The 461,373-nt window shown below is 67.4% G+C and carries 421 protein-coding genes, 6 tRNA genes and 12 pseudogenes (2 of these 439 running past the window's edge); 178 read left to right on the top strand and 261 right to left on the bottom strand.

All coding sequences use genetic code 11. The features are described 5' to 3' along the window. Together ROP_RS35720 and ROP_RS41710 are read right to left on the bottom strand one after the other, a co-directional pair. A protein-coding gene (locus ROP_RS35720; RefSeq protein WP_012690772.1) for an IS256 family transposase crosses the window boundary here: on the bottom strand, nt 1 shows a 1-nt sliver of it. The gene continues 1,247 nt to the left of window position 1, outside the view; just 1 of its 1,248 coding nucleotides falls inside the window; the start codon is cut by the window's left edge — 1 of its three bases falls inside, at nt 1; the stop codon falls past the left edge of the window. Nucleotides 2–142: 141 nt separating this feature from the next. Further along, a pseudogene (locus ROP_RS41710) lies at nt 143–262 on the bottom strand (thioredoxin family protein); the annotation flags it as partial. Between the two features lie 966 nt (nt 263–1,228). On the opposite strand from ROP_RS41710, the gene ROP_RS35715 reads away from it, so the two are divergent. The 5 genes from ROP_RS35715 to ROP_RS41705 all read left to right on the top strand — a co-directional run bounded on the left by ROP_RS35715 (nt 1,229) and on the right by ROP_RS41705 (nt 4,206). Beyond that, nucleotides 1,229–1,789: an OsmC family protein gene (locus ROP_RS35715; RefSeq protein WP_015890851.1), complete on the top strand. Its 561-nt coding sequence runs from the start codon at nt 1,229–1,231 to the stop codon at nt 1,787–1,789. A gap of 170 nt (nt 1,790–1,959) precedes the next feature. Beyond that, nucleotides 1,960–2,790: an IclR family transcriptional regulator gene (locus ROP_RS35710; RefSeq protein WP_231869021.1), complete on the top strand. Its 831-nt coding sequence runs from the start codon at nt 1,960–1,962 to the stop codon at nt 2,788–2,790. Between the two features lie 33 nt (nt 2,791–2,823). After that, nucleotides 2,824–3,171, top strand: a complete 348-nt coding sequence (locus ROP_RS35705; protein WP_015890849.1) for a carboxymuconolactone decarboxylase family protein — start codon at nt 2,824–2,826, stop codon at nt 3,169–3,171. A gap of 180 nt (nt 3,172–3,351) precedes the next feature. Beyond that, nucleotides 3,352–3,723, top strand: coding sequence for a thioredoxin (trxA, locus tag ROP_RS35700; RefSeq protein ID WP_015890848.1), 372 nt, complete (start codon nt 3,352–3,354; stop codon nt 3,721–3,723). Nucleotides 3,724–3,972: 249 nt separating this feature from the next. After that, on the top strand, nt 3,973–4,206 hold the full coding sequence (locus ROP_RS41705) for an L-serine ammonia-lyase, iron-sulfur-dependent, subunit alpha (RefSeq protein WP_080512550.1): 234 nt from the start codon (nt 3,973–3,975) through the stop codon (nt 4,204–4,206). An 836-nt stretch (nt 4,207–5,042) separates the two neighbouring features. Here ROP_RS41705 and ROP_RS35695 read toward each other — a convergent pair. The 19 genes and pseudogenes from ROP_RS35695 to ROP_RS35610 form a co-directional block, all read right to left on the bottom strand. Next, nucleotides 5,043–5,384: pseudogene (locus tag ROP_RS35695) on the bottom strand (LLM class flavin-dependent oxidoreductase); the annotation flags it as partial. Next, nucleotides 5,369–6,298 carry an LLM class flavin-dependent oxidoreductase gene (locus ROP_RS35690; RefSeq protein WP_015890845.1) on the bottom strand — a complete coding sequence of 310 codons (930 nt, stop codon included), beginning with the start codon at nt 6,296–6,298 and terminating at the stop codon, nt 5,369–5,371. The pseudogene ROP_RS35695 and the gene ROP_RS35690, both read right to left, overlap by 16 nt. Further along, nucleotides 6,295–6,942 (bottom strand): PaaI family thioesterase, encoded by a 648-nt coding sequence (locus ROP_RS35685; protein WP_005573243.1) that lies wholly within the window; start codon nt 6,940–6,942, stop codon nt 6,295–6,297. The genes ROP_RS35690 and ROP_RS35685 overlap by 4 nt, the downstream gene beginning before the upstream one ends. 99 nt (nt 6,943–7,041) lie before the next feature. Continuing rightward, nucleotides 7,042–7,959: an LLM class F420-dependent oxidoreductase gene (locus ROP_RS35680; RefSeq protein WP_015890844.1), complete on the bottom strand. Its 918-nt coding sequence runs from the start codon at nt 7,957–7,959 to the stop codon at nt 7,042–7,044. A 16-nt stretch (nt 7,960–7,975) separates the two neighbouring features. Then, on the bottom strand, nt 7,976–9,151 hold the full coding sequence (locus ROP_RS35675; protein ID WP_015890843.1) for an acyl-CoA dehydrogenase family protein: 1,176 nt from the start codon (nt 9,149–9,151) through the stop codon (nt 7,976–7,978). Between the two features lie 9 nt (nt 9,152–9,160). Beyond that, a complete protein-coding gene (locus tag ROP_RS35670) occupies nt 9,161–9,745 on the bottom strand; it encodes a flavin reductase family protein (RefSeq protein WP_043826968.1) in 585 nt (194 codons plus the stop codon). A 65-nt stretch (nt 9,746–9,810) separates the two neighbouring features. Further along, the gene (locus ROP_RS35665; protein ID WP_015890841.1) at nt 9,811–10,884 is read right to left on the bottom strand and encodes a 2-oxoacid:ferredoxin oxidoreductase subunit beta; all 1,074 of its coding nucleotides are present in this window, start codon (nt 10,882–10,884) and stop codon (nt 9,811–9,813) included. 36 nt (nt 10,885–10,920) lie between these two features. Further along, nucleotides 10,921–12,849 carry a 2-oxoacid:acceptor oxidoreductase subunit alpha gene (locus ROP_RS35660; RefSeq protein ID WP_015890840.1) on the bottom strand — a complete coding sequence of 643 codons (1,929 nt, stop codon included), beginning with the start codon at nt 12,847–12,849 and terminating at the stop codon, nt 10,921–10,923. Nucleotides 12,850–12,853: 4 nt separating this feature from the next. Beyond that, a complete protein-coding gene (locus ROP_RS35655; RefSeq protein WP_015890839.1) occupies nt 12,854–13,798 on the bottom strand; it encodes an alpha/beta fold hydrolase in 945 nt (314 codons plus the stop codon). A 135-nt stretch (nt 13,799–13,933) separates the two neighbouring features. After that, nucleotides 13,934–15,139: a thiolase family protein gene (locus ROP_RS35650; RefSeq protein ID WP_015890838.1), complete on the bottom strand. Its 1,206-nt coding sequence runs from the start codon at nt 15,137–15,139 to the stop codon at nt 13,934–13,936. A 32-nt stretch (nt 15,140–15,171) separates the two neighbouring features. Further along, a complete protein-coding gene (locus ROP_RS35645; protein ID WP_015890837.1) occupies nt 15,172–16,638 on the bottom strand; it encodes an aldehyde dehydrogenase in 1,467 nt (488 codons plus the stop codon). A gap of 55 nt (nt 16,639–16,693) precedes the next feature. Next, entirely contained in the window at nt 16,694–17,479 is a 786-nt protein-coding gene (locus tag ROP_RS44450) for an enoyl-CoA hydratase/isomerase family protein (protein ID WP_231869087.1), read from the bottom strand. A 96-nt stretch (nt 17,480–17,575) separates the two neighbouring features. Further along, nucleotides 17,576–19,093 (bottom strand): annotated as a pseudogene (locus ROP_RS44445) (AMP-binding protein); the annotation flags it as partial. A gap of 10 nt (nt 19,094–19,103) precedes the next feature. Further along, a complete protein-coding gene (locus tag ROP_RS35635; RefSeq protein ID WP_015890835.1) occupies nt 19,104–20,645 on the bottom strand; it encodes a class I adenylate-forming enzyme family protein in 1,542 nt (513 codons plus the stop codon). A 108-nt stretch (nt 20,646–20,753) separates the two neighbouring features. Continuing rightward, complete coding sequence (locus ROP_RS35630; protein WP_005573256.1) at nt 20,754–21,275, bottom strand: aromatic-ring-hydroxylating dioxygenase subunit beta; 522 nt, start codon at nt 21,273–21,275, stop codon at nt 20,754–20,756. A 2-nt stretch (nt 21,276–21,277) separates the two neighbouring features. Continuing rightward, nucleotides 21,278–22,573 carry an aromatic ring-hydroxylating oxygenase subunit alpha gene (locus ROP_RS35625; protein ID WP_015890834.1) on the bottom strand — a complete coding sequence of 432 codons (1,296 nt, stop codon included), beginning with the start codon at nt 22,571–22,573 and terminating at the stop codon, nt 21,278–21,280. Beyond that, entirely contained in the window at nt 22,570–23,082 is a 513-nt protein-coding gene (locus ROP_RS35620; protein ID WP_015890833.1) for a Zn-ribbon domain-containing OB-fold protein, read from the bottom strand. The genes ROP_RS35625 and ROP_RS35620 overlap by 4 nt, the downstream gene beginning before the upstream one ends. After that, nucleotides 23,079–24,227: a thiolase family protein gene (locus ROP_RS35615; RefSeq protein ID WP_015890832.1), complete on the bottom strand. Its 1,149-nt coding sequence runs from the start codon at nt 24,225–24,227 to the stop codon at nt 23,079–23,081. Before ROP_RS35615 ends, ROP_RS35620 begins: the two co-directional genes overlap by 4 nt. After that, nucleotides 24,224–24,523 (bottom strand): hypothetical protein, encoded by a 300-nt coding sequence (locus ROP_RS35610; protein WP_005573262.1) that lies wholly within the window; start codon nt 24,521–24,523, stop codon nt 24,224–24,226. The genes ROP_RS35615 and ROP_RS35610 overlap by 4 nt, the downstream gene beginning before the upstream one ends. Nucleotides 24,524–24,828: 305 nt before the next feature. Here ROP_RS35610 and ROP_RS35605 point away from each other — a divergent pair, with 305 nt between their 5' ends. From ROP_RS35605 to ROP_RS35565, 9 genes are all read left to right on the top strand, one after another. Continuing rightward, nucleotides 24,829–25,725, top strand: a complete 897-nt coding sequence (locus ROP_RS35605) for an alpha/beta fold hydrolase (RefSeq protein WP_043826053.1) — start codon at nt 24,829–24,831, stop codon at nt 25,723–25,725. Nucleotides 25,726–25,734: 9 nt separating this feature from the next. After that, complete coding sequence (gene hpaH / locus ROP_RS35600; RefSeq protein ID WP_015890830.1) at nt 25,735–26,565, top strand: 2-oxo-hept-4-ene-1,7-dioate hydratase; 831 nt, start codon at nt 25,735–25,737, stop codon at nt 26,563–26,565. Beyond that, nucleotides 26,565–27,341 carry an aldolase/citrate lyase family protein gene (locus tag ROP_RS35595; protein WP_015890829.1) on the top strand — a complete coding sequence of 259 codons (777 nt, stop codon included), beginning with the start codon at nt 26,565–26,567 and terminating at the stop codon, nt 27,339–27,341. The genes hpaH and ROP_RS35595 overlap by 1 nt, the downstream gene beginning before the upstream one ends. A gap of 84 nt (nt 27,342–27,425) precedes the next feature. Then, entirely contained in the window at nt 27,426–28,598 is a 1,173-nt protein-coding gene (locus tag ROP_RS35590) for an acyl-CoA dehydrogenase family protein (RefSeq protein WP_005573266.1), read from the top strand. A 15-nt stretch (nt 28,599–28,613) separates the two neighbouring features. Next, a complete protein-coding gene (locus ROP_RS35585; RefSeq protein WP_015890828.1) occupies nt 28,614–29,642 on the top strand; it encodes an acyl-CoA dehydrogenase family protein in 1,029 nt (342 codons plus the stop codon). Beyond that, on the top strand, nt 29,639–30,790 hold the full coding sequence (locus ROP_RS35580; RefSeq protein WP_015890827.1) for an acetyl-CoA acetyltransferase: 1,152 nt from the start codon (nt 29,639–29,641) through the stop codon (nt 30,788–30,790). Before ROP_RS35585 ends, ROP_RS35580 begins: the two co-directional genes overlap by 4 nt. Nucleotides 30,791–30,792: 2 nt before the next feature. Then, complete coding sequence (locus ROP_RS35575; RefSeq protein WP_050785254.1) at nt 30,793–32,382, top strand: class I adenylate-forming enzyme family protein; 1,590 nt, start codon at nt 30,793–30,795, stop codon at nt 32,380–32,382. Beyond that, nucleotides 32,379–33,110 (top strand): tyrosine-protein phosphatase, encoded by a 732-nt coding sequence (locus ROP_RS35570; protein ID WP_015890825.1) that lies wholly within the window; start codon nt 32,379–32,381, stop codon nt 33,108–33,110. The genes ROP_RS35575 and ROP_RS35570 overlap by 4 nt, the downstream gene beginning before the upstream one ends. A 60-nt stretch (nt 33,111–33,170) precedes the next feature. After that, nucleotides 33,171–33,365 (top strand): ferredoxin, encoded by a 195-nt coding sequence (locus tag ROP_RS35565; protein ID WP_015890824.1) that lies wholly within the window; start codon nt 33,171–33,173, stop codon nt 33,363–33,365. A gap of 12 nt (nt 33,366–33,377) precedes the next feature. On the opposite strand, the gene ROP_RS35560 is transcribed toward ROP_RS35565, so the two are convergent. From ROP_RS35560 to ROP_RS35550, 3 genes are all read right to left on the bottom strand, one after another. Further along, nucleotides 33,378–33,962: a nuclear transport factor 2 family protein gene (locus ROP_RS35560; RefSeq protein WP_015890823.1), complete on the bottom strand. Its 585-nt coding sequence runs from the start codon at nt 33,960–33,962 to the stop codon at nt 33,378–33,380. Between the two features lie 10 nt (nt 33,963–33,972). After that, a complete protein-coding gene (locus ROP_RS35555; RefSeq protein ID WP_231869086.1) occupies nt 33,973–34,830 on the bottom strand; it encodes a DUF2889 domain-containing protein in 858 nt (285 codons plus the stop codon). 163 nt (nt 34,831–34,993) lie between these two features. After that, nucleotides 34,994–36,049, bottom strand: a complete 1,056-nt coding sequence (locus ROP_RS35550; protein ID WP_015890821.1) for a TIGR03617 family F420-dependent LLM class oxidoreductase — start codon at nt 36,047–36,049, stop codon at nt 34,994–34,996. Between the two features lie 141 nt (nt 36,050–36,190). On the opposite strand from ROP_RS35550, the gene ROP_RS35545 reads away from it, so the two are divergent. Genes ROP_RS35545 through ROP_RS35535 form a run of 3 tightly spaced genes read left to right on the top strand, consistent with a single transcriptional unit; the run spans nt 36,191 to nt 39,932 of the window. Continuing rightward, a complete protein-coding gene (locus ROP_RS35545) occupies nt 36,191–36,952 on the top strand; it encodes a FadR/GntR family transcriptional regulator (RefSeq protein ID WP_015890820.1) in 762 nt (253 codons plus the stop codon). Continuing rightward, entirely contained in the window at nt 36,939–37,772 is an 834-nt protein-coding gene (locus tag ROP_RS35540; RefSeq protein ID WP_015890819.1) for an enoyl-CoA hydratase, read from the top strand. Before ROP_RS35545 ends, ROP_RS35540 begins: the two co-directional genes overlap by 14 nt. A gap of 27 nt (nt 37,773–37,799) precedes the next feature. Beyond that, nucleotides 37,800–39,932, top strand: coding sequence for an acyl-CoA dehydrogenase (locus tag ROP_RS35535; protein WP_015890818.1), 2,133 nt, complete (start codon nt 37,800–37,802; stop codon nt 39,930–39,932). 60 nt (nt 39,933–39,992) lie between these two features. On the opposite strand, the gene ROP_RS35530 is transcribed toward ROP_RS35535, so the two are convergent. From ROP_RS35530 to ROP_RS35515, 4 genes are read right to left on the bottom strand one after another with little or no spacing between them, the layout of a single operon-like run. After that, on the bottom strand, nt 39,993–40,916 hold the full coding sequence (locus ROP_RS35530) for an SDR family NAD(P)-dependent oxidoreductase (RefSeq protein ID WP_015890817.1): 924 nt from the start codon (nt 40,914–40,916) through the stop codon (nt 39,993–39,995). A gap of 39 nt (nt 40,917–40,955) precedes the next feature. Continuing rightward, nucleotides 40,956–41,396: a Zn-ribbon domain-containing OB-fold protein gene (locus tag ROP_RS35525; protein ID WP_015890816.1), complete on the bottom strand. Its 441-nt coding sequence runs from the start codon at nt 41,394–41,396 to the stop codon at nt 40,956–40,958. Between the two features lie 5 nt (nt 41,397–41,401). Next, on the bottom strand, nt 41,402–42,226 hold the full coding sequence (locus ROP_RS35520) for an enoyl-CoA hydratase/isomerase family protein (RefSeq protein WP_015890815.1): 825 nt from the start codon (nt 42,224–42,226) through the stop codon (nt 41,402–41,404). Between the two features lie 22 nt (nt 42,227–42,248). Continuing rightward, the gene (locus tag ROP_RS35515; RefSeq protein ID WP_043826045.1) at nt 42,249–43,502 is read right to left on the bottom strand and encodes a cytochrome P450; all 1,254 of its coding nucleotides are present in this window, start codon (nt 43,500–43,502) and stop codon (nt 42,249–42,251) included. 250 nt (nt 43,503–43,752) lie between these two features. Here ROP_RS35515 and ROP_RS35510 point away from each other — a divergent pair, with 250 nt between their 5' ends. After that, complete coding sequence (locus ROP_RS35510; RefSeq protein ID WP_015890813.1) at nt 43,753–44,391, top strand: cysteine hydrolase; 639 nt, start codon at nt 43,753–43,755, stop codon at nt 44,389–44,391. A gap of 23 nt (nt 44,392–44,414) precedes the next feature. Here ROP_RS35510 and ROP_RS35505 read toward each other — a convergent pair whose 3' ends face one another. The 5 genes from ROP_RS35505 to ROP_RS35485 form a co-directional block, all read right to left on the bottom strand. Continuing rightward, on the bottom strand, nt 44,415–45,209 hold the full coding sequence (locus ROP_RS35505) for an SDR family NAD(P)-dependent oxidoreductase (protein ID WP_016881635.1): 795 nt from the start codon (nt 45,207–45,209) through the stop codon (nt 44,415–44,417). A 102-nt stretch (nt 45,210–45,311) separates the two neighbouring features. Then, nucleotides 45,312–45,530, bottom strand: a complete 219-nt coding sequence (locus ROP_RS35500) for a hypothetical protein (RefSeq protein WP_015890811.1) — start codon at nt 45,528–45,530, stop codon at nt 45,312–45,314. A gap of 12 nt (nt 45,531–45,542) precedes the next feature. After that, the gene (locus ROP_RS35495) at nt 45,543–46,769 is read right to left on the bottom strand and encodes an amidohydrolase family protein (RefSeq protein WP_063721433.1); all 1,227 of its coding nucleotides are present in this window, start codon (nt 46,767–46,769) and stop codon (nt 45,543–45,545) included. Nucleotides 46,770–46,987: 218 nt separating this feature from the next. Continuing rightward, a complete protein-coding gene (locus tag ROP_RS35490) occupies nt 46,988–47,806 on the bottom strand; it encodes an SDR family NAD(P)-dependent oxidoreductase (RefSeq protein WP_015890809.1) in 819 nt (272 codons plus the stop codon). A gap of 173 nt (nt 47,807–47,979) precedes the next feature. Next, nucleotides 47,980–48,645, bottom strand: a complete 666-nt coding sequence (locus ROP_RS35485; protein WP_015890808.1) for a TetR/AcrR family transcriptional regulator — start codon at nt 48,643–48,645, stop codon at nt 47,980–47,982. Between the two features lie 45 nt (nt 48,646–48,690). Here ROP_RS35485 and ROP_RS35480 point away from each other — a divergent pair, with 45 nt between their 5' ends. Then, the gene (locus tag ROP_RS35480; RefSeq protein WP_015890807.1) at nt 48,691–49,485 is read left to right on the top strand and encodes an SDR family NAD(P)-dependent oxidoreductase; all 795 of its coding nucleotides are present in this window, start codon (nt 48,691–48,693) and stop codon (nt 49,483–49,485) included. 61 nt (nt 49,486–49,546) lie between these two features. Here ROP_RS35480 and ROP_RS35475 read toward each other — a convergent pair whose 3' ends face one another. From ROP_RS35475 to ROP_RS35460, 4 genes are all read right to left on the bottom strand, one after another. Next, nucleotides 49,547–50,284, bottom strand: coding sequence for an alpha/beta fold hydrolase (locus ROP_RS35475; RefSeq protein ID WP_015890806.1), 738 nt, complete (start codon nt 50,282–50,284; stop codon nt 49,547–49,549). Continuing rightward, on the bottom strand, nt 50,281–51,846 hold the full coding sequence (locus ROP_RS35470; protein ID WP_015890805.1) for an AMP-binding protein: 1,566 nt from the start codon (nt 51,844–51,846) through the stop codon (nt 50,281–50,283). Before ROP_RS35470 ends, ROP_RS35475 begins: the two co-directional genes overlap by 4 nt. A 14-nt stretch (nt 51,847–51,860) precedes the next feature. After that, a complete protein-coding gene (locus ROP_RS35465; RefSeq protein ID WP_043826042.1) occupies nt 51,861–53,363 on the bottom strand; it encodes an aldehyde dehydrogenase family protein in 1,503 nt (500 codons plus the stop codon). A gap of 73 nt (nt 53,364–53,436) precedes the next feature. Then, complete coding sequence (locus ROP_RS35460; RefSeq protein WP_015890803.1) at nt 53,437–54,273, bottom strand: mycofactocin-coupled SDR family oxidoreductase; 837 nt, start codon at nt 54,271–54,273, stop codon at nt 53,437–53,439. Nucleotides 54,274–54,628: 355 nt separating this feature from the next. Between ROP_RS35460 and ROP_RS35455 the strand changes: the two are divergent. Next, nucleotides 54,629–55,425: pseudogene (locus ROP_RS35455) on the top strand (SDR family NAD(P)-dependent oxidoreductase). A gap of 247 nt (nt 55,426–55,672) precedes the next feature. On the opposite strand, the gene ROP_RS35450 reads toward ROP_RS35455, so the two are convergent. From ROP_RS35450 to ROP_RS35440, 3 genes are all read right to left on the bottom strand, one after another. Beyond that, nucleotides 55,673–56,989: an ABC transporter substrate-binding protein gene (locus ROP_RS35450; protein ID WP_015890801.1), complete on the bottom strand. Its 1,317-nt coding sequence runs from the start codon at nt 56,987–56,989 to the stop codon at nt 55,673–55,675. Nucleotides 56,990–57,202: 213 nt separating this feature from the next. Further along, entirely contained in the window at nt 57,203–58,480 is a 1,278-nt protein-coding gene (locus ROP_RS35445; RefSeq protein WP_015890800.1) for an acyl-CoA dehydrogenase family protein, read from the bottom strand. Nucleotides 58,481–58,516: 36 nt separating this feature from the next. Next, the gene (locus ROP_RS35440; protein ID WP_015890799.1) at nt 58,517–59,593 is read right to left on the bottom strand and encodes a phosphotransferase family protein; all 1,077 of its coding nucleotides are present in this window, start codon (nt 59,591–59,593) and stop codon (nt 58,517–58,519) included. A 126-nt stretch (nt 59,594–59,719) separates the two neighbouring features. Between ROP_RS35440 and ROP_RS35435 the strand changes: the two genes are divergently transcribed. Together ROP_RS35435 and ROP_RS35430 are read left to right on the top strand one after the other, a co-directional pair. Next, nucleotides 59,720–60,718 carry an NADPH:quinone oxidoreductase family protein gene (locus ROP_RS35435; RefSeq protein ID WP_043826963.1) on the top strand — a complete coding sequence of 333 codons (999 nt, stop codon included), beginning with the start codon at nt 59,720–59,722 and terminating at the stop codon, nt 60,716–60,718. Then, a complete protein-coding gene (locus ROP_RS35430) occupies nt 60,718–61,629 on the top strand; it encodes a LysR family transcriptional regulator (protein ID WP_015890797.1) in 912 nt (303 codons plus the stop codon). The genes ROP_RS35435 and ROP_RS35430 overlap by 1 nt, the downstream gene beginning before the upstream one ends. Nucleotides 61,630–61,672: 43 nt before the next feature. On the opposite strand, the gene ROP_RS35425 is transcribed toward ROP_RS35430, so the two are convergent. From ROP_RS35425 to ROP_RS35385, 9 genes are all read right to left on the bottom strand, one after another. Then, complete coding sequence (locus tag ROP_RS35425; protein WP_043826038.1) at nt 61,673–62,902, bottom strand: amidohydrolase family protein; 1,230 nt, start codon at nt 62,900–62,902, stop codon at nt 61,673–61,675. Between the two features lie 216 nt (nt 62,903–63,118). Next, nucleotides 63,119–64,693: an ABC transporter substrate-binding protein gene (locus ROP_RS35420; protein ID WP_015890795.1), complete on the bottom strand. Its 1,575-nt coding sequence runs from the start codon at nt 64,691–64,693 to the stop codon at nt 63,119–63,121. Nucleotides 64,694–64,814: 121 nt separating this feature from the next. Continuing rightward, on the bottom strand, nt 64,815–66,395 hold the full coding sequence (locus tag ROP_RS35415) for an ABC transporter substrate-binding protein (RefSeq protein ID WP_015890794.1): 1,581 nt from the start codon (nt 66,393–66,395) through the stop codon (nt 64,815–64,817). Between the two features lie 380 nt (nt 66,396–66,775). After that, nucleotides 66,776–67,726 carry an ABC transporter permease gene (locus tag ROP_RS35410; RefSeq protein WP_005570022.1) on the bottom strand — a complete coding sequence of 317 codons (951 nt, stop codon included), beginning with the start codon at nt 67,724–67,726 and terminating at the stop codon, nt 66,776–66,778. A 106-nt stretch (nt 67,727–67,832) separates the two neighbouring features. Next, the gene (locus ROP_RS35405) at nt 67,833–68,663 is read right to left on the bottom strand and encodes an ATP-binding cassette domain-containing protein (RefSeq protein ID WP_015890793.1); all 831 of its coding nucleotides are present in this window, start codon (nt 68,661–68,663) and stop codon (nt 67,833–67,835) included. Continuing rightward, nucleotides 68,660–69,709, bottom strand: coding sequence for an ABC transporter ATP-binding protein (locus ROP_RS35400; RefSeq protein ID WP_050785166.1), 1,050 nt, complete (start codon nt 69,707–69,709; stop codon nt 68,660–68,662). Before ROP_RS35400 ends, ROP_RS35405 begins: the two co-directional genes overlap by 4 nt. Then, nucleotides 69,702–70,589 (bottom strand): ABC transporter permease, encoded by an 888-nt coding sequence (locus ROP_RS35395; RefSeq protein WP_015890791.1) that lies wholly within the window; start codon nt 70,587–70,589, stop codon nt 69,702–69,704. The genes ROP_RS35400 and ROP_RS35395 overlap by 8 nt, the downstream gene beginning before the upstream one ends. A 4-nt stretch (nt 70,590–70,593) precedes the next feature. Further along, nucleotides 70,594–71,778, bottom strand: coding sequence for a thiolase family protein (locus ROP_RS35390; protein WP_015890790.1), 1,185 nt, complete (start codon nt 71,776–71,778; stop codon nt 70,594–70,596). Further along, on the bottom strand, nt 71,775–72,188 hold the full coding sequence (locus ROP_RS35385) for a Zn-ribbon domain-containing OB-fold protein (RefSeq protein ID WP_015890789.1): 414 nt from the start codon (nt 72,186–72,188) through the stop codon (nt 71,775–71,777). Before ROP_RS35385 ends, ROP_RS35390 begins: the two co-directional genes overlap by 4 nt. A gap of 835 nt (nt 72,189–73,023) precedes the next feature. Here ROP_RS35385 and ROP_RS35380 point away from each other — a divergent pair. Further along, entirely contained in the window at nt 73,024–74,226 is a 1,203-nt protein-coding gene (locus ROP_RS35380; protein WP_015890788.1) for a CaiB/BaiF CoA transferase family protein, read from the top strand. A 133-nt stretch (nt 74,227–74,359) separates the two neighbouring features. Beyond that, entirely contained in the window at nt 74,360–75,955 is a 1,596-nt protein-coding gene (locus ROP_RS35375; protein ID WP_015890787.1) for an MFS transporter, read from the top strand. 142 nt (nt 75,956–76,097) lie between these two features. On the opposite strand, the gene ROP_RS35370 is transcribed toward ROP_RS35375, so the two are convergent. After that, nucleotides 76,098–76,751 (bottom strand): TetR/AcrR family transcriptional regulator, encoded by a 654-nt coding sequence (locus ROP_RS35370; protein WP_015890786.1) that lies wholly within the window; start codon nt 76,749–76,751, stop codon nt 76,098–76,100. On the opposite strand from ROP_RS35370, the gene ROP_RS44905 reads away from it, so the two are divergent. From ROP_RS44905 to ROP_RS44420, 3 genes are all read left to right on the top strand, one after another. Beyond that, nucleotides 76,677–77,552 (top strand): amidase, encoded by an 876-nt coding sequence (locus ROP_RS44905; protein ID WP_269454472.1) that lies wholly within the window; start codon nt 76,677–76,679, stop codon nt 77,550–77,552. The genes ROP_RS35370 and ROP_RS44905 overlap by 75 nt on opposite strands. A 98-nt stretch (nt 77,553–77,650) precedes the next feature. Beyond that, complete coding sequence (locus tag ROP_RS44425; RefSeq protein WP_015890784.1) at nt 77,651–78,304, top strand: MFS transporter; 654 nt, start codon at nt 77,651–77,653, stop codon at nt 78,302–78,304. After that, a complete protein-coding gene (locus ROP_RS44420; RefSeq protein ID WP_015890783.1) occupies nt 78,301–78,960 on the top strand; it encodes an MFS transporter in 660 nt (219 codons plus the stop codon). The genes ROP_RS44425 and ROP_RS44420 overlap by 4 nt, the downstream gene beginning before the upstream one ends. Before the next feature lie 194 nt (nt 78,961–79,154). Here the strand turns inward: ROP_RS44420 and ROP_RS35355 are convergent, their stop codons facing one another. The 3 genes from ROP_RS35355 to ROP_RS35345 form a co-directional block, all read right to left on the bottom strand. After that, nucleotides 79,155–80,279 carry an NDMA-dependent alcohol dehydrogenase gene (locus ROP_RS35355; RefSeq protein ID WP_015890782.1) on the bottom strand — a complete coding sequence of 375 codons (1,125 nt, stop codon included), beginning with the start codon at nt 80,277–80,279 and terminating at the stop codon, nt 79,155–79,157. 59 nt (nt 80,280–80,338) lie between these two features. Continuing rightward, nucleotides 80,339–81,775 (bottom strand): aldehyde dehydrogenase, encoded by a 1,437-nt coding sequence (locus ROP_RS35350; RefSeq protein WP_015890781.1) that lies wholly within the window; start codon nt 81,773–81,775, stop codon nt 80,339–80,341. Nucleotides 81,776–81,903: 128 nt separating this feature from the next. After that, a complete protein-coding gene (locus ROP_RS35345) occupies nt 81,904–82,887 on the bottom strand; it encodes a TIGR03857 family LLM class F420-dependent oxidoreductase (RefSeq protein ID WP_015890780.1) in 984 nt (327 codons plus the stop codon). A gap of 231 nt (nt 82,888–83,118) precedes the next feature. Here ROP_RS35345 and ROP_RS35340 point away from each other — a divergent pair, with 231 nt between their 5' ends. The 5 genes from ROP_RS35340 to ROP_RS35320 all read left to right on the top strand — a co-directional run bounded on the left by ROP_RS35340 (nt 83,119) and on the right by ROP_RS35320 (nt 87,479). After that, nucleotides 83,119–84,234 carry a phosphotransferase family protein gene (locus ROP_RS35340; protein ID WP_015890779.1) on the top strand — a complete coding sequence of 372 codons (1,116 nt, stop codon included), beginning with the start codon at nt 83,119–83,121 and terminating at the stop codon, nt 84,232–84,234. Continuing rightward, the gene (locus ROP_RS35335) at nt 84,231–84,680 is read left to right on the top strand and encodes an FAS1-like dehydratase domain-containing protein (RefSeq protein WP_015890778.1); all 450 of its coding nucleotides are present in this window, start codon (nt 84,231–84,233) and stop codon (nt 84,678–84,680) included. The genes ROP_RS35340 and ROP_RS35335 overlap by 4 nt, the downstream gene beginning before the upstream one ends. Then, nucleotides 84,677–85,099 carry a MaoC/PaaZ C-terminal domain-containing protein gene (locus ROP_RS35330; RefSeq protein WP_009472400.1) on the top strand — a complete coding sequence of 141 codons (423 nt, stop codon included), beginning with the start codon at nt 84,677–84,679 and terminating at the stop codon, nt 85,097–85,099. The genes ROP_RS35335 and ROP_RS35330 overlap by 4 nt, the downstream gene beginning before the upstream one ends. 66 nt (nt 85,100–85,165) lie before the next feature. Further along, nucleotides 85,166–86,494, top strand: coding sequence for a TetR/AcrR family transcriptional regulator (locus ROP_RS35325; RefSeq protein WP_015890777.1), 1,329 nt, complete (start codon nt 85,166–85,168; stop codon nt 86,492–86,494). A gap of 214 nt (nt 86,495–86,708) precedes the next feature. Further along, on the top strand, nt 86,709–87,479 hold the full coding sequence (locus tag ROP_RS35320; RefSeq protein WP_005573077.1) for an SDR family NAD(P)-dependent oxidoreductase: 771 nt from the start codon (nt 86,709–86,711) through the stop codon (nt 87,477–87,479). Between the two features lie 120 nt (nt 87,480–87,599). Here the strand turns inward: ROP_RS35320 and ROP_RS35315 are convergent, their stop codons facing one another. Genes ROP_RS35315 through ROP_RS35305 form a run of 3 tightly spaced genes read right to left on the bottom strand, consistent with a single transcriptional unit; the run spans nt 87,600 to nt 91,844 of the window. After that, entirely contained in the window at nt 87,600–88,463 is an 864-nt protein-coding gene (locus ROP_RS35315; RefSeq protein WP_015890776.1) for a patatin-like phospholipase family protein, read from the bottom strand. A gap of 16 nt (nt 88,464–88,479) precedes the next feature. Further along, on the bottom strand, nt 88,480–89,664 hold the full coding sequence (locus ROP_RS35310; protein WP_015890775.1) for a CaiB/BaiF CoA transferase family protein: 1,185 nt from the start codon (nt 89,662–89,664) through the stop codon (nt 88,480–88,482). Nucleotides 89,665–89,690: 26 nt separating this feature from the next. Continuing rightward, nucleotides 89,691–91,844 (bottom strand): acyl-CoA dehydrogenase, encoded by a 2,154-nt coding sequence (locus tag ROP_RS35305; RefSeq protein ID WP_015890774.1) that lies wholly within the window; start codon nt 91,842–91,844, stop codon nt 89,691–89,693. Nucleotides 91,845–92,148: 304 nt separating this feature from the next. Between ROP_RS35305 and fdxA the strand changes: the two genes are divergently transcribed. The 8 genes from fdxA (at nt 92,149) to ROP_RS35265 (ending at nt 99,870) form a co-directional block, all read left to right on the top strand. Continuing rightward, complete coding sequence (gene fdxA / locus ROP_RS35300) at nt 92,149–92,472, top strand: ferredoxin (protein WP_005573081.1); 324 nt, start codon at nt 92,149–92,151, stop codon at nt 92,470–92,472. A gap of 36 nt (nt 92,473–92,508) precedes the next feature. Beyond that, nucleotides 92,509–94,041 (top strand): class I adenylate-forming enzyme family protein, encoded by a 1,533-nt coding sequence (locus tag ROP_RS35295; RefSeq protein WP_015890773.1) that lies wholly within the window; start codon nt 92,509–92,511, stop codon nt 94,039–94,041. A gap of 59 nt (nt 94,042–94,100) precedes the next feature. Further along, a complete protein-coding gene (locus ROP_RS35290) occupies nt 94,101–94,406 on the top strand; it encodes a hypothetical protein (RefSeq protein ID WP_015890772.1) in 306 nt (101 codons plus the stop codon). Between the two features lie 46 nt (nt 94,407–94,452). Next, on the top strand, nt 94,453–95,550 hold the full coding sequence (locus tag ROP_RS35285; RefSeq protein WP_015890771.1) for a CaiB/BaiF CoA transferase family protein: 1,098 nt from the start codon (nt 94,453–94,455) through the stop codon (nt 95,548–95,550). Between the two features lie 24 nt (nt 95,551–95,574). Then, on the top strand, nt 95,575–96,642 hold the full coding sequence (locus ROP_RS35280) for a CaiB/BaiF CoA transferase family protein (protein WP_043826031.1): 1,068 nt from the start codon (nt 95,575–95,577) through the stop codon (nt 96,640–96,642). A 43-nt stretch (nt 96,643–96,685) separates the two neighbouring features. Next, nucleotides 96,686–97,501, top strand: a complete 816-nt coding sequence (locus ROP_RS35275; protein WP_015890769.1) for a crotonase/enoyl-CoA hydratase family protein — start codon at nt 96,686–96,688, stop codon at nt 97,499–97,501. Nucleotides 97,502–97,506: 5 nt separating this feature from the next. Beyond that, nucleotides 97,507–98,199, top strand: coding sequence for an SDR family NAD(P)-dependent oxidoreductase (locus ROP_RS35270; RefSeq protein WP_043777198.1), 693 nt, complete (start codon nt 97,507–97,509; stop codon nt 98,197–98,199). A gap of 264 nt (nt 98,200–98,463) precedes the next feature. Then, on the top strand, nt 98,464–99,870 hold the full coding sequence (locus ROP_RS35265) for an MFS transporter (RefSeq protein WP_043826029.1): 1,407 nt from the start codon (nt 98,464–98,466) through the stop codon (nt 99,868–99,870). Between the two features lie 269 nt (nt 99,871–100,139). Here ROP_RS35265 and ROP_RS35260 read toward each other — a convergent pair whose 3' ends face one another. The 7 genes from ROP_RS35260 to ROP_RS35230 all read right to left on the bottom strand — a co-directional run bounded on the left by ROP_RS35260 (nt 100,140) and on the right by ROP_RS35230 (nt 110,001). After that, nucleotides 100,140–101,756, bottom strand: a complete 1,617-nt coding sequence (locus ROP_RS35260) for a bifunctional 3-(3-hydroxy-phenyl)propionate/3-hydroxycinnamic acid hydroxylase (RefSeq protein ID WP_015890767.1) — start codon at nt 101,754–101,756, stop codon at nt 100,140–100,142. 82 nt (nt 101,757–101,838) lie between these two features. After that, nucleotides 101,839–103,401: an AMP-binding protein gene (locus ROP_RS35255; RefSeq protein ID WP_015890766.1), complete on the bottom strand. Its 1,563-nt coding sequence runs from the start codon at nt 103,399–103,401 to the stop codon at nt 101,839–101,841. Continuing rightward, the gene (locus ROP_RS35250; protein WP_015890765.1) at nt 103,398–105,056 is read right to left on the bottom strand and encodes an FAD-binding protein; all 1,659 of its coding nucleotides are present in this window, start codon (nt 105,054–105,056) and stop codon (nt 103,398–103,400) included. The genes ROP_RS35255 and ROP_RS35250 overlap by 4 nt, the downstream gene beginning before the upstream one ends. A gap of 49 nt (nt 105,057–105,105) precedes the next feature. Then, entirely contained in the window at nt 105,106–105,948 is an 843-nt protein-coding gene (locus tag ROP_RS35245; RefSeq protein ID WP_043826959.1) for a 3-carboxyethylcatechol 2,3-dioxygenase, read from the bottom strand. A gap of 153 nt (nt 105,949–106,101) precedes the next feature. Then, entirely contained in the window at nt 106,102–106,863 is a 762-nt protein-coding gene (locus ROP_RS35240; protein ID WP_015890763.1) for an SDR family NAD(P)-dependent oxidoreductase, read from the bottom strand. Between the two features lie 484 nt (nt 106,864–107,347). After that, entirely contained in the window at nt 107,348–108,751 is a 1,404-nt protein-coding gene (locus ROP_RS35235; RefSeq protein WP_015890762.1) for an amidohydrolase family protein, read from the bottom strand. Further along, the gene (locus ROP_RS35230; protein ID WP_043826025.1) at nt 108,748–110,001 is read right to left on the bottom strand and encodes a CoA transferase; all 1,254 of its coding nucleotides are present in this window, start codon (nt 109,999–110,001) and stop codon (nt 108,748–108,750) included. Before ROP_RS35230 ends, ROP_RS35235 begins: the two co-directional genes overlap by 4 nt. Nucleotides 110,002–110,031: 30 nt before the next feature. Here ROP_RS35230 and ROP_RS35225 point away from each other — a divergent pair, with 30 nt between their 5' ends. Further along, nucleotides 110,032–111,111 carry an enoyl-CoA hydratase/isomerase family protein gene (locus ROP_RS35225; protein ID WP_043826023.1) on the top strand — a complete coding sequence of 360 codons (1,080 nt, stop codon included), beginning with the start codon at nt 110,032–110,034 and terminating at the stop codon, nt 111,109–111,111. 89 nt (nt 111,112–111,200) lie between these two features. Here the strand turns inward: ROP_RS35225 and ROP_RS44415 are convergent. Then, nucleotides 111,201–111,392, bottom strand: a pseudogene (locus ROP_RS44415) (hypothetical protein); the annotation flags it as partial. 96 nt (nt 111,393–111,488) lie between these two features. Between ROP_RS44415 and ROP_RS35220 the strand changes: the two are divergent. Together ROP_RS35220 and ROP_RS35215 are read left to right on the top strand one after the other, a co-directional pair. Next, entirely contained in the window at nt 111,489–112,538 is a 1,050-nt protein-coding gene (locus ROP_RS35220; RefSeq protein WP_015890759.1) for an LLM class flavin-dependent oxidoreductase, read from the top strand. Further along, entirely contained in the window at nt 112,535–113,176 is a 642-nt protein-coding gene (locus tag ROP_RS35215) for an NAD(P)-dependent oxidoreductase (protein WP_015890758.1), read from the top strand. Before ROP_RS35220 ends, ROP_RS35215 begins: the two co-directional genes overlap by 4 nt. Here the strand turns inward: ROP_RS35215 and ROP_RS41690 are convergent. The 3 genes and pseudogenes from ROP_RS41690 to ROP_RS35205 form a co-directional block, all read right to left on the bottom strand. Continuing rightward, a complete protein-coding gene (locus ROP_RS41690) occupies nt 113,087–113,713 on the bottom strand; it encodes a CoA transferase (RefSeq protein WP_269454484.1) in 627 nt (208 codons plus the stop codon). The genes ROP_RS35215 and ROP_RS41690 overlap by 90 nt on opposite strands. Nucleotides 113,714–113,760: 47 nt before the next feature. Continuing rightward, nucleotides 113,761–114,081, bottom strand: a pseudogene (locus tag ROP_RS42860) (sugar phosphate isomerase/epimerase family protein); the annotation flags it as partial. An 80-nt stretch (nt 114,082–114,161) separates the two neighbouring features. Further along, on the bottom strand, nt 114,162–115,589 hold the full coding sequence (locus tag ROP_RS35205; RefSeq protein WP_015890754.1) for a sugar porter family MFS transporter: 1,428 nt from the start codon (nt 115,587–115,589) through the stop codon (nt 114,162–114,164). A 230-nt stretch (nt 115,590–115,819) separates the two neighbouring features. Here ROP_RS35205 and ROP_RS35200 point away from each other — a divergent pair, with 230 nt between their 5' ends. The 8 genes and pseudogenes from ROP_RS35200 to ROP_RS41685 all read left to right on the top strand — a co-directional run. Further along, nucleotides 115,820–116,842: a LacI family DNA-binding transcriptional regulator gene (locus ROP_RS35200; RefSeq protein WP_015890753.1), complete on the top strand. Its 1,023-nt coding sequence runs from the start codon at nt 115,820–115,822 to the stop codon at nt 116,840–116,842. Nucleotides 116,843–116,987: 145 nt separating this feature from the next. After that, nucleotides 116,988–118,088 (top strand): fatty acid desaturase family protein, encoded by a 1,101-nt coding sequence (locus tag ROP_RS35195; protein ID WP_015890752.1) that lies wholly within the window; start codon nt 116,988–116,990, stop codon nt 118,086–118,088. Nucleotides 118,089–118,138: 50 nt separating this feature from the next. Then, on the top strand, nt 118,139–118,456 hold the full coding sequence (locus ROP_RS35190) for a MocE family 2Fe-2S type ferredoxin (RefSeq protein ID WP_015890751.1): 318 nt from the start codon (nt 118,139–118,141) through the stop codon (nt 118,454–118,456). 1 nt (nt 118,457) lies between these two features. Next, nucleotides 118,458–119,684 (top strand): NAD(P)/FAD-dependent oxidoreductase, encoded by a 1,227-nt coding sequence (locus tag ROP_RS35185; protein WP_015890750.1) that lies wholly within the window; start codon nt 118,458–118,460, stop codon nt 119,682–119,684. A 44-nt stretch (nt 119,685–119,728) separates the two neighbouring features. Next, nucleotides 119,729–120,733 carry a hypothetical protein gene (locus ROP_RS35180; protein ID WP_148222540.1) on the top strand — a complete coding sequence of 335 codons (1,005 nt, stop codon included), beginning with the start codon at nt 119,729–119,731 and terminating at the stop codon, nt 120,731–120,733. Nucleotides 120,734–120,777: 44 nt separating this feature from the next. Beyond that, entirely contained in the window at nt 120,778–121,995 is a 1,218-nt protein-coding gene (gene fdhA, locus ROP_RS35175; protein WP_015890748.1) for a formaldehyde dehydrogenase, glutathione-independent, read from the top strand. After that, a complete protein-coding gene (locus ROP_RS35170) occupies nt 121,992–122,294 on the top strand; it encodes a hypothetical protein (RefSeq protein WP_015890747.1) in 303 nt (100 codons plus the stop codon). Before fdhA ends, ROP_RS35170 begins: the two co-directional genes overlap by 4 nt. Nucleotides 122,295–122,542: 248 nt before the next feature. Further along, nucleotides 122,543–123,972 (top strand): annotated as a pseudogene (locus ROP_RS41685) (IS1380 family transposase); the annotation flags it as partial. Between the two features lie 226 nt (nt 123,973–124,198). Here ROP_RS41685 and ROP_RS35160 read toward each other — a convergent pair. Beyond that, nucleotides 124,199–124,999 (bottom strand): SDR family NAD(P)-dependent oxidoreductase, encoded by an 801-nt coding sequence (locus tag ROP_RS35160; protein ID WP_015890743.1) that lies wholly within the window; start codon nt 124,997–124,999, stop codon nt 124,199–124,201. Nucleotides 125,000–125,776: 777 nt separating this feature from the next. Beyond that, on the bottom strand, nt 125,777–126,775 hold the full coding sequence (locus ROP_RS35155; protein WP_015890742.1) for a sugar phosphate isomerase/epimerase family protein: 999 nt from the start codon (nt 126,773–126,775) through the stop codon (nt 125,777–125,779). 163 nt (nt 126,776–126,938) lie between these two features. On the opposite strand from ROP_RS35155, the gene ROP_RS35150 reads away from it, so the two are divergent. Next, nucleotides 126,939–128,012, top strand: coding sequence for a LacI family DNA-binding transcriptional regulator (locus ROP_RS35150; RefSeq protein ID WP_015890741.1), 1,074 nt, complete (start codon nt 126,939–126,941; stop codon nt 128,010–128,012). Here the strand turns inward: ROP_RS35150 and ROP_RS35145 are convergent. Next, the gene (locus tag ROP_RS35145) at nt 127,970–129,016 is read right to left on the bottom strand and encodes a LacI family DNA-binding transcriptional regulator (protein ID WP_015890740.1); all 1,047 of its coding nucleotides are present in this window, start codon (nt 129,014–129,016) and stop codon (nt 127,970–127,972) included. The genes ROP_RS35150 and ROP_RS35145 overlap by 43 nt on opposite strands. 281 nt (nt 129,017–129,297) lie before the next feature. On the opposite strand from ROP_RS35145, the pseudogene ROP_RS44410 reads away from it, so the two are divergent. Next, a pseudogene (locus tag ROP_RS44410) lies at nt 129,298–129,474 on the top strand (MFS transporter); the annotation flags it as partial. Nucleotides 129,475–129,568: 94 nt separating this feature from the next. Next, nucleotides 129,569–129,835 carry an alpha/beta fold hydrolase gene (locus ROP_RS43265; protein WP_015890738.1) on the top strand — a complete coding sequence of 89 codons (267 nt, stop codon included), beginning with the start codon at nt 129,569–129,571 and terminating at the stop codon, nt 129,833–129,835. Nucleotides 129,836–130,067: 232 nt separating this feature from the next. On the opposite strand, the pseudogene ROP_RS35135 reads toward ROP_RS43265, so the two are convergent. From ROP_RS35135 to ROP_RS40585, 4 genes and pseudogenes are all read right to left on the bottom strand, one after another. Next, nucleotides 130,068–130,877: pseudogene (locus ROP_RS35135) on the bottom strand (helicase); the annotation flags it as partial. Nucleotides 130,878–131,360: 483 nt separating this feature from the next. Further along, entirely contained in the window at nt 131,361–132,158 is a 798-nt protein-coding gene (locus ROP_RS35130; protein ID WP_015890736.1) for a hypothetical protein, read from the bottom strand. Then, nucleotides 132,158–134,026, bottom strand: a complete 1,869-nt coding sequence (locus ROP_RS35125; protein ID WP_015890735.1) for a hypothetical protein — start codon at nt 134,024–134,026, stop codon at nt 132,158–132,160. Before ROP_RS35125 ends, ROP_RS35130 begins: the two co-directional genes overlap by 1 nt. Further along, nucleotides 134,023–134,397, bottom strand: coding sequence for a hypothetical protein (locus ROP_RS40585; protein WP_050785164.1), 375 nt, complete (start codon nt 134,395–134,397; stop codon nt 134,023–134,025). Before ROP_RS40585 ends, ROP_RS35125 begins: the two co-directional genes overlap by 4 nt. 399 nt (nt 134,398–134,796) lie before the next feature. Here ROP_RS40585 and ROP_RS35115 point away from each other — a divergent pair, with 399 nt between their 5' ends. Next, entirely contained in the window at nt 134,797–135,744 is a 948-nt protein-coding gene (locus tag ROP_RS35115) for a phospholipase D family protein (protein WP_015890733.1), read from the top strand. 635 nt (nt 135,745–136,379) lie between these two features. After that, nucleotides 136,380–137,368 (top strand): annotated as a pseudogene (locus ROP_RS35110) (Acg family FMN-binding oxidoreductase). 8 nt (nt 137,369–137,376) lie between these two features. Here the strand turns inward: ROP_RS35110 and ROP_RS35105 are convergent. Beyond that, nucleotides 137,377–137,658 (bottom strand): DUF1876 domain-containing protein, encoded by a 282-nt coding sequence (locus tag ROP_RS35105; protein WP_015890730.1) that lies wholly within the window; start codon nt 137,656–137,658, stop codon nt 137,377–137,379. Between the two features lie 468 nt (nt 137,659–138,126). On the opposite strand from ROP_RS35105, the gene ROP_RS35100 reads away from it, so the two are divergent. Continuing rightward, entirely contained in the window at nt 138,127–138,468 is a 342-nt protein-coding gene (locus ROP_RS35100; RefSeq protein WP_015890729.1) for a YciI family protein, read from the top strand. Between the two features lie 15 nt (nt 138,469–138,483). On the opposite strand, the gene ROP_RS35095 is transcribed toward ROP_RS35100, so the two are convergent. After that, nucleotides 138,484–139,029, bottom strand: a complete 546-nt coding sequence (locus ROP_RS35095; RefSeq protein WP_015890728.1) for an Lrp/AsnC family transcriptional regulator — start codon at nt 139,027–139,029, stop codon at nt 138,484–138,486. A 246-nt stretch (nt 139,030–139,275) separates the two neighbouring features. Here ROP_RS35095 and ROP_RS35090 point away from each other — a divergent pair, with 246 nt between their 5' ends. From ROP_RS35090 to ROP_RS35080, 3 genes are read left to right on the top strand one after another with little or no spacing between them, the layout of a single operon-like run. Next, nucleotides 139,276–140,205 (top strand): metal ABC transporter substrate-binding protein, encoded by a 930-nt coding sequence (locus ROP_RS35090; RefSeq protein ID WP_015890727.1) that lies wholly within the window; start codon nt 139,276–139,278, stop codon nt 140,203–140,205. After that, nucleotides 140,202–140,939 (top strand): metal ABC transporter ATP-binding protein, encoded by a 738-nt coding sequence (locus ROP_RS35085; protein ID WP_015890726.1) that lies wholly within the window; start codon nt 140,202–140,204, stop codon nt 140,937–140,939. Before ROP_RS35090 ends, ROP_RS35085 begins: the two co-directional genes overlap by 4 nt. 6 nt (nt 140,940–140,945) lie before the next feature. Continuing rightward, nucleotides 140,946–141,833 (top strand): metal ABC transporter permease, encoded by an 888-nt coding sequence (locus ROP_RS35080; protein ID WP_015890725.1) that lies wholly within the window; start codon nt 140,946–140,948, stop codon nt 141,831–141,833. Between the two features lie 3 nt (nt 141,834–141,836). Here the strand turns inward: ROP_RS35080 and ROP_RS35075 are convergent, their stop codons facing one another. After that, nucleotides 141,837–142,727 carry a universal stress protein gene (locus ROP_RS35075; protein ID WP_015890724.1) on the bottom strand — a complete coding sequence of 297 codons (891 nt, stop codon included), beginning with the start codon at nt 142,725–142,727 and terminating at the stop codon, nt 141,837–141,839. Then, complete coding sequence (locus ROP_RS35070; RefSeq protein WP_015890723.1) at nt 142,724–144,547, bottom strand: amino acid permease; 1,824 nt, start codon at nt 144,545–144,547, stop codon at nt 142,724–142,726. The genes ROP_RS35075 and ROP_RS35070 overlap by 4 nt, the downstream gene beginning before the upstream one ends. A 178-nt stretch (nt 144,548–144,725) precedes the next feature. On the opposite strand from ROP_RS35070, the gene ROP_RS35065 reads away from it, so the two are divergent. Then, nucleotides 144,726–145,202 (top strand): hypothetical protein, encoded by a 477-nt coding sequence (locus ROP_RS35065; protein WP_043826012.1) that lies wholly within the window; start codon nt 144,726–144,728, stop codon nt 145,200–145,202. A 5-nt stretch (nt 145,203–145,207) separates the two neighbouring features. Here ROP_RS35065 and ROP_RS35060 read toward each other — a convergent pair whose 3' ends face one another. The 3 genes from ROP_RS35060 to ROP_RS35050 all read right to left on the bottom strand — a co-directional run bounded on the left by ROP_RS35060 (nt 145,208) and on the right by ROP_RS35050 (nt 147,462). Further along, on the bottom strand, nt 145,208–146,419 hold the full coding sequence (locus tag ROP_RS35060; RefSeq protein ID WP_015890721.1) for an RNA polymerase sigma factor: 1,212 nt from the start codon (nt 146,417–146,419) through the stop codon (nt 145,208–145,210). A 1-nt stretch (nt 146,420) separates the two neighbouring features. Continuing rightward, nucleotides 146,421–146,783 (bottom strand): YciI family protein, encoded by a 363-nt coding sequence (locus ROP_RS35055; RefSeq protein ID WP_015890720.1) that lies wholly within the window; start codon nt 146,781–146,783, stop codon nt 146,421–146,423. A gap of 124 nt (nt 146,784–146,907) precedes the next feature. After that, complete coding sequence (locus tag ROP_RS35050; protein WP_015890719.1) at nt 146,908–147,462, bottom strand: helix-turn-helix domain-containing protein; 555 nt, start codon at nt 147,460–147,462, stop codon at nt 146,908–146,910. Nucleotides 147,463–147,545: 83 nt separating this feature from the next. On the opposite strand from ROP_RS35050, the gene ROP_RS35045 reads away from it, so the two are divergent. From ROP_RS35045 to ROP_RS35030, 4 genes are all read left to right on the top strand, one after another. Further along, nucleotides 147,546–148,220 (top strand): AzlC family ABC transporter permease, encoded by a 675-nt coding sequence (locus tag ROP_RS35045; protein WP_015890718.1) that lies wholly within the window; start codon nt 147,546–147,548, stop codon nt 148,218–148,220. Then, on the top strand, nt 148,217–148,540 hold the full coding sequence (locus tag ROP_RS35040) for an AzlD domain-containing protein (RefSeq protein WP_043826010.1): 324 nt from the start codon (nt 148,217–148,219) through the stop codon (nt 148,538–148,540). Before ROP_RS35045 ends, ROP_RS35040 begins: the two co-directional genes overlap by 4 nt. Nucleotides 148,541–148,557: 17 nt before the next feature. Next, nucleotides 148,558–149,382: an MBL fold metallo-hydrolase gene (locus ROP_RS35035; RefSeq protein ID WP_015890716.1), complete on the top strand. Its 825-nt coding sequence runs from the start codon at nt 148,558–148,560 to the stop codon at nt 149,380–149,382. A gap of 142 nt (nt 149,383–149,524) precedes the next feature. Then, nucleotides 149,525–149,698: a hypothetical protein gene (locus ROP_RS35030; protein ID WP_043826008.1), complete on the top strand. Its 174-nt coding sequence runs from the start codon at nt 149,525–149,527 to the stop codon at nt 149,696–149,698. A 116-nt stretch (nt 149,699–149,814) separates the two neighbouring features. On the opposite strand, the pseudogene ROP_RS40780 reads toward ROP_RS35030, so the two are convergent. After that, a pseudogene (locus ROP_RS40780) lies at nt 149,815–151,619 on the bottom strand (zinc ribbon domain-containing protein). A gap of 536 nt (nt 151,620–152,155) precedes the next feature. On the opposite strand from ROP_RS40780, the gene ROP_RS35010 reads away from it, so the two are divergent. Beyond that, nucleotides 152,156–153,550, top strand: coding sequence for an NAD(P)/FAD-dependent oxidoreductase (locus ROP_RS35010; RefSeq protein WP_015890713.1), 1,395 nt, complete (start codon nt 152,156–152,158; stop codon nt 153,548–153,550). A 72-nt stretch (nt 153,551–153,622) separates the two neighbouring features. Here the strand turns inward: ROP_RS35010 and ROP_RS35005 are convergent, their stop codons facing one another. After that, on the bottom strand, nt 153,623–154,084 hold the full coding sequence (locus ROP_RS35005; protein ID WP_043826003.1) for a PaaI family thioesterase: 462 nt from the start codon (nt 154,082–154,084) through the stop codon (nt 153,623–153,625). 129 nt (nt 154,085–154,213) lie between these two features. On the opposite strand from ROP_RS35005, the gene ROP_RS35000 reads away from it, so the two are divergent. After that, the gene (locus ROP_RS35000) at nt 154,214–154,777 is read left to right on the top strand and encodes a dihydrofolate reductase family protein (protein WP_015890711.1); all 564 of its coding nucleotides are present in this window, start codon (nt 154,214–154,216) and stop codon (nt 154,775–154,777) included. A 57-nt stretch (nt 154,778–154,834) separates the two neighbouring features. Here ROP_RS35000 and ROP_RS34995 read toward each other — a convergent pair whose 3' ends face one another. Beyond that, on the bottom strand, nt 154,835–155,326 hold the full coding sequence (locus ROP_RS34995; protein ID WP_015890710.1) for an SRPBCC family protein: 492 nt from the start codon (nt 155,324–155,326) through the stop codon (nt 154,835–154,837). Between the two features lie 232 nt (nt 155,327–155,558). Here ROP_RS34995 and ROP_RS34990 point away from each other — a divergent pair, with 232 nt between their 5' ends. After that, entirely contained in the window at nt 155,559–156,263 is a 705-nt protein-coding gene (locus ROP_RS34990) for a DUF899 domain-containing protein (protein ID WP_043826951.1), read from the top strand. A 161-nt stretch (nt 156,264–156,424) separates the two neighbouring features. Here ROP_RS34990 and ROP_RS34985 read toward each other — a convergent pair whose 3' ends face one another. After that, nucleotides 156,425–157,198 (bottom strand): hypothetical protein, encoded by a 774-nt coding sequence (locus ROP_RS34985; RefSeq protein WP_043826001.1) that lies wholly within the window; start codon nt 157,196–157,198, stop codon nt 156,425–156,427. Nucleotides 157,199–157,382: 184 nt separating this feature from the next. On the opposite strand from ROP_RS34985, the gene ROP_RS34980 reads away from it, so the two are divergent. The 3 genes from ROP_RS34980 to ROP_RS34970 are packed head-to-tail and all read left to right on the top strand — an operon-like array spanning nt 157,383 to nt 160,785. Further along, on the top strand, nt 157,383–158,852 hold the full coding sequence (locus ROP_RS34980) for a FecCD family ABC transporter permease (RefSeq protein WP_015890707.1): 1,470 nt from the start codon (nt 157,383–157,385) through the stop codon (nt 158,850–158,852). Next, a complete protein-coding gene (locus tag ROP_RS34975) occupies nt 158,849–159,955 on the top strand; it encodes a FecCD family ABC transporter permease (protein ID WP_043825999.1) in 1,107 nt (368 codons plus the stop codon). Before ROP_RS34980 ends, ROP_RS34975 begins: the two co-directional genes overlap by 4 nt. Beyond that, the gene (locus tag ROP_RS34970) at nt 159,952–160,785 is read left to right on the top strand and encodes an ABC transporter ATP-binding protein (RefSeq protein ID WP_015890705.1); all 834 of its coding nucleotides are present in this window, start codon (nt 159,952–159,954) and stop codon (nt 160,783–160,785) included. Before ROP_RS34975 ends, ROP_RS34970 begins: the two co-directional genes overlap by 4 nt. A gap of 6 nt (nt 160,786–160,791) precedes the next feature. Here ROP_RS34970 and ROP_RS34965 read toward each other — a convergent pair whose 3' ends face one another. After that, nucleotides 160,792–163,380, bottom strand: coding sequence for a bifunctional lysylphosphatidylglycerol flippase/synthetase MprF (locus tag ROP_RS34965; RefSeq protein WP_043825997.1), 2,589 nt, complete (start codon nt 163,378–163,380; stop codon nt 160,792–160,794). Nucleotides 163,381–163,556: 176 nt separating this feature from the next. Here ROP_RS34965 and ROP_RS34960 point away from each other — a divergent pair, with 176 nt between their 5' ends. The 7 genes from ROP_RS34960 (at nt 163,557) to ROP_RS34930 (ending at nt 172,515) form a co-directional block, all read left to right on the top strand. Beyond that, complete coding sequence (locus tag ROP_RS34960; protein ID WP_015890703.1) at nt 163,557–163,970, top strand: BlaI/MecI/CopY family transcriptional regulator; 414 nt, start codon at nt 163,557–163,559, stop codon at nt 163,968–163,970. Between the two features lie 26 nt (nt 163,971–163,996). Continuing rightward, nucleotides 163,997–164,950: a M56 family metallopeptidase gene (locus ROP_RS34955; protein ID WP_015890702.1), complete on the top strand. Its 954-nt coding sequence runs from the start codon at nt 163,997–163,999 to the stop codon at nt 164,948–164,950. A 225-nt stretch (nt 164,951–165,175) separates the two neighbouring features. Further along, nucleotides 165,176–167,113, top strand: coding sequence for a DEAD/DEAH box helicase (locus ROP_RS34950; RefSeq protein ID WP_015890701.1), 1,938 nt, complete (start codon nt 165,176–165,178; stop codon nt 167,111–167,113). A gap of 133 nt (nt 167,114–167,246) precedes the next feature. Beyond that, nucleotides 167,247–168,698, top strand: coding sequence for an NADP-dependent phosphogluconate dehydrogenase (gndA, locus tag ROP_RS34945; protein ID WP_015890700.1), 1,452 nt, complete (start codon nt 167,247–167,249; stop codon nt 168,696–168,698). 95 nt (nt 168,699–168,793) lie between these two features. Further along, complete coding sequence (locus ROP_RS34940; protein ID WP_015890699.1) at nt 168,794–170,191, top strand: DEAD/DEAH box helicase; 1,398 nt, start codon at nt 168,794–168,796, stop codon at nt 170,189–170,191. Nucleotides 170,192–170,196: 5 nt separating this feature from the next. Next, on the top strand, nt 170,197–171,075 hold the full coding sequence (locus ROP_RS34935) for a DMT family transporter (RefSeq protein WP_015890698.1): 879 nt from the start codon (nt 170,197–170,199) through the stop codon (nt 171,073–171,075). A gap of 3 nt (nt 171,076–171,078) precedes the next feature. Beyond that, nucleotides 171,079–172,515, top strand: coding sequence for a GuaB1 family IMP dehydrogenase-related protein (locus ROP_RS34930; RefSeq protein ID WP_015890697.1), 1,437 nt, complete (start codon nt 171,079–171,081; stop codon nt 172,513–172,515). A gap of 71 nt (nt 172,516–172,586) precedes the next feature. Here the strand turns inward: ROP_RS34930 and ROP_RS34925 are convergent, their stop codons facing one another. Then, complete coding sequence (locus ROP_RS34925; protein ID WP_231869019.1) at nt 172,587–172,829, bottom strand: hypothetical protein; 243 nt, start codon at nt 172,827–172,829, stop codon at nt 172,587–172,589. On the opposite strand from ROP_RS34925, the gene ROP_RS34920 reads away from it, so the two are divergent. From ROP_RS34920 to ROP_RS34905, 4 genes are read left to right on the top strand one after another with little or no spacing between them, the layout of a single operon-like run. Next, nucleotides 172,822–174,192 carry a hemolysin family protein gene (locus tag ROP_RS34920; protein WP_015890696.1) on the top strand — a complete coding sequence of 457 codons (1,371 nt, stop codon included), beginning with the start codon at nt 172,822–172,824 and terminating at the stop codon, nt 174,190–174,192. The genes ROP_RS34925 and ROP_RS34920 overlap by 8 nt on opposite strands. Then, nucleotides 174,185–175,273, top strand: coding sequence for a hemolysin family protein (locus ROP_RS34915; RefSeq protein WP_015890695.1), 1,089 nt, complete (start codon nt 174,185–174,187; stop codon nt 175,271–175,273). Before ROP_RS34920 ends, ROP_RS34915 begins: the two co-directional genes overlap by 8 nt. 4 nt (nt 175,274–175,277) lie before the next feature. Further along, nucleotides 175,278–176,138 (top strand): hypothetical protein, encoded by an 861-nt coding sequence (locus ROP_RS34910; protein ID WP_015890694.1) that lies wholly within the window; start codon nt 175,278–175,280, stop codon nt 176,136–176,138. After that, nucleotides 176,135–177,439, top strand: a complete 1,305-nt coding sequence (locus tag ROP_RS34905) for a CoA transferase (RefSeq protein ID WP_015890693.1) — start codon at nt 176,135–176,137, stop codon at nt 177,437–177,439. The genes ROP_RS34910 and ROP_RS34905 overlap by 4 nt, the downstream gene beginning before the upstream one ends. On the opposite strand, the gene ROP_RS34900 is transcribed toward ROP_RS34905, so the two are convergent. Continuing rightward, a complete protein-coding gene (locus ROP_RS34900; RefSeq protein ID WP_015890692.1) occupies nt 177,423–178,052 on the bottom strand; it encodes a maleylpyruvate isomerase family mycothiol-dependent enzyme in 630 nt (209 codons plus the stop codon). The genes ROP_RS34905 and ROP_RS34900 overlap by 17 nt on opposite strands. Before the next feature lie 90 nt (nt 178,053–178,142). On the opposite strand from ROP_RS34900, the gene ROP_RS34895 reads away from it, so the two are divergent. Next, entirely contained in the window at nt 178,143–178,457 is a 315-nt protein-coding gene (locus tag ROP_RS34895; RefSeq protein WP_148222539.1) for an OsmC family protein, read from the top strand. Beyond that, complete coding sequence (locus tag ROP_RS34890) at nt 178,454–179,485, top strand: nucleoside hydrolase (protein WP_015890690.1); 1,032 nt, start codon at nt 178,454–178,456, stop codon at nt 179,483–179,485. Before ROP_RS34895 ends, ROP_RS34890 begins: the two co-directional genes overlap by 4 nt. On the opposite strand, the gene meaB is transcribed toward ROP_RS34890, so the two are convergent. From meaB to mutA, 3 genes are read right to left on the bottom strand one after another with little or no spacing between them, the layout of a single operon-like run. Next, complete coding sequence (gene meaB / locus ROP_RS34885) at nt 179,474–180,478, bottom strand: methylmalonyl Co-A mutase-associated GTPase MeaB (RefSeq protein ID WP_015890689.1); 1,005 nt, start codon at nt 180,476–180,478, stop codon at nt 179,474–179,476. The genes ROP_RS34890 and meaB overlap by 12 nt on opposite strands. 1 nt (nt 180,479) lies before the next feature. Then, nucleotides 180,480–182,744 carry a methylmalonyl-CoA mutase gene (gene scpA / locus ROP_RS34880; RefSeq protein WP_015890688.1) on the bottom strand — a complete coding sequence of 755 codons (2,265 nt, stop codon included), beginning with the start codon at nt 182,742–182,744 and terminating at the stop codon, nt 180,480–180,482. After that, nucleotides 182,741–184,657 (bottom strand): methylmalonyl-CoA mutase small subunit, encoded by a 1,917-nt coding sequence (gene mutA / locus ROP_RS34875; protein ID WP_015890687.1) that lies wholly within the window; start codon nt 184,655–184,657, stop codon nt 182,741–182,743. The genes scpA and mutA overlap by 4 nt, the downstream gene beginning before the upstream one ends. Nucleotides 184,658–184,774: 117 nt before the next feature. Between mutA and ROP_RS34870 the strand changes: the two genes are divergently transcribed. The 9 genes and pseudogenes from ROP_RS34870 (at nt 184,775) to ROP_RS34835 (ending at nt 194,694) form a co-directional block, all read left to right on the top strand. After that, nucleotides 184,775–185,593 (top strand): PaaI family thioesterase, encoded by an 819-nt coding sequence (locus tag ROP_RS34870; protein WP_015890686.1) that lies wholly within the window; start codon nt 184,775–184,777, stop codon nt 185,591–185,593. Between the two features lie 49 nt (nt 185,594–185,642). Continuing rightward, nucleotides 185,643–186,353 (top strand): TVP38/TMEM64 family protein, encoded by a 711-nt coding sequence (locus tag ROP_RS34865; RefSeq protein ID WP_015890685.1) that lies wholly within the window; start codon nt 185,643–185,645, stop codon nt 186,351–186,353. Between the two features lie 59 nt (nt 186,354–186,412). Next, nucleotides 186,413–186,994 (top strand): hypothetical protein, encoded by a 582-nt coding sequence (locus tag ROP_RS34860; protein ID WP_015890684.1) that lies wholly within the window; start codon nt 186,413–186,415, stop codon nt 186,992–186,994. After that, complete coding sequence (locus tag ROP_RS34855) at nt 186,991–187,518, top strand: hypothetical protein (RefSeq protein ID WP_015890683.1); 528 nt, start codon at nt 186,991–186,993, stop codon at nt 187,516–187,518. The genes ROP_RS34860 and ROP_RS34855 overlap by 4 nt, the downstream gene beginning before the upstream one ends. Before the next feature lie 117 nt (nt 187,519–187,635). Beyond that, nucleotides 187,636–188,166 (top strand): annotated as a pseudogene (locus tag ROP_RS44405) (AMP-binding protein); the annotation flags it as partial. Between the two features lie 46 nt (nt 188,167–188,212). After that, the gene (locus ROP_RS44400; protein ID WP_015890682.1) at nt 188,213–189,301 is read left to right on the top strand and encodes an AMP-binding protein; all 1,089 of its coding nucleotides are present in this window, start codon (nt 188,213–188,215) and stop codon (nt 189,299–189,301) included. 110 nt (nt 189,302–189,411) lie between these two features. Then, nucleotides 189,412–189,699 carry an acyl carrier protein gene (locus ROP_RS34845; protein ID WP_015890680.1) on the top strand — a complete coding sequence of 96 codons (288 nt, stop codon included), beginning with the start codon at nt 189,412–189,414 and terminating at the stop codon, nt 189,697–189,699. Further along, complete coding sequence (locus ROP_RS34840; protein ID WP_015890679.1) at nt 189,696–193,988, top strand: type I polyketide synthase; 4,293 nt, start codon at nt 189,696–189,698, stop codon at nt 193,986–193,988. Before ROP_RS34845 ends, ROP_RS34840 begins: the two co-directional genes overlap by 4 nt. A gap of 4 nt (nt 193,989–193,992) precedes the next feature. Continuing rightward, a complete protein-coding gene (locus tag ROP_RS34835) occupies nt 193,993–194,694 on the top strand; it encodes a thioesterase II family protein (protein ID WP_015890678.1) in 702 nt (233 codons plus the stop codon). Between the two features lie 9 nt (nt 194,695–194,703). Here the strand turns inward: ROP_RS34835 and ROP_RS34830 are convergent, their stop codons facing one another. Genes ROP_RS34830 through ROP_RS34820 form a run of 3 tightly spaced genes read right to left on the bottom strand, consistent with a single transcriptional unit; the run spans nt 194,704 to nt 197,186 of the window. Next, nucleotides 194,704–195,906: an SPFH domain-containing protein gene (locus tag ROP_RS34830; protein WP_015890677.1), complete on the bottom strand. Its 1,203-nt coding sequence runs from the start codon at nt 195,904–195,906 to the stop codon at nt 194,704–194,706. Beyond that, nucleotides 195,907–196,338 (bottom strand): NfeD family protein, encoded by a 432-nt coding sequence (locus tag ROP_RS34825; RefSeq protein WP_005241863.1) that lies wholly within the window; start codon nt 196,336–196,338, stop codon nt 195,907–195,909. An 8-nt stretch (nt 196,339–196,346) separates the two neighbouring features. After that, entirely contained in the window at nt 196,347–197,186 is an 840-nt protein-coding gene (locus ROP_RS34820) for a DUF3097 domain-containing protein (protein WP_015890676.1), read from the bottom strand. Between the two features lie 67 nt (nt 197,187–197,253). Between ROP_RS34820 and ROP_RS34815 the strand changes: the two genes are divergently transcribed. Then, entirely contained in the window at nt 197,254–198,063 is an 810-nt protein-coding gene (locus tag ROP_RS34815) for a hypothetical protein (RefSeq protein WP_015890675.1), read from the top strand. Here the strand turns inward: ROP_RS34815 and ROP_RS34810 are convergent. The 8 genes from ROP_RS34810 to ROP_RS34775 all read right to left on the bottom strand — a co-directional run bounded on the left by ROP_RS34810 (nt 198,029) and on the right by ROP_RS34775 (nt 206,622). Beyond that, nucleotides 198,029–199,138, bottom strand: coding sequence for a ferrochelatase (locus ROP_RS34810; protein ID WP_043825989.1), 1,110 nt, complete (start codon nt 199,136–199,138; stop codon nt 198,029–198,031). The two genes, ROP_RS34815 and ROP_RS34810, sit on opposite strands and share 35 nt — an antisense overlap. 41 nt (nt 199,139–199,179) lie before the next feature. Beyond that, a complete protein-coding gene (gene inhA / locus ROP_RS34805) occupies nt 199,180–199,977 on the bottom strand; it encodes an NADH-dependent enoyl-ACP reductase InhA (protein ID WP_005241845.1) in 798 nt (265 codons plus the stop codon). A gap of 46 nt (nt 199,978–200,023) precedes the next feature. Next, nucleotides 200,024–200,773, bottom strand: a complete 750-nt coding sequence (gene fabG1 / locus ROP_RS34800) for a 3-oxoacyl-ACP reductase FabG1 (RefSeq protein WP_015890673.1) — start codon at nt 200,771–200,773, stop codon at nt 200,024–200,026. Between the two features lie 63 nt (nt 200,774–200,836). Further along, nucleotides 200,837–201,817 carry a VWA domain-containing protein gene (locus ROP_RS34795; RefSeq protein WP_043826947.1) on the bottom strand — a complete coding sequence of 327 codons (981 nt, stop codon included), beginning with the start codon at nt 201,815–201,817 and terminating at the stop codon, nt 200,837–200,839. Continuing rightward, entirely contained in the window at nt 201,814–202,788 is a 975-nt protein-coding gene (locus tag ROP_RS34790; protein WP_015890671.1) for a DUF58 domain-containing protein, read from the bottom strand. Before ROP_RS34790 ends, ROP_RS34795 begins: the two co-directional genes overlap by 4 nt. Continuing rightward, a complete protein-coding gene (locus tag ROP_RS34785; protein ID WP_015890670.1) occupies nt 202,785–203,948 on the bottom strand; it encodes an AAA family ATPase in 1,164 nt (387 codons plus the stop codon). The genes ROP_RS34790 and ROP_RS34785 overlap by 4 nt, the downstream gene beginning before the upstream one ends. A gap of 204 nt (nt 203,949–204,152) precedes the next feature. After that, the gene (locus tag ROP_RS34780) at nt 204,153–205,634 is read right to left on the bottom strand and encodes an NlpC/P60 family protein (RefSeq protein ID WP_015890669.1); all 1,482 of its coding nucleotides are present in this window, start codon (nt 205,632–205,634) and stop codon (nt 204,153–204,155) included. Between the two features lie 379 nt (nt 205,635–206,013). Then, on the bottom strand, nt 206,014–206,622 hold the full coding sequence (locus ROP_RS34775; RefSeq protein ID WP_015890668.1) for a DUF6676 family protein: 609 nt from the start codon (nt 206,620–206,622) through the stop codon (nt 206,014–206,016). Between the two features lie 304 nt (nt 206,623–206,926). Between ROP_RS34775 and acnA the strand changes: the two genes are divergently transcribed. Both acnA and ROP_RS34765 read left to right on the top strand, forming a co-directional pair. After that, nucleotides 206,927–209,728 carry an aconitate hydratase AcnA gene (acnA, locus tag ROP_RS34770; protein WP_015890667.1) on the top strand — a complete coding sequence of 934 codons (2,802 nt, stop codon included), beginning with the start codon at nt 206,927–206,929 and terminating at the stop codon, nt 209,726–209,728. A gap of 175 nt (nt 209,729–209,903) precedes the next feature. After that, the gene (locus tag ROP_RS34765; RefSeq protein ID WP_015890666.1) at nt 209,904–210,470 is read left to right on the top strand and encodes a TetR/AcrR family transcriptional regulator; all 567 of its coding nucleotides are present in this window, start codon (nt 209,904–209,906) and stop codon (nt 210,468–210,470) included. Nucleotides 210,471–210,493: 23 nt separating this feature from the next. On the opposite strand, the gene ROP_RS44395 is transcribed toward ROP_RS34765, so the two are convergent. Further along, a complete protein-coding gene (locus ROP_RS44395) occupies nt 210,494–210,709 on the bottom strand; it encodes a helix-turn-helix domain-containing protein (RefSeq protein WP_043825986.1) in 216 nt (71 codons plus the stop codon). 73 nt (nt 210,710–210,782) lie between these two features. After that, complete coding sequence (locus ROP_RS34755; protein WP_015890664.1) at nt 210,783–212,414, bottom strand: ABC-F family ATP-binding cassette domain-containing protein; 1,632 nt, start codon at nt 212,412–212,414, stop codon at nt 210,783–210,785. A gap of 163 nt (nt 212,415–212,577) precedes the next feature. Between ROP_RS34755 and ROP_RS34750 the strand changes: the two genes are divergently transcribed. After that, entirely contained in the window at nt 212,578–213,726 is a 1,149-nt protein-coding gene (locus tag ROP_RS34750) for a lycopene cyclase family protein (protein ID WP_015890663.1), read from the top strand. A gap of 31 nt (nt 213,727–213,757) precedes the next feature. Then, nucleotides 213,758–214,651: a Ku protein gene (locus tag ROP_RS34745; protein ID WP_015890662.1), complete on the top strand. Its 894-nt coding sequence runs from the start codon at nt 213,758–213,760 to the stop codon at nt 214,649–214,651. Between the two features lie 64 nt (nt 214,652–214,715). Here the strand turns inward: ROP_RS34745 and ROP_RS34740 are convergent, their stop codons facing one another. From ROP_RS34740 to ROP_RS34710, 7 genes are all read right to left on the bottom strand, one after another. Beyond that, nucleotides 214,716–215,132, bottom strand: coding sequence for a metal-sulfur cluster assembly factor (locus ROP_RS34740; RefSeq protein ID WP_015890661.1), 417 nt, complete (start codon nt 215,130–215,132; stop codon nt 214,716–214,718). After that, nucleotides 215,129–215,629 carry a Fe-S cluster assembly sulfur transfer protein SufU gene (gene sufU / locus ROP_RS34735; protein ID WP_015890660.1) on the bottom strand — a complete coding sequence of 167 codons (501 nt, stop codon included), beginning with the start codon at nt 215,627–215,629 and terminating at the stop codon, nt 215,129–215,131. The genes ROP_RS34740 and sufU overlap by 4 nt, the downstream gene beginning before the upstream one ends. Continuing rightward, complete coding sequence (locus ROP_RS34730) at nt 215,626–216,885, bottom strand: cysteine desulfurase (RefSeq protein WP_015890659.1); 1,260 nt, start codon at nt 216,883–216,885, stop codon at nt 215,626–215,628. The genes sufU and ROP_RS34730 overlap by 4 nt, the downstream gene beginning before the upstream one ends. A gap of 6 nt (nt 216,886–216,891) precedes the next feature. Next, nucleotides 216,892–217,701: a Fe-S cluster assembly ATPase SufC gene (sufC, locus tag ROP_RS34725; RefSeq protein WP_015890658.1), complete on the bottom strand. Its 810-nt coding sequence runs from the start codon at nt 217,699–217,701 to the stop codon at nt 216,892–216,894. Between the two features lie 45 nt (nt 217,702–217,746). Further along, the gene (gene sufD / locus ROP_RS34720) at nt 217,747–218,976 is read right to left on the bottom strand and encodes a Fe-S cluster assembly protein SufD (RefSeq protein ID WP_015890657.1); all 1,230 of its coding nucleotides are present in this window, start codon (nt 218,974–218,976) and stop codon (nt 217,747–217,749) included. After that, entirely contained in the window at nt 218,976–220,436 is a 1,461-nt protein-coding gene (sufB, locus tag ROP_RS34715) for a Fe-S cluster assembly protein SufB (protein WP_015890656.1), read from the bottom strand. The genes sufD and sufB overlap by 1 nt, the downstream gene beginning before the upstream one ends. Nucleotides 220,437–220,541: 105 nt before the next feature. Continuing rightward, entirely contained in the window at nt 220,542–221,291 is a 750-nt protein-coding gene (locus tag ROP_RS34710) for a helix-turn-helix transcriptional regulator (protein ID WP_015890655.1), read from the bottom strand. Nucleotides 221,292–221,422: 131 nt separating this feature from the next. Between ROP_RS34710 and mptB the strand changes: the two genes are divergently transcribed. Genes mptB through ROP_RS34690 form a run of 4 tightly spaced genes read left to right on the top strand, consistent with a single transcriptional unit; the run spans nt 221,423 to nt 226,388 of the window. Continuing rightward, nucleotides 221,423–223,207 carry a polyprenol phosphomannose-dependent alpha 1,6 mannosyltransferase MptB gene (gene mptB, locus ROP_RS34705; protein ID WP_015890654.1) on the top strand — a complete coding sequence of 595 codons (1,785 nt, stop codon included), beginning with the start codon at nt 221,423–221,425 and terminating at the stop codon, nt 223,205–223,207. A gap of 6 nt (nt 223,208–223,213) precedes the next feature. Continuing rightward, entirely contained in the window at nt 223,214–224,158 is a 945-nt protein-coding gene (locus ROP_RS34700) for an ABC transporter ATP-binding protein (RefSeq protein ID WP_015890653.1), read from the top strand. Further along, a complete protein-coding gene (locus ROP_RS34695) occupies nt 224,155–224,955 on the top strand; it encodes an ABC transporter permease (RefSeq protein ID WP_043825985.1) in 801 nt (266 codons plus the stop codon). Before ROP_RS34700 ends, ROP_RS34695 begins: the two co-directional genes overlap by 4 nt. Continuing rightward, nucleotides 224,952–226,388 carry a hypothetical protein gene (locus tag ROP_RS34690; protein ID WP_015890651.1) on the top strand — a complete coding sequence of 479 codons (1,437 nt, stop codon included), beginning with the start codon at nt 224,952–224,954 and terminating at the stop codon, nt 226,386–226,388. Before ROP_RS34695 ends, ROP_RS34690 begins: the two co-directional genes overlap by 4 nt. A gap of 281 nt (nt 226,389–226,669) precedes the next feature. Here ROP_RS34690 and ROP_RS42855 read toward each other — a convergent pair whose 3' ends face one another. The 20 genes from ROP_RS42855 to ROP_RS34650 all read right to left on the bottom strand — a co-directional run bounded on the left by ROP_RS42855 (nt 226,670) and on the right by ROP_RS34650 (nt 245,395). Then, nucleotides 226,670–228,904: a hypothetical protein gene (locus tag ROP_RS42855; protein WP_148222538.1), complete on the bottom strand. Its 2,235-nt coding sequence runs from the start codon at nt 228,902–228,904 to the stop codon at nt 226,670–226,672. Then, nucleotides 228,901–230,706 carry a phage tail protein gene (locus ROP_RS42850; protein WP_015890649.1) on the bottom strand — a complete coding sequence of 602 codons (1,806 nt, stop codon included), beginning with the start codon at nt 230,704–230,706 and terminating at the stop codon, nt 228,901–228,903. The genes ROP_RS42855 and ROP_RS42850 overlap by 4 nt, the downstream gene beginning before the upstream one ends. A gap of 324 nt (nt 230,707–231,030) precedes the next feature. Next, complete coding sequence (locus ROP_RS42845; RefSeq protein ID WP_148222537.1) at nt 231,031–231,273, bottom strand: hypothetical protein; 243 nt, start codon at nt 231,271–231,273, stop codon at nt 231,031–231,033. A gap of 434 nt (nt 231,274–231,707) precedes the next feature. Further along, nucleotides 231,708–232,115, bottom strand: coding sequence for a hypothetical protein (locus ROP_RS42840; RefSeq protein WP_148222536.1), 408 nt, complete (start codon nt 232,113–232,115; stop codon nt 231,708–231,710). Between the two features lie 3 nt (nt 232,116–232,118). Next, on the bottom strand, nt 232,119–232,526 hold the full coding sequence (locus tag ROP_RS42835; RefSeq protein WP_148222535.1) for a hypothetical protein: 408 nt from the start codon (nt 232,524–232,526) through the stop codon (nt 232,119–232,121). A gap of 289 nt (nt 232,527–232,815) precedes the next feature. Next, a complete protein-coding gene (locus ROP_RS41675) occupies nt 232,816–234,339 on the bottom strand; it encodes an HK97 family phage prohead protease (RefSeq protein WP_080512549.1) in 1,524 nt (507 codons plus the stop codon). Next, on the bottom strand, nt 234,323–235,510 hold the full coding sequence (locus ROP_RS41670; protein ID WP_015890647.1) for a phage portal protein: 1,188 nt from the start codon (nt 235,508–235,510) through the stop codon (nt 234,323–234,325). Before ROP_RS41670 ends, ROP_RS41675 begins: the two co-directional genes overlap by 17 nt. Nucleotides 235,511–235,531: 21 nt before the next feature. Further along, on the bottom strand, nt 235,532–237,067 hold the full coding sequence (locus tag ROP_RS41665; RefSeq protein ID WP_015890646.1) for a terminase large subunit domain-containing protein: 1,536 nt from the start codon (nt 237,065–237,067) through the stop codon (nt 235,532–235,534). After that, nucleotides 237,060–237,317, bottom strand: a complete 258-nt coding sequence (locus tag ROP_RS42830; protein ID WP_148222534.1) for a hypothetical protein — start codon at nt 237,315–237,317, stop codon at nt 237,060–237,062. The genes ROP_RS41665 and ROP_RS42830 overlap by 8 nt, the downstream gene beginning before the upstream one ends. A gap of 609 nt (nt 237,318–237,926) precedes the next feature. Then, the gene (locus tag ROP_RS41660) at nt 237,927–238,220 is read right to left on the bottom strand and encodes an HNH endonuclease (RefSeq protein WP_231869018.1); all 294 of its coding nucleotides are present in this window, start codon (nt 238,218–238,220) and stop codon (nt 237,927–237,929) included. Between the two features lie 707 nt (nt 238,221–238,927). Then, nucleotides 238,928–239,311, bottom strand: coding sequence for a hypothetical protein (locus ROP_RS42825; protein WP_148222533.1), 384 nt, complete (start codon nt 239,309–239,311; stop codon nt 238,928–238,930). Between the two features lie 35 nt (nt 239,312–239,346). Continuing rightward, nucleotides 239,347–240,624, bottom strand: a complete 1,278-nt coding sequence (locus ROP_RS42820; protein ID WP_231869017.1) for a hypothetical protein — start codon at nt 240,622–240,624, stop codon at nt 239,347–239,349. Beyond that, on the bottom strand, nt 240,567–240,872 hold the full coding sequence (locus tag ROP_RS44390; protein ID WP_231869016.1) for a hypothetical protein: 306 nt from the start codon (nt 240,870–240,872) through the stop codon (nt 240,567–240,569). Before ROP_RS44390 ends, ROP_RS42820 begins: the two co-directional genes overlap by 58 nt. Nucleotides 240,873–240,976: 104 nt before the next feature. Next, nucleotides 240,977–241,321, bottom strand: coding sequence for a hypothetical protein (locus ROP_RS42815; protein ID WP_148222532.1), 345 nt, complete (start codon nt 241,319–241,321; stop codon nt 240,977–240,979). Between the two features lie 316 nt (nt 241,322–241,637). Then, a complete protein-coding gene (locus tag ROP_RS34660; protein WP_043825976.1) occupies nt 241,638–241,862 on the bottom strand; it encodes a hypothetical protein in 225 nt (74 codons plus the stop codon). A 123-nt stretch (nt 241,863–241,985) separates the two neighbouring features. Beyond that, entirely contained in the window at nt 241,986–242,579 is a 594-nt protein-coding gene (locus tag ROP_RS34655; protein WP_043825974.1) for a hypothetical protein, read from the bottom strand. Between the two features lie 178 nt (nt 242,580–242,757). Continuing rightward, nucleotides 242,758–242,898, bottom strand: a complete 141-nt coding sequence (locus ROP_RS43260) for a hypothetical protein (RefSeq protein ID WP_158306521.1) — start codon at nt 242,896–242,898, stop codon at nt 242,758–242,760. A 12-nt stretch (nt 242,899–242,910) separates the two neighbouring features. Next, entirely contained in the window at nt 242,911–243,894 is a 984-nt protein-coding gene (locus ROP_RS42810) for a hypothetical protein (protein WP_148222531.1), read from the bottom strand. Between the two features lie 304 nt (nt 243,895–244,198). After that, nucleotides 244,199–244,411 carry a hypothetical protein gene (locus tag ROP_RS42805; RefSeq protein ID WP_148222530.1) on the bottom strand — a complete coding sequence of 71 codons (213 nt, stop codon included), beginning with the start codon at nt 244,409–244,411 and terminating at the stop codon, nt 244,199–244,201. A gap of 237 nt (nt 244,412–244,648) precedes the next feature. Continuing rightward, complete coding sequence (locus tag ROP_RS34650; protein WP_043825972.1) at nt 244,649–245,395, bottom strand: site-specific integrase; 747 nt, start codon at nt 245,393–245,395, stop codon at nt 244,649–244,651. Nucleotides 245,396–245,465: 70 nt separating this feature from the next. On the opposite strand from ROP_RS34650, the gene ROP_RS34645 reads away from it, so the two are divergent. Next, nucleotides 245,466–246,428, top strand: coding sequence for a COX15/CtaA family protein (locus ROP_RS34645; protein ID WP_015890642.1), 963 nt, complete (start codon nt 245,466–245,468; stop codon nt 246,426–246,428). Here ROP_RS34645 and ROP_RS34640 read toward each other — a convergent pair. After that, complete coding sequence (locus ROP_RS34640) at nt 246,425–246,790, bottom strand: hypothetical protein (protein WP_043825970.1); 366 nt, start codon at nt 246,788–246,790, stop codon at nt 246,425–246,427. The two genes, ROP_RS34645 and ROP_RS34640, sit on opposite strands and share 4 nt — an antisense overlap. Before the next feature lie 126 nt (nt 246,791–246,916). On the opposite strand from ROP_RS34640, the gene ROP_RS34635 reads away from it, so the two are divergent. Next, nucleotides 246,917–247,882, top strand: a complete 966-nt coding sequence (locus ROP_RS34635) for a quinone oxidoreductase family protein (protein ID WP_015890641.1) — start codon at nt 246,917–246,919, stop codon at nt 247,880–247,882. 13 nt (nt 247,883–247,895) lie between these two features. Here the strand turns inward: ROP_RS34635 and ROP_RS34630 are convergent, their stop codons facing one another. Continuing rightward, on the bottom strand, nt 247,896–248,879 hold the full coding sequence (locus ROP_RS34630; protein WP_015890640.1) for a heme o synthase: 984 nt from the start codon (nt 248,877–248,879) through the stop codon (nt 247,896–247,898). A 214-nt stretch (nt 248,880–249,093) separates the two neighbouring features. On the opposite strand from ROP_RS34630, the gene tkt reads away from it, so the two are divergent. Genes tkt through pgl form a run of 5 tightly spaced genes read left to right on the top strand, consistent with a single transcriptional unit; the run spans nt 249,094 to nt 255,529 of the window. Then, entirely contained in the window at nt 249,094–251,202 is a 2,109-nt protein-coding gene (tkt, locus tag ROP_RS34625; RefSeq protein ID WP_015890639.1) for a transketolase, read from the top strand. Nucleotides 251,203–251,208: 6 nt separating this feature from the next. Further along, nucleotides 251,209–252,333: a transaldolase gene (tal, locus tag ROP_RS42800; RefSeq protein WP_015890638.1), complete on the top strand. Its 1,125-nt coding sequence runs from the start codon at nt 251,209–251,211 to the stop codon at nt 252,331–252,333. A 3-nt stretch (nt 252,334–252,336) separates the two neighbouring features. After that, nucleotides 252,337–253,881 carry a glucose-6-phosphate dehydrogenase gene (zwf, locus tag ROP_RS42795; protein WP_015890637.1) on the top strand — a complete coding sequence of 515 codons (1,545 nt, stop codon included), beginning with the start codon at nt 252,337–252,339 and terminating at the stop codon, nt 253,879–253,881. After that, entirely contained in the window at nt 253,882–254,793 is a 912-nt protein-coding gene (opcA, locus tag ROP_RS34610; RefSeq protein ID WP_015890636.1) for a glucose-6-phosphate dehydrogenase assembly protein OpcA, read from the top strand. It begins immediately after the preceding gene. Further along, a complete protein-coding gene (pgl, locus tag ROP_RS34605) occupies nt 254,786–255,529 on the top strand; it encodes a 6-phosphogluconolactonase (RefSeq protein WP_015890635.1) in 744 nt (247 codons plus the stop codon). Before opcA ends, pgl begins: the two co-directional genes overlap by 8 nt. Before the next feature lie 319 nt (nt 255,530–255,848). On the opposite strand, the gene ppc is transcribed toward pgl, so the two are convergent. From ppc to rpe, 15 genes are all read right to left on the bottom strand, one after another. After that, entirely contained in the window at nt 255,849–258,605 is a 2,757-nt protein-coding gene (gene ppc, locus ROP_RS34600) for a phosphoenolpyruvate carboxylase (RefSeq protein WP_015890634.1), read from the bottom strand. Nucleotides 258,606–258,651: 46 nt separating this feature from the next. Next, nucleotides 258,652–258,885, bottom strand: coding sequence for a preprotein translocase subunit SecG (gene secG / locus ROP_RS34595; RefSeq protein WP_015890633.1), 234 nt, complete (start codon nt 258,883–258,885; stop codon nt 258,652–258,654). Between the two features lie 125 nt (nt 258,886–259,010). Next, entirely contained in the window at nt 259,011–259,796 is a 786-nt protein-coding gene (gene tpiA / locus ROP_RS34590; RefSeq protein ID WP_015890632.1) for a triose-phosphate isomerase, read from the bottom strand. Between the two features lie 3 nt (nt 259,797–259,799). Then, nucleotides 259,800–261,011 (bottom strand): phosphoglycerate kinase, encoded by a 1,212-nt coding sequence (locus ROP_RS34585; RefSeq protein WP_015890631.1) that lies wholly within the window; start codon nt 261,009–261,011, stop codon nt 259,800–259,802. 19 nt (nt 261,012–261,030) lie between these two features. Continuing rightward, nucleotides 261,031–262,050: a type I glyceraldehyde-3-phosphate dehydrogenase gene (gene gap, locus ROP_RS34580; protein WP_015890630.1), complete on the bottom strand. Its 1,020-nt coding sequence runs from the start codon at nt 262,048–262,050 to the stop codon at nt 261,031–261,033. 265 nt (nt 262,051–262,315) lie between these two features. Beyond that, nucleotides 262,316–263,299 (bottom strand): DNA-binding protein WhiA, encoded by a 984-nt coding sequence (gene whiA, locus ROP_RS34575; RefSeq protein WP_005262275.1) that lies wholly within the window; start codon nt 263,297–263,299, stop codon nt 262,316–262,318. Continuing rightward, nucleotides 263,290–264,315: a gluconeogenesis factor YvcK family protein gene (locus tag ROP_RS34570; protein ID WP_015890629.1), complete on the bottom strand. Its 1,026-nt coding sequence runs from the start codon at nt 264,313–264,315 to the stop codon at nt 263,290–263,292. Before ROP_RS34570 ends, whiA begins: the two co-directional genes overlap by 10 nt. Then, the gene (gene rapZ, locus ROP_RS34565; RefSeq protein WP_050785250.1) at nt 264,312–265,178 is read right to left on the bottom strand and encodes an RNase adapter RapZ; all 867 of its coding nucleotides are present in this window, start codon (nt 265,176–265,178) and stop codon (nt 264,312–264,314) included. The genes ROP_RS34570 and rapZ overlap by 4 nt, the downstream gene beginning before the upstream one ends. A 44-nt stretch (nt 265,179–265,222) precedes the next feature. After that, nucleotides 265,223–267,454 (bottom strand): excinuclease ABC subunit UvrC, encoded by a 2,232-nt coding sequence (gene uvrC / locus ROP_RS34560; protein ID WP_015890627.1) that lies wholly within the window; start codon nt 267,452–267,454, stop codon nt 265,223–265,225. 68 nt (nt 267,455–267,522) lie between these two features. Further along, nucleotides 267,523–267,975, bottom strand: a complete 453-nt coding sequence (locus ROP_RS34555; protein WP_015890626.1) for a PH domain-containing protein — start codon at nt 267,973–267,975, stop codon at nt 267,523–267,525. Nucleotides 267,976–267,988: 13 nt separating this feature from the next. Then, nucleotides 267,989–268,480 (bottom strand): 6,7-dimethyl-8-ribityllumazine synthase, encoded by a 492-nt coding sequence (ribH, locus tag ROP_RS34550; RefSeq protein WP_015890625.1) that lies wholly within the window; start codon nt 268,478–268,480, stop codon nt 267,989–267,991. After that, nucleotides 268,477–269,730, bottom strand: coding sequence for a bifunctional 3,4-dihydroxy-2-butanone-4-phosphate synthase/GTP cyclohydrolase II (locus ROP_RS34545; RefSeq protein WP_015890624.1), 1,254 nt, complete (start codon nt 269,728–269,730; stop codon nt 268,477–268,479). The genes ribH and ROP_RS34545 overlap by 4 nt, the downstream gene beginning before the upstream one ends. An 80-nt stretch (nt 269,731–269,810) precedes the next feature. After that, complete coding sequence (locus ROP_RS34540) at nt 269,811–270,419, bottom strand: riboflavin synthase (protein WP_015890623.1); 609 nt, start codon at nt 270,417–270,419, stop codon at nt 269,811–269,813. Between the two features lie 11 nt (nt 270,420–270,430). Continuing rightward, on the bottom strand, nt 270,431–271,483 hold the full coding sequence (gene ribD, locus ROP_RS34535) for a bifunctional diaminohydroxyphosphoribosylaminopyrimidine deaminase/5-amino-6-(5-phosphoribosylamino)uracil reductase RibD (RefSeq protein ID WP_043826942.1): 1,053 nt from the start codon (nt 271,481–271,483) through the stop codon (nt 270,431–270,433). Between the two features lie 28 nt (nt 271,484–271,511). Further along, on the bottom strand, nt 271,512–272,195 hold the full coding sequence (rpe, locus tag ROP_RS34530; protein ID WP_015890621.1) for a ribulose-phosphate 3-epimerase: 684 nt from the start codon (nt 272,193–272,195) through the stop codon (nt 271,512–271,514). A gap of 58 nt (nt 272,196–272,253) precedes the next feature. Between rpe and ROP_RS34525 the strand changes: the two genes are divergently transcribed. Then, entirely contained in the window at nt 272,254–272,592 is a 339-nt protein-coding gene (locus ROP_RS34525) for an MmcQ/YjbR family DNA-binding protein (protein ID WP_015890620.1), read from the top strand. Between the two features lie 60 nt (nt 272,593–272,652). Here ROP_RS34525 and ROP_RS34520 read toward each other — a convergent pair whose 3' ends face one another. The 3 genes from ROP_RS34520 to fmt all read right to left on the bottom strand — a co-directional run bounded on the left by ROP_RS34520 (nt 272,653) and on the right by fmt (nt 275,987). Next, complete coding sequence (locus tag ROP_RS34520; RefSeq protein ID WP_015890619.1) at nt 272,653–273,510, bottom strand: mycofactocin-coupled SDR family oxidoreductase; 858 nt, start codon at nt 273,508–273,510, stop codon at nt 272,653–272,655. 129 nt (nt 273,511–273,639) lie between these two features. Next, nucleotides 273,640–275,067 carry an RsmB/NOP family class I SAM-dependent RNA methyltransferase gene (locus ROP_RS34515; RefSeq protein ID WP_015890618.1) on the bottom strand — a complete coding sequence of 476 codons (1,428 nt, stop codon included), beginning with the start codon at nt 275,065–275,067 and terminating at the stop codon, nt 273,640–273,642. Further along, nucleotides 275,064–275,987: a methionyl-tRNA formyltransferase gene (gene fmt / locus ROP_RS34510; RefSeq protein ID WP_015890617.1), complete on the bottom strand. Its 924-nt coding sequence runs from the start codon at nt 275,985–275,987 to the stop codon at nt 275,064–275,066. The genes ROP_RS34515 and fmt overlap by 4 nt, the downstream gene beginning before the upstream one ends. A 249-nt stretch (nt 275,988–276,236) precedes the next feature. Between fmt and ROP_RS34505 the strand changes: the two genes are divergently transcribed. After that, a complete protein-coding gene (locus ROP_RS34505; RefSeq protein WP_015890616.1) occupies nt 276,237–276,443 on the top strand; it encodes a hypothetical protein in 207 nt (68 codons plus the stop codon). A 63-nt stretch (nt 276,444–276,506) separates the two neighbouring features. On the opposite strand, the gene ROP_RS34500 is transcribed toward ROP_RS34505, so the two are convergent. From ROP_RS34500 to ROP_RS34415, 18 genes are all read right to left on the bottom strand, one after another. Next, nucleotides 276,507–277,484: an esterase/lipase family protein gene (locus ROP_RS34500; RefSeq protein WP_015890615.1), complete on the bottom strand. Its 978-nt coding sequence runs from the start codon at nt 277,482–277,484 to the stop codon at nt 276,507–276,509. 99 nt (nt 277,485–277,583) lie between these two features. Next, complete coding sequence (locus ROP_RS34495) at nt 277,584–278,240, bottom strand: PadR family transcriptional regulator (protein WP_015890614.1); 657 nt, start codon at nt 278,238–278,240, stop codon at nt 277,584–277,586. An 87-nt stretch (nt 278,241–278,327) separates the two neighbouring features. Further along, nucleotides 278,328–280,346 (bottom strand): primosomal protein N', encoded by a 2,019-nt coding sequence (locus ROP_RS34490; RefSeq protein ID WP_193384879.1) that lies wholly within the window; start codon nt 280,344–280,346, stop codon nt 278,328–278,330. 46 nt (nt 280,347–280,392) lie between these two features. Beyond that, nucleotides 280,393–281,607 (bottom strand): methionine adenosyltransferase, encoded by a 1,215-nt coding sequence (gene metK, locus ROP_RS34485; protein WP_005241739.1) that lies wholly within the window; start codon nt 281,605–281,607, stop codon nt 280,393–280,395. 133 nt (nt 281,608–281,740) lie between these two features. Continuing rightward, nucleotides 281,741–283,042, bottom strand: coding sequence for a bifunctional phosphopantothenoylcysteine decarboxylase/phosphopantothenate--cysteine ligase CoaBC (coaBC, locus tag ROP_RS34480; protein ID WP_015890612.1), 1,302 nt, complete (start codon nt 283,040–283,042; stop codon nt 281,741–281,743). A gap of 14 nt (nt 283,043–283,056) precedes the next feature. Beyond that, the gene (gene rpoZ / locus ROP_RS34475; protein ID WP_005241734.1) at nt 283,057–283,362 is read right to left on the bottom strand and encodes a DNA-directed RNA polymerase subunit omega; all 306 of its coding nucleotides are present in this window, start codon (nt 283,360–283,362) and stop codon (nt 283,057–283,059) included. A gap of 41 nt (nt 283,363–283,403) precedes the next feature. Next, nucleotides 283,404–284,027, bottom strand: a complete 624-nt coding sequence (gene gmk, locus ROP_RS34470; protein ID WP_015890611.1) for a guanylate kinase — start codon at nt 284,025–284,027, stop codon at nt 283,404–283,406. 8 nt (nt 284,028–284,035) lie between these two features. After that, the gene (gene mihF, locus ROP_RS34465) at nt 284,036–284,356 is read right to left on the bottom strand and encodes an integration host factor, actinobacterial type (protein ID WP_005262298.1); all 321 of its coding nucleotides are present in this window, start codon (nt 284,354–284,356) and stop codon (nt 284,036–284,038) included. Between the two features lie 126 nt (nt 284,357–284,482). After that, nucleotides 284,483–285,292: an orotidine-5'-phosphate decarboxylase gene (gene pyrF, locus ROP_RS34460; protein WP_015890610.1), complete on the bottom strand. Its 810-nt coding sequence runs from the start codon at nt 285,290–285,292 to the stop codon at nt 284,483–284,485. A 29-nt stretch (nt 285,293–285,321) separates the two neighbouring features. Beyond that, nucleotides 285,322–288,690 (bottom strand): carbamoyl-phosphate synthase large subunit, encoded by a 3,369-nt coding sequence (gene carB / locus ROP_RS34455; RefSeq protein ID WP_015890609.1) that lies wholly within the window; start codon nt 288,688–288,690, stop codon nt 285,322–285,324. After that, a complete protein-coding gene (gene carA, locus ROP_RS34450) occupies nt 288,690–289,850 on the bottom strand; it encodes a glutamine-hydrolyzing carbamoyl-phosphate synthase small subunit (protein WP_015890608.1) in 1,161 nt (386 codons plus the stop codon). Before carA ends, carB begins: the two co-directional genes overlap by 1 nt. Further along, nucleotides 289,847–290,413, bottom strand: coding sequence for a hypothetical protein (locus ROP_RS34445; RefSeq protein WP_015890607.1), 567 nt, complete (start codon nt 290,411–290,413; stop codon nt 289,847–289,849). The genes carA and ROP_RS34445 overlap by 4 nt, the downstream gene beginning before the upstream one ends. Continuing rightward, a complete protein-coding gene (locus ROP_RS34440; protein ID WP_043826941.1) occupies nt 290,410–291,753 on the bottom strand; it encodes a dihydroorotase in 1,344 nt (447 codons plus the stop codon). The genes ROP_RS34445 and ROP_RS34440 overlap by 4 nt, the downstream gene beginning before the upstream one ends. Before the next feature lie 14 nt (nt 291,754–291,767). After that, entirely contained in the window at nt 291,768–292,712 is a 945-nt protein-coding gene (locus ROP_RS34435; protein ID WP_015890605.1) for an aspartate carbamoyltransferase catalytic subunit, read from the bottom strand. Next, the gene (gene pyrR, locus ROP_RS34430) at nt 292,713–293,342 is read right to left on the bottom strand and encodes a bifunctional pyr operon transcriptional regulator/uracil phosphoribosyltransferase PyrR (RefSeq protein WP_015890604.1); all 630 of its coding nucleotides are present in this window, start codon (nt 293,340–293,342) and stop codon (nt 292,713–292,715) included. A 164-nt stretch (nt 293,343–293,506) separates the two neighbouring features. Continuing rightward, entirely contained in the window at nt 293,507–294,016 is a 510-nt protein-coding gene (nusB, locus tag ROP_RS34425) for a transcription antitermination factor NusB (protein ID WP_015890603.1), read from the bottom strand. Then, nucleotides 294,017–294,580, bottom strand: a complete 564-nt coding sequence (gene efp, locus ROP_RS34420; protein ID WP_005241702.1) for an elongation factor P — start codon at nt 294,578–294,580, stop codon at nt 294,017–294,019. Nucleotides 294,581–294,614: 34 nt separating this feature from the next. Continuing rightward, nucleotides 294,615–295,718 (bottom strand): aminopeptidase P family protein, encoded by a 1,104-nt coding sequence (locus ROP_RS34415; protein WP_015890602.1) that lies wholly within the window; start codon nt 295,716–295,718, stop codon nt 294,615–294,617. Nucleotides 295,719–295,853: 135 nt separating this feature from the next. Here ROP_RS34415 and ROP_RS34410 point away from each other — a divergent pair, with 135 nt between their 5' ends. Next, nucleotides 295,854–296,597: a B-4DMT family transporter gene (locus tag ROP_RS34410; protein ID WP_015890601.1), complete on the top strand. Its 744-nt coding sequence runs from the start codon at nt 295,854–295,856 to the stop codon at nt 296,595–296,597. 104 nt (nt 296,598–296,701) lie between these two features. Here the strand turns inward: ROP_RS34410 and aroB are convergent, their stop codons facing one another. The 14 genes from aroB to aspS all read right to left on the bottom strand — a co-directional run bounded on the left by aroB (nt 296,702) and on the right by aspS (nt 315,267). Continuing rightward, a complete protein-coding gene (aroB, locus tag ROP_RS34405) occupies nt 296,702–297,814 on the bottom strand; it encodes a 3-dehydroquinate synthase (RefSeq protein WP_015890600.1) in 1,113 nt (370 codons plus the stop codon). Between the two features lie 65 nt (nt 297,815–297,879). Next, nucleotides 297,880–298,386 (bottom strand): shikimate kinase, encoded by a 507-nt coding sequence (locus ROP_RS34400; protein WP_043825958.1) that lies wholly within the window; start codon nt 298,384–298,386, stop codon nt 297,880–297,882. Nucleotides 298,387–298,424: 38 nt separating this feature from the next. Next, nucleotides 298,425–299,612 (bottom strand): chorismate synthase, encoded by a 1,188-nt coding sequence (gene aroC, locus ROP_RS34395; RefSeq protein WP_015890598.1) that lies wholly within the window; start codon nt 299,610–299,612, stop codon nt 298,425–298,427. 75 nt (nt 299,613–299,687) lie between these two features. Continuing rightward, entirely contained in the window at nt 299,688–300,290 is a 603-nt protein-coding gene (locus ROP_RS34390; RefSeq protein WP_015890597.1) for a prepilin peptidase, read from the bottom strand. 91 nt (nt 300,291–300,381) lie between these two features. Beyond that, nucleotides 300,382–301,209 carry a shikimate dehydrogenase gene (locus ROP_RS34385; protein ID WP_015890596.1) on the bottom strand — a complete coding sequence of 276 codons (828 nt, stop codon included), beginning with the start codon at nt 301,207–301,209 and terminating at the stop codon, nt 300,382–300,384. Next, nucleotides 301,199–302,875 carry an endolytic transglycosylase MltG gene (locus tag ROP_RS34380; RefSeq protein WP_015890595.1) on the bottom strand — a complete coding sequence of 559 codons (1,677 nt, stop codon included), beginning with the start codon at nt 302,873–302,875 and terminating at the stop codon, nt 301,199–301,201. Before ROP_RS34380 ends, ROP_RS34385 begins: the two co-directional genes overlap by 11 nt. Then, nucleotides 302,872–303,408 carry a Holliday junction resolvase RuvX gene (gene ruvX, locus ROP_RS34375; protein WP_015890594.1) on the bottom strand — a complete coding sequence of 179 codons (537 nt, stop codon included), beginning with the start codon at nt 303,406–303,408 and terminating at the stop codon, nt 302,872–302,874. The genes ROP_RS34380 and ruvX overlap by 4 nt, the downstream gene beginning before the upstream one ends. A gap of 2 nt (nt 303,409–303,410) precedes the next feature. Then, nucleotides 303,411–306,083, bottom strand: a complete 2,673-nt coding sequence (alaS, locus tag ROP_RS34370) for an alanine--tRNA ligase (RefSeq protein WP_015890593.1) — start codon at nt 306,081–306,083, stop codon at nt 303,411–303,413. Nucleotides 306,084–306,161: 78 nt separating this feature from the next. Further along, entirely contained in the window at nt 306,162–307,595 is a 1,434-nt protein-coding gene (locus ROP_RS34365; protein WP_015890592.1) for a replication-associated recombination protein A, read from the bottom strand. 55 nt (nt 307,596–307,650) lie between these two features. After that, a complete protein-coding gene (locus ROP_RS34360) occupies nt 307,651–308,826 on the bottom strand; it encodes a phosphotransferase family protein (protein ID WP_015890591.1) in 1,176 nt (391 codons plus the stop codon). A gap of 65 nt (nt 308,827–308,891) precedes the next feature. Further along, nucleotides 308,892–309,842 (bottom strand): transglutaminase family protein, encoded by a 951-nt coding sequence (locus tag ROP_RS34355; RefSeq protein ID WP_015890590.1) that lies wholly within the window; start codon nt 309,840–309,842, stop codon nt 308,892–308,894. Then, entirely contained in the window at nt 309,839–312,418 is a 2,580-nt protein-coding gene (locus ROP_RS34350; protein ID WP_015890589.1) for a circularly permuted type 2 ATP-grasp protein, read from the bottom strand. Before ROP_RS34350 ends, ROP_RS34355 begins: the two co-directional genes overlap by 4 nt. Next, nucleotides 312,418–313,389, bottom strand: a complete 972-nt coding sequence (locus tag ROP_RS34345; RefSeq protein WP_015890588.1) for a DUF389 domain-containing protein — start codon at nt 313,387–313,389, stop codon at nt 312,418–312,420. The genes ROP_RS34350 and ROP_RS34345 overlap by 1 nt, the downstream gene beginning before the upstream one ends. Before the next feature lie 69 nt (nt 313,390–313,458). Next, entirely contained in the window at nt 313,459–315,267 is a 1,809-nt protein-coding gene (aspS, locus tag ROP_RS34340) for an aspartate--tRNA ligase (RefSeq protein WP_015890587.1), read from the bottom strand. Between the two features lie 144 nt (nt 315,268–315,411). On the opposite strand from aspS, the gene ROP_RS34335 reads away from it, so the two are divergent. The 3 genes from ROP_RS34335 to ROP_RS34325 all read left to right on the top strand — a co-directional run bounded on the left by ROP_RS34335 (nt 315,412) and on the right by ROP_RS34325 (nt 317,746). Continuing rightward, a complete protein-coding gene (locus ROP_RS34335) occupies nt 315,412–316,335 on the top strand; it encodes a KPN_02809 family neutral zinc metallopeptidase (protein WP_015890586.1) in 924 nt (307 codons plus the stop codon). A 65-nt stretch (nt 316,336–316,400) separates the two neighbouring features. Beyond that, the gene (locus tag ROP_RS34330) at nt 316,401–317,027 is read left to right on the top strand and encodes an ArsR/SmtB family transcription factor (RefSeq protein ID WP_015890585.1); all 627 of its coding nucleotides are present in this window, start codon (nt 316,401–316,403) and stop codon (nt 317,025–317,027) included. Between the two features lie 2 nt (nt 317,028–317,029). After that, on the top strand, nt 317,030–317,746 hold the full coding sequence (locus ROP_RS34325; RefSeq protein ID WP_015890584.1) for an SRPBCC family protein: 717 nt from the start codon (nt 317,030–317,032) through the stop codon (nt 317,744–317,746). Between the two features lie 13 nt (nt 317,747–317,759). Here ROP_RS34325 and ROP_RS34320 read toward each other — a convergent pair whose 3' ends face one another. Continuing rightward, the gene (locus tag ROP_RS34320; protein WP_015890583.1) at nt 317,760–318,215 is read right to left on the bottom strand and encodes a hypothetical protein; all 456 of its coding nucleotides are present in this window, start codon (nt 318,213–318,215) and stop codon (nt 317,760–317,762) included. A gap of 135 nt (nt 318,216–318,350) precedes the next feature. Here ROP_RS34320 and ROP_RS34315 point away from each other — a divergent pair, with 135 nt between their 5' ends. Beyond that, a complete protein-coding gene (locus ROP_RS34315; protein WP_015890582.1) occupies nt 318,351–318,773 on the top strand; it encodes a PPOX class F420-dependent oxidoreductase in 423 nt (140 codons plus the stop codon). Here the strand turns inward: ROP_RS34315 and ROP_RS34310 are convergent. Then, entirely contained in the window at nt 318,760–319,794 is a 1,035-nt protein-coding gene (locus ROP_RS34310; RefSeq protein WP_015890581.1) for an Rv2578c family radical SAM protein, read from the bottom strand. The genes ROP_RS34315 and ROP_RS34310 overlap by 14 nt on opposite strands. A 108-nt stretch (nt 319,795–319,902) precedes the next feature. Between ROP_RS34310 and ROP_RS34305 the strand changes: the two genes are divergently transcribed. The 3 genes from ROP_RS34305 to ROP_RS34295 all read left to right on the top strand — a co-directional run bounded on the left by ROP_RS34305 (nt 319,903) and on the right by ROP_RS34295 (nt 321,976). Then, entirely contained in the window at nt 319,903–320,301 is a 399-nt protein-coding gene (locus ROP_RS34305) for a RidA family protein (RefSeq protein ID WP_015890580.1), read from the top strand. Nucleotides 320,302–320,422: 121 nt separating this feature from the next. Continuing rightward, the gene (locus tag ROP_RS34300) at nt 320,423–321,406 is read left to right on the top strand and encodes a potassium channel family protein (protein WP_015890579.1); all 984 of its coding nucleotides are present in this window, start codon (nt 320,423–320,425) and stop codon (nt 321,404–321,406) included. A gap of 249 nt (nt 321,407–321,655) precedes the next feature. Beyond that, a complete protein-coding gene (locus ROP_RS34295) occupies nt 321,656–321,976 on the top strand; it encodes a hypothetical protein (RefSeq protein ID WP_015890578.1) in 321 nt (106 codons plus the stop codon). A gap of 212 nt (nt 321,977–322,188) precedes the next feature. Here ROP_RS34295 and ROP_RS34290 read toward each other — a convergent pair whose 3' ends face one another. Further along, entirely contained in the window at nt 322,189–322,536 is a 348-nt protein-coding gene (locus ROP_RS34290) for a hypothetical protein (RefSeq protein ID WP_043825950.1), read from the bottom strand. A gap of 240 nt (nt 322,537–322,776) precedes the next feature. Here ROP_RS34290 and ROP_RS34285 point away from each other — a divergent pair, with 240 nt between their 5' ends. Continuing rightward, nucleotides 322,777–324,840, top strand: a complete 2,064-nt coding sequence (locus ROP_RS34285; protein WP_015890576.1) for a transglycosylase domain-containing protein — start codon at nt 322,777–322,779, stop codon at nt 324,838–324,840. A 164-nt stretch (nt 324,841–325,004) separates the two neighbouring features. On the opposite strand, the gene ROP_RS34280 is transcribed toward ROP_RS34285, so the two are convergent. Beyond that, nucleotides 325,005–326,297, bottom strand: a complete 1,293-nt coding sequence (locus ROP_RS34280; RefSeq protein ID WP_015890575.1) for an SAM-dependent methyltransferase — start codon at nt 326,295–326,297, stop codon at nt 325,005–325,007. A 367-nt stretch (nt 326,298–326,664) separates the two neighbouring features. Between ROP_RS34280 and ROP_RS34275 the strand changes: the two genes are divergently transcribed. Both ROP_RS34275 and ROP_RS34270 read left to right on the top strand, forming a co-directional pair. After that, a complete protein-coding gene (locus ROP_RS34275; protein ID WP_148222635.1) occupies nt 326,665–327,006 on the top strand; it encodes a WhiB family transcriptional regulator in 342 nt (113 codons plus the stop codon). Continuing rightward, the gene (locus tag ROP_RS34270; protein ID WP_043825946.1) at nt 326,967–328,781 is read left to right on the top strand and encodes an ABC transporter ATP-binding protein/permease; all 1,815 of its coding nucleotides are present in this window, start codon (nt 326,967–326,969) and stop codon (nt 328,779–328,781) included. Before ROP_RS34275 ends, ROP_RS34270 begins: the two co-directional genes overlap by 40 nt. 14 nt (nt 328,782–328,795) lie before the next feature. Here the strand turns inward: ROP_RS34270 and ROP_RS34265 are convergent, their stop codons facing one another. Beyond that, complete coding sequence (locus ROP_RS34265) at nt 328,796–330,388, bottom strand: HD domain-containing phosphohydrolase (RefSeq protein ID WP_015890572.1); 1,593 nt, start codon at nt 330,386–330,388, stop codon at nt 328,796–328,798. 116 nt (nt 330,389–330,504) lie between these two features. On the opposite strand from ROP_RS34265, the gene ROP_RS34260 reads away from it, so the two are divergent. From ROP_RS34260 to ROP_RS34250, 3 genes are read left to right on the top strand one after another with little or no spacing between them, the layout of a single operon-like run. Further along, the gene (locus ROP_RS34260) at nt 330,505–331,590 is read left to right on the top strand and encodes an NAD(P)H-dependent amine dehydrogenase family protein (protein ID WP_015890571.1); all 1,086 of its coding nucleotides are present in this window, start codon (nt 330,505–330,507) and stop codon (nt 331,588–331,590) included. A 56-nt stretch (nt 331,591–331,646) separates the two neighbouring features. After that, nucleotides 331,647–332,018, top strand: coding sequence for an ArsR/SmtB family transcription factor (locus ROP_RS34255; RefSeq protein WP_015890570.1), 372 nt, complete (start codon nt 331,647–331,649; stop codon nt 332,016–332,018). After that, complete coding sequence (locus tag ROP_RS34250; RefSeq protein WP_015890569.1) at nt 332,015–332,491, top strand: SRPBCC family protein; 477 nt, start codon at nt 332,015–332,017, stop codon at nt 332,489–332,491. Before ROP_RS34255 ends, ROP_RS34250 begins: the two co-directional genes overlap by 4 nt. A gap of 6 nt (nt 332,492–332,497) precedes the next feature. Here ROP_RS34250 and ROP_RS34245 read toward each other — a convergent pair whose 3' ends face one another. Genes ROP_RS34245 through ROP_RS34230 form a run of 4 tightly spaced genes read right to left on the bottom strand, consistent with a single transcriptional unit; the run spans nt 332,498 to nt 337,545 of the window. After that, on the bottom strand, nt 332,498–334,483 hold the full coding sequence (locus tag ROP_RS34245) for a 5-oxoprolinase/urea amidolyase family protein (RefSeq protein ID WP_015890568.1): 1,986 nt from the start codon (nt 334,481–334,483) through the stop codon (nt 332,498–332,500). Next, a complete protein-coding gene (locus tag ROP_RS34240) occupies nt 334,480–335,136 on the bottom strand; it encodes an urea amidolyase associated protein UAAP2 (protein ID WP_015890567.1) in 657 nt (218 codons plus the stop codon). Before ROP_RS34240 ends, ROP_RS34245 begins: the two co-directional genes overlap by 4 nt. Next, nucleotides 335,133–335,978, bottom strand: a complete 846-nt coding sequence (locus ROP_RS34235; RefSeq protein ID WP_015890566.1) for an urea amidolyase associated protein UAAP1 — start codon at nt 335,976–335,978, stop codon at nt 335,133–335,135. Before ROP_RS34235 ends, ROP_RS34240 begins: the two co-directional genes overlap by 4 nt. Nucleotide 335,979: 1 nt before the next feature. Beyond that, nucleotides 335,980–337,545 carry an amino acid permease gene (locus tag ROP_RS34230; RefSeq protein ID WP_015890565.1) on the bottom strand — a complete coding sequence of 522 codons (1,566 nt, stop codon included), beginning with the start codon at nt 337,543–337,545 and terminating at the stop codon, nt 335,980–335,982. A gap of 194 nt (nt 337,546–337,739) precedes the next feature. Here ROP_RS34230 and ROP_RS34225 point away from each other — a divergent pair, with 194 nt between their 5' ends. From ROP_RS34225 to ROP_RS34215, 3 genes are read left to right on the top strand one after another with little or no spacing between them, the layout of a single operon-like run. Then, entirely contained in the window at nt 337,740–338,447 is a 708-nt protein-coding gene (locus tag ROP_RS34225) for a TetR/AcrR family transcriptional regulator (RefSeq protein ID WP_015890564.1), read from the top strand. Nucleotides 338,448–338,507: 60 nt separating this feature from the next. Then, nucleotides 338,508–338,837, top strand: coding sequence for a type VII secretion target (locus tag ROP_RS34220; protein ID WP_043825942.1), 330 nt, complete (start codon nt 338,508–338,510; stop codon nt 338,835–338,837). Continuing rightward, the gene (locus ROP_RS34215; protein WP_015890562.1) at nt 338,834–340,210 is read left to right on the top strand and encodes a hypothetical protein; all 1,377 of its coding nucleotides are present in this window, start codon (nt 338,834–338,836) and stop codon (nt 340,208–340,210) included. The genes ROP_RS34220 and ROP_RS34215 overlap by 4 nt, the downstream gene beginning before the upstream one ends. Nucleotides 340,211–340,214: 4 nt before the next feature. On the opposite strand, the gene ROP_RS34210 is transcribed toward ROP_RS34215, so the two are convergent. Genes ROP_RS34210 through ROP_RS34200 form a run of 3 tightly spaced genes read right to left on the bottom strand, consistent with a single transcriptional unit; the run spans nt 340,215 to nt 342,804 of the window. Further along, nucleotides 340,215–340,874 (bottom strand): hypothetical protein, encoded by a 660-nt coding sequence (locus tag ROP_RS34210; protein ID WP_050785161.1) that lies wholly within the window; start codon nt 340,872–340,874, stop codon nt 340,215–340,217. Then, on the bottom strand, nt 340,837–342,108 hold the full coding sequence (gene hisS, locus ROP_RS34205) for a histidine--tRNA ligase (protein WP_015890560.1): 1,272 nt from the start codon (nt 342,106–342,108) through the stop codon (nt 340,837–340,839). Before hisS ends, ROP_RS34210 begins: the two co-directional genes overlap by 38 nt. Nucleotides 342,109–342,123: 15 nt before the next feature. Continuing rightward, on the bottom strand, nt 342,124–342,804 hold the full coding sequence (locus ROP_RS34200; protein WP_015890559.1) for an MBL fold metallo-hydrolase: 681 nt from the start codon (nt 342,802–342,804) through the stop codon (nt 342,124–342,126). Between the two features lie 178 nt (nt 342,805–342,982). Here ROP_RS34200 and ROP_RS34195 point away from each other — a divergent pair, with 178 nt between their 5' ends. Beyond that, nucleotides 342,983–343,861, top strand: a complete 879-nt coding sequence (locus tag ROP_RS34195; RefSeq protein WP_015890558.1) for a peptidylprolyl isomerase — start codon at nt 342,983–342,985, stop codon at nt 343,859–343,861. 21 nt (nt 343,862–343,882) lie between these two features. Continuing rightward, nucleotides 343,883–344,674, top strand: a complete 792-nt coding sequence (locus tag ROP_RS34190) for a peptidylprolyl isomerase (RefSeq protein ID WP_015890557.1) — start codon at nt 343,883–343,885, stop codon at nt 344,672–344,674. An 81-nt stretch (nt 344,675–344,755) separates the two neighbouring features. On the opposite strand, the gene ROP_RS34185 is transcribed toward ROP_RS34190, so the two are convergent. The 10 genes from ROP_RS34185 to ROP_RS34140 form a co-directional block, all read right to left on the bottom strand. Further along, a complete protein-coding gene (locus ROP_RS34185) occupies nt 344,756–347,131 on the bottom strand; it encodes a RelA/SpoT family protein (protein WP_015890556.1) in 2,376 nt (791 codons plus the stop codon). A 103-nt stretch (nt 347,132–347,234) separates the two neighbouring features. Continuing rightward, nucleotides 347,235–347,768 carry an adenine phosphoribosyltransferase gene (locus ROP_RS34180; RefSeq protein ID WP_015890555.1) on the bottom strand — a complete coding sequence of 178 codons (534 nt, stop codon included), beginning with the start codon at nt 347,766–347,768 and terminating at the stop codon, nt 347,235–347,237. Then, a complete protein-coding gene (locus ROP_RS34175) occupies nt 347,765–349,501 on the bottom strand; it encodes an ABC transporter substrate-binding protein (RefSeq protein WP_015890554.1) in 1,737 nt (578 codons plus the stop codon). The genes ROP_RS34180 and ROP_RS34175 overlap by 4 nt, the downstream gene beginning before the upstream one ends. Nucleotide 349,502: 1 nt before the next feature. Continuing rightward, nucleotides 349,503–350,729, bottom strand: coding sequence for a protein translocase subunit SecF (gene secF / locus ROP_RS34170; RefSeq protein WP_015890553.1), 1,227 nt, complete (start codon nt 350,727–350,729; stop codon nt 349,503–349,505). After that, entirely contained in the window at nt 350,726–352,396 is a 1,671-nt protein-coding gene (gene secD / locus ROP_RS34165; protein ID WP_015890552.1) for a protein translocase subunit SecD, read from the bottom strand. Before secD ends, secF begins: the two co-directional genes overlap by 4 nt. A 144-nt stretch (nt 352,397–352,540) precedes the next feature. Further along, entirely contained in the window at nt 352,541–352,918 is a 378-nt protein-coding gene (gene yajC / locus ROP_RS34160) for a preprotein translocase subunit YajC (protein WP_015890551.1), read from the bottom strand. 136 nt (nt 352,919–353,054) lie between these two features. Further along, the gene (ruvB, locus tag ROP_RS34155; protein ID WP_015890550.1) at nt 353,055–354,152 is read right to left on the bottom strand and encodes a Holliday junction branch migration DNA helicase RuvB; all 1,098 of its coding nucleotides are present in this window, start codon (nt 354,150–354,152) and stop codon (nt 353,055–353,057) included. Then, the gene (ruvA, locus tag ROP_RS34150; protein ID WP_015890549.1) at nt 354,149–354,751 is read right to left on the bottom strand and encodes a Holliday junction branch migration protein RuvA; all 603 of its coding nucleotides are present in this window, start codon (nt 354,749–354,751) and stop codon (nt 354,149–354,151) included. Before ruvA ends, ruvB begins: the two co-directional genes overlap by 4 nt. Next, on the bottom strand, nt 354,748–355,317 hold the full coding sequence (gene ruvC / locus ROP_RS34145) for a crossover junction endodeoxyribonuclease RuvC (RefSeq protein WP_015890548.1): 570 nt from the start codon (nt 355,315–355,317) through the stop codon (nt 354,748–354,750). Before ruvC ends, ruvA begins: the two co-directional genes overlap by 4 nt. 137 nt (nt 355,318–355,454) lie before the next feature. After that, entirely contained in the window at nt 355,455–356,207 is a 753-nt protein-coding gene (locus tag ROP_RS34140) for a YebC/PmpR family DNA-binding transcriptional regulator (RefSeq protein WP_015890547.1), read from the bottom strand. Between the two features lie 144 nt (nt 356,208–356,351). On the opposite strand from ROP_RS34140, the gene ROP_RS34135 reads away from it, so the two are divergent. Both ROP_RS34135 and ROP_RS34130 read left to right on the top strand, forming a co-directional pair. After that, complete coding sequence (locus tag ROP_RS34135) at nt 356,352–356,708, top strand: GntR family transcriptional regulator (protein WP_015890546.1); 357 nt, start codon at nt 356,352–356,354, stop codon at nt 356,706–356,708. Then, the gene (locus tag ROP_RS34130) at nt 356,705–357,622 is read left to right on the top strand and encodes a hypothetical protein (protein ID WP_015890545.1); all 918 of its coding nucleotides are present in this window, start codon (nt 356,705–356,707) and stop codon (nt 357,620–357,622) included. Before ROP_RS34135 ends, ROP_RS34130 begins: the two co-directional genes overlap by 4 nt. On the opposite strand, the gene pdxT is transcribed toward ROP_RS34130, so the two are convergent. Together pdxT and ROP_RS34120 are read right to left on the bottom strand one after the other, a co-directional pair. Further along, entirely contained in the window at nt 357,619–358,227 is a 609-nt protein-coding gene (gene pdxT, locus ROP_RS34125) for a pyridoxal 5'-phosphate synthase glutaminase subunit PdxT (protein WP_015890544.1), read from the bottom strand. The genes ROP_RS34130 and pdxT overlap by 4 nt on opposite strands. Continuing rightward, entirely contained in the window at nt 358,224–359,078 is an 855-nt protein-coding gene (locus ROP_RS34120; RefSeq protein ID WP_015890543.1) for an acyl-CoA thioesterase, read from the bottom strand. Before ROP_RS34120 ends, pdxT begins: the two co-directional genes overlap by 4 nt. A gap of 56 nt (nt 359,079–359,134) precedes the next feature. Here ROP_RS34120 and ROP_RS34115 point away from each other — a divergent pair, with 56 nt between their 5' ends. After that, on the top strand, nt 359,135–359,758 hold the full coding sequence (locus ROP_RS34115) for a hypothetical protein (protein WP_043825936.1): 624 nt from the start codon (nt 359,135–359,137) through the stop codon (nt 359,756–359,758). Between the two features lie 5 nt (nt 359,759–359,763). Here the strand turns inward: ROP_RS34115 and ROP_RS34110 are convergent, their stop codons facing one another. From ROP_RS34110 to ROP_RS34060, 11 genes are all read right to left on the bottom strand, one after another. Next, nucleotides 359,764–360,585, bottom strand: a complete 822-nt coding sequence (locus ROP_RS34110) for an acyl-CoA thioesterase (RefSeq protein WP_015890541.1) — start codon at nt 360,583–360,585, stop codon at nt 359,764–359,766. Between the two features lie 152 nt (nt 360,586–360,737). Then, complete coding sequence (gene pdxS / locus ROP_RS34105; protein WP_015890540.1) at nt 360,738–361,640, bottom strand: pyridoxal 5'-phosphate synthase lyase subunit PdxS; 903 nt, start codon at nt 361,638–361,640, stop codon at nt 360,738–360,740. Between the two features lie 147 nt (nt 361,641–361,787). After that, nucleotides 361,788–362,810 carry an NUDIX hydrolase gene (locus ROP_RS34100; RefSeq protein ID WP_015890539.1) on the bottom strand — a complete coding sequence of 341 codons (1,023 nt, stop codon included), beginning with the start codon at nt 362,808–362,810 and terminating at the stop codon, nt 361,788–361,790. Then, nucleotides 362,807–363,934 carry a glycosyltransferase family 4 protein gene (locus ROP_RS34095; RefSeq protein ID WP_015890538.1) on the bottom strand — a complete coding sequence of 376 codons (1,128 nt, stop codon included), beginning with the start codon at nt 363,932–363,934 and terminating at the stop codon, nt 362,807–362,809. The genes ROP_RS34100 and ROP_RS34095 overlap by 4 nt, the downstream gene beginning before the upstream one ends. Then, nucleotides 363,931–364,836 carry a phosphatidylinositol mannoside acyltransferase gene (locus tag ROP_RS34090; protein WP_015890537.1) on the bottom strand — a complete coding sequence of 302 codons (906 nt, stop codon included), beginning with the start codon at nt 364,834–364,836 and terminating at the stop codon, nt 363,931–363,933. Before ROP_RS34090 ends, ROP_RS34095 begins: the two co-directional genes overlap by 4 nt. Continuing rightward, on the bottom strand, nt 364,833–365,498 hold the full coding sequence (pgsA, locus tag ROP_RS34085) for a phosphatidylinositol phosphate synthase (RefSeq protein WP_015890536.1): 666 nt from the start codon (nt 365,496–365,498) through the stop codon (nt 364,833–364,835). The genes ROP_RS34090 and pgsA overlap by 4 nt, the downstream gene beginning before the upstream one ends. A gap of 79 nt (nt 365,499–365,577) precedes the next feature. Next, entirely contained in the window at nt 365,578–366,153 is a 576-nt protein-coding gene (locus ROP_RS34080; protein WP_015890535.1) for an HIT family protein, read from the bottom strand. Nucleotides 366,154–366,158: 5 nt separating this feature from the next. Then, a complete protein-coding gene (gene thrS, locus ROP_RS34075; RefSeq protein ID WP_015890534.1) occupies nt 366,159–368,216 on the bottom strand; it encodes a threonine--tRNA ligase in 2,058 nt (685 codons plus the stop codon). A 95-nt stretch (nt 368,217–368,311) separates the two neighbouring features. Further along, entirely contained in the window at nt 368,312–368,737 is a 426-nt protein-coding gene (locus tag ROP_RS34070; protein ID WP_015890533.1) for a TIGR02611 family protein, read from the bottom strand. Between the two features lie 77 nt (nt 368,738–368,814). Beyond that, nucleotides 368,815–370,017: an RtcB family protein gene (locus ROP_RS34065; RefSeq protein ID WP_015890532.1), complete on the bottom strand. Its 1,203-nt coding sequence runs from the start codon at nt 370,015–370,017 to the stop codon at nt 368,815–368,817. A 155-nt stretch (nt 370,018–370,172) separates the two neighbouring features. Next, nucleotides 370,173–370,244, bottom strand: a tRNA-Val gene (locus ROP_RS34060). A 252-nt stretch (nt 370,245–370,496) separates the two neighbouring features. Between ROP_RS34060 and ROP_RS34055 the strand changes: the two genes are divergently transcribed. The 5 genes from ROP_RS34055 (at nt 370,497) to ROP_RS34035 (ending at nt 370,974) form a co-directional block, all read left to right on the top strand. Continuing rightward, nucleotides 370,497–370,569, top strand: a tRNA-Gly gene (locus ROP_RS34055). Between the two features lie 24 nt (nt 370,570–370,593). Further along, nucleotides 370,594–370,664 (top strand) — tRNA-Cys (locus ROP_RS34050). A gap of 1 nt (nt 370,665) precedes the next feature. After that, nucleotides 370,666–370,737, top strand: a tRNA-Val gene (locus ROP_RS34045). A gap of 73 nt (nt 370,738–370,810) precedes the next feature. Continuing rightward, nucleotides 370,811–370,883, top strand: a tRNA-Gly gene (locus ROP_RS34040). Between the two features lie 16 nt (nt 370,884–370,899). Beyond that, nucleotides 370,900–370,974, top strand: a tRNA-Val gene (locus ROP_RS34035). 70 nt (nt 370,975–371,044) lie between these two features. Here ROP_RS34035 and ROP_RS34030 read toward each other — a convergent pair. Beyond that, nucleotides 371,045–371,533, bottom strand: coding sequence for a hypothetical protein (locus tag ROP_RS34030; RefSeq protein ID WP_015890531.1), 489 nt, complete (start codon nt 371,531–371,533; stop codon nt 371,045–371,047). A gap of 638 nt (nt 371,534–372,171) precedes the next feature. Between ROP_RS34030 and ROP_RS43255 the strand changes: the two genes are divergently transcribed. Beyond that, the gene (locus ROP_RS43255; RefSeq protein ID WP_158306520.1) at nt 372,172–372,309 is read left to right on the top strand and encodes a hypothetical protein; all 138 of its coding nucleotides are present in this window, start codon (nt 372,172–372,174) and stop codon (nt 372,307–372,309) included. Beyond that, nucleotides 372,306–372,836 (top strand): GNAT family N-acetyltransferase, encoded by a 531-nt coding sequence (locus ROP_RS34025; RefSeq protein WP_015890529.1) that lies wholly within the window; start codon nt 372,306–372,308, stop codon nt 372,834–372,836. Before ROP_RS43255 ends, ROP_RS34025 begins: the two co-directional genes overlap by 4 nt. Nucleotides 372,837–372,845: 9 nt before the next feature. Here the strand turns inward: ROP_RS34025 and zapE are convergent, their stop codons facing one another. Further along, nucleotides 372,846–373,862 carry a cell division protein ZapE gene (zapE, locus tag ROP_RS34020; protein WP_015890528.1) on the bottom strand — a complete coding sequence of 339 codons (1,017 nt, stop codon included), beginning with the start codon at nt 373,860–373,862 and terminating at the stop codon, nt 372,846–372,848. Nucleotides 373,863–373,896: 34 nt separating this feature from the next. On the opposite strand from zapE, the gene ROP_RS34015 reads away from it, so the two are divergent. From ROP_RS34015 to msrB, 4 genes are read left to right on the top strand one after another with little or no spacing between them, the layout of a single operon-like run. Next, nucleotides 373,897–374,685, top strand: coding sequence for a pyrimidine reductase family protein (locus ROP_RS34015; protein ID WP_015890527.1), 789 nt, complete (start codon nt 373,897–373,899; stop codon nt 374,683–374,685). Between the two features lie 14 nt (nt 374,686–374,699). Further along, nucleotides 374,700–376,265, top strand: coding sequence for an alpha/beta hydrolase (locus ROP_RS34010; protein ID WP_015890526.1), 1,566 nt, complete (start codon nt 374,700–374,702; stop codon nt 376,263–376,265). Nucleotides 376,266–376,299: 34 nt separating this feature from the next. Then, nucleotides 376,300–377,634 carry a glycosyltransferase family 87 protein gene (locus ROP_RS34005; RefSeq protein ID WP_015890525.1) on the top strand — a complete coding sequence of 445 codons (1,335 nt, stop codon included), beginning with the start codon at nt 376,300–376,302 and terminating at the stop codon, nt 377,632–377,634. Nucleotides 377,635–377,692: 58 nt separating this feature from the next. Continuing rightward, nucleotides 377,693–378,130 (top strand): peptide-methionine (R)-S-oxide reductase MsrB, encoded by a 438-nt coding sequence (msrB, locus tag ROP_RS34000; protein WP_015890524.1) that lies wholly within the window; start codon nt 377,693–377,695, stop codon nt 378,128–378,130. Here msrB and ROP_RS33995 read toward each other — a convergent pair. From ROP_RS33995 to hemE, 4 genes are read right to left on the bottom strand one after another with little or no spacing between them, the layout of a single operon-like run. Then, nucleotides 378,090–380,441, bottom strand: a complete 2,352-nt coding sequence (locus ROP_RS33995) for a molybdopterin-dependent oxidoreductase (RefSeq protein ID WP_015890523.1) — start codon at nt 380,439–380,441, stop codon at nt 378,090–378,092. The genes msrB and ROP_RS33995 overlap by 41 nt on opposite strands. A gap of 15 nt (nt 380,442–380,456) precedes the next feature. Further along, nucleotides 380,457–381,152, bottom strand: a complete 696-nt coding sequence (gene hemQ / locus ROP_RS33990) for a hydrogen peroxide-dependent heme synthase (RefSeq protein ID WP_015890522.1) — start codon at nt 381,150–381,152, stop codon at nt 380,457–380,459. Between the two features lie 4 nt (nt 381,153–381,156). Continuing rightward, nucleotides 381,157–382,518, bottom strand: coding sequence for a protoporphyrinogen oxidase (locus tag ROP_RS33985; RefSeq protein ID WP_015890521.1), 1,362 nt, complete (start codon nt 382,516–382,518; stop codon nt 381,157–381,159). Continuing rightward, complete coding sequence (gene hemE, locus ROP_RS33980; protein WP_015890520.1) at nt 382,515–383,582, bottom strand: uroporphyrinogen decarboxylase; 1,068 nt, start codon at nt 383,580–383,582, stop codon at nt 382,515–382,517. Before hemE ends, ROP_RS33985 begins: the two co-directional genes overlap by 4 nt. A gap of 161 nt (nt 383,583–383,743) precedes the next feature. Here hemE and ROP_RS33975 point away from each other — a divergent pair, with 161 nt between their 5' ends. After that, a complete protein-coding gene (locus ROP_RS33975; RefSeq protein ID WP_043825928.1) occupies nt 383,744–384,337 on the top strand; it encodes a DUF3000 domain-containing protein in 594 nt (197 codons plus the stop codon). On the opposite strand, the gene ROP_RS33970 is transcribed toward ROP_RS33975, so the two are convergent. Continuing rightward, nucleotides 384,338–385,588, bottom strand: coding sequence for an alpha/beta hydrolase (locus tag ROP_RS33970; protein WP_015890518.1), 1,251 nt, complete (start codon nt 385,586–385,588; stop codon nt 384,338–384,340). 166 nt (nt 385,589–385,754) lie between these two features. Between ROP_RS33970 and ROP_RS33965 the strand changes: the two genes are divergently transcribed. From ROP_RS33965 to ROP_RS33950, 4 genes are all read left to right on the top strand, one after another. Then, nucleotides 385,755–387,149 carry a WS/DGAT/MGAT family O-acyltransferase gene (locus ROP_RS33965; protein ID WP_015890517.1) on the top strand — a complete coding sequence of 465 codons (1,395 nt, stop codon included), beginning with the start codon at nt 385,755–385,757 and terminating at the stop codon, nt 387,147–387,149. Between the two features lie 49 nt (nt 387,150–387,198). Continuing rightward, the gene (locus ROP_RS33960; RefSeq protein WP_015890516.1) at nt 387,199–388,485 is read left to right on the top strand and encodes a ribonuclease D; all 1,287 of its coding nucleotides are present in this window, start codon (nt 387,199–387,201) and stop codon (nt 388,483–388,485) included. 149 nt (nt 388,486–388,634) lie between these two features. Beyond that, on the top strand, nt 388,635–389,843 hold the full coding sequence (locus ROP_RS33955) for a thiolase family protein (protein ID WP_015890515.1): 1,209 nt from the start codon (nt 388,635–388,637) through the stop codon (nt 389,841–389,843). Continuing rightward, nucleotides 389,844–391,952, top strand: a complete 2,109-nt coding sequence (locus tag ROP_RS33950; protein WP_015890514.1) for a 3-hydroxyacyl-CoA dehydrogenase NAD-binding domain-containing protein — start codon at nt 389,844–389,846, stop codon at nt 391,950–391,952. Nucleotides 391,953–392,003: 51 nt separating this feature from the next. Here ROP_RS33950 and ROP_RS33945 read toward each other — a convergent pair whose 3' ends face one another. The 6 genes from ROP_RS33945 to ROP_RS33920 are packed head-to-tail and all read right to left on the bottom strand — an operon-like array spanning nt 392,004 to nt 398,783. After that, a complete protein-coding gene (locus ROP_RS33945) occupies nt 392,004–394,703 on the bottom strand; it encodes a fumarate reductase/succinate dehydrogenase flavoprotein subunit (protein ID WP_015890513.1) in 2,700 nt (899 codons plus the stop codon). Then, nucleotides 394,703–395,482, bottom strand: a complete 780-nt coding sequence (locus tag ROP_RS33940; protein WP_015890512.1) for an ABC transporter ATP-binding protein — start codon at nt 395,480–395,482, stop codon at nt 394,703–394,705. The genes ROP_RS33945 and ROP_RS33940 overlap by 1 nt, the downstream gene beginning before the upstream one ends. Continuing rightward, a complete protein-coding gene (locus ROP_RS33935; RefSeq protein WP_015890511.1) occupies nt 395,479–396,336 on the bottom strand; it encodes an ABC transporter permease in 858 nt (285 codons plus the stop codon). Before ROP_RS33935 ends, ROP_RS33940 begins: the two co-directional genes overlap by 4 nt. Further along, complete coding sequence (locus tag ROP_RS33930; RefSeq protein ID WP_015890510.1) at nt 396,333–397,763, bottom strand: ABC transporter substrate-binding protein; 1,431 nt, start codon at nt 397,761–397,763, stop codon at nt 396,333–396,335. Before ROP_RS33930 ends, ROP_RS33935 begins: the two co-directional genes overlap by 4 nt. A 16-nt stretch (nt 397,764–397,779) precedes the next feature. Next, the gene (locus tag ROP_RS33925; RefSeq protein WP_005240903.1) at nt 397,780–398,007 is read right to left on the bottom strand and encodes a 4Fe-4S dicluster domain-containing protein; all 228 of its coding nucleotides are present in this window, start codon (nt 398,005–398,007) and stop codon (nt 397,780–397,782) included. Next, on the bottom strand, nt 398,004–398,783 hold the full coding sequence (locus tag ROP_RS33920; RefSeq protein ID WP_015890509.1) for a GntR family transcriptional regulator: 780 nt from the start codon (nt 398,781–398,783) through the stop codon (nt 398,004–398,006). The genes ROP_RS33925 and ROP_RS33920 overlap by 4 nt, the downstream gene beginning before the upstream one ends. 293 nt (nt 398,784–399,076) lie before the next feature. Here ROP_RS33920 and ROP_RS33915 point away from each other — a divergent pair, with 293 nt between their 5' ends. Further along, nucleotides 399,077–400,093, top strand: coding sequence for an iron-siderophore ABC transporter substrate-binding protein (locus ROP_RS33915; protein ID WP_015890508.1), 1,017 nt, complete (start codon nt 399,077–399,079; stop codon nt 400,091–400,093). A 96-nt stretch (nt 400,094–400,189) separates the two neighbouring features. Further along, nucleotides 400,190–401,587: a sugar porter family MFS transporter gene (locus tag ROP_RS33910; RefSeq protein WP_015890507.1), complete on the top strand. Its 1,398-nt coding sequence runs from the start codon at nt 400,190–400,192 to the stop codon at nt 401,585–401,587. 69 nt (nt 401,588–401,656) lie between these two features. Here ROP_RS33910 and dxs read toward each other — a convergent pair whose 3' ends face one another. Continuing rightward, nucleotides 401,657–403,606, bottom strand: a complete 1,950-nt coding sequence (gene dxs / locus ROP_RS33905) for a 1-deoxy-D-xylulose-5-phosphate synthase (RefSeq protein ID WP_043826938.1) — start codon at nt 403,604–403,606, stop codon at nt 401,657–401,659. A 251-nt stretch (nt 403,607–403,857) separates the two neighbouring features. On the opposite strand from dxs, the gene glsA reads away from it, so the two are divergent. The 4 genes from glsA to ROP_RS33885 all read left to right on the top strand — a co-directional run bounded on the left by glsA (nt 403,858) and on the right by ROP_RS33885 (nt 408,225). After that, nucleotides 403,858–405,678: a glutaminase A gene (gene glsA / locus ROP_RS33900; RefSeq protein ID WP_015890505.1), complete on the top strand. Its 1,821-nt coding sequence runs from the start codon at nt 403,858–403,860 to the stop codon at nt 405,676–405,678. 92 nt (nt 405,679–405,770) lie between these two features. Then, nucleotides 405,771–406,730, top strand: a complete 960-nt coding sequence (locus ROP_RS33895; protein ID WP_015890504.1) for a daunorubicin resistance protein DrrA family ABC transporter ATP-binding protein — start codon at nt 405,771–405,773, stop codon at nt 406,728–406,730. Continuing rightward, nucleotides 406,727–407,566, top strand: a complete 840-nt coding sequence (locus ROP_RS33890) for an ABC transporter permease (protein WP_015890503.1) — start codon at nt 406,727–406,729, stop codon at nt 407,564–407,566. Before ROP_RS33895 ends, ROP_RS33890 begins: the two co-directional genes overlap by 4 nt. Next, nucleotides 407,563–408,225 carry an SIMPL domain-containing protein gene (locus tag ROP_RS33885; protein ID WP_015890502.1) on the top strand — a complete coding sequence of 221 codons (663 nt, stop codon included), beginning with the start codon at nt 407,563–407,565 and terminating at the stop codon, nt 408,223–408,225. Before ROP_RS33890 ends, ROP_RS33885 begins: the two co-directional genes overlap by 4 nt. On the opposite strand, the gene ROP_RS33880 is transcribed toward ROP_RS33885, so the two are convergent. From ROP_RS33880 to ROP_RS33870, 3 genes are all read right to left on the bottom strand, one after another. Beyond that, on the bottom strand, nt 408,222–408,680 hold the full coding sequence (locus ROP_RS33880; protein WP_015890501.1) for a MarR family winged helix-turn-helix transcriptional regulator: 459 nt from the start codon (nt 408,678–408,680) through the stop codon (nt 408,222–408,224). The two genes, ROP_RS33885 and ROP_RS33880, sit on opposite strands and share 4 nt — an antisense overlap. A gap of 73 nt (nt 408,681–408,753) precedes the next feature. Continuing rightward, nucleotides 408,754–410,013 carry a class I SAM-dependent RNA methyltransferase gene (locus tag ROP_RS33875; protein WP_015890500.1) on the bottom strand — a complete coding sequence of 420 codons (1,260 nt, stop codon included), beginning with the start codon at nt 410,011–410,013 and terminating at the stop codon, nt 408,754–408,756. 13 nt (nt 410,014–410,026) lie between these two features. Continuing rightward, nucleotides 410,027–412,021: an APC family permease gene (locus ROP_RS33870; RefSeq protein ID WP_015890499.1), complete on the bottom strand. Its 1,995-nt coding sequence runs from the start codon at nt 412,019–412,021 to the stop codon at nt 410,027–410,029. Nucleotides 412,022–412,183: 162 nt separating this feature from the next. Between ROP_RS33870 and ROP_RS33865 the strand changes: the two genes are divergently transcribed. Both ROP_RS33865 and ROP_RS33860 read left to right on the top strand, forming a co-directional pair. Then, complete coding sequence (locus ROP_RS33865) at nt 412,184–412,849, top strand: potassium channel family protein (protein WP_015890498.1); 666 nt, start codon at nt 412,184–412,186, stop codon at nt 412,847–412,849. Between the two features lie 64 nt (nt 412,850–412,913). Beyond that, the gene (locus ROP_RS33860) at nt 412,914–413,573 is read left to right on the top strand and encodes a potassium channel family protein (RefSeq protein WP_015890497.1); all 660 of its coding nucleotides are present in this window, start codon (nt 412,914–412,916) and stop codon (nt 413,571–413,573) included. A gap of 77 nt (nt 413,574–413,650) precedes the next feature. Here the strand turns inward: ROP_RS33860 and ROP_RS33855 are convergent, their stop codons facing one another. Both ROP_RS33855 and ROP_RS33850 read right to left on the bottom strand, forming a co-directional pair. Further along, nucleotides 413,651–414,331, bottom strand: coding sequence for a DUF3159 domain-containing protein (locus tag ROP_RS33855; RefSeq protein WP_015890496.1), 681 nt, complete (start codon nt 414,329–414,331; stop codon nt 413,651–413,653). Between the two features lie 28 nt (nt 414,332–414,359). Next, nucleotides 414,360–414,737: an OB-fold nucleic acid binding domain-containing protein gene (locus tag ROP_RS33850; protein ID WP_043825920.1), complete on the bottom strand. Its 378-nt coding sequence runs from the start codon at nt 414,735–414,737 to the stop codon at nt 414,360–414,362. Between the two features lie 136 nt (nt 414,738–414,873). On the opposite strand from ROP_RS33850, the gene ROP_RS33845 reads away from it, so the two are divergent. Next, nucleotides 414,874–415,587: an alpha/beta fold hydrolase gene (locus ROP_RS33845; RefSeq protein ID WP_015890494.1), complete on the top strand. Its 714-nt coding sequence runs from the start codon at nt 414,874–414,876 to the stop codon at nt 415,585–415,587. Nucleotides 415,588–415,611: 24 nt separating this feature from the next. On the opposite strand, the gene ROP_RS33840 is transcribed toward ROP_RS33845, so the two are convergent. Together ROP_RS33840 and dut are read right to left on the bottom strand one after the other, a co-directional pair. Next, a complete protein-coding gene (locus ROP_RS33840) occupies nt 415,612–416,451 on the bottom strand; it encodes a DUF3710 domain-containing protein (protein ID WP_015890493.1) in 840 nt (279 codons plus the stop codon). A 2-nt stretch (nt 416,452–416,453) separates the two neighbouring features. Continuing rightward, on the bottom strand, nt 416,454–416,975 hold the full coding sequence (gene dut, locus ROP_RS33835) for a dUTP diphosphatase (RefSeq protein WP_193384878.1): 522 nt from the start codon (nt 416,973–416,975) through the stop codon (nt 416,454–416,456). Nucleotides 416,976–417,061: 86 nt separating this feature from the next. Here dut and ROP_RS33830 point away from each other — a divergent pair, with 86 nt between their 5' ends. Continuing rightward, the gene (locus tag ROP_RS33830; protein WP_043825915.1) at nt 417,062–417,532 is read left to right on the top strand and encodes a DUF3093 domain-containing protein; all 471 of its coding nucleotides are present in this window, start codon (nt 417,062–417,064) and stop codon (nt 417,530–417,532) included. A gap of 46 nt (nt 417,533–417,578) precedes the next feature. On the opposite strand, the gene ROP_RS33825 is transcribed toward ROP_RS33830, so the two are convergent. Then, nucleotides 417,579–417,881 carry a DUF4193 domain-containing protein gene (locus tag ROP_RS33825; protein WP_005240850.1) on the bottom strand — a complete coding sequence of 101 codons (303 nt, stop codon included), beginning with the start codon at nt 417,879–417,881 and terminating at the stop codon, nt 417,579–417,581. A 481-nt stretch (nt 417,882–418,362) separates the two neighbouring features. Between ROP_RS33825 and cei the strand changes: the two genes are divergently transcribed. Then, complete coding sequence (gene cei, locus ROP_RS33820; protein WP_015890490.1) at nt 418,363–419,052, top strand: envelope integrity protein Cei; 690 nt, start codon at nt 418,363–418,365, stop codon at nt 419,050–419,052. Between the two features lie 7 nt (nt 419,053–419,059). Here cei and ROP_RS33815 read toward each other — a convergent pair whose 3' ends face one another. After that, on the bottom strand, nt 419,060–419,962 hold the full coding sequence (locus tag ROP_RS33815) for an inositol monophosphatase family protein (protein WP_015890489.1): 903 nt from the start codon (nt 419,960–419,962) through the stop codon (nt 419,060–419,062). Between the two features lie 180 nt (nt 419,963–420,142). Here ROP_RS33815 and ppgK point away from each other — a divergent pair, with 180 nt between their 5' ends. Both ppgK and ROP_RS33805 read left to right on the top strand, forming a co-directional pair. Next, entirely contained in the window at nt 420,143–420,895 is a 753-nt protein-coding gene (gene ppgK / locus ROP_RS33810; protein WP_015890488.1) for a polyphosphate--glucose phosphotransferase, read from the top strand. A gap of 121 nt (nt 420,896–421,016) precedes the next feature. Further along, complete coding sequence (locus ROP_RS33805) at nt 421,017–422,390, top strand: RNA polymerase sigma factor (RefSeq protein ID WP_015890487.1); 1,374 nt, start codon at nt 421,017–421,019, stop codon at nt 422,388–422,390. A gap of 82 nt (nt 422,391–422,472) precedes the next feature. Here the strand turns inward: ROP_RS33805 and ROP_RS33800 are convergent, their stop codons facing one another. From ROP_RS33800 to ROP_RS33790, 3 genes are read right to left on the bottom strand one after another with little or no spacing between them, the layout of a single operon-like run. Beyond that, complete coding sequence (locus tag ROP_RS33800; RefSeq protein WP_015890486.1) at nt 422,473–423,645, bottom strand: cation:proton antiporter; 1,173 nt, start codon at nt 423,643–423,645, stop codon at nt 422,473–422,475. Nucleotides 423,646–423,652: 7 nt separating this feature from the next. Further along, nucleotides 423,653–424,135 carry a cation:proton antiporter regulatory subunit gene (locus tag ROP_RS33795; protein ID WP_015890485.1) on the bottom strand — a complete coding sequence of 161 codons (483 nt, stop codon included), beginning with the start codon at nt 424,133–424,135 and terminating at the stop codon, nt 423,653–423,655. A 47-nt stretch (nt 424,136–424,182) separates the two neighbouring features. Further along, the gene (locus ROP_RS33790) at nt 424,183–424,536 is read right to left on the bottom strand and encodes a DUF952 domain-containing protein (protein WP_015890484.1); all 354 of its coding nucleotides are present in this window, start codon (nt 424,534–424,536) and stop codon (nt 424,183–424,185) included. 262 nt (nt 424,537–424,798) lie between these two features. Here ROP_RS33790 and ROP_RS33785 point away from each other — a divergent pair, with 262 nt between their 5' ends. Continuing rightward, nucleotides 424,799–424,993, top strand: coding sequence for a DUF7455 domain-containing protein (locus ROP_RS33785; protein WP_005240831.1), 195 nt, complete (start codon nt 424,799–424,801; stop codon nt 424,991–424,993). Nucleotides 424,994–425,103: 110 nt separating this feature from the next. Here ROP_RS33785 and ROP_RS33780 read toward each other — a convergent pair whose 3' ends face one another. Then, nucleotides 425,104–426,858: a DEAD/DEAH box helicase gene (locus ROP_RS33780; protein WP_050785160.1), complete on the bottom strand. Its 1,755-nt coding sequence runs from the start codon at nt 426,856–426,858 to the stop codon at nt 425,104–425,106. A gap of 254 nt (nt 426,859–427,112) precedes the next feature. On the opposite strand from ROP_RS33780, the gene ROP_RS33775 reads away from it, so the two are divergent. Beyond that, nucleotides 427,113–428,285 (top strand): YihY/virulence factor BrkB family protein, encoded by a 1,173-nt coding sequence (locus tag ROP_RS33775; protein WP_015890482.1) that lies wholly within the window; start codon nt 427,113–427,115, stop codon nt 428,283–428,285. Here ROP_RS33775 and ROP_RS33770 read toward each other — a convergent pair. Next, nucleotides 428,258–428,494, bottom strand: coding sequence for a DUF3039 domain-containing protein (locus ROP_RS33770; protein WP_015890481.1), 237 nt, complete (start codon nt 428,492–428,494; stop codon nt 428,258–428,260). The two genes, ROP_RS33775 and ROP_RS33770, sit on opposite strands and share 28 nt — an antisense overlap. A gap of 77 nt (nt 428,495–428,571) precedes the next feature. Between ROP_RS33770 and ROP_RS33765 the strand changes: the two genes are divergently transcribed. The 3 genes from ROP_RS33765 (at nt 428,572) to ROP_RS33755 (ending at nt 431,582) form a co-directional block, all read left to right on the top strand. Then, complete coding sequence (locus ROP_RS33765) at nt 428,572–428,931, top strand: DUF3099 domain-containing protein (RefSeq protein WP_005261100.1); 360 nt, start codon at nt 428,572–428,574, stop codon at nt 428,929–428,931. A 30-nt stretch (nt 428,932–428,961) separates the two neighbouring features. Beyond that, complete coding sequence (locus ROP_RS33760) at nt 428,962–430,443, top strand: DUF7059 domain-containing protein (protein WP_015890480.1); 1,482 nt, start codon at nt 428,962–428,964, stop codon at nt 430,441–430,443. 167 nt (nt 430,444–430,610) lie between these two features. After that, nucleotides 430,611–431,582 carry a sigma-70 family RNA polymerase sigma factor gene (locus ROP_RS33755; protein WP_005240812.1) on the top strand — a complete coding sequence of 324 codons (972 nt, stop codon included), beginning with the start codon at nt 430,611–430,613 and terminating at the stop codon, nt 431,580–431,582. Between the two features lie 102 nt (nt 431,583–431,684). On the opposite strand, the gene ROP_RS33750 is transcribed toward ROP_RS33755, so the two are convergent. Continuing rightward, a complete protein-coding gene (locus ROP_RS33750; protein ID WP_015890479.1) occupies nt 431,685–434,360 on the bottom strand; it encodes a GNAT family N-acetyltransferase in 2,676 nt (891 codons plus the stop codon). Continuing rightward, complete coding sequence (locus tag ROP_RS33745) at nt 434,353–435,624, bottom strand: acetoin utilization protein AcuC (RefSeq protein ID WP_015890478.1); 1,272 nt, start codon at nt 435,622–435,624, stop codon at nt 434,353–434,355. The genes ROP_RS33750 and ROP_RS33745 overlap by 8 nt, the downstream gene beginning before the upstream one ends. A 133-nt stretch (nt 435,625–435,757) precedes the next feature. Between ROP_RS33745 and ROP_RS33740 the strand changes: the two genes are divergently transcribed. Together ROP_RS33740 and galE are read left to right on the top strand one after the other, a co-directional pair. Next, complete coding sequence (locus ROP_RS33740; RefSeq protein ID WP_015890477.1) at nt 435,758–436,450, top strand: metal-dependent transcriptional regulator; 693 nt, start codon at nt 435,758–435,760, stop codon at nt 436,448–436,450. 3 nt (nt 436,451–436,453) lie between these two features. After that, nucleotides 436,454–437,446, top strand: a complete 993-nt coding sequence (galE, locus tag ROP_RS33735) for a UDP-glucose 4-epimerase GalE (RefSeq protein ID WP_015890476.1) — start codon at nt 436,454–436,456, stop codon at nt 437,444–437,446. Nucleotides 437,447–437,453: 7 nt separating this feature from the next. Here galE and ROP_RS33730 read toward each other — a convergent pair whose 3' ends face one another. The 3 genes from ROP_RS33730 to ROP_RS33720 form a co-directional block, all read right to left on the bottom strand. Further along, nucleotides 437,454–438,602 (bottom strand): DUF4192 domain-containing protein, encoded by a 1,149-nt coding sequence (locus ROP_RS33730; RefSeq protein WP_015890475.1) that lies wholly within the window; start codon nt 438,600–438,602, stop codon nt 437,454–437,456. A 160-nt stretch (nt 438,603–438,762) separates the two neighbouring features. Then, nucleotides 438,763–439,428 carry a DUF5642 family protein gene (locus tag ROP_RS33725; RefSeq protein WP_043825906.1) on the bottom strand — a complete coding sequence of 222 codons (666 nt, stop codon included), beginning with the start codon at nt 439,426–439,428 and terminating at the stop codon, nt 438,763–438,765. Nucleotides 439,429–439,546: 118 nt separating this feature from the next. Further along, nucleotides 439,547–440,173 (bottom strand): MBL fold metallo-hydrolase, encoded by a 627-nt coding sequence (locus ROP_RS33720; RefSeq protein ID WP_015890473.1) that lies wholly within the window; start codon nt 440,171–440,173, stop codon nt 439,547–439,549. Nucleotides 440,174–440,444: 271 nt separating this feature from the next. Between ROP_RS33720 and ROP_RS33715 the strand changes: the two genes are divergently transcribed. The 3 genes from ROP_RS33715 to ROP_RS33705 all read left to right on the top strand — a co-directional run bounded on the left by ROP_RS33715 (nt 440,445) and on the right by ROP_RS33705 (nt 445,141). After that, complete coding sequence (locus ROP_RS33715) at nt 440,445–441,413, top strand: proteasome assembly chaperone family protein (RefSeq protein WP_015890472.1); 969 nt, start codon at nt 440,445–440,447, stop codon at nt 441,411–441,413. A 145-nt stretch (nt 441,414–441,558) separates the two neighbouring features. Then, nucleotides 441,559–442,596 carry an alpha/beta fold hydrolase gene (locus tag ROP_RS33710; protein ID WP_015890471.1) on the top strand — a complete coding sequence of 346 codons (1,038 nt, stop codon included), beginning with the start codon at nt 441,559–441,561 and terminating at the stop codon, nt 442,594–442,596. Nucleotides 442,597–442,636: 40 nt separating this feature from the next. Further along, nucleotides 442,637–445,141 (top strand): DEAD/DEAH box helicase, encoded by a 2,505-nt coding sequence (locus ROP_RS33705; protein WP_015890470.1) that lies wholly within the window; start codon nt 442,637–442,639, stop codon nt 445,139–445,141. 3 nt (nt 445,142–445,144) lie between these two features. Here ROP_RS33705 and ROP_RS33700 read toward each other — a convergent pair whose 3' ends face one another. Then, a complete protein-coding gene (locus ROP_RS33700; RefSeq protein WP_015890469.1) occupies nt 445,145–445,549 on the bottom strand; it encodes a DUF5997 family protein in 405 nt (134 codons plus the stop codon). 58 nt (nt 445,550–445,607) lie between these two features. Between ROP_RS33700 and ROP_RS33695 the strand changes: the two genes are divergently transcribed. Beyond that, complete coding sequence (locus tag ROP_RS33695; RefSeq protein WP_015890468.1) at nt 445,608–446,360, top strand: LysR family substrate-binding domain-containing protein; 753 nt, start codon at nt 445,608–445,610, stop codon at nt 446,358–446,360. Between the two features lie 10 nt (nt 446,361–446,370). Here ROP_RS33695 and ROP_RS33690 read toward each other — a convergent pair whose 3' ends face one another. Then, a complete protein-coding gene (locus ROP_RS33690; RefSeq protein ID WP_015890467.1) occupies nt 446,371–447,294 on the bottom strand; it encodes a hydrogen peroxide-inducible genes activator in 924 nt (307 codons plus the stop codon). 87 nt (nt 447,295–447,381) lie between these two features. On the opposite strand from ROP_RS33690, the gene ROP_RS33685 reads away from it, so the two are divergent. Beyond that, on the top strand, nt 447,382–448,062 hold the full coding sequence (locus tag ROP_RS33685; protein ID WP_015890466.1) for a PhzF family phenazine biosynthesis protein: 681 nt from the start codon (nt 447,382–447,384) through the stop codon (nt 448,060–448,062). Here the strand turns inward: ROP_RS33685 and ROP_RS33680 are convergent. Further along, entirely contained in the window at nt 448,048–448,764 is a 717-nt protein-coding gene (locus ROP_RS33680) for a hypothetical protein (protein WP_043825902.1), read from the bottom strand. The genes ROP_RS33685 and ROP_RS33680 overlap by 15 nt on opposite strands. 18 nt (nt 448,765–448,782) lie before the next feature. Here ROP_RS33680 and ROP_RS33675 point away from each other — a divergent pair, with 18 nt between their 5' ends. Further along, nucleotides 448,783–449,085, top strand: a complete 303-nt coding sequence (locus ROP_RS33675) for a hypothetical protein (RefSeq protein WP_043825899.1) — start codon at nt 448,783–448,785, stop codon at nt 449,083–449,085. Here ROP_RS33675 and ROP_RS33670 read toward each other — a convergent pair. Next, nucleotides 449,049–450,275 (bottom strand): aspartate aminotransferase family protein, encoded by a 1,227-nt coding sequence (locus tag ROP_RS33670; protein WP_043825894.1) that lies wholly within the window; start codon nt 450,273–450,275, stop codon nt 449,049–449,051. The two genes, ROP_RS33675 and ROP_RS33670, sit on opposite strands and share 37 nt — an antisense overlap. Nucleotides 450,276–450,344: 69 nt before the next feature. After that, the gene (locus tag ROP_RS33665) at nt 450,345–451,709 is read right to left on the bottom strand and encodes an MFS transporter (protein WP_015890463.1); all 1,365 of its coding nucleotides are present in this window, start codon (nt 451,707–451,709) and stop codon (nt 450,345–450,347) included. A 156-nt stretch (nt 451,710–451,865) separates the two neighbouring features. Between ROP_RS33665 and ROP_RS33660 the strand changes: the two genes are divergently transcribed. Next, a complete protein-coding gene (locus ROP_RS33660; protein WP_015890462.1) occupies nt 451,866–452,249 on the top strand; it encodes a VOC family protein in 384 nt (127 codons plus the stop codon). Here the strand turns inward: ROP_RS33660 and ROP_RS33655 are convergent. Together ROP_RS33655 and ROP_RS33650 are read right to left on the bottom strand one after the other, a co-directional pair. After that, on the bottom strand, nt 452,211–453,290 hold the full coding sequence (locus ROP_RS33655) for an alpha/beta fold hydrolase (protein ID WP_043826936.1): 1,080 nt from the start codon (nt 453,288–453,290) through the stop codon (nt 452,211–452,213). The genes ROP_RS33660 and ROP_RS33655 overlap by 39 nt on opposite strands. Nucleotides 453,291–453,387: 97 nt before the next feature. Further along, nucleotides 453,388–454,032, bottom strand: a complete 645-nt coding sequence (locus ROP_RS33650) for a Pr6Pr family membrane protein (protein ID WP_015890460.1) — start codon at nt 454,030–454,032, stop codon at nt 453,388–453,390. 70 nt (nt 454,033–454,102) lie between these two features. Here ROP_RS33650 and hrpA point away from each other — a divergent pair, with 70 nt between their 5' ends. Next, nucleotides 454,103–457,990, top strand: a complete 3,888-nt coding sequence (gene hrpA, locus ROP_RS33645; RefSeq protein WP_015890459.1) for an ATP-dependent RNA helicase HrpA — start codon at nt 454,103–454,105, stop codon at nt 457,988–457,990. 65 nt (nt 457,991–458,055) lie between these two features. Here hrpA and nrdR read toward each other — a convergent pair whose 3' ends face one another. Together nrdR and ROP_RS33635 are read right to left on the bottom strand one after the other, a co-directional pair. Continuing rightward, nucleotides 458,056–458,520, bottom strand: coding sequence for a transcriptional regulator NrdR (nrdR, locus tag ROP_RS33640; RefSeq protein ID WP_015890458.1), 465 nt, complete (start codon nt 458,518–458,520; stop codon nt 458,056–458,058). A gap of 180 nt (nt 458,521–458,700) precedes the next feature. Then, complete coding sequence (locus ROP_RS33635) at nt 458,701–459,198, bottom strand: LysM peptidoglycan-binding domain-containing protein (RefSeq protein ID WP_015890457.1); 498 nt, start codon at nt 459,196–459,198, stop codon at nt 458,701–458,703. Nucleotides 459,199–459,486: 288 nt separating this feature from the next. Between ROP_RS33635 and lexA the strand changes: the two genes are divergently transcribed. After that, on the top strand, nt 459,487–460,218 hold the full coding sequence (gene lexA / locus ROP_RS33630; protein WP_015890456.1) for a transcriptional repressor LexA: 732 nt from the start codon (nt 459,487–459,489) through the stop codon (nt 460,216–460,218). Nucleotides 460,219–460,335: 117 nt separating this feature from the next. Here lexA and ROP_RS33625 read toward each other — a convergent pair whose 3' ends face one another. After that, on the bottom strand, nt 460,336–461,373 hold the 3' portion of the coding sequence (locus tag ROP_RS33625) for an acyl-CoA dehydrogenase family protein (protein ID WP_043825891.1). Its footprint extends 105 nt past the window's final position; only the last 1,038 of its 1,143 coding nucleotides appear in the window; the start codon falls outside the window, past its right edge; its stop codon occupies nt 460,336–460,338.

Genomic DNA, 461,373 nt, shown 5'->3' with positions numbered 1-461,373 from the left:
TCGCGTGGATACTTTCTGTGAGTCACTTTGGTCGGTAACTCGTTGATCACTACGCGATGGCCCACCTTCGGCGAGGGAGCGACACGCCGCGGACCTGGCCGGACGCCCTCAGCCGATTCCCACCACTCCCTGGGACTTACCCGAACGTCGGCGCGAACGCTCGACACGGTCCGCACCACGAGGCCCAGAAATCAATCAGGACGATATCATTCGACGCAATGGTGTCGTCGAAGTTGGATTGGGTCAATGCCACGGTCGGCACGTGATGTCCTCTCTATCGGGCTCATCCACCATTACCTCGGAGGGCGGCACTTCTCGCTTCAAGGCACTTACCGTTAGTGGTCTATGGTCCGAGCGAGTGGTCTTGTGGTCAGAGCGAATCACTCGCGCGATCTGTTCTCTATATATGGTGGAAGATATTGCGGTAAAAGATCAATGATGTATTTTGCAGACCCCTGCGCATATTTGCAGAGCTAGGGCGAGTCAATCGCCCTAGCATCGCCAGTGTCGAAGGTTGACACTGTCCGACTACCCCGACAGTGCAGCACGGGTCGGCACCAGGCGACTTCGAGCGGTGGAAGTTCCCGAATCCGTTGCAGCGCGGGTCAGCGCAGATCCGGTGATGGGTGCGAGATTCTTGGGGCAGCAGCATTCACGACGACTTCGGGGTTTGCCGAGGGCGATGTCGTCGTCTCCGAACACTGGGCGCAGAGCGACCTCGCCAACACCGATTGACCGGCGACTCAAACAAGACGTGATTGACCACGTGATTGTCGTCGGCCTTGGCGAGCACCTGCGCCGAGTCGACCGCATGCTTCGCGGTGGAGCTGGGGTACCACGTGACCCCTCGTGACCGAAGCAACGGCCGACGCTTCCACCGAGCGGGTGCACGCCACGCACACGGTGTGGAGTACACCCCCAGGGAGTCGTCGACGACCCTGCGGAGACAATCTGAGTAGGCGCCGCGCCGACTGCTCGTGGGTAGGCGCACGTCCATGCAAACCCACCGTCACCAATCAGCCCGTTGTACTGCATGCCGGAATTGCATTCCATTTCTGGATGGTGACGGACCCTCCACAGCAGTTTAATCGGCATCAGTTTTCCACCCTGTTCCGCGGCGCGGAACCGAAAGTTGACACCGGATGCTCGGGAACGTTCACTGGCAGCACACCCCGGTGCGCGGCCGATTCCGCACAGTGGGTAATCCCCTACAACAGTGAGGAATACGATGGAAACGAAGCAAACGGTCAATGGCGTTGATCTGCAGGCGCTAAACGAGACGATCGAGGCGGTCCGCGGTGACCGCGCGCTCGGCAAGGTGTCCTTCGCCGTAAACGGAGAGTGGCAGGGCGGTTTTCGGGTGAACTCCCAGACCGGCGGCCTCACCCAGGCAGGTCAGGTCGACAACTCTCGGCTGGGCAAGTTCACCATGTCCAGCGACGAGCCGGCTCCGCTGCTCGGCACCGACACCGCTGTGTCCCCGGCTGAGTACGTGCTGCAGGCACTCGCCGGGTGCTACACGGTGACGCTCGCGGCCAACGCCGCGTCGCGGGGTATCGAGCTCGAGAGCTACAAGCTCGAGCTGGAGGCCGACTTCGACCTGGCCTCGTTCCTCGGTGTTGCCCCCGAAGAGGCTCCCGGCGCACGGGAGATCCGCGTGAAGGTCGACCTCTCCGCGCCGGGCGCCACTCGGGAAGAGCTGCAGGACCTTGTCGACACCGTGCAGAAGCGCTCGCCCATCCGGGACACGCTGGTCCGCCCGGTCGATGTGGTGACGACGCTGGCATGAAGCGACCGGGTGGTCCCGCTCTACGCTGAGAGCGGCACCACCGCGTCCCTGCCTCCGCCTGCGAGTAGTACTCCCCCGGCCCTGCCGGACCCTTCCATGCGGCGGACAGTGAGGTTTCGTGGCTGTTCGTGGTGGATCGAGTAGGAGAAATACTGGGAACGGAGAGCAACATGGCGGAGGAATCATCCGGAGGGATCCGCAGTGTGGAACGAGCTGCGACGCTGATTCAGGCGATCGCCGACGCTGGGAAGTCAGGCAGCCGGTTGACCGACCTTGCTCTGGTGACCGGATTGTCGAAGACCACGGTTCACCGACTGCTCGGAACCTTGACGAAGCTGGGATGGGTCGAACTAGACGAATCCCGGTCCGCGTACGTTCTGGGTTTGCCGCTGGTCGGTATCGGGATGGCGGCGTCGGATCGGCATGGTTTCACCAGCCTGGCTGCGCCCCATCTAAACCGGCTCGCGGAGCTGACCAGTGACACGGTGTATCTGACGGTGAAGGCTGGCTCGCAGGCGGTCTGCGTTGACCGTGTAGTCGGAACGTATCCGATCAGGGCGATCACCACCCAGATCGGCGATCGCCGGATGCTCGGCTCATGCGCCGGCAGCTTGGCGCTACTTGCCTGGGCCGAGGACGACGAGGTCGACCGCCTGCTCACCTCGATTCCCGGCACCCAACTGTCCGGTAGCGTGCTGCCGGATCCGGCAGCACTGCCGGCGCTGATCCAGCGAGCACGGACAGCCGGATTCGCGCAGGCTCCCACCACGCTGGTGCCCGGGGCCGAGGGGATCGGAGTTCCGATCGTCGGTGCCTCGGGGACGGCGATCGCCGCGTTCAGCGTCGAAGCGGTCTCCGCGCGGTTGTCTGAACCCCGCAGGACCCACGTGGTCGAGTGGATGAAGCGTGAGGCCGTGGCCTTCGCACAACGGCTGCAGCAGCTCGACGGTGCCTCGAACGAGGGCACCGTCCGCAAGCTTTTGCAGCCCGGCACCGCGTGATCGATTTCGACCTTCTACCAAGGAGATTTTCGAATGCCTACACCGAACAACCATCGTCACTCCCCGCTCGGTACAAACCTGGCACCGGAGATGGGAGCCGCACTGGCCGCCTACAACGCAGCCGTCTTCACCGGACCCGGTGAAATCCCCAGGAAATACAGAGAACTCATCGGTATCGCTGTTGCGTTGACGACGCAGTGTGAAGCCTGCATTCGATTCCACACCGAGGATGCGGTCGCGCTCGGCGCATCCGAGCAGGAGCTCGCCGAGGTCACCTACCTCGCGGCCGCGATGCGCGCCGGTGGCGCCGTCGTGCACGGCATGAAGGCGTTGTCCGTCGCCGCACGCGCCGCGAAGCCGCTGGCCTCGACCGGGGCCTAGCGATAGCCGCGGCCAGCTCTGCCAGGTCGTGTTCGGAAGAAAGAGGCCCGGACACGGCTTGAAAGATCTGGCCTCCCCAAAGCGAGTGCGAAATCCCCACCGCCAGCGGCACGGTGGCCGCGAATACCTGGTCCGCGGTCGCATTTCGCACTGCCACTCATCGAATTAGAAGGGACCCTCTTGGCCACCCAGAGTCTTACTCAGCACACCTTCGACGAGGTCGTGGCGGGCCATGACCTCGTTCTCGTCGACTTCTGGGCGTCGTGGTGCGGTCCGTGCCGTGCGTTCGCCCCCACCTTCGAAGCCTCCTCGGACAAGCACACGGATGTGGTGTTCGCCAAGGTCGACACCGAGGCCGAGCAGGGTCTTGCCGCGGCGGCGAACATCCGCTCGATCCCGACCGTGATGGCGTTCCGGGAAGGACTCCTGGTCTTTAGTCAGGCTGGCGTACTCCCGCCCGAGGCGCTCGACGAACTGGTGACCAAGGTCAAGGGCCTCGACATGGACGAGATTCGCCGGAAGGTCGCCGAACAGACAACCGCACAGAAGTAACCCCCTGAACAGTAAACCTGCGCCCCTGAACGCCTCCCCCGGTCCGCCGGCGGGAGGCGTTCGTGGCCTCGGACGACCCCGCCCTCGGATTGTCGATCGCCGAACTCGTTCTCGCGCCGTTCGAACCCCCGAGGATGAGATACGGGCGAGACTGCTGCACATCTGGCAAGTCATGCAGGAATCCGCCGAGTCGGGGAGGCGCCGAACAGGGCACCTGCCGGGCTGCGGGTGCCGAGGCGAGCCCGTGCAATGTTCGACCGACTCAACGCGCAGCCGGCAACAAGCAAGGCTTCTGGCGCGGTGGAATGGACGGTCTTCTACGTATTCTCGGTCAACGAGGAGCCCGGCCGAGTGGTGACGGCACCGACCAACGGTGCCGCCGGAAGCATTCCAGCAGTCCTGAACTACTACACGACTTTCTGCGCCAATTCGGCCCGGACGGCGTCGTCGAGTTGGCCGCGCGCCCAGGCCCGCACTCCGTAGTTCAAGCAGGAATATCCGACCAGCTCGGCGATAGAGCGGATCATCGCCTGGGCGGCAACCCAGAACGGGCGCCGTCTCAAGCTCCGCTATCTCGGCGTCCGCAAGAACGATGCCTGGCTCCGCACCCGCTGTGTCTCACTGAACCTGCGCACCCTCGTCAACAGCAGCCTCCCTCGTCAGAACGGGGTGTGGGCCCTGGCCTGACCGGCCAGGGTCCCACCGTTCAGCCCTTTGCCAATGTCGATGCTCGCCAACCACACTGGAATCGGTGGGAAGAACGACCATGTTGTCGACCGCATAGGTCTGACTCTGTCGTGCAGACGGCCTTGTCGGCGTACTTCCCGCCCCACTGCAGGCCCTGTTCGTGGCCTCCTAGGCCGATCGCTTCTCTGCATGGGGTCCACGCCCTGGCCGCGAGTCGCGGACCTACATTGCTTTCCGCAGGCCACTGGGCTGCTCCACAGCGATACGCTGATGCTGGCGGTCAAAGAGGTGGTGGCTGCATGACCAAGGTGTGATCCCGCTGCAGAACGTCCCCGTAGCGGCCGGCGCCCTGGCAGATCATGCTCATTGAAGCCGATCGACAGGTTCTGATGGGTGGTCAACGCCTTACTCTCGACATTGCGGCCGCCCCAGGCTACAAAAGCTTCCTCAAACACCGTACCCACTATGTCGGAGCGATTGGCGGGACGTCCGACGAATCTTCTACCGCAGCTTGACATCATAGCTATATCCTGTGCCAAACCGTTCCTGCTATCCGCGTCTGTCCGCCTCGGCCTCCGCAACCGATATCGCACGCCGGCGAAGTGCTGCAGGTTTGGTCACCTCCGGGAAGCGAGCGCCTCCCCGGTGCCCACCCCGAGCATGATCCGCCCCGGATACAGACACCCCATCGTCGCGAACGCCTGCGCCACCACCGCCGGGTTGTACCGGAACGTCGGCGTCATCACCGACGTCCCCAACTGCAACCGCTCCGTCCGCTCCCCGACCGCCGTCATCCACGCCAACGAGAACGGCGCATGACCACCCTCGTGCCGCCACGGCTGGAAATGATCCGACACCGTCGCCGAATCCATACCGTGCGCCTCCGCCAGAACACCCAGCTCCACCAACTCCCGCGGACCGAACTGCTCCGCCGACGCCTTGTAACCCAACTTCATCATCACGCCTCTACCCATGCTTTGAGCGGTTCCAGAACCTCACCCGCGAAACGTCTGAGGGTGTCTGCGGCGGCGAAGTCGTGGAACCGGAGTACGAATAGTTCCACTCCGCGTTCGTGTTCCCGCTGAAACTGCTCGACCAGCTGCGCGGTAGTGCCGACGAGGGCGGCTCCCCACGCAGGTATCGGCATCCGCCGCGCAGTCAGTGCTGCCACGTGTTCGACGTCCGATTCGTCCGCTGCCATTCCGACGGCGTACTGGGCGGAGATACGAGCTCGACCTTTCAGCTCGGACAGTTCATCGAGTCTGTTCCGCGCTCCCCCGACGCAGTTCCACCAATCGGCGTACCGGGCGACCAGCGGCATGGTCAGCGTCGGGCCACCACCACCGATGTGAATGGGAATCCGGCCGTGCACGGGCCGTGGAAGTCCGAACGCGCTGTGCAGCTGGAACTGCCGACCCTCGTAGTCGAAGGGCTCACCGGTGAACATCAGTTCCAGGATCTCGAGAGTCTCCCCCAACGCTTCCGAGCGCTCACGTTTGGATCCGAGTGGAAATCCGAACGCGGTCAATTCAGCCTCGACTGAGCCCCAGCCCAGTCCCAGATCGAGCCGCCCCCCACTGATCTGGTCCAAGGTGGCCGCCATTTTCGCGAGCAGCGCGGGATGCCGGAACGGATTGCATCCGACGAGGTGGCCGAGTCGTATCCGCGACGTCACAGCCGCGACTGCCGTCAGCAGAGTCCAGCTTTCGAACATGTCGCACGGAGGAGCCCCCGGCGCGTAGAGGTGGTCCATCAGCCAGAAGGAATCGAACCCGCACTCTTCCACCACCGTCGCGGTCGCGAGTACGGAGGTCACATCCATCTTGAACTGGGGAACGTAGACGCCGAACTGCAGGTCACCCATCCGGTGGCGTACGTCGGCCGTCACGGCTGCCCGGGTAGCAGTCGCAGGAACAACGCTTCGGCGTCGGCCAGCAGTTCGTCGCCGTCGAGGAGGCGCCCCGTGATCCACGTCTTGCGACCGTCGATCCGATCGATGGATGCTTCGACTCGCAACTTCCTGTGGATGGGAGTGATCTTCCGATAGTTCACCTTCAGGAACGCCGTCCGCGATCCCGGCTGTCCCTTGATACTCACGAAGATCCCGAGCAGATCGTCGAACAGTAGCGGGATGGTGCCGCCGTGGACGGCACCGTTTCCGCCCAATTGGGCGTCGGTGAACTCGACGACAGCGACCATGTCCCGGTCGCGAAGTTCCTGGACCGTGTACGGGATCAGCACCGGATGTCCCCGGCCGGTCAGATCGGGCCGGCGCGGGTAGCGTTCGAGTTCGGGCACCCGGAACTCGGTCAGCCGCTCCGTCGCATCGCGGAACTCCCGGTTCAACTGCGCCATGAGTTCGACCGAAGGCGCTGCTGCACACAGTGCGGATTGCAGTTCACGGAACGTCTCGACGAGCTCACCGAACTCGCGGCTCCCCGGCATTTCCTCCGCCACGTCTCGCGCCCACTCGCCCGGTTGATAGGGGGACGTCGTCACGTATTGTTCGCTCGGCACAGTCGATTTGGGCACTGTGACTCCTTCGTCTCGCTCCTGATCGTGGGAAGCGGACACCCGCGCGCTCCACCGGAACGCGCATGTCCGCTCGATTTTCGTGCCGGAACAGCCGGTCTATCGGCTGATCAGCCGTTCGCTCATCATCGCGATGTCGCGCTCGAAGTCGTCGAAGCTACGGCTGGATGGCTCGATCGTGATCCAGGTGACGCCGGCGTCCGCGTAGGCACTCAGCCGCGGTGCGAGGGCGTCGCAGAATGCGGTCGAATCGCCGGACTGCTGCAGTTCCTTCTCGAAGGGCACGAACGAGACGTCGATGGACGATTTACCGGCTTCGGCCCGCTTCTTGTTTTGCGCGGAGATCATCTCGCGGAGGCTGCCGATGTCTTCGAGCGGCGGAGTTCTCGTGATCTCCGCCATTTGCGCGGACTGCGCCATCGGCATCCATCCGTCCGCCGATTCGACGACGCGACGTCGGGCTGCCTTGCTGTTGCCCCCGATCCAGATCGGTGGTCCCCCCGGCTGCGCCGGCAGCGGGAGCGAGAGGTGGTCGCTGCATCCGAACTCCGGACCGTCGTGATCTTCGCCAACCCAGGTGGAGCGCATCGCGGCGATCGCCTCGTCGAGCAACTTCCCGCGCCGGGCGAAATCTGCTCCGAGCGCGTTGAACTCGGTCTCGAGATAGCCCGCGGCCATGCCGAGGGTGAGCCGTCCACCCGACAGTAGGTCGAGGCTCGCTGCCGATTTGGCCCCGAGGTAGGGGCTGCGATACGCGGCCACCATCACGTAGGTGATGAGTCGGATCCGTGTCGTTGCCTCCGCGGCCATACTCAATGCAACGAACGGGTCGAAGGCGTGGTGACCCCCGTTGGCCAGCCACTTCTTGTCCGGGTACGGGTGCTCACTCATCGCGAAGCCGTCGAACCCCACATCCTCGACGAGCTTGGCCACCTGCCCGAGACTGCCGTCACCGATCCACTGCGGGTAGTGCTTCACCGCACGCATCGGGAACATCAGATTGAATTTCAGATCCATGTCCCTGGGTTCCCCTTCACTTCAGCAGTTCACGAGCTATGACCACCCGTTGGACCTCGGTGGCGCCCTCGCCCAGCCGCTTCACGCGAAGGTCGCGAAACCACCGCTCGAGTGGCAGTTCGTCGGAGAGCCCGAGAGCGCCGTGGATCTGGATGCACCGGTCGATCACCTTGTACGCCACCTCGGTGCCGTACATCTTGGACACGGAGGCGTCGGTGCGCACGTCTTTGCCGAGATCAGCATTCCACGCCGCCTGGTACATCAGGAGTCGGGCGGCCCGCAGCTCGACTTCGCAGTCGACGAGCATCCACTGGACACCCTGCTTGTCGGCGAGTGTGCCGCCGAACACCTGCCGGTCCTTTGCCCACCGGCACGCCATGTCGAGGGCCGTCTGCGCGATGCCGATGGGTCCGGCGGCGTAGATGATCCGGCCGTGCACCAGAAAGTCGGAGGCGAGGGCGAACCCTCTGCCCTCCTCACCGATCAGGTTCTCGACGGGGACGCGCACGTCGTCGAAATGCAGCTCGTACGGCGCGAACGACGCCATCACCCCGATACGGTGAAACGACATCCCCGGACTGTCCTTCTCCACGATGAAACAGGAGATGCCGCTCCGGCCTTCCCCGGTCCGGGCGTAGACGACGCCCCAGTCCGCCTTCTCGGCGTGACTGGTCCACATCTTGCTCCCGTTCAGCACGTAGTGGTCGCCGTTGCGGACGGCCTTGAGCTTGATCGCCCGTGCGGGATCCGATCCCCCGGACGCCTCACTGATCGACGTATAGGACTTGGTTGCCGTGCCGTCGATGATCGGTTGTGCGTACCTGCGGAATTGCTCTTCCGTCGCCGTGTACATCACGTTCGGCGGATTGCCACCGAACGCACCCAACGCCGGGAAGAACGCACCCATACGGCATTTCGCGGCCTCCTCGGCCACGACGACTTGCCCCAGGACGCTGAGGCCGGCACCACCGAACTCCTCCGGCGTCTGCATAGCCCACAACCCGAGCGACCGCGCCTTCTCCTGCAACGGAATCAGTCGTTCGCGGGGCAGCCCCGCCGCGTCGTGCGGCAGGGTCGCTTCGAGGGGATGCACCTCCGACTCCATGAATCTGCGCACGGTGTCCCGCAGCATGCGGAACTCTTCGGGCAGTTCCCAGGCGCCGGTGACGGAGGACTGTTCGACAGTGGTCATCGGCCGTTCCTAGACTTTCTGGCCGAAACGTCGCACCCGGGCGTTGGCGAGCTGCGGCTCGTGGTTCGCGTCGTACTGGGCGATCCACTCCTCGGGAAGCTTGCCCCAGGCCTCGTTGATCTTCAAGCGCTGGCCGGGGTTCAAGATTTCCGCTGCGACGACGTCACCGACGAAGATCGAGCTCTCCTGGACGTCGAGAGTGCCGGCGATGCGGGCCTCGACGTAGCTGTGTGCGTCGAGCAGGATCGGGGCCCCGGTGACTCCGGTCTTGGTGCGCAGCTTCGAGAGCTTGTCCCCGTCCCGGCCCGAACTGCCGCCAAGCGTCATCAGAATCTCGAGGGACTTCGCCAGCTGATCGTCCTCGGCGCTGAGCATGTGCATGACGAAGATGCCGGAGTTCGACACCATGTCGTGCGTCTTGTTGAACTTGGTCAGGCTGATGGTGGCGCGGGGAGCCTCGGGGATGATGCTCGCAGAGCCCGCCGACAGCGACATCAGGCCGTTGCCGAAGCCACCGTCGACGGTGGTGACAGCAACCGGAAAGGGGCGCAATCCGGCAAGTACTTTGTTGGCGGCGTCGGTGTCGACACTCATGGTGTGTTCCTTCATCTCGGGTGTGTTGGTCGGTGATCGCCGAACCAGCGATGGAGCCCCTGGGCTCAGTCGATGGTCCACGTGTTGTGGCCGTTGAGGGTGGCCTGCAGATCTGCACCCCCGGTGGATTTCGCCGCCGTCACCTGGTTCCGGACTGCGTCGTCGTAGGTGGGGCGTGTCACCGAACGGATGATGCCGGTGACGGTGTAATTCAGACTCTGATCCGACAGACGCGAGAGCGCGTAGGCATACTCGGGGTCGTCGGTGTGGGCGTCGTGGATCACGATGTCGTGTGGTGCGACATCACCGGCGTTCGCCACCTGCAATCCGAAGCCTTTTCGTACGACGCACAGTTCTCCGTCGTCGCCGAACGTGATCGGCTCACCGTGCCGCAGCGGGATCAGTCGTTTTGCCGCTTCTTCCTTGCGGAGGGCGTCGAACGATCCGTCGTTGAAGATGGGGCAGTCCTGCAGGATCTCGACGAACGCCGTCCCGCGGTGGCGGGCGGCGGCCATCAGCACCTCGGTGAGGCCGGCACGGTCTGAATCGAGGGCCCGGGCGACGAAGGTGGCTTCGGCGCCGACGGTGAGGGACATGGTGTTGAACGGCGCGTCGACCGATCCCATCGGTGTGGACTTGGTGACCTTGCCGACTTCCGAGGTCGGTGAGTACTGCCCCTTGGTGAGGCCGTAGATCCTGTTGTTGAACATGAGGACTCGCATGTTCACGTTGCGGCGAAGGGCGTGGATCAGATGGTTTCCGCCGATCGACATCGCGTCGCCGTCACCGGTGACCACCCAGATCGACAGGTCGGGACGGGTGACCGACAGGCCGGTCGCGAGGGTCGGTGCCCGGCCGTGGATGGAGTGCACCCCGTAGGTCTCCAAGTAGTACGGGAAGCGGGAGGAGCAGCCGATGCCCGAGATGAACGCGATATTCTCCCGCTTGAGTCCCAATTGCGGAAGCATGCTCTTGACGGTTGCCAGGATCACGTAATCGCCACAACCGGGGCACCAGCGCACCTCCTGGGTGGACGCGAAGTCCTTCGCCTTCATCGGCACCTCCGACTTCGGGACGGTGTCGAGGGCGCTGAGCCCCAGTTCGAATCCACGAAGATCGGACGGGATGACACTGGTCATGGGAGAGCTCCAATCGAAGAACTGTGGGTCGCAGAGCTAGCGCGTGACCACGGCCGCGCGGGCGGCCGGGGTCTTGGCCGATTCGGACGCGGCGAGGGTGCCGCCGAATTCCTGGAGGAACGCTTCGTGCAGTTCGTCCGCCCGGAACGCCATCCCCGACACCTTGGTGACGGGCTGGATGTCGGCGTCGAACCGGGCGCGCAGCAACATCGACAATTGGCCGAGGTTCATCTCGGGGACCAGGACACGCCGGTACCCGGTCAACACCTCGGCGAGGTTCGCCGGCATCGGATTCAGGTGCCGCAGGTGCGCACGAGCGATCTTGTTGCCCCCATGGCGCATTCGCCGAACAGCTTCACCGATAGGGCCGTAGGACGAGCCCCAGCCGATGACCAGCACGTCGGCGTCGGCGTCGGGATCGTCCACGATCAGATCGGGAACCTCGATGCCGGCGATCTTCGCCGCCCGAATCCGGGTCATCAGTTCGTGGTTGACGTCGGTGTACGAGATGTCGCCGCTGCCGTTTTCCTTCTCGAGTCCGCCGATCCGGTGCTCGAGACCGGCGCTACCGGGAACGGCCCAGTCGCGGGCGAGCGTCTGCGGGTCACGGGCGTAGGGCAGGTAGCCGCCGTCGGCGCCACCACCGTGCCCGGTGACGGCGAACGCCGGATCGATCGGAGGTAGCGCACCGACGTCCGGGATACTCCACGGTTCCGAGCCGTTCGCGATGGCACCGTCGGACAGTACGAGAACGGGAGTGCGGTAGGTGACGGCGATCTGCGCGGCCTCGAGGGCGGCATCGAAGCAGTCGGCGGGCGACTGCGGCGCAATCACCGCCACCGGGGATTCCCCGTTGCGGCCGTACAGGGCCTGCAGGAGGTCGGACTGTTCAGTTTTCGTCGGCAGCCCGGTCGAGGGTCCACCTCGTTGCACGTCGACGATGACCAACGGCAGTTCCGTCATGACGGCCAGCCCGATCGCTTCGGACTTGAGGGCGAGTCCGGGACCCGACGTGCTCGTCACGCCCAGGGCACCGCCGTAGGACGCACCGAGCGCCGCGCCGATGCCGGAGATCTCGTCCTCGGCCTGGAATGTGACGACGCCGAAGTGCTTGTGCTTGCTGAGCTCGTGCAGAATGTCCGAGGCCGGCGTGATCGGATACGTACCAAGGAAGACGTCCATGCCGGACGTCCGGCCTGCTGCCAGCAACCCGTAGGCCAGGGCGGTGTTGCCCGTGACCTGCCGGTAGGTTCCGGTGGGCAGCGTCGCCGGCGCCACCTCGAAGCTCGTGGCGAACGATTCGGTGGTCTCGCCGTAGTTCCACCCGGCCCGCAGGGCCAGGACGTTGGCCTTCGCGATGTCCGGTTTCTTGGCGAACTTGCTGGCCAGAAACTCTTCGATGGCGGCGAGGGGCCGTCCGTACATCCAGGACAGAACTCCGAGTGCGAACATGTTCTTCGACCGCTCGGCGTCCTTCTTGCCCAGCCCGACCGATTCCACCGCACCCAATGTGAGGGTGGCCATGGCGATCTCGTGGATCTGGTAGTCCTCGAACTCGGCGGTCTCGAGGGGGTCGCCGTCGTACCCGACCTTCGACAGGTTCCGCTTGGTGAACTCGTCGCTGTTGACGATCAGTGTGCCACCGCGAGGCAGATCACCGATGTTCGCCTTCAGCGCGGCCGGGTTCATCGCGACGAGGACGTCCGGGCGGTCACCCGCCGTGAGGATGTCGTACTCGGCGATCTGGATCTGAAAGCTCGAGACACCGGGAAGTGTTCCCTGGGGTGCCCTGATCTCGGCCGGAAAGTTCGGCTGCGTGGCGAGATCGTTCCCGAAAGCGGCTGCCTCTGCCGTGAACTGGTCGCCCGCCAGTTGCATGCCGTCGCCGGAGTCGCCGGCGATCCGGATGACGACCTGTTCGAGTTTGGTGACCGGTCCGGTCGCCGATTGCGTCGTGGATTCCATCTGACTACCAATTTCCCTTCGCCGATTCCGAGGCCAGAGCCCGTATCGACTGGTCGAGGTACCCGAGCAAGCTCGCGGTGAAGATGTCGTTGTCGTCGCCGGCCACCATGTGGCCGGCGTCCCTGACGTCGACGACGTGGGCGTGCGGGATCAGTTCGCGCATCTCCGCGACGCCCTCGTCGGATACGACGTCGGACTCCTTGCCGCGCACCAGCAGGACGGGACAGGTGATGTTGCGTGCCGCCCGGCGCGAACGTTCGTAGATGACTGCGCTGACCGGCGTATCGGGGTGGGAGCCCGCATCGTCGTTGAACATGACGCGGGGATCCCAGTGCCAGTGCCAGCGACCGTCGCGCAGCCGGAGGTTCTTCTTCAGGCCTTCGAGGTTGCCGGAGGGCCGGCGGCGCGGGTTGTACGCGGAGACCGCCGCGGAGGCTTCCTGGAGGGAGCCGAAGCCGTCGGGTGCGCTCGTCATGAACTGCCGGACCCGCTGTCCGCCCGCCACCTCGACACGTACCGCGATGTCGACGAGCACCAGAGCCTGTGCGAGCTCGGAATCCTCACCGATCGCGATCAACGACACCTTGCCGCCGAGAGAGGCGCCCACCAGAGCCACCGGAAGGTCACCGTGTTCATTTCTGACATGTTGGATAATTAGACGGACGTCTTCGGTCATGATCGACATGCCGTAGTTTCCGGATTCGTCCCACTCGCTGTCGCCGTGGCCGCGGAGGTCGACGGCGTACGCGATCCAGCCGGCCGCCGCCAGGCGTTCACCGGTTCGACGCCACGAGTGCCTCGTCTGGCCGCCGCCGTGCAACAGTAGGACTACGCCAGCGTATTTGCCGCTTGCACCGGACCTTTTCCACCGGTCTGCCGAGAGTCGAAGCCCCGCCCCCTCGATACTCAGCGTTTCCGGAACATCCGAAGGCTCTACGTCGAGCTCCATCCGAACCGCCTTTCTCGTGGGCTGCACCGCGTGGGGCCACACCGGGAGTTTGTCTCGGCGGCCCGGGCGAGGACTCTGGGTACCCACTCGCCCGGGCTGCCGTTCCCTTACTTTATCTGACAGTTGTGTTCATTTCTAGTCTTTCGGGACCGGAACTTCGATCACGACTGCGCCGGCCTGACCGCCACCCGCACACATCGCCGCGACGCCGTAACCGCCACCCCGCCGACGCAGCTCGTTCATCAGCGTGACGACCATCCGCGCGCCCGAGGCGGCCACCGGGTGACCCAGGCTGCATCCGCTTCCGGCGGTGTTCACTATCGATTCGTCGATCCCGAGTTTCTTGCACGCCGCAACGGGAACCGACGCGAAGGCCTCGTTGATCTCCCACAGGGCCACATCGGCGATCGAGATTCCGGCCCGGTCCAGCACCTTGGGGATCACGTCCAGCACCGCAAGTCCGGTGCGCGCCGGGTCGACTGCCGTCGCCGCCCAGGACTTCACGGTGGCGAGGGGTGTGAGTCCGGCCTCGGCCACGAGGTCGCTGCCCACGATCGCCACCGCAGCGGCAGCATCATTTATGCCGCTGGCGTTACCCGCGGTGATGGAGAAGTCCTCGATCTCGGGATGAAGGACCTTCAGGCTCGCCAGCTTCTCCGCGGTCGAACCGCGGCGCGGATGTTCATCGGTGGAGAATTCCACCACCGAACCATCCGGCTGGAGCGCCTGCACTGGGACGATCTCGTCCGCGAAGGCACCGGAATCGATTGCGGCGAGCGCCCGTTCGTGGGACCTGAGTGCCCAGGCATCCATTTCCTCGCGGGTGATACCGACCTCGCGTGCCGTGTTCCATCCCACCGTGATCGACATGTCCATGTTGGGTGCCTCGGCGGAGTCCGGGTGTGTCGGCGGCATCCACTTGTCGGTGAACTCGTCGACGGTCCCGGGAGTGCGGAACTTCTGCAGCGGGCCGGTGGAGGTCGACTGGGTGCCGCCGGCGATCACCGCGCGTTCCGCTCCCGCGATCACGGAAGCGGCGGCGTGGCCGATCGCGGTGAGGCTGCCTGCGCAGTGCCTGTTCACGGCCTGTCCGGGCACCTGGAGCATCCCGGCGACCACCGCCGCGTGCCGGGCGATGTCGCCGCCGCCGTAGTTGGACTCGGCGAGGATGACGTCGTCGATCTGCGACACCTCGAGCCCGGAGCGCTTCTGCACTTCTTCGAGTACGACGCGGGCGAGTTCCATGGCGGTGGTGTCGCGCAGAGTGCCCTTGAACGCCGTAGCGATGGGTGTACGGGCACCGGCGACGATGACGGCTTCGATCTTTCCTGATTCTGACACTGTCCAGTCCTTCGATAGTGGGATGCGCGGGGTCAGCCGAGCGTGAAGGGGTCACGGGTGTCGCCGGTCAGCTCGACCCACACCGCCTTGGTTTCGGTGAAGTCCTTGACGGCGTCGATACCGTTCTCGCGGCCGATGCCGCTGGCCCCCATGCCGCCGAAGGGCACGCTCGGGGCGACGGCACGATACGCGTTGATCCAGATCGTGCCGGCACGCAGCTTGCCTGCCACCCGATGCGCCCGGTGAACGTCCTTGGTCCACACCGAACCCGCGAGACCGAACTCCGTGCCGTTCGCAGCCGCGACTGCGTCGTCCTCGTCGGTGAACGTGGAGACGACCAGGACGGGTCCGAACACTTCCTCGGCCACGGCGCGCATGTCCGGTGTGACATCGGTCAGGACGGTGGGCTTGACGAAGTAGCCGCCGAGTTCCTCCACTGCTTCTGCACCGTAGGCGATGGTCGCTCCCTGCTCGCGCGCCGACTCGAAGTGCGACAGCACCTTCCGGAACTGCGGCTCGTTGGAGACCGGCCCCATCTCGGTGGCGGGATCCCGCGGGTCCCCGAGGACGATGGTCGATGCCCGGGCCACGATCTTCGACACCAGTTCCTCGGCGACACTCTCGTGTACGAGCAGACGCGACCCGGCGAGGCAGGTCTGTCCCGTCGCAGCGAAGATCCCCGAAATCACGCCATTGGCAGCGGCATCCAGGTCGGCGTCGGGGAACACCACCTGAGCCGACTTGCCGCCGAGCTCGAGCGTGAACCGGGTCATGTTCTCCAGAGCGGCCTGACCGACTTTGATGCCCGTACCGGTGGAACCGGTGAAGGCCACCTTGTCGACGCCGGGATGCGATGCGAGAGCGGCGCCGGTCTCGGGACCCCATCCGGTGACCACGTTGATGACCCCGGGTGGGAAACCCGCTTCCTCGAAAAGCCGCGCGAAGGCGAGCGTCGACGCGGGTGTGTGGTCACTCGGCTTGACGACGAACGTGCATCCCGCTGCCAGTCCCGCGGCGAGCTTCCAGGTGAGCAGCAGCAGGGGCGAGTTCCACGGCGTGATCGCACCGACGACGCCGACCGGTTCGTGCTTCGTGTACACGAGGTAGTTGGGCTTGTCCGTCGGAATGACACCGCCCTCGAGCTTGTCTGCCATGCCCGCGTAATAGTAGTAGTACTCGGGCAGGCCCTTCATCTGTCCGGCCATCTCCCGCAACAGCTTTCCACCGTCGCGAACCTCGAGCTCGGCGAGGTTGTCAGCCTCCCGGGCGATGACGTCGCCGAGCTTCCAGATGAGCTTGCCGCGGGCCGTCGCGGTCATCCGGCCCCACGGACCGTTCAGTGCCTCCCCCGCGGCACGAACCGCACGGTCGACGTCCGACACTCCACCGTCGGGCACCGTGGCCCAGGGCCTTCCGGTGAACGGGTCGAGGCTGTCGTACGTTCTGCCCGACTCGGCTTCCACCTCGGCGCCGCCGATCAGCAGCGGAAACCGGATCACTTGTTCTGTAACGACGCTGCTGCTCACAGCACACTCCTTGTTCGGTGGGGCAGGTTCAGCGGAATCGCGGCTTGCGCTTGTTGGTGCGGGAGTCGACGTCGTCCCTGCCGTTGTTTCCGATCTGGGTATAGGACAGGCCGTTGCGCAGTGCCATCGACGGCATCATGTCGAGGGATTCCCAGATGGCACGAACCGTGCCCTGGATTGCCTCGGGGCGCCGCCCTGCGATCTCGGTTGCGAGTTCGTGGGCGCGATCCCACAACTGCCCGGGTTCGGTCACCTCTGTCACGATTCCGGCCCGCAGAGCGGTGTGCGCCGTGATGCGTTCGTCGCTGCCGAGCAGCGCCCACCGCATAACCTCCCCGAAGGGGATTCCGCGCGCCAGCATGCCGATCGGCTCGAGGGCAGAGACCCTGCCACCGTTTGCATGTGGGTCGAAGAAGGTCGCGTCCTCCGAACAGATCACGATGTCGGACTCGTTGACGAAGTACATCGCGCCGCCAGCAGCCATGCCGTTCACCGCGCAGACAACCGGCTTCCACACCTTGTGCTGCCGGGGGCCCAGCAGCACTCCGGGGTCTTCCTGGTTCCACTGGTTCAGGTGGGTCCACCAGGGCGGTGCACTGACATCGACTCCGGTGCAGAAGGCCCGCTCCCCCTTGGCGCGGACCACCGCGACATGGATGTCGTCGTCGTCCCGCACCCGTGCCCACACAGCGGCCATTTCCCGGGTCATGGCCTCGTTGAAGCAGTTCAGTTGGTCCGGGCGGTTCAGGGTGATGGTGGCAATATGGTCCGCGATCTCGAATTCGATGGTGTCGAACACGGTTTCGGTCACGATCGGCTCCACTCGTGTATGTTCCGAAGGCCTCGGTTGCGAACTGTCTTCGGAGGCGAACCGCTTCCGTAGTTCCGGTTTGACGATTTTTCCCATCGCGTTGCGCGGCAGCACGTCGAGCACCTCGACCTGCTCCGGGAACTTACGGATGTTCAGACCGACCTCGTGAAGGAAGTCCCGCAGGTCCTCCAGGGCCGGCGGTCGGCCGGGATTCGCCGGCACCACCACGGCACACACCCGCTCGCCGCTGTTCGGGTCCGGTACCCCGATCACCGCGACGTCCGCGACAGCTGGGTGGCCGATGACGGCTTCCTCGACTTCACGCGCCGAGATGTTCTCCATCTTGCGGACGATGACGTCCTTGATGCGGCCGGTGACCGCGAGGCAACCGTCGGCGTCCACATAGCCCAGGTCGCCGGTGCGGAAGAATCCGTTCCGGTCGAGCGTTCCCTCGTCCAGTGCACTGTCCACGTAGCCCTTGAACAGCTGCGGTCCGCGCACCCGGATCTCCCCGATCTCACCGGTCGCCGCGTCTGTCTCGTCGGTGCGAACGATCCGGAGCGCACCCCCACCCGCGGGGAAGCCTTCGAAGACCGCGTGCTGTTCATCCGTGTCGTCCGGAGTACCCCAGGTGATGTAGGGGCATTCGGTCATACCGTAGCCCGAGATGACACCGACCCCGCCGAGTGCGGTCTTCGCCGCGGCGTGCTGCGCACGTGGTCGCGGTGAACCACCCGCAAGGGTGGCCCGTGCGTGGGGAAACAGCGGCACCGCACCCCGTTCACTGGAGAGGCGAAGGTACTCGTTCGTGAACGGGAGACCAGAACCCACCAGGGTGACGTTCTGCTCGATCAGCAGATTCGCCGTCTCCTCGGGGACGAAGGTCGCGCTCACGATGAGAGCGTGTCCGACGATCACCGCGTGCAGCAGGTGTGCGATGCCCCCGATGTGGGCGACCGGCGCCAGCGCAGCACAGCGATCCTCCGGACGGGCCCGGACGTTGGTGACGAAAGTCGCCGCTGCCGCGAGGAGGCCTCCGTCGGTGTGCTTGACGCCCTTGGGCGCTGCGGTGGTACCGGAGGTGTAGAAGATCCACGACACGTCGTCCGGGTCCGCGGGATGCGCCGGTGGTGGTAAGACCGCCGGGTCGCCGAGTTCCCATTCCCCGTCGACGACGAGTACCTGCAGGCCGCGGGCACTTCCGGCCGCGACTCGCGCCGCCATGTCCGCGTAGTCGTAACCGCGGAACATCCGGGGCACGATCAGGAGGCGCGAACCGACCTGCTCGCTGATGAACGCGATCTCCGGGTCACGCAACATCGTGACGAGTGGGTTCTGCACCGCACCGAGCCGCGACAGGGCCATGGCCAGAGCCATGGTCTCGACCGTGTTCGGCAGTTGCCAGGACACCACGTCCCCGGCCCGAATCCCCTTCGTGTAGAGCGTCGCCGCGATTCCTTCGGCCAACCGCCGGAATGCGTCGAAGGAGAAGGAACGCCGCGTTTCGTCGACCGCGAACTCGGCGGACGGGGTGATGGCGGCTCTCGCCGCCAGCGTTTCCCAGATCGATTCCACCTGTACTCGGCTCGCGTCGACCACGCTCTGGGCGCTGACCATGGCCTTCTCCCTACTCCGCCGAGACCCGGAGGTCGTCGGCGATGACGCGCTTGAGAATTTTGCCTGCGGGACCGAGAGGGAAGTCGCCGCGGTAGACGAAGCGCCTGGGCTGCTTGTACCCGGCCAGCTCCGCCCGGCACAGCGCCGTCAGCTCGGCAGTGAGGGCGTCCTCGTCCACGTCATCGCGTGGGACGATCACCGCGACCGGTGTCTCGCCCCACTCCGGGTCGGGAATTCCCACCACGGCAACCATCTCGACCTGTGTGTGGTGTCCGATGACCCGCTCGATCTCCGCCGGGTACACGTTGAATCCGCCCGAGATGATCATGTCGGTCTTGCGCCCGGTGATGTGCAGATAGCGCTCCTCGTCGAGGTAGCCGAGATCGCCGGACCAGAGACCGGTGGAGCGGAACGCCTCGGCCGTCTGCTCCGGGCGGTTCCAGTACCCGACCGCGTTCGCTTCACTCACGATCACGATCTCGCCGATTTCACCTGCAGGGAGTTCGTTGCCGTCGGCGTCCACGATGCGGATGGAACACATCGGTGTCTCCTGCCCACACGAGGTGAGGATCGAGGTCTTGCCCGCCACCATGTCCCGGTGATCCTGGGGCGTCAGGATCGTCGCCTGCCCACCGCATTCGGTCAGACCGTATCGCTGCTGCATGTCGCAGCCGAGCATGTCCATGGCCTTCTTGGCCAACCCCGGAGGGACGGGCGCCGAACCGTAACTGATTCGGCGCAGGCTGGATATGTCCCGTGCGGGTCCCTCCTCCAGGATCCGCAGGGTCCGCTGCAGCATCGTCGGGATGAAGGTGGTGAACGTGACTCCGCTGCGCTCGATCTCGTCGATGACGGCCTGAGGGTCGAACCGACGGTGGATCACCATCGTCTGCCCCAGGTAAGTCCAGGACAGGGTGCGCACCATCCCACCTGCGGTGAAGAAGGGGGTGGTGGCGAGAAAGACGTCCGAACGATCGCCTTCGGTGACGAGAGTGGTGTCCACGACCTGGGCGAGCATCCCGCGGTGCGTGTTCACAACCCCTTTCGAGCGGCCCGTCGTTCCGCTCGTGTAGAGAATGAACTGGATGTCGTCCGGCGTGAGATCCGCCGGAGTCGGGTCGGTGGATCGGGCACCGCGCAGGGCCGTCTCGTACTCGGCGCCGGCAACGCTGCCCCCGATCTCGAGAACGGGAGCCAGGTCGTTCAGTTCCGCGCCGAACCGCTCCACCTGGTCCGTGTGGACGATCGCGCCGCGAGCTCCCGAGTCGTCGCGGACGTGCGCGAGTTCGTCGGGAGCAAGGCGGATGTTCACCGGCACCGCGACGAGTCCGGACTTGGCGAGAGCATAGGTGATCTCCGGCCATTCGATGCAGTTGCGGGCGATGACGAGGACACGGTCGCCCTTCGCCAAACCTTGGTCGAGGAGATGGTTCGCCAACCGCCGGGCCCGTTCGTCGACCGTCGTCCACGTGTGGGTTCGATCGCCCTCGACGACGGCCGGCTTGTTCGGGTATCGCCGTGCGTTGTTCCGTGGGATGTCGCCTACTAGCACTGTTCCTCGCAAATTGATTCTGGAAGGCGGCGCCTTCGATGTGGTCGGAAGGCGGCGCCTTCGATGTGGCCGGAAGGCGGCGCCTTCGACGGTGGGGTGCGTTGTCGGTCAGATGAGGAAAGCGAGTGTGTCCACGGGGCCGCCCGCGCTGATGAGGTGGACCGTCTTCCCTGCCAGCTTCAGTCCGCCCGGAGTGCGGCGCACACGGTGGATCACCCGGCCGGCCCAGACCCGCTGGGAGTAGCGGTACTCGAAGAGCGCGAAATTCGATCCGACGGTCACGGTGTCCTCGTCGGTGTCCAGCACCTCGGAGTTGCTGAGCAGTCGGCGCATCACCGACGGCGGGGTCTGCGAATGCCGGTTTCCGGTATTGAGCTGCGCCACCCGGCTCTTGATGCGGCGGCGGTTGTCGTAGATGTACGACAACCGGGTCTTCGGGTCGTCGTCGGGATGCATGGGGACCCAGTAGAGCGCGTCGTCGTCCCACAGGAGTTCCCACTCGGAGTACCGGGCCTCGTCCGCGAGGCGCGCCTCGAGGTTGAGGAACGCCGCGATGTCGGCGTCGGGCGCGGGCAGCGGGAGGGGTGCACTCTGCAGGGCGGGGGCCGCCGAATTCTCCACGGTGGTCATGCTCAGATCTCCTGTCCGACGACGCTCGCCCACTGGCGGTAGAAACCGCGCTGCGGGGTCTCGGCGCTCTTGTCGCTGTTGACGATTCCGGTTTCGTCTGTCACATCGGTCTCCAGACCGCGGGACAGTCTCAGCCACTCGGGGTCCCGGGCGGCGAGGCCTGCCTGATTGCGCATGCCGATCTCACCGTCGTCGGCGATCAAGAATCCGGCCGGGCCCATCGCACCCTCCGAGCGGCGCAGCGTCCGCTCGTTCATGCGGTCCTGCCCGGGGAACAGCGCTGCCGTCGTGTAGGCCACCGTCTCGTCGGGTCCGATCGGTTCTACGTACATGATGTTCATCTCGGCGAGGAACAGGTTGGGCCAGATCAGGGTGTGCGGCGGGCCCACCACGAGTGAGTCGTGGGTCTTCTCGGGACCGTGGGCCGCCTCCAGCGCCGCGACGTACTCGGGCAGCTTCTCGCGGGGTGTGCGCCCGTACCAGACGAATTCCTCGTCCAGCTTGCGGTACTCCGCCGAGTAGTCGATCTCCGAGTGCCCGCCGCCCATGTCGCGGACCACGACGTCGACCTTCGACGGAATGTGCGACACCTTGGCCGGCCGGATCGCGTCGTAGACCGATGCGTGGGTGAACAGCGCGTGGTAGCCATCGACATTGTTCTCCACCACCATCTTCCAGTTCGCGTGGTGGAGATGCTTCATCCAGTTCGACCGGAGGTCGATGGTGCCCGTCGGTGACAGGTTGAGCAGTCGGTCGATCGCTTTGGTCGCGTTGCCGAGATGTTCCTGCAGTGAGATACCGTCCGCTGCGAGCGACGCGAAGAGGAAGCCGCCGTAACTGTCCACGCGCGGGGCCTCGGCCATGCCCAGTTCCGAGCGCACCTTCTGGAACGCCTCGCCGTATCCGTTCCGCATCGGAACCGCGGTGAGCGATCCGTCGTTGCTGAAAGTCCACCCGTGGTACGGGCATCGGAAGGAGTTGGCGTTGCCCATCTCCGCGTTGCACAGCTTGTTCGCGCGGTGCGAACAGCGGTTGAGCAGGACCCGGACCTTGCCGTCCTTGCCGTGGACCACGACCACCGGGTCGTGGCCGATGCGGCGGGTGAGGTAGTCACCCGGCTCGCTGACCTCGCTCTCGTGCGCTACGTAGACCCATCCTTTCCGGAAGATGGTGTCCATCTCGCGCTGGAAGATCTCGGGCGAGGTGTAGACCGAACCGTGCACGCGATCGTTCTGCACGATGCGCGCGACGTCGAAGTCGTCGGGCACCGTGGTCGGCGTCGATTCCATGGTGGTCATGAGTGGGCCTCCGTCTCGATTGGGGCTGTGGTCCGGGCGGTCGGCTCAGCCGAACTCGTTGTATTGCTGTATGTCTCGGTGATGCACGCGGCGGGAATCCATACGCCGCCCAGTTGCCGAAAGGCGACGTCGACGGTGTCGCCGATGCGGGGCGGGCGAGCCGTCGGGTGAAGCGTGGTCATGATCAGACGGTGCCCGGCGAACAGCTCGACGTCGAGGATCGCGTAGGGCTCGGCCGTCCGCACCAGTCCCGGCTCGAAGCGGTGCATGGTCGTGGCGGAATGGACGACTCCGGTCGGTTCGACCACCCGCCAGTCGCTCTCGCTCGACCCGCAGCCGTCGCAGACGTACTGCTCTAGGTCGAGTGGAATTCCGCAGCGGGCACAAAAGGGCAGGGCGAGTTCGCCGCGGGCGCTCGCCTCGTAGAGGGGCGCGAGCGGGTCGGCTGCCACATCCGGCACGAGGCCGGGATCGAGCAGCCAGTCGGTGCATTCCGTCGTCGTGGTCATGCAGCTCTCTCCAGGATCATGGCGGCATGGTGATCGACCCGGCCACCGATTCCTCCGACGAGAGCAGTACGGGCATCGGGCACCTGGCGCTCGCCTCCCTCGCCACGCAGTTGGATCATCGCCTCCGCGAGGGGCGTCATGCCCTGAAGGTAGAAGCCGGACAACTGGCCGCCACCGGTGTTGACGGGAAGTGCGCCACCCCGGCTCGTTCCGCCGCCTCGTACGAACTCGCCCGCCGGTATTCCGCCGGCGAGCCCGTATTCCTCGAGGAGGAGGAGCGTGACCACCGAGAACGGGTCGTAGAGCTGGGCGATGTCCAGGTCCGTCCGGGACATTCCCGCCTGGCCGAGCGCGTCGTCCACTGCACGCGCACCACCCCCGAACCACGACTCTCCCCCGGCACGACGACGCCGGACCGGGTGATCGCGACCGGTCCCCCGGACGACGAGGCGAACGGGGTTACCGATGCCCGGATCCGCACTGAGGACGATGGCGACCGCACCGTTCACGGGCCGGGCACAGTCGAGGCGACGCAGCGGATCGGCGATCATCGGGCTGGCCAGGTACCCCTCGTCGTCCAGCGGCTTCGTCACCACCGCATCGGGATTGCCCAGTGCCCACGCCCGCGTGGTCGTGGCGACAGCAGACAGGTCGGTGGCCGTGCCTCCGGTGAGGTGCATCCATCTCCGGGTGAGCAATGCGTAGGTGGGTACCGAACCCAGCAGTCCCGATGCCCGTTCGAGTCCCCGTGTCCCGGTGTTTCCCCCGCTGTGGGCGTATGTCGACCCGGCGCCCTTGCCTTCCACCAGCGGGGCGTCGGCGAAGACACAGACCACGGTCCGGGCCGCGCCGGCGTCGATGGCGGCCTCTGCCCGCTGGATCATCGCGATCGTGGTGGCGCCCTTGATCTCGACGTGCTCGAGAAGTCGAAGATCCGAGAATCCGCCCTTGGCCGCGAACGTCACTCCGAGGCGGTCGGGCCGTACACCCTGTGAGGACCCGACGAGAAGTCCGTCGACGTCGGCGTGCATGATTCCGGCGTCGGCCAGAGCCTCCCGGGTCGCCTGGCAGGCGAGTTGGAGCGGGGTGTCACCGGGCTTCAGCGACATCGTGGTCATGCCCAGACCGACCAGGTCGACCGTCACGACACGTCCCTGGTGAGGGGGCGAACCGTCCCCACCGGCCCCAGCGAGCGGTCGCGGTGCTCGTCGCGGTAATTGCCGACGCGCATCCACTCCTCACGGTCCTCGGGGGTCGCGAGGCACAGGCTCGCGAGCTCGAGCGGTGAGAGGAAGATGTGATCTCCCGTCTCGGCGTCCTCGACCAGCAATCTGGGACCGTTCCCGGTCGTGTCCAGCGACACGCGGACCACGGCGAACTCGTTGGCCAGCTGCGCCAGCTCCCGTCGCTCGATCGCGCGGGTCTCCTCATGTACCGACATTGCCCTCAGCTCTTCTCGTGACCCGCCCGCGACGGACTTCGCAGGCGGTCCGGTGTGTGCTTCGCGTCCGGGGAGGCTTGCCCAAACGACTGAACACCTCTCATAGTCATATCGTATGTGAGTGTCAGAAACAATGGTCGATATCCGAAGACCGCAATCCTGGATCTTCAGGAATTCCCAGTTCACGGCTATTGAAATACCCCAACCCAAACGTGCACACTGTGCATAATAAGGTCAAAAGAAGACACAACCGTCAGATCGATGTCCGGCCGTGGCGCCGCCGTCGAATCCAGGAAGGCCTGTACATGAGCGAGACAACGATGACCGTCCCGGCCGTCGCCACCGACAACTACCGAAGCATCTGGGGCTTCCTTCGCGAGCTCGACTTCCGTCAGGGATTCGTGGATGTCGACGGCGTGCGGACACGGTTCGCCGAGACAGGCTCTCCCGACAAGCCGCACGCGATCCTGCTCCACGGAACCGGCGGCCACTGGGAGACGTTCGCCCCGAATCTCGCCGCACTGAGCGAGCAGTACCACTGCGTCGCCATCGACATGGTGGGCAACGGATTCTCCGAGAAGCCCGACCACGATTACGAAATTGCGGTCTACGTGCGGCAGATACTCGCCGTGATGGATCACTTCGGGATGTCGAAGGCGCACTTCATCGGCATGTCACTCGGGGCATGGGTCTCCGCCGCCGTTGCCGTGCAGCGTCCCGACCGCGTTCACAAGCTGATCCTGATGTCGCCGGCCGGGCTGATCGCCACGGCGTCCAACATGGCCCGGATCCGCGCCGAGCGCACTGCCGCGGTCGAGAACCCTACGTGGGAGTCGATCCACAAGGTCTTCGAGCACCTCATCGCCGACGAGGACAACCGTCTTCCCGACCTCGTCGCCCTGCGTCAGGCCATCTACCGGCGCGACGACACCCGCGACACGATCGACCACTTGCTGATCCTGCAGGACGCGACGGCGAGGGATCGCAACCTCATTCCCGAGGAGCAGTGGAAGGCCATCACGGCACCGACCATGATCGTCGCGTCCGGAAAGGACCACGGCGAGTACCAGAACACGGCGCGCACCGTCGCCAGGCTGATCCCCGACTCCGAGGTCTTCGAGATGCCCGAGGTACGCCACTGGCCACACTTCGAGGACCCGGCGAGCTTCAATCCGGCCGCACTCGCCTTCCTCGGCAAGTGAGCAACCACCATGCCTGAATCCGACACATTGGGCGCGGAGGCGATCGCCGACACCGCGCGCCGCCTCTACGAGGCCGAGAAGACGCGGGTGCCCATTCGCCAACTCTCCCTGCAGTATCCGGGGATGACGATCGACGACGCCTACGCGGTTCAGCGGGCGCTCGTCGACCTGAAGACGGCCGACGGACGCAGCGTCAGAGGCCGGAAGATCGGCCTCACCTCCAAGGTCATGCAACGTGCGGTCTCGATCACCGAACCCGATTACGGCGCGATCTTCGACGACATGTTCTTCGACGACGGTGGAACTGTGCCGGCCGGACGATTCATCCGGCCCCGCATCGAGGTGGAACTCGCCTTCATTCTCGGCGAGGATCTGAAGGGCCCCGGGGTGACGCTGTACGACGTCCTGAGCGCGAGTGAGTACGTCACCCCCGCTCTCGAGATCCTCGACGCCCGCGTACAGATGAGCGATCCGGAGACCGGCCATCTCCGCACCATCGTCGACACCATCGCGGACAACGCCGCGGACGCGGGAATCGTGCTCGGTGGCCGGGTGGTGAAGCCCATGGATGTCGACCTGAGATGGGTGAGCGCTCTGTTGCTGCGCAACGGCTCCATCGAGGAGTCGGGCGTCGCCGCTGCCGTGCTCAACCACCCCGGCAACGGGGTGGCGTGGCTTGCGAACCGGCTCGCACCGCACGGCGTGCCCCTGCGGGCCGGCGAGGTGATCCTGGCCGGTTCGTTCACCACCCCGATCTTCGCCGAGCCCGGCGACACGTTCGTCGCCGACTACGGGCCGCTGGGAACGGTTTCCTGTTCGTTTGCGAGGGAAGTCGGCTGATGCAGAACCGATGGGCAGAATCATTGCGCGCCGACCGCCCGAAGATCGGCATGTGGATCGCATCCGGCAACGCGTACAGCGCGGAGATCTGCGCCGGCGCAGGGCTCGACTGGCTCATGCTCGACCTGGAGCACGTTCCCAACGACATTCGTTCGACACTCGCGCAGCTGCAGACGCTCGCGGCGTACCCGGTCGAGGTCCTCGTCCGGCCGGCATCCGGCGATCCCGTGGCGATCAAGCAGCTCCTCGACATCGGGGCAACCAACGTGATCGTGCCGATGGTGGAATCGGCAGAGGATGCACGCGCACTCGTGGCGGCTACGCGCTATCCCCCGCTGGGCATCCGCGGCGTGGGCAGCGCCCTTGCCCGCGCATCACGGTGGAACAGAATTTCTGACTATCTGCCTACCGCAGACGAGAGCCTCACCCTCACCGTCCAGGTCGAGTCGACGGAGGGTCTCGACTGCCTGGAGGAGATTCTCGCCGTCGACGGAATCGACGCGGTCTTCATCGGCCCCGCAGATCTCGCAGCCTCGATGGGTTACCTCGGGAAGCCGGAGAGCCCCGAGGTCGTCGAAGTGATCGAAAAGGCAATTTCCGTCATCGCATCGTCCGGCAAGGCCGCCGGCGTCAACGCCTTCAACGAGACCATCGCCCGCCGGTACATGTCGGCCGGCGCTCGCTTCATCCTCGTTGGTGCCGACGTGACCGTCCTGGCCCGGGGCAGCGAGGCCCTGGCCCGACGGTATTCGGCCGATCCTGATCAAACGGCCTGAAACTCTTTAATCTGACACTGTTGTCACTTATACTCGAGTGGTCGAGTGCGGATCTTCGCGATCCGCCGCTATGGAAGGTCTCCTATGGATTTGGACTTCACACAGGAACAGGTGGAGTTCCGCGACCAGGTACGTACGTGGCTGGTCGAGAACAAGCCCCGTGATCCGCGCCCGCGGGACGACGCCGGTATTCGCGAATACGACATGGCCTGGCAGAAGACCCAGTGGGAAGGTGGATGGGCCGGAATCGCCTGGCCGAAAGAGTATGGGGGCGGCGGCCTGACCCTCCTCCAGCAGTTGATCTGGTACGAGGAGTACGCGGCCCAGGGACTGCCCGGAATCGATGCGAGCTTCGTCGGTCTCAACCACGCCGGCCCCACCCTGATCACCCGCGCCACCGAGGAACAGAAGGCATTCCACCTGCCGAGGATCCTGCAGGGTGATGCCGTGTGGTGCCAGGGGTTCTCGGAGCCGGAGGCCGGCTCCGACCTGGCTTCCCTCAAGACCAGGGCCGTCATCGACGGCGATCATCTCGTGGTGACCGGTCAGAAGATCTGGACCAGTTTCGCCAAGTGCGCGGACTACCAGGAACTGTTGGTACGCACCGATAATGCGGGGTCGAAGCACCAGGGCATCACCTGGGTGATCTGCGACATGCACACACCGGGCATCGACGTCCGTCCCATCGAGACGATCGAGGGCGGTGCCGAATTCTGTGAGGTTTTCTACGACGACGTCCGGATCCCCGTCAGCAATGTCGTCGGCGAAATCGGTTCCGGTTGGAGTGTCGCGATGTCGACGTTGTCGTTCGAGCGCGGAACCGCCTTCACCGCCAACCAGGTTCGCCTGGCGGGGGTCGTCGAGGACCTCATCGAGTTTTCCCGCGACCACGTCGGACCGGACGGTCGGCGACCGGCCATCGCGGACGACGAGATCTCCCGGCGGCTGGCGCGCGCCCGATCTTCCGTCGCGTCACTGCGGGCGATGACCTACGTGGGGATCTGCCAGAACATGCAATCCGACACACCCGGACCGCGCGGGTCGATGCTCAAGCTCCACTACGCCGATCTGGCAAAAGAAGTTGCCGCGCTGGCAATGGACATCGTCGGCGCCGAAGCCCTCCGCGGAACCTCGCGATGGGACCACCACGGTTGGGTCGGAAACTACTTCCATTCCTTCTCTCAGTCCATCGGCGGCGGAACGTCCGAAATCCAACGGAACATCATCGGGGATCGCATCCTCGGCCTTCCGCGCTGACAGAAAGCAGAGATCATGAACCTTCTCCCCTCCGAGGACCAACTCGAACTGGTCTCCGCGGCAGTCGATTTCATCAGCACCCGCATGCCGATCGAGGACATCAGGCGGCGTGCGCGCGAGGAGTCGTCGGTCGACCGGAGCGTGTGGGCCGAGGGCGCCGCACTGGGCCTGCTCACTCTGGGGCTCGACGAGAGCCACGGCGGCTCCGGCCGACCCCTCGACGACGAGGTACTCCTGTTCGCGGCCCTGGCCGAGCACCTTGCAACAGGTCCGTTCCTTGCCTCCACGCTGGCCACCCGCGTCAGTGCGGCACACGGCGACCAGGATCTCACCGACCGCATCGGGTCCGGAGACGCCATGGTCGGACTCGGCGAACTGCGCGGGGACGGCGCCATCGATCAGGACGGGTTCAAGGGCTCGTTCGACCTGCTGGACTGCGTCGGTGTCAGCCACGTGCTTCTCGTCGCTCAGCACGGAGCGGCTCTGGTCGAGATATCCGAGTTCCCGGACGTCACCCCACTCACATCCATGGACCCGGGAACCCGGCTCGCGACGTCGACCGTCGCCAGTGGGCGCGTGCAGCACTGGCTGCCCGCCCAGACGGACCCGATCTGGTTGCGCGCCATGGTGCTCACCGCGGCCGGCCTGTCCGGCCTCGCCGAGGCGACGCTGCGGCTGTCAACCGGGCACGCGAAAACGCGAATTCAGTTCGGACGCCCGATCGGCGTGAACCAGGCGATCAAGCACGCCTGCGCCGACATGGCGGTAGCCGCCGACGCGGCACTGTCGCAGACCCTGTTCGCTGCGGTGAGTCTGCAGTCGGGGCGCGCGGACGCGTTGTTCCAGATCCTCTCCGCCAAGTCCGTCGCCGCCCGAGCAGCCGTGGGCAATGCGGCGTCGAGCATCCAGGTCCATGGCGGAATGGGTTACACCTACGAGCACAACGCGCACCTCTATCTCAAGCGGGCGCACGTGCTCACCCACCTATTCGACGAACCGGCCGACGTGCTGGCCGAACTTCTGGAGCAGGGAGCACCGCAGTGAGCCGAAGAGTTGCCATCGCCGGTGCCGCGTTGTCGGACGTGGGACGGGTCGACGACAAGAACGCCTACGAACTGATGGGGCAGGCCAGTCGCAGGGCCCTCGCCGACGCGGGACTGCGCCCCGAGGACGTGGACGGACTCGCCTCCACCGGGCAGGGCACGTTGCCGCCCACCGATGTCGGGGAGTATCTCGGCCTGAAGCCTCGCTGGATCGACTCGACATCGGTGGGCGGGGCCTCGTGGGAGGTCATGCTCGCCCATGCCGCGGACGCGATCTCGGCCGGTCATGCCGACGTGGTCCTGCTGACGTACGGCTCGACGGCACGCGCCGACCTGCGCAAGGGACTGCGGACCGCGAACATCAACTGGGGTTCGCGAGGACCGTTGCAGTGGGATGCGCCCTACGGCCACACGCTCGTGTCGAAGTACGCGATGGCGGCCCGACGGCACATGCACCAGTACGGCACGACGATCGAGCAACTCGCCGAAGTGGCAGTGTCCGCACGGTTCAACGCCAAGGACAACGAGGAAGCGTACTACCGCGACCCCATCACCATCGACGACGTGCTCGACGGCCCCATGATCGCCGATCCGTTCACAAAACTGCACTGCTGCATCCGCTCGGACGGCGGCGCCGCGGCGGTTCTCGTGGCCGAGGACCGGGTGAAGGACCTTCGTTCCGAACCGGTGTGGGTGCTGGGCACCGGCGAGGCCACGTCACACATGCTCACCAGCCAGTGGGACGACATGACCGTCGGGCCGGCATCGATCACCGGGCCGCTGGCGTTCGAACGCGCGGGGTTGACGCCCACGGACGTGGACATCGCCGAGGTCTACGATGCGTTCAGCTACATGCTGATGCTCACCATGGAAGACCTCGGTTTCTGCGAGAAGGGCGAGGGCGGCGCCCTCGTCGAGAAGGGCACGTTGCGGCTGGGCGGCGAACTCCCCACGAACACCGACGGCGGCGGACTGTCCGCCTGCCATCCGGGTCAGCGCGGACTATTCCTGATCGTCGAGGCGGCCAGGCAGCTTCGCGGAGAATGCGGCCCGCGGCAGGTGGAGGACGCGAAGATCGCCTGCGTCAGCGGAACCGGTGGTTGGTTCTGCTCGAGCGGCACTGTGCTCCTCGGATCAGAAGCACCGTGACCGTGTCTGCGACGGTCGGCGGTCCAGCCGCTCCCACCGCGGTAGCCAGGCCACCGCTGGTGGGCGAATTCGCCAACACCCGGGCGTTGCTCGAGGCGGCGGCTCAGATACACGGCGAGCGAGATGCATATGTGGAACAGGACGGCACGCGAATCGGTTTCGCACAGTGGATCGGCCGGGCCCGCCGACTCGCCACACATCTGGCAGAGCGCGGGGTACGCAAGGGTGACGTCGTCGCACTGATGTTGCCTTCGGGCATCGACTATGCAGTCTGCTATTGCGCCGCAGCGTTTCTGGGTGCCGTCACCACCGGCTTGAATCCGCGACTCGGCCCACGCGAGACCGACTCGATCCTGCTCGGCGTCACGCCTGCCCTCGTGATCCGCGACTTCGATGCGGGCCTGCCCGAAGTTCCCGAGGGGATCGCCGTCCTGCCCCGTTCGGAACTCGTCGCTGCCGAGGGACGCGCGACCGACGCCCTACCCGATGTGGTCCTCACCCGCAGCGACCCTGTCTCGATCATCTTCACGAGTGGAACGACCGGCCTCCCCAAGGGGGCATGGTTCGATTCCGACAACCTCGCAGCGTCCGCGATGGCGTCCGGCATCATGAGCGCCCCCTACGACCGCCGACTGACGTCGACACCATTCCCGCACGCAGGTTTCATGTCGAAACTCTGGGACCAACTGATCTGGGGAACGACCGTAGTCATCTCCCCCGTTCCGTGGTCGGCCGCAAAAATGTTCGCGGTGCTGAGGAACGAGCGGATCACGGTCGGTGGAGGAGTCCCCACCCAATGGGCAAAGCTGCTCTACGAACCCGGCGTGAACCGTGAATCCCTGCCGCACCTTCGTGTCGGCGTCGTCGCAAGCGCGCCCGCCTCGCCCGAACTGGTCGAGAAGACCGCCGCACTGATCGGGGTTCCCCTCGTCGTTCGATACGCCATGACCGAATCTCCCACCGTCTGTGGCACCGAGCCCACAGATCCGCCGTCGGTGCAGTTCCGGACTGTCGGCCGTCCCCAGACCGGGATGGCGGTGCGCGTCACCCGCGAGGACGGCGCGGAGCTGCCCAACGGGGAGATCGGACGCATTCGCGTGAAGGGCGGCTGCGTGATGCGGGGCTACTGGAACGCCCCCGAGCGCACCAGGGAAGCCTTCGACGCCGACGGCTACTTCGTCACCGGCGACCTGGGGATGCTGACCGAAGAAGGCAACGTGGTCCTGGCCGGTCGGACCGGAGACCTCTACATTCGCGGCGGCTTCAACGTCCACCCCGTCGAGGTCGAACAAGTGCTCGCCGAGCACCCGGAGGTCCGGGACGCAGCGGTGATCGGGTACTCCGCTCGAGTGATCGGGGAGATAGGAGTCGCGTTCGTCGTTCCCTTGTCTCCCACCAGGACACCGTCGTTGCCGGAACTCCGCGCGTGGATCACCACGCGACTCGCGGACTACAAGGCACCCGATCACCTCGTGCTCGTCGACGAGATTCCGCTGACCGCCATGTCGAAGACCGACCGGGTCCGGTTGCGGGAACTCGTCGACGCGCACCCGCCGACCCGGCGAAACACAGAGAAGGGACCTCGGGCGTGATCGACGAACACGAAGCGCTCCTGCACGAGACCGTGACCACCGACCGCCTCGCGAACCTGCGCGATGTCGGCGGTCTGCGCCTCACCGACGGCGGTACCACCCGCACCGGAATCCTCTACCGCAGCGATGCACCCTACTCCGGGGACTCGCTACCCGAACATGTTGCACCGTGGCCACCCGTCGCGGTCGTGGATCTGCGCTCATCCGCCGAACGCGATCGCGCACATTTCGAATGGACGCAACCGACGGTCTCCCACCACCGGCCTCTGCACGATGCTGCGGCACCGACCGACCGTCGTCCACCGGATCTCACCGCACTGTACTCGCAGATCCTCGATACCGTACCCGACCGCGTGGCCGGTCTGCTCGCGCTCGTGGCCCGGGCGGACGGCCCGATTCTCGTGCACTGCGCGGCAGGCAAGGACCGCACCGGCGTCGTGGTCGCCTCGCTTCTTCTCGGTGCAGGAGTCGAGCCCTCCGAAGTGATCGCAGACTATCTTGTGACGGCCGGGAACATGAACGACCTCCGCCGACGGTGGACGGCCCGGTCGCACGCGGGTCAGCATCGTCCCGTCGTGGACGAGAAGTGGTTGCTCACACCGGAAGAAGCCATCACCGCAGTCGTCGACCGGCTACAGGGGTGGCGCACCGGTCCGGACGGCTGGCTCGTCGATCACGGTGCCGACCGAGACGACCTGCGGGCGTGGCGGTACCGACTGCGTGCCTGATGTCACCCCGCGATGGACAGTCCCTCACCCGACTCACACACACTGACGAAAGGTAACGCCATGAAGGTCCACATCGAACTCGAGCAATGCGAAGGCCACGGTATGTGCGCCGCCACCGAACCGGACCTCTATGAACTCGACGACGACGGATTCGCCGCCTCCACCGATTTCGATGTGGCGGAGTCGCAGATCGGGCAGGCCGAGTCCGGCGCCTCGGCCTGCCCGATGAGTGCGATCAAGCTGCTACGCAGCTGAATCGGTATGAGGTCAGCTGTTACGAGTACCGAAGTCGATATCGGCCCGTCCGGAGATGGGTGTGAAACCGTCTCTGTCCATCCAGGACGGGTGCGCCACATGCCCCTCGGCCGGACGTGCCCAATCGACCCAGTCGCCCCAATCACGCCGACTGAGTGGGGAATCCGGCATCGGAAATTTCGACGACGCCTCGCGGAACTCGGCGGCGAACTTCTTCATCTCGTACATCACCCACCAGTCCTCCTGCGCGGACCACTTTCCCCGGCCCGCATACGTGAGTACCTGTAGTGAGTCGAAACCGAGGGCCGGTGCACCCGGTTCCGGATTGTCGGCCCGGTTGACCACTTTGTACACCACCCGATCGTCGTCGATCGTGTACCAGACGAGCGGGTTGTACACATGCGGGGCGGCACCCATGGTGCCCTCGAGATAGCGCGAGATCTCCGAGGGCCCGGTGAACATGCCGTAGAAGTGATCTCGGTAGATACCGTCGTCGGTGAACAGCTGCGCCATCGCGTCCCAGTTCTCCGAAATGGGGCCCACAGTGAAGTAGTGCCGGAAGGCGCCCTCCACTTCGGTTCGGTCATATCTGGTCATGTGTTGCCTTTCAGACGTGCGCGGAAGAATTGTCGGGGCCGGGGAGAAGTACCGCGAGCGGGGAGACGTCACCGAGCGATCGCAGTAGGTCGTTCAGGTGCGTGCAGGATCCGACACCGTGGAAGTCCGAGCCGACCAGGCGCTCGATCTCCGTGACCTTGCGCCCGACGAGGCGTTGCGCGCCGGCCACCGCACCAGGGCATTCCGGCCAGGGTAGGACCCGCGGAGTGACGGTCAACCGCTGCACCGTCAACGTGCGTGAGTCGACCAGAACGTCGGTCCCGTACTCGTGCACCACGGTTTCGATCCCGGCGGCGTTCACGTAGGTATCGCGGAACATCGCGTCCACCGACAGTTCCGCGTCATCGACCACACTCACGTCGATCCGCCGAATGCGTCGCATCGACCCCGGCCGAAGTTCACTCATAGGGTGCCAGCCCGCGCCCACCCGGACGAGGTCCGGCGCCTGCGGGCCGATGACGAGGGGAGGTGCTCCGTCTCGCGCGACGCCCGTCATCATCGTTCCCCCGGCTGCGAACCCGGCACAGTAGTCGGCCCGTGCGAGGGCGCCGCGACCACCGAGGCGCAACTGCTGCTCTGCGGAGAGTTCGCGGGTCAGTGCATATCCCGAGATGACGGTCGCCACCGGGACGTCGTCCAGTAGTCTCGCGACGACGCTGCCCTGATGGTGAGGTGCGAGGCAACCCTTCGCCGCTTTGCGAAACCCTGACGCTGCGGAGAGACCGATCAGTCGTGTGAGGTCGGCCGCCGCGGCGCCGTCGGCGATGTCCGTGACGATGCGCCCTCGGCCAAGGTCGACGTCGACATCGACGGCGCCCCCGCCGGTTCGCGACCACTCCCCTGCCATGTCCGTCACGACATCGACTCCGGCCCCGCGGAGTTGGAGAAGGTCGGAGTGTCCCCGTGGGCGTTCGATGTCCACAGACGTCGTGCGACGGACCGAACACGGACGGCGCGCAGGCGTGCTGGTCGACGGTGCGTGGATACCATGCTTCGGGATCAGAAGATTCTCAGTCATGTACTTCATTGATAACTTGTGCCTCAGTGTTTTTCAAGACCGATCGCCATCCCGCGAGACTGTCGCTCGAACGCGCGGCGACGCTGATGTGATCGGACACCGCTCCCCACCGCGCGACCAGCGCGTCCGCGACCTCCTCCACGGAACCCACGACGGCGAACGCTGCGAGAACGTCGTCGTCGATCAGGCTTCGCATGACGTCCCACTCCCCCGCTTTCGACAGTGCATACAACTTCTCGTGAAGTCCGGCCCATCCGTGCAGATCGAGCACGCCCCGATAGGCGGGCGTAGATCCGTAGAAGGCGATCTGCCCGCGCACGTGGTCGCGGGCTGCCGCGATCTCGTCCGCGGTGGTACCGCACGCCACCATTGGGGTGACCCCGATGGTGAAATCCCTTCGAGGCCGGCCCGAACACGACAATCCTTCTTGCACACTGGGTAGTACGACCTCGGCAAGGTAACGGTCGGTGACGAAGGAATGCACGAGAAACCCGTCTGCGACCTCTCCTGCCACGCGTGACATCGCCTCTCCGACACCGGCGAGTTGGACGGGTGGGCGCCCGAACGGATTCGGTCCGGGATCGAACATCGGTGTCATCAGGGTGTGCTGGTAGAACTCCCCGTCGAAATCCAACGGCGAACCGGTCTCCCACGCGTCCCAGATGGCGTGCAGTGCCTGTACGTATTCGCGCATCCGTGCCGCGGGCCGCGACCACGGCATGCTGAACCGCCGGGTGATGTGCGGCTTCACCTGACTCCCGAGACCGAGCCGGAGGCGTCCGTGTGAGAGCGCCTGCACGTCGTTGGCCGCGACCGCGGTCACCATCGGCGTTCTCGCGAACGCGACGTAGATACTCGTCCCCAGCGTCATCGTCGACGTCGTCTGCGACGCCGCGGCCAGGAGAAGCAAGGGATCGTGGCTGGTTTCACCGAGGAAGAAGCCGCCGAACCCGACGTTCTCGGCGCGGTGTGCAATCTCGGCGGCGCGTCCGGTTCCCGGGTCGACGACCACATCGAACGACGGACGCCCACAGACTTCGGATTTCATGTCACTCCAGACGGGAGACGGCAACTCTACTCGGACCGAGCAGTGTATTAGGTCAATGAAATTGGGAGAGTCTCGCCTCTTCCCTCTGACGATTAGAGCAGATACCTTCTATTCAGTCCACGGAATTGCCCAGGAGGGTATATGGCACGACCAGAAGACGAGACTGCGTCCACCAGTGACGGGCCACCGCGTCCCCGCGCCGCGGATGTGGCGCGGGCGATCGAGGACGAGATCGTCGCAGCCGGGTGGCGGTTGGGTGAGGCACTCGGATCCGAGACCAGCCTGATGGCACGGTTCGGAGTGGGACGTTCGGTCATCCGGGAAGCGTGCCGGATCCTGGAGAGCCGGCACGTCGCGAAGCCCCGCCGCGGACCGGGCGGCGGCCTCGTCGTGACCGCACCCGAGCGGTCCGCTGTGCTCGACCACGCCTCGCTGTACCTCGAGTACGCGGGTTTTGCTGCCGCAGACCTGTTCGAGACGATGGAGACGTTGGAGACCGCCGCAGCAGCGCAGTTGTCCGCAACGATCGATCCCGCGGGAGTCGACAGACTCCGTCAGGTGCTGGCCGAGGAATCCCGCTCGGACGACCTGCGTGCGCAGGCTGTCACCGTGCACACGGAGATCGCCCGCCTGACAGGTAATCCCGTCCTCGAGTTGTTCATGCACATCGGCAACAACCTTGCCCGCATCCACGGCGTCAGCCCGACAGAGGCGGAACGTCGGTGGATCCACGAGCGGAACGTCGAACTGGTCGACGCGATCATCGCGGGGGACGCGCTTGCCGCGCAGCGCAACGTGCGCCGACGCATCCGTGCCATGACGCGGCGACAGGCCGTGTCGGCGGACCGGACACCGACATTCACCGATACCGAAGCAGAGGCCACGAGCGATGACCGACAGTGACAACGCGATCCCCCGCACATCCGACCCCGACGAGGACAGCGGCAACCTTGTCGTCGTCGAGCAACGCGGCAGCGTGCGCATGCTCACACTCAACCGGCCGAGGGTGCGCAACGCGTTGAGCAGATCCCTCAGCGCCGAACTGGTGCACGCCCTCCGCGCGTCCGACGCCGATCCCACCGTCACGGTTGTCCTGCTCACCGGCGCCGGCGGAGCCTTCTGCTCCGGCGTCGACCTGAGGGATCTCGCCGAGAGCGGCTTCGACGGCGCAGATACGACGGACGGCAACTGCATCACCTACGTCGCCGAACTCGTGACGCCGGTCATCGGTCTCGTCAGCGGCCCCGCAGTGACAGGAGGGTTCGAGCTGGCTCTCGCATGCGACTTCCTGATCGCGGGCGAGTCCGCCCGATTCGCCGATACCCATTGCCGGGTGGGCATCGTCCCTGGTGGAGGTCTGACGGCTCGACTCGCCGAGGCGGTCGGAGTTCGTCGTGCTCGCCAGATGAGTGCCACTGGCTGCTATATCGACGCCCGCACCGCGCTGTCCTGGGGCCTGGTGAACGAGATCGTCGACGACCGCGAGTTGGCCGACCGTGGGTGGGCCGTGGCCGATGCATTCTCGGCGGCCGACAAGCCCACACTCGACGCGGTGTGGAAACTGTACGACGCGGTATCGGCCGATGGTACCGCCGATGCCGTCCACCGGGAAGCCGCCCTGAACCGCTCCTGGTCGGCCGCCGCGTCCGCCGTCGCAGGGCGCACGGCGGACGTCGTCGCTCACGGACGTGGCCAGGCACGCAATTCCTCACCCGCCGAATAGGATCGGCCGAATCGAAAGGAGCCACCCATGGCTCTGGCAATCACCGACGAACACCGCCAACTCGCCGACGCCGCCACGGCCTTCCTGTCCCGTCACGGTTCGTTGGCCACCGCCCGGGAGTCGCTGGACACATCGAACAAGTCCCTTCCGCCGTTCTGGGAGGCGATGGCGGAACTCGGATGGATGGGCCTGCACCTGCCCGACAGTTACGGAGGCTCCGGATACGGCATCGCCGAGTTGTGTGTCGTTCTCGAAGCGACGGGGCACGGTCTGGTGCCCGGTCCGTTCCTGCCCACCGTGCTGGCGTCCGCGATTCTGTGCGACCACGGAACCGATGAACTGAGGCAAAAGCTCCTTCCTGGACTCGCCGACGGTTCCGTGGTCGCGGGATTCGGTTCCGGTGGCACCTGGGTTGTCGACCACCAGGGACTCGAGGGCCGATCCGAGGGAGTGCTCACCCCTGGCTTCGCCGACGTTCTCCTCCTTCTCTCGCACGAGGACGTCCTCGTAGTCGACGCCGACGCCGACGGTCTGGCCGTGGAGATCCTGCCCAGACTCGATCCCACGCGGCAGATCGGGCGTGTGACCGCACGGAAGGTCCCCATGTCGGCGGTCACCGTCCTGCCCGGTGCAGCGTCCGCGGCCCGGACGCGGCTGCGCACGCTGGCATCGGCCGAAGCCCTCGGCAGTACTCTCGCTTGCGTCGAGATGTCGAAGCGGTATGCCCTGGAGCGAGTTCAGTTCGGTCGTCCGATCGGCACTTTTCAGGCCGTGAAGCACCACCTCGCGAACATGCTGCTCGACGCCGAACTCACCGTGGCCGCCACCTGGGATGCTGCGCGTATCACCGACCCCGACCGAGCCGGCCTCGCGGCAGCCGTCGCCGCGACATACGCGCGCCGCGCGCAAATCTTCTGCGCTCGGACGAACATCCAGTTGCACGGCGGTATCGGATTCACGTGGGACCACGATGCTCATCTGTACCTGCGCCGAGCCGAATCCCTCCAGTCTTTCGTCGCCGAATGCGGTAGTGCCGCACGCGCAGTCGCGGAGGGGTACCGCGCCGACCCGACGCCCCGTCTCACGCTCGACCTTCCGCCCGAGGCGCAGGAATACCGGACGGCGGCGCGAAAGGCCCGCGATCAATGGCAATCGCTCCCCGAGGATCGGCAGCGCGCGTTCCTGGTCGACAGCGGATATCTCGTGCCGCACTGGAACAAGCCGTGGGGTCTGGCAGCCGATCCGGTCCAACAACTCGTCATCGAAGAGGAGTTCCGCACCACACCGGTTCCCGACCTGTCGATCACTGGATGGATTGCTCTCACCATCTCGGAGTTGGGGACCCCCGACCAGCAGCGACGGTGGGTGAAGTCGGTGCTGCTCGGCGAGACGCAATGGTGCCAGCTCTTCAGCGAGCCCGGGGCAGGCTCCGACGCCGCTGCGATCCGCACATCGGCGGTCCGGGTCGAGGGCGGGTGGCGCGTCACCGGGCAGAAGATCTGGACGAGTCTCGCCCACGAATCCGATTGGGGAATCGCGACCGTCCGTACCGACCCTCGTGCACCGAAGCACACCGGCATCACGATGATGGCCGTCGATCTCGCAGCGGAGGGTGTCGACGTGCGCCCCATCCGTGAACTCAACGGTCAGGCCGGCTTCAACGAGGTATTTCTCGACGACGTCTTCGTGCCGGATTCCGACGTTCTCGGCGAGGTAGGAGCAGGGTGGAAGGTCGCGCGAGCGACCTTCGGCAACGAGAGGGTGTCGATCGGAGCCGGTGCGGGATCCGTTCCTCTCGCCGCGACCGATCTTCTCGCAATGGCCGCGAACGAGGACCTCCGCGAGGTCGGTGAACTGCTGGCCGAAGGCCACGCGCTCCGACTGCTCAACGTCCGGCAGGCCTCACGCGCCGTGCAGGGGGTCGACCCCGGTCCGGAAGCAGCCCTGTCCAAGCTCGTCAAAGCCGAACACTCCCAGAAGATCACGGACCTCGGTATGCGTCTGGGCGGGTTGGCCGCAACGACCGGCGAGCTTCCGGTGGTAGAGGAGTCGTATCTGTTCGCCCGCTGCCTCACGATCGCCGGGGGCAGCTCCGAGGTGATGCGCAATCACATCGCCGAACGCATCCTGGGACTTCCGCGAGACCCGATACTGACCTGAAACACGTGAACGGCCTCGGTCCCGAGGGACCGAGGCCGTTCATCAATTTCGACTCTGCGGCTATCCGCCGAATCGCAGTCCTGCGGCCCGGGTCCGGAAGACGTCCGTGCCCATGACTGCGCCGAGCTTGTTCGCGTCCCAGCGTTTCCCGCCGTTGGAGACCGTGGAGACCGGTGTCCAGCCCTGGAGCCACTGAATGTTCTCGCCGAGCGCCTTGATGACCTGCCCGCTCACATGCCCCGCCTCCGGGCTGGCGAGCCAGGCGACCACGGGTGAGCCGAGGGACGGATCCTTCGGATCGAACTCGTCCTCGTCGCGCTCGTCCGGTTCGATCGGGGCGTCGGCGCCGGCCATGGTGGCGGACATCCGAGTGCGGCCACCAGGGCTGATCGCGTTGACCGTCGCACCGATCGACGCGAGCTCGAGGCTGAGCGTCTGGGTCAGACCGACGATGGCGGCCTTGGCAGCACCGTAGTTCGATTGGCCGAAGTGTCCGAGCAGGCCGGCACCGGACGTGGTGTTGATGATCCGGCCGTAGACCTTGGAACCCGACGCCTTGGATTCCTCCCGCCACTTGCGGGCCACCGCGCGGCTGGTCAGCCAGCTACCTCGCACGTGCACACGCATGACGAGATCGAAATCGTCCGCGCTCATGTTCCAGATCGCCCGGTCACGGACGATGCCCGCGTTGTTGACCACGATGTCGAGCCGTCCGAGCTCCGAATACGCACGTTCGACCAGCCAGTCGACCCGTTCTTCGTCGCCGACGTCGCTGAAGTCGGAAATTGCCTCGCCGCCACGATCTTTGATGATCTGCACGACCTCGTCGGCGACCTTTCCGGTGCCCTCCCCGCCGATCGAGGTCCCGAGGTCGTTGACGATCACCGTCGCGCCATGCTTGGCAAGTTCCAGGGCGTGCCCACGACCGATGCCGTGGCCCGAGCCCGTGACCAGCGCGACCTTACCGTCGAGCAATCCGCTCATTGTGAGTGTCTCCTTGCAATTGTCGAATGGCCCGTGCGTCTACACACCGGCAGGACGGAACACCGTGGCATCGATGTCTTCGGTGATCGCCCGAAAGTCCACCTGCACCGGCATACCCACTTCGAGATCGGAGGGTTCGCAACCTTCGATGTTGGTCATCAGTCGCGGCCCTTCCTCGAGTTCTACGATCGCCACGACGTAGGGCAGCCTTCCCTTGAACGGATGCAGATCGTTCACGTACACGGTGGAATAGGTGTACAGGGTTCCTCGCCCGCTCGCCTCCACCTGGACGACGTCCTCACTCCAGCAGCGCGGGCAGAACGGACGCGGATAATGGTGGACTTTCCCGCAGGCGTTACATTGTGCGATAAGGAGGCGACCGCCCTTCGCCGCGTCCCAGTACGGGCGGCTCTCGTTCTCGATGGTCGGGATGTCGGCGCGCGGCTTCTCGGCCGGGGCTGCGGAAGTCTGGTCAGGCATGCTGGTCACCACCCCACGAAGTCCGCGGAGCGCTTCTCCACGAACGCACGTACGCCCTCGCCCGCATCGTGCGAGTAGGACTGGATCTCCTGCGCCATGGCCTCCTCGGTGAAGGCGCCGGCTCGGTCGCCGTCCGGCGAGTCGTTGAAGAGTCGTTTCGTCAGCGCGATCGCACTGGTGGGCGCAGCAGCCAGTCGACCGACGAAATCGTCCACTGCCGAATCCAGTTCGTCCACCGGAACGACGCGGTTGACCAGGCCCAGAGACAGTGCCTCCCGAGCCGGAAGCTTCTCGCCGAAGAAGACCATCTCCTTGGCCTTCTGCATGCCGATCCTGCGCGGCAGCAGGTACGCGCCGCCGCCGTCCACCACCAACCCACGCTTGACGAAGGACTCTGCGAAGTAGGCCTGCTCAGTCGCGATCACCAGGTCCGACGCATAGGCGAGGTGAGCCCCGATGCCTGCCGCGGCGCCCTGTACGACGGTGACCACCGGCTTGCCACAATCGAGCACTGATGCCACCAGGCGTTGCGCTCCGTTCATGATCGTGCGCATCGGCGCGGTCACCCGTTTGACGTTCTTCGCATGCCCGTCAGCGAGTTTCACCACGTCTGCACCTGCGCAGAAGTGCCGTCCGTTCGCTTTCAGCAGGACCACTCGGACATCGGTATTCACATCCGCTTCGGCAAACAACTCGATCAGCAGGTCGCGGTCGTCCGGCCTGATGGCGTTGGCCGCATCCGGTCGGTTCAAGGTGATCGTCATGACCCCTTGTTCCACCCGGTGCAGAACGGATGTGCCGACGTCCCGCTCGGCGATCGTCTCGGTCACTGTTTCTCCTCGCGAATTGTCGTCACTTGACTGTGTAGTGCGCGTCGAGATGTTTGATGCCGTTCAAGAAGTTCGACCGCAGCACCGCAGGCTCCCCCACCGCCCGAATATCCGGGTACCGCCGGAACAGTTCCCGGAACGCGACGTCGAGTTCGAGTCGCGCGAGGTGTGCACCCAGGCAGAAGTGCGGTCCGGGAGCACCGAACGCGAGATGCGGATTGGGGTTGCGGGAAATATCGAACGTGAACGGATCTACGAACACGGACTCGTCACGATTGGCGGAGTTGTACCACAACACCACCTTGTCGCCCTGAGAAAACACCTGCTCTCCCAGGCGGACACCGTCTCGCGTCACCGTGCGGCGCATGTGCACTACGGGACTGGCCCACCGCAGCAATTCCTCGATGGCTGCCGGCGCCAGGCGATCGTAGTCCGCCATCCAGATGTCGCGCTGGTCCGGATTTCTCGTGAGTACGAAAAGTCCGTGTGTGATGACGTTGCGGGTCGTCTCGTTGCCCGCGCCCACGAGCAGAATGAAGAACTTGGCCATCTCCTGGGGAGTGAGATTCTCGCCCTCCGCCGCCACGAGTTTGGTGATCAGGTCGTCCTTGGGATGTGCGATTCGCTCTTCCGACAGCGATCGCAGTAGGTCGACGAGCCCTTCGCTGGCCGCGGTCACAGCCTTGCCGATACCGGCCGCGGATTGATCCTCGATGTACTCGGCATCGCTCGCACCGAGAATGGTGTTGGTGGCCTCGAGAATGAACTTCTCGTGCTCACGAGGTATGCCCAGGAGATTGTCGATGATGCGGAGGGGCAGCAATGCCGCGAAGTCGCTGACGAAGTCACACTCCCCCGATGACGGCATCTCGTCGAGGATCTCCCGGACGGTGGTCTCGACCTCTCTCCGGATACCCTCGAGGCTCTTGTTCGTGAAACCGCGGGAGACTATCTTGCGCATGCGGGCATGCTCGGGGTTGTCCATGTCGATGATCGAGCCGCGATACTCGCGGAGCTTCTGCGGCTGGTCGAAGATCTGCGTACCCTCACCCGAGCAGAAATCGTCGGGCCGGCGGCTGACCTCGAGCACGTCCGCGTGACGGGTCAGGGCCCAGAAGCCCTTCTCTCCGTCACCCGCCCGACCCGGCAGCGGGACGAATGCACGCGGATTGTCGCGGCGCAGGCCTGCGAACAACGCATCACGTTCTGCCGCCCCGTTCTGCCACCATGTGAGGTCGTTCAGTCGCGTGGACGCGACCTCGTCGGTTTCAATCATTGGCACCGCCTCGATTCTTCGTATGTGGGGACCCGCGCCGCACGGCACCTTCGGCCGACGGCCGAGTCGGACTGGGATGGTCGCGCACCCCACTCCGTGACCCGGGTTACTCGCTCACCCGATTCTGGCATTAGTGTCACTAATTGGCAACCACCACTACCAGCGAGTTTATCCACACTGCTTGACTATCGCCGAGTAGCAACTGGCTATATCGTCACCTTGATACCATTCATTCTCGAACGGAGTCGACGTGTCGCCCCAGTCATCACAACCATCTCGAGCCCTTCCCCGGCCGATCAGTTCAGCGGCGCTGGTCATCAGCGAATGCCAGCACGGGATTCTGGAACCCGGGAGGTCGGTCTCGCCGGGACTTGCACACGAGGTCGCGCGACGCGGCGTGGTGCCACGCACAGCGCAGCTTGCGCAGGCTTTCCGCGCCCGCGGGCTGCCGGTGTTCCACTGCGTCATCGAACATCGCCAGGACCAGAAGGGGATGCTGCCCAACTCGTACCTCGGGACGATGGCACTGCGGAGCCGCGGGATGAGCACGGGCAGTATCGATGTCGAGATCCCGCACGAACTGGGCCCCGAACCGAGCGACATCGTGAGCAGTCGAGCCACCGGACTGACGGCGTTCTACGGAACGAACCTCGACGCGATGCTGCGGTTGCAGAAGGTGGAAACCCTGGTGCTGGCAGGCGTTTCCACGAACATCGCACTTCCGGGACTTGCCCTCGAAGCCGTGAATCGCGGCTTCGACGTCATCCTTGCGGAAGACTGTACGGCGGGTTCGTCGGACGAGGTACACACCTTCATGGTGGCGAATCTGCTCACCGTGTTGACACGGGTCAGTACGGCAGCGGACGTGATCGACCGGCTACCGAACTGACCTGCCCTGCCCTGCCAGAAGGTTCAGCCCGCCACCGAGGCCAGATTCTCGGCATCGGTGGCGGCGTCACCGTTGATCGAGAATCCGCCGTCGATCGTCACCAACGCGCCGGTGGAAAACGCCGCCTCGTCCGAGACCAACCAGGTTGCGGCATGAGCGATATCCATCGGATTTCCGATACGGGTCAAGCGTCCACCACCGGTGTGATGACCCGAGTCGCCCCGCGACGACACCACCCGTCCCACGAGGATGCAGTTGGCCCGAATGCCGTCGGCACTGCCCTCCACCGCCAGTGATCGGGTCAGGCTGTTCACTCCGGCCTTTGCGGCACCGTACGCCCCGAAGCCCTTGAATCCGGCGAGAGACTGCCCCGAGGAGATGTTGAGAATCGAGGCACCCTCGGCACGCGCAAGGTGGGCCCACGCGTACTTCGATGCCCAGAACACGTTGCCCGTCAACGTTCCCGTCATGATTCGCTGCCACTCGTCCGTCGAGTACTCGTGCAGCGGCTTGACGGTACTCGCGACAGCATCGGTGGGCGCAGCATTGTTCACCAGTGTCGTGAGAGTGCCGAAATGCGCTGCGGTAGCTGCCACCACGTCGCGCACACTGTCCTCCGACGTCACGTCGAGCGGGAAGAACTCCGCTGCACCTCCGGCGTCCCGGATTCGGTCGACCACTTTGCGGCCGCGGTCCGCGGTGCGGCCGGTGACCGCTACCTTCGCCCCCTCCGATGCGAAGAGTTCCGCGATCGAACGGCCGATACCTCTGGTCGAGCCGGTGACCAACGCCACCTTTCCTTCGAGTCGTGCTCCCATGCCCGTGCTCACCTTTCACCGTGTGTGTCGTGTCGAAGTCTCGAACGCGCGCCCGAGACGCAGAAGGCCGTTCCGGTGGAACCGGAACGGCCTGAGCCCGATCTACAGAGAATCGCGAAGATTCTCCATGGCCGCCAGGCGGCGATTGACCATGTCCAGAGCGGAGGCATGATTCGGATCATCGCCGGACTGGGATTTCAACTCGGTGAGCCGGTTGCGTGTCGTCTCGATCTCGTCGTCGAGGCGTTCACCGGCTTCGTCGCGGGTCAGGAGATCCTGGTCGGTCCAGTCTGCCGCGTCGATGTCCTTCTCGTGGGCCATGATCAGATCCCGTCACTTTCTGTCGATGCGGGGGAAGTTGTAGAGCCTGCGGGCGTTCAGTTCGACGATCTTGTGAGCTTCGTCGTCGGGAACATCCTGGAGCAGTTTGGTGGTGTACTGCCGGCTGTTGGGCCAGTTCGAATCCGAGTGCGGGTAGTCGCACTCCCAGGTGATGTTGTCGATGCCGATCTGGTGGCGCCGGGCGACACCCTCGAAGTCGTCGATGAAGCAACCGTACATATGCTCGCGGAACAGATCCGACGGACGCACTTCCTTGTTCACGTTCTGATACCAGCGGTGCTTCTCCCACGTCAGGTCGATCCGCTCGAGCAGGTACGGCATCCACCCGATACCACCCTCGGACAGCGCAACCTTCAGATTCGGGAACTTGTAGAACACCGGCGAGAACAACAGATCCGCGGTCGCGTCCATCGAGTTGGTACCGAAGAGCGCGATCATCACCGCCATCGGCGCCTCCGGAGAGGTGATCGGCGCCTTACCCGAGGAGCCGAAATGCATGCACAGCGGCATCTTCGTCTCCTCCGCCGCGCGGAAGACCGGATCCCAGAAATCGGTGTAGAACGACGGCAACCCGAGCCCGACGGTGTTCTCGGGGAACGTGATCGCCTTCGCACCCTTCGCCGCGCAGCGGTAGATCTCCTTGGCCGCTTCCTGCGGATCCCACAGCGGCAGAATGATGAGTGGAATGAATCGATCGGGATTGGACGCTGCCCACTCATCGAGGTGAAAGTCGTTCCACGCCTTCACCGAGAGCAGAGCCAACTCCCGGTCCTTTCCTTCCAGGAACACGGTGCCGGCGAAACGTGGGAAGGACGGGAAGCACAACGCAGCCTGGACGCCGTCGATGTCCATATCGGCGACCCGCGCCTTCGGGTCGTAACACCCCGGCAGCATGTCGGAATACCGGGTGGGATCCATTCCGTACTCCTGCGGCTTCTTGCCCGCCACCGCGTTCAGGCCGATGTTCGGATAAATCCGACCCTCGTACGACCACACCTGGGCGAGCTTCTTCGCCCTCGGGGCGGCGTCTCCCTGCCGGGCGGCATCGAGGAGAGCGGCCGACAACCCCTCGTCGCCATGGCTCTGGCTCATATCCTTCTCGACGATCCGCGGTCCCTGCTCGTGGAACTTCTTGGGCAGGCGATCGGTCCACAGATTCGGCGGCTCGATCAAATGGTCGTCTACGGAGATCAACTGCATATGGTCTTGAAGCGGCACTGCTACTCCTACTCGAACAAAGGCACGATCCGGGTAGCGCGTCAGTCCCTGCCCGCGGTCTATGCCGATTATCTGACGCTTCGTACGCTAGTGATCGCCATCACAAGTGTCAAGATACCCCGCGATATCTGCGCTTGATTCGCAACTACAACCCACAACGGCACTTCGTACACGAACCCACAGGCAAGCAGTTTTCGCCACTTTCTGACAGTGTGTACTCATATTTCGTTGTACGAAGTTGCGGCATACGCGTCCTCGATTCCACGGTGCCGGGCGCGGACGGATTCGAGCGTCTCAGGATGACTGACGATGTATCGCTCGCCCCGCTTGATCGCGCCCACGACCAGACGACCGACGACGTCCGCATCCAATGCAGCCGCCGGTGCCCGTGTCGACGCCCCCGAGCGGGTGGAGCCCCGCGGAACCGCTCCCGGCCGGTTACGCTCACTTGCCGCGATGTTGGACCGCACCATTGCGGGAAGCAGTACCCCCACACCGACGTGCGAGCCCCTCGCGTCAAGTTCCAAACCGACGGTCTCCGTCAACGCGACGACGCCGAATTTCGAGACGGCATAGGCGCCGAGACCGGCTGCGGTGCGCAAACCGGCGATGGACGCGGTGTTGACGATGTATCCGCGCTGCGAGGTCTGTTCGATCACCGGTAGAAACGACTTCATGCCGTGGATCACGCCCCACAGGTTGACGTCCAGCACCCAACGGAAGTCGTCCAGCGTCAACTCGTCGAACGATGCCACGCGCGCGATTCCGGCGTTGTTGACAGCAATATCGATGCGCCCGTGCCGACGAACCACCTCGTCCGCCACTCGCTGAACGTCGTCGGCACTACTCACGTCAGCGAGCACGGTGTCGACGCCGAGAGCGGTGCCTGCTCGCGCCAGGGCGGCGGCCTCGACGTCGGCCACCACCACCGTCGAGCCCTCGGTGATCAACTCTTCGGCGATCGCAAAGCCGATACCCGAAGCCCCTCCGGTGACGATGGAGATGGTTCCGTCGAGACAAGGGATGCCAGTCGACATATCTGAGCCTTCCTGGAGTTCGGCCACGATCGCCGCTGCACGGTCAATGCACTGGTACGACGACAGGTTCGGCCGGTGAATGGAGGACACCGGATGGGAGACCACACGTCACCACCGGGTGTCGTCCCAACCTCGGCGATCAGGCGTCACTTGTCAACCGGCCGAACGTCTCTCTATCCGTCCCGGTTGTTCGCATTCAGCCCGCCGAGGACGAACCGCCCGATCCATTCGATCTCGTCGGGAGAGGGTGCGGTTGATTTCCACAGATGCCGGCGCATCGCCCCGAGCACCAGGTCGGAGATGCAGGCACCGTCGAGGACCGGGTCTGATCCGAGTGCCTGCAACGGGGCAGCGAGCAGGCTCGTCACCGGCTTCAGCAGTTCGTCCTGCCCCCCGTCCTCCTGACTCGACGAGCCGGCCTTCTCGAGGTGCTCGAGTACGGAACGGCTGGTCTGCGCAGCGTCGCTGTGGCTGACCTGCCGCAGGACTCCGCGCGTCCACACGAGAATCCGCTCGTGCGGATCGTCGACACCGGTCATGCGTGCGCTGATGTAGTCGGCCACCCTATGGACACCCTTCTCGAGGACGGCGAGAATCAGGTCGTCCTTACTCGGAAAGGATCGGTACAGCGTCTGATTCGAAATTCCCGCGGCTGCGACGATCGCCGACACGGAAGGCATTGCAGGCGCGGACTTCTCGATCAGCTCCAGCGTCACCTCGAGCAGACGCTCGATCTCGTCCTCGGCCGACTGGCGCTGACGTGCGGTTCGTCGCGCAGCCGCCTGTGCGGCACGACTGACTCCTGCCCGTGACTGCGACTCTGATGTATCGTTCTGCATATCGAGTAATCCGATTCTGTTTTGAGGAGACGTATGGCTTCCAGTATGGACGACACCCCTGTTCACGCGAAGGGAGACCTTCCGTCGCCGTTCGACTTGTTCAGCCTCGAGGGCAAGGTCGCGCTGGTCACCGGCGGTAGTCGCGGCATGGGCCGGGAAATGAGTGTGGCGTTCGCACGAGCAGGGGCGGACGTCGTCGTCGCGAGCCGCAATCTCGAAAAGTGCGAAGAAGTCGCCGCCGAAATCAGATCGACGACCGGGCGGGACGCCCTCGCCTACAGCTGCCACATGGGACGATGGGACGAGATCGAAGGCTTGGTCGAGGCCACGTACGCGAAGTTCGGCAAGGTGGACGTGCTGGTGAACAATGCCGGAATGTCGCCCGTGTACGACAAGGTCACCGACGTCACCGAGAAGATGTACGACAGCGTCCTCAATCTCAACCTCAAGGGCCCCTTCCGACTGACCCAGATGGTGGGAACCCGCATGAAGGAACGCGGCTCGGGCAGCGTCATCAACGTCAGCAGCACCGGATCGCTGCGGCCGATGGGCTCGATCATTCCCTACGCCGCTGCCAAGAACGGCCTCAACGCCATGACCGAGGGTTACGCCGAACTGCTCGGCCCCGAGGTCCGGGTGAACACATTGATGCCCGGCCAGTATCTGACCGACATCGCCGCCGCCTGGGACATGGAGCACACGAACAGGATGGCCTCACGCCTGCATCTCGAGCGGATCGGGAATCCCGCCGAAATCGTCGGTGCTGCACTCTTCCTCGCCAGCGACGCGTCCAGCTACACGTCCGGAACCATCGTACGGTCCGACGGCGGCATTCCCTGATCCGCCGGACGCGCAGGTGCACCGAGGCGTTACGCCCCGGTGCTTCTGCGCATCACTCGAATCAGACGAGGCGATCGATCAGGATCTTCGCGAGAATCTCCGGTTCACTCACCATCACGTCGTGACAGGTGTCGATCTCGACGATCTCGTCGACTCCCCCGAGATTGTCGACGTGCTGCCGCTGCTGGTCCGGCGACACCGCCTGATCCTGCAGTGTGAGCACCCAGGTCCGCGGAATCGACGGCGGCATGTCGCTGCGATCGACTTTCTGCGTGGCGAGGAGGTTGCTCTCCGGGCACATGCACCGCACGACGAAGTCCGTCTGCGCTTCGGTCATCCCGTTGCAGAACAGCGATTCCACCGTCTCACGGGGAAAGGGAGGCGACTCTGCCGGAGCGTCGACGCGCTCCCGGACGTCTTCCTGAAGTTCACCCATGAGGTCGTCGAGAATCGACATTCCGTTAGGCGGCGCCGCAGCGGCCACGAAGACCATCCGGCGGACACGCTCCTTCCCCAACGCCGCGGCCACTCCGGGCATCGTGACGCCGCCCATCGAATGCGCAATCAGCACCACCGCGGACAATCCGGCCGCATCGATGTCAGCCACCACCGAGCGAACACACTCGGCGATACCGACCTCGGACAGGGCGGCAGGCTTCGACCCCCGGCCCGGTAGGTCCACGGCGAGTACCGTCACATCCGGCCGAAGCTCTCTCAGCGCCGTGACGGTGGGGTCCCAGCACTCTCTCGTGTGCTGCCCGCCGTGGATCAGTACCACCGCGTCGTTCACTGCTGTCATGTCCAGACCCGTTCCATCAAAACGCGTTTGAGTAGCTTTCCGGCCGGAGTCCGCGGCAGCGACTCCTCGAAGGTCACCGATCTCGGGCACTTGAAGGACGCAAGTTCCTTCCGGCAGAATTCGAGGAGCTCACGCTCCAACTCCGCGTCGCCCGCAACGCCGCTGTCGAGTTGCACGAAGGCTTCGACCCGCTGGCCGTATTCCTCGTCCGGAACACCGATCACCGCGACATCGAACACCGCGGGATGCTCGACCAGCCGAGACTCGATCTCGGCGGGGTAGATGTTGACTCCCCCGGAAATAATGAGATCCGTACGTCTGCCGTCGAGGTACAGGTAGCCGCCCTCGTCCAGGTAACCCAGATCGCCGAGCGTCGCGCGCCCGTCCGCGTCGAAGACACCCGCGGTCTTCTCCGGTGAATGGTGGTAGCTGAAATCGGGGGCATGGTCGAACCAGATGGTTCCCCGCTCGTACGGGGCCACCGGCGCGTGGTCTTCACCGAGCACCGATATGGTGCCGGGTGCCGGCCGACCCACGGAACCGGGATGCGCGAGCCACTCGTCCGGCGTGATCAGGACCATGCCGATGTTCTCGCTGCCGCCGTAGAACTCGTAGAGCACCGGCCCCCACCACTCCATCATCGCGCGCTTCACAGGCACCGGACAGGCGGCGCCGGCATGAATCGCCAACCGGATCGACGAGACGTCGTAGCGCCGCCGAACATCCTCGGGCAAGCGCAGGAAGCGAACGAACATGGTGGGCACCATGCTGGTGTGCGTGACGCCAAATTCCTCGACGATCCGAAGACTCTCCTCGGCATCGAACTTCTCGGTCAGAACCAGCGTTCCGCCCCACCTGACCACGGACGTGCAGGTCTGCAACGGATACGCATGATAGAGCGGAGCCGAGTTCAACCACACCGAGTCCTGGTAGAACCCCCACGTCAGGGGGAAGTTGGCAGTCAGCGGATCGCCCTGCTCGAACGACACGTCGGGCATCTCCCGCAGAATTCCCTTGGGCTTTCCGGTGGTCCCCGAGGAGTAGAACATGAAGGCGCCCTGGCGCACCGCCTTATCAGCACTGGGTCGTGTTGCAGGGGCAGGGTCGGATTCCACGCCGTCGTACAGACCCTCGTACCCGTCCCGGACGTCGCCAACGACCTGAACCGCCTCCACTGCGGGCGACGCACCCGCCGCCTCGGCCACCAGATCAGCAAACCGCTCGCTGGCGACGATCAGCCGGGCGTCCGAGTCGCAGATGACGTGAACGGCCTCTGCCCGCGTCAGGTGAACGTTCACCGCGACCAACCGGACGCCGCAACGCAGCGCCGCGATCGCGACGACGACATAGTCGGTGCGGTTCTCCATGACGACGGCCACGCGATCCCCGGGTGAGATTCCCTTCGAGATCCAGTCCCGTTCCAGCCAGCGCGATTTCGCAGCGAGTTCGCCGTAGGTCAGCGTCTCGCCGCCGGGCACGACCACCGCCGGGCGCGACGGGTCGCGGTCCGCCCACCAGTCGGGTGTGCACACAGGTTCTCGGACCGTCGACGGTTCCGCCATCGATGGGCCCCCTGTCACGCTGTCGCCGGTACGCCGATGGTCTTGCTCTCGAGGAACTCCTCGAAGCCTTCGACGCCGTGCTCCCGTCCCAGGCCGCTGTGGCGATACCCACCGAACGGGACGTCGTCGGCGAGGAACGCTGCACCGTTCACGGAAATCGTGCCGGTCCGGACTCTCCTGGCCACGTCTGTCGCACGGGCCACATCGCCGCCGAACACCGAGCCGGACAGGCCGTACAACGAGTTGTTCGCGATATCGATCGCCTCGTCCTCGGTCTCGTAGGGAATGACGACGAGTACCGGACCGAAGATTTCCTCCTGGGCGATCCGCGCGTCGGGGGCGACATCCGCAATGAGCGTCGGATTCACGAAGAAGCCGCGATCGTGGTTCTCCGCCCGGCCCCCTCCGAAGACGATCCGCCCCTCGATCCTGCCGAGTTCGATGTACCCGAGAACACGTTCGAGCTGAACCGCATTTATCACCGGGCCGATGAATGTCGACGGGTCTTTCGGATCCCCGGGCACCATCGCGGACATGACCGCCTGGGCGACCTGCAGCCCTTCGTCGTAGCGAGAACGCGGAAGCAGCAGACGCGTGGTCAGTGCGCAGCCCTGACCGGCGTGCGAGCAGACCGAACCGGCGACCTGACCGATGGCTGCCTGCATGTCTGCATCTTCGAGAACGATTGCAGCGGACTTGCCGCCGAGCTCGAGAAGGGTGCGCTTCACCGTCGGTGCGCCGGCGGCAAGGATCTTGCGCCCCGTAGCCGTCGACCCGGTGAACGTGACGACGTCGACCCGCGGATCCGTGGTGAGCGCCTCACCGACGGCGTTGTCGGACGACGTAACGACGTTGAGCACTCCGGCGGGCATGTCGGTGTACTCGGCGGCGAGCTTTCCGATCATCGTCGCGGACCACGGGGTGTCGGGTGCGGGTTTGAGCACCACAGTGCACCCGGCTGCAAGTGCGGCGGACAGCTTGACCATGTTCAGGAAAAACGGATAGTTCCAGGCGGTGATCGCCGCGACCACTCCCGCCGCTTCCTTCCGGACCAGCGGCGCCGTCGAGGTGCCCAGCGCAACGCGGGTGGGGAACTGCTTCTCGTATTCGTAGGTGTCGGCGAGATCCGCCATCCACCGCAGCGATTCGATGCCGGGACCGACCTGCATCATGTCGTGGAGGGCCATGGGAGCGCCCGCCTCGGCCGTGACGACCTCACCGAGATCTGCTCGGCGCTCGTCCATCGCGTCGGCGAGCTGCCGCAGCACCCGGCTTCGCAGGGACGAGTTCGTCGACCAGTCGGTCGTGTCGAATGCGCGGCGCGCGGCGCTCACGGCGCGATCGGCGTCCTCCGTCGATCCATCTGCGGTGACGCCCAGGACGTCTTCCGTTGCAGGATCTATGTTCTCGAACACTCGGCCGGACAGGGCGTCGACCAACTCACCGCCGATCAGCATCCGCGGTTCGGCGAGCGACAACGTCGGCGCGCTCACCGGGGCGTTGACTGAAGATCCCATTGACGTACTTCTTTCGTGTGGGGCCGCGACACCGTCGCAGCACGGTTGCCGATGGCGAAGTCGAGCGTGGTGATCAGAGTCCGAGAGCCAGTCCGGCGCCGGCATCCACCCGCACCTCCTGGCCCGTGACGAAGCGGGACTCGTCCGACGCGAGGTAGACCACGAGGCTCGAGATGTCGGCAGGTTCCACCCACGGTGTCGGGATGGGGTGCATGCTCGCGAAACCGTCCTTGACGTCGTCGAGAGTGGGATTGTCGAGGTCGTCGCGGAACATCTTGTACATCGGCGGGCTCTGCAACATATCGGTGTTGCAATTGGAAGGATGAATCGTGTTGGCCCGGATGCCCCTGGCTGCCAGCAGATGTGCCACGGTGCGTACGTACTGCGGGATCATCCGTTTGGCCAGTCCGTACCCGGTTCCTCCGGGGCTGGTCAGACCGGCAGGCATGAGGGCGGCGAGCGAACCGGTGGCGATGATCGAGCCGCCGTCGCTCAGGTGTGGCAGGGCACCGTGGATCGAATTCACGACGCCGAGGAAGTCGACGTCGAACGAGTCGACGAAACCCTGCATCGGGATGTCTTTGCCGAGCGGACAGATTCCGGCGTTCGCGACGACGATGTCGAGGCCGCCCAGTTCTGCAACGGCTGAGGCCAGAGCCTTCTCCAGTCCGACACGATCACGCACGTCCACCTTCGCCGACACGACGCGCCGACCTTCGGCTTCCACCAACTTGACCGTCTGCGCGAGATCCTCCTCGGTCGACAGCGGGTACTCGTTCGTCTCGATGTCCTCACACAGATCGAAGGCGATGATGTCGGCGCCTTCCTGGGCAAGGTTCAGAGCATGGCTTCGTCCCTGTCCGCGCGCGGCTCCGGTCACAAAAGCGATCTTGCCTTCAACTCGGTTCACGACTCTCCTCGATTGACGTTTCGCGTGAAGATGCGTGCCCCGACAGCGTCTGGTTGCGCGCGGGTGCGACGGAAATCAGGTCAGCATCTGACACACCGAACATTATTGTGACGCCGTTCACATGTCAATGACTTTTTCGGAGATTCACCAGGCCAGACTCGCCGATTCCGACACACCTCGAACGATGTGGACAGCAGAGCCACCCGACACCCACTTTGAGGCAGAACCTCTCCTACACCCCGCGCGGATCCCGAACCGATCCACCACCCGAGAGTACGGTGACCCCTGTGGCCAACACATTCTGACGATAATGTCATCTACAGCAAGGTTGGTTCGTCAAGGAAGCATGGAACACATGGATCTTCTCGTTCGCGGCAAGGGTTATCTCGTCGTCGGTGGAACTGCAGGGATGGGGCTCGCGTCGGCCCGCGCACTCGCCGGAGACGGCGCCTCGATCGTCGTGGTGGGACGCGACGCCGCACGCGCCGAACACGCAGCCGCCGAGATTCGCGAAGCCGGCGCCGCACATGCGTACGGACTGTCGTTCGACGTCGACGTCGGCGTCGCCGGCCAGGCCGACCAGGCGGTGGCAGAGGCCGTCGAACTGCTCGGACGTCTGGACGGGGTGGCGGTGACCACCGGCATCCGCGGGAAGGAGCCGATCGAATCACCCGACGAGATGTGGATCGGGGCACTCCGCGACGTCGTGTTGGGCACGACGCGGACGGTCGAGGCCGCGCTCCCCCATCTCACCTCGACGCGAGGCACGATCGTGACGACGGCGGCATACTCGGTGCGCGCTCCCGAACTCGTGCGACTGCCGTACGCATCGCTGAAAGGTTCAGTCGCCGTATTCACCAAGGGTATCGCGAAGACGTATGGCAGCAAGGGTATTCGCGCGAACTGAATCTGCCCGGGGGCTATCGAGACGGACGCGTTTCGGGCGATCCGTACCCACGTGGCGCAGGAACGGGGCTACCCGTACGGAAGCGCTGGAACGGGTGATGGTGGAGGAGTGGGGCCTCGATGGCGGCGCTGGGAAGGCCCGGACAGCCCGACGAGGTCGGCGAACTCGTTGCGTTCCTCCTGTCACCGCGAGCCGGCTATATGACCGGTGCCTTGGTGAACATCGACGGCGGCACGGACTTCTGACACCGCCCCGCCGCCGCCGACCGTTACATCACTCCGCGAAATGGACGTGCCGGAGTTCGAACGGGCCACCGACGAACGGCGGGGTCATCTCGTCGAATCCCACGACTCCCGGCGTGTGCAGGTACTGAGTCGCCGGAGCGCAGATGAACACCTCCAGCGCTTGTTCGGACGCAACCCGGGACGCCTGCTCCAGCAGTGCGGTTCGGGTTGCGTCGCCAGGCTCGTGTGCCAGCGCTGACCGGATCGTCTACGCGAACCCGTCGGGGAGCCGGCCCTGCTGGCTCCGATCCAGGTAGCGGTCGCGAAGGGTGAAGCCCGGTTCGGGGTTTCCCGCCATGCTGTACTGCCAGGCATCGACCTCGCCCGATTCCCATCTCGGAAGCGCTTCACCGAAATCGGAGTTCTCGAAGTCCATCTTCACACCGACGGCCTGCAGCTGAGCCTGGATACCGACGGACAGTTGAGCGTGCGCGCCGGTCGTCAACGCCTTGATCTCCAGGCCGTCTGCGTAACCGGCCTCGGCCAGCAGGGCACGGGCCTTGTCCGGGTCGTGGCGATACCCGAATCCGTCCTCGGACACATGGCCGTCGACTCCCTCCTGGAGCGGCTGCGACGTCGGAGCGCACTGTCCGTTCATCAGAGAATCGTTCAACGCGTCCCGGTCGATCGCATAGTTGAGCGCCTGACGGACGCGGGGATCGCGCAGCGGTCCGCGATCGGAGTTGAGATAGATGGTGTACCAAGATGTCCTGCCCGAGGTGGACAACGTGAAGTCGCCCGAATCGGCCATCGCCGTCGCATCCCGGTACTGGCTCATACGCGAGAGCGCGGCATCGATCTGACCACTGCGAAGGGCATTCATGCGCGCGTTGTCATCCACGATCCCACGGATCTCGACCTTGGGAATCACGTAGGTGTTCGGGTTCCAGTAGTCATCCACCCTCGTGAACGTTGCCTTGTCCCCGACCGTCAGAGCCGTCAGCTCGTACGGGCCCGATCCCGCGGGATGCGCACTGAGGTCGTCACCGACCGCCTTCGGATCGACGATCGAACCCAGAGTCGTCGCCAGAATGAACGGCAGATCGGTCGACGGCTCGTCGAGGGTGAACCGCACTGTGTAATCGTCTGGTGCACTGACGCCCTCGACCATCGTGAACTTGTCCTGAGCAGAAGACTGCGGCCGGTGCAGAGCCCGGTCCATACTTGCGACGACCGCCTTCGCATCGAGTGGCGTACCGTCGTGGAATTTCACGTCGCGTCGGAGAGAGAACGTCAGCGTCCGGCCGTCGGAAGAGTAGTCCCAGGACTCCGCCACGCTCGGCACGACCGTCGGTATCCCGTCGACCGGTTCGATCGCGGTCAGCCGGTCGTACAGGAGATCGATGTACGGATGCGCGCCGGCGGCGCTCGGGTTCATGTGCGGATCCATCGACGACGGTGGAATGAACCACGCCACCGTCAGTGAATCGCTCTGGCCCGCAGTACCACCGGATCCGCCGCATGCGCCTACGACGAGGGTGGCGACTGCGAGTGCCCCGATCTTGATCACACGAGACGAAGCCATCAACTTCTCCGATCAGATGACGAGATCCGACGAGAACGGTCCCGGGGATCAACTGAATGGCGGAACTTTCACGCCGATCAGAAAGCTAGTGCTCCAGCTCACATCTGTCAAAGTACCCGAAGAATCGGGTGCAACAGTCCCGCAGGTGAATTCAATCGACTACCAGCACCCGAGACGGGAGCGTGGACATGCGACTCCACGCTCCCCCGGTGGTCAGGCGATGCCGAGCCTGCCTTTCGCCGCCGCGAGCTTCGACGGGATGTGGTCGGTCGGCCAGAGCCCGTCGGTGGACCGGTGGTCCGCGAGCACCGCCCTCGCCACCTGACGCAGGTGAACCTCGGTCGGACCGTCCACGAGGCCCATCACCGGCGCCGTGACCCACATCTTGGCCAACGGAGTGTCCTGGGTGACACCGAGGGCCCCGTGTACCTGGATCGAGCGCTGCACGATGTCGTGCAGGACCTTGGGCGTGAGGAACTTGATGGCGCTGATGTCCTTGCGGCACAGCGAGTAATCCTTGGTCTTGTCGATCAGCCAGGCGGTGCGCAGAACGAACAGCCGGAACTGTTCGAGTTGCGCATACGATTCGGCGATGTAATTCTGCACGGTCTCGCGCTCGGACAGCGCTTTCCCGCGGGTGGTGCGGCTCAGTGCCCGCTCGCACATCATGTCCAGTGCACGCTGCGCGAGTCCGACCGTGCGCATGGCGTGATGAACGCGACCACCGCCGAGACGGACCTGCGCCACCTCGAAAGCTCGTCCCTCGTCACCGAGCAACGCGGTGTGGGGAACACGGACGTTGTCGTAGTGAATGTAGGCTTCCGAGCCCTCGTCCACCGGCTCGTGGATCAGTGCCAGGTTGCGCTCGATCGTCAGACCCGGAGAGTCGGTGGGAACGAAGAACATCGACATGCCCTTGTGTGGGCCGGCATCCTTGTCGGTGTACGCCATGACGATGCAGAACGTCGCGTAGCGGGCGTTGGAGGAGAAGAACTTCCACCCGTTGATGATCCAGTCGTCACCGTCGCGGACGGCTGTCGTCTCGAACCCGGAGACGTCGGCGCCGCCCTGCGGTTCGGTCATCGAATAGCAGGAGAAGATCTCCCCGTCGAGCAACGGCCGGAGGTAGGTCGCCTTCTGCTGCTCGGTGCCGAAGTGGGCGATGATCTCGGCGTTCCCGGTGTCGGGAGCCTGGGTCCCGAAGATGACCGGAGCCCAGGCGGAGCGGCCGAGGATTTCGTTGAGCAGCGCGAGTTTCAGCTGTCCGTACCCCTGCCCGCCGAGAGCGGGTTCGAGATGGCATGCCCACAGCTGCTGGTCGCGAGCCTTCCGCTTGAGCGGATCCACGACTCGACGGTGCTCGTCGTCGAGTGGCTTGTAGTTATCGTGCGGCCACACCAGATCGAGCGGCTCGACCTCGTCGCGCACGAACCGCGCGGTCCAGTCAAGCTTCTTCTGAAATTCAGGATCGGTTTCGAAATCCCAGGACATTCCCATTCCTCGATTCTTCGGTGCGACGTCGTTGCGCTAGCGGAGCGACGTCGTCTTCGACAGGTTTGCGGCGAACTGCATCAGCTCGAGCACGATCGGACCGAAGCGGGCGACGCGGTCGTCCGCCTCCCCCTTCGCGTGCCGGGCGACACTCGCCTCCAACACGATGGCCAGCTTGAACCGGGCGAGAATGACGTAGTAGTCCACGTCGGTGACGTCGCGTCCACTGACCGTTGCATAGTGCTCGAGCATGTCTTCGCGGGACGGCATCCCGTCGTAGTTCAGATAGCGGGCATGCTGCATCGCATCCCCCTCGGGCGGCCACCCGACCAGCACCCAACCGAGATCGAGCAAAGGGTCGCCGATTGTCGCCATTTCCCAGTCGATGATCGCCGCGAGCTCGGCCGGCGCACCGTGCCGGTACATGACGTTCGCGAACTGGTAGTCACCGTGCATGATTCCGGGCTCGAAGGTCCGGGGCTGGTGGTTGCGGAGCCATGCAGCGGTCTCGTCCAACCCGGGAATGTCGCGGAACTTGAACCCGGCCAGGTGCGACAGCCAGCGATCCACCTGCCGATCGAGGAAGCCGTCCGGCTTCCCGAAGCCATCGAGGCCCTGCGCCTTCCAGTCGACGCGCGCCATCTTCGCGGCGCCGTCGACGAGTTGGATCGCGAGGCCCGATCGGGCCTGTAGGTCGGTGTCGAACGGCGCCGCCCAGCCGCCTCCCATGGGGCTCCAGCCGTCCACCAGATCCATCAGGTAGAAGGGCGACCCGATGACAGACACGTCATCGGTCGCGCCGCGCAGCCTGGCGTGCGGTACGTCGGTGTCCGCAAGGGCCCTGAGAAGCTGCGCCTCACGCATGAGGACTTTGGCTCTGCCTTCGACTCCATAGCCGGGTGGACGTCGAAGCGCCATCTTCTCGCCCCCACGAAGGATCTCGAAGAGCTCGTTCTGCGATCCGCCGGCCAGACTCCGTGCCTGCACCGGTTCGCCGGCTCCGGGAATCCCTTGGCCGTCCATCCATTTGCCGAGCGCTTCGACATCGAGCGCGAGGGACGGCTTGTCGTCGGTCCGGTCCGCGACCGACGTACTGTCACTGTGATCTGCCATACTTGGAACATAATGACTCATTTAGCAGAATGCAATTACTCTGTAGGCAACTCCGGCATACTCCCTACTGGGGGCGCACGAATCCGCGAGAGGACACCTATGGCTCCCACCGAAACTCCCACCGTGATGTCAGCAGCCCGCATCCACAGGATGGGAGATCCCGACGCGATAGTCATCGATTCCGTCGCAGTTCCGGCACCGGGACCGGGAGAAATCCTCGTAGCGGTGCGCTCGGCGGCCGTGAATTTTCCCGACACCCTGATGATCGCGGGTAAGTACCAGGTTCAGGTTCCACTCCCCTTCGTCCCCGGGCACGAGGCGGCCGGCGTGGTGCACGCCGTGGGGCCGGGCGTCACCGCTCCGGTTCCCGGCGACCGGGTGGCGGTCCTCGCCCCGGGAGCCTTCGCCGAGTACGTGGTCGCACCGGCCACCGCTGCTGTGCCGATCCCGGACACCGTCGGTTTCGACGAGGCCGCCGCTACCTGGGTATGCCACCTGACCGCGTATCACGCGCTGCGGTCGACAGCCGAGATCGCCTCGGGCGAAAAGGTTCTCGTTCTGGGAGCCGGCGGTGGGGTCGGGCTCGCCGCCGTGGAACTCGCCACCATCCTCGGGGGCCGGGCCGTCGCTACCGCATCGTCGGCAGACAAACTCGAGGCCGCTCGCAGCCGGGGCGCGGAATTCACGGTCGACTACTCCGCAACCGATCTGAGGACCGGAATCCGAGAGGCGATCGGCTCGGGCTCGGTCGACATCGTCATCGACCCGGTGGGCGGGACGCTGTCCGAACAGGCACTGCGGGAGATGCGCTGGGGCGGGAGGTTCGTCACCCTGGGGTACGCCAGCGGACACATCCCCCAGATCCCGCTGAACCTTGTGCTCCTCAAGGGCGTCGACATTCGCGGCCTCGAGATCCGTACGTTCGCCTCCCGCGCCCCCGGTCGTGCAGAACGAGACCGCGCGGAGTTCACGGACTTGTGGGCGTCGGGCCGGATCCGGCCCGTCATCGGCGCCCGGTATCCCCTCGACCAGGTGAGCGCAGCACTGAACACAGTCGCTGCGGGGCGGTCCCTCGGCAAGACGGTGATAGAAATGGCCCCCTCACCCCACACCGCGGACTGCTGATGGAAATTCAGCAACTCCGATGTCTCGTCGCGGTAGCGGAACACGGTTCGTTCACCAAGGCGGCCGCAGCCGTGCATCTCACCCAGCCGTCGCTCTCGCATGCCGTCGCGAAGCTCGAATCCGAACTCAGGATGCAGCTCTTCCACCGATCCTCCCGTGGTGTGACATTCACACCCGCCGGTCACTCGATCCTGGAGCCCGCGCGGCGGGTCCTCTCGGCGCTGGACGACATCGACGCAACCGTGTCGTCATTGCGCGGCATGACAGAGGGAACGGTGCGAGTGGTGAGCACCCGCTCCTTCACTGCCTCGATCGCAGACGCGGTGTCGGAGTTCCGCCGCCAGTTCCCGCAGATGAAGGTCACGGTAGGTGCGTCGAGAACGGAATCGGAGGTTCACGCACTCATCGCATCGGGTGACTGCGACATCGCCTTCGCGCGAGTGGACCGCACGCCCCCGGAGCTCTCTGCCGACGTACTCGACGTGGAGTCGCTCGCTGCCATCGTCCCGCGCCGCCACGATCCCCACCCGGACGCCTCCGACATCACCTGGCCCCAGGCCGCCGAACTTCCGCTGATAGTGCCGCCGGTGGGCAATCAGGCGCGTCTCGCGCTCGATCGCGTGTTCGCTGCGCACGATGCCCGAATGACGGTCGCGGTCGAGAACGAGGACTACGAGTCGACCCTGGAGATGGTGCGCGCCGGTGTCGGTGCCTGTCTCGGCACCCAGGGTGTGTCCCGGCTTCCGAACGGAGCGCGGATGAAGACCATCATTCCCGTCAGCGTCACGAAGATCGGCCTTGTGTACCGGCCGGGCACACTCGCCCCCGCGGTCTCCGCTTTCAGAATGATTGCACTGCAGTCTTTTTCCGGCCGATACCAGGAGCGGACGCCGATGGCGGCGAACAGCTGAGCTCCCCCGCGATGAAGCGGGGGAGCTCGGTGCCATCGAGGTGTCAGGCTGTCGCGTCTACCCTGGGGAAGTTGTACAACTTCCGGGCGTTCAGTTCGACGATCTTGTGCGCTTCGTCGTCGGGAACATCCTGGAGCAGTTTGGTGGTGTACTGCCGGCTGTTGGGCCAGTTCGAATCCGAGTGCGGGTAGTCGCACTCCCAGGTGATGTTGTCGATGCCGATCTGGTGGCGCCGGGCGACACCCTCGAAGTCGTCGATGAAGCAACCGTACATATGCTCGCGGAACAGATCCGACGGACGCACTTCCTTGTTCACGTTCTGATACCAGCGGTGCTTCTCCCACGTCAGGTCGATCCGCTCGAGCAGGTACGGCATCCACCCGATACCACCCTCGGACAGCGCAACCTTCAGATTCGGGAACTTGTAGAACACCGGCGAGAACAACAGATCCGCGGTCGCGTCCATCGAGTTGGTACCGAAGAGCGCGATCATCACCGCCATCGGCGCCTCCGGAGAGGTGATCGGCGCCTTACCCGAGGAGCCGAAATGCATGCACAGCGGCATCTTCGTCTCCTCCGCCGCGCGGAAGACCGGATCCCAGAAATCGGTGTAGAACGACGGCAACCCGAGCCCGACGGTGTTCTCGGGGAACGTGATCGCCTTCGCACCCTTCGCCGCGCAGCGGTAGATCTCCTTGGCCGCTTCCTGCGGATCCCACAGCGGCAGAATGATGAGTGGAATGAATCGATCGGGATTGGACGCTGCCCACTCATCGAGGTGAAAGTCGTTCCACGCCTTCACCGAGAGCAGAGCCAACTCCCGGTCCTTTCCTTCCAGGAACACGGTGCCGGCGAAACGTGGGAAGGACGGGAAGCACAACGCAGCCTGGACGCCGTCGATGTCCATATCGGCGACCCGCGCCTTCGGGTCGTAACACCCCGGCAGCATGTCGGAATACCGGGTGGGATCCATTCCGTACTCCTGCGGCTTCTTGCCCGCCACCGCGTTCAGGCCGATGTTCGGATAAATCCGACCCTCATACGACCAGACCTCGGCGAGCTTCTTCGCCCTCGGGGCGGCGTCTCCCTGCCGGGCGGCATCGAGCAGCAGCGCCGACAACCCCTCGTCGCCGTGACTCTGGCTCATGTCCATCTCGACGATCCGCGGGCCCTGCTCGTGGAACTTCTTGGGCAACCGATCGGTCCACACGGTGGGCGGCTCGATCAAATGGTCGTCCACCGAGATCAAATGCATATGGTCCTGAAGCGGCACAGCGACTCCCTATCTGAAGGGGATGACGGCTCCTGAGCGTCTCGTCATCCGTCTTGCCAGTGATCCATCTGACACTGTGTCATCGTAGTGACGTGAGTCACCACCGTCAATCTCTAGCGGGATCTCCTGGGTATCCAGCACCGAATCGGCGACTCGTACCGACCAGGAATCCTCAAAATTCGGCTCTCACAACCTACTTCTGACGGAAGGTTCGGGTCACTTGGTGGTCTTTCCGGCATAGCGCACGTCGAAGATGCTCGTGAAGTCCGCCTGCCCCAGCGTGTCCATGCCGACCGTCGAGGACGAGTACGCGACGATCGTCGGTACCCCACAGATGAAGACGTCGTATGCATCGTCGGCCGCGATGCCGGAGGCGCGGCGCAACAGCTCGGTTCTCTCGCCGTCATCGAGCCGCGGGTCCAGCGATTGCAGCACCGTCTCGGAGAACTGGGCCGACGGCGGGCTCGGGAAGCGGTAGTCGGCCATGTAGTTCAGCAACAGTGACTGGCCGGGAATCGGATACGCCAACCGCGAATTCAGGAGCTCATAGTCGCCCTGACGGAAAGTCGACTGTGCATCGACAGCCGGAATGGGCAACAACTGGGCGTCGACGCCGATGTCACGAAGTTGTGCCTGAACCGAAGTCGCCATTTCCTGTTGCGGCGACGCGCCCGCGACATAGATCACGCGCAGGGACAGGTTGTCCGGCGCCCCCGCCTCCTTCAGCAGAGCCTTCGCCTTGACCGGATCGTGCGTATAGAGGGCGGTCCTGCTGTCGTCGTGGCCGTCCACGCCTTCGGGAAGCGGTTGCGAGAGTGGTGCACACTTTCCGTTCAGCAGCGCCGAATTGATACCCTCGCGGTCGATGGCATAGTTCAACGCCTGCCGGACCTTTGCGTTCTCGAGTCCGGGCGTGCCGATGTCGAGTTGGACGGCGTACGACTGGACGGTCGGATACTCGTGTACCTCGAACCCCGAACCTCCGGTGACAGCTCGGATCTCGTCGTACTGGTCCGGATCGACCTTGATGGCGTCGACCTGTCCGGAACGGAACGCATTGAGCCGTGAATTGTCGTCAGCCATTCCGATCAGCTCGAGCCGCTGGGGCTTCTGCGCGTCCGGATCCCAGTAGCCGTCGTAACGCACGTACGTCACACGATCACCGGGGCGCACCTGATCGAAGCGGTACGGTCCCGAACCGGCGTCCGTGCGGCCGATGTCGAGTCCCGCATCGAGAGCCTTCACATTCACGATCGCCGCCTCGGTCGTCGACAGCACGGCGGGGAGATCGAGCGCCGGGCGACTGGTCGAGATCCGCACCCTGTTCCCGTCGACGGCGTCCACACCGGTCACCATGTCGAATCTGCCCGCCACCTTCGACTTCTGCGGATCACGCGCGCGGGCAAGGCTCGCGACGACAGCCTGGGCGTCCACCGGCGTCCCGTCGTGGAACGTCACGTCGTTCCGAAGCGTGAAATCGACCGACCTTCCGTCGTCGGCGAACGTCCACGATTCGGCGACCATCGGTGCGATCGTCGGACCACTGACAGCTTGGGTCAGCCGGTCGTACACGGGAGACAGAAACGGGAAGTCGATCTGATAGTTGCCCGACTGGTGGGGATCGAGATTGTTCGGGACGACGTTTCCGGCCACTCGCAGAGTCGCCGTGCGATCCACCTCGCCTTGTGCCCCGTGCTCGCCTGTCGCGGTCCCACACGAGACCACGACGCCGGCGGCCAGCACAGCAACCGCCACCGGGTATCGACGGCGACGAGAACTTCTATCGAACATGAATGGGCTCCATTTCCTCGAATCGACGCAGACACCGACCCGCGCCGCACAGAACGAGGGGCGTCGCCTCGGGACCATGCCCGGGCAACGCCCCTCGCCCGACACTCTGATGAGAACTGGGTCAGGAGGTCTTGCCCAGGTACCGCGTGTCGAGGATTCCGCTGAAGTCCGCTTGCCCGATGGTGTCGATACCGACGACCTTGTCGGTGTATGCGGCCTGCGTCGGAATTCCACAGATGAACATGTCGTACGCATTCTCCGAGGCGATACCCGAGGCTTCCGAGTACAGCTGGGTGCGGTCGGCGTCAGGAGTGTTCGGGTCCAGCGAACGGTTCACCGCATCAGTGAACTCCTGCGAAGGTGCCGTCGGGAAGCGCAACGGAACGAGATAATTGGTCTGGAGCGACTGTGCGGGGGTCGGGTACGTCAGGCGCGGGTTCAGGAGCGAGTAGCTCCCCTCCCCCATCGTGGTCTGCGCATCGGCCGCGGGGAGCGGCATGATGTCGAGCCCCACCCCGACATCGGCCAACTGTGCCTGGATGGCGGTGGCCATCTCCTGCTGAGGAGACAGGCCCGAGACCGTGATCAGCCGCAGCTTCAGATCTGCAGGCGCGTTGGCCTCCTTCAGCAGCTGGCGCGCCTTGTTCGGATCGTACGTGTACTTGCCGTCGACGTCGGAGTTGTGGCCGTTGACGCCGTCGGCGATCGGCTGCGAGATCGGCTGGCATTGGTCCTTCAGAAGCGCCGAGTTGATGCTGTCCCGGTCGATCGCGTAATTGAGAGCCTGCCGAACTCGCGGGTCGGTGAGACCCTGCTGTCCGATGTCGAGTTGCACTGCGTAGTACTGCGACACGGGGAAGGTGTGCATCTGGTACTGCGGCTGTCGCAACAGGGTCTGCAGCTCGTCGGTCTGGCCTGCTTTCGCGAGCATGACGTCGATCTGACCGCTACGGAAGGCATTGAGTCGTGCGTTGTCGTCGCTGATCCCGATGATCTCGAGATTGGCGGCTTTCTGCGCTTCCGGATCCCAGTACCCGTCGAAACGCTTGTAGATGATGCGGTCGCCTCGTCGGATCTGCTCGGCCACGTAGGGTCCCGAGCCCGCCGTCTCCACGGACAGGTCGACTCCACCGTCGATGGCGACCGGGTTGACGATGGCCGCCGTGGTTGTCGAGAGGATGGCCGGCAAGTCTGCTGCGGGCCTGCTGGTCGTGATCCGCACCGTGTTGTCGTTCACGGCCTGGACCGAGGTGATCACCGCGAGCGATCCCGCCGAACGTGCCCGTTGCGGGTCCCGAGCACGGTCGAGGCTCTTCACCACGGCGGCGGCATCGACCGGGGTTCCGTCGTGGAACTTCGCGTCCGTACGGAGAACGAAATCCGCGCTGAGACCGTCCGGGGAGAACTGCCAGGACTCCGCCAGCATGGGCTCGATCGCCGGCCCCGATACTGCTTGCGTCAGCCGATCGTAGACCGGGGCAAGGTAACTGAAATCGACCTGATAGTTGCTGGACTGGTGGGGATCGAGATTGTTGGGGGCCAGCGTCCACGCCATCTTCAACGTCGCGTTCCGGTCTACCTCACCACCGCTCGCGGCCCCCGCGGTCGACCCGCCGCCGCCACAGGCGGACGCGACCGCTGCCACCGTGACCGCCATCACCAGCATCTTGATGCCGGAGGAAACTCCGCTAGAGATCTTCATACCCACACGCCCATTTCTCACCTTGATCGGTACGACACGTTCACGAATCCGCCTGCACGGCAACAAGAGTCCTTCGAAGAGAATGCGGAAGGAATCACGAACGGCCGAGGCCATCGGTGGTCGGCCCGTCCGATACGGAGTTCACGACCTTTTCGTCTCGCTGCACATGCCTTGGCGTGCGCTGCCAATTTTAGTGACCGCAGTCACATACCGCAAGAGCCGCAACACCTTTCGACATGAAAACTCCGGATGAGGGACATAGAAGCCTTCTATGGCCCGGACCCGTACCTCCGAACAGCTCGAGAGGGCTGCCGGCATACAGCCGGCAGCCCTCTCGTGACGTGCGGCTGCAGTCGCAAATCCGCTTCGGTACAGTCTTTCTACTTGCGGATCTTCGGATTCAGATAGCCGTACGACATGTCGACCAGAAGATTGCAGACCAGCACCACCAGCGCGCTGATGATCACCACACCCTGCACGACGGGAAGATCCCGCTGCACGACCGCCGTGTAGCCGAGCATTCCCAATCCCGATATCGCAAAGACGAATTCGACGGTTACCGCGCCACCCAGGATGCGACCCATCTGCATACCGAGCACCGTGACGATCGAGACGGACGCGTTCTTCATGGTGTGCTTCCACAAGACCCCATGCTCGGCGAGCCCCTTCGCGCGCGCGGTGCGCACGTAGTCCTTGTTCATCGCATCGACGATGGAACCTCGTGTCTGCCGCGCAAGCTCCGCCGCGGACACCGCAGCCAGAGCGATCGCGGGGAGGATCAGGTGGCGGGACCATTCGACGATCCCGCCCTCCGCGATCGTGACGTATCCGGTCGCGGGGAGCCATGCGCGAGTGATCGCGAAGGTGATCACCAGAACCAGGCCCAGAACGAACGGGGGGACCGACATCAGGAGCGCCGCCAGCGTCGTCACCGCGCGGTCGACGACGGACCCCTGGCGCACCGCAGCCCACACGCCCAGCGGGATTCCGATGACCACGGTGAGCACGATGGCCCACAGCGCGAGTGAGCCGGTGATCCAGATCCGCTCCATCAGCGCATCGGTCACGGGCTGGCCGCTGTAGAGGGAGGTACCCAGGTCTCCGGTGAGGGCATGAGCGACCCACTCGACATAGCGAACAACCATGGGCGCGTCGAGATTCAGGTTCTGGCGCACCTGGTCGATCTGATCGGCACTGGCGCCTTCGCCCGCGATCCGAGCCGCCGGGTCCGTACCCCGGTTCGCCAACTCGAGCAACGCGAAGGAGAGAAACGCCACCAACAGCAACAGGGGTATCGCCGCTAAGACGCGACTGACGACGAGCTTGAGCATGAAACCCGACTCCTCATGAGACGAAAGATGTGGTCAGGTGCCGGACTTGCCCACATGACAGAAGGCGACGACACCGGTGAAATCGGCTGTGTGGTGATCCCGTGCCTCACGCCTGGGCGACCAAGGTTCGTTTCGCGGCACGCTTGCGCGGATTCATCACCGGGATCGCCGACAGCAGTTCCTTCGTGTACGGATCCTTCGGGTCCTCGAAGATCTGCTCGGTAGCGCCCGACTCGACGACCTCGCCGCGTCGCATCACGGTGACGTCGTGGGCGAACATCTTCACCAGCGCCAGGTCGTGAGAAATGAAAAGGTAACTGATCTGACGTTCCTGCTGCAGATCCTGCAGGAGGTTGAGAACCTGGGCTTGGATCGAGACATCCAGTGCCGCCACGGGCTCGTCGCACACGATCAGCTCCGGCTCGGTTGCCAGCGCGCGCGCGATGGCGATGCGCTGCAACTGACCTCCGGAGAACTCGTGTGGGTACTTCTCGAGTTGGTCCATGCGGAGCCCTACCCGCTCGAGCAGTTCCGCAACCCGCTCGTCGCGAGCGCTCCCCCGCAGCTTCGTGTGCAAAGTGAGCGGTTCCGCCACGGACTGGCCGATCAACATTCGAGGGTCCAACGAGTTGAACGGATCCTGGAAGATCATCGTCGCCCGCCGGCGAAGCCTGCGCACCTCCTTCGCCGACATCGTCATGATGTCGTCTCCGAACAACTTGACGGAACCCGTGTCGGGCGTCGCCAGTCGCAATGCCATCCGGCCGATCGTGGACTTGCCGGCACCGCTCTCGCCGACGATTGCCCGGGTCCGGCCCTTCTCCAATGTGAACGACACGTCCTTGACGGCGTGGGTGTGTTCCGTCGGGATGCCCAGGAGATTCCGCTTCTTGACGAAGGACTTGACGAGACTGTCGATTTCGAGGATAGGGTTCATTCCTTGATTCCTTCCAAGCGCAATACATCGGACCGAACGCAGCGCACCAGGTGATGATCGGAACCCTCGAGCGGGACAGTGCCCTCATCGCACTGCCCCGCCGCGGCGTATCCGCATCGGGGGTGAAACCTGCACCCGCTCGGCCAGTTCCAGGCCGCGGGCACGGTTCCCGGAATCGCGAATAGTCGTTCGGCTCGCACCTGAGCGTCCGGAGTCGACGCCAGTAGTCCCTCGGTGTAGGGATGCTCGGGCTCGTAGAAGAGTTTCTCGGCGACCGTCGACTCCATTACCTGGCCACCGTAGAGGACAGCAACCCGGTCGCAGGTCTGCGCGACCACACCGAGGTCGTGCGTGATGAACAGGACGCCGAGCCCCATCCGCTCCTGAAGCTCCGTGAGAAGGTCGAGCACCTGAGCCTGAACCGTGACATCCAGTGCCGTCGTCGGTTCGTCCGCGATGAGGACGACCGGCTCGCAGGCGACGGCCATCGCCAGCATTACCCGCTGACACATACCACCGCTGAACTGGTGCGGATACTCGTGCGCGCGCTTCTCCGAGTCGGGAATACCGACCAGATCCAGCATCTCGACGGCACGGCTCCAGGACTCCTTGCGCCCGACGTCCGCCTTGTGTCTGCGCACCACCTCGGCGATCTGATCGCCGACGGTGAAGGCAGGGTTGAGGGATCGGCGCGGTTCCTGGAAGATCATGCCGATCGTCTTGCCCCGAAGGTCGTTCATCTCACGGTTGGACAGGCCGATAAGCTCTCGGCCCTCCAGGCGAACCGAGCCGGTGATCCGAACCTTGGGTCCGGTGAGAAGTCCCATGATCGCCAACGACGTGACCGTCTTGCCCGAACCGGACTCTCCCACCAGTCCGAGCGTCTCGCCTCGGCGCAACACCAGGTCGAGATGATCGACCACACGGGACCATCCGTGCGCGGTCTTGAAATCGATGCACAGATCCGTGACTTCCAGGACTTTCTGCCCGAGGTCGACGTGATCGGCCACCGCTTCGTCTGCCGCCAGTAGTATCTTGTCAGCCATTTGCTCCACGCCCTTCGAAAGCATCACGCATACCGTCACCGAACGTCGACAACGCCAGCACCGTCAACACGATCGCGGCGGTGGGCACGATCATGAAACTGGGCGAGACGCTCACGTTCTGGAACGCGTCCTGGAGCATGGATCCCCAGCTGGCCTGAGGTGACTCGACACCGAGTCCGAGGAAGCTCAGGCTCGCCTCGACAATGATGACGATTCCGGCACCGAACGTCACCTGGATCATCAGGGCAGAACTGGCGTTCGGAAGAACATGCCGCCACAGCAACCGGAAATTCGAGCACCCGACGCTACGGCAGGCCTCGATGTAGGACTCGCCTGCCACCGCCTGCGCCTCGGACCGCGCGATTCGGAACAGTCTCGGCGCCAGCAGCATTCCGACGGCGATCATGGCGTTCGTCAGTCCGGGACCGAGCACACCGACCACCGCCAGCGCAAGGATCAGCGGCGGCAGCGCGAGCAGTGCTTCGGCGATACGACTGAGCACTGCGTCCACCGGACCGCCCACCAGTCCGGCGAGGAGACCGAACGGGATACCGATGATCGCCGCCAGCGCCATTGCCTGGACGATTGCGAGTACGGCGACCTGGGTTGCGTCGACCATGCGGCTGAAGACGTCACGTCCGTAACCGTCGGTGCCGAACCAGTGTTCACCGCTCGGCCCCTGCAGACGTGCACTGAGTGCCTGCGCGTTGGGGTCGTGAGTCATCAGGACGGAACCGAACACTGCGACCAGCACGAGCAGGACGAGAAAAGCGAGCGACACCATGGCCGCCCGATTGGAACGGAGCGCACGCCATTTTCGGCCGCCACGCAGCCGTGCGGACCACGTGCCGCGGGAACTGGTGGATTCTGCGGTGGTCATGTCGTCACCCTTCGCGACGTAGCAGCATGCAGCCTGCCTCGGGTCCGCCACCGATACCGACTGCGGCGATTTCGACGTCCTTGGCGATCTGTCGGTCTCCGCCCTCCCGCCACAACTGCACGCAGGCTTCGTGCAGGAAGCCGTATCCGTGCAGACGGCCGGCCGAGAGCTGGCCACCGTGCGGGTTGATGGGGAGTTCACCGTCGAGGCGGTATCGGTCTTCTTCGTCGAGGAACTGGCCGACCTTGCCGTGCTCACAGAACCCGAGTGCTTCGATCCACTGGGTCGTCAAGTAACTGAAGCCGTCATAGAGCGTCGCGAAGTCGACGTCACCGGGGGTCAGCTTGGTGGTCTCCCACATCGAGTCCGCCGCGTCGTGGGACGCCATGGTCGTGAGATCGGCTCGCTGGTCCCAGGTGTGCCGCTCCGCGAGGGACGCACCCGCCGCTTCGATGGCGAGGGGCGAATTGTTCAGTCCGGTCGACGCTTCGCGCCGCGAGACGATGATCGCCGTCGCGCCGTCACACGGAACATCGCAGTCGTAGAGACCGAGCGGCCAGGAGATCAACCGGGCGCCGAGGTAGTCGTCCATCGTCATCGGATCCCGGTAGATGGCATTGGGGTTGAGGCCGGCATTACGACGGCCGTTGATGACGAGCTTGCCGATCTGCTCACGGGTGAGCCCGAATTCGTGCATGTAGCGCTGTGCGTACATGCCGATCCAGTTGGCCGGCGACGCCGCCCCGAACGGCAGCCTGAACTCCGAGTGCCCACTGGCGCGAGCCATCTTCCCGGTCAGTGCCGCGGCGCGACCCGACGCCTGAGCTGTCGCCTCCCACACCGAGCGGAAGCAGAGTACGTGGGTGGCGCGCCCGCTCGCCACGGCGGCAGCCGCGTCCAGGAGCGTTCCGATCTGCCCCGAAGTTTCGACACCGCTGACGTGCCAGCGGGTCTTCAGGCCGAAAGCGTCACGGACGTCGTGTGTCGTCGCGCCGACGAAGCCGCCCTCCGCGTTCACCGGACCGGGGTAGCTGGCTACACCGTCGATGTCATCGAACGACAGTCCGGCATGCTCCACCGCTCGCTCCGAGGCCTCGAGTGCGAGGTCGATACCGGTCCGCCCGATACGGCGTCCGATCTGAGACTGCCCGATACCCGTGATGACTGCACGGTCGTCCACAAAGGTCATTTCGTCACCGGCCTGAAGAAGGGAAGTGCAACGTCGTCCTGCTTGTCGAAGACCACCTCGACCGCCATGCCGACCTCGACTGCATCGACGTCACACTCGACGAGGCAGGTGGTCAGGCGAACGTCCGGTTGATCGTCGAGTTCCACCGCCGCAATGACATAGGGGGGTGGGAACGCGGGAAACCACTGATGGTGATTGACGGTGTACGCCGCGACCTTGCCGGTACCCGAGGCGACCTCGGGGCCGACGTCGCGGCTGTGGCACCGCCAGCACGCGCCGACCGGCGGATGAATCCACCCACGGCACGCCCGGCACCGATAGATGCGTAGCTCGTCTTCGAATCCTCCGGTCCAGAAGTCCCGCGACTCTGCGGTCACCTCGGGGAGCATTCGTCCCGACTGGTTTGACATCGAGTTCCTCCAAAGAACTGTCGCTGACGGGTGCCCGATACCGATCAGCCGCGCGAAACGGATGAGACGTGACCTCGGTCACCCTGGGCGAACCCTAGCATCTGATGGTTGTGTCACGAAAGAGTCGAGCGAAATCACCGCCCCCAGAAGCGACCGCTCCCGACGCCGGTACTCCACCGTAAGGGGATCACGTTGTCCGCACAGCGTTCAGAGATTTGCCCACATGTACTGGAGATATTCGAGGGAATCGACGTTCACGTGCTCGCCGATCGTCCGTCCGGTCACCGCGCCGAGAAGTTCGCACACAAGCTCTACGACGCGCCCGCAACCATAGAGGCGCAGCCCTCGTCTTTCACTTCTCTGACACCCATGTACACACTAATGCGGCGCTGCGTCGAGGCTCGACACATACTCGATTCGCAATCGGGTGGGCAGATGACGTACCCAAAGTACCCGTCGTGTCAGATTGATTATGCGAAATCCGTCCGATTGCGCCGTGCAACGATCCGCTTCGTCGAACTGCACGCCTGACCGGAGGCGATTGGCGCTGTCAGAATGTTGACGGTTTCCGGGCCATGCAGTGGCAGTTCGTGACCTATCACGCTTGTCGGTCACCCCCACCACCAACCGGAGGCTGCCCGTTCGATACGCTTGTGATGCGAAACACACATTCTTCCCATTTTTATGTACACTGAGTCAGATACTTCTCCTCAGAGGTTTCAGGTTCACAGTGTCTCCAGGTTCGCCAGGGCTCGCCGGCTTAACGGCGCCGTACCCATTTCGGCACCTGCCGCTGTCCCCCATCCGGAAAGGAAGCATCACCGTGGTCGGTGTAATGAACGGAATCCGAGTCGTCGAGGTTGCGGCATGGACCTATGTGCCCGTGGCCGGGGCCATCCTCACCGAGTGGGGTGCCGACGTCCTGAAGATCGAGCACCCCGAAAGCGGCGACCCGCAACGGGGTCTGGTCAGCTCCGGACTGATCCCCGCCGGCGGTGTGAACCACATGTTCGAGCTGCCGAACCGCGGGAAGCGGAGTGTGGCACTCGATCTGAAGTCGGAGGAAGGGCGCGAGCTGTTGATGAAACTCGTCGCCACGGCCGACGTGTTTCTGACGAACTTCCGTCCCTCGGCGCGCAAGAAGCTACGTATCGACGTCGACGACGTTCGTGCGCACAATGACAAGATCATCTATGTCCGCGGCTCCGCCGCCGGTCAGCGCGGACCGGAAGCCGAACGCGGCGGATACGACATGTCGTCCTTCTGGGGTCGCAGTGGGGCTGCCGACAACGTCACCCCGGCGTCGAGCGAGTACCCGGTGAACATGCCGGGCCCCGCCTACGGGGACACCCTCGGCGGCCTCACCATCGCGGGAGCGATCTCGTCGGCGCTGTTCCACCGGGAACGAACCGGCGAGGCCCTTGTCGTCGACAGCTCGCTCCTCGCGATGGGGTCCTGGGCGATGGGCGCGACGATCGCAGGCGCGCATGCCTTCGGGATTGACGAGTACCCCAAGCCGGTTCAGTCCGAAGCCGCAAACCCCCTGGTCAACACGTACAGGACCGCGGACGACCGGTTCATCTCCATCGTCATGCTCGAATCGGACCGCTTCTGGCCCGAGTTGATGACGGTGCTGGAGAGCCCCGAGCTCATCGACGACCCCCGCTTCGACAGGCACGCGAAGCGTGCCGAGAACCGGGCCGCGTGCATTGCCGCCATCTCGGCAGGGTTCGCGAAGAAGACACTCGAAGAGTGGAAGGTGGCCTTGAAGGACATCAACGGGGTGTGGTCGGCCGTCCAGAAGCCGCGCGAGGTCGTCACCGACCCCCAGGTCGAGGCAAACGGCTACATCGCGGACCTCGAAGACGCGGCAGGAACTCCGTTCAAGCTCGTGACGGCACCGGTGCAATTCAACGAGCAGCCCAGCCAGGTCACCCGCGCTCCCGAACACGGTGAGCACACCGACGAGGTGCTGGAGGAACTCGGACTGAGCATGGACCAGATCATCGAGTACAAGGTGAGCGGAGCAATCCTCTGACCCCGACGTTGTTGTCGAACAACTGCATGTGACGTGGAGAGGGTGCCGAACAGCGGCACCCTCTCCACGTCTCTGCGGTCTGCGCCGTCGACGTCCCCCTCTCGGACATTCGACGGCTCCCGGAAAGGCGGACATGAGCACTCGAGACGTGTGGCACACCCGAAGACGTTCACGCTCGGCGACTTCGGAGGACACCCGAGACCCGATCCGAGATGCCGCGGTGCACCCGCACAGCCGGCAGGACCGGATGCTCGCGCTGACGGGCACCCTGCTCGGTCTCGTACTCGCGGCACTGGCCTCGACGACCGTCCTCACCTCCCTGCCGGTGATGATGCACGAACTCGGCGGGGATCAGACCGCGTACACCTGGGTGGTCGGTTCTAGTCTGCTCACGACCACGGTGAGCCTCGCGATCTGGGGAAAGCTCGCCGACCTCTTCTCCCACAAGAAGCTCATGTTCGCTGCCATCGCCGTGTTCGTCGTCGCATCCCTGTTCGCCGGGCTCGCACCGGACACCGCCGTGCTGATCGGGTTCCGATCCCTTCAAGGAATCGGGGCCGGAGGTGTGATTGCCGTCGGGCCGGTCCTGCTCGCGGATCTCCTGAGCCCGCGCGAACGCGGGCGCTACGCCGGCCTGATCAGCGGGGTCATCGGCATCGGCACGATCGGCGGCCCCGTCATCGGGGGGATCGTCACCGACACCATCGGCTGGCGCTGGAACTTCTACCTCGGTATCCCCTTCGCGATAGCGGCCGTGGTACTCCTTCAGCGGTCCCTACACCTGCCCGTCCACCATCGTCCGATCCGGATCGACTGGGTCGGCGCCGGCTTGATCTCGGTGAGTGCATGCGCGCTCATGGTGTGGGTCACGTTGGCGGGCAGTCAGTTCGACTGGCTGTCACCGACGTCGTATGTCGTGTTGGGTGGTGCGGTCGTGTGCGCCCTCGCCGCGGCGGTGGTCGAGGCGAAGGTCCGCGAGCCCGTCATCCCCCTCGCGCTGCTCAGGAATCCCTCGATCTCCCGCGTCGTGATCGCCAGTACGGCATTGGGTGTCACGATGCTGGCAGTACCGACATTCATGAGTCAGTACCTGCAGATCGCCCGAGGCCTCAGCGCCTCGGTGTCCGGAATGTTCATGCTGTCCATGTCGGTCGCGACGTTTCTGGCTGCCTCCGTGGTCGGACACCGGATCAGCCGAACCGGATTGTGGAAGCGCTGGGTCGTCCTCGCCAGCGTTGCGCTCGTCTGCGGGCTCGCCGGTCTGTCGACCCTCACCGTCTCGTCCGGGCTGGCCGCGGTGTCCGTGTATCTTCTGTGCATCGGGTTCGCGATCGGAGTCCTGATGCACAATCTTCTCGTCGTCGCGCAGAATTGCGCGCCGCCGCACCAACTGGGTGCCGCCAGCGCGCTACCCGCGTTCTTCCGTCAACTCGCGAGCGCGATGAGCGTCAGCATCCTGGGTGCTGTTCTCGCCACGAGAATCTCCGCATTTCACACTGGCGGAGACGAATCGGAGTTGGTGAACGCATCTGTTCCACACGTGGCCGACCTCGCCGAACCCCTACGCGGACAGCTTCAGACCGCGTACGCCGACGGCATCGGCGACCTCTTCCTGCTGTGCACGCCGCTCGGGCTCCTCGGACTCGTCGCCGCACTCGTGCTACCGAACACTCCCCTCAGCAGCAAGACCGCAGTGGAGACCCAGGCGCTCGATCCACTCGACACGTAGTCTGCCCCGTGAGGTGTTACGTGATGGTCGGCCGCGGACGAACGCGATAGTGGTACCGGTGCGGATGTCTTGGAGGGCACCGATTGCCACAAGCATTCTCGCGCGGTCTCTCTAGACATCTCGGCTCGAGGATCGATCTCTGTCACCGCCGGGCTTCGATCGCCGAGAACGCCTCCGCATCGAGGATGCTGACGGACAGTTCTGAAATCGACTGGGCAGCATCTTGATACATCGAATACAGATCCTCGACTCCACCGCGCGCAACCCAAAAGTTCACCAGAGCAGAGTTGGCCGCCTCGAGTGTTGCAGCCATGAGTTGAGGACGCATGTCGGCGTCCGGATCGATACCCAATGAGGCTGAAATGAAGGCAGTCAGTGCCAACTGGACACTCCGACGACGCTCGCCGTTTGCCCTGTCCATCACCTCAGGGGCTGTGGCGGCAGCCTTTTTCCAGAGCAGGTATCCATCCAAACCCGACTGCGTGTTCAAAGTCAGAGCCATCCACACTGCCCAGATCACCGAGGCAGGATCGGGCGACGGCTCGAGACGCGCGAACTCGTCGAGGACCACCTGATTCTTTCGGCGGTGGAAGTCGAGAAGCAAGTCTTCCTTGTTCGGGAAGTAGCGGGTCACCGTACGGAGCGAGCACCCCACCCGAGTGCCGATCTCGTCGACGGTCACTTCGGAGTATCCACGCTCGGTGAACATTTCCAACGCAACATGCTCGATGTTGGCAGCGACGGTGGCGGATCCACACGCCTGCCGGCGGCGTTCTCCGGCGTCGTAGGGGTGCATCCGACGCGCGGCCTCGTGCCCCACGTCGACTACCGGCAGCCGAAGTTCCGGCTCACTTCGACAAACGGGCCGCTGGCCCGGGACGTCCGAGACGCCGCGTTGGTGATGCAGGTACTCGCTGGGCCGGACGCCCGCGACTACATCTGCATCCAGAACGAGCCGGCTGATCTCCTCGCCACGCTGGATGCCGGTGTCGGGGGCATGCGCCTGGCCTGGACCGACAACTACGGATACGCGGCCACGCACGCATCGCCGGAGAGCGGAAGAGTTGTCGCAGCAGTTCGCGAGATGGCCTTCAAACTACGGTCTCTGGGCGCAGGCGTCGAGACGACCGATCAAGTCTGGGAACCGAGCAACCGCGGCGGTGGGCCGGCCCCCGGCGAACCGTCGGTATACGAGATCGAGGTCGGCAACAATCCTCCACCCTTGCCGCCGGTCGATTCACGGCTCTATCGCGAAGCGCTCGAATGGCGCGCGCGCAACGGGAATGTGTTTCGGGATCTATTCCGTGAGTACGACCTTCTGTTGTCGGTGACGAGTCAGTCGATCGCACCGACCGTGGAGCAGTGGGACGAAGCATGGACCACCCGGCCGGAGAAGATGGCCGCGGACTACACGCCACACACCGTCTTGTGCAACATCCTCGGTCTGCCGGCGGTGTCCGTGCCCTGTGGATTCGTGGACGGGATGCCAGTGGGCCTGCAGATCGTCGGTCCCCCGAGCAGCGAAGATCGCATCTTCCGACTCGCCTCTGCCTTCCAACGCGCGTTCCCCGTCACCGAGCGGCCTTCGGTTGGTTAGAACGGTCCAACGGGTGCCCGCCAGTCGGGCACTGGTCGTCACCTGCCGGGCACCCGAGTCCTTCTGAAAAATCACACTTTCCTGGAAGAAGAACCCCCATGGCTAACGCCCCAGCAAAGGATCGGTCGCGGCTCCTCCTCGCAGCCGCCACGGCAGGCAGCATCGTCGAAAGCTTCGATTGGCTGATCTACACAGTCCTCGCACCCTACTTCGCACATGCAATATTTCCCGGTGACGACCCTGTGGCGAGCCTGCTGGCCTCCTACCTCGTTTTTGCGATCGGCTTCCTGATCCGGCCGATCGGTGCGGTGATCATGGGCCACATCATCGACCGACAGGGCCGCAAGTTCGGGCTGGTCGTCTCGGTGTCCATGATCTCCGTCGGTGCCCTTGTCATCGCGCTGACACCCAGCTACGACACTATCGGTGTGTGGGCAGCGGTCATCGTCGTCCACGCCCGGCTCGTTCAGGGCCTGTCGATGAGTGGTGAGCAAGCCGCAGTCGGAACGTACCTTCTCGAGACGGCACCCCGGGATCGACGGTTCCTCTTCGGCGCGGTTGCCAGCGCCTCGAGCTACGTCGGGCAAATGCTGGCGACTGCGTGTCTGGCGATCCTGCTGGGAATCTACGGCGTCGAGGGACTCGAGTCCGGCGGCTGGCGTGCGGGCTTCCTCGTCTGCGCCGCAATGGGACTGATCGCGCTGTGGATTCGTGGTGCCGCGCAGAGAGCGAGATCTTCACCGAACAAGTGAAGAACGAACGTCCGCGTCAACTTCCACTACTTCGCGCACGCACCCGTCAGGCCGCCGCGATCTTCCTGATGCTCGTCCCGGTCACCATGGGCATGTACTTCATCACCGCCTACCTGGCCAAGTTCCTTTCCCACGCCGGCGTCGCGACGAAGGAGCAAGTCACAGGGTATGTGCCGATCTTCACGGTGTACTTGATCCTTATCATCTTGGTATCGGGATTCCTCGCGGACCGATTCGGTGGCCTCCGGATATTGCGGATCGGGTACGTGACCCTTGCGGTGTGCACACTGCCCGTCATCATCGGACTTTCCACCGGGGTGGTGCCCATTCTGCCCGGAGCACTGCTGTACCTCACCGTCCTCGGATCTGTAACAGGTCCCTTCGCCATGGTCGGCCCTCAATTGTTCCCTCCAGCAGTGCGAGCCGTGGGCGTGGGATTGCCGTCGATGCTCTCCGTGGCCCTCTTCGGTGGAACGTTTCCGCTCATCGCCGAAGGTCTCACCGCCGCTGGCAACTCTGGCGCCATCCCTTGGTACATCGGGGGCGGGGCAGTCCTTGGACTAGTGGGCAATATTCTCGTTCGCAAATCGGACCTCGTTCACGATTCCGACACCCAAGATGAGTCGAGGGAGATACGTCAGCGCACTGCCCGGTGAGGCAACCGAGAAGGGTGCGCCGTAACAACAAGAGTTCTCCCAGAGCGAGGCACATTGTTCCGGCCGAGGCCGACCCGCCTACCAGCTCGATGTAATCGCAGCTTGGCACATGGTGACTCTTCGGGGTACCACCCGGTTGCTGTACACCGTGTTTCGACATCCATGACGAAACACGGTGTACAGCAGGATCGGCGTCACGCATCCGCCGCGGAGTAGCGGAGGACTCCGCGTATGTTGCGGCCGCCGCGCATGTCGTCGTAGCCGTCGTTGACCTTCTCGAGGGGGTAGTCCCTCGTCACCATCGAATCGAGGTCGACGCCGCCCGAACTCCAGAGCTCCAGCAGCTTCGGGATGTCGGCACGCGGATTGGCCGAGCCGTAGAGACTGCCGACGATCTGCTTCTCCGTGAGTGTCAGGTCCATCAGGCTGACCGAGATCTCGCGCTCCGCCATCGGGTGGATGTTCGTCACCACCAGCCGGCCACGCTTCGCAGTCATGGCCAGGGCCTTCGCCACCAATCGGCCCTCCCCCACGCCCATCGCGCAGATGAACTTGTCGGCGCCACGATGCCATGTGGCCTCGGCGACGACCTCCGGGGCTTCCTCCCACGACGCCGCCACGTGGGTAGCACCCATCCGCTTGGCTTCCTCACGCTTGAATTCGGAGGGCTCGATGACCGTGATGGTGCGCGCCCCAGCGATTCTCGCTCCCTGCACTGCCGCGGCACCGATACCACCCACACCCGCGACGACGACGGTCTCGCCGGGCCGGACATCTGCCGAATACACGGCCGAACCCCAGCCGGTGACGAAGCCACAACCCAGGAGGCAGGCACGGTCGAGCGGATGATGCGGTTCGATCTTGATGCAACTGGCCTCGTGGACCACGGTGTGGTGTGCGAAAGACCCGATACCACACGCAAGCGCGAGATCTTCGTCCCTGATGTGGTGGCGTGCGGTGTCGTCGAAGATTTGACGCCCGCTGTAGATCTTGGCTCCGAGGTCACACAGACTCTGGTGACCGTTCGAGCACGACGGACAACGACCGCACGAGGGAATGAACCCGAACACGACGTGGTCGCCCGGTTGCAGCCACGACACGTGGGAACCGACTTCCTTGACGACTCCGGCGCCTTCGTGGCCACCGATACACGGAAGCCGGAACGGCATGTCTCCGGTCACGATGTGCTCGTCCGAATGGCACATCCCGGACGCGTGCAACTCGACCAGAACTTCTTGTTCCTTGGGCGGGTCGAGCTGAATGGTTTCGATAGACCAGGGAGAGTTTCGCTCCCACAGGACTGCTGCCTGCGTCTCCATGTAATTCCTTCCATCGGCGCGGCACCGGCAGGTGTCGACGCGAGTGAGTGTCCTGGGGGTCAGAGAATGATCGACTGCGGCTCGAGGTACCCGGCGATACCTTCCGGACCACCTTCCCTGCCGACGCCTGACTTCTTGAAACCGCCGAAGGGGCTGCCGAAGTCGAGTGGTGCGGGCGAGTTGACCGATACCGATCCCACGCGAAGTCGAGCGGCCACGCGCGCCGCCCGGGCGGCGTCCGCGGACCACACCGCCCCTGCGAGTCCGTAGTCGGAGTCGTTGGCGAGAGCCACGGCCTCGTCCTCTCCCTCGTACGGGATCAGGACGCAGACGGGCCCGAAGAGTTCTTCGCGCGCAATGGCCATGTCGTTGTGGACATCCGCGAGCACAGTGGGCGCGACAAACCAACCGGTGTCGAGACCGTGGGGACGAGAGCCGCCGGCGACCACCCGCGCCCCGTCCTGTACCGCGCGCTGGATGTGGGCTTCGATCCGATCGCGCGCGGCACTGTTGATCACCGGCCCGACGTCGGTCGAACGATCCGCCGGGTCCCCGACCGTGAGCGCGGAGACGGCGGCGGAAATCGCGTCGACGCACTCCTCGTAGCGACTGCGCGGCAGCAGGATACGAGTCTGTGCGGCACAGACCTGACCATTGTTCGCCATGACGCCGGTGACGAGACCCGACACGACCTTCTGGTCGAGAACAACGTCGTCCAGGACGACGGCAGCAGACTTTCCGCCGAGCTCGAGGCCGCACCGGCGAATGTCTGCCGCGCAGACGGCGCCGATGCGTCTGCCTGCCGCCGTCGAACCGGTGAAACTCACCTTGTCGACACCGGGATGTGACACCAGGGCCTCGCCCGTCTGCACGTCACCGGACACGATGTTGATCACTCCCGCCGGAATCCCGGCGGCCTCCACTGCCGCCGTCAGCTTCGACAATGCGAGCGGAGCCTCGGGCGACGGCTTGAGCACCAGCGTGCAACCCGCGGCGAGGGCGGGGGCCAGCTTCAGGAAGGCGGTGAACAGCGGCGCGTTCCACGGCAGAATCGCACCGACGACACCGACCGGGAGCTGCCGCACCAGGACTTCTCCGCCGATCACAGACGGGCGACGGTCCTCGAAACGGTATTCGGGTGTGATCTTCTCGAAGGTGCGAAGAACTCCGAGCGCGGTTCCGATCTGCCCGAAGGACGCCCACTTCCGAGGCGAGCCCACTTCGGCAGAGACCACGTCGGCGTAATCCCGGGACTCCGCCTCGATCGCATCGGCCAGCCGGCCGATCGCGGCTGCCCGCTCGGCGGCGGTCGTCGTGGCCCACGGACCGCGCTCGAGCGCATCACGGGCCGCGGCGATCGCCGCTCCGACCTCTTCCGAGGTGGCGGCGGTGACGTGCCCGAGCACCTCACCCGAGGCGGGCGAGGTCACCGCTATTCGTGCGCCTGCGCTCGGAGACCATTTCCCGGAGACGTAGATGCCCTCGTAGTTGTGCACTGATTCCCTCTCGTCCGGAGATCACCCTCTGTGGCGATCGACGCGCCCCGCACCGAGATACGTAAACCTCGGGTAGCGCGTATAGACATCTAATTCTGGCAGTAATGTCACGTTAGAGCAAGGTCGATTCAGGCGCGGTCCACGACTTCGCCCAATTGGTCCGGCGTGCTGCCGTGCAAAACCAACTCGTCTGCGCCCGCCTCGCGATACCTGTCGAACATCGACCGGCACTCGCTCGGCGAACCGAGCGCTGCCGCGCCTCGAACCCATTCGGCGGGCAGAAACTCCGCCGCTTCCGTCAGCTGCGCGCGAGTGCGGACCGAATCCGCCGCGCCCTTCACACCGGCGAGCTGTGGGTGGGCGCGGAGGGCTGCCAGTAGGTCAGGGTCCCACCCATTCACCTTCGCAAGCTGCTCCCCGAAGGTCGGGATCTGGTAGTAGGTGACGGCGCGCCCGCCGACGACCGCAGCTTCCTCGTCCGCCTCCAGGCCGGATGCGACCACCACAGTCGCGTAGATCCGCACAGAGTCCGGGTCACGGCCAGCATCGACGGCGGCAGCCCTGACCGCCTCGGCCGATCGCCGGACGGCATCAGGTGTGAGGAAGGGATGCAACAGAACTCCGTCGAAGTGGCGGCCGGCGAGCTCGAGCCCCTTCGGGCCGATCGCAGCAAAGACGAGCGGAGGAACAGGCTGGTCAGGGATGTCGTTGAGGCGAAGAGCGGGGTAGACGCCCGCAGGCCCGTCGTAGGTGACCTTCTCGCCGCGGCACAGTCGACGGAAGATGTCGGCGGCGTCGACCAGGGACCGATTCGTGGATTTGGGGAGGCCGACAGCGCTCCACATCCGGTCGACCGAACGGCCGACTCCGATCATGATCCGGCCGTCGGAGAGACCCTGTGCCGTCATCGCCAGCGAAGCCAGCATCGCGGGATGCCGAGATTGCAGATGGGTCACGCCGGCCGCGATCTTGATCGTGCTCGTGACCTGACTGAACGCTCCGGCAAGCACGCCGAAGTCCTTGGTTCCCCACCGCTCGCTCAGCCACAGCGTGTCCAAGCCGAGCCGTTCGGCTTCGACTGCCTGGGCGATGGCGGGCCGGGGGTCGGGCACCCGGCCGGGGAGGGCATACGCACCGAGACCGAGCCGATCGCGGACCGCTACGGGAGCCCCACGGGGGACCGCGCCGGGCCCGGGGGTGGATTTCTCATCATTCATGGGCCTATTCTGACAGTATTGGTCACATAATGAAATGGTCGTGAACGACGGACCAGCCGTCGTGCCGGATCTCCCCGTCACGACAACCGGCACGACGACTCGAAGTAGAAGCATGGAGGGACCCACGTGGCCTACACGGCAACAAGAGGCGAACTGGAGGGCGACGTGCGCGACGTCCTCGCGCGATGGCTACCCCCGCGACTGGTTCCCGAGACGCACAGCGACTTCGAGATATCGGAGTTCTCCGCTCCCGACGCGGGATATTCCGGCAAGACGGTGTTCTTCACCGCGTCCTGGTCGGATATCCACGGCGTCCGCCGGCGTGCCGACCTCGTGCTGCGCATGCAGGCGTCGGACCACCAGTTGTTCGTGGAGCCCGATGCCGTCCGGCAGGCGGAAGTGATGCACCGACTCGGTCGCCACCCCGGCGTCGGCACCCCGGACATCGTCCTGATCGAACCGGACCCGAGGGTTCTCGGCGCGCCCTTTTACCTCATGAGGAGGGTGCACGGCCGCACTCCTTCCGACGTCCCGAGCTGGCACAAGCGCGGCTGGACGGTGGAACTCACCGAATCTGAACGGGAAACGCTCTGCGACAACGCGATCAGAGCACTCGTCGCTGTGCACCGGATAGCCGACGAGAACGATCTCGCATATCTCCGGAACGGTTCCGGCACTACGGGGGGTACGGCACTTCACCGCTATCTCGACCGCCTTCGCGAATGGTACGCATGGTGCCGCGGCGATCTGGTCGTGGGTTCGGACGTCCTCGCGGAAGCGCTCGCCGAGCTTCTCGACCACGCGCCCGAAACGGACGCCGAGGTACCGGTCTGGGGTGACGCACGCGTCGGGAACATGTCCTTCGCCGACGATCTCTCCGTTGCCGCGCTGTTCGACTGGGAGACGGCCACCACCGGGCCACCCGACATCGACCTGGGCTGGTGGCTGATGTTCGAGCGGTACCTGTGCGAGGCTCTGGGCTTCACCCGGCTGCCGGGAGTACCCGACGACGACGAGACCGTTCGTCGCTACGTGGAATTCGGCGGGCGACCCACCGGGGACATCACCTACTACACGATGCTCGCCGCGTTCGTGCTGGCACTGATCACGAACCGACTGGCGCTGCTCCTCGCTCGCGACGGCCTGGACGAAGCGACGGCACGAACCTATCCGACTACCGCTGTCGAGCTCACTCGGCAGTATCTCGCCGACCACATCGCCAGAAGGAGCACGACATCATGACGATCCCGTCGACCGAACCCGCGCCGAAGGGCGCTGTCAGCCAGGAGTGGGAGATGTTCGTCGAGCGTGGCAAAATTCGCGAGTTCGCCACCGCCATGCAATCGGACAATCCCGACTACGCCGGCGCCGACGCGATCGTCCCGCCGACCTTTCTCATCACAGCGGCGCAGTGGGCTCCGCCGGGAGTGCGGTTGACTCTGGGGTTCGAGCGCAAGCGCCTCCTGCACGGCGAGCAGGAGTACATCTTCCACGGTGCGCTCCCCACCGCCGGAGACCGACTGCTCGCCAGGGAAAGGGTGGTCGACCGATTCGAGAAGCCCGGCAAGAAAGGCGGCCTGATGAGGTTCGCCGTGATCGCGACCGAATTCCACTCCCCCGAAGGCGAACTGATCGCCGAAGCGCGCGGAACCTTCATCGAGACCGCCGCCAAAGAAGGTGCCAAATGACGACGACAGCTCCGCTCGTGGTCGGCGCGCAGGCCGAACCGCGCCAGTTCGGTCCGCTGACCACCCAGATGTTCGTGCGGTACTCCGGCGCGTCGGGAGATCTCAACCCGATGCACTACGACGACGTGTTGGCTCGCGCCGCGGGAAACCCGTCCGTGTTCTCTCAGGGAATGCACCAGAGTGCTTTGCTGGCAACCTTCGCCACCGACTGGCTCGGTGCCCGAAATGTCCGGAGATTTGGTGTCCGATTCCGCGAGCAGGTGTGGCCCGGAGACATTTTGACGTGTACCGGAGAGATCACGGGCATCGATACGGCGCCCGATGGAACGAAAGTCGCCACCGTCGCCCTGACCTGCACCCGCCAGACGGGCGGAATCGCCATCAGCGGTACCGCGGAATTCGGTGTTACCGATGCGTAGTAATTCCGGCCACTCCCCTGTCCTCGTCCTCGCAATCTGCCTCGACTCCCCATAGACTGTCCACTGATGTCAGAAAATTCGATCACCCGCCGAGCAAGTTACGGCCCGTCGAGCCCCGAAGTGGGCAGTCGGGGCGCAAGCACGCGCAACAAGATCGTGGAAGTGTCACTGGATCTCTTCGCCGAGGTCGGCTTCTTCAACACCTCGGTGGAGGCGATCGCCAAAGCCGCGGACATTTCCCGTGCCACGCTCTACCAGTACTTCCCCGGCAAGGACGAGATCTTCCTCGAACTCCTCGAAGAGTGCGGCCGTGCGCTGTTCCGCGTCGCGCGCCGCATCGGCCCCCTGGGCCCCACCGAGGTGGGGTTCGACAACCTCAACTGGTGGCTGGGCGAGTGGAGCTGGGTCTTCGACAAGTATTCGACGATGTTCGTGCAGTGGACGCAGGTCGCCGCGTCCGACACCGCAGTGAGGCCGGAGATCACCCGGTTCATCGAGGGCTACAACAAGCGGATCTCCGAACGCTTGGCCACATCGGGAATCGAGGGCATCGATCCTGACGCGGGTGCCATGATGATGACCGCAGTCGTCCACCGGATGAACCTCTTCATCCACACCGGACGGGCCTACGGTCGCGACACCCAGTCCGTCGTCGACGCCGTGTCCGTCTTCATTCAGTTGGTACTGTTCCCCGAAACCCCGCCCGAGGTCCTCAACAGCCTCTCGTTGCGCACGTCGGGCACCGGGTCGATCGACATGCCCGAGCCCCCGAACACCCAGGGCCTGTCCACCCAGGACCGCGTGGCAGGCCTCAGCAAGCGAGCGGTGAAGACCGTCGAGACCCTGGTCGAAGCAGGTGCGATCCAGTTCCGCGAAAAGGGGTACCACCGCACGAGCGTCGACGACATCGTCGAGCAGGCTGGATTCGCGCGTGGAACGTTCTACAAGTACTTCAGCGAGAAACAGGATCTGCTCGTGGCGCTGAGCGTGGAGGCCACCGGGTGCGCGATCGAACAGGCCGAGCGGGTCCGGAAGATCGATCCGATGGCAGAGGACGACACCGACTTGCGAGAATGGCTGGTGGGGTTTTCGCAGTACACCACTCGATACGCGGGATCGATCGACGTCTGGTCCGAGCGCAACAGTGGGAACGACATGGTGGTGGACCTGGGCACCTACGGGCAGGCACGCATGGACGACGCCCTCCTGGCGGTGGTGACGAGCCGCAAGCGCGACTACCCGTTCGACCCGGTCATGGCGGCCTTGATCTTCCGCGCTCTCGTCGGCCGGGTGCCGCAAGCGTCGCAGGAGCTTCCCGAACCACTGTCGCAGGACGACTTCGTGTCGCTGCTCGTGGCGTGCATCAAGCGCGGGTTCTTCAGCCACGCCGCCTGATAATCATCTGACCGTCGATGGACGGTTCGAGCCCTATCGCATGGCGCGGTAGGGCTCGAACCGTCTATGCACCAGTCGCTTTCGCACTCGCGCGCGGGATCGGACATCTACCCCTCCACGCTATTGAACTTTTCTGACAATTGTGTCATTTTTGAATGAGTGCACCAGTCAACGGCTCGCGGCTCGTTTCGTGGCCAGGAGAGGAACAACGAAGATGGACATCAGCAACGCGTCCGCGCTCGTCACGGGCGGAGCGGGAGGCCTCGGAGAGGCCACCGTACGTCAGCTCGCAGCTGCCGGAACCTCGGTGATCGTCGCCGACCTCAACGACGAGCGCGGTAAAGCACTGGAAGCCGAACTCGGCGAGAAGGTTCGGTACGTCAGCACCGACGTACTCGATGAAGCCAGCGTCGTCGCAGCCCTCGCCGCAGCAAACGAGCTCGCTCCGCTCCGCATCGTCGTCAACGCTCACGGCGGCGGCGCCGGGGCCTCACGGGTGGTCGGACGGGACGGCGAGCCCGCCTCGTTCGAGCAGTTCCAGTGGTACGTCAACCTTTTCCTCAACGGCACGTTCAACGTGCTTCGCCTGGGCGCGGCAGCCATGGCCAAGAACGACGCCGACGAGAACGGCAGCCGTGGCGTCATCGTCAACACCGCGAGCATTGCGGCATTCGAGGGCCAGATCGGACAGACCGCCTACTCCGCCGCCAAGGGCGGCGTAGTAGGTCTGACCCTGCCGGCTGCTCGTGACCTCACCAAGTTCGGTATCCGCGTGATGGCCATCGCGCCGGGCACCTTCTTCACACCCGCGTTCAAGATGGAACGCGAAGAAGCCGAGAAGTTCTGGGGTTCGAATGTTCCGTTCCCGAACCGCATGGGCAGCCCGTCCGAGTACGCCGGCCTCGTGCAACACATCGCGGAAAACGACTACCTCAACGGCGAGGTCATCCGGATCGACGGTGCGCTGCGTTTCCAGCCGAAGTAGACGCCAAGGCCTCTCAGCCGGCCCGTCGAACGCCGCGACCCGCCATGGGAACGACACCGTAGCGAGTGTCGAGCCCATGGCGGGTCTCTTCGTGGTCGTCTGCGTTTCGGAGCGTTCCCGTCAGGGAACGACGCCGAGAAACTCGCCCAGCTGCGCGGCTGCTCGCCGGCCCTGATCGCGCCCGGCGAGTGCAGCCGGAGCTCGAGTCGAGGGCGCCAACGGGTTCGTCCCGAATGCCCCGACCGCGGCAGCGTCGGCAAAAACGGGAAGCACGTCGGAACCGGTCATCGACGTGATCTCGGTGAGCAGACTCCCTCCGAGCAGATAGGGACCGGGCTCGGGTGCGGGAACAAGGACTACGACTCGTCCGCACACTCCCGCCAAGAACGCGTTGGCGGCACTTTCCACACCACCGTCCATGAACTTGCGTCCGTCGATCGTCACCGGCGGCCAGATTCCCGGTACCGCACAGCTCGCGGCCACGGCGTCGACGAGCGAGACACCGTGACCTTGCTGGAAGACGACGAGCTCACCGGTCGACGCGTCGATTGCGGTGATACTCAGCGCCCGCTCCGGCCATTCGTGCGAGGGAAGCCGAGACTCGATGACTGCCCTGCGCGTCTCCTCACTCACTGTGGTGGCCCGGAGCGCCGCCGCCCCGATGCGGCGTAACCGTTCCCCGGGCGAGGCGTCCTCGTCGCCGAGTCCCTCCGCGAAGACCGCCATCAGCTGCTCGAGGTCGACGCCGGGATCGATCTCGGTGGTCTCCGCCGCGAGTTGCGTGTGGAACAGATCGCTCAGGCCGACGCCACTGGAGATCTGGGCCGCGACGGTGGCACCGGCCGAGGTGCCGACGAGATGTGTGGAATCCAGCAACGCCCGAGCCACGTGCTCCGACTCGTCCTGCACTCCGAGGAGGAAGCCCAGTTCCCACGCAATGCCTGCGACTCCTCCGCCCGCCAGGACCAGCGCCAGATCTTCCACGTGAAACTCCCTCTCGTCAGATGATCGCCTTCGACCTCAGGTGTGCGATGTCGGTGCCGGACCGTCCGAGTCCGGTGAGGATCGCGGCCGAGTGCTCCCCGACCGCCGGGACCGGATCCATCCGTGGTTCGACGCCCGTGAACGACGCCGGCGGCACGAGTGCCTGGATAGTCCCGCGCGGCGTCGCGACATCTCGCCATCGCTTGCGCTCGGACAGTACCGGGTGCGCCCAGAGCTCGCCGACCGTGTTCATCCGCGCGTTCGCGATCGACGCCTCCTCCAGTCGCCCGGCGAGTCGGTCTGCGGTGAAACCCTCGATGGCTTGGGTGATGATCTGCTCCAACACCTCTCGGTTGGCCACTCGGTCGGGATTGGTGGCGAACCGAGGGTCGGTGACGAGGTGGGGCTGCGCCAGTATCTCGACGCACAGCCGCTCCCATTCACGTTGATTCTGGATCGCGAGGAGCACCCGTTCTCCGTCACCTGCCGTGAACGGCCCGTACGGTGCGATCGTCGCATGCCGAGCACCGGTGCGCCGGGGACTCTCGCCGCCGTACTGCGCGTAGTACGCCGGTGACCCCATCCACTCGGCCAGCGCGTCGAACAACGACACACTGACCGAGCGCACTCGGCCCGACACCGCCCGCGTGTACAGGGAGGCAAGGATTCCCGAGTAGGCGAAACTTCCTGCTGCGATGTCGGCGACCGAGATTCCGGCCTTCGCGACCTCGTTCGGCGACCCGGTGATGGACAGCAGCCCTGCCTCCGCCTGGACCAGGAGGTCGTAGGCCTTGCGCGTACCCCACGGTCCGTCGGCACCGTAACCCGAGATGTCGCAGACGATCAGCGACGGGAAGCGGGCGGCGAGATCTTCCGCGCCCAGGCCCATGCGGCCGGTGGCTCCCGGTCCCAGGTTCTGTACGAAGACATCTGCCGTCGCGAGAAGCTCGAACAGGATCTCCCTGCCTTCGTCGGCCTTGAGATCGAGTGACAGCGATTCCTTGGACCGGTTGAGCCAGACGAAGTAACTCGACTGCCCATGAACCGACACGTCGTAGCCGCGGGCGAAATCCCCGTCGCCGGGTCGCTCGACCTTGATGACGCGGGCTCCCAAATCTGCCAGTTGGCGCGTCGCGAACGGTGCCGCCACAGCCTGTTCCAGACTGACCACGGTGACACCCGCGAGGGGAAGGTCATTCACGTGCAATTCCTTTCGTCCGTCATCGCTCAGCGGACCAGTGGATCGCGCGGTAGCCCCAGGATCCGTTCGGCGATGGTGTTGCGCATGATTTCCGACGTTCCACCCGCGATCGTCAGGCAACGGGTGAAGAGGTAGGGGTAGGAGACGTCCGGAACCTCACCCATCACCGCCGCCGGTCCGACCAGAGTCATGCCGAGGTTGGTGATGCGCTGGGAGTGTTCGGCTTTGACGAGTTTGGTGACGTTGGCCTCGGGACCGGGACCGGCACCGGCGATCGCCCGGGCGGCCTGGCGGAGGTTGAGCAGACGCAGCGTGTGCTCCTCCGCGAGGATCTCCCCCACCTCGTGCTCCGCGCTTTCCCTGGCACCGGGAGACCCGTCGAGCAGCTTGACCAGTTCCTTCCCGGTGAACGCGATGGAACCACTGCCGCCACCGATGGAGACGCGTTCGTTGCCGAGCGTCGCACGGGCTACCTTCCAGCCCTCTCCCTCGCCCCCGACCACATCGGTGTCCGGCACGAAGACGTCGTCGAAGAACACCTCGTTGAACAGCGCGTCTCCGGTGATCTCCCGCAGCGGGCGGATCTCGACTCCCGGTGAGTCCAGCCGGATCGCCATCATCGTCACGCCGGCGTGCTTAGAGGCCTGCGGATCCGTCCGGACCGTGGCCAGGCCCCACTCGCAACCGAGCGCGGCACTCGTCCACACCTTCTGTCCCGTGACACGCCACCCCCCGTCGACGCGTTTGCCCGCCGTGCGAACCGCGGCCGCGTCGGACCCCGCACCCGGCTCGCTGAACAACTGGCACCAGTTGGTCTGCCCACGGAGGACGGGGTCGATCCACCGGCTCTTCTGCTCGTCCGTCCCGACCTGGGAGATCGTGAGGTTGACCCAGCCGGTGATTCCGAGATCGGGTAGATCGATGCCCGCGAATTCCTCCTCGATGACCAGCTGCTCCACCACTCCGGCTTCCCGGCCCCAGGGCTTCCGCCAGTGCGGAACGAGGTAGCCGCTGTCCACCAGATAGTCACGCTGCTCCCCCTCGGGCAGCGCCTTGTAGTGGGCCACCGCGGCACCGGCCTGCTCGCGGAACGTCCGTGCTTCCGCCGGCAGTTCGAAGGACGCACCGTGTGCTTCCCCGGCGCGGAACGCCTCGACGACGTCGACCAGCGGGTCTCGCCCGTCCGCCACTACGGCCGCCACGGTGTCCGCTCGACGCAGGTAGAGGTGCGCGTCGTGCTCCCAGGTGAATCCGATACCACCGTGCAGTTGGATGTTGAGCCGGGCCGCTTTCACCTGGGCCCGGGCGGCGTGTGAGGCCGCGACCGCGGCGGCGAACCAGGCGCTCTCCACATCTCCGGCGCGCGCCGCGTCCCAGGTGGCGGCCACGGTCATCTCGATGTCGATCAGCATGTTCGCGCAATGATGCTTCACTGCCTGGAAGGTGCCGACCGGTCGCCCGAACTGCTCGCGGGTCTTCACGTAGTCGGTGGCGGTCTCGAGGCAGGCCATCGCGCTTCCCACGGCCTCGGCGGCGACGAGGATGCGGAAATACGTGACCGCGGCGCGCGCTGCGCCCTTCAGGATGCGCTCGGCGGGAATCGCAGCACCGTCGACCGTGACGTTGCCGATCGTCCGAGTCGTGTCCAAGCCCGCTCGCGTCGACACCGACACACCGGCCTCGCCGGGTTCGACCACCACGACGTCATCTCCCGCGACCAGCACGAGCACAGCGGCCTGGGGCGCGCCGATCACCGCGCGGCTCTCGCCGGTGAGGCCACCGTCCGAATCGAGCGTCAACCCCGGCGACAGGCCGACGGCGCCGATCGCCGAACCGTCTGCCAGTCCCGGAAGCCACCGAGCCTGAACCGATTCGGGTGCGCTGTGCGCCAGGATCGCCGAGGCCGTCACCGTCGGAAGGAACGGCCCCGGGGCCAGTTCGTGCCCGAGGGCCTCCAATACCACCGTCAATTCGGGGAGACCGAAGCCCGACCCCCCGTGTTCTTCGGGCAGGTGCAGTCCGAACCAGCCGAGCCCTGCCGTCGCGGACCAGAACGCGGGAAGGTCCGCGCCGGTGCCGTCGAGAGTCCGACGTGCAGCCTCCCGCACGTTCCCCCGCGCGAGATGGGACGCGGCCACGTCGGCCAGTTCCTTGTGTTCTTCCGAGATCGCCAACGCCATGGCGGAGTACCTTTCGATTGAGTGGAACGGCAACGTAGCCGCGTCGGAGCTGCAGGATCTCGATGTGACCTGAGCTGTCAGATAGAAGAGTATCCAATGATCCCGCCGCACAACAGAGCCGATCGCGAATAACCGATGTTCCCCGTCGACATTATGCGGATAGCGCGCATATCCCCAGGCCGCACCCTTCCTTGGGCCGACTCGGGACCGACTTCAAAATTTCATAGACAAGATGTCAGAAGATGGCATATGGTTCTGGACAAGTTGAGTTAGGCCATCGTCAGAGCTAGGAGTCCGACCCGCCGTGCCGTACGTAATTGCCGAACCCTGCGTCGATGTACTGGACAAAGCCTGCATCGAAGAATGCCCCGTCGACTGCATCTACGAGGGCGGACGGATGATGTACATCCATCCCGACGAGTGCGTCGACTGCGGAGCCTGTGAACCGGTCTGCCCCGTCGAGGCCATCTTCTTCGACGACGACCTGCCTGATCAATGGTCCGGATACGTCAGTTCCAACGCGGAGTTCTTCGACGAACTCGGCTCTCCCGGCAGTGCCGCGAAGACCGGGCGAACCGAGAACGATCCCCCATCGATCGCAGCCCTGCCAGCCAAGGACCCCCACTGACGGTTCCCTCGACACTCACCTGATCGGAAGACAACCATGAGCATCTCGCTGATCCTGGAGATGGCGATCTCCGGCAACCCGGACCGCACCGCGATCACCGTCGGTGACGGTTCGCTCACCTACCAGGAGTTCGGCCGGCTCGTCGCGGGCGCGGGAAGCGCCGTGATCGAGTCGGGCGCGCGCAACGTCGTGTTCCTCGGGGGCTCCGGACTCGAACTTCCCGCGCTGCTCTTCGCCTCCGCCTACGCCGGTGTCCCGTTCACCCCCGTCAATTACCGGCTCGGTGCAGCGCAGTTGCAGCAGTTGATCGCGAGAGTCGACGACGCACTCGTCGTCGTCGACCCGGTCTACCTCGCACCGGTCGCGGACGACGACGCCACCCGCGTCGTCACCACCGACGACTTCTTCGCCCGCGCCGAGGAGCTGGCCTCGGATCCGGTACCGCCCGCGGACGTCGACCCGGACGCACCGGCGATCGTGTTGTTCACGAGCGGTACCACCTCCGCCCCCAAGGGCGTCGTGCTCCGGCACAGCCATCTGCTGAGCTACGTGATGGGGACCGTCGAGTTCGCCTCCGCCGAGGAGACGGACGGCGCGCTCATCAGCGTTCCGCCCTACCACGTCGCAGGCATGGGCACGATTGTGACCAACTTCTACGCGGGCCGGAAAATGATTTACCTCCCGCAGTTCGACGCCGCGGACTGGGTCGAACTCGCGCGCACCGCGAAGGCCACGTCGGCGATGGTCGTCCCGACGATGCTCGACCGCATCGTGGATCACCTCGGCGGCAGTGATGCCGACGTCCCCACGCTGCGGTCACTGTCCTACGGAGGTGCGCGCATGCCGCGCCCCACATTGGAAGCCGCCCTCCGCGCGTTCCCGAACGTCGGTTTCGTCAATGCTTACGGGCTCACCGAGACCAGCTCCACGATCGCCCTGCTCGGCCCGGAGGATCACCGCGCCGCACTGGAATCCGAAGATCCTGCGGTCCGCGCCCGGCTCGGATCGATCGGCCGGCCGGTGCCCGGGATCGAGGTCGAGATCAGAGATGCCTACGACAAGCCGGTCGCACCGGGTGACGAAGGCGAACTGTGGGTCCGCGGACCTCAGGTGTCCGGCGAATACATGGGTAGCGGTTCGGTACTCGACGCCGACGGTTGGTTCCCCACCCGGGATCTGGCGTTCGAGGACGTCGAGGGTTTCCTCTTCGTGGTGGGTCGCAACGACGACACGATCATCCGCGGCGGCGAGAACATCGCGCCGGCGGAGATCGAGGACGTCCTGGTGGAGCACCCACGGGTGCGCTCGGTGGTGGTCGTCGGCATCCCGGACGACCACTGGGGTCAGGCCATCGTCGCGACGGTGGTTCCCGTGCCCGGCAAGGTCCCCGACGCGGAGGAGCTTCGACAGTTCGTGCGCGCCCGTCTGCGCGGTTCCCGGACTCCCGATCGGATCGTCTACCGCAGCGAACTGCCCACCACCCTAACCGGGAAGATCCTGCGCAAGGACATCGTCGCGGAGATCGTCGCGGGCGTCATCGACTGCGAACCTCAGAAGTCCGCCGTCTAGCCGTCCACCCTCGGCCCGGGGAGCACCGGGCCGAATACCACAGCAAGAGAGGGATTCCCATGTTGAAGACCGGAGCACGACTGCGCAGCCAGGTGTGTAGCACCGAGGTCATCGTCGTCCGGGGCGGGAGCGGTGACGTCGCCCTGACGTGCGGCGGGCAGCCGATGATCGATCCTGCCGGATCGCCGGCGGAAGGACTCACACCGGCCGGGGATCTCGCCGGGGGCACCACGATCGGCAAGCGTTACACGGATGCCGCCAATACCGTCGAGGTCCTCGCCACCAAGAGCGGCGAGGGAAGCCTGGCTCTGGGTGACGAAGTGCTCGCGCTCAAGAGCGCCAAGCCCCTTCCGTCGAGTGACTGACCGGGTCGCCGACCGCACTTCACACCACCTCGACCCAGGAGCAGCCGTGCCCACCGAAGACGTCGGCAGCGGTCCCCTGGCGGGTATCCGCGTACTGGAACTCGCCGGAATGGGACCCGGACCGCATGCTGCAATGCTTCTAGCAGACCTCGGAGCCGACGTGGTTCGAGTTCAGCGCGCCGGCGGTCTGCCGGCACCCGATCGCACGGCGAGCCAGCAACTACGCGGACGCACCATTGTCGAAGCGGACCTCAAACGTCCCGAGGACGTCGCCATGGTCCTCGGCCTTCTCGACCGAGCCGACGTTCTCGTCGAGGGATTCCGACCCGGAGTGACCGAACGTATGGGGCTCGGACCGGAAGAGGCCCTCACCCGCAATCCACGCCTGATCTACGGTCGGGTCACCGGGTGGGGGCAGAGCGGACCACGCGCGTTGCAGGCCGGCCACGACCTCAACTACATCTCGGTGACCGGATTGCTCCACGCCGTCGGCCGAAAGGACGAACGCCCGGTTCCACCGCTGAATCTGTTCGGCGACTTCGGTGGTGGGTCGATGTTCCTCGTCGTCGGGGTACTCGCTGCTCTCGTGGAACGTCAACTGTCGGGCTGGGGACAGGTGGTCGACGCGGCGATGGTCAACGGCGCCCCCGCGCTCGCCCATCTGCTGTGGTCGATGCGCGGCACCGGTCAGTGGTCGAACGACCGGGGCACCAACGTCTTCGACGGATCCGCACCCTTCTACGACACCTACGAGTGTTCCGACGGTAAGTACGTCGCGGTCGGTGCGCTCGAGCCCCAGTTCTACGCAGAGCTACTGCGTGTTCTCGACATCGATCCGGCGACGCTGGGGCATCAGCGTGATGTCGAGGGCTGGCCCCTCGTGCGCAAGCTGTTCACCGAGAAATTCGCGTCGCGCACTCGCGACGAGTGGGCAGCGCAGTTCGCCGACGTGGATGCCTGCGTCACACCGGTATTGGACTTCGACGAGGCCGCACGGGACCCGCAGATGATGGACCGGAGAGTCTTCACCGACCTCGACGGTGTCCTGCAGCCCGCACCGGCACCAGCGTTCTCGCGTACCCCGACGGCCACACCGACGGCCCCCTCGCGGGTAGCGGTTCCGGCGAACACTGTGTGGAGCTGATCGAGGGTGAGCAGGAGCGGACCCTTGATCGGGCTGCGGGTCGTCGAGCTGGCGAACATCGGACCGAGCACCCACGCCGCGATGGTTCTCGCCGATCTCGGTGCCGACGTCGTCCGCGTCCAACGCCCCGGTCTTCTCCCCGAGGACCACACCAGCGCCGAGCACTTGCACCGCGGAAAGCGGGTCGTGGAGGTCGATCTCAAAGATACTCGAGAAGCCGCCGACGTCCCCGCCCTCGCGTCCGGTGCGGACGTCCTCGTCGAGGGTTTCCGTCCCGGCGTCGTCGAACGCCTCGGATTGGGGCCGGCGATCGTGCTCGAACACGTGTCCTCCCTGGTGTACGCCCGCGTCACCGGATGGGGTCAGGACGGCCCCCGAGCCGACAAGGCCGGACACGACATCAATTTCATCGCACCGACGAGTATCCTCCACTCGATCGGCAGGGGCCAGGAGCGGCCCGTGCCACCACTCAACATGGTGGCCGGGTTTGCTGGTGGGTCCATGTTCATGGTCACCGGGATCCTCTCGGCCCTCTGGGAGAGACAGCGATCCGGACTCGGTCAGGTGGTCGACGTCTCCGCTGCCGAGGGGGCGGCGGTCCTGACCCAGCACGCGTGGTCGATGCGGGGGCAGGGAAGGTGGTCGGACGAGCGCGGCGCGAACCTCGTCGACGGTAGCTGCCCGTTCTGGGACACATACGAGTGCTCGGACGGCCACTATATGGCGGTCGGTGCGTTCGAACCACAGTTCTACGACAGGTTGATCGCCGTTCTGGGGCTCGACCCGAACACCCTTCCGGACCGCGACGACCGCAGTCGATGGCCCGAGCTCCGCGTCCTGTTGGCAGCGAGGTTCACCACCCGCAGCAGGGCCGAGTGGGCGGCCGCTTTCGCCGACGTGGACGCGTGCGTCACCCCCGTATCGAGCTTCGCCGAGGCCCCCACCGATCCTCATTTCTCCACCCGCGGGTCCTTCGTGGAGATCGACGGCGTCGTGCAACCCATGCCGGCGCCCCGCTTCTCGCGGACACCGCCGTCTACACCGACCTCCCCACCACGGGAGGCCTCGGACCTCGATCGGGTGTCGGTATGACCTGCGCCCACCGAACTCATCTCCCCACTGCAAAGGACACAGTATGACCGTCACGGAATCCACCACGTCCACCACTCCCCCGGCGCTCGTCGAAATGCGTGGCCACACGATGTTGATCACGTTGAACCGTCCGGAGGCGCGCAATGCGGTCAACGCCGACATGTGTATCCGGGTGGGCGACGCCCTCGAGGAAGCGGAAGCCGACCCGAACGTCCGCGTCGTGGTGCTCACCGGCGCGGGCGACAGGGCGTTCTGCGCGGGGGCCGACCTCAAGGCGCTCGCTCGCGGTGAAAGCGTCATTCCAGCGGGCCGCGAAGCCTGGGGGCTCGCGGGCTACGTCGGCCACGCCATCAGCAAGCCGACCATCGCTGCGGTCAATGGGCCCGCGCTCGGTGGTGGAACCGAATTGGTCCTCGCGAGTGATCTCGCCGTCGCAGCCGACACGGCGACGTTCGGACTCCCCGAAGTCAAGCGGGGCCTGATCGCAGGTGCCGGTGGTGCCTTCCGTCTCCCCGCCAAGCTGCCCGCCACGGTCGCGATGGAACTCCTCCTCACCGGTGAACCGGTGACGGCCCGGCAGGCACTCGAATTTCATCTGGTCAATCGGGTCGTACCTGCCGAGCGTGTGCTGGACACGGCGCTCGCACTCGCCGAACAGATCGGGTCGAACGCCCCGCTGGCCGTGCAGGCACACAAGCGGATTGCCCTCGCACAGCGAGCGAACGGTGACCGTCCCGACGAGCACGCAGGCTGGTCGATGACGTCCGACGAACTACCGCGGATCGCCACGTCGGAGGATGCCAAGGAAGGACCCCGCGCATTCGCCGAGAAGCGTGCGCCGGTATGGAAAGGACAGTGAAGGACATGGCACGCACAGCTCTGGTGACCGGGGGAACCGGTGGCCTCGGGTCGTCGGTCACCACTCACCTCCTGATGGCCGGATGGCGGGTGGTGGTCCCGTGGATCAACCGTGACGAACTCGGCCGCCTTCCCGAGCATCCCAATCTGCAGTTGGTGCGCACCGATCTCGCCGACGAGGACGACCTCGAGAACGTCGTCGCCATCGCCGGTGACGACGCGGATCGGCCCCTTTTCGGCGTCGTCAACCTCGTCGGGGGTTTCACTTCGGGGACGCGGGTGCACGAAACGCCGGTGGCGACACTCGACGCACAGCTGAACCTCAATGTCCGGACCGCGTACACGGTGACCCAGTCCGCGCTCCCACACTTGATTCGGGGGGGTGGAGGTTCCGTGATCTGCATGTCCGCCGCCGCGACACGTCGACCGTTTCCCGGTGCGGCGTCGTACATCGCGTCGAAGGCTGCCGTGGTGGCACTTGTCGAGACTCTTGCACTCGAGTACATCGACGACCACATCCGAGTCAACGCGCTGTTGCCGTTCGTCATAGACACTCCAGGAAACCGTTCCGCCATGCCCGACTCGGACCGTAAGGGGTGGTCGAAGCCGACGGAGATTGCGAAGGTCGTCGACTTCCTGTTGTCGGACAACGGTTCCGCGATCACCGGAGGTTCGATACCGGTCACAAGCGTCGACTAGCTTCTGTCTGTTTCAGTGACGTTAGAGCGGCGGGTTCAAGGCCGCTGGTCGCCCGCCTCGGAGCCCTTCTCCTTCGGACACTGCGATCCGCAGGGCCCTATCGATCGACTGTGGATTGGCGATGTCAACATCAACACAGCCTGCGCGGGTGTGGATAACGCAACAGATTGTGTGACGTATAAGTCATGGACATCGGTCAGTGACGCGCCTTCCGGTCAACTAGTAAGCGTAGCTAATAAAACTGGCGTAGGTCCGATCCTACCCATGCTGGTCTTCCTCGGCGTGGTCTCCACCGCGGTCGGCAGCCTCGGCGCCCCACTGCTGGTGACCATCGCCGACGTCGACGACGTCTCGCTGGCTGCGTCACAGTGGACGTTGACCATCTCACTGCTGGTCGGCGCCGTCGCCTCACCGGTGTTGGGCCGACTGGCCGACGGACCTCACCGCCGGCCGGTCATCCTGTCCGCCACCGCTGTGGTGTGCATCGGATGTGTGCTGTCAGCCCTGCCCTTCGGCTTCGGGTGGCTGATGATCGGACGCGCCATGCAGGGCGTCGGCCTCGGACTGGTGCCGCTGGCGATCACCGCGGCACGCGACGCCCTCCCCGCACACAGAGTCGGGTCCGGAATCGCCCTGCTCGGCGTGACCACCGCCGCCGGACTGGGTGTCGGTTACCCGATCGCCGGATTCGTCACCGAATACCTCGGACTGGCGGCAGCATTCTGGTTCGGAGCAGCCGTCAGCGGCGTGGCGTTCCTGCTGGCCGTGTGGCTCCTCCCCTCGAGCGCTGCGCGTCCCCGCCACCGCGTCGACGTCACCGGCGCGGTCCTGCTCGGCACGTGGGTCACCGCCCTACTGTTGGTGTGCTCCCAGGGACCCGATTGGGGATGGATGTCTCCACGCCTGCTCGGCATGCTCGCCGCGGCACTCGTCGTCCTCGCCGGCTGGACCCTGTGGGAGCTACGGGCAACCCACCTCCTCGTAGACCTGCGTCTGCTGCGTCACCGCTCCGTCCTGGCCGCCGACATCACCGTCGTCCTCGTCGGCCTCGGCATCTACCCGTTGCTGTCACTGGTGGTGCGCTACGTCCAGGCCCCTACCGACAGCGGATACGGATTCGGCGCCTCCACCCTCGTCGCCGGGATGATGCTGGTGCCGTATTCGATCGCCAGCTTCGCCGCGAGCAAAGTCATCCGCCGCCTCCTGCGGCGGATGTCGCTCGAAACCGTCGTCGCAGTCAATTGCCTGGTCCTCATCGCCGCCATGGTGCTGTTCCTCACCACACGCGCAAACCTGATCATGCTGCTCGTGACGATGACACTGGCCGGTTTCGGTGTCGGCTGCATCTTCGCCGTCCACCCCACGCAGATTGTGCGGGGTGTGCCCGCCGAGGAAACCGGCAGCGCCACAAGCTTCTACCAAGTCCTCCGCTACATCGGCTACTCCGCCGGCAGCGCCCTCAGCGCCACCCTGCTGATCGGGACCGTCCCCGCCGGTGAGGACACGCCCACCGACACCGGCTACGACGCCGCCGCCTGGTTCGGGATCGCAGCCCTCGTTGTCGCACTCGCCGCTGCCACGATACTGAGCAGAGGCACAAGCCCGGCCGCAACCGATCCGCGCGCGACTCTCACCGACAGCGAGCGTGGAGCTGTCGCCGTCAAACCCTAACAGTCACAACGTCTCCCTTCACATGACTTCCCCGCGGCCGGTACCATCCTCGCCGCCATTTGCGGACTCGAAGTGCGCTGAGTCATGGGCGAGGGCCTCGCGTGACCCGAGGGGGCAATTCCGGCACGGATGGGCGCATCCGTCCGCGATCTGCATGAGTTTGGCAAGTGAGTCGGAGCTGCGACCGATAAGCAGAAAGAACCCAGGAATCTGCAACCTCGGCGCCCCCGCCGCCCCGGCTCCTCTTGTGGGTGGGCCCGCGACGTCGTTCAGCCGGGAACGGCCATCCCGTCGCACAGGCGAGACATGACCCGGTCCAGTTCGTCGGCCCGGCACATCGCTGCCACGTACCGATCCGGCCGGAGGACGATCACCTCGTCCTGCCGACGTTCGAGATTCAGGTCGCGGAACGCACCGTCGACGTCGAACAGTTCGGTGCTCGAACTACTCCCGCTGCTCGTCACCCTGAACCCGTGGCGGCGCGCGGACGGCGGAGCCGTCACGCGGAACAGTTTCGCCCCCAGCGCATTCACGCGGGCTCGAGTGGCCGGCGAGAGCGATTCTGCTGGATCGCCCGTCAGCCCGAGAACAGCAAATCCGCGTCCGACCGCATCGTCCAGCTTCACTCGGTTGCCGTCGGCGAGTTGCACCGAAGGCTGCCCGAAGAGCCGGCCTACCGGAGATCCGGAGCCCTGTTCCGGTTCGGCCACCACCACCCCGTCGGTGTAACGCGGCGCCGGCTTGTATTTCATCTGCAGAATGTATTCGCGCGCGCCGGGAATCAGCTGAACCCCGCGGAACACGGCGTCGCGCACCACCTCGGTGGCGCGATTACGCGGCTGATAGTAGCTCCCGATCCGGGTGGCGAACGACACCATCGCCTCGGCATTCTTCCTGCGCTCTGCGTCGTAGGTGTCGAGCAACCGGTCACCGGCCCGTCCCTGGACGACCGCAGCCAACTTCCATGCCAGGTTCGTCGCGTCACGGATTCCGGAGTTCATGCCCTGCCCGAAGAACGGCGGTTGCAGGTGCGCAGCGTCGCCTGCCACGAAGACGCGGCCGGACCCGAACCGGTCCGCTGTCCGCGAATGATGCCAGTACACGCGACGCCGCAGGACGGTGGGCATCGGTATCCCGCGGTAGAACTTTCGCAGCAGCCGATCGACGGACCGATCGGTGACGACGTCCTCCTCGGTCTCGTCAAGTAGGAGTTTGAATTCGAATCGCCGATACCCGTACGGTAGCGGGATCGTCATCGCCGGCCGATCCGGATCGCAGTAGACCGCCGAATAGGGCGCATCGAGGGAATCTTCGGCGACGTCGACGACGAGCCACTTCGACGGCGCCGTCTCCCCGGTGAGCAGCAGACCCGCTGCATCACGGACGAAGCTGCGGCCACCGTCCGCGCCGACCACGTACTGCGCTCGCACCCGCACTTCACCCGCCTCGGACTTCGCTACCAGGTGCACCGCGTTCGAAGTCTGCAGCAACTCCGTGACCTCGGTGGCAGCATGGAGTTCCACGTTGGCGAAACGGTCGAGGCCTTTCCGGAGCCCGGCTTCCATCAGCGGCTGAAGGAACAGGTTGCGTCGAGGCCAGCCGTACGGTTGCCCGCTGGGACGCACGTGGGCCAACTGCTTGCCGCGCGAGTTGTAGTACCGGATCGGCGCATTCTGGATGGTGTCCCGCACGATGTCGTCGACGATCCCCGCGGTCTGGAACGAGCGCAACGATTCGTCGTCGACCGCCACCGCCCTCGGATGGTCGATGATCGCCGGCTCCTTGTCGAGCACAACCGTCGTCACGCCCTGTGTGCCCAGCAGATTGGCCAGTGTGGCACCGCATGGACCGGCACCCACCACCGCGACCTCGACATCGATTTCCATCAGAAGTGCCTCCTCGCACGAGTGTTGTTCGCGTTGGATTCGAATTTGCTGTGCTCGATCGAACATCAGTTCACGCAGAGGCTCACTGGGCGTCCTTCCCGAACAACCGGGCCAGATCCTTTTTCACAACCTTGCCCATGGCATTTCGGGGCAATTGATCGAGTACCTCGAGCTGCACGGGCAGCTTGCGCTTGTTCAGCCCCCGGACCACGAGGTGCTCGCAGACGTCGGCCAGGCTCGGAGCCACCGCCGAACCCTCGGGTACCACTACCGCACAGACACGTTCACCCGTCTCCGGGTCGGGGAGTCCGATGATCGTCGAATCGATGAGTCCGGGAACGGTGACGAGGTGATCCTCGACTTCCCGGGCGGAAATGTTCTCCATGTTCCTGATGATCACGTCCTTGAGACGGCCGACGATGTTGAGGCATCCCTCGTCGTCGAGAAAGGCGAGGTCACCCGTGCGAAAGTAGCCGTCGTCGTCGAACGCCTCGACGTCCAGTGCGGCGTCCACGTACCCGACGGTGAGTTGCCGGGCCTTCACTCTCAGTTCACCGCGCTCGCCGGCAGCCACTTCGGCGCCGTCCGCGCCGACGATACGTATGAATGTGCCGGGTCCCGGACGGCCTTCGGTCACCGCGATCTCGTTCGGGCTGCCCGAGGGACTCCCCCACGCGATGAACGGGCATTCCGTGAGCCCGTACCCGGACACCAGGCCCACCCCGCCGAGTTCGCTCGAGACCTCGCGGTGCAGGGCGACCGGACGCGGCGCCCCCCCGATGAGAAAGGCCCTCAGGTCCGGGAACAGCCGACCATCACGAGCACGCTGTTGCCGGAGAAGGGCTTGCGCGAAGGGGGTTCCGTTGCCTCCCAGGGTGACACCGGTGTCGGCGAGGAGTCGCGCGGTCGCCTCGGGTTCGAAGACGTCGGTGGTGATCAACGCCGCACCGGACATCAGCGCGACGAGCAGGTGCAGGACACCGCCCACATGGGCGATCGGTGCGAGCGCAGCGATCCTGTCGTCCGGTCCAGGAGCGACGGCTTCGCAGAATGTTTCGGCAGCGGCGAGTAGTCCCGTGTCCACGTGTCGGGCGCCCTTGGGTTGCGAAGTGGTACCGGAGGTGTAGAACACCCAGCGGACATCGGTCGGCTTCGGCGGCGGTTGCTCGGTGCGAGGTTCGGCCCGAGGAAGGGTGCGGTCGGTGACGAGGACGTCGATTCCGGGCAGCCGAGCGGCCACCGAACGTGCCATCTTGCCGTGGGCGTAACCGCGGAATTCCTCCGGGACGATCAGAAGCCGACTGCCGACCTGACGACAGATGAACTCCACCTCGGGTTCGCGCAGCATCATGATCAGAGGATTCTGCACGGCGCCGATCCGGGAGAGTGCCATGGTCAGCACCATGGTCTCGATCCAACTCGGCAACTGCCAGGAGACCACCGTGCCCGCGGTGACGCCGCGTTCGGCCAGGCCCGCGGAAACCCGCTCGACGGATTCTCGGAACTCCCGAAAGCTCACGGTGCGCCGACGCTCGTCGATCACGAGGGTGTCGTCGGGCGTTGCTTCCGCCCGAGCGATCACAAGGTCGAAGATGGTGTCCGCGCGCAGATGTCCGGGCAGTTCCGAGATCCGACCCGAGGTCATGGGTGCACCGGCCTCGATGCGGCGTGGCGACCGGCGAGATATCCGAACACCATTGCCGGCGCCAGCGTCCCACCCGCGCCGCCGTACGTCATCCCGAACGGCGACGCCATCACGTTGCCCGCCGCAAACAACCCGCCGATCACCCCGCCGTCGAGGTCCACCACTCTGCCGTGCTTGTCGACCTTCGGACCGCCCTTCGTCCCCAACGCCCCGCTTTCGAGCCGCACCGCATAGAACGGCGCCTCGGTCAGAGGACCGAGGGTGCCCTCGACGGCACCCTTCAGGTGCGGGTCGCCCCACCATCGGTCGTGCGCACTCTCACCGCGGTGGAAGTCTGGATCGCATCCCTCCGCCACCTGTCCGTTCCACCGTTCGACCGTCCGTTCCAGCGCCTCGCCCGGAATCCCCAGGGCGGCAGCCAACTCCGCAACACTGTCGGCCCGTGTCATCCATTCCGGCGCTACCTCTCCCGGCGGCCACGGTCCGACCGTGCCGTAACGCCGCAGATACTCCTGATCGAAGATCAACCAGCACGGAAGGTTGGCGTAGCGGAAGGCGGCCACATCCTCCTGGTGGAATGCCCCACCGAAGGCGTTGTAGTTCGCCGCCTCGTTCGTGAAACGCCGCCCCGAGCGGTTCACCATGATCGACCGTGGCCGTGTGCGGTCCGCGTTGACCATCACCCGGTTCATCTCGTTCACACCGTCCGGCAATTCGGCCACCGGACTCCACCACGCCTCTCTCATGTTCCCGAGCATCGCCCCGACCCGCATCGCCATCGACAAGCCGTCGCCCTCACACGTGGGCATCGAGACCGGATGCGTCAGCGGACCCCGCAGGAACGCCCTTTTGAATTCCTCGTTCCACTCGAATCCCCCGGTCGCCAGCACCACACCAGACCCGGCAGTCACCTCAACGTGCTCGCCGCCGGCCGACTCGAAATGCACTCCCGTCACGGCCACACGACCGTCCGGCGCCGACGCTGTCACCAATCTCCGGGCTCGCATGCCCGGGAACACTTCCACCCCGGCCCCGAGGCAGGCAGCGAGTAGCCGGCCCACCAACGACTGTCCTCGTCCCCGCTCGTCGCGTTCCCGGCGGCGAGCGATCTCCGCGTCCGACGGCGGCCGCGGCACTGCGGCGCCGATCGGTGTCTCACATTGCACGAGGTGCAGATTCGCGAAATAGGGTCCCGGTGTCACCCGGGACGCCCACTCTCCCAACGCGTCGAACGCGAACAGCGGGGTCTCCAACGTCCGGCCGCCACCGGCCTTGCCGCCCGGATGTTCGGCGTGGTAGTCCGGAAACCCTTCGGCAACATAAAATTCCGTTCCGGCTTCCGCGTCGAGGAAGGTCACCATCTCGCGCCCCGCCACCACGAACGCTCGCACCAAGTCCTCGTCGAGCAAGCCCCGTGACAGCGACATGATGTATTCCACCGACTCCTCCTCGGAGTCCGCGACGCCGGCAGCACCCATCAGCGGATTGTTCGGAACCCACACGTTCCCGCCCGACCACGCGGCCGTACCACCGACCTTGTCAGCCTTCTCGAACACCCCCACCCGGGCACCGCTCACTGCCGCCGTGAAGGCCGCCGTCAAACCGGCAGCACCCGAACCCAGAATCACCACATCGAACGACGAGCCCACGAACACACCTCCGTGCAGAGAAAGGACCGCGGAGTTTTATCGACAATCTGTCAGATCACGCCGACACTGCGACAGCCATGCCGGTGATCCACTCCTCCACCGGCTCGTAGATCAGCGGCTCGAGCGGAACGCCGCCGCCGGCCGCACCCGCAGCCAGCCAGGTCCGCACCTCGTTGGCTCCCGCACCGGCATCCGCGTGCGCGCTGTCGGTGAGACGCGCGAGGGCCTCCCTGTCCCAGGTCGCGGATGCGTGCAGGAAGGCCTTGTCCCACGCAGGTTTGATCTTCTTCCGCGCGGCGGCGGAACCCTCCGCGATGATCCTGGCGCGTTCCTCGTCGCTGATGTCGTACGTGTCCACTTCGAGACTGGGTGGCGAATGCGAAAGACCGCCGGTACCGATGACCAGCACCCGATCGCCGGTGCCGGACAGATATCGGCCTACCGCGTCCCCGAACGCGAGCACCCGCTCGGCCTTGGGCAACGGCGCCGTTGCGCAGTTGATGGGCAGCGGGATGACGGGATACGCGTCCACGCTGCCGGTCAGATCACGCAAAGGCTGTGCGAACGCGTGGTCGAGCTGCACATCCCGGCAGACCGAGATATCTATCCCGGAGTCGAGCAGATGCTCGGCGAGGCCTCTCGCAGTGCCCTGGGGGACGTTCAATGCGCCTGGAGAATGCCCGGCCTCCGCCATGATCCCGGCAGACAGTGCCACCCCGAAAGTGGGGACGACGTGACGGAATGCCCGCCTGTGGTCCCCGCCGAACAGGACGATGTAATCGGGATCGAATTCTCGGACGATCGAACTCGCGCGCGCCAACCCCGTTCGGAACGTGGTACCGAACACTCGGTCGACATCTCGCTCCATTCCTGGGCTGTGGCTCGCGCACACCACCATCCGGTTCGCAGTCGCCCGCTTCACTTCACTCAAGACACCCTCCTCGAACCTGACTCGTCGCCGGGGAACGCTGTCGGTCCGTGGCACGAAATCAAACATGACACAAACGTTAGATGGTTATCGGCGTCACGTCGAGGGTGTGCCGCGTTTCGGTCACCGCATCATTAGAGTTCCGCCGTCGACCGGGAAGATTTGCCCCGTCATGAACCGGGCGCCCTCACCGGAGAGGAAGGCCAGCACCGGAACGAAATCCTTCTCGACGTCACCGAGCTTGCCCCCGAGCGGGACGGCTTTCGCCATGTACGCGTCGTGCGCGGCCAGTTGTTCCGTCGTCATCGATGCACGGGTCTTGTCGTACATGGGAGTCCAAATTGCCGGAGCGATGGCGTTCACGGTGACGCCGTATTTTCCCCATTCCTGAGCGGCGGTGCGGGTCCACGCGACCACAGCACCCTTGCTGGCCGAGTACGCAGCCTTATTCGTCAAGCCCTGGACCCCGGCGGCGGACGCGAAGTTGATGATCTGTCCGCCGCCGTCCCTCAGATGGCGGAACGCCGCCTGATTCGTGAGAAACGTGCCTGTCGCGTTGATGCCCATGACCCGATTCCAGGTGTCGAGCGGAATCTCTTCGGCCGCTCCCCCTGGAGCGATGCCCGCTGCATGAATGAGGACGTCGAGACCGCCCAGCGAATCGACGGCCTGCGCGAACGCCGCATCGACCGACTTCTGTTCCGAAACATCACATTGGACGAATCGAGCCTTGCTGGACTCTGCGATCTCACGTCCCTCACGCTCGGCGCGGTCGAGCGATACCACTTCGGCCCCGAGGGCAGGAAACGCCCGCACAAGGCCTTCTCCCATTCCGCTGGCCCCTCCGGTAATGATAATGCGCCTACCCTGCAGTTTATCTGACATTGCGTCCCTTTCTTCCTCGATCAGTTGGGTGCCATCCTGTTACTCATGGACTGTTTCACAATTTGTTTCGACACAAAGGTACGTGGTATGCGCAAGTCCGCATCTCGTTCACCCCATATATCTGACATATAGTTCATATCGTTGGTGTCGATCGTCGAGCGCGAGACGGCAGTATTGGCCCGGTCCGCGCGGCGCAACGCATCGCACAAAGGGATCCGAGCAGTACGATCGCGGACGAATCGCCATAGTCTCGTCCGATCTCTCGCATTCGGGGAAGCGATGTTCAACGACGGATTACAAGATTCCATGGGGGTCCGGACGTGTGGCCACAACGCGCTATGGAATCGTTCATCGCACTCTCGCAGCGGAAAGTCTTCGACCGACAACGCCTGACCAGCTGGGAAGAACTGCGGCGGCGATCGCCACCTGTAACCACAGGACATGCCATCGCCGGCGCCGTGTTCGCCCGCCCCTGACGGGCCTTTCAGATTCGGTGCGGTATTCCGCCGAAGAGGGTGGCTCGGACGGCATCGGCGGATGGTGCGCTGAGGACGTCTGTGAGCGGCGCATGCAGAAGTACCAGATCAGCGGGTGCGCCCGGACGGACGGTGCGGGGTCTGCCGCCGGGATCGTCCGCGGGGGTGAGGTATCGCGTCAATGCATCTGCGGCAGTGAGACGTTCGGAACCTCCGACGATTTCACCGGTCGGCGCCCGCCGGTTGACGGCGGCGGTCATCACCGCCCAGGGGTCCGCCGGCCCGTAGGGGGCGTCGCTCGAGAGTGCGACCCGAACGCCCGCCTCGATCAGCGACCGGCAGCGATACAGGTCGGGGTGGTCGATCTCGTCGAGGTCGCGCAGGTAATCGTCACCGCGGTGCGCGAGGAAACCGGGCTGGGTCACGACGGTGAGTCCCTGTCGACGAAGGTCGCCGATCGTCTCCTCGGGGATGAGCGCGCCGTGTTCGATGCGGTCACCGGCCCGGGCCCCGACGTCGCCGAGAACCGCGAGCAGAAGCAGCAACGACTCCCGGGTGACGCAGTGCACGGCCACCGCCCGGCCCCGGTCGTGGACGACGCGGATCCGTTCGGCGAGGTCGTCGAGATCGGGAAGCCCGGAGTCGGCCAACACCATCTTGTAGGGGCCCACGGTGACCCGGCCCCGCACTGCGGTGGTGCCGCTGTCGGGCGGTGCCCCGAGCAGGTGCACTCGCTGCGGCAGGCTGCCGTCCGAGACCGACGCCTCGATCGCGGCGCGGGAACGGGGGTCGAGGTCCGGGCTGGCGTCGGTAACCCCCGTGATTCCCCACCGGGCGAGGGCGGCGCCGACCGCATCGAGGCGCGGCGGACCGGACGGCGGGAGCCGGTCCCGCAGCCAGGCGTCGGCGCGCCACACCCTGCCGGTGGGACGGCCGTCCGGGGTGCGCTCGATTCCGGGATGCGACGCGTCGGCCAACCGCATGGCAGCACTGGCGGCGCCGTTGAGCATCCACATCGCACCGCTGCGATGCTGCACCCGCACCGGGCGTGCGGCGTGGAGTCGGTCGAGTGCGTCGGCGTCGAGGTCGCCCGCGACGGTCTCGATGTAGCCGACGCCGCGGACCCAGCCGTTGTCGTCGCCCGGGGCCCGCCCGAGCGCGTCGGCCAGGGCGGTGGCGTCGCGGACACCCGGCGGCCCGCAATACACGGACGCGGCGTCAGCGGCCATCGCATGCAGGTGCAGGTGGTGATCGTGCAGACCGGGGATCAGTGCACCGCCTCGGGCGTCGATCATGTCCGCCGACGTTGCGGGCAGATTCGGCCCGACCCCCGTGATCCGGTCGTCGGAGATCGACACGTCGATTCCGGAGACGCCGTCGACCTCCGCGTTGCGGATCACCAGGCCGGTCACGGCGCCGCGATCCCCAACGAGCGCAGCACCGCCGCGGTGTCCACGCCGGATTCGGGGGCACACCCGGCCGCTGTCCGGGCGCGCGGTGCGGCGATCGGAACGACCCCCGACGCGGTCTCGACCACCCACCGGCCTTCACGCAGAGTGGGTTTCGGCACCGGGTCGTCCGTCAGCGTCGACGCGACCAGGTCCGACATCGACAGATCCCAGAGGTGCCCAGACCCGTCGGCAGGGGCGGACATCGCGAGCGCCGCCGCGGTGACCCCGGTCAGTGGGTCGGCAAGCGCATCACCGACGAAGACCGGACCTTTGGCATCACGAGCGACCAGCCCTGCGGTCGCGGACAGGTCGTCACCGAAGCCGATACGGTCCGAGGCGCGTCCGGACGCGGTGATCGACACCCACGTCGCCCCGCGGTCGACGACGGCGGCGGCGTCGAGCCCGAAACCCGCCAGTGCGCGTGGGCGGGACGCCTCGATCACGATGTCGGCGGCAGCGACCAGCGCGGTCAGGGCCCGGCGCCCCCCGGTCGTGGCGGGATCGAGCACCACCGATTCGTGGCCCGCGTGAAGTAGCCGGTAGAACGACGCGTTCCCGCGGCGCGCACCGTCCGGGCGGTCCGGGGTCTCGACCTTCACCACACGTGCTCCGGCGAGTCCGAGCAGATGGGCGCACAGCGGGCCCGCCCACAGGGCGCTGAAATCCACGACCAACAACCCGTCGACGGGCCGAGGGTGCAGCGGCATCGGCGGCAGTGGAGGTGTGTGCGCCCTCGACACCGGGCCCGCTGCGACGCTCACCAGAGCCCCCCGCTGCGCCAACTCTGCGCCGCTGTGGTGGCGCACCCAGTCGGCGACAACGGGCCAGGGATCGTCCTCGTCCACGACATTGCTCACCAAGGCGCCGAGCAGCGCGGGATCGTCGGGCCGGGCACAGGAGACGGCGGCCCACCCGTCGGCGGCCGGGAGCAACCGGCAGCTGCCGCCCAGCGACACATCACCGCGGCGCCGGAACCCGGTGAACGCCGCCCGCTCCGACAGCAACCCGGCACCGTCGACTCCGATCCGCCGACCACCGAGGGCACTGACGTCGGCGATCCACGCGGCCATCGCCCGCGCCACCGTCGCCGCCCGACCGGGAGGGACGATCGGTGGCCCGTCGACCCGGCCGGTGAGGGCTACCACTCCACTGTCGGCCCAGTCCCGCACAGGATCCGGCGCCGGAGACGCGTGCGGGGGCGGGATGAACACCGCTCGATCCTATGCTGCAAGCTGTCATCCGTGGATACCTCGCAGCCCGTGATCACCCCACAGGACCTGGTGGACGGAGTCGCCGACACTCCCCTGCTCGCAGCGGGTGCCGTCGTGGACACTCCACTGCTCATGGTGGACCTCGATGGCGCGGTCGACGAGGACATCGCGGCGCGAGCCGCCGCGCGGGCCCGGCGCACCGACCGTCTGCTGGTCGGGATGCGCCGCACCCCGGGCCCCGTCCCCGAACCCATCGCCGACCTCGCGGCCGGTCTCGACACCACCCTCGCCACCGCCGCCGACCCGGCCGACCGGTGGGTCGTCGGCGTGGACGACGTGGATACCGCGCTCGCCGAACTCCACGACGTCGTGGCCGACAATGTGCACGCCGCGATCGTGCTCGGCCAGGTGCTGCGGTTGTCGGAGAATCTCCCGGTGCCACAGGCCATCGACGTCGAATCGCTGGCCTACTCCACGCTCCTGGGGACGCCGGGGTTCCGGCGGTGGCTCGAGCAGCGCGGTCCCCGGCCGTTACCGCCGCCATCGCCGCAGGAACCGGTGCTGGTGCGCCGGGAAGCCGAGCGGCTGCTGATCACCCTCAACCGGCCCGAGCGCCGCAACGCCTACGGCGCGGAGGTCCGCGACGGGCTCGTCGACGCGCTCCGGTTGGCCATCGCGGACGACACGATCACCGCGATCGTGCTCGACGGGGCAGGTCCGTCGTTCTCCGCGGGCGGCGACCTCGACGAGTTCGGCACCACCCCCGACCTCGCGACCGCGCACCTCATACGCACGCGCGCAGGCGCCGGCCGGCTGGTGGCGCAGCTGGCCGATCGCATCGAGGTCCGGGGGCACGGCAGCTGCGTCGGCGCCGGGATCGAGGTACCCGCATTCGCGGGCCGGATCGTGGCCGCGCCGGGCACCGTGTTCCGCTTGCCGGAGGTGTCCATGGGGTTGATCCCCGGGGCCGGCGGAACCGTGAGCGTACCGCGACGGATCGGCCGATGGCGGGCCTTCTGGCTGTGCGCCACCGGCGCCGCTCTCGACACCGAGACCGCACTGGCATGGGGTCTTGCCGACGAGATGAGTGCCGACCCAAACCTGCGCTAGGCGAGTTCTTGTGGGGCACGCGTGCCCTCAGCCAGGGCGAGAGTGCAACTCGGCTGAGAGCGTCTACATAGATCTCATACTTCCTACCACTGACGTGGCCGGCGGGTCACCTTGCCTTTGCCGAGCAGCGAGCGTTTGGCCAGGTTCACCCCGGCGACGTGGTCACGGTTGCCGCCGACCCGGCAGCCCGGGCACCACGCACTGTGATAGCCGCCGGGGCGTGCGAGGGGTGCGTCGCAGCCCGGACACCGCGCGGACGATCCGCGGGCCGCGCGGGAAACTCGCCAGTACGCCCGAGGTCGCCAACCACACGGTCAGACGTGGCGGTCACAGATGTACCGACTCCCAATTCCCTACAACAAGATCAGGTACCCCTCATGGAACTCGGCATCATCTCCCTCGGCGACATCCAGACGAACCCGGCCACCGGCTTCGCCTTCCCCGCAGTACAACGCATCGACGAGACGATCGGCTACGCGGCGCTCGCCGACACGCTCGGCCTGGACGTGTTCGCGCTCGGCGAGCATCACACCCCCGACCATGCAGTCGCCTCACCGGCCGTCGTCCTGTCGGCAATCGCGGCTCGCACGAAGAACATCCGACTCACCAGCGGCGTCACGGTACTCAGCACCCTCGACCCCGTTCGCGTCTACCAGGACTTCGCGCAGCTCGACCTCATCAGCCGCGGGCGCACCGAGATCACCGTCGGGCGCAGCGCCTACCTCGAACCGTTCGCGCTCTTCGGCGAGAACCCCGCCGCCTACGACGAGTTGTTCGCCGAGAAACTCGATCTGTTGCTGCGATTGCGCACCGAACGGAACGTGACCTGGTCGGGTCGGTTCCGGCCTCCCCTGCACGATGCTGCGATCGTGCCGCGGGCCTACCAGAACCCGCTGCCGGTATGGGTCGGTGTCGGCGGGTCACCGGAAAGCGCGGAGCGTGCCGGACGATGGGGCCTACCGATGGTCCTCGGGCTCATCGGCGGCTCGATCCAGCAGGCGCGCCGGACAGTCGACATCTACCGCGCAGCGGGCGAACGAGCCGGGCACGCCAACACCCTCCGGGTCGGCATTTCGACCCACTTCTACGCCGGCGCGACAGCATCGGAAGCACGCAAGGTATTCCCCTATTACCGTGAGTACCTGCGGCCCAAACCACCTAGCGGACGCGGCTTCCACATCGACCGGACAAGCTTCGAAGCCGGTACCCGGCCCGGGCAAGCAATCATGATCGCCGACGCCGACGAGCTGATCGAAAAAATCGTCCTCGCCCACGACCTACTGGGTGTCGACCGATTCTTCGGGCAGGCTGACTGGGGCGGGATGCCTCGCACCCTGGTCGAAGAGTCCATCACCCGTCTGGCGACCCAGATCGCCCCTGCCGTCCGGGATGCCGTACCAACCGAACAGAAAGCGACAACACGATGAAGGTCACCGTATTCGGCGCAACTGGAGCGATCGGACAGCTGCTGGTGCACAACCTGCTCGCGTCCGGCCATACCGTCCGTGCCTACGTCCGCAACCCGTCCAAGGTGCCGGCGCAGTGGCGCGATCAAGTCCAGCTCGTGGTCGGGGAAATCACCGACGCCGACGCGATCGACAACGCCGTCGCCGACACCGACATCGTCGTCAGCGCACTCGGACCCAGCATGGACCGCAAAGCCACCGGCCTGCCGCTCGTGGAGGGCACCACCCTCATCATCGACGCGATGAAACGCCACCGTGTACCCCGCTTCATCGGGCTGGGCACCCCAAGCGTGCTGGACCGACGTGACACGAAGACCCTCCAGGCACGGCTGGTGGGATTGATGGGACGGACATTGCTACCACGCGCCTACCGCGAACTACTCGGCATGTCCGAAGTCGCCATGAACTCCGGCCTCGACTGGACCATCGTCCGCTTCATCAGGCCCACCGATGGCCCGCCCAAGGAGATCGCGCACAAAGGCTTCTTCGGCACCGACAAGATCGGATGGTCAACGACCCGCGCCGACATCGCCGCCTTCACCGCAGCACAGGTCGACAGCGACACGTACATCAATGCTGCACCCGCGATCAGCAACTGAGCCGAACGCCGAGTCACCACCCGTCCAAAATTGCAGCATTGGCAGCTCGGCGCACCGGGCTACCAAACGGAGAGCCGCTTGATGGACCACGATCCAGGGTTTGAGTGCAGCGTCGATGTCCGCCGCGTGTGCGCGCCGTCCATTTGCCACTGAGAACCATTCTTCTTCCACCATGCCTCCGACGCCCACGAGCCTTCTCGGTCGTGATGCCGTCGACACGGTGCTGGCCGATACGGCGACCCACTCAGCGTCGATCGTTTCGTACATTCCTCGTGGCGCATTCATCTCAGCTTGGTTGCCGGTTCTCTTCAACGTGTGCCCGAGCTGGTCCTGTGTGATCAGCTGGGGTTCCAGGATGGTGAGCAGAGGTTCGATGATGGAGAGATCGAGTTCCTGACCTTCACCGGTGGCGCGACTATCGTACAGCGCGGTGACCACCGAAAATGCCGCAGAGATGCCAGTGACGCCTTCGACCAACCCGAACGGGTGGGAGAAGCGGAGGGCTGTCGGGGTCTCCGTTTCGGAATGCGAAGCCAGACAAGGTTTCTCCGATCGTGCCGAAGCCTGGATCGTTAGCCATGGGCCCGGTGCACACCGAGTAGGCCGGCAACCTTGATGGCGTTGCGCAGGTCCTCGGCGTCCTCGACGCCGACCTCGGGGTCGGCGTCCGGGGGGTTGCCGTTGCAGTTCAGGCCGGCGATGGCGACGCCGGTCTCGTCGAACACCTTCAGATAGTCCTGCGGTGACACCTCGCCGGAGAGGAGTTCCTTGACGGGCAGGTGCGGGGTGGGCAGGAAGCCGCCCGCGTTGATCTCCGCGCCCTCGAGCCCGAGGGACGCGATGGTCTCCAGCGCCTCGCGCAGGCTGCGGTCGTGCAGGACGGCGGTGTACACACCGAAGTTCATGTGGGTTCCTTGCGTGGTCGATAGCTGGTTGGAATCGCGCTACTGGGTCAATGTCGCCGGCGGGTAGGAGCGCCGGGTGGTCATCGAACCGCGACGCCCTGACGGAACTCGCTCTCGAGTTCTTCGAGGCTGCGACCCTTGGTTTCGGGGACACAGCGGGCGACGAAGGCGAGCGAGACGAGGTTGACGAGGACGAACAGACCGAACGTTCCGCTGCCACCGAGTGCACGTTCGATGATCGGGAACAGGAACGAGATCCCGGCGTTGGTGGTCCAGAGCACGAATACCGCGACGCCCATGGCGAATCCGCGGATGGCCATCGGGAAGATCTCGGAGAGCAACAGCCAGACACAGGTTCCGATGAAGGTAGCCATGAATCCGACAAACAGCATCATCGCGGCGAGGATGAAGTAGCTGCGGAGGGTCGATTCGGGAAGTAGGAACACGAGCGCGAGCGCGCCTTGCGCGAGGGTGACGCCGGTAAATCCGATCAGGAGCATGCGGCGGCGCGGAACGAATCCGAGCAACCAGATTCCGAGGACGGTGGTGACCACAAGCGTGACGCCGATGGCCACGGTCGCAACGAGGGCCGCGGAGGCGGTGAGCCCACTCTTCTCCAGGATGGTGGGGGCGTAATAGTTGACGGTGTTGATGCCGGTGGCCTGCTGCACGACGGCTAGGCCGATGCCGATGTAGAGGATCTTGCGCATCCAGGGGTAGGCGCGCAGGTCGCGGAGTGCGGCACCCTTGTCTTCGCGCACGTCCTGCTGGGCGGCTGCGACGATCTCGGCGTACTCGGCATCGGCCTCTGCGACATCCCGACTCTTGCGCAGTGCGCTGTACGCGGCATCGAGGCGGCCGCGGACGGCGTACCAGCGCGGCGAATCGGGGAGCGTGAGCATGCCGACGAACAGGGCGACGGCGGGGATCGCGGCAACGGCGAGCATGTACCGCCACACCGATGCATGATCGATCAACTGGTCGAGGATCGCGTTGATGACGAACGCCAGGAACTGTCCGGTGACGATCATCAACTCGTTGATGGTGACCATGCGGCCGCGGCGATCTACCGGGGCGATCTCGGCGAGGTAGAGCGGGCACGTCACCGAAGCGCTGCCTACCGCGAATCCGAGGACGATGCGCGCGATGATCATGATGGTGACGTTCGGCGCCAGGGCGCACCCGAGTGCGCCGACCAGGAAGATGACCGCGCAGAGTACGAGGCTGGACTTACGGCCCATCCGGTCTGCGACGCGTCCGCCGAAGACGGCGCCGAACGCTGCTCCGGGGAACAACAGGGCGCTGACCACCGCGGCTTCTTGCACGCTGGTCATGCCCAGGTCGTCGCGCATGTACAGGAGCGCACCGGAGATCACTCCGGTGTCGTAGCCGAACAGTAGGCCGCCGAGCGTCGAGATGACGGTCAGCTTGGTGAGGAACCGCCTGCCGGCGCGCGCCGTGGGTGGCTGTTCCGCACTCGCGGCGGAGGGGGCGTTCTGGAGGGCCATTGCGTAGTCCTTCGACGAAGTGGCTGTAGCCGGAATGCGGGTGCTGTCATGTCATGACATCCGCACATTCAAGGTGTGGTCCAGAACACTAGACCGCTCTAGCGCAGTGATCAAGGGCACATGCAAGTTTATTTCGAATCCAGGCCACAGCCCCAGACCCCTCGAGCCGGTCGGAGCGTCGCCGTAGGATCGGGATTCGAGCAGTTCACGATCAGGACGAGAGGTGTGCGGTGAGCACCAGAGGTGGAGAAGCGGCCCGCCCGAAAAAGCGTGCGACCCTATCGGACGTCGCGGCCCGCGCCGGTGTCTCCCGAGCCCTGGTGTCCATCGTCATCCGCGACGCTCCCGGCGCCAGCGAAGCGACACGCGAGCGGGTGATGCGGGCGGCGGACGAGCTCGGCTACCGGCCCGACGTACGCGCCCAGATGCTGGCCAGGAGTCGATCGAAGCTGATCGGGACGGTTTTCGGAATGACCGGCACATTCCACTTCGACGTCCTCGACGGCCTGTACACCGCCGCCGCGGACCGAGGCTACGAGCTGATCCTCAGCGCGCTGACGCAAAGCCGGGACGAGAACCGGGCGGTGGAAAGCCTGCAGGATTTTCGGTTCGACGCCCTGATCATGCTCGGCCCGGCCACGCCCAAGCCCGTACTTGCCGGAAAGGTGCCGCTCGTCGTGGTCGGCTGGCACGTCGACGACCCAGCCGTCGACGTCGTCCGCACCTCCGACGCCGACGGCATGGCGATGGCCGTCGAGCACCTCGTCCAGCGCGGGCACCGGCGGATCGTGCACGTGGACGGTGGCGAGGGCGCGGTCGCAGACTCCCGCCGCGAAGGGTTCGCGGAGGCCATGCGCGCACGGGGTCTCGCCGACGACGCCCGCGTCCTTCCCGGTGGCCTCACCCAGTTCGAGGGTTACACGGCAGCTCGGACGATGCTCGACGATCCCCGGCTACCCACTGCGGTGGTGGCATTCAACGACGAAGTGGCCGTCTCCGTACTCGAGGCCTTCATGCATGCCGGTCACCGTGTCCCGCAGGATATCTCGATCATCGGCTGGGACAACAGCGCCGTTTCCAAGCTCCCCCACATTCGACTCACCACCGTCGCACAGGACCCCCGACGCATGGCCAAACTCGCGATCGACCGAGCCATTGACCGCATGGAGGGCACCGCAGTCGACGAACGCGAACTCGTCCTCGAGCCCACGTTGATGGTGCGGGCGACGACCGGCCCTGCCCGCCAGGACTGACCCGGCCTTCCGTATCGGTTGACATCACGGCATCGCTTTTCTACGCTTTGCTCTAGAGCGCTCTAGTGACGCGCATCACGACACAGTCGACACGCTCGCCCCGGTCACCCGCGGCGAAGAACACGAAAGCAGAGGTGGTCGTCCCATGGGAACCGAACGTCTGGCCCGCTACGACCTGACCGGCCCGGAGGGACAGAAGGCTGTCGAGGAAGGCCTGTCCGGCGGCAACTGGTTCCGCAGCGCCGTCCCGCGCAAGCGGATGAAGGAACTGATGCGTCGCTCGGACGAGTCGGCCACCAAGGACACCGCGGTCTGGCTCGGCTCGCTCGCCGTCACCGGCGCGGCGGGCGCACTGGCCTGGTCGAAGGGCAAGCGCTGGGCCGCCCTCCCCGCGCTGGCCGCGTACGGGGTTCTGTACGGTTCGGCATCGGATGCCCGCTGGCACGAGTCCGGCCACGGCACGTTCTTCGCCACCCGTTGGAAGAACGACGCGGTGTACCAGATCTCGTCCTTCATGATGATGAAGGACCCGACGGTGTGGCGCTGGAGTCACACCCGCCACCACACCGACACCCTCGTCGTCGGTCGCGATCCGGAAATCGTGGCGATGCGTCCGGCCCGGCTGGCGCGGATCGCGGCCAACATGATCGGGCTCATCGACGTGCCGACCGCATTCAAGCAGATGCTGACACGGGCCGCCGGGAGACTCGACGAGGAAGAGGTGACGTTCGTCCCCGAGTCCGAGCGACCGAAGGTATACCGCACCGCCCGGATCTGGCTCGGAATCTACGGCGCGACCGCCGCCGGCTGCGTCGCGACCGGTTCGATCGTTCCCGCCCTGTTGATCGGACTGCCCCGCGCCTACGGTGCCTCGATGCTCTGGGTGTACAGCCTCACCCAGCACGCGGGCCTCGGTGAGAACGTCCTCGACCACCGGCTCAACACCCGCACCGTCTACATGAACCGGCTGAACCGATTCCTGTACTGCAACATGAATTATCACGTCGAGCACCACATGTTCCCGATGATCCCCTCGCATCGACTCGCCGAATTGCACGAGGAGATCAAGAAAGACTGCGCCGAGCCGTACCCGTCGATGTGGGCGGCGTACAAGGAGATCATTCCGGCCATCCTCCAGCAGCTGAAGGACCAGACGTACTACGTACGCCGCGAACTCCCTGAGGGCGCCGCACCGTACAACGAGCCGACCCCCTCCCCCGCCGACGACCGCGCCGTCGCCGTCTGACCCACCTCACCCCGAAACGCTCCGTCTCCCCGCACGAAAAGGCCACCACCATGACCAACTGGATCCCCGCCTGCCAGGCCGACGACATCGAAACCGAGGACATCATCCCGTTCGAGCACGCCGGCAACCAGTACGCGATATACCGCTCCGCAGACGACGAATTCTTCGCCACCGACGGCTACTGCACCCACGAACGCGAACTTCTCTGCGACGGCCTCGTGATGGGCAAGACCATCGAATGCCCCAAGCACAACGGACGTTTCGAGTACGCCACCGGCGAAGCGCAGGGCGCACCGGTGATCGAGAACCTGCGCACCTACCCGGTCAAGGTCGACGATTCCGACACCGTCCACATCGGGATCAGCTGACATGCCTGCGATGGTGATCGTCGGCGCAGGCGAATGCGGCGCGCGGGCTGCTGCCGAGTTGCGTGCGGGCGGGTGGGACGGGCGGATCGAACTGATCGGCGCCGAACGGCATCTGCCGTACGAGCGGCCGCCCCTGTCCAAGGCGGCTCTGCTTGCGGACCACGACCCGGTGCCCCTGTCCGCCTATGACGCGGCCGCGCTACGCGACCTCGATATCATTCACCACACCGGCGTAGAGGTCACCGACCTCGACCGCGAGCAGCGCGAGGTCGTCCTCGCAGGCGGTGAGCGCATCGAATACGAACGCGTGCTACTGGCCACCGGCGCGACGCCGCGGATGCTGCCGATGACCGCCGGTTTCCACCGTGCCCACACCCTCCGCACCCACGACGACGCCCTCCGCCTGCGTACCCAGCTGCGCTCGGCGACCCGTGTCACGGTGATCGGCGGTGGCTTCATCGGACTCGAACTCGCGGCCGCCGCCCGCTCCCTCGGCTGCGAGGTCACTCTTCTCGAGGTCGCCGACCGTCTCCTCGGCCGCGCGGTCCCCGCCGAAGTCGCCGCCCTCGTCCACGCCCGACATGTCGAGGCTGGAGTCTCGGTCCGGTGCGGGGTCTCCCTCACCGAGATCACCGAGACAAGTTCGGGCACCACCGTGACCCTCGGTGATAGCACTACCGTCGACGGCGACATCCTGGTGATCGGAATCGGCGCCGTACCCGAAACGACGCTTGCAGAGAAGACCGGACTGCACGTCGACAACGGCATCACGGTCGATCACCGCCTCGCGACGTCCGATCCGCGGATCTTCGCCGCCGGCGACTGTTCTTCGTTCCCGCACCCGCTCTACGAAGGCCGCCGCATCCGGCTCGAGGCCTGGCGCAACGCCCAGGACCAGGCGGTCGTCGCCGCCCACAACATGATTGGCGGAGACCGCACCTACGACGCCGTCCCCTGGTTCTGGTCCGACCAATATGATGTCAGCCTGCAGGTCGCCGGGCTGCCGGCCGAGGCCGCCACCGAAGTCGTGCGCTCGCGCCCCGACGGCGTGCACATCCGGTACGGGATCGACGGCACCGGCCGCCTCGTCTCCGCCGCCGCCGTCGGCACCGGAAACAGCGTCGCCAAGGACATTCGCCTAGCCGAAATGGCCATCGCGAAGCGGGTCGTCGCAGACCCCGCCGCACTCGCCGACCCGACGGTCAACTTCAAGCACTTCCTGCGCTAGTACCACCTGATACCCGCCTGCCTTCACCACCGGAGGATTTCCCCGTGCCGACCCCTGTGCGCACCCGCCGCAACCTGACCTCACTCGCCATCGGTGACACCCCGCTCCGCTGGACCCGAGTGCCCACCGGGCACGACGGCGGAACCGGCTGGCTTCATTCGGGAATCGCCGCCCTTCCGGACGGCTCGCTGCTGGTCGCCCACCCCGAAGGCCGCGACTTGATCCGCATCAGCGAGACCGGAGACAGCACACGCATCACCACCCCCCTGACGGAGATGCACTGCCTCACCGTCGCGACCACCGCCGACGACGGAATGGTGGTGTGGGCGGCCGACAACGGTCACCGCTTTGTCCACGACACCCCCGATTACGACGAAATCCACGCGCGCGGACGGGTGGTCGCACTCGATCTCGACGGGCGCGTGGTCCGCGAACTCGACGCCCCTGCAGCGTTCGGGCCGTGGAGTCCCACCTCCGTCGCCCTCGTGGACACCGACGACCCCGGCAGCGACGTCTGGGTCGCCGACGGCTACGGGCAGAGCCTGATACACCGCTACTCGGCGGACAGGGTCCTCCTCACCACTCTCGACGGCACCGAGTCGGGGACCCGATTCGACTGCCCGCACGGCATCCTGATCCGGACCGAGGGCGCCGAGAAGGTCCTCTATGTTGCCGACCGGTCGAACCGCCGCATCGTCGTCTTCGGTCTCGACGGCACGTACCTGCGCACCCTCGCCACCGACGTGGTCGACAGCCCGTCCAGCATGGTCGACTACCGGGGGCACCTCGTCGTCACCGAATTATTCGGCGCCTTAGCCATATTCGACGGCGACGACTACCTCGGCCACATCGGGTCGTCGCTGCGCGACCACGACGGTCCCGGCTGGCCCAACCGGATCGACGACACCGGGCAGACCGTCGCGCCCGAGCTCGCCGAAGGAATATTCAACAGTCCGCACGGCATCACCGTCCGTGACACGACCCTCTACCTCACCGAATGGATGATCGGCGGCCGCGTCGTCCGCCTGGACCCCGTCGCAGCCCACTGAGCACCCGAACCATCTCTCGAATTTCCGAACGAAGGAGCACGGCAATGGCGTCGAACAGAGCGGTCACCTATGTCGGACCCGGCAAGGTCGAGGTCCGCGACATCGCGTACCCCAAACTCGAGCTGACGGACGGACCCGGCGTGCATCCCGCGAACGTAGGCCGCAAGTGTGAACACGGGGTAATCCTGAAGGTCGTCACCACGAACATCTGCGGCAGCGACCAGCACATGGTTCGCGGCCGCACCACCGCCCCCGCAGGTCTGGTCCTCGGCCACGAAATCACCGGCGAAGTAGTCGAAGTCGGCCGCGACGTCGAATTCGTCAAGATCGGCGACCTGTGCTCCGTGCCGTTCAACATCGCCTGCGGGCGCTGCCGCAACTGCAAGGCAGGCAAGACCGGGATCTGCCTGAACGTCAACCCCGACCGGCCCGGGTCGGCATACGGGTACGTCGACATGGGCGGTTGGGTCGGCGGGCAGGCCGAGTACGTCATGGTTCCCTACGCCGACTTCAACCTGCTGAAGTTTCCCGACCGCGATCAGGCGATGGAGAAGATCCTCGACCTGACCATGCTGTCGGACATCTTCCCCACCGGATTTCACGGCGCCGTCACCGCCGGAGTGCGCCCGGGAGCGACCGTCTACATCGCCGGCGCCGGGCCGGTCGGGCTCGCCGCAGCGGTCGGTGCCCAGCTACTCGGGGCCGCCGTGGTCATCGTGGCCGACATGAACGCCGACCGGCTCGCGCAGGCCCGGTCATTCGGCTGCGAGACCGTCGACGTCGCACAGGGAGATCCGCAGGACCAGATCGAGCAGATCCTCGGGATCCCCGAGGTCGACTGTGCCGTGGACGCGGTCGGCTTCGAGGCCAGGGGACACGGCGCCGACGCGGACAAGGAACAGCCCGCAACCGTCCTCAACTCCCTGATGGACATCACCGCCGCCGGCGGCGGCATCGGCATCCCCGGCCTCTACGTCACCGGCGACCCCGGCGGGGTCGACGACGCCGCCCGGCGCGGCGCACTGTCGTTGAGCCTGGGCACGGGATGGGCGAAATCCCTGTCGTTCGCGACCGGCCAGTGCCCCGTCATGACGTACCACCGCAGCCTGATGGTCGCCATCCTCCACGACCGCGTGCACATCGCCGACGCCGTCGGCGCCACCGTCATCTCACTCGACGACGCACCCACCGGCTATGCCCGCTTCGACGGCGGCGTCGCCGAAAAGTTCGTCATCGACCCACACGGAGTGATCACCGCATGACCACCCGAAGCACCTCCCGCTCGCGACGCAACTCCTGCACCCGACCGGTCGCCAGCCGTATCGGCCTGAGCGACGTGGTCGATCTGCTCGACTTCGCGGCGAAATGGGAACCCTACGGCGGCGCGCCGACCGTCGACATCTTCGTCACCTTCGGACTGACCGCCGACCTGTACCGTTCCCGTCTCGCTCGAGCACTCACCAGCACAGCCGCGAACGGCCTCGAACCCGATCAACGCCAGCGACTGCTCGACTACACGCATCGACCGTCCAGCCGGCGTTACGAAACCAAGGCCTCGTAACGGGGAGGGCGCCTGGCTCCTACCATCGTCGTTCTTCAACTACCATCGCCGTTCTTCAACGGGTGGCATCCTCGCTGTAGTCGCTCACACGCCGTGGATGCATAATTTTGGGGACACGGGTCCTTACCCCGGATACACCGATTCGGTTGGGGTGTTGAGCGGGTACTAACGGCGAAATGCCCTGCTGTAGTGGAAGAATCGATCTTGTCTAGGGATCAGTTCACACCGCACCGGAGGGCATCTCGCACATGCAACTATCTCATACCCGGCCCGTCGCCGCGGCGAGGTTCGACGACCCGAATCTGATGTCGGCCGGGGGGCTGGTCCCGGCGATGGCATTGGCGCAGGCCAGCGGCCTGCTCACCCTCGCCGACGAGCATCTGAGCGTGCCGACCGACAAAGGTGCCAACGCTGGCTACAAGATCGGGTCCCTGATCGGTGGGATGGTCGCCGGCGCCGACAGGATCGCCGACCTAGCGATCCTGCGGCACGGGACGATGGGGACCGTCTGCGACCGCCCCTATGCACCGTCGACGCTGGGATCGTTTCTTCGCCAGTTCAGCTTCGGGCACGTCCGGCAACACGGGCGCCGTCGCGTCGCGGTTCCTGTGCGCTCTCGACGACGGAACGTCCCTGGTCGGTGGTATCGACACCGGGCGGGTGCTGGTCGATATCGACGATTCGATCATCGAGGTGCATGGGCACGGCAAGCAGGGCTCCGGCTACGGTTACTCCGGGGTCCGCGAGTTGAACGCCCTGATCACCACCGTCACCACGGAGACCGCTGCGCCGGTGATCATCGGACAGCGATTGCGGCGCGGGGCATGCGGCTCCGCACGTGGGGCCGCCCGGATGGTCGCCGATGCGCTGGCGACCGTCGACCGGCTGCGTTCCCAGGTCGGCGGGGCGGGCGGCGCCAGGGCGCCGAAGGTTCTGGTCCGAGGCGATTCGGCGTTCTATGGCCATCCCGCCATCGGGGCCGCGATTCGCGCCGGCGCCGATGTGTCGGTGACCGTGCGTCTGACCGCCACCGTCGAACGTGCGATCGCATCGATCGGCGACGACGAGTCCGCGTGGACGCCGATCGAGTACACCGACGCCGTCTACGACGAGGGCACCGACACCTGGATCTCGCGTGCCGAGGTCGCCGAGATACCGTGTCACGGCGTTCGCCTCCTAGAAGAAAACCCACCAGAACCCCGGGCGGCTGGTGGTGCCGAATCCCCGACCGGCGACCAATCCAAGGACCACGGCCAGGGCACGTTGTTCGAGGCGTGGCGGTTCCACGCGTTCAGCCGCCACCACCGACCGCGACGACCTCGGTACCGTCGCCGCCCACAAAACCCACCGTCAGCACGCCGTCATCGAACAGCTGCACGCGGATCTGAAGAACTCCGCCCTCGCGCACCTCACATCGGGCCGGTTCACCGCGAACGCCGCCTGGCTCGTCTGCGCGGTGATGGCCTTCAGTCTCACCCGCGCCGCCGGTACCCTCACCGGCGATCCGAAGCTCACGAGGGCGACGACCGGCACCCTCCGCCGCACCATTGTCTCGGTCCCCGCACGCGTCGCCTCCTCGGCGAGACGGTTGACGCTGCACCTCCCGCAGAACTGGCCGCGGGAAACAGCGTGGCGCAACCTGTTCGACAACACCTTCGGTCGCACACAGCCGATCCTCGCCCAACGCCCGCGACACCTGCCCGGCCTCGACGCGAAAGCCTCAGTGGAACAACCCGACACGAGAGGTCGGCCGCTCAACCATGCCCACACACCGGGCCATGCCACCCAACGAACTCGCAGCGATCAGGCCAGCGAAGGGGTGCATCCGTGTCTACGGTCCTTGCCCTCGGAGTGTAGGACGCGGTACGCGGTCCAAGTACTGCTCGAAGACCGAAATGGAATCGTTATTGGTAATGGATCGGCCGTAGCGGACGTGGCGTTCCCGTCGATGCCGTCGTACCACCATCGACGGGTATGATCGCTCCGGTGATGTAGCCGGCGTCCGGACTGGCAAGGTATAATGCAAGTCGCGCAACATCCTCCGGAACGCCAGCCCGGTTCATCGGCACTCGGTTCATCAGTGCATTCGAGAAGTCGGCGTCGTCGAGTCGGGACTGCGTCTGTCTGGTGGCGATGAACCCGGGGGCGATTGCATTGACTCGAATTCCCCTGCCACCGAGGTCCAAAGCCAGACTCTGCACCATGGTGTTGACGCCGCCTTTGGTTGCGTTGTACGCGAACTGGCCCCAGTCGCCACCGAGTCCTGCTACCGACGAGATCGCGATCAGGTTTCCACCTGTGGCTTCCAGCATCGGAACCGCGGCGCGCGCAACATGAATGAATCCGTCGAGGTTGACCGAGCGCATACGATCCCATGCCTGGTGATCGAAGTCGTCGATCACACTCGGTTCACTCAGCCCTGCGTTGTTCACCACGACGTCTATCCGACCGAAGCGGTCGAGTATCGACTGAACAGCGCTGTCGACTTCCGCCTGCACAGTGACGTCAGCCGGAACCGCAAAGGTACGTTTTGCAGGGAACCGCGCGATCGTGTCACGGAGTGCCTCCTGTGAGCGACCCAACAGACAGACAGTCGCGCCTTGCTCAAGGAAAGCTACGGCGATCGCCCGACCGATACCTGATCCAGCTCCGGTCACAACGACTACGTGGCCGTCGTAAGAGTAGGTTGCCCAGCTTATGGTCATCGTCGAATCCTCTTTCTCGGTGTTAGATCGAGCTCGCGTGTCTTGCGATCGCACATCATGTGCGGGGGATGCTCGATCGCTGCACCGCCTCGACCTTGACTCGCTCCCCGGATCCGAGGGTTTTCACACCTGCAGCGCACACTGCTGCGTCCGCGTAGCCGTCCCCGGCTCCTGAGCCGTCGATGAAGACACCGGATTGGCTTCCTTTTGTTCTGCGCCGGCCCATCGCTGAACTCCGCGTCGTAGGCCCGCCCGAAACTCTCGACGACCGAGGTGCGATGGTGCCGCCCCACGTACCCGGGACGGTCTTGCGGACCTAACCCGACGTCGGGTCCGGTCATGGCGCTTCGGCGTTCGGCGACGCCCCCTGTACACACCTCGAAGGCGATGCCGGTACTGACGACACCTCGACGTCGACGTGTCGGCCGGACTCTGTTGCGAACAGAGCAATCTGCGGGTTCTGCAAGACTTCCGGCGTCGAGTGGCCCGCTGAAGGTTCCGATACTGTACGAGGCGCTCGCCGAGTGCGCGCGCTGCAGTCGTGCCTCGGTAGTTCCGTACCGTGGGTGAGAATTAGACGAGGACCTCCACGGCAGGCCGGCCGCAGTACGGCTCGCCCAGCTGACGGAGAAATCGACCAGCTTGCCACCGTCGATCACTTCATAGCGAACCGCCGCATCAGTACGGAGACCGCTATTTCGTCGAGATATGTTGGAGATAGTCATCTTTTCCTCGTCGGCGTTCGGAACCACCGAGCACGCTCGGACAGTCGAAGCGTCAGATTCCGGCCGACTTCTTGGCTGCCAATAGGGTGTCGGCTGCGATCTGCAGTCCTTCGAGTGCGCTGTATGCGGTGTCCTCGTGCTCGATGTTGACGGCCATGTTGGGGTCGACCTTGTGCAGGGCGGCGAGGAAGCGAGTCCAGAACTCCACGTCGTGTCCGTTGCCGACGGCGACGAAGTCCCACGCGGAATCCTCGGGCCACTTGTTGACGACGTGCTTGCCGCCGAGCCCAGTCGGGTTCTGGTCCGCAGGAATGCGGGTGAAGCGATCGTCGAGGACTCCGTAGATCTCGCAGTTCTTGTTGATGCGAGTGTCCTTCGCTGCCGCATGGTAGACAAACGGGCCGAGCCACTCGATCGCCTTGACGGGGTCGATGCCCTGCCAGAACAGGTGCGACGGGTCCATCTCGGCGCCGATATTGGTGGCGCCGATCTTGTCGACCAGGCGCTTGAGCGTCGGCGGGTTGAACACGAGGTTCTGGGGGTGCATCTCGATGGCGACCTTGACGTCGTTCTCGCGGGCGAGGGCGTCGATCTCCGTCCAGAACGGGACCGCTACCTCGTCCCACTGGTAGTCCTGCGAGTCGAGGTAGCCCGAATCCCATGTGTTGACGTGCCAGGCCGGCCACTGTCCGCCGGCATGTGCGGCGGGCAGACCCGACATGGTGACGACCCGGTCGATACCAAGCAGTCCGGCGACCTTGATGGAGTTACGCAGGTCGTCGGCGTCTTCCGGGCCGACCTCGGGATCGGGATGCAGCGGGTTGCCGTTGCAGTTCAGACCTGCAATCGACACGCCCGTTCCCTCGAACACCGCGAGGTACTCGGCAGGCGCCACCTTGCCGGACAGCAGATCAGCCACCGGGATGTGAACGGGAGGCAGGAAGCCGCCCGAGTTGATCTCGATGCCTTCGAGGCCGAGGGAAGCGATGGTCTCCAGCGCCTCGGGCAGGCTCTTGTCGTGCAGGATTGCGTTGTAAACGCCGAGCTTCATCGTTACTTCCTTCGTCGTGAATGGCACTGGACTGATCGATCTTCATCACCGAGCGCCGTAGAACGGTGTGCCCACAAGTCGGACGTGGTTAGATCGGTCTACTTAAGCGCTTTAGTAGTCTACTATCGGCCACATCACATCCCCGGTCAAGCCCAGTGACGAAATGAACCACCAGACCAGCACGTGGAAGGAGATCGACATCGACGAGCGCAATCTACGGCGAACGACGATGCAGGACATCGCCGATCGCGTCGGCGTCTCGAAAGCGCTGGTGTCGATGGTCTTCCGCAACGTCGCAGGCCCCAGTGAAGCGACGCGAAAGCGAGTGATGGCGGTAGCCGACGAACTTGGCTACCGCCCCAACCGTGCAGCCTCCCTCCTGTCCCTTCGCCGCACCAAGTTGATCGGCGTCATGGCAGAGATCAGGAATTCGTTTCACACAGAGTTGGTCGACTTTCTCGTCGACGACGCGGAACGAGCCGGATACGACGTGGTGCTCGGACCCGTGACAGCCACGCGCACCCAAGCCCAGGCCATCGACATGCTGCTCGAGTTCCAATGCGAAGCGCTCGTCCTCCTCGGACCACAACTGGACTCCGCCACGCTCCGCGCAATCGACGAACGTGCGCCCGTGGTCAGCGTGGGCCGGCGTCTACCAGGGACGATCGTCGATGTGGTGCGGACCGCCGACGGTCGCGGGGTCGGGATGATCGTCGACCACCTTGTCTCCCTGGGACACAGCAACATCGTCCACGCTTCGGGCAGTGGCGCAATCGGAGCAGACAGAGCCTCCGGCTACCGCCGAGCGATGACCCGCCACGGACTGGAACCGCAGATCGTCGCCAGCGGCTTCACCGAAACGGCGGGTTCGACTACAGCGGCGACGCTGCTGGATCGCGTCCACCTACCGACTGCCGTTGTGTGCGTCAACGACCGCTGCGCAGTCGGACTCTTGGACGCGGTACAACGAACCGGGATCGACGTACCGACCGACATGTCGATCACGGGATACGACGACTCACCGCTCGCACAACTGGCACATATCGCGTTGACGTCAGTGAGCCAGGATCCGCGAGAACAAGCCAGACGCGCAGTGTCATCCGTCCTGGAACGGCTCGACGACAGACGAACCCACCCGACATCGGTAGTTCTTCGGCCGCGCCTCAGCCTGCGTTCCACGACAGGCCCTGCACCTCACCGATCGAGAACGCGCCGACGGAGAGATCGCTCACGCTGAACGGACCGGGCACGTCCGGTACTCCCCCGCACGATCAAGCGCGGTTCCACGACGACATCCGTAGCGGCCGCGGAGTCGTCCTCGAGACGCTTCACCGCGAAGTTGACCGCGTTCTCGGCAAGCCGATCGACGTCCTGACGAACCGTGGTCAGATCGATCCGCGACAGCTGCGCAATCTCACTGTCGTCGTAACCCACCACCGAAACGTCCCGGGGGACATCGACGCCCGCTCGGTCCAGGGAGTCCATCAGCCCCAACGCACACCGATCGTTACCCGCCAATACCGCGGTGGGAAGCGCACCCTCCTCGAGCATCAGACGTCCCGCCGCCACACCTGCAGCCTCGTCGTGGGGCCCGGGAATCACCCGAATGAACTCGTCCAGGCCACGATCGTGCATCGCCGCAATGTAGGCGTCACTTCGAGCGGCCGCGCCAGGTGACGAGCCTCCACCGATGTGATAAATAGTGCGGTGACCGAGTTCGGCGAGGTGATCGACCGACTGACGAATTCCGCTCTCGTCGGCGCTGCGTACAGTGTCGAATGCGCTGGGCGGCATCGGTTTTCCCACCACCACCACCACTGCACGATCTTCGAGTTCTTCGAGGTACTCCTGGCCCGAGCTCGGACCCAAGAGAATCAAACCTTCACAACGATGACTGAGCATGGATTCGATCGCCTCGGCTTCGTTGCGCCCCGGTGCGCTCGCCGACAACAACACCTCGTACCCGGCTGCTTTCGCGACCGGGTAGATCCGCGTGACCAAGTCGGCCTGAAATGGCTGCTGGACGTCGAGTAGCACCCCCAACGTTCCACTACGGCCGCGGGCCAGCAATCGTGCCGCACTGTCCGGTTTGTACCCGAGTTCCGCGGCGATCTCCAGCACGCGTTGGCGCGTTTCATCCCCGGCCCCGGGCTTTCCCCGCATGACAAACGAGACCAGTGTGCGGGATACGCCTGCGCGTGCAGCAACGTCGTCCATTGTGGGCTTACGTGCACGCGCCATGCCTGCGGTACGCGCGGAACCAACACTGTTCACGGCATCCCTTTCCACTGTTCTCGGACGATGCTTTCACCCCATATGGAGTCTCGACCGCACTGGCCGCGTCGACGTGATGCTTGACACAGCTGGCGATCCAGCTCATAGTACTACTTAAGCGCTTTACTTAAGCGCTTAAGCGGTCTAGATGGCGCAGGTGAATATTGTGTCCGGGGTCACACTGCACCACTCTTGTCCGGACATTCACACAGGATGTGTTCGGCACGCAAGCACGTCAGGAGATATTCATGGCCAGCGATCTACCTCGAACTATCGCCCCGTCCCTGCCTGCCGATACCCCCGGGCCGCACTCGCACAGACTCGGCATCATCGCCGTCGTCGCCACCTTCGGCGGCCTGCTCTTCGGATACGACACCGGAGTCATCAACGGCGCACTCGAACCGCTCAAGGAAGACCTCCAGCTCCGTCCGCGCCGCCGCAACACAGATTCTGACCATTGCAACATCCGCTGCCACCCGGCGAGACAAGCCAGTCGCAGCGGCTCTTGTTCGGAGCCTCATGTTGAGCCAAGACCAAGAAGGATACGCACAAAGCTACGAAGCCCTCGCCTCTGCAGGGAGGCCTGACGAGATCGATCCGGGGATCCCACTGCTGCTGATCACCGGAGCCGACGACCCCATCGGCCCCCCCGCCGAAAGCCAGAAAATCGCTGCGACACATGGCAACGCCATAGTTCATATCATCGACGACTGCGGACACTGGCCCATGCTCGAGGCACACGAAACCGTCACAAACGATGTCAGTCAGTTCCTCGAAAAGGCGTAGTACCCGAACCTCATGGCCGACGGACACCGATGATCGGACGGCAGTGATCGGGACACTGCCCGCTTTGAGCCCGGCGTGAGCCGGCAGGTTGCGTCCATGAAGATGGCGTACGGAACGAATTCAGATCTGACCGGCGTGTCGTAGGCCGATAGAGCCGCCATCACGTGATTTCAAGAGACCGACCAAAGTCACTCCGGTGTTGGACCACGCGATCACCACTTGTGATGGGTTGCTACACAGCGGGAGTGCGGTGCAGCGCGGCCAACAGGGCGGTATTGGTGGCGTGCGCGGTGCAGGGTTCGGTGTGCGCGAGTACATCGGCGCTCGCGTCATCGAGGACGACACTCATGTGGGCGCGGTGGCGGGAGAGCATCACGCAGGCGCGGCCCGGATCGAGGCTGAACGGTTCGGTGGTGCGGTATCCGGCCAGCGGATGCAGCACCACCACAGCGGCACGCTCGAGCCCTTGTTGAGAGTTCGCCGTGCCGACCAGCACGTCCGGGTGATCGGACAGGAGGGCGCGGATCGCCGCCGCCTGGCTCACGTGGGGAACCACCACCGCGATATCGGCGGCGCTCATCGGTCGCTGGTCCTCGGCGGTGACCAGCTCCGCGCCCGCCAGCTCCCGCGCCCGCTGTGCGCACGCGGTCACCAGCGCCGGATCGGACGGGCCACCGGAAACCGTGACCGCGCGGTGCGCCAGCTCGGGCAGCACGACTCCGTTAGCGTCGGTCAGGTGCTCCGGTGGTCGGCGGGAGGTAAACGGCAGGTCGGGGTAGAACAACGGCCCGATCAGGGCGGTGGTGCCGGGTCCGAGCCGCCAGGTGTGGCGCAGCCGGACCACGCCCACCGCGTCGCCGTGTGCGGCTTGCAACGCGATCGGTCCCGGCAGGTTCGGGGCGGTATCGCTGTCGTCCCATCGCGACACGTCGCCGGTCACCACCGGATCGATCTGACTGGGATCGCCCACACAGACCACCTGCCTGGCCATGGCCCCGAGTGCGCCCAGATCGGCGTATGTGCATTGCCACGATTCATCGACTTCACTGCTCAATCCGAAAGCGTTTGGGGCGTAAAGGCCACGTCAGGAGCATGAAACGCTGCGTCATACAACAAGCCGAACCCCGAGGTGCTCCCTCCCCACCACGGCCAGCCACCCCGCGCAGACCTCCTCCGCACCCTCAGGGCGACGTGTGGCAGGCGAACATCGGACCGCCGACCTCACCTCCTGGCCGGGACCACCGGACGTAGCGGCGAGCGCCTCGAACCTGTCGCCACTGCCTGCGCCCAGCGAGAATACGCACACGGTGGAACACCGATATGAGAAGTGCAGACCACGGACGGCACCGACTCCTTCCCGGTCGGCCTACGACCGCCTCAGCCCTGCACATATGCGGTTCTCCGATCGGTTGTGCGACCGAGCACGGGTTCTCAATTCCGTCACCACAGCCTTCGGCTCCCCACCCAGGTCCCCGATGCCCGGCCGTACACCACCGGACGTCGCCCCAATGGCAAGGCACAGCGGTTAGATCCAGTCGATGTGGACCGAGTCGATGTGGTCGAAGTGAAATCCGAACTGGTCGCTGTAGGTGTCGAAGCCCTTGTTCTCCGGGTAGTCGAGGGTGGCGTGCCGCTCCAGCAGCGCAACGACGCGGGCGTGATCGTCATTCGCCAGGGCGGCGGCCAGTTCACGGGACTCGTCACTGCTGAACGGGGTGTCGGAGTTCGCGAAATCCAGGGTCCGGACCCGGTAGTCGTATCCCACGTCGGCGCCGTTGCGGACCATCACACCACCCCGGACCCGGATCACCGCCCTTTTCGGGGTGCCATCCGGCCGCAGAACCCCGGCGCGGGCCATGATGTCCTGCGCCCGAACGGTTTTGAGTTTCTTGCTGGCATCGGCACGCAACTCGTTCGTGTCCCCGGACCGGTACCGGGAGACGGCGGAGCGGGACCGCCCGATCTTCTGTGCGACGGCATCGATACCACCCAACCGTTCGATCGCCGCGCGGCGTTGCGCGCGCTCGAGGACGTCGGCGTGGGGGATGCGGCCCTGCTGCGCCCACCGCCGCAACGTCCGGTCCGACGGTGGGGTGCGGCCGGCATCGATCGCGGCCTGCCGGAGGCCCTCGTTGCCGAGCTCTCTGCGTAATTGTGTGACGGACACTTTGCTGGTCAGCCCGGCCAGTCCGCCGCTCTTGACCTGCTTCGACTTCTCCACACCGCTGGTCGCGGCATCGGCGACGTTCACCTTGAGGCCGTCGAGGCCGACCGCCTGCTGCGGCGGCTTCGTGGTGCGAGGTTTGGGAAGGTGCAGGGCCATCAGAGCACCCCCTCCCCGTCGTTCTCGTCGGCGAAGGCCGCATTGATTGCCAGGTTCACCTCGTGCACATCCTGCGCCGACACCATGGCGGACAGGAGTGTGTCGGTGAGGATGGTGTCCTTTTCCACCGACATCTTTCCCAGTGCCGCGCTCGGGTCGGCGATGTCCTCACCGCCGGCGAGGAGGTATACCCAGGAGTCGGTGACGGTGCGGATCGGCCACCGACCGCTCTCGCGGGCGATCCGCATCGCGACGCGGCGGCCGCGCCACCGGCAGTGCGCGATGATCGCCGCCCGCCACAAAGGTTGGTGGTGGTGTTGCATACGGGTCGCAGTCCACATGTCCGGGTTGACCATTCGCCCGATGTAGCCCTTGTAGCAGGAGCCGATGAACCGTTTCGTCACCACGTCGTCGGTGTCCACCGCGGCCTTGCGGGCCTCGCGGAGGATCTTCGCCCACTTGTCGAGGGCGCGGCCCTGCTGTGGGTAGACCCAGGCCTCGGTGATGTCGAGGTCGCCCCGGTCGGCGCCGATCCCGCCGTCGGCCACTGGTGCGCACAGCCCGTCGAGGCTGACCGAGGTTACCCAGGTCTGTATCGGTTGGTCGGGAAGCATGTGGGGGTGCGGCAATGGCAACTTCTCGGGTAGCGACAGGGACTTTCCCGGTGGCAGGGTGATCCGCCACAGCCCGAACGGGGCACCCTTGTCCCCCACCGCCGCCGCGGCCGCCGCGCCGCCGGTCAGATGCGCCGGTTGCCCGTAGCCGAATTCGAGCATTCCGGCCGACGCCAGGTACGCGGCCCGCTGGTCGATGGACACCAACCGGCACGTCCTGACCAGGTCCTGTTCGTCGGGGACACGTGTCCAGCCGACAGCAGGTTCGAGATCGCCCCGCGGCGGGCCGTCCAGCGGTGGGACCGAGCCCGGGGTGGTGACGACGATGCCTTTGCCGCTGCGGGTGCGTTCACGCTTGATCTTGTCGACGAGGGCGGCGCCGGTGCGGGCAGGCGTTGGTCCCGGGAGCACCCCGAGGTGCTTGGCGCACCAGGCCAGCCGGCGCCCGAGTTCACGTGCCGCCGACAGGTCGTCATCCGGGAGATACGTTCCGGCCGTGGGCGAGCCGAGGATACCCATCTCCCCGACCCGATTGTTCCAGCCGAAGTCTTTGTTCCAGTACGTCCACACGTACGGCTCGATCACCACATCGACCATCGAGGTGAACTTGCCGACCGTCCGGGACAGGTGCACCACGTGTCCCGGATCGCCGCGCAACTCCCACCCCGCGCTCAGCATCGGCGTCAGGGTGGCCTGCAGGACCGCGGTCAGTTCCTGGGCTGCGCGGGTGCGCAGCGCCTCCATGTCGTCGAAGTCGTCTTCGCTGCCCGGGTCGATCACCCACCCCAACGCCTCGCACGCGCCCTGGCCGACGATCCATACCTGCGCGGGAGCACCCAGAGGGGTCAGGGCGGCCCAGCGAATCAGTTGGTCGAGCTTCTCGATCGAATCGACCGGGCCGGTCAGCTCCCGCCCGGACGGGGAGTACGACCCGGCTGCGGTCACGATCACCGCATGACCGTCGGCGTCGTCGCTGGCCGGCAACGTCTCCCACACCGGCGTCGGCGTTGCGGGGGCCTCGGCTGAGTCGTCGGCCGCGACAACGGGGGACTGCGTTTCGGGTGACTGCGGCATCACGGTGTCGTCGGCGACGTCCGACAGGGAGTGTGATTCGGATTCTGCGGGTGCGACCAGCTCCGGACCCGCCATTTCGGCGGTGTCGGCGACGGCGGCGTCATCTGCGGACTCGGGGGGCGTTGTCAGAGTGGTCTCGGGTAGCCCGAACAGAGGAATCTGCTCCCACGCCCCGCTCATGACTCCGGCTCGGCGATCCTGCCGTCGACATCTACCTGCGGGACGCTGTACCGGTCGAAGAACTCCTGCAGGGCAACATCGACGACGTTGGTCACCGTGGACTGCCGATCCTTCACCAGCCAGTTCAACCGGGCCTCCGTCGAGGCCAGCACCCGGGTATTGAGCGGAACCTTCGCCGGCCCCTTCCGCCGTTCCAACCTTCCCGTCAACTCCGGACTCGGCTTCGCGCCGGAAACCTTTCCCGCACCGGGACCGGCCACCCGTGATCGAACGGCGCCCCCGGTCCGGGAACGGGAACCGCCTGCGGAATGTCCTACCTTCGCCACGCCCACCCACCTCGTGTTCCCGCATGCCGTGCGGCCCCAACGCATACTCGCGTCAAGCACCGTACCGTCACAGCGCGCCTTCGTGCACGCATATTTGCAAGCGTGTCTGCGCGCAGAACCGTGTGCCGACGACTGCTCCCTCGCCGTTCGTGACCTACACCGGCGTCGCCCTGCGAACCGAGCCCCGCCCCACACCGATCGGAGCGGCACCGCTCGACATTCTCCACGTAGGAGTGGACGGCCAGCGTTCATGACCACCCGGGAACCAGCACCAGCCGGAGCACTCTCCGGCGATCGCCACCACCGCTGTGCGCAGGCCACGCCCCGGTCCGGATCACCCCACAGTCAGGTCGCGGCTTTCCGCCCCCGCCCACGACGCGATGCGCCCGCAGCCGGTGGCGACTTTTCAGCCGACACCGACCCGGTCGCGTTACGGTTCCCGGTATGGGGACCACCTTTCACGGGCCGAGTCCGTGGCCGCACATCACCCGCGCCATCCGCACCCGCGGCCCCCGGTACGCCGCGATCGGCTACCTCGGCCCAGACGCACCCGAGCTGCTTCCGCTGCGCGCCGGGGACCTGTTGGTCGTCAACGCCTCCACGGCCGCGATCCGGGCGCACGCAACCTCCCCCGCCGCCCTCGCCCACTACCTGAACACAGGGGTGCGGGTGCTGTCCTCGCCCACCCTGCACGCCAAGGTGATCGCTACCAACACCCGGGCGGTGATCGGGTCGGCGAACGCGTCCGCGAACTCCACCCTCGCCGACGACGCTGTGGTCATCACCGACGACCCCGACATCATCGCCGGTGTCCGGACGTTCATCGACAGCCTCGACGAGATCACCGAGGTCGATCAGGTATTCCTCGACGACGCCATCCGAGAGTGGGAGATCGGCCGTGCCGTCCCGCTGCCCGGGATCACCGGCCGCCTCCGCAACCCAGAGACAGACTTCCTCCCCACACCGGTCACCCGGATGTTCCTCATCCACGCCGTCGACTACGAACCCACCCGCACCGAACAACAGGTCCTCGACGAGCAGCGGGGCCGACACCACAGCCGCGGCGGCCCGGTGGCGACGTACCAGCTCGAATCGCTGCGCCTCGACAAACCCAGCGGTATCAAGCGCGGCGATGTCGTCGTCTTCGTCGACGTCGACGACCATTGGATTCACGCACCCGCGGTCGTGGTCTCCGACCCCATGAAAATCCCCCGGTCAGGTGGCGCGGTGCTGTACTTCCTCCGCACCCGCACCGATCTGCCCCCACTGCCCCTCCCCAGCGCCGAACACACGCTCACCACTCTCGGGCACCCCGGCTCCCGGCTACGGACCGACCACTACGTCCGCTCCCCCAGCTTGCGGGCCGCCCTGTTGACATTGTGGAACCTCTAGACCCCCAAATCCCCGACCGGCACAATGAGTCTCTCGGGCATCGGGCCGACCCTTCCGGAGGGGGCGATCCGCACCCTGCGTGAATGAAAACCGGCAGCGCCCGGATCGGTCGCAACACGACGGTGACCCACAGCAGGATCACCGCCACTGCGCGCAGAAACCGCACCGCAACACACACAGTTTCGACGGCACGCGCTCCCCCATGACACGCCCCAGCTGAGAACGTCGAACCGGACTCGGCTGCGGTGACCGATTCCCACCGACCGGAATCACACTCGCCCCATAGGCCGCGGCACCGCTCAACGGTATCGACATCCACGCCCCGGCCGAACACATCGACCCGCCCCCGGATTCCGCTTCACCCATCGATAGCCATGCACACGATCTGGCCGTGTAAGACGATGCTGGCCGTGGGCGGCCACGCCGCATCGACAAGTGGGAACGGTGTCGTGCGCTACCCCTTCCTTACGTCACCCCGACCCTTACGTCACCCCGACGAAATGCAGGGGCCATCCCCGTCGCCCGCCGGTGACCATCGGCCCTGATCCCGCGCCGACGGACGGCGAACACTGAGAACACAGGCACCGGCACCCCCGCCGGCAGGAGCGGAACGCGATTCACCCCAGGATGCGATCGTGAACAGCACCATTCCCGACGAGAACGTCGTCCGAATCGCCGTGGACCTCGCCTGCCGGGCGCCGTCGGTACACAACAGCCAGCCGTGGGAATGGACCTACACCGACGGTCAACTCGACCTCTACACCGCACGCGGCCGCGTCCTGGCTTCCACCGACCCGACGGGCCGGCAGTTGGTCGTCAGCTGCGGTGCAGCACTGCATCATCTCCAGACGGCGCTGACTGCACTCAAATGGGCAGCGGACGTCCGGCGTGTCCCGGAGGGGCCGCACTCGGGTCACCTGGCGACGATCCGGTTCCGTCACGAGGCCCGGCCCCAGTCGCACGACTTCGATCTGCTCGCCGCGATCCGGCACCGACACTCCGACCGCAGGCCCTTCGGGCCGGTCAGCGTGAAGTCGCCGCTGCCCGCCGCGTTGAACGACGTAGTACACCGCCGGGACGTGCACCTGACCGTGCTGAGGCAGGAGGCGCGACCGGTGCTCGCACGAGCAACCGAAACGACCGCCGCCGCACGAAAGTACGAAACCGCCTACCAGACCGAGCTGCATTGGTGGGCCGGTCATTCCATCGCGCAGGGCGGAATCCCCCCGACGCACTCGCCACCGCGGACGACCGGGACCGCGTCGACATCGGGCGTCGCTTCCCCGCCGGCCGAGACCCCGGTGCGACCACGGAGCCGGACCGCTCGACGGTGCTGGTGCTCAGCACCGCCGCGGACGGTCGCGGTGAGTGGCTCCGCGCCGGGGAGGCCCTGTCGGCGGTGCTGCTCGAGGCCACCGTCGGCGGTTTGTCGACCTGCCCGCTCACCCACATGACCGAACTCCGTCAGGGCCGGGAGATCATCCGCGACCTGCTCCCCGACCACGGGTTCCCGCAGGCCCTGATCAGGGTGGGTACTACCGAGAAGAAGTCGGCACCGCGGCAAACACCCAGACGGCCCGTCGAATCGGTCTTTTCCGTCGGCCGGCGCCGCATCCCCCACTGACGGGGCACTCATCCGGTCAGATGAACGCGGCTGTGAGTCGCCGATTCCACATCCGCCGCAGTGGCCTCGATCAGTTGGTGGGCGAGGTCGGACAGCGCGCGTGCCGTAGCCAACTCCTCCCCGATCTCCGGAATCTCGGTGTCGTCCGGGTTCCGGCGGGCGAGACCGGACCCGACGAACGTACGGGTGTCGCGGGTTCGGAGCCTCGCCTGCGCGCGGGTTCTGGAGCCACCTTCGTCCGAGTCGTGTTCGTCGATGACAACCTCCACCAGCCATGTCGTCTCACTCATGTCGGTGGCCTCCGTTCCGTGTGGGTGCGGGACCGCAATGGTCCTCCACCCAGTCTCCTACGATGCCGGCGAACAATGAACCGTGAATCACCCTTTTCTACGGCGGGAAGGGCGGCACCGGCGACCCCGATGCCCATACCAGCCGGCCCGTCACCGAGCCCGGCCACGCGCCCACGGCCGACGAAATCACAGACAACACCTCGGTGCCCCGACCGCGTGCCCCCCAACCGCAACACGAGAGACCCGAGCAACCCCTCCGCACGGCGATCGATTGATCGCCGGATACCGGCACGCGCGAGGTACCAGACGGCGCCGGTGACGAGGTCTTCCCTACCTCGTCACCGGCGCCGACCGTCACCGTAACAGATAATCGAACCTGTGTTCGACTGAAGCCACTCGTCGTCTCGGTCCCTTACTGTCGAGCGTGCCCTGAGTCCGCTCATCCGATGCGAGGAAGAAGTCGACGCGATGACGAAGTACTTGATCTCGTTTCCCAGTGACGCCATGGTCTTTCCCGACGCGGATCTGCAGGCAGTGTCGGATGCGTCGCACGCCGTGGTCCGGGAGGCGAAGGACGCGGGCGTCTGGGTGTTCGGCGGCGGCATCGACGACAGCGTTCCGCCGGTCATGGTCGATGGGGACGGAACGGTGACCGAGGGTACCTACCCGCAGACGACACAGCTCGACGGCGGCTTCGCGGTACTCGAACTGCCCTCCCGACAGGCGGCACTGGAATGGGCCGCGAAGATCGCGGTCGCCTGCCGCTGCGCGCAGGAAGTGCGCGCGTTCCAGTACGACCCCGCCAGCTGACGGGCCTCGGCTACCTCAGCGGCCCGGAGGCGACTCGACCTGCGGCGCCCCGAGTCGCGGGCGCACGTGTTCGAAGATCAGGATGGTCTCGGTCGAGGCGACCGCAGGGTGCGCACTGAGGTGGTCGAGGACGAAACGCCTCAGCCCCTCACTGCTGCCGGTGGCGACGTGGATGAGGTAGTCGTCGGCACCCGCGATGAAGTACACGTTCAGCACGTCGTCGAGGGTGGCGAGTTGCTCGGCAAGCTGCCCGAGGTGCTGTCTCGCATTGGCCTGCACGCGAACTGCGATCATCGCCTGCAGATCCCTGCCGAGTGCGGCGGGGTCGATGTCCGCATGGAAGCCGCGGATCACTCCGCGGTCGATCAGGGAGCGCACACGACCCAGGCAGGTCGACGGCGCGATGCCCGCGAGAGCGGCGAGGGCGTTGTTGGGGGTACGGGCGTCCCGCGAGAGTTGATCGAGAAGGATCCGGTCGACATCATCGATCGGCGCCCCCGCTCGCACATCATTCGATCGCGGCCCTTCGGCGTACGGCGCGCCTGGAACATTCTTCTTCATTGGATCAGTTTAAAGAATTTTCTTCTCACTCCCCGCGTTCAGCGCGCAGATGTTCACCATCGATGAATGTCGGCCGAATTCACCGGCAGGCCTTCAGGCGAGCACCAGCGGCCCACTCCCCTGGCTCACGACCGACAGTGCGCCGACACCGTGGTCGTCGCCGCCAGATCCTACGGCTGGACGATCCGCACTTGTGGTTTCGGTGAACCGAACATTAGAATTCGCCACGTGAAATCAACGTCCTTCATGGTGGGTGCCCGACGACGGCCGGTGACCGCTGCCGCGGTACTGACAGCGCTGGCCGCGACACTGATGCTGTCCGGATGTGGCGACAGCGGCGGCCCCGCCGACGACAAACCGGTGGTGCTGACCACGTTCACGGTGCTTGCCGACATCGCCGCGAACGTCGGCGGCGAACACCTGACCGTCGAGTCGATCACCAAGGCGGGCGCGGAAATTCACGGATACGAGCCCACCCCGGGCGATATCAAGAAGGCCGCGCAGGCCGACCTGATCCTCGACAACGGTATGAACCTGGAGGCCTGGTTCGGCCAGTTCGTCGACGGGCTGGATGTCGAGCACGTGGTCGTCAGCGAGGGCGTCGAGCCGATCGCGATCGGTGAAGACGCGTACGCGGGCAAACCGAATCCGCACGCCTGGATGTCACCGCTGAACGTGCAGATCTACGTCGACAACATGGTCGCCGCGTTCAGCGAACTCGATTCCGCTCATGCCGCCGACTACCGTTCCAACGGCGACGCGTACAAGGCGCAGTTGCAGAAGGTGCAGGACGAACTGGTCGCCGAACTGGGCGCACTGCCGGCCAACGAGCGCGCGCTGGTCACGTGTGAGGGAGCGTTCTCGTATCTTGCCCGTGACGCGGGGCTGACCGAGAAGTACATCTGGCCGGTCAACGCCGAACAGCAGGCCACTCCCCAGCAGATCGCGTCGACGATCGAGTTCGTGAAGCAGAACCGGGTTCCGGCGGTGTTCTGCGAATCCACGGTGTCGGATGCGCCGATGCAACGCGTCGTCGAAGCGTCCGGCGCCGCGTTCGGTGGCACCCTCTACGTCGACTCGCTGTCCGAGGCGGACGGGCCCGTGCCGACGTACCTCGACCTGATCCGGCACGACGCCGACACCCTCACCTCCGCGTTGAACGGGCGGCAGTCATGACCACGCAACCGGCGGTCGAGGTCCGGGACGTCACCGTCCACTACGGCGACGTGCTCGCGCTCGACCGGGTCTCCCTCGCCCTGCGCCCCGGACGCGTCTGCGGACTCGTCGGCATGAACGGTTCCGGCAAGTCCACCCTGTTCAAGTCGATCATGGGCACGGTCAAACCCGATACCGGTACGGTTCGCATCAACGGCGCGGCGCCGGCCGCGGCTCGCAAGGGCGGGGTGCTGGGGTACGTCCCGCAGAGCGAGGACGTCGACTGGACGTTCCCGCTGTCGGTGCGTGACGTGGTGATGACCGGCCGGTACGGGCGCATGGGACCGACCCGGCGGCCCAGAAAAGCCGACCGCGAGGCCGTGGACCACGCTCTCGAACGCGTCGAACTCACGGACCTGGCGGACCGGCAGATCGGGCAACTGTCCGGCGGCCAGAAGAAGCGCACGTTCGTCGCCCGCGGAATTGCGCAGGGCGCCACCATCCTTCTGCTCGACGAGCCGTTCGCCGGCGTCGACAAGCGCTCCGAGGCCACCATCACCGCGCTGCTGCGCGAACTCGCCGACGCGGGTGCGGCGATCCTGGTCTCCACCCACGACCTGCATGCGCTACCGGACCTGGCCGACGAGGCAATCCTGCTGCTGCGCACGGTGCTGATGCACGGCGACCCGTCGGTCGTGCTGCAACCGGAGAATCTGGCGGCCGCCTTCGGCCTCGACGTGATGACAAGGACCTGAGAATCAATGGACGTCATCGACTTCTTCGTCGACCCCCTGCGCTACGACTTCATGGTCCGTGCGCTGATCACCACCCTGATCGCGGCGGTGGTGTGTGCGGTGCTGTCATGCTGGCTGGTGCTGATCGGCTGGTCGCTGATGGGTGATGCGGTCTCGCACGCCGTCCTGCCCGGCGTGGTCCTGGCCTACATCGTCGGCGCCCCGTTCGCGATCGGCGCGGTGATCTTCGGATTCCTCGCCGTTGCGTTGATCGGGCTGGTCCGCGACACCAGCCGGGTCAAGGAGGACGCCGCGATCGGCATCGTGTTCTCCACCCTGTTCGCCCTCGGACTGGTGCTGGTCTCCGTGACCCCGAGCCAAACCGATCTGAACCACATCATTTTCGGAAACCTGCTGGGTGTCAGCCGGTCCGACCTCGTCCAGATCGCGATCCTCGGGGCGTTCGTGTTCGTGGCACTGATCGTCAAGCGCCGCGACTTCACGCTGTACGCCTTCGATCCCACCCATGCGCACGCCATCGGCCTGAACCCCCGGATGCTCGGGGCGGCGCTGCTGGGGCTGCTGGCCCTGACGGCGGTGGTGGCCCTGCAGGCCGTCGGTGTCATCCTGGTCGTGGCCATGCTGATCATTCCCGGGGCGACGGCGTACCTGCTGACCGACAGTTTCCATCGGATGCTGGTCATCGCGCCGGCGATCTCGGCGTCCTGCGCCGTCATCGGTCTGTATCTGAGTTATCACCTCGACACCGCCAGCGGCGGCATGGTCGTGCTGTCCCAGGGCGCGGTCTTCGCGCTGGTCTATCTGTTCGCGCCGCGGCAGGGCGTGATCGGTCGCCGGATCACCGCGTCCCGGCGTCGCCGGGCATCCGCCGCGGCGGCGGTGGCCGACCACTGACGGTCATCCCGCCGGTGCGTGTCTCGGCACGATCATCACGGGCACGGGAGCGTGCCGCAGGATCTTCGAGGCGGCGGAGCCGAGGAATACGTGGGCGGCGGGTCCGGCGGCTCCCGAACCCAGTACCAGCATGTCGTCGGGCTCCCAGGACACGGCCTCGACCGCCCCGCGCCAGTCGGTACCGCTGCCGATCTCCACGTCCACGTCGGGGACCGGGATGCGGGCGCGAACCGCGTCGAGTTGGCGGGCGATGTCGTCGGTTGTCCGGCGAGTCCACTGCCGGACGACGAGATCCTCGGTCGACTGCTCGATTGCACCACCGAATCTGGACACGGGCCGCACTGTGAACGACACGATCCGCAACGTCACCGGCCACCGGGCGGCCATCGCGGCCGTGGCGGCGATGAGTCCGTTGACGTCGGCTTCGCCGCCGTAGGCGGCGGTGAGCCTGCGGATGGGTCCGGGCAGCGGCGGGTACCCGCGCGGCGCGATCGCGACGGGCACCGCTGCGGTGTGCACGAGTCGCTCGGTGACGCTGCCCAGCGCCACCCGGCCCAGCAGCCCGGACGACGACGACCCGACCACGACGAGGGTGGCGTCGTGAGCGGCGGCGAGTTCGATCAGCCCGGTGGGAATCGAGGTCGATCGGTGGACGACGGTCGGGATGTCCGGGTTTCCCGGCAGACCGCCGACCACCCCGTCCAGTGCCCGCGACGCCTCCGCGGTGACGTAGCGCAGGTACTCGCGGTCGATGGGCTCGTCCTTTCCCGGCCACGGCTGTTCCACGATCGCCGCGGCCACGACCGTCTCGCCGGTCCAGCGCGCTATCCGTGCCGCCAGGTGCAGCGGCGCGGTCCCCTGACGGCTCGCGCTGAATCCGGCGATGATCGTCATCGAGCGGGTTTCCCTGCGCCGACCGGGTTCGCGACGACGTGGGTGACCGGCACCCCGTGTTCGGCGCGGGCGCGGTCCACGACGTCGAACCGGTGCCACACCGACTCTTCGGGCGGCAGCGTGGAGATGACGATCTGATCCGGATGGAACGACTCGACGCCGGTGGCCAGTGCGCGCAGCGGCCGGTAGTCCCCCACTTCGCCGTCCGCGTCGAGGTCTTCGGAGCGGAGTGTCGCCAGTGTGTCGTCGAGTCGCTGCCGGGCGACTTCCCGCGTCGCTTCCGCGACGTCGAGCGGGCCGTGGGTGGCGGCGGTTCCGGTCTCGATCGGGCTGGCCGGCACGACCACGAAGTAGACGGCTTCCCGATCCGCGCCGATGCGGCGGAGTTCGTCGAGCATTTCCTTCGACTCGACGGTCTGGTTGGCCAGCACCAGCACCCGGTGAGGCCGGGTGGTCGCGGCGGCCCCCTCGACGGCGGGCCGCCGGCGCACGTACCAGGTGTTGGCGAGGAACAGCACGATGACGACGGCCCACGACACCAGGCTCAGCACGAGTTGCGACCGCACGTCCTCCTGCAGGTACATCTGCACCAGGATCGCCACGATCGCGGCGGCGGTGATGATCGACAGCACCGGGAACAGCCACATCTTGACCCGCAGTTCCGAGGCCGGGGTGCGGTATCGCAGCACGATCTGCGAGACGGCGATGAGCAGGTAGACGAACAGGATGATCGCGCCGCTGGAGTTCAGCAGGAACGCGAAGACGGTGTCCGGCGAGACGGCCGCGGCGATCACGCACAGAAAGCCGACGACCGAGGAGGCGAGGATCGCGATGGCCGGCACCCCGCGACGGGTCACCCTGACGAGCTGGGCGGGTGCCTCCCGGCGCGCGGCGAGGACGAACAGCATGCGGGAGGCGGTGTACATGCCCGAGTTGAGGCAGCTCAGCACCGCCGTCAGCACAACGGCGTTCATGATGTCGTCGGCGTACGGGATCCCCATCTCGGTGAACGCGGCGACGAACGGGGACGCGGCCATCTGATCGTCGTCCCACGGCAGGATGGTGGCCAGCAGGAACGTCGAGCCGACGAAGAACACGGCGATCCGCACGATCACCGAGTTGGCGGCCTTGGTCACCGCCCGCTCCGGATCCGACGACTCCGCGGCGGCGATCGTCGCGATTTCCGCGCCGACCATGGAGAAGATCACCGTGACCACACCGACGGTGACGGCCATGGCGCCGAGCGGGAGGAACCCGCCGTGGCTCCACAGGTTGGAGAAGTCGAGTGCCTTGTTCGGCCACACGCCGAGAACGAACAGTGCGCCGAGCGCGATGAACACGACGATCGCGGCGACCTTGATGCCGGCGAACCAGAATTCGAACTCGCCGAACGACGACACGGAGAACAAATTCGTCGCCGTCATCAGGATCATCAGGACCAGCGCGGACAACCACAGCGGGATGTCGATCCAGTACTGGATGATCGTCGCGCCGGCGATGGCCTCGAAGCCGACGACGATCACCCAGAAGTACCAGTACAACCATCCGACGGAGAAACCGGCCCAGTTGCCCAGCGCCCGGCGGGAGTAGTCGGCGAACGATCCGGTCGACGGGTTGGCCACGGCCATCTCGGCGAGCATCCGCATGACCATGATGATCAGGACCCCGGCCAGGGCGTAGGTGATGAACGCACCCGGCCCGGTGTCGCCGATGACGACGCCGGAGCCGACGAACAGGCCCGCACCGATCACCCCGCCGATCGCGATCATCGTCAGCTGCCGCTGGCTCAGCGCCTTCTTCAGTGCGGGTGTTGCGCTCATGTCATCCCTCCGATGAGGAGGCTTCGGCCACAGGGCCTCGAAATTCAATCGTAGGCCGCACCGCCCGTGCGGCGAGCGGGATTCGGCGTCCGTCCGCCCGCGCCGTTTACCGGCGTGCGCGGCGGGTACCAGTACGGTGACGTCCGGAGTGAGACCGCCGAGAACGAAGGTTCCGCTGATGACACTCGTGCCCCGGGTCGCGATCGCGTTGATCGCCGCCGGCCCTCTCGCCCTGTTCCTGGCCGCGCCCGCCGCCGCGGACCCGCCGGACGTGACCCTGGCCGCCGTCGTGGCGGGGAGCACCGTCACGACCACGCTCACCAACGACACCGGTGCGGACATCGTGTGCGGACTCGGTGGACTGAGGGCGACGGACGACATCGTGAACCCCGAGTCGGTGGCGGTGTTTCACCGATCGAATGTGGTGATCGGGCCGGGACCGCGGGAGTTCGTGTTCGAGGCGGTGCCCGACGGCGACTATCTGATCCACTGGATCTGCAGCGAGGATGCCGGTCCCGGCGACGAGGTGTGGGGTTCGGCGCCGCTCCCGGAGACCGCGTACGCGAAACCGGCGACGGCGGAACCGTTCCCGGTCGCCGTGCGAACGGAGACGTGTTTCGGATCGCTGTGCCTGCCGCCGGGGCTGAGTATCTGAACGAGTCACCCGATCGAATCGCGCTGAGTCCGAAGGAATTCCCGCTCGGCCGCGTTGTCGGTGCGGTTCCGTGCCGTGTCGTAGGCGCGGGCGGCCTCGTCGAGGCGTCCGAGGCGGCGGAGAAGATCGGCGCGCACCGCGTGGAACGGGTGGTAGTCGCCGAGGTCGAGCCGGTCGACGAGCGCCAGCCCCTCCGCCGGTCCCCGCACCTCCGCCACGGCGACCGCCCGGTTCAACGCGACCACCGGGCTCGGCGCCACCGACATCAGCTGGTCGTACAGTCGCAGGATCTGCCACCAGTCGGTGTCGGCGGCCGTCGCCGCGTCACTGTGGACGGCGTTGATCGCGGCCTGAATCTGGTACGGGCCCGGGGTGTTCCGTCGCAGGCAGTCCCGCACCAGTGACTGCCCCTCGGCAACGAGGTCGCGATCCCACCGACCTCGGTCCTGCTCGGGCAGGAGCACGAGTCGCCCCTCGGCGTCGGTGCGGGCGGCGCGTCGTGATTCGATCAGCAGCATCAACGCGAGCAGACCGGTGACCTCCGGTTCGCCGGGCATCAGGGCGGCCAGGACCCGGCCGAGGCGGAGGGCCTCGGCGCACAGATCCGCCCGGGTCAGCCGGTCCCCCGAACTCGCCGTGTATCCCTCGTTGAAGACCAGGTAGACGACGGCCAGGACGGTGCGGAGACGGTCCGGGAGATCGGTCTCGTCCGGCACCCGGTACGGGATCCGGGCGTCCCGGATCTTCCCCTTGGCCCGGACGAGGCGCTGCGCCATGGTCGGCTCGGGCACCAGGAAGGCGCGGGCGATCTCCGCGGTGCCGAGTCCGCCGAGGAGGCGTAGCGTCAGCGCGACCTGGGCGGTGGGTGCCAGCGCCGGGTGGCAGCAGGTGAAGATCAGGCGTAGCCGGTCGTCGTGCACGGCGCCCTCCTCCGTCGGTTCGTCGCGGGCGAGCAGCAGTGCGGCCTGCGTGTGCCGGTCGTGCCGGGACGCCTCGCGCCGGAGCCGGTCGATCGTGCGGTGCCGGGCGGTGGTGATGATCCATCCGGCGGGGCTGGGTGGCAGCCCGGCCGACGGCCAGCGTTGCACCGCCTCGGCGAACGCGTCCTGGACGGCGTCTTCGGCGATGTCGATGTCGCCGAACACCCCGACCAGGACGGAGACCGCGCGACCGTGTTCGGTGCGGAACACGTGTTCGATGTCGGCGGTGTCGATCACGTCAGTGGCCGCCGGCTCCGGCGTGGTGCGCGAACGGCCGGACCTCGATGGGCAGCGTCGTCGCCCGGGTGAGTTTGCGTCCCCAACCGAGCGCGGCGTCCAGGTCCGGGGCCTCGACGATGGTGAACCCGCCGAGGTGTTCCTTGCCTTCGGTGTAGGGGCCGTCGGTGACGAGCACGTCGCCGCCGCGGGCCCGCAGCACGGTCGCGGTGGTGGGGGCGCACAGTCCCCCGCTGAACACCCAGGCGCCGGCGGACACCATCTCCCGGTTGAGGGCGTCGAGGTCGTCGGCGATCTTCGCGAGAGCGTCGGGTTCGGGAGCGGGTCCGTCGGGCTGGTACACGCTCAACAGGTACTGGGTCATGTCGGGTTCCTCCTCGGTAGCGGCGGTCGGCGCCTCGGGGTGTCCTCTGGCCGGCCTTCACCTCCTATACGAACGTCACCCCCGCGAATCGACACTGTGCACCAGGAAATTGTCCCGGGTGCCGTCAGTTGTGCTCGGACACCAGCACGGCGCGGGTCCCCGCCTCCAGCGCCTCGAACACGTGCGCGACGTCGCCGGGGTAGGCGATGTAGTCGCCGGGCCCGAGTTCGACGGGAGCGTCCGCCAGGCCGACGAGCGCGCGGCCGGCGCTGAGGATGACGTGTTCGACCACCCCGGGCATGTGGGGTTCGGATTCGCGGGCCGGTCCGGGTTCGACGGCGAGGCGGTAGAGGTCCCGGCGCGCGGACGGGGGGCAGGACGCGACGAGGGTGGCCCGGTAGTCGGCCCGGTCGGAGGTCAGTTCCGGCCCCTCGTCGGCCCGGATGACCTGGACGCGCGGGCGGGGCGGGTCGAGGAGTTGCGACATCGGCACGTCCAGCGCCACGCAGAGGGCCCACAGGGTTTCCACGCTCGGGTTCCCTCCTCCCGATTCCAGTTGGGACAGAGTGGATTTCGCAACCCCGGCGCGGCGGGCGACCTCGGTCAGGGACATGCCCGACCGTTCGCGCTCGCGGCGCAGCGAGGGTCCGATGTAGCCCAGCGGGGACTGCCCTGCCATGGTTCCCTTCCCAAGGTTGTTCATTATTTCGGACGTATCGTTCTACTTGACGAACAACGAGTTCTCTGTTCAGTATATAAGTCATGCGTTCGATGAAGCGAACACTCGACGTTCGGGTTCTCCGGAACATCGCGCTCGTGTGCCTGGCCGACGGACTGGTCGGCATGTCGTACGGCGCGATCGCAGTGGGTTCGGGACTGGACGCATGGTTGCCCGTCGCATTGTCGGTGCTGGTCCTCGCCGGTTCCGCGGAGTTCCTGTTCGTCGGCATCGTCGCGGCGGGAGGCAGCCCGATCGCGGCGGCGATCGCCGGACTGCTGGTGAACGCCCGGCACCTGCCGTTCGGCCTGGCGGTCGGTGACGTGCTCGGGAGGGGGCTCCGGCGCGTCGTCGGCAGTCACCTGATGAACGACGAGTCGGTGGTGTTCGCGCTCGGCGAGACGGACCCGGACCGCAGGCGCGCCGCGTACTGGGCGTGCGGCGTGGGGATCGCGGTGTGCTGGCCGCTCGGGGCCCTGATCGGCGCGGTGGCGGGTAACGCGATCGGCGACCCCGCCGCATTCGGTCTGGACGCGATGTTCCCGGCGGTGCTGCTGGCACTGGTGCTGCCGGCGCTGCGCGACCGGGCCGTGCGGGCGCCCGCCCTGATCGGCGTCGTCGTCGCCTTGGCGGCCACGCCGGTCCTGCCCGCCGGGCTACCGGTGCTCGCGGCGCTGGTGGGTCTGCTCGCCGGTGTGCTGCGGACGGTAGCGCGGTGAACGGGCACCTCGTGCTGATCGGGTCGGTCGGGGTGCTCGCGGCCGGCACGTTCGCGTTCCGGTTCGCCGGACCGGTGTTGCGGCCGCGGATCGCGACCAGGCCCTGGGTGGAGCGGACCATGGCGACGGCCGCCGTCGTCCTGCTCACCGCACTGGTGGGCACGGCGGCACTGACCGAGGCCCACGACCTCGCCGGAGTGGCGCGTCCCACCGGAGTCGTCGTCGCGGGCCTACTCGCCTGGCGGAAGGCGCCTTTCGTCGTCGTCGTCCTGTCCGCAGCGGCCACGGCCGCCGGATTGCGGCTCCTCGGCGTGCCGTGAGGATGCATCATCGAGGGGTGTTATTTCATCTCTGTGCCACGTGCGGCGTCGAACAGGACCCGAACACCCCGCTCCCCGACGAATGCGCGATCTGCGCGGACGAACGCCAGTACATTCCGCTCGGCGGGCAGGAGTGGACGACCGTGGAGGCGCTGGCCGGCGCGGGGCACCGCGCCGTCGAGCACGAAATCGAGCCGGGACTGCACGGTCTGTACGTGGACCCGAAGACCGCGATCGGTCAGCAGTCCCTGGTGATCAGCACCCCCGCCGGGTCACTGCTGTGGGATCCGATCGGATTCGTCGACGCCGCGGCCGTCGACGCCGTCGCCGCGCACGGCCCCGTCATCGCCGTCGCGGGCAGTCACCCGCACATGTTCGGTGTGCAGACGCAATGGTCGAAGGCGCTCGGCGACGTGCCCATCCTGGTGGCGGAGGCGGACCGCTCCTGGCTGGCCCGGTCCGACGGGCCGATCGTGTTCTGGGCCGGCACCCACGAGGTGGCGCCGGGGCTGACCCTGCACCAGATCGGTGGGCACTTCCCGGGCAGTGCCGTCGCGCACTGGCGCGACGGCGGCGACGGCCGGGGCGTGCTGCTCACCGGCGACGGCGTCTTCCCCAACCCGGACCGCCGCACCGTGTCGTTCCTGCGGTCGTACCCCAACAGGCTGCCGCTGTCCGCGGCCGTGGTGCGGCGCATCGCGGACCAGTTGTCGCACCTCGAGTTCGACCGCATCATCGGCAACTTCGACAACGTCATCGACCGCGACGGCCGGGAAGCGCTCGAGTACTCGGCAACCCGGCACTGCGCCTGGGTGACCGGAGAGTTCGACCACCTCACGTGACCGCCCCACCACTACGTCGGAGGTAATGGTCGTGGTGGCGCGGTCGACCTACGCCGAACTGGCCATCGAATCGTCCCCGCCCACGCGGTGACAGCGGCTACGCTCCGCAGTAGCGTGAGCAGCGACTGAGGAGGTAGGTCTGATGGACTTGACAGCAATTGGTGTCGGTATCGGCTACGTGGTCGTAGTCCTCACCATTCTTGTCGTCGTTGTCGGGGTGACTGCCCTGTTCGTGTTCTCGATCAAATCGGATTTCATCCCCCCGGACTCCCCCGGGACTCCCCAGGCGAGGAAGCGGATCGGCCGGGCGGAATAGCCGCGTACGCACCGGAAGGCGGGCAGTTCCTCACGGAGGGGCTGCCCGCCTTCGTGCGTGAGCAACCACTCCGGTTTCTGGATCGATTCCGGACGCGCGCGCTGGGAAGCAAGCGTCTACGTAGATCTCATACCGTCTGCCACTGGCGTGGCGGGCGTGGGAGATGGACGTGTGTCACGGCTACCCGCATCACCGTGAGGCGGTGCGAGTTGGACCGTGTCCCACACCGACGCTTCGGGTGCAGGAACATATCTGTTCGGAGTCACCCCCAACCGCGGTGTCACGGTGGGCAGGCTGCGGCGGACCCGGCGATGCCGCGGCCTGCTCGGTGTCGGACCGGTCTTGTCCCGGGACTTGCGGACAGGCGCGTGCTCGGCGACCCGGACCGCGGGCAGCTGCCCCCGCCGCCGGGTCACCTTGCCTTTGCCGAGCAGGGCGCGTTTGGCCAGGTTCACCCCGGCGACGTGGTCCCGGTTGCCGCCGACCCGGCAACCCGAACACCACGCGGTGTGATAGCCGCCGGGGCGCGAGAGCGGTGCGTCGCAGCCCGGACACTGCGCGGACGATCCGCGGGCCGGCACCGACACCACCGCGATTCCCACACCCGCGGCGGTATGAGCGAGCGCAGTGGCCGCCTTTCGGCGGGCGGACTGCGCGGCCCGATTGTTGTTGACCCGGCCGTGCCCGCGAGTTTCGAGAGTGGTCAGGTCCTCCACCGCGATCACCTGCGCGCCCGCCGCGGTGGCGTAGTCGACGGTCTGGCGGGCGAAATGGAAGACCAGCTCCCGATTGATCCTGCCCCTCTTGGCACCCACCGCCTCGCGGTGGGCATCGAGGACGGCGATCTTCGTCTCCAGCCGGGCGCGGGCCTCGGGTTCGGCGTTGGTGGCGAGTTGCGTCAACTGGGCAGCTTTGCGGTGCAGCCTCTCGCCTTCGGTCTGCAGGCGCCCAGTTTGATCCCGAGGCCGCGGTCGTCGTACGTCCAACCCCGAAAGTCCGAGGACAACCCGTCCGAGTTCTCGGTGGTGATGGCGGCGGCGCCGAGCGTGGACGGGGACCAATCCACCCCCACCGCGACGGCCGCCGATCCCAGGTCACCGGAAGGGACGAGCTCGGTCGCCGCGCACCGCCACAACAGCCCCCTTTGGTCGAGAACCAGGGTCGGCAGATGCCAGTCGGTGATCGCCCGGCTGTGCAGGTGCCCGGGGATGGTGGCGGTCAGCCGGACCCGCCGCCACTGCGCCCGCCCTGCCGGGGCGGGGCAGGTCGGCAGTTTCACCGTCAACACCAACTCAAACTCTGCCGCTGTGAGTTGTGCGAGCTGCCGATCGGCAGCCGAGAGCCGGGCCATCGCGCTCGTCTGCGGTGGTCCCTGCATGTCGGTGATCCGCAACCGGCCGGCCAGTGCCCCGCCCTCGCGGCGGGCGCGGGCAATCAGCTGGCGCACCACGCCCCGGACGAAACCCAACGGCACCCAGTCGCCCGGTTCGGTCGGCGGCGCCAGCGTGCCGGTGGCCGGGTCGAACCGCTCAGACAGTGCCGCGATCGCGGTGCCCCGGTAAGCCAGCGTCCGCAGCGTGGCCATCACCTGCGCCGTCACCACCCGGGTCACCCGCGAGGGCACGTACACCCCGTCCGGGTAGTGCGGATCCCAGCCCAGACGCGCAGCAGCGACATGGCCCTGCACCGGGAGCTTGCGGCCCTGGCGGTCCACGCCGGCGGCGAGGACATCGAAGGTGGCCGGTTGCCACAGCCGCGACAGCATCTGCGCTTCGGCGCCCGAGATCAGGTCGAGCAGCCACCGCACCCGGGTGTCGACGTCGTCGAGTCCGATCGGTTCGCCGGTGATGTCATCGACAGCGAGGTAGGGGCGGGTGGTGAACGAGAACTGCCGCAGCGCAGGCAATCCGGCATCGGCCATCAGCGAGCCCACCTCAACGCCAAGATCGTCTCCCATCAGCTCCCCCACCCGAGACTGTGTCCCCATCCCCACCGACGGTCTCGACCCTAACGCCGACCACCGACACACCACCCCCGCCATCACTCACGATCCTGGTAGCGGTACACGGTGCCGGTGGCACTCTCACGCAACATCACATCGTGATCGGCGAGCGGGGGTTCCTGGCCGGTCGAGACGAACACCCGGCAATACAACTGCTTCCGCCCTGTCCGCCCGAACACTCTCCGGTGTAGGTCGACCCAGATTGACGTCGCGATCCTTCCGATCGAAGACTCGCTGACAGGAACGTGTACGCCGAGGGGCATACGACGCGGCCCTCTAGACCCCACCACTGACATGCTCAGGTTGCCGTCGCCTCGCCGATGCGCATGAACCGCCAGTAATAGGAAGAATTAGGAAGTAACAAACACTAGGTCAACAGTTGAGAGCCTTACTGAGACGCTCGGGGACAAGGCGACTACCGTGACAGGAGTCGCCTATTTTTCGAGGAGCACGGAATGAGTATCCAGTCGGTTGAGTCACGCCGCCATCGCGTCGTGGTCATTGGATCCGGCTTCGGTGGGTTGTTCGGCACACAGGCGCTGAAGAATGCCGATGTCGACATCACCATGATCGCGCGCACGACTCACCACCTGTTCCAGCCGTTGCTGTACCAGGTGGCGACCGGCATCCTCTCCGTCGGCGACATCGCCCCCGCCACCCGGCTCGTGCTGCGGAAGCAGAAGAACACGCAGGTGCTGCTCGGCGATGTCGAGAAGATCGATCTCGAGGCGAAGACGATCACCTCCCGGTTCCTGGACCGGACCACCGTCACCCCGTACGACAGCCTGATCGTCGCCGCCGGCGCAGGCCAGTCGTACTTCGGCAACGATCACTTCTCCGAGTTCGCGCCCGGCATGAAGACGATCGACGACGCCCTGGAGTTGCGCGGCCGGATCCTCGGCGCGTTCGAGCAGGCCGAGCTGTCGAGCGATCCCGCCGAGCGTGCCCGGCTCCTGACGTTCGTCGTCGTCGGGGCGGGCCCGACCGGTGTCGAGCTCGCCGGCCAGATCGCGGAGCTGTCGCGGCGCACCCTGTCGGGGGCGTTCCGCAACATCGACCCCCGCGAGGCCCGCGTGATCCTCCTCGACGGCGCGGACGACGTCCTGCCCGTGTACGGCGGAAAGCTCAGCCGCAAGGCGCGCCAGCAACTGGAGAAGCTCGGCGTCGAGATCCAGCTCGGGGCGATGGTCACGGACGTCGACGTGGACGGACTTGTCGTCAAGGACAAGGACGGCACGCACCGGCGGATCGAGTCGCAGTGCAAGGTGTGGTCGGCCGGTGTGCAGGCGAGCCCGCTGGGCAAGCAGATCGCGGACCAGTCCGACGCCGAGATCGACCGGGCCGGTCGCGTGATGGTCAACCCGGACCTGTCGGTGCCCGGTCACCCCGACGTGTTCGTCATCGGCGACATGATGTCGCTCGACAAGCTGCCGGGCCTGGCGCAGGTCGCGATGCAGGGCGGTAAGTACGCGGCCAAGCAGATCAAGGCAGGCCTGAACGGTGGGAAGCCGGAGGACCGGCCGCCGTTCAAGTACTTCGACAAGGGCAGCATGGCCACCATCTCGCGGTTCAGCGCGGTGGCGAAGGTCGGCAAGCTCGAGATCAGCGGATTCATCGGCTGGGTGGCGTGGCTGGCGATCCACCTGATGTACCTGGTCGGGTTCCGCAGCCGCCTGTCGACCCTGCTGTCCTGGACGGTCACCTTCCTCGGTCGCGGACGCGCGCAGATGGCGTCCACCGAGCAGTGGGTGTTCGCCCGCAACGCGATGGAGCAGTTGGAGCGACACGAACGCGAGAAGGAGTCCGCGGACAAGTCGGCCGGCGGCGAGCAGCGCAAAGCCGCCGGGTGACGCTGTCGCACCCGCGCTGAACACGGAGGGGACGGGCCGTCGGGTCCGTCCCCTCCGCCGTGTCCGGGTGGGTCAGTTGCCGAGGCGTCCGGTGTCGGTGATGTTCGCGAGCCGGACCTGCCCCTTGGAGACCAGTCGATCCTGTTCGTCGGTGATCCGGACCTCCCACAACTGCTGGGTGCGTCCGCGGTGGACGGGGCTGGCCTCGGCGGTCAGCGTTCCCTCCCGCGTCGCGCGGAGGAAGTCGGTGTTGTTGTTGACGCCGACCACGTGGCCGCGTCCGCCGAGCCAGACCGTGCCCGCCGTGCTGGCCACCGATTCGATGACGGAGCAGTACACGCCGCCGTGCTGGATTCCGGCCGGTTGCTGCAGGTCGGGTGTGACCGTCCACTGTGCTCGCACCCGGTCGGGAGTCAGTTCGAGGTATTCCAGTCCGATGAGGGCGTCGAATCCCTTCCCCAACTGTGCGGTCAATGCCGCGGTGTCGACCCGGCCGTCACCGTTCGATGCCTGCTGTTCCCCGGAACCCACCATCACACTCTCCATCGGATCACTGTGCGCTCTCGCGGCGCACCCGATCTCCTGCCTACACGACACGACGGGCCCGGGAAAATGTAGGGTCGCGAGATCGGCGGCGGAACCGACTCGCGGGAGGCTGACACCATGCGGAAACTGACCTTCGCCATGAACGTGAGCCTGGACGGTTACATCGCCGCGCCGGGCGACGACCTCGGCTGGAGTGTGCCGAGCGACGAGCTGTTCCAGTGGTGGTCCGACCGGGTGAGGGCGACAGACACAGCGCTGTACGGGCGCAAACTGTGGGAGACGATGAGCTCGCACTGGCCGACCGCCGACCAGCAGCCCGGTGTCACACCTGCGGAGATCGAGTTCGCCCGCCGCTGGCGGGACATGCCGAAGGTGGTGTTCTCCTCGACGATCCGCACGGTCGACTGGAACACCCGCCTGGTCACCGGCGACGCGGTCACCGAGATCACCCGGCTCGAGGCCGAGGACGGCGGGCCCATGGATATCGCCGGCGCCACACTCGCCGCAGCGGCCATGCGGGCCGGGCTGATCGACGAGTACGCGATCGTCACCCATCCGGTCCTCGTCGGTGGCGGCACGCCGTTCTTCACGGCCCTGGACAACTGGGTGAACCTGACCCTGGTGGAGACCGGGACGTTCCCCGACGGCGTGGTCCTGGCCAGGTACGAGACCAGGCGCTGAGTACCCGAGAGGCGTCGGCCCGCTCCCTACGCTCGGGAGACGAGCGCTGATCGTAGATCAGTCGGTCGTGTCGCGGACGTCCGTACCCTGCTCGGCGAACGCCTTGAAGTCCTGCATGTGCTGTCGCGACTGCTTGCGGAAGGCACCGGGCATCAGAAGCGCCACCAGCCGCATCAGCACGCCGCTGAACCGGTATTCGCTCTCGCTCACCCACAGCGTCGTGTCCGGACCGGCTTCGGTCAGCCGCTCGCGCACGGCGCTCCACATGCCCTCGCCGACGATCTCGCGGTCGAAGTGAACGACGCTCTCCTTCGGAATCGCGCGCAGGTCTGCCGGTTCCCGGCGCGTGATGGTCTCGGTGCACTCCATCGTCTGCTTCCCCGTCTGCATCACCACCCGCGAAATGGTGCCGACCTGCCCGTGCACCCCACTCAGCGGCTCGTGCAGCACCAGGCCCCGCAGCCACTTCGGCAGGTGTGCCGGGTCCGCGAGCAGCTGTACCGCTGCCTCCAGCGGCAGGGCGATCTCGATCGAGACGGTGTACTTCATGATGGAGCGCTCCTGGGGTTCCGGTAAAGATGTCGACGCCGGCAGCCTCGAAGGTGCCTGCGGTGAGATCATCTCGCAGGAAGTTGTCGACCGCATCGCATGGCACCGCGCCCGATCCCCGCTCGACGCAATCGCAGTCGCGGTCGCAGCCGTTGCCGACACGGACGCGATGACTTTCGGGTATCTGGCCGGTCAATACTGCAGAGAAGACCCATCCGACCCGGGAGGTCACATGAACCAGCACAACGTCAGCGCCCTACCCCCAGTCGTCGACCAGCAGACCTGGCAGACAGCACTCGACGACTTGCGGACGCGGGAAAAGGCCGCCACCCGTGAACTCGACGCCATCGCCGCGCAGCGCCGCAGGCTGCCGATGGTCGAGCTGCCCGACTACACACTTATCGGTCCGGACGGCCCGACCCGGCTGGTCGATGTGTTCGACGGCCGCTCGCAACTCATCGTCTACAACCACATGTGGTCCGACGGAGCGGAGTGGCAGTGCGGCGGCTGCACCAGCCTCACCTCGCAGTGGACCCGGCTGGGCATCCTCGACAACTACGACGCCCGCTTCGTCATCGTCACCAACGGGCCCATCGAAGAAGCACTGGCCTACAAGGCGAAGGTCGGGAACGAGATGGACTGGTACTCGTCTTCGGAGAGCTCGTTCGGCGCCGATGTCGGCGCACCGCCCGGCGCTGGCTTCGCGGTCAATGTGTTTCTGCGCGACGGCGACACGGTCTACCGCACCTGGCACACCACCGGCCGCGGCACCGAACAGCTCAGCTATACCTTCGCGTTGGTCGACATCCTGCCGTGGGGCCGCCAGGAGCAATGGCAGGACTCACCCGAGGGGTGGCCGAAGTCGCCGACCTATTCCAAGTGGCTCGACTCCCCCGACGTCGCCCGGCTCTACGGCCCGAATCCGGACTCCCAGTGAGGCAGAAAGATCGGCGGGCCTCACGCTTGTCAGCGTGAGGCCCGCCGTGGGATGGACCTGGGAGTCACTGCAGCCCTCAGGACTCCTGCGCGGTCCGGTAGTTCGGTTCTCGGCGTCGGCGTTTCTGCTCGACGTCTGCCACGAGTATAGGCAAGGCTTCCCTAATTAAGCAAGCGCTTCCGTGTCTGGCCCAGGCGACCGCAGTGCGGGCGCGTGATCCGGGTCTTCGAGCGGACCGGCACCCCGGCGGCCACGAAGGCGTCCAGGATGCCCTGACCCCGGCGCTGCGCGGCGGCTTCGCCGCCACCGGCGAGAATCGGCACGTACGTCGCGGCGCCGAGCACCGACTCCCCCACGAGCCCCCAGAATCGGGACGCGTCGATCGGCGTCAGCCGGGCGATCGCATCGAAGACCGCGTGCAGCGACGTGAGGCTGCGGTGCACGGTCCAGAGCAGCAGCGCGCGTTCGCACGGCACGGTGACCGTCCGGGGCGCGCCGGCGTAGGGGTCGTCCGGCAGGACACGCATGGTGTCGTCAGCGACGCCCGCCCAGTCGATCCCTTCGTCACTGTCCATGTGGATCCACAGGTTCTCGAGCCCCGGGTCCCAGGCCCGCCCCTCCAGTACGACGAGGGCGGTGACACGCCCGACCACCGCGTGAATCAGCGCCGTGGCCACCTGCATCGCGGCGACGTCCGAATCGGGGACGTCCTCGAGCGAACGCGCCCACATCCGGGGCACCCGGTCGCCGTCGAGGTCGTCGGCGAGCGACCACCACCTGCGTTTACCCTCGTCTGCCATCGTCGCGACCGCGTACATGCGCGGATATTCGGCGTTCAGCGCGCGAAGTCGTGTGCAGGACACGTCCAGTGCGGTCGCGGGGGCGGACAGGGTCGAGGTCACCGTGCACTCCAATCGGTCGGGATGGAACACCACCAAACATAGGTGAGCCTAACCAAATATCAAGACTTGACATCATGTGATGTGGGGCACCCCGGCCCACCGCGGCGCCCGGGACGCCCCGCCGGATGTGGCATCGGGGATAGGGTTCCGTAACCTAAGTAGTTGAATCAGTGCAGATCCCGTGCACAGGCACACACGTCAGGAGCCTCCCCCGCCAGTGACGACGACCAGACACTTCGGCAGCGACATCCCGCACCTGCCGACCGACGAGCCCTACGGAAAGCGCGACGTTCCGCGCGGTCCCGCCCCGCTGTACCTCCGGGCCCTCGCGGGACTCCTCGACCTCGGGATAGTGGCCATCCCGCTCGTTCTCGGGTGGTACATCGTCGACTCCCTCCGCGACGACAACGGCGGCGGGGAGGCCGACCGCGTCGTGTTCGGCGGCGCCGCCGTCGCGATCGCGCTGGGACTCGCCCTGTGGAACCGCGGATTCCGCGAGGGCAACACCGGGCAGAGTTCGGGCAAGGGCTGGGTCGGCCTCGTCACCCGCGACACCCACACCGGAGACGCGATCGGTCCGACACGGTCCCTGCAGCGGGCGTTCCGGCGCACCGGCACCGAGGTCGTGCGGGAAAGCACCGCCACCGCCGAGGGATTCGCCGTCCGCGAGAAGGACGTCAGCGTCGCCGCGATCCGCCGCCGCCGGCTGATCGGGCTGGGCGTCCTGGTGATCCTGCTCGGACTGGTCCTGCTCGCCAGCGTCGCGGTCGGGGCGCGGCCGCTGTCGTTCGCGGAGATCTTCCACGCCCTGGTCGATCCGGACGGCTCGCAGACCGACATCATCGTGCGCACGCTGCGCGGCCCGCGCACCGTGCTGGGTCTGGTCGTCGGGATGGCGCTCGGTGTCGCGGGCGCCCTCATCCAGGGGCACACCCGCAACCCGCTCGCCGACGCCGGACTCCTCGGTCTCAACGCCGGCGCCGCGTTCCTCGTCGTGCTGTCGATGTACCTGTTCGGGTTCAGCGCGCCCAGCGAATACCTGTGGTTCGCGTTCGCCGGATCGTTCGCGGCCAGTGTGATCGTGTTCGGGCTGTCGTCGATCGGCAACGGAGCGGCGAGCCCACTGAGCCTGGCTCTCGCCGGCGCCGCCGTCGCGTTCTTCCTGCAGGCCATGACCAACGCGATCATCATCGTCGACCAGTCCAGCCTCGACTCGTACCGGTTCTGGGTGGTCGGGTCGGTGGCCGGCCGCGGCTTCGACGTGCTGTGGCAGGTGCTGCCGTTCCTGGTTATCGGGCTGATCCTCGCCCTGGTCAGCACCCCGGGCCTGAACGTCCTCAGCCTCGGCGAGGACGTGGCCCGGTCGCTGGGCACCAACATCGCGGCCAGCCGCGCGCTCGGCATCGTCGCGATCACCCTCCTCACCGGTGCGGCCACCGCGGCGTGCGGTCCGATCGCGTTCATCGGCCTCGTCGTCCCCCACGTCGCGCGGGCCATCACCGGCCCCGACTACCGGTGGCTGGTCCCCTACGCCGGGCTCCTCGGCGGCGTCATGCTCGTGACCGCCGACGTCATCGGGCGTGTCGTGGTCAGGCCCGGTGAGTTGCAGGTGGGAATCGTGCTCGCCGTGTTCGGGGCACCGTTCTTCATCGCGTTGGTTCGGCGCAGAAAGTTGGCAAGCCTGTGAGCACTCGAGACGACGTGCGCCCCGACCTCGGCGCCGCGCCGGCGGGCCGGGTGCCGGCGCGCCCCGCGTTCCGCCTCGGACCGGTCTCCCTGGTTATGCGCCCCCTCGGCATCGCCGTCAACGTCGCGCTGCTGGCGGCCCTGTTCCTGGTGCTGTGCCTCAACATCGGGCGCGGCGACTACCCGCTGTCCATCCCCGAGGTCACGCGGGTGCTGTTCGGTGGCGGCACGAAGGCGCAGAACTTCATCGTCCTGGACCTCCGCCTGCCGCGGTCGCTGACCGGGGTGTTCATCGGCATGGCCCTCGGCCTGGCCGGCGCCATCACCCAGTCGATCGCCCGCAACGCCCTCGCCAGCCCCGACATCCTCGGCATCACGTCCGGTGCCAGCGCCGCCGCGGTCGCGCTGATCGTCCTCGGCGGCGGCGGCAGCTTCGTCGGCATCCTCGCCACCCTCGGGATCCCCCTCGCGGCCCTGTTCGGGGGACTCCTCACCGCCCTGGTCATCTACCTCCTCGCGTGGCGTGGTGGGGTGGAGGGGTACCGGCTGATCCTGATCGGCATCGGTGTCAACGCCATGCTGATCGCAGTCACCGGGTGGCTGCTGATCTCGGCGGACATCAACGACGCGTCGCGGGCTCAGGTGTGGCTCAACGGGTCCCTCAACGGCGCCGCCTGGAGTCAGGTGTGGCCCGTCACGATCGCCGTCGTCCTCGTCGGCGGCTACGCGGTGATCTCGTCGTTCACGATGGGCGCCCTGCGTCTCGGCGACGACAACGCGGTGTCGCTGGGGGTGCGGCTGCAGTGGTCGCAGGCCCGGCTGCTGCTCATGGCCGTCGCCCTCGCCGGCATCGCCACCGCGGCGGCCGGCCCGGTCGGGTTCGTCGCCCTCGCCGCACCGCAGGTGGCGCTGCGGCTGGTGCGCTCCGCCGGCCCGCCGCTCATCGCGTCGGCGCTGACCGGCGCCGTGCTCGTGGTGGCCAGCGACGTCGTCGCCCGCACCATCCTGCCCGTCGAGCTGCCCGTGGGTATCGTCACCTCGGCACTCGGTGGCCCATTCCTGCTGTATCTGCTGGTTCGCAACAATCGGAAGGTCTCGGCATGACCGTGCAGACTGACTCTCGCCTGATCGCCGACAACCTGAGCCTCGGGTACGGCGACCGGATCATCGTCGATCACCTGAACCTCGAGGTGCGGACCGGGGTGATCACCACCGTGATCGGGCCGAACGGTTGCGGCAAGTCCACGCTGCTGCGCGCGCTGGGGCGGCTGTTGAAGCCCCGCAACGGTTCGGTACTGCTGGACGGCAAGGCCATCGGGTCGATGCGCACCAAGGACGTCGCCCGCACGCTCGGCATGCTCCCGCAGGCGCCGGTGGCCCCCGAGGGGCTCACCGTCGCCGATCTGGTGGCCCGCGGACGGCACCCGCACCAGTCGTGGCTGCGGCAGTGGTCGTCCGACGACGAGGGTGAGGTCGCCGAGGCACTCGCACTGACCGGGGTGTCCGACCTCGCGGACCGCCCCGTCGACCAGCTGTCGGGCGGCCAGCGTCAGCGGGCATGGATCTCGATGGCCCTCGCGCAGGGCACCGACATCCTTCTGCTCGACGAGCCCACCACCTACCTGGACCTGGCGCACTCCGTCGAGGTCCTCGACCTGGTGGACCGGATGCACGAAGAGTTGGGCCGCACCGTGGTGATGGTCCTGCACGACCTGAACCTCGCGATCCGCTACAGCGACCAGCTGATCGTCATGCGGGACGGCACCATCGTCGCGTCCGGCGCGCCGAAGGACATCATCTCTGCTGAACTGTTGCTCGAGGTGTTCGGTCTGGAGGCCGCGGTCATCGCCGACCCGGTGTCCGACCGGCCGCTGGTGGTGCCGATCGGCACCCGCCACGTGTACGGGGCGATCGGCGGACCGGACGCGAAGTAGCGGCCGTCAGCGCCGGCCCCCGATCATCGTCCGCACCAGCCGGTAGCTCTGCCTCAGCGACACCGTCGGCAGGTACGCCCTGCCGACGGCGTTGCCGATGCTGGGGAGCGCGGCCGGGTCGGCGAACGTCATGTGCATGGCCACGTACCGGGGCTGGAACTTCGACTTGAACGCCAGCAGGGACCGGAACCCGTACACCGGTTCCAGGGTGCGGCCGAGCAGGTCGAGCACGCTGTCCATCACCGCCGACAGGCTCGACGACTCCGACCGTTCCCGCTCGTCGGCGTCGCCGTCGGGTTGCTCGACCTTCGCGAGCGGAGCGCCGGACAGGCTCAGGAACTGGGCGCCCTCCTCCTCCAGTTTCAGCGCCGCGGACGCGATGAGGAACTCCATCGCCGGCCGGAACCCCTCCGCTCGCCGCCGCATGAAGTCGAGGGTCCAGCCGACCACCCGCCCGTCCTGGTACACCGGCAGCCAGGACGTGATGCCGTGGACGGTGCGGTCCTCGTCGACGGCGATCAGGCAGCGCACCTCCGGGTCGTCGACCTCGTCGAGTCCGCCGAGCGTGAAACCCATTTCGGGCATGCCCTTGTCGGCCACCCACTCCTCGGAGATCGCGGTGATCTGATCGGTGATCGCCCGGGGGGCGCTGGGGAAGCTGACCCATTCGGCGGTGATCCCCGACTTCTTCGCCTTGTTCAGGGCGGTGCGGACGTCCTGGAACCGTTTGCCGGTGAACGCGATCTGCCCCAGGTCCAGCACCGTCTCCTCCGCCACCTGGATGCCGCTCCAGCCGAGGGCGTCGGTGACGTCGCGGACCTCCCCGGTCACCGAGTAGAAGCACGGAATCCAGCCGTTGCCTGCGGCGAATTCGGCGAAGTGTTCGACGGTGTCCCGCAACCGGTCCGGGGGGCCGACCGGGTCGCCGGTGGTCAGCGCGACCCCGGCGATGACCCGGTACGCGACGTAGCTGGTGCCGTCGGCGGAGAACCAGTAGTTGTTGCCGCGCCACGTCGTCATCCAGGACAGCGGGCTCCCGCTCCCCGACTTCAGGAGCGCGCGAGCGCGTTCGGTGGACTTCGAGTCCGAGCCGATGGCGGGGCTGAGGAACGTCGCGGCGACCAGCGCGCACAGGGCGACCCAGAACACCACTCCCGTCCACTCGTACAGCAGCGTCGCGGGGATGCTCTCCGGCAGCAGTCGCGGGTCGAGCCACTGCAGATACACGGGCGGGATCAGCCGTTCCGGGAAGTCGGCCAGCAGCGTCGGCATCCCCGGCCGGGGGTCGAACCCGTGCCGCGCCCACAATCCGCCGAGGACGTACAGGACGGCGAGACCGGCGACGAGCGCCACCAGGACACCCGCCAGCCGGCGGTACGTCCCGGCCGGGGCGGAGACGTCGAAGAACCGCCGGGTCGCGAGCAGCACGATCAGGATCGCCAGCGGGGTCAGGAACGGCACCAGCGTCCGGTACAGGTTCGGGTCGGCGAGTCCGTAGAACAGGGAATCCTCGTCGAGGGAGTCGACGAATCGGACCGCGAAGTTCAGCAGCGACAGCACCAGCAGGATCACCTGGGCGATCACCGACGCCACCCACGCGAAGCGACGGCCCCGTCGGAGGCCGTCGCTGAGGGTGAGCAGGAACAGGGACGGCATCAGACTCAGCAGGGTCGGCCCGACCCCGGACAGGCGCAGTTCGAGGAGCCCGCGCCGGCATTCGGGGTCCGCCGCCGACACCTCGCACAGGTCGCGGACCTCCCCGGCCGTGTAGGGCACCCCCCGGAACAGGTCGCGCAGCACGGCGAGCGGCCCGACCGCCTCCGCGGACAGCGCGGCGATCATCGGGCCGATGGCGCTGGCCGCCACCACGATCGCGACGAGCACCCGGCCCTCCCGCTGCGTGCCCGCGATCCGCTCGCCGCGGGCGGAGCGGCCGACGATCCAGCGGCCGATCACCAGTCCCACCACGGCCGCCGCCAGCCGGACCACGTCCTGCAGCGAACCGCTGAACAGCGCCAGGGTGATCGTGAACGCGAGGACGCCGACGCGGATCCGCCGCCGCCACAGCGTGCCCATGTTGGAACTGGCCACCATCGCGGCGCCGACGATCCAGGTGCTCGGGCCGACCGCCATCCCCACGTGCAGCCGGAAACCCCAGTTCGCGTCGACGACCTTCGCGACCGCGGCCACCGACAGCGCCAGCAACCCGCCGAGTACCTGGGTGGCGACCGCGGCCAGGGTGAACCGCGCCGACCCCATCCGGCGTTCCAGCGGTGCGGCCACCAGCAGGACGAGGACGGTCGTCGACAGGTACGCCAGAACGTCGTCGCCCCACAGCCCGGCAGTGAGCAGCGTCCACACCCAGCCGTTCTGGAATGCCCGGATCCCGATCGCAACGTGCTGGGACAACTCGTGGGAGGGTCCGCCGATCACGCTGGACGTGGCGATCGCCAGGATCCAGATCGCCACCAGCAGCGAGATGCTGACCGGCGCGCCCCGCGCCCCGCCCCAGACCCGTTCCACGGCCCGCCCCGTCCGACCCCTGACCCTCGCTGCCGTACCGTGTCCGGTTGCCGCGCTGTCGTCGGTCTTCATCCGCCAGGTCCCCACTCTCCGCGATGTCGAGTACGAAAGCTTGCCCGGCGGGCCGGCCGCTGGCCGACCCGACCGTAATCCACCCGTTCGGAGTATGGCCAATACCACACGCCGTGACACAGTTTTACTACTACCAGTAGTACGTATCTGCGTCGTCGTATCCGTAGAATCGGTGTATGGCTGGACTCGGCGAACTCGAACGCGCAGTGATGGATCACCTGTGGTCCACTTCGGAACCGCAGACGGTGCGGCAGGTGCACGAGGCACTGGCGGCACGCCGTGAACTCGCGTACACCACTGTCATGACGGTGCTCCAGCGGCTGGCGAAGAAGCACCTCGTCATCCAGCAGCGCGACGACCGCGCCCACCGGTACCTGCCGGTGCACCAGCGTGAGGAACTCGTCGCGAGCCTCATGGTGGACGCCCTGCAGCAGGCCGACAAGTCCGGCAGCCGCGCCGCCGCCCTCGTGCACTTCGTCGGCCAGGTGGGCGCCGACGAGGCCGACGCGCTCCGCGAGGCCCTCGCCGCGCTCGAGGCCAAGGAACGGACCACCGGAGACAATCAGTCGGGAACCGTTCGCGCCGGCTGACGTTCGTCATGCATGATGAGTAGGACATGGACGCCACCACCGCGCTGGTATTCGGAGTACTCGCACTTCTTCTCGCAGGGCCTGTCCCTGCGCTGCTGAGTCGAGCCCGATGGCCACATCACGCCCCCCGAGCAGCACTCGTGCTGTGGCAGGCAATCGCCCTCGCCGCGGTCCTGTCCGCGTTCAGTTCGGGACTCGCGATCGCCAGCCAGCTCCTCGTCCCCGGACCGGACGGCCGCCCCACCACCGCACCGGTCGCCGAGATCGACGCCCTAGGCCTGCCCCTGTGGCTGCTGTACGTGGTGGTCTTCGCGCTCACCCTGCTCGTCGGGGCCAAACTGATCTTCGCGATCGTGCAGGTCGGTGTCCGCACCCGCCGCCGGCGCGCCCGGCACCGCATGCTCGTCGACCTCCTCGACCGCTGCGACTCGACGTCCCCCCTCGCCCGCACCCCCGACCTGCGGGTCCTCGACGTCACCGAGCCCATCGCCTACTGCCTGCCCGGGCTGCGGCAGCGGGTCGTGCTGAGCCAGGGCACGTTCGCCAACCTCGACGACGCGGAGATCACCGCGATCCTCACCCACGAGCGGTCCCACCTGCGGGCCCGGCACGACCTCGTCCTCGAGGCCTTCACCGCCGTCAACGCCGCCTTCCCCACCGTGGTGCGCAGCAAGTCCGCGCTCGGATCGGTGCAACTGCTCGTCGAGATGCTCGCCGACGACTCCGCTGTCCGCGCCACCGGGCCGACCGCGCTGGCACGGGCACTCGTCGCCTGCTCGGGGTCGATCGCCCCGAAGGGCGCCATGGCCGCCGGCGGTCCCAGCACCCTGCTGCGGGTGCAGCGCCTGGCGTCCACCGAACAGAGCACCCGGGTGGCGCTCGCCGCCTACGCGGCGTCGGTGGCCATCCTCGTGGTGCCGACCATCGCCGTCGCCGTTCCCTGGCTCACCGAGCTGAGCCGGTTGTTCAGCGCCGTATAGTCGCCCAGCTCACAGTCCTCCGGGTTCGATAACCGGGGGCCCCGTCGCGTACACTGGTCGGCGGTCGCCACTGCGGCCCATCAACACTGAAACGGCACACAGCCCAATTCCCCGCACTTCCGCGAATGGATTGACCAGGTGACATGTGCCCTGGCTCGTCCCTTTGTGCGTGCTGCATGACAGCCCCCGCTCCGCGACGCGCCCTATGCCCGGAGAGGTACCCGCGTGACCAACGCTGTCCAGACGACGTCTGCCCCACTCGAGCAGGCCGAGATCGAAACCCCCGATCAGAACGCCACCGAGGCCGACACCGCCACCGTGACGTTCGCCGAGATCGGCCTGCCCGCACCTCTGGTGCAGGCCCTCGCCCGCAACTCCATCACCGTCCCGTCGCCGATCCAGGCGCTGTCCGTCCCGGACGCGCTGGCCGGCACCAACGTCCTCGGCCGCGCACAGACCGGTTCGGGTAAGACGCTCGCGTTCGGCCTGCCGATGCTCGCCCGTCTCGCGCGCCACGAGGATCGGCCCGCCGCCAAGCGGCCCCGCGCGCTGGTGCTGGTTCCCACCCGGGAACTCGCCTTCCAGGTGGTCGACTCCCTCAACTCGTACGCCGGGGCGATGGGGCTGACCGTCCGCCCCGCCGTCGGCGGCACCCCGTTCACCAAGCAGGTCGACCAGCTGCGCCGCGGCGTCGACATCCTCGTCGCCACCCCCGGCCGCCTCGGCGACCACCTCCGTCAGGGCACCTGCATCCTCGACTCCGTCGAGATCACCGCCCTCGACGAGGCCGACCAGATGGCCGACATGGGCTTCCTGCCCGAGGTCCGGTCCATCCTCGGCGAGACCCCGGCCGACGGCCAGCGCCTGCTGTTCTCCGCCACCCTGGACCGTGAGGTGCAGTCGCTGGTCCGCCAGTTCCTTCCCGACCACGTCCAGCACTCCACCGAGGACGGTCGCGCCAGCGTCGACACGATGGAGCACTACGTGCTGCTCGTCGACCGCGGCCAGAAGGACAACGTTCTCGCCGAAATCGGTGCCCGCGAAGGCCGCACCATCATGTTCGCCCGCACCAAGCTCGGCTGCGAGGGCATCACCGACCGCCTCCGCGCGGTGGGCATCGCCGCGGAGGCCCTGCACGGCGGCAAGGCGCAGAACCAGCGCACCCGCGTCCTCGAACGCTTCAAGAACGGCCGCACCCCGGTGCTCGTCGCCACCGACGTCGCCGCCCGCGGCATCCACGTCGACGGCATCGACCTGGTCGTGCACGTCGATCCGCCCGCCGACCACAAGGACTACCTGCACCGCGCGGGCCGCACCGCCCGGGCAGGCGAGAAGGGCACCGTCGTCGCGATCGTGCTCCCCAACCAGAAGCGCACGTTCCGCCGGCTGACCGGCATGGCGGGCGTCGACGCCACCGCCGTGCCCGTCACCCCGGGCTCGGAGAAGCTGGCCAGCATCACCGGCGCCAAGGCACCCAGCGGAGAACCGGTGCGCGACACCTACTCCCGCGGCGAACGCGGCGGCGACCGCAAGTTCGGTGACCGCGGACCGCGCCGCGAGGGCGGATACGCCGGACGCGACGGCGGCGGCTACCGCGGCAACCGGAACGACCGAGGCGACCGCGGCGAGCGCAGCTACGGCGATCGTCCGTCCGGTGGGCGCGGCTACGAAGGCCGCAGCTTCGAGGGCCGGGGCAACGAGGGCCGGGGCTACGAAGGCCGGGGCCCGCGCCGCGACCAGACCGACACCCGGTCCGGCGGCTACCGGGGCGACCGCCCCCAGCGCGACGGCGACAACCGCGGCGGCTACCGCGGTGACCGCGACAACCGCACGTTCTCCGATCGGGCTCCGCGCCGCGACTTCGGGGACAGCGCACCCCGGCGCGACTTCGGCGACCGCGCACCCCGGCGCGACTACGGCGACCGCGGCGACAGCCACCGCGGCTCCGGCGAGCGCAGCTTCGACCGCAGCGCACCGCGCCGCGACTTCGGCGACAACCGCGGCGCCGCAGGCGGGTTCCGCCGCGACGATCGCCGGGACGATCGGCGCCCCACGGCCACGTCGGAGCGGCGCCCCGCGTCGACCGGCGGCGGGTTCCGCAGCCGCACGGACCGTCGCTCGTACGACGGCTTCGACGGCCCGCGCCGTGAGCGCCGCAGCTGATCGAGCAATGCCGTGAGAACGAGGGCCGGCCGTCGCATGTGCGACGGCCGGCCCTCGTGTGTTTGGCTTAGGCGGTCGAGCTTTTCGTAGCCGCCGATTTCACTACCGCCGAGCGAGAGGGAATGCTGTATCCATGACTATCGACAACACTGAGGGTGCCCGCGCGCAGATCGGCGTCACGGGACTGGCCGTCATGGGCTCGAACATCGCCCGCAACTTCGCCCGGCACGGTCACACGGTCGCGCTGCACAACCGCAGCATCGCCAAGACCGACGCCCTCATCGCCGAGCACGGCAGTGAGGGCGACTTCGTCCGCACGGAGACGATCGAGGAATTCGTGGCAGCGCTGCAAAAGCCGCGCCGCGTGCTGATCATGGTCAAGGCCGGCGACCCCACCGACGCCGTCATCGAGGAACTCGCCTCCGCGATGGAGCCCGGTGACATCATCATCGACGGCGGCAACGCCCTGTACACCGACACGATCCGCCGCGAGGCCGCCCTCCGGGACCGTGGCCTGCACTTCGTCGGCGCCGGCATCTCCGGCGGCGAGGAGGGCGCGCTGAACGGCCCGTCGATCATGCCGGGCGGACCGAAGGAGTCGTACGAGGCCCTCGGCCCGCTGCTCGAGTCGATCGCCGCGCAGGTCGACGGCACCCCCTGCTGCACGCACATCGGCCCCGACGGGTCCGGGCACTTCGTGAAGATGGTCCACAACGGCATCGAGTACGCCGACATGCAGCTGATCGGTGAGGCGTACAACCTGTTCCGCGACGCCCTCGGCTACGACGCCGACCAGGTCGCCGACGTGTTCACCGACTGGAACGCGGGCGACCTCGAGAGCTACCTCGTGGAGATCACCGCCGAGGTGCTGAGGCAGAAGGACGCCAAGACGGGCAAGGCGCTCGTGGACGTGATCGTCGACGCCGCCGAGCAGAAGGGCACCGGCCGCTGGACCGTCAAGTCCGCGCTCGACCTGGGTGTCCCCGTCACCGGCATCGCCGAGGCCGTGTTCGCCCGCGCCCTGTCCGGGTCCCGCGAGCAGCGCAAGGCCGCGGTCGGTCTCGCCTCCGGTGCACTGGCCGACAAGCCTGCCGACGCCGCCCAGTTCACCGAGGACATCCGGCAGGCCCTGTACGCGTCGAAGGTCGTGGCCTACGCGCAGGGATTCGACCAGATCGCGGCCGGCAGCGCCGAATACGACTGGGGCCTGCACCCCGCCGACCTCGCGACGATCTGGCGTGGTGGCTGCATCATCCGCGCCCGGTTCCTCAACCGCATCAAGGAGGCGTACGACGAGAACCCGAAGCTGCCGAGCCTGATCCTGGCCCCGTACTTCCGGGACGCCATCGAGACGGCCATCGACAGCTGGCGCCGCGTCGTTTCCACCGCGACCCTGCTGGGAATCCCGGTGCCGGCGTTCGCGTCCTCGCTGTCCTACTACGACGCCCTGCGCGCCGAGCGGCTGCCGGCAGCGCTGACGCAGGGTCAGCGCGACTTCTTCGGCGCCCACACCTACGAGCGGGTCGACGCCGAGGGCAAGTTCCACACCCTGTGGAGCGGTGACCGCAGCGAAGTGCAGGCCTGAGCCGCGTCCGCGCCCTGTCCGCGGCCGTGACGCACCCGCCGTGCGTCACGGCCGCGGCGTCGGGAGACCCTCGTCGCGGGCGGTAGCCTTCCGGTATGCCCGATCACGAGTTTTCCTCGCCCGCACCGGTGGGTGAGACGTTCCTCGCGCTCGGTCTCCCCGCGGTGATGACCCACGCTCTCGACCGCGGCGGCATCGCCGCACCGTTCCCGATCCAGGCGGCCACCATTCCCGACGTCCTCGCGGGCCGCGACGTGCTGGGCCGGGCCCCGACCGGGTCCGGGAAGACCCTCGCGTTCGGGCTGCCGATGCTCGTGCGCCTCAAGGGCGCCGCGAGCCGGCGCGGCTACCCGCGCGGCGTCGTGCTGGTCCCCACCCGCGAACTGGCCCTGCAGATCGAGCGTGCGCTGGACGAGCCGGCCCTGTCGGTGGGGTTGCGGGTGGCGAACGTCGTCGGCGGGGTTCCGATCAAACGGCAGGCCGAGACGCTGTCGCGGGGTGTCGACCTGCTGGTCGCGACGCCGGGGCGCCTCGCCGACCACCTGGCGCAGGGCTCGGTGTCCCTGGACGACGTGACGGTGCTGGCGCTCGACGAGGCCGACCACATGGCCGATCTGGGGTTCCTGCCGCAGGTCACGACGATCCTCGACAAGACCCCGGCCGGGGGGCAGCGGCTGCTGTTCTCGGCGACCCTCGACGGGGACGTCGACACCCTCGTCCGCCGATACCTGCACGAGCCGGTGACGCATTCGACGGCACCGGCCGCGGCGGCGGTGCCGACGATGCGGCACCACCTGCTGTACGTCGACCGACGGGACAAGTATTCCGTTGTGGCACATATCGGTTCACGGCCGGGGCGGACGCTGATGTTCGTGCGCACCAAGCACGGCGTGGACCGGGTGGCGCAGGAACTGCACGCCGCCGGCGTCGCGGCGGGCGCCCTGCACGGCGGCAAGGCCCAGAACAATCGCACCCGCACCCTGGCGTCGTTCGCCGACGGCACCACCCCCGTCCTGGTGGCCACCGACGTGGCGGCCCGCGGCATCCACGTGGACGGCATCACTCTCGTCGTGCACGTCGACCCGCCCACCGAGGCCAAGGACTATCTGCACCGGGCGGGGCGCACCGCCCGCGCGGGCGAGTCCGGCGTCGTGGTCACCCTCGTCACCGAGGACGAACGGGCCGCGGTCGAGAAACTGACCCGCCAGGCCGGTCTCGACATCACCGCCACCCCGGTGCGGCCGGGTGATCGGGTGCTGGCCGAGATCACCGGCGCCCGGCGCCCCACCGGGAAGGCGGTTCCCGCACCGGACACCCGGGCACCGGCGCAGGACACCCCGAAGAAAGGCAGGCAGGTGCACGACCCCGGGGGCCGCGCCGCCCGCCGCGGCAGGCCCGGGGACGGCGGAGCGGCCCGGTCGGGTGCGCGGCGCGGCCGGAAACCCGGACCTGCGTCAACTCCCCACGGACACCGCAACCGCGGGGCACACTGAGAGGCATGTCCCTGCCGTTCGCGTCGATCGTGTGCGCGCTGATCGCGGCGTTGCTGTTCGCGTGCGCGTCGGTCGCGCAGCAGAGTGCGGCATCCGCGGTCCCCGAGGACGCGGCGCTGATGTCCACCCTGGTGCGCAGTCCCCGCTGGTGGGCCGGTTTCGTCGGGGACGGCGGCGGTTACGTGATGCAGGCGGTGGCGCTGGCGCTGGGGTCGGTGCTCGTCGTGCAGCCGCTGCTGGTCACGGCGCTGCTGTTCGCGCTGCCGCTGTCGGCGAAGTTCTCCGGGTACCGGCTCAGCCGCACCACGTGGGCGCTGGCCGTCGCGCTGGCCGTCGCACTCGCGATCTTCCTGGTGATCGGCGACCCCACCGAGGGGAACATCGACGCCCCGTTCCGGGAATGGGTGGTGCCCCTCGGCATACTGCTGGCCGTGGTCGCGGCCGCGGCCGCGGCGGGAATGACGAAGATCGACCCCGGGTGGCGGGCACTGCTGCTCGGCGGGGCCGGCGGCATCCTGTACGGGGTGGCGGTCGCGTTCACCAAGTACGTGGTCGAACTCGTCCCCCGCGGGCTGGGGGCGGTCCTGAGCAGTTGGCAGGCGTGGGCGCTGGTCGCCGCCGGACTGGCCGGGGTGTATCTGCAGCAGCGCGGCTTCCAGGTGGGCCCGCTGTCCGCGTCGCTGCCCGCGCTGACCATCGCCGAACCCCTCGCCGCCGTGTTCCTCGGCATGACCGTCCTCGACGAACGCCTGCGGGTCGCCGGCCCCGGCCTCGTGGTGGTCGGCTGCTCGGTCGCGGTGATGCTGGTGGCCACGATCGGACTGTCCAGGTCGCAGGCCCAGCGGACATCCGACACCACCGCAATTTCCCCGGTATCGTCCTGACATGTGCAGTTCCTCGACGGGCATCGCCCACCCTATGACCTGACCTACGACGACGTCTTCCTGGTGCCGAACCGCACCGAGGTCACGTCGCGTTTCGACGTCGACCTCGCCACCGCGGACGGGTCGGGCACCACCATCCCGATCGTCGTCGCCAACATGACGGCGGTGTCCGGGCGGCGGATGGCCGAAACCGTCGCCCGCCGTGGCGGTCTGGTGGTCCTCCCGCAGGACCTTCCCGCCCGGGCCGTCGCGGAGACCGTGTCCTTCGTCAAGAGCAGGCACCTGGTCGCGGACACCCCGGTCACCCTCGGCCTCGACGCGGCCGTGTCCGACGCGCTGGCGCTGCTGCCGAAGCGGGCGCACGGCGCCGTCGTCGTCGTCGAGGACGATCGCCCCGTCGGCGTCGTCACCGAAGCCTCCTGCACGGACGTCGACCGGTTCGCGCGGCTGCGCGCGGTGGCGCTCACCGACTTCGTCACCGCCCCCGTCTCCGCGTCGCCGCGGGAGGTGTTCGAACTCCTCGACGGCACCCACGACGCCCTCGCCGTGCTCGTGCACCCGGACGGCACCCTCGCCGGTGTCCTCACCCGCACCGGCGCCATCCGGGACGGCATCTACCAGCCCGCCGTCGACGGCGACGGGAAACTGCGGGTCGCCGCGGCCGTGGGGGTCAACGGCGACGTCGCCGCGAAGGCGCGCGCCCTCGTCGACGCAGGCGCGGACCTGCTGGTCGTCGACACCGCGCACGGCCACCAGCAGAAGATGATCGACGTCCTCGGGGCACTGAAGAAGGCCGACCTCGGGGTGCCGCTGGTCGCCGGCAACGTCGTGTCCGCCGCCGGCACCCGGGACCTGATCGACGCGGGCGCCGACATCGTGAAGGTCGGGGTCGGGCCGGGCGCGATGTGCACCACCCGCATGATGACCGGGGTCGGCAGGCCGCAGTTCTCCGCCGTCGAGGAATGCGCCGCCCAGGCCCGCGCGATGGGTGCGCACGTGTGGGCGGACGGCGGCGTCCGTCACCCCCGCGACGTGGCGCTCGCCCTGGCCGCGGGTGCGTCGAACGTGATGATCGGGTCGTGGTTCGCCGGCACCTACGAGTCGCCCGGCGACCTGCGCGTGGACCAGTCCGGCAACGCGTACAAGGAAAGCTTCGGGATGGCCTCCAAGAGGGCGGTCGCGGCGCGCACCGCCACCGACACCGCGTTCGACCGGGCCCGGAAAGGGCTGTTCGAGGAGGGTATTTCGAGTTCCCGGATGCGCCTGGACCCGGAACGTCCCGGCGTCGAGGACCTGATCGACCACATCTGTTCCGGGGTGCGCAGCACCTGCACTTACGCGGGCGCGCGGACGCTGGCGGAACTGCACGAGCGGGCCGTACTCGGGGTGCAGTCGGCCGCCGGGTTCGCCGAGGGCCGTCCGCTGCCGGCCGGCTGGTGACGACCGCATCCTGAAGTGCCGGTGGGTGTCCTGTTCCACGGAACCGGACATCCCCCGGTATCATGGGTCGCTCAACCCCACCAGTTCTCGGCGCCGGACCCGTCCGGGCCGTCGAGGCCGAACGAGAGGACTCCGGTGCCCGCGGCACCCACACACGCAGCAAGCGCCCCACCCGCCGTCTCCGGGAGTGTCGTGTCCTCCTGCTCCGTGGAATCGGACTCCGATTCCGCCGGTTCGGAGGGCTCCTCTACCGAGCCGGGTGACAAACCCGGCGACCCCCGTTCCTCCGCTCGGCGGCGATGACCCATGGACATCGCGCTCAGCATTCTCGCCCTGCTCGGCTTTCTCGCCCTGACCGCGGGTACCGCGTTGTTCGTGGCGGCCGAGTTCTCCCTCACCGCCCTCGAACGCAGCACCGTCGACGCGCACGCCCGCGCCGGTGACCGGCGGGCCCGGCAGGTGCAGCACGCCCACCGCACCCTGTCGTTCCAGTTGTCGGGGGCCCAGCTCGGCATCACGATCACCACGCTGATCACCGGCTACCTGTCCGAACCCGTCCTCGCACGCTTCATCAATCCGGCGCTGTCTGCGATCGGGTTCAGTGAATCTGCCGCCGCAGCAACGTCTTTGGTGATCGCCCTGATTCTCGCGACGTCGTTCTCCATGGTGTTCGGCGAACTCGTACCGAAGAACCTCGCCATCGCGCACCCGCTGCCCACGGCCCGGGCCACGGCCGGGATGCAGGCCGCGTTCTCGCTGATCTTCAAATGGGCCATCAACGGGCTCAACGGAAGCGCGAACTGGCTGGTGCGGCGCCTCGGCATCGAACCGGCCGAGGAACTACGGTCCGCGCGGTCCCCGCAGGAACTCGGGTCGCTCGTGCGGACGTCCGCGCAGCGCGGCGCCATCGACAAGGGCACGGCGCTGCTGGTCAACCGCTCGCTGCGCTTCGGCGAACGCACCGCGGAGGAACTGATGACCCCGCGCGTGAAGATCGAGACCCTGTCCACCACGGACACGGTGGCCGACCTGATCGACACCGCGGCCCGCACCGGGTTCTCCCGCTTCCCGGTCGTCGACGGCGACCTCGACGACGCCGTGGGCATCGTCCACATCAAGCACGCGTTCGCCGTGACCGCGGGGCGCCGCCGCACCACCCGCCTGAACACGCTGGCCCAGAAGGTGCCGGTGGTGCCGTCCAGCCTGGACGGCGACACTCTGATGGAACGGATCCGGTCCGACGGCATGCAGGTCGCGTTCGTCGTCGACGAATACGGCGGCACCGCCGGAATGGTCACGATGGAGGACCTGATCGAGGAAATCGTCGGCGACGTCCGCGACGAGCACGACGAACCGGAGATCGACGTCCAGCGGATCGGCGACGGCTGGTCGTGCTCCGGGCTGCTGCGCGTCGACGAGGTCTCCGAGACCACCGGCTACACCGCACCCGAGGGAGAATACGAAACCCTCGGCGGTCTCGTGCTCACCGAACTCGGCCGGATCCCCGACGAGGGGGACGAGGTGCAGCTCCCGCTGCCCGAGGGCGCGCACCACCCCGGCGGCCGGTGGGTCGCCACCGTGACCCACATGGACGGCCGGCGCATCGACCGAGTGCTGCTCACCCCGAAACCCGACGAGACCACCGACACCGGCAGCGAGGAGGACGAAAATGAGTGACCTCTTCGGTGTGCTGCTCACGTTCGTGCTGCTCGCGGGCAACGCCTTCTTCGTCGGGGCCGAGTTCGCGCTGATCTCGGCCCGCCGCGACCGGCTCGAGGCTCTCGAATCGCAGGGCAAGAAACGCGCCCGCACCGTGATCGTCGCGGGCGAGAACCTGTCGCTGATGCTGGCGGCCGCGCAGCTCGGCATCACCATCTGCTCGATCCTGCTCGGCAAGGTCGCCGAACCGGCGATCGCGCATCTCCTCGAGGTGCCGCTGCACGCGGCCGGGCTGCCCGCCGGGCTGCTGCATCCGATCGCGTTCACGGTCGCGCTGGCGCTCGTCGTGGTGCTGCACATCCTGCTCGGTGAGATGGTGCCGAAGAACATCGCCCTCGCGGGCCCGGAGCGGACGGCGATGCTGCTGGTTCCGCTGCACCTGGTGTTCATCAAGCTGGCCCGGCCGCTGATCTCGTTCTACAACCTGTGCGCCAACCTGACACTGCGGTTGCTGCGGGTGGAGCCGAAGGACGAACTCGACGTCACCGTGTCGGCGGTCGAACTGTCCGAGATGATCGGCGAATCCCGGTCCGAGGGGCTGATAGACGCGGAGGAGCATCGTCGGCTCACCCAGGCGCTGGAGACCACGGACCGCACGGTCACCGAGGTGATGATCCCCCTGAGCGAGGCACGGACCATCCCCCTGGCGGGGGGCGGCACCCGGCTCGGCGCCATCGAGCAGGCCGTCGTCGAGACCGGCTACTCCCGGTACCCGGTGCGCGCCGAGGACGGGTCGCTGGTCGGGTACCTGCACCTGAAGGACGTGCTCGACGACATCCTCGACGAGGAGGCCGGACCCGACACCCTGATTCCGCGGTCGGACATCCGCCCGCTGCCGCGCATGTCGACCACCACCCCGCTCGCGGAGGCACTGGCCAGTCTGCGCCGCGCCAGCTCCCATCTGGGTGCGGCGGCGGACCCGTCGGGGCAGATCGTCGGCATCGTCGCCCTCGAGGACCTCGTCGAGGAATACGTGGGCACCGTCCGGGACGGCACCCACCGCAACAACGGCGTCAATCCGGGACAGCGAACGAGCTGATCGGATGAACGTACTGGACGCGTCGGAATGGGTCCCTCGCCGCGACCGGCACCGGGCGAGGGTGTCCGCGCTGATCGGGCCGCACCTGGAGCGGCGCGAGCGCGGGGAGACCCACCCGGTGAACGACTTCCTGTTCACCTATTACAGCTACCGGCCGAACCAGCTGCTCCGCTGGCACGCCGGGTGGGGCACCGTCCTCGCCGGCGCGGACGACTACGCCGAACTCCGCGGGTACCACCGCACCGACGACGGGATCACCGTCGACCCGGAGTTCCTGCGGCGCCGCTCGGACACGGTCGCGTTCACCGCACGACTGATGGAGGCGACCACCGGGCGGCCCACCCACCTGTCCTGCTTCGGCCTGCACGAGTGGGCGATGGTCTACCGGTCCGAGGAGGTGCGGCACGGCAGCGTCCCGCTGCGGCTCGGGCCGGGCGGCACCGACTCCGTGGTGGAGTCGCTGCAGCTGCGCTGCACCCATTACGACGCGTACCGTTTCTTCACCCCCGCCGCCGAGCCGCGGAACAGCGTGCCGCTGACCCGGGACGACCAGCTCGGGCGGGAGCAGCCCGGGTGCCTACATGCGTCCATGGATCTGTACAAGTTCTGCTACAAGCTGGCACCGATGATCGACTCGGACCTGACCGTCGACTGCTTCGAACTGGCCCTCGCCGCACGGGAACTCGACATGCGGGCCAGCCCGTACGATCTGACCGGCTACGGGTACACGCCGATCCCGATCGAGACCCCGCACGGCCGCGCCGAGTACGTCCGGGAGCAGTCGGCGCTGGCCGCCCGCGCCGCCCCGCTGCGTGCCGCACTGCGCGACCGCTGCCGCCGGTTGCTCGCCGCCGTGGGTCCGTGACTCTCCCGGTGCCCGGCCACGACGCCGGGGACTACCTGGCGGCCCGCCTCCCCGTGTACGCGCTGGCGGCCGGGTCGCTGTCCGCCGTCACCGGTGCCGTCGACCGGCTCGACGCCGTGCACGGCCGTGCGCCCCGTACGTGGCGGCTCGACCCGGAGCGGATCGCCGCGTCGTTCGCGAGCGATCGGCTGCTGCGGGTAGCGGGTGCCCCGGTGTCCGGTTTCGCGGAACTGTCGGGGTTCTTCGCGGCGGCGGACGGCTGGGTGCGGACGCACGCCAACTACCCGCACCATCGCCGGCGGCTGCTGACGGCGCTCGACCTGTCCGATGACGCCGGCCGGGACGCGGTGGCCACCCGGATCGGCAGCCTGACCGCCGCCGACGTCGAGGACCGGGCCGCCGCCGCGCAAGCCATCGCGGCGCGGGTGCGGACCGCGGACGAGTGGGCGGCGAGCCCGCAGGGGGCGGCCGCCGCGTCCGGCGACCTCGTGTCCACGGTGGTGCACACCGAGAGTTCCCGTCTCGGGACGGGGCATCGGTCCCGCCGGGTGCCCGGCGGTCTCCCGTTGAGCGGGGTGCGGGTGCTGGACCTGACCCGGGTGATCGCCGGCCCCGTCGCCACCCGCACGCTGGCGATGCTCGGCGCCGAGGTGTTGCGGATCGATCCGCCGTCGATCCCGGAGATCGCCGTGCAGCACCGGGACACCGGGCAGGGCAAGCGGTCCGCGCTGCTCGACGTGCGGTCCGCCGACGGGCGAGCGGTGTGGGACCGCCTGCTCGCCGACGCGGACGTGGTCGTCACCGGCTACCGTCCGGGCGCGCTGGACGGGCTCCTCGACCACGCCCCGCCGCATCTGGTTCGGGGACGGGTGTGCGCGTGGGGCGGCTCCGGCCCCTGGGCGGACCGCCGCGGATTCGACAGCATCGTCCAGGCGGCGTCGGGAATCGCGACGATCGAAGGCGGCGACACCCCGGGTGCGCTGCCCGCGCAGGCACTCGATCACGCCACCGGGTATCTGCTCGCCGCCGGCATCGTCGACGCCCTCGCCGCCGGGCACACCGACGGGCACGGCCGGTCCGTCGACGTGTCCCTGGCCCGGACCGGGGCGTGGCTGCTCAGCGCGGGCGGCCGATCCCCGGATCCGCCGCCGCCGGCGGTGCCCGGACCCCGCTGCCTCACCGCGCACGGCGACCTGGTGACCGCCCGCCCCGCGCTGGCCGAATTCGACGACTACCCGTTCCCGGCCCGGCGCTGGGGCGGCGACGCCCCCGCCTGGCCCGGGCTCACCCCGGCGCCGTGAACCGTGCGCTCGGTTCCCCGCTCAGATGCCCCGGCGGCAACCGGCGACCGCACAGCACGAGGAGCAGGTTCTGGGCGGATCCGCGCAGCGGCGCGCCCGCACCGAAGGTCCAGGTTCGATCGTCCGCCGTCAACTGCACCCCCGTGAGGTCGACGCCGAAGTACTTCAGGTGCTTCGGGCCGACGCCGCCGAGGACCCGGTCGAGGCGATCATTCGGGACCCGCAGGCCCAGACCGAGCGCGACCGACACGTCGAGGCCGTGGATCACGTCGTGGGACAGTGCCCCCTCGAAACCGCCGCCCGGCGGCTTCCACGGGTGCGCGACGTTGTCCTCCAGGGTGCGCAGCAGTTGGTCGGCGGTCAGGGTCCGCGCGTCCTCGCGGGCCCGTGCGTCCGACATCCGGTTGAAGTTGCCGCGCGCCTTCACCATTCCCAGCACGAACCGCGGCGTCGACAGGCGGTACGGCAGGGTGATGTGCGCGATCACCTCCCGGGTGCGCCATCCCGCGCACAGCGACGGCGCGTCCCATTGCTCCGGGGTCAGTTCCGCCAGCATCGACGCCACATCACGTCGCTGCGCCGCCACCCAGTCCGGTGCGGTGTCCCGAGCCATGTCCGTCTCCTCCGGTCGCCGTGTCGTGCCCTACGTGAACAGACCGTGCCCGCCCGCGAAACTCATCGCGCGACCGTGAAGAATGGGCGCGTGCGCACACACGACTACACGCTGACGGTCACCTGGACCGGCAACCGCGGCGCGGGGACGTCGGGCCCGGACACCTACGACCGAGGCCACGTGATCGCGGCGGCCGGGAAACCGGATCTGCCGGGCACGATGGTCGAACACCCGGACGAGGCAGGCGAATTCACCGAGGTGGTGCTGCATCCCACCGTGACCGTCGCGGAGCCGGCAATGGCCGCGCGTGCCGAGTCGCTGCACGCCCGGGCGCACGCGAAGTGCTTCATCGCCCGGTCGGTCGCCTTCCCCGTGCACCACCGGCCTACGGTGGTGACGGCGTGAGCGGGCAGAAGCTGATCGTCGACGTCGACACCGGCATCGACGACTCCCTCGCCCTGCTGTATCTGCTGGCCAGCCCGGAGGCCGAGATCGCGGGCATCGCCAGCACCGCGGGCAACGTGCCCGTCGAGCAGGTCGCGGCGAACAACCTGAACTGGCTCGCGCTGTGCGGAGCTCCCGACGTCGAGGTGGCGCTGGGCGCCCGGGTGCCGCTGGCGTGCCCGCTGCGCACCACCGAGGACACACACGGCCCGCAGGGCATCGGGTACGCCGTCCTCCCGCCGTCGGGGCGGTCGCTGTCGGAGCGGGACGCCACCACCCTGTGGGTGGACCTGGTCCGGGACGCTCCCGGCGAGCTGACGGGTCTGGTGACCGGGCCGCTGACGAATCTCGCGCTCGCGATCCGCGAGGAACCGGAACTGCCCCGGCTGCTGCACCGCCTGGTCGTGATGGGCGGGGCGTTCAACCACCCCGGCAACACCACCCCCACCACCGAATGGAACGTGTCGGTGGATCCGGAGGCGGCGAAGGAGGTGTTCGACGCCTTCTCCGGGCTGCCGGAGGGCCGCCGTCCCATCCTGTGCGGGCTGGATGTCACCGAGACGATCGAGATGACACCGGACCACGTCCGGCGGCTGGCGGAGGCGGCGGGCAGCAGTCCCGCCGAGATCATCTCCGCCGACGACGGGCCGGAGGTCCGGTCGACGGCGAGCAACCCGGTGATCCGGCACCTGTCCGACGCCATCCGGTTCTACATGGACTTCCACCGCATCCACGACCAGGGTTTCCTGGCGCACATGCACGACCCGTTCGCGGCGGCCGTGGCGCTGAACCCAGCGATCACGAGGACCCGGCCCGCGACCGTCGACGTCGAACTGCACGGCCGCCTCACCCGGGGCACCACCGTCGCCGACTGGGTGGGGCACTGGAACCGGGAACCGAACGTCGACATCGCGGTGAGCACCGACCCGGCCGCGTTCTTCGACGATCTCGTCGACCGGGTCGGGCGCTTCGCGAAATCAGTCGGCTGACGCGTCGGCACCGTCGAACGCGTCGAGGATCTCGGCGGCGGCCAGCGCCGCCGTCAGGGATCCGTCCCGCACCCGCTGTTCGACGTCGCCGCGGATCGCCTTCACCGTCGGGTTCGACGCGAGGCGGCGCAGCAGCTGGTCGTTGACCATCGTCCACGTCCAGTCCACCTGCTGGCGGCGGCGGTTCTCCTCGAACTGCCCGGCCGCGGTCAGCACCTCCCGGTGCTTGCAGACGGTGTTCCAGAAGTCCTCGAGACCGACACCCTCGAGACCGCTCATCGTGATCACCGGCGGCGTCCACACGGCGTCGTGCGGGTAGATCAGGCGCAGCGCCCCGGCGAGTTCCCGGGCGGCGCCCTTCGCCTCCCGCTCGTGCTTGCCGTCCGCCTTGTTCACGGCGACGAGGTCGGCGAGTTCGAGGACGCCCTTCTTGATGCCCTGCAACTGGTCGCCGGTGCGGGCCAGGGTGAGGAAGCAGAAGCAGTCCACCATGTTCGCGACCGTCACCTCGGACTGCCCGACGCCGACCGTCTCGACGAGGATCACGTCGAAACCGGCCGCCTCGAGCAGCACGATCGTCTCGCGGGTCGCCTTCGCGACCCCGCCGAGGGTCCCCGACGTCGGGGACGGCCGGATGTAGGCGTCCTTCTCCACGGTCAGCCGCGCCATCCGTGTCTTGTCGCCGAGGATCGATCCGCCGGTGCGCGTCGACGACGGGTCGACGGCCAGGACCGCCACCCGGTGCCCCTGCCCGATCAGATGCATGCCGAGCGCGTCGATGAACGTGGACTTCCCGACGCCGGGCACCCCGGTGATCCCGACCCGGTGCGCCTTCCCCGACTCCGGCAGCAGCTCGAGCAGCAGCCGCTGCGCCGCCTCCCGGTGGTCGGTGCGGGTGGACTCGACCAGGGTGATGGCCTTCGCCAGGCCGGCGCGCTGATTGGCGCGCACGGCCTGGGCGAGGGCATCGATGTCGACTGGAGGCCGCCCCATGCTATTCCGGGGTGCCCGTCAGGTCGTGGCCGAGCTGCGCGGCCAGCTTCTCGAGCAGACCGCTGGCGGCGTCCGCGATGACCGTCCCCGGCGGGAAGATCGCCGCCGCACCGGCCTCGTACAATTCGGCGAAGTCGCCGGGCGGGATGACGCCACCGACCACGATCATGATGTCGGGGCGTCCCACCGCCGCGAGCGCTTCCCGGAGCGCAGGCACCAGCGTGAGGTGACCTGCGGCCAGCGACGACACACCGACCACGTGGACGTCGTTGTCGGCCGCCTGGTTGGCGACCTCCTCCGGGGTCTGGAACAGCGGACCGACGTCCACGTCGAATCCGATGTCGGCGAACGCCGTGGCAATCACCTTCTGGCCGCGGTCGTGGCCGTCCTGCCCCATCTTGGCGATGAGGACACGGGGACGCCGGCCCTCCTCTTCCGCGAACTTCTCGACGAGTTCCGTTGCCTTGTTGATGTTGTCGACCTTCCCGGCCTCGTCCCGGTACACCCCGCTGATGGTGCGGATCTCGGCCTGGTGACGCCCGTACACCTTTTCCAGCGCCTCGGAGATCTCCCCGACGGTGGCCTTCGCGCGGGCCGCGTCGATCGCGAGCGCGAGCAGGTTGTTCTCCATGCCGCCTTCGGTGGCGGCTGCGGCGCGGCTCAGTTCGGCGAGCGCCGCCTCGACGGCGGCCGAGTCCCGGTCCGCGCGCAGCCGGTCGAGCTTCTCGAGCTGTTCCTTGCGGACCCGCGAGTTCTCGACCTTGAGGACCTCGATCTCGTCGGCCTCGTCCGGCACGTACTTGTTCACGCCGATCAGCGGCTGCCGGCCGGAGTCGATGCGGGCCTGGGTGCGGGCCGCGGCCTCCTCGATGCGCAGCTTCGGGATGCCCTCGCTGATCGCCTGCGCCATGCCGCCGGCCTCTTCGACCTCGGCGATGTGTGCGCGGGCCCGGTTGGCCAGCTGGTGGGTGAGCCACTCCACGTAGTGTGAACCGCCCCAGGGGTCGATGGGACGGACGGTCCCCGACTCCTGCTGCAGCAGCAGCTGGGTGTTACGGGCGATGCGGGCGGAGAAGTCCGTCGGCAGGGCGAGGGCCTCGTCGAGCGCGTTGGTGTGCAGCGACTGGGTGTGCCCCTGCGTCGCCGCCATCGCCTCGACACACGTGCGGGCCACGTTGTTGTACACGTCCTGCGCGGTCAGCGACCAGCCCGACGTCTGCGAGTGGGTGCGCAGCGACAACGATTTCGCGGACTTCGGTTCGAACTTCGCGACCAGCTCGCTCCACAGCAGGCGGCCGGCGCGGAGCTTCGCGACCTCCATGAAGAAGTTCATGCCGATCGCCCAGAAGAACGACAGCCGCGGCGCGAACTTGTCGATCTCCATGCCCGCGTCGAGGCCGGCGCGGATGTATTCGACACCGTCCGCCAGGGTGTACGCCAGCTCCAGGTCGGCGGTGGCACCGGCCTCCTGGATGTGGTATCCGGAGATGGAGATCGAGTTGAACTTCGGCATCTTCGCGCTGGTGTACGCGAAGATGTCGGAGATGATCCGCATCGACGGCTTCGGCGGGTAGATGTAGGTGTTGCGGACCATGAACTCCTTCAGAATGTCGTTCTGAATGGTTCCGGCCAGCTGCTCCGGGGCGACACCCTGCTCCTCGGCGGCCACGACGTACAGCGCGAGGATCGGCAGCACCGCCCCGTTCATGGTCATCGAGACGCTGACACTGTCGAGCGGGATGTGGTCGAACAGCTGACGCATGTCCAGGATCGAGTCGATCGCCACACCGGCCATCCCGACGTCGCCCTGCACCCGCGGGTGGTCGGAGTCGTAGCCGCGGTGCGTGGCCAGGTCGAACGCCACCGACAGACCCTTCTGCCCGGAAGCGAGGTTGCGGCGGTAGAAGGCGTTGGACTCGGCGGCGGTGGAGAAGCCGGCGTACTGGCGGATCGTCCACGGCTGGTTCACGTACATGGTGGGATACGGGCCGCGCACGAACGGTGCGGCGCCCGGGAAACTGCCCACCGGGTAGCCCTCGGCCTCGGCCGCATCCCGGTCGGCCTTGGTGTAGACCGGTTTGACGTCGATGCCCTCGGGGGTGGACCACACCACCTGTTCCGGGCTGTAGTGGTTCGCCGCCGCAGCGGCCGCGATCAGCTCGTCCGTCTGCTCCGGTGTCGGAGCGGACGGCTGCGGAGACTGTGGATCCTCCAGCGGCACTTCGGCGAAGCTGCCGATCGCGTGCTTGACCTCGCGAGTAGTCACTTCTTGCTCCCTGTGTCGCCCGAGGAGTCGCTCGGGCTCTCGATGGTGTCGAGCAGGCCGGACAGGACCGAGACTGCGTCGATGCGGGCGGTGACGAATCCGTCGGGCCGGGCGGCGCCGTCCGCGTCGGCGACAGCCTTCTCCGGGCCGGCGAGCAGCACGGTGCCGATTCCGGCGGCGCGCAGTTCCTCCACCGCGGCCGCGGCCTCGGCGGCGTACCGCTTGTCGGTGCCGCAGATCACGGCGATCCCGGCGCCGGAATCCTTCGCGGCGGCGGCGATGCTGCCGTCACCGACCGCGAGCGGGCCGGGGTTGCGGGCCTCGATGCCGCCCGACGCCAGCAGGTTCGCGCTGAACGTGGTCCGCACGTTGTGCTCAGCGACGGGTCCGAGCGGGGCCAGGAAGACGGCCGGTCGCGCACCGTGGGCCGCCAGGTAGGCGTCGGAGCGGTCCCGCAGCGCCTCGAACGCGGCCGCGTACCGGGCGACGCGGCCCGTTTCTGCGGCGCCCGCGGGCAGCGGAGCCTCGCCGAGGTTCGGGAACTCGTTGACCCCGGTGACCGTGGTCTTGCGGTGCGCGATGTCCGAATCACGTTGCGCGCGAGTGGAGGCGATCCGTTCGCCGATCAGGCCCGCGTCGAGCGCGGCGAGGTAGCCGCCGGCCGCCTCGATCTGCTGGAAGAACTCCCATGCCCTGGCAGCCACCTGCTGGGTGAGGTCCTCGACGTACCAGGATCCGGCCGCGGGGTCGAGCACCCGGCCGAGGTGCGACTCCTCGAGCAGCAGCAGCTGGGTGTTGCGGGCGATGCGCGCGGCGAAGGTCTTCGACACCCCCAGCGCCCCGGCGGGCAGCGCGGAGTCGAACGGCAGCACCGTGACGGCGTCCGCGCCGCCGACGCCGGCACCGAACGCGGCGAGGGTCGTGCGGAGCATGTTCACCCACGGGTCGCGCTGCGCCATCATGGCGGCGGAGGTGACGGCGTGTTGCGGGGCGCCACCGAAGTCGGAGGCGCCGCACACCTGGGCGATCCGCGCCCACACCAGCCGGGCGGCCCGGAACTTGGCGATGGTCTGGAACTGGTCGTCGGTGGCCGAGAACCGGAAGCCGAGCTGCCCGAGCGCCTGCCCGATGGTCAGTCCGCTCGCGGTGAGCACCCGCAGGTACTCGAGACCGGCCGCGATCGACGCGCCGAGTTCCTCGGCGTCGGAGGCACCGGCGTCGTGAAATGCGGTGCCGTCCACGGCGATCGCCCGCACGCTCTCGGATCGGGCCGCGGACTCGGTGGCGAGGGTCACCGCGTCGCCGAGTTCCACGTCGGCGGTACCGGCGAACGCGCTCGTCAGCGGGGCGGCCCCGAGGTCGACGCGGACCGCCGTGCGGTCGGTGACCCCGTCTCCGGCGGCGGCACGCGCGTCGAGCAGCGCGAACAGCGCCCGCGCCGCGAGCGGTGCGTCGGTGCCGGCGTCGAGGGTGAGCGGTGCCAGATCGAGGAGCACGCCGTCGAGTGCCGCCTCGAGGGATCGGACGGGAAGGTCGGTTCCGCCGACGGCGAGCCAGAGGGCGCTGACACCGTTCTCCAGGGAGTCCAGGACGGACCGGTTGACGTCCGCGGCCTCCGCACCCTCCCCGAAGCGGGCGCTGACCAGCCAGCCGGCGTTGACGTCCCGGGTGGCGTCGGCGCCGCGCACGTAGGGGAAGGTGCCGGGCAGCGGCTGCTCCGGGCGCTCGTCGCGGGGGCTGTAGAGCGGTGCGACGGTGACACCGTCGTAGGTGACGGTCTCGAGGAGCTTCTGGGGTTCCGGACCGAGTTCCGCGGCGTCGATCCGACGCGACTTCGCGAGGACTCCGGCCACGGAGTGCTGCCAGTCGGCGTACGCCCGCGCAGCTTCCTCGGTTTCTGAAGCGAGTGACACGGTGTCGGCTTCCTCTCCCTGATGAGCGATCGATCAATACGTTGTGTGACTGTGATGCTAGCCGCAGTTCGGCGCCCCCTATCGTGAGGATCACCACACGATGAATAACCTCAGGTCATGAGCATTGCGCACGAACCGGCGGTGACCGGCCGCACGAACACCCAGCGGCTGTTCGGGCTCGGTGCGCCGACCCGGGACGTCGACGACCGCGGCGAACCCCTCAATCGTATGAGCATGGACATCTCGGCGCTCGCCGCGAAGACCGCCGGCATCTCCTACGGCGGCGTCCTCGCCGTACTGCTCGACGACCTCCTCGGATTCACGGTGTGGGACCGGCGCGGCACCCGCGACGGCCTGGTCACGGCCGAGTTGTCGATGGACGTCGTCACACCCCGGCGGTGGCAGGGCCCGGCGCTGTGGGCGGAGAGCCGGCTCCTCGCGGTCACCGCCGACGGCGGCACCTCCACCGCTCGCGTCCACGATGCGGCGGGCACCCTGATCGCCACCGGCACCCTGTGGGGCAACTTCGTGGACCTGCCGGAGCCGGTCGCGAATACGGCCGCCCTGCCCGCCTTCCCGGATCCGGGGGTCGCGCCGCTCGACTGGATCGGCGGGCGGATCGAGGACGCCGGCGCGCGGGTGGTGGTGCCGGCCAATCCGCTGATCGCGAACAAACTCGGGTTCGTGCACGGCGGCGTCCAGGCATGCGCACTGGACCTCGCGGCGAGCGCCGCCCTGGGCCGGCGGGGCCCGGACATGGACACCGCGTCCGTGCGGGTCAACTATTTCCGCCCGGTTCCCCTGGACCGCGACACGACGTTCACCGCGGACGTGATCCGGGCGGGCCGCGCGGTGGCAATGTCCCGGGTCACCGGGACGTCGGGCGGGCGGGTCTGTGTCGAGGCGACGGTGACCGGGCGCCGCCGGCTGCCCTGACCGGCGCTCGCGGCGCCCCGGCCCGGTTCCCCGGGTAGCCTGGTGCCCTGTGAAGAGACGCCTCGGGGACCGCAGGGTGATCGGCGTCGCAGCACTGGCAGTCGCGCTGGTCGTCGTGGCGCTGCTGGCCCCGCATCCATCCGTGCTGCAGGTGCGGGAATGGGCACACTCCGTCGGTCCGGCGTTTCCCCTCGTCTTCTTCGCCGTGCACGCGGTGGTGACGGTGTTCCCGTTCCCCCGCACGGTGTTCACGCTCAGTGCCGGGTTGCTGTTCGGCGCATGGCTGGGTATCGCGATCGCGGTGCTGGCGTCGACGGTGAGCGCCGTGCTGGCCCTCTACCTGGTGCGTGCCGTCGGCCGGGACGTGGTGTGGCAGCGCATCTCCAACCCGACGATCCGGCGGGTGGACGAGCGGATCGCCCGGCGTGGCTGGCTCGCCGTCGGGTCGCTGCGGCTGATCGCGTTCGTCCCGTTCTCCGTGGTGAACTACTGCGCCGGCGTGTCCTCGATCCGGCTGGTCCCGTACGTGCTGGCCACGGCAATCGGTGTGCTGCCGGGAACCGTCGGCATCGTCGTGCTCGGCGACGCCCTCACCGGGGAGACGAAGCCGGGACTCCTGGTGCTGTCCGCGGTGTGCATCGCCCTCGGCATCGCCGGGCTGGTGATGGATTCCCGGCGGCCCCTGGACGGTTCCCGCGACGCGGTGCCGGACCCGGCCGTCGACCGCCCCGCCGGGGACAAGTCAATCCCTCAGCCTTGAACCTGCAAAGTCAAGCTTTGAGTCTTGACATCGCAGTATCCAGTTCATAGCCTTGACCCATGTTCGTGTTGACGGTCGACCAGCGCGGCAGCCGCCGCGACATCGACCGTGTCGCCCCCCTCCTCGCCGAATTCGCGAACCGCGACCTCATCCGCCCGTTCCAGCGGACCGCCGGCGACGAGATCCAGGCCGTCGTCGCGGACCCGGCGACCGTCGTCGACCTCGCCCTCGACCTCGTCGCACGCGAACACTGGAGCATCGGCATCGGCGCCGGCCCCGTCGAGGAACCCCTCCCCGCCGAGACCCGGGCCGGGCGCGGTCCCGCGTTCGAATCCGCGCGGGTCGCCGTCGACCGCGCCAAGAGCACCCCCGGCCGGGTGGCCGTCGAGGGCTCCGACCCGGACGCCGCCGCCGACGCGGACACCGCGCTCGCCCTCGTCGCCGTCCTCGTCGCGCGCCGCACCGAGGAGGGCCGCAAAGCCGTCGAGCAGATGCGGCGCGGCTGCACCCAGACCGAGGCGGCCCGCGCGCTGGGCATCAGCAAGCAGGCCGTCTCCCAACGACTCTCCACCGCGGGCTGGCACGTCGAGACCGCGGGACGACGACTGGCCGAACGACTCCTACTCGAGGCGGACACGTGACGACCCTCGCCCTCCTCGCCCTCGGCGTGGCCGCGCTCGCTCCCCTGGTGTTCGCGGCGCCCCGCGGTCCCCGCTGGATGTCGCAGTGGGCGGCGCCGATCGTGGTCGTGCTCGCCCTGGCCGTCGCGGCGGTCGCCGCGTCCGCCGCCGCACCGGTCACCGGATTCGCCCTCGCCGCGACCCTCGTCCTGTGCGTCGCCGCCGCGACCACCGGCGGGGCACCCCTCGTGCTGGCCGCGTTCCGCATCGCACGCCGCCAGCCCGACGCCGGATCCGACCCACGGCCCGACGCCGGGCCGCTACGTGGCGGACGGATCATCGGCTTCCTCGAGCGCGCCGCCGTCGCCGCCTCCATCCTCGCGGCCTGGCCGGAGGGCATCGCCGTCGTCCTGGCGGTCAAGAGCCTGGCCCGCTACCCCGAACTGCGCGAACCGCACGCGTCGGAACAATTCATCATCGGCACGTTCACCAGCGTGCTCTGGGCGATCGCGGTGTGCGGAACCGGACGCGCCCTCATCACATAGACCTCCCGGTGCGAAACATTCACCCCCGGGGGTCGCGAAGCCAGCCCTGGGGGTGATGGGTTCCCGCCTCGGTGCGGACGAGAGTCGTACTCGTCCGCACCGAGGGAGAGATCATCCGTGCCTACCGATTTCGTGTCACACCTCCGCACCCGGGTCGCCACATACGGCGACGACCGGTCCTACGTCTACCACCGTGAGGTCGGCCGGGAACTCGTCGCCGAGGCGGTGACCTACCGCGAACTCGACCGGGACGCCCGCGCGCTGGCGGTGTGGCTGTCGACGCGGCCCGAGGCCGCTCACCCGGTGATGCTGCTGTACGTCGACGGAATCGACTTCCTCCGCGCGTTTCTCGGATGCCTCTACGCCGGGGTGGTCGCGGTGCCCGCCCCCGTCCCGCACGACGAGCGCAGCATGCAGCGGGTCGCGACGATGTTCGCGGACGCCGACGTGCGCCTCGTGCTCACCACGTCCGCGGTCGCCGAACCGCTCGACACCTGGATCCGCGATTCCGGGCTCGCCGCCACGGTCGCTGTCGCCGCCACCGACACCGCCGAACCGGGCGACCCCGACGACTGGCGCCCGCCCGGCCTCGACGCCGGCACCCTGGCCTTCCTCCAATACACCTCCGGCTCCACCAGCGAACCGAAGGGCGTGATGGTGACGCACGGCAACCTGGCTGCACAACGCCGCGGCCATGACCCGCGGCACCGGCGCCGACGACACGGTGACCGGGGTCGGCTGGCTCCCGCACTTCCACGACATGGGGCTGATCGGGATGCTGCTGCTGCCGATCCACTGCGGCGGCAACCTCGCGTTCATGTCGCCGACGGCCTTCCTCAAACGGCCGGTGCGCTGGTTGCAGCTGATCGACCGCTATCACGCCGACATGACCCTCGGTCCGAACTTCGCGTACGACCTCGTCGCCCGCCGGATCCCCGACGACCAACTGGCCGGACTGGACCTCTCCTCGGTGCGGGTGGCGCTGACCGGGGCCGAACCCATCCGGCCCCGCACCCTCGACGCCGTGACCGACCGGCTCGCACCCCTCGGCTTCCGGGCGGGCGCCTTCCTCACCGCGTACGGCATGGCCGAGGTGACCCTGCTCGCCACCGCCAGCGAGGTCGACTGCGCCCCCAGGTATCTCGAGGTCGACACGGCCGCGCTGGAGCGCCACGAACTGACCCCGAAGGCCGGCGGCACCCGGCTGGCCGGCAGCGGCAGGCCGTACGGCTGCGACATCCGGATCGTCGACCCGCATACGCGCCGGCAGCAGCCACGCGGCCGGGTCGGGGAGATCTGGATCCGCGGCGGCAGTGTCGCCGCGGGCTACTGGAATCGGCCGGACGAGACCGCGGAGAAGTTCCACGCCACCCTCGACGGCGACGGACCGTACCTGCGTACCGGCGACCTCGGGGTGTTCGACGACGGGCACCTCTACGTCACCGGACGCCTGAAGGACCTGCTGATCGTCAACGGCCGCAACCTGTACCCACAGGACATCGAGGAAGCCGTGCGGGACGTGCATCCGGCGCTCACCGGTTCCGCCGGGGTGGTGTTCTCCCTCGACACCGGGCAGCACGAGCGGCTGCTGGTGATCCACGAGGTCAGGACCGCGCTGATCGACGACCTGACACTGCCCGCACTCGCCCGCCGGATCCGGCTCGCCGTCGCCCGCGACTTCGACGTCCCCGCGCCGAGTGTGGTGCTCGTCGACCGGCGCGGCGTGCACCGCACCACCAGCGGGAAGGTCCAGCGCCGATCGATGCGCGCGCGTCGTTCCTAAGGTCCCGCGTCGACGCCGTCCTGCACGAGGACATCGACCCGGCGGTGCAGCGCCTCCGGACCACCACCGCCGTGCCCGCCTGACCCCGATCACCGACCAGGAGAACCCCGATGCCCGTCCCCGAACAGATCACCCGCCACGACCCCGCCCCCGTCCTCGACTGGCTCGCCGGCCGGGTCGCCGATCACACCGAACGGCCGGTGCGCGAAATCGATCCGCACCTTCCCCTCGCCGAGCTGGGTATCGAATCGGTGTCCGCGGTGGGCCTGTGCGGTGAGATCGAGGACCGCTGGGACCTCGAACTCGATCCCACCGTGGTGTTCGACTATCCGACGATCGCCGAGCTGGCCGCATTCATCGCCGCCGAAACCGCACTGCGGCAACGGAAGGCGTCATGACCGACGTCGCGATCGTCGGCCTCGACTGCCGCTTCCCGCAGGCCCCCGACGCCGCCGCGTTGTGGACGCTGCTGCTGGGCGGCGGCGACGGCATCACCGGCGTCCCCGCCGGACGCTGGAACGCGGACACCGTGTACGACGCCGCCGGTGGTCCCGGCTCGGTCAACAACCGCAGTGGCGGATTCCTCGCCGACGCGGACGCCTTCGACCACGACTTCTTCGGCATCGCGCCCCGCGAGGCCGCGGCGATGGACCCGCAACAACGGCTGCTGCTGCAGTCGGCGTGGCGGGCGTTCGAGGACGCCGCACTCGATCCGCGGGCCCAGGCCGGTTCGAACACCGGAGTGTACGTCGGCGTCATGGCGAACGAATGGAATCTCCAGATGCGTGACCTCCCGCGCATCACGGCCCAGCTCGGCAGCGGCAACGGCTATTTCATGACCGCCAACCGGGTGTCCTACCAGCTGAACCTGCAGGGCCCGAGCATGGCGATCGACACCGCCTGCTCGTCGTCGCTCGTCGCGGTCCACCTGGCCTGCGCGGCGCTGCGGGCCGGTGACTGCGACCAGGCCCTCGCCGGCGGCGTCAATCTCACCCTGACCCCCACAGTGAACGTCTTCTACACGCAGGCCGGGCTGTCCGCGCCGGACGGCCGGTGCAAACCGTTCAGCGGGGCGGCCGACGGAATCGGCCGCGGCGAGGGCGTCGCGGTACTGGTGTTGCGCCGGCTCGACGACGCGCAGGCGGAGGGCCTGCCGATCTATGCCGTGATCAAGGGCAGCGCCGTCAACAACGACGGTCGCAGCAACGGGATCACCGCCCCCAACCGCTGGGCACAGCAGCAGGTCGTCGAGACGGCGTACCGGCGTGCGGGTGTCACCCCGGCGCAGGTCGCGTTCGTCGAGGCGCACGGCACCGGGACGGTGCTCGGCGACATGATCGAGATCAAGGCGCTCGGTCACGTCCACGCGGCCCGCCCGGAGCCGTGCGCGATCGGGTCGATCAAGGGCAATCTCGGTCACACGGAGGGCGCGGCCGGTGTGGCCGGACTGATCAAGGTGGCCCTCGCGCTGCACCACCGGGTGGTGCCGCCCAGCCGCGGCGCGGCGGACGTCAACCCGCGGCTGCGGTTGGCGGACAACGGTCTTCGGCTCCTGTCCGAGCCGATGGCGCTGCCCGGCGGCGACGTGCACGGCGCCGTCAGCAGTTTCGGGATCGGCGGCACCAACGCCCATCTGCTGCTGGCGACGGCGCCCGCCGGCGACCCGCCCGAGGCGAGCAGCGACGGCGGCGTGCTCACCCTGTCGTCGAACGACCGGGACGGTCTCGCCCGCACCGCCGCGGCCCTGGCCGACGATCTGCTCGCCCACCCCGACGCCGAACTGGGCCGGGTGTGCTGGAGCACCAACACGGTCAAGGCGTCCGGGCGCCACCGTCTCGCGCTCCCCGCGCACGACCGGGAGCGGGCCGCCGCGGCGCTCCGCGCGGCGGCCGGCGACGAACACCTGCTCGACTCGCTGTCCGGCACGGCCCGCCCCGTCAGCGTCGGCTGGCTCTTCACCGGTCAGGGCGCGCAGTACCCGGGAATGTCACGCGCCCTGCACGACAGCCACGGGGCGTACCGGCGGGCGTTGCCGGACGTGGACGAGCGGATGACGCCGCACCTGGGCCGCTCGGTCCGGGACCTGCTGTTCGGCACCGGCGCCGAGATCCACCGCACGGAGTTCGCGCAGCCCGCCCTGTTCGCGGTCGAGTACACGCTGGCCCGGACGCTCGGTGAACTGGGAATCGAACCGGCGTGGCTGCTCGGTCACAGTGTCGGCGAGTACGCGGCCGCCGCGCACGCCGGCGTGTTCGGGCTCGACGACGCGTGCCGGCTGATCGTCGCGCGGGGACGGCTCATGCAGCAACTACCCGCCGGCGGCACGATGCTGGCGGTGCGGGCCCCCGCGGACGACGTCGCCGGCCTGCTCGCCGGCGAACCCGCGGTCGCACTGGCGGCGGTGAACGGGCCGCGGGACGTGGTGCTGTCCGGGGAGGAAGGCGCGGTCGACCGCCTCGGCGCCGCCCTGACCGCGGCCGGATACGCCGTCCGCCGGCTCGCCGTCTCGCACGCCTTCCACTCCCCCGCGATGGCACCGATCCGGGACGCGTTCGCCGAGGTCGCCGCCGACTGCGCCTACCGGCCGGCCGAGATCCCGATCTTCTCGACCACCCGCGGGCGGCTGCTCGACGTCGACGAACCGATGGACGCGACCTACTGGACCGACCACCTCACCGCGACCGTGCGGTTCGCGGACGCCGCCTCGGCAGCCCTGACCTGCGATCCGACCCACCTGATCGAGGTGGGCCCCGCACGAATCCTGTTGCCGCTCATAACCCGCGCCCATCCCGGCTCGCCGGCGCGGCACCTGGCGCCGTGCCCCGGCCCGGCCGCCACCGGCGCCGAACTCCCCGACGCCGTGGCCGCCCTGTACCGGGACGGACTGAACCCCGTGTGGGACGCGCTGTACGAGCCGAATGCCCGGGTCCGCCGGCGACTGCGCGGGTACGCGTTCGCGACCACCGCCCGCTTCTGGACACCCGAAGACGAACCCACCGCGGCGCGGCCGGTCGAACCTGCACCACCCACCGTCGCCGCCGAGCCCGAGGACACCACCATGGACCGACTGATCGCCCTGTTCCGGGAGCAGGCCGCCGTGCTCGCCGCCGCCACCGGGGCCCCCGGAGTGAGCATGCCCGTCCCGGCTGCGGCACCGGACGCCGGGCCGGATCTCGCGGCGGCGCACGGCGACACCGCTGCCCGGGTCCGCGCGGAAGTCGCCCGGGTCAGCGGATTCCCCGCGGCCGCGCTGACCGCGACGCAGACGATCACCGGCGACCTCGGATTCGACTCGATCATGATCACCGACCTGTTCGGCGGGCTGCGCCGCGCATTCCCCGGTCTCGCCGTCGAACCGGACTGGTTCACCCCGGGCCGCACCCTCGGCGAGGTGATCGACCACGTCACCGCGCACCGCGTCCCCGGGGCGACGCCCGCCGTCCCGCCCGTCCCGGATCCGGAACCGACGGTGGCACCCGAGTTCCGGATCGCCGAGTTCCCGGAGGTGCAGGCGCTCGCCGCACGGCTCACCGCCGCCGAGGGCCTCGGGGTCGCCAACCCGTACTTCCTCGTCAATGACGGCGTCACCCGGGACACGTCGACGATCGGCGGCGAGGAGGTCCTCAACTTCTCCAGCTACAACTACCTCGGCATGTCCGGGCACCCCGCCGTCGTCGCCGCCGTCCAGGACGCCGTCGCCCGCTACGGCAGTTCCTGCTCCGCCAGCCGCGTGCTGTCCGGGGAGAAACCGGTCCACCGCGAACTCGAGGCCGAACTGGCCGGGCTGCTCGGAACCGACGACGCCATCGCCCTCGTCAGCGGACACGCCACCAACGTCACGGTCATCGGACACCTCCTCGCGGAGGGTGACCTCGTCGTCCACGACAGCCTCGCGCACGACAGCATCCTGCAGGGCTGCGCCCTGTCCGGCGCCACCCGTCGCCCGTTCCCGCACAACGACCACGTCGCGCTCGATACCCTGCTCACCGCGATCCGCTCCCGGTACCGGAGGGTCCTCATTCTCATCGAGGGCGTCTACAGCCAGGACGGCGACATCCCCGACCTGCCGGCGATGATCGCGGTGAAGAAGAAGCATCAGGCGCTCATGATGATCGACGAGGCACACAGCATCGGGGTGCTCGGCGCCACCGGCGGCGGCATCGGCGAGCATTTCGGCGTCGACCGCGACGACGTGGAACTGTGGTCGGGCACGATGTCGAAGGCGCTGGCCGGCTGCGGCGGCTACGTCGCGGGCAGCGCCGAGCTCATCCGATTCCTGAAATACACGACGCCCGGCTTCGTCTACAGCGTCGGGATGACCCCGATGAATGCCGCGGCGTCCCTCGCCGCGCTCCGGCAGATGCGCGCCGAACCCGGGACCCTCGACCGGTTGCGCCGCAACTCCCGGCTCTTCCTGCAGCTCGCCGCGGACGCCGGGATCGACACCGGGGACAGCCGGGACACCCCCGTCATCCCCTGCATCGTCGGGGATTCGCTGCGCACCCTCGCGCTGTCGGGTGCGCTGCTGCGGCGCGGCATCAACGTCAACCCCATCCTCTACCCGGCGGTGCCGGAGAATCTCGCGCGGTTGCGCTTCTTCGTCACCGCCTGCCACACGGAGGACCAGATCCGGTTCACCGTGGCGGCTCTCGCCGAGGAACTCGCGACCCTCGTCGCGGCCGCGTAGCGCCGTGCCACTCCGGCTGTTCTGCTTCCCGCACGCCGGCGGCGGGCCCACGACGTACCGTCACTGGCACCGCGCCCTGGGCCCGCACGTGTCGGTGCGGACCGTGCTCCGGCCCGCGCGCCCGGGCGGAGCCGGGTTCACCGACGTCGAGTCCGTCGTCGCCGAACTCGACTCCCAGCTCGCCGAACCGCTCACGCAGCCGCACGTGTTCTTCGGGCACAGCATGGGTGCGCTCGTGGCGTACCGGCTCGCGTGCCGTCGGCGCGCGACCGGTCACCCACTCCCCCGGGCGCTGCTGCTGTCCGGGTACGCGGCACCGCATCTGCCCGCACCGCTACCACCGGTCGACGGCCTGGGCGACGCGGCCCTGATCGCGGTGCTGCGCGCCGCCGGCGGTGTTCCCGCCGGCCTCCCGGACCGGCCGGAGTTCCTGGACCGATCTCTGCCCGCGCTGCGGGACGATCTGCGCCTGTGCACCGGTTTCCGCGACCCCGGAGACCCGCCGCTTCCCTGCCCGACGCACGTGTTCGGCGGGGACGCCGACCCGCTGGTCGGCGAGCGGGAACTGTATGCCTGGGATCGGCACACCACCCGGCTGTCCGGGGTGCGCGTCCTGCCGGGCGATCACTTCTACCTCGAACACGCACCCGAACAGCTCTTCCGGGTACTCCGGCCGCTGCTGCGCCGCTACGCCACGGCCGGGTAGACGGTGCCGTCAGCCGCCGTGCGGGGGCACCGGCGGCGGCAACTGTCCGGGCGCTCCCCCCGGGTACAGGGGCGCGTGCTCGTCGGCGCCGCCGGGCTTCGTGAGCGGCCCCGGACCGTCGACGGGCTGCCGTGCCTCGACCTCCGCGGCGCGGACGGCCTGCGCGATGGCCGGGTCGGACTTGGTCTCGAACCAGTCGGCGACCTCGTCCGAATCGTCCTCGGGCTTGGGCAGATCCTCTTCCGCGGTGGACGGCTCGTACCGGAACACCCCGTCCTGCCCCTGCGCGCCGAGTGTCTTCGCGAAACCCTTGAGGGCGTCACCGAAGTCGCTGGGCACCAGCCACACCTTGTTCGCGTCGCCCTGCGCCATCTGCGGCAACGTCTGCAGGTACTGGTAGGCGAGGAGTTCGGGGGTGGGTTTGCCGGACTTGATTGCGGCGAACACCTTTTCGATCGCCTTCGCCTGACCCTGCGCCTGCAGGTACTTGGCGGCCCGGTCGCCCTGTGCCCGCAGGATCCGGGACTGCCGTTCGCCCTCTGCGGTGAGGATCGACGCCTGTTTCGCGCCCTCCGCGGCGAGGATGCGGGACTGCTTGTCGCCCTCCGCCGTCTTGATGGCGGACTCCCGGTGGCCCTCGGCGGTGAGGATGGTGGCCCGCTTCTCGCGGTCCGCCTTCATCTGCTTCTCCATCGACTCCTGAATCGACGGCGGCGGATCGATGCTCTTGAGTTCGACGCGGGCGACACGCAGCCCCCACCGGCCGGTGGCCTCGTCCAGCACCCCACGCAGCTGCCCGTTGATGGAGTCACGCGAGGTGAGCGTCTCCTCCAGCGTCATGCCGCCGACGACGTTGCGCAGCGTGGTGGTGGTCAACTGCTCGACACCGACGATGTAGTTGCTGATCTCGTACACCGCGGCCTGCGGGTTGGTGACCTGGAAATACACCACGGTGTCGATGTTCAGCGTCAGGTTGTCCTGGGTGATCACCGGCTGCGGCGGGAACGACACCACCCGTTCGCGCAGATCCACCTTGGCCCGGATGCGGTCCGCGAACGGGATCAGGAACGTCAGCTGACCCGACACGGTCCGCGAGTACCGGCCGAGTCGCTCGATTACCGCGGCCTCGGCCTGCGGCACCAGCGCCACCGATTTGGCCACCACCAGCGCAACGAACAACACGAGCACGATCAACACGATGAGTGCTGCCATCTACGGTCCCCTCCATACGACGGCGGTCGCGCCGTCAATTTGCATTACCGTCACGGTCGTTCCCGGTGGATACACTTCCGTGCTGTCGAGCGGGCGGGCCGTCCACACGTCGCCACCGAGTTTGATCTGCCCGGCGTGCTCGGCGACCTCCTCGAGCACCAGGGCCTGCTTGCCGGTGAGCGCCTCGATCCCGGTCGGGGTCGGCGGCGGTGTCTCGAACTTGCGCAACAACACCGGGCGCACCCCGAGGATCAGCGCGAGGGACAGGACCCCGAAGATCACCGCGTCGACCCAGACCGGGAAGTCGGTGATCGCGGTGACCCCGGCCGTGGCCAGCGCACCACCCGCCAGCATGAGGAGGAAGAAGTCCCCCGTCAACGCTTCCGCGGCGGCGAGCAGCACCCCCGCTACCAGCCAAATCAATGCAGCCACAACACCATCTAACCAGAATCTCCGGAACCGACGGTGACGAAGTCGACCAGCTGTTCGACCGCCCCGATCAGCGGCGCCTCCAGGTCGCGGAACGTGTCGACGGCCGAGTACACCCGGCGCCACCCGTCGCGCGGTGTCCCCCAGCCCAACTCGCGGCACACCCCGGTCTTCCAGTCCTCACCGCGCGGAATCTTCGGCCACGCCTCGATGCCCACCGCCGACGGGCGGACCGCTTCCCACACGTCGATGAACGGGTGCCCCGTGACGAGCACGTTCGGCCCGAGCCCCTGCGTCAGCTGGGTTTCCTTGGACCCGGTCACGAGGTGATCGACGAGCACACCGACCCGCCGGCCCGGTCCGGGGCGGAACTCGGCGAGCCGCTCCCCGAGGTTGTCGAGACCCTCCAGGTGCTCGACGACGACCCCCTCGACGCGCAGGTCGTGCCCCCACACCCGCTCCACCAGGGCGGCGTCGTGCACGCCCTCCACCCAGATCCGGCTGGGCAGCGCCGTCCGGGCGCGCAGTCCCTCCACCTTCGTCGACCCCGACGCCGACCGGGTGGCCGCCGGACCGGCGGGCTCGACCGCGGGGCGCACCAGGGTGACCGGTTTTCCGTCGATCAGGAACGCCGCCTCCCGCATCGCGAACAGCCGGGTGCGCCGCGCCCCGTCCTCGAGCCGGACGAACTCGCCGTCGTAGGTGCGTTCGAACCCCACCACCGCCCCGCAGAACCCGGTGCCCGCGTCCTCGACGACGAGGTCCCGCTCGGCCGGGACCGTCGGCGTCGCCGGCTTCCTCGCGCGTGGGTGTCCGGAAAAGATGTCGCCGTATCTGTCGCCTCCGCTCACGGGCGCTGACGCTATGCCAGCGGCGCCGTTACACACACGCCGCCACGCCGACATATGCTCGTTTATCGTGACTTCACCCAGCGCCACTCTCACCGTGTGGGCCAGTTCCTGGCTCGCCGGGAACAGTGCACCCGACGACGTCATCGACGCCCTCCACGCATGGGCGCCGATGCACCTCGCCTGCGCCGAGGACGAGGCCACGGCCGGCCGCACCGGGCTGCCGTGGCCCCACCCGCAGGACGCCGGGGTGACGGCGCTGCTGCAGACGATGCGCCGTTCCGTGTCGCAACCCGAGACCGAGATCCGGCTGGTCCTGCCCGGGCCGGGCGACGTGCGCGGGCTGCCCGCGGGCACCGAGTTCGCGTCTGCCGCCATCGACGCCGGCGAGGGGGTCCTCGTCGGGCCGCCCGGCCGGTCCGGGACGGGCCTCGTCCCGCACGTCGAGGGTCCCGACGTGCTGCGGTGGACGGTGTCGACGATCGAACGGCTCCCCCTCGACGCCCACCACACCGGTCTGGGCGAGGCCGAGTTCACGATGCGGGAGGCGGTCCGCGACGCCGCGGCCGCGCTCGAGGCCCTGCACATGCTCGACTCCGGGTTCGGCGCCGATCCGCGCGCGCTGATCGCCGATGCGCTGGCGAAGTCCGCGCGGCACCGGTACCCGACGACGATCGCGCCGCGGGCGCTGCGGATCCTGGACTCGGCCGATCAGGTGGCCGCGATCCTCACCGTCGCCGAGCAGATGGCCCCCGCCCGCACGGTGTCCGCGTCGGGCGCGGCCACCCTCGAGGACCTGCTGCGGCCCCTCCGGTCGGCGGTGCGGTCGGCGCGCGCCGCCGCCGTCAATGCGTGTGCGCGGGACGGCCTGACGGCCTGACGACGGCCTTGCAGCAGTCGACCGCGCAGGACTCGCCGTCCAGGGTGGAGCCGAGCAGCGGCTCGGATCCGAGCCGCGCGGCGGACGCGCCGGTCAGCTGCTCGGTGACGAGTGCGACGACGAGTTCCGCGAAACGCCGATCCGTGCCGGGTGTGGCCGCCCGCACGAAGTCGATGCCCAGTTCGGCGGCCCGGTCCCGGGCCTCGGTGTCCAGGTCCCACACCACCTCGAGGTGATCGGAGACGAATCCCACCGGGCACACGATCACCGCGCGTACCCCGTCGCCGGCGAGGACGTCGAGATGGTCGCAGATGTCCGGTTCGAGCCAGGGCACCTGGGGCGGCCCGGACCGGGACTGCCACACCAGATCGAAGTCGTCGAAGCCGGCAGCGCGGGCGGTGAGCGCGGCGGCCTCGGCCACCTGCCGGCTGTAGAGGCGGCCGCCCGCCTCCGGCGGTCCGGCGTTGACGTCCGCGGAGACGGGCACGGAGTGGGCGGTGAACACGAGCCGCGCGTCGGCCCGGTGCTCGGCGGGGAGCTGCGTCGCGGCCGCGCGGACGGCGTCGGCGAACGCCCCGATCAGCAGCGGGTGGTCGTAGTACTGCCGCAGCTTCAGCAGGTGCGGCGCCCCGTCCCCGGCCGCGGCCCGCGCCCGGGCGACGTCCTCGTGGTACTGCCGGCACCCCGAGTACCCGCCCCATGCCGACGTCGGGAACACCAGGGCCGAGCGCACCCCGTCCGCGCCCATCCGGGCGACCGTGTCCTCGACCATCGGATGCCAGTTCCGGTTTCCGAAGTAGACGGGCAGATCGATTCCGGCACTTGCCAATTCGGACTCGACGCGCGAGATGATGTCGCGGTTGAGGGCGTTGATCGGCGACACACCCCCGAAATGCAGGTAGTGCTCGGCGACCGCGTCCAGACGCTCGGGCGGCACCCCCCGGCCCCGGGTGACGTTCTCCAGGAACGGGCGCACGTCCTCGGGCTTCTCCGGACCCCCGAACGACAACACGAGAAGGGCGTCGAAGCGGGAACCGGAACCGTCCGTCGAATTTCCAGCGATCATGATCCCCATCTTCCGTGCTGCCGTTCGGGGCGCACTCCCCGGGTGGTGTCCTAGCCCGCCATCGCGTGCGCGCCACCGTCGACGTAGATGATCGACGCGGTGGTGCCGGGCAGCCAGTCGGACAGCACGGTGCACACGGTCTTTGCGACCGGCTCCGGGTCGTCGACGTTCCAGCCGATGGGCGCGCGCTCGTCCCACGCCGTGTTGAGCTCGTTCATCTGCTTGGCGTCGTCGGTGGCGGTACCGGCGATCGCCTTGGCGGCGAGGGTCTTGATCGGGCCCGCCGCGACGAGGTTGGAGCGGATACCGCGTTCGCCGACTTCCTTGGCGACATACCGGTTCACCGACTCGAGGGTGGCCTTGGCGACCCCCATCCAGTTGTAGAACGGCACCGCCCGCGCCGGGTCGAAGTCCATGCCGACGATCGACGCGTTGTCGTTCAGCACCGGCAGCAGCGCCTTCGACAGCGACGCGTACGAGTAGGCCGACACCTCGAAGGCCACCCCGACGTCGGACCACGGTGCGTCGAAGAACGGGCTGCCCAGGCAGGACCGCGGCGCGAACGCGATGGAGTGCACGACGCCGTCGACGCCCTCCGGCGCGATCTCCCGGATGCGGTCGGCGAGGCTCGCGAGGTGCTCGGGGTTCTGCACGTCGAGTTCGAGCGCCGGCGGCACCGGCTGCGGCAGCCGCTGCGCGATCCGGTCGATCAGCCGGAGCCGGTCGAATCCGGTGATAATCACCTTGGCGCCCTGTTCCTGGGCGACCTTGGCGACGTGGAACGCGATGGACGCGTCCGTGATGATGCCGGTGACGAGAATGGTCTTACCTTCGAGCAATCCGCCCATGAGGTGTCCTCCTGTGAAGAAAAGTCCGGGAAGTGGTGTGGGAGCTCTAGTGGCCCATGCCGAGGCCGCCGTCGACGGGGATCACCGCGCCGGAGACGTAGGCCGAATCGTCGGAGGCCAGGAAGCTCACCACCGCGGCGACCTCCTCCGGCTTGCCCTGCCGCTGCAGCGGGACGGCGCCGGTGATCATGTCCTTGTACTTGTCGTCGAGGACCGCGGTCATGTCGGTGTCGATGAAGCCCGGGGCCACCACGTTCGCGGTGATCGACCGGGAACCGAGTTCGCGGGTCAGCGAGCGGGCGATGCCGACCACACCGGCCTTCGATGCCGCGTAGTTGACCTGGCCGGGACCGCCGGCGAGCCCGACGACCGACCCGAGGAACACGAACCGGCCGAACCGCGACCGCAGCATCGAGCGGGTGGCGCGCTTCGCGACGCGGAACGCGCCGGTCAGGTTGGCGTCGACGACGGAGGTGAACTGATCCTCGGTCATCCGCATGATCAGGGTGTCGTCGGTGATGCCGGCGTTCGCGACGAGGACCTCGACCGGGCCCTGGTGCGCTTCCACTTCCTTGAAGGCGCGGTCGATCGACTCGGTGTCGGTGACGTCGCACTGGACGCCGAACAGGCCCTCGGGCGCACCCGATCCGCGGTGCGTGACCGCGACCTTGTGCCCGTCCGCCGCGAGGCGCTGCGCGACTGCGAGGCCGATTCCGCGGTTGCCGCCGGTGACGAGCACCGACCGGGGAGTGGAGACCGTCCTCACCGACGCGTCGGTGGTTTCTGGGGTAGACATGGCGATAAACCTATCTGTTCAGATGTGCAGGAGTAGAAGCGCGGGGCCGCGGTGGAACGCGGATCACGGCAGCCGTTGACGCAGGACCAGCGCGAGGATCAGTCCCGCCGTCGCGGAGAGGACACCCAGCACCAGCCACGGGCGGCTGGCGTCGCCGCGGGTGGTCTCGAACCCGATCTGCTCCTCGAGGGTGTCGTAGACGTCGCGCAGTTCCTCCAGGCTCGACGCAGTGAAGAAGCTGCCGCCGGAGAGATTCGCGATCTCCCGCAGTGACGGATCGTCGACGGGCACCGGGATGCGTTCGTCCTCGATCTCGACCTTGCCGTAGCTCGTGCCGAACGAGATCGTGGAGATGGGAACGTCCTTGTCCTTCGCCTGGCGGGCCGCGGTGAACCCGCCGCGTGGATCGTCCGGATTCTCGGGGACCGTCTGCTTGCCGTCCGAGAGCAGCACGATCCGGGCGGGCGGCGCCTGATCGCTGCCGCCGAGCACCGCGGCCAGCGTGTCGATCGACTGCAGCGACGTGAAGATCGCCTCACCGGTGGCGGTCCGCTCACTCAACTGCAGATTGTCGATCGCGACCTTCGTGGCCTCCCGGTTGGTGGTCGGCGAGACCAGCACCGACGCGGTGCCTGCAAACGCGACGAGACCGAGATTGATGCCGGGAGTGAGCCCGTCGGCGAACGACTTCGCGGCGTCCTGCGCGGCGGCCAGCCGGGTCGGTTCCACGTCCGTGGCCTTCATCGACAACGACACGTCGATGACGAGGATCACGGTGGCCCGATTCCGCGGAACCCGCTTGTCCTCCGTCGGACCGGCCAGGGCCACACTGAAGAACACCAGCGCCAGCACCATCAGCAGCGCCGGAATGTGCCGGGCCCGGCCCGGCCGCGACGGCGCGACCTTTTCGAGCAACGCGAAGTTGGTGAACCGCAGGGTGTGCTTGTGCCGCTGCCGTTGCACCCACACGTATCCCGCAACCAGCGCCACGACGACCAGCAGGAACAGCAACCACCACGGTGAGGTGAACTGCGAAAGACTCACCGGCACGACCTCTGGTTCGTCGCGGTGCCGTAACTGTGCTTCCGGGCGGACACGAACCGCACCACATCCGAGATCCAGTCCCGGTCGGTCCGCAGACTGAGCAGCGGGGCACCGCACCGCCGCAGCGACTGCTCCACCTGCAGGCGGTGCTCGTCCGCGGCCCGCGCGAAGTCGGCGCGCAATTGCGGCGTGGTCGTGAACTCGCGGGTCCGTCCGGACTCCGGATCGTGCAGCACTACATCCCCCAGGTCGGGTAATTCCAGATCTCGCGGGTCGAGCACCTCGACACCGAGTACGTCGTGGCGGCCCGAGATGGCCCGCAGCGACCGCTCCCAGTCGATCGGCCCCAGAAAGTCGCTGATGACGACGGCCAGGCCGCGGCGGCGCTGCGGCCGGCGCAACGACTCCACCGCCCCCTGCAGGTCGCCCCGCACCCCGTCCGGGGCGTGCGGGGTGGTCGCGATCCGACGCAGCATCGCCTGCGCGTGGATCCGGCCCCCGCGGGCCGGGATCCGGATGGTCTGGGCGCCGGTCGAGACGATCGCCCCGATCCGGTTGCCGCCGCCGCTGGTCAGGTGCGTGACGGCGGCGGCCGCGGCCACCACCAGGTCCCGCTTCTCGCACCCGGCGGTGCCGAAGTCCAGGCTCGACGACAGATCGACGACGAGCCACGTCTCCAGCTCCCGGTCCGCGACCGACTGCCGGACGTGCGGATGCGTCGTCCGGGCGGTCACCGACCAGTCCATCTGACGGACGTCGTCACCCGGCTGGTACTCGCGCGCATCACCCGGCTCCGAGCCCGGTCCCGGGATCAGGCCCATATGGTCGCCGTGCAGGACACCGTCGAGGCGACGACGGACGGTCAGTTCCAGCGTCCGCAGCGCGGCGGACAGTTTGGGATCACGGAGTTCGCCGGAGCGAAACGACGGCGGCGGGCCGGAACTCTGCGCACCGGCGGTACGCGCACTCACCGTGGCTGGCTCATCGCCGTCGGTCCGGGCACCGACGTGGACGGGACGGGCGGTCCGTTGTGACCGGCGGGAGCGGCCGGGACCGCCGTCGGCTGTGCCGCGATCTGCGGCAGACCCACCGTCTGCAGCACACGGGAGATCACGTCGTCCGGGCTCACCTCGTCGGCGAGCGCGTCGTAGGACAGCACGAGACGGTGCCGCAGCACGTCCGGGATCACCTCGAGCACGTCCTGCGGCACCACGTAGTCACGCCCCCGCAGCAACGCCAGCGCCCGCGCCGACGAAATGATGCCCAGCGTCGCACGCGGAGACGCGCCGTACGCGATCCAGCCGTCGACGTCGGGGAGACCGAACTCCGCCGGCGTGCGGGTGGCCGCGATGACCCGCACCACGTAGTCGACGAGCGCATGGTGCACGAACACACCGCTCGCGACCTTCTGCAGCCGGACCAGTTCCTCGGGGTCGAGGATCTGGTGCGGTTCCGGCGCGTCGACGCCCATCCGGTAGACGATCTCGCGCTCTTCCTCCACCGTCGGGTAGTCGACGAGAATCTTGAACAGGAAGCGGTCGCGCTGCGCCTCCGGCAGCGGATACACACCCTCGTTCTCGATCGGGTTCTGCGTCGCCATCACCAGGAACGGGTCGGGCATGTGGTACCGCTTGCCGCCGATCGAGACGTGCCGCTCGGCCATCACCTCGAGCAGTGCCGACTGCACCTTCGCCGGCGCGCGGTTGATCTCGTCGGCGAGCACGAAGTTCGCGACGACCGGGCCGAGTTCGGTGTCGAACTCCTCCCGCCCCTGCCGGTAGATGCGCGTACCGATCAGGTCGGTGGGCACCAGGTCCGGCGTGAACTGGACACGCGAGAACGACCCGCCGACCACCTTCGCGAACGTCTCGACGGCCAGGGTCTTCGCCACACCCGGGACACCCTCGAGCAGCACGTGTCCCTTCGCGAGCAGACCGACGAGGATCCGCTCCACCAGCCGGTCCTGCCCGACGATCACGCGCTTGACCTCGTAGATCGCGCGTTCCAGCGTCTGGACGTCGGCAGCGAGACTGGGTGCGACCGACGTCGGCGTTCCTGCGGTCTGTGAGGGTGCCTTCGGCGCGGTGGCGTTCTGGGGACCCGATCCGTTGGCCGCACCCCCGTTCTTCACACCTTCGGGAGCGGCCTTCGCGGGCGACTCCTTCCGGGCTGCACCCTCCGATACCGCATCATCACGTGAGGTCACCAAGAATCCACCGCTTTCACCTAGATCGTTCCGCCCGTTCACGTACTTGCTCAACTATTCCAGGTGCAAGCAACCCCCGCCGCAACCAAGCACGATCCGCACCGCGGACTACTTCATCGACATCATGGATCACGACACCATACGGACAGCGTAAGGGGTCATGCCGTCCCATCGCACCGGGGAGATCTTGACGACGTCTCCCGACTGCGGCGCCTCCAGCATCTGGTCGTCGCCGAGATACAGCGCGACGTGCTGGCTGGCGTTCGGGCCCCAGAAGATCATGTCGCCGCGCTGCATCTCCTCCGAGGGAACCTGCTCGCCCGCGGTGTACTGATAACCGGTGTAGTGCGGCAGCGAGATGCCGATTCCGGCGAACGCGTAGATCATCAGGCCGGAGCAGTCGAAGCCGACCTTGTTGAAGTCGCCGTAACTGTCGGCGACACCGCCGTCGCGGATACCCAGGGTGGGGCCTTCCTCGTCGCCGCCGCCCCACGCGTACTCCACACCGATCTGGGACAGGCCCCGGTCGATGACGGTCTCGATGGCCTCACTGCCCGTCAGGTCCTCACCGCTCGTCGACGGTTTCGACTTGGGGGTGGACTTCGGCGTGGTCGTCCCGCCGCCGGTGGCGGAGTCCTCGTCCTCGATCGTGGTGTGCGCCCGCTGCCCCGCCGCGAGTTCCGCGGCGCGCTGACGTGCCGCCTCGTTGGCGGCGACCCGCGCCGCGGCCTGCGTCGCCGCCTCCCGGGCCGCGGCGGCGATGGCAGCCTTCTGCGCGTCCTCGGCGCGCTTCTGCTCCTCCCACGTCGCGTACGCCTCACGCTGCCCCTGCAGCCCCGCGACGTTCCCGCGGGCCGCGTCGAGCTGGGCCTGCGCGGCCGCCCGGTTGCTCTCGATCTGCGCCTTCTTGGCCGCCTGGTCCTGCAACGCCGACCGGGCGATCGCGATCGCCTGCTCGGCGAGCGACTTCTTCGACGCGGCCTGGTCGGCGGCCACGTCCGCCTGCTGCTTCGCCTCACGCGCCGCGGAATCCTTGTTGGCCTGGGCGGTCCGGGCGCGCTGCAGTCCCTCGAGCACCGCGTTCTGGCTGGTGGCGAGGAGTTTCAGAACCTGCGCGCGGTCCAGGACGTCCCCGGGCCCCTGGGCGCCCAGGTACGTCGAGATCGCGGACACGTTGGTGCCCTGCGTGTAGCTCGACCGGGCGTACTTGTCGAAGTCCTTCTGCGCCAGCTCGATCTGCGCGCCGGCGTCGCGCAGCGCCTGCTGGGAGGCCCCGACCACGCTGGCGGCCAGGTCGGCGGCGCTGCGGGCGTTCTGCAGATCGACCAGCGCCCGGTTCACGTCCTCGCGTTTGATGGCGACCTCGTTGTCGAGCTGGGCGAGTTGCTGATCCGCGGACGCGACCTGGTTGATGAGTTCGCTGACCTGCCCGAGGCCCGCCGACACCTGGGTCTGGGCCTGGGCGATGTCGGAGTCGGACGGATTCGGCGGCGGGGGCGGCACCGCGGCGGCCAGACCGGGCGTGCTGCCGACCAGGGCGCCGACGATGCCCAGTCCGATCAGGAGGCGCACTGCGCGGACGCGCCTGCGGGAGAAGCTGCGGTGCCCCACTCCAGCTCGTGCTTGTCGCTTCACAACTCTCTCCCTCGGATCTGCACCGATCGCGCAGGCCGCGCTGTGCTCGTCGTGGGGAGAAATTCCGGCAGCCACACCTTCCGTGTTCCGGCGACACCGACGTACGCCGGAACACCGTCACTCTGGACGTCAATCACCAGCCTGCGACACTTCTTCCCCAAGAGCGCCAAATGCACCGTACGACACTTCCGGACTCTATGGAAACTTTAGTCACAAATAACACATGAGTAATTTGACCAGCGGAAATGTCGAACTGTGAATCGTCGGCGCAATTTACGCGCATCGACGCAGGCAGCGGCCGCACACGGACGAAACGTGAAATTACCGCCGAGTTATCCCGGAAATTCGGGAGGAGTCAGGGCTTCTGCCGCTCGTACGTCGTGCCGGCGCCCGCGGCACCGCCGGCCTTTTTCGCGGCGTCGCCATCATTCGAGCCGGACGCCCGGCGCGACTTCGCGAAGAACGTCGCGGCCGACGCGATGACGACGATCGCCACGATGACCGCCGTGAACAGGGCCCACGGCGGACCCGGCTCCACGACCTCGTCGACGAAGTGATTCGCGGCGACCACCGGGTCACCGGTGTAGGTGCGGTCCTGACCCGATTCGAGCAGCACCCGGCTGATCGAATCGCTGTACGTGCCGACCCAGCTGGGGCTCAGCACCAGAACGGTGCCGCCCTCCTCGGCGCCGACCTCGGTCGCGAGGTCGCGCAGCTGCGAGTCGCGGCCGGGATCCTCGTCCAGCACCACGATGCTCAGCTCGAGTCCGTGCTCGGCCGCGCGATCGACGACGGCGACGAGTTCACCGGTCTCGTCGGACGGGGCCGACACCCCGTCGTCGGACACGTCCGCGACCACGTCGGAGACGTCGATGTCCTCCGGAAGGTCCGTCGACAACGGGAGGGCCGAATGGGCGGGAATCGTGACGCTGGCAGGAAGTGCGGTGGCGATAGGGGCAGGCATCTCTCATCCGGGTCTGCTGTAGGAACGTAAGCCTCGCGTGAACACTACGTGAGGAGTCCCCGAAGTTCCGTTCCGTCCGGGTGCGCCCCCGCCGCGGTAGTGCAGAATCGCCGGGGGTACGGGCTCGTTTCCGCCCCGAATTCTCACAGGACAAGCGTACTGTTAGACTATCGGAGGTACCGCGGTAGGGGCCGATTCCGTTCTCGCTAGCACGACAGCGCACACGGATCAGTCGTGCCCGCGGCGCCTGCAGCCGTCGACACAGCCCCGTCGGTGGCGACCCTCATAGACGAGTGGAGCTGACGTGAGCACCAGTATTGATTCATTCGGAGCAAAGGGAACCCTCGAGGTCGGTGAGAAGTCCTACGAGGTCTTCCGCCTCTCGGCCGTCCCCGGCACCGAGAAATTGCCGTACTCCTTGAAGGTTCTCACCGAGAACCTTCTCCGCACCGAAGACGGTGCCAACATCACCGCGGATCACATCCGCGCAATCGCAGGCTGGGATCCCTCGGCTCAGCCGAGCATCGAAATCCAGTTCACGCCGGCTCGCGTGATCATGCAGGACTTCACCGGCGTCCCCTGCGTCGTCGACCTCGCCACCATGCGTGAGGCTGTCACCACCCTCGGCGGCGACCCCAACAAGGTCAACCCGCTCTCCCCCGCCGACATGGTCATCGACCACTCGGTCATTCTCGACATCTTCGGCCAGGCCGATGCACTCGAGCGGAACGTCGACCTCGAATACGAGCGCAACGGCGAGCGTTACCAGTTCCTCCGCTGGGGCCAGGGCGCATTCGACGACTTCAAGGTCGTCCCCCCGGGAATGGGCATCGTTCACCAGGTCAACATCGAATACCTGGCTCCGACCGTCATGGCACGGAACGGCCAGGCGTACCCCGACACCTGCGTCGGCACCGACTCGCACACCACGATGGTCAACGGCCTCGGCGTGCTGGGCTGGGGTGTCGGCGGCATCGAAGCCGAGGCCGCCATGCTCGGCCAGCCGGTCTCCATGCTCATCCCCCGCGTCGTCGGCTTCAAGCTGACCGGTGAGATCAAGCCCGGCGTCACCGCCACCGACGTCGTGCTCACCGCCACCGAGATGCTGCGCAAGCACGGCGTCGTCGGCAAGTTCGTCGAGTTCTACGGCAAGGGTGTGGCCGAGGTTCCGCTCGCGAACCGCGCAACCCTGGGCAACATGAGCCCCGAGTTCGGTTCCACCGCAGCGATCTTCCCGATCGACAGCGAAACGATCGACTACCTGCGCCTGACCGGCCGCAGCGACGAGCAGCTCGCTCTCGTCGAGGCGTACGCCAAGGACCAGGGCCTGTGGCACGATCCCGACAACGAGCCCGTCTTCTCCGAGTACATCGAGCTCGATCTGGGCACCGTTGTTCCCTCGATCGCCGGCCCGAAGCGCCCGCAGGACCGAATCCTGTTGTCGGACTCGAAGACCGCGTTCCGCAAGGACATCCACAACTACGTGGAAGAGAACCATCCGGCCGAGCACACCCAGCTCGACGAGGCCGTCGAAGAATCGTTCCCGGCGTCCGACCCCGCAGTTCTGTCGTTCGCCGACGACGGAGCCGTCGACGTTCTCTCCGCCGCCAACGGCGCAGAAGGCCGCCCGAGCAAGCCGGTCGTCGTCAAGTCCGACGCGGGCGAGTTCGTTCTCGATCACGGCGCCGTCGTCGTTGCCGGCATCACGTCCTGCACCAACACGTCCAACCCGTCGGTCATGCTCGGCGCGGCGTTGCTCGCCCGCAATGCCGTCGAGAAGGGCCTGGCCACCAAGCCGTGGGTCAAGACCAACATGGCACCCGGCTCGCAGGTCGTCACCGACTACTACGAGAAGGCAGGCCTCTGGCCGTACCTCGAGAAGCTCGGCTACTACCTCGGCGGCTACGGATGCACCACGTGCATCGGCAACACCGGCCCGCTGCCCGAGGCAGTCTCCAAGGCCATCAACGACAACGACCTGTCGGTCACCGCGGTGCTCTCGGGCAACCGCAACTTCGAGGGACGCATCTCCCCCGACGTGAAGATGAACTACCTGGCCTCCCCGCCGCTCGTCATCGCCTACGGCCTTGCGGGAACCATGGACTTCGATTTCGAGACCGACTCGCTCGGCGACGACACCGACGGCAACCCGGTGTACCTGAAGGACATCTGGCCGTCCACGCAGGAGATCGAAGAGACCATCAAGACGGCAATCAGCCAGGACATGTTCCGCAAGTCCTACGCAACGATCTTCGCGGGCGACAGCCGCTGGCAGAACCTCTCGACCCCCGAGGGTGACACCTTCGAATGGGACGACAACTCGACGTACGTCCGCAAGGCTCCGTACTTCGACGGCATGCCGAAGGATCCGGCCCCGGTCAAGGACATCAAGGGCGCTCGCGTCCTCGCCCTGCTCGGCGACTCGGTCACCACCGACCACATCAGCCCGGCAGGTCCGATCAAGGTCGGCACCCCCGCCGCGCAGTACCTCGATTCCCACGGCGTCGAGCGCAAGGACTACAACTCGCTCGGCTCGCGTCGCGGCAACCACGAGGTGATGATCCGCGGCACGTTCGCGAACATCCGTCTGCGCAACCAGCTCCTCGACGACGTCTCCGGTGGTTACACCCGCGACTTCACCCAGGACGGCGGCCCGCAGGCCTTCATCTACGACGCGTCGCAGAACTACCAGGCAGCCGGCATCCCGCTGGTCGTGCTGGGCGGCAAGGAGTACGGCTCCGGATCGTCGCGTGACTGGGCCGCGAAGGGCACCAGCCTCCTCGGCGTCAAGGCCGTCATCACCGAGTCGTTCGAGCGCATCCACCGCTCCAACCTCATCGGGATGGGCGTCGTTCCGCTGCAGTTCCCGGCCGGCGAGTCGGCCGCGTCGCTGAAGCTCGACGGCACCGAGACCTTCGACATCGAAGGCGTCGAGAAGCTGAACGAGGGCGTCACCCCGAAGACCATGAAGGTCACGGCAACGCGCGAGAACGGCGAGAAGGTCGTGTTCGACGCAGTCGTCCGCATCGATACCCCCGGTGAAGCGGACTACTACCGCAACGGCGGCATCCTGCAGTACGTGCTCCGCAACATGATCAAGGGCTAGGCGCACTAGGCGCTCCGCGCCTGTGCGTGTTTTCGGCCTGAACAGGCACTGAGCGCGCACGACCACTTCGAGCGGATCTCACCATCCCGAATGACTGGTCGTGCGCGCTCAGTGCATGAAGTGACCTTTCTCGCGAAAGGGCCGAACACACGCACAGGCCGACGAAGGAGGCACTTTGCCCAAGGTCAGTGAAGACCATCTCGCGGCCCGGCGCAGTCAGATCCTGGACGGCGCCCGCCGATGCTTTGCCGAATACGGTTACGACGGCGCCACCGTCCGCAGGCTCGAGGAAGTGACCGGACTGTCACGCGGGGCGATCTTCCATCACTTCAAGGACAAGGACGGGTTGTTCCTGGCGCTCGCCCACGAGGACGCGACCAGGATGGCCGACGTGGTCGCCCACGAGGGTCTCGTCCAGGTGATGCGGGACATGCTCGCCCAGCCCGACCAGTTCGACTGGCTGGGAACCCGGCTCGAAATCGCTCGACGGCTGCGGAACGATGCCGACTTCCGCAGAAGCTGGTCGCAACGGTCGGCGGAACTGACCGAGGCGACCATGGCACGCCTCGCGCGGCAGAAGTCCGCGGGCCGTCTCCGCGACGACGTGCCGACCGACGTCCTCATCGGCTACCTGGACCTGGTGCTCGACGGCCTCGTCGCCCGCATCGCCTCCGGGCACGCCGGTGACAACCTGTCGGCCGTGCTCGACCTCGTCGAGGAATCCGTCCGACGCCGCGACTGACACGCTCCCACCACCGACACCGGTCAGGTCTTACGACGGTGAGCTCCGCCTCGTCCGCGGAGCTCCACCTCGGACTCCGCGAGAATGTTGCGGACGAATCCGTACGATCGCCCCATTTCCCGGGCGAGAGAACGAATACTCGCCCCGGCCTGGTACCGCTGTTTCAGCTCCGCCTGCAAATCGGCACGCGACGGTCCCGTGATCCGAGCGCTCTTGGCGAAGACCCCGATGTCAGCCATGAACTCCTCCAGTCGGCGAGCGACGGTGGTTTCCACGGTAGAGCGCAGCGAGCGCGATATCTACGCGCGGCGCTCAGGCGAGCTGAATCAGTTCCAGGTAGTCCTGCGACCAGTGGTCCTCGGTGCCGTCGGGCAGGAGGATGACCCGTTCCGGGTCGAGCGCCTCGGCGGCGCCCGGATCGTGGGTCACCAGCACGACGGCCCCGGTGTAGCTGCGGAGCGCGTCCAGTACCTGCTCGCGGGACACGGGGTCGAGGTTGTTCGTCGGCTCGTCGAGCAGCAGGACGTTCGCCGCGGACGACACGAGCCCCGCGAGCGCGAGGCGGGTCTTCTCACCGCCGGACAGGGTGCCCGCCGGCTGCTCGAGCTGCGGCCCGGTGAACATGAACGCACCGAGTAGCGAACGCAACTCCTGCTCCCCCGTGTCCGGCGCCGCGTGGCGGATGTTCTCCCACACCGACGCGTTGTCGTCGAGGGTGTCGTGCTCCTGCGCGAAGTAGCCGATCTTCAGTCCGTGACCGGGGACGAGCCCACCGGCGTCCGGCGTCTCCACGCCGCCGAGGATGCGCAGCAGCGTCGTCTTACCCGCACCGTTGAGGCCGAGCACGACGACGCGGGACCCACGGTCGATCGCGAGGTCCACGCCGGTGAAGATCTCGAGCGAACCGTAGACCTTCGTCAGGTTTTCCGCCATCAGCGGTGTCTTGCCGCACGCGGCCGGCTCGGGGAACCGGATCCGGGCCACCTTGTCGGACACGCGTTCCGCGTCGAGGTCCGACATCAGCTTGTCGGCACGCTTCGCCATGTTCTGCGCCGCCACGGCCTTGGTCGCCTTCGCGCCGAGCTTCGCGGCCTGCGCGCGCAACGCGCCCGCCTTCTTCTCCGCGTTCGCCCGCTCGCGGCGGCGGCGCTGCTCGTCGGTCGCGCGGGCGTCGAGGTACTTCTTCCAGGTCATGTTGTAGACGTCGGCCTCGCCGCGCACGGCGTCGAGGAACCAGACCCGGTTCACGACGTCGTTGAGCAGATCGACGTCGTGGCTGATCACGATCAGACCCCCCTCGTGGTTCTGCAGGAATCCCCGCAGCCACGTGATCGAGTCGGCGTCCAGGTGGTTGGTGGGCTCGTCGAGCAGCAGCGTCGTGTCCGACCGTCCGCCGCTGCCGTCCGACGCGGCGAACAGGATGCGCGCCAGTTCGACACGGCGGCGCTGACCACCGGACAGAGTGTGCAGTTGCTGACCGAGGATGCGGTCGGCCAGTCCGAGGCTGTTGCAGATGCGCGCCGCCTCGCTCTCGGCCTCGTACCCACCGAGGGCGGAGAACCGGTCCTCGAGATTGCCGTACTTGCGGACGGCCTTGTCGCGTTCGGCGTCGTCCACGACCTCCGACATCAGGATCTGCTGCTTCTCCATGTCGCGCAGCAGCGAGTCGAGACCGCGCGCCGACAACACCCGGTCCTTCGCGAGGACGTCGAGGTCGCCTTCCTTCGGGTCCTGCGGGAGGTACCCGAGGTCGCCGGTGCGCACCACGGCTCCCGCATACGGCTCACCCTCCCCCGCGAGGATGCGGAGGGTCGTCGTCTTGCCGGCACCGTTACGGCCGACCAGCCCGATGCGGTCGCCGGGCTGCACCCGCAAAGCCGGCCCGGGAGCAGACAGCAACGTCCGCACTCCAGCTCGAACTTCCAGGTCGGTAGCGGTGATCAACAAGACTCCTAGGAAAATGGCACAGGCGTTGAATGAGAAAAACTGCGCAAAGAACGCACGAACCAGCAATTTTACCCGACCGCCGCCCGCGGGGAACACGGCCGTCGGTGATCCTGCTGACGTCCGCCGCCCCGGCCACCTCCGGCTGTGACAGGCTGGCGGCGTGAGCGCCACTCCCCGTCCGCCGATCTGGGACGTCGCGATCGTCGGCCTCGGCCCTGCCGGCCGCGCCCTCGCCCACCGTGCCACCGCTCTCGGTTCGGCGGTCGTGTCGGTCGATCCACTCCCCCGCAGATCGTGGACCGCGACGTACGCGGCCTGGGAAGACGAACTCCCCGGCTGGCTCCCGAGCGATACCGTCGCAACGAGAACCGACCGCCCGGCAGCGTGGACGACACGCCGCCACATCATCGATCGCACCTACTGCATTTTGAATACATCGAGGCTGCAATCAATACTCGGTGACGATTGCGGAACCGTTATCGCAGGTAGAGCCGTCGACCTGTCCCCCACCTCTGTCCTGCTGGACGACGGCTCGACGGTGAACGCTCACGTCGTCGTCGATGCCCGGGGTACCGGTGACAGCCCCGACCTCGCTCAGCAGACGGCATACGGCGTCGTGGTGGACCCCGGCACCGCCGCGCTCGCGCTGGGCAGCGAGGCCGCGGTGTTCATGGATTGGCGCCGCGACAACGGCACGTCGCCCGACGACGCGCCGTCATTCCTCTACGGGGTCCCGCTCGCACCGGACCGGTTCCTGCTCGAGGAGACATGCCTCGTCGGCCGGCCCCCGCTCCCGATCTCCGAGCTCGCCACCAGACTCCACGACCGACTCCGGGCGCGCGGCATCAGCGTGCCTTCCCATTCGGACGTCGAGCGCGTGAGATTCGCCGTGGAGCCACCACCGGAGGCCGGTCGTTCCCACAGCTCGGATCAGGTTCGCTTCGGAGCCCGCGCCGGGTTGATGCACCCCGGCACCGGCTACAGCGTCGCCGCGTCACTTCTGTACGCGGACGCTCTGGCCCGGGACCTCCGTGACGGCTCGAACGCGCGACTGTGGCCGTGGAAGGCCCGCTCCGTCGCGTCACTGCGATCGGTCGGCCTGCGCGTCCTCCTGGATCTGGGGCCCGAGCACGTCCCCGAATTCTTCGAGCATTTCTTCGATCTGCCGCCCCGACTCCAGGCCGCATATCTGTCCGAACGGTCGAATCTGCGCGGGACCCTGTCGGCGATGGCCCGGATGTTTCTCGCGTCCTCCGGCGATATCCGCGGTGCGATTCTCCGCTCCACGCTTCGCCGGGAAGTTCGATGAATTGTCGCGAGAATGCGAAAAGGAGACCATCATGGAACGCATGCGGTCGATATGGAAGGGCTCGATAGCGTTCGGACTCGTGAACGTGCCGGTCAAGGTCTATTCGGCCACCGAAGATCACGACATCAGATTTCACCAGGTCCATGCCAAGGACGGCGGCCGGATCAAATACAACCGCGTGTGCTCCGAATGCGGCAACGTCATCCAATACGCCGATATCGACAAGGCCTACGACTCGGACGACGGCGTCCGCGTGGTGTTGACCGACGACGATTTCGGGAAGCTACCCGCCGCCGAGAAACACGAGATTCCGGTTCTGCAGTTCGTGCCGACCGAACAGATCGACCCCATTCTGTTCGAGAAGAGTTACTTCCTCGAACCGGATTCGAGCTCTCCGAAGGCATATGTCCTCCTGGCGACAGCCCTCGAGAACAGCGACCGCACCGCGCTCGTTCATTTCACGCTCCGTCAGCGCACCCGGCTGGCCGCGATGCGCTCGCGGGACGGGGTTCTGGTGATCCAGACGCTGCTGTGGCCGGACGAGGTACGCGCGGCCGAATTCACCTCCCTCGACGGCGTCGAGAAGCCGAAGGCGAAGGAACTCGCGATGGCCGAGACCCTCGTCGACAGCATGGCCGACGACTTCGACCCCACCGAGTTCACCGACGACTACCAGGTGCAGCTGCGTGAACTGCTCGACGAGATGATCGAGTCTGGCGGCAAGAAGGTCATACCCGTCGCGGAGGTCGAGAAGAGCGGCGAGGACGCCGAAGTGGTGGATCTCGTGGCCGCACTGCAGCGCAGCGTCGACGCCGCGGGGAAGAAGGCCGCACCCGCGAAGAAACCGGCGAAGAAGGCCCCGGCCAAGACCGCGGCGAAGAAGGCCACCGCGAAATCGTCCACCTCGGAACGCAAACGCGCCTGAACCGACACGGAGGGGCTCGGCGAGATGGTTCTCGCCGAGCCCCTCCGTCAACGGTGGTGGGTCGTCAGACCGTGAACCCGAGGGCGCGCAACTGCTCGCGGCCGTCCTCGGTGATCTTGTCGGGGCCCCACGGCGGGAGCCACACCCAGTTGATCTTCAATTCGTTGCACAGACCGCTGCGCACGAGTGCACCGCGGGACTGGTCCTCGATGACATCGGTCAGCGGGCACGCCGCCGACGTGAGGGTCATGTCGAGGGTCACGACGTCCTCTTCCTCAGTGATGCCGTACACGAGACCGAGGTCGACGACATTGATGCCGAGTTCGGGGTCGACGACGTCGCGCATCGCCTCCTCGAGCTCCTCCAGTCGTTTCGGGTCCGTGATCGCACCCGATGCGGTGGGCGCGGATTCGCCGCCCTGGTCCGCCGGCGCCTGCTCCGGTGCTGTGGCGTCCGCCTGCGGCGTCTGCGTCTCGCTCATGATGCCTGTCCTCCGATTCGAGCTGGTTCGCCGTCTGCTGTCGGAACGGCCGAATCCTGTTCGTCCACTATCTGAACAACCGCGTCCTTGAATGCCATCCATCCGAGCAATGCGCATTTCACGCGGGCCGGGTACTTCGAGACACCGACGAAGGCGATGCCGTCCCCGAGGACGTCCTCGTCCCCCTCGACGGTACCGCGGCTGCTCACCATTTCGTTGAACGCGGCAACGGTCTGCAGCGCCTGCTCGACGGGCATGCCCACGACCTGATCGGTGAGCACCGACGTCGACGCCTGGCTGATGGAGCAGCCCTGGCCGTCATACGAGACATCCACCACGGTGCCGTCGTCGGCGAGCTGCACGCGCAGCGTCACTTCGTCGCCGCACGTCGGATTGACGTGGTGGACTTCGGCGCCGAACGGTTCACGAAGGCCGCGGCCGTGGGGATGCTTGTAGTGGTCCAGGATCACTTCCTGGTACATCTGTTCCATTCTCATGCAGGAACCTCCCCGAAGAACTCCTGTGCACGCCGCACCGCCGCCGCGAGAGCGGCGACCTCGTCGACCGTGTTGTACAGAGCGAACGACGCCCTCGCCGTGGCCGCGACACCGAAGCGCCGGTGCAGGGGCCAGGCGCAGTGGTGGCCGACGCGGATGGCGACGCCCTCGTCGTCGAGGATCTGGCCGAGATCGTGCGCGTGGATTCCGTCGACCACGAACGACACGGCCCCGCCGCGGTCCTCGGCGGTCGTAGGTCCGATGATGCGCACACCATCGATGGCGCCGAGCGCTGCCAGTGCCGCCTCGACCAGGGTGTGCTCGTGCGCCGCGACCGCGTCCATCCCGATCTCGTCGAGATAGCGGACCGCCGCGCCGAGACCGACCACCTGCGACGTCATCGGGACGCCCGCCTCGAAGCGCTGCGGCGGCGGCGCGTAGGTGGTGCGTTCCATCGTGACGGTCTCGATCATCGAGCCACCGGTGATGAACGGCGGCATCGCGTTCAGCAGTTCCCGGCGTCCGTACAGGACACCCACGCCGGACGGGCCGAGCATCTTGTGACCGGAGAACGCCGCATAGTCGACTCCGAGCGCGTGGAAGTCCACCGCCATGTGCGGGACGGACTGGCAGGCGTCGAGCACCACCAGCGCGCCGACCGCGCGGGCGCGGCGGACCAGCTCCTCGACCGGTGCCACCGCCCCGGTCACGTTGGACTGGTGGGTGAACGCCACCACCTTGACGGCAGCGGTCAGCTCGAGCGAGTCGAGGTCGATGCGGCCGTCGTCGGTGACGCCGTACCAGCGCAACGTGGCACCGGTGCTGCGCGCGAGTTCCTGCCACGGCACCAGATTGGCGTGATGCTCGAGCTCGGTGATGACGATCTCGTCGCCGGGACCGAGGTGCCGTTCGAAGCGGTCGTCGCCGAGGACGTGGGTGACGAGGTTGAGGGACTCCGTCGCGTTCTTGGTGAACACGAGTTCGTCGCTGTCGACGCCGACGAACCCGGCGATCGCCGCACGCGCGTTCTCGTACGCGTCCGTGGCCTCCTCGGCGAGCTGGTGAGCGCCTCGGTGCACGGCAGCGTTACAGGTGGTGAGAAACTCCCTCTCGGCGTCGAGCACCTGGTTCGGGCGCTGCGATGTGGCACCCGAATCGAGGTACACCAGCGGTTTTCCGTCGCGGACCGTACGCGCCAGGATCGGGAAGTCGTTCCGGATCCGGGTGACGTCGAATACGCGCACCGAGGTGGTCATCTGCGTTTATGCTCCTTGCGTTGCTGCAGCCTGGGTGAATCGCTCGTAGCCGTTCGCCTCGAGCTCGTCGGCCAGTTCCGGTCCGCCCGACTCGACGACACGGCCTCCGACGAACACGTGAACGTACTCCGGCTTGATGTACCGGAGGATGCGCGTGTAGTGCGTGATCAGCAGGATTCCGCCGTGCTGGCGCTCCTTGTAGCGGTTCACACCCTCGGAGACGACGCGCAGGGCGTCGACGTCGAGTCCGGAGTCGGTCTCGTCGAGGATCGCGATCTTCGGCTTCAGGAGGCCGAGCTGCAGGATCTCGTGGCGCTTCTTCTCACCGCCGGAGAACCCTTCGTTGACACTGCGCTCGCCGAACGACGGGTCGATGTCGAGTTCGGTCAGCGCCTCCTTGACTTCCTTCACCCAGTGGCGGAGCTTCGGGGCCTCGCCACGGACGGCGGTGGCCGCGGTGCGCAGGAAGTTCGACATGGAGACGCCGGGGACCTCGACGGGGTACTGCATCGCGAGGAACAGTCCCGCGCGGGCGCGCTCGTCGACGCTCATCTCGAGGACGTCTTCGCCGTTGAGCGTGATGGAACCCGAGGTGATCTGGTACTTGGGGTGCCCCGCGATCGCGTACGACAGCGTCGACTTGCCGGAACCGTTGGGTCCCATGATCGCGTGAGTCTCGCCGGAACGAACCGTCAGGTTCACACCCTTGAGGATGTTGATCGGTTCGGCGTTCTCGTCGGTGTTCGCGACGTCGACGTGCAGGTCCTTGATTTCCAGGACCGAGGTTTCGGGGGTGGAGGCGTCAGGGGTAGACATTGTGATCCTTCGAAGAAATGGGAAGTAATGGTCCGGCGGCGCGGCTCAGACGCCGACTGCGGCGAGTTCGGCCTCGACGGCAGCCTCGAGACGCTCACGGATCTCGGCGACGGCGATCTTGTTGATGATCTCGTGGAAGAAACCGCGCACGACGAGTCGCCGTGCCGCGTCCTCGGGGATTCCGCGGGCGCGCAGGTAGAACAACTGCTCGTCGTCGAATCGACCCGTGGCGCTGGCGTGGCCGGCACCCACGATCTCGCCGGTCTCGATTTCCAGGTTCGGGACCGAATCCGCGCGGGCGCCGTCCGTGAGGACGAGGTTGCGGTTCAGCTCGAACGTGTCGGTGCCTTCGGCCGCCGCACGGATCAGCACGTCGCCGACCCACACGGTGTGCGCGTCGGGCTTCCCCGACTCCGGATCACCCTGCAGGGCGCCCTTGTAGACCACGTTGGACTTGCAGTGCGGCTGCGAATGATCCACCAGCAGGCGCTGCTCGAAGTGCTGTCCCGCGTCGGCGAAGTACAGGCCGAGCAGTTCGGCGTCGCCGCCGGGGCCGTCGTACTTGACGGTCGCGGAGAGGCGGACGAGGTCGCCGCCGAGGCTGACGGCGTTGTGCCGCAGGACCGCGTCCCGGCCGAGCCGCGCGTGATGCGACGCGACGTGCACGGTGTCGTCCGCCCAGTCCTGGACGGCGACGACGGTGAGGTGGGCGCTGTCGCCGAGCACGAACTCGACGTTCTCGGCGAACGTTCCGCTGCCGCGCTGGTCGATCACGACGGTCGCCTTCGCGAACGCGTCGAGCCGGATCTGCAGATGCCCGAAGGCAACCTTGCCCTCGCCCGGGCCCGTGATCGTGATGTTGATCGTCTCGTCGACCTCGACCTCACGGCCGACGGTGACGACGGTCGCCGTCTCGAAACCCGAGTACGCCTGTGCGGCCACACGGTCGGCGGGAACCCCGGCCTTGCCCAGCCGGTCGTCGTCGCGCCCGACGGTCTCGACCGTCACCGGGTCCGGGCCGGCGACGTCGACGGTGGCCGTGCCGTTTGCCACGGCCGTTCCGTCGTGCAGTCCGCGGAGACGGCGCAGCGGGGTGAATCGCCAGACCTCGTCACGACCACCCGGGATCTCGAACGCGTTGACGTCGAACGACGTGAAGACCTCGCCCTTGTTGGCGATCGGCGAGCCGGTGGACGTCCGCGCTATCCGCGGATTCTCGCCGGCGACGGCACCCGTGACTCCGAGATTCTGGACACCAGTTTCTGGCGTGGTCACTAACCCACCGCCCCTTCCATCTGCAGTTCGATCAGGCGGTTCAGTTCCAGGGCGTACTCCATCGGGAGTTCCTTGGCGATCGGCTCGACGAAGCCGCGCACGACCGTGGCCATGGCCTCGTCTTCGGTGAGCCCGCGGCTCATCAGGTAGAACAACTGGTCGTCGCTGACCTTCGACACGGTGGCCTCGTGACCCATGGTTACGTCGTCCTCCCGGATGTCGACGTACGGGTAGGTGTCCGAGCGGCTGATCTGATCGACCAGCAGCGCGTCACACTTGACCGTCGACTTGGAGCCGTGGGCGCCCTTGTTGACCTGGACGAGTCCGCGGTAGGACGCGCGTCCACCGCCGCGGGCCACCGACTTGCTGATGATGGTCGACGACGTGTGCGGCGCGAGGTGCAGCATCTTGGCGCCGGTGTCCTGGTGCTGGCCCTCACCGGCGAATGCCACGGAGAGAACCTCGCCGCGGGCGTGCTCGCCCATCATCCAGACGGCCGGGTACTTCATGGTGACCTTGGACCCGATGTTGCCGTCGATCCACTCCATGGATCCGCCGGCCTCCACCTTGGTGCGCTTGGTGACCAGGTTGTAGACGTTGTTCGACCAGTTCTGAATGGTCGTGTAGCGGCAGTGACCGCCCTTCTTCACGATGATCTCGACCACCGCGGAGTGCAGCGAGTCGGACTTGTAGATCGGTGCGGTGCAGCCCTCGACGTAGTGCACCGAGGCGCCCTCGTCGACGATGATCAGGGTCCGCTCGAACTGGCCCATGTTCTCCGTGTTGATACGGAAGTAGGCCTGCAGCGGGATGTCGACGTGCACGCCCGGCGGGACGTAGATGAACGAGCCACCCGACCACACGGCGGTGTTCAGCGCGGAGAACTTGTTGTCGCCGGCCGGGATGACCGTGCCGAAGTACTCCTGGAACAGTTCGGGGTGCTGCTTCAGACCCGTGTCGGTGTCGAGGAAGATGACGCCCTGCGACTCGAGGTCCTCACGGATCGAGTGATAGACGACCTCCGACTCGTACTGAGCCGCGACACCGGCGACGAGGCGCTGCTTCTCGGCCTCGGGGATGCCCAGCTTGTCGTACGTGTTCTTGATGTCCTCGGGCAGGTCTTCCCAGCTCTCGGCCTGCTTCTCGCTCGAGCGCACGAAGTACTTGATGTTGTCGAAGTGAATGCCTTCGAGGTCCGATCCCCAGTTCGGCATCGGCTTCTTGTCGAAGGTCTTCAGCGCCCGCAGGCGGATGTCGAGCATCCAGTCCGGTTCGCTCTTCTTCGCCGAGATGTCGCGCACGACGTCTTCGGACAGACCGCGCTGCGCACTGGCACCGGCCTCGTCGGAATCGGACCAGCCGTACCCGTAATGCCCGAGTGACGCGATGGTCTCTTCCTGCGTGAGCGGCTCGGCGTTGGCCGACGCAGTGGATGTCACCTGGTCTGATGTGACGGTCATGCGAGCTCCTTCCGGAGTCTTGTTACGAGACCGGCGAGGGCTGGTCGCCGGTGGAATTGCGTACTAGAGGATCTATCGGTGAAGCGATCTGTTCGTGGAGCGTTGTCATCTGGGACCGGACGGCGGGACGAGTGGAACGTGGGTGGTGCAGGCGCAGTCGCCGTTCGCGATGGTCGCGAGCCGCTGGACGTGGGTGCCGAGCAGTTGGGCGAACGCTGCCTGCTCGGCTTCGCACAATTCCGGGAATTCCTCGGCGACGTGCGAGACCGGGCAGTGGTGCTGGCAGATCTGCACGCCGTTGCCGACCGGGCGGGTCGAGGCCGCGAATCCGGCGGTCGTGAACGCGTCGGCGATGGCGTCGGCGGTGGTTTCGAGGCCCTCGGCGCTCTGATCCGCGGCCGGGGTGACGTCGCCGACGATCGCCTGGACTCGGCGGCGAGCGAATTCGGTGATCGCGGCGTCTCCCCCGACCTCCCGGAGTTGGCGCATGGCCGCGCCCGCGAGGTCGTCGTACGCGTGGCCGAGCCGTCCGCGGCCCTTGGCGGTGATCTGGAAATATTTGGCGGGCCGTCCCCGTCCGCGGTGACGCACGGCGACGGACGACGCCTCGCGCGCCTCGCCGGATTCGAGGAGTGCGTCGAGATGACGACGGACACCGGCGGCGCTCAGACCCAGGCGGGTTCCGATTTCCGAGGCGGTGATCGGCCCCTCCTCGAGAAGGAGCTTCACGACGGCCGCGCGGGTGTGCCCTTCGTGGCCCACGGCGACGGGTGAAGCGGTTGCGACAGGCGCCGCCGAAGAAGGCGCGTGAACTGCGCTTTCCTTCGTTGCACGTGGTGTCGTATCCGTTTTCACAACACCAGTGTGACGGAATTCCGAACGCAGGTCTACTAAGGGTGCCCTGCCTTACACCTGTGATTATGTGCGCCCGGCCGCGGGAATACTGGCCGAACCGGCCGTGTTCGGCGCACCGCTACGCTGCCTGTGTGCCGCAGACCCCCGAGAACCCGGAGCCGACCCGCGCGGAGCCGACCTTGACGGCTCGCGCCGCTCTCCGACATCCGGCCGAGCTCGTCCGGTGGGCGCTGGGCATCGACGGACCCTCGCCCCGCTCGTCGGTGGCGGCCGCGTTGCACGGCGACGAACCGGAGACGGCAGGCCTGAACGGACAGGAGACCGCGCAGCTCCGCGGCATTCGCCGGTTCGGCGCGACCGGCGCCGTCCTGATGGCGGTGGGCGCACTCGGCGCCGGCGCCCAGCCGGTATTGCAGAACCCCGTCCAGGGACTGCGGATCATCGGACTTCCCGCCCGGATCCCCAGCGTCGCGCTGACGCTCACCATGACCGGCACCGTGATGATCGTGCTCGCATGGCTGCTGCTCGGACGGTTCGCGATCGGCAGCCTGCAGTCGGGGGCCGTGCGCCGCCTCAACCGGTCCCAGCTCGACCGCACCCTGTTGCTGTGGATCATCCCGCTGTCCGTCGCGCCGCCGATGTTCAGCAAGGACGTGTACTCGTACCTCGCGCAGAGCGAGATCGCGGCCCGCGGGCTCGACCCGTACGCCATCGGTCCGGCGGGCGCTCTCGGCGTCGATCACGTCCTGACCCGCACCGTGCCGACGATCTGGCGGGACACTCCCGCGCCGTACGGCCCGCTGTTCCTCTGGATGGGGCGCGGGATCAGCTGGCTGACCGGCGAGAACATCGTCGCGGGAATCTTCCTGCACCGGCTGCTCGCCCTCGCCGGTGTGGCCATGATCGTGTGGGCGCTCCCCCGCCTCGCGCGCCGCTGCGGCGTCGCGGAGGTCAGCGCCCTCTGGCTGGGCGCCGCCAACCCCCTGCTGCTGTTCCACCTGGTCGCCGGGATCCACAACGAGGCGCTGATGCTCGGCCTCATGCTGGCCGGGATCGAACTGGCGCTGCGGGCCGTCGAACGGTCGGAACCGATCCGCGGGCAGTCCCTTCTCCTGCTGCTGTCGGGGGCGGCGCTCATCGCCCTGTCGTCGACGATCAAGATTCCCTCCCTCCTCGCGCTGGGGTTCGTCGGGATGGCGCTGGCCCGGCGATGGGGCGGAACTCCGAAAGCGGTGCTCACCGCGGCCGCCCTGCTCGGCGGCGTGGCCCTGGTGGTCACCCTCGTGATCAGCACGTCCAGCGGACTCGGCATCGGCTGGGTGCACACGCTCGGCACGGCGAACGCGGTCCGCAGCTGGATGTCGATACCCACGCTCCTCGGCCTCGGCACCGGACTGGCCGGGGTCCTGCTGGGCCTCGGCGATCACACGACGGCGGTGCTGAGCCTGACCCGGCCGATCGCCGCCGTCGCTGCGGCGTTCATCACACTCCGGATGCTCGTCGCCACCCTCGTCGGCCGCATCCACGCGGTCGGCGCGCTCGGACTGTCCCTCGGCGCGGTCGTCCTGCTGTTCCCCGTGGTGCAGCCCTGGTATCTGCTGTGGGCGGTCCTGCCGCTCGCCGCCTGGGCCACCGCACCCGCCTTCCGCGTCCCCGCGATCGCCTTCTCGTCCATCGTCAGCGTCATCCTCATGCCGAACGGCGGCGAGTACCAGCCGTTCGTCATCGTGCAGGCCGCCATCGCCACCATCTTTACCGCCGGAACGCTGATCGTGATCACCCGCAACCGCCTGCCGTGGCGGGTCGGTCCGGGGCAGCAGCCCGCCGCACCGGAACCGCAGGATCCGCCCCGGGACGATGCCGGCGCGGAAAGCCGGGGCACCGGCCGGGTCACACCCGGCCAGGGCTTACGCTGATTCCCCGTGACCTCGCGAACGCCCGGATCGGCGCAACCTGCTGTACGCCTGGAAGGCGTGGTGAAGACGTTCGACGGCGTGAGGGCCGTCGACGGGCTCGATCTCACCGTCGAACCGGCACAGGTCGTGGCGTTGCTCGGTCCCAACGGCGCGGGTAAGACCACCACCGTCGAGATGTGCGAGGGTTTCGTCCGCCCGGACAGCGGCACCGTCCGCGTCCTCGGACTCGATCCCGTCGTGGATGCCGGCGCCGTCCGGGCCCGGATCGGTGTGATGCTGCAGGGCGGCGGCGCGTACCCCGGTTCCCGCGCCGGCGAGATGCTCGACCTCGTCGCCGCGTACTCCGCCGACCCCCTCGACCCCGACTGGCTGCTGCGCAGCCTCGGCCTCGAGGATTCGCGTCGCACCCCGTACCGCCGGCTGTCCGGCGGACAGCAGCAGCGCCTGTCCCTGGCGTGCGCGCTGGTGGGCCGCCCCGAACTGGTCTTCCTCGACGAGCCCACCGCCGGGCTCGACGCCCAGGCCCGCCTGCTGGTGTGGGAACTGATCGACGCGCTGCGCCGCGACGGCGTCAGCGTGCTGCTGACGACCCATCTGATGGACGAGGCCGAGGAACTCGCGGACCGGCTCGTCATCATCGACCACGGGTCGATCGTCGCCGCCGGAACGCCCGCCGAGGTCACCAGCCGCGGCGCCGAAGGCCAGTTGCGGCTCACCGCGCCCGCCGGCCTGGACACCGGGCCCCTCGCGAGAACACTCCCCGACGGATTCCGGGTGGCCGAGTCCGGACCGGGCACCTACCTCGTCGAAGGGCCGATCGACCCGAAGGTGGTGGCCTCGGTGGCGTCGTGGTGCGCCGATCTGGACGCCCTGATCAGCGACATCCGCGTCGACCAGCGCAGCCTCGAGGACGTCTTTCTCGAACTCACCGGCCGGGAACTGAGGGGATGACGATGAGCACCAGTGACCGTCTGACGGAGAATCGGTTCGCCCCCGGCACGTTCACCCCCGACCCCCGCCCGAGCGGCGCGGCGGTCATGCTGCGGGCGCAGACCGCGCTCGAGCTGAAACTGCTCCTGCGCAACGGCGAACAGCTGCTGCTGACGATGTTCATCCCGATCACGCTGCTGATCGGGCTGTGCCTGCTGCCCATCGGCGACCTCGGCACGTCGCGGGTCGACAAGGTGGTGCCCGCCGTGATGATGGTGGCGGTGATGTCCACCGCGTTCACCGGGCAGGCGATCGCGGTCGGTTTCGACCGCCGGTACGGCGCCCTCAAACGGCTCGGCGCGACTCCCCTGCCGACGTGGGGAATCATCGCCGGGAAGAGCGCCGCCGTGGTCATCGTCGTCGCCCTGCAATCCGTCCTCCTCGGTGCGATCGGACTGGCACTCGGCTGGCGTCCCAGTGCGTGGGGACTCCTCCTCGGCGCGGTGATCATCGCCCTGGGTACCGTGACGTTCGCGGCGATGGGCCTGCTGCTCGGCGGCACCCTCCGCGCCGACATCGTCCTCGCCCTCGCCAACATCCTGTGGTTCGTGATGGTCGGCGTCGGCAGTGTGGTGTTCGCCACCGGCGAACTCCCCTGGCTCCTGCACACCGGGGCCCGGCTGATTCCGTCCGGAGCGCTCGCGCACGCCCTCGACGCCGCCCTGTCGGGATCGGTGGATCTGCTCAGCGTCGTGGTCCTCGCCGTCTGGGGGGCGGCCGCGGGGGCCCTGGCGGCGAGGACGTTCCGATTCACGTGATCCGCCGACCCACAGCCCGCCGCGCCGGCACCGTTCTCGCAGTCCTGCTCGCCGTCCTCTGCGGTGGCGCGCTGCCCGCGGGCGCCGCCCCGCAGTGGGGTCCGCCCGCCTCGCCGAATCCGTTCCTCGGGCCCGCGGGCACGTCCACGATGCACGGCGACGCCGGGTCCACCGACGTGACTCCGCTGCCCGGTCCCGGTGCCGGCCCCGTCACGCTGTCCGCGTACCCGCTGGTGTCGGCGTGCCCGACCCTCCTGCAGGGTTCCGACCGCCACGTCGTCGCACTGTGCACGTCCGTGGCCGGCCAGGTTCCCACCGTGCACCTGATCGACCCCGCCGCCCCCGCGGCGCCGTTCGGAGGCTCGCTCGCCACGTTCGCGCTGGCGAAGGGCAGCCTGCTCGGCGGCGTGTACGCGTTCCTCGACAACGACAACCGCCTCGTCGTCGTCGACGGCAACCGTCAGCTCCTGCGCCTCGGGCATGCGAAGGACCCCGGCGGCCGATGGCGGCTCACCGTCGATTCACACGTCGACCTGTCCGGCAGCGTTCCCCAGGACGACAGCGTCACCGGGCTGACGCCGGACTGGCAGGGCAACGTCTGGTTCGCGACGGGCGGCGGCGTCGTCGGAGCCGTGGATCGCGGCGGTGTCGCGCACACCCTGCCGCTGGCCGCGGGCGAGCAGGTGCAGAACAGCATCTCCACCTCTCCCGCCGGCGCCGCGGTCGCGACCACCCACGCCCTGTACCAGTTCGCGCTCCGCGACGGCGAGGTCCGTCTGGACTGGCGCCGCGAATACGACCGCGGACCGGGCCGGAAACCGGGGCAGCTCAGCCACGGCACCGGCTCCACCCCCACCTACTTCGGGCCGTCGACCGGCAGCGATTTCGTCGCGATCGTCGACAACGCCGACCCGCAGGTGAACCTCCGGGTCTTCCGCGCCGATTCCGGCGACGAGATCTGCACGCTCCCGGTGCTCGACAATCCGGGCGGCAGCGAGAACTCCCCGATCGGCATCGGCAACTCGGTGTACGTCGCCGGGACGTACGGCTACCCGTATCCCACCGTTCCGGACGGGGCGGGACCGGCCGTTCCGACGAACGCGCCCTTCACCGGCGGCATGACCCGGGTGGACATCGACCCGATCGGCTGCCACCAGGTGTGGAGCAACGACGTCCGCAGCGCCGCGGTCCCGCACCTGTCGACCGGCGACGGCCTGCTGTACACCGTGATCCGTCAGGGATTCGACGTCACGACGCCCCTGGACGGTTTCGCGTTCGCGGTGATCGACCCGTCCGACGGCTCGGTCGAGCACACCAGCCCGCTCCCCGGGACCGCGGTCAACGACACCCTGCAGATGTCCGGACTGGTGACCGACACCGGCGACTTCTGGCAGGGCACGGTGACCGGCATCCTGCGCATTCGCGGCGAGTAGCACGGAGTCGGCCGCGCCGCCACCGGCCCAACGACACGCTGTAGTTGACGGCCCTCTACCATCGATGCCGTGCTGTATCGCGGGTTGTGCATGTAGTTGATGGGACTACTACACCCTACCTGATACCGATTCCGGTCATGTAATACAGGATTACAGACACTTTTATTATAGGTAGGTACAAGTAGACCCCGAAAACGTTAGAAACGCTCTCAGGGTCTACTCATTAGGAGGTAGGGCAATGACAACCCTTCCCGCTTCTTTCGAAGCAAGTCTTTACCTGATCACCAGAGCGGGCTGTCCGAATTTATCCCGAAGCCGAACTCTGTAATCCAGGTTTCACCAGGTTTGATGAAGTGCTTGATGGTATGGATTCTGTAGTTGGTATCCAGTTTGTCCTGGTATTTGATGCTAATAGTTTCGTACATGTCGATCATGGACGTAGTGAATAACTCGTCATGTGTACGTACCGGGAACCTCAGAGTACTAGCAGTGATTACTGGGTCCTTGTACTTGTCCAGGATTTTGTTCTGAATGTCTGACCAGTCAACCCTGTTGAACATTTGTAGTTTGTATTCAGCCTTACGATACTTCCTGAGCGATTCTTCATCGAAGAAAGACAGTTCAGTCTTCGCTACGTTGTTGTGAATCAACAGGTCCTCATCCACGCTAATCACATGGTCGAAGGCAGTCAAAGCAACATAGTTGATGACGTTGGTTGTGCCGTACTGTAGGTCCAGTTTGCTGTAGGAGAACTCATCACCTACCGGCGTCTGATCCGTGAACACTGTCGTTTGGTCAGGGGGATCACCAGCAAGGATGATTCTATTGAACCTATCGAAGTAGGCATAACCGAACTGACTGTTACGAGTGATGAATAGAGCATCCAACATGGTCATGTTCAATGAGTCGTCACGAAGTTTCCACAGACCTGTGTAGTCACCGTATCCGGCAGAACTAGCATTAGGGTCTGTTGGCTTTGCTCCATTGATTCCCCCGGTCTCATGAAGCACCGTCACGATACCGAGGTAAGGGAACAAGTTCATGTAGTTCTCAAGCGCCTTGAACGCATACTCTGTCTTTTCCAGCAGAGTAGTAAAACTGTTGGTTCCCAGTACCTTGATTTCTGGTCTCGCACCACGTGGATAGGTTGCACGTCGGTTCTCTAGAGTTCCCTGGAAAACCGTGTTGAAATAGTTCATCGGAACTCCACCCCACTCAGTCTCAGGGATGTTGTTGGAGGTGTTCGTTCTGATTCGGAATGCCTTACCAGGAGCGAACGTTTCATCCACATCAATACCTGTGTCATCACGAAGGGTCAGAGCACAGGTACTTACCTCTGAGTCGAATCGCTGAATCGTAATGTCAGAGACAGAACCAACCATGTCCACATAGGAGTAGTAGTTGTGTCCGTCAGTTCCATCGGCATCAATGTCTGCATACAGAGCAGGACCGGAAACAAAGCCAAGGTTGACCTTGATGGTTACTGTATTGCCGTCAACCAGGTTGGGAGCAAGAGGGACCTTCACCCACTGCGCTACCGCACTTGCTGGAACTGTCTTTGTGCTGCTGGCACTACCACCAGAAACATTGATTGTGAATGATGACGTTGGCTGAGCAGTCCAGAATGAGAACACAGCACCTTCGGTAGCAATCAAAGAGTCATCAGGAATGTCAATGGTTGCCTGGATACCATCGGTGTACCCAGGTGTACTGATTGCCTGACTACGCCAATCATAAGTAGTAGGTCTTGATGCTGAACTGATCCATTCCTGGATACCAGAACTTTCTTCAAACAGGTTTGCACTGTCGAAGTCGATTTCCCAGAATGCCAACTGTGGAGGCAATGGGTTACCGCTACCGAAGTAGTCCTGAGGTAACCAAATGTCTCTAGTTGCTGACCAGTCGTAGTCATGTTCCACTTCCAAACGGAAGTACAGTTTTCCTACCGGCATTGCCGCAACAGGTGACAGTAGAACCTGTGAGTCTCGCTTACCTGGATGGAAGTTGTAGTACTGATTTGCAGGGTTGGCTGGATTGATTCGAGGTGATCGAGCAATCAGAACATCCTGAGCCTCATTACCGTTTGAGGCATAGAGGTTGATGTATGCCGGAGGCTGGGTTACATAGTCGAATGCACCTGGCATAGCGGTAACGAAGGTAGCAATGTCAATGGTCACGCTGTAGTACTTGCCTGCTACTCCCGTAACCGAGGTTGGCATTTGAAGACCAATTACCTTCCTGACCATCGTTGAGTTGTTGAGTGAATACTTGTAGTTACCGAACGCATCAGGTCCCGTTCTTACCCAGGGTGCATACAGACGACGTAGACCACCTGTACCTGGACCACCGCCGGTATTACCTGGACGGTAGACGGTGTAGTTACCCCATGAGAAGGTCCCGTAGTACATAGCAGTAAGACGTTCCTGTGCAGCAACCACCAGTGGCGCTACATTGTATGTTTTCTTGTTTTCGATTTCTACGAGAACATCACCGTTCTCTAATTTTCCACCTATCATTCTCTCCACCTTGATCCATTAACTCTTTCAAAATCCTGAATAGCCGTGACTACTGCTCTACCTGTTTCCTCAGGAGAACTGATGCCCGATTGAACGTTTAGGGTGATGGTGCTTCCTGCTCCACCTCTGCCAGTCACAGCAGCATCGAATTCAAGTCTTCCTTCCCAACCACCAAGTCTTGCCGTAGCAATTCCTGATAGACCAGAAGCAGCAGAGGCAACACTTGAACTTGCCTTTTTGATTCCTTCTGCTACCTGTTCACCAATAGTTAGTCCGGCAGAGAAGAATGGCTTGCTCTCGAATCCCTTCTGAGCAGCGATACCTATTGACGCACCGGCTTTTTCTACAGCCTTTGCTTCATCCTTGATACCAAGTACGTAACCTTCACCTGTCCAAATACCGAACTGACGGAACAACTTAGAAGGTGATCCAATGCTCAGTGCTGACTTGGCTGCATTGATAGCACCCTCCACAACTGATCGAGCAGCAGAGGCAATGTTCGATGCCATAGCCCTTACACCGTTGATCAGACCCTGAATCATTTGAACACCGATGGTGTAGAACCTTCCGGCTAGTCCACCGATAAAACTCAGGATGTTGTTGAACGTGTTTGTCACGATGTTTCGAACTTCATTGACACCGTTTGTCACGGCATTACGAATGTTATTCCAAGCGTTCTGTAGGAAGTTCACGATGGAATTCCAGACGCTAGTTGCAGTGCTGAATACCATTGACCAACCGTTGCTGATCCAGTTCACCACGAAGTTGATAGCGCCCATGACTACAGACTTGATGGTGTTCCATGTTGCCTGTAGAAAGTTCAGAATTGCATTCCATACGGTGATAGCGGCTGACTTGATTGCTTCCCAGCAGGCAAGTAAGAATGCCTTCACTGTGTCCCAGTTGGAAATCAGAAGCCAGACGATAGCGATTACCGCGACGATTGCAGCAATGATCCATACCAGAGGAAATCCGTACATCGATGCGTTGAGTAGCCACTGCACAGCTGTCCATGCGATTGTTGCCACACGTACCGCTACGGCTACACCGTTGTAGAGAACGATTGCTAGTTGAGCAGCGATCATTGCCACCTTGAGACCCACGAACGCCGCCACTAGACCCTGAACTAGCCCTGGATGCTCTCCTAAGAACGTTCCGATGGTTGTGAAGGCAGGAACTAGGGTTCCGGTAATTACGTCCGATACAGCCTGAAATGCCGTCACTAGCAGAGGTAGTACCGCAGTACCGATGGGTGTCAGTGAGACAAGCAATTCACCAATGATGGGTAGCAACTGACCGATGGTTGTCATCAACGTAGTGACGAACGCTAATACCTCAGGTCTGTTCACTGCATCGAAGAATCCCTTCATGCCGTCAGTGACAGGACCAAGACCATCGATGAACGCTAGAAGTGGCCCCTGACCAGCACGGAATGCTGACTCCAACATTGGTCCCAACTTCTGCGCGAGAGGGGTCAACTTGTCACCAATTTGGGTGATCATGGGACCGAGCAAACCGACGATGTTGCTGATGCTTGGTGCTAGAGCGTCGAAGGCTCCCCTGGCCTGCAATGCGAACTGTTTCAGAGGCTCTACCAGAGGACCCGTTAGGTCCGTCATTGACTGTGTCACATGGTCTTTCAGACTCGTGAAGGAGTCTTTGACCTCTTGGTTCTTGGCTGCAAAGTAAATCAGTGCTCCACCGATTGCCGCTGTCATACCGGCAGCAGCAGCAGAGGCAACAGCACCAGCCGCTACACCGGCAGCAGCCATACCTGCCATAGCAATGCCAAGTCCAGCCATTGCCTTGATTCCAACGTTGGCAATGTTGTTTAGACTCGCAATGTCTCTATTCGCTTGTCTGATTGCTCTGTTTAGGCTTGAGTTGTCTCCTAAAATTTGAACGACGATTGTATTCGCTATTGTCTCCTACGCACCTTTCCTGGAAGCCTGCCTGTTGGCTTCCTTGATGAATTCATTGATTTCGATTTGTGTCAACTGGTCATACTCAGAGGGTGGAATTCCTGTGGATAGACAGAACCTAGCCTTGTCCTTCGCGTGCTGCTTGAGTACGTCTAGGTACTCTTCATCCTCGTCATACCCAGGGAAGAATTCCGCCACCTCTAACTACTCCCCTAGACCGAGTTCCTCGGTGATTTCCTCAAGTGTCTTTGAGAAACCGTAGTCCTCGAATGTAAGTGTTGGATTGTCACGCTTGGCGATCACCCAACCAAGAGCGATAAGCAGGTCAGCCTTTGGATAGTTGGGGTCTTCTAGCGTTGCTAGAGAAAGACCGGCCTTACGTTCTGCCATGCTTAGTTCTGCTGCTTTCATAGTCTGAATAGCATTCTTCTTATTCTTCTGTGTCATTGTTTAAAACTCTCCCTAAAATGTATTTTATGAGCCTAAGCCCAATGTTCTAATTATACTACTTAATTCGTTACTTATTTCTCGCTTTGCATAATCCTGATTCTGATTAGCAGCAGTAGTCAGGAATGGTCTAGGACCCTTGCTTCTGTGTGTATAAGTACCGTAGTGCGCGATTGGCGCATAGACTCCACCACCATGTGAACGTCTGCTTGCGCCACCGGCTCGAATCGTTGCTTTATTCTTGGTTCTACCTGCTCTGATTGATCGAGCAAGAGCACCTGTGGCAGTAGGGGTAAGCGGTACAGCATCACGCTTTACTTTGTTACCGATACGGTCGAAGGCTTGTTTCAAGTCACCAGAACGCTGTCCAAGTTTGGTCAGAGAACTGATGACATTGAGAATGCCGTCAACCTTTACGCTTACCCCTGTCACCGCTAGGCCACAACCTTTGTAGGTTCATCGTTTACATCGAGACGAGCCTCGAATGTAAAGACCTCATTCGCAGTACCACCAACAGGAGGCTTAGAGCCTACATTGAGCGTGCCTGAGAAATGAGGCTGAGCGGCAGTTGCAGTTGCGTTTCCGTATGGCTTGAATAGGAATGCAATGTCTGTTGACCCTGCTTCCGTCCATAGGAATGACCAGAGACTTGTCTCTGAGTAATCGGCTACTGCTTCAATTTCGAAGTACCACTGAACAGCACCACCATTCGCAAGGTCTGCGAAAGTCGTAGCGTCATCGTCCGCTTCCTCGTTCTGTAGAACGATAGAAGTTAGGTCCATGTTGTATTCAACTGAGTCTACGGTGATGCTAAGTGATTTACCCTTGTACTTATTTGCCATGATTTATTCATCCTCTCCAAGTTTTAATTGTGCTTCAATTTGAATAATTGCCCCAAAGTAGGTGTTGCCGCTGAATGCTGCTTCACCTGGAGCAGAAACATTTACAATGTCAAAGTCTTCATCCAGTGCTCTGATTGCTGTCAGGATTAACTCATCCATCGAGTCAGCAGCAACTCGGTTAGAAGACTTTGGTGGTCCAAGTAGCATTACCTGAACCGCGACATTGTATTCACCAAACTTGAAATTGTTTCCAGTCTGGAGAACTATGTAGTTGTCATCAGGAACAACTACGGCTAACGGTGGAGAGAGTTTCGTCTCTGCATAATCAACTGTCCTGATACCCGCTTCTGACAGAGCAGTAGCAATGTCCTGCCTTAGTTCTGATAGAGGGTTTACCACGGTAATACCCACTTTCTCAGAACCATGTAGGCAGGAACCATTGGGTCTCTGCTAGTGATGATTGGGGATAGGTCAGTCTGAAAAGTGTCCTGAACATGACGGTAAGAAGTTGAGTACTGCGCCCATAGTTCATTGATTACCTTGATAGTTGCTAGGTCAACAATCGGTTCAGGGATAACAGTGTCACCAATGTAATCCTCAATAAGAATGATTGCCTGTCCTAGCAACTCTTCAACCAAGTCGTAGTCCTCAGGGCCAACATTAATTTCTCTCGTCGCTCTCTCCACCGTTACAGCCATTGTTAGGACACTCCGTCATCCTTGATGAAGGTAATACCCTTTACGTCAGGTACGTCTACACCGAAGTAACCGTAAACTGAGTAGTCCTTTGTCAAGTTGACAATGTTCTCATCAGTTAGACGGAATGGAGCACCTGCTGATTCACGGGAAACTAGAGCCTGGCTTGCGGCAACAACAACGGTGCCTGCTGCAAGGTTCTTTCCAACTACTACAGGAGTGCCGTCGATTACACCGGCTAGCTTTCCATTTAGAGGAAGTGAACCGAATGTATTCTGTCCATCACCATTCACTGCGAATACAGGGCGACCTGATAGGTCAGTGATTGTCGCTAGTTTCTTGTGAACGTCGCGGCTGATTACGATGAAGTCTGCGCTTAGTCCAAGCTTAGAGTTGTCATCGATTTCTGCCTTCGCGTCTAGAACAGCACCGATCCATACCTCTGCATCAGTAGAAGTCTGATCGATAACTACCTCGTTTGCAGTAGCAGAAGTGGCTAGAAGTGCAGCCTGAACTGCTGCCTCTGTTGCGTTTGCGTATGCAATTGTCTGGAAGCGTAGAACTGCTTCTAGGTAGGCAACGTCTGAACGCTCAATAGCCTGACGGCTGATGCTTGAGTATCCACCGTATGTCTTCACAGCAGCGTTGGCAGTATCAATGTCCAACTTTAGGTAGGCAAGGTTGTCACCTTCGTTGGCCTGAACTCCAACTGTTCCTGTCTGTGTCTTTACGTATGGGTATTCGTAGGTGTTGCCACTCTGAGGTAGCGGAGCCTGTGAGAATAGACCCTTAACGATGCGCTGCTTTTCAACTAGCTTTAGACCATCGTTGATCCAAGCTGGGCGAGTAATGTCAGCGTCTACAGAAGTTGCGAAGTCACGTGCTTCGGTGTCTCCCTTGAATAGTGCCTTCATCCATTCACCTGCTGAACGGAACTGAACAGTGTCCTGCTCGTCACGCTCTGTAACCTTGTCAAACTTTCTGCCTAGTTCAGCAAGCTCACTACGAACTTCACCGATTTCAGCAGAATAATCAAAATTGTCTTCCATTTTATTCTCCTTATTATTTTTATTATCGGCTTCGCGTACCGAAGTAACACTTGCCTTTGTGTAAGCAGGGAAATTGACAACTGAAACTTCTTTCAATGTTGCTTTCTCTCTTACGATCACATCGCCTTCTTTACGACTCTTGGTCGGAATAAAGCCGATGGAAAACTTTGATACGTCGCCGGCCTTGAGTGCGCGGTAGACGTTTTCACCTTTGTCTGTATCGTTTAGTACAGCATCGATTTCTAGACCATGTTCTGTGTCACGCATTGCTGTGACTCGACCAATAGGAATGTCTCTATGATCGTGTCCCCATAGGAGAGGCACAGACTTCGTTGTATCGAATGCGCCTCTTTCAACACGTTCCTGGAAACCTCCAAGGTCAATGGTCTGCCCGTAGGGTACGGCTAAGCCAGTAACCTGACGCATTTCTACGTCAGACATACGTGCTTCAAAGTCGTACTCTCTAGTCTCCATTTCCATTGTCGGATACTTCCTTATCAGAATTAGCCTTTGAGTCTTCGACTACCGCAGGCTTAGCGGCTTCTTTCTTAGGCAGTGCTGGTAAGCCTTCCTGCTTACGCTGCTCCGCACCGTCGTAGTAACCTACGTCGTACTGAGTCTTTTTTACTGCCCAAAGTTTCTCAGGAGACATACGTAGTAGTTGCTCCTCATTGAATTCAACTCTCTGATTGCGTGGAAGCAGACTAGAGAGGAACTGCTCGATTTCATTCATGTAGTTCGACAGGGTGTTCTGGTAGAACTGAATGTTTGATTCGATGTAGTTGGTGTACGTCATTGACGTTCCCTGAATTGCTGACAACAAGTTGGCAGCAGGGATACCGAAAATACGAGCAATGTTGCGAATGTTGGCTTCTGCTACGTCGATGTACTGAACTTCCATTGGCTTTGCAGAGAAGGCTTCATAAGTCATACCGAAGGGCAGAACTGCCTGTCCTGAACTCCCCTTAAGGAAGTTGTTCCATGCCTCTACGATTTGAGCAGACTGAGTAGCGTTCGGTGTCTGAGTCGTAGAGAGGATTCCTCTAGGTGTTCCTGTGGTGTCAAACCATGTCTGCTGGAACTTGTCTAGAAGGTATGCAGCCTTGAGTTCACCACCCATACCCGTGAGTGGACCAATACCTTTGAGTTGCCCCGGCATACGGTCCAACTTGAGGTGTCTTATACGGCCAGCCGGAACGACCTTGTTACCAACGTAGTAGGTGGTCTTCCCGGTATCGGGGTCTTTCGTCACTGTGACGCTATCGGGGTCCAGGACCTCGACTGATGACACAGGGTCTCCGAAGGTTCTGACGTAAGCATTGCCCCAAAGTGCAAGTGACCAGACGACTTGCTGAACGAATGATCGTTGGCTCTCGCCTTCGATTGGGTTCTGAATAACCAATGGGGTGTTGATTTTCTTTTCGCCTCTGTAGACCTCTAGAGGCATTTGAGAAATCATGGTGCTGATGATGTTGACAGAGCGGTACACAGTACCGATTCTTGAAGCCTCTTTAGGGTTAATTCCTACGGCTTCTCTTGAAGGTGGAAGAATGGCAGGACTGGGTTCACCATCAGGTGTTGACCTAGTTTCTACTTCATTTCTAACCTGTTCTACTGGTGCTCCAAACCAGAAATCGTTCCATTTACTCATGCTGTTTATTATTTTATCACATTATAAAACAATTAGTTTGAAGTCTTGCATTTCCATACGCTCTGCCTGATAAACAGCCATGACCATACTTCTAACTGCATCGATTTCACCCGTTGAATGTGTAATGCTGATTTTTACTCCTTCTCCTGAATTTTTCATAACTGTATTAGGTAACTGCCTCTTCATTAGTGGTTCATCGGCATGAATCATTCGCCCTGTGCCAATCAGAGAGGTTGCTGTAGAGGTAGCAGAAACCATTTGAGCCTCTGTAATGTATTCGGCTGGTAGGTTGTGCTGCTCTCTTAGGTTTATAGCCAAGTCACGTAGTGCCATACCATTAACTACGAACAGTTCTGCTCTCTGATTTGAATACAAGTACATGCAGACTTGCTCTAGGTATTCCAGGTTTGGCTGGTAAATACGACACACCATTTCGGTGTAGACCACATCATCAATTTTTGCTGCTGCTGTGACTGTTGCCCATTCCCAACCCTGAGTCTTATCGATTGAGTACACAACATTGCCTGTGTAGTGCTCAGGAATACCCTTACCGTTGGCCTTAGCCCATACATCGAGAGACAACCAAATGTCTTCTGAGTGGATGAACTCATTACGTCGGTAGCGTCTGAACTCTGCATAGTCACCGGCAGGGTTCGCCTTGCCTTCCAGGATTTCCTGGTCAATGTCGATACGTGGTGGGTTGGTCTGAGAAGCAGGGTTAGCCCTGAGCAGTGCCTCTCGGTCGAACAACTCAGTTCCCTCTGCAACTGTCCAGTGCCAGAAGCCAAATCGTGGGTTGGCATCCTCTCCCCCGGCGATTGCAGCCTGACCAGTCTTGTAGAGGCGCTTAAGAAGCTCTGAGTCCTCCGTACCGGCTGTAGTGATACCGATGACTACCGCTGAGAGACACGTAGAGGCACCCTTCACAGCAGCGTCATAGGCTTCGGTCTTCGTGATGTGTAGTTCGTCTACGACCACGGGGACGTTGCCCACGAAGGTAATACCCTGTAGACCATCACCATTACCGGCATGGATTTTGAAGTGAGCAGGCTTGTCAGTCCTACGAGACTCAAGACCTTTGCTGTTGGTGGTCTTGAAACGCTTCTTAAGCGCTTCGTTGTTCTCGAAGTTGTACTTGGTGTTGTCGAATACTTCTTTCGCCTGCTCTTTGGTAGACGCAAGAACACCAATGTTTGGTGCCACTGAGAGCAACATGGAGTACGTAACTAGAACAGAGGCAAGCGTTGACTTACCGTTACGTCTAGGGATACTTACAATCGCCTGACGATAGCGAAGGCATCCACGAAGGTGTTCTACCTCGTAGTCATCAGGGTATAACTCAAGAATCGAGTCAATTAGCCTGATTTGGTAATCGTCTAGTTCTAGGTACTTGCCGTTCTCCTGCTTAAACAGTTTGCAAGCAAGAGCACGTGCTCTAGGACCATCAGAGGGAGCATCAGGACTTAAAGGTGGTGTCCATTCGAGAGGACAATAAGGTTCTGTTCCGTCGAAGTACTGCGGCTTTCCGTACTTCTGAACTCTGTCTTCGTTAGACAAAGTCCTTCATCAGTTCATCGAACTCGTCTAGAACCTGCTCCTTTGGTAGTCCTGGCTTGCGCTTGTGCAATTCACGCATTACCTGTCTAAATTCACCTAGCAATGACGCTGTGGTTCGCTTATCCAGTGCTTCGGCCGCTTTATAGAGCGAAGTTACTAGAGGTTGATCACTATCCGTCATCCATTCCTGATTAGCCTCAATGTAGAGGTCAATCGACTCTACGTATGTTGCATTTCTTACTACTGCCATTCATTTACAACTCCTTTTTGGTTTTTCTAACTCCATTATAAACTATTTCATCACTAGGCAGGGGTCATGAGTTTCATTTCAAAAAAACGAGCATTAATTGGTGTCAATTAGTCTGCTTATTCACACACAATAGGGCCATAGTTATTTCTCTATTCGTGCTGATGATGAATTGATTTGAATTTAATTGATTTCTTTTTACTTTTCTCAATCGAACAATGTACGAGCCAATACTAGGCAGGGGTCATGAGTTTCATTTCAAAAAAACGAGCATTAATTGGTGTCAATTAGTCTGCTTATTCACACACAATAGGGCCATAGTTATTTCTCTATTCGTGCTGATGATGAATTGATTTGAATTTAATTGATTTCTTTTTACTTTTCTCAATCGAACAATGTACGAGCCAATACTAGGCAGGGATGACTACTATTATGCACATCATTGTTCACTGTGCTCTCAGTAGTAGTAATAGGTACTAATAGGTAGCACTGCTACCCAGTACTGCTACTGGTATACATACCAATACCTATGTGTATTACCCCTATGGGTATCAGGGTATGTCACTCACTACCCACCGGCGCTTACTGCGATACCCCTACCCTATTTAATTACTAGTACCCTGGCCTTCTAATTGGGCCGTCTGGGAAGTACTTCTTAGAGAACCATGACTTCTGTACTGACTGCTGCTTGTCCTGCTTCTTACTATTACACCTACGACACAAGACCTGTAGGTTCTCTATGTCATCGGTTCCACCCTTGGCCTTAGCAATGATGTGGTCAACGCTAAGGTGTTTGTCTAACTCGCAAATAGAGGGAAACAATCCGATGCACTGATAACCGAAGTTGGCTAATACTATTTGTCTGATGCGCTCCCATTCTTTACCGCGCGAACTGTGCTGAGACACTAGGCAGGACCTACCCAACGAACCACTCCCCTAGTTCGGACACCACCGAACCAAGTGCCATAGACGGTTCTCGTTGCTCCTGATCCCTGCCACATCCAGAAGTAGAGCAAGTCATTCGCATTGAAGACCCTGCTGACTCTGGCATGAGGACCAGCCCAACCATTACCCGCACCCTGTGCTGCTGCAATCGAATTATTAACAACGCTAGTGCCATTCATCGTGACTGTGGCTGAGCAGACTGATGTGCCTACACCATCCACAAACCACTGCCAATCGAGTTCGTATCGTCCTGTGAATGGGATTAGAACTCTTGCCTTAGTAGTGTCACCTGCTCCACCTCCACCCGCGCCAAACCACATGTTCGCTGTGTCTACGACAGACGAGAATCCACCACCTGCTGACGTGTCAGAGGCATTACCGATACCGAATGTTCCTGAGTACACGAAGTCACAGACTGGTGCTGTAGTTCGTCCCTCTGCTCCGTAGAGTGCTTTTTGTAGGTCAATCACATCACTGACGTTATGCATGTGTGGCGTAGGGTTGTACGCCGTTACTTTAATTCCCATTTTCTCTAACCTCTTTCTGTAGTTTTTTAGTCTCCATGAAGCACTTCAATACTTCCGATTTGGGCCAACCAAGTTCCTTGGCTATTTTCTTGAGGTACGCGATGTACTCTCGGTCGGTCATTTCTGGCAATTCAGGCTCGTTCATACCGGCTCCACAATCAAATAGGTTCCGGTGGTTAATGTGTTGTATGTGTCGATTGAAGAACCTGTGTCCTCTACCTCCATAGTGATCACATCACCGTTGTTCAGGGTTGTATTTCGTGTTTTTTCCGTGGTGTCGTTATCGAAGTACTCGACTGCTCCCAGAACAACCCCGTTGACCATGATTCTCGTTGGAATGTCTGATAGACCAGTGCTACTGACTCTAATGACACGGAATCGAATTGTTACTGCACCTGAACCTGACACCACGATTCCATCGGACGTAATCACTGTATTCGGATAGCCTGAACGAACAGTCCATCCTGGAACCTTGGTCCAAGGGAAGTTCTCAAAGTAGAAGTCTCCAGACTTGTCCATTCCCATCGGAACAAATGGAATTACTAGAGGTCTTAGGAGTATCAAACCTTCTCACCCACAATGTAAGCCGTTAGGCGCTTACCCGGTGTTGTTCCTACCGCCGTTGTGTAGACCGTCAACACATCACCAGCCGCAAACGACCATGAGCCTGTGACCGCTGATGGAGACGTAGAAGCCGTTCCTGATGTACCTGAGACCGCTGAACCGTTCTTTCTCAATTCGACTGTGGTAGTTCCTGAAGCATCGGCAGTACCCATTTTGTATTTCACCGATGTGATGGTCATTGCGAACGGCATTTCCACACCCTCAGGGATTTCACCTAGACCCGTCGCCCTGTTGCTGAGCGTCTGGATGTAGACGATTGACTCTTTCTTGTACTTATCAAGAGTCGTTTGAAGGTTCGTCACATCACTGATTGCATGAGTGTGAGTGGATGGAGTGAATGTTGAAGGCTTATCGGTGATTCCAGCCCATGTTGTTGTTCCTGCTGGACCTTCTGGACCCTCCGGCCCTTCTACACCCTGGATTCCCTGCTCACCCTGAGGGCCTACGTCACCAGTGTCACCCTTGACTCCCTGAATGCCCTGGTCACCCGTATCACCTTTGACACCCTGAATACCTTGGATGCCTTGTTCACCTTGAGGACCAACAAGACTGTTCAACCATTCGGACTCTGTACCAACGAATCCTTCGGCTACGGCAACCTCATACGCTGACAATCCGTCTGCACCGTCGTTACCGGGTACTCCCTGAATACCTTGAATGCCCTGAGCACCTTGTAGACCCTGTTCGCCTTGAATACCCTGCTCTCCCTGAGGTCCAGTGTCTCCGGTATCACCCTTGATGCCCTGGATGCCTTGTAGACCTTCGGGTCCTTCTGGACCAATCAGAGAAGTAAGCCACTCGGCTTCTGTTCCAACAAATCCATTGGTTACTGCCACCTGAAAGGCAGAATCCCCATCGACTCCATCAGTACCGTTGGTGCCGTTCGTTCCGTCTGCACCAGGTACACCCTGTTCTCCGGTATCACCTTTCACACCTTGGATTCCCTGAATGCCTTGAATACCTTGGTCTCCGGTGTCTCCCTTATCACCCTTCGGACCCTGGATTCCTTGGATACCCTGATCACCTGTAGCTCCTGTTTCGCCCTGAATGCCCTGTAGACCTTGAGGACCTTCGGGACCTACCAAAGTCTCCAACCACTCTGCTTCGGTGCCTACAAAGCCTTCTGAGACGGCAATGGCATAGGCAGAGGCTCCGTCTACACCATTCGTTCCATCGATTCCATCAGTGCCGGCTGGACCCTGAGGACCTTCCACACCTGGAATACCTTGAATACCCTGCTCACCAGTCGCGCCAGTGTCTCCCTTGACACCTTGAATGCCTTGAATTCCCTGAGGTCCGGCATCACCCACAGGACCCTGCTCACCGGCTGGACCCTGTTCACCAGGAATGCCCTGAATGCCCTGTGCTCCGGTATCGCCAGTGTCTCCCTTATCGCCTTTGTCACCCTTGGGACCTGGAACCGTTGAATCGGCTCCTGCTGGACCTTGAGGACCAGTGGCACCAGTTGCACCCTTTGGACCAACGGTTCCTGTCACGTCGATACGAGTTCTGTTGTCGTGGATTTCGATTACGGGATTCTCGTCTATGTAGTCAAGTCGTTCATCATTAGACAAGAGAAGCACCCCTTACCTGGAACTGACCGTAGAGCAGGCGCTCTATGTCTCCGTCAGGGGTTTCTAGCTCTAGCGTGTATGCGTAGGTGTTCGCCTCAATGAGTGCTGTGTCTTCGTCAGAGAAGTAAGCAACCAGGTAACCTTTCTCACCGTCAATTTCTGAGAGGTCTAGTGCTACTTCGTCAATGACTACTTTGGTAGTACCTCGTTTGAGGATGGTGAACGTTCCTGTCCACCCCGCCAAATCGATTGGGCTACCGTCTGAATTCTTGTACCTAAAGGTCTGCTTCCATGAAGCACCTTGGTCCATTGCTAAGTTCTTGCGTACTGCGATCAATGTCTATCCTTAACCCACTGACACCCTTTCTGTTGTCCACCGTGGTTACATCAATTATACAATAAAAGGCTGGTAGGTTTATTTGCCTACCAGCCTTCTAGTGCTTACTACTTGGTTCTATTGGCGTTGATTCTGTCTTTGTTTCGATGATAGTACTCAAGTTTCTTAGCGTTGATTTCTGGACGATGTTCCTTGGCGTACTGCTTGCTGTACTCGGTACGGCATTCCTTGCAATACGGATCAAGTCCGTCCTTCTGTCTGGCCTGCTTGTAGAACTGGTCTAGCGGCTTGACGCAACCATTCTTGGCACACTGCTTCATTCTTCATCCTCCTGTTCTTCGGTTAGTAGTTCGATAATTTCTTGCAACTCGTTTTCCTCAGGAATCAGAGGGAACTTCTCATGGTCTGCCAGGTCAATCATTCTGTTGATGACGTTGATTAGTTGAGGCTTTGTGAGAGTCATCAACCATTCGTTGTATTCCCAACGACGTTCTACGTAGTCATCCTGATCGCTAAGTGATTCATCAAACATCGTCGTCATCCCCTAGCAGTGCCGCCACTCTCGCAGAACGCTCATCCATTTCTCTTACCTGCTGCTGGATTTCAGTGAGACTGCTATCGATACGTCTAACTAACTCAATAAGTTCTAGTAGTTCGAACCTGCTCATGCTGCTACCTCCTGTCCTAGAAGTAGGCCAAAAGGCTTTAGCTCTTCTGCTACGCGGTCCTTGGTTCCCTGACGCTTTGCCCACCAGGGTTCTTCGAGGTTGTCCCATTCTTCAACCGCATCAACCCAACCGATAATGTCCACCACCGGCTTGTAGTTGGTCATTCCGACAACCTTGCCGTTATCCATGATTTGCTCATGAGGCACGAATGTCTTGATGACGATTGCCTTGTGGTCTACATCCTTTGGCCTGACGGCTAGAGGGTTCTTGAGGTTGTTGACTCGACGGATTTCGTAAGCCTGACCATCGTGATTAATGTCGGCTCCGTCATACAAACCCTTATGGGTTGAGAGGTAGAAAGAGGGCCAAATTTCTAGTGGTGTCGTTGTGCAGTCGTATCCGAATGCCTTGACTACCCCGGCTTCCGTCACCACGGAAACGATGTTGAGTTCTTCCTTGGTCATGTACTTGTTGACCGACCCGTAAGCCTTGATGTCATTCTTTCGCTCATTAACTACGGTACGAATGTGCGCTACTTCCTTGATGAATTCCTTCTCCTGCTTTGTGAATGTGATGCGTGTAAATTCCATTTCTTCATTTGTTCTCCTATTGGTAGTTACTCATTACTGAGTACTATTCTATTATAACATAAATAATTAATTCGTGTGAGCGCTTTTGCCATTCCGTGAACCATTGTTTGGGCATAGAAGAGGACCTAGAGAATGAAGGGTTCTCTAGGTCCTGATCGTAATGAAATTTGAAAGGAATTTACTCTTCCGATTCTACACTAATTTCTTTTTCTTCGCTCGCCGCTTTCAATGACTCGGCAATACGCTGTGCTCTCAAATCCTTGCAAAAGACAATGTGTGCGGTCAATTCTTCGATGCTCATGTTCTTTGGCTGTTTCATAATTCCTCCTTCCTAGTTACGTCCCATCCAGTAACCATTGTTTTTCAATACATCCATTTTACGCTGTTTCCTGGATTTTTTTTCTTCACTTCGATCAGGGGCAGGAGCAAGTTCCATCATCCACCAACGTCCAGGGTTCTTAATGTCTAGGTTGAGGATTCTGGCATTGCTCAAAGGCTTTCCAACTTTGTAATCGTATTCCTTGATTGACTCTGGACCCTCTTCTAACAACCCGGCTTTTCCTAGACGTGCAACCAATCGACGCACTACTACACGATCACAACCAACCTGCTCTGCCAATCGTAGTTTTGAAACAACAGGCTGAGTCGTTGTATAGGTTGCTGCTTCCTTGTAAATCCAAACCAGTACGTCTACCTGATTCAGAGTGTTGCAGTGTTCTACGGCCTGGATGAACCAATCCCTCAGAGGCACATCGATGGTTTTGACCTTTGCGGCATTACGCTTTGCCTTGTCCTGTAGGCGCTGGATTTCTTTCCAGGTCAACCCGTGCTTCATCGCCTCCGTTGTGACTCTGCCTGTAGGAAGGTCATAGCGGTAGCAATAGGACATACAGCGAATGTATTCCAACTTCACCTTGTTAGGTTCTGCCTGCTGCATACGGGTGACGTAAGACTGATCCGTCTTCCATACCTCTACCTCAGGAAGTTCAATCGTAATTATTTCTTTGTTGATCACTACGTCTACGGTGCTGCTTGGCAGGATTCCAGGTGTCCCACAGTAACTAATACCCTTACTAATACGGTCTCTGGAAGGTCTAGAAGCAGAGTAGACAGAGAGCACAGCGTCTTTGTAGTCCTCGTCAGTATCAGAATCGAGTACTGCCATTAGGTCTTCAAAGGAAAGTAGTGGTGCTTGTGCTAGTGCTTCATCCTTGGCGAACTGAGGAAGGTGGCGGTGCTCGTCAGTCCTTTCGAATACGTCCCTGATGAATTCTTCATTCCATTCAAGGTCTTTGTAAATTTCTCTCTCGTTCATTAATCATCATTCTCCTTAGTTAATCAGAGAGTGACGATACAAAAGTATCCCCTAGAAGGGCCACTACACACCTTCTAGGGGATACCGTCTTAACTAAGGAAATTAAGTTTCTGTGTTCTCCTGAATTTGAGTAGTGGGTCAAACTCTGTTACTGCTATTATAGCACAATAAAATAATTCGTGTGTACTGCTAACCATTCTCTGGATCGAGCAGACGCCATTCATCCCAGTAGACAACTTTGTTTTCGCAGGGGCACTGAGAGGATTTGCAGGCAAGGCACCAGAGGTAGGTCATTTTGATGTACTTATGCATTGTTGGTCATTTCCATCAATAGCAAGTAGTACTTAGACTTCCATTCATCCAGAGAATCCTGCAAGTCATTCACCTGAGTTTTCAATTCCTTGATTTCATCAAGTAGTTGCTGCTGCTGCTTCTCTCTTTTGTTAGAACTTCTTCGTAGTAGTTCCAGAAGAATTGCAAACACTCCTGCTACTACTGCAACGATAACTTCAATCATTTACATGTTTTGCTCCTTTCCCAGAGTAATTCTATTTTACCATTTAATTCCTGCTACTCCCTGATTCTTCTCTCTACCCTTCCATTCTTACTGTATAAGTAGGTTATTAGTTACTGTGGGACACCTTGAAAACGATCACACATAGTACAACGAATAACTCCATCAAGAAGAACCACCAACCCAAAAGAGAACTCCCCACCACTGAATTAATCAGCAGCAGGGAGTTCCCAGTTAGAACTAGGTCAGACCGAAGGCCCTGTGTACCACCTCCGAGTAGTCCTCCGAGGTGTGCTGTACATAGTACTTGAGGGACACCTGCACGTCGTGATGCCTCATTTGGTTTTTCAGTATGTTTGGAGGACACCCTGCCTTCACCAGTTCAGAAGCGAACTTGTGCCTTAAGGAATGTGGACTCAGGTGTATAGAAGCACGCTTCCCTGTCCTTTGGAGCCCCAGGTAAATGTTGTTCCTCGTGATAGAAGGCTCCCAGTCCACATACTCCTGAGCGAACCAAGCAGGGACATGCACAGGACCAGCAGACTTGGCTGTGGTGATCGTGCCGTTCGGTATGCGTTGCCGGTCCACCAGCAGAACGTTGCCCTTGATGCGTTGCTTCACAGACGCCTCCCCCAACCTCAGACCTGCGTAGAGCATCGAGAACCCGTACATCCTGTACCTGCTTTCATTCAACGTGGTGTGGATCACATCGAGTGCAGCAAGGTCATAGACCCTCTGAGGACTGCTGGTCACCTTGAGTGGCACACCTAACATGGAACGTAGGGCTATGGCATGTTTATTCCTGGTGGCAGGATTGATCACCGTCTGTAGACGGTTGTGGAGGAAGGCAGGGGTGCAGAGTTCTATCGGTGTGTCCATCAGGTCCAAGGACCGCAGAGTGCTCATGTAGTAGTAGACGGTGGATGCTTTGACCTGCTTGTTTGCAAGGTTCGCCTGTGCAACATCGAGAACAGTGGTAGTAGGCACTTCTACTCCTGTTGATCAGGCACAACCCCCAACGACACGCTGTAGTTGACGGCCCTCTACCATCGATGCCGTGCTGTATCGCGGGTTTCTGAGCCTGGTAGACCGTCTTCCCCTTCCGTCGCGGACCGTGCAGCGTGTCATCGCGTTCGCGGTGATCCTCACGCAGGGCGGCATCGCCGTCACCGGGGCCGTCGTCCGAGTGACGGCCTCCGGCCTCGGCTGCCCCACCTGGCCGCAGTGCTTCCCCGGCAGCTTCGTGCCGGTCGGGCACGGTGAGGTCGCCGTCATCCATCAGGCGGTCGAATTCGGCAATCGGCTGCTGACGTTCGTCGTCGTCGTGGCCGCGGCCCTGATCGTCCTTGCCGTCACCCGCGCACGCCGCCGCAGGGAGGTCCTCGTCTATGCGTGGATGATGCCTCTCGGCACCGTCGTGCAGGCCGTCATCGGCGGAGTCACCGTGCTGACCGGTCTGCTGTGGTGGACGGTCGCGGTGCACCTGCTCGCGTCGATGGCGATGGTGTGGCTGGCGACCGTGATGTACGCGAAGATCTGCGAACCCGACGACGCGCCGGCGTTCGACGTGATCCCCGCGCCGCTCCGCTGGCTCACCGCACTGTCGGCTGTTGCGCTCGCCGGGGTCCTCGCCGCCGGAACGCTGGTCACGGGCGCGGGCCCGCACGCGGGAGACAAGAGCCTCGACCGCGTGGTACCCCGCCTCGAGGTGGAAATCGTCACGCTCGTGCACCTGCATGCACAGCTGCTGGTGGGCTATCTGGCCCTGTTGGTCGGCCTGTGCTTCGGTCTGTACGCCGTCGGCGCCGCCCGGGCCGTGAAGGTGCGCATCCAGGTCCTGCTCGCGCTGGTGGTGGCGCAGGCGCTGATCGGGCTGGTCCAGTTCTTCACGGACGTGCCCGCCGTCTTGGTGGCGTTCCACGTGGCGGGAGCCGGGCTGTGCACCGCGGCCACCGCGGCGGTCTGGGCTGCGGGACGCACCCGCGAGCACGTCACGCAGCCCGACACCGCGAGCGTCTAGCGCTCGTTGCGGGCCTTCGGGAACCGGGTCTGCCGCGCCACCCAGCCTGCCATCTTCTGAAAGTGACCCTTGCGGGGCGTGACGATGCTGGTGATCGCACGGTCCCACTCCGACACGGTGACGTCGTCGAGCGAGGCGACGACGGCGTTCGCGGTGGCGAGGTCCTCGACCACCTGGTCACCGAGGATGCCGTCGGCTCCGACGAGGGTGATCCGAACGCCGGCGAGCCCGATGGGCTGGATGACGGCGCTGGCCGAACCGCCGTGCTCGGCCACGAACTTCTTGATCGCGTCGACCGTGTGCGACGGCAGCGAGGGCGCCGGGCTCGAGGGGGCCTGTTCCGCATGGGTGTCGGTACTCATGGTCCGAGAATACTGGGCGGTAGGCGCGGCGTGTCCGCCAGGCTCCGAACGGCGGCCGCGCAGTGGATCGCCGGCGACCCGCGCCGTAAGGAACTGGCGCGACCCGCGCCGTGTAGAACTGAAACCATGCGCGCCATACAGGTTTCCCGTCTCGGTGGTCCCGATGTCCTCGAACCGGTGGAGGTTCCCGAACCCGGGATCGGAGCGACGGATCTGCTCGTTCGCACCGACGCGATCGGCATCAACTTCATCGACACGTACTTCCGGACCGGGCTGTATCCGCGGCCGCTGCCCTACGTTCCCGGCGACGAGGGCTCCGGCGTGGTGGAGGCCGTCGGCGGCGAGGTGACGGATTTCGCGCCCGGCGACCGGGTGGCCTGGTGTGCCGCTCCCGGCAGCTACGCGGAGAAGGTGTCCGTGCCCGCAGCGGCCGCGATCGCCGTCCCCGACTCCGTGCCGGCCCCGCAGGCCGCCTCCGCGCTGCTGCAGGGCATGACCGCCCACTACCTGGCCCACTCCACGTATCCGATCCGGTCCGGCGACACCGTGCTCGTCCACGCCGGGGCGGGCGGAGTCGGTCTGATCCTCACCCAGATGGCGACGACGCTGGGCGCCCGGGTGATCACCACCGTGTCTTCGGACGCGAAGGAGCAGCTGTCCCGCGACGCCGGGGCGCACGAGGTGCTGCGCTACGACGACGACATCGCGGCCCGGGTGCGGGACCTGACCGACGGCGAGGGCGTCGCAGCCGCCTACGACGGCGTCGGCGCGTCCACGTTCGAGGCCAGTCTCGCGTCGGTGCGGATCCGGGGAACGGTCGCGTTGTTCGGTGCGGCGAGCGGGCCGGTGCCGCCGTTCGATCCGCAGCGGCTGAACCCGGCGGGTTCGCTGTTCCTCACCCGGCCCACCCTCGCGCACCACATCCGCAACCGGGAGGAACTGACGTGGCGGGCCGGGGACGTGTTCTCCGCGCTGGCCGACGGCGCACTGACGGTCCGGGTGGGAGCGGAGTACCCGCTCGAGCGGGCGGAGGAGGCGCATCGCGACCTCGAGGCGCGTGCGACGACCGGATCGATCGTCCTGGTGCCCTGACCCTGACGCAGAGTCAGCTCAGCAGGCTGCCGATGGTCTGCAGTCCCAGCACCGAGTCGACGGCGAGCCCGACGAAGACGATGGCCAGGTAGTTGTTGGACTGCAGGAACAGGCGGAGCGGTTTCACGGCCGCTCCGCCGCGGACGCTGCGGTACAGCTGATGGGCCATGAGCAGGAACCAGGCGCCGGCGACGAGCGTGACGGCGGCGTAGACGACACCCGCGGCGGGGACCAGCACGAGCGAGGTGATCACCATCGCCCAGCTGTACAGCAGGATCTGCTTGGTGACGTGCTCCTCGGTGGCGATCACCGGCAGCATCGGGACACCGGCCGCCTTGTAGTCCTCCTTGTACCGCATCGCGAGTGCCCACGTGTGCGGCGGCGTCCAGAAGAAGATGACGAGGAACAGCACGATGGGCTGCCAGCTCAGCGATCCGGTGACCGCCGACCAGCCGACCATGACGGGCATGCAGCCGGCGGCACCGCCCCAGACGACGTTCTGCCAGGTCCGGCGCTTGAGCACCATCGTGTACACGAGGACGTAGAACGCGATGGTCAGAACGACCAGGCACCCGGCGAGCAGGTTGGCCCGCCACCACAACCACAGGAACGACGCGACCCCGAGAGTCATGCCGAACACGAACGCGTGCGACGTCGGCACCGCGTCGCGGGCCAGCGGCCGCCGCGCGGTGCGCTTCATGACCTTGTCGATGTCGGCGTCGACGACGCAGTTGAGGGAGTTCGCGCTCGCCGCGCCCATCCAGCCGCCGAACAGCGTGCTGAGGATCAGCAAGATGTCCACGTTGCCGCGATCGGCCAGCAGCATCGCCGGGATGGTCGCGACCAGCAGCAGTTCGATCACCCGCGGCTTGGTCAATGCGATGTAGGCCAGGACCTTGCCCGTGACGCGACCGAGCACCGTGTCGGTGCCGGTCGCGCGGGGGGCGGGGCTGGGGCTGCCGAAGCCGTGTCCGCTCGGCTGATGCCCTGTCCGCACGTTCTCTCCTCGCACCACGCGTAATTCCACATCCAATGCCGGCGCTGCTCCCGAAGGCCATCGCGACGGCCGGCCGTCTACTACAAACGATGGTAGACCGCCGTAATGCGCGAACCGAATCGACCCGGATACGACCGCACACTAGGCTGGAGTCGCACAAGAGGCCCACGCATCCTCAGGCTCCACGTTCACCCATGTCAGGAGACTTCTGCCCGTGTCGATCACAGACGACATCCACGTCCTCACGCAACCGGTTCATCCCGCCGACTGGACCGAACTGGACACCAAGGCCGTCGACACCATCCGGGTGCTCGCCGCCGATGCAGTGCAGAAGGTGGGCAACGGCCACCCTGGCACGGCGATGAGCCTCGCCCCCCTCGCCTACACCCTCTTCCAGCGTGTCATGCGTCACGACCCCACCGACGCCGACTGGATCGGCCGCGACCGGTTCGTGCTGTCCTGCGGGCACTCCAGCCTCACCCTCTACATCCAGCTGTACCTCGCCGGCTACGGGCTGGAACTGGGCGACCTGGAGGCATTGCGCACCTGGGGCTCGAAGACCCCCGGACACCCCGAGCACGGCCACACCCGCGGCGTCGAGATCACCACCGGACCGCTGGGTCAGGGTCTGGCCTCCGCTGTCGGCATGGCCATGGCCGCCCGCCGTGAGCGCGGCCTGTTCGACCCCGAGCCCGCGCTGGGCGACAGCCCGTTCGATCACCACATCTACGTGATCGCCTCCGACGGCGACATCGAGGAAGGCGTCACCTCCGAGGCGTCGTCCATCGCCGGTGTGCAGCAGCTCGGCAACCTGACGCTGGTCTACGACGACAACAAGATCTCCATCGAGGACGACACGGCCATCGCGCTGTCCGAGGACACCGCCGCCCGCTACGAGGCGTACGGGTGGCACGTGCAGATCGTCGAGGGCGGCGAGAACGTCGTCGCCATCGAGGAGGCCCTGAACAAGGCCCGCGAGGTCACCGACAAGCCGTCGCTGATCCTGCTCCGTACGATCATCGGCTTCCCCGCACCGACCAAGATGAACACGGGCGCGGCACACGGCGCGGCTCTCGGTGCCGACGAGGTCGCGGCCGTGAAGAAGGCGCTCGGCTTCGATCCGGACAAGACGTTCGAGGTCGCGGACGAGGTCATCGCCCACACCCGCAAGGTCGTCGAGCGCGGCGCGCAGGCACACAAGGAATGGCAGGCCCAGTACGACGAGTGGACGCAGCGCGCCCCCGAGGGCAAGAAGCTGCTCGACCGCCTGATCGGACGCGACCTGCCCGCCGGCTGGGCCGACGTCCTGCCGACGTGGGAGCCCGACGCGAAGGGTCTCGCCACCCGGAAGGCGTCCGCCGCCGTCCTGAACGCCGTCGGTCCGGTGCTGCCCGAGCTGTGGGGCGGCTCCGCCGACCTCGCCGAGAGCAACAACACCACCATCAAGGGCGCCGACTCGTTCGGTCCGAAATCCATTTCCACCAGCATGTGGAACGCGGAACTCTACGGCCGCACCCTGCACTTCGGTGTCCGCGAGCACGCGATGGGCTCGATCCTCAACGGCATCGCCCTGCACGGGCCGACCCGCCCGTACGGCGGCACGTTCCTCGTCTTCAGCGACTACATGCGTCCCGCCGTCCGGCTGGCCGCGATCATGAAGACCGCGGTCACCTACGTGTGGACGCACGACTCCATCGGACTCGGCGAGGACGGTCCCACCCACCAGCCGATCGAGCACCTCGCGGCGCTGCGCGCCATTCCCGGTCTGTACGTCGTGCGGCCCGGCGATGCCAACGAGACCGCGCACGCGTGGCGCGCCGTTCTCGAGAAGGGCGCGGACGAGGCCACCCGCGCTCCCGCCGGTCTCGCCCTGACCCGTCAGGACCTGCCGGTCCTCGAAGGCACCAGCTACGAGGGTGTCTCCCGCGGCGGTTACGTCCTCGCCGACGCGTCCACCGGGGCTCCGGAGGTCGTGCTCATCGGCACGGGCTCCGAGCTGCAGCTGGCCGTCGCCGCGCGCGAGGCCCTCGAGGCGGAGGGCATCCCCACCCGGGTCGTGTCCGTGCCCTGCGTCGAGTGGTTCGACGCCCAGGACCAGGCCTACCGCGACGGTGTGCTCCCCCCGACCGTCAAGGCGCGGGTCGCCGTGGAGGCCGGCGTCTCCATGCCGTGGTACCGCTTCGTCGGCGACGCAGGCGAGATCATCTCCATCGAGCATTTCGGCGCCTCCGCCGACTACAAGACCCTGTTCCGCGAGTTCGGTTTCACCGCCGAAGCCGTCACCGCCGCCGCACAGCGCTCGCTCGCACGCGTGAAGGGATAGAACGCCATGACTCAGAACCCCAACCTGCAGAAGCTCTCCGAAGCCGGCGTCTCGGTCTGGCTCGACGACCTCTCCCGGGACCGCATCGAGTCCGGCAACCTCGCCGAACTCGTCGCCACCAAGTCCGTCGTCGGGGTCACCACCAACCCGTCGATCTTCCAGGCCGCGCTGAGCAAGGGCCACGTCTACGACGCACAGGTCCGGGAACTCGCCGAGCGCGGCGCCGACGTCGAAGCCACCATCCGCACGGTGACCACCGACGACGTCCGCGCCGCCTGCGACGTCCTCGCCCCGCAGTTCGAGGCGAGCCACGGCGTCGACGGCCGGGTGTCCATCGAGGTCGACCCGCGCCTCGCGCACGACGCCGACAAGACCGTCGCGCAGGCCGTCGAACTGTGGAAGATCGTCGACCGCCCCAACGTGTTCATCAAGATCCCGGCCACCGAGGCCGGCATCCCGGCGATCGCCAAGGTGCTCGGTGAGGGCATCAGCGTCAACGTCACGCTGATCTTCTCCGTCGAGCGCTACGAACTCGTCATGGGCGCGTACCTCGACGGCCTCGAGGCCGCGAAGGCCGCAGGCCACGACCTGTCGCGTATCCACTCGGTCGCGTCGTTCTTCGTCTCCCGCGTCGACACCGAGATCGACAAGCGGCTCGACAAGATCGGCACCCCCGACGCTCTCGCGCTGCGCGGCAAGGCGGGTCTCGCGAACGCGCGCCTCGCGTACGCCGCCTACCAGCAGATCTTCGAGGTGCAGCCGCGGTTCCAGGGTCTGCTCGACAGCGGTGCCCGCCCGCAGCGCGCGTTGTGGGCGTCGACGGGCGTCAAGAACCCCGACTACCCCGACACCCTGTACGTCACCGAACTGGTCGCGCCGAACACCGTGAACACGATGCCGGAGAAGACCCTCGACGCCGTCGCCGATCACGGCGAGGTCCACGGCGACGCGGTGTCCGGCACCGCCGTCGCGTCGCAGGAGATCTTCGACCAGCTCACCGCCGTCGGCATCGACCTGCCCGACGTCTTCACGGTCCTCGAGGACGAGGGCGTCGACAAGTTCGAGGTGTCCTGGAACGAACTCCTCGACGCCACCGCGGAGCAGCTTCGCGCAGCAGGGCAGAAGAGCTGATACGTGAGCGAACCCGCAGCGTCAGACGATTGGGTCAATCCACTTCGCGACAGTAGGGACAAGCGCCTACCACGCATCGCCGGGCCGTGTGCACTGGTGATCTTCGGTGTCACCGGCGACCTGGCCCGGCGCAAGTTGATGCCCGCCATCTACGATCTGGCCAATCGTGGTCTTCTGCCGCCCGGGTTCGCTCTCGTCGGGTTCGCCCGGAGGGACTGGTCCGACGAGGATTTCGGCAAGATCGTCCACGATGCCGTGCGCGATCATTCCCGGACCCCGTTCCGGGAGGACGTGTGGGAGCGGCTGTCGGAGGGCCTGCGTTTCGTCAAGGGCAGCTTCGACGACCCGGCGTCCTTCCAGGAACTGGCGAACACCCTCGCCACGCTCGAACGCGAACGCGGGACCGGCGGCAATCACGGGTTCTATCTCGCGATTCCGCCGGACGCGTTCCCGGTGGTCCTGAAGCAGCTGTCCGAGGCCGGCCTCGCCCGGTCGAACGACAGCCAGTGGCGCCGGGTGGTCATCGAGAAGCCGTTCGGTCACGACCTCGCGAGCGCACGTGAACTCAATGCGGTCGTGAACGAGGTCTTCCCCGAGGACACCGTCTTCCGGATCGACCACTACCTCGGCAAGGAGACCGTTCAGAACATCCTGGCGCTGCGCTTCGCCAACCAGTTGTTCGATCCGATCTGGAACGCCCACTACGTGGATCACGTGCAGATCACCATGGCCGAGGACATCGGTCTCGGTGGGCGTGCCGGGTACTACGACGGCATCGGGGCGGCGCGCGACGTCATCCAGAATCACCTGCTGCAACTCCTCGCGTTCACCGCAATGGAGGAGCCGATCAGCTTCGAACCGTCGGAGTTGCAGGCGGAGAAGATCAAGGTGCTCTCCGCCACCAAACTCGCGCAGCCGCTCGACGAGACCACCGCGCGCGGCCAGTACGCGGGCGGCTGGCAGGGCGGCACCCGGGTCGTAGGCCTGCTGGAGGAGGACGGCTTCTCGCAGGACTCCACCACGGAGACGTTCGCGGCCATCACCCTCGAGGTGGACACCCGCCGCTGGGCGGGTGTGCCGTTCTATCTCCGCACCGGGAAGCGGCTCGGCCGCCGCGTCACCGAGATCGCCGTGATCTTCAAGCGCGCGCCGCACCTTCCGTTCGATCAGACGATGACCGAGGAACTGGGCCAGAACGCGCTCGTCATCCGGGTGCAGCCGGACGAGGGTGTGACCATGCGCTTCGGGTCCAAGGTTCCGGGATCGAGCATGGAAGTCCGCGACGTCAACATGGACTTCAGCTACGGTCAGGCTTTCACGGAGTCGTCCCCCGAGGCGTACGAACGCCTCATCCTCGACATGCTGCTCGGTGAGCCGTCGCTGTTCCCCGTCAACGCCGAGGTCGAATTGTCGTGGGAGATCCTCGATCCGGCGCTCGATGCCTGGGCCGCGGAAGGCAAGCCGGAACCGTACGAGGCCGGCACGTGGGGTCCGCCGTCCGCGGACGAAATGATGCAGCGCACCGGTCGCGAATGGAGAAGGCCGTAGATGATCATCGACATCCCCTCGACTACCACCGGCCAGGTCAACAAGAAGCTGGTGGAGCTCCGGAAGACCGGCGGGGCGGTGACGCTGGGACGGGTTCTCACCCTGGTGGTGTGCACCCGGGACAGCGAGAACTCCGAGGACATCATCGACGCCGCCAACGAGGCGAGCCGGGAGCATCCCTGCCGGGTCATCGTCGTCGCCCGCGGCTCCCGCGACGCGGAACCGCGGCTGGACGCCCAGATCCGGGTCGGTGGCGACGCCGGCGCGTCGGAGGTGGTGGTGCTCCGGCTGTTCGGTGAACTCGCCGACCACGAGAGCAGTGTGGTGGTGCCGTTCCTCCTTCCCGACACTCCCGTCGTCGTGTGGTGGCCGGAGACCGCGCCCGCCGTCCCTGCGAAGGACCCGGTCGGGAAGCTCGCGATCCGGCGCATCACCGACGCCACGGACCGCGAGGATCCCGCCGCCGAGATCAAGAGCCGCCTCGCGTCGTACACGTCCGGTGATACGGACCTGGCGTGGAGCCGGATCACCTACTGGCGGGGGCTCATCACCTCGGCGGTCGACCAGCCCCCGCACGCGCGCATCGAATCGGCGGTGGTGTCCGGGCTCGTGGACGAGCCCGCCGTCGACATGATCGCCGGATGGCTGGCGGGACGTCTCGATGCGCCCGTCAGCCGCAGGGTGGGACCGTTGTTCGTGACGCTCGAGTTCGCGGACGGCGGCACGCTGACCATCAGCCGCCCGCAGACCGGCACCACCGCGACGTTGTCGCGGACCGGCAAGCCGGATGCACTGGTGGCGCTGGGCAGGCGGGAGACCCGCGACTGCCTGGCCGAAGAACTACGCAGACTGGACCCCGACGAGGCCTACGAGGCCGCACTCGCCGGGCTGACGAAGGTGACGTATGAGTGACATCCACGTAGAAGTGCACCCCGACACCGCCACGCTGGTGACGAAGGCCGCGGAGCGGTTCGTCGCCACCGTCGTCGCCGCCCAGAAGGAACGCGGTTCGGCGTCGGTGGTCCTGACCGGCGGCGGCACCGGGATCGGTCTGCTCGAGAAGGTCCGGGAGAACCCGGGCGACATCGACTGGCGCGCGATCGACATCTTCTGGGGGGACGAGCGTTTCCTGCCCGCCGGCGATCCGGAACGCAACGACGTGCAGGCGCGGGCCGCGCTGCTCGACCACGTCGACGTAGATCCCGCCCGCGTGCACACCATGCCCGTCGCGGACGGGATCTACGAGAACGACCCGGAGGCGGCCGCCGTCGCGTACGCGCAGGTGCTCGGGGCGCACGCGGACGGCAGGCAGGTCCCGGTGTTCGACGTCCACCTGCTCGGCATGGGCGGTGAGGGACACGTCAATTCGCTGTTCCCCGACACCGACGCGGTCCGCGAGGAGCACCGGTTCGTCATCGCGGTGACGGACTCCCCCAAACCGCCGCCGGTGCGCGTCACGCTGACCCTGCCCGCCGTCCGGCACGCCGAGGAGGTGTGGCTCGTCGTGTCCGGTGACGCCAAGGCGGAGGCGGTGGCCGCGGCGATCGCGGGCGCACCGCCCGTCGAGATCCCGGCGTCCGGGGCCCGTGGACTCTCGGCCACCCGGTGGCTGCTCGACGCGCCGGCCGCGTCTCTGCTGCCGAACTGACGCGTACCGAACCGAGCCTCTCATCCGACGGGGTCCTCGTCGTCGTCCGCCGGTAACCCGGCGGGCGACCGGGGATCCCGTTCGACCGGTGTCCGGGTGACCCGGCATTCGGTGACGATGCGGCCGGCCCGATGCGGGCTCGCCGCCCGTGTCCCCCGCCGCCCGATTCCGCCACGCCAATCGACCGGGCCGCCCGCGCATCGCCTCATCCGTCGCCCCACTTCGTCTCGGAAACTTGTGCTCTTTCCCGTTTTGACGCAGCGAGGGACGGTTCGGTTCCCGCGCACCGCAAGAAATCTCGCGGGGCGCGGGAACACTGCTACCCGCTGTTGCGCAGTGCGGTCGCCAGCCCGTTCATCGTGAGCTGGATGCCGCGGCGCGTCTGATCACTGTCGTCCCCCGCCCGGTAGCGGCGCAGCAGTTCCACCTGCAGGTGGTTGAGAGGCTCGAGGTACGGGAACCGGTTGTGCACCGACCGTTCCAGCCCGGGATTGTCGGCGAACAGCGTGTCGTTCCCGGTGACCGCCTTGTACATCCGGATGGTCCGCTCGTGCTCCTCGGCGATCTTGCCGAACACCCGTCGCCGCAGTTCCTCGTCGGGGACGAGTTCCGCGTAGCGGGCGGCGAGACCCATGTCGGACTTCGACATCACCATCGCCAGGTTCGACAACACGGTCCGGAAGAACGGCCACGTCTCGTACAGGCGTGACAGCGTCGCCACCCGTTCGGGGTCGCCCTGCGTCCATTCCTCGAAAGCGGCGCCGGTGCCGTACCACCCGGGCAGCATGACCCGGGACTGACTCCACGACAGCACCCACGGGATGGCCCGCAGATCGGCGATGGACGTCGTCTGCTTGCGGGAGGCCGGACGGCTGCCGATGTTGAGCGCCCCGATCTCCGCGACCGGCGTCGACATCTCGAAGTACTCCACGAATCCGGGTGTCTCGTGCACCAATTCGCCGTAGGCGCGGCGGGCCAGCGCGGCGAGTTCGTCGAGGATGCGGTACGCCGGTTCGGCGTCGTCGCCGAGGCCCTCGACGTCGAGCAGGGTGGCCTCGAGGGTCGCGGCGAGCAGCGTTTCGAGATTGCGTTGCGCGAGGCGGGGTTCCGCGTACTTGGCGGCGATCACCTCACCCTGTTCGGTGATCCGCAGCGATCCGGCCACCGCGCCGGGCGGCTGCGCGAGGATCGCCTCGTAGCTGGGTCCGCCGCCGCGGCCCACGGTGCCGCCGCGGCCGTGGAAGAGCCGCAACCGGATTCCCGTCTTGCGGGCCGCATCGACCAGATCCAGCTCGGCGCGGTACAGCGCCCAGTTGGCGGCCAGGTAGCCGCCGTCCTTGTTGGAGTCGGAGTACCCGAGCATCACTTCCTGGGCGTCGCCGCGCGCCGACACCAGGGCCCGGTAGATCGGGACTTCCAGGGTGGCCTCGAGGGTCGCGGCGCCCTGCTGCAGGTCTTCGATCGTCTCGAACAGCGGCACGATGCCCACCGGGCAGGACGGCGCCTCCCCCGACCCGGGATCGAGGATGCCGACCTCCTTCAGCAGGACCGCGGCCTCGAGCATGTCGCTGACGGAGGTGCACATGCTGATGATGTAGTTGGGCACCGCGCCCGCACCGAGTGTCCGCACCGCGTCGGCGCCGGCCTGGAGAATGGCGAGTTCCTTCGCCGTCAGCTCGCTGAACTCGGCATTCGCCGTGGTCAGGGGGCGCCGGGTGGACAGCTCCGCGGACAGCAACTCCACCCGCTCGTCCTCGGACAGCGACGGGTAGTCGGCGTGCACGCCCGCCCACGCCAGCAATTCGGCGACGACGGTCTCGTGCACGTCCGAGTTCTGCCGCATGTCGAGGCCGGAGAGGTGGAAACCGAACACCTCCACCGAGTCCCGCAGGGTCGCGAGCCCGTCGTCGGCGATCGTGCCGTCGCCGCCGCGCCGCAGGGAGTCGTCGACGACGTCGAGTTCGTCGAGCATCTGCCGCGGACTGTCGTAGGGTGCGAGCCCGAGGTCGAGCCCGTGATCGGGCGCCTCCCCGAGGATGCGGTGCGCGGTCGCGGTGAGCCGCCCCCGGATGCCCCGCACCGCACGCCGGTACGGCTCGTCGGCGCGGAACGGTGAATCGTCCTGAGACGCCGCGGCCAAGAGGTCGAGGGCGGGCGTGACCGCCACGAGACGAGCCGACATGGACAGTTCACGCTCGAGCGTCTCGAGTTGCCCGAGATGATGTTCGAGCGCGGTGGCCGCGGCCCGGGTGGTGGCCTGGCGGACCACCTCGTCGGTGACGTAGGGATTGCCGTCACGGTCGCCGCCGATCCACGATCCGGGACGCAGGATCGGCTCCCGGCCCAGATCGGCGTCCGGCCACCGCGACCGCAGGGCACTGCGCAGTTCTGCGTTGATCTTCGGGACGACCTCGAACAGTGCCGCGTCGTAGTAGCGCAGCCCGACCTCGATCTCGTCCTGGATCCGCAACCGCGACAACCGGATCAGCGCGGTCTGCCACAGGGTGAGGATCTGCCGCCGCAACCGGACGTCGACGTCGGCCGTCTCGGACTCGGTCAGGGCGGTGCGTTCGCGGTACCGCATCAGTTCGGTGATCCGCGTCTGGGTCTCGAACACCGTGCGGCGACGGGTCTCGGTGGGATGCGCGGTGATGACCGGCGACACGAGCGCCCCGCGCAACGCGTCCGCGACGACGTCGCTGCCGAGGTGTGCGGCGTCGAGTTTGGCGAACGTGGCGGTCAGGGTGCTGTCGGGGGCGGGTTCACCGGCGGCGACGTGGACGGCGCGCCGGCGTTCGCGGTGGTTGTCCTCGGCGAGATTGGCCAGCAGGGCGAAGTGGCTGAAGGCCCGGATGACGGGAATGGCGTCGCTCGTGGACACCTCGGTGAACATGTCGGCCAGTTCGGCGCGGTCGATCTCGGAACGACGAACCCGGAACGATTCGACCCGGGCCTTCTCGACGAGGTCGAAGACGCCGTCTCCGGCCTGTTCCCGCACTATCTGACCGAGGATGCCGCCCAGGAGCCGAATGTCTTCGCGGAGTGGTTCAGTGGCCTCACGTGGGGTTTCGATCATGCATCCAGTATCGACCGGCGGAGGCCCGGCCGCATGATGAAGCAGATCAGCCGAACTTGATCTCCAGGCCGATGCCGATGATGGCGATGAACCAGATCAGACCGGTGAACACGGTGAGCCGGTCGAGGTTCTTCTCGACCACGGTGGAACCCGACAGGCTGGACTGGACGCCGCCGCCGAACAGGCTGGACAGACCGCCACCCTTACCGCGGTGCAGCAGCACCAGCAGAATCAGCAGCAAGCTGGTGATCACCAGCAAGATATCCAGGAACAGTTCCATGTCTGTCTACGTCCACCCATCCAGTAGGAACAACTACGACCTCGTACACCCTACAGGCGCTCCGCGCTCGTGCGCCTTTCCGGTCGCGGGAGCAACCAGAAAGGCGCACGAGCGCCGAAGGCGCCTTACGGCAGGGGCCCGCCCGCGGCGATCGCCGACAGCGTGGCGAACTCGTCGGCCTTCAGCGAGGCGCCGCCCACGAGGGCGCCGTCCACATCCGTCTGACCGACGATCTCGCCGACGTTCTTCGCGTTGACGCTGCCGCCGTACAGAACGCGGACACCGGACGCGACGTCCGGCGAGGCCAGCTCGCCGAGCGTGGCACGGATCGCAGCGCACACTTCCTGCGCGTCCGCGGCACTGGCGACCTTGCCGGTGCCGATGGCCCACACCGGCTCGTACGCGATGACGACCCTGGTGATGTCCTCGGCGGACAGCCCGGCGAGCGAACCCCGCAGCTGCTCGACGTTGTAGGACACGTGCTCGCCGGCCTCGCGAATCTCGAGGCCCTCCCCGATGCACACGATGGGGGTGAGCCCGTTCTTCAGCGAGGCCTTGGTCTTGGCCAGCACGGTCTCGTTGTCCTCACCGTGCAGGGTCCGGCGCTCCGAGTGCCCGACGACGACGAACGTGCAGCCCAGCTTGGCCAGCATGGAGCCGCTGATCTCGCCGGTGTACGCGCCCGAATCCTGGGCCGACACGTCCTGCGCACCGTAGGTGAGCAGGAGCTTGTCGCCCTCGACGAGGGTCTGCACGCTGCGGATGTCGGTGAACGGCGGGATCACCGTCACGTCGACCTTGTCGAAGTACTTCGCCGGGAGCGAGAAGGCGATCTTCTGAACCAGCGCGATGGCCTCGAGGTGGTTCAGATTCATCTTCCAGTTGCCGGCGATCAGCGGCTTCCGTGCCATGCCTCAGCCCTCCAGAACTGCGATGCCGGGGAGTTCCTTGCCCTCGAGGTACTCGAGGGAGGCACCGCCACCGGTGGAGATGTGCGAGAACCCGTCCTCGGGCAGACCGAGCTGGCGCACCGCCGCGGCGGAGTCACCGCCACCGACGACGCTGTACGCGCCCTTGCCGGTGGCCTCGATGATCGCCTCGGCGACACCCTTGGTGCCCGCGGCGAACTTCTCGAACTCGAACACACCCATCGGACCGTTCCAGAACACGGTCTTCGCGCTGGTCAGGATCGCCGCGAACCGGCGAACCGACTGCGGTCCGATGTCGAGGCCCATCCAGCCGTCCGGGATCTCGAGCACCGACACGATCTTCGATTCGGCGTCGGCCGAGAACGAATCGGCGATGACCACGTCCTGCGGGATGTGGATGACGTCGGCGTACTGCTCGAGCAGCGCCTTGCACGTGTCGATCATCGACTCCTCGCACAGCGAGTTGCCGACCGAGAGCCCCTGAGCCGCCAGGAACGTGTAGTACATGCCGCCACCGATGACGAGGGTGTCGACCTTGGGGGCCAGCGCCTCGATCACGGCGAGCTTGTCCGACACCTTGGAACCACCGAGCACGACCGCGTACGGCCGCTCCGGCTCCGCGGTGAGCTTGCCGAGCACCTTGATCTCGGCGTCGACGAGCGTGCCCGCGTAGTGCGGGAGCAGCTTGGCCACCTCGTACACCGACGCCTGCGCGCGGTGCACGACGCCGAACCCGTCGGACACGAACGCGCCGTCGTCGCCGACGAGTTCGACCAGGGCCTTGGCGAGCTTGGTCCGCTCGGCCTCGTCCTTGCTGGTCTCCCGCGGATCGAAGCGGATGTTCTCCAGCAGGAGGACGTCGCCGTCGGTGAGCCCCTCTGCACGTGCCAGCGCGTCCTGTCCGACGACGTCGCCGGCGAGCTGGACGTTGCGTCCCAGCACCTCGGCGAGCTTCGCCGCCACCGGGGCGAGGGAGTATTGCGGGTCGGGCTCGCCCTCGGGGCGACCCAGATGGGCGGTGACGATGACCTTGGCGCCCGCCTCCGCGAGCGCCTTCAGCGTCGGCGCGGAAGCGATGATGCGACCGGGATCGGTGATCCGGTCACCGTCGAGCGGAACGTTGAGGTCGGAGCGCACCAGCACGGCGCGCCCCTCGACCCCAGCGTTCAGCAGATCGTCGAGAGTCTGAACTGCCACTGTTATACCGGACCTTCGCTCAGAGAGACTTGGCGACGAGACCGATGAGGTCGGCCAGACGGTTGGAGTAACCCCACTCGTTGTCGTACCAGGACACGATCTTGGCCTGATCCTCGATGACCTTGGTGAGGCCGGAGTCGAAGATGGAGCTGTGCGGATCGGTGACGATGTCGGACGACACGATCGGCGCGTCCGTGTACTTCAGGATGCCCTTGAGCGGTCCCTCGGCGGCGGCCTTCATCGCGGCGTTGATGTCTTCGACGCTGGCCGACTTGCGCAGGTTCGCGGTGAGGTCGGTGACCGAACCGGTGGGGATCGGGACGCGCAACGCGTAACCGTCCAGCTTGCCGAGCAGCTGCGGGAGGACCAGGCCGATGGCCTTGGCGGCTCCGGTTCCGGTGGGGACCACGTTCAGAGCGGCGGCGCGGGCGCGGCGCAGGTCGCTGTGCGGGCCGTCCTGCAGGTTCTGGTCCTGGGTGTAGGCGTGGACCGTGGTCATGAGGCCCTTGACGATGCCGAACTCGTCGTCGAGCACCTTGGCGATGGGGCCGAGGCAGTTGGTGGTGCACGAGGCGTTGGAGATGATGTTCTGGCTGCCGTCGTACTTGTCGTCGTTGACGCCCATCACGATGGTGATGTCCTCGCCCTTGGCCGGGGCGGAGATGATGACCTTCTTGGCGCCGGCCTCGAGGTGACCCTTCGCCTTGGCTGCGTCGGTGAAGATGCCGGTGGACTCGACGACGACGTCGACGCCCAGGTCGCCCCAGGGAAGCGCGGCGGGGCCTTCCTTGATGGCGAGCGCCTTGATCTTCTGGCTTCCGACGACGATGGTGTCTTCACCTTCGAGCGAGACGTCGTGCGGGAGACGACCCAGGATGGAGTCGTACTTCAGGAGATGCGCCAGCGATGCGTTGTCCGTGAGGTCGTTGACCGCCACAATCTCGATGTCGGTGGTTCCGAGCGCCTTCTGCGCATCCACCGCCCTGAAGAAGTTACGTCCGATACGGCCGAAACCGTTTACGCCTACCCGGACAGTCACAATCTGCTCCTTTGCGCATGATTCTGGTTGTGCAGCTCTGCTCCCGCGCCGCTACGACACCACCGACGGGTGGTCGGCGCGGGGGTTTCATCGTTCGATGTGTTTCTTACCCTAGTGCGCGGACGACGCCCGCGCGCGGTCACCACCTCCGGGCACCTTCACCGGCCGCCCCGACCGGAACGAACGGGACGCCCGTTCGATCCGACGCGACGAGCGTCCCGTTCGTCCGGGGCCGGGGGTGGCGGCAGGTGGCGGCGGACGACGGTCAGGCGTCGTCGAGAAGGTCTGCGGTGACGGCCGACTCGGTGTCCGGGATGCCGGTTTCCTTCGCCTTGCGGTCCGCCATCGACAGCAGCCGCCGGATGCGGCCTGCCACGGCGTCCTTGGTCATCGGCGGGTCGGCGAGCTGGCCGAGTTCCTCGAGGGACGCCTGCCGGTGCTCGACCCGCAGGTGGCCCGCGGCCGCCAGGTGGTCGGGGACCTCGTCACCGAGGATGTCGAGAGCCCGTTCGACGCGGGCGGCGGCCGCGACCGCGGCTCGTGCGGAGCGGCGCAGGTTCGCGTCGTCGAAGTTGGCGAGCCGGTTCGCGGTGGCACGGACCTCCCGGCGCATGCGCCGTTCCTCCCACACGAGGCGGGTGTCCTGGGCCCCCATCCGGGTGAGCAGCGCGCCGATGGCCTCGCCGTCGCGGATCACGACGCGGTCGGTGCCGCGGACCTCGCGGGCCTTCGCGGAGATACCCAGCCTGCGCGCCGCCCCGACGAGCGCAAGTGCCGCCTCCGGGCCGGGGCAGGAGACCTCGAGCGCCGACGAGCGGCCCGGCTCGGTCAGCGAACCGTGCGCCAGGAACGCGCCGCGCCACGCGGCTTCCGCATCGGCGACACTACCGCCGACGACCTGCGCGGGAAGCCCGCGCACCGGGCGTCCCCGCAGGTCCAGCAGACCGGTCTGGCGGGCGAGGGCCTCCCCCTCCTTCGCGACCCGCACGATGTACCGGGACGATTTGCGCAGCCCGCCCGCGCTGAGGACGTGGACGTCGGCGCTGTAGGTGAAGAGGTCGAAGATCTCGCGCCGCAGCCGGCGGGCCGTGGACCCCAGATCCACTTCCGCCTCGACCACTACCCGGCCGCCGACGATGTGCAATCCCCCGGCGAACCGCAGCAGCGACGAGACCTCGGCCTTCCGGCAACTCACGTGAGTGACGACGAGACGACTGAGTTCGTCTTTGACCTCTGCTGTCATTGCCACGAAGCGCTCTCCCTTTCCTCTGGTGTCTCGGCCGCTTCGCTCCCCCGAGACCCCGCGTCGGGGTCGCTCCAGAGCTGTTCGAGAACGGACGCAAGTTTTCCTGCATGGTGTGTGTGGGTGCCGTGCTCCGACACGTCGGCGTAGACGACGCGTGCCCGGAACTGCCCGGCGGCGCGGGCGAGGTGCTCGCGCTCGCGCCCCGGTGGAACCGAACCCGAATCGACGACGACGAAGTCGACGGTGAGTTCGGGTGCGTGTTGGGACAGTACGTGCAGATGACGCTCGGTGGAGAATCCCGCGGTCTCACCGGGTTCCGGAGCCAGGTTGAGTACCAGCACCTTCCGCGCCGGGGTGGCGATCAGCGTGTCGAGGAGTTCGGGCACGAGAACGTGCGGGATGACGCTGGAGAACCACGACCCGGGCCCGAGGACGACCATGTCGGCGGCGTCGATCGCCCGGACCGCGTCCGGGCAGGCGGGCGGATTCGCCGGCAGCAACCGCACCCGGCGCACCTTGCCGGGGGTGGTCGCGACCGCGACCTGACCGCGGATGCAGCGGCTGACCCGCGGGTCCGCCTCGAGGCCCTGCACGTCGGCCTCGATGTCCAGGGCGATCGGCGACATCGGCAGCACGCGCCCGTCGATCCGCAGAAGCCGGGCGAGTTCGTCGAGCGCGGCGACGGGGTCGCCGAGCACCTCGGTGAGACCGGCGAGGATGAGATTGCCCACCGAGTGTCCGGCGAGGGCGCCGATTCCGCCGAACCGGTGCTGGATGGTGTCGGTCCAGTCCTGCACCTCGGGGTCGTCCGCGGCGAGCGCGGCGAGCGCCATCCGCAGGTCCCCGGGCGGGATTACGCCGAGTTCGGCGCGCAGCCGCCCCGAGGATCCGCCGTCGTCCGCGACGGTGACGACGGCGGTCACGTCACGGCTGAGCCTGCGGGCGGCGCTGAGGGTGGCGAACAGCCCGTGGCCCCCGCCGAGCGCGACGATCGCCGGCGTCCGGTGCACCGCCCTCATTCGCGCCCCAGATCACGATGGACGACACGCACGTTCAGTCCGGAGTCCTTTCCGAGCCGGCCCGCGAGGGCCTCCGACATCGCGACACTGCGATGTTTCCCCCCGGTGCATCCCACCGCAATGGTCATGTAGCGCTTCCCCTCCCGGCGATATCCGGTGATCGTCAGATCCAGCAGGTGGTGGTAGGTGGCGAGATAGTCCTCCGCACCGTCCTGCGACAACACGTAGTCCCGCACGTCCGCGCTCTGCCCGGTGTGCGGACGCAACTCGGGGATCCAGTGCGGGTTGGGCAGGAACCGGACGTCGCAGACGAGATCGGCGTCCATCGGAAGACCGTACTTGAAACCGAACGACTGGACTGTTACCTGCATGGTGCGGTTCTCGGCGTCGCCGAACGCGTCCTCGATCTTCTGCCGCAACTGGTGCGCGGCGAGGGACGACGTGTCGATCACCAGATCCGCGGCGGCCTTCACCTTCGCGAGCTGGTCGCGCTCGGCGGCGATGCCCTCCGACAGGGTGCCCTCGGCGCCGCCGCCGGACAGCGGGTGACTGCGGCGGACCTGTTCGAATCGGCGGACCAGGACCTCGTCGGACGCGTCGAGGTACAGCACCCGGGTGTGCACGGGCTTGCTCTCCAGTTCGGTGAGGACCCAGCCGAGGTCGCCGGTGAACAACCGGGAGCGCACGTCGATGACGACGGCGAGCCGCTCGAGCCGCGAATCGGATTCCAGGCTCAGATCCACCATCCGGGAGATCAGTTCCGGGGGAAGATTGTCCGCGACGTACCACCCGAGGTCCTCGAGGACCTTCGCCGCCGTCTGCAGACCCGCCCCGGAGAGCCCGGTGACGAGAAGGAAGTCCATCGGCCGAACCGTGGGCGGACGGTCGCTCTGCGCGTGCTGCTCGTTCACTCGACACCTGTCCGTTGCGATGCGCTCTGTGCTGCCGGGCCGTGCTGCCCTACCGGTTCGCGGGGTAGGTCCGCGCCGTTGCGTTCTGCCGTCACCGGCCCGGTCCGATCTGGTTCATCATCCCCCACTCCCGCGACGTCCGCAGACGGTTCCTCCGCCCCGAGAGCGGTGAGTACCGCCTTCGCCGTGGCCGTTCCGATGCCGGGCACCGCGGTGATCTCCTCGACGGAGGCCTGCTTGAGCTTGGCGACGGATCCGAAATGCGTCACCAGGGCCTTGCGCCGGGTCTCGCCGAGACCGCGAACCGAGTCGAGTGCGGAGGCCGTCATCCGGCGGGACCGTTTGCTGCGGTGGAACGTGATCGCGAAGCGGTGCGCCTCGTCCCGCACCCGCTGCAGCAGGTACAGCGACTCGCTGGTGCGCGGGAGGATCACCGGGTCCTCCTCCCCCGGCACCCACACCTCCTCGAGCCGCTTGGCCAGGCCGATCACCGCCACGTCGGTGATGCCCAGTTCGTCGAGCACCGCCGAGGCCGCGGCGACCTGCGGGGCTCCGCCGTCGACGACGTACAGGTTCGGTGGGTACGCGAACCGCCGCGGCCTGCCGGTCTGCGGGTCGATCGCCGCCTCCGGGGCGAGGTCGCCGCCGTCCCCGCCGGACACCTGGTCGCCGTCCGTGTCGGACACCTGGTCGCCGTCCGTGTCGGACGCCTGGTCGCCGTCCGCCCCGGCCGCTTCCGCCCGCAGCACCCCGACGTCACGGTTGTGCCGGAGGAACCGGCGCCGGGTGACCTCGGCGATGCTGGCGACGTCGTCGGAGCGGCCGTCACCGGCCGCCTCCTTGATGGCGTAGTGCCGGTAGTCGGACTTGCGCGGCAGGCCGTCCTCGAAGACGACGAGGGAGGCCACCACATCGGTGCCCTGCACGTGGCTGATGTCGACGCATTCGATGCGCAGCGGCGCCGAGTCCAGGTCGAGGGCCTCCTGGATGCCCTGCAGGGCCGCCGACCGCGACGTGAAGTCGCCGGCGCGGCGCAGCTTGTGCTGTTGCAGCGCCTCCATCGCGTTGCGCTGCACGGTCTCGGCAAGCGCTTTCTTGTCGCCGCGCTGGGGCACCCGGAGACGCACGGCGGAGCCGCGGAGACCGCTGAGCCATTCCTGCACCTGCTCGGCGTCCGGCGGAAGCACCGGTACCAGAACCTCCCGCGGCACCCCGCTGCTGCCCGCCTCCTGGTCGGCCGCACCCGACAGCGCCGCCTGCTCACCGTAGAACTGGGTGAGGAACTGCTCGACGAGCAGCGGCAGATCGGAGCCCGCCGCGGAATCGACCGCGGCCCAGTCGATGACGTCGCCGGCCTTCTCGACCACCCAGCCGCGCTGCCCGCGGACGCGGCCGCCCCGGACGTGGAACACCTGGACGGCGGCCTCGAGTTCGTCGGTCGCGAAAGCGGCGACGTCGGCGTCGGTGCCGTCGCCGAGCACGACGGCCTGTTTCTCGAGCGCCCGCCGCAACGCGCCCACGTCGTCGCGCAGTCGCGCCGCCGTCTCGAAGTCGAGTTCCTCGGACGCCTGCTGCATCCGGGCCTCGAGCTGCCGGACCAGCTTGTCGGTGCGCCCCGACAGGAAGTCGCAGAAGTCCTCGACGATCTTGCGGTGTTCGGCCGCGGACACGCGTCCGACGCACGGCGCGGAGCACTTGTCGATGTAGCCGAGCAGGCAGGGGCGGCCGATCTGGTTGTGCCGCTTGAACACCCCGGCCGAGCAGGTGCGGGCGGGGAAGACCCGCAGCAGCAGGTCGAGGGTTTCGCGGATGGCCCACGCGTGCGAGTAGGGGCCGAAGTAGCGGACACCCTTGCGCCGGGGGCCGCGGTAGACGAACAGCCGCGGGTACTCCTCGTTCAGGGTGACCGCGAGAACCGGGTACGTCTTGTCGTCCCGGTAGCGGACGTTGAAGCGGGGATCGAATTCCTTGATCCAGTTGTACTCGAGCTGAAGCGCCTCGACCTCGGTGCTCACCACGGTCCACTCGACGCTGCCGGCCGTGGTCACCATCTGGCGGGTGCGCGGGTGCAGCGTCGAGACGTCGGCGAAATAGGAATTCAGCCGTGATCGAAGACTCTTCGCCTTCCCGACATAGATGACCCGGCCGTGCGGATCGCGGAACTTGTACACCCCCGGGTCGACCGGAATCGTTCCGGTCGCGGGGCGATATGTCGAAGGATCGGGCACCCCTCCACGTTAGTCGGCGCCACCGACCAACCCCGCATTCGCGACGTCGCGGACGGGCGGCCCGCCGGTCAGGACGGCGCGTACTCCGACGCGAGGGCGCGGAAGCGGTCGACGGCGTCCACCGCGTACTCGCGGTCGTTCGACTGGATGGCCATCACGGCCAGGTACTCGTCGTCGGGCAGTTCGATCCGGGCCCACGCCGCGCCGTCCGGGAAGGACAGCCCCTCGTACAGGTCCCAGTCCACGATGCGTTCACCGAGCACGTTGCGCACGGCGATGCCGCGGGGCCCGATGCGCACCCGCGGGCGGGTCAGCAGCAGGACGGCGGCCGCGAACAGGCAGCCGATGCCCGCGAACGCCAACTGGTCGGCGAGCCGGAAGTACACGCCCGTCGAATCGCCGCGGAGCAGGATTGCGAACGTCACGTGCACGACCACGAGCAGGATCGCCACCCCGATCGCGTAGCGGCGGGACTTGCGCGGCTTCGCGACGAGTGTCCACTCGGATTCGGGGGTGGTCACGGGCGGATCCGGCTCATGCGAAGGACTCCTCGGCTCGGCGCAGCCGCGCCAGCGTGACAGCGGTGTCGAGCGCGGCCGCGCACGCCTGCCCGCCCTTGTCCTCGACGGATCCGGGGAGGCCGCTGCGGTCGACGGCCTGCTGCTCGGTGTCCGTGGTGAGCACACCGTTCCCGACCGGGGTGCTCTCGTCGAGGGAGACTCGGGTCAGACCGGCCGTCACGGCGTCGCAGACGTATTCGAAGTGCGGGGTCCCGCCGCGGATCACGACACCGAGCGCGACGACGGCGTCGTGGCTGCGGGCGAGCGCCTGCGCCACCACGGGCAGTTCGATGGCGCCCGCGACGCGGACCAGCGTGACGTTCTTCACGTTCGCCTCGGCGGCCACCTTCTGCGCGCCGGCGATCAGCGCCTCCGAGATCTCTGCGTGCCAGCTGCCGGCGACGATGGCGAGCCGGAGGTCGCCGGCCTCCCCGAGCTGCAGCTCCGGCAGTCCCTCGCCGCTCACAGCATCTCCCCGGCTTCGAAGTCGTCGAGCCCGATCAGGTCGTGGCCCATGCGGTCGCGCTTGGTGCGCAGGTACGTCAGGTTCTCGGCGTTGGCCCGCAGCGGCATCGACACCCGCTCGGTGATCTGCAGTCCGTAGCCGTCGAGTCCGACCCGCTTGGCCGGGTTGTTGGTGAGCAACCGCATCGAGGAGATGCCCAGATCCACCAGGATCTGCGCGCCGATGCCGTAGTCGCGGGCGTCGGCGGGCAGGCCCAGCTCGAGGTTGGCGTCGACGGTGTCCGAACCCGCGTCCTGCAGCTGGTACGCCTGCAGCTTGTGCATCAGGCCGATGCCCCGGCCCTCGTGCCCGCGCATGTACAGGACCACCCCGCGACCCTCCTGCGCGACCATGTCCAGGGCGGCGTCGAGCTGCGGCCCGCAGTCGCAGCGCAGCGAACCGAACACGTCGCCGGTCAGGCATTCGGAGTGCACGCGCACCAGCACGTCGCTGCCGTCGCCGTCCGGGCCGGGCAGGTCGCCGCGGACCAGCGCCACGTGCTCGACGTCGTCGTAGATGCTCCGGTAGCCGACGGCCGTGAACTCGCCGTGCCGGGTGGGGATGCGCGCGGACGCGACCCGCTCCACGTGCTTCTCGTGCTTGCGGCGCCACGCGATGAGGTCGGCGATGGAGATCAGCGCGAGGTCGTGGTCGTCGGCGAAGACCCGCAGTTCGTCGGTCTGGGCCATGTGGCCCTCGTCCTTCTGGCTGACGATCTCGCAGATCACCCCGGCGGGCCGCAGGTCGGCCATCCGGGCCAGGTCGACGGCGGCCTCGGTGTGGCCGGGACGGCGCAGCACGCCGCCCTCCTTGGCCCGCAGCGGCACGACGTGGCCGGGGCGGGTGAAGTCCTGGGCGCCGCTGGACGGGTCGGCGAGCAACCGCATGGTGGCGGCGCGGTCGGACGCGGAGATGCCGGTCCCGATGCCCTCGCGGGCGTCGACGGTGACGGTGTACGCGGTACCGTGCTTGTCCTGGTTGGTGGCGTACATCGGGGGCAGTCCGAGACGGTCGCAGTCGGCGCCGTCGAGCGGCACACAGAGATAGCCGGAGGTATATCGCACCATGAAGGCCACCAACTCGGGGGTGGCCTTCTCCGCGGCGAAGATGAGGTCTCCCTCGTTCTCGCGGTCCTCGTCGTCGACGACGACGACAGCCTTGCCTGCGGCGATATCCGCAACGGCGCGCTCGATAGTGTCGAACCTGGTCACGTGCTCGGTCTCCAAAGTCTGGGCTGACGCATCTTCGAATACAACGGATGCATCCGTGGGATGCTCCTCAACAGTACGACTCAGCGGCCGGCCGCTTGCAGCCGCTCCACATACTTCGCGATCACGTCGACCTCGAGGTTGACGGGCGTCCCGACGGACGCCGCCCCGAGCGTGGTCAGCTGCAGCGTGGTCGGGATGAGCGAGATCTCGAAGTATTCCGCGCCGCGTTCCCCGCCGAGCGCCGACACCGTCAGCGACACACCGTCGACCGTGATCGACCCCTTCTCCACGACGTACCGGGAGATGGCGTCGGGAAGGGCGATGCGCACGATCTCCCAGTTCTCGGACGGGCTGCGGCTGATGATGTGCCCGGTGCCGTCGACGTGGCCCTGGACGAGGTGGCCGCCGAGGCGGCTGTTCAGCGCCGCGGCCCGCTCCAGGTTGACGCGGCTGCCCACGTCGATCTTCTCCAGACTCGACCGGTTCAGCGTCTCCTGCATGACGTCGGCGGTGAAGGAGCCGTCGGCGAGCACCTCGACGACGGTCAGGCACACACCGTTCACCGCGATCGAATCACCGTGTGACGCATCGGAAGTCACGACCGGACCACGCACGGTGAACCGTGCGGCGTCGGCCAGTTCCTCCTTGGCGACGACCTCACCCAATTCTTCGACGATCCCGGTGAACACTGTGGCTTCTCCTACTTTCGGTGACTGTCAGGGTATTCGGACACTGCTGGAACCAGACTCAACAACAGATCGGGGCCGATTGTTTCGACCGACTCGTGCCGGAACCGCAGGGCGCCGCCGATCGTGTGCACACCCGCCTCCGACACCGCGGATGCACCCGCACCGAGGATCAGCGGGGCGAGGTAGGCCTGGATGCGGTCGACCCGGCCCGCTGCGAGGAACGCGCCCGCCAGCCGTGGCCCGCCCTCGAGCAGCACGTCGGTGTACTCGGAGAGCGCCGCGAGGACCTCGTCCACGTCCCGGGTGCGCAGCCGCAGCGTGGGCGCCGAGTCGTCGAGGACGCGGGCGCCGGGCGGGATGTCGCCGAGTCCGACGACGACGCGCACCGGCTGGTGCGCCGCGAGCGACCCGTCGGGCGTCCGGGCGGTCAGGCGGGGGTCGTCGGCCAGCACCGTTCCCGTCCCGACCACGATCGCGTCGAGTTTCGCGCGATCGGCGTGCACGCGTTCCCGCGCCTCGGGACCGGTGATCCACTGGCTGGTGCCGTCCGCGGCCGCGCTGCGTCCGTCCAGTGTGGCCGCGTACTTCCAGGTCACGTGCGGCCGTCCGGTGCGCTGCCGGTGCAGCCAGGCCCGGAGCGGGCCGCGTTCGACGTCGTCCGCGCGCAGACCGGACGTCACCTCGACGCCTGCGGAGACGAGCGCCTCGGCGCCGCCCGCGGCCTCCGGGTTCGGGTCGCCCACCGCGTAGTGCACGGCCACCACGCCGGCATCGAGGAGCGCCTGCGAGCACGGCCCGGTCCGGCCGTGGTGGTTGCACGGTTCCAGCGTGACGACGGCGGTGCCGCCGCGGGCGGCGTCCCCCGCCTCCCGCAGCGCGACGACCTCCGCGTGGGGGCCGCCGGGCGGCTGCGTCATCCCGACGCCCGCGATGCGCCCGGCGGCGTCGAGGACCACGGCGCCGACCGCCGGGTTCGGGCTGGTGAAGCCGCGCGCCGACTCCGCGGCGCCGATCGCGATCTGCATCGCGGCGTCGAGGTCCGCGGCCGAATTCTCGTGCCGCACGTGGGAGTTCACGACGAGCCGGGCGCCGCTACCGCGACAGGCTCAGGTGCGGCGACGCCTTCGCGGCGCTGGCACGCAGGGCGCGCACGGCCTCCGCGGGATCGCCGGTGCCGTAGACGGCGGAACCGGCGACGAAGCAGTCGACGCCGGCCTCGGCGGCGGCCTCGACGGTGTCGGAGTTGATGCCGCCGTCGATCTCCACGACCAGCCGCAGCTCACCCGAGTCGACGAGGCGTCGGACGGCCTTCGCCTTCGACAGGACCTCCGGGATGAACGACTGACCACCGAAGCCGGGTTCGACGCTCATCACGAGGAGCGTGTCGAAGTCCTTCAGGATCTCCAGGTACGGCTCGATCGGCGTGCCGGGCTTGACGCTGAGGCCGGCCTTGGCGCCGGCGGCGCGGATGTCGCGGGCGACGGACCGGGGATCGTCGGTCGCCTCGGCGTGGAACGTGACGTTGTGCGCCCCCGCCTCCGCGTAGGGCGGCGCCCAGCGGCCGGGGTCGTCGATCATGAGATGGCAGTCGAGCGGGATGTCCGTCGCCGCGAGGAGACTCGTCACGACGGGCAGGCCCAGGGTCAGGTTGGGCACGAAATGTGCGTCCATCACGTCGACGTGCAGCCAGTCGGCACCGGCGACCGCGTCCGCCTCCTCGGCGAGACGCGCGAAATCGGCAGACAGAATGGACGGTGCGATCATCGGGGTTGCCACGCGCCGAAGTTTAGTCGTACGCGTGTGGGGGCCGGGTCACGCGGTCCATACTGGGCCCATGCCGACCTGGACGGACGTCGTGGCGATCGGTGCGTCCCTGCCGGAGGTGCAGGAGAGCACGTCGTACAACACCCCGGCACTGAAGGTGGCGGGCAAGTTGCTCTCCCGGTTGCGAACCGAGTCGGACGGCGGCCTGGTGGTGATGTGCGGCCTCGACGAGAAGGCGGCCCTGCTGGCCCAGGGCGCACCGTTCTACACCACACCGCACTACGACGGTCACGGTTCGATCCTCGTGGATCTCGAGAACGTCGACGTCCCACAGCTGACCGAGTTGCTGCGGGACGCCTGGCGGATCAAGGCCCCGGCGAAGCTGCGCAAGCAGTTCGACGAGATCTGACGAGTTGGCGAGGGCCCGGGCGGCGCCCGCACACCGGCCCGGACCCTCCTGGAATCGGCGTCAGACGCCGAGCTTGAGGCCGGCCCCGGCATCGACCCGCAGTTGCTGACCGGTGACGAACCGGGACTCGTCGGACGACAGGAACACCACCGCGTGCGAGATGTCCTCGGGTTCGACCCACGGGGTGGGCATCGCCTGCATGAACGGGAACGTGACCTTCGCGTCCTCGGCGGTCGGATTCTCGAGGTCGGGGCGGAACGTGCGGAACATCGGGGGACTCTGCAGCATGTCCGTGTTGCAGTTGGTGGGATGGATCGCGTTGACCCGGATGGACTTCGGGCCCAGGGTGAGCGCGAGCGAGTTGGTGTACGTCCACAGCATCTTCTTGGCGAGGCCGTAGCCGTCGCCGCCCGGCCCCTGCAGCGCCTGCTGGCCGTTCAGGCCGGTCTGCGGGACCAGGCCGGCCACCGATCCGGTCGCGATGATCGACGCGCCGGCGTCCAGGTGCGGGAGGGCCGAGTGGATCGTGTTGACCACCCCGACGAAGTCGACGTCGAACGCATCGACGAAGCCCTCGACGGGCACGTCGTTCCCGAGGGGCGCGATTCCCGCGTTGGCGACCACGACGTCCAGCCGTCCCAGCGTCGCGACCGCGGCGTCGAGTTCGCGGCGCAGCGCCGCGCGGTCGCGGACTTCCACCTTGGCGGTGACGACGCGACGTCCCGCCTTCTCGACCAGCCGTCCCGTCTCCGCGAGGTCGGCGTCGGTGGCCAGCGGGTACCCGTTGGATGCGATGTCCTCGCAGAGGTCGAAGGCGATGATGTCGGCGCCCTCGTCGGCGAGATGCACCGCGTGACTACGCCCCTGACCCCGCGCCGCTCCCGTGATCAGAACGACCTTCCCCGCTACCCGATTCATCTGAAGTCCTCCACTCGCTTCGTGACGTACGTCTCTGTCGCGAGAAGAATTAGAACACGTTTCACACAAAAGTGAAACAGGTTCTACCGAGAGTCGGGCAGATGTCCAGGTAACGGGGAGGCGGCCGTCCTACGGCTTGCGCAGCGCGGCCATGAACATCGCATCGGTCCCGTGCCGGTGCGGCCAGAGCTGGACGCTCGGACCGTCCCCCAGACCCGGCACCCCGGGAACGAGTTCACGCGTGTCGAGCGCCGTGAGCCCGTGGCGCCGCACCGCGTCCGCGACCACGGCCACCGTCTCGGACAGGTGCGGCGAACACGTCGCGTACAGGATCACGCCGCCGGGGCGAACCAGGCCGGCGGCCGACGCGAGGAGTTCCCGCTGCAGTTTCGCGAGACCCGCCACGTCCGACGGCTGCCGGCGCCACCGCGCCTCCGGACGCCGGCGCAGCGCACCCAGTCCGGTGCACGGCGCGTCGACCAGAATGCGGTCGAACCCGCCCTCCAGCCCGGGATCCCGGCCGTCGGCGACGTGCACGTCCACCGGAAGTTCCTTCGTCGTCTTGCGGATCAGGTCCGCGCGGTGCGCCACCGGCTCCACGGCGTCGAGGCGCCCGCCCTCGATCCCGGCGAGGGCACCGAGCAGAGCGGCCTTGCCGCCGGGGCCCGCGCACAGGTCGAGCCAGCGGCCGGCGTCCGGTCCGTCCAGCGGCGCCAGCGACAGCGCGCGGGCGACGAGCTGGCTGCCCTCGTCCTGCACCCCGGCGAGCCCCTCCCGGACCGCGTCGAGCAGACCGGGGTCGCCGCCGTCCAGGTAGACCGCGTACGGCGAGTATCGGCCCACCTCGCCGCCGGTGGCGAGCGCGAGTTCCTCCGACGAAATCTCCCCCGGGCGGGCGACGAGATGCACCGCGGGCCGCGCGTCGTCCGCGATGAGCACGTCCTCGAGTTCCCCGGCGTCGGCGCCGAGCGCGTCCGCGAACACCTGCGCGATCCAGGTGGGGTGCGCGTGCTCGAACGCCAGCCGGCCCACCGGGTCGGCCGGGGCCAGCCGCTCCACCCACTCCGCCTCCGATCGCTCCGACACCCGGCGCAGCACGGCGTTGACGAATCCCGCCTTCCCCGGGCCGGCCTCCGCGCGCACCAGGTCGACGGACGTGGCGACGGCGGCGTGCGGGGCGACGCGGGTGCGCAGCAGCTGGTAGGCGCCCAATTGGAGGACGTCGAGGAGCGGTCCGTCGATCTCGTCGATCGGCCTGCCCGCGCAGTCGGCGATCACGGCGTCGAGAAGCCCGCGGGCACGGGCTGCCCCGTACGCCAGTTCCGTGGCGAGGGCGGCGTCGCGTCCGTCCAGGCGCCGCTCACGCAGCAGCCCGGGCAGCACCAGATTGGCGTAGGCGTCGCGTTCCCGGACGGCACGCAGCACGTCCCTCGCGGCGAGCCGCGGCTGGTCGAGCCCGGACTGGGACGCGTCGGGGCGGCGCGCCTGCCGGGGGCGATTGTTGCGGGCGCCCGAGCCGGACTGGCCGCGGCGTGCGGGCCTTCTGGATTCGCTCACTGTGCCCGTACCTCCGCGTCGAGTCGTGCGCCCCGCGCCCAGTCCAGGGCGGCCATCTGTTTCTTGCCCTGCGGCTGGACGCGGTCGAGCCGCACCGCCGCCGTGGACGTCCCGATCAGAAATCCGGACTTGGTCACGGAGATCTCCCCCGGCTCCAGTCGCTCGTCCGTGGGGGTGACCGGGCCGACCTTGAGGCGCACATCACCGATCGTCGTCCAGGCGCCGGGCCCGGGGGTCACCGACCGGACGTGCCGGTCTACCACCGCAGCTGGTCTGTCCCACCGGATCCGGGCCGCCTCGACCGTCACCTTGGCGGCGTGCGAGACCCCCTCGGCCGGTTGCGGGACCGCGGTGATCGCACCGTCCTCGATCCCGTCGAGAACCGACTCGAGGAGCGCGGCGCCACTGTCGGCCAGCCGTCCGAGGAGGTCGCCCGCGGTGTCGGTGTCGCGGATCCGCTCGGTGACCACCCCGTAGACCGGGCCGGTGTCCATCCCCGCCTCCAGCCGGAACGCGCTCGCGCCGGTCATGTCGTCGCCCGCGCCGATCGCGGCCTGCACGGGGGCGGCCCCCCGCCACGCCGGCAACAGCGAGAAGTGCAGGTTCACCCAGCCGTGGGCCGGGATGTCGAGCACCTTCTGCGGCAGCAGCGCCCCGTAGGCGACCACCGGCGCGCAGTCGGGCGCGAGGTCCGTGAGGCGGGCCAGGAACTCCGGTTCGGTGGGCCGCTCGGGGGTGAGCACCTCGATGCCGTGGGAGTCGGCGAGTGCGCCGATCGGTGAGCGGACCACCTTGCGTCCACGGCCCGCGACCGCGTCCGGGCGGGTGATCACCGCCACGACGTCGTGGCGCGGCGACCGGATCAGGCGTTCGAGTGAGGGAACGGCGGGCTCGGGGGTTCCGGCGAAGACTATGCGCACGCCGGCGACCCACACGACGGACGGTGGACCGCTGCGCGGGCCGAAACGGTACTCACGAAGGAAGCTCCCCTTTGATCGACGATGTGCCGACCAGTCTAGGGAGTCGCACCCGGGCCGGAACACTCGGCGAACGGTCGGCGAATCGATTCCGCAGAACCGCCCACAGCGACGGCGGACGGGTATTGACTGTTCTGAGGCCGGCGCGAACGGTCGGGCCGGTGTCCCGTTTTCGAACCTCTGGAGGTAACGATGGCAGGAATCGAGAGCAAATTCGACAAGGCCTATGAGACGAAGCCCGTCGAAGAACTGGCAGGCGCCCCCGTCGCCGCCCTGCAGGGTGTGAGCGATTCCGACGCCGAACACCTGGCCGCCGCGTTCAACATCAAGACCGTGAAGGACCTCGGCACCAACAAGTACTTCCTGTGGGCGCAGGCCGTCGCGAAACTGGCGGAGTAGCAGCCACACACGAGAAGAAGCGGGGCGTCGTGCAGTGCACGACGCCCCGCTTCTCGTGTGTTCCTAGCGGTTGCTGTCGACGATCACCTGCGGGATGTCCGCGCCGATCGGGACGAACCCGCACCGGGCGAGCGGGGTCGCGGCCGGGTCGAGCGCCGCACGGACCAGGTCGAGCGCGAACGGATCGTACGGAGCCCGGAAGTGTCCGGTGCCGTCCTCGGGGCAGCGATCCTGGATCAGGATGTTCTCGGCCCCGGCGCCACGGAGCGCCATGTTCGTGTACGGCTGGATCATTTCGTCGTACCGTGACCCGATCGTCGTGTACGCGACGCCGGGAACGGTGTCGCCGCCCGCGTTGAGGTCGGTCATGAACGGCGAGCCCTGCATCTGCTGACTGACGGCGACCGACGTCACCGTGCGGGCGAAGTCCGGGCCGCCGGGCAGTGCCTGCACGACCGGAACGAGGCCGTACATCACTCCCCCGTAGCTGGGCGACGCCAGTCCGACCCAGTGGTCGACGAACGGGGCGCCGCCGAGCTTGTTGACGTAGTACCTCGTGACGTTCGCGCCCTGCGAGTAGCCGACGACGTCGACCTTGCCGGCGCCGGTGGCGTCGCGGACCCGGTCGACGAACCGGCCGAACTCCTCCGCGCTCGCGACGATGTCCTCGGTCCCGAACGATTCGGCGCCCGGCGCCCCGCCGTAGTTGAGCGCGAACACGCAGTAGCCGTCCGCCGCGAGCATCGGCGACAGGGCGGCCCAGTCCGCATACGCGCTGGCGTCCGTGCCGTGTGCGAGCACCACGGGGTCGGGACGGTCCGGCGAGGGCGTGCAGGAGAAGTCGTTCGATCCGGCGGGCGCGCTGCCCGGGTGCTCGTGGGCGTACAGGGCGGCGGCACTACGGCCGGTCTGCGGGAGCCCGGCCGTGGCCGGAACGGCGGGTGGGGACGGGGATGCATCGTCCGCACGAGCGGTGGACACTGCGCCGGACATCAGCAGGACGACACCCGCGACGACCGCACCGGCACCCCGAAACCTCATGATTCCTCCCGACTTCGCTGCGACGTTTCTGTGAACCCTCCCAGAACGTGCACGCGCTGTCGCGTCGGGCCGGCCGCGTCTCCGGTGTCGCGTGGTGCCCTACGAGTCGGTGTCGCCCTTGCCGGTATCGCCTTGATCATCTTCCGCGAGAAGGCGATACAGCGCGCGCCGCGCCTCGGTGAGAATCTCGCCGGCCCGGCGGACCTGATCGTCGTCGCCGACCGCGGCGACCTGCCCCGCAGCACCCATCAGCAGCCCGATCAGGCCCCGCAGGTCCTCGGCGGGCCTGCCGACGCTCTCCCGCACGTCGTCCCACGGGGTGCCGAGTTCGGTTTTGTTCGCTTCGACGAAGGCCGTGCCCTCGTCGGTGAGGCGCGCGGTCTTGCGGCCCGCCACCTTCTCGATGAGCACCAGGCCCTCGTCCTCGAGCTGCGACAGCGCGGGATAGATCGATCCGGGACTGGGCTTCCACACCCCGTCGCTGCGTTCGACGATCTGCTGGATCAGCTCGTAGCCGTGCATCGGCTGCTCGGTGAGCAGCAGCAGGATCGCGGAGCGGACATCGCCGCGCCGTCCCCGCCCGCCCCGCCCGCGTCCGCGGCCGAAGTGCATTCCCGGACCGAAGCCGGGACCACCCTCGGGGCCGAAGCCGCCTCGGCGGTGTCCGTGACGATGCGGCCCCTCGGGCCGTGCCATCCGTTCGCGTCCGAATCGTTCCCGACGGGAACCTCTGTGTTCGAAATGGAAGTCTTCCATCATCAGCCTCCTTCTGTATCGTTGATGCATCAACGATATATCGTCAATTGCGATCCGGCAAGACCGTTTTTCTGTGACGGCGGTCAACTACCCGATGCGGATGGGGTCGATCTGTACGCGCGCGGGCTGCGAATCCTTCCGCGCGCTGCGCACAGACTGCGCTTCGCCCAGCGCCTTGGCCAGCGGTTTCCCCTCCCCGCGGGGCACTCGAATCAGCATGCGCTCCACGTCCGCCGGCTCCGGTGCGTCACCGGAGAACGGCAGCCGCTCCCCGGCGGGCAATTCGACCGGGCCGAGCAATTCCGCATTCGCCGGCAGGTCGGCGAGTTCCAGGAGGTCGGCGATCGCCTTCGCACTGCCGTCGATCGCCGCGAGGTGGATGGCAGGCGGAAATCCGACCTCCGCCCGCTCCTCGTACTGCGCGCGCGCGTGGCCGACCGGATCCCAGCGGACCAGCGCCTGCACCGTCGGAATGCCCGAATCCGCGACCACGACCACCTGACCGCCGTCGGCGAACGGACGCACGAGGGACGACGCGGTCATCCACCGCCGCATCGTCTCCTCGGCGGCACGCAGATCGGGGCGCCCCAGCAGCGCCCAGCCGTCCAGCAGCAACGCCGCGCCGTAGCCGCCCGGCATCACCGGTTCGGCCCCGACCGTCGACACCACGAGGGTCGGGCCCTGCTTCACTTCGTCGACGACGTCCGATCCTCCCGACATCCGGACGGCGACCCCGGGGAAGGCGCGACCCAGTTCCTCGGCGGTGCGGCCCGCACCGACCACGACGGCCCGCAGCGCCCGTGCTCCGCATGCGTGGCAGCGGTGCGCGGCGTCGGCGACGCCACACCACCGGCAGGCTGGTGTTCCCGCCCCGTCCGGACCGGCCGCGGACGGCAGCGCGAGCGGCCCGTTGCAGCGCCGGCACCGCGCCGGCGCACGGCACTTGCCGCACGCGAGGCTGGGGACGTAGCCGCGCCGGGGAACCTGGACCAGCACCCCGCGGCCGGCGCCGAGAGCCTCCCGGGCGGCGGCGAAGGCGATGGCGGGCAACCGGGCGGCCCGTGCTCCGGGGTCGCGGGCCAGGGCGTGGTCGCTGTCCGCGAGTGCGGTGATCTTCGGGGCGGCCGCCCGCACGGAATCCCGGGACGCCACGAGGTCGTGCGCCCAGCCCGAGTCGACCAGGGCCTGGGCCTCCGCGGTGCGCGCATGGCCGGCCAGCACCACCGCACACCCACTGGCATACGCACGGAGGAGCGCCACCTCGCGGGCGTGCGGGTACGGCGCGCGCGGTTCGGAATGGTTGTCGTCCCCGTCGTCCCACACCACGATCAGTCCGGTGCGCGGTGTCGGCGCGAACACCGAACTCCGGGTTCCGACGACGACCCGGGCGGTCCCGCGCAACGCCGCCAGCCAACGCCGATACCGCAGGGCGGGTCCGAGACCGGCGGCGAGCCCGACGACGGCGTCCTTGCCCAGCAGCGTGCCCACCGCCGCGACCACCCGGTCGAGGTCGCGCTGGTCGGGGACCACGACGACGGTGCTCGCCCCGGTGGCGGCGACGAGCCCGGACAGTTCCGCGAGACGGCCCGGCCAGTTCTCCCCCGGCAGTGCCTGCCACACCGCGCGGGGGGCTCGCCCCTCGGCCAGTGCCGTCAGGAACGCGGCGCCGTGGACGTACCGGTCCCACCCGTCGGTGGCGATGGCGGTGCCGGACACCTCGGGCGGTTCGGACGCGGCCTCGGACTCCGCCCGCGCGTGCCTCGGGGGGATCGCGAGCCGCAGGACGTCCGCGCGGGTTCCGGCGTAGCGGCCGGCGACGAGGTCGACCACCCGGGTGATCTCCTCGGTCAGCACCCGCTCGGGCGAGATCACCCGTTCGAGCCAGCCGAATCGGCCCTGATGGTCGCTCGTCGCGGTGCGGGCCACGACGAATCCGTCGACGAGGCGGCCGGCGAACCGGATACGGACCCGGACCCCGGGTTGCGCGTGCACGTCGAGGTCCTTCGGCACGAGATAGTCGAACTCGCGGTCGAGGTGCGCGAGCGGAAGGAGCGGCAGCACCCGGGCGACCGGGTCGACTTCTGCCGCAACCTTTTCCGCGCTCACGCGGCGGCTCCTACCGCGGCGGCGCCCGCCGCGCCGTGACGACCGATCAGAGGCCTGCGGCTGCCCGCAGCTTCTCCGCCCGGTCGATGCTCTCCCACGGGAGGTCGATGTCGGTACGACCGAAATGACCGTACGCCGCGGTCTGCGCGTAGATCGGCCGCAGCAGGTCGAGGTCGCGGATGATGGCGCCCGGACGCAGATCGAACGTCTCGGTGATGGCCTGTTGGATCCGTGCCGGATCCGTCTTCTCGGTCCCGAACGTCTCGACGAACAGGCCGACCGGCGCCGCCTTGCCGATCGCGTACGCCACCTGGACCTCGATCCGGTCCGCCAGGCCTGCCGCGACCGCGTTCTTGGCCACCCAGCGCATGGCGTAGGCAGCCGACCGGTCGACCTTCGACGGGTCCTTGCCGGAGAACGCGCCGCCGCCGTGCCGGGCCATGCCGCCGTACGTGTCGACGATGATCTTGCGACCGGTCAATCCGGCGTCGCCCATCGGGCCGCCGAGCACGAACTTGCCGGTCGGGTTGACGAGCAGGCGGATGTCCGAGACGTCGAGTTCGGGCATGTCGATCTCCGCGAGAACCGAACCGAGCACCTTCTCCCGCAGATCCGGGGTGAGCAGGTTGTCGAGGTCGATGTCGGCGGCGTGCTGCGTCGAGATGACCACGGTGTCGAGTCGAACGGCCTTGTCACCGTCGTATTCGATGGTGACCTGGGTCTTGCCGTCCGGGCGCAGGTACGGGAGGACCCCCGACTTGCGGACCTCGGTGAGTCGCCGCGACAGCCGGTGCGCCAGCGCGATCGGCAGGGGCATCAGCTCCGGGGTGTCGGTGGTGGCGAACCCGAACATCAGTCCCTGGTCGCCCGCGCCCTGGCGGTCGATCTCGTCGTCGCTCAGTTCGCCGGTGCGGACCTCGTGCGAGTGGTCGACGCCCTGAGCGATCTCCGGGGATTGCGCCCCGATCGCCACGTTGACGCCGCAGGAATTGCCGTCGAAGCCCTTGGCCGAGGAGTCGTACCCGATCTCGAGCACGGTGTCGCGCACGATCTTGGGGATGTCGGCGTAGGCGGTGGTCGTCACCTCACCGGCGACGTGGACCTGTCCGGTGGTCACCAGCGTCTCGACCGCGACGCGGGCGCGGGGGTCGTCGGTGAGGAGCGCGTCGAGGATGGAGTCGCTGATCGCATCACAAATCTTGTCCGGGTGCCCCTCGGTCACAGACTCACTGGTGAATAGCCGACTACCGGACTGGCTCACAGAATTCCCTCTCGACAGTTGTCCTGAACAGCACTTGAAAACAGCTTAGCTGCGTAATACAACGAACGACCCTAGCGCCACCCCGGCGGGAGTGACCACCCTTAGAATCACCGAAACCCTGCCAAACGTTTCGTCAGAGTGTCCGGAAAATCTGGTCGACGGCGTCGAGCACCCGGCTCGCCATCAACGCCTTCGATCCGTGCTCGAGCGCGGACTCGGAACCGTCCGCTCCGAGCAGCCACCCGTCGTTGTGGTCGACCTCGAACGCCTTGCCCTCCCCGACCGCGTTGACGACGAGGAGGTCGCAGCCCTTACGCGCGAGCTTGGCCCGGGCGTACGTGAGGACGTCGCCGTCCGCGTCGCCGGTCTCGGCCGCGAATCCGACGATCACGGTGTTCGACGGGATCTCACCGTCTCTCCGAGCCTGGACGAGGCCGGCGAGGATGTCCTCGTTCTTGGTGAGTGCGATCGAGTCGGGCTCGCCGGCACCCTTCTTGATCTTGCTCGCCACCGTGGTGGTCGGCCGGAAGTCGGCGACGGCCGCGGCCATGATCACCGCGTCGAACCCGGGCGCGTGCTTGGCGACGGCCACCCGCATGTCTTCCGCGGTGCGCACATGCACCATGTCGACGGCGGCCGGGTCGGCGAGACCGGCGGTGTACCCGGAGACGAGGGTGACCTCGGCCCCGCGCTGCACGGCGAGCCGGGCGATGGCGTACCCCTGCTTGCCCGAGCTGCGGTTCCCGAGGAAGCGCACCGGGTCGAGCGGTTCCCGGGTGCCGCCCGCGGACACGAGGACCCGCCGGCCCTCGAGGTCACGGGGCAGCGCGTCGGGACGCTCGACCAGCAACGACGCCAATCCGACGATCTCGTCGGGTTCGGGCAGCCGGCCCGCGCCGGTGTCCTTGCCGGTGAGGCGGCCGGACGCGGGTTCGATCACGGTCACGCCGCGGGCGCGCAACGTGGCGACGTTGGCGGCGGTAGCCGGGTGCTCCCACATCTCCGTGTGCATCGCGGGTGCGAACACGACGGGACATCGCGCGGTGAGCAGCGTTGCGGTGAGCAGGTCGTCCGCGCGTCCCGCCACGGCCCGCGCCATGAGGTCGGCGGTGGCGGGCGCGATGACGACGAGATCCGCTTCCTGCCCGAGCCGAACGTGCGGAACCTGCGGGACGTCGGTGAACACACCCGTGTGCACGGGGTTGCCCGACAGCGCCTCGAACGTCGCCTTGCCGACGAACTCGAGCGCGGACTCCGTCGGGATGACCCGCACATGGTGTCCGGCCTCGGTGAAGGCGCGGATGACGGCGCAGCTCTTGTAGGCGGCGATGCCGCCGCCGACACCGACGACGATCCGCTTCCGCGCCCCCGCAGGCACCGGCTCCGGTGAATCCGTCACGTGCCCGGGGTGCGGGCCCGCTGCCTGGTCAGGCATCGCAGATCCTCCGCTCACTCGCCTTCGGTGTGCTCGAGAAGATCGGAGTGGATCTCACGCAGCGCGATCGACAGCGGCTTCTCCTGCAGGCCCGGCTCCACGAGGGGGCCGACGTACTCGAGGATGCCGTCGCCGAGCTGGTTGTAGTAGTCGTTGATCTGACGCGCGCGCTTGGCCGCGTAGATCACCAGCGCGTACTTCGACGACGTGCGGGCGAGCAGCTCGTCGATCGGAGGGTTGGTGATGCCGAGCGGGGTGTCGTAAGCCGGCAGGGCGCCGTGGCTGGGTGTGGCGGACGCTACTGCGGGGGTGCTGCTCACTCGGTATCTCCTGAAATTGTTCTGGCTAGTGGATGTGAGATCTAGTGGGTCGACTCGGACTGTTCCGGTCGTCCAACCAACAAGGATACCAACTCGTCGCACGTTCGGCTGACATCCTCGTTCACGACGACCACGTCGAACTCGTCCTGCGCCTCCAGCTCGACCCGGGCGGTCGCGAGACGCCGCTCCACGACCTCGGCGGATTCGGTGCCCCGGCCGGTCAATCTCTCGACCAGCACCTCCCAGCTGGGGGGCGCCATGAAGACGAGCAGAGCCTCCGGCATCGCGGCGCGAACAGCCCGCGCGCCGGCGAGATCGACCTCGACCAGCACCGGCCTGCCCTGCTCGATCGCCGCGCGGACCGGGGCGGCCGGGGTTCCCGACAGCTGGAGTCCGCCGTGGATCTCGGCCCATTCGAGCAGCTCACCGGAATCGATCATCCGCTGGAACTCGTCACGTGAGGTGAACCGGTAGTCCTTTCCGTCCACCTCGCCCGGGCGTGGATCGCGTGTCGTCGCGGACACGCTGAAGACGAGCTCCGGCATCCGCTCACGCAGGAGTCGCACCACGCTGGACTTACCGACGGCCGAGGGGCCGGCCAGTACCACCAGCCGACCCCTCCGCACTGCGGTCTTGCGCTCTGACACTTGTGCGTCAGCCACCACTGTCGTGCTCAGGCCTCGAAGTCGAACCTGGCGAGCAGGGCCTTGCGCTGCCGATCGCCGAGGCCACGGAGGCGACGGGTCGGAGCGATCTCCAGCTCGGTCATGATCTCCTGCGCCTTGACCTTGCCCACCTTGGGCAGCGCCTCGAGCAGTGCCGACACCTTCATCTTGCCCAGGATCTCGTCGTCCTCGGCGTCCTTGAGAACCTGCTTGAGGTCGGTGCCACCACGCTTCAGGCGCTCCTTGAGCTCAGCCCTGGCCTTGCGGGCAGCAGCTGCCTTCTCCAAAGCAGCAGCGCGCTGCTCATCAGTCAACTGGGGAAGGGCCACGGTTCCTCCGTCTCGTCGTTGGCAAATAGTCCAAACCACTGGATAACCAGCAGCGATAGCGACCGTACTCACGCCCGGCGCCGATTGCGAACCCACCCCCCGAGGTCAGAGCCGGATTCGGGTGGGCTATGAGAGTGCGGACTCGATCTCGTCACGCACCTTCACGGCCGCCTCGCGCAGTGCCACGGCCGACGGTCCCGCCCGGAGAACACCACGAGAACTGTTCGGCAACAACAGCTTTCGGGAATCGGGAAAAATGTCGGCGAGATCACCGGGAGTCGCGCCCTGGGCGCCGAGACCGGGCGCCAGAATCGGCCCGGAAAAATTCGACAAATCCAGGCCGTGTCCGCGTGTCGCGCCCACCACCAGACCCACCAGACCCGGCTGCGCGTCGTTGTGCCGGACCGCCGCGTCCACCACGGACTGGGCCACGGACACCCCTGCGGCCGTCCCCGCCGCCTGCAGATCGCCGCCTTCCGGATTGGACGTCCGGGCCAGCACGAAGAGCCCGCGGCCCTGCTCGGCCGCCAGCGACAGCGCCGGATCGAGGGCACCGAACCCCAGGTAGGGCGACACCGTCACGGCATCGGACGACAGAGCGGACTCCGGGCCCAGCCAGGACTGCGCGTACGCCGCCATCGTCGACCCGATGTCCCCGCGCTTGGCGTCGGCGACGACGAGCGTCCCTGCCTCTCTGAGGACCGAAATGGTGCGTTCGAGCACCGCGTACCCGGCGGAGCCGTACGCTTCGAAGAACGCCACCTGAGGCTTCACGACGGCCACCTCACCGACGAAGGCCTCCACGCAGATCTCCGCGAACGTCTCCAGCCCCTCGGCGGAGACGGGCAGCCCCCACGCCTGGAGCAGGCCCGGATGCGGGTCGATGCCGACACACAACCGCCCCCGGTGCTCGACCGCCGACGTCAGCCGATGCACCCAGGAGTGGTGGTGATGATGGTGTCCGCTCACGACGAGACGGCCCCGGTCGCGGGGGCCGCGACCACGGCGGGCGACCGCAGCCGCGCGTGCAGCGCCTGGAGCGACTGGACGCCGATGTCGCCGCGGATCGCGGCCTCGATGCCCTGCACCGCGGCGGAGGCTCCCTGCACGGTGGTGACGCACGGAATGTTCATCGCGACGGCCGCGCTGCGGATCTCGTAGCCGTCGACACGCGGTCCGGAGTTGCCGTACGGCGTGTTGATCACCATGTCGACCTCGCCGTCGCGGATCGTCTCGACGATGGTGCGCTCCCCCGCCTCCAGCTGCTCGCCGGAGTGCTTGTGAACCTCCTGGCAGGTGATCCCGTTGCGGCGGAGAACCGCCGCGGTGCCCTCGGTGGCCAGGATCCGGAAGCCCAGGTCGGCGAGCCGCTTGACCGGGAAGATCAGCGACCGCTTGTCCTTGTTGGCGACCGAGACGAACACCGAGCCCGAGGTGGGCAGCGAACCGTACGCGGCCGTCTGGCTCTTCGCGAACGCGGTGCCGAAGTCGGCGTCGATGCCCATGACCTCGCCGGTCGACTTCATCTCCGGGCTCAGCAGGGTGTCGACGCCGGTGCCGTCGGCGCGGCGGAACCGGTTGAACGGCAGCACCGCCTCCTTGACGGCGACGGGCGCGTCCGCCGGGGTCCAGCCGCCGTCACCGGTGGCCGGGAGCACGCCGCTCGTGCGCAGATCGGCGATGGACTCGCCGAGCATGACGCGGGCGCACGCCTTGGCGAGCTGCACAGCCGTCGCCTTCGACACGAACGGCACGGTGCGGCTGGCACGGGGGTTGGCCTCGAGGACGTACAGGATGTCGTCCTTGAGGGCGTACTGGACGTTGAGCAGGCCCTTCACGCCGATACCCTTGGCCAGCGCCTCCGTGGAGCGGCGGACGTTCTCGAGGTCGGCGCGGCCGAGGGTGATCGGCGGCAGCGCGCAGGCCGAGTCGCCCGAGTGGATGCCGGCCTCCTCGATGTGCTCCATCACGCCGCCGAGGTACACCTCGGTGCCGTCGCACAGCGCGTCGACGTCGATCTCGATGGCGTCTTCCAGGAACCGGTCGACGAGCACCGGCCGGTCGTCGGAGATCTCGGTGGCACGGGAGATGTAGCTTTCGAGGGACGCCTCGTCGTACACGATCTCCATGCCGCGGCCACCCAGGACGTACGACGGCCGCACCAGCACCGGGTATCCGATGCCGGCCGCGATGTCGCGGGCCCCGGCGAACGTGGTGGCGGTGCCGAACTTGGGAGCGGGCAGACCGGCGTCGACCAGCACCTTCCCGAACTCGCCGCGATCCTCCGCGAGGTCGATCGCCTCGGGGCTGGTGCCGACGATCGGCACCCCCGCCGCCTTCAGCCGCTTCGCCAGACCCAGCGGGGTCTGACCGCCGAGCTGCACGATCACACCGGCGACGGTGCCCGAGATCGACTCCGCCCGGTACACCTCGAGCACGTCCTCGAACGTGAGCGGTTCGAAGTACAGCCGGTCGGCCGTGTCGTAGTCGGTGGAGACGGTCTCCGGGTTGCAGTTGACCATCACGGTCTCGTAGCCGGCCTCCGACAGCGTCAGTGCGGCGTGGACGCAGGAGTAGTCGAACTCGATGCCCTGACCGATGCGGTTCGGTCCGGAACCGAGGATCAGGACCTTCGGACGCTCGGTCTGCGGGGCCACCTCGGACTCGGCCGCCGGGTCCAGTTCGTACGTGGAGTAGTGGTACGGCGTCTTCGCCTCGAACTCGGCGGCGCAGGTGTCGACCGTCTTGTAGACGGGGTGGACGTCCCACTGCTCACGCAGCGCGCGGACCGCGTCCTCGCCACCGATCTCGGGGCGCAGGGCCGCGATCTGCCGATCCGACAGGCCGTGGTGCTTGGCGCGGCGCAGAACCCGCTCGGTCACCTCGGGCGCCTCGCGCAGCGCGTCTCCGAGCTCGTGGATCTGCTGGATCTGGTCGAGGAACCACGGGTCGATCTTCGTGGCGTCGAACAGCTGCTCGACGGTGGCGCCGAGCGCGAACGCCTTCTCGAGGCCGTACACGCGGCCGTCGCGGGGGATGCTCAGTTCCGCGAGGAGGCTGTCGAGGTCGGCGGCCTCCACGTCGGGACCCGTCCAGTACCCGGCCCGCTTGGTCTCGAGGGAGCGCAGCACCTTGCCGAACGCCTCGGTGAAGTTACGGCCGATCGACATGGCCTCGCCGACCGACTTCATCGTGGTGGTGAGGGTGTCGTCGGCGCCGGGGAACTTCTCGAACGCGAACCGGGGCGCCTTGACCACGACGTAGTCGAGGGTCGGCTCGAAGCACGCCGGGGTTTCCTTGGTGATGTCGTTGACGATCTCGTCCAGGGTGTAGCCGATGGCGAGCTTCGCGGCGATCTTCGCGATCGGGAAGCCGGTCGCCTTGGACGCGAGCGCGCTGGACCGGGACACGCGCGGGTTCATCTCGATGACGACCAGACGCCCGTCGGCGGGGTCCATCGCGAACTGGATGTTGCAACCGCCGGTGTCGACGCCGACCTCGCGGAGGATGTCGATCGAGAGATCGCGCATCGCCTGGTACTCACGGTCGGTGAGGGTCATGGCGGGGGCGACGGTGATCGAGTCACCGGTGTGCACACCGACCGGGTCGACGTTCTCGATCGAACACACGATCACCACATTGTCGCGGCCGTCGCGCATCAGCTCGAGCTCGTATTCCTTCCACCCGAGGATCGACTCCTCGATCAGCACGTTGGCGGTGGGCGACGCGGCGAGGCCGCCGCCGGCGATCCGGGTGAGGTCCTCGTCGTCGTAGGCCATACCGGAGCCGAGCCCGCCCATCGTGAACGACGGCCGCACGACCACGGGGAAGCCCAGTTCGGCGACCGTGTCGCGGACCTCGTCCATCGTGTAGCAGACACGAGAGCGCGCGGACTCGCCGCCGACCTTGGCGACGATATCCTTGAACTTCTGCCGGTCCTCGCCGCGCTGGATGGCGTCGAAATCGGCGCCGATCAGCTCGACGTCGTACTTCTCGAGGATGCCCTGCTCGTGCAGCGCGACCGCGGTGTTGAGGGCCGTCTGCCCGCCGAGGGTCGCGAGGACGGCGTCGATCCGGTGCCCCTTCTCGGCCTCGAGGGCGATGACCTTCTCGACGAATTCGGCGGTGATCGGCTCCACGTACGTGGCGTCCGCGAACTCGGGGTCGGTCATGATCGTGGCCGGGTTGGAGTTGACGAGGCTGACCCGGAGGCCCTCCTCGCGCAGCACCCGGCAGGCCTGGGTTCCGGAATAGTCGAACTCACAGGCCTGGCCGATGACGATCGGCCCGGAGCCGATCACCAGGATGTGGGAGAGATCGGTACGGCGTGGCATTAGTTCTTGACTCCCTCGAGCAGGCTGGTGAAGCGGTCGAACAGGTACGCGGCGTCGTGCGGGCCCGCCGCGGCCTCGGGGTGGTACTGCACCGAGAAGGCGGATCCGTCGAGCAGGCGGACCCCCTCGACGGCGCCGTCGTTGGCGCAGGTGTGACTGACGACGGCCTTGCCGAACGGGGTGTCGAACTCCTGTCCGGCCTCCCCCTCCAGCGCGAACCCGTGGTTCTGCGCGGTGATCGCGATGCGACCCGTCTCGTGTTCGACGACCGGGATGTTGATGCCCCGGTGACCGAACTTCATCTTGTACGTGCCGAGACCGAGAGCGCGCCCGAGAATCTGGTTGCCGAAGCAGATGCCGAACAGGGGCAGTCCCTGCCCGATGACTTCCTTCGTCAGGTGCACGGCGCCGTCGGCGGTCGCCGGGTCGCCGGGACCGTTGGAGAGGAAGACGCCGTCGGCCTTCAGGTCCAGGATCTGCGCGAGCGTCGCGTCGGACGGGAGCACGTGCACCCGGATGCCGCGCTCGGCGAACATCCGCGGGGTGTTGGTCTTGATGCCGAGGTCGATCGCCGCGACCGTGAAGCGGGCGTCTCCCCCGGTCGGCTCGACGATGTACCCGCTGGTGGTGCTGACCTCGCCGGCGAGGTCGGCACCGAGCATCGACGGCTGGCCCTTCACCCGCTCGAGCAGCACGTCGGTGTCGGCGAGGGCGTCGCCGGAGAACACGCCGGCGCGCATGGAGCCGCGGGTACGCAGGTGGCGGACCAGGGCCCGGGTGTCGATGCCGGCGATCCCGACGACTCCCTGTTTGACCAGCTCGTCCTGCAGGGATCCGGTGGCCCGCCAGCTGGAGGTGCGGCGGGCGGGGTCGCGGACGACGTACCCGGCGACCCAGATCTTCGCCTCGGCGCTGCTGCCGGTGGGCCCGACGGACTCGTCGTCCTCGTCGTTCCACCCGGTGTTGCCGATCTGCGGCGCGGTGGCCACCACGATCTGGCGGTGGTAACTGGGGTCGGTGAGCGTCTCCTGGTAACCGGTCATGCCGGTGCTGAAGACGGCCTCACCGAGCGTCTGGCCGACGGCACCGAAAGTGGTGCCCCGGAATACCCGTCCGTCCTCGAGGACCAGTACTGCAGAGTCGGTGTCGTAGCCGCTCATGCGTTCTCTCCGTTCTGCTCGACCTCACCAGAGCTCGCCGCATTCGCTGAATCTTCACTGTCTGTCTTGCCGTCCGGTTTCCCCGCGCCCACCCAGGCGGGGTACACGGACTTGTCGTCGCTGCGGAATCCGGTGTCGATCTCGGTGCCGGTCGGCAGCTCCCACCGGATCACCAGGACGCCGTCCTTGCTCATGACCTTGCCCGCCAGGCCGCGCTCGGTGCGCACGGCCCGGACCGCGTCCTGCGGGATCCAGATCGCCGACGCCCCGTCGCGTTCGAGCAGGATCCCGGTGTCGTAGCGGGAGATCTCACCCGTCGCCCGGAAACCGAGGTCCCCGACCGCGATCCGGTCCTGCCAGCTGGGGGCGAGGGTGCTGCCCACGTACAGTCCGGTGGCCGGGGCGATCGTCTGCGCGCCCAGGTGCGCGGGCACGCCGGGAAGCTGCCCGATCCGGTCGGCCTGCCGCCGGGCGCGACCGCGCCAACCGACGTACATGAGGAAGATGGCCAGCGCCCAGAACGCGACGAGGCCGACTATCCACAGGATTCTCTCCACCGTCATCCCCTGCCGTTCCGCACCCGGACGCGGGCCTGGCCGTCGCTCGCGGTGATCCGGCCGCGCAGGATCGTCGTCGTCACCCGCGCCGGGAGAGTCATCGACTCGTACGGCGTGTTGTGGGCGACGCTGGCCAGATCGGGGCCGTGCACGGTCCATTCGGCGTCCGGGTCGATCAGCACGAGGTTGGCGGGCTCGCCGACCTCGATCGGGCGACCCTGGTCGTCGAGTCCGACGATCTCGGCCGGGCGCTCACTCATCACCCGGGCCACGCCGCGCCAGTCGAGCAGCCCCGTCCGGACCATCGTCTGCACGACGATCGACAGCGCGGTCTCGAGCCCCAGCATCCCGGGGCGGGCGGCCGCGAACTCGCAGCACTTGTCCTGCTCGGCGTGCGGCGCGTGATCGGTCGCGACGCAGTCGATGGTCCCCTCGGCCAGTCCGGCGCGGAGCGCGGCGACGTCACTCGCCTCGCGCAGCGGCGGGTTCACCTTGTTGACGGCGTCGTACGTCTCGAGCCGGGAGTCGTCGAGCAGCAGATGGTGCGGGGTGACCTCGGCGGTGATCGAAATACCTTGTCCGCGTGCCCACTTCATCAGTTCCACGGTGCCCGCGGTGGAGGCGTGACAGATGTGCACCCGCGCCCCGGCGTCGCGGGCGAGCAGTGCGTCGCGGGCGACGATCGACTCCTCGGCGGCGCGCGGCCAGCCCGCCAGCCCGAGCCGGGCGGCGGTGGGACCTTCGTGCGCGATCGCCCCGACGGTCAGTCGCGGCTCCTCCGCGTGCTGCGCGATGAGCACCCCGAGCGAACTCGAGTATTCGAGGGCCCGGCGCATGATCAGCGGATCGTAGACGCAGTGGCCGTCGTCGGAGAACATCCGCACCCGGCCGGTCCCGGACGCCATCGTGGCCATCTCGGCGAGCTGCTTGCCCTCGAGCCCGACGGTGACGGCGCCGACGGGGTGTACGTCGACGAGCCCGACCTCCTGCCCGCGGCGCCACACGTGATCGGTGACGACCACCGAATCGGCGACCGGGCTGGTGTTGGCCATCGCGAACACCGCGGTGTACCCGCCGAGCGCGGCGGCGGCCGAGCCGGAATCGATGGTCTCGGTGTCCTCCCGGCCGGGTTCCCGCAGGTGGGTGTGCAGGTCGACGAAACCGGGGAGCAGGATCTGCCCCGCCGCGTCGATCACCTCGGCGTCGGGCGCAGCCTCCTTGCCCGCGTCCGCACCGATCGCGGCGATGACGCCGTCACCGAGCAGCACGTCGGTGGGCTCGCCCTCGCCGTACAGCAGCACGTTCTTGATGAGCACTGTCTCTCCTGTCACTGCACTGTCACTCATCCCGTCACTGTCACTCATCCCGCAACGTCCTCCGCCCCGACCAGCAGCCGGAACAGCACCGCCATCCGCATGTGCACTCCGTTGGTCACCTGCTGCAGCACAGCGGTTCTCGTCGAATCGGCGACCGCGGAGGCGATTTCCATGCCGCGCAGCATCGGGCCGGGGTGCAGCACCACCGCGTGCTCGGGGAGCAGCGCGAGCCGCTTCTCCGACAGGCCGTAATTGATCGAGTACTCCCGCTGGGACGGGAAGAACCCGCCGTTCATCCGCTCCGCCTGCACCCGCAGCATGAGGACGGCGTCGAGACCGGGCAGCTCCGCGTCGAGGGAATGCGCCACCGACACCGGCCACGACGACACACCGACCGGGAGCAGCGTGGGCGGCGCGACGAGGACGACCTCGGCGCCGAGCATCGACAGCAGCAGCGCGTTCGACCGCGCGACCCTGCTGTGCAGGATGTCGCCGACGATGGCGATGCGCTTGCCCTCGATGTCGCCGAGGCGCTGACGCAGCGTGAGCGCGTCGAGCAGCGCCTGGGTGGGGTGTTCGTGCGTGCCGTCGCCGGCATTGATCACCGCGGGTCCGCCGTCGTCCTGACGTCCGGTCCAGCTCGCGATCTGATGGGCCGCACCCGACGCCGGGTGCCGCACGATCAGGGCGTCGGCGCCGGCGGCGCGCAACGTCATCGCCGTGTCCCGGAGGGATTCGCCCTTCGACACCGAAGAACTGGACGCGCTGACGTTGATGACGTCCGCGCTCATCCACTTCCCGGCGACCTCGAACGACACCCGGGTGCGGGTCGAGTTCTCGAAGAACACGGTCATCACGGTCCGGCCGCGCAGCGTCGGGAGCTTCCGCACCTCACGTCCGAGGAGGGCCTGTTCGAAGCGTTCGGCCTCGTCGAGAAGTTCGACGGCCGATTCCCGTGTCAGGTCCGCGATCGACAACAGGTGCTTCACTTAGCTCTTCCCCCCGGAGATCATGACCGCGTCGCGGCCGTCGTGTTCGCTCAGGAGCACCTTGACGTCCTCGGTGCGGGCGGTGGGCACGTTCTTGCCCACGTAGTCGGCGCGCAGCGGCAGTTCGCGATGGCCGCGGTCGACGAGGACGGCCAGCTGGACGGCGCGGGGCCGCCCGAGGTCGCGGAGGGCGTCGAGCGCCGAGCGGACGGTGCGGCCGGAGAACAGCACGTCGTCGACGAGGACGACCAGGGTGTTGTCGACGCCGCCCTCGGGAACCGAGGTGCGCTCGAGGGGGCGGTGCGGCTTGGTGCGCAGATCGTCGCGGTACAGGGTGATGTCGAGGGAGCCGACCGGTGGGCGCACCCCGGAGAATTCTTCGACCTTCCCGGCGAGCCGCGCGGCGAGCGTCGTGCCCCGGGTCGGGATGCCGATCAGAACGACACGCGGCGCCTCGCCGTCGGCGGCGTCGATCGCGGTCTTCTCGATGATCTGGTGCGCGATTCGCGCAATGGTCCGTCCCACATCGGCTGCGGACAGCAGCTCCCGTGCGGGTTCGACGGACGGGGACTCTTCTGGTGTTGAATCCGCCGGTTCCCCGGCGGGGCGAGACCCTTCGGGCACACGCATACAACGACCTCCTTCTCCGCCTCACTGGACGGATCGTTAAAGGATGCCTGACGCGGACAGCTTATCAGCGCGTCGACTGCGCCAGGCCCGGGACCCCTGACCTGCGGACCCGCCGGATCGCCCTCGCGAGGGTCGACGTGGTGGGCCCGCAGCGGGACTCGAACTTACGAGCGGGCGTCGTTCGACTCGCCGTCGGCGGTCTCGGCGCGGCGCGACGTCGCGGCCGCAGCCGACCGCACCTGCGGGGCCACCAGCACGACCTGGCCGAGGATGCCGTTGACGAAACCCGGCGATTCGTCGGTGGAGAGCTGCTTGGCGAGCTCCACCGCCTCGTCCACGGCCACGACCGGAGGCACGTCGGTGGCGTGGAACAGCTCCCACACGGCGATGCGCAGGATCGCGCGGTCGACGGCGGGAAGCCGCTCGAGCGTCCAGTCCTGCAGGTGGGACGAGATCACCTCGTCGAGACGGTCCAGGTTCTCCGCGACACCCGTCACCACGGTGACGGTGTACGGGGCGACCGGCGCCACCGAATCGTCTTTGCCGGACAGTTCGGCGCGCTCGGTCGCGAGATCGACCGGATCGAGATCTCGCGCCTCGGCCTCGAAGAGGAAATCGACGGCGCGTTTGCGGGCCTTGTGCCGTGCGCCGAGCTTCTTATGTGTACCGGACACTCAGGAATTCACACGCCCGAGGTAGTTGCCGTCGCGGGAGTCGACCTTCAGCTTGTCGCCGGTGTTGATGAACAGCGGAACGTTGATCTCGGCGCCGGTCTCGAGGGTGGCGGGCTTGGTGCCGCCGGTGGAGCGGTCGCCCTGCAGACCGGGGTCGGTGTGCTGGACCACCAGTTCGACGGTGACGGGCAGTTCCACGAACAGCGGAACGTCCTCGTGCGTCGCGACCTGCACGGCCATGTTCTCGAGCATGAAGCGGGCGCCGTCGCCGACGGTCGCCTCGCTGATCGAGATCTGGTCGTAGGTGTCGCCGTCCATGAAGATGTAGTCGGTGCCGTCGTGGTACAGGTACGTCATGTCACGACGGTCGACCGTGGCCGTGTCCACCTTGACGCCGGCGTTGAACGTCTTGTCGACGACCTTGCCCGAGAGCACGTTCTTCAGCTTGGTGCGCACGAACGCGGGACCCTTGCCGGGCTTCACGTGCTGGAACTCGGTAATCGTCCACAGCTGGCCTTCGATCTGCAGGACCAGGCCGTTCTTGAAATCACTGGTGGAAGCCACTTGCTTCGCGTCTCCTCGATAAGGTCGAAACCGTCTACACGACAGTCAGGTCTTTGGTGGTGAGTGTGAGCAGTTCCGGTCCCTGCTCACGAACCACGAGCGTGTCCTCGATCCGCACGCCTCCGCGCCCGGAGAAGTACACGCCCGGCTCGACGGTCACCGCCGCACCGTCCAGCAGTGTACCGGTGCCCAGCTTGCCGATTCCCGGAGCTTCGTGGATCTCCAGGCCGACGCCGTGTCCGAGGCCGTGCAGGAACAGCTCGCCGTAGCCGGCGTCCTCGATGACCCGGCGGGCGGCGGCGTCCACCGCGGACACCTCCGCTCCCGGGCGCAGCGCGTCCCGCCCGGCCTCCTGCGACCGCGCGACCAGCGCATATACGTCGCGTTGCCAGTCGGCGGCCTGCTCGAGGACGTACGTTCTGGTCATGTCCGAGTGGTAACCGCCGATCTCCGCCCCGAAGTCCAGCTTCACGAAGTCGCCGCTGCCGAGCACGGCCTCGGTGGGGCGGTGATGCGGGATCGCCGAGTGGGCGCCCGCCGCGACGATGGTCTCGAACGAGATGCCGTCGGCTCCGTGCGCGAGCATCAGCGCCTCGAGTTCCCGGCCCACCTCCTTCTCGGTGCGTCCGGGGCGGAGACCACCACGCTCGATCAGCTCGGCGAGCGCGGAGTCTGCCGCGGCACACGCCGCGCGCAGCAGTCCGACCTCGAAGTCGTCTTTCACCATCCGCAGTTCCTCGACGAGACCCGGAACGGGGTCGAGCCGCGCGTCCGGCGCGAGCACCGACCACGCCGCGAACTCGTCCACCGTGACGACGTGACTCTCGAACGCCAGCGACGACGGACTCCGCCGCCCCACCGACTCGATCAGGTGGGCGGCACTGGCCCGGGCGATCTCGGCGCGCAGATCAGGAACCTGTTCCCCCACCTGCGTCAGGTAGCGGCCGTCTGTGCAGATGACGGTGCGCTCCTCGGCGCCCTCGGCGTCCGAAGCGTGCACGAGCAGCGCGGCGTTGGAGCCGGTGAATCCGGTGAGATACCGGATGTTCACCAGATTCGTCACCAGCAGTGCGTCGAGATCCCGGGCGGCGAGGGCCGCGCGCAGCGCCGCGCGCCGCGAACCATGATCAGCAGGCATGCCGTCAAACGTACCGGCAAACCGGCACCCGGAGGGCACGGATCGACGGCGCCCGCCCGCGGCGAGAACAGGTTGCAGAGCGCGAGCGTGTGGGTTAGGCCACACGCCGCAAATCCCGCTGGTTACGCTGTGCCCATGAATGCGTGGGTGGTACGCGGCCTCGGCATGGCCCTGATACATGTTTTCGTTCGTGTGATCCTCGGTGTGTCGATCACACAGTGGCCGCTTCAGGGTTCCGCTCTGAGATGGCTCGCACTGCTGATCGTGGTGTTCGTGGCACTGATCTGGGCCGGCATCGACGGCATCCGGGACCGCCGCCGGAACCCGGATCCGGAGGACGGCGCCGACCTGACGATGCTGTGGCTGAAGGCGGCCCTGCTCGGTGGAGTCGTCGCGGGTGTGGGGAGCTGGCTGGCCAACCTGGTACCGAACCTCAACGTCACCCAGAACTCGTTCTTCTTCGAGATCACGTCCGGGGCCGCGTTCACGGTCCTGCTGATCTTCGTGCCTGCCATGCTCGCCGTGTTCCTCGGCCGGTTCTTCGTCGGCCGGGAGTCCAGGAAGACGGTGAAGGACCGCGGCGAACGCCGGCCGGCGGCGCACGGCGCCGGAGTGGCTGCAGGAGCCGCAGCGGGGGGAACCGCAGCCGCAGCCGTGGCCGACGACGACGGTTACGGGCAGAACTACCCCGGCCAGGCGTACGAGCAGACCCCGGACACCGCGTATGCCGGCTCCGATGCCGACACGGCCGTGTTCGAACCGGTCCACAACTACCGCGAGGACACGTCCGACCTCGATCAGCCGCAGGGCGGGGACACCACCTGGCAGGACCCGGTCGACCTCGGGAAACGGACGGACGACCAGCGCCGCGGCGAGTAGCCGCTCTCGGCTCTCCGACAGAAGACAGAGGAACAGCGACAGACGACGCGGCGGTGTGAGCGCACTCGCTCACACCGCCGCGTCCTTGCCCTTCTCCGGCTACGTCACAGCAGGACGGCGCCGCCGGTGCCCGGCGTCCCCTCGCGGGCCACCGCGGAGTACGCCGCGACGAGCAGCGACGGGTCCGGGCCCTCGAGCCGTCCGGGCTTCGCGAGCCCGTCCAGGACGACGAACCGCAGCACGCCGGCCCGGTTCTTCTTGTCCGTCTGCATCCCCTCGACCAGCTGACCGAACGCGTCCGCGTCGTAGGTGGTGGGCAGCCCCACCAGTTCCAGGATGGTGCGGTGCCGGTCCGCCGTCGCATCGTCCAGGCGTCCCGCCAGCCGCCCCAGCTCGGCTGCGAACACGAGCCCGACGGCGACCGCCGCACCGTGACGCCAGCGGTAGCGTTCCCGCCGCTCGATCGCGTGCCCGAGCGTGTGCCCGTAGTTGAGGATCTCCCGCAGATCCGACTCCCGCAGGTCGGCGGCCACGACCTTGGCCTTGACCTCCACGGACCGCCGGATCAGTTCGGGCAGAACGGTTCCCGTGGGGTCCAGCGCGGCTTCGGGATCTTTCTCGATGAGCTCGAGGATCACGGGGTCGGCGATGAATCCGGTCTTCACGACCTCCGCCATGCCCGCGACGATCTCGTTGCGGGGCACCGTCTCGAGCGTCGCCAGGTCGATCAGCACCGCCGACGGCTCGTGGAACGATCCCACCAGGTTCTTGCCGGCCTCGGTGTTGATGCCGGTCTTGCCGCCGACCGCCGCGTCCACCATGGCGAGCAGCGTCGTGGGCACGTGGATCACACGCACACCGCGCATCCACGTCGCAGCGACGAACCCGGCGAGGTCGGTGGCCGCGCCGCCGCCCAGACTGACCACGGCGTCGCTGCGGGTCAGGCCGATCCGGCCGAGGACCTCCCAGCAGAACCCGGCGACGGCCAGATCCTTGCCGTCCTCCGCGTCCGGAATCTCGATGCGGTGCGCATCGATCCCCTTCTCCGCGAGTGCCGCGCGCACCGCCTCCGCCGTCTCGGCGAGCGGCGGCTGGTGGAAGATCGCCACCGTCCTCGTGCCGGTGAGTTCGTCCACCAGCTCACCGAGCAATCCGCGCCCGATGATGACCGGGTAGGGGTTCGCCGTCTGCACCTGTACGCGTACCGGTTCGGTCACTGTCTGCTGCTCCGCTCCGTCTTGTCCGAGGTTCTCGGATGTCTCTGTTCCGCCGGGGTCGCCGATCACTCGGCGAGTTTCGCCACCAACTGCTGCACCACCCGGGCGGGACTCCGCCCGTCCGTGCGTATCCGGATGGACGCCACCTGCCGGTACAGCGGTCGGCGCTTGCGCATCAACTCGGTGTACACCTGGCGGGGGTCGCCACCGGAGAGGAGGGGGCGCGCGGTGTTGGTACCCGTGCGCTTGAGCCCCTCGGCCACGCTGATCTCGAGGTAGATCACGGTGTGGCCCTTCAACAATTCCCGGGTGCGTTCGGAGAGGATCGACCCGCCGCCGAGCGACACGATTCCCTCGTGGCTCTCGATGGCCTTCCGGACGATCTCTTCCTCGAGAGCGCGGAAGGCGGGTTCGCCCTCCTCGACGAAGATCTCGGCGATCGTGCGCCCGGCCTCTTCCTCGACGGCCACGTCCGTGTCGAACAACGTGAGGTCCAGCGCCTGCGCGAGGCGGCGCCCGATCGTGGACTTACCCGCTCCCGGCGGACCGACGAGCACGGCTTTCGGTGCCATCATCCGTCACCGCCCCGACGCGACGGCAGACGGGCTGGTCATCGCGCGAGCCGGGCTGCGACACCCGACGCGTAACGCTCGTAGTTGGCGGCCGTCTCGGCGACCGAGTCGCCACCGAACTTCTCGAGCGCGGCCTGGGCGACGACCAACGCCACCATCGCCTCGGCCACGACACCGGCGGCGGGCACCGCGCACACGTCGGAGCGCTGGTGAATGGCCACGGCCTCCTCACCGGTCGACATGTCGACGGTGGCCAGGGCGCGCGGGACCGTCGAGATCGGCTTCATCGCCGCGCGCACGCGGAGCGCCTCACCGTTGGTCATGCCGCCCTCGAGACCGCCTGCGCGGTTGGTGGAACGCAGAATTCCGTCCGGGCCCGGCCGCATCTCGTCGTGTGCCTGGCTGCCGCGGCGGCGGGCGGTCTCGAAGCCGTCGCCGACCTCGACGCCCTTGATGGCCTGGATTCCCATCAGGGCGGACGCCAGCCGGGCGTCGAGGCGGTCCGCGCCGCTGATGAACGATCCGAGGCCCACGGGCAGACCGTGGATGACGACCTCGACGATGCCGCCGAGGGTGTCGCCGTCACGCTTGGCGGCCTCGATCTCCGCGATCATCGATTCCTCGGCGGCCTTGTCGAACGCGCGCACCGGGCTGGCGTCGATCGCCGCGAGGTCCGACGCGGTGGGTTCGGGACCGGCGTACGGATCGGACGCGCCGATCGAGATCACGTGTGACAGCACCTCCACGCCGAACACCTGGCGTAGGAATCCCCGGGCGAACGTCGCGGCCGCGACCCGGGCCGCCGTCTCGCGCGCACTCGCGCGTTCGAGAACGGGGCGGGCGTCGTCGAACCCGTACTTGAGCATGCCCGAGTAGTCGGCGTGGCCGGGGCGCGGACGGGTGAGCGGCGCGTTCCGCGCCTGGTCGGCGAGCAGGTCGGCGTCCACCGGGTCCGCGGACATGATGGTTTCCCACTTGGGCCACTCGGTGTTGCCCACCTCGACGGCGATCGGGCCGCCGAGCGTCCGGCCGTGCCGGACGCCACCGACGATGGTGACCTTGTCGGCCTCGAACTTCATCCGCGCACCGCGGCCGTAGCCGAGGCGGCGTCGCGCGAGTTGGGTCGAAATGTCCTCGGACGTCACTTCGACGCCCGCGACCATCCCCTCGAGCATCGCGACGAGGGCGGGACCATGGGATTCTCCGGCAGTTATCCAGCGCAGCACGCCAATATCCTTCCATGTCGCCGCGTCCGGCAGTGACGGTGGTCCTCCCGGGGCGCGCGCGAGGTGTGGACTCGGTCAGGTGAGGAGCCCGGCGAACAGCGCCACCAGCGTCGCAGCACACATGGCGGGTCCGTGCGGGAGCGGCGGCGGCGACCGCCGGACGGCGAGGACGACGCAGCCCGCCACTGCGGTCAGAGCCGGCGCGAGCGCTGCCGCGAACACCCAGGCCTCTCCCCCGGCCAGGCCGGCGGCCGCGCCGACCCCGAGCGCGAGTTTCACGTCACCCGCACCGACCGCACCGGGTGCCCCGAGATACAGGGCGAGATAGGCGGCCGCCAGCAGGAGACCGCCGATCACGGCCGCGGACGCGGACCCGGTCGCGACCCCGATGCCGACGATCACCAGGAACCCGGGCAGCGTCAGCAGGTTCGGCAGTCTCCGCGCGCACAGGTCGGCGGTGGCGAGACTCACACACCACCACCAGAACGCGAGCGCCCCCGGCAGCATCCACACCGGGTTGCGGCCGGCGTCGGCCCAGACCGCGGCGGCCACGCCGACAGCGCACACCGCCTCGCACCAGCCCGGCCGCACCGGGCCCACGAACCGGCCTGCGGTGAGGCGCGCACACCGTCCCGCACCCGCACCGGCCACCACACTCGTCACGATCAGCCACCACATGCCGATCAGCGTGCGGGACCGGACCCCGGGAACCTTCGCGGCGACCTGCGGAAACGATTGCCCTGTGGATGGCGGCGGGGCCTGTGGACAACTAGCCCAGAGCCGCCGCCATCGCCTCGCGCGGCGCGGGGCGGCCGGTAAACTGCTCGACTTGCCCGAACGCCTGGTGCAGGAGCATCGACAGACCGCCGACGACCGTTCCCCCGGCCGCCTCGACCGCGGCCGCCAGTGGGGTCGGCCACGGGTCGTAGATCGCGTCGAGCACGAACGGTGCCCGGCCGAGAACGTCCGCACAGTCGGCGATTGCGGCGCACGGAACGGTGCTGACGAGTGCGGCTGCGGCGGCGCACCGGGCACCGAGTTCGGGGCTGTCGAAGCCCAGCAACCGCACCTCGAGCCCTACCGATTCCGCGCACCCCAGCGCACCCGCCGCCCGACCCGCGTCGCGTGCCACCACGGTCACCGATTTCACGCCCAGGTCGGCGAGCGCGACGAGCGCGGGCCTGGCCGTCCCGCCGGCGCCGACGACGACCGCCTCGGCGCCCGCGATGGCGCCGACGCCACCCGCGGTGAGCGCGCCGCTGACCCCGTCCACGTCGGTGCAGTCGGCGCGCCAGCCGCCCTCGATGCGGACGAGTGTGTTCGCAGAGCCGATCGCCACGGCCCGGTCGGTGCGCTCGGATGCGAATTCGAGTGCCGCGATCTTGCCCGGCATCGTGACGGACAGGCCGACCCATTCCGGGCCGAGCCCGGACACGAGTCCGGGGAGTCGTTCTCCGTCGCACTCGATGCGGTCGTACGTCCACCCGGTGAGACCGAGCGCCCGGTACGCCGCGAGATGCAGTTGCGGTGATCGCGAATGCGCGATCGGGCTACCCAGCACCGCAGCTCTGCGTGCGGTCACCAACTCATCGTCCACTGTTGAGAATCCCGTTGTTCAGAGCCTGGTCGATGTTGGCCAGGTGTTCGTCGTAGCTCTTCGTGAAGAGTGTCGTGCCCTTCGAATCGACCGTCACGAAGTAGATCCAGTCGCCGGGCGCCGGTTGTTCGACCGCTTGGAGCGCCCCGATGCTCGGCGACGAGATCGGCGTCGCGGGCAGGCCGGGGCTGGCGTACGTGTTCCAGGGTGTCACCTGCGCACGGTCGGCGTCGGTGGTGGCGAGTTCGGTGGTGTCCAGCGCGTAGTTGACGGTGGAGTCGAACTGCAGCGCCTGGTTGACGGCGAGCCGGTTCAGGATGACGCGGGCGACCTTCGAGAAGTCGTCGGGCATCGCCTCGCGTTCCACGAGCGACGCCGCGACCAGCATCTTGTACGGCGTGAGACCGACCTGGTTGCCCGCGGTGAGGATCCCGGTCTTCTCGTAGCTCGCCGAACTCTCGGACACCAGCCGCTGCAGGATGGCGACCGGTCCCGCGGTCGGATCGAAATCCCAACTGCCGGCGGCGATCAGGCCCTCCAGCTGGCGATCCCGGTCCGGGACCCCCGCGACCGAGTCCTTCGCCCAGTCGGGCACGCCGAGCGCGGACAGGTCGCCCGAACCGGCGGCGTTGAGGTCGTCGTAGCTGATGCACTTCTCCTGGCCGGCGTCACCCAGGCAGCTGGCCTCGGAGATCAGTGTGTAGATCCCCTTCTTCTTGGCGCCGGTCTGCACGTCGGTCGTGTCGTGGAGTTGTCTGCCCTCGGAGATGATCATCTGCCCGACGCGAGAGGCGGGGTCGACCAGTTCCTGCACGGCGTCGTCCGCCGGGATCTGGGTCGAGAGGCTGTAGAAGCCGGGTTGCACGGAGTTCATGGCATTGCTCTGGACCGCGGCGTTGAAGAACGCCGATCCGCTGGCGACGACGTCGCGGTCCGCCAGGGTGGTGGCGATCTCCTCGGCGGTGTCGCCCGGATGGACCTGCACGACCACCTCGGGACCGCCCGGGCCGGCGTAGTCCGCGGGAGCGTCGGTCCCGCCGAAGAACAACTTGCCGCCGACGAACACGACACCGACCAGCACGATCAGGACCGTCGCGGCCGCGAGGACGCCGAACACCTTGCCCCGGCGGGCGCGTCCCCTGGCCTGTTTGCGCCTGCGGGCCTGGGTGCGGGCGGCGGCGCGGGTAGGCGGGATCTCCTCGGGGATCGCCGAGATTATCTGGGTCTCGGCCTCGGCGAACGCGACGTCGGGTTCCTCGTGGGGACGGTCGTAGCCGTCGCCGGGGTACGCGTGGGCCTCGTACGGCTCGTCGACGTCGCCGGAATCGTCCACATACCGGTGGGCGTCGGCCGGCGGCTCCCGGTAGGCGCGGGCGTCGCCGTAGGAGCGGGGTCCGTATCCGTCCTCGTACTCGGGTTCTGCCTCGTAGGGCTGCTCGTACCGCGGCTCCGCGTAGTCGTGGCTCGGCTCGTCGTAGCGCGGTTCGTCGTAGCGCGGTTCGTCGTGCAGCACGGCGTGGCGGCCGGTGGTGACGAGGTCGTCGTCGGGGGGCGGCGTGTAGTCGACCTCGTCGTCGTCCTCGTCGAGGTAGCGGTGCCGCCGGGGTTCGCGGGGGATGTACTGGAAGTCGGGTCGCTCGCCTGCGGGGCGGCGGTGATTGCTCACTGGCCTGCCTCCGGTAGCTGCACGTCCCCACCGACATCCCCTGCATTCACCGACCTGCTCCGCTCGTCCAACCATCCCTGCAAGATCGCCACCGCCGCAGCCTGGTCGATCACAGGACGCTGGCCTCTCGCACTGACACCGCTCTCGCGAAGCGCCCGCGCGGCCGTGACGGTCGTCAGACGTTCGTCCGCCATCCGCACCGGGATCGGGTCGACCTTCCTTCGCAATCGCTTCGCGAACACAGTAGCGATCGAGGCGGCTTTCCCCCGTTCACCCCGCAAGGTCTGCGGCAGACCGACGATAACCTCCACCGCCTCGTATTCCTCGACAATGTCGGCAATGCGCCGGATATCCGGCGCGTCGGGCCCACGGTCCTTGGACCGGGGCACCGTCTCCACGGGGGTGGCGAGGATGCCGTCGGGGTCGCTCGACGCGACGCCGATCCGGACACTGCCCACATCGATGCCGATACGCCGACCACGCCCAGGGTCGTCGACTCCCGGTCGATCCGGACCCTGTTCCGCGTGATCCACCGTTACCGGCTCCCCACCTTGTCCGCGACTTGTCCCCGGACCGCGCCGAGGGCGGCCGCAATTCCGCTGGTGTCCGAACCCGAACCCTGTGCCATGTCGGCCTTTCCGCCGCCGCGGCCGCCGATCTTCGGACCGAACTCCTTCACGAGGTCGCCGGCCGACAGGCCGAGTTCCTGTGCGGCCTTGCTCACGGCCACCACGAACGGCACCTTGCCGTCGACGTCACCGAGCAGCACGACGACGGCGGGCTGGGTGCCGAACCGGCCGCGGATGTCCGTGACGAGCCCGCGCAAGTCGTTGCCGCCGACACCGGCCGGGGCGGAGTCCGCGACCAGGAGCACCGGCCCGACACGCTCGGCCTTGTCGACGAACGTGCCCGCCGACGCGAGCACCGCCTGCGCGCGGGTCTGTTCGAGTTCCTTCTCCGCCACCCGGAGTCGCTCGACCAGGGCCTCGACGCGGGCGGGCACCTCTTCCGAGGGCACCTTCAGCGAAGACGACAACCCGGCGAGCAGCGCCCGCTCCTTGGCCAGGTAGCGGTACGAGTCGAGCCCGACGTAGGCCTCGACGCGGCGCACGCCGGAGCCGACGGACTGCTCACCGAGCAGGGTGACGTTACCGATCTGCGAGGAGCTGCCCACGTGGGTTCCACCGCACAGTTCCATCGAAAACGGTCCGCCGATCTCGACGACCCGCACCTCGTCGCCGTAGTTCTCGCCGAATAACGCCATCGCGCCCATCGACTTCGCCTTGTCGAGGTCGGTGACGAACGTGTTCACGGAGTAGTCGGCGGCCACCGCTTCGTTCGCGACGACCTCGATGTCCTGCTTCTGCGCTTCCGTCAGCGCACCCTGCCAGGAGAAGTCGAACCGCAGGTAGCCCGGCTTGTTCAGCGAGCCGGCCTGAACGGCGTTGGGGCCGAGCACCTGTCGCAACGCGGCGTGCACCATGTGCGTGCCGGAGTGCCCCTGGGTGGCGCCCTTGCGCCACGCGGCGTCGACCTGCGCGAGCACGACGTCACCCTCGGTGATCTGCCCGTCCTGCACGGTCACCTTGTGGACCCACAGCTTCTTGGCGATCTTCTGGACGTCGTTGACCTTGACGCGGAGCCCCGGACCGGTGAGGGTGCCGAGGTCGGCGATCTGGCCGCCCGCCTCCGCGTACAGGGGGCTGCGGTCGAGGATCACCTCGACGTCCTGCCCCGCCGTCGCGACGGGGACGCGCTGCCCCTGCGAGATCAGCGCGAGAACGTGTGCCTCGGAGACCAATTCGTGGAATCCGGTGAACTCGGTGGGTCCGCGGTCGAGGAGTTCCTTGTAGATGGTCAGGTCGGCGTGCGCGTGCTTGCGCGCCTGGGCGTCGTCCTTCGCGCGCTGCCGCTGTTCGGCCATCAGCGCGCGGAAGCCCTCCTCGTCGACGGTCAGACCGGCCTCGGCCGCCATCTCCAGGGTCAGGTCGATCGGGAAGCCGTACGTGTCGTGCAGCGCGAACGCCTGTTCGCCGCCGATCGTCGACTTGCCGGACGCCTTCACCGATTCGGCGGCGCCTTCGAAGAGCTTGGAACCGGACGTGAGGGTCTTGAGGAACGCGGCCTCCTCCCCCACGGCGACGGTCTCGATGCGACCGAAGTCGGTGTCGAGGACCGGGTACGAGGGCGCCATCGTGTCGCGGACGACGGTGATGAATTCCCGCATGCTGGGCTTGTCGGCGCCGAGCAGCTTCGCGGAGCGGACGATGCGCCGGAGCAGGCGGCGCAGGACGTAGCCGCGGCCGTCGTTGCCGGGGTTCACGCCGTCGGCGATGAGCATCGCGGCGGTGCGCGCGTGGTCGGCGATCACCCGGAACCGCACGTCGTCGTCGTGGTCGACGCCGTACTTGCGGCCCGACAGCTCCTCGGCCTTCGCGATGACCGGGCGCACGAGATCGGTCTCGTACACGTTGTCGACGCCCTGGAGCAGGAACGCGACCCGCTCGACGCCCATGCCGGTGTCGATGTTCTGTTTCGGCAGCGGCCCGAGAATCTCGAAGTTGTCCTTGCTGATTCCGAGACCACGCTCGTTCTGCATGAACACGAGATTCCAGATCTCGATGTAGCGGTCCTCGTCGGCCTCGGGGCCGCCCTCCGCACCGAATTCGGGGCCGCGGTCGAAGTAGATCTCCGAGCACGGGCCGCACGGGCCGGGGATGCCCATGGACCAGTAGTTGTCGGCCATGCCGCGGCGCTGGATCCGGGTCTCGGGAACGCCGACCTCGTCGCGCCAGATGTCGCGCGCCTCGTCGTCGTCGAGGTAGACCGTCACCCAGATCCGCTCCGGGTCGAATCCGTAGCCGCCGTCGTCGACGCTCGACGTCAGCAGCGCCCACGCATGCTTGATCGCGTCGCGCTTGAAGTAGTCGCCGAAGGAGAAGTTTCCGGCCATCTGGAAGAACGTGTTGTGCCGAGTGGTGATGCCCACATTCTCGATGTCGAGGGTGCGCACACACTTCTGGACGCTGGTCGCCCTGGGGTACGGCGGAGTCTGCTGGCCGAGGAAGAACGGCACGAACTGCACCATGCCCGCATTGACGAACAGCAGGTTCGGATCATCGAGAATCAGCGAGGCGCTGGGTACCTCGGTGTGGGCCGCCTTGACGAAATGGTCGAGGAAGCGCCGGCGAATCTCGTGGGTCTGCACGTCAGTGATCCTTATTGTCTGTCTCGAGGGCAACTACGGTCGCCGGGTGGCGGGGCACACCCGGCGGTTCGGCAACATTCAGCTTAACCGGCCCCCCTGACGGTTCGTGCCGCGGACGATGGCGCGCAGCTTGTCCACACGCCCCGCGATGTCACGCTCGCCGCCGTGCGTGGTCGGCTGGTAGTAGTCGACGCCGACGAGCTCGTCGGGCGGATACTGCTGTGCCAGTACCCCGTCCGGGTGGTCGTGGGGATACCGGTAGCCGACGGCGTTGCCGAGCTTGGCCGCCCCCGCGTAGTGGCCGTCGCGCAGGTGCGGCGGGACGAGCCCGGCGTTTCCCGCCGCGACGTCCGCCATGGCGGCGCCGAGCGCGGCGATGACGGCGCCCGACTTCGGCGCGGTCGCGAGGTGGATGGTGGCCTGCGCGAGGGCGAGGCGGGCCTCCGGCATCCCGATCAGCTGCACCGCCTGCGCGGCGGCGGTCGCGGTCTGCAGCGCGGTGGGGTCGGCCATCCCGATGTCCTCGCTGGCGTGGACGACCAGCCGCCGCGCGATGAAGCGGGGGTCCTCGCCCGCGGTCAGCATCCGCGCCAGATAGTGCAGGGCGGCGTCGACGTCCGAGCCGCGGATCGACTTGATGAACGCACTGATCACGTCGTAGTGCTGGTCGCCGTCGCGGTCGTAGCGGACGGCCGCCTTGTCGACGCTCGCCTCCACCGTCGCGAGGTCCAGCAGCACCGGGCGGTCCGCGTCACCGGCCTGGTCGAGCGCCGCGCCCGCCGCCGCCTCGAGCGCGGTGAGCGCGCGCCGGGCGTCACCGGCCGCGAGGCGCACCAGATGGTCCATCGCGTCGCCGGCGATCTCGATGTCCCCGCCGAGACCCCGCTCGTCGGTGCGCGCCCGCTCCAGGAGGTTCTCGATGTCGTCCGCCGTCAGCGACTGCAGTTGCAGGACCAGGGAGCGGGACAGCAGCGGGGACACCACCGAGAACGACGGATTCTCGGTGGTGGCGGCCACCAGTAGCACGATCCGGTTCTCGACCGCCGCCAACAATGCGTCCTGCTGGGTCTTGGAGAAGCGGTGCACCTCGTCGATGAACAGCACCGTCTGCTCGCCCGCCAGGAGCCGGCGGCGGGCCAGTTCGATGACGCCACGCACTTCCTTCACGCCGGCGGACAGGGCGGACAGCGCCTCGAAGCGGCGCCCGGTGGCACCGGAGATCAGCGACGCCAGCGTGGTCTTGCCGGTGCCGGGCGGCCCGTACAGCAGCACCGACGCCGCTCCCGACCCTTCCACCAGGCGCCGTAGCGGCGCGCCGGGGCCGAGGAGATGCTGCTGCCCGACCACCTCGCCGAGCGTGCGGGGACGCATGCGCACGGCGAGCGGTGCGCGGTGGTCGACCGGGACCGGGCCGGGAACCGGGCGCGGCGGCGCCGCCTCGTCCGGCCGCGCCGTCTCGAACAGGCCCGCCGACTCGTCCTCGCCGACATCCGAACCGAAAAGATCGCTCACAAGTTCGACGCTACTGGAACCCGCATCGTCCGACCCAGTCCGGCCGGACCGCGGGTCAGCCGACGGACAGTCCCCGGATCTTGTCGGCGATGACGCGGGCGTGGTGTGCGACCACCGTGTTCCCCGCGTGATCGGCCGAGCGGGCCAGCTTGTCCCAGCGCTGGGTGAGCGCCTCGGACCGCGGCACCGACAGGTGATGCTCGCGGACGGCGGCGATCCGTGTGTGGTTGTCCGGCAGGAACAGGTAGGTGCTGAGCCACACCCAGATCAGTTGCGCCTCGACCATGCGGGCGGCGAGCACGTTGTCGTCGGCGAGCGCCGGCCACATCCCCACGACCTCCGCACGCCAGGCCTCGATCATCGCCTGGGTGCGGTCTTCGGACAGTTCGATGCTGCACAGGCAGCCCGGGAACGACACCAGCGCGTACGCGATGTCGAGCATCGCGTCGCGGAAACCGCCCCACTCGTAGTCGAGGAACCGGACGCCCTCGCCGTTGACGATGATGTTGTCGGGGCACAGGTCGGACGGGCTGAACGCCCGGAACCGGCCGCTCTCGAACAGCTTCGCGGCCCGCGCCACCTGTTCGGTCAGCTCCGGCGAGACGTCGACGCGGAGGATGTCGGACAGCAGACCGGGCACGGCGGGCACCGCACGCTCGACCTGCTCGGCCACGGTGTCGTCGCAGTGCGCCACCTCGGCGCGGCGCAGCAGCGCGGTGAAGTCTTCTTCGCGGCCCACGGTGGCCGCGTGCATGCGGCCGAGCGCCTGGGCCATGGCCATCAGAGTGTTGGTGACGGTGTCGGAGTCGGAGTGCTCGAGCAGCGCGCTGATCGGGGTGGCGTCCCCGAGGTCGCTGAGCACGAGGAGCCGGGCCTCGAGGTCGGAGGCGAGCAGTTCGGCTCCGGGGCGGCTGTCCGTCGCCAGCGCCGTGGCGAACTGGTACGAGACGGCCTCGCGGAGGAAGGCGCTGCGGCTGTCGCCGGACAGGTCGTCGGGATCGACGGCCCGCGCGCCGGACACACCGGACTCCTCGCGGACCTGCTTGATCACCAACGTCCGGGGAAGGGAGAACGGATTCTCCGCCACCCGCACACGGAGCACGATGGTGCGGCCACTACCGCCGAGATCCACGGGATCCACCAGTGTCACGGGTGCCCCTGTGCGACGGGTGAGCAGCTTCTCGGCTGCGGCAACTACCTCTGAAACGGGGTCTGCCAGTATTGCAGTCATCGCGGACCAACTTACCTGCTAGTGACACGGATCATCGAGTCCTCCTCCGGAAGCCCCGATGAATTTCAGCATTTCGGCTGATCCGGTGCGAGTACTTCCATCGGCGCCACGTCAACCGACACCGCAATGGTGCTGTTTCGTGCCTCTGTGTATATGACACCGCGCAGCGGCGGCACGTCGGCGTAGTCCCGGCCCCACGCGACCACGGTGTACCGCTCGTCGACGAGCTGGTCGTTGGTGGGGTCGAAGGCCAGCCACCGCTCCCCCGGCATCCACACCGCGGCCCAGGCGTGTGTCGCGTCGACGCCGATCATCCGTTCCTTGCCGGGCGGCGGCTGCGTCGCCAGGTACCCGGACACGTACCGGGCCGCGAGTCCGCGCGAGCGCAGGCAGGCGATGGCGAGCCGGGCGAAGTCCTGGCACACCCCCGACCGCTTCTCCAGTACCTCCGCCACCCGCGTCGAAACCGACGTGGACCCCGACTTGTACCGGAAGTCGCGGTGGATGCGGGTCGTGAGGTCGACCACTGCGTCGACGAGGGGCCGTTCCGGCGGGAAACTCGGCGCCGCGTACTCGCGGACCGCGTCGCCGATCTCGGGCGGGTCGAGGTCGAGCACGAACTCCTGCGCCATCGCGCCCTCGGTGCCCACCGGCCGGGACAGCTCCCACGGCGCGTTCGCCGGTGCCACGGTGAGCCTGGACGTGTCCGGTCCGTAGACCTCGATCTCGGATTCGGCCGCCACCACGAGTTCCTCGTGCGGCGTGCTCACCTGGAAGTACAGGTCCCGGTTGCCGTACACGTCCGACCCGGTGGAGCGGTCGGCGGGCGGCGGCGTGATCTCGACGACGGAACCGACGCACCGCTGGTCCTCGGTGTCGCGCGGCAGGAGGTACCCCCGGCCGTACGACGAGGTCACCGGGCCCGAGTACGTGTACGTCGTGCGGTGGGTGATCGTGTATCTGCGCAGAACGGGACGTTCCGCTGCCGGGTCCGTCCCGGGCGTCGTGCCGGTCATGCGGACACTCCGCCCGGGGAGGCGCTCCACGAGGTGGCGCTGCCCCACAGCGGCTGGGTGCCGCCGGGCAGTGACAGCTGACCTTTCAGCATCACGTCGGACAGTTCGCTCAGCAGTGCGCGCATCGTGGTCGTCAGCTCACCCAGCTCCTTCCGGGACCCGCCCGCGTCGACCGATTCGAGTCGGACGGGGTCGACACGCCGCACGGTGTTGACCATGTCCTCGACGAGCCGCTCCGCGCGGGACGCCCCCGAGGCGTCCGGGAGTGCGGCCAGATTCGTGCGCAGCGCCTCCAGTTGGAACGCCAGCGACCGCGGGTTCTTCACGTCGAACAGCAGCAACTCGGCGACGGCCGCCGGGCGGATACCGCGGTTGCGGCGGCGGTAGACCACGGAGCTCTCGGTGGCGAGGAGGAGCGATTCGATCACCGCCCGTTCGGTCGCGGGATCCGTCTGCCGACCGAGGGTGGAGTCGACCAGCGCGATCAGGGTCGATGCCCGCTCGATCCGTTTGCCGATGTCCATGACATGCCAGCCGGTGTCGCGAACCAGCGACTCCGCGGCGACCCCGGACAGGGCGAGCATGCCGCCGAGCACCGCGGACTGCGCCTCGAACAGCGCGGACCCGTCGTCGATGGTGTCGGACGCGACTTGTCCGAGGGTGCGCTCGACGGAGCTGAGGACGGCCCAGATGTCGCCCGACAGTTGCCCGCGGACGGCCCGCGCGGCCTGCTCGACGCCGCGCACCGCGTGGGCGAGCGACCCCTCCCGGTCGGGGTCCGCCGTCAGTGAGCGGAACTCGGAGCGCACCCGCCGCTGGTCGGTGACCGGATCCGGGCCCGGGTCGGCGCCGGGATCGCGCCCCTCCGGGTGGTTCCCTGCGTCGGCGACCCGCAGGACCGTGGTCAGCAGGATCGGGAGGCTGCCGCCGCCCGCCAGCCACGGTCGCAGTCGGTAGTCGCGGTATTTCTCCCCCACGGCGATCATCAGCCGGGCCGCGCCCTCGGCGCGCTCGGCGAACCGGCCCATCCAGAACAGTTCGGTCAGCGCGCGCGGCGACGTCATCAGGTCGGACGTCGTCGCCGCATACGTGGGCAGGGCCTCCCCGTCCCGCTCGGCGCCGTCGCCCGGGTCCGTGGACGCGGTTCGCTGCGCCAGCCGGATCCAGACGTCCTTCGCGCCGGCGTGGCGGCGGTCCCCGCGCTCGGCCCCGGGAACGAGGGACGTGCCGAGACCGCCGGCCATCGGGGTGAATCCCACCTGCTGCGCGACGCTGAACAGCCGCATCCCGACCGGTGCGAGCACGACGTCCCCGGATCCACCGGCGGCGGGCGCGTACGACGGGTCCGGGACGATCTGCCCGACCCACCGCTCGGGCTCGGCCCGCACCCGGTCCAGCAGGGTGTCCCGGTCGGCGTCACCCAGGTCGGCGGGCACGATCGGCGAACCCCCGTGCACCGCGCGCAGCACCATCGACGAGGCGTTCGCGAGGATGTGCGACAGCTCGGACCGGTCGCCGCCCCAGAAACTCGGAACCGACGGCAACAGCAGATCCTCGTCCAGCAGCCGGCGGCACAGGCCCGGAAGCAAGCGGGTGAGGGCGGGGTTCTCGAGGATTCCGCTGCCGAGGGTGTTGACGACGGTCACCGCGCCCCGCCGTAGCACCTCGACGAGTCCGACCACCCCGGACCGGGAGCCGGGGCGCAGGTCGAGGGGGTCGGCGAGGTCGGCGTCGACCCGCCGCACGATGACGTCGACGCGTTCCAGACTGCCGAGGGACCGCATCCACACGTGGCCGTCGCGGACCACCAGGTCGGCGCTCTCCACGAGCGGGAAGCCCAGGACCGTCGCCAGATACGCCTGATCGAACGCAGCCTCGGAGCGGGTGCGGGGGCTGAGGACGACGACGAGCGGGTCCTCGGTGCCAGCGGGGGCGGCGTCGATCGCCGCCAGCCGCATCGACTGCGCGAACGAGGACAGCGGGCGCGGTCCGACCGTCTCGTAGATGCCCGGCATCGCCCGTGCGATGACACGGCGGTCCGCCATCGCGTATCCGGCGCCTGCCGGCGACTGCGTGTGGTCGCGCAGCGCGTGGAACGTGCCGTCCGCCCCGCGGCCGACGTCGAGTCCGTGCAGGAACAGCTGGTGGCGGCCCGGCACCGTGATGCCGTGTGCCGCACGGACGTAGCCCGGGTGCCCGAACACCGTGCGGGCCGGGACGGCGCCGCTCCGGACGAGCGTCATCGGCCCGTACAGGTCCGCGAGTACCGCGTCGAGAAGCCGGGAGCGCTGCACGAGGCCCGCCGCCAGCGGCTCCCACTCCTCGGCGGCGACGATCAGCGGGACGGCATCGATCTCCCACCGCGGCGGCGCGGTCGGCGCGTCCGAACCGTCGAGGGGGTTGTAGGTGATCCCGTGGTTGTCGACGAGGAGCCGGATGCGGGCCTGCAGGCGGCGGACGGAGTCCGGCCCGCCGTCCGTGAAGTCGCGGGCCAGCTCCGCCCACGGTTCCCGGAGGCCGCCGTCGTCGTCGAACAATTCGTCGTAGCCCGCGCCGTCGTGCGGTGAGACGCTCATCAGGCCCTCCGCCGCTGCGCCACGGATCGTTGCCTGCGTGCCTGCTCGAGCAACCGGCGGGGATCGCCGCCGCTGCGCAGCCGCAGCGCCAGGACCAGGACGCCGGCGACGACGATGCCCACCATGTTGACCCCGAGTTGCAGTGCCGCCAGGGCCGCGACGCGCCACTCGCCCACGGTGACCGCGACGACCGCGAAACCGGCCGCGGGAACGGTGGTGACGGAGATGAAGACGCCGACGAGTGCCGCCGACTTCGCGGACACGAGCGCGAGCATGCCCGCCGCACCGGCGAGCAGCGCGACGATCAGCGACAGCGGCCCGACCCGGTAGATGAAATCGACCTGGTCGAGGGACTCGATGCTCTCGAACTCCATCCACCCGACCCGCTCCATCAGCAGCGTCGCGACCAGCGTCGCCACCATTGCGAACGGGAATCCGAGCAGCAGGGCGATCAGCGACCGCCGGGCCAGCCCGAGCTTGCGCCGCATCAGGGCGACGGCGAGCGCGGCGAGGGGGCCGAACTCCGGTCCCACCACCATGGCCCCGACGACGGTGATCGGCGAGTCGGTCACCACCCCCACCGCCGCCAGCAGGCAGGCGATGGTGAGGAACGCGAGGAACGTAAAGTTCAGCGTCGACTCCTCGCGCGTGCGGCTGACCAATTCCTCCCAGACGACGCTGTCCGCGGGATCGCCCGGGGCCGCCTTCTCGGCCTGGCGCGCGGACTTCGACAGCACCGTCTCCACGGGCTCCACCGTGATCGCGCCGGTGCGATCGATTCCCAGCGCCTCGAGCGCATCGATCACGTCGTTCGCCGCCTCACGGGCGACGTCGGTCTGGATCGCGTCGCCGGCGGGGTCGATCGCCGCCTGTCGCAGCACCACCACGTGGGTGGCGCCGGGTTCCGCGGCGAGCACACCGAGGACGTCCTCGGTGCGCTCGGCCGGACAGATCACTCGCACGTGCAACATCGTGTCCCCCGGCTGTTCCGCGTGGTCCGGTCGTTCGGGTCCGCCGGCGGAGTTCGCCGGCGGGCCCGCCTACTTCTCGGCGGATACCTGCGGCTTCGCCGCGGCGGCGTCGCCCTTCGGCTCCGGCTTGGCGTCGACGCCCGATTCCTTGCGCTGCTGCGCGGTGATCGGCGCCGGCGCACTGGTCAGCGGATCGACACCGCCGCCCGACTTCGGGAACGCGATGACCTCGCGGATCGAATCGACCCCGGCCAGCAGGGCGGTGATGCGGTCCCAGCCGAACGCGATACCGCCGTGCGGCGGCGCCCCGAACGCGAACGCGTCGAGGAGGAACCCGAACTTCTCCTCGGCCTCCTCGTGGGAGATGCCCATCACCTTGAACACCCGCTCCTGAATGTCCTTGCGGTGGATACGAATACTGCCGCCGCCGATCTCGTTGCCGTTGCAGACGATGTCGTAGGCGTACGCCAGCGCGGAACCCGGGTCGGTGTCGAACGTGTCGATCGACTCCGGCTTCGGGGAGGTGAACGCGTGGTGCACCGCCGTCCAGGCGCTGTAGCCGAGCGCGACGTCGCCGCTCGCGGTGGCGTCCGCGGTCGGCTCGAACAGCGGTGCGTCGACGATCCACACGAACGCCCACGCGTCCGGGTCGATGAGGTTCTGCTTACGGGCGATCTCGCCGCGGGCGGCGCCGAGCAGCGCGCGGGAGGACTTGGTGGCGCCGGCGGCGAAGAAGATGCAGTCGCCGGGCTTCGCGCCGACGTGCGCGGCCAGGCCGTCACGTTCGGCGTCGGTGAGGTTCTTGGCCACCGGTCCGCCGAGGGTGCCGTCCTCGCCGACGAGCACGTACGCCAGGCCCTTCGCCCCGCGCTGCTTCGCCCATTCCTGCCAGGCGTCGAGCTGCTTACGCGGCTGGCTCGCACCACCGGGCATGACCACCGCGCCGACGTACTCCTGCTGGAAGACGCGGAACGTGGTGTCCGTGAAGAACTCGGCGCACTCGACCAGTTCGACACCGAAGCGCAGGTCCGGCTTGTCGGAACCGTAGCGGCGCATCGCCTCGGCGTACGTCATCCGCGCGATCGGCGTCTTGATCTCGTGCCCGACCAGCTTCCACAGCGAGGTCAGCACCTCCTCGGCGAGGAGGATGACGTCGTCCTGGTTGACGAAGCTCATCTCGATGTCGAGCTGCGTGAACTCGGGCTGGCGGTCCGCGCGGAAGTCCTCGTCGCGGTAGCAGCGCGCGATCTGGTAGTAGCGTTCGATGCCACCGACCATGAGCAGCTGCTTGAACAGCTGCGGGCTCTGCGGCAACGCGTAGAAGCTGCCCGGCTGCAGGCGCGCGGGGACCAGGAAGTCGCGGGCGCCCTCCGGCGTCGACCGCGTCAACGTGGGCGTCTCGACCTCGACGAACTCGTGGTGCGCGAGCACGGCGCGGGCCGCGGCGTTGACCTTGGACCGCAACCGGATCGCATGACCGGGGCCCTCGCGGCGCAGGTCCAGGTAGCGGTACTTCAGGCGTGCTTCCTCGCCGGCCTGGTCGTCCAGCTGGAACGGCAGCGGCGCGCTCTCGTTGAGGACCTCGAGCTCGGTGACGTTGACCTCGATCGCACCGGTCGGGATCTCGAAGTTCTGGTTGCCCTCGGGACGCACCTCGACCACACCGGTGACCTTGACGCAGTACTCGGCGCGCAGGCGGTGGGCCTGCTCGGCGGCGGCGCCCTCACGGAACACCACCTGGGACACGCCCGACGCGTCACGTAGATCGATGAAGATCACCCCGCCGTGATCACGACGCCTGGCAACCCAACCGGTGAGGGTTACGGTCTGCTGGGCCTGCTCGGCTCGCAATGAACCGGCGAGATGTGTGCGCAGCACGGGATTCCTTTCGAAACATGGGGCAAGCTACTTCGTTGGCTGAGATCCTACGGAGACACCGTGCGTGAGCGGAAACGCATACCCGCTTCACGTGCGAGGCTCGATCGGCACGCACCGTAAAAACTGCAGAGAAAGCGAAGACACATGACCTTCAACGAGGGCGCCCGAATGGACTCCGGCCGGGTGTCGACCGGAGGTGGGGGCGGCGGCGGCCTCGGCGGCAAGTTCGCAATGGGCGGCGGCGCCGGCGGTCTTATCGTGCTGGTTCTGGCGCTGCTGCTCGGCGGCGATCCCGGTTCACTGCTCGGCGGTCTCAGCGGCACCACCGACTCCTCCGCTCAGAGTTCCGCCGGCCTCGAAGGATGCGAGACCGGCGCCGACGCCAACCGCGACGTGAACTGCCGGGTGGTGTTCACGGCGGGAAGCCTCGACTCCGTGTGGGGGCAGGAACTCGCCCAGCAGACCGGCACCGCGTACGTGCCACCGGAGGTCGTGCTGTTCTCGGGTTCCGTCAACACCGGCTGCGGCAACGCGACCAGCGACGTCGGGCCGTTCTACTGCCCGGCCGACTCGACGGCGTACTTCGACACCAGTTTCTTCCAGCTCCTCGTCGACCGCTTCGGGTCCAGCGGCGGCCCGCTGGCGCAGGAGTACGTCGTGGCGCACGAGTTCGGCCACCACATCCAGAACCAGCTCGGCGACATCGGACGAGCTCAGGCCGACCCGCGGGGCGCCGACTCGGCCGCGGTGCGGACCGAACTGCAGGCCGACTGCTACGCGGGCGTGTGGGCCCACTACGCCGATACCCTCCCCGGCCCCGACGGCGGACCACCGTTCCTGAACACCCTCACCGACACCGACATCGACGACGCCCTGTCCGCCGCCTCCTCGGTCGGCGACGATCGGATCCAGCAGTCTGCGGGCGCCCGGGTGAATCCGGAGGGCTGGACGCACGGCTCCTCGCAGCAGCGCCAGAAATGGTTCGCCACCGGCTACCGGACCGGTCAGGTGCAGGCCTGCGACACCTACTCCGCGCGCGATCTGAACAACCCACCCGCACTGCGCTGACCATCCGTTCCTCCGACAAATATTTTTGTCTTGACAGAACTATTTGTCGGTGGAACAGTGGACGCATGCTGGACGTAGCAGTGATCGATCAAGCAGCCGCCGCCGAGATCTCCCTGGACCCGGTCCGGGCCCGGTTGCTGGCGACGCTCGCCGAGCCCGGTTCGGCGAGTTCCGTCGCCGCGACGGTCGGATTGACACGGCAGAAGGCCAACTACCACCTGCGGGCGCTCGAGGAGCACGGACTCGTCGAACTCGTCGAGGAACGCAGGAAGGGGAACGTCACCGAACGCGTCTTCCAGGCCACCGCGGCGTCGTACGTGATCTCCCCCGCCGCGTTCGCGGCCCTCGCCCCCGACCCCGACCGCTCACCCGACCAACTATCGGCCCGCTGGCTGGTGGCACTGGCCGCGCGACTGGTGCGTGAGGTCGGCGAGTTGATCGCCGGCGCCACCGCGGCGCGTCAGCCGCTGGCCACCTACGCGATCGACAGCGAGATCCGGTTCGCGTCGGCCGCCGACCGCTCGGCCTTCGCCGACGAACTCGGTGAGTCCGTGAAGAACCTGGTGTCCCGATACCACGACGAGAAGGCCCCGAACGGACGCAGGCACCGCCTCGTCGTCGCACTGCACCCCAGCCTGAAAACGCCTTCCGCGCAAGCGAAGTCACCCGACACCCGTCACGAGGAGAGCTAGCCATGTCGAAGAATTTCGAGATCCGCCGCGAAGTCGTCCTGACCGCCACCCCCGAGGAGGTGTTCGCCGCCGTCACCACCGGCACCGGCGGGTGGATGTTCCCCACCCACCTCGATCCCGGGGTCGGCAGCGAGGGGCCGGACGACCCGGCCGTCGTCGCGTGGGAGCCGCCGCAGAAGTTCGCGGTCCGCCAGGAGGGCCCGGACGGCTGGTTCAACGCGCTCGAGTACCTCATCGAGGCGCGCGACGGCGGCACCGCGGCGCTGCGCTACGTGCACAGCGGCATCTTCACCGACGACTGGGACGCCCAGTACGACGGCGCCGACAAGCACACCACGTTCTACCTGCACAGCCTCGGCCAGTACGTCCGGTACTTCGCGGGCCGCGCGGCCACCTACATCGCGACCGGCGGCCCGGAGGCCTCCGCCGATCCCGGCGCGATGGCCACGCTCCGCGGCGCGCTCGGCCTGTCCGACACGTCGACCGCCGGCGACACCGTCACCGTCGACGTCCCCGGATTCGGCACGGTGGACGGCGTCGTCGACTACCTGACGCCGCACTTCATCGGCATCCGGACCGCCGACGCGCTGTACCGGTTCTACGGCCGCAACGCATTCGGCGGAACCGTCGATGCGGCGCACCACCTGTTCGCCGCGGGTGCCGACCAGGAGAAGTCGCAGGACGCGTGGAAGTCGTGGCTGGACAACGCCTTCGCCTAGGCGCCCGCCTGGTTCAGGACACCGTGAACTCGCCGCCACCCGCAATGTTCGGGGTGCTCGGGATGATCTCGACACCGACCCGGCCCGCCCCCGGATCGAAGTAGACGGCTGTCGGCGCTCCCGGACCGTCCCATCCGCTGAGTGCCCATTGCGTCGTTCCGGAGGCGCCGGTGTCGAGATTGCGCCAGCGCAGGGTTCCGTCGACCAGGCAGACCCTCGACGTGCCGACGAAATAGGCACTCAGCACTATGTAGTTCGGTCCGTGCGGCTCCGGGTAGTCGGACGAGGAACGCGCCTCGATCCGGCCGCCGCAGATGCTGACGTCGCCGGGGTACAGGCCGTGCCCGATCGTGAACGTGGGTGTCAGCGTCTCCGTCTCCGCAACGGCGGCAGCGGGCGCGCCGAACAGTGCTACGGCCGCAACCGAACCCACCACCGCCGAACGGACTACCGAATTTCCCACGGTCATGACACTCCTCGGTCGTGTGCGGCGGGCGAACCCCTCCCCCGTTTGTCTCCGGGAATGCGGGGCGCGTTACGCGTCCCCCCGGCTAGGGTCGAGGCACCACAGTGACATCGACCGCCGTCGGACTGGAGAATTCTCATGTCGTTCACGGACGAAGAAATCGCCTACCTGCGGTCGCAGCCGATCGCGCGGGTCGCCACCGTCGGCGCCGACGGGCAACCCGATGTGGTTCCGCTGGCGTTCGAGTTCGACGGAACGGACTTCTGGGTAGGCGGGACCGGGCCGTCCGTCGCCGGTACCCGCAAGTTCCGGAACATCCGGGCAGGCAACCACAAGGTGTCGCTGGTCGTCGACGACCTGGTGTCGTTCGAACCGTTCGTCGCGCGATCCATCCGGGTCTACGGCACGGCCGATCAGCCGGTGGAACGGGACGGAATGGTGGGGCCCGGAATTTATGTGCGCATCGCTCCGACCATCTCGTGGAGTTGGAACATGGCGGGAGAACCCGCCGGCGCCGAATGGTACGAACCGAGGCGGACCGTCCACCTCAGAAGAGGGTGAGCGCCGGTCCGGGACGACCGGCGCCGACCAACTCACTGCGATCCGGGTCGGGCTGCCCGGCCTCCCGATGTTTCGCACCGCCGCCGAGGCCGTACCGGTCGACGAGGGGGTCGACGCGCTGTTTCAGCCACGACTTGTATTCGGACGGAACGTAGGCCGCCCGACCGTACAACTGCCGGTACTGCCGGACCAGCGCGGGATGCTCCGTCGACAGCCAGTTCATGAACCAGCCCTTGGTGCTGCCGCGCAGATGCATCGGAAACACGGTCACGCCCGAGGCGCCCGCCTCGGCGATCGATTCGAGCAGGCCGTCCAGGTGCCGCACCGAATCGGTGAGGAACGGAATCACGGGGGCCACCATCACATTGCACGGCAGCCCGGCGTCGGTAATCGCGCGGATCAGGTCGAGGCGTGCCTTCGGGGTTGGCGTCCCCGGCTCGATCGACTTCTGGAGGTCGGGATCGTGGATCGCGAGCGAGACGCCGATGCTCACCGGCACCTGCTGGGCGGCGAGAGTCAGTAGCGGGAGGTCGCGCCGCAGCAGCGTCCCCTTGGTGAGAATCGAGAACGGGGTCGCGGACTCGGCCAGCGCGCGAATGATGCCGGGCATCAGGCGGTATCGGCCCTCGGCGCGCTGATACGGATCGGTGTTGGTGCCGAGCGCCACGTGCTCACGCTTCCACGACCGGCGCCCCAGCTCCTTGCGCAGCACCGCCGCGACGTTGGTCTTCACGACGATCTGACTGTCGAAGTCGCGACCCGCATCGAGGTCGAGGTATTCGTGGGTGGGCCGCGCGAAACAGTAGCGGCACGAGTGCGAGCACCCGCGAAAGGCGTTGACAGTGAATCGGAATGGCAGTTGCGACTCCTCGGGCATCTTGTTCAGCGCACTCTTGCACAGCACCTCGTGGAAGGTGATGCCGTCGAACTCGGGCGTCTGCACGCTGCGCACCAGCCCGGCGCGTTCCAGCCCTGGCAAAGCTCCGTCGTCGACGTCGACCGCCTGCCCATCCCACCTCATGAGTACATGCGAACATTTGTTCTAACCGGTGTCAAGGCTTCGCGCCGGGTAGACACGAGATCGTGGTCGTCGACCGCGCTGGTGAGCGCCGGATCGGGGCTTGCGACAATGTCGCTCATGTCGAACAGAAACAACATCTCGTCCGGTTCCGAGTGGGAAGGCAAGATCGGCTATTCCCGTGCCGTGCGCATCGGCCAGCTCGTCTCGGTGTCCGGCACCACCGCGTCGGGTCCCGACGGCCCCGTCGGCGGAGACGATCTCGTCGAGCAGACCCGGGAGGCGCTGCGCCGAATCGAGGCAGCGCTCACCGAGGCCGGCGCGAGCACCACCGATGTGATCCGCACCCGCATGTACCTCACCGACATGAGCCGGTGGGAAGAGGCCGGCATCGCACACGGCGAGGTCTTCGGCGAGATCCGTCCCGCCACCACAATCCTCGAGGTCAGCGCGCTGATCGCCCCCGGCCTGCTCATCGAGATCGAGGCCGACGCCGTCATCGGCGACTGACCGATCCGGGGAGGCGGCACCCCACCGTGAAGCGCCGCGTCCGCCTCCCCGCGAACGACTCGACGCCATCGACCCCGGAATTCCCCCACTCTTCGACGGGAGTGGGGGAACAATTGTCGTAGTGAGCCCCCTGGGACGAATCGGTCGAGCGCTCCTCGCGTTCGCGCTGGTCGTCGTCATCGGCACGGTCGGCTACATCGTCCTCGGCTTCGGGATCCTGGACGCGCTTTATCAGACCGTCACCACGATCACGACCGTCGGATTCCGCGAAGTACATCCCCTCAGCCGTTTCGGCGAAATCTTCACGATTACGCTCATCCTCGCGGGGGTGGGCACCGCGCTGTACATGTTCGGCGTCCTCCTCGAGGCGCTGATCGAAGGTCACCTACGCCACCACATGGAGAGACGGCGAATGGATCGACGCATCAGCCGGATGACCGGCCACATCATCATCTGCGGATGGGGCAGGGTGGGTACTGCGAGTGCGCAGTACCTCACCTCGCTCGGCCGGGACATCGTCGTCGTCGACCGCGAGGCGGACAAACTCCGAGATATCGAGCATCCCACCGTCATCGGAGACGTCACCGACGACCGGACCCTCGAAGCAGCCGGGATCGCACACGCACACGCTTTGATCTCCGCGCTCGACACCGACGCCGACAACGTGTACGTCACGCTGTCGAGCCGGGCATTGCGCCCGGATCTCGTCATCATCGCCCGCGCCCGGAACGAGGGCTCGACGTCCAAGCTCGTGCGTGCCGGCGCCAACCGGGTGGTCAACCCGCAACTGATCGGCGGCCGCAGAATGGGTTCCTTTGCACTGCAACCCCACGTGGCCGAATTCTTCGACGTGGTGATGCACGACGAAAGCCTGGACTACCGGATGGAGGAGATCGCCGTCGGTTCCACATCACCCTGGGTGGGGCACACGCTTGCGCAGATGGGTCTCCACGCGAGCGGCGCACTGCTGCTCGCGATTCGCACCGTCTCCGGTCAGTTCGTCGCCAATCCGGCACCCAGTCTCCGACTCGAACCCGAGACGATCCTCATTGCTCTCGGCACACCGGGCGAACTCGATGCCGCACGCCACCACGTCAATCCGTGACTCCCGGCGCGGGTCGAGCATCTGTGCACCGCGGTCATCGCGCACCTGCCGGAACACCTCGTCCATGCCATTCGCGCCCCAACCGCGCCGATGTCGTGGTGTCGTTTCCTCCCGGTCGCAGCAACTGCTGACCGGCGGCGACTTCGACGAGACCCAGATTCCGGGGGGATACGAGCCGGCACAGGTTCGCTGCAGAGGTCGGTGCAGGCGGCAGGCATTCCCCACAGCGGCAACGTGGGACAGTAGACGATGAGCAACTGGCCGTACTGGTTCGAGATAGCGGTGATATGCGGAATCACCGCCGTGGGCACCATCGTGTGGGGGCACTGGGAGGAACACACCCCGAAATGGCGGCGGATCGGGAAGACCGTCGTGTTCTGCGGGCTTTCGGTCCTCGTTTCCGCCACCGCTGGGCGAGTCTGGTTCTTCGTGCTGCTCGGTGTCCTCGTCGCGATGGTGCTGCTGATCCACGCCTGGTGGCTTCCGCGAAAAGGCATCAACGGGTGGACCGGCGAACCCCGCGAGAAGTACTACACCCTCCGCCGCTGGACATGGCCGCCGGAGAGGTGATGAGAAAGTTCGCTCTCGCGGCGTCGACGCACCAATCGATCGATTCGCGACAGCGGGCCCCGGGGAGTTGGCCAAGCTCGACGCGATGACCGCACCGGCCGAAGCTCGGTATGTGCGGCAACTGCTGAGCCTTCCCGAATACAGGCCGCTGGCGGGTTGAACCTGGCACGATACCGGCGGACGGGCAGCCGGGGCGGGTGGATCGACACACGTCACTTCGGCGGATTCGCGTCCTGCCGGCGACGTCGATGAAACCGCTCGCGCTGCTCGTCGAGCAGGATCACACCACGACGCTGGACGCGGTGCTGTTCTCGGGCAGCCTGCAGTCGCACCGACGCCGTTCTCCTCTTCAGGTCGGCTGCGCGTCTGGCCGCATCCTCATCGTTGAGCAGGTAGGCCGCGGCTCGGTCGCACTCGATGAGGATCTGCTCGTAGGCGAGCCGTATCGGTTCGCGTTCGTCGAGCCGAGTCACCGCCACGTCTTCGAACAGTCGCAGCGGAAGCCGCGCCAGCCGATAGTTCACGCGGAGCAGGGCCATGGGTAGCGAGCTGAGTGTCACGCGCCGAATCGTAAGCTCGGCGAAAGCACTGGAGAATAGAGTCTTTGGTCCCGTTGTCGACGCCGAGCCTTCCGCGGAGCGCCCGTACCGATCCGGCTGCCGTCTCCATCTCCGCTGACACCGATTCGGTCCGCAGGCACGCCACGCGTGTCATTCGCGCCCCAATCGCGCCGAGTGGCCCGATAATCGGGCGAGCACCGGTTGAGTCGTTGCCGGTGCATCGTCGCAGGAGGTGCCGAATTGCAATCCAGGACCGTTCTCAAACTCGCGGGCGCCACCGTGGCCGCAGGAGTGATGCTGTCCGGGGTGATGTTCCCGCTCGCCGCCGGGCTCGGGTACGCATCCAACCGCGCCGCCGACAGCGTCGGTAATTCCTCGGCCGAACTGGCCGACGGGGTGGTGCCTGCGGTGACGACGATGACCGACGTCACGGGGAACCCGATCGCCTGGCTGTACGACCAGCGCCGATTCGAGGTCCCCAGCGACCAGATCTCCAACGAGATGAAACTGGCGATTCTCTCCATCGAGGACAGGCGCTTCGGCGAACACCAGGGGGTGGACTGGCAGGGCACGATGCGGGCGTTCTTCACCAACACCACCAGCGGTCAGATCGAACAGGGCGCCTCGACCATCAATCAGCAGTACGTGAAGAACTACCTGCTGCACGTGGTCGCCAAGACCGACGGTGAACGCCGCGCCGCGATCGAGACCACGCCGGTCCGCAAGATCCGGGAGATCCGGATGGCGATGACCCTCGACCAAGAACTCTCCAAAGAGGAAATTCTCACCCGGTATCTGAATCTGGTGCCGTTCGGCAACGGTTCCTTCGGGGTGCAGGACGCCGCCCGCACGTACTTCGGCATCGACGCGAAGGATCTGAACCTCCAGCAGTCGGCGATGCTCGCAGGCATGGTGCAGTCCAGCTCCGCACTCAACCCGTACACCAACCCGGAAGGGGTGTTCGAGCGCCGCAATGTCGTCCTGGACACCCTGGTCGTGAATGTTCCGGACCGGGCGGCGGAGATCCGCGCCCTGAAGGAAACGCCACTCGGAGTGCTCCCGAAACCGAACAACCTGCCCCGCGGATGCATCGCCGCCGGCGACCGCGGGTTCTTCTGCGACTACGCGTTGCAGTACCTCCAGAACGCCGGGCTGTCCCGGGAGCAGCTCGAAAGGGGCGGCTACCTCATCCGCACCACCCTCGATCCGGCCGTACAGGGATCGGTGAAGTCGGCGGTATCCACCTACGCCGACCCGAAACTCCCGGACATAGCGAGCGTGATGAACGTCGTGCAGCCCGGGCAGGACCAGCACCGGGTCCTGGCCATGGCGGGCAGCCGCAACTACGGCCTGGACGCGGCCGCCGCCGAGACGGTGCAGGAGCTGCCTTATTCACTGTCCGGGCACGGTGCCGGATCGGTGTTCAAGATCTTCACCACCGCGGCGGCCATGGAGAAGGGGCTGCGCCTGAACGCGATCCTCGACGTACCGGGCCGGTTCGATGCGTTCGGGATGGGCGACGGCGGCGCTCCCGGGTGCCCCGGCGGCGCCTACTGCGTGCAGAACGCCGCCCCGTATCCGCGGGCGCTGTCGGTCACCGACGCCCTCGCCCAGTCCCCGAACACCGCGTTCGTGAAACTTCTCCAGGCCACCGGGGTCGATGCGACGGTGGACATGGCGGTGCGCCTCGGCATGCGGTCCTACACCGAACCGGGCACGTCCGGTTTCGGGGACCAGAGCCTGGCCGACATGCAGAAAGACCAGAATCTGGGATCGTTCACCCTCGGCCCGGTGTGGATCAACCCGCTCGAGCTGTCGAATGTCGCCGCGACCCTGGCCTCACACGGCAAGTGGTGCCCGCCGACTCCGATCGACTCCATCGTCGACCGGCAGGGCAAGCCGGTTCCGCTCACCCAGCAGGCGTGCGAGCAGGTCATCGATCCCGGCCTGGCCGACACCCTGTCCAACGCGCTCAGCAAGGACGATCTGCCCGGTGGCACGGCGTCGGCCGCCGCCGGCGCCGCCGGGTGGAAACTGCCGATGTCCGGCAAGACCGGGACCACCGAATCGCACATGTCGTCGGCGTTCGTCGGGTACACGAACAACCTGGCGGGCAGCGTCTACGTGTTCGGGGACTCGCCGACCCCCGGCCAGATCTGCACCAGCCCGCTGCGCTCGTGCGGGGACGGAAACCTGTTCGGCGGCACCGAGCCTGCTCGCACCTGGTTCACGGCGATGATGCCGATCGCGAACAACTTCGGCCCCACCGCCCTGCCTCCGATCGACCCGCGCTACGCCCGTTGACCGGACGGCGCGGACACCAGCCCTCGGCGACCGTCGGTAGTCTCGGAGCATGAGCAAGCCGACGGTCCCGAGCGGCACGGGTGCACAGGGCCCGTGCTGCTGGCCTGGTTGCAGCCACCGAGACAAGACCGGTCGGTAGAAACCCGGGCTCCGCACGCCCTCTCTCATGTGTGTGCCCGTAAGAGTTCGTCGCGGGTGCCGGGCATGCCACTGTCACCCCGTTCGGTGCTTCTGACCGCCAGAATCTGGTTGATCCCGAGCCGGTTCGCCGAGAAGGCCAACGCCGCCCCGGCCATGTACAGCCGCCATACCCGTGCCCGTCCGGCACTGCTGGCGGCCACCGCCTCGTCCCAGTTCGCCTCCAGATTCGCCACCCAGGCCCGCAGCGTCAGCGCGTAGTGCTCGCGAAGCGACTCGACGTCGCGCACCTCGAAACCCGCCCCTTCCAGTGCGTCGATCATCGGTGCCATCGGTTCGATTTCACCGTCCGGGAACACGTAGCGATCGATGAACGACGTGGAGGAGAACGTGTCCGCGGATTCGCGTGGTCGCCGCGAGATCGCGTGGTTGAGCAACCGGCCCTGCGGGCGGAGCAGGGCGAACAGGTCCGCGGCGTAGGTCGCCAGCATCGCGTCGCCGACGTGTTCGGCCATGCCGATGCTGGAGATCGCGTCGTAGGGGCCGTCCGCGACGTCGCGGTAGTCCTGGACCCGGATCTGCACCAACTCCCCCACCCCGGCGTCGACCATCCGTTTGGCGGCGTAGTCCGCCTGCTCGTGGGACAGGGTGACACCGACGACGTGCACGCCGTAGTGACGTGCCGCGTGCAGCGCGAACGTCCCCCACCCGCAGCCGACGTCGAGCACCCGCATCCCCGCGGTCAGGCCGAGCTTGCGGGCCACCAGATCGCACTTGGCGTACTGGGCAGCGTCCAGATCCCCGCCCGGCTCCGCCCAGTACGCACACGAGTACGTCATCGACTCACCGAGCACGAGTCGATAGAAATCGTTGCCCACGTCGTAGTGGTGGCTGATCGCGGCGGCGTCCCTGGCCTTGTCGTGCCGGCGTCCGCGCGCCAATTTCATCTCCTCCGCCGGCGGCTTCGGTGGCAGCCCGACGATTCCCAGGCGCAGCGCCGCCGTCACCAGCGCCTTCTTCGTCTGCCCGTCGATGCGCACCCCGGGGCCCCTGCTCGGGTCCGCCACCTCCTCCAGCGCGTCCAGTCCGGCGAGCAGGTCACCCTCGATGTCGATGTCGCCGGACACGTAGGCCCGAGCGAAACCGAGATCGTTGGGCGCCCACAACAACCGCCGCAGACCACGCCGATTGACGAGGTGGACCTGCCACGGCGCGTCCGGAGGCCCGCTGCGACTACCGTCCCAGCACCTGATCCCCACCGGGACCTGTGTACCCAGCACCGCGCGCACCAGCGGAGCCACCGTGTCGGCGACCGTCATACCCACCTCCGTCGAAGTGTGGGTCCGGCCCGCTCACGTCTTGCCGCTCGCCCGACCCACAGGCCTGTCAACCACAACCGTCTCGCCTTGCACCTCGTCGACCATATCGATGGAACGTCCATCGCCGCAGACCATCACACCAACTATTGCGTGTTCTGGAATCTCGTCGCGCGGCACGCCTAAGAACCACTAGGTGAATGTCGGTGTTCTCCGATCGTCCCGGCGACGACTCTGAGGAGGGAACCCGCCGCGCCGGCGGTGACGGGTGGTCGCCCGGGTCGCCTGGACCGCCCGCACAGCGAAAGGACTCTCCGTGCCGACTGACAGCTCTGCGGTAGCCGGATGGGCCCCGCCCGAGAAGGCGCAGCTGCCGGCGTCGTCGGCAGGCGACTCCGGGAACTGGCAGGCGCGTGCCGCATGCCGCGGTAGCGAGCTGGCGGTGTTCTTCGCCCCGGACGCCGAACGCGGCCACGCCCGTGCCCGGCGCGAAGCGCACGCCCGGCAGATCTGCCTGCCCTGTCCCGTGCTCGAGCAGTGCCGCGATCACGCGCTCACGGTGGGTGAACCCTACGGCGTGTGGGGTGGCATGACGGAGGCGGACCGACGTAGGCACACCAAGCGACTTCGCAGCGGTGAGCGCCGGACCTCGCGATTTGAGGCAAACGCCCCATGCGGCGACGGAACCGGCGGACCGATGATCAGGGCATGACGAAACGAGCTCAGGAATCACGGAAATCACCGGTCATGACCGAATGGGCATTCGAACCACCGACCGTCGGGCGGGTCGACACGTGCCGGTCCAATCATGCACCCGAAGCGGCGGGCGGCGGGCGAGTCGATGCGGTCGACGTGAGCAGGAATGCCGGGGGGCGGCAGATCCTCCAGACGCTGTCGATGTCGGTCGAACCCGGCGAGTTGGTCGCCATCGCCGGCGGCAGTGGAGCGGGAAAGAGCACGCTGCTGGAAATCCTCGCGGGACTGCAACCCCCGTCCGCCGGGGAGGTGCGGCACGACGGCGTCGTTCGCGGGGCCCGGGTCGGCGCCGATTCCCGCATCGGCTACGTACCCCAGGACGAGATCATCCACCTCGAGATGCCCCTGCGTCGCACGCTGCGTTACGCGGCGCGGCTCCGGCTGCCCGCGGGCACCTCGGCAGCCGAAGCGGACCGGGTCGTCGAAGAGACCATGCAGGACCTCGACCTGGCGGATCGGGCCGAGGTGCCGGTCCGTGCGCTGTCCGGCGGCCAGCGCAAGCGGGCCAGTATCGCCGTGGAGCTCCTCACCCGGCCGCGCCTCTTCTTCCTCGACGAACCCACCTCCGGGCTCGATCCGTCGACCGCGGCCGACGTGATGCGCCTGCTGCGCCGACTCACCCAGCGCGGGGTCACGGTCGTCCTCACGACGCATGAGCCGGCCGGCATCGACCGGTGTGACCGGGTGGTGTTCCTCGCTCGCGACGGCCACCTGGCCTTCGCCGGCAGCCCGGCCGAGGCGCGACGCTACTTCGGTGTGGAGGATCTCGCCGAGGTGTACGACCGGCTGGCACGCGAGCACACCCCGGCGATCTGGGCGGAGCGGTTCGCGGACAGCGGTGGGAATGCCGACACCCGGCCCGGCTCGGCTCCACCGCCGCTCCCGGCCACCCGTTCCGACGTCACACGCCCAGGCGCGGTGCGGCAATGGTGGCTGCTCACCCGGCGCAATGTCGATGTACTCCTTCGCAACCGGCTGACCCTGGCGGTCCTGCTCGGCTCCCCGGTGCTGGTCACGGCGATGATGGCAACGCTCTTCCAGCGCGGCGCGTTCGATCCACGGGGCGCGGCCGACCTCGGCCCCGCCCAGATCGTGTTCTGGATCGCATTCGCGGGCTTCTTCTTCGGCCTCACGTACGGCCTGCTCCAGATCGTCGGGGAGATGGCCGTCTTCCGGCAGGAGCGCCTGGCCGGGCTCAGCGTGAGCGCCTACGTGGCGTCCAAGGTGGCAGCGCTGCTTCCGGTGCTGGCCGGAGTGAGCGCGCTGCTTCTCGGTGTCCTGCGGGCGCTCGGCCGGCTCCCCGACGTCGGATGGCACGTGTACGCCTTCCTGTTCGTGACGATCGTGATCGAAGCGACGTCCGCGCTCGTCCTCGGTTTGCTCTCCTCGGCCGCGGTCTCCAACGCCGCGCAGGCCGCCCTGGCCCTGCCGATGCTCTGTTTCCCTCAGGTTCTGTTCGGTGGCGCCATTGTCCCCGTCGACGAGATGGCCGTCCCGGGACGCCTGATGAGCCTCGGACTGTCCAACCGCCACGCATTCGAAGCGCTGGGTCGCGACCTGGATCTCGACCGGTACAGCGCCACGGTGCCGGCCATGTCCGCCTACGGCGACACCTTCCGGGGTGGTACCGGCGGCAGTCTCCTCGCGCTCGCCTCGTTCGCGGTGGTCCTCACGCTGGCCACGGTGTGGGTACTGGACCGGCGGTCCCGGCCCGGCGCATCCCGCCGATGACGTCGACCGAGATGTCACTTTCCGACCGGCGCATCGACCGGGTAGCCCACCAGTCCCCGGTCGATCGCGGCGAGACCGGCCTGCGTGCGGTTGTTCACACCGAGCTTGGCGTAGACACGTTCGACGTGGTTGCGCGCCGTTTTCTCGGCGATGAACAGTTCGGCGGCGATCTCCTTGTTCGATCGGCCCTGCGCGACGAGTCTCAGGATCTCGACCTCGCGGTCGGTCAACCCGGCCGGCCAGGGTGTCCGCCGCGACTGCCGCTGCCCGGCCGCCGCCAGCACGGCGGCCACCGACTCGGCGTCGAGGCGTCCGGCACGCGCCTCCTCCCCCAACCGATCGGCCGCACCGCGCGCGTCGAGGGCGGGCCGGTGCGGACGCGGCTCGAGCAGACCCTGGTACGCCTCCGCCGCGGCGAGCAGCCGGTCCTTCGCGGTCAATTCCGCGCCGGCGATCCCGCGGGGAAAGCCGGACCCGTCGAGCCGTTCCCGGTGCTTCATCGCGACGGACACGACCGACTCCAGGCCGTTGACGCGGCGCAGTATCCGGCCGGTCAAGTCCGGGTACATGCGGACCCGTTCCCATTCGGCCGTCGTCAGCGGCCCCTTCTTCTCCCAGATCTGGTTGGACACTCCCATTTTGCCGAGGCTGTGCACGAGCCCGGCGCGGTACAGATGCGTGACGTCCGGTGGCGACATGCCCAGGTGCCGGGCCGCACCGGCCGCCAGACCCGCGACGCCACGCGAATGCCCCAGCGTGAAAGGGGATTTCAGGTCGACGAAATCGGCCATGGCCCTGAGCAGCTCGTCGCTCTCCTCCGCCCCCAGGGTTCGGTCACGGTCCGGCGCGCGGGTCAACGCCGCAATCCAGACGTCCATGTCGAACAACCCGTCCACGATTGCGGCCGCGTCACGTTCGAACACGTCCGCCACGGCCGGGCTGAACTGACTTCCGCGCCGACAACGGAGGACGTCCTTCGCGTGCTCGAGCCCACCCGTCCGCAGGTGCACCTCGACGACGTCTGCGACGTGAGCGATGTGGATCTCGACCGGGATGCCCTCTCCGCGACACCCGTTGGGCAGCCCTCGACCGTCCCAGCGCTCGAAGGCGTAGGCCAGCGCCTGTCCGACCTGCCCGTCCAAGCCCATCCGATCGGACAGAACCCCGGCGGAACTGCAATGGGAATGGATCAGGGTGGCGACCTGGCTGCGAGCCGCGACCAGAAACACGGCGGCGCTGATTCCGCGTTTCCAGCCCGGTAATCCGCGCCCCACGTGACCGGTCATCAGCCGCAGGAACGGCAGACCGGTCATGTCCACCGTGTAGGTGTCGGCGCGGAAGGCGATGTCGTCGCCGAAGAGCGCCGAGAGTTCGTGGGAGTCGGCGTGACAGCCGATCCACCCGATCAGGTTGGCGTAGTACACAGTTGCCCGCTGCTGCGGGTCCAGCCCCATCCGCTCGGCGATCCGCGTCGCGATCAGCGAAGACCGGAGCATGTGTTCCATCGGCTGGCCCAGACCGAGGTCGATCGCCAGCGATACCGCGGCCAGCAGTTCGGCTCTGCTCAGCCCCTTGTCCGGGCCGGGCGGCCTCCCGTGCGGGTGCATCTTCCCATTGTCCACCCGAACCCGGCCGGAACGCTGCCGTGAACATGTCGTCGAACGGGACCGGTGTTGCCCGATTCGGGCTGTCACCGTCCACAAACTCGGTAGGGTCCGATCTCATGGCCGATCAGGGGAAGATCCGGACCGTGGTGTGGGGAACCGGGAATGTGGGGCGGGCCGCGATCCGTGCCGTCGACGCCCACCCCGGGCTCGAGTTGTCGGCGGTGCTCGTGGCGAACCCGGAGAAGGTCGGACGCGATGCCGGGGGTCTCGCGCGCCTCGGCCGCTCGCTCGGGGTGGCGGCAACCGACGATGCCGGCGCCGTGCTCGCGGACTCCCCCGAGGCGGTCGTCTACGCCGCGTCGGGTGAGATTCGCCCGGACGACGCGGCAGCCGACATCATCCGCGCGCTCGCCGTGGGAGCCGTCGTCGTGACTCCGTCCCTCTACGCGCTGTACGACCAGAGCAACGCGCCGGCCGAATTGCGCGACCCGATCGACTCTGCGGCGAAGTCGGGCGGCGGGGCGCTGTTCGTGTCGGGCGTAGATCCGGGATGGGGCAACGACGTCCTGCCGATCCTGATGACGGGCCTGGCGGGCACGATCGATCGGATCCGCTGCCAGGAGATCTTCGACTACACCACGTACGACCAGCACGATTCGGTGCGGTACCTCGTCGGCATGGGCCAGCCGATGGACTACGAACCGCCGATGGTCGCGGCGACGGTACCCACGATGGTGTGGGGCGGCCAGATCCGGCTCATCGCCCGCGCCCTCGCGGTGGAACTCGACGAGATCCGGGAGACGCTGCTGCGCCGGCCGCTCGAGGAGACGATCACCACCGAACTCATGGGCGAGTTCGAGGCAGGAACCCAGGGGGCGCTGCGTTTCGAGGTGCAGGGCATCGTGGGCGGCGAACCCCGCATCGTCATCGAGCACGTCACCCGGATCCATCCGTCGTGCGCCCCGGATTGGCCCGTGCCACCGGACGGCGGGGACGGCGCCCACAAGGTGATCATCGAGGGACGCCCGCGGATCGAGGTCAACGTGGAGGCCACCGACGAGGGCGGCAATCGAGCGGCCGGCGGCAACGCCACCGCGGTGGGGCGCCTGGTCAACGCGATTCCGTGGCTGCGGACAGCCGCACCGGGGCTCTACGACGCCCTGGACGTCCCGCTCGTCCCCGGTCGCGGCAAGCTTTGCTGACACCCCCAACAGTTAGCCCTTGCGCTAACCATTGTTGCGGTGGAATACTTTCCCTTGTGGCTCAGTATCCGGAGCAGCTCAACGGTATCTTCCAAGCGCTCGCCGACCCCACCCGGCGGGCCGTGCTCGGCCGCCTGAGCCGCGGCCCGGCCACGGTCGGCGAACTGGCAAAGCCGTTCGACATGGCACTGCCCTCCTTCATGAAGCACATCCACTTCCTGGAGGACAGCGGGTGGATCCGGACACGCAAGGAAGGCCGGGTACGGACGTGCGCGATCGAGAAGGCGCCGTTCACCGCGGTCGAATCGTGGCTCGCGGAGCAACAGGAACTCTGGGAGAGCCGCACCGACAGGCTCGAACACTTCGTCACCGAACACACCGTCACAACACACACGGTCACCACACACGCAAAGGACACACCACCATGACCGGCATTGCCAGACCCGATCTCGACCTTACGATTTCGCGCATCATCCGGGCGCCCCGGGCGGTCGTGTGGCGCGCCTGGACCGACCCCGCCAGCTTCGAACAGTGGTGGGTCCCCGCGCCCTCCCGATGCCGGGTCGTCGACATGGACCTACGCCCGGGCGGCGCGCTCACCACCCAGATCAGCGAGGACGGCGGTGATTTCGTGCCCCACCTCAGTGGCTGCTTCCTCGCCGTCGACGAACTCGAACGCATCGTGTTCACCAACTCCCTGATCGGTGGCTGGCGGCCCGCCGAACAGCCGTTCATGACCGCGATCATCACGCTGAACGACCATCCGACGGGCACGGAGTACGTCGCCCACGTGATGCACAAGAACAACGCCGACCGGAACACCCACGAAGAAATGGGCTTCTACGACGGCTGGGGCACCGTCACGGAGCAGCTCGCCGAACTCGCCGAGCGCAGTGCCTGACTCGGATTACCCCACCGTCGCGAACTCCCCTGCCGCGGACCATCGTTGCCGCTCGGCGGCGAACGCGACGGCCTGTCCGGCCCAGAAGTCGCCGATCGATTCGGCGTTGGCCGCGAGGAACTGCTGGTGCTCGGCGAGCGAGAACGTGCCGTCCGTGATCTCGATTCCGCCGCCGCGGCCGGCTGCGACGTCCGATCGCAGGTCCATCAGCTCGTCCGGTTCCACGGGGTACCAGGAGATCCGGTCGAAGAAGCGCAGCAGCCAGGGGGTGCCGTCCTCGAACGGTCCGGACTTCTCGGGATGCCGATGGTTCCACACCTGGGTGGTGCGGCCGACGAACTGGTAGCCGCCGGGGCCCTCCATTCCGTAGATGCACAGGTACGCCCCGCCGATGCCGACCGCGTTCTCCGGCGTCCACGTGCGGGCGGGATTGTATTTCGTGGTGACCAGCCGATGCCGCGGGTCGAGAGGTGTCGCGACGGGCGCGCCGAGGTAGACGTCGCCGAGTCCGAGCACCATGTACTCGGCACCGAAGACGGTGTCGAAGACGTCGTCGACACTGCCGAGGCCGTTCATGCGGCGGATGAACTCGATGTTCCACGGGCACCACGGCGCGTCCGAGCGGACACCGTGCATGTACCGCTGGATCGCCTCCCGCGTCGAGGGGTCGTCCCACGACAGCGGCATCCGCACGGACCGACTCGGCACCACGAGTTCGTTCGCCGCGGGCAGCGCGTCCTCCGCCTCGGCGAGTAGCCCCATCAGCTTCGGGATCGGCAGCACGTCAGGGTCGACCCGGACCTGCAGCGACCGGATGCCCGGTGTCAGGTCGAGGAGCCCGGCCGGCTTCTCGACCTCGAGACGCTGGTGGAGCGCGTGCGCGCGGGCCCGCAACGCCAGGTCGAGGCTCATGTCACCGTACTCGACGAGGACGTTGTCGTCGCCGGATCGTCGGTACGTCACGGCGGTCTCGCCGTCGCGCCGGGCGATCACGCCGTCGTCACGATCACCGGTGGTGGAGAAGACCGTCGAGAACGCCGCCCGCCGCGCAGGCCCCAGCGCGCGTGTCGACGCGGCCCGGTCGGCCCTGATCGGCACGAAGCGCACCGTGTCGCCGGGAGCCAGTTGTCCGAGCTTCCACCGTTCCGCGGAGACGACCGTGACGGGACACACGAACCCGCCGAGGCTCGGACCGTCCGGGCCCAGGAGAATCGGGGTGTCTCCCGTGAAGTCCAGGGCGCCGACCGAATACGCGTTGTCGTGAATGTTGGACGGGTGCAGTCCTGCCTCGCCGCCGTCCGTGCGCGCCCAGTCGGGTTTGGGCCCGATCAGCCGCACCCCGGTGCGGTCCGAATTGAAATGCACCTCGTAGTCGGTCCGGTACAGCGTGTCGATGTCGGCGCGGGTGAAGAATTCGGGTGCGCCGTGCGGGCCTTCGGTGACCGCGATCTCCCAGCGACTGCACAGGGCCGGAACGTGTTCGGCGGGAACGGCGGCCGCAGGGGTGCCGGTGTGGTCGCCGACCGCGAGCACGTCGCCCTGCCGCAGGGTGCGGCCCTGATGCCCGCCGAACTTGCCGAGCGTGAACGTCGAGGCGCTGCCGAGGAAATCGTCGACGTCGAGGCCACCGTGAATCAGCACGTAGATGCGCAGGCCGGGCCCGGCGACCGCGCCGACGTCCAGGACTCCGCCTGCCGGAACGCGTACCGGACGCCACTGCGCGTGCAGCACTCCGTCGACGGTGACCGGGGCGGGTGCGCCGGTCACGCAGACCACCATGTCCTCGTCGAACTGCAACGCGGGGCCGGACATGGCGCATTCGAGTCCGGCGGCACCCTCGTCGTTGCCGAGTGCGGCGTTCCCGAGCCGGAACGACAGGTCGTCCATCGGGCCCGACGGCGGCACCCCGACGTGCCAGTACCCGGTCCGCCCCGGAAAGTCCTGCACCGTGGTGAGCATGCCGGGCCGGTGCACGGTGATCTTGGCGCTCATGCGGGTGCCCCCGTCGGCCGGGTCACGATCATCCGCACCGGTGTCGGATCGAAACCGTTACAGGGGTTGTTGATCTGCGGGCAATTGGACACCAGTACCAGAACGTCGCGCTCCGCGCGGAGCGCGAGCCGGCGGCCGGGGGCGGACAGGCCGTCGACGATACCGAGCGTGCCGTCGGCGTCGACGGGAACGTTCATGAAGAAGTTGATGTTCGACACCAGATCCCGCTTGCCGATCCCCCACCGCGACCCTTCCGCGAGGAAGTTCTCGACGCAGGCGTGCTGATGCTTGGTGTGGTGGCCGTACCGCAGGGTGTTCGACTCCTGGGAGCAGGCGCCGCCCACCGTGTCGTGTGAGCCGACCTCGTCGGCGACGAGCGTCATCAGCGCGTCGTGATCGTCGGTGCGGAGAACACTTCCCGTGGTCAGGAACAGATTTCGCTGCGCCGACACCGTCGCGGCGGCCGAGTAGCGCTGCCCGTGGTCGTCGGCCGCGTAGATCAGGGTGTCGACGGCCTGGTTGCCGCACAGGTCGACGACGGTCAGGACGTCGCCCGCCGCGACGACCGTGGACCAGGGTCCGCGGGCGCCGACCTCCTCGTCCAGGATCACCGTTCCCGGTACCAGCGGTGCGGTCTCGATGGTGGTGGTCATGCCTGCTCCCGTCCCTGGCGCTGCGCTGCAGCCCAGACGTCTTCGGTGTTGAGGAAGGCGCGCCGGTACTCCGGGTCGGCGTCGACGGGTTCGGCCACGTCGGCGCCGGTCCAGGCGAGCACTTCCAGCGCTGTCGTGTCGTACGTCGGCGACGGATCGAGCGGGTGCGCCGTGTTGGCGATCAGGACGATCACCGGGAGGTGGATCACGAGTTCGACGGCGGTGTCCGGGCCGGCGGATCCGATGCTGCTCAGCGCTCCGTCCGCGCCCACCCGCACCCCGTGGAAGAACGACAGCGACGGCGGGAGGTCGCGGCGCTCGAGCCCGTGCTTCGCCGCCGCGACGGTGAAGAGTTCGCGGCCGGCGGGGGACGCCGAATGCAGGCTGCCGTCACCGTATTTCGCGGTGTTCGTGGCGAGCGACGTGGTACCGCAGAGAGCGTCGTGCCGCCCGGACCCGTCCGACACGACGGTCGCGAGGACGCGCCCCTGGTCGGAGAGCACCGGATGCCCGGGCCCCAGGTACGCCTGCCACGGCACCTTCACGGTGTCGGCGACGTTGAGCCGCTCCCACGGCGCGTCCGCCCGGTACAGCAGCAGGTGGGCGCAGGCCCGGCCGTCGACGTCCCGCAGTCGCAGTCGGGTGCCGCGGCCCAGCACCTTCGTGGTGTACCGGCCGCCCGGAACCGTCTCCGCCCACGTGAGCAGCGCCGGATCGATGCCGGACGGTGGAGTTGGCCAGGACGACGCCGGAAGCACCGGCATCGAGTCGGTGACCACTCCCGACTGGGCCCGCGCATGTTCCTTCGCGGCGCTGGTGGTCGAGGTGTCCACTGAGGTCATGTCAGGCTCCGATCGTGACGGGGTTGGGGGTGGTGCGGCCGCGCGGGAAGCACGCGATTCCGAGCGCGACCACGGCGGCGACGGTGACGGGGGCGGCCCACCGCAGAAGCGGGTAGTCGCCGCTGGGGTCGAAGATCTCGGCGCGCGGCCAGGACAGGTTGACGACCATCAGCGCCCCGTATCCGACCGCGAGGATGTTGACGGGAAGTCCGAACCGTCCGAGCGAGAACAGCTTCCGTCCGTCCGCGTCGACCTGGGGTCCACCGTGCGGCCAGCCCTTCAGCCTGCGCAGCAGGAGCGGCACCGTGACCATCAGGTAGGCGAGGTAGATCAGGATGATGCAGACGCTCGAGAGGGTCGCGAAGATCGCGGAGTTCCCGACGTTGACGGCGAGGATGCCGATGCACACCACGCCGATCAGGACGGACGGCGCGATGGGGGTTCCGGTGCGGGTGTTCACCGTCGACAGAATCCGCGAGGCGGGCAGCCGTCCGTCCCGGGCCATCGAGAACACCAGCCGTGACGCCGCCGTCTGGATGGCCAGCGTGCACACGAACACCGCGATCGCGACGTCGACGAGGAGCAGGGTTCCCCACGGGGAGCTGAGGATCGACGAGAGCACGTACGGCAGGCCTTCGGCGGCGAGGCGGCCGTCGGTCAGGCTCGGTGCGGCCATCAGCGCGCCGATGATCATCAGCCCGCCGCCGAGCGCCGACACCGAGAGTGCGAGGCGGATCGTGCGCGGGGCGACCCGGCGCGGGTTCCGCGTCTCCTCGGCCAGTTCGCCGGCCGAACCGAACCCGACCATCACGTACGCCGCCATCAGTCCCGAGACGATCCACGCCCAGCCGTACCCCGGTGACGCGCCCGCGGTGCCGGTGTCGAACACGACCTGCGGCCCGCGCTGGGCGTGCGTGAGGAACATGCCGATCACCGCGATGACGCCGACGATCTCGCAGGTGACGCCAATGTTGTTGATCCGGGACATCCAGTTGACGCCGATGGAGTTGATGAACGTGGTCAGCACGAGCAGGACGGAGCCGAGGAGCACCGCGTTGGCGGCACCGCTCGCGGACGTCAAAGTGCTGTCCTCCCCGATGATCTGAAATCCGCTCCACACGTTGGGGAGAACGACCTGCAGGGCTATGGCCGCGGCGGAGGCCGTCACCATCTGCGCGAGGATCATGAACCATCCGGCGAACCAGCCGACCACCTCACCGCCCATCCGGCGGGACCACTGGTAGATCGCCCCCGAGATGGGGTACCGGGCGGCCAGTTCTGCGAAGTTGAGCGCCACCATGAACTGGCCCGCGAACACCACCGGCCACGTCCAGAAGAACGCGGGCCCGGCGAACCCGAATCCGAGCCCGAAGAGCTGGAAGATGGTGGTGAGGATGGAGACGAACGAGAAGCCGGCGGCGAACGACGCGAACTTGCCCAGGGAACGGTGGAGTTGCTGCTCGTAGCCGAATTCGCCGAGGTCACCCGTGTCGTCGACGCCGGACGGGCGGGGAGGTGCGGGAGCCGGCGCGGTCGGCGCGTGCGCAGTCCTTGTGGGTGTACTCAAGGGCGTACTCCTTCGGCGAGAGCAATATCTGTCGATCGATAGTTTTCTCGCGGAAGGGCCTCGATGGGTGACGCCCGCGTATCCAGATCCCGCTCGGCCGTAACAGCATCGTTGCCTACGTTTCGGTCGCGTGACCAAACCCTCACGGCAGGTGGACGGGGCCGGGCCCGGACGCGACCTGACATCATGGAGCGGTGACCACAGGGCCGGGACGACCCCGACTGACCAGTCAGCGCAGACCGGGACGGACCACTCCCGAGGAGATACTCGACGCCGCCGGAGAGCTGTTCACCACCAAGGGTTTCGCCGCCACGTCGACACGGCAGATCGCCGATATGGTCGGCATCCGGCAGGCGTCGCTCTACCACCACTTCCCCAACAAGGAAGAGATCCTCGCGGCACTGCTCGAAGAAACGGTCTCCCCCGCGCTGGCCGCCGCCGAGCGGCTCAGCGATGCCGACGCCCCCGCCACGGTGCGCCTGCACGCGCTGGCCACCTACGACGTCACGCAACTCACGACCACCCGATGGAATCTCGGTGCGCTGTACCTTCTTCCGGAACTGCTGGCCGATCGATTCGAGCCGTTCCGCACCCAGCGCACCCTCCTGCGCGGCCATTACCGACTGCTGGCGGATGGGGCCCTCACGGAGATGTCCGACGCGTCCGGCGACACCTCTCCAGCCCTGGCCGACCTGCCGTTCCGAATCGTCGAGAGCGCCATCGCAACCCGTGCCGACATCGAACGCGGACTGCTCCCCGGACCCGAGAACGAGGGCGCCGCCGGCCTCCTCGCCGACGCCTGCCTCCGCGCCCTCGGGTGGACGGAGCCGCTGGACCAGATCAGATCGAAGACGCGGGCACTGCTCGCCGAGACCGAGGGCGGAGCACCCCGTCATCTCTAGCCGTGCGTGTCGTTCCCGTGGGATAAAGTCTGGCGAACGCTTAATCACTGGGGGGTCATCTTGAGCGAAGTCTTCGTCGTCACGGACGGCATCAGGAAATACGGCGCCACCGCGGCGCAGGCGGCCGAACAGATCAGCAGCGCCGCCGCACTGGATCTCGGGGCGAACCTCGCGGCGCTCGCGCCCGTGTTCGGCCCGATCGGAGCCGACTTTCTCGCGTCCTTCGCTGCCGCGCAGGCAAACCACGCCACATCGGTCGCCGAACTCGCGACGCACTACGCGCAGACCGCGATCGCCGCCGACGCCACAGCCCAGTCCTACGACTCCGTCGACGGCGCCAACGGCGCTGCGCTGGGTAGTGTCGGCGACGGACTCGGAGGGCTCTCATGACGTCCGCGGGAACTCCTGCAGAACACGGAACGATCCTCGACCTGATCCAGGGCTCCCCCGTCGGCGACGCCCTCGCGACACCACTGCCGAGCACCCCGCTCGAGGCACTGCAGAATTCCCCGCTCCGCCCGTTGCTGGATGCGCCGCTCGGTGAGCTGCCGCCGTTGCCCGCCCTGCCGTCGTTGCCGCCCCTGCCGCCGAACCCGATCGAGGTCCTGCTGCAGGGCCACGCCCTGCCCGCACTGCCGGGTGTGGACGAATTGTTCAAGCCGCTCACCGATCTCGCCGGGAGCTTCGGCACCGGCACGTTCGGGTCGTTCGACCCGACGTCGCTTCTCGACATGTCCTCGGGCCTGATCGACCAGGCCATGTCGATGAGCCTGTCGGGTCTGAAGATCCTCGACCAGATCTGGCAGAGCCAGGCCGCGCAGGCCGCGCAGGCCCAGGGCGTGCAGGTCCAGGCGAGCGGCACCGAACTGAGCGAACGTGGCACGGAGATCTCGACCACCACCCAGACCGCCGCCGCGTCCGTGGCGCGGGGCAACGCGAACCTGATGACGATCTCGGAGTCGTTCGCGGCCACCGCGGTCGCCGCGGCGCCGATGGTGATGACTCCGCCGGGGCAGGCGATGCTGCTCGCGTCCGCGGCCGAACACATCAAGGCGGCCATCGGGGTGGTGACGCAGACCCGCACCGAACTGAACGAGCAGACCCTCACGATGAACGGTCTCGCCGCGCCAGTGCCGGTACCGCCGCCCCCGGCACCGGGAGCCGCGCCGACGTCGCCGTTCGCCGTCGCGTCCACCGTGATCGAGGGTGTGGGCAAGCCGATGATCTCCACCGTCACCGACGGTGTCGGCGATCTGGTGTCGGCGAGTACCCAGGCGGCCGCGGTCTCCTCGGCGGACCTGCCCGCCGACGCCCTCACGGCGAAATCCGCCGTCACCCCGGCGCACGGGGCCGCGGGTGGAGTTCCCGGCGCGGTGGGCACGGCCGGCGGCGCGGGCATCGCCATGTACGGCGGAAGCGCCTCCGCGGGCAGCGGTTCGGTAGCCCGCGGACCAGTGACCGGGGCGATCGTGCCGTCGGCGAGTGCGACCCCGACGACACCGGGGGCCGCTCCGGTGCCCGGAACCACTTCGGCTGCCGCATCCCCGCTCGCACCGGGCGGAGCGATGGGCGGGATCGGCGGCGGCGCCGGCATGGCGGGCGCCGGGCGCGGTGGCGACGAGCAGCTCAGCGGCCGGTCCACACCGAGCTACCTCGTCAACGCCGGCGAAAACAACGCGTTCGCCGGCGACCTGCCGATGGTCGCACCCGCCGTGATCGGCGGCGAGGATCTCGACGACACGTCGTTCGGCGATCGGGGCTGATCGCTCAGTCGAGGAGTGCCGCCACCTCGTGATCGGTGAGCGTGGTGGTGGGCACGCGGCCCTCCGAACGCACCAGTTCCACGGCACGGAACAGCGGGCGTTCGGGAAGGGCCGCGCCCCGCGCTTCCGCGCGGAGTTGCTCGATGAGGACCGACGCGATTGCGGCGGCCGGTACCAGTTCGCTCGTCGTCAGGGCGTCGGCGAGCCTGCGGAGCCCGAGGATCTCGAGTTCGCGACCGCCGTCGGTCGTGTAGAGGGCGAGCGGAATCGCGAGGCTTCCGTCGGGATCCGTGATCCGGACGCTCACCTCACTGACCCGGGCCGAACGGACCACCAGTTCCGCGGCCACCGCGCGGGTGACGTCGACGCGCCGGCTGCGCAGTCCCCCCGTCGACCGGATTCGCCCGGCCTGCAGCGTGATGCGACGCCGCAACGTGAGGAGCGCGGACGCGGCGGTCGGGACCGCGATCACGGCCCCGACCGTCACGCCGACCCACACGGGACCGAAGAACCCGACTACGACGCCGACCACGACACCGATCAGCACGGCGAGCGCCGCGACTTTCTTGAGCCGCGGTGCGATCAACTCGATCGGGACGAGGTCGAGCGACACCGGCGCGGTGTCGTCAGGCGCCAAGGATGGCTCCGACGCGCGCGAGGACATCCGCCGACGACACCGATTCCTGATCGCCGGTGGCGAGGTTCTTGATTCCCACCGTGCCCTCGGCGATGTCGCGGTCACCGAGCACCAGCGCCAGCGCGGCGCCGGACCTGTCGGCGGCCTTCATCGCGCCCTTCACGCCGCGGTTGCCGTACGCGAGGTCGACTCGAATTCCCTGGGCGCGCAACTGCTGTGCGATCACCACCAGCTTCGCCTTCGCCTCCTCGCCCAGCGGGACGCCGAAGACCTCGCAGCGGGCCGTCGAGCCCGCGGTCTTGCCCTCGGCGGCGAGCGCCAGGACGGTGCGGTCGACACCGAGCCCGAAACCGATGCCGGACAACGGCTGACCACCGAGCTGCGCCATCAGACCGTCGTAACGTCCGCCACCGCCGATACCCGACTGCGCGCCGAGACCGTCGTGGACGAACTCGAACGTCGTCTTGGTGTAGTAGTCGAGGCCGCGGACCATCCGCGGGTTGACCACGTACGGCACCCCCAGCGCATCGAGGTGGGCGAGCACCTCGTCGAAGTGTGCCTTCGCGGTGTCCGAGAGGTGATCGAGCATGAGCGGGGCGTCGGCCGTCATCTCGCGCACCTCCTTGCGCTTGTCGTCGAGCACCCGCAGCGGGTTGATCTCCGCCCGCCGGCGCGTCTCCTCGTCGAGGGGAAGGGCGAACAGGAACTCCTGCAACCGTTCCCGGTACTGCGGACGGCACGTGTCGTCGCCGAGCGAGGTGATCTCCAGCCGGAAGCCCTCGAGACCGAGGCCGCGGAAACCGGCGTCGGCGACGGCGATGACCTCGGCGTCCAAAGCCGGGTCGTCGACGCCGATGGCCTCGACCCCGACCTGCTGCAGCTGGCGGTAACGACCGGCCTGCGGACGCTCGTAGCGGAAGAACGGTCCGGCGTAGCTCAGCTTCACCGGCAACTGGCCGCGGTCCAGGCCGTGTTCGATGACAGCGCGCATGACGCCCGCCGTGCCCTCGGGCCGCAGGGTCACCGAACGGTCACCGCGGTCGGCGAACGTGTACATCTCCTTGCTGACGACGTCGGTGGACTCGCCGACGCCGCGGGCGAACAGCCCGGTGTCCTCGAAGATGGGAAGTTCGATGTGGCCGTATCCGGCCAGTCGCGCAGCGCGCGTGAGTCCGTCACGGACCGCGACGAACTCCGACGACTGCGGCGGGACGTAATCGGGGACGCCCTTGGGGGCGGAGAAGGTGCTGGCTTTGCTCACTGTCGTTACTTTTCCTTATTTCGATCCCGAGAGTCCAACGAGAAACGGGTTCGACCCACGTTCGGCACCGACGGTGCTCGACCCGCCGTGCCCGGGGAGGACCGCCGTGTCGTCGGCGAGGATCAGAAGCTTGTCGGCAATGGACCGCAGCAACTGTTCGTGGTTGCCGCCGGGCAGGTCGCTGCGACCGATCGACCCCTGGAACAGCGTGTCACCGGTGAGGGCGATCTCGACGGGGCCGTTCTCGGTGTCGACCCGGGTCCGGAAGACCACGGACCCCTGCGTGTGCCCCGGGGTGTGGTCGACGGCGAACGACATCCCGGCCTGCTCGATCACGTCGCCGTCGGCCAGCGCGATCACCTCGCCGGGCTCGACGAACGTCATGCCCTCGATGAACGGCTTCATCGTCGGGCCGATGCCGCGGCCGGGGTCCGACAGCATGTACCGGTCCTCTGGATGGATGTACGCGGGGATCCCGAACTTCTCGCAGACGTCGTAGGCGTTCCAGACGTGGTCGAGGTGACCGTGGGTCAGCAGCACCGCCGTCGGGGTGAGATTCTTCTGGTCCAGGAACTCGAACAGCGGTTCGGCGGCGTCCTGTCCTGGGTCGACGACGACGCACTCCGGGGCGTCGTCCTGCGCGAGGATGTAGCAGTTGGTCTGAAACATCCCGGCCGGGAATCCTGTGACGAGCACGCGCGACGCTCCTGTTCGAGTGGTCCTTGCAGTCGCTACAGCCTAAGCCGCCGCCCCGCCAGGATGTTCTCAGGTTCGGATGGCAGACTCTGGAGGTCGTGTGCCGGGGGTTAGTTCGCACCGGCCAACTGCCCTATCGACCGACTTCCAGCCAGACCGACACGGGAGGACCACCGCAGTGCCGAGCAACGAGCAGCGCCGGGAAGCAGCGAAACGAAAGCTCGAGCGTCAGCTCGAACGCCGCGCCGACAGAGCACGCAAGCGTAAGCAGCTGACCATCGCCGGTTCGGTGCTCGGTGTCGTGCTCGTGGTGGCGGCGGGCGCCGTCGTCTTCGCCCTCACCAGCGGCGACGACGAGGCGACGGAGGCATCGGCGGCGGAGTCGGTGACGGCGTCACCGCAGTCGCCCGGCGTGATGCCCGCGGGCCGGTCCGAACCGCTGCCCGAGAAGGTGTCGTGCACGTACACCCCCGGCACTCAGCCGCCCGCGAAGCAGGTGAACCCGCCGCGCACCGACGACATCGACACCACCCTCCAGGAAGTCAGCGTCAGCATGCAGACGACGCAGGGCAACATCGGCCTGATCCTGGACAACGCGGACTCCCCGTGCACCGTCAACAACTTCCTGAGCCTGGCGAGCCAGAACTACTTCGACAACACGCCGTGCCACCGGCTCGTCACGTCCGAGGGATTGAAGGTCCTGCAGTGCGGTGATCCCACGGGTGCAGGTACCGGCGGCCCCGGTTACGGGTTCGCCAACGAATTCCCCACCGACCAGTACGAGGCATCGGATCCGTCCCTGCAGGTGCCGGTGACGTACCCGCGCGGCACCATCGCGATGGCCAACAGCGGTCAGCCCGACAGCAACGGCAGCCAGTTCTTCCTCGTCTACGCCGACTCGCAGCTGCCCCCGCAGTACACCGCGTTCGGGAAGGTCGACGAGACCGGTCTCGCGACCATCGAGAAGGTGGCGGCGGCCGGTGACGACGGATCGATGCAGGCCGGCGGCGGCAAGCCCAACCTGCCCATCGACATCACGTCCGTCCGGATGGACTAGGTCTCGTGTGAGGATAGACCGATGAAACGCACCTCGATCCTCGTCGCAGGCGTGAGCCTCGCGGTCCTCCTCGCCGGCTGTTCGGATTCGTCCGACTCCGGCGGCTCGTCGACCAGCACCTCGAAGGCGGCGTCCACGAGCGCGGCGGAACAGTCGCTCGATCTGTCCAAGTTCGGCACGCTGCCTGCGGTCCCGCCGCCCGCGGCTGCCACCGTGGACTGCGCGTACCCGGAAGGGCAGCCCGCCGCCAAGGACGTCACCCCGCCGCCCACCACCGGTGTCTCCACCGAGGGCACGGTTCCCGTCGATCTCCAGACGAGCGCCGGACCGATCGGCCTCGTCCTCGACCGCGCCGAGGCCCCGTGCACGGTCAACAGCTTCACGAGCCTGGCCCAGCAGGGGTACTTCGACGACACCCCCTGCCACCGGCTCACGACCGAAGTGGGTCTGCAGGTGCTGCAGTGCGGCGACCCGAGCGGAAAGGGCACCGGCGGACCGGGCTACGGCTTCGACACGGAGTACCCGGAGACCGCGTTCGCGCCGAACGATCCCGCACTCGCGAATCCGGTGGTCTACCCGCGCGGCACCGTCGCGATGGCCAACAGCGGGCAGCCCGGCAGCAACGGCAGCCAGTTCTTCCTCGTCTACGCCGACTCGGTGCTCCCGCCCAACTACACCGTCTTCGGTTCGATCTCCGAGGAGGGCCTCGCGACCGTCGAGAAGATCGCGGCGGACGGCGACGACGGATCCATGTCCGCGGGCGGCGGCAAGCCCAACACGCCGGTGCAGATCGAGACCGCGAAGGTCGGCTGACCCCCGCACCCCCGCCACACGAACGGGACGGTCGTTCGATCTGATCGAACGACCGTCCCGTTCGTCGCCGGGGGGTGACCGTTAGGCGGCGGACGTCACCCGGTACACGTCGTACACGCCCTCGACGTTGCGGACCACGTTGAGCACGTGCCCGAGGTGCTTCGGGTCGCCCATCTCGAACGTGAACTTGCTGATCGCCACCCGGTCGCCGGACGTCGTCACCGACGCCGACAGGATGTTGACCTTCTCGTCCGCGAGCGCCTTCGTCACGTCCGACAGCAGCCGGTGCCGATCGAGCGCCTCGATCTGGATGGCCACCAGGAACACCGACGACGGCGACGGCGCCCACTTGACCTCGATGATCCGCTCGGACTGCTCCTGCAGGGAGCCGGCGTTGGTGCAGTCGGTGCGGTGGACGCTGACCGCTCCGCCCCGGGTCACGAAGCCCATGATCTCGTCGCCGGGGACGGGTGTGCAGCACTTGGCGAGCTTGGCGACCGTGCCCTCCGCGCCGGGAACCAGCACACCCGCGTCGCCGGTGCTCCGCGGGCGCATCGGCATGGTCGACGGGGTGGACCGCTCGGCGAGTTCCTCCTCGACGTCACCGACCCCGCCCAGATGCGCCACCAGACGCTGGACGACGTGCTGCGCCGACACGTGGCTCTCGCCGACCGCCGTGTACAGCATCGACACATCGGTGTAGTGCAGTTCGTGCGCGATGGACGCCATCGATTCGGCGTTCATCAGGCGCTGCAGCGGCAGGCCGACCCGCCGCACTTCCTTCGCGATGGCGTCCTTGCCCGCCTCGAGCGCTTCTTCGCGACGTTCCTTGGCGAACCACTGCCGGATCTTCGTCTTGGCGCGCGGCGAGACTGCGAACATCTGCCAGTCGCGGCTCGGGCCCGCATTGACGGCCTTGGAGGTGAAGACCTCCACGACCTCGCCGTTCTCGAGCTTGCGTTCGAGCGCCACCAGCCTGCCGTTGACCCGGGCACCGATACAGCGGTGCCCGACCTCCGTGTGCACGGCGTACGCGAAGTCGACGGGCGTCGACCCGGCGGGCAGCGTCACCACGTCGCCCTTGGGGGTGAAGACGAAGATCTCCTTGACCGCCAGGTCGTAGCGCAGCGACTCGAGGAACTCCCCCGGGTCGGCGGCCTCACGCTGCCAGTCGAGGAGCTGACGCATCCACGCCATGTCGTCGACCTCGGCGACGTCACCGGAATGCCGGCCCTTGGTCTCCTTGTACCGCCAGTGCGCGGCGATACCGAACTCCGCGGTCCGGTGCATGTCGTGGGTGCGGATCTGCACCTCGAGGGGTTTGCCCTCGGGTCCGACGACGGTGGTGTGCAGCGACTGGTAGACGCCGTACCGCGGCTGCGCGATGTAGTCCTTGAACCGGCCCGCCATCGGCTGCCACAGCGAGTGGACGACACCGACGGCCGCGTAACAGTCACGGACCTCGTCGCACAGGATCCGCACCCCGACCAGGTCGTGGATGTCGTCGAAGTCGCGACCCTTGACGATCATCTTCTGGTAGATCGACCAGTAGTGCTTGGGCCTGCCCTCGACGACCGCGTTGATGCGCGACGCCGTCAGCGTCGCGTTGATCTCCGCCCGCACCTTCGCGAGGTAGGTGTCGCGGGACGGTGCCCGGTCGGCGACGAGCCGCACGATCTCGTCGTACTTCTTGGGATGCAGGATCGCGAAGGACAGGTCCTCGAGTTCCCATTTCACGGTGGCCATGCCGAGCCGGTGGGCCAGCGGCGCGATCACCTCGAGGGTTTCGCGGGCCTTGCGGGCCTGCTTCTCGGGCGGCAGGAACCGCATGGTCCGCATGTTGTGGAGCCGGTCGGCCACCTTGATCACCAGCACGCGCGGATCGCGGGCCATCGCGATGATCATCTTGCGGATGGTCTCGCCCTCGGCGGCGTTGCCGAGCACCACCTTGTCGAGTTTGGTGACGCCGTCGACCAGGTGCGCGACCTCTTCGCCGAACTCGTCGGTCAGCTGCTCGAGGGAGTAGCCGGTGTCTTCGACGGTGTCGTGGAGCAGGGCCGCGACCAGGGTGGTCGTGTCCATTCCCAGTTCGGCGAGGATGCTGGCGACGGCGAGCGGATGCGTGATGTACGGATCGCCCGACTTGCGGCGCTGGCTGGCGTGCCGCTCCTCGGCCACGTCGTAGGCGCGCTGCAGGAGCGCCAGGTCCGCCTTGGGGTAGAGCTCGCGATGCAGACTGACGAGGGGTTCGAGAACCGGCCGGATGGTCGTGTTCCGCTGCCCCGTGATGCGCCTGGCGAGTCGCGCTCGTACCCGGCGCGATGCGGACGCCGGAACGGCGAATCCCTGTGCTCCACGGTTGTTACCGGAAGCCGGGTTCGCTGCAGGTGACTCGGCATCGGATTGCGCAGACGAGGGTGATCCCGTGTTCTGCGACCGATCAAGATTCGAAGTCATGCCGTCACCTCCTACCACTGAAATGGCTCGGGCCGTGCGGCCCTGGTTGGTCTCGGGCATGCGCCCCGGTGGCCGTGCCGACCACCAGGCCCAACTTTAGTACTCAGACCGTGACGAGGGACGTGAGCGGGTACTTTCCGAGGCGCTCCCGGCCACCCAGTGCGGCGATCTCCAGGACCACGGCGATGCCGATCACGCGGGCACCTGCGGATTCCACGAGCCGCGCCGTCGCGTCGAGGGTGCCGCCGGTGGCGAGGACGTCGTCCACGACGAGAACCGAGCGCCCGTCCAGGCCGATCGACCCGGCCGGGATCTCCAGCGTTGCCGTTCCGTACTCGAGGGTGTACGACTGCGACAACACGGGCGGCGGCAGTTTGCCCGACTTCCGCACGGCCACCACACCCGATCCCAGCTCCCGGGCGACGCCGCCGCCGAGGAGGAACCCCCGCGCGTCGACGGCGGCGATCACCTCCGTCGCCGGCGCACATGCGGCGAGCGCGTCGACGACGACACGGAAACCGTCGGCGTCGGAGAAGACCGGCGTCAGATCGGCGAACCGCACGCCGGGTTGCGGGAAGTCGTCGGCCCACCGGGTGAGCCGGGTGACCGCGTCACGGGCAGCGGAATGATCGGTCACCGGCGCAGCACCCACCTGTCCATGTTCCACCCGGCGCCCGAACGCGTCGGATTGACCGTTCCCGCCTGCAGACCGGACGCGAACGCGACGGTGCGCGGCTGGTCGAACAGCGGCACCGTCGGCACATCCGACCACAGGATGTTCTCCGCTTCCGTCGACAGCGACAGCTGGGTGGCGGTCGTGTCGTCGACGGCCAGTTGATCGACGATCTGGTCGACGCGGCTGTTGCTGTAGTCGCCGAAGTTCGATCCGTTTCCGCTGCGGAGGGCGTACATCGCGGTGGTGGCCGCGGCGGTGCCTGCCGCACCGGGAGCGGACGCCGTCCCCGCGAGCACCACGTCCACCTGTCCGCTGCGCAGCATCGACGGCGTGAACTCCGGCGAGGCGGCGTCCTGCACGGTGATCCCGGCCGGGGCGCACGCCGCCGCGACCGCGGACACGATCTCGGCGCGCCGCGGGTTCGGCCCCAGGTATCCGATCCGGACGGTCGCCGTGGTGTTGTCGGTGTCGGCCAGCGCGGCGGTCGCCGCCGCCGTGTCCGCCGTCTCGTACCGGCCAGCGACGGCGCCGGCCACCGACTGGTGGACCAGACTGTCGGTAGGGGTGACCCGCGTGTCGACCGGACCGGCGGGCGCGGCGCCGTCCGCGTCCGGTTCCGCGGGGAGCCCGAACTTCGACGCCAGATCTTCTCGGGGCAGGCAGGACGCGAACGCGCGCCGTCCGGCCGCGTTCTCGAACAGCCCCGAGGTGGACAGGACGAACTGCTCGACGCTGCGGGAGGCCACCTCGGTCACGTCGAACCCGCCGAGGTCCAGGTCCGGCACCGATCCCGCGGCGACGTCGACGACCTCGACCGAGCCGTCACCGATCCGCGCGCTGACGTCGGAAGACTTGGGCCACACCACGATCCGGGACGTGGCGGGGCGGTTCCCCCACCAGCGGTCGTTGGCCACCAGCACCAGACCCTCGTCCGCGGAGAACGATTCGACCTTGTAGGGGCCGGACGCCGGGAACAGCGCGAGGTCGAGGTCGCCCGGTGTCATCGTCCATCCGTCGTTCCAGAAGTCCGCGACGCGCGTCAGCGCCGCGGTGTCCGAATTCTGGACGGCGGACACGATGTCGGGGACGCCGGTGGCGGTCGCGGCGACGTGCGCGGGCATCATCGACGTCGCACCGAACAGCGACTTCCAGTCGGTGACGTTCCGTCCCGCCTTGAACGTGACGACGGCGTCCTTCGCACCGGTCTGGCAGTCGATCCGGTCGATGTCCGTGTATCCGGCGGTACTCGCCGCATCGAACATCGGGAAGCGGCCGCTGTTCGCCGCCCAGGTGAGCACGAGGTCGTCGCAGGACATCGGGACGCCGTCCGAGTAGACGGAGTTGGGGTTCAGCTTGTACTGGATGGTGAGGGCGTCCCCGGGCACGGCGTTGGCGGTGCCGATGTCCGTGTCGGCCACCGGTCCGCCCTCGGGCCCGGTGTAGTTGAACCCGGGCAGCACCCGCGCGAAGGCCTGACGCGCCCCCGACACGGCACCCGCGACGGTGTTCGCGTTGTAGGTGGTGACGGTGTTGTCGATGGCGTAGCCGATCGACGGGATCTGCTCGCCCTCCTCGGCGCATCCGACGAGAGTGCCGGCGAGGAGCACGGTGGCGAGGAGACCGGCACCCGACACGGCCGCCGTCCGGCCGTGTCGGGTGGGCGCACCGCGCCGGGTGCTGTGCGATGCGGGCATGTCAGTGCCTCTTCTTGTTGCGCTTCCCGGTGGGTCGTGAACCCGGAGCGGGTGCGGTCGCCTCGGTTCGGCGACGCGGCACGGCCGGCTGCGGGGTGGATGCGGCGGCCGCGGTCGCCGGGGCGCCGGCCTTCTGCGCCCCGCCCTCGGCCAGGGTCGCCCGGCGGGCGAGGACCTTCCGCGTGTGTGCGGCCACCGGACCCCACCGCTCCTTCAGGGTGACCAGCAGCGGTGTCGCGAAGAAGATCGACGAGTACGCACCGACGATGATGCCGACGAGCTGCACCAGCGCCAGGTCCTTCAGCGTGCCGACGCCGAGCATCCACACCGCGACCACCATCAGCGCGAGCACCGGCAGCACGCTGATCAGGGTCGTGTTGATGGAGCGCATCAACGTCTGGTTGACCGCCAGGTTCGCCTGCTCGGCGTACGTGCGACGGGTCAGGTGCAGGATCCCCCGGGTGTTCTCCTCGACCTTGTCGAACACCACCACCGAGTCGTAGAGCGAGAAACCGAGAATGGTCAGCAGGCCGATGACGGTCGCCGGGGTCACCTCGAAGCCGACGAGCGAATACACGCCGGCGGTGACGGCGATGTCGAAGAAGAGTGCGACGATCGCGGCGATCGCCATGTCGCGCTCGAACCGGACGGCGATGTAGATGCTGACGATCACCAGGAACACGAGCAGCGCGATCAGCGCCTTCTGGGTGATCTGCCCGCCCCACGTCTCGCTGACGTCGGCGACGCTGATCACGTTCTCGTTGACGGTGCCGTCACTGTCCTTCGGCTGGAACTCGTCGTACAGCGCGTTCTGCAGTGTCACCACCTGGGCCGCGTCGAGAGCCTCGGAGCGGATCTGGACGGTCGCGCTCGAACCCGAGCCCACCGTCTGCACCGAGACGGGGTCCATTCCCAGCGCCTCGGAGTAGACGTTCTCCACCTGCGCGGTGTCCACCCCGCCGCCCGCGGGGAACTGGATCCGCGACCCGCCCTCGAAGTCGATACCGAGGGTGAATCCGCGAACGAGGATGCTCAGCAGCGAGATCAGCACGATCGTGCCGGTCAGGATGTAGTAGAACTTGCGGCGCCCGACCACCTCGAAGGCGCCGGTTCCGGTGTAGAGCCGGGACAGCCAGCTGTGCTGGGGCATCGTCGTCTGGTTGACGCCCGAATCGGACAGCGAGGACTCGCGGTCCGTCTGCGACGCAGACGTGGTCGATTCGCTCATACTCGTGACTCCTTCGCCGACGCTGCGGCAGCCTTGCGTTCCTTGGCGATCTGCTGCACGGCACCCAGCCCGTTGACACCCGGCCTGGACCAGAACGGCGACTTCGAGGCCAGGTGGACCAGCGGCCACGTCACCAGGAACACGACGACGACGTCGAGAATGGTGGTCAGGCCGAGGGTGAACGCGAAGCCGCGCACCTGGCCGACCGCGAGGACGTACAGCACCGCGGCGGCGATGAAGCTGACCGCGTTACCGGACAGGATGGTGCGGCGGGCACGGGCCCAGCCGCGCGGCACCGCGGACCGGAAACTGCGGCCCTCTCTCATCTCGTCCTTGATTCTCTCGAAGAACACCACGAACGAGTCGGCCGTCATGCCGATACCGATGATCAGACCGGCGATGCCGGCGAGGTCGAGCGTGAAGTTGATGTACCGGCCGAGCAGCACCATGATCGCGTAGACCATGACACCGGACAGGACCAGGGACAGCGCCGTGAGCACTCCGAGCATGCGGTAGTAGAGCAGGCAGTAGAGCAGCACCAGGACCAGACCCACCAGACCGGCGATGAGACCGGCCTCCAGCGAGGCGAGACCCAGGGTCGCGGACACCGTCTCGGCTTCCGACGCCGCGAACGACAGCGGCAGCGAACCGTACTTCAGGGTGTTCGCGAGTTCCTTCGCGCTGTCCGCGGTGAACGAGCCGGTGATCGACGTCGAACTGCCTGCGGGTGTCGCGCCCTGCACGACCGGCGCGCTCACCACCTTGGAGTCGAGCGTGAATGCGGCCTGCTTGCCGATGTTCTGCGACGTGAACGTGGCCCAGGTGTTGCTGCCCTCGGACTTGAACGTCAGGCTCACCTCGTGCCGCGACTGCTGGGAGTTGTACCCGGACGTCGCGTCGGCGATCTCCTGGCCGTCGATGATCGCCGGGTCGAGCAGGTAGACGGCCTGACCGTCGGTGGAACACGCGACCAGCGGCAGGGCCGGGTCGTCGTTGCCGCGCAGCGGGTCGGGCACGCTGCAGTCGAGGGTGGCCATCGCCTGCTGCTGCACGGCGGGGTCGGTGCTCTGGCGCGTGGCCCGGGCCGCCGCGATCTCGTCGGCCGCCTGCGCGGTCTCGGTTCCGGACTCGTCGGCGGGTGCCGGCTCCGCCGTGGGGGCGGGCTCGGGGGACGTGGACGGATCCTGCGCCGGGAACGGCCGGTTCTGCGGCGCGGGGGTCTCGGTCCCGGCGGGTGCCTGGGCCGGCGTCTCCCCGGCGGCGGGCGCCTGGGTGCCGGCCGCGGCCGCGGCCTGCGACGTCTGGACGGGACGGACGTACAGCCGCGCCGTCTGGCCGAGGGAGCGCGCCTGAGCGCTGTCGTCGCCGGGGACGGTGATGACCAGGTTGTCGCCGTCGATGACCACCTCGGAGCCGGACACGCCGAGTCCGTTCACACGGGTCTCGATGATCTCCTGCGCCTGCCGCAGGCTGTCCGGCGTCGGCTTGCTGCCGTCCGGGGTGCGTGCGGTGAGGGTGACTCGGGTCCCACCTTGCAGGTCGATGCCCAGCTTGGGTGTCGCGGACTTGTCGCCGGTGAAGAACACCAGGGCATACAGAACCGCCACGAGCACCGCGAAAACGGTGAGGTAGCGGACGGGATGCACCGATCCTGTGGAAGGTGCCACGATCTCTATGTCTCCTCAGTACGTGCAGTTCGGGTGGGAACGCTCACAGCGCACGGGTCCGTCGGGCGCAGGGCTGTGCCCCGGTCGCCGCGCCGGCGGCGCCTGCGACGCGTCGGCTGCGCGGGTACGCCGCGGAAGCGCCGGTCAATCCTTGTTCAGCCGCGGCGTGCTGTCGCCGCCGTTCTCACGATCCTCGCGCACGATGTCGGTGGCGGGGGCCTCGGTGCCGAGCGACTCGTGGTCGATGGCACTGTCATCCTGCAGCGGGGCGTCGACGATCTGCTCTCGGACGACGAGACGCGACCACGTGGTGACCACGCCGGGAGCGATCTCGAGTTCGATCGTCTGGTCGCCGAGCGCGACGACGGTTCCGTGCAGTCCGGCAGTCGTGAGGATGCGGTCGCCCACCGAGAGCGAGTCCTGCAGAGCGGTCACCTTGGCCGCCTCCTTCTTCTGCCGGCGGATCCCCAGGAACATCGGGACGAGCAGCGCCAGAATCAGGAGCGGGAAGAGAAAATCCATCTGTAAGTCAACCTCGAGGTATGTCGCACGGTCCGAAGCACTGGTCCCGGTTGGACCGATGCAATACACCAGTGTGCCATCACCGGCCCGGACACCGGTTCGGTCGGCACGGGGCAGGCGTTTCTCCCGGCGTGGATCAGGGGTCTTCGGGATCGAACAGGGACGCCTGCGGCTCGTTGACGCGGACATCGATTCCGCCGGTCACGGCGTCCGGCGGCGGTGTCAGGCCGAGTTGCGTCCACGCGGCCGCGGTGGCGACCCGGCCGCGGGGTGTGCGGGCGATCATTCCGGCGCGGACGAGGAACGGCTCACACACCTCTTCGACGGTGGCGGGTTCCTCACCGACCGCGACGGCCAGGGTGGACACGCCGACCGGTCCGCCGCCGAAGCTGCGCACCAGGGCGCTGAGGACGGAGCGGTCGAGGCGGTCGAGTCCCAGCTGGTCGACGTCGTACACGGCGAGGGCCGCGTGCGCGATCTCGCGGGTGACGACGCCGTCCGCGCGGACCTCGGCGTAGTCGCGGACGCGGCGGAGCAGGCGGTTCGCGATGCGGGGCGTGCCGCGGGACCGGCTCGCGATCTCGGCGCCGGCCTCCTCGCCGAGCTGCACCCCGAGGATGCCCGCCGATCGCATGAGGATCTGCTTCAGCTCCGCCGGTTCGTAGAAGTCCATGTGGGCGGTGAACCCGAACCGGTCGCGCAGCGGGCCGGTGAGCGCCCCCGAGCGGGTGGTGGCCCCGACCAGGGTGAACGGCGCGACCTCCAGGGGGATGGAGGTGGCGCCGGGGCCCTTGCCGACCACGACGTCGACCCGGAAGTCCTCCATCGCGAGGTAGAGCATCTCTTCCGCGGGGCGGGCGATGCGGTGGATCTCGTCGATGAACAGCACGTCGCCCTCGACGAGATTGCTCAACATGGCGGCCAGGTCGCCGGCGCGCTCGAGCGCCGGACCCGATGTCAGCCGCAGTGAGGACCCCAGTTCGGCGGCGATGATCATCGCCATGCTGGTCTTCCCCAGCCCGGGCGGGCCGGAGAGCAGGATGTGGTCGGGGGTGCCGCCGCGCATCTTGGCGCCGGTCAGGACGAGTTGCAACTGCTCCCGGACCCGCGGCTGCCCGATGAAATCGTGCAGGTTCTTCGGCCGCAGGCTGGCCTCGATGTCACCGTCGCCGGCGACGAGGTCGGCCGAGACCGGGGACTCGCCGTCGTAGCCGCCGCCGAGTTCGGGACTCATCTGGTCTTCCCGAGCAGGGACAGGGCGGAGCGCAGCGCGGACGAGGTGGTCGACTCGGGTGCCTCGGCGAGGACCGAATCGGTGGCCTGTTCGGCCTGCTTGGCCGGGAACCCGAGCCCGACGAGCGCCTCGACGATCTGGTCGCGAACCGATCCGCCGCCGCCCGCACCGAGCGGCACCGCCCCGGACGTGGACCCGACCGCGTCGACCTTGTCGCGCAGTTCGACGACCATCCGCTCGGCCCCGCGCTTGCCGATGCCCGGCACCCGTGTGAGTGCCGTGACGTTGCCCTCGGCCAGCGCGGACCGCAACGCCTCGGGTTCGAGGACGGCGAGGGTCGCCATGGCCAGGCGCGGACCGACACCCGACACCGTCTGGAGCAGCCCGAACAATTCCTTGGACTCCGAGTCGGGGAACCCGTACAGCGTCATCGAGTCCTCGCGGACGATCATCGCCGTGACCAGCCGGGCCTCGGTTCCCCGCTGCAGCCCACCGAGGGTGGCCGGGGTCGCATTCACGCGGTATCCCACTCCCGCGGATTCGATCACCGCGTGGTCGAGAGCGATCTCGAGCACCTCGCCGCGGACGGACGCGATCATCGTGTACCTGCCTTCTTCACTTCGGCCAGTCGGGCCTGGTAGCGACGTTTCTGTTCGGCGGCCGCGGCTTCGGCGCGGGCCATGCGTTCGATCATCGGCGCCCGCCAGCAATGGCAGATCGCCAGTGCCAGCGCGTCCGCGGCGTCGGCCGGTCTGGGTGCGGCCGCGAGCTTGAGGATGCGTGTCACCATCGCCGTCACCTGAGCTTTGTCAGCCGATCCGCTCCCGGTGACGGCCGCCTTGACCTCACTCGGGGTATGGAAACACACGGGGATGCCGCGGCGCGCGGCAGCGAGGGCAACGACGCCGCCCGCCTGCGCGGTGCCCATCGCGGTGCGCACGTTGTGCTGGGCGAACACCCGCTCGATCGCCACGACCTCCGGCCGGTGCAGGTCGATCCATGATTCGGCGGCCTCGGAGATCCGCAGCAGCCGGGACGACAATTCGAGGTCTGCCGGGGTTCGGACCACGTCAACGGCGACCGGGGTGACGGTGCGACCGTTGCCGCCGTCCACCACTCCGAATCCGCACCGGGTCAGACCGGGATCCACACCCAGCACACGCACGCAAAGCCACCTCTCCCACGCCGAACAGCTGTTCGATAGCTTAGCCGTGGGGTGGGACGTGCCGGCGCACCAACACGCTGAACGAGGCGGGGCGGGCGAGCACCGCTCCCCCGCCCCGCCGCCGTGCGTCCGTGCGATCAGTCGTCGAGCTCGGCGAGCACCTCGTCGGAGAGGTCGACATTGGTGTAGACGTTCTGGACGTCGTCGGACTCCTCGAGTGCGTCGACGAGCTTGAACACCTTGCGGGCCCCGTCGGCGTCGACCGGCACCTCGACGGACGCGCGGAAGTCGGCCTCGGCGGAGTCGTAGTCGATGCCCGCCTCCTGCAGGGCGCTGCGCACGGCGACGAGGTCGGTGGGCTCGCTCACGATCTCGAACGTCTCGCCGAGGTCGGTGACCTCTTCGGCGCCCGCGTCGAGGACCGCCATGAGCACGTCGTCCTCGGTCTGGTCGCCCTTCTCCAGGGTGACGACGCCCTTGCGGGTGAACAGGTAGGACACGGACCCCGGGTCGGCCATGTTGCCGCCGTTACGGGTCATCGCGGTCCGCACCTCGCCGGCCGCACGGTTGCGGTTGTCGGTCAGGCACTCGATGAGGACGGCGACACCGTTGGGTCCGTAGCCCTCGTACATGATGGTCTGCCAGTCGGCGCCGCCCGCTTCTTCACCGGCGCCGCGCTTGCGGGCGCGCTCGATGTTGTCGTTGGGGACCGACGTCTTCTTGGCCTTCTGGATGGCGTCGTACAGGGTGGGGTTTCCCGCAGGGTCGCCACCGCCGGTACGGGCCGCCACCTCGATGTTCTTGATCAGCTTCGCGAAGGCTTTGCCACGCTTGGCGTCGATCACAGCCTTCTTGTGCTTGGTGGTGGCCCATTTGGAGTGGCCGCTCATGCGATTCAAGCCCCTTTCCTGCTGCTTTTGGCACGCCGAATGCGCGGTTTCAGCTTTGACGATGTTACCCGCCGCCCGGCGGCCCCTGCGCGTTCCCGGGGTAACAACTCGCATAAGTCGCCATTGTTTGCATAGAATGCAAACATGTTGATGCGAGTCGACCACAGCTCCGGCACCCCACTGGGCGAACAGATCGCCGCCAATGTGCGCGGCGCGTTCCTGCGCGGCGAGATCGGCGCGGGCGACCGGCTCCCCTCCGCCCGGGCGCTGGCCGAGTCCATCGACGTCAACCTCCACACGGTGCTGCGCGCCTACGCCACCCTGCGGGACGAGGGGCTGATCGACCTCCGCCGCGGACGAGGCGCGGTGGTCCGCGCCGACACGGACCCGATTCGCACCGGATTGACCGAAGCCGCACGCACTTTCGTATCCGAGGCACGACGCCTTGGACTCGACACCGAACAGATGATCGACGTGATCAAGGAGACCACGAAACAATGACGACCTCCCGCACGCGCCTCCTCGCCGCGACCTCGGCCGTACCCCTCCTCGCCCTCGTGATCGCGAGACTCGCGTGGGGCGGAGCCCGGCCGCCGGTGGTGGCCAGCCACTGGTCCGGCACCGAACCCGACGGTTTCAGCGACACCGACGCCTACTTCTGGATCGCGTTCGCCGTCTGCGCGATCGCCGCGGGAATCGCCGGCGTCGTCGCGGCCCGGATCCGCACCGACGCCGCGCTCTGGCTCCCCGCCACCGTGTTCACCGGGTGGACGGTGGCCAGCACCTGGATCGTCAGCGTCGCAGCCACCGCCGCGGCGGGCTCGCCCGAAGCGGCGACCCTGGGCTGGTGGATCGCAATTCCCCTGCTGGGAATCCTGTGGGCGGTCGCCGTGTTCGCCCTGCTCCCCCGGCCGTCGCACGCCGCGGAGACCGGCCCCGCGCCGACACTGCCCGTCCCACTGGCGCCCGGCGAGCGCGCGTCCTGGACCGGACATGTGCGCGGGCGCTGGGCCGGCGTGCTCGCTCTCGCCATGGCCGTCGCCGCGGTCGTGTCCGCGCTGGTGGGCGCACTCTGGCTCGCGGTGCTGTTTCTCGTTCTGGTGGTCGCCGGTGGCGCCTTCGCCTCGGTGACCGTGCAGGTCGACCGCACCGGGCTGAGCCTCTCGTCGTGGAACGTCCGCTGGCGGCACATCCCACTCGGCTCGGTCGACGAGGCACAGGTGACCGAGATCCGCCCCGGGGAATGGGGCGGCTGGGGATACCGCTTCTCACCGCGCGGAACGGCGGTGGTGATCCGCGGCGGCGAAGGCATCGTGGTGAGCCGCGCCGGCGGCCGCCCGTTCGCGGTCACCGTCGACGGCGCCGCTCAGGGTGCGGCGCTCCTCAACTCGCTCTCCGCACCACGCGTCGGCTAGACCCCGCGGACGATGTCGACGAACAACTCGTGCACTCGCCGGTCGCCCGTGACCTCCGGGTGGAACGACGTCGCCACCACGGAACCCTGCCGCACGGCCACGATGCGCCCGGCGGCCGCGCCACCCGATTCGGGCACCCGGGCGAGGATCTGGACGTCGTCGCCGACGCGCTCCACCCACGGGGCACGGATGAACACGGCCCGCATCGGGTCGCCGACGATGCCCTCGAATTCGAGGTCGGACTCGAAGGAATCGACCTGGCGGCCGAATGCGTTGCGGCGCACCGTCATGTCGATGGCGCCGAGGTGCTGGGCGTCGGGTCGGGTGTCGAGGATCTCGCTTGCGAGGAGAATCATCCCGGCGCACGACCCGTAGGCGGGCAACCCGTCGCGCAGCCGCGCCTTCAGCGGTTCGAGCAGTTCGAAGATCTGCAGCAGCTTGCTCATCGTCGTCGACTCACCGCCGGGGATGACCAGCCCGTCGATCTTCTCGAGCTCCTCCGGGCGCCGGATGCCCACGGCGTCGGCGCCCGAATCATTCAGTGCGGCAAGGTGTTCACGGACGTCGCCCTGCAGGGCGAGTACTCCGACGAGGGGACGGGTCATGCCATGTTTCCTGTCTCGATGTCGCGCTGGTCCTGATCGCGCTGGATTCGGGTCAACCCCTCCTGCACCACGGCGGCGACCATGGTGCCCTTCCGGTCGAACATGCGGCCCTGGGTGAGGGCGCGGCCGAAGCCGGCGGAGGGTGAGGTCTGGTCGTAGAGCAGCCACTCGTCGGCGCGGAACGGGCGCAGGAACCACATGGCGTGGTCGAGCGACGCGGTCTGGGTGACCACTCCCGGGTGCGGGACCTTCGACGCGCCGAGGAGCGTCATGTCACTGAGGTAGGCGAGGGTGCAGATGTGGAAGACCTGATCGTCGGGCAGCTTGTTGCGGTACCGCATCCACACGCGTTGCTTCGCGGCGATTCCGGGAGTCTTCCCGGTGCAGCCGGCCGGAACGATACGGACGTCCCATTCCTTCCACTCGCGGTAGAGATCGGTGGCGGCCATCTCCTCGACGGTCTGCGCGTCGACGAGTTCCTCGGGTTCGGGGACCGACGGCATCGTGTCCTGGTGCTCGATGCCCTCGTCCTGCGAGTGGAACGACGCCGACATGGTGAAGATCGCCTTGCCGTCCTGGATTCCGGTGACGCGCCGGGTGCAGAAGGACCGGCCGTCCCGGATCCGGTCGACCAGGTACACGGTGGGTTCCGTCGGATTCCCGGGGCGCAGGAAGTAGCCGTGCAGCGAATGCACCTCGAATCGCTCGTCGACGGTGCGGACGGCGGAGACGAGCGACTGACCGGCGACCTGCCCGCCGAAGGTCCTCTTCAGAACGGAAGGATGCACCGCGCCGCGGAAGATGTCCTTCTCCAGCGCCTCGAGTTCGAGAATGTCCTCGATGCTCGCCATGAGCCCTCCTTCTGTGCCTGGTCAAGGTTATCGGCCCGGTTCGGGCTCGAGGCACCATGGGTGCCATGACGCTGTTCACACCGACGAGCCCGGACGGTCTCGTCGCACTCGTCACCGAACGCTGTCTGGCGGTGGACGGCACCGCTGTCGTCGCGATCGACGCGCCCGACGGCGCGCACCCGATACCCCTCGCGGACTCGATCTGCGTGTCCCTGCGGGAGCAGGGCCGGCCGTGCGACGTCGTGTCTCTCCACGACTACGTCCGGCCCGCCTCCCTGCGGTTCGAGCACGGCCGCGACGATGAACTCAGCTACCGCACGCTCTGGTTCGACTACGACGCACTGAACCGGGAGGTAGTGGGTTCGGTGCGCACCGACCGCCGGTGGTTGCCGCGGTTGTGGGACGAGAACGAGGATCGCTCCGCCCGCTGTGCCCGCGTGCCCGCGGCCGACGGGCAGGTGCTTCTCGTGGCCGGTCCGATGCTGCTGGGCCGGGGCCTCGACTTCGACGTCACCGTGCAACTCCACCTGGGTGAAGGAGCGCTGACCCGCCGCACCCCGGCCGATCAGCGGTGGACCGTGCCGGCTCTGCTGGGGCACGCTGCCGACGTCTCGGACGAACCCGATCTGCTGGTGCGGTACGACCATCCGCCCAGACCCGCGGTCCGGGCGGGCCGCTGATCCGCTCACGTCGGGCGCAGGAACCGGGTCAGCCCTTCCTGCACCACGGCCGCGACAAGGTTTCCCTTCCGATCGAAGATCCTGCCCTGCGCCAACCCTCGCCCGTAACCGGCGGACGGCGACGTCTGGTCGTACAGCAGCCACTCGTCGGCCCGGAAGGGTCGCAGGAACCACAGCGCGTGATCGAGTGAGGCACCGTTGATCTCGACACCGGGGTGCGGTGTCATGGCGGAACCGATGAGCGTCATGTCGCTCATGTAGGCGAGAGCGCAGATGTGGAAGACGGGGTCGTCGGGCAGCGTCTTGCGGGACCGGAACCACGCCTGCTGCTGGGCGGCGGCACCGCGTCGGCGGTCGACCTCGCCGTGCCCGACCATCCGGATGTCCCAGTCGGACCACTCCTGTGCGAGCCAGGCGATCTCCGGATCGTCGGAGTCACTGGCGAACGGCAGTGAATCCGGGGGCGGGACCACCGGCATCTCGTCCTGGTGCTCGATGCCCACGTCCTCGACCTGGAAGGACGCCGACATCGTGAAGATGGCCTGGCCGTCCTGGACGGCGCTGACCCGCCGGGTCACGAACGAGCGACCGTCCCGGATCCGGTCCACGAGGTACACGATCGGCATCGTGGGGTTCCCGGGACGAAGGAAGTAGCCGTGCAGCGAGTGCACCGTGAACCGGGGTTCGACCGTGCGGACCGCCGCAACCAGCGCCTGACCGGCCACCTGTCCACCGAACGTGCGGGGAAGCATGGTCTCGGTCGCTATGCCCCGGAAGATGTTCTCCTCGAGGCGTTCCACTTCCAGGATCTCTTCGATCGTCGCCATCCACGGCCCCTTCCGTTGCTCGTCCGCTGACACTTTCCCACGAACCCGCGCACCGGCCCGCACCGCACGGGGCCCCGTCGGGGCGTCGTGCGGTGCGAGCGGAAGAACACTGCCGGAAGCGCCGGCGATCGATCAGTGATCGATCGCCGGGATCACCAGCCGCGCTCGGCGAGCCGGTGCGGGACCGGGATGTCGTCGACGTTGATACCGACCATGGCCTCACCCAGCCCGCGGGAGACCTTCGCCAGGACGTCCGGGTCGTCGAAGAACGTGGTGGCCTTGACGATCGCCGCGGCCCGCTCGGCCGGGTTGCCCGACTTGAAGATGCCGGAGCCGACGAACACACCCTCCGCACCGAGCTGCATCATCATCGCCGCATCGGCCGGGGTGGCGATGCCACCGGCGGTGAACATGGTGACCGGCAGCTTGCCGGCCTTGGCGACCTCGACGACCAGGTCGTACGGGGCCTGCAGTTCCTTGGCCGCCACGTACAGCTCGTCCTCGCTCAGCGACGTCAGCCGGCGGATCTCCCCGCCGATCGTGCGCATGTGGGTGGTCGCGTTGGACACGTCACCGGTGCCGGCCTCGCCCTTCGAGCGGATCATCGCCGCACCCTCGGTGATGCGGCGCAGCGCCTCGCCGAGGTTGGTGGCACCACAGACGAACGGAACGGTGAACTTCCACTTGTCGATGTGGTTGGCGTAGTCGGCCGGGGTGAGGACCTCGGACTCGTCGATGTAGTCGACACCGAGCGACTGCAGGATCTGCGCCTCGACGAAGTGCCCGATCCGGGCCTTGGCCATCACCGGGATCGAGACGGCGGAGATGATGCCGTCGATCATGTCCGGATCGCTCATCCGGGACACGCCGCCCTGGGCGCGGATGTCCGCGGGCACCCGCTCGAGTGCCATTACCGCGACGGCACCGGCGTCCTCGGCGATCTTCGCCTGGTCCGGGGTGACGACGTCCATGATGACCCCGCCCTTCAACATCTCGGCCATGCCGCGCTTGACGCGCGCCGTACCGGTGGTGGGGGTGGTGTCGGGGGTGCTCACAGCGAACTCCTGAGGTGTGGCGTGGATTGATTGCGATAGCGGCATGCGTGAGCGACGACGTTCACGCTGCAGTACCCGATTCTAGGACGAACGCCAGTCCACTTCCGTAGCCAGTCCGCGATTGCTGGCTTTCTCCGAAGCGACGGGTCAGGTGATCGCCCGCACCTCGGGGTCGTCGGCGGCCGCGGCGACCGCCTCTGCCTCGTCGAGGAGATCCGCGAGGTCGTGCGGGTACACGGCCTCGCCCGCCGCCGCCAGTTCGCGGACGGTGTCCGCGGTGCACCACCGGTGACCGGTGATGGTGCAGCTCTCGAGTTCGGTGAAGCCGCCGTGATGCGGTTCGAACCCGTCGGTGCGCAGCGCGAAGAACAGCTCCTCGGACCGGATGAGCTGGCCGTTCCACGAGAAGATCGCCACTCGTCGCCACATCGGTCCGCGCAGCGACTCGGGTGATGCGGTGTGCCCGGTCTCCTCCGCGATCTCCCGGACCGCGGCCGCCCGGAGGTTCTCGCCCTTCTCGACGGCGCCACCGATCGTGAACCAGTAGTAGATGTCGGGGACGGTGGGGTCATGTCCCCGCAGCAGCAGCACCCGGCCCCGGCCGTCGAGCAGCACCACCCGGGCGGACGTCCGGACGGAGTCGAGGGCCAGGCCCTCGGTGACCGCGGCGGCGGACGAGCGTTCGGTGATCTCGAAGTACGTCGGCAGCGGGGCGGTGCCGCCGAGGTGCAGCCAGCGGACGGGCCGCCGGGTGCGCAGGGCGAGGGTATCGCGGACGGCGTCGTTGTGGAACCGGCGGGCGATCAGCACCCGAGCCTCGGCGTCGGCGAGTTCCGCCACCAGCTGGGGGCGCAGGGTGTCCGGGTCGAGGGAGGAGAGTGCGCCCGACAGCGCGTTCTCCGCGATCTCCCGGTCGGCCCGGTCCGATCGCTCGGCCCTGGCCGCCAGAGCGGCCAGCGACCGGCCGTCGGGTGGGTCCATCGCCGCGGCCGCCGCGCGGACGACCACCGCCCGGCGGGCGAGCGCCGCGTCGAGGGCCTGCCAGGAGAGGTCGGAGCGGACGTGCAGGCGGTCGAGGCGGTTGGCCGTGCCGTACGCCCACAGGCCGATCGCGAGGACGACGGCCGCCACCAGCGCGAGAACCAGGATGGTGAGGGCGGAGAGCGTCACGAGCCGACCTCCCGGACGCCGTCACGGCCGACGGTGACCGTCTCGTAGACACGCAGGATCTGCTCGGCGACCACCGGCCAGTCGTATTCGGTGACCACCGTGCGGCCTGCGTCGGTGAGCGCGGCGCTGCGTTCGGGGTCGCCGAGCACCGAGTCGATCCCGGCGGCGAGCGCCGCCGCATCCCCCACCGGCACCAGCACGCCCGCCTGCCCGTCCCGCAGGACCCGGCGGAATGCGTCCAGTTCGCTCGCGACGACGGCGGCTCCGGCGGCCATCGCCTCCACCAGCACGATGCCGAAGCTCTCACCGCCGAGGTTGGGGGCGCAGTACACGTCGGCGCTCCGCAGCGCCGACGCCTTCTCGGCGTCGTCGACCTGGCCGAGCAGCCTCAGATGCCCGAACACGGGGCCCGCCTCGCGGCGCAGCTTGTCCTCGTCGCCGCGGCCGACCACGAGCACCTCGAGGCCGGGATACTTCTCCACCAGCGCGGGCAGCGCCTTCAAGAGCACGGCCATGCCCTTGCGGGGCTCGTCGTAGCGGCCGAGGAAGAGGATGGTCTTGCCGGGGCGCGGGTAGCCGGGCAGCGGTTCGGCGTTCGCGAAGGCCGGGACGTCGACGCCGTTGGGGATCTCGACCGCATCGGAGCCGAGCGATTCCACCTGCCAGCGCCGCGCGAGTTCCGATACCGCGATGCGTCCGCTGATCTTCTCCAGGTACGGCTGGAGCACGCCTTGAAACGTGCTCAGCACCAACGACTTCGTTGTCGAGGTGTGGAACGTCGCCACGATGGGCCCCTCGGCCACCCGCATGGCGAGCATCGACAGGCTCGGCGCGTTCGGCTCGTGGATGTGCAGGACGTCGAAGTCGTTGTCCGAGATCCAGCGCCGGACCCGGGCGCTGGCGGCGGGGCCGAAACTCAGCCGGGCGACCGAACCGTTGTAGGGAATGGCGAGGGCCCGTCCCGCCGACACGACGAAACCGGGCAGGTCGACGTCGTCGGACGCCGGGGCCAGGACGCTCACCTTGTGTCCGCGCTCGATCAGGACCTCCGCGAGGTCGACGACGTGGGCCTGCACTCCGCCCGGGACGTCGAACGAGTACGGGCAGACCATGCCGATCCTCACGAGTTCTCCATGCGGGAGAGCCTCGCCTGCGACAGGTCGGACAGCCACAGCGGCTGGAGCATGTGCCAGTCCTCGGGATGCGCCGCGATGTTGACCTCGAACCGGTCCGCAAGGGCCTGGATCGCGGCGGCCACTCCCCCGGTCGTGTCGATCGGCGGGTCGATGCGGAAGCCCCACCCGCCGTCGGTGAACCAGCAGTGCACCGGCAGCAGCGGCGCACCGGTGTCGATCGCCAGCTTGGCGGGACCGGCGGGCATGCGGGTCGGTTCCCCGAAGAACGTCACCGGGACGCCCTTCTTCGCCAGGTCGCGTTCACCGAGAAGACACACGATGCCGTTGCCGCGCAGCCGCTCCGACAGTTCCACGAACGGGGGGTGCTCACCGCCGCTGAGCGGGAAGATCTCGAAGCCGAGCCCTTCGCGGTAGTCGACGAACCGCTGGTACAGCGATTCGGGTTTCAGCCGCTCGGCGACCGTGGACAGACCACCCCAGTGCTGGGCGCACCACACACCGGCCATGTCCCAGTTGCCGCTGTGCGGCAGTGCGAGAATCGCGCCCCGGCCGGCGTCCTTCGCGGCGTCGAGGTGCTTCTGTCCCTCGATCAGCTCGTCGAGGGCGGCGCCCGTCTTCACCAGGTCCATCGACGGCAGCCGGAACGCCTCCCGCCAATACCGTGCGTAGGACCGCATCGACGCCCGCATCAGTGCGTCCGGCACCTCGGCGGCGGGCACGCCCAGCACCCGGGCGAGATTGCGGCGCAACTGGTCCGGGCCACCGTTGCGGACGGCGAAGTCGGCCCCCCTGTCGAACAGGGTGACCGCGGCCTTCTCGGGCAGTGCGCGCACCAGCCGCCAGCCTGCCGCGTACCCCAGGTCGCTGATGCGTTCGGACACGGCGCTCACCGCGCGGTCGCCTGTCCGTCTTCCGGCGTCGGGTCCGCGGGCGGCAGGGGCAGCACGTCCCGCGCCCCCGGCGACCGGCGGACCGCCAGAACCCGCTGGAACACAGTGATCACACTGCCCGCCGACAGCAACCACATCGCGACGTGCACGGCCCACGGCACCCCGAGCCCGGTGACGCCGGCGCCGACGAGCACGATGATCAGCCGATCGGGCCGTTCGATGAGCCCGCCGTCGGCGGACAGTCCGCTCGCCTCGGCGCGGGCCTTGGCGTACGAGATCACCTGCGAGGTCACCAGGCACAGCAGCGTCGCGATCAGCAGCGGCTTGCTGTTCTCGTGGTAGACGGCCCACCAGGCGAGACCGGCGAAGATCGCGCCGTCGGCCACCCGGTCGCAGGTGGCGTCGAGGACGGCGCCGTACCGGGTGCCGCCGCCCCGCGCGCGTGCCATCGCGCCGTCCAGCATGTCGAACATCACGAACAGCCAGATGAACATCGCTCCCCAGAACAGATGCCCGCTGGGAAACAGCGTGACGGCTCCCGCCACCGTCGCGACGGTACCGATGACGGTGACGGAATCGGGGGTGAGCCCGGTCTTGACCAGGGCCTTCCCCAGCGGCGCCGTCACCTTGGACACGGATGCCCGTCCGAAGAAGCTCAGCACCTCTCCACCCCGTTCTTCACTTCCCGGCAGGAACCCCGAACGCGTGAGTCAGCGACTCGCGCGTCATTCATCTATCGCGTCATTCATTCCAGGCCTTCGCCAGCAGCCCCCGGGTCTCGCGCAGCAATTGCGGCATGACCTTGACCCCGGCGAGGACCGTGATGAAGTTCGCGTCCCCGCCCCAGCGCGGAACGATGTGCTGATGCAGATGCTCGGCGAGCGAACCGCCCGCCGCCGCACCGAGATTGAGGCCGACATTGAAACCGTCCGGCCGCGACACCCGCTTGATCACGCGCAGCGCCTGCTGCGTGAACGACATCAGCTCGGCGCTCTCCTCTTCCGTCAGGTCTTCGAGCGCCGCGACCTTGCGGTAGGGAACCACCATCAGGTGCCCCGGGTTGTACGGGTACAGGTTGAGCACCGCGTACACGTGCTCCCCGCGGGCGACGATCAGCCCGTCCTCGTCGTCCATCTTCGGGATGTCGATGAACGGCTCGTTCGGGGTGTCCCGCGACTTCGGTGTCTCGGCGATGTACGACATGCGGTGCGGCGACCAGATCCGCTGAAGGTGATCGGGCTCGCCGGGCCCGCGGTCGACCAGGCGGCCGGGGCCGCCGAGCATCTCGTCGGCCGTCACGTCGTCACCTCCGGTCATGTGTGTCACCCTTCCCGACCGGATTGCAGCAGTTCCGCCGTCGGCGAGGCGTTCTCGCGGCGGCCGATCCAGTCGGTGACGATGCGCACGGCATCGTCCACGGGCACGCCGTTGACCTGGGTGCCGTCGCGGAATCGGAAGCTGACGGCACCGGCCTCGACGTCACGCGCACCCGCCAGCAGCATGAACGGCACCTTCTGCGCGGTGTTGTTGAAGATCTTCTTCTGCATGCGGTCGTCGCTCGCGTCGACCTCGGCGCGGACACCGGCCGCCTTGAGCCGCTTCACCACGTCGAAGAGGTGGTCGGCGAACGTCTCGGCCACCGGGATGCCGACCACCTGGACAGGCGCCAGCCAGGCCGGGAACGCGCCCGCGTAGTGCTCGGTGAGCACCCCGAAGAACCGTTCGATGGACCCGAACAGGGCGCGGTGGATCATCACCGGCCGCTTCTTGGTGCCGTCGCTGGCGGTGTACTCGAGGTCGAACCGCTCGGGCAGGTTGAAGTCGAGCTGAATCGTCGACATCTGCCAGGTGCGCCCCAGGGCGTCCTGCACCTGCACCGAGATCTTCGGTCCGTAGAACGCGGCGCCGCCCGGATCGGGAACGAGGTTCAGCCCCGACGATTCCGCGACCTCGGCGAGCGTCGCCGTCGCTTCCTCCCACACGGCGTCGTCGCCGACGAATTTGTCCGGGTTCTTGGTGGACAGCTCGAGATAGAAGTCGTCGAGTCCGTAGTCCTTCAGCAGGCCGAGGACGAACTGCAGGGTGGTCGCCAGTTCGTCGCGCATCTGCTCGCGGGTGCAGTAGATGTGCGCGTCGTCCTGCGTCATGCCACGCACGCGGGTCAGTCCGTGGACGACACCCGACTTCTCGTACCGGTAGACCGATCCGAACTCGAAGAGCCGCAACGGCAGTTCCCGGTACGACCGTCCGCGGGAGCGGAAGATCAGGTTGTGCATGGGGCAGTTCATCGGCTTGAGGTAGTAGTCCTGGCCCGGCTTGCGCACGGTGCCGTCCTCGTTCAGTTCCTCGTCGATGTGCATCGCCGGGAACATGCCGTCGCGGTACCAGTCCAGGTGGCCCGACACCTCGTAGAGGTGACCCTTGGTGATGTGGGGGGTGTTGACGAACTCGTACCCCTCCTCGACGTGGCGTTTGCGGGAGTAGTCCTCCATCTCGGTGCGGATGATCCCGCCCCGGGGATGGAACACGGGCAGTCCCGAGCCGAGCTCGTCGGGGAAGCTGAACAAGTCGAGTTCCGACCCCAGCTTGCGGTGGTCGCGGCGCTCGGCCTCGGCGAGCAGTTCCAGATGCTGTTCCTGGGCCTCCGCCGACTCCCACGCGGTGCCGTAGATGCGCTGGAGGTCGGCGTTGTCCTGGTTACCACGCCAGTACGCCGCCGAGCTGCGGGTGAGCTTGAATGCCGGGATGTGCTTCGTGGTGGGAATGTGCGGGCCGCGGCACAGGTCGCCCCACACCTTCTCGCCGGTCCGCGGGTCCAGGTTGTCGTAGATGGTCAGCTCGTTGCCGCCCACCTCCATGATCTCCGGATCGTCGATCCCCGACTTGTCGTCGATGAGCTCGAGCTTGAAGGGCTCGTTCGCCAGTTCGGCGCGCGCCTCCTCCAGCGAGTCGACGACGCGGCGCGAGAACCGCTGCGATCCCTTGACGATCTTCTTCATCCGCTTCTCGAGGTTCGCGAGGTCCTCGGGAGTGAACGGGCGCTCGACGGCGAAGTCGTAGTAGAAGCCGTCCTTGATCGGCGGGCCGATGCCGAGCTTGGCCTCCGGAAATTCCTGTTGAACGGCCTGCGCGAGCACGTGCGCCGCCGAGTGGCGGATGACACTGCGGCCGTCGTCGGTGTTCGCCGCGACCGGTTCGACGTCGACGTCGGCGTCGGGCACCCAGGACAGGTCCCTGAGCCCGCCCTCGGCGTCACGGACCACGACGACCACGTCCGGGCCCTTGCTCGGGTAGCCGGCCTCCCGAACCGCTGTACCGGCCGTCGTCCCCGCGGGCACCCGGACGAGGGCGGCTGGGGCGGCGGATGCGGGGGTGCTCACGGCGATGTTCTCCTAGGTGAGGTGTGCGGTGCAGACATGGTGAATGTGCCAGCCCATGTTATCGGCCCAGCAGTGACACCCAATCATGCGTACGGCTAGAGCGGGCTCTCCAGCCACGGGTAGTCGAGGCCGATCCACGTCCCGACGAGACCGAACGTCCCGAGCAACCACAGCGTGGCGAGGACGACGGCACACGTCAGCAACGCGCCCGCCCCCTTGACCACCAGCGACTGCCGCGAGAACCAGTCCATGAACTTGTCGTAGCGCTGCCGCGCGTAGTGCAGCAACCGGTGGGCCCACGCGAATTCGGACGCGAGGATTCCGAGCCCCGCGAACACGATCAGCCAGCCGGGTCCGGGGTACGGGATCGCGACGATCCCGGCGGCCAGCACGAGAGCGCCGATCACCCCCACCACGATGCGGTACGCCAGGTTGAGGCCCGGGCGCGCGGCGACGTGTGCCCGCCACCGGCGCCAGCGGCTCTCCGCTTCCTGGAACGGAGACAGATCCGAGTCGTCCACGTCCCTGTTCTCGGGCGCGGGTCCGGGCCGGGCTTCTCTGCTGGTCACCAGTCCACCCTACCGACCGCGACCTGCGGTCAGCCCTTCACACAGACGACCTGCCGCAGGTGGGCCACGACCTCGACGAGATCGGCCTGCGCTTCGATCACCTGCTCGATGTCCTTGTAGGCGCCCGGGATCTCGTCGATCACGCCGGCGTCCTTGCGCGATTCGACCCCGGATGTCTGCCGCACCAGGTCGTCGACGGTGAACCGCTTCTTCGCCTTGGTGCGGCTCATCGTCCGTCCCGCCCCGTGTGACGCCGAATTGAACGACAACTCGGAGCCGAGGCCTCGGACCACGTAGGAACCGGTGCCCATCGACCCGGGGATCAGCCCGAGATCACCGCGGCCTGCCCGAATCGCGCCCTTACGGGTGACGAGCATCGGCTCGCCGTCGACGATCTCCTCCGACACGTAGTTGTGGTGGCAGGAGATCGGCTCGTCGAACCGCACCGTCCTGCCGGGAAGGGACTGCCGGAAGGCACGCATCACCAACGTGAGCATGACGGCACGGTTCCGGGCCGCGTACTCCTGCGCCCAGGTCAGGTCGTGGCGGTACGCATCCATCTCCTTGCTGCCGGCGAGGAACACCGCGAGATCCCGATCGACCAGCCGCTGGTTGTGCGGCAGGGCCCGCGCCACCGTGATGTGCCGCTCCGCCAGTTCCTTGCCGATGTTGCGTGACCCGGAGTGGAGCATCAGCCAGACCTCGTCGGCATCCGACAGGCACACCTCGATGAAGTGGTTGCCGCCGCCGAGTGTGCCGATCTGCTTCATCGCCCGCGACTCCCGGGACTGCACACCGGTATGCAGATCGCCGAACTCCTGCCAGAAGCGCTGCCACCCCTTCCTCGCTCCCCCGGCATCCGGACCCAGTGCGCCGACGTTCACCGAATGCTCGTGCATGGCGAAACCGACGGGCACCGCGCGCTCGATGTGCGACCTCATCGGCCGCAGGCTGTCGGGCAGGTCGCTCGCGGTCACATCGGTCCGGACCGCCGTCATTCCGCAGCCGATGTCGACACCGACCGCCGCGGGTGCGACCGCCTCCCGCATCGCGATGACGGAACCGACCGTCGCGCCCTTGCCCACGTGGACGTCGGGCATGACGCGCACACCGTGCACCCACGGCAGGTCGGCCATGTTCCGCAGCTGCTGCAGCGCAGCCTGCTCTATGGCCTGCTCCTCCGCCCACATCAAGGTCGGCGCGGTGGTGCCTTCCAGCCTCACGGGGAACATGGGACTCGGTCCTTCGGTAGCGGATCACCCGGGACATTTTCGGCCGGCTCAGTTCATTGTCCGCCGCACCGGAGAGCGGCAACAACCGATTTTCCGGGTGCGCACACGAAAAAGAAGAGGCCGTTTCCGATTTCGGAAACGGCCTCTTCTTTCGGTGGTCCCGGCTGGGATCGAACCAGCGACCTCCCCGGTGTGAACGGGACGCTCTTCCACTGAGCCACGGGACCGAGGCGCGCCAAACGCTCGCGCTCGAACGAGTTGGAACACTAACAGACCGAGCGGCCGAACGAAAATCACCCCGATGGGATTCGTGTGGGATTCGCGCCGGACTCTGCCTGCAGCACGCCCACGACCCGGTCCCGTTCACGCCGAGTTCACCGTCTGATGCCTTGACCTGCAGATTTGTAACTATCGCGGATGGTCGGCTAATGTTCTCAACCGCACCACGGAGAACATTCTCCGCGAGTTACACGGTGCATGCGGACGTGGCGCAGCTGGTAGCGCACAACCTTGCCAAGGTTGGGGTCGCGGGTTCGAATCCCGTCGTCCGCTCGAGAGGTTGGACTCAACCTTCACGGTGGAGTGGCCGAGTGGTGAGGCAACGGCCTGCAAAGCCGTGCACACGGGTTCGATTCCCGTCTCCACCTCGCGCGATTAGCTCAGCGGGAGAGCGCTTCCCTGACACGGAAGAGGTCACTGGTTCAATCCCAGTATCGCGCACCGAGATAGATGCTCGACTGTTAGATGTTTGACTTGCTCGACAGTGACGGCCCCGGCAGGGGCTTTCACGAATGCGGACGTGGCGCAGCTGGTAGCGCACAACCTTGCCAAGGTTGGGGTCGCGGGTTCGAATCCCGTCGTCCGCTCTCTTTTTTCCGTCCCGCGCGATTAGCTCAGCGGGAGAGCGCTTCCCTGACACGGAAGAGGTCACTGGTTCAATCCCAGTATCGCGCACCATTTCGCGTTCAACCGAAAAAGTTCAGGCGTGCGGCCCCGGTCATCGACCGGGGCCGCACGCCGTTGTCCGTCAGGCGGGCCGGAGCCGGTTGGCGCCGGAGATCATCGCGCGCAGAGTCGATTCCGTGCGGGACTCGCCGATTCCCATCGCCCAGAGCCGGATGCCGGCGCTCTCACAGAGCAGGAATGTCACCGTGCGGTGCCCGATCTCGTGCTGGTGGAAAGACAGGATCTCCATCGCGCAGCCCGCATCGAACAGCATCGAGGTCATGGCGGCCACCGGACCGGGCGCGCTCGCACCGGTCTTGCAGATCGATTCGCCGATGCCGAGAGTGGCCTCGAAATCCCACATTCCGGGTCCGGTCTTCGTTTCCGACCAGCTGCCCAGACGGAACGGCCCGTTGGACGGTGCATACACGGCGTCGAACGCGTTCCAGGTCATCCCGGCAGCCTCGCTGCGGAGGTCCGCCGGCAGCGACTTGCCGTGGCGCGCGGCGAACGGGTCGGCGGCCGGTGCCGACGAGGGAAAAGATGAAGCGAAAGAATTGCTGGCGCTCATTGTCGTGGTCTTCCTGAAAGAAGGGAGGACCAACGCGTAGCTCAACGACCCGCAGCGAGGGGTCGGTCCGTATCAGACCCCGCTACGGCGGAGAACTACGAGGATGCGCTGCATGGAGGACACTGTAAGCGACAACCGTCCGCCGAGACAACCCCCGGCGCGCGCGGGAGCGGCGGGCGGGTGACGAAATCGTTACCGCCGCTTCTGGAACGTGAGGAATTCCTCATGTATCGTCGAACTTGCCATCCACCCCCCCGATGGCAATGAGCCCCAGCCATGACCCCCCATCCAAGGCTGGGGCTCAGTCTTGTTCCGGGCGCCCACGGGCCGCGTCCTCACCCCGCTACCGCAGTACAAGGCCGATTCGGGTTCGACGACACGGTCATCGTGGCCGCCGTCGCGTCGGTGTCCTCAGCTCCGGGGCGGGAAGCATCCTCGCCGAGCACCCGGCCCGCCGATTCTCCAGCAGAGCGGCACTGCAAGTACGGCGAGATCGCCGTCGTCCGTGCGGTTCTGCGGTCGGTCGCCGGTGTGGCGGTCGTCGTGATGGTCGTAGCGCGGGTGCGGGGAGCACGACCACGACGAGCAAACCGAGTGCGCTCCCGATCGTGACCGACGGCAGATGTTCTACTGGGGTCATGCGACTCGACGACGCCACCCGTCACAAGGTGACGTGCCTCCCGGACCGGGTCCGGACCGTTGCGGCGATCGGCCGGCTGCGGGACAGTACGGGGATGACACCTCCGACAGCGAAGGACGCGGTGGATCAGCTGTGACTGTCGAAATCGACCCGGCGGGAATCTGGGATTCCGAAGCGATTGCCGACGTCGCCGCGGCGACGTTCCCTCTCGCGTGCCCACCCGGGGCGACGCAGGACGACATCGCCACGTTCATCGACGACGTGCTGTCCGCCGAACGGTTCTCCGAGTACCTCACCGACCCCGACCGGACCGTTCTCAAGGTCACGCACGGCGGGGCGATCGTCGGATACGCGATGCTGATCGACGGGGAACCCGCCGACCCGGACGTCGGCAGGGTCGTGACCCTGCGGCCGACCACCGAGATCAGCAAGCTCTACGTGCTGCCCGGCAATCACGGAACCGGTGTCGCGTCTGCTCTGATGGCGGCGATCGTCGAACGCGCCCACGCCGCCAGATGTGCCGGACTGTGGCTGGGGGTCAACCAGGAGAACGTGCGGGCGCAGCGCTTCTACGCGAAACACGGATTCACGAAGGTCGGAACGAAGACGTTCCCGGTGGGCACCCAGCTGCACCACGATTTCGTGATGCAGCGGGCGCTGTAGCGGGCCGGGTCAGCTCGCGGCGACCTCGAAGCGCGACAGCGCGAGCAGTCGCGACGTGGCACGCAGGTACTTCTTCCGGTATCCACCGGCCAGCATCTCGGGGGTGAAGATCGCGTCGAGCTTGGCCCCCGACGAGGTGACCGGGATGCTCGCGTCGTACAGACGGTCGGCCAGCACCACCAGGCGCAGCGCGACCGACTGGTCCTCGGCGGGGTGGACGCCGTCCAGGAACACGGCCGGAATGCCCTCGACCAGCTTGTTGTAGCGGGACGGGTGCAGCGTGCTCAGGTGCTTGCACAGCTCGTCGAAGTCGTCGAGCGTGGAACCCGGGATGCTGTCGGCGCGCTCGGCGAGCTCCGCCGAGGAGATCGGGTCCGGGGCGGGCGGCAGGTCGCGGTGGCGGTAGTCGGGTCCGTCGACGCGGATCGTCTCGAAGATGGAGCCGAGCTTCTTGATCTCCCGCAGGAAGTCCTGTGCGGCGAATCGTCCTTCACCGAGCTGGCCGGGCAGCGTGTTCGACGTCGCCACGATGGACACGCCGCGCGCCGACAACTCCGACAGCAGACGGGAGACCAGCATGGTGTCGCCCGGGTCGTCGAGTTCGAATTCGTCGATGCACAGGACGCTGTGGTCGGACAGCTGCTCGACGGCCTTGTTGAAGCCGAGGGCGCCGACGACGTGCGTCAACTCCACGAACGTGCCGAACGCCTTGGGCGACGGGACGCTGTGGAAGATCGAGGCCAGGAGGTGGGTCTTGCCGACGCCGAAGCCGCCGTCGAGGTAGAGACCGGCACCGGTGGCCGGTGTCTTCTTCCCGAACAGACCGCGTCGGCCGCCGCTGCGGATCTTCACGACCTTCTTCGCGAACTCCTCGGCCTTCTGGACCGCGACGGCCTGGCTGGGTTCTGCGGGATCGGGAATGTACGACGCGAAGCTCACCTCGTCGAACATGGCCGGGGGCACCATCTGAGCTACCAACTGATCAGCGGGGACCACGGGGCTGCGATCGACAAGACGTGCATGCATACAAGCAGGGTATCCACGTGTTGAGATCACCAACATGCACCGTGTACATATTGCGACATTTTTCACACCGGACAGTCCGCCCGCCGAGGAGGAGTCCAGCGAATCGACCGCGAACTCGCTGCGTGCGTTGTACGCGTATCCGGCGGAGACGCCGCGGCCGTGGATCCGCGTCAACTTCGTGAGCAGCATCGACGGCGCCGTCTCCGTCGACGGGGTCAGCGGAGCGCTGGGCACCCCCGCGGACGCGCTGGTCTTCGAGACGCTGCGGGAGCTGGCCGACGTCGTGCTGGTCGGGGCCGGAACCGTGCGGGCCGAGAACTACGGCGGGGCGCGCATCGGTGCGGAGGGCAGGGGACGCCGCGTGGCATCGGGGATGCCGGAGGTCCCGCCGATCGCCGTCGTGTCCGCCCGCGCCCACCTCGACCCGCACGCGCGCCTGTTCACGGACACCGAGGTGGCACCGATCGTCGTCACGTGCGCGGACGCGGACCCGGCGCGGATCCGCGACCTCGCCGCCGCGGGCGCCCGGATCGTCACGGCCGGCGAGGTGCAGATCACCAGTGAAGGACTGATCGCGGCGCTGGACGACCTCGGACTGCGCCGGGTGCTCTGCGAGGGCGGCCCGAGCCTGTTCGGGCAGCTGATCGCGGACGACTCCGTCGACGAGGTCTGCCTGACCACGGCGCCGGTGCTCGCCAGCGGAACCGCCGGTCGCGTCGCCACCGCACCCGGTGCCCGGATCACCGCGATGACTCCCGCGCACATCCTGACCGACACCGATGGCACCGTCCTCACCCGATGGGTGCGGCTGCCCCGCCCGTAGGGGAACCTGGCAGGGTGGTCGCCATGCGCAGATCGGTGTTGCTCGCAATGGTTCTCGTGGTGTGCACCGCGTGCGGAGCCGGACCGTCCAACCGCCCGCACGTGGCAGTCGAGCGAGAGGGTGGCGGCAGCGAACCCACCGCGACCGAGACCGAGAACCCCGACGCTCCCCCGCCCGTGTTGCAGACCCCGAAGAACGACCTGGCGTGGACCGACTGCACCCAGAGCACGCTCGGAGCCCTGGACCCGGGCACGACACCCCCCGCCGGGCTCATCTTCGAATGCGGCTCCTACGAGGCGGCCGTCGACGAGAGCGGCACCCTGCCCGGGACCTTCACGATGGGTGCGATGCGGGCGCGGCTCGCCGACACCCCCGAGAACGCGGCCCCGCTCGTGCTCACCTCGGGATCGGACCGGTCGTCGAGCGCGACGCTCGCAGCGCTCAGCACCGGCGGTCTGACGTCGCTGTTGTCGACGCGTCCGGTGGTCGCGGTGGACCGCCGCGGGATCGCCGCCTCGCAGGAGATCGAATGCCTCACCCCGGAGCTCCGCAGCAGCCTCGCGAATCTCGGGCACTTCGACCCGGGGACGGGCGACCAGGTCGACAAGGTGACCGCGCTGGGCCGCGACGCCACGATCGCGTGCACCGACTACCTGCAGCCGCAGGAACTCGCGTTCGACAGCACCCACGCCGCCGACGACATCGAGGAACTGCGCCGCACCTGGGACGTCGACGCGCTGGGGATCCTCGCCACCGGCAACGGCAGCGCCGTCGCGCTCAGCTACGCCGCCAAGTACCCCGGCCGGGTCGGCCGGCTCGTCCTCGACTCCCCCGCGGTCACCACGGTCGACGCCGCGACCGTCACCGAGCAGCAGGTCGCGGGTCAGGAGGCGGCGTTCGATGCGTTCGCCCGCCAGTGCACGGCCCTGAACTGCTCCCTCGGCGCCGATCCCCGCGCCGCGATGACGGACGCCGTCACCCGCGCCGCGAACGGCCAGATCCCGCAGGTCTCCGCGAACGCACTGCTCACCGCGGTGTCCGGGTCGCTCGCCGCGGCAGGCGGTGACCAGCAGGGCCGCGTCCGCGCCCTGTCGGATGCGGTGTCCGCCGCCCTCGCCGGGAACACGGCGCCGATCCTCGCGGCGGTCGCGAAGGCCGAGGCCGCCTACGAGAGTGACGGCCAGTTCATCACCCGCTGCACGGACGGCCAGCAGTGGCCCGCACCCGACCGGGTCCGGGAACTGCAGAAGCTGTGGGGCGAACGCTTCCCGCTGTTCGGCCCGAACGCCGCCGTCGGGCTGCTCACGTGCACCTCCTGGCCCGCGACCGCGCCACCCGCTCTGCCCGGCGAGCTGACACTGCCGGTCCTGGTGCTCAGTGGCACCGCGGACCCGGTCGTCGGGAACGCCGGGGTGGGGACGGTGACGGGTGCCGTGTCGAGCGCGGGCGCCGCGACGGCGACGCTGACGTGGCACGGCAGCGGCCATCCCGCCACCCATTCGGACTGCGCGCAGAAGTCGATCGTCACCTACGTCACGGACGGGGTGCTGCCGCCGGACGGCAGCGCCTGCCCCGCCTAGCGGAGGTGTTCCGCCCGACACCCGCAGGGGGTGCGTGACCGCACGTCAGGGCTTCTCGGTGTACCGTGCCGTGGTGTTCCTTCGACAACTCGAACCGCGCACCGGGCGGACTGCCAACGAGGTAATCAACTTCGCGCTGTGGCCGATCGCCGTCATGACCGTGCTGCATCGAGTGGTCGTCAAGGCGGTCAACGGGTACATCACCGACGACTTCCGGCCGGTGTACAACGCTGCGCTGGCCTTCCTCAACGGGCGTCCCGTCTACACCGCCAACTTCGACTGGGTCGATCCGCACTACCTGTATCCGCCGTCCGGGACGCTGCTGATGGCGCCGATCGCGGTGATCGACCCCGAGAAGTCCCGCTGGCTGTTCATCATCGCCAACGCGATCGCCATCGTGATCGCCCTGTACCTGCTGCTGCGGCTGTTCGGCCTGGGATTGAACTCCATCGCGGCCCCGATACTGCTGCTCGCCACGTTCTCGTCCGAGACCGTCACCAACACCCTGGTCTTCACGAACATCAACGGCCTCGTCCTGCTCGGCGAGATCGCGTTCCTGGTGCTGCTCATGAAGCGCAGGGACCTGTGGTCCGGCGTCGCCATCGGGTTGACGTTCGCGGTCAAACCGATCCTCGCCCCACTCCTGCTGCTGCCTCTGGTGCGCGGGCAGTGGAAGGTGTTCGTCACCGCGATCGGCATCCCCCTGATCCTCACCGCCGTGGCGTGGCCGCTGTCCGCGGACCCGATGGACTTCGTGCACCACACGGTGCCGTACCTGATGGAGTCGCGCGACTACTTCAACAGCGCGATCGTCGGCAACGGCAAGTACTACGGCCTGCCCACCGGCATGATCTGGGCGCTGCGCGGCGTCTTCGCGGCCATCGTGCTCTCGTCCCTGTGGCTGCTCCACCGCTTCTACCGCCACGACGAACTGTTCTTCGTCGTCACCACGTCCGGGGTTCTGCTGACGGCGTCGTGGCTGCTCGGCTCGCTGGGCCAGATGTACTACTCGATGATGCTGTTCCCGCTCCTGATGTCGGTGGTGCTGAAGAATTCGGTGATGCGGAACTGGCCGGCGTGGCTGGCCGTGTACGGCTTCATGAGCTATGACAGCTGGCTGTCGAGCCGGTTCATCGAAGCCGGCCGGACCGCCGAGTACATGAAGACCACGCTGGGGTGGAGTCTGATGCTCCTCGTGATCTTCGGCGTGCTCACCGTCCGCTACGTCACGGCGCGCCGCGAAGGCCGCCTCGACCGGGGCATCGATCCGGCGTTCCTGCTCGAACCGGGCGAGAAGACCCCCGAGACTCCGCGGGAGCCGGAGCCGGACGAGCAGCCGCAGGTCGAGTCGGCCGCTGCCAAGACGTAGCCGCGTCCCACGCCTCGGCCTCACGGCCGGAACCGGCGAAACGTATTAGCGTGGAGCCATGAGTTCGCAGCAGCAGGATCCCACGCAGTCCGCCCCGAAGGTTGCTCTCTCCGACAGCGAGTGGCGCGAGAAACTGACTCCCGAGGAGTACGCGGTGCTGCGCCAGGCCGGCACCGAGCGCCCGTTCGTCGGCGAGTACACCGACACGAAGACGGAAGGCGTCTACCATTGCCGGGCCTGTGGCGCCGAACTGTTCCGCAGCAGTGAGAAGTTCGAATCGCACTGCGGGTGGCCGTCGTTCTTCGACCCGTCCGACTCGGACGCCGTCATCCTCCGCGAGGACACCTCGCTGGGCATGCGCCGCGTCGAGGTGGTCTGCGCGACGTGCCACAGCCACCTCGGCCACGTCTTCGAGGGCGAGGGCTACCCCACCCCCACCGATCAGCGGTACTGCATCAACTCGATCTCGCTGACCCTGGAACCGGCCGGGGAATGATCGCGGGCGGATCGAACGCCCGGATCGGTGGCAGCTCGCCGTCGTAGCGTTCGATCTGCACGAGCACGTGCTGGCCCGTGCAGCCGTGGGCCAGTGCCGACGTGCCCACGTCCGGGGTCAGCACGTTCGGGTTTCCGTGCACGCAGAGCGAATCCGGGTCGGTGGCGTCGAGCGGGTCGTACCAGGCGCCCGTCGACAGCTGCACCACCGCGCGGCGGACACCCTCGTCCACCACCACACCGGCGAGGCACGCGCCCCGGTCGTTGAACACGCGGACGACGTCGCCGCCGCTCAGTCCGCGGTCGGCGGCGTCGTCCGGATGGATGCGCAGCGGTTCGCGGCCGTGGATCTTCGACTTCTGGCTGGTGCCGCCGTGATCGAGTTGGCTGTGCAGGCGGGTGCGCGGCTGGTTGGCGATCAGATGCAGCGGGAACTGCCGGGCCCGCGGGCCGCCGAGCCACTCCTCCGGCTCGTACCAGCGGGGGTGTCCGGCGCAGTCGTCGTAGCCGAATCCGTCGATGTCCTCGGAGAAGATCTCGATCCGGCCGCTCGGGGTGCCGAGCGGGAACTTCGCCGGATCCGCCCGGAAGTCGCCGAACAGGATCAGGTCGTCCTCGGTCCGCATGCGCACGTGGCCCTGCGTCCAGAAGTCGTCGAAACTCGGCGCCGGTCCGCCGTCGGCGCGGACGAAGTCACGCCACTGCCCGTACAGGTGCTCGAGCCACTGCCCGGACGTGCGGCCCTCGGTGAACTTCTCGCCGACACCCAGCTTCCGGGCGACGGCGGCGAACGTGTCGTAGTCGTCCTGCGCGTCGGCGTACGGTGTCACCGCGGCGTGCATGGCGACGAGCAGCGGGTCGTTGCGGGTGCAGCTGATGTCGGCCCGCTCGAGCGACGTGGTGGACGGGACGACGATGTCGGCGTGCCGCGCCATCGGCGTCCAGTAGGGGTCGTGGACCACGATCGTGTCGGGCCGGGCCAGCGCGCGTCGCAGACGCGGAATGTCCTGATGGTGGTGGAAGGGGTTGCCGCCCGCCCAGTACAGCATCTTGATGTCCGGGTACGTCAGGCGCTGACCGTCGTAGTCGAACGGGGCGCCCGGGTTCAACAGCATGTCCGAGACCGCGGCCACGGGGATGAAGTCGCGGACCGGGTTCAGTCCCTGGGGAAGCGTCGGCAGCGGGTACGGGACCGGGGCGAGTCCGGGCTCGTTCATGGAACCGTAGCCGTGACCGAAACCCCCACCGGGAAGACCGATCTGGCCCAGCATCGCGGCGAGGGTGACTCCCATCCACGGGGCCTGCTCGCCGTGCCGGACCCGCTGCAGCGACCAGGTGACGGTCACGATCGTCCGGCCCGCCGCCATCCGCCGGGCGAGGGCCACCAGATCCGGGGCGGCGATGCCGGAGATCTGCTCCGCCCACGCCGGCGACTTCGGCACGCCGTCGGAGCGTCCGAGGAGGTAGTCCTCGAAGCGGTCGTAGCCGACGCAGTGGCTGCCGAGGAATGCCGTGTCGTGCAGGCCTTCCGTCGCGAGAACGTACGCGAGGGCGAGCATGATCGCGACATCCGTGCCGGGCACCGGCGCGTGCCGTTCGGCGACGCCGTGCATGTCGTCGCTCAGCGGACTGAACGACACGACGGATCCGCCGCGTCGCCGGAGGGCGTCGAGGGCGTCGCGGGTGGGGTGGTCGCTGGTGCCGCCGTGATTGACGCCGGTGTTCTTGAGGGGGACGCCGCCGAAGCACACCATGAGGTCGGTGTGCTCGGCGATGAGCTTCCAGGACGTGGAGCGGGCGAACATCTTCCAGTGCGTGCCCACCACCCGGGGCATGACGACGCCCGTCGCGCCCAGGGAGTAGCTGTGCACCGAACGGGTGTAGCCGCCGAGGGTGTTCAGGAACCGGTGGACCTGGCTCTGCGCGTGATGGAACCGCCCCGCGCTGGCCCACCCGTAGGAACCGCCGTAGATCGCGCTGTTGCCGTGGGTGTCGACCACCCTGCGCAACTCGTTCGCCAGTCGCTGGGTCAGCTCCTCCCAGTCCACCGGCACGAACTCGTCGGAACCGCGGGAACTGCTCGGTCCCGGGCCGTGCTCGAGCCACCCCCGGCGCACCACCGGACCGGTGATCCGCGCCTTGGTGCGGACCGACCCGGCGAGGTTGCCCAGCACCGGTGACGGGTCGGCGTCACCGGTGTAGGGGTGCGCGGCCACGACGTCGCCGTCGGCGACCTCGGCCTCGAACATGCCCCAGTGCGACATGTGCTGGTAGCGGGGCTGCGCGGTGCGGGCCCCGTCGGCGTCACTCATCGGTCGTGCGTCAGATCACGGCAGAGCCGCGACGAGCTTCTCCACATCCACCCGCGGGCCGGTGAAGAACGGCACCTCCTCGCGGACGTGCAGCCGGGCCTCGGTGGCGCGCAGGTCGCGCATGAGGTCGACGATGCGGTACAGCTCGGGCGCCTCGAACGCGAGGATCCACTCGTAGTCGCCGAGCGCGAACGCGGGCACGGTGTTGGCGCGCACGTCCTTGTAGGTGCGGGCCGCCATGCCGTGGTCGGCGAGCATCTTCCGGCGCTCGTCGTCGGGCAGCAGGTACCACTCGTAGGAGCGGACGAACGGGTACACGCAGATGTAGTTGCCCGGATCCTCGCCGGCCAGGAACGCCGGGATGTGGCTCTTGTTGAACTCGGCCGGGCGGTGGCACGCGACGTTGCTCCACACGGGCTTGCTCGCGCGGCCCAGGGCGGTGGTGCGGCGGAAGTCGGCGTACGTGGCCTGCAGGGCCTCGATGCTCGCCGAGTGCGTCCAGATCATGAAGTCGGCGTCGGCGCGCAGTCCCGCCACGTCGTAGAGCCCGCGCACCACGACACCCTTCTCGGCCTGGCCTTCGAAGAAGATCCGTGCCTCCTTGATCACAGCTTCCCGGTCGTCCCCGAGTACACCGGGTTCCACCTGGAACACCGAGAACATGAGGTAGCGGATTTCAGAGTTCAATGCGTCGAAGTCGAGGCGTGCCATGGGTCTATCGTGCCACTCGCCCGGCGAGCCGTGCAGCCGCCGTCGTCGCAGCGGCCACACAGGCGGGTACACCCACCCCGCGCAGGAGCGCCCCCGACACCTCGACACCGTCCAGACCTGCGACTTCCTGCTCGATCTCCGCCACCCGCTCGAGGTGGCCGGGACCGTACTGCGGCAGTCCGCCGTGCCAGCGCTGCACGTGCGCGGCGACGGGTTCCGCGGCCACCCCGGTGACGGTCGCGAGGTCGCGCCGGGCCGCGGCGATCAGCTCGTCGTCGGGTGCGTCGACGACGGCGGCGTCGCCGAACCGTCCGAACGATGCGCGCACGAGAGTGACCTCCCGCTCGGCGAGGTGCGGCCACTTGCGGCTCGACAGGGTGAACGCCTTCGCGCCGAGCGAGGTGTCGGTGGCGACGAGGATCCCGGAGTTCTGGGGGACGTCGGTGCCCGCGGGCAGGGCCAGCGCGACGACGGCCGAGGAGGCCAGCGGGATGTCGGCGGCGGCCGCCGACGCGCGGGGGGCGATGCCGGCGAGCAGTTCGGCGAGCTGCGGGGCGGGCACGGCGAGCACCACGCCGTCCACCCGGCCCACCGGGTCCGCCGACCAGCTTTCGCCGTCGCGGCCGAGGTCCCGGATCCGCTCGTGCACGATCTCCGCGCCCGCGGCGTCCGTGAGCGCGCGCAGCAGGACGCCGTAGCCGTCGCGCAGCGCCCCGAATACCGGTCCTGCGGCGGGAGGAGGCAGTGCCTCCGCCACGGCGGCGGACAGGCTCGTGGCGCCGCGGTCGAGGGCCGCCGCGAGGGTGGGGACGGCGGCGCGGACACCGATGGTGTCCGCCAGCCCCGAATAGACCCCGCCGAGAAGCGGATCCACCGACCGCTGAACCACCTGCGCGCCGAACCGGTCACCGACCAGCGCACCGACGGCGACGTCGGCGCCCGGTGTCCAGTCGAGCGGCACCGCCCGCTCCCCCGCCACCCGGGCGAGGGTCCGGTCGTCGACGAGACCGCGCAGGCTGTCGGCGTCGGCGGGGATCCCCATCAGCGTGTTCGACGGCAGCGGGTGCAGTGCGTCCTCGGACCAGATGAGCGGACGCAGTCCCGCCGGGTGCACGAGCTGGTCGGCGAGACCGAGTTCCCCGAGCAGGGCAGGCAGTTCCGGGCGCCGCGCGATGAAGGCTTCCGCCCCGACGTCGACGGGCTCCCCGGCGAGGTCCACCGTGCGCAGCTTGCCCCCGAGCCGCTGCGCGCCGTCGGCGACGACGATCCGGGCACCGGCGCCGAGCCGTTGCCGCAGCCGGTACGCGGCCACGAGTCCGGATATGCCGCCGCCGACGACGAGAACGTTCGGCGACGACCCGGTCACAGGGAGTGCACCAACTCGACCAGCGCGGTCAGCGCGCCCGGGTCGGTGTCGGGCAGGACGCCGTGCCCGAGGTTGAAGATGTGTCCCGTGGCGCCTGCGGCGAGGGCGGCGTCGGCCTCCGCGGTGATGCGGCGCACCTGCTTCTCGACGGCCGCCGATCCCGCGAACAGCACCGCGGGGTCGAGGTTTCCCTGCAGCGCCTTGCCCGGGCCGACCCGGCGCGCCGCGACGTCCAGGGGGATGCGCCAGTCGACGCCGACGACGTCGGCGCCGGCCTCGCCCATCGCGCCGAGCAGTTCACCGGTTCCGACACCGAAGTGGATCCGCGGCACCTTCGCGCTCTCCACTTCCGCGAACACCCGCTCGGAGTGGGGCAGCACGAATTCCCGGTACTCGGCCAGCGACAGCGCGCCCGCCCACGAGTCGAACAGCTGGATCGCGTCGACGCCGGCACGCAGCTGCGCCTGCAGGAACGTGATGGTCGTGTCGGCGAGGGTGCCGAGCAGCGCGTGCCACGTCTTGGGGTCGGAGTGCATGAGCGCCTTCGTGCGCTCGTGGTTGCGGCTCGGGCCGCCCTCGACCAGGTACGAGGCGAGGGTGAACGGGGCACCGGCGAAACCGATCAGCGGCGTCGAACCGAGTTCCGCGGTGAGCAGCTGCACGGCCTGCGCGACCGCGCCGACCTCCTCGGGTACGAGGCGGGGCAGGGCGGCGACGTCCGCGATCGACCGGACCGGATTCGCGACGACGGGACCGGTGCCGGCCACGATGTCGAGATCGATGCCGGCGGCCTTGAGCGGCACCACGATGTCGGAGAACAGGATCGCCGCGTCGACGCCGTGCCTGCGCACGGGCTGCATGGTGATCTCGCAGACCAGAGCCGGATCGAAGCACGACTCCAGCATGCCGATCCCCGACCGGATCTCGCGGTACTCGGGAAGCGAGCGGCCCGCCTGCCGCATGAACCACACCGGGCGCCGGCCGGGAGCGCGCCCTTCGGCGGCCGCCAGGAGGGGTGCGTCGGGGAGCACCCGCCTCGCGGCGTACGTCGCCCGTTCGCTCATGCCTGCATTGGTGCTTTCCAACCCGCTCATCGGTCCTCGCGCTCTCTGCCTGCTCGAATTTCGGCAGCTCTCATGCTGCCATGCCGCGGCTCCGCCGCCGATCGGCCCTGCTCGGCGCGCCTCCGACGAGAAACGAGGGTCCGGGTCTAACGTCCCGGGCTGTGACGACTTCGGGATCGCCCGCCGAACCGGCCGAGTTCCGCGCCGCCGTCGAAGCGATGAATTCCGCGCAGGTCCGTGCGGACATCGAGGTGGGCCCCATCCGGCCTCCGCAACGACTCGCGCCGTTCAGCTACGCCGTCGGCGCCGAGGTCGTGCACGAGGACACCGGGGTCGTCGCCGAACAGAGCGAGGGCGACGCGTTCGGCAGGTTGATCCTCCTGTTCGACCCCGAGGGTGACGAGGCCTGGAACGGCACGATGCGGCTGGTCGCCTACATTCAGGCCGACCTCGACGCGGCCGTGGCGTCCGACCCGCTGCTTCCCGAAGTGGCATGGAGCTGGCTCGTCGACGCTCTGGAGTCACGTCACGAACCCCTCAACGCGCTCGGCGGGACGGTCACCGCGACGACGTCGGTGCGGTACGGCGACATCGCCGGTCCCCCGCACGCGCATCAGCTGGAACTGCGCGCGTCGTGGACGGCGACGTCGGTCGAACTGGCCACGCACGTCGAGGCGTTCTGCGAGGTGCTGGCGTACGCCGCGGGCCTGCCGCCCGCCGGGGTCGCGCAGCTGAAGACCCTCGGCGGCAAGTAGTCAGGCCGATTCCGTGCCCGCCGCGGGGACGTCGGTGGTGGCGCTGCGCGACCATTCCAGGAACCGCCCGACCGCCTGCGTCACGGAGATGCTGCGGATCGAGGGGAACACGTCGAACGCATGCTGCGCGCCCTTCAGTTCCGCGTAGACGACGGGGTTCTCGGACACCTGCCGCAGTTCGTCGACGAAGACCCGCGCCTCGGCGACGGGAATGAGCGAATCGCTCGTCCCGTGGATCACGAAGAACGGTGGCGCGTCCGCCCGGAGGTGCGCGAGCGGCGACGCGGCCCGGTAGTCGTCAGGGAACACGGCGTTCCTACCGAGCACCATCGGCATCAGTCCGGAGTGCACGCGCTGGAGGACCGCCTTGATTCCGGTGTCGCCGGCGATGTCGTAGACGCCGTAGTACGGGACACACGCCTGGACCGACGTGTCCACGTCCTCGAATCCGGGCTGCAGCCGACTGTCGTTCGCGGTGAGTCCGACCATGGCGGCGAGGTGGCCGCCCGCGGAACCGCCGGTGACGGCGATGAAGTCGGGGTTGCCGCCGTATTCCTCGACGTGCTCCCGGAGCCAGGCCAGGGCCTGCTTGATCGCTACGAGGTGTTCCGGCCACTTCGCCTTCGGCGACAGCGGGTAGTTGACGGCCGCGCACACCCATCCCCGGGATGCCATCTCGAGCATCAGCGGCAGACCCTGTTGATCCTTGTTCCCGATCACCCAGCCGCCGCCGTGGATCTGGAGGAGGACCGGGCTCGTCGACGGCCGATCCTGCCGGTGGTAGATGTCGAGGCGGGCCCGGCGCCCGCCCGGTCCGTACGCGAGGTTGCGGACCCGGGTGACGGCCTTGTTCCGCATCCAGAACGGGTTGAGGAGTTGCCGCCACACGGGTCGCCCCGGGTGGTCGATGGCGTTGTCGCGGTCGGTGTAGTTCTCGCCGAGCGTCTCGACGAGCGCGGATTCCGCTTCGGCTCCGGCGCCCCGGCCGGTGGCGATGACGGCGGCGAGCCCGGCGGCGGTGGCGGCGGCCAGCGCGAGACCGACGCGGTCGCTGCGGGTCCGCGTTCCGCGACGGGCGGCGTGCTGGGCCGCGTCGGCGGCGGTCACGGCGAGGAGGTGGGGTGCGAGTTCGGTGGTGAGCCACCCCGAGAAGAAGGCGACCACCGAGGTGGGCGCACCGGGCAGGGGACGCAGGGCGTTGGCGGCGAGTGCGGCGCCGACGGCCTGCCGGAGAACGAAGCCTCGGGTCATACCTCCAACCGTAGAACATGTTCTAATGGACCGGTTGCCCGCCCCGTTCCCACGCAGGCGAATCGAGAACGATCCGGAGCGGCGTCTCCCCGGTTCGCTGTCGCGCGGACCTCGTCGTTCCGCGATTCGGTGCACCACCTTCTAGAACGTGTTCTAGTATTGGTTCATGCAGCGACTCAGCGGTCTCGACGCGTCCTTTCTCTATCTCGAAACGTCGACGCAACTCCTCCACGTCTGCGGAGTCATCGTTCTCGACGTCTCGACGATTCCGGGCGGCTACACGTTCGCCGGGTTCAGGGCCGAACTCGGCGCCCGCACCGAGGCGATTCCCTCGTTCCGGCGCAAGCTGCAGGACTCCCGGTTCAACCTCGACCACCCGGTATGGGTCGAGGACACCGACTTCGACATCGACCGGCACTGCCACCGCGTGGCTCTTCCCGCCCCCGGCGGGCGCGACGAGTTGGCCGAACTGTGCGGCGACATCGCGGGCATTCCCCTCGACCGCGCCCGGCCGCTGTGGGAGATGTGGGTGATCGAGGGCCTCGAGGACGGTGCGGTCGCCGTGATGTCGAAGATGCACCACGCCGGCGTCGACGGGATCACCGGCGCGAACATGATGGCCCAGCTGTGCGGCCTCGAACCGGACGCCCCGCGCCCCGAGCGCGACGACTCCGCCGAGAGCGCGGGGCAGGCGAGCACGCTCGACATCGCCGTGGGCGGGCTGCTCGCGGTCGCCTCCCGGCCCGCGAAACTGCTGAGGATCGTCCCGCAGAGCCTGACGCTGCTGCCCCGCTGGATCGGCCGGGCCCGGCGCGGCGAGGCGATGCCGGCGCCGTTCACCGCACCGCGCACGTCCCTCAACGGCACGCTGACCAGTCACCGCAATCTCGCGTTCACCCAACTCGACCTGGCGAAGGTCAAGACGGTCAAGAACGCGTTCGACGTCACGGTCAACGACGTCGTCCTCGCCCTGTGCTCGGGCGCCCTGCGGAAGTACCTGCAGAACCGCAGGGAACTGCCCGACAAGTCGCTGGTCGCGATCGTCCCGGTCTCGGTCCACGGGAAATCGGACCGGCCCGGCACCAACCAGGTGTCCGGGATGTTCACTCAACTCGGCACCCAGATCGAGGACCCCGCCGAACGCCTGCTGGCGATCGGCGAGCACAACTCGACGTCCAAGGAACACAACGAGACCCTCGGCGCGAGCCTGCTCCAGGACTGGTCCCAGTTCGCCGGCCAGGCCGTGTTCGGCACCGCGATGCGCCTCTACTCGACCCTCGGCCTGGCGGAACGGCATCCGGTGGTCCACAACCTGGTGATCTCCAATGTGCCGGGGCCTGCGGTCCCGCTGTACTTCCTGGGCGCCCTGATCCGGGCGATGTATCCGCTGGGCCCGATCTTCCACGGCGCGGGGCTCAACGTGACGGTGATGTCGCTGAACGGTCAACTCGACGTCGGCCTGATGAGCTGCCCGGAACTCGCGCCCCACCTCTGGGACCTCGTCGACGCATTTCCGGCCGCCCTGGACGAGCTCGTCGAGGCAGCGGAGAACCGGCCGTGAACCCGCCGGTGCGCTGCGGGAATCCCGAAGAGACGTAGAGTCAGCTGTCATGTCCGAAGTCACCGACGACGCCTCGTCACCCGTCCCCGCCGAAGAACCCGGCAGGCAGGTAGTACCCCTGCTCGCACCCCGGGACGGCGTACCCGACGTGGTGACCACCGCGGAGGGTGTCGCGAAGGCCGCGGCCGCGCTGAGCGAGGGCACCGGGCCGCTGGCGGTCGACGCCGAGCGGGCGTCCGGCTTCCGCTACTCGGCGCGGGCGTATCTCGTGCAGCTGCGCCGGGAGGGGGCGGGGACGGTGCTCCTCGACCCGATTCCCACCGCCGCCGATCTCGCCCCACTGGCGGAGGTGATCAACCCGCTGGAATGGATCCTGCACTCCGCCGACCAGGATCTGCCGGGGCTCGCGGAGATCGGCCTCGCGCCGGCGACGCTGTTCGACACCGAACTCGCGGGGCGCCTCGCCGGGTTCGAACGGGTCGGCCTCGCCGCGATCGTCGAGCGGACCCTCGGCTTCGAACTGCGAAAGGGCCACGGCGCCGCCGACTGGTCGAAGCGGCCGCTGCCCGACACGTGGCTGAACTACGCGGCCCTCGACGTCGAGGTCCTGGTCGAGTTGCGGAACGCGATGGCCGCGGAACTCGGAGAGCAGGGCAAGAGCGATTGGGCGGCACAGGAATTCGAGCACATCCGGCTCGCCGGGCCACCGCGGCCCAAGCCCGACCGCTGGCGGCGGACGTCGCACATCACGTCACTGAAGACGCAGCGGCAGCTCGCCGCCGTGCGCTCGCTGTGGCAGGCCCGTGAGGACCTGGCCCGCAAACGCGACGTCTCCCCCAGCCGGGTGCTTCCGGATTCGGCGATCATCGACGCCGCGACGAAGGACCCCCGGAGCATCGAGGCGCTGCGGGCGCTGCCGGTGTTCGGCGGTCCCCGGCAGCGGCGGCATTCCCGGATCTGGTTGCAGGCGCTCGAGGATGCGCGGGCGCTACCGGACTCCGAACTACCCCCGAAGACCCCGCCGTTCACCGGACCGCCGCCGGCGAGCCGGTGGGCGCGGCACGACCCCGACGCTGCCGAACGCCTGACCGCCGCCCGCGCCGCGCTGGCCGCCCTCGGGGCGGAGGTGTCGGTGCCGGTGGAAAACCTGGTAACCCCGGAACTCGTCCGCAGGCTGTGCTGGGACTGGTCGGTTCCCGAGGACGGCGCCGAGGCGGCGATCGACCGGGTGCTCGACGCGGGCGGGGCGCGACCGTGGCAGCGGATGCTGACGGTGCCCCGGCTGGCGACCGCGCTGCGCGCCGCGGCCGAGCAGAAGGGCGCCGGCGACGACTGACCCTGCGCACCGACACGCGGGGTGAGCGCGTGAATTCCCGATGAGGTACCCATTAAGTTACCCGCGAGTAACGCGAGGGGTACGCTGGTCTGGAGGCCGGACGCCTGGCCGTGATCCGGAACCAAACTGCTCCATCAGGAGGAATTCGCGTGGCTCCATCCACCACAACTCAACGCAACGTCGTATTCGTCGACGGCATCCGCACTCCGTTCGGCAAGGCCGGCCCCAAGGGCATGTACGCGGAGACCCGCGCGGACGACCTCGTCGTCAAGACCATCCGTGAGCTGCTTCGCCGCAACCCGCAGCTCGACCCCGCACGCATCGACGAGGTCGCCATCGCCGCGACCACGCAGACGGGCGACCAGGGCCTCACCATCGGCCGCACGGCCGCGATCCTGGCCGGGCTCCCCGAGACGGTTCCCGGTTTCGCCATCGACCGCATGTGCGCGGGCGCCATGACGTCCGTCACCACCACCGCCTCGGGCATCGGCTTCGGCCAGTACGACGTGGTGATCGCCGGCGGCGTCGAGCACATGGGACACCACCCGATGGGTGAGGGCGCCGACCCGAACCCCCGGTTCCTCGCCGATCGCCTCGTCGACCCCAGCGCACTCGTCATGGGCAACACGGCCGAGAACCTCCACGACCGGTTCCCCACCATCACCAAGGACCGCACCGACGCGTACGCCGTCGCCAGCCAGAACAAGTACGAGGCCGCCCGCAAGGCCGGCTTCATCGCCGACACCCTCGTACCCGTCGCCACCCGCTCCGCCGCGGGCTGGGGACTGGCCACCGAGGACGAGCCGCCGCGCCCGGGCACCACGATCGAGGACCTCGCGAAGCTGAAGACGCCGTTCCGTCCCGCGGGCCGCATCACCGCGGGCAACGCGGCCGGTCTGAACGACGGCGCCACCGCCGCTCTCCTCGCCGGTGAGGACACCGCCGTCGAACTCGGGCTGCCGATCGGCATGCGCATGGTCGGATTCGCGTTCCAGGGCGTCGACCCCGCTGTCATGGGCATCGGGCCGGTGCCCGCCACCGAAAAACTGCTGGCCCGTACCGGTCTGAAGATCGAGGACATCGGCCTGTTCGAGATCAACGAGGCGTTCGCCGTCCAGGTCCTCGCGTTCCTCGAGCACTACGGCATCGCCGACGACGATCCGCGAGTCAACCAGTGGGGCGGCGCCATCGCGTGCGGCCACCCCCTCGCGTCCTCCGGTGTCCGCCTGATGACCCAGCTGTCCCGCCAATTCGCCCAGCGCCCCGACGTCCGCTACGGCCTGACCACGATGTGCATCGGTCTGGGTATGGGCGGAACCGTGATCTGGGAGAACCCGAACTTCGATGGAGCCAAGTAGATGACCGACATTGCAACGGCATTCGCCGACGAGGTCGTGACCAACGCGTACACCAAGGTCGTCGCGGTACCGGGCATCGAGGGCCCGGTCGCGCTGATCACCCTCGACAACGGTTTCGACCACACCAAGCCGTCGTCGTTCGGCCCGGGTGGCCTGGCTGCCCTCGACGCCGCCCTGGACGAGGCGTTCGCCGCCCACCCCGTCGCGATCGCGATCACCGGCAAACCCTTCATCTTCGCCGCCGGGGCGGATCTCAAGGGCGTCCCGAGCATCGCGAACCGTGACCAGGCGCTCGAACTCGGCCGCCTCGGGCACAAGGTGTTCCGCCGGCTGCGCGAGTCGTCCGTGCCGACGTTCGCGTTCGTCAACGGCGTCGCGCTCGGCGGCGGGCTCGAGGTCGCGCTGCACAGCCACTACCGCACCGCCTCCGAAAGCGCGGGCGCGCTGGGCCTGCCCGAGACATTCCTGGGACTGGTCCCGGGCTGGGGCGGAACGCAGTTGCTGCCCAACCTCATCGGCCCCTCGAACGCCGTCACCGTCGTCCTCGAGAACGCGCTGAACCAGAACCGGACGCTCACCCCGAAGAAGGCCCTCGAACTCGGCGTCGTCGACGCGGTGTTCGGTTCGGCCGACTTCCTCGAGCAGTCGTTCGCCTGGGCCGGACAGGTCCTGGCCGGAGAGATCACCCCCGCGCGTCCCGAGATCGACCGGGGCAAGGGGTGGGACGAGGCGATCGCCCGCGCGAAGGCGATCGTCGAGGGCAAGACCAAGAACAACGCACCCGGACCGGTCAAGGCCGTCGAACTCCTCGAGCTGGCCCGGACCACCGACCTCACCGACCCCGCATCACTCGACAAGGGCTTCGCCGCCGAGGACGAGGCGCTCGCCGACCTGCTGCTCGCCGACGAGCTCCGCGCGGGCCTGTACGCGTTCGACCTGGTGAACAAGCGGGCCAAGCGGCCCGCCGGCGCACCCGACAAGTCCCTCGCCCGCAAGGTCACCGGCGTCGGCATCGTCGGTGCCGGCCTGATGGCCAGCCAGCTCGCGATGCTGTTCGTCCGTCAGCTGAAGGTGCCGGTCGTCCTCACCGACATCGACCAGGAGCGCATCGACAAGGGCGTCGGCTACGTCCACGGCGAGATCGACAAGCTCCAGGGCAAGGGCAGGCTGTCCCCCGACGCCGCCAACCGCCTGAAGGGTCTCGTGTCCGGCTCGCTCGACAAGGCCGCGTTCGCGAACACCGACTTCGTGATCGAGGCGGTATTCGAGAACCTCGACCTGAAGAAGAAGATCTTCGCGGAACTCGAGGAGCACATCGCCCCCGAGACCATCCTCGCCACCAACACGTCCTCGCTGTCGATCACCGAGATGGCCGCGGACCTGCTGCACCCCGAGCGGGTGGTGGGTTTCCACTTCTTCAACCCGGTCGCCGTGCTGCCGCTGCTCGAGGTCATCAAGGGCCAGAAGACCGACGACGCCACCCTGGCAACGGCATTCGCCACCGCCAAGGCGCTGAAGAAGTCGGCCGTCGGTTCCGCCGACCTGCCCGGGTTCGTCTTCAACCGGCTCCTGATCCGCACCCTCGGCGAGGTCATGAACGCGGTCGACGAGGGCACCCCGTTCGAGGTGGCCGACAACGCCATCGCCGAACTCGGCATGCCGATGACCCCGTTCACCCTGCTGGCGCTCGTCGGTCCCGCGGTCGCGTTGCACACCGGCGAGACCCTCGCCGCGGCGTACCCGGAGCGGTTCCACAACTCCCCCGGGCTCGAGGCGCTGGTCGAGGCGAAGAAGCCGGCGGTGTGGAGCTATGGCGCCGACGGCAAGCAGGTCGTCGACCCCGAGGTCGCGGCGCTGTGGAAGCAGGGCGACAAGGGGTCGACGTCGGCGGAGGTCCTCGAGCGGACGCGGCGCGCGTTCGCGGAGGAGATCCAGATCATGCTCGACGAGGGTGTCGTCGCGGCCGCCGAGGACATCGACCTCTGCCTGATCCTCGGCGGCGGGTTCGGCTTCTGGAACGGCGGCATCACGCCGTACCTGGACCGCACCGGCACGTCCGAGGCCGTTAACGGCAAGCGGTTCCTGGCGCCGGGCGTCGCGAGCGTCTGACCCCCAGGTGAGTGGCAAAGTGTGCGCGAGCACACTTTGCCACTCACGTGCTCAGGGGACCGGGACGTGGTCGGCGGCGGCGAGGGCCTGGCGGGCGTAGGCCCGCACGTCGGCGTCCGTGTCCCCGAGTGCGGCGGTGAGGGCATCGACGGCGCCGCGGTCGCCGGTCCACCGGCCGAGTGCGAGGACGGCGGCCTTGCGCACGTCGAGGTGCGCGTCCGTCAGGGCGTCCGCCAGCGGGGGCACCGCGACGTCGGAGTCCGCACCGGCGAGAGCCCGCGCGGCGCCCTGCCGGATCTGCCAGGCCGATTCCCGCAGCGCCGCCGTCGCGAGTGCGACGTCGTCGCCGCGGCAGCCCAGGCTCGCGAACGCCGTGAGCGCGGCGGCGCGCACCAGCGGATCCCGGTCACCGGCCAGTGTGCGCACCGTCTCGGCACCGCCGAGTCCGACGGTCGCCAGGCCGTGCGCGACGGTGATCCGCACCTCGCGGTTCTCGTCGCGCGCTCCCTCGGCCACCGACTCCCACCGGTCCAGCGACACCAGTGCCCGCACCGCTTCGATCCGGACGTGGTGATCGGTATCGGACAGCGCGGCCAGGAACTGGTCAGCCGAACCGGCGTGCAGGGCGCGCAGGACGTCCACGACGGCCGCCCGGACCACCGCGTCACCGGACCCCAGATGGCCGGCCAGTCCGTCGGCGGACGGCAGCACCTCGACGAGTTCGCGCAATCCGTCGGCGGCGGCGCGGCGCACCGTCACCGCACCGTCACCGAGCGCCGCGATCAGCGCTTCCCCGAATCCCTCCGGCGTGCCTTCCGTCAGCACCGACAGTGCCGTGACGCGGACCTGCGGATCGGCGTCCTGCAGATACGGTGCGAGTTCGGCGACGCTCGGCGCGTCGAGTCCCAGGACCGCGACGATGGCCGGCGAGGACGGCTCCTGCCGGGCCGGCGCCGCGATGCGGGAGCGTTCCTCCACCGGCGCCCGGCCCCCGACCAGCGGCGGCTGCGCCACCGGGACGACCGACCGGTCCACCGGTGGAAGGGAATCGAGTCCGGGGACCGGCACGAAGTACGGTTCGACGGGCCGCTTGAGGAATTCCATGTCGCCGTTCTCGCCGCGCCGCAGATTCAGGTGGTATCCCCATTCGCCGTCACGCTGCTCCGGGAGATCCGCGCGTTCGTGGTAGAGCCCCCAGCGACTTTCGGTTCTGGTGAGCGAGCTGCGGGACGCCATTTCCGCGCAGTCCCGGATGAACGTGACCTCTGCGCAGCGCATCAGCTCGTGCGGGGTGGTCGCGCCCATCCCGGCGATCTCCCCCGCCATCCGCTCGAACGTCTCGACGGCGATCGACAACTTCGTCGCCGTCTTCGGCGGCGCCACATAGTCGTTGACGAAGCGGCGCAGCTTGTACTCGACCTGCGGCTGGGGCGGACCGTCCGGGTTGCGCAGCGGCCGGTAGATCAGCTCGTGCGCGGCGGCCAGCTGCTCCGCGGGCAGCGCGGTGGGCGCCTCGACGCCCGGCAGGGTGCCGGTGGCGTGGGATCCGGCGAGGTCGCCGTAGACGAACGCGCCGATCATGTAGTTGTGGGGTACGCAGGCGAGGTCGCCGGCGGCGTACAGCCCCGGCACGGTGGTGGCGCCGTGCTCGTCCACCCACACCCCGGACGCGGAATGTCCACTGCACAGCCCGATCTCGGAGATGTGCATCTCGATGTCGTGGCTGCGGTAGTCGTGACCGCGGTTCGCGTGGAACGTGCCGCGGGTGGGGCGTTCGGTGGTGTGCAGGATCGACTCGAGTGTGCCCAGAGTTTCCTCCGGCAGGTGGCTGACCTTGAGATAGATGGGGCCGCGGGCGGATTCGATCTCGCTCTTGACCTCGCTCATCATCTGCCCGGACCAGTAGTCCGAGTCGACGAACCGCTCCCCCTCGGCGTTGACCTGGTAACCGCCGAACGGGTTCGCGACGTACGCGCAGGCCGGGCCGTTGTAGTCCTTGATCAGGGGGTTGATCTGGAAGCACTCGATGCCGCTCAGTTCGGCGCCCGCGTGGTACGCCATCGAGTAGCCGTCACCGGCGTTGGTGGGGTTCTCGTACGTGCCGTAGAGGTACCCCGACGCCGGCAGCCCCAGCCGGCCGCACGGGCCCGTCGCGAGGATGACCGCCTTCGCGCCGACCGCCACGAACTCGCCCGTGCGGGTGTTCAGCGCGGCGGCGCCGACGGCCCGGCCGTTCTCCGTCAGGACGCGAACGGGCATCAGCCGGTTCTCGATGCGGATCTTCTCGCGCATCTTCCGCTGTCGCAGCACCCGGTAGAGGGCCTTCTTCAGGTCCTTGCCCTCGGGCATCGGCAGCACGTACGACCCGGAGCGGTGCACGCGGCGGACCGCGTATTCGCCGTACTCGTCCTTCTCGAACTTGACGCCGTACTTCTCGAGGCGCTGCACCATCGCGAAACCGCGGGTGGCCGTCTGGTACACGGTGCGCTGGTTGACGATTCCGTCGTTGGCGCGCGTGATCTCGGCGACGTAGTCCTCGGGTTCGGCCTTACCGGGAATGACGGCGTTGTTGACGCCGTCCATTCCCATGGCGAGCGCACCGGAATGGCGCACGTGCGCCTTCTCGAGCAGGAGCACGTTCGCGCCGTTCTCGGCGGCGGTCAGCGCCGCCATCGTGCCCGCGGTGCCGCCGCCGATGACGAGGACGTCGCAATCGAGGCGGACGGTGTCGGCGAGATCGGGGATGTCCATCAGGTCTCCGGAGTGTGGTTCAGCGCGCCGAGAACGTCGGCGCGGGCGGCACGGGTGCCGGGATGGTCGAGGCGGTCGCGGTCGCGGGGGTGCGGGATGTCGACGAGCGCCCGCAGCGGCTCACCCGCCCGGCCCAGCACCGCCACCCGGTCGCCGAGCAGCACCGCCTCGTCGACGTCGTGGGTCACGAACACCACGGTCGTCGGGTGGGTACTCCACGTGTCGACGAGCAGTCGCTGCATGACGCCGCGGGTCTGGGTGTCGAGGGCGCCGAACGGTTCGTCCATCATCACCGCCCGCGGCGCCCCGGCGAGGCCGCGCGCCAACTGGACCCGCTGGCGCATGCCGCCGGACAGGTTCTTCGGCAGGTAGTCGCCGAACCCGGTCAGACCCACCTCGGCGATCCAGCGATCGGCGGTCTCGCGGCGCCCCTTGCGGGGTTCGCCGCGGAGCGCAAGGGCCAGTTCGATGTTCGAGCGCACCGTGCGCCACGGCAGAAGCGCGTTGTCCTGGAAGACGACGGCCCGGTCCCGGGAGGTCGATGTCACCGCGGTGCCGTCGGCGACGACCCGGCCCGAATCGGGCGGCAGCAGACCCGCCAGGGCCCGGAGCACGGTGGACTTGCCGCACCCCGAGGGTCCGGTGAGCACCAGGATCTCGCCGGGCACCACGGTCAGCGACAGCGAACGGATGACGGGTATCCCGGTGTAGGAAAGGGTGACGTCGTCGAGAACCAGCGACATGCCCTCGGCCACGGGCGTTCCGGCGGCGGCGGTCATCCGCGCTCCCCTCGTGGCAGCCAGCGGGTGACGCGCCTGCCGAGCAGTTCGACCGCCCCGGACGTGAGAAATCCGAGGATGCCGATGGTGATCATGCCGACGAAGACACCGGGGTAGTCGACGATCGTGTACGCCTGCCAGGTGCGGTACCCGACACCGAGCCTGCCGGAGATCATCTCGGCGGAGATCACGCAGATCCAGGCGACCCCGATCCCGACCGACAGTCCACCGAACACGCCGGGCAGGATCCCGGGCAGCACGACCCGGGCGAGCACGTCCCAGCGTCCGCCGCCGAGGGTGCGCACCGAGTCCTCCCACAGCGTGGGGAGTGCCCGGACGGCGTGCCGGGTGCTCACCATGATCGGGAAGAACGCGGCGACGAACGTGATGAACACGATGCCCGCCTCGTCGCTGGGGAACAGCAGGATCGCGACGGGTACCACTGCGATGGCTGGGATGGGCCGGGCGAGTTCGGTCAGCGGGCCGAGGACGTCGGCGAACAGTTCCGATCTGCCGAGGGCGATTCCGGTGGCGACCCCGACTATGGTGGCGAGGCCGAATCCGCTGAGGATGCGGATCAGCGACTGCCCGAGGTCGAGGTAGAACAGGTCGGTCCGCAGCTGTGTGCCGAACGCGGACACCACGTCGGTGACGGTGGGGAGCGTGTCGAACCGCAGCCACAGCCGAACGTCGTGGGCGGTCAGCAGCTGCCACGCGAGGATCGCGCCGAGCACCGAGGCGATCCGCACGAGCCGCGACCGCCACGCCGACGAGCCTCGACGGTCCGATGGACCATGTACTTCCACAACAGCTTCGGTGCCGGACAGGACGCCCGGTTGTTCCAGGGTGGTCACGGCCGGACCTCCTCGATCGCGCGGTCGTACGTGATCGCGGCGCCCGTCGGGTGCGCGCGCAGGTAGCGGTCGGCCGCGGCGCCGGTGGTGAACGGCAGGAAGGTGTCGCCGTCGCGCACCCACACCGCCTTGTCCGCGAACCATCGGGTGCCCAGTTCGGCGTCGGGAACGTAGCCGGCGCGCACGGTCCGACCCTCGGCGCGGGCCTGTTTCACCGCCCGGAGCAGGCACGTCGGGTTCGCGGCCGGCTGGGTCTCGGTGGCGCCGTCGAACCACACCTCCCCGGCCAGGGCCGGGTCCTCCGCGGGCGCGGCGCACACCGGGTCGGTGCCGGTGACGGCGGCGGGGTTCGCGGTGGACGCGAGTGCGGCGTCGTAGTTCTGCCCGTCGGCCTCGAACGCGGAACGCAGCGGTGCGTCGTTCACGAAACCGTCGACGTCGAGGTCGGTGAAGTCACCGATCGACTTCAGGTACGGCACATCGTTCTTCAGCGCACCGATCAGGCCGGGTTTGAGCGTGGTGTCGAAGGAGGTGCCGCCCGGGCCGTTGTACAGGTACACGACCTCCTGGGGCAGCCCGCTCGCGTCGGCGACGATCCGCGACGCTTCGAGGGGTTCCGTTCGGATGAAGTCCGTGGCGTCGAGTTGCGCCCGCAGGAACGCGTCGAGCACCTCGGGGTGTTCGTCCGCGTAGACGTCCCGGACCACCACTCCGTGCAGGGTCGGGGTGTGCAGTTCGGCGCCGTCGTACAGCAGCTTGGCCTTGTCCTGGAAGACGAGAAGTCCGGGCCACGCCACGAACTGCGACAACGCCGCCACCTGACCGGATTCCAGCGCCGAGGATCCGACCTGCGGCTGCTGGTTCAGCACCTCGACGCCGGTGGCCGGGTCGATCCCGGCGCGGTCGAGTGCCTGGACGAGGGTGCCGTGGCCTGCGGAGCCGACGCTCGCGGACACCTTCCGGCCCGCCAGGTCGCCGAGCGTGGTCGCCGGTGAGTTCGGCGGCACCACCACCATGTTCAGGGCGCCCTCGGGGTTGTAGCCGGTCACCGAGACGATTTCGGTCTTCGAGCGCGGGTTCGCCTGGGTGCGGGAGCCGTTGATCAGCATCGGGTAGTCGCCCATCGATCCGATGTCGATCTTCTCCGCCACCATCTGGGCGGTGATCGGCGCACCGGTGTCGTAGTCCTGCCACTCGACGGAGTACTTCGTCCCCGTCCGTTCCGTGACGTCCTGCAGACGCTGTTCGAGGTAGCCCTGCGCGCGCAGCAGGGTACCGGCGGTGACGGTGTTGATCGTCTTGGACTGGTACCCGATCACCACCGTGACCGCGTCACCGTTGCCGGCCGACGGTTCGAGGGAGCAACTCGTCGCCACGAGTGTCAGTGCCGCGGCGGCGATCGCGAAGGTGGGGAAACGTCGCTTCATCTGTGTGGTCTTTCGCTCAGCGGAGGAGATACGGCATGTTCACGGTGACCGCGCCGGTCGGGCAGCGCGCCGCGCAGGGGCCGCAGTACCAGCATTCGTCGACGTGCATGAACGCCTTGCCGTTCTCCGGGTTGATGGCGAGGGAATCGAGCGGGCAGATCTCGACGCACAGGGTGCAGCCCTCGATGCACAGCGACTCGTCGATGGTGACGGGGACGTCGGCGCGTTGGTTGACCAAGGTCATGAGGTGAGCTCCCAGTTCGTGATGTCGGGTCTGCGGACGAGGTTGCTGCGCATGGTGATTCGGTCGCCGCGCATGCGGATGTATTCGAGGTCGACCGGGCGTCCGTCGACGAGCCGGGTGAGGCGCTCGAGCAGCAGGAGCGCCGCACCCTCGGGGGTCTGGAGGTTCGCGGCGGAGTGCGCGTCGGCGTTGACGGATTCGATCGCCAGCTCGGCGGAACCCAGTGGCTGACCGCAGACCTCCTCGATCAGCGCGAACACGTCGTTGCTTTCGAGGTCGCGGCCGAGGATCTCGGCGCCGATGTCGGGGACGAGATAGGTCAGGTCCAGGCTGAGCGGGAGGTCGCCGAGGTAGCGCACCCGCTCGATGTACACCGCGGGTTCGCCCGGCTCCAGATGCAGTCGGCGGGCGACGGCGGGCGGCGGGGCGATCTCCACCGCCGCGCGGACGTCGTTGCGGACCTCGCCGTGCCCCTTCAGCGTCTCCTTCAGCCCCAGCAGGGCGTCGAGGCCGTGGTCGTACTTGCGCTGCGCCACGTGGGTTCCCACGCGCGGCGCCCGGTCGATGAGCCCCTCCTGTTTCAGCAGCGCCAGTCCGTCGCGCACCGCGTTGCGCGACACGCCGAACTCGGCGGCCAGCTCCGACTCCGACGGCAATCCGCGCTCGGCGAAGGCCTCCGCGTGGATCTGCTGACGCAGCAGGTCGGCGAATCTGCGCGCGTGGTCCGCGCGGGAACTGCGTGACGCCGTCTGCAGGGGAGTCGGATTCACCACCATGCCTCCTTTGTCGATAGTGCGTGTGAGCTGGACGAAGACACACGCTAACGGCAGTCCGGGGGTCCGAAAGTCGCGGCGGACGCCCGCCTCGGACGTCTCGGTGAATCGGCCGGGTCCGTGCTTGCGGCGATCCGCCTCACCAGCACGAACACCGCGGCGTTCCGGCATTGCGCCAGTCGGAGGCGGGTCCGGGAATTCCAATCACGGTGATTCGAAGTGGCGCGGTCCGCCGAACGAGCGCGCAACTCTAGGTTAGGCTTACCTTCTGTTTTCGTCCCGAAGGAGTCGTTGCCGTGTTCGCACACACCGCCAGACGTCAGCTCGCCGTCGCACTCGCCGTGGCCAGTTCGTCCCTCTTCCTCGCCGCATGCTCGTCCGGCGACGGCGGGAGCAGCACGGAGGCAACGGGTGAGGGATTCCCCGTCACCATTGCGAACACGTTCGGATCCACCACCCTCGACGCGGCACCCGAACGCATCGTGACCCTCGGATGGAACGCCCAGGACGTCGTCTACGCCCTCGGCCAGACACCGGTCGGCATGCCGAAATACACGTACGGCGCCGAGGCGAACGGTGTGATGCCGTGGCTGCAGGACCGATTCGACCCGGCCGCGACCACGTTGCTCGACGCGGCCACGTCCACCCCGATCGAGGGCGTCGCCGCCCTGGCGCCCGACGTGGTACTCGCCCCGTACGAGGGATTCGACGAGGCGACGTACGAGAAGCTGTCGGGAATCGCCCCCACCGTCGCGTACCCGGACAAGGCGTGGCAGACCACGTGGCAGGACCAGACCACGCTGGTCGGACAGGCACTCGGCAAGAGTGCCGAGGCCGAGCAACTGGTGGCCGGTCTCGACGACACCCTCGCCCAGACCGCAGCCGCGCATCCCGAGTTCGCAGGCAAGACGATCTCGGTCATCAACTTCGACACCGACGCCGCGACGGTCAACGTCTACATGCCCTCCGATCCCCGCGTCCAGGTGCTGACGGAACTCGGCTTCACCGTGTCGCCCGGCGTGCAGAAGCTGGCCGCCTCGAACGACCCCGACAAATTCTTCGCCGACATCTCCGTGGAGAACATCTCCGACGTGGACGCCGATGTGGTGGTCGCGTTCGTCCCGGAGAACACCACCGTCGCCGCGAACCCGGCCTACGCGAATCTCGGTGCCATCGGCCGCGGTACCGCGGTCGCACTGTCGGACACGAAGATCATCTCCGGGCTCAGCCAGACCAGCGTCCTCGCGACACCGTGGGTTCTGGACAAGCTGACGCCTCAGCTCAGCGAGGCCGCGAAGAAAGCGGGTGCCTGAACTCCCGCCTGAGAGGCGGTGGCGGGCGTAGCGTATTCCGGTACACCTAGTTCGGTTGTGCCCGCATCAGGAACGCTCGTCGAAAGCAGGTATGCGATGACGCAGATGTCCGAAAGACACACCGCGAAGGTCATCGGCGTCACCGTCGCCGCCGCGGTGGGTGGATTTCTCTTCGGTTTCGACAGCTCGGTCATCAACGGCGCCGTCGACTCCATCCAGGACCACTTCGAGCTGGGTTCGTTCTTCACGGGCTTCGCCGTAGCGATCGCCCTGCTCGGATGTGCTGTGGGCGCATGGTTTGCGGGTCGCCTCGCGGACCGCTGGGGCCGCAAGAAAGTGATGCTGCTCGGCTCGGTGCTGTTCGTCGTGTCCTCACTCGGGTCCGGACTCGCGTTCAGCGTCCCCGACCTGATGCTGTGGCGCGTCCTCGGCGGCCTCGGCATCGGCATCGCGTCGGTCATTGCGCCGACGTACATCTCGGAGATCGCGCCGGCCCGCTACCGCGGCGCGCTGGCGTCGCTGCAGCAACTGGCCATCACGCTCGGCATCTTCGCCGCGCTGCTGTCGGACGCGGTACTGCAGAACGCCGCGGGCGGCGCCTCCAACGAGTTGTGGCTCAACCTCGAGGCCTGGCGCTGGATGTTCATCGTCGGCGTGATCCCCGCGGTCGTGTACGGCGTTCTCGCCCTGATGATCCCCGAATCGCCGCGGTACCTCGTGGGCAAGCACCTCGATCAGGAAGCGGCCGACATCCTCGCGAACATCACCGGCGAGGTGAACCCACAGGAGCGCGTGTCCGAGATCCGGCTCACCCTCCGGCACGAGTCGACGGCGTCGTTCGACGACATTCGCGGCCCGAGGTTCGGGCTGCAGCCCATCGTCTGGGTCGGCATCTTCATGGCCATCTTCCAGCAGTTCGTGGGTATCAACGCGATCTTCTACTACTCCACGACGCTGTGGAAGTCGGTGGGTTTCAGCGAGAACGAGTCGTTCACCACGTCGGTGATCACCGCGATCATCAACGTGGGCATGACGTTCGTCGCCATCCTGTTCGTCGACCGGATCGGCCGCAAGGTCCTGCTCGAGGTGGGCTCGCTCGGCATGTTCCTGAGCCTGCTCATGGCCGCGATCGCGTTCTCCCAGGCGACCGGCAGCGGCGACGACGTCGTGCTCCCCAGCCCGTGGGGGGCGGTCGCGCTGGTCGGCGCCAACCTGTTCGTCATCTTCTTCGCCGCGACCTGGGGGCCGGTCATGTGGGTGATGCTCGGCGAGATGTTCCCCAACAACATGCGCGCCTACGCCCTCGGCATCAGCACAGCGGCGAACTGGATCGCGAACTTCACGGTCACGCTGTCGTTCCCGCCGCTCACCCGCTCGGTGGGGCTGTGGTTCCTGTACGGACTGTTCGCGTTCTTCGCGTTGCTGTCCTACTTCTTCGTCCGGGCGAAGGTCCGGGAGACGAAGGGGATGGAACTCGAAGAGATGCACACCTGACCCCGGCACCTACGGATCCGGCCGAATCACACTGTGATTCGGCCGGATTCGCGTGTGGAGGCGTCTGGGCTACTGGCCGCGGTTCTCCGCGCGCTGCGCGTCGAGGTCGGCGACGACACCGTTCTGCTGCCCGGGGCGCAGGTTGCCGAGTCCGGCGAACCACCCGGTGATCTGCCGGGCGACGTCCTGCGCGGTGAGTCCCAGCTCGGCGTGGATCTGCGCGCGGGACGCGTGGTCGAGGAACCGTTGCGGAACACCGAGATCACGACAGGGCACGTCGACCCCGGCGGCCCGCAGCGCGGCGGACACGGTGGAACCGACACCGCCGTGCAGGCCGCTGTCCTCGACGGTGACCACCATCGTGGAGTCCTCGGCGAGCTTCAGCAACGACTCCGGGACCGGCAGCACCCACCGCGGGTCGACGACGGTCGCCGAGATGCCCTGCTGTTCCAGACGTTCCGCGGCAGCGAGCGCGAGGCCGGCGAACGCGCCGACCGACACGATGAGCACGTCGTTGCGACCGGACGGGGCGTGCAGGATGTCGACGACGCCGTCGAGCCGGCTCACGGCGGGCACGTCGTCCCCGACCGTGCCCTTCGGGAAGCGGAGCGCGGTCGGCCCGTCGTCGACGGCCAGCGCCTCGGCCAGTTCCTCCCGCAGGGTGGCCGTGTCGCGGGGCGCCGCGACCCGCATTCCGGGGACGATGCCCAGCAGCGACATGTCCCACATGCCGTTGTGGCTGGCGCCGTCGCTGCCGGTGATACCCGCGCGGTCGAGGACGAGGGTGACAGGCAGCTTCAGCAGGGCCACGTCCATCAGCAACTGGTCGAAGGCACGGTTGAGGAACGTCGAGTAGACGGCGACCACCGGGTGCAGGCCGCCGAGCGCCAGGCCTGCAGCCGACGTCACGGCGTGCTGCTCGGCGATCCCGACGTCGAACATGCGGTCGGGGTACTTCTCGCCGAACGCGGCGAGGCCGGTCGGGCCCGCCATGGCAGCGGTGATCGCCACGATGTCCTGCCGGTGGCTCGCCTGGTCGATCAGCTCAGCGGAGAACACCGACGTCCAGTCGGCGGACGCCGATCCGGCCGACTTACCGGTGACCGGGTCGATCACGCCGGTCGAATGCATCTGATCGGCCACGTGGTTCTCGGCGGGCGCGTAGCCCATGCCCTTGCGGGTGACGGCGTGCACGATGACCGGTCCGCCGAACGCCTTCGCGCGGCGTAGCGCGGATTCGAGCGCGGCCTCGTCGTGGCCGTCGACCGGTCCGAGGTACTTGATGCCCAGGTCCGTGAACATCACCTGCGGGGCGACAGCGTCCTTGAGGCCCGCCTTCATCCCGTGCAGGACCGAGTAGGCGGTGCGCCCCACCCACGGAAGCTTCTTCACCATCCGCCGGCCGCTGTCGAGGATGCGTTCGTAACCCGGCTGGAGCCGGAGGGCGGCGAGGTGGTCGGCGAGACCACCGATGGTCGGGGCGTACGAGCGGCCGTTGTCGTTGACGACGATGACCACCGACCGGTCCTTGCCTGCGGCGATGTTGTTCAGCGCCTCCCAGCACATGCCGCCGGTCAGGGCACCGTCACCGACGACCGCGACGACGTGCCGGGCCTGGCCGGTCAGTTCGAAGGCCTTCGCGAGGCCGTCGGCGTACGACAGCGCCGCGGACGCGTGCGACGACTCGACCCAGTCGTGATCGCTCTCCGCCCGGCACGGGTACCCCGACAGGCCGCCCTGCTTGCGGAGCGAGTCGAAATCGTCCTTGCGGCCGGTGAGGATCTTGTGGACGTACGCCTGGTGGCCCGTGTCGAAGACGATCGGGTCGGCCGGCGACTCGAAGATCCGGTGCAGCGCGAGGGTCAGCTCGACGACGCCCAGGTTGGGGCCCAGGTGACCGCCGGTCGCCGCGACCTTCTGCACGAGGAACTCACGAATCTCCGCCGCGAGCTGCTTCATCTCCGCCGGATTCAGCTGACGAAGATCGTCAGGCGTCTGGATACGGGCAAGAACACCCAACGAGATCGCTCCCTCCGTGATGCACGCCGCCTTGCGTGCCTCTGCCACGTGGCTTCGTGTCACGTCACAGTGGAACCAGTCTACGGAGCCGCGGAAGGGCGGGACACACGGTACCGGTCGCGGCGGCCCCGTGGTGCGGCTTCGTCCTCGGGCATTCCGGCCACAGCCGTGACCGGCTTCACACAATTGCGCCGCCGGGCGGGACCGGCGGAACACCCGACTTCGCCGTTGACACCCTCTAGGGTCTTCTCATGAGCACCGTCGTGGACGCGCTGATCGGAAAAGTCTTCACCGAGACCCGGGAGAACCGCGGCGGACAGCTCGCCGACTACATTCCCGAACTCGCGGCGGTCGCCCCCGACTCGTTCGGCATCTGCGTCGCGACCGTGGACGGCTACGTGTACGAGGTCGGCGACACCCGCCTGCCGTTCACGATCCAGTCCATCTCGAAGCCGTTCACGTACGCCCTGGCGCTCGCCGACCGCGGCTCCGCAGCCGTCGCCGAGAAGATCGACGTCGAACCGTCCGGGGAACCGTTCAACGAGATCAGCCTCGACCCGCGGACGGAGCGGCCCCGCAATCCCATGATCAACGCCGGGGCGATCACCGCGGCCTCGCTGATCGCGGGACCGGACGTCGACACGCGGTTCGAGCGGATCCGGTCCACGTACTCCCGGTACGCGGGACGGGACCTGACATTCAACCCGTCGGTGTACGAGTCCGAGTCGCGGAGCGGGCACCGCAACCGGGCGATCGGCCACATGCTGCGCTCGTTCGACATCATCACGGGTGACCCCGACGAGGCGGTCGACCTCTACTTCCGCCAGTGTTCCCTCGACGTGACGTGCCGCGACCTGAGCCTGATGGCGGCGACGATGGCGAACAACGGCGTCAATCCCGCCACCGGTGAGACCGTCCTCGCACCGGCGCTGGTCGAGCGGGTCCTGAGTGTGATGTCGACGTGCGGCATGTACGACGCCGCGGGCAAATGGGTCTACGAGGTCGGGCTGCCCGCCAAGAGCGGGGTCGGGGGCGGCGTGCTCGCCGTCCTGCCCGGCCAGATCGGGATCGCGATCTACTCCCCGCGCCTCGACTCCCACGGCAACAGCGTCCGCGGAGTCGAGGCGTGCCGGGCCCTGTCGAGCGAGTTGGAACTGCACTTCCTGCACGTCACCCGCGCCGCCCGGTCCGCGGTCCGCGCCCGGTACTCGGTGTCGGACGCCCCGTCGCGGATGCGGCGTTCGCCCGCCGAGCGCGCCACTCTCGACGATGTCGGCAAGCGCAGCCGGATCTACGAACTGCACGGAGATCTGCTGTTCGCCGGCGCGGAGAGCGCGGTCCGCGAGATCGGCGGCGTCGAGGAAGCCCTGGACGCGGTGGTGATCGACGTCCGGCGCGTCGACGACGTCAGCGGGGTCGCCCGCGGGATGTTCGACACCCTGCGGGCCGACCTCGCACGGTGCGGGTGCGCGCTGGCGTTCGTCGACCCGGCAGGTCTGCTCGGCAACACCCGCTCCGACCTGTCGTCGAGAGCGGGCCGGGTGTTCGCCGACCTGGACGCCGCCGTGCAGTGGTGCGAGGACATCCTCCTCGACCGGCACTGCAGCACGGCCCGTCAGCCGTCGTCGGTCACGATCGCCGAGCATCCCATGCTGTCCACGCTCAGCGCGAAGCAACTCGAACGGTTCACCCGCGACCTCGTCACCCGCACCTATGCCCGCGGCGATCTCGTCATCCACCGGGGTGACCCGGCCGCCGGGCTGTTCCTCATCCTGTCCGGCAGCGTCAGCTCCACGATCACCGATCATGCGGGCGCGGTGCACCGGATCATGACGTTGTCGGCCGGAATGAGCTTCGGGGAAATGACGATGATGATCGACTCCCGTTTCCTCAACGACGTCCGCGCCGACACCGAGGTGACGGTCGCGGTGCTGACCACCGAGCGCTACGCCGAAATGGCCTCGGAGGAACCGAAATTGAAGCTGGCACTGCTCGAACGACTCGCGTCCGGCGCGTACGAACAACTCGACGTCATGCTGCGGGCGCTGCTGCGCCAGGGCGGCGGACTCTGACCGGCCCGCGGGAAAACCCGTTGCCCGAATCGGAGAAATCGGACAGGCTGGGGGCTCGGAACCGCCGACGCTCGAATCGAAAGCAGGGTGCAATGCTCACAGCGACCAAGCTGGCCATCGAGACGACGGGACTCGTCAAGACATTCGGATCCACCCACGCGGTCGACGGCCTGGATCTGACCGTTCCCCTCGGGGGCGTCTACGGCGTCCTCGGCCCGAACGGCGCGGGCAAGACCACCGCGATCCGCATGCTGGCCACGCTGCTGCCCCTCGACGGTGGAACCGCCACCGTGCTCGGGCACGACGTCGCCGCCGAACCGGACGCCGTGCGCAGCAAGGTCTCCCTCACCGGGCAGTTCGCCTCGCTCGACGAGGATCTGACGGGCAGCGAGAATCTGCTGCTGCTCGGCCGGTTGTACGGGTACTCCCGCGCGGCGGCCCGCACTCGGTCCGAACAGCTGCTGTCCGCGTTCGGGCTGGAGGAGGCGGGCAACCGGCAGGTGAAGAACTACTCCGGTGGCATGCGCCGGCGACTCGACATCGCGGCCAGCATCATCGTCACCCCGGAGATGATCTTCCTCGACGAACCCACCACCGGTCTCGACCCCCGCAGCCGCAATCAGGTGTGGGAGATCGTCCGCGCACTGGTGGCCGGCGGAACGACGGTCCTGCTGACCACGCAGTACCTCGACGAGGCCGACCAACTCGCCGACCGCGTGGCCGTCATCGACCACGGCAAGGTGATCGCCGAGGGCACCACCGGCGAACTCAAGGCCTCCGTCGGATCGGGTGCGCTGCACGTGCGGGTCACCGACATCGCCACCCGCCCCGCGGCGGCGGCACTGCTGCGGGACGTGCTCGAGGTGCCGGTCACCGAGGAGGCCGATCCGGCGGCCCTCACCGCCCGCATCGACGACCCGGCCCGGGTCTCGCGGGCGCTGCCCGCACTCGACGACGCCGGAATCGCCGTCAGCACATTCGCATTGGGGCAACCGAGCCTCGACGAAGTCTTCCTCTCCCTCACCGGCCGACCCACCGAGGAGCACGCATGACCTCCACCACCGACCGGACCGCCGACACCAGAACCGCTGTCGCCGACGTCCTGAAGATGCCCGGCCCGAGGCCCGCGCGGCCCACCGCGTGGTCCACGTCGCTGTCGTTCGGCTGGCGGGCCCTGCTCAAGATCAAGCACGTCCCCGAGCAGCTGTTCGACGTGACGATGTTCCCGATCATGTTCACGTTGATGTTCACGTATCTGTTCGGGGGTGCGCTGGCCGGATCGACCAGCGCGTACGTGCAGTTCCTGCTGCCGGGCATCCTCGTGCAGACGGTCGTCATGATCACCATGTACACCGGTCTGACGCTCAACAAGGACATCGAGAAGGGTGTCTTCGACCGGTTCCGGTCGCTCCCGATCTGGCGTCCCTCGCCTCTCGTCGGTGCGCTGCTCGGCGACGTCGTCCGCTACACGATCGCCTCGATCATCGTCCTGATCCTCGGGCTGGTTCTGGGGTTCCGCCCGGACGGCGGGCTCGTCGGCGTGGTGGCCTCGATCGGACTGCTGCTGTTGTTCTCGTTCAGCCTGTCGTGGATCTGGACGATGTTCGCGATGCTCATGCGCACCGAACAGGCGGTGATGGGGGTGTCGATGTTCATCCTGTTCCCACTGACGTTCGCCAGCAACATCTTCGTCGACCCGGCGACCATGCCGGGCTGGCTCCAGGCGTTCGTCGGCGTCAACCCGATCAGCAAGCTGGTGACGTCCATTCGCGGGCTGATGGCCGGGACGGTGGAGATGGCGGATCTCGCCGTCGTGTTCGGGTGGTGTGCCGGGTTCGTCGTGATCTTCGGACCGCTGACCATGCGCCTGTACAACCGTAAGTCGTGACGGTGCCGGCGTCCGATCCCGCCGAGCATGCGGTGACGGTGCGCGGCTCCGGAGTCGTCTCCGCGGTTCCGGATCTCGTCCGCGCCTCCGTCACCGTGACGGCGACGCGTCCCGCGGTGGCCGATGCGTTCGAGGCGGTCGCCCGGTCCACCACTGCCGTCACCGAGACCCTGCGTGGGTACGGCGCCTCGGGCCCCGTCCTCGCGACCACCGGGCTGTCCGTGCACTCCGAGACCACGTGGGCCGAGGGCCGGGGCAGCGAGGTGACGGGCTACACCGCGGCGACGACGCTGCAGGTCACCGTCCGGGCGGCGGGGGCGTCCGCAACGTCGCCGGCGCAGGTGGTGGCCGCCTGTGTGGGCGCGGGTGGTGACGACATCCGTCTCGGCGGACTCGAATTCGACTTCTCCGATCCGGCCGCGCTGACGGCGACCGCGCGGGAACGGGCATGGTCCGATGCCCACGCCAAGGCGGAGCAGTACGCGTCGCTGTCGGGACGCGAGCTGGGTGAGGTGCTCGACATCGCGGAGGTCGACGTCGGTGACGTATCCCCGCGACCGGTCGCGAAGGCGTTCGCGGCGGCCGATTCCGCGATCGCCGTCGAACGCGGCGAGAAACCGACGCGGGTGGACGTACGCGTGCGGTGGCGGCTGGTCTAGGCCCGGGGGCCGCGCTGCTGCACCGAGGCGGCGAACGTGTCGGTGAGCTGAGTCAGCGACGTCACGGCCGCCAGTGCCTGTTCCTGTGACCAGTCCTCGAGCATGCCGCGCAGCCGTTCGGCGCGCCGCGCGGTCGTCTCCGCGAGGATGTCCATTCCGCTCGGTGACACCCGGATCCGGGAGGCCCGCTTGTCGTCGGGATCGGCGGCGCGGGATACGTATCCCGCGTCGACCAGTTCGGAGATCTGTCTGCTCAGCGAGGACTGACTCACGCACAGGTCGGCGGCCAGTTCGTTCTGGCGGCACTCCCCGCGCGCGGCGAGCACGAAGAGCACGCTCGTCAGTGCGGGCGCGATCGGGGTCTCGCCGGTCGCGGAGACGACCGCCCGCAACGACCGCCCGAGCGCGAACACCGCATCGACGAGCGCCTGCGCCGTATCTGCCTGTACCGACATCCTGTCCCCGTCCCGAACACCCACTACCTGCGGGCTCGACTATACGTTTTGTTGCGTTCGGTAAAGAACTTCGTCAGCGCGTCAGCAACGCGATGCACTCCACGTGGTGGGTGAGCGGGAACGCATCGAACGCGCGCAACTCGTCGACATGATATCCCTGCCCGAGGTACAGGCCGATGTCGCGGGCGAACGACGCCGGGTCGCACCCCACGTGCACCACCCGTTCGGCGCCGGCGGCGGCCACCGCCTCGACCACCTCGCGCCCCGCACCCGCACGAGGCGGATCGAGCACCACGACCCGTGGCGGGGAGGTCAACCCGGCGATCGCGCGCTCGACCCGGTCGGCGTGGAAGCGCACCTGAGGGAGGTCGGCGAGCGCGGCCTTCCCGTCCGCCACGGCCTGGCGCGCGGACTCCACGGAATCGACGTGCCCCGCGCGGCCCGCGAGGGCCGCGGCGAACACCCCGACTCCCCCGTACAGGTCCCATGCCGTGTCACCCGCGGACAGCCCGGCCCATTCGGTGACCACCGCCGAGTACGCCTCGGCGGCCCCGCGATGCGCCTGCCAGAACCCGGTGGCCGCGAGTTCCCATTCGCGGTCGCGTACCCGCTCCACCGGGCGACCCGACCCCACGAGCACCCGTTCCGCGCGCGGCGCACCGCCGGCGGCCCGCCGCGCCATGGCACCCCGCCGCCCGGGACTCGTGCGGCCGGTCCGCGACACCTTCGGCGGCGCGATCTCGACCACGTGCCGCTCCCCCGCGCCGTCGAGAACGATCTGCACCTCGCTGCCGGGCTTCCAATCATGTTCGCCCACACCGTCGTAGGCGGCGGGCTCGATCTGCGGGCACACGAGGTCCGTGACGATCCCGGAACTGCGATGCCGGTGGTAGCCGGGACGGCCGTCCGGGTCGACGGCCAGCCGCACCCGGGTGCGCCAGCCGGTGCCGTCCCCGGTGCCGGGCAGTTCCTCGACCGCCACGTTCCGCTCCAACCGCGCCAGCCGCAGCAGTTGCTCCGACACGACCTGCGACTTCATGTCCCGCTGCAGATGCAGGCTCGCGTGCGAGAAGTCGCAGCAGCCCGCGCCGCCCGGGCCGGACACCGGGCACACCGGGGCGACCCGCTCCGGGGAGCCGTCGAGGATCTCGATCGCGTCGGCCCGGCAGTAGGACCCGCCGCGGTCCTCGGTGATCCGGGCGACCACCCGCTCGCCCGGCAGTCCGTGCCGGACGAAGACCACCCGGCCCTCGTGGCGGGCGACGACGAACCCGCCGTGCCCGGGATTTCCCAGCTGCAGTTCGAGGTCGCGGCCCGACCAGTTCTCACTCAACGCTTCTCGTCCGTCACTTGTCGTCGGGTTCGTAGCCGCGGCGCGAGGCCCCGGCCGTGTATTCGATGTTCAGTGTCTTCGCCTTCTCGGACGAGTTCAGTTGCCACGGAACACTGGTGACCATCACACCCGGCTGGAACAGCAGCCGGCTCTTGAGCCGCAGGGCACTCTGGTTGTGCAGGATCTGCTCCCACCAGTGCCCCACCACGTACTCGGGGATGAACACGGTGACGACGTCCCGCGGCGAGTCCTTCCGGACCCGGCGCACGTAGTCGAGGACCGGTTTGGTGATCTCCCGGTACGGCGACTCGACCACTTTCAGCGGTACCGCGATGTCGCTCTTCTCCCACTGCCGCACGAGCGCCCTCGTGTCGGGTTCGTCGACGTTGACCGTGATCGCCTCGAGTGTGTCCGGCCGTGTCGCCCGCGCGTAGGCGAGCGCGCGCATCGTCGGCATGTGCAGCTTGGAGACCAGGACGATGGAGTGTGTGCGGCTGGGCAGCACCCCGTCCCATTCCTGTTCCTCGAGTTCCCGCGCGACGCTGTCGTAATGCTTCCGGATCATCTTCATCACGACGAAGATCGCGACCATCGCCACGATCGCGATCCAGGCGCCTGCCGCGAACTTCGTGATGAGCACGATGATCAGCACGGCACCGGTCATGACGAGGCCGATGGAGTTGATCACCCGGGAGCGCTGCATCCGCCGCCGCTGAGCGGGATCGTTCTCGGACTTCAGGTGCCGGGTCCAGTGCCGGATCATGCCCGTCTGGCTGAGCACGAACGAGACGAACACACCGACGATGTACAGCTGGATCAGCTTGGTCACCTCGGCGCCGAACAGAACGACGAACGCGATCGCCGCCCCGGACAGGAACAGGATGCCGTTGCTGAACGCCAGGCGGTCGCCGCGGGTGTGCAGCTGGCGGGGCAGGTAGCGGTCCTGGGCGAGGATCGAGCCGAGCACGGGAAATCCGTTGAAGGCGGTGTTGGCGGCCAGCACCAGGATCAGGGCCGTCACGATGGCGATGAAGTAGAACCCGATGGGGAAACCGCCGAACACCGTCTCCGCGATCTGCGCGATCAGCGTCTTCTGGTGGTAGCCGGCCGGGGCGCCGATCAGCTGCTCGGCCGGGCTGTGCGCGTACACGATCCCGATCTTCTGGGCCAGGATGATGATGCCCATCAGCAACACGACGGCAATCGATCCGAGCAGCAGCAGCGTCGTCGCCGCATTGCGGGACTTGGGCTTCTGGAAAGCGGGGACACCGTTGCTGATCGCCTCGACACCGGTCAGTGCCGCACACCCGGAGGAGAAGGCCCGCGCGATCAGGAACGCGAACGCGATCCCGTACAGGTGGGAGTCCTCGGCCTCGAGCTCGAACCCGGACGATTCGGCGCGCAGGTCGTCGCCGAACACGTAGATCTGGACGAACCCCCACAGCAGCATCAGGGCCATTCCGGCGATGAACGCGTACGTCGGAATCGCGAAGGCGGCACCGGATTCGCGGATGCCACGCAAGTTGATGGCGGTCAGCAGGACGATGGCCGCGACCGCGAACAGCACCTTGTGCTGGGCCACGAACGGGACCGCCGAACCGATGTTGGACGCCGCCGAGGAGATGGACACCGCGACGGTGAGGACGTAGTCGACCAGCAGGGCGCTGCCGACGGTCAGGCCGGCGGTGGGACCGAGGTTGACGGTCGCGACCTCGTAGTCGCCGCCGCCCGACGGGTAGGCGTGCACGTTCTGCCGGTAGCTGGCGACCACGACCGCCATCACGGCGGCGACGGCGAGTCCGATCCAGGGGGTGTAGGCGTAGGCGGAGATGCCCGCCACCGACAGCACCAGGAAGATTTCCTCGGGGGCGTACGCCACCGACGACATCGCGTCGGACGCGAAGACGGGGAGGGCGATCCTCTTGGGAAGCAGCGTGTGCCCGAGCTTGTCGCTCCGGAACGGTCTGCCTAGCAGTAGCCGCTTTGTGGCGGTCGAGAGCTTTGACACTGCCAAAGCGTAAGCCGTCCGCAGAAAACCTGGACCCTCACCCACCAATGTGTCCGGATTGCGATCTCTGTCCTGGTTGCTCTTCCGTCCGGGCACTGTACGGTTCGATTCGGTACGCACGTACTCGACACGTGAAACCGGAGCCCAGAAACGGAGTACAAGGTGTATGTGGTCATCATGGGATGCGGCCGGGTCGGCTCATCCCTCGCCGGCTCGCTGACCCGGATCGGCCACGAGGTCGCGGTCATCGATCGCGATCCGGCCGCCTTCCTGCGTCTCGACCCCGACTTCCCCGGACACACCGTCGTCGGCATGGGTTTCGACCGTGACGTGCTGGTCAAGGCAGGTATCGAGCGCGCGGAGGCGTTCGCCGCGGTGTCGTCCGGTGACAACTCCAACATCATTTCCGCGCGGGTGGCCCGCGAGACGTTCGGCGTGGAACGCGTCGTCGCCCGGATCTACGACGCGAAGCGCGCCGCCGTGTACGAGCGGCTCGGGATCCCCACCGTCGCGACCGTCCCGTGGTCGACGGACCGGTTCCTGCACACCCTCACCCGCGACAGCCAGACCGCCAAGTGGCGCGACCCGTCCGGCACGGTCGCGGTCACCGAGTTGTCCCTGCACGAGGACTGGATCGGCAAGCCCGTCGCCGAACTGGAGGCGGCGACCAGCTCGCGGGTCGCGTTCATCATCCGCTTCGGCACCGGCGTCCTGCCCGACCGCAAGACGGTCTTCCAGGCCGACGACCAGGTGTACATCGCGGCTGTGTCGGGAACGGTGGCCGAGGCCGTGGCGCTCGCGGGCAATCCCCCGCCCTCGGACAATTGAGACGGCAGCGAGCTGAGACGGCAGTGAGAATGTTCACGATCGACCACCCGAACGGAAGCAATCGATGAGAGTCGCAATCGCAGGAGCCGGCGCAGTCGGACGCTCGATCGCGCGCGAACTGGTCCGCAGCGAACACGACGTCATGCTGATCGAGCGCAAACTCGAGCACGTCGAGCAGGAGTCGGTGCCCGAGGCGACCTGGGTCCACGCCGACGCGTGCGAGCTGAGCAGCCTCGAGGCGGCGTCCCTGGAAACCTACGAGGTCGTGATCGCGGCCACCGGTGACGACAAGGCCAACCTGGTCCTCAGCCTCCTCGCGAAGACCGAGTTCGGTGTCAGCCGCGTGGTCGCCCGCGTCAACGATCCGCGCAACGAGTGGTTGTTCGACGAGTCCTGGGGCGTCGACGTCGCCGTGTCCACCCCGCGGATGCTCGCCTCGCTGGTGGAGGAGGCGGTGTCGGTGGGCGATCTCGTGCGGCTGATGACGCTGCGTCAGGGGCAGGCCAACCTCGTCGAGGTCACGCTGCCCGACAACACACCACTGGCCGGGAAACCCGTCCGGAAACTGCAATTGCCCCGCGACGCTGCGCTGGTCACCATCCTCCGCGGCGGACGAGTCATCGTGCCGCAGCAGGACGATCCGCTCGAGGGTGGCGACGAACTGCTGTTCGTCGCCGCGGTGGACGTCGAGGACGACCTGCGCGCGGCGGTCGGGCTGTCGTAGGACCCCGGCGCGAACGGCGCCGAATTCGTCTCCGGCGCAACCGGTCAGCGCCCCGGCGGTCCCGGATCCGGAGCTCGTCAGGGGCGGCCGGGTTCCTCCCGGGGGCCGCCCGCTTCGGTGTCGTCCGTCGGTGCGCCCGTGTCCTCGGCCGGTCCCGGTTCGACGATCCGGTCTGCCCGGCGCACGGCCCAGATCGTCACCAGGAGAGCCAATCCGGCCAACGGCCAGCCCATCGCGATGCGGGCGAACGCGAGCCAGCCGGTCTGGTCCGAATCGTAGAGTTGCGACTGCACGAGGTACCGGGCCGCGAACACCAGCGCCCAGGCGGCGGTGGCCACGTCGTAGGCGCGCACCGCGCCGCGATGACGCCGCCAGAGGTTGCCGTGGCCGTTGAGGAAGCCCCAGATCAGGCCGACGAGCGGCCGGCGCACCAGAATCGAGACCAGGAAGACCGCCCCGTACGCGAGGCTCGTGTAGATGCCGAACAGGAAGTACCCCTTGGCATCGCCCGTGCGGTAGGCGATGAACGCGGAGATACCGACGCCGAAGAACCCGGACACCGCGGGCTGGATGGGGCTGCGGCGGACGAGACGCCACACGAGGATGGCGACGGCGACGCCGAGGGCCGCCCAGATCGCCGGGCCCAGACCCCACACACCGTTGACCGGAACGAAGACCAGGATCGGCAGGGTCGAATAGATCAGCCCGCTGATACCACCGAGCTGGTCGAGTATGGATTGCTGCTTCGTTTCGGTCACTCAACGAGAGTGCCACACGAGGCGGACCCTACGAGTCGCCGCGCAGCTCGTAATACGGGTTGAAGATCACCTTCTGGCCGTCGCGTTCACCGACCCGTCCACGCACGAGCAGGGTCTTCCCCGGCTCGATACCCGGAATCCGCCGCCGCCCGATCCACACCAACTTGATCTGTTCCGTGCCGTCGAAGAATTCCGCCTCGATGCTGGCGTTTCCGGACTTCGGACAGGCTTCGACGCTGCGGAGCCGTCCCAGCATGGTGACCTCTTCGCCGCGGCTGCAGTCGCAGGCACGTTGTGCGCCGGACGCCTGAGACGTCTCGGCCATTTCCTCGGCGTCCAGCTGCTCGAGGTCCTCGGTGAGCCTTCGAGTCAGCCGACGAAAATATCCTGCCGTGGCGGGTGCCATTGCGCGCTCCTGGAGCATGTGCGACGCGAGATCTTCGCGCCGCTCGTAGGGCTGTGTATTCGCCACTGTAGACCCATTGGTTCCCCGCAACCACACCACCGGAAGGCGGCTGTGACACACCAGGCAGGATCAACTCATGCCCTCCGATGACCGGCCGTCCGTGGCCGTCGTGCTCCCCGGTACGGGGTCCGATGCGGACTTCGTCGCCCGTGCCTTCACCGAGCCCCTGACCAGCCGTGAAGTGCTTACGGTCGCAGTCGAACCCGATCCCCGGCGGGTCGTCGGCAGCTATCTCGACGCGCTCGACGGCGCCGCCGCGCGGCACGGGCGAATCCTCGTCGGTGGGGTCTCGATCGGCGCCGCGGTGGCCTTGCAGTGGGCAGGATCACACCCCGATCGTGTCGCGGGGGTCCTCGCCGCGCTGCCCGCGTGGACCGGGACCGCCGCGGACGCCCCCGCCGCCGCCAGCGCCCGGTACACCGCCGCCCGGCTGCGGGCGGACGGCCTCGAACGGGTCACCGCCGACATGATCGCCTCCAGCCCGCCGTGGCTGGGCCGGGAACTGGCGAAATCCTGGCGATCCCAGTGGCCGCACCTGCCCGCGGCACTGGACGAGGCGTCGCAGTACCACGCGCCCGGTCTCGACGACCTCGCGCGCATCACGGCGCCGGTGGGCATCGCCGCCGCCACCGACGACGCCGTGCATCCCCTCGAGGTCGCCCGCACCTGGGCCGAACGACTACCGCACGCGGGTCTCGTCACGGTGACACTCGACGAGATCGGGGCCGACCCGGCGGTTCTCGGCTATGCCGGCCTCAGCGCGCTGGACTCGGTCCTGCACACGACCTGAGCGTCACCGTCCCCGTACGCGGGCTCAGCGGCCGAGTTGCTGCATCGCCGAACCCGATTCGCCGCGACGCTGCTGCGGCTGGGCCGGGGCCTGCGGCGGCTGCTGCTCGCCTTGCGGACCCGGCGCCGGCTGCGGAGCCTGCTGCTGCGGGGCGCCACCCTGCTGCTGCGCCAGCTGCTGCTGGTGGGCGGCGGCCAGCTGCTGGGCGAGAGCCTGGGGCAGCACCACCGGAAGCGGCGTTCGCACCGGGTTGGGCTCGTTTCCCCGCTTCACCACGGTGTCACGCAGGATCGCCCGGGCGGTCGCGACGAGTTCCGAGTCTGCCGTGTTGCCACCGCTCGGACCCGCGACCACGCAGCGCACCATCCACCGGTAGCCGTCGACGCCGATGAAGCGCAGGTCGGCGTTGGGGGTGACGGCGAACACCTCACGCCCCCACGGTCCGCTCTCGACGCTCACGGTCGCGTTGTCGTTGCGCAACGATTCGGCGAGGTCGCCCGCGACCTCCCGCCACTGGCCGGGAGACTTCGGGGCCGCGTACGCGGCCACCGTGATGCGTCCGTGCTGGGTGACGAGATGCACGGCCTGCGGCGAACCGTCGGGCGCCATCTCGACCTGCAACTGGGCGCCCTGCGGCATCGGAACGAGAACCGAACCGAGGTCGAGGCGGGTCCCGGCTTCGCCGACGGTGAGGTCGGCGCCCGACTCGAGGTCGTCGGCGTCGTACGGACCGCCGTCCACCTCGGTCACGGCATCGTAGTCGTCCTCGTAGTCCGCAGCGTCGGCGTCGTCGTCCGTCTCCGCACCCTCGAAGAAATCGGACCGGTCGGCCTCGGCTTCCGCCTTCTTACGACGTCCGAACATGATCAGGCTCCTTCACTGACATTGCCGACGAGGCTGGCGTGGCCTCCGCTCGACCCGTGTCCGTCGCTGCCGCGGGTGGTGCCGTCGAGGGACTCGACCTCGACGAACGACACCAGTTCGACCCGCTGCACGAGCAGCTGGGCGATCCGGTCGCCCCGCCGGATCTCGATCGGGGTCTCGAGGTCGTGATTGATCAGGCACACCTTGATCTCGCCCCGGTAGCCCGCGTCGATGGTGCCGGGGGTGTTGACCACCGACAATCCCGATTTGGCCGCCAGCCCGGATCGGGGGTGGATCAACCCGACGGTGCCGAGCGGCAACGCGACCGCGATGCCCGTTCCGACGAGGACGCGCCGCCCCGGCTCGATGGTCACATCGGTGGTGCTGCAGAGGTCGACACCTGCATCGCCGTCGTGCGCGCGCTGCGGAACCGGAATGCCCGGGTCCAGCCGCTGGAGGGCGACGGGCGGAATGGTGGGGGTCGCGGCGGGAGAATGGCCGGGAGATAGGTCGCTCACGTGCACCGAGCCTACTCTCAGGGACCGACTATCCTGGTTGCGTGTCAGAAACGTCCCGGCCCGAAGTCGCGCCCAACGATCACGCCTCCCCCGTGCTGTACTCCGAGCGCCTGTGGGTGCCCGTCTGGTGGTGGGCAGTGGGCCTGTTCGTCGCCGGGTTGCTCGCCGCGGAGGTGCACATGGGTGCGCCCGGTCTGCGTGCGTGGCTGCCGTACGTCCTGCTGCTGCCGCTGCCCGTGTGGGGGCTCGTCTGGCTCAGCCGCCTGCGCGTCGAGGTCGTCCGGGAACCGAGCGGTGTCCACCTGCGGGTCGGGCAGGCGCATCTGCCGGTGGACGTCATCGCGCGGGTCGCCGAGGTGCCGGGTTCGGCGAAGAGTGCGGCTCTCGGTCGCCAGCTCGACCCCGCCGCCTTCGTGCAACACCGGGTCTGGGTCAAGCCGATGGCATTGATCGTGCTCGACGACCCCGAGGACCCGACCCCCTACTGGTTGGTCAGCACACGCCGGCCCGCGGAATTGCTGGCCGCGCTCGACAGTGCCCGCTCCGAGGCGGACGGAGACTGATCGGACGGTGGGCCGCCCACCGTCCGCCTCTCGTACTCGCCGCCGCTCAGGCCGCGCAGTCCCTGCACACCAGCACTCCGCCCGCGTCACTGGCGAGCCGGCTGCGGTGGTGCACCAGGAAACAGCTCGAACACGTGAACTCGTCGGCCTGCTTCGGCACGACCCGCACCGAGAGTTCTTCACCGGACAGATCCGCGCCGGGCAGTTCGAACGACTCCGCGGTGTCGGACTCGTCGACGTCGACGACAGCCGACTGAGCCTCGTTGCGTCGCGCCTTCAGTTCCTCCAGCGAATCCTCCGAAACCTCGTCGGACTCTGTTCGCCGCGGTGCGTCGTAGTCAGTTGCCATGTCGCCTTCCCCTCATCTTCTTCCGTGTATCCCGGCCCGTGCGGCACGTCGAACCGATTGCCGGTCGACCGTCCACCCGAAAACCGCCTCGGCGCAGATCACACCCTGCGGCTGCGCAACGCCGCAGCGGATGGATACGTGCCCGGACACCAGGCTCCGGAAACATGATCTACGCCTCTTCTGTCATCTTCTGCCGACCCTCGTTCTGCATGCTTCGAACGACTGGGGCCGCCAGACAGTAGCCGAAGGACGTACAAAAGTCGTAACCGATTCGGCCGATCGCGCAAATTGTCTGCTAATCGTCACCAACACCACAGCAAGCTGTGACATTCCACAACGGGGACGGGTTCGGGGTTATGACGCCGCAGGGATCTAAGGTAGGTGCCGAACCTGCGCCACGACGTGTGGCCGGGGCCTGTATCGGTGCGCTGGACGGGCGAAACGCTCGCAGCGCAGTTCGTAGGAGAGGTCGAGGCACACTGTGGTTTCACTGATCACCGAAGGCAGCCCGCTCGACGACAAGGGTCGGCCATTCCGGCGGCGCCGTGCGATGCCGATCCTCGTGGTGTTCGCGGTCCTCGCCCTGCTCGGAGCCGTCGTGTGGATCGGCGTCCTCGGCGAGGACGAGGACCTCGCCGCGACGGTCGACTGCAATCTTCCGCAACCGGCCGCGCAGCCGGTCGATCCGGCCGCCCCGCCGCCGCAGCAGCTGGGCGAGAGGGTCGACGGTTCGACGTTGCGGGACGTGGAGCCCGCCGCGCTGTCTGCCACGAAGGTGCGCGTGTTCAACGCCAACGGCGAGCACGGCCAGGCGGCGCAGGTGGCCGCACAGCTGAGCGACTACGGGTTCGCGAGCGCACCCGACGTCCAGGCGGGCAACGACCCCATCTACGTCGACCAGAACATGCAGTGCCAGGGGCAGCTGCGGTTCGGCCCGAACGGCGCCGCCGCCGCCAGCGCGCTCTGGCTGGTGGCCCCGTGCGCCGAACTCATCCAGGACACCCGCACCGACGACACGGTCGACCTGGCCCTCGGAACCTATTTCCGCAAGATCTCGCCGAACGCCGACGCCGAGGAGGTTCTGCGGTCCCTGAAGGATCCGCCGCCCGGAACCCAGCCCGCACCTCTCGACATCGACCTCTTGAAGGCGGCGCGCACCGCCCGCTGCTGACCGCCGATCACCGCTCCGGGATCGGGGTGTCCGCCCCGATCTCGGCGAACAGGGCGTCCAGCGCGTCGGCGATGCCGGGGGCCGCGGCCACCACCACGTCCCCGTCCGCGCTGGACGAGTGCGGCGACGGGATCCGCACGCGGGCGCCCGCCTCGGTCGCGATCAGGGAGCCCGCCGCCCAGTCCCACGGGCTCAGCCCGTGTTCGAAGTGGGCGTCGGCCCGGCCGGCGGCGACCATGCACAGGTCCAGTGCCGCCGAGCCGATCCGGCGGATGTCCCGCACCCTCGGCAGGATCTCGGCGATGAGAGCGCCCTGAACCTTGCGCCGGGCCGCGCCGTAGCCGAATCCGGTGGCGAGCAACGCCATCGACACGTCGGTGACGGGGTTGCACCGCAATGCGCTGACCCGTCCGTCGGCGTCGGTGAGGGTCGCCCCGCCGCCGCGCGCCGCCGCGTACGTCGACCGGGCCGCCACGTCGACCACGACCCCGGCGACGGACACACCGTCGATCTGGGCCGCCACCGAGACGGCGTACGCGGGCACCCCGTACAGAAAGTTCACCGTGCCGTCGATCGGGTCGACGATCCAGCGCACCCCCGCGACGGAATCGCCCTCTCCCCCACCTTCTTCGCCGAGGATCGCGTCCTCCGGGCGAAGCTCCGCGAGGCGGTCGCGGATGACCTGCTCGCTCTCGGTGTCGACGACGGTGACCGGGTCGGTGGGAGTGCTCTTCGACGCCACGGCGTCGCCGGATTCCGCTCGCGTCCCGACGATTCCGAAAACCTCGGGCCGCCGCGCCCGGACGTGTGCGGCGGCCTCCTCGGCCACGGCGACGGCGACCTCGAGCAGTCGTCGGGGATCGGTGCCGGCGTGGCCGGGCGCGGTGTCTGAACTCTGGGGTGCGTGCACACACCCATCGGAACACACTTTCGCTGCCTCACACCACCGCTGGCGTTCCGCGCTTCCCCTCCGGCGCCACAGCGTCGTCAAGTGTCATCACCCACCGAACCCGCCTCGACGCACTAGTGTGACGGACAGTAGAAGCGCACCCGGAGATCACGTCGTCGTCGACACGGAGGAGCACACGCCATGGCCAAAACGGGGTTCGGTGTCGACGTCGGAGGCAGCGGCGTCAAGGGTGGCGTCGTCGATCTCGAGACCGGTGAGCTGATCGGCGACCGCATCAAGCTCCTCACCCCCCAGCCGTCCACCCCGGAGGCGGTCGCGAAGACCGTCGCGGAGATCATCCGCCAGGCAGGATGGGACGGACCGGTCGGTATCACGCTGCCGAGCGTCGTCACCGGCGGCGTCGCACGATCGGCCGCGAACATCGACAAGGGGTGGATCGGGACCGACGCGCGCGCGCTGTTCTCGGACGCACTCGGCGGCACGCGCGTCACCGTCCTCAACGACGCGGACGCGGCGGGGATGGCCGAGGACGCGCTCGGCGCGGGCAAGGACGCGAAGGGGGTCGTCATCCTCCTCACGTTCGGCACGGGCATCGGCTCGGCGATCCTCCACGACGGCGTGCTGCTCCCCAACACCGAGTTCGGGCACATGGAGGTCGACGGCAAGGAGGCCGAGCACCGGGCGGCGTCCTCCGTGAAGGAGAAGAAGGATCTGTCGTACAAGGAGTGGGCGGCCGAGGTCAGCCGCGTCCTCACCCGGTTCGAGAACCTCCTGTGGCCGGATCTGTTCATCGCCGGCGGCGGAATCAGCCGCAAACACGAGAAGTGGATCCCCCATCTGACCAACAGGACACCCGTCGTACCTGCTGCGCTGCTCAACACGGCGGGAATCGTCGGCGCTGCGCTCGCGGTCGAAACGGGCATCGCTCCGTAACTATTTCGGATGGGTCGTTACAATGGAAGAGCCCGGCTGCGCGCCGGCGAAACCAGTAGACCTCTCCGCCGGATGACCACTCTGGCGTGACGCCGCACGACACCGTCACGAAAGGGCGTACGTGGCAGCCACCGATACACGTCAGACTGCTGATTCGACTTCAGAGTCAGGGCCGGAAGCACCAGTCGCAGCGGCCGCCACCGGCACCGCTCCGGCAGCCGAGGCAGCTCCCGCGAAGAAGGCAGCGGCGAAGAAGGCCCCCGCCAAGAAGGCGGCAGCGAAGAAGGCCCCCGCCAAGAAGGCGGCAGCGAAGAAGGCGGGCGGCAAGAAGGCCACGGCCGGTAAGGGTGCGGACGGCGAGGACCTCGACGAGGATTCCGCCGACATGGACGACATCGACATCACCGAGGGCGACCTCGCCGAGGTCGAGTCCGATGTCGTGGAGGTCGTCGCGGTCGGCGAGGACGAGGAGACCGAGGAGCCGTCCGAGAAGGACAAGGCGTCCGGCGACTTCGTGTGGGACGAGGAGGAGTCCGAGGCGCTCCGCCAGGCCCGCAAGGATGCGGAGCTGACCGCGTCGGCAGACTCCGTCCGCGCCTACCTCAAGCAGATCGGCAAGGTCGCCCTCCTCAACGCCGAGGAGGAGGTCGAGCTCGCCAAGCGGATCGAGGCCGGGCTGTACGCGACCCAGATCATGCAGGAGCTGTCCGACTCCGGAGAGAAGCTCCCCGCTGCGCAGCGCCGGGACATGAGCTGGATCTGCCGCGACGGCAACCGCGCCAAGAACCACCTCCTCGAGGCCAACCTCCGCCTCGTCGTGTCGCTGGCCAAGCGCTACACCGGACGCGGCATGGCCTTCCTCGACCTGATTCAGGAAGGCAACCTGGGTCTCATCCGTGCCGTCGAGAAGTTCGACTACACCAAGGGCTACAAGTTCTCGACGTACGCCACGTGGTGGATCCGTCAGGCCATCACCCGCGCGATGGCCGACCAGGCCCGGACGATCCGCATCCCGGTGCACATGGTGGAGGTCATCAACAAGCTCGGCCGCATCCAGCGTGAACTCCTGCAGGACCTGGGTCGTGAGCCCACGCCCGAGGAGCTCGCCAAGGAAATGGACATCACGCCCGAGAAGGTGCTGGAGATCCAGCAGTACGCGCGTGAGCCCATCTCCCTCGACCAGACCATCGGCGACGAGGGCGACAGCCAGCTCGGCGACTTCATCGAGGACTCCGAGGCCGTCGTGGCCGTCGACGCCGTGTCCTTCACCCTGCTGCAGGACCAGCTCCAGTCGGTCCTCGAGACGCTCTCCGAGCGTGAAGCGGGCGTCGTGCGCCTGCGCTTCGGCCTGACCGACGGCCAGCCGCGCACGCTGGACGAGATCGGACAGGTCTACGGCGTCACGCGTGAGCGCATCCGCCAGATCGAGTCCAAGACCATGTCGAAGCTGCGCCACCCGTCGCGGTCGCAGGTGCTGCGCGACTACCTGGACTAGACGCACGGACTGCGATGCCCCCGGACGCGCTCGGCGTCCGGGGGCATCGTCGTCCGTGCGCCACGCGACCGGCGGTGGCCCGTCACGCGGCGGTGCGAACCCGGATCCAGGCGCCCGCCACCGGCTCGACCACCCGTGCCGCCACCGGACCGATGACGGCCATCAGGAGCACGTACGCGGTGGCGAGTGCAACGAGTTCGCTCTCCACCGCGCCCGCCGACAACGCCAGGCCGGCGATGACGATGGAGAACTCGCCGCGCGCGATCAACGCGACTCCGGCACGGGCCCGGCCCAGTCGCCCGACCCCCTGCTGTTTCGCCGCCCATGCACCGGTGACCATCTTCGTCAGCGCGGTGACGACCGCGAGCAGCGCGGCCCAGCCGAGGACCGGCGGAATCGCCCGGGGATCGGTGTTGAGTCCGAACACGACGAAGAACATCGCCGCGAACAGATCGCGGAGCGGTTCGAGGACGCGGCTCGCGTTGTGGGCGGTCGTGCCGGAGATCGCGATCCCCAGCAGGAAGGCCCCGACGGCGGCCGAGACCTGCATCGCCGAGCTGATCCCCGCGACGAGGAGCGCGGCACCGAGCAGCTTCAGGAGCAGGGTTTCGCTGTCCGGGCTGTCCAGCAGGGCGGACACGTAGCGGCCGTACCGCAGCGCGATCACGAGGACGACGGAGATCACGACAAGGGAGATGCCCACCGCCTCGAGTCCACCGGCGAAGCTGACCCCGGCGAGCAGGGCCGTCAGGATGGGCAGGTACACGGCCATCGCGAGGTCCTCGAACACCAGGATCGACAGCACGACCGGGGTTTCGCGGTTACCGAGCCGTCCCAGGTCGCTCAGCACCTTCGCGATGATTCCCGAGGACGAGATGTAGGTGACGCCGGCCATCACGACGGCACCGGTGGTCCCCCACCCCAGCATCAGGGCGACGACCGCTCCGGGCGCGGCGTTGAGGACGGCGTCCACGACGCCGGCCATCCACGACCGTCGCAGCCCGGTGACGAGTTCGGACGCGGTGTACTCGAGCCCCAGCAGAAGCAGGAGGAGGACCACTCCGATCTCACTTGCGAGGTGGCTGAACTCGCTGATGTCGCCGAGGTTGACGAATCCGCCGCTGCCGAAGCAGAGGCCGCCGAGGAGATAGAACGGGATCGGCGACATCCCGAATTGGGCTGCCAGACGGCCCAGCAGGCCGAGCGCGAAGAACACCGCGCCCAGTTCGATGAGCGCGAGCGTGGTGGTGTTCACGGGTCTGTCAGCCGTTGGCCAGGAGCTTGGCTGCCGCGTCCAGTCCGTCTGTGGTTCCGACGGCGACCAGCAGATCGCCGGAGGTGAGCAGGAAGTCGGGCTTCGGTGACGGGTTCACCTGGCCCGCCCGCATGACCGCGACGATCGAGACCCCGGTGCGCGTGCGCATCGCGGTGTCGCCGAGCGAGCGGCCGTCGAACCGGGAATCTTCCTTGATGTACAGCTGCTTGGTGCGGATGCCGGGCAGGTCCCGGTGTTCCTCCTCCAGCTGCGCCACCAGTTGGGGTGCTCCGAGCAGATTGCTGAGCACGGCCGCTTCCTCGGTGGTGAGCGGCACGGACGCGGCGCAGGCGTCGGGGTCGTCGGCCTTCGACACGATGAGGTCCGTGCGGCCGTCGCGATGGGTGATGACACCGATGCGGCGACCGGCGGCGAGTTCGAAGTCCTTACGCACCCCGATACCGGGCAGTGGCGTCACTTCAACGTTCATGCCTCCACGGTAGTCCGACGAGGGTGACCAACCGCGGGAGGCTCGCGTCAGCGCCGGGCCGCGAACGTTCCGTCGGTCTCGGGGCGGTACTCCTCGACGGCGGTGACCGCGGTGACGGGCAGCGGCCCGTACAGGTGCGGGAACAGCATCGACGCCGGATCGGCCGGCACGCCCGGCTCCCACTTCACCGGCGCACCGAGCGCGTCGGGGTCGAGCCCGAGGAGGACGAGGTCCGTGCGCCCGGCGAACAACCGGTTGGCGGGCAGGTGCACCTGGGCTCGTGTGGAGAGGTGCACGAATCCGTCCGCGGCGAACGTGGCGGGCACGCGAGCGCCTTCGCGTTCCGCGGTGCGCCATTCGTCGCGGCTGCAGATGTGAACGAGCTGGTCTTCGGATTTCACACGGCGAGACTAACGTCACGCCCGACATCGAATCAGCTGTCAGCGAACTCGGACCGATCGGTCTGTTCACATCGGTGCTCGTCACGCCGCTGCCCGCACTTTTCCGGCCGGTTTCGTGTGTGATGCAACACTGAGAAACGCCGTCGGGAACAACGCGTAAACCCCAAACGTCTGACAGAGTAGATCCACCGCGCCACCCCCGACGCGGCGGACCAAGGCCCCAGGCACTCGGCATCAGTCGAAAAGCCAGTACGGAGGAGTCATGCCCGGAACACTGACCAGCCCCCCGTTGACCGCAGCCGACCGGTGCGACCGGTGCGGTGCGGGAGCCCGCGTTCGCGCGGTCCTTCCGACCGGAGGAGAGTTGCTCTTCTGCGGTCACCACGCCAACGAGCACGCAGACCGTCTTCGCGAGATGAACGCCACGATCGTGTCCGAAGCCGAAGCTGCAATCTGATACGTCAGCCCGGGTGACCCGTCCCAGGCTCACCTCTTTCAGCAACAAGAGACCGGCGAGTGCACCGCACTCGCCGGTCTCTTTGCGTTCGTGTCACGGGGTGGCGGCGGTCACCACTGCCGCAGGGTGGAGATCCGCTCGGTGAGCTGCTCGACGGTGGCGATCGCCGTCGGCGGTCCCCCGCAGACACGGCGGAGTTCGCCGTGGATGGTGCCGTGCGGCTTGCCCGTCCTGTGGTTGTGCATCGCGACGAGACTGTTCAGTTCGCGACGCAGCTGCGCGAGCTGTCCCGCGGCGGCCACCCGCTCCGCGACCTGCGGGACCGGCGCGGCGGGGGCAGGGGGGGCCTGCTTGTCCAGCTGCTCCGTCTGACGCTGACGCAGCAGGGCGCGCATCTGGTCGGCGTCGAGCAGACCCGGCAGACCGAGGTAGTCGGCCTCCTCGTCGGATCCCGAGAACGTGGCCGTCCCGAAGGACGAGCCGTCGTAGATCACCTGGTCGAGCTCGGCATCGGCGCCGAGCGAGGTGAACGCCTTCTCTTCCTCGCCGGGCTCGTCCTTCTGCTTGTTCGCGTCGGCGAGCAGGTCGTCGTCGAAACCGTCCTTCTCCCGGTGCGGCTTGCCGAGCACGTGGTCGCGCTGCGCCTCCAGCTGGCTGGCCAGGTCGAGCAGCACCGGCACCGACGGGAGGAACACGCTCGCGGTCTCGCCCTTGCGGCGGGACCGCACGAAACGGCCGATCGCCTGCGCGAAATAGAGCGGGGTGGACGCACTGGTGGCGTACACGCCGACGGCCAGGCGGGGGACGTCGACGCCTTCCGACACCATGCGGACGGCGACCATCCACTTCTGGGTACTCGCCCCGAACTCGGCGATCCGCTTGGACGCCGTCGGGTCGTCGGACAGGACCACGACCGGGTCTTCCCCGGTGACCGCCTTCAGGGTCTGCGCGTAGGCGCGGGCGACGGTCTGGTCGGTGGCGATCACCAGGCCACCCGCGTCGGGCATGCCGCCGGTGCGCAACTGGCCGAGACGGGTGTCGGCGGCGTGCAGGACCGCGGGAATCCAGTCGCCCGACGGGTCCAGGGCCGTGCGCCACGCCCGGGCCGTCTGTTCCGCGCTGAGCGGCTCTCCGAGCCGCGCGGAGAACTCCTCGCCCGCGTTGTTCCGCCAGCGTGCCTCACCGGAGTACGCGAGGAACACGACGGGCCGGACGACGCCGTCCGCGAGCGCGTCCGAGTACCCGTACGAGTGATCCGCCTTGGAGCGCATCAGGCCCTCGCGGTCGGGTTCGTACGTCACGAACGGGATCGCACTGTCGTCGCTGCGGAACGGCGTACCGGTGAGGGCGAGTCGGCGGGTGGCGTCCCCGAACGCCTCGCGGATGGCGTCACCCCAGCTCTTCGCGTCGCCACCGTGGTGGATCTCGTCGAGGATGACCAGCGTGCGCCGGCTCTCGGTGCGGACCCGGTGCTTGAACGGGTGGGAGGCGACCTGCGCGTACGTCACCACGACACCCTGGTAGTCGCTGGACGTCTGCCCGGTCGAGTTCGAGAAGTACGAGTCCAGCGCGATTCCGTTGCGCGCCGCGGACTCCGCCCACTGGTGTTTGAGATGCTCGGTCGGCGCGACCACCGTGACCTGGTCGACGGTGCGGTCGCGCAGCAACTCCGACGCGACGCGTAGCGCGAAGGTGGTCTTACCGGCGCCCGGTGTCGCGACCGCGAGGAAATCCTGCGGTCCGGTGGACAGATACTTGGTCAGCGCACGACGCTGCCAGGCGCGCAGTGATCCCGCGGGCCTGGCTGGTTCGGTCTGTGCGAGGTAGGCCTCGGTGCCCACGATCTGCGCGGCCTCGGTTTCCACTCTCGGCGCCGACTGGGAGCCCACTGTCTCAGCACTCACGGGCTGCCCTCCGCTGGCTTGGCACTGTTTGCTCGCACTCCTCGGTATTCGATCGACACGTCCGGTCCACACCCGAAGGCGCTGTCCGTCAAGGAGCCTAGCGCCCGGATCCGACGCGAACCGCATTCGCGAGTACCGATAGTGACAGATTTGTCGCGACACGGGGACAGCATCGGTGGGCAACCGGGCGTGTCGTCAGGGATGCTGGAAACATCATGACCGAAACACCCTCGACGACACCGCAGAGTGGCGGTGATCCACCCCGGTCCGGGTGGCATCCGCTACGTCGCGCACTGAGCGTGATCGGTCGCACAGCGAGCAAGGCGTGGGACGATTCGATCTTCGGGAAGGCGGCGACCGCGGCCTTCTGGCAGACGCTGTCGCTGCCCCCGCTCCTGCTCGGGCTGCTCGGAATGCTCGGCTACGTCGGCGGGTGGTTCGGACCCGACACCGTCGACATCATCCAGTCGAAGATCGTCAACTTCAGCGGGACCGTCTTCAGCGACAGCGTGGTCGAACAGATCATCCGCCCGACGGTCGGGGATGTCCTCGAGCGGGGCCGGCCCGAGATCGTGTCCCTGAGCTTCCTGCTGTCCCTCTGGGCGGGCTCGTCGGCCATCTCCACGTTCGTGGACTCGATCGTCGAGGCCCACGGCCAGCAGGAGGCGCGGCACCCCGTGTGGCAGCGCGTCTTCGCGTTGCTCCTCTACGTGATGTTCCTGATCCTCGCCGTGTTCACCCTGCCGCTGGTCGCGCTGGGGCCGACGCTCGTCGGGAGGGTGCTCCCGGAGTCGTGGCGCACGATCGGGACGGAAATCGTCGACACGTTCTACTACCCGGGTGTGGGGCTACTGCTCATCGTCGGCCTGACGACGCTGTACAAGGTGGCGCTGCCCCGGTCGCTGCCCTGGCACCGACTGCTCGGCGGCGCGCTCGTCGCGGGAGTGTTCTTCCTCGGCGCGAGCACCTGCCTGCGCCGCTACCTCTCGTGGGTCGCGGGAACCGGGTACACGTACGGGGCGCTGGCCACGCCGATCGCCTTCCTGCTGTTCACGTTCTTCCTGGGTTTCGCGGTGGTGCTCGGCGCCGAGTTCAACGCGACCGTGCAGGAGTTCTGGCCGGCCCGGGCGACCCGAATCGACCAGATGCGGGACTGGATCGCCGCGCAGGCCGAGAGTTCACCGTCGGCGGGTCCGGTGACCAGCCTCACACGGCGCATCGCCACCGGCCCGATCAAGGTCGTCGGCGACCGCGCCCGTCCGGAGACGCCCGGGCAGGACCCGGGGAACGACGGCGAGCCCGACGGCCCGGTACGAGAATCTCCCGAGCCACCGGGTGTGCGACGAGCGCCGGCGAAACCTCAGTCGCCCTTGCGCAATCCGTCGTAGATCTTCTTGCAGTCGGGACAGACCGGCGATCCCGGCTTCGCGGATTTCGTCACCGGAAACACCTCGCCGCACAACGCGACGACGTGAGTGCCCATGACGGCGCTCTCCGCGATCTTGTTCTTCTTCACGTAGTGGAAGAACTTGGGAGTGTCGTCATCGGTCGACTCGTCGGTGGTGACGTCGGGCCGTTCCTTGGTTTGAGTGCTCACCCCTCAATAATGCCGCAACCGGCCGGCGATCCCACCCCCCGTGTGCATTTGCGGCACGACAGTGGAACAGTGGAGACATGGCACGAAGTGCAGGGTTCGGTGGGTCCCACGACGCCGGCTCACCGAGTAATCCGGTTCTCATCACCGAGGCAGCGCGATCCATCGAGGATCAGCACCGTGCCCGTGTCCGCAAGTACCTGCTCATCATGTCGTTCCGGTTCCCGGCGCTGATCTTCGCCGCGGTGGCGTACGGCATCTGGGAGAACCCGTGGATCTCGATGGCCATCATCGGCGTGTCGATCCCGCTGCCGTGGATCGCGGTCCTCATCGCGAACGACCGGCCGCCGCGCACCAAGGACGAGCCCAGCCGGTACGACCACCGCGAGTCGCCGTCCACCGCCCTGCCCGCACCGCCGCACCATACGATCGAGGGCTGACGCCGCCGGGCGTCCTGCAACAATGCACGGGTGAACCGTGACGAACTGCTGTCGATCTGCCCGTCTCTGCGTGCGGCCCTCCTCCGCAATCGGTACGACACGGACACCCTGCTCGACGCGCTGGGCCCCGAGGTCCATGCGGCGTTGAGCCGCAACGAACCGGTCCCGGTGCGCCGGGCGAGCGCGTCCTGCGGCGAACTCGGCACCCTGATCCGCCTGTTCCTCCTCACCGACGACTGTCCCGCAGGCGAGGTCGCCGGAGCGTTGTCCCCGCTCGCTGTCGACGACGCCGTCGCCGCAGGCCTGCTCGAATCCGACGGCGACGTCGTCCGGGCCGCCCTCGACCTGCGGCCGCTGGACATCGGCGGGGGCAACCGGTGGGTGCTCTCCGACCTCGACGGTTCCCTCCGCCCCCGCGAGACCCCCGTCGACCACGTCATCGGCGTCGGCCACGCGTCGCTGTCACTGCTGCGGGCCACCCCGACCGCACCGGTCGGGACGTTGCTCGACATCGGGACCGGGTGCGGTATCCAGGCCCTGCACGGCGCCTCCTACGCCCACTCGATCACGGCGACGGACCTGAACGTGCGGGCGGTGGACCTGGCGGCCGTCACGGCGGCACTGAACGAACAGGAGGTGGAACTGCTCGCCGGGTCGTGGTTCGAGCCGGTCGAGGGCCGCACGTTCGATCAGATCGTGGCCAATCCGCCGTTCGTCGTGAGCCGCGCCACGGTGGGCCACACCTACCGCGACTCCGGCCTCGACCTCGACGGCGCGAGTGAACTGATGATCTCCCGCGTGGCCGGCTACCTCGCGCCCGGCGGCACGGCGGCGCTGCTGGCGTCGTGGATCCACGTCGAGGGCGAGGACTGGCGCGCCCGGGTCGCGTCCTGGTTGCCCGCCCACGGGATCGACGCCTGGGTGGTGCAGCGGGACGTCGCGGACCCGGCCCTCTACGTCGGCACCTGGATGCGGGACGGCGGCCTCGACACCCGCGACCCGGCCACCGCGACGATCGCCGAGGACTGGCTGGATCACCTCGCGAGCGCGAACGTGGCGGGGGTCGGTTTCGGGTTCGTCTACCTGCGCCGGACCGACGCACCCACCGATCTGATGGCGGAAGACCTCACCCACGGCTTCACCGATCCGCTCGGCGCGGAGGCCCTCGCGTACTTCGAGCGGGTGGCGTGGCTGCGCGACCACGACGTGCTCACCGCCCGATTCCGTGTCGAGGAGAGCACCGCCCTCGAGCGAGTGTTCCTGCCCGGCGACGAGGGATGGACGCAGGCGGTCGCGCGGTTGCACCGCGGCAACGGCCCGGCGTGGCAGCACGAGGTCGACGACCTCGTCGCCTCTCTCGTCGCGGGCATGCGCGGCCACGACGGCCTCGTGCTGGGCGAACTGATCGAACTTCTCGCTGCCGCCCACGCCGTCGACGCCGAGGACCTCGCCCAGTCGGCCGTCCCCCTCGTACACGCCCTCGTCCGGCACGGACTGGTGCTCCCCACGTAGCCGGCGGGTTCCCGAACACGTCCCCCTTATACGTGTTCTCAGCAACTTCTCAGGACCGAATCGAGGAACCTGCAGGTCACAGCCTCTTCGTAAATTACCGGCCGGGAACTTTCCCAGGCCTTCGGTGCGTTGATCCATATGAGACACCACCGATGAGGAGGCAAGTCATGACAAGCCCCAGCACCACTACTCGCATTCGCCCCAGCGCTGCCGATCTGGATGCCCAGAGCCCCGCTGCCGACCTGGTCCGCGTCTACCTGAACGGAATCGGCCGCACAGCCCTGCTGACGGCCGCAGACGAGGTGGAACTGTCCAAGCGAATCGAGGCTGGGCTGTACGCCGCGCACATCCTGGAGACCGGGAAGCGCCTCTCCCCCGCCAAGAAGCGCGACCTCGCGACGGTCGTCCGGGAAGGACAGTCCGCGCGCGCACACCTCCTCGAGGCCAACCTGCGGCTCGTCGTGTCGCTCGCGAAGCGGTACACCGGGCGCGGCATGCCCCTGCTGGACCTCATCCAGGAGGGCAACCTCGGCCTGATCCGCGCGATGGAGAAGTTCGACTACGCGAAGGGGTTCAAGTTCTCGACGTACGCCACCTGGTGGATTCGTCAGGCGATCACCCGAGGCATGGCCGATCAGAGCCGCACGATCCGGCTCCCAGTGCACCTCGTGGAGCAGGTCAACAAGTTGGCCCGCATCAAGCGCGAGCTGCATCAGCAACTCGGGCGGGAGGCGACCGACGACGAACTGGCCGAAGAGTCCGGTATCCCGGCGCACAAGATCGCCGATCTCCTCGACCACAGCCGCGACCCGGTGAGCCTCGACATGCCGGTCGGCAACGACGAGGAGGCCCCGCTGGGCGACTTCATCGAGGATTCCGAGGCCACCTCCGCGGAGAACGCCGTGATCGCCGGTCTCCTGCACAGCGATGTGCGGACCGTGCTCGCCACCCTCGACGAACGTGAGCAGCAGGTCATCCGACTGCGTTACGGACTCGACGACGGTCAGCCGCGCACCCTCGACCAGATCGGCAAGCTCTTCGGGCTCTCCCGCGAGCGTGTCCGTCAGATCGAGCGCGAGGTGATGGGCAAGCTGCGTCAGGGCGACCGCGCCGAGCGGCTGCGCTCCTACGCCAGCTGACCCGGGTCTCTCCCTCCGCATCAGCGCCGGTGCCGGTCGTACGCGACCGGCACCGGCGCTGCGCTGTGCGGGGACTGCTCGTCCGGGGCCGGCCGGCCCCGCTCAGCGCAGCCGGCGGGGACCGAGGTCGGCGACGCTGGGCTCCGGACCGATCCGCACGCGCGAATCGGTGACCAGCGCACCCTCGGCGGACGCGAGCACCGGTTCGCAGGCCAGTTCCCGCACCTCCGGCAGGTCGTCGGCGAGGGCGGAGATCCGCTGTACGAGGTCGACGAGGGCCGATTTGTTCACCGGCACGGCGCTGCGGTAGCCGGACAGCAGCGGCGCGGCCTTCGGTGCGTCGATCAGCTCCGCCGCGGCGTCCTCGGTGAGGGGCAGCACCCGGTAGGCGCGGTCACCGAGCAGATCGGAGATCACGCCGGCGAGCCCGAACGAGATGAGCGAACCGAACGACGGGTCGTCCTGCACGCCGACGACGCAGCCGATCCCCTTGGTGGCCATCCGCTGCACGTGGAGCAGGGGTTCGCCGGATGCGGCGGCGAGGTCGCGGTAGGCCCAGCGGACCGAGTCCGGTCCGACCAGGTCGAGGCGGACGCCGCCGAGGTCGGGCCGGTGCCGCCACTGCTCCCCCGTCGCCTTCACCGCGACCGGATACCCCAGTTCCTCCGCGGCCTGCACGGCCTCCTCCTCGGTGGTGGCGGACCGGAACTCCACGACGTCCACGCCGTAGCACGCGAGAAGCTGCGACGCCTCGAAGTCCGACAGCCACCGCCCGGACGACGTCGACAGCCAGCCGTCGACCATCGCTTTCGCCCGCTCCGGGTCGATCCCGTTGGGACGCACCACTTTCGAGGACGGCTTACTCTTCCAGGCCGAATACCGCCAGGCCCTGGCCAGCGCCAGCGCCGCGCGTTCCGGACCCGGATAGGAGGGCACCGAACCGCGTGTCGGATGCCCGTCCTCGCCTCGGACCGCCAGGACGTCGGGCACGCCCTCCGCCGCGAGGAACGTCGTGAGCACCGGTTTGTCGGCGTCCCGCACCGCTTCCCGCAGCGCCTGGGCATAGGGTTCGGCGGGTACGGCGACCGGGGGGACGAACACGGCGATCACCGAATCGACGTCGAAGGACGCGAGTGCCGTCCGCACGGCCGACGCGAATTCCTCGGGACCGGCCTGCGGGCCCAGGTCGACGGGGTCGCCGACCTGCAGACCCTCGCTGCGGGCGGCGTCGGCGGCGAGGACGCCGAGCGCGGTGGAGTTCCCGACCACGGCGAGCCGGGGGCCTGCGGGCAGCGGCTGGTACCCGAACAGCAGCGCACAGTCGAACAGCTGCGAGATCGACCCGACCTGCACCACTCCGGCCTGCTCGAAGAGGGCGCGCACGATCGAATCGTCCATCTCGCCGCCGCTGGCCGCCAGCGCCGGCGGGACGGCGTGCCGCCCGCTCTTGACCGCGACGATCGGCTTGTTCCTCGCCACCCTCCGCGCGATGCGCGAGAACTTGCGGGGGTTGCCGAAGCTCTCCAGATACAGCAGCACGACCTCGGTCGCCGGGTCCGAATCCCAGTACTGCAGCAGGTCGTTGCCGGAGACGTCGGCACGGTTGCCCGCCGAGACGAACGCGGACAACCCGATTCGGCTCCGCGCGGCCTCGTCGAGGATCGCGATGCCGAGTGCGCCGGACTGACAGAAGAATCCGACATTGCCGGGGCTGGGCAGCACCGGCGCGAGCGTGGCGTTCAACGACACGTCGCGGTCGTTGTTGGCCACGCCGAGCGCGTTGGGACCGATCAGCCGCATCCCGTGCGCGCGGGCGGCGTGGACGAGGCGGCGCTCGGACTGCCGTCCGTCCATTCCGGTTTCACTGAATCCGGAGGACACGACGACGAGGGCCTTGACCCCCTTGTCCAGGCAGTCGTCGAGGACGGCGTTGATCGATTCGGCGGGGACGGCGACGACCGCGAGGTCCACCTCGTCGGGGATGTCGCGGACCGTCGGGTACGCCCGCACACCGTGGACCGAACGGTGCTCGGCGTTGACCGGGTACACCGGACCGGTGAATCCCGCCCGCAGCAGGTTGGTCAGGACGGCGTTGCCGACCTTCGCCCGGTCGGTGGACGCGCCGATCACCGCGACCGAACGCGGACTGAGCACGTTGCGCATGCTCCGCGCCTCGGCGGCCCGCTCGCGGGAATTGCGCACGGACACCATCGCTTCGGTGGGGTCGATCGCGAACTCGAGCCTGAGCACGCCGCCCTCGAAGCTGCGGCTCACCTGATATCCGGCCTCACGGAAGACGGTCACCATGTTCCGGTTCTCCGCGAGGACCTCGGCGACGAACATCGTCAGGCCGCTCTCCGCGGCCGCCGCGGCCAGGTGCTCGAGCAGGATCGGCCCGAGTCCGCGGCCCTGGTGCGCGTCGGCGACCACGAATGCCACCTCCGCGGATTTGCCGTCGCCCTCGCCGGTGAGCCGCTCGTACCGGCCGACGGCGATGATCTCGTCTCCCAACACCACCACGAACGCGACCCGGTCGTGGTGGTCGACCGTGGTGAAGTGCACGACATCGCGTTGCGACATGGTCGGGTAGGGACCGAAATAACGCAGATAGCGGGTGCGCTCGGACAGCTTGGAGTGGAACGCGACGAGTTTGTCGGCGTCCTCGGGCACGATCGGCCGCAGCGCGACCGCCCCGCCGTCCGCCGCGAGCACGTCGGCGACCCAGTGCCGCGGGTAGTCGTGCGCGGGGTCGGGTTTCCCGGTCGCCTGCTCAGTCACGGGGGTCCTCCGGGTCGAGTCCGAGTAGGGGGAAGCAGGCGCGGCGGGTGGCGATGACGGCGGAGTCGATCCGTGTCAGCGCGCGGTCGACCGACGGGATCCCGGTTTCCGGTGTGCCACCGGGACCGTCCCAGGGCAGGTAGTCGACCTCCCCGCCGTCGCCCATCGTCTCCGGCAGGTCGACGCTGGGTGCCAGCGCGTGCGCCCGCTCCTGCCAGGCCTCGGGTACGGCACGGGCCGTGTCGATCTCGCGGTCGAGCGCTGCGGCGATCAGGTGGGTCCACGCACGCGGGACGACCCGGACGAGGCCGTAGCCGCCGCCGCCGACGGCGAGCCAGCGCCCCTCGGCGTAGCGGTCGGCGAGGTCGCGCATCGCGAGGAACGCGGCCCGCTGGCCGTCCACCGTCAGCGCGAGGTCGGCCAGCGGATCCTCCCGGTGACTGTCGACACCGCACTGGCTGATCACGATCTGCGGCCGGAACGCGGCGAGGGCACCGGGTACGACGGCGTGGAAACCGCGCAGCCACAACGCATCGACGGTGCCGGGCAGCACCGGGAGGTTGATCGCCGTGCCCTCTCCCGACCCCTCGCCCACTTCGCTCGACCACCCGGTGTTGGGCCAGAGGGTCGCCGGGTGCTGGTGCAGCGAGATCGTCAGGACCCGCGGGTCGTGCGCGAACGCGTGCTGGACACCGTCACCGTGGTGCGCGTCGACGTCGATGTAGGCGATCCGGTCGAAACCGTTGTCCAGCAGCCAGGAGACGGCAATGGCGACATCGTTGTACACACAGAAGCCGGAGGCCCAGTCGGGCATGGCGTGGTGCATGCCGCCGCCGATGCTGACGGCGCGGCGGGTGCGGCCAGCGGCGATCTCCTGCGCCGCGGCGAGGGAACCGCCCGCGAGGATCGCGCTCGCCTCGTGCATCTGGGGGAAGACGGGATTGTCCTCGGTGCCGAGCCCGTGCGGTGCCTCCGCGCCGAGCACACCCGACGTCGTGGAGTGACCGGCCTGTTTGACCGCTTCGACATACGCGGGAGTGTGAATCCGCAACAGATCTGCGTCCGAGGCGGCGGCGGGCCGCAACAGTTCCACCCCCTCCAGGGTGCCGAGACTGCGCGCGAGCGACATGGTCAGCTCGAGCCGCGTGGGATTCATCGGGTGGTCCGCACTCCACCGGTAACTGAGATAGTCCGGACTCCACACGACTGCACGGTGCGATACCAGTGCAGCCGAATCCTCCCCGGAACTGAACGACGCGGTCATGGACTCACGCTACTGGTCTGCCGTCGAGGGTGTCAGCAGACCCCGCCGGACCGGCACCGACGCGCGGCGGGGACGGACGGCGCCGGTGCCGGGCAATCACCGGTAGAATCAACCGAGACGAAGGGGTGTGAGTGTGAAGGATCTGGTCGACACCACGGAGATGTACCTCCGGACGATCTACGACTTGGAAGAAGAGGGCGTCGTCCCACTTCGAGCACGTATTGCCGAACGACTCGAGCAGAGCGGTCCGACGGTCAGCCAGACCGTCGCCCGGATGGAACGCGACGGGCTTCTCCTGGTCGCCGGTGACCGCCACCTGGAATTGACGGAGAAGGGCCGCGAACTCGCGGTCTCCGTGATGCGGAAGCACCGCCTGGCCGAACGACTCCTCGTGGACGTCATCGGTCTCCGGTGGGAAGAGGTTCACGCGGAGGCGTGCCGGTGGGAGCACGTCATGAGCGAGGAAGTGGAGCGGCGCCTGGTGGAGGTGCTCAACAATCCCACCACCTCGCCGTACGGCAACCCGATTCCGGGACTCGCACTGCTCGGGCTGGACCGCCCGGTCGACCCACCGGAGACGCTCATCCGCCTCACGGACGTGCCGCCGGGCAAACCGACCGCGGTCGTCGTCCGCCGTCTCGCCGAGCACGTCCAGTCGGATCCGGACGTCATCGGACAGTTGCGTGAGGCGGGCGTCGTTCCGGACGCACGCGTCACCGTCGAGACGAAGCCCGGGTCGGTCACGATCACGGTGCCCGGCCACAGCGGGTTCGATCTGTCCGAGGAGATGGCGCACGCCGTCCAGGTGAAGCAGGTTCAGGGATAGTCGATGAAACTTCTGGTCACCGGCGGCGCCGGCTATGTCGGCAGCGTCTGCAGCACGGTCCTGCTCGAACGAGGACATGAGGTCGTTGTCATCGACGACCTGTCGACGGGTAACGCCGACGCGGTGCCGCTCGGGGCCGAGTTCATCGACGGCGACGTCGGGGAGGTGGCCGCGGACGTGCTCGGCACGAGCGGCACCCCCCGATTCGACGGGGTCCTGCACTTCGCGGCGCAGTCGCTCGTCGGCGAGTCGGTCCAGTACCCGGAGAAGTACTGGCGCGGCAACGTCGTCACCACACTCGAACTCCTGGAGGCCATGCGGCATTCGGGGACGCAGAAACTCGTGTTCTCGTCGACGGCTGCGACGTACGGCGAACCCGAGCACTCGCCGATCACGGAGGCCGATCCGACGCGTCCCACCAATCCGTACGGGGCGACGAAACTCGCGATCGACCATGCCATCACCTCCTACTCGGTGGCGCACTCGCTCGCGGCGACCAGCCTGCGGTATTTCAACGTCGCGGGAGCGTACAAGTCGGCGGGCGAGAACCGGGTCGTCGAAACACATTTGATTCCTCTCGTGCTCCAGGTGGCGCTCGGCCAGCGGGAGAAGATCTCGATCTTCGGAACCGACTGGCCGACCCCGGACGGAACGGCGATCCGCGACTACATCCACGTGCTCGACCTCGCCGAGGCGCACGTGCTGGCCCTGGAATCGTCGATCGAGGGCAGGCACCGCATCTACAATCTCGGTAGCGGCGCGGGTTTCAGTGTGCGCGAAGTCATCTCGGCGTGCGCACGGGTCACCGGGCTCCCCATCGCGGTCGAGGACGCACCTCGCCGGGCAGGCGATCCCGCCGTGCTCGTCGCGTCGAGCGACCGTGCGATCGCGGAACTCGGGTGGCGGCCGGAACACACGGACCTCGACGAGATCGTCGCCGACGCCTGGACCTACCTGCAGGAGCTGGGCGACCGGTCGCACGCGGCACGTCGCTGACGCCGGCTCAGCCGGCGAGGGGCGGGGGCAGCGCGACACCGACCGCGCTCGCGCGTTCGTAACCGACGCCGGCCAGTCCCCGCACCTCCGCCGGCCGCATTCCGCTGTGCAGTGCGCCGTCCAGCAGGGTGGCCAGCACGTGCCCCGGCTCCGCGTCCAGTGCGGCGGCCAGCGCGATGCCGGCGAACGGCCCGTCCCCCCGCAGGTAGGCGCTGTAGCCGAGCAGCGCCGCCGGGTTCGCGCGTTCCGGGTCGGGTAGGTTGCGGGCCAGAAGGATCCACAATTGCTCGGCATCCTCCGCGTACGGACCGACAGCGAGCGCGAGCACGCTGTCCCGGACGGTCACATTGTCCAGCGCGAGCGCGAGTTCCGCGTACTCCGGCGCGAGGAGCCTCTCACCGGACGACACCCGCGCCACGTGTGTCAGCACCAGTTCGAGCTCGAGCCGGTGGCAGCGATCCGGCATGGACGACCGCTCGGCCAATTCCCTTCGCAGAAGCGACGACGGGCGGCCACGTTCGATGAGAGCGGCGATCTGCATCCGTTCGAGCACCGGCCCCACCTCGATCGTGGCCTCCATCTCCTCGCGCGAGGCGCGGATGGGCTTGCCCTCGAGGACCCGCGCGAGCGCGACGCGGGACGACGCCGGATCGGACTGGACGCCGTAATTGCCCCCGAAGAGGCTGAACCATGCGCCGCCCGAGGCGATCTCCGCCGTGACGAAGACGTCGAGAAGGTCGGTCGGAGTGAAGTCGAGGAGCTCCTCGAATTCTTCGACGATCGCGGACAATTCGTCGAGGCAGAGCGCGGACGGGCCGGTGAAGCGGTCGTCGACGAGAACCAGGATGACGCCGCCGGCGCGGTCGCGCTCGCACACGGTGGCGAACTGGCCCAGCGCCGCGTACATCGTCGGGGTCGGATCTCCGGCACCTCCGAGGACCAGGTCGTGTCTCATGACGGCGCCGACCGACGGGTTGCGCTTCCCGTTCAGGCACACCGCCACGATCGACCGGGCAGGCCGGAATCCGAGCAGTGCGGGAACGGAGGCGAGGAGGTCGCCCGGAGCGGACAGCGTGACCGAGTACTGCTGCGGGGGCGGTTCCCCGCCGGGATCGTCGGAGAAGCCGGAACCGTGCGGGAATGCGGGTGTCGTCATGTCCCAGACTCTGTCGGGTCGACGTCGCGGGGGTCGGCGGGCGAACTGGGGAAACAGAGAGGCCTGTGGATGGGCGACGGGCTGTGGACAACCCGGCCGCCACGCCGGGCGGACGCGCCGTTCGGCCGAGAAGTTGTCGGAGCCCTGTGCTAAAGCCTGCTCAGCTGTTCTGCACCTTCTGCACGGCGGCGGTGAACACTTCGTCGAGCGCGACGGTGTCGGCCTTCGCGTCACCGAACGACATGAAGGTCGCGGACACCCGCACATCGCCCACCTGCGCGATCAGCGTCACCATCGACTGGGTGACCTTGTCGCTGCCGGCGCCGGACCGCACGGTCCGCCGGAGCGCGAGGGTGTCGTCTGCCCGGACAGGAGGAGCGGGCGTCGTCTCGGTGGTGACGGTGGACTCGGCCCCGCTGTCCGTCACGGTGACCTCGCCGCACCGCTTCGTCTGTTCCGCCAGGTCGCCGAGGGGTGTGTCGGTCCTGGTGAGTTCGACCGAGATCGTCGAACGGCTCGCGTTGTCGGTGCCGACCGCCATGACGGTGCCCGTCGGTCCGTAGTCCTGTGCAGGAGGCGCACAGTCCGCAGGGTCGACCACCGCACCCTGCGGAACCCCCGTCAGGTCGGGCGCCGCCATCGACACGGCCTGCGCGGGCAGCACGATCGCCTCGTACCGGGCCGGGAAGTCGGCGGGATCGACCAGCAGCGTCGACAGCCCCTTTGCCGAAGGCGATCCCGCCGGGATGGTGGTGCTCGGCTGCGCGACACCGGAGACCGTCGAGGTGCACCCGGCGACAATCGCCGCCGCGGCCAGCGCGACCACCGGGGCGACGGCCGTCCGTACCACTGTGCGCCGAGATCTCACCGTCGTCCTCCCGTGTCGGATGTGCCCTGTCCGCCACTCTGCCACGCCGTCGCACCGACGGCGGGGAGGCTGCGGCTCAGCTGCCGCGGGCGATCCACTCCTCCAGATGCGGAGCTTCGGTGCCGATGGTGGTTCCGTCGCCGTGCCCGGTGCGGACCGTCGTCGACGCCGGCAGCGCGAACAGGCGGTCGCGAATGGACCCGATGATGGTCGGGAAGTCCGAGTAGGAGCGCCCGGTGGCTCCCGGGCCGCCCGAGAACAGGGTGTCGCCGCTGAACAACTCCCCCGCCTCCGGCAGATACAGGCAGCAGGAACCAGGGGAATGCCCCGGGGTGTGGAGTACGCGGAGGCCGGTCCCGGCCACCGCGATCTCCTGCCCGTCCTCGATCGGCGTGTAGGCGACGGCGGGGTGCGTCTGCTGCCACAACACGTCGTCGGCCGCGTGGAGGAAGAGCGGGGCGTCCAGTGCCGCGGACAGTTCGGGGGCCACGGTGACGTGGTCGTTGTGACCGTGTGTGCAGACGATCGCCCGGACCCGCCTGCCGCCGACGGCCTCGACGATCGGGGCCGCGGTGTGAGCTGCGTCGATCACCACGACTTCGGCGTCGTCACCGACGATCCACACGTTGTTGTCGACGTCCCAGGTGCCGCCGTCGAGGCTGAAGGTGCCGGAGGTGACCACCCGGTCGATGCGCACGCTCACGACCCGGCCTCCGATCGCCGTGTCACTCGAATCCGGGTCGACATCGCGCACCTCCAGGGTCGTCCGTCTCGGATCGTGCTGTTCCTCACATTGCCACAGACTGCGCGCGGGATCTCGCTGTGGGCGAACACCGGAGGCCGTCCGGCGGGAATTATCGGTTGCGCGTGGCGTGTTGCCCCAGAGCAGGGCCTCCGAGAGCAAAGTCCGACGTATCGATGCCGGAGACGATAGGGGACACTGGAGGCCAGGCACGAAGGAGAAGAGGTCTGTAATGGACGAACAGTCGAAGATGTACGAGTTGGAGTTCCCGGCACCGCAACTGTCCTCCGCGGACGGGCAGGGACCTGTGCTGATCCATGGACTCGAGGGCTTCTCCGACGCAGGCCACGCCGTCAAACTCGCCACGACGCACCTCCGTGAGAGCCTCGAGAGCGAGCTGGTCGCCTCCTTCGCGGTCGACGAGCTCGTGGACTACCGCTCCCGTCGGCCCACGATGACGTTCAAGGCCGATCACTTCTCGGACTACGACCAGCCCGAGCTGAACCTGTATGCGCTGAAGGACACGGCGGGTACTCCGTTCCTGCTGCTGGCAGGCATGGAGCCCGACCTGCGCTGGGAGCGGTTCACGACGGCGGTACGCCTGCTGGCCGAGCAGCTCGGCGTGCGCCGCACCGTGGGCATCAACGCCATCCCGATGGCCATCCCGCACACCCGCCCGCTCGGTGTGACCGCGCATTCCACGAACAAGGACCTGATCAAGGACCATCAGCGCTGGTCGGGTGAACTGCAGGTGCCGGGCAGCGCGTCCTCGCTGATCGAGTTGCGGATGGCGCAGCACGGCCACGAGTCGGTGGGATTCTCGGTGCACGTTCCCCACTACCTGGCTCAGACGGACTATCCGGGGGCGGCGGAAACCCTCCTCGAGAATGTGAGTGACGTCACCGACCTGGATCTGCCGCTGGCCGCGCTCGGCGAGGCCGCCGCCCGCGTCCGCGAACAGGTCGACGAGCACATCGCGGGTAACGAGGAGGTACAAACCGTCGTCCACGCCCTGGAACGTCAGTACGATGCCTACGTAACGGCTCAAGAACAGCAGTCCACGCTCCTGGCCAGCGAGGAAGACCTGCCGAGCGGCGACGAACTCGGCGCGGAATTCGAGCGTTTCCTGGCCGAACAGGCGATGCAGGACGGTGAGAGCGGCAACTCCGACGAGGAGGGGGGATCACAGGGCGAGGCCTGACCGGGTAGCGGTTGTGCGGTCGCCCTCCCGGCACTGTGCGACCGCACGGTCCAGTTGTTCGGCCGGGACCGGTGCAATAGCGTCGAGACCAAGCGGATGATTGAGCTGTCAACATTCGGGCAAAGCATCTAGTTCAGGAGGCGACATGAGCGACAACCGCATTCGTAAGCTCAGGCCTGTTCCGAACGCCGAAACCCGCATGATGTTCCGCACGATCCACGGCTACCGCCGGGCGTTCCGCATGGCGGGCGAGGGTCCCGCGCTGCTGCTGATCCACGGCATCGGCGACAACTCGTCCACGTGGACCGAGATCATCCCGCATCTCGCCAAGAACTACACCGTCATCGCCCCCGACCTGCTGGGTCACGGACGCTCCGACAAGCCGCGGGCCGACTACTCGGTCGCCGCGTACGCCAACGGCATGCGCGACCTGCTGTCCACCCTGGGCATCGACAAGGTCACCGTCGTCGGTCACTCACTCGGCGGCGGCGTCGCCATGCAGTTCTCCTACCAGTTCCCGCAGATGGTCGACCGCCTCGTCCTGGTGTCGGCCGGCGGCGTCACCAAGGACGTCCACCCGCTGCTGCGGCTCGCGTCCGTCCCGGTGGTCAACGAGGCATTGAAACTGCTGCGCATTCCCGGCGCGATGCCCACCGTGCGCCTGGTGGGGAACGTGCTGAGTCAGCTGAACGGCACCCGGCTGCGCCCCGGCGCGATGCTCCACGACACTCCCGACCTGGTGCGGGTACTCGCGGAGCTGTACGACCCCACGGCCTACGAGGCGTACCTGCGCACCCTCCGCGCGGTCGTCGACTGGCGCGGGCAGGTCGTCACGATGCTGGACCGATGTTATCTGACCGAGAACCTCCCGGTGCAGCTCATCTGGGGCGACCAGGATGCCGTCATTCCGGTGAGCCACGCCCACCTCGCGCACGCGGCGATGCCCGGATCTCACCTCGAGATCTTCCGCGGCGCAGGGCATTTCCCGTTCCGCGACGACCCGATGCGGTTCCTGCGCACCATCGAGAAGTTCCTGTCCGGAACCCATCCCCTGCAGTTCGACGAAGCGAAGTGGCGGCAGATGCTCGTCACCGGCGTCGGTGAGAGCACCATCACCGGCAGCGCGTCCACCCGCATGGCGGTTCTCGACGCGATGGGATCGGACGAACGCAGCGCGACATAGGCCCGGCAGCGGCGCGCGGCCGTCCGGCTAGCCTGTAGCAGTGCTTCTCTCCGACCTGCTCCCCGAGAACGCGGATTCCGATTCCGTTTTCGACGCCTTCACCTCCTGGACCGAAGAACGAGGACTGACGCTCTATCCCGCCCAGGAAGAATCCGTCATGGAGCTGGTGTCCGGGGCCAACGTGATCCTGGCGACGCCCACCGGATCCGGCAAGTCGATGGTGGCGGTCGGCGCCCACTTCTACGCCATGGCCACCGGCAGGCGCACGTTCTACACGGCCCCGATCAAAGCCCTTGTCAGCGAGAAGTTCTTCGCCCTGTGCGAGGTGTTCGGCGCGGAGAACGTCGGCATGATGACCGGTGACGCCGCCGTCAATTCGCGGGCTCCGATCATCTGCGCGACCGCCGAGATCGTCGCGAACCTCGCGCTGCGCGAGGGCCCCGACTCCGACATCGGCCAGGTCGTGATGGACGAGTTCCACTTCTACTCCGAACCCGACCGCGGCTGGGCGTGGCAGGTCCCCCTCGTCGAACTCCCCCACGCCCAGTTCCTCCTCATGTCGGCCACCCTCGGGGAGGTCGACTTCTTCTCGTCCGACCTCACCCGCCGGACCGGGCGGCCCACGACCGTCGTGGCGGGCACCGAGCGTCCCGTTCCGCTGATGTTCTCGTACGCGACGACGCCCGTGAGCGAGACGATCGAGGAACTGGTGACCACCAATCAGGCCCCGGTGTACGTCGTGCACTTCACCCAGGCCGCCGCCCTGGAACGCGCCCAGGCCCTGACCAGTGTCAACTTCTGCTCGCGCGAGGAGAAGGACGCCATCGCCGACGCCCTCGGCGGTTTCCGGTTCACCACAGGCTTCGGCAAGACGCTCTCGCGTCTCGTCCGGCACGGTATCGGCGTCCACCACGCGGGCATGCTGCCGAAGTACCGGCGCCTCATCGAGAAACTGGCGCAGGACGGCCTGCTGAAGGTCATCTGCGGAACCGACACTCTCGGCGTGGGGATCAACGTCCCCATCCGCACCGTGCTGCTGACCGGGCTGACCAAGTTCGACGGCACCCGCACGCGGCACCTGCGGGCCCGCGAGTTCCACCAGATCGCGGGACGCGCGGGACGCGCCGGCTACGACACCCTGGGCACGGTGGTCGTGCAGGCCCCCGAACACGAGGTCGAGAACCTGCGGGCGCTGGCCAAGGCGGGCGACGACCCGAAGAAACGCCGCAAGGTACAGCGCAAGAAGGCGCCGGACGGATTCGTCTCGTGGGGCGAGGCCACGTTCGATCGCCTCGTCGCCGCGTCGCCGGAACCGCTCGTCTCGCGGTTCTCCGTGTCGAACTCCATGCTGCTCAACGTGATCGCACGACCGGGCAACTGCTTCGAGTCGATGCGGCACCTCCTGGAGGACAATCACGAGTCCCGGCCGGCGCAGCGCAAGCACATCCTCAAGGCGCTGTCGTTGTACCGCGGGCTGATCGACGCCGGCGTCGTGCAGCGACTCGACGAACCCGACGCCGACGGCCGCATGGCCCGGCTCACGATGGAACTCCAGCGGGACTTCGCGCTCAACCAGCCGCTGTCCCCGTTCGCCCTGGCCGCCCTCGAACTCCTCGACGTCGAATCCGATTCCTATGCACTGGATGTGGTGTCGGTGATCGAGTCGACCCTCGACGACCCGCGGCAAGTCCTCATGGCGCAGCAGCACTTCGCCCGCGGTGAGGCGGTCGCGCAGATGAAGGCCGACGGGATCGAGTACGAGGAACGCATGGAACTGCTCGAGGAGGTCACCTGGCCCAAGCCTCTCGCGGAGCTGTTGTTCCCGGCGTTCGAGATGTACCGGGGTGGGCATCCGTGGATCACGGAGTTCGCGCTGTCGCCCAAGTCGGTGGTGCGGGACATGGTCGAGCGGGCCATGACGTTCGCCGAAATGGTCAGCCACTACGGTCTGGCCCGCTCGGAAGGGCTCGTGCTCCGGTATCTCGCGGACGCGTATCGCGCACTGCGCCAGACGGTTCCGACCGAGGCCCGGACGGAGGAACTCGACGACCTCATCGAGTGGCTGGGCGAGCTGATCCGCCAGGTCGATTCGAGCCTGCTCGACGAGTGGGAGCAACTCACCGACCCCGGCGCCGAGGGCGACGACCAGCAGGTCGCGTTCGGCGCCGACGTGCCGCGCCCGATCTCGGCCAACACCCGGGCGTTCCGGGTGATGGTGCGCAACGCCATGTTCCGGCGCATCGAACTCGCGTCGCGGCGGCGGTGGGCCGAACTGGAGGGACTCGACGACGGCATCGACGCCGACGAGTGGGAGGACCAGCTCCAGCCGTACTTCGACGAATACGACTCCCTCGGCACCGGCCCCTCGGCGCGCGGCCCCCAGCTGTTCCAGGTGGAGACCGCGCCCGAGCTGTGGCGGGTCCGGCAGGTCCTCGAGGACCCGCAGCGTGATCACGGGTGGGCGTTGACGGCGGTCGTGGACCTGCCCGAGTCCGACGCGGCCGGTGAAGTGATCTTCGACGAGCTCAGCATCGTCGAGGGTTAGCGGTCAGGAACGCGGCCGGCGGGGCTGATCACGCCGCGCCGCGTTCTTCTCCTTGATGCGCACGGTCTCCTTGCGGACCTCGGCCTGGGTGGCGCGCTCCTGCTGCAGCCATTCGGGGCGGTCCGCCATGAGTGCGTCGATCTGCTCGGTGGTGAGTGCCTCGGTGATACCGCCGCGCGCGAGGCCCGCGATGGACACCCCCAGCTTCGCCGCGACCACGGGACGCGGGTGCGGGCCGTTGCGGCGCAGCTCGAGCAGCCACGCCGGCGGATCGCTCTGCAGTGCGCCGAGCTCGTCGCGGGAGACTACACCCTCCTGGAACTCCGCGGGGGTGGCCTCGAGGTACACACCCAGCTTCTTCGCCGCGGTGGCGGGCTTCATAGTCTGAGGGCTCTTGTGCGACGTCATGGTGTCAAGAGTAACGAGCGTGTGCGGTGCCGTTGACCAAGGCCGGTAGCCTGACGGAGTGACAGACGCGGATGCATCCCCATCGTTCCGGCTCGCGTATGTCCCGGGCGTGACCCCCACCAAGTGGGTGCGCATCTGGACCGAACGGCTGCCCGACGTCCCGCTCACCCTCGTCCCGGTGACGGCCGCGGACGCGCCCGATCATTTGCGCGGCCGGAGTGCGGACGTGGGCCTGGTGCGGCTGCCGATCGACCGGACCGGTCTCAGTGCCATCCCCCTATACACCGAGATCCCGGTGGTCGTGGCACCGAAGGACCACGTCGTGGCGGCGGTGGACGAGGTGTCGATCGCGGACCTGGCCGACGAGATCATCCAGCACCCCCTCGACGACGTCCTCGTGTGGGACCGGGTGCCGGGATTGCCCGCCGCGGACCGTCCGGCCACGACGGCCGACGCGATCGAACTGGTCGCCGCAGGCGTCGGGCTGCTCGTCGTCCCGCAGTCGCTCGCCCGGCTCCACCATCGCAAGGACCTCGTCTACCGGACGCTGTCGGACGGCCCGGAGTCGCGGATCGCCCTGTCGTGGCCCGAGGACGAGACCACCGAACTGGTGGAGGAGTTCATCGGCATCGTGCGGGGTCGCACCGTCAACAGCTCCCGCGGGCGCGCCCCGGCGGCGGCCGAGCCGAAGAAGAAGCGCCCCGCCGCGGCGGCGAGGACGCCCCGCCCCGGCACCGGAGCCAAGGGCGGCAAACCCAAGAGTGGCAAGAAGGGGGGTGGCACGAAGGGCAAACCGCGGCGGCGGTCCTGACCCCCGGCACTCAGACGGGCGCACCCACCGGCAACGTCTTCGTGAACAGGCGGGCGAGTTGCCCGTAGTCGTCCGCGCGCGCACTCGACGACCGGAACACGAGGCCGATCGTGCGACCGGGTGCAGGGGCGGCGAAGCGGGCGGTCGCGAGCGGACCCCGTCCGGTCTCCACCGCGACGGCGGATTCCGGCACCAGGGTCACGCCGAGTCCACCGGCGACGCACTGCACCACCGTCGACAGCGACGTGGCGCGGGTGTCGCCCGCCACCGGATGCGCGTCCACCGAGCGGCACAGGTCGAGGGTCTGGTCGCGCAGGCAGTGCCCCTCGTCGAGCAGCAGGAGGGGCAACTCGTCCAGCATCGGCGGCGAGATGTCGGTGCGGCCGGCCAGCGGGTGCCCCTTCGGGACGACCATCACGAAATCTTCCGTGTACAGGGGGATGTCGACGAACCCGCTGACACCGCTCGGCAGGGCCAGCACCGCGACGTCGAGCGAGCCGACGCGCAGCGCCTCGAGAAGTCGCGCCGTCTGGTCCTCGACGACCTGCGGTTCCAGTGCGGGCATCTCCTCGCGCAGCGCCGGCAGCAGGGCGGGCAGCACGTAGGGGGCGACGGTGGGAATGAGTCCGATCCGCAAGGGGCCGGCCAACCGGTCGCCGACACCCGCGGCCGTCGCGACGAAACCGTCCGCGGCCTCGAGGATGACCTTGGCCTGACCGAGGAGCCGCTCCCCCGCCGCGGTGACGAGGACGCGCCGGGTGCTGCGCTCGATGAGCTGCACACCGAGCCCGTTCTCCAGGGCGGCCAGCGACTGCGACAGAGTGGGTTGGCTCACACTCAATCGTGCTGCCGCCGTGCCGAAATGGCGATACTCCGCGACTGCGACGAATGCACGCAGCTGCGACAGTGTGGGTTGATAACTCTGATCGGCCATGCCTATCAGCGTAGTGCGTTCCATCGCCTCGGCCTTTCGGCCGGTTCCTGCACGATGCGGGAACCCCGGGAGCGATAAGGTGCGTCAATGCCCATCCACGTAGACGTCGTCCGGGTGTTCACCGACGACAAAGGACGCCACGGCAATCCGCTCGGCATCGTCGACTCCTCGGCCGTCCCACCCGAGGATCGGCAGTCCGTCGCCGCCACACTCGGATACAGCGAGACGATCTTCGTCGACCTCCCCGGGCCCGGTGACGAGCACGCGCGTGCCCAGATCTTCACCCCCACCACCGAACTGCCCTTCGCCGGACATCCCATCGTCGGACTGTCCTGGTGGTTGCACGAACGCGGCGCCGCCGTCACGACACTCGACGTCCCCGCCGGCCCCGTCACCACCCGGCGTTCCGGCGCTATCACCTGGGTGCGGGCCCGGCCGGAGTGGGCGCCGGAGTTCTCGCTGTACCCCATGGGCAGCGTGCGCGAGGTTCAGGCTGCCGACCCGAAGAAGTTCGGCGCCGGGCACCACTACCTGTGGGCCTGGACCGACAAGGTCGAGCATTCGATCCGGTCGCGAATGTTCGCCCCGGACATGGGCATCACCGAGGACGAGGCCACCGGAGCAGCTGCCGTCCGGATCACCGCGCACCTGCGGCACGCGCTCCTGATCACCCAGGGCAAAGGGTCCGAGCTGCGCACCACATACGACCCCGCCGGCTGGATCGAGGTCGGCGGACGGGTACACCCCGAGAAGTCACGCACCCTCTGACGGCGACCGCCTGCTCCGCCCCGCGGCGAGATCGGACTCGCTCAGTCCGACCTCGATCTCCCGGCCCAGCGTCACACCGGGAGCGAGGGGAAGCCGGTCGCCGCTCCAGAACTTGCCGGGGTCGTACCAGTTGGTGCGCCTGCGCCCGCTGATCAGACCCATCTCCTCGTACGTCTGCGCAACCACCTCGGCGCAATAGGCGCTTTCGAGGCTCGCCGACTGCTCCCGGCGACGGCGCGACCTGGGCAGCCGCCCGCCGAACCACCGCGACGCGAGTTTCGCGGTGGACGGGAACGGCGTTCCGTCAAGCCGCGCGATGGCCCGCAGCAGCGCGTCCTCCTGCTGCGGTGTCGCGGGTTCGGCGAGCTGACGCAGCCATCCCCGCTGCCCGTACCGCGCACCCCACACCTGGACCGCGGCGCGCAGGTCGTGGAGTTGCACACCCCGCTGGAACCGGCCCGTCCACATGTCCTGCAACGAATGCCCGAGCTCGGCGTGCCACATCAGCGGCGGTAGGTCCTCGAGGACCACCGACATGCCGACGTGGTTGACCGGACTGTTCGTCAGCGTCTGAATGGCCCTGTCGGCCGGGGACTCTCCGCGGAAGATCCAGATGTCGCCGGTGCGGGTGACCTCGACCGCGGCGTCGAGGTCGATGGTGGATCCGTGTCGTCGTGCGTCCGTGTGCCGTGGCGCGTCCATGGGCCCTAGCCTAGAAGGATGCGACCGCGTGGCAGGCAATGGTGGAAACTTCTCGGACTCGCCGGTGTGGTGGGTGTCGCCGCGACCGGTGTCGTCGCGGTGCGAGCGGATCGACAACGCAAGGCGTACACGCCCGACGAGGTTCGGGCGCGCCTCCACGAGCGCTACACCCGTGCGTACGCGGCGCACGACGGGCAGCAGGAGATCGACCTGACCCCGCCCACGTGGCGGGACCGGGTCACCGGTGCCCTGCACCGCTTTCGCAGGCGGGGCACCGGAACCGATCAGCCCAGGGCCCGGCGGATCCCGTTTGCGAGCTGAGCGACCTGCTCGTCCGTCATCACGAACGCCGGCGAGATCTGCATGGCGCCCTGACCGGCGGCGCGCCCCGAGATCCCGTGTTCACGCAACGTGTTCACGAACGGGAGCGCTTCCGCCGGATCGGCCAGTTGCACGGCCGCAACCGCACCGAGACCGCTGCGCACTTCCTCGACTCGCGGATGGTCGGCGAGGGGCGCGAGGTACTCGTGCAGTGACGACTCCAGTCGCTTGGACTCCGCCAGTAGGTTCTCGCGCTCGATGATGTCGAGGTTGGCGAGAGCCGCCGCGGCGGCACCCGCGTGCCCACCGTAGGTGTACCCGTGCCGCCACCAGACCCCGCCGGCGAAGAACGGCTCGGCCACGCGCGGGGCGATGAACACCGCACCCATCGGGACGTACCCGGAGGTGAGGCCCTTCGCCGTCGTCATCATGTCGGGCTGGAGGTCGAATCGCGTCGACGCGAACCAGTCGCCGCCGATGCGGCCGAATCCCGTGACCACTTCGTCGACCACGAACAGGATGTCGTGCTCGCGGCAGATGTCGCGGACCTCCGCGAGGTAGCCCTCCGGCGGCAGGTACACGCCGCCCGCGCCGATGACGGGCTCGCAGAAGAACGCGGCGATCGTGTCCGCACCCACCTTCTCGATCAGCTCGAGCAGTCCCTTGGCGTCGTTCCACGCGACGGTGGCGCTGTCGGGCATCAATTCGCCGTAGCCCTCGCGATTGGCGGGGATTCCCGCCAGCGCGGTTCCCGCCACGTGCATCCCGTGGTAGGCCTTCTGACGGCCGACCACGATCGTCTTGGACGGCTTGCCCATTTCGTGCCAGTAGCGGCGGGCGAGCTTGGCCGCCGTGTCCACGGAGTCCGAACCACCCGAGGTGAGGAAGATCTTGCTGCCCGGCACCGGTGCGATGGCCGCGAGCCGATCGGCCAGCGTCGCGGTCGTCTCGGGAACGAAGTCACCGAAATTCGAGAAATGGGCCACGGTCCGCAACTGCTCCGCGACGGCGTCCGCGATCTCCGCGCGGCCGTGCCCCACGTTCGTGAACCACAGACCCGCCGTCGCGTCGAGGTAACGGTTGCCGCGATCGTCCCAGATGTACGCACCCTCGCCGCGGGACACCACGAAGGCGCCCTTCTGTTCCACTGCACCCATGTCCGCGAATCCGTGCCACAGTGCCGACGCCATGCTGATCCCTTCGTGAAACCCCACCCGAGCCGACTATGCCACGGCGCGCTTGGAAAGGATCGTGGCGCGTCACTTCTGCGCCAGCGCGGTGGGGTGAGGCTTGGTGTCGATGCCCGGGATCCCACGACCGCGGATCGACGCGCCCGCCGTCTCCGCCACGAAGTACAGCGCGACGAGTCCGATCCCGCACGCGGCCATCATGTAGAACGCCGGCATGAGGGTGTTGCCGGTCCATTCGATGAGCAGTTCGTTGACCGCGGGAGCCGTGCCACCGAACAGCGACGTCGACACGTTGTACGCGATGGCGAACCCCGCGAACCGCACGTGTGTCGGAAACATCGCCGGGAACGTCGCCGAGATCGTGGACAGCTGCAGGACGTACAGCAAACCGAGCACCGCGAAGGCCAGGATCGCCCATCCGAAACCCTGGCGCATCAGCAGGTACATGGGGACGGCGAGCACGATCAGTCCCACCAGCGAGCCGTACCACAACGGCTTTCGGCCCACCCGGTCCGATAACCCGCCCGCGAACGGGATGACCGCCATCATCACGATCTGCCCGACGATGAACAGGGTCAGCGACGCGGTGGACGTCAGCCCGATCTGTGTCTCCAGATATGTCGGCATGTAGCTGAGCAAGGTGTAGTTGGTGACGTTCAACGCGATGACGAGTCCGCCGAGCAGCAGCAAGGGCTTCCAGTACTCGGTGATCAGGTCCTTGAACTCGTGGGTCGTGTCCGACTCCACCGCGCCTTCCGCGTCCAGTTCCCGGAAAACGGGGGTCTCCTCGAGCTTCGTCCGCAGGTACAGGCCGATCAGGCCCATCGGCCCGGCGATCAGGAACGGGATACGCCAGCCCCAGGTGGACATGAACGGATCGCTGGAGAACAACTCCACCGTCAGAACCACGATCGCGCCGAGCGCGTACCCGCCGAGGGTGCCGAACTCCAGGAAACTTCCGCAGAAGCCGCGCTTGCGGTCCGGCGAGTATTCGGCCATGAACGTTGCCGCGCCGCCGTATTCGCCGCCGGTCGAGAAGCCCTGGATCATGCGCAGCAGCACCAGCAGCAGGGGCGCCCAGAACCCGATGACGTCGTAGCTCGGCACGAGACCGACGCAGAACGTCGCACCCGCCATCAGGATGATCGTCAGCGCCAGCACCTGACGGCGTCCGAGCCGGTCACCCAGCGGCCCCCACACGAGACCGCCGAGCGGTCGCACGACGAAGGACACCGCGAACACGAGCAGCGCGTAGAGGGTGGCCGAACCGGTGTCGCCGGGGAAGAACGCGGCCGAGATGTACGACACCGTGAACGCGTAGACACCGTAATCGAACCATTCGGTGGCGTTGCCCATCGCCGACGCCGCGATCGCGCGTCGGAGAACACCTGGTGGGAGCGTTTCCTGCTCGTCTGGCGAAGTCGCAGATGCCATAGATCCCGCCTCCTCGGGCCGGTTTTCGCGTTCCCTCATTGTGTCCCGAGTGGCACGTGTTGTCGCGAGTTTGCCATTTACGGACGCCCCGCCGGGGCCCGCCTGCGCCGTCACCGTGGCGGTGTGCGGCCGCCGTCGCGCGGGTATCCGCAACCCATGACCAGCCGAATCATCGCCATCGCCGTCGACTGCCGTGATGCGGAAGCACTGGCCCGATTCTGGTGCCAGGCCCTGGGCTATCCGTCGACCCGCCGGTGGACGGACGCGTACGGGCGCGAGTACGTCGAAGCGGGCGCGCCGGGGGCGACGTCGCTCGTGTTCCAGCCGGTCGACGATCGGAAGTCCGGGAAGAACCGCCTGCACCTCGACATCGCGCCGTCGTCCGGTTCCCGGGACGAGGAAGTGCAGCGGCTCCTCGCACTCGGTGCCCGGAGGCTCGGCGACGACCCGAAGGTTCCCTGGGTAGTGCTCGCCGACCCCGACGGCAACGAATTCTGCGTGTTACCGGAACGTGGGGCCGACGACGGGACGGCCCCGTAGCCCGCGCCACCAGGCGGCGGGCCCGCCGTGGGCGACCCAGTGCCGCACGTGGTCCACGTAGTCCGTGGCCACCCGCACCCACTCGCTCCAGGCACTCGGTGTGGGCAGGGTTTCGACGGACCGGATCAGGAGCCGATCGATCGCGTCCGTGACCAGCTGCGCACGTTCCAGCTGCACCATGTGTCCCGCACCGGGCACCTTCACCAGTTCCGCGTCCGGCAGATGCCCGGCGATGGCCTTCGAATACCGGAACGGGGTCAGCAGGTCGCGGTCGCCGCACACGACGAGCGTCTCGATCGGGGCGAGCAACGGCACCGCCGCCGTCTCGTCGTGATTCTTGAACGACGGCAGGAAGTCGACGAGCGTCTTGAGGGACGTGTCGTTGATCATCTGCTCGGAGTGCCACATGATCGCCGGGCTGATGCTGCGGTCACCGAACGAGGCCGACCTCAGGATCGGCGCCAGCACCCGCTTGCTCGCGCCGCGACCGCTCTGGACCACCCGGGGCAGGTGACGGGCGGCGGTGCTGAATCCGGCGACGACGGGGGTGTTGAGGGTGCGCGCGAGCCCGACGTCACCGAGCTTCTCCGCGGCGGTGGCGATCAGACCCACTCCGACCACGCGGGAACCGATCAGATCGGGATTCCGGCCGACGTACGAGAGGACGGCCATACCGCCCATCGAGTGGCCGACCAGCACGATCGGCCCCTCCGGCACCAGCGCCCGGATGACCGCGTCGATGTCCTGCGCGAGATGCGGGATGGTGCACGTGTCCCGCCGGGGCACCCCGGAATTGCCGTGGCCGCGCAGGTCGAAGAACACCATGCGGATGGTCGGGCCCCACGCCTCCTCGAGCTGAACCCGCTGGAAGTGCCAGCCGGTCATCCGATTGCAGAAGCCGTGGACGAACACCACGGTCAGCGGGGCGAACGCCGGACCCACCTCGCGCACCGCCAGTGGTACCCCGTCGTCGGCGGCGACGACACTGCCGCGGTCGCGGGTGAGCAGGTCGAAGGTCTCCCCTGCGAACTCGTCGAACATAGTCTCCCAGCCGTTGCCGAAGTCACGGATGATCGCGTGGACGCCTGTCGTGTGGAGGATAGCGCGGTCCACGATGCGGCTGCGCGCAGCTTCGCCGCTACCGGTCGTCGCCGTACCGGCGGCGCGCACCGAGGCGTCCCACCGCGTTCACGGCGAGCGCCATCAACACCATCGCCAGCAGCAGAACGATTGCGGTGACGGCCAGCTGGAGGTACCCCTGACCCCGGGGGTCCAGGAACGGATACGGGTACCAGTCGACGATCGGGCCGCGGAACAGGGAGTAGGCGCCGTAGACGGCCGGGAAGACCAGCCAGCCCAGGCTCTGGGCGTCGGAGATCCGCACCCGGGACGGGGCGACCACCCAGTCGAGCAGCAGGACCAGCGGCAGCAGACGGTGCAGGGCCGCGTTGATCCAGCCGTCCTGCAGCATGACGTCGATGTTCGCCAGCAGCACCGCGTACACGATTCCGGTGATGACCATGTAGAGCGTCGTCGCACCGCGGAACAACTGCCAGCGCCGCGACTGCGGATCCCGGATCGCGCCGACCAGGAGGACGACGACGGCGAGGATGTTGCTCTCGATGGTGAAATAGCTGAGGTAGTTCGCCGTCGAGAAATCGTCGCTGCCGGCGTTGCGGAGCGGAATCCACAGCAACGCGATCAGCCCGTAGGCGGCGAAGACCGCCCGCAGAACCCGAACGATCCTCTGACCTCGCAGCTCCGTGACGACGGCGGCGTCCATCCGCCGATGTTGGCACACGGGCGGGCGCGGCACAGGGTGTTCCACCGGGTTGGCTAGGCTGGGGTCCAGCATGTCCACCACAGCACCCAGCCGGCGGGAACTGAAGAACAGCCTCGGCGAACTCACTCTGCGCGACGAACACCGGCTCCGCCGGCGACTCGACCGTGCCCGCACTCCCGACGCCCTCGCCTCCCTGTCCGATGAAATCGACGCCGCACGCGCCCGCGTCACCCGGAGACTCGGCAGCGTCCCCACGATCGACTACCCCGACGCACTGCCGGTCAGCCGGCGCCGCGACGACATCGCGAAAGCGATCGCCGAGAATCAGGTCGTCATCGTGGCCGGCGAGACGGGATCCGGCAAGACGACGCAGATCCCGAAGATCTGCCTCGAACTCGGCCGTGGCGTCCGCGGGCTCATCGGACACACCCAGCCCCGCCGTCTCGCGGCCCGGACGGTCGCCGAACGCATCGCCGAGGAACTCCACAGCGAACTCGGCGAGACCGTCGGCTACACCGTGCGATTCACCGACCAGGTGTCGGACGGCACGCTGGTGAAGCTGATGACCGACGGAATCCTGCTCGCCGAGATCCAGCGCGACCGGATGCTCCGCCGATACGACACCCTCATCATCGACGAGGCCCACGAACGCAGCCTCAACATCGACTTCATCCTCGGATACCTGCGGCAGCTGCTCCCCCGCAGGCCCGATCTGAAAGTGATCATCACGTCGGCGACGATCGACCCGGAACGCTTCGCGGAACACTTCGCCGCCGACGGCGTGCCCGCGCCGATCGTCGAGGTGTCCGGGCGCACGTTCCCCGTCGAGATGCGGTACCGCCCGCTCACGGTGGAGGTCGGCGAGCAGACGTTCGACCGCGACCCCGTCGACGCGGTGTGCGAGGCGGTCGAAGAGCTCTCCGGCGAGGGCGACGGCGACATCCTCGTCTTCCTCTCCGGCGAACGGGAGATCCGCGACACCGCCGACGCCCTCCGAGACCGCAGACTGCGCGGCACCGAGATCGTGCCCCTGTACGCACGACTGTCGGCTGCGGAACAGCACAAGGTGTTCACCCCCCACACCGGGCGGCGGGTCGTGCTGTCGACGAACGTCGCGGAAACCTCCCTCACCGTGCCCGGCATCCGGTACGTCGTGGACCCGGGCACCGCCCGCATCTCCCGCTACTCGGTGCGCACCAAGGTGCAACGCCTGCCGATCGAACCGATCTCGCAGGCCTCCGCCCGCCAGCGTTCCGGTCGTTGCGGCCGTGTCGCCGAAGGCATCTGCATCCGCCTGTACTCCGAGGAGGACTTCGAGTCCCGGCCCGCGTTCACGGAGCCGGAGATCCTGCGCACCAACCTCGCGTCCGTCATCCTGCAGATGACGGCACTCGGCCTCGGCGACGTCGCCGCGTTCCCGTTCGTGCAGCCGCCGGACCCGCGCGCCGTCCGCGACGGCATCGGCCTGCTCGAGGAACTCGGAGCGATCGAACGGAAAGCCCAGAACGAGCAACCCGTCCTCACGTCGGTCGGACGCGAACTCGCGCAGATCCCCGTCGATCCGCGCATGGCCCGGATGCTCGTCGAGGCGCACCGGAACGGCTGCCTGTCCGAGGTGCTCGTGATCGTCGCCGCCCTCTCCATCCAGGACGTGCGCGAACGTCCCGCCGAGTTCCAGCAGGCGGCCGACGAGAAGCACGCCCGGTTCACCGTGGAGAATTCCGACTTCCTCGCTTTCCTCGAACTGTGGAAGTACCTGCGCGAGCAGCGGAACGAGTTGTCGTCGAACCAGTTCCGCAAGATGTGCCGCAACGAATTCCTGCACTGGCTGCGCATCCGCGAATGGCAGGACCTGCACGGTCAACTCCGCCAGATCACCCGGGGTCTCGGCTGGGAAACCACCGGAACCCCGGCAGGCGAAGCGGCCATCCACCAGTCTCTCCTCGCCGGACTGCTGTCGCACATCGGGCTGCGCGAGGGTGACAAACGAGACTTCCTCGGGGCGCGCGGAAGCCGATTCGCGGTCTTCCCCGGCTCGAGCCTGTTCAAGAAGCCGCCGCGATGGGTCATGGCCGCCGAACTGGTCGAGACATCCCGGCTGTGGGCGCGGATGTCGGCCAGGATCGAACCCGAATGGGCCGAGAAGCTGGCGCCGCACCTCGTGAAACGGACGTACTCCGAACCACACTGGTCATCGAAACGCGGCGCCGCCATGGCCTACGAACGCGTGACACTGTACGGGATCCCTCTCGTCGCCCGGCGTGCGGTCACCTACAGCACCATCGACCCCGAGACGTCCCGGGACCTGTTCATCCGCCACGCCCTGGTGCAGGGTGAATGGCAGACCCAGCACAAGTTCTTCCACGCCAACCGCGCACTCCTGGAGGACGTCGAAGAACTCGAGCACCGCGCCCGCAGGCGCGACATCCTCGTCGACGACGACACCCTCTACGACTTCTACGACCAGCGCGTGGGTCCGGAGGCGGTCTCCGCCCGGCATTTCGACTCCTGGTGGAAAGTCGCCCGCCGCACAAATCCGGATCTGCTCACGTTCACCCAGTCGACGGTCGTCAACGCCGATTCGGCCGCGGTACTCGGCGGCGAATACCCCGACGCGTGGCGTCAGGGTGACATGCAGGTCCCGCTCACCTACCAGTTCGAGCCCGGCAACGAAGACGACGGCGTCACCGCCCGCATCCCGATCGCGCTGCTCGCGGGGCTGCGCCCCGTCGGCTTCGACTGGCTGGTCCCCGGTATGCGCGTCGACCTGGTCACCGCGCTGATCAAGACGCTCCCGAAAACCCTTCGCCGACAGGTGGTTCCGGCACCGGACTTCGCGGCCGCCGCACTGGCCGCGGTGAAACCCCGCTCCGAACCGCTCACCACGGCGATGGCACGCGAACTGTCCCGGCTCGGCGCCTGCCGCATCGATCCCAAGGATTTCGACGTCACGGCACTCCCCGACCACCTGCGCATGACGTTCGTCGCCGTGGACGAGAAGGGTGCCGTCCTCGGCCGGAACAAGGACCTCGCGTCGCTACGCAAGTCGCTCGCCCCCCGCGTCCAGGTGGAGGTGGCGAAGGCGGCGTCGAACTCGGAGCGGCCCCCCGCACTCACGTGGACACCCGCCACCCTCGGTACCCTCGAGGCCACCGTCACACGCGAACTCGGGGGGCAGAAGGTCACCGGCTACCCCGCCCTGGTCCCCGAGGGTGACGGTGTCGCCGTCCGCGTCCTCAGCACCGCCGCCGCCCAGCGAGCCGCGATGCGCGACGGAACGCGCCGCCTGCTGCTGGCCGCCGTTCCCACCCAGGCGAAGACGGTGACGTCCGGCCTGAGCAACGCGCAGCGACTGGCGCTCGGGCAGAACCCCGACGGCAGCCTCGACGCCCTGATCGACGACTGCCGCACCGCCGCCGCGAACCAGTTGATCGCCGCACACGGCACCTCCGTACGCACACCGCAGGAATTCGACGCTCTCGTCGCGAAAGCGCGCGCGGAGATGGCCCGGACCGTGGCAGTCCTCGTGCGACTCGTGTCACCCGTGCTCGAGGCGGACCACCGACTCGCCGTCGTGCTGGACCGCGCGACCGGAGAGGCCGCCGACGACGTGCGTGAACAACGGCAGTCGCTGCTCTTTCCCGGATTCGTCGCCGACATCGGCGCCACCCGTCTCCGCGAACTGCCCCGCTACCTCGCGGCCGCCGTCGCACGTCTCGAAGCCCTGCCCGGGAGCGCACCGCGCGACCAGAAGGGGATGGATGCCCTCGATCGGGTGTACGCCGGATACGAACGCATGCTCGCCGGCCTGCCGGAGGAACGGCAGCATTCACCCGAAGTCGACGCGATCCACTGGATGATCGAGGAACTGCGCGTCAGCCTGTTCGCGCAAACACTCGGAACCCCGATCCCGGTCTCCGAGAAACGGGTGCTGAGCGCAATGCAGAAGGTGCGCTGACTCGCAGCGCTATGCAGAAGGTGCGCTGACTCGCAGCGCTATGCAGAAGGTGCGCTGACTCGGGCTCAGGCGTCGTCCCGGGACTCGCGGTGTTCGCGTAGCTCTTTGATCTCACGCGCGAAGTCCTCGGCGGAGCTGAACGACCGGTACACGGACGCGAACCGCAGATACGCCACCTCGTCGAGGTCGCGAAGCGGACCGAGGATGGCGAGGCCCACCTCGTTGCTCGGGATCTCGGCGGAACCCGATGCGCGGACCGCGTCCTCGACCTGCTGGGCAAGGAGATTCAGTGCGTCGTTGTCGACCTGCCTGCCCTGGCAGGCGCGGCGGACACCCCGCACCACCTTCTCCCGGCTGAACGGCTCGGTGACCCCACTGCGCTTGACCACCGACAGGACGGCGGTCTCGACGGTGGTGAATCGTCGACCGCACTCGGGGCACGAACGGCGGCGGCGGATGGCCTGTCCCTCGTCGGCTTCGCGCGAATCGACCACACGTGAATCGGGGTGCCGGCAGAACGGGCAGTGCATGGCGATTCCTTCGTCGTAGCCGTCGTGGCCGCAACTGTTCGCCTCCCCCGATGGCGAACCGACGAAAACGGATTCACGCAGCGGATGCACGATCTCGACGCGACCACACGCGGTGGTGGGACTGACAGCCTCCGAGACTACTCGGCCACCCGACGGGACAGTCATGCAGAGCCACCCCCGTCACCGGGTCGCGGACGACGGGACGATCAGACTCTGACCCGGGTGCAGCGCCGAATTGGACATGGCATTGAGCTCCATGATCCGCTCGATCACCTGCGCCACCGGCGTTTCCGGTGCGATCCTCGCAGCGACCGCGGCCAGACTCTCGCCCCGCCGCACCTGCACGACTTCGGTGGCCGCCGAGTGGCTCACAGTGCCGCCGGCGGCCAGTTGGGCCACTCCGAAGAGCCCGCACAACACCCCGGCCGTGATCACGACACCCGCGAGCACCGTCCGCCAGCTCACATCGTTCGCCCCACGTTCGTGATCGGCGCGGGAGACGCCGGTATGGGACGGCCGGTACGCGACGGCGCCGGACGACGGACGGCGCAACTCCCCGTCGGTGCGCCGGCGACGCGGTTCGGTGCGGTACGCCCGTGCGGCACCGGACCGGACGACACCCCGTTCGAGTGCCTGCCGGTTCAGCACTGCCTGCCGATGGAGAACTGCGTTGCTCATCGGTACCTCCGCTGCTCGTATCCGTGTCGAAACTTCGATGTCGAGAACTGCCGTACGCGCTACCGAACCGGTGGCGAACCGATCCGGAGCCGGTGTTCGATCACCCGTTCGAAAGAACACATGTTCGATTTCTACCACGCCCCTCCGACAATGTCTCTACTTCTCGCGACACGTGTCGAACAGATGTTTGAAACTCCGAGGAAAGCGGGATAGATTCGTGTCACGCGGCACAGCAGTCACATGCGACCCAGACCGAGAAGATCCACACACAGACGGAGGCACCTCGCCATGAAGGACGACAGCTCGACCGACGGTTCGACTCCACGTGTGAGCGGTGGCTCCGCCGCCGGGTTGACCGACCGGCAGCGTCGTGTCCTCGAGGTGATCCGCACGTCGGTCAACGAGCGCGGTTACCCGCCGAGCATCCGCGAGATCGGCGACGCGGTGGGGCTCACCTCCACCTCGTCCGTCGCCCATCAGCTGCGGACGCTGGAGCGGAAGGGCTTCCTCCGCCGGGATCCGAACCGTCCGCGCGCCGTCGACGTGCGGGGACTCGACGAGGTCGCGGCGGGCGCCGCGGCGAACGCCGGCGCCGCGGTCGGGTTGGCGGCGGTCAAGTCCGGCACCGACAGCGCACCCCTGCCGGAGCCCACCTTCGTCCCGGTGCTCGGCCGGATCGCCGCCGGTGGCCCGATCCTCGCAGAGGAAGCGGTCGAGGACGTCTTCCCGCTCCCCCGTGAGCTAGTGGGCCAGGGTTCACTGTTTCTGCTCAAGGTCGTCGGCGAGTCGATGATCGACGCCGCGATCTGCGACGGCGACTGGGTAGTGGTCCGTCAGCAGAACGTGGCGGACAACGGGGACATCGTGGCAGCGATGATCGACGGCGAGGCCACCGTCAAGACGTTCAAGCGCACCGACAGCGAGGTGTGGTTGATGCCGCACAACCCGCTGTTCGATCCGATCCCGGGCAACGACGCCGCCATTCTGGGCAAGGTCGTCACCGTCATGCGCAAGATCTAGTCGCTACTGTCAGCAGGCACGAGTGGGCCCCCAGGCGATCGCCCTGGGGGCCCACTCGCATCCACCCCGGTCCGGCCGGAGGCCGGAGTTCGTTGCCGATACGCAGGTCGTACCGCCTCAGAGATTCAGTCCGCGACCGATGATCTCCTTCATGATCTCGGTGGTCCCGCCGTAGATGGTCTGAACCCGAGAATCCATGTACGCCTTCGCGATCGGATACTCCTTCATATACCCGTAACCGCCGTGCAGCTGCAGACACCGGTCGATCAGCCGGACCTGCGCCTCGGTGGTCCACCACTTGGCCATCGCCGCTTCCTGCACCGACAGCTTCTCGTCGTTGAGCAGTTCGATGAACTTGTCGACCAGGACCCGGACGGCAGTCGCCTCCGTGGCGAGTTCGGCGAGCACGAAGCGTGTGTTCTGGAAGCTGCCGATCGACTTTCCGAAGGCCTTCCGGTCGCGGCAGTACTGGATCGTCATGTCCAGCGCCGATTCCATTGCGGCGGCGGCCACCACGGCGATCGACAGCCGCTCCTGCGGGAGGTTCTTCATCAGATAGAGGAATCCCATGCCTTCCTCGCCGAGGAGGTTGGCGGCGGGGACGCGGACGTCGGTGAAGCTCAGCTCCGCGGTGTCCTGCGCCTTCATCCCGATCTTGTCGAGGTTGCGGCCGCGTTCGAAGCCCGGCATGTCCCGTTCGACCACCAGCAGGCTGAATCCCTGCGCCCCCTTGTCGGGGTCGGTACACGCGACGACGATCACGAGGTCGGCGTTGATGCCGTTGGTGATGAACGTCTTCGAACCGTTGAGGACCCAGTCGTCGCCGTCCCGCACGGCACGCGTCTTGATGCCCTGCAGGTCACTGCCGGTCCCCGGTTCGGTCATCGCGATCGCCGTGATCAGCTCGCCGGACGCGAAGCCGGGCAGCCACCGCTGCTTCTGCTCGTCGTTGCTCAGTTCGAGCAGGTACGGCGCGACGACGTCGTTGTGCAGGGTGAAGCCGATGCCGCTGTACCCGCCGCGGGTCGTCTCCTCGGTGATGATCGCGTTGTACCGGAAGTCGCGCACGCCTCCGCCGCCGAATTCCTCCGGCACGGCCATGCCGAGGAATCCCTGCTTTCCGGCCTCGACCCACAGGCTGCGGTCGACGATGTT

Origin of the sequence: Rhodococcus opacus B4 (assembly GCF_000010805.1) — a bacterium.
Classification (GTDB): Bacteria; Actinomycetota; Actinomycetes; order Mycobacteriales; family Mycobacteriaceae; genus Rhodococcus_F; species Rhodococcus_F opacus_C.
Note: the sequence above shows the minus strand (reverse complement) of the source record. Positions and strands in the feature narration are given on the sequence as shown.

What these genes read in the sequence shown, in the direction of transcription:
- ROP_RS35715 (WP_015890851.1), top strand. Translation starts at nt 1,229, where the DNA reads ATGGAAACGAAGCAAACGGTCAATGGCGTTGATCTGCAGGCGCTAAAC.
- ROP_RS35710 (WP_231869021.1), top strand. Translation starts at nt 1,960, where the DNA reads ATGGCGGAGGAATCATCCGGAGGGATCCGCAGTGTGGAACGAGCTGCG.
- ROP_RS35705 (WP_015890849.1), top strand. Translation starts at nt 2,824, where the DNA reads ATGCCTACACCGAACAACCATCGTCACTCCCCGCTCGGTACAAACCTG.
- ROP_RS41705 (WP_080512550.1), top strand. Translation starts at nt 3,973, where the DNA reads ATGTTCGACCGACTCAACGCGCAGCCGGCAACAAGCAAGGCTTCTGGC.
- ROP_RS35680 (WP_015890844.1), bottom strand. Translation starts at nt 7,959, where the DNA reads ATGGATCTGAAATTCAATCTGATGTTCCCGATGCGTGCGGTGAAGCAC.
- ROP_RS35675 (WP_015890843.1), bottom strand. Translation starts at nt 9,151, where the DNA reads ATGACCACTGTCGAACAGTCCTCCGTCACCGGCGCCTGGGAACTGCCC.
- ROP_RS35670 (WP_043826968.1), bottom strand. Translation starts at nt 9,745, where the DNA reads ATGAGTGTCGACACCGACGCCGCCAACAAAGTACTTGCCGGATTGCGC.
- ROP_RS35665 (WP_015890841.1), bottom strand. Translation starts at nt 10,884, where the DNA reads ATGACCAGTGTCATCCCGTCCGATCTTCGTGGATTCGAACTGGGGCTC.
- ROP_RS35660 (WP_015890840.1), bottom strand. Translation starts at nt 12,849, where the DNA reads ATGGAATCCACGACGCAATCGGCGACCGGACCGGTCACCAAACTCGAA.
- ROP_RS35655 (WP_015890839.1), bottom strand. Translation starts at nt 13,798, where the DNA reads ATGGAGCTCGACGTAGAGCCTTCGGATGTTCCGGAAACGCTGAGTATC.
- ROP_RS35630 (WP_005573256.1), bottom strand. Translation starts at nt 21,275, where the DNA reads ATGACCACCGTGGAGAATTCGGCGGCCCCCGCCCTGCAGAGTGCACCC.
- ROP_RS35625 (WP_015890834.1), bottom strand. Translation starts at nt 22,573, where the DNA reads ATGACCACCATGGAATCGACGCCGACCACGGTGCCCGACGACTTCGAC.
- ROP_RS35620 (WP_015890833.1), bottom strand. Translation starts at nt 23,082, where the DNA reads ATGACCACGACGACGGAATGCACCGACTGGCTGCTCGATCCCGGCCTC.
- ROP_RS35610 (WP_005573262.1), bottom strand. Translation starts at nt 24,523, where the DNA reads ATGTCGGTACATGAGGAGACCCGCGCGATCGAGCGACGGGAGCTGGCG.
- ROP_RS35605 (WP_043826053.1), top strand. Translation starts at nt 24,829, where the DNA reads ATGAGCGAGACAACGATGACCGTCCCGGCCGTCGCCACCGACAACTAC.
- hpaH (WP_015890830.1), top strand. Translation starts at nt 25,735, where the DNA reads ATGCCTGAATCCGACACATTGGGCGCGGAGGCGATCGCCGACACCGCG.
- ROP_RS35595 (WP_015890829.1), top strand. Translation starts at nt 26,565, where the DNA reads ATGCAGAACCGATGGGCAGAATCATTGCGCGCCGACCGCCCGAAGATC.
- ROP_RS35590 (WP_005573266.1), top strand. Translation starts at nt 27,426, where the DNA reads ATGGATTTGGACTTCACACAGGAACAGGTGGAGTTCCGCGACCAGGTA.
- ROP_RS35585 (WP_015890828.1), top strand. Translation starts at nt 28,614, where the DNA reads ATGAACCTTCTCCCCTCCGAGGACCAACTCGAACTGGTCTCCGCGGCA.
- ROP_RS35565 (WP_015890824.1), top strand. Translation starts at nt 33,171, where the DNA reads ATGAAGGTCCACATCGAACTCGAGCAATGCGAAGGCCACGGTATGTGC.
- ROP_RS35560 (WP_015890823.1), bottom strand. Translation starts at nt 33,962, where the DNA reads ATGACCAGATATGACCGAACCGAAGTGGAGGGCGCCTTCCGGCACTAC.
- ROP_RS35555 (WP_231869086.1), bottom strand. Translation starts at nt 34,830, where the DNA reads ATGGCAGGGGAGTGGTCGCGAACCGGCGGGGGCGCCGTCGATGTCGAC.
- ROP_RS35550 (WP_015890821.1), bottom strand. Translation starts at nt 36,049, where the DNA reads ATGAAATCCGAAGTCTGTGGGCGTCCGTCGTTCGATGTGGTCGTCGAC.
- ROP_RS35545 (WP_015890820.1), top strand. Translation starts at nt 36,191, where the DNA reads ATGGCACGACCAGAAGACGAGACTGCGTCCACCAGTGACGGGCCACCG.
- ROP_RS35540 (WP_015890819.1), top strand. Translation starts at nt 36,939, where the DNA reads ATGACCGACAGTGACAACGCGATCCCCCGCACATCCGACCCCGACGAG.
- ROP_RS35535 (WP_015890818.1), top strand. Translation starts at nt 37,800, where the DNA reads ATGGCTCTGGCAATCACCGACGAACACCGCCAACTCGCCGACGCCGCC.
- ROP_RS35530 (WP_015890817.1), bottom strand. Translation starts at nt 40,916, where the DNA reads ATGAGCGGATTGCTCGACGGTAAGGTCGCGCTGGTCACGGGCTCGGGC.
- ROP_RS35525 (WP_015890816.1), bottom strand. Translation starts at nt 41,396, where the DNA reads ATGCCTGACCAGACTTCCGCAGCCCCGGCCGAGAAGCCGCGCGCCGAC.
- ROP_RS35515 (WP_043826045.1), bottom strand. Translation starts at nt 43,502, where the DNA reads ATGATTGAAACCGACGAGGTCGCGTCCACGCGACTGAACGACCTCACA.
- ROP_RS35505 (WP_016881635.1), bottom strand. Translation starts at nt 45,209, where the DNA reads ATGGGAGCACGACTCGAAGGAAAGGTGGCGTTGGTCACCGGCTCGACC.
- ROP_RS35500 (WP_015890811.1), bottom strand. Translation starts at nt 45,530, where the DNA reads ATGGCCCACGAGAAGGACATCGACGCGGCAGACTGGACCGACCAGGAT.
- ROP_RS35490 (WP_015890809.1), bottom strand. Translation starts at nt 47,806, where the DNA reads ATGTCGACTGGCATCCCTTGTCTCGACGGAACCATCTCCATCGTCACC.
- ROP_RS35485 (WP_015890808.1), bottom strand. Translation starts at nt 48,645, where the DNA reads ATGCAGAACGATACATCAGAGTCGCAGTCACGGGCAGGAGTCAGTCGT.
- ROP_RS35480 (WP_015890807.1), top strand. Translation starts at nt 48,691, where the DNA reads ATGGACGACACCCCTGTTCACGCGAAGGGAGACCTTCCGTCGCCGTTC.
- ROP_RS35475 (WP_015890806.1), bottom strand. Translation starts at nt 50,284, where the DNA reads ATGACAGCAGTGAACGACGCGGTGGTACTGATCCACGGCGGGCAGCAC.
- ROP_RS35470 (WP_015890805.1), bottom strand. Translation starts at nt 51,846, where the DNA reads ATGGCGGAACCGTCGACGGTCCGAGAACCTGTGTGCACACCCGACTGG.
- ROP_RS35465 (WP_043826042.1), bottom strand. Translation starts at nt 53,363, where the DNA reads ATGGGATCTTCAGTCAACGCCCCGGTGAGCGCGCCGACGTTGTCGCTC.
- ROP_RS35450 (WP_015890801.1), bottom strand. Translation starts at nt 56,989, where the DNA reads ATGGCTTCGTCTCGTGTGATCAAGATCGGGGCACTCGCAGTCGCCACC.
- ROP_RS35445 (WP_015890800.1), bottom strand. Translation starts at nt 58,480, where the DNA reads ATGTCCTGGGATTTCGAAACCGATCCTGAATTTCAGAAGAAGCTTGAC.
- ROP_RS35440 (WP_015890799.1), bottom strand. Translation starts at nt 59,593, where the DNA reads ATGGCAGATCACAGTGACAGTACGTCGGTCGCGGACCGGACCGACGAC.
- ROP_RS35435 (WP_043826963.1), top strand. Translation starts at nt 59,720, where the DNA reads ATGTCAGCAGCCCGCATCCACAGGATGGGAGATCCCGACGCGATAGTC.
- ROP_RS35430 (WP_015890797.1), top strand. Translation starts at nt 60,718, where the DNA reads ATGGAAATTCAGCAACTCCGATGTCTCGTCGCGGTAGCGGAACACGGT.
- ROP_RS35420 (WP_015890795.1), bottom strand. Translation starts at nt 64,693, where the DNA reads ATGTTCGATAGAAGTTCTCGTCGCCGTCGATACCCGGTGGCGGTTGCT.
- ROP_RS35415 (WP_015890794.1), bottom strand. Translation starts at nt 66,395, where the DNA reads ATGAAGATCTCTAGCGGAGTTTCCTCCGGCATCAAGATGCTGGTGATG.
- ROP_RS35410 (WP_005570022.1), bottom strand. Translation starts at nt 67,726, where the DNA reads ATGCTCAAGCTCGTCGTCAGTCGCGTCTTAGCGGCGATACCCCTGTTG.
- ROP_RS35405 (WP_015890793.1), bottom strand. Translation starts at nt 68,663, where the DNA reads ATGAACCCTATCCTCGAAATCGACAGTCTCGTCAAGTCCTTCGTCAAG.
- ROP_RS35400 (WP_050785166.1), bottom strand. Translation starts at nt 69,709, where the DNA reads ATGGCTGACAAGATACTACTGGCGGCAGACGAAGCGGTGGCCGATCAC.
- ROP_RS35395 (WP_015890791.1), bottom strand. Translation starts at nt 70,589, where the DNA reads ATGACCACCGCAGAATCCACCAGTTCCCGCGGCACGTGGTCCGCACGG.
- ROP_RS35390 (WP_015890790.1), bottom strand. Translation starts at nt 71,778, where the DNA reads ATGACCTTTGTGGACGACCGTGCAGTCATCACGGGTATCGGGCAGTCT.
- ROP_RS35385 (WP_015890789.1), bottom strand. Translation starts at nt 72,188, where the DNA reads ATGTCAAACCAGTCGGGACGAATGCTCCCCGAGGTGACCGCAGAGTCG.
- ROP_RS35380 (WP_015890788.1), top strand. Translation starts at nt 73,024, where the DNA reads ATGAACGGAATCCGAGTCGTCGAGGTTGCGGCATGGACCTATGTGCCC.
- ROP_RS35375 (WP_015890787.1), top strand. Translation starts at nt 74,360, where the DNA reads ATGAGCACTCGAGACGTGTGGCACACCCGAAGACGTTCACGCTCGGCG.
- ROP_RS44905 (WP_269454472.1), top strand. Translation starts at nt 76,677, where the DNA reads ATGCTCGATGTTGGCAGCGACGGTGGCGGATCCACACGCCTGCCGGCG.
- ROP_RS35370 (WP_015890786.1), bottom strand. Translation starts at nt 76,751, where the DNA reads ATGCACCCCTACGACGCCGGAGAACGCCGCCGGCAGGCGTGTGGATCC.
- ROP_RS44425 (WP_015890784.1), top strand. Translation starts at nt 77,651, where the DNA reads ATGGCTAACGCCCCAGCAAAGGATCGGTCGCGGCTCCTCCTCGCAGCC.
- ROP_RS35355 (WP_015890782.1), bottom strand. Translation starts at nt 80,279, where the DNA reads ATGGAGACGCAGGCAGCAGTCCTGTGGGAGCGAAACTCTCCCTGGTCT.
- ROP_RS35335 (WP_015890778.1), top strand. Translation starts at nt 84,231, where the DNA reads ATGACGATCCCGTCGACCGAACCCGCGCCGAAGGGCGCTGTCAGCCAG.
- ROP_RS35330 (WP_009472400.1), top strand. Translation starts at nt 84,677, where the DNA reads ATGACGACGACAGCTCCGCTCGTGGTCGGCGCGCAGGCCGAACCGCGC.
- ROP_RS35325 (WP_015890777.1), top strand. Translation starts at nt 85,166, where the DNA reads ATGTCAGAAAATTCGATCACCCGCCGAGCAAGTTACGGCCCGTCGAGC.
- ROP_RS35320 (WP_005573077.1), top strand. Translation starts at nt 86,709, where the DNA reads ATGGACATCAGCAACGCGTCCGCGCTCGTCACGGGCGGAGCGGGAGGC.
- ROP_RS35305 (WP_015890774.1), bottom strand. Translation starts at nt 91,844, where the DNA reads ATGGCGTTGGCGATCTCGGAAGAACACAAGGAACTGGCCGACGTGGCC.
- ROP_RS35295 (WP_015890773.1), top strand. Translation starts at nt 92,509, where the DNA reads ATGAGCATCTCGCTGATCCTGGAGATGGCGATCTCCGGCAACCCGGAC.
- ROP_RS35290 (WP_015890772.1), top strand. Translation starts at nt 94,101, where the DNA reads ATGTTGAAGACCGGAGCACGACTGCGCAGCCAGGTGTGTAGCACCGAG.
- ROP_RS35275 (WP_015890769.1), top strand. Translation starts at nt 96,686, where the DNA reads ATGACCGTCACGGAATCCACCACGTCCACCACTCCCCCGGCGCTCGTC.
- ROP_RS35270 (WP_043777198.1), top strand. Translation starts at nt 97,507, where the DNA reads ATGGCACGCACAGCTCTGGTGACCGGGGGAACCGGTGGCCTCGGGTCG.
- ROP_RS35265 (WP_043826029.1), top strand. Translation starts at nt 98,464, where the DNA reads ATGCTGGTCTTCCTCGGCGTGGTCTCCACCGCGGTCGGCAGCCTCGGC.
- ROP_RS35260 (WP_015890767.1), bottom strand. Translation starts at nt 101,756, where the DNA reads ATGGAAATCGATGTCGAGGTCGCGGTGGTGGGTGCCGGTCCATGCGGT.
- ROP_RS35255 (WP_015890766.1), bottom strand. Translation starts at nt 103,401, where the DNA reads ATGACCTCGGGTCGGATCTCGGAACTGCCCGGACATCTGCGCGCGGAC.
- ROP_RS35245 (WP_043826959.1), bottom strand. Translation starts at nt 105,948, where the DNA reads ATGGTGGTGTGCGCGAGCCACAGCCCAGGAATGGAGCGAGATGTCGAC.
- ROP_RS35240 (WP_015890763.1), bottom strand. Translation starts at nt 106,863, where the DNA reads ATGTCAGATAAACTGCAGGGTAGGCGCATTATCATTACCGGAGGGGCC.
- ROP_RS35220 (WP_015890759.1), top strand. Translation starts at nt 111,489, where the DNA reads ATGGAACTCGGCATCATCTCCCTCGGCGACATCCAGACGAACCCGGCC.
- ROP_RS35215 (WP_015890758.1), top strand. Translation starts at nt 112,535, where the DNA reads ATGAAGGTCACCGTATTCGGCGCAACTGGAGCGATCGGACAGCTGCTG.
- ROP_RS35205 (WP_015890754.1), bottom strand. Translation starts at nt 115,589, where the DNA reads ATGGCCCTCCAGAACGCCCCCTCCGCCGCGAGTGCGGAACAGCCACCC.
- ROP_RS35195 (WP_015890752.1), top strand. Translation starts at nt 116,988, where the DNA reads ATGGGAACCGAACGTCTGGCCCGCTACGACCTGACCGGCCCGGAGGGA.
- ROP_RS35190 (WP_015890751.1), top strand. Translation starts at nt 118,139, where the DNA reads ATGACCAACTGGATCCCCGCCTGCCAGGCCGACGACATCGAAACCGAG.
- ROP_RS35185 (WP_015890750.1), top strand. Translation starts at nt 118,458, where the DNA reads ATGCCTGCGATGGTGATCGTCGGCGCAGGCGAATGCGGCGCGCGGGCT.
- fdhA (WP_015890748.1), top strand. Translation starts at nt 120,778, where the DNA reads ATGGCGTCGAACAGAGCGGTCACCTATGTCGGACCCGGCAAGGTCGAG.
- ROP_RS35170 (WP_015890747.1), top strand. Translation starts at nt 121,992, where the DNA reads ATGACCACCCGAAGCACCTCCCGCTCGCGACGCAACTCCTGCACCCGA.
- ROP_RS35160 (WP_015890743.1), bottom strand. Translation starts at nt 124,999, where the DNA reads ATGACCATAAGCTGGGCAACCTACTCTTACGACGGCCACGTAGTCGTT.
- ROP_RS35155 (WP_015890742.1), bottom strand. Translation starts at nt 126,775, where the DNA reads ATGAAGCTCGGCGTTTACAACGCAATCCTGCACGACAAGAGCCTGCCC.
- ROP_RS35150 (WP_015890741.1), top strand. Translation starts at nt 126,939, where the DNA reads ATGAACCACCAGACCAGCACGTGGAAGGAGATCGACATCGACGAGCGC.
- ROP_RS35145 (WP_015890740.1), bottom strand. Translation starts at nt 129,016, where the DNA reads ATGGCGCGTGCACGTAAGCCCACAATGGACGACGTTGCTGCACGCGCA.
- ROP_RS43265 (WP_015890738.1), top strand. Translation starts at nt 129,569, where the DNA reads ATGTTGAGCCAAGACCAAGAAGGATACGCACAAAGCTACGAAGCCCTC.
- ROP_RS35130 (WP_015890736.1), bottom strand. Translation starts at nt 132,158, where the DNA reads ATGGCCCTGCACCTTCCCAAACCTCGCACCACGAAGCCGCCGCAGCAG.
- ROP_RS35125 (WP_015890735.1), bottom strand. Translation starts at nt 134,026, where the DNA reads ATGAGCGGGGCGTGGGAGCAGATTCCTCTGTTCGGGCTACCCGAGACC.
- ROP_RS40585 (WP_050785164.1), bottom strand. Translation starts at nt 134,397, where the DNA reads ATGCGTTGGGGCCGCACGGCATGCGGGAACACGAGGTGGGTGGGCGTG.
- ROP_RS35115 (WP_015890733.1), top strand. Translation starts at nt 134,797, where the DNA reads ATGGGGACCACCTTTCACGGGCCGAGTCCGTGGCCGCACATCACCCGC.
- ROP_RS35105 (WP_015890730.1), bottom strand. Translation starts at nt 137,658, where the DNA reads ATGAGTGAGACGACATGGCTGGTGGAGGTTGTCATCGACGAACACGAC.
- ROP_RS35100 (WP_015890729.1), top strand. Translation starts at nt 138,127, where the DNA reads ATGACGAAGTACTTGATCTCGTTTCCCAGTGACGCCATGGTCTTTCCC.
- ROP_RS35095 (WP_015890728.1), bottom strand. Translation starts at nt 139,029, where the DNA reads ATGAAGAAGAATGTTCCAGGCGCGCCGTACGCCGAAGGGCCGCGATCG.
- ROP_RS35090 (WP_015890727.1), top strand. Translation starts at nt 139,276, where the DNA reads ATGGTGGGTGCCCGACGACGGCCGGTGACCGCTGCCGCGGTACTGACA.
- ROP_RS35085 (WP_015890726.1), top strand. Translation starts at nt 140,202, where the DNA reads ATGACCACGCAACCGGCGGTCGAGGTCCGGGACGTCACCGTCCACTAC.
- ROP_RS35080 (WP_015890725.1), top strand. Translation starts at nt 140,946, where the DNA reads ATGGACGTCATCGACTTCTTCGTCGACCCCCTGCGCTACGACTTCATG.
- ROP_RS35075 (WP_015890724.1), bottom strand. Translation starts at nt 142,727, where the DNA reads ATGACGATCATCGCCGGATTCAGCGCGAGCCGTCAGGGGACCGCGCCG.
- ROP_RS35070 (WP_015890723.1), bottom strand. Translation starts at nt 144,547, where the DNA reads ATGAGCGCAACACCCGCACTGAAGAAGGCGCTGAGCCAGCGGCAGCTG.
- ROP_RS35065 (WP_043826012.1), top strand. Translation starts at nt 144,726, where the DNA reads ATGACACTCGTGCCCCGGGTCGCGATCGCGTTGATCGCCGCCGGCCCT.
- ROP_RS35055 (WP_015890720.1), bottom strand. Translation starts at nt 146,783, where the DNA reads ATGACCCAGTACCTGTTGAGCGTGTACCAGCCCGACGGACCCGCTCCC.
- ROP_RS35050 (WP_015890719.1), bottom strand. Translation starts at nt 147,462, where the DNA reads ATGGCAGGGCAGTCCCCGCTGGGCTACATCGGACCCTCGCTGCGCCGC.
- ROP_RS35045 (WP_015890718.1), top strand. Translation starts at nt 147,546, where the DNA reads ATGCGTTCGATGAAGCGAACACTCGACGTTCGGGTTCTCCGGAACATC.
- ROP_RS35030 (WP_043826008.1), top strand. Translation starts at nt 149,525, where the DNA reads ATGGACTTGACAGCAATTGGTGTCGGTATCGGCTACGTGGTCGTAGTC.
- ROP_RS35010 (WP_015890713.1), top strand. Translation starts at nt 152,156, where the DNA reads ATGAGTATCCAGTCGGTTGAGTCACGCCGCCATCGCGTCGTGGTCATT.
- ROP_RS35005 (WP_043826003.1), bottom strand. Translation starts at nt 154,084, where the DNA reads ATGGTGGGTTCCGGGGAACAGCAGGCATCGAACGGTGACGGCCGGGTC.
- ROP_RS35000 (WP_015890711.1), top strand. Translation starts at nt 154,214, where the DNA reads ATGCGGAAACTGACCTTCGCCATGAACGTGAGCCTGGACGGTTACATC.
- ROP_RS34995 (WP_015890710.1), bottom strand. Translation starts at nt 155,326, where the DNA reads ATGAAGTACACCGTCTCGATCGAGATCGCCCTGCCGCTGGAGGCAGCG.
- ROP_RS34990 (WP_043826951.1), top strand. Translation starts at nt 155,559, where the DNA reads ATGAACCAGCACAACGTCAGCGCCCTACCCCCAGTCGTCGACCAGCAG.
- ROP_RS34970 (WP_015890705.1), top strand. Translation starts at nt 159,952, where the DNA reads ATGACCGTGCAGACTGACTCTCGCCTGATCGCCGACAACCTGAGCCTC.
- ROP_RS34965 (WP_043825997.1), bottom strand. Translation starts at nt 163,380, where the DNA reads ATGAAGACCGACGACAGCGCGGCAACCGGACACGGTACGGCAGCGAGG.
- ROP_RS34960 (WP_015890703.1), top strand. Translation starts at nt 163,557, where the DNA reads ATGGCTGGACTCGGCGAACTCGAACGCGCAGTGATGGATCACCTGTGG.
- ROP_RS34955 (WP_015890702.1), top strand. Translation starts at nt 163,997, where the DNA reads ATGGACGCCACCACCGCGCTGGTATTCGGAGTACTCGCACTTCTTCTC.
- gndA (WP_015890700.1), top strand. Translation starts at nt 167,247, where the DNA reads ATGACTATCGACAACACTGAGGGTGCCCGCGCGCAGATCGGCGTCACG.
- ROP_RS34940 (WP_015890699.1), top strand. Translation starts at nt 168,794, where the DNA reads ATGCCCGATCACGAGTTTTCCTCGCCCGCACCGGTGGGTGAGACGTTC.
- ROP_RS34935 (WP_015890698.1), top strand. Translation starts at nt 170,197, where the DNA reads ATGTCCCTGCCGTTCGCGTCGATCGTGTGCGCGCTGATCGCGGCGTTG.
- ROP_RS34920 (WP_015890696.1), top strand. Translation starts at nt 172,822, where the DNA reads ATGGACATCGCGCTCAGCATTCTCGCCCTGCTCGGCTTTCTCGCCCTG.
- ROP_RS34925 (WP_231869019.1), bottom strand. Translation starts at nt 172,829, where the DNA reads ATGTCCATGGGTCATCGCCGCCGAGCGGAGGAACGGGGGTCGCCGGGT.
- ROP_RS34915 (WP_015890695.1), top strand. Translation starts at nt 174,185, where the DNA reads ATGAGTGACCTCTTCGGTGTGCTGCTCACGTTCGTGCTGCTCGCGGGC.
- ROP_RS34910 (WP_015890694.1), top strand. Translation starts at nt 175,278, where the DNA reads ATGAACGTACTGGACGCGTCGGAATGGGTCCCTCGCCGCGACCGGCAC.
- ROP_RS34900 (WP_015890692.1), bottom strand. Translation starts at nt 178,052, where the DNA reads ATGGCTCGGGACACCGCACCGGACTGGGTGGCGGCGCAGCGACGTGAT.
- meaB (WP_015890689.1), bottom strand. Translation starts at nt 180,478, where the DNA reads ATGGGGCGGCCTCCAGTCGACATCGATGCCCTCGCCCAGGCCGTGCGC.
- ROP_RS34870 (WP_015890686.1), top strand. Translation starts at nt 184,775, where the DNA reads ATGAGCATTGCGCACGAACCGGCGGTGACCGGCCGCACGAACACCCAG.
- ROP_RS34860 (WP_015890684.1), top strand. Translation starts at nt 186,413, where the DNA reads ATGTTCGTGTTGACGGTCGACCAGCGCGGCAGCCGCCGCGACATCGAC.
- ROP_RS44400 (WP_015890682.1), top strand. Translation starts at nt 188,213, where the DNA reads ATGACCCGCGGCACCGGCGCCGACGACACGGTGACCGGGGTCGGCTGG.
- ROP_RS34845 (WP_015890680.1), top strand. Translation starts at nt 189,412, where the DNA reads ATGCCCGTCCCCGAACAGATCACCCGCCACGACCCCGCCCCCGTCCTC.
- ROP_RS34840 (WP_015890679.1), top strand. Translation starts at nt 189,696, where the DNA reads ATGACCGACGTCGCGATCGTCGGCCTCGACTGCCGCTTCCCGCAGGCC.
- ROP_RS34830 (WP_015890677.1), bottom strand. Translation starts at nt 195,906, where the DNA reads ATGGCAGCACTCATCGTGTTGATCGTGCTCGTGTTGTTCGTTGCGCTG.
- ROP_RS34810 (WP_043825989.1), bottom strand. Translation starts at nt 199,138, where the DNA reads ATGGGGATCATGATCGCTGGAAATTCGACGGACGGTTCCGGTTCCCGC.
- inhA (WP_005241845.1), bottom strand. Translation starts at nt 199,977, where the DNA reads ATGGGCGGATTGCTCGAAGGTAAGACCATTCTCGTCACCGGCATCATC.
- fabG1 (WP_015890673.1), bottom strand. Translation starts at nt 200,773, where the DNA reads ATGTCTACCCCAGAAACCACCGACGCGTCGGTGAGGACGGTCTCCACT.
- ROP_RS34775 (WP_015890668.1), bottom strand. Translation starts at nt 206,622, where the DNA reads ATGCCTGCCCCTATCGCCACCGCACTTCCTGCCAGCGTCACGATTCCC.
- ROP_RS44395 (WP_043825986.1), bottom strand. Translation starts at nt 210,709, where the DNA reads ATGGCTGACATCGGGGTCTTCGCCAAGAGCGCTCGGATCACGGGACCG.
- ROP_RS34745 (WP_015890662.1), top strand. Translation starts at nt 213,758, where the DNA reads ATGGAACGCATGCGGTCGATATGGAAGGGCTCGATAGCGTTCGGACTC.
- ROP_RS34740 (WP_015890661.1), bottom strand. Translation starts at nt 215,132, where the DNA reads ATGAGCGAGACGCAGACGCCGCAGGCGGACGCCACAGCACCGGAGCAG.
- sufU (WP_015890660.1), bottom strand. Translation starts at nt 215,629, where the DNA reads ATGAGAATGGAACAGATGTACCAGGAAGTGATCCTGGACCACTACAAG.
- ROP_RS34730 (WP_015890659.1), bottom strand. Translation starts at nt 216,885, where the DNA reads ATGACCACCTCGGTGCGCGTATTCGACGTCACCCGGATCCGGAACGAC.
- sufC (WP_015890658.1), bottom strand. Translation starts at nt 217,701, where the DNA reads ATGTCTACCCCTGACGCCTCCACCCCCGAAACCTCGGTCCTGGAAATC.
- sufB (WP_015890656.1), bottom strand. Translation starts at nt 220,436, where the DNA reads ATGACCGTCACATCAGACCAGGTGACATCCACTGCGTCGGCCAACGCC.
- ROP_RS34695 (WP_043825985.1), top strand. Translation starts at nt 224,155, where the DNA reads ATGACGATGAGCACCAGTGACCGTCTGACGGAGAATCGGTTCGCCCCC.
- ROP_RS42855 (WP_148222538.1), bottom strand. Translation starts at nt 228,904, where the DNA reads ATGATAGGTGGAAAATTAGAGAACGGTGATGTTCTCGTAGAAATCGAA.
- ROP_RS42850 (WP_015890649.1), bottom strand. Translation starts at nt 230,706, where the DNA reads ATGGCTGGACTTGGCATTGCTATGGCAGGTATGGCTGCTGCCGGTGTA.
- ROP_RS42845 (WP_148222537.1), bottom strand. Translation starts at nt 231,273, where the DNA reads ATGACACAGAAGAATAAGAAGAATGCTATTCAGACTATGAAAGCAGCA.
- ROP_RS42840 (WP_148222536.1), bottom strand. Translation starts at nt 232,115, where the DNA reads ATGGCAAATAAGTACAAGGGTAAATCACTTAGCATCACCGTAGACTCA.
- ROP_RS41675 (WP_080512549.1), bottom strand. Translation starts at nt 234,339, where the DNA reads ATGGAAATGGAGACTAGAGAGTACGACTTTGAAGCACGTATGTCTGAC.
- ROP_RS41670 (WP_015890647.1), bottom strand. Translation starts at nt 235,510, where the DNA reads ATGAGTAAATGGAACGATTTCTGGTTTGGAGCACCAGTAGAACAGGTT.
- ROP_RS42830 (WP_148222534.1), bottom strand. Translation starts at nt 237,317, where the DNA reads ATGGCAGTAGTAAGAAATGCAACATACGTAGAGTCGATTGACCTCTAC.
- ROP_RS42825 (WP_148222533.1), bottom strand. Translation starts at nt 239,311, where the DNA reads ATGGGAATGGACAAGTCTGGAGACTTCTACTTTGAGAACTTCCCTTGG.
- ROP_RS34660 (WP_043825976.1), bottom strand. Translation starts at nt 241,862, where the DNA reads ATGACGACGATGTTTGATGAATCACTTAGCGATCAGGATGACTACGTA.
- ROP_RS34655 (WP_043825974.1), bottom strand. Translation starts at nt 242,579, where the DNA reads ATGGAATTTACACGCATCACATTCACAAAGCAGGAGAAGGAATTCATC.
- ROP_RS43260 (WP_158306521.1), bottom strand. Translation starts at nt 242,898, where the DNA reads ATGAAACAGCCAAAGAACATGAGCATCGAAGAATTGACCGCACACATT.
- ROP_RS42810 (WP_148222531.1), bottom strand. Translation starts at nt 243,894, where the DNA reads ATGAACGAGAGAGAAATTTACAAAGACCTTGAATGGAATGAAGAATTC.
- ROP_RS42805 (WP_148222530.1), bottom strand. Translation starts at nt 244,411, where the DNA reads ATGATTGAAGTTATCGTTGCAGTAGTAGCAGGAGTGTTTGCAATTCTT.
- ROP_RS34640 (WP_043825970.1), bottom strand. Translation starts at nt 246,790, where the DNA reads ATGAGTACCGACACCCATGCGGAACAGGCCCCCTCGAGCCCGGCGCCC.
- ROP_RS34635 (WP_015890641.1), top strand. Translation starts at nt 246,917, where the DNA reads ATGCGCGCCATACAGGTTTCCCGTCTCGGTGGTCCCGATGTCCTCGAA.
- tal (WP_015890638.1), top strand. Translation starts at nt 251,209, where the DNA reads ATGACTCAGAACCCCAACCTGCAGAAGCTCTCCGAAGCCGGCGTCTCG.
- opcA (WP_015890636.1), top strand. Translation starts at nt 253,882, where the DNA reads ATGATCATCGACATCCCCTCGACTACCACCGGCCAGGTCAACAAGAAG.
- pgl (WP_015890635.1), top strand. Translation starts at nt 254,786, where the DNA reads ATGAGTGACATCCACGTAGAAGTGCACCCCGACACCGCCACGCTGGTG.
- ppc (WP_015890634.1), bottom strand. Translation starts at nt 258,605, where the DNA reads ATGATCGAAACCCCACGTGAGGCCACTGAACCACTCCGCGAAGACATT.
- secG (WP_015890633.1), bottom strand. Translation starts at nt 258,885, where the DNA reads ATGGAACTGTTCCTGGATATCTTGCTGGTGATCACCAGCTTGCTGCTG.
- tpiA (WP_015890632.1), bottom strand. Translation starts at nt 259,796, where the DNA reads ATGGCACGGAAGCCGCTGATCGCCGGCAACTGGAAGATGAATCTGAAC.
- ROP_RS34570 (WP_015890629.1), bottom strand. Translation starts at nt 264,315, where the DNA reads ATGAGGGCGGTGCACCGGACGCCGGCGATCGTCGCGCTCGGCGGGGGC.
- rapZ (WP_050785250.1), bottom strand. Translation starts at nt 265,178, where the DNA reads ATGGACTTCCTTCTCGTCACCGGGCTCTCCGGGGCGGGTCTGCAGACG.
- ROP_RS34525 (WP_015890620.1), top strand. Translation starts at nt 272,254, where the DNA reads ATGCCGACCTGGACGGACGTCGTGGCGATCGGTGCGTCCCTGCCGGAG.
- ROP_RS34520 (WP_015890619.1), bottom strand. Translation starts at nt 273,510, where the DNA reads ATGAATCGGGTAGCGGGGAAGGTCGTTCTGATCACGGGAGCGGCGCGG.
- ROP_RS34505 (WP_015890616.1), top strand. Translation starts at nt 276,237, where the DNA reads ATGGCAGGAATCGAGAGCAAATTCGACAAGGCCTATGAGACGAAGCCC.
- ROP_RS34500 (WP_015890615.1), bottom strand. Translation starts at nt 277,484, where the DNA reads ATGAGGTTTCGGGGTGCCGGTGCGGTCGTCGCGGGTGTCGTCCTGCTG.
- ROP_RS34495 (WP_015890614.1), bottom strand. Translation starts at nt 278,240, where the DNA reads ATGGAAGACTTCCATTTCGAACACAGAGGTTCCCGTCGGGAACGATTC.
- coaBC (WP_015890612.1), bottom strand. Translation starts at nt 283,042, where the DNA reads ATGCCTGACCAGGCAGCGGGCCCGCACCCCGGGCACGTGACGGATTCA.
- carB (WP_015890609.1), bottom strand. Translation starts at nt 288,690, where the DNA reads ATGCCACGCCGTACCGATCTCTCCCACATCCTGGTGATCGGCTCCGGG.
- carA (WP_015890608.1), bottom strand. Translation starts at nt 289,850, where the DNA reads ATGAGCGGCTACGACACCGACTCTGCAGTACTGGTCCTCGAGGACGGA.
- ROP_RS34445 (WP_015890607.1), bottom strand. Translation starts at nt 290,413, where the DNA reads ATGACGGTGGAGAGAATCCTGTGGATAGTCGGCCTCGTCGCGTTCTGG.
- ROP_RS34440 (WP_043826941.1), bottom strand. Translation starts at nt 291,753, where the DNA reads ATGAGTGACAGTGCAGTGACAGGAGAGACAGTGCTCATCAAGAACGTG.
- pyrR (WP_015890604.1), bottom strand. Translation starts at nt 293,342, where the DNA reads ATGCGTGTGCCCGAAGGGTCTCGCCCCGCCGGGGAACCGGCGGATTCA.
- ROP_RS34415 (WP_015890602.1), bottom strand. Translation starts at nt 295,718, where the DNA reads ATGCCTGCTGATCATGGTTCGCGGCGCGCGGCGCTGCGCGCGGCCCTC.
- ROP_RS34410 (WP_015890601.1), top strand. Translation starts at nt 295,854, where the DNA reads ATGAATGCGTGGGTGGTACGCGGCCTCGGCATGGCCCTGATACATGTT.
- ROP_RS34400 (WP_043825958.1), bottom strand. Translation starts at nt 298,386, where the DNA reads ATGGCACCGAAAGCCGTGCTCGTCGGTCCGCCGGGAGCGGGTAAGTCC.
- ROP_RS34390 (WP_015890597.1), bottom strand. Translation starts at nt 300,290, where the DNA reads ATGTGGTGGCTGATCGTGACGAGTGTGGTGGCCGGTGCGGGTGCGGGA.
- ROP_RS34360 (WP_015890591.1), bottom strand. Translation starts at nt 308,826, where the DNA reads ATGACTGCAATACTGGCAGACCCCGTTTCAGAGGTAGTTGCCGCAGCC.
- ROP_RS34355 (WP_015890590.1), bottom strand. Translation starts at nt 309,842, where the DNA reads ATGACCGGCACGACGCCCGGGACGGACCCGGCAGCGGAACGTCCCGTT.
- ROP_RS34350 (WP_015890589.1), bottom strand. Translation starts at nt 312,418, where the DNA reads ATGAGCGTCTCACCGCACGACGGCGCGGGCTACGACGAATTGTTCGAC.
- ROP_RS34345 (WP_015890588.1), bottom strand. Translation starts at nt 313,389, where the DNA reads ATGTTGCACGTGCGAGTGATCTGTCCGGCCGAGCGCACCGAGGACGTC.
- ROP_RS34335 (WP_015890586.1), top strand. Translation starts at nt 315,412, where the DNA reads ATGACCTTCAACGAGGGCGCCCGAATGGACTCCGGCCGGGTGTCGACC.
- ROP_RS34330 (WP_015890585.1), top strand. Translation starts at nt 316,401, where the DNA reads ATGCTGGACGTAGCAGTGATCGATCAAGCAGCCGCCGCCGAGATCTCC.
- ROP_RS34325 (WP_015890584.1), top strand. Translation starts at nt 317,030, where the DNA reads ATGTCGAAGAATTTCGAGATCCGCCGCGAAGTCGTCCTGACCGCCACC.
- ROP_RS34320 (WP_015890583.1), bottom strand. Translation starts at nt 318,215, where the DNA reads ATGACCGTGGGAAATTCGGTAGTCCGTTCGGCGGTGGTGGGTTCGGTT.
- ROP_RS34315 (WP_015890582.1), top strand. Translation starts at nt 318,351, where the DNA reads ATGTCGTTCACGGACGAAGAAATCGCCTACCTGCGGTCGCAGCCGATC.
- ROP_RS34310 (WP_015890581.1), bottom strand. Translation starts at nt 319,794, where the DNA reads ATGAGGTGGGATGGGCAGGCGGTCGACGTCGACGACGGAGCTTTGCCA.
- ROP_RS34305 (WP_015890580.1), top strand. Translation starts at nt 319,903, where the DNA reads ATGTCGCTCATGTCGAACAGAAACAACATCTCGTCCGGTTCCGAGTGG.
- ROP_RS34295 (WP_015890578.1), top strand. Translation starts at nt 321,656, where the DNA reads ATGAGCAACTGGCCGTACTGGTTCGAGATAGCGGTGATATGCGGAATC.
- ROP_RS34280 (WP_015890575.1), bottom strand. Translation starts at nt 326,297, where the DNA reads ATGACGGTCGCCGACACGGTGGCTCCGCTGGTGCGCGCGGTGCTGGGT.
- ROP_RS34270 (WP_043825946.1), top strand. Translation starts at nt 326,967, where the DNA reads ATGCGGCGACGGAACCGGCGGACCGATGATCAGGGCATGACGAAACGA.
- ROP_RS34265 (WP_015890572.1), bottom strand. Translation starts at nt 330,388, where the DNA reads ATGCACCCGCACGGGAGGCCGCCCGGCCCGGACAAGGGGCTGAGCAGA.
- ROP_RS34260 (WP_015890571.1), top strand. Translation starts at nt 330,505, where the DNA reads ATGGCCGATCAGGGGAAGATCCGGACCGTGGTGTGGGGAACCGGGAAT.
- ROP_RS34250 (WP_015890569.1), top strand. Translation starts at nt 332,015, where the DNA reads ATGACCGGCATTGCCAGACCCGATCTCGACCTTACGATTTCGCGCATC.
- ROP_RS34245 (WP_015890568.1), bottom strand. Translation starts at nt 334,483, where the DNA reads ATGAGCGCCAAGATCACCGTGCACCGGCCCGGCATGCTCACCACGGTG.
- ROP_RS34240 (WP_015890567.1), bottom strand. Translation starts at nt 335,136, where the DNA reads ATGACCACCACCATCGAGACCGCACCGCTGGTACCGGGAACGGTGATC.
- ROP_RS34235 (WP_015890566.1), bottom strand. Translation starts at nt 335,978, where the DNA reads ATGACCTCAGTGGACACCTCGACCACCAGCGCCGCGAAGGAACATGCG.
- ROP_RS34215 (WP_015890562.1), top strand. Translation starts at nt 338,834, where the DNA reads ATGACGTCCGCGGGAACTCCTGCAGAACACGGAACGATCCTCGACCTG.
- ROP_RS34210 (WP_050785161.1), bottom strand. Translation starts at nt 340,874, where the DNA reads ATGTCCTCGCGCGCGTCGGAGCCATCCTTGGCGCCTGACGACACCGCG.
- ROP_RS34190 (WP_015890557.1), top strand. Translation starts at nt 343,883, where the DNA reads ATGAAACGCACCTCGATCCTCGTCGCAGGCGTGAGCCTCGCGGTCCTC.
- ROP_RS34185 (WP_015890556.1), bottom strand. Translation starts at nt 347,131, where the DNA reads ATGACTTCGAATCTTGATCGGTCGCAGAACACGGGATCACCCTCGTCT.
- ROP_RS34175 (WP_015890554.1), bottom strand. Translation starts at nt 349,501, where the DNA reads ATGCCCGCATCGCACAGCACCCGGCGCGGTGCGCCCACCCGACACGGC.
- secF (WP_015890553.1), bottom strand. Translation starts at nt 350,729, where the DNA reads ATGAGCGAATCGACCACGTCTGCGTCGCAGACGGACCGCGAGTCCTCG.
- yajC (WP_015890551.1), bottom strand. Translation starts at nt 352,918, where the DNA reads ATGGATTTTCTCTTCCCGCTCCTGATTCTGGCGCTGCTCGTCCCGATG.
- ruvB (WP_015890550.1), bottom strand. Translation starts at nt 354,152, where the DNA reads ATGAGTCCCGAACTCGGCGGCGGCTACGACGGCGAGTCCCCGGTCTCG.
- ruvA (WP_015890549.1), bottom strand. Translation starts at nt 354,751, where the DNA reads ATGATCGCGTCCGTCCGCGGCGAGGTGCTCGAGATCGCTCTCGACCAC.
- ROP_RS34140 (WP_015890547.1), bottom strand. Translation starts at nt 356,207, where the DNA reads ATGAGCGGCCACTCCAAATGGGCCACCACCAAGCACAAGAAGGCTGTG.
- ROP_RS34135 (WP_015890546.1), top strand. Translation starts at nt 356,352, where the DNA reads ATGTTGATGCGAGTCGACCACAGCTCCGGCACCCCACTGGGCGAACAG.
- ROP_RS34130 (WP_015890545.1), top strand. Translation starts at nt 356,705, where the DNA reads ATGACGACCTCCCGCACGCGCCTCCTCGCCGCGACCTCGGCCGTACCC.
- pdxT (WP_015890544.1), bottom strand. Translation starts at nt 358,227, where the DNA reads ATGACCCGTCCCCTCGTCGGAGTACTCGCCCTGCAGGGCGACGTCCGT.
- ROP_RS34120 (WP_015890543.1), bottom strand. Translation starts at nt 359,078, where the DNA reads ATGGCGAGCATCGAGGACATTCTCGAACTCGAGGCGCTGGAGAAGGAC.
- ROP_RS34115 (WP_043825936.1), top strand. Translation starts at nt 359,135, where the DNA reads ATGGGTGCCATGACGCTGTTCACACCGACGAGCCCGGACGGTCTCGTC.
- ROP_RS34110 (WP_015890541.1), bottom strand. Translation starts at nt 360,585, where the DNA reads ATGGCGACGATCGAAGAGATCCTGGAAGTGGAACGCCTCGAGGAGAAC.
- ROP_RS34080 (WP_015890535.1), bottom strand. Translation starts at nt 366,153, where the DNA reads ATGACCGGAGGTGACGACGTGACGGCCGACGAGATGCTCGGCGGCCCC.
- ROP_RS34065 (WP_015890532.1), bottom strand. Translation starts at nt 370,017, where the DNA reads ATGTTCCCCGTGAGGCTGGAAGGCACCACCGCGCCGACCTTGATGTGG.
- ROP_RS34030 (WP_015890531.1), bottom strand. Translation starts at nt 371,533, where the DNA reads ATGAGCGCCAGCAATTCTTTCGCTTCATCTTTTCCCTCGTCGGCACCG.
- ROP_RS43255 (WP_158306520.1), top strand. Translation starts at nt 372,172, where the DNA reads ATGCGACTCGACGACGCCACCCGTCACAAGGTGACGTGCCTCCCGGAC.
- zapE (WP_015890528.1), bottom strand. Translation starts at nt 373,862, where the DNA reads ATGCATGCACGTCTTGTCGATCGCAGCCCCGTGGTCCCCGCTGATCAG.
- ROP_RS34015 (WP_015890527.1), top strand. Translation starts at nt 373,897, where the DNA reads ATGCACCGTGTACATATTGCGACATTTTTCACACCGGACAGTCCGCCC.
- msrB (WP_015890524.1), top strand. Translation starts at nt 377,693, where the DNA reads ATGAGTTCGCAGCAGCAGGATCCCACGCAGTCCGCCCCGAAGGTTGCT.
- ROP_RS33995 (WP_015890523.1), bottom strand. Translation starts at nt 380,441, where the DNA reads ATGAGTGACGCCGACGGGGCCCGCACCGCGCAGCCCCGCTACCAGCAC.
- hemQ (WP_015890522.1), bottom strand. Translation starts at nt 381,152, where the DNA reads ATGGCACGCCTCGACTTCGACGCATTGAACTCTGAAATCCGCTACCTC.
- hemE (WP_015890520.1), bottom strand. Translation starts at nt 383,582, where the DNA reads ATGAGCGAACGGGCGACGTACGCCGCGAGGCGGGTGCTCCCCGACGCA.
- ROP_RS33970 (WP_015890518.1), bottom strand. Translation starts at nt 385,588, where the DNA reads ATGACCCGAGGCTTCGTTCTCCGGCAGGCCGTCGGCGCCGCACTCGCC.
- ROP_RS33965 (WP_015890517.1), top strand. Translation starts at nt 385,755, where the DNA reads ATGCAGCGACTCAGCGGTCTCGACGCGTCCTTTCTCTATCTCGAAACG.
- ROP_RS33960 (WP_015890516.1), top strand. Translation starts at nt 387,199, where the DNA reads ATGTCCGAAGTCACCGACGACGCCTCGTCACCCGTCCCCGCCGAAGAA.
- ROP_RS33950 (WP_015890514.1), top strand. Translation starts at nt 389,844, where the DNA reads ATGACCGACATTGCAACGGCATTCGCCGACGAGGTCGTGACCAACGCG.
- ROP_RS33945 (WP_015890513.1), bottom strand. Translation starts at nt 394,703, where the DNA reads ATGGACATCCCCGATCTCGCCGACACCGTCCGCCTCGATTGCGACGTC.
- ROP_RS33940 (WP_015890512.1), bottom strand. Translation starts at nt 395,482, where the DNA reads ATGACCGCCGCCGCCGGAACGCCCGTGGCCGAGGGCATGTCGCTGGTT.
- ROP_RS33930 (WP_015890510.1), bottom strand. Translation starts at nt 397,763, where the DNA reads ATGAAGCGACGTTTCCCCACCTTCGCGATCGCCGCCGCGGCACTGACA.
- ROP_RS33925 (WP_005240903.1), bottom strand. Translation starts at nt 398,007, where the DNA reads ATGACCTTGGTCAACCAACGCGCCGACGTCCCCGTCACCATCGACGAG.
- ROP_RS33920 (WP_015890509.1), bottom strand. Translation starts at nt 398,783, where the DNA reads ATGGTGGTGAATCCGACTCCCCTGCAGACGGCGTCACGCAGTTCCCGC.
- ROP_RS33910 (WP_015890507.1), top strand. Translation starts at nt 400,190, where the DNA reads ATGACGCAGATGTCCGAAAGACACACCGCGAAGGTCATCGGCGTCACC.
- glsA (WP_015890505.1), top strand. Translation starts at nt 403,858, where the DNA reads ATGAGCACCGTCGTGGACGCGCTGATCGGAAAAGTCTTCACCGAGACC.
- ROP_RS33895 (WP_015890504.1), top strand. Translation starts at nt 405,771, where the DNA reads ATGCTCACAGCGACCAAGCTGGCCATCGAGACGACGGGACTCGTCAAG.
- ROP_RS33890 (WP_015890503.1), top strand. Translation starts at nt 406,727, where the DNA reads ATGACCTCCACCACCGACCGGACCGCCGACACCAGAACCGCTGTCGCC.
- ROP_RS33880 (WP_015890501.1), bottom strand. Translation starts at nt 408,680, where the DNA reads ATGTCGGTACAGGCAGATACGGCGCAGGCGCTCGTCGATGCGGTGTTC.
- ROP_RS33860 (WP_015890497.1), top strand. Translation starts at nt 412,914, where the DNA reads ATGAGAGTCGCAATCGCAGGAGCCGGCGCAGTCGGACGCTCGATCGCG.
- ROP_RS33850 (WP_043825920.1), bottom strand. Translation starts at nt 414,737, where the DNA reads ATGGCACCCGCCACGGCAGGATATTTTCGTCGGCTGACTCGAAGGCTC.
- ROP_RS33845 (WP_015890494.1), top strand. Translation starts at nt 414,874, where the DNA reads ATGCCCTCCGATGACCGGCCGTCCGTGGCCGTCGTGCTCCCCGGTACG.
- ROP_RS33840 (WP_015890493.1), bottom strand. Translation starts at nt 416,451, where the DNA reads ATGTTCGGACGTCGTAAGAAGGCGGAAGCCGAGGCCGACCGGTCCGAT.
- ROP_RS33825 (WP_005240850.1), bottom strand. Translation starts at nt 417,881, where the DNA reads ATGGCAACTGACTACGACGCACCGCGGCGAACAGAGTCCGACGAGGTT.
- ppgK (WP_015890488.1), top strand. Translation starts at nt 420,143, where the DNA reads ATGGCCAAAACGGGGTTCGGTGTCGACGTCGGAGGCAGCGGCGTCAAG.
- ROP_RS33795 (WP_015890485.1), bottom strand. Translation starts at nt 424,135, where the DNA reads ATGAACGTTGAAGTGACGCCACTGCCCGGTATCGGGGTGCGTAAGGAC.
- ROP_RS33785 (WP_005240831.1), top strand. Translation starts at nt 424,799, where the DNA reads ATGCCCGGAACACTGACCAGCCCCCCGTTGACCGCAGCCGACCGGTGC.
- ROP_RS33775 (WP_015890482.1), top strand. Translation starts at nt 427,113, where the DNA reads ATGACCGAAACACCCTCGACGACACCGCAGAGTGGCGGTGATCCACCC.
- ROP_RS33765 (WP_005261100.1), top strand. Translation starts at nt 428,572, where the DNA reads ATGGCACGAAGTGCAGGGTTCGGTGGGTCCCACGACGCCGGCTCACCG.
- ROP_RS33755 (WP_005240812.1), top strand. Translation starts at nt 430,611, where the DNA reads ATGACAAGCCCCAGCACCACTACTCGCATTCGCCCCAGCGCTGCCGAT.
- ROP_RS33745 (WP_015890478.1), bottom strand. Translation starts at nt 435,624, where the DNA reads ATGACCGCGTCGTTCAGTTCCGGGGAGGATTCGGCTGCACTGGTATCG.
- galE (WP_015890476.1), top strand. Translation starts at nt 436,454, where the DNA reads ATGAAACTTCTGGTCACCGGCGGCGCCGGCTATGTCGGCAGCGTCTGC.
- ROP_RS33730 (WP_015890475.1), bottom strand. Translation starts at nt 438,602, where the DNA reads ATGACGACACCCGCATTCCCGCACGGTTCCGGCTTCTCCGACGATCCC.
- ROP_RS33715 (WP_015890472.1), top strand. Translation starts at nt 440,445, where the DNA reads ATGGACGAACAGTCGAAGATGTACGAGTTGGAGTTCCCGGCACCGCAA.
- ROP_RS33710 (WP_015890471.1), top strand. Translation starts at nt 441,559, where the DNA reads ATGAGCGACAACCGCATTCGTAAGCTCAGGCCTGTTCCGAACGCCGAA.
- ROP_RS33700 (WP_015890469.1), bottom strand. Translation starts at nt 445,549, where the DNA reads ATGACGTCGCACAAGAGCCCTCAGACTATGAAGCCCGCCACCGCGGCG.
- ROP_RS33690 (WP_015890467.1), bottom strand. Translation starts at nt 447,294, where the DNA reads ATGGCCGATCAGAGTTATCAACCCACACTGTCGCAGCTGCGTGCATTC.
- ROP_RS33685 (WP_015890466.1), top strand. Translation starts at nt 447,382, where the DNA reads ATGCCCATCCACGTAGACGTCGTCCGGGTGTTCACCGACGACAAAGGA.
- ROP_RS33680 (WP_043825902.1), bottom strand. Translation starts at nt 448,764, where the DNA reads ATGGACGCGCCACGGCACACGGACGCACGACGACACGGATCCACCATC.
- ROP_RS33675 (WP_043825899.1), top strand. Translation starts at nt 448,783, where the DNA reads ATGCGACCGCGTGGCAGGCAATGGTGGAAACTTCTCGGACTCGCCGGT.
- ROP_RS33670 (WP_043825894.1), bottom strand. Translation starts at nt 450,275, where the DNA reads ATGGCGTCGGCACTGTGGCACGGATTCGCGGACATGGGTGCAGTGGAA.
- ROP_RS33665 (WP_015890463.1), bottom strand. Translation starts at nt 451,709, where the DNA reads ATGGCATCTGCGACTTCGCCAGACGAGCAGGAAACGCTCCCACCAGGT.
- ROP_RS33660 (WP_015890462.1), top strand. Translation starts at nt 451,866, where the DNA reads ATGACCAGCCGAATCATCGCCATCGCCGTCGACTGCCGTGATGCGGAA.
- ROP_RS33655 (WP_043826936.1), bottom strand. Translation starts at nt 453,290, where the DNA reads ATGTTCGACGAGTTCGCAGGGGAGACCTTCGACCTGCTCACCCGCGAC.
- ROP_RS33650 (WP_015890460.1), bottom strand. Translation starts at nt 454,032, where the DNA reads ATGGACGCCGCCGTCGTCACGGAGCTGCGAGGTCAGAGGATCGTTCGG.
- hrpA (WP_015890459.1), top strand. Translation starts at nt 454,103, where the DNA reads ATGTCCACCACAGCACCCAGCCGGCGGGAACTGAAGAACAGCCTCGGC.
- nrdR (WP_015890458.1), bottom strand. Translation starts at nt 458,520, where the DNA reads ATGCACTGCCCGTTCTGCCGGCACCCCGATTCACGTGTGGTCGATTCG.
- ROP_RS33635 (WP_015890457.1), bottom strand. Translation starts at nt 459,198, where the DNA reads ATGAGCAACGCAGTTCTCCATCGGCAGGCAGTGCTGAACCGGCAGGCA.
- lexA (WP_015890456.1), top strand. Translation starts at nt 459,487, where the DNA reads ATGAAGGACGACAGCTCGACCGACGGTTCGACTCCACGTGTGAGCGGT.